The organism is Paenibacillus sp. SER-28 (genome assembly GCF_052906305.1).
In genome coordinates this window covers 173015-509356 of the sequence record NZ_JBRECM010000003.1, presented here as the reverse complement: position 1 = coordinate 509356, position 336342 = coordinate 173015, and the positions used below count along the sequence as shown (strand labels likewise).

The following is a 336342-nucleotide window of genomic DNA, read 5'->3' as shown; positions in this document are numbered from 1 at the left end:
GCTGGGTAGCTATGTACGGAAGGGATAAGCGCTGAAAGCATCTAAGCGTGAAGCCCCCCTCAAGATGAGATTTCCCAGTATGTAAGACCCCTTGAAGACGACGAGGTAGATAGGTTGGGGGTGGAAGTGCAGTAATGCATGGAGCTGACCAATACTAATCGGTCGAGGGCTTATCCTAAGATAAAACGCAAATGAGTTTCGGATCCAGTTTTCAGGGTGTAACCTTGAATGTAGAATTTACGATGTAAATTCATGTTTGGTGGCGATAGCGGAGGGGTTCCACACGTACCCATCCCGAACACGACCGTTAAGCCCTCCAGCGCCGATGGTACTTGGACCGCAGGGTCCTGGGAGAGTAGGACGTCGCCAAGCAAAATAAAAGAGCACAGCCTTAAAGGCTGTGCTCTTTTTCTTATAACCAATTCATTTATTATTCACATGAAAGGTCTTTCTCATGGATTCGGTCAAAAGTTTTATGATATCCTGGTTGTCCTTTGTATAGTGGTGCTTAGTTAGCATTTTTAACTAAGGACAGTATTAACTGGGGAAGTTAATCTATTTCAACCTGTTCTGTCTGAAGGACACTCAAGGCTTGAAGTTTACGGGTAATTTCTTTTTGCCACTTGGTATCTCCGACTTGTACGGCAAGATTGAGAAGGTCCAAATAATCATCAATATGCAGGGAGGTTTTACTGAAAGTTTCTTTCACTGCGGTCCTGCCTCCTTTAAAGTATATGTGTATTTATCATTTAATAATGATAATCATTATCATAATATGATCTTATTCATATTATGCCTGTGTTCTAGATAAATTGCAAGTTATGATATGAATGAATTTTGAAGCACGCAAATGAGGGCTTGAAAAAACAAACCCTTCTCCTTAAGTTCACGCATTGTTCACGTCTTTTCTATGGAACATAATGAAAAGAACAAGCGGGCATTGAGTGTCCACCAATAAGGAGGGCAAATTGCGCAATGCTTCAACAAGAGGAGGAAAAGGACCATGAGCAGAACAAAAATGAAAGCGTTTGCCATTGTGATGGTGAGCGCCTTGGCATTGACGCTGGCAGCTTGTAATAACGGACAAAGCGCAAGTCCGGGAAATTCAGGAGAACCGAGCAAAGGCACCGAAACGAAAGATGTTACGATTACCTTTCAGAACATTAATCCTGATCCGAGCACCCCTTCGTACAAAATGATTAAGCAAATTGTAGGTCAATACGAGCAGGATCATCCTCATGTCAAAATTGAATTGGATTCGCTAAATACAGATCAACAAAAGCTTAAGCTGAAAACACAGGCAGCGGCGAAAGAAGTACCTGATATCACGATTGTAAACCCGGCTGCACAGATGAAGCCATTCGTAGATGCCGGGCTGCTGGCTCCATTAAACGATGTGGCTGATAAAGAGGGGCTAAAAGATACGTTTCAGAATGGACTTCTTAATTACTATAGTTTCGACGATAAGCTCTACGCTTTTCCGGATGGCAACAATATAGAAGTGGTGTTTTACAATAAGGAACTGTTCAAGCAGGCGGGAATCCAGAAGTTGCCGACCACCTTTGACGAGCTGATTACGACGGTCAAAACGCTGAAGGCGAAGGGAATTACTCCGATTGCCATTGGGGAAAAGGATTCATGGACGGGGTCCCTCCTTTTTATGAACATTTTGTTGCGTACGAATGAAGGACCGAATTTTCTCAATGATGTATTGGACGGCAAAAAGACGTTTAACGACCCGGCTTTTGTGGAAGCGGTGGATGCATTTCAGGAATTGGTGCAGGCAGGAGCTTTCCCGGATGGAGCTACATCTATTGACTACAATGCAGGCGGTAATATTTTTAAAACAGGAAAAGCCGCGATGTATATCATGGGTACATGGGAAACGGGGTCAATTGATGCTTCTTCGGTAGCGGGTAAGGTAGGAGCGTTTCAATTCCCTACGGTGAATGGCAAGGGTGATGTGAATGAGTATGTAATTGCGCCGGGCAGCGCATTTGCGGTATCTGTGAACAGTGAACATTTACAGGAAACGAAGGATTTTCTGCACTATTTTATTAAGGAGATGCCCAAAATTCAGTTTGATCTGAAAAATGCGATTGGCAGCGGTCAGAAAATGAAAGGTGATCTGAAGGAAGCGGGCTACTCCGAGTTAGCGATTAGTCTTAATGAGCTGTTCAAGAATGTAAAAGGGGGCGATCTCGCTTTTGATAATACGATGAATCCGGCTATTGCGCAGGCGCATCTGAGTAGCATTCAAAACCTGTTCGTACAAAAGGAAGACTCTGCACAAGTTGCCAAGGAACATCAGAACATTTTTGAAACGAATAAATAAGTGAGGATTTTGCAAAAATCCAATAAGCGACTCCCAATGAACAATATATAGATCAAATTGGCCTGGTTCGTCTAGATATTACACTTTGGAGCGACTGGAATTGAATTTTGCAAAATCCTGAAGTAGCAGGCACTAGGGAGGGGGCAGAATGCTCCTTCCCTGATTGGAAATCATTTAGGTTGCGCATCCTCAGAAGATGTTCAGAATCAACACAAAGGAGATTAGAGCATGAATGTACTGAAGGTGCCAGCACGTACCATTGCCGTTTTCGTGCTACCCTGCCTGTTGTTGTATACCTGTATGGTATTTGTTCCGATTCTGGTGTCGGTGTATTGTGGATTGCTGGATTGGAACGGTATTGCCGAGGCAAAGTTCGTGAGGCTGGCTAATTTTGAGCGGATTTTTACAGCAGATGCAGTATTCTGGCCATCCGTGAAACGGACTATGATGTTTGCTGTGTTTTCCATGCTGGAGATTCCGTTCTGTCTGCTGCTGGCGATCTTGCTTAATCGTTATGTGCGTAAGGCCAATACGCTGGTTACGATGTATTTTCTGCCGGTTATTCTGTCGGTGGTCATTATCGGGCAGCTGTGGAAGACGATCTATAATCCGGCCTCGATGGGTGGAATGCTGAACGGTATTTTGATGGCGATTGGGCTGGAAAGCTGGACACGCTCATGGCTGACGGAACCGCAGATAGCGATGTACGCCCTCTATTTTGTATCGTTGTGGCAGTATTTTGGCTATCATTTGCTTATCCAGTTTACCGGGGTGCAAAATATACCGAATGAGCTGTACGAAGCAGCCAAAATTGATGGAGCTGAAGGATTCAAAGCAGACCGCTATATTACGCTGCCGCTTATTGTACCTATTTTCAAGATATCAATTGTATTAGCATTTATCGGCTCCCTGCAATCGTTTGATTTGATCTGGGTGATGACGGGTGGAGGACCAGCCCATGCGACGGATACAGTATCCACGTATATGTACAATATGTCCTTTTTATCGATGAAATACGGATATGGCAGCGCATTGGCTTCAATTCTCGTAGTGATTTGCTTGTCATTTACAATTGTGATAAATTTTGTTTTCAAACGAATCGAAAATAAGGTAAGCTAAAGGAGATGGAACTGTTGAATGCCTTGAAAAAAACGGGAGTCTTTTCCTTATTGGCAATCTTAATTGTCACGCAGCTGTATCCACTCTTTTGGCTGCTGACCTATTCGTTGAAGACGAATGAAGAGATATTGAGCTCAAGTTTCTTTACACTTCCTCAAGTGCCCCAGTGGCACAACTATCAGGAAGCCTATGAATCAGGGAGCTACTTGCGTTATTTAGGAAACAGTGTGCTGGTGACCGGGGTTACAATGATTTTCGTCATTTTATTAAGCTCGATGACTGCTTATGCGATTACACGTTTTCGTTGGCGCTTCGGGGCTGTTGTGCTGACTTTGTTTTTGATCGGGATGATGATCCCGATGCAAGCCACACTACTGCCACTGATGGTGATGTTTAAAAACGTCCATATTCTGAATACGTATTTCTCACTGATTTTACCCTACATTGCTTTTCAGACACCGATTGCGGTCTTCATCCTATCCGGCTTTATGCGGTCCATTCCCCACGAAATTGAAGAATCCGCTTACATTGACGGAGCAAGCATTTATCGTATTTTCCGCAGTGTAATCTTACCCATCTCGATTCCGCCTATCATGACGGTATGTATTTTAACTTTCATTAACATCTGGAATGAATACATTATGGCTGCCACCTTTATCTCGTCCGAGAAGCTCAAAACTCTCCCTTTCGGCGTATATACGTTCGTCAGCCAGTATTCTGTGAACTACGGTAATATTGGTGCTTTTCTAGTCATGGGTGCCTTACCGGTCATTATTATTTATTTTGTTCTGTCCGAAAATATCACCAAGGGCATGGTTGCGGGAGCGGTTAAAGGATAGGCGGCCGAAGCGAAAGGAGCGCACGGAGGTATGATGCGCCGTTTTCAATCCATTCAATACCGCTTGTTTGTTCTGTTCCTATTGAGCATGTCCGGCATTGTGCTGGCGGTCAGTCTATTATTTTACAACCGTACTACGGTGCAGTTCCATGATAAGGTCAGCGAGCTGGCTCGTAAAAATGTATCCCAGACGGCAGGCCTGTTCGAATTGCTACTCGGCAGCTATAACAGTCTCTCCAAATCGATCAGCAACAATATGGATTTGGTTCGTCTGTTGACGACGGATAGTAGTGATTTACCTGCTGTCAATTACATCAACGAACGTACGATTACGAATATTCTGGGGGCTATCTATTATTCGCGTGAGGATCTGATTGGCATCCATGTCATCACAGACACAGGCAAGGTATATAACTATGGAAATTATATGAATGTCATTGATACTCATTACGAACATACGGAATGGTATAAGGAAATTCGAAAGTCGGCGGGTAAAATTGCATGGCTGGGCGTGTATCCTCACTCTGTCATTGATCAGGTGGAAACCAGACCCGTGTTTGCGTTTGGACGGCAGCTCTATGATCTGGATGAACACAAGCCGATTGGTATTGTCCTGTTTGAGGCTGAGCCGCGTTCTGTTTTGTCCGCTCTCCACAATTTGCGGTTAGGCACCAATAGTCAGGTATATTTGTTGGGTCATGAAAATCGAATTGTGTCGGCCACTTCCTCTGATCCGCCACCGGATTTGCAAAATTTAGAGCAGCAGGTACCGGAGGAGGATGTTATTGTAAATCGAAGTAATGAAAGAGTTGTAATCGCTTCCAAGTTGCCGTTTGCCGACTGGTCTGTGATTAGTGTGACACCCAGTGAGGATCTGAACGTGGAGCTGGTGCAAAATCAAAGGTACTTATTTATCGTGGCACCTATACTTATTATTGTGTCGGCGTTAATTGCATCCATCGTCTCCAGGAGCATTTCCCTTCCACTCAAGCGAGTCATTCGGGAAATGAAGCGGGTAGAGACAGGGAATTTCCGTCATACGGTAAACACCAAATCCTATGAAGAAATCAATCAACTAGCTACCTCTTTTAACCATATGGTAAGACGGATTGCAGAGCTAATCGAGCTGGTGCGTATATCATCGGTCAGTGAAAAAAACGCGGAGCTGCACGCGCTACAGACGCAGGTCAATCCACATTTTCTGTATAATACGCTGGATATGATCTATTGGATGCTGGATGAAAAGGGACAAGATCAGCTCGGAGAGGTGGTTCTCTCCTTATCCCATATGTTCCGTTACAGCAGCCAATGGGAAGAGGGGACCGATGTTAGCCTTCGTGAAGAAGTGGAGCAGGTTGGCCACTATCTTACCATTATCCAAGCCCGGCTGGAGGGCAGGGTATCCGTAGACATCAATATTGAAGAACGATGGATGGATATCCGCTTGCCGAAAATGACCTTACAGCCATTGATTGAAAATGCGGTGAAGCACGGACTGGAGCCTCTTCATGCGGATACAGGTGGCAAGTTGCTCGTCAGAGTGGAGGAATATGGCGGTGTATTGAGCCTGCACATCATCGACAACGGTGCAGGGATGGAGTACGAACGATGGGAGGTGGTCCAGGTCGCTTTGGCAGAACCCGGCAAACAGGCGGGCAGCGGGCAGGCGGGAGGCATCGGCCTGCAAAACCTAAATTTACGGCTACGGCACATGTTCGGAGAAGGGTACGGCCTACGGATCTCTAGCGTACCTGGGGCCGGAACAACAGTCACTGTAAGTGTGCCTCTGCCACAGAAGGAGGAGAAACATGAATATTCTGATAGCTGACGATGAAAATATGATTCGGCAGGGGATTCGGCGTACCATTGGCCAAGCTCTACCAACCTGCGGCATTCATCTCGCTGCTTCCACCGAGGAGGCAGCAGGCATTCTGGCGGAGCATCCTGTAGATATTGTATTAACTGATATCCTGATGCCCGGTATGGATGGTCTGGAATTCATGCGTATTTCTAAGCGAAAGCATCCTCATCTGCAGTGGGTTGTCATTTCGGCCCATTCCGACTTCCATTATGCACAAAGAGCAGTAAAGCTGGGTGCCAAGGACTACCTGTTAAAGCCGATTGGTAAAAGAAAGCTGCTGGAATGCATTGAAATACTGGCAGCCGAAGCGCTTGTGGCCTCGCAGCAGGCGAACGAGGGTAGGCTTCTCAAATCCAATATGGTTTATTTGCGTGAAGCCGTTTTCCAACGCTATGCCCTTGGACTGGACACGGGCAAGCTGGATATACAGCCTTTTGTCGAAAATTATCCGGAATTCCATCTCTTCATGGTTCGCATGGAACCTGATCACAAGCAGACTCATCTGGAGCATTTTATGATTGAAAATGTACTGTCCGAGCTCATTGAGGCAGGAGGCAGCGGCTTTGTCGTCAGTCTAGACCGCCATAGTCTGCTGGGCATTGCAAGGCTAAGGGATGAGGCAGAGGCCGCACGGCTAGAGACGTTGCTCGAATCCCATCTGAAGCGTTATGTGAAGGTGCCCCTACAAATTACACGTTCGGGTGTTCATCACAATTTTGCCTCCATACCTGAAGAGGTGGCGCGACTAAGACGTACACCAGAGGAGATTGCAGCCGCAGCAGCGGATACAGGAGAATGTCTGCGCAAAGGCATGCATACGGTAGATGTGGCATTGCAATACATTCGAGCTCACTTTACAGAGGAGCTGTCGCTGGAGAAGGTGGCTTCAATCGTATTTTTGAATCCGGTGTATTTCAGCCAGTTATTCAAGCAAAAGACGGGACAAGGCTACAAGGATTATGTCATTTGCCTGCGTATGGAGGAGGCGAAGCGGCTGCTCAGTGATCCTCATCTGCGGCTGGCTGATATTTCGGAGCGGATCGGCTATCAGGATATGCGGCATTTTACACAGGTATTCCGGCGCAAATGTGGAATGACTCCAACCGAGTATCGGCATCAAGGAGTCAAGTAAGGCGGTATCAACGACCGAATGAAGGAAGTTCATCCAGCATCAGACTGTTTCAGGAGTAGAGCGGTAGAGCATCTACTCGGGAACAGTCTTTTTCGTGTCTCCAGCTTGTAGCAGTTCAACAAATTTGCGAGCTGCATTGGATAAATAACGATCCTTGCGCCATACGACGGCAGGCTGTGTGAAGGGGAATGGCTCCTTAATGGAGAGTGTGCGAAATCTGTCCCCGTATTCTTGTCCCAAGCCAGCGTCTGGAATAATAGTAATTCCCATACCTGTGGAAACGAGCGAGAGAATGGTCGATATTTCTGGACAGTCCAGTACGACGCGCGGAATAAGATGGTGTTCCTGAAATTTGCGGATGACGGTTTCGTATAGTCCGTGTCCTTCTGTTCGGCGTCCCAACAAGAGGTCATAGTTGGCAGCTTCCTGTAATGTAATTTCCCCACTGGGATGGCGATCTGCCCATTCACACGGAAGAACCGCAACAAAAGAAACGCCCTCCAGTTCAATCGTATGGTACGATTTGTCATCTACCGGAAGCAGCAGCAGGGCCAGATCAACTTTATTTTGGTGCAGCAGCTCTTCCAGATGATGTGTGTCTCCGTGTCCTATTTTAACGTATACCTCTGGATAGACCTGATGAAAGCGACTGAGTTGTTCAGTAATCAGAGACATACAGGCGGATGACGTGCCTATAGCAAGTGTGCCGGTTACTTTGTTTTCAAACTCCCCAATTTCTCTACAGGTGTCCTCCATTTCAGCCAATAATCGTTTGGCGCGTGTATACAGTGTATACCCGGCCTCGGTAACTTCCCACTTCTTTCCTTCACGGTAAATCAGCTTTACACCAAGCTCGTCCTCCATATTTTTGAGTTGTTGACTCAATGGAGGCTGGGCCATGTTGAGCGTTCTGGCGGCCTTGGTGATTTGGCCTTCCTCCACGATGACGCAAAAGTAATGCAGATGCTTCAAGTCCATTGGGGATTCCTCCTCATTTCTAAACAACGCTTCGATTTGAATACTTTTAAAGTATGCATTACATATATTATATATATTTTTCGTGTGCAGGGAACGGGCGTATAATTTTTGACAGTAATGCATGGGTGAACATAAAACGATGGGATGGAAGGAGGGGACATATGAAGAAAATCATTGTAGGAATATCGGGAGCGACAGGGTCGATTTTTGGTATCCGTATATTACAACAATTACGAGAGGCTGGGGTCCAAAGCCATCTGGTGCTATCCCCGTGGGCTATTGCGAACATCCCCTATGAGACAGGCTACACGGTGAAGGAAGTGGAGGCGATGGCGGATGCGGTCTACTCGTATAAGGATCAGGCTGCGCGTATTTCCAGCGGCTCCTTTCGAGTAGACGGCATGGTCGTCGCTACTTGCAGCATGAAGACCCTTGCCTCCATTCGTATTGGTATGGCGGACAACCTGCTTACCCGATCAGCGGATGTGATACTGAAGGAGCGAAAGAAGCTACTGCTCATGACCAGAGAAACACCATTAAGCAGCATCCATCTGGAAAATATGCTGGAGCTGTCACGTATGGGCGTGATGATCCTGCCGCCGATGCCTGCCTTTTATAATCATCCTGCAAGTATCGAGGAATTGGTGGATCATATTGTTTTTCGTGCATTGGATCAGTTCGGTATTGTCACAACCGCAGCCAAACGCTGGGATGGAATGAAGCAGAATGACTCCAGGCTGCACCAGAATTGAGAAATCGAAAGACGAAGGAGAATGAATAATGGCTTATAAAGACTTTCGCGATTTTCTACACACCTTGGAAAAGGAGGGACAATTACTCACGATCAGCGATGAGGTAAAGCCGGAGCCGGACCTCGCAGCAGCTAACAGAGCATTAAACAATCTTGGAGATAAGACGCCTGCTCTCTTTTTCAACAACATCTATGGATATACGAATGCTCGTATTGCAATGAATGTGATGGGCTCCTGGCCCAATCATGCCCTCATGATGGGAATGCCCAAAAACACGCCGCTCAAGGAGCAGTTTTTTGAATTTGCCAGACGCTATGAACAATTTCCGGTGCCCGTGAAGCGGGAAGAAACCGCACCCTTTCATGAAGTCGAGATTACAGAGGATATTAATTTGTTTGATATTTTGCCGTTGTTTCGTTTGAATCAGGGGGACGGTGGGTTTTATCTGGATAAAGCAATTCTAGTTTCACGCGATCTGGATGACCCGGACACCTACGGTAAGCAAAATGTCGGCTTATACCGGATGCAGGTGAAAGGCAAGAACCGTTTGGGCATCCAGCCTGTACCACAGCATGATATTGCAATCCATATCCGTCAGGCTGAGGAGCGCGGAGAAAATCTGAAGGTGGCTATTGCCCTCGGATGTGAGCCTGTGATTACAACGGCTGCTTCTACGCCGTTGCTGTACGATCAATCCGAATATGAGATGGCGGGCGCCATTCAGGGTGAGCCTTATCGTGTGGTCAAAGCGAAGGATGCAGATCTGGATCTGCCTTGGGGAGCCGAGGTCATTTTGGAAGGCGAAGTGTTAGCAGGTGAACGTGAGTATGAAGGTCCATTCGGTGAATTCACAGGTCACTATTCCGGCGGCCGCGCGATGCCAGTCATTCAGATTAATCGTGTATATCACCGCAAACAGCCTATCTTTGAGCATCTGTACATCGGGATGCCTTGGACGGAAACGGATTATATGATCGGTGTGAATACAAGTGTACCGTTGTTTCAGCAGCTTAAGGATGCTTTTCCTAATGAAATCGTGGCTGTTAATGCCATGTATACGCATGGGCTGGTCGCTATTATTTCCACGAAAACCCGGTATGGCGGCTTTGCAAAGGCTGTGGGAATGCGTGCGTTAACGACTCCGCATGGATTGGGGTATTGCAAGCTCGTGATTGTGGTGGATGAGGAGGTCGATCCGTTCAATCTGCCGCAGGTCATGTGGGCTTTATCCACCAAGCTTCATCCAAAGCATGATGCTGTCATTGTTCCTGGCTTGTCTATTTTACCGCTTGACCCCGGCTCTGATCCGGCAGGTATGACCCACAAAATGATATTGGATGCGACGACACCTGTAGCACCGGATATTAGAGGACATTACTCGCAGTCGCTCGATTCCCCGCTGGGTGTAGCGGAATGGGAGAAAAAGTTGAGCCAAATGCTTCGCTGAATATTTTTGAAAATAAAGAAAGATTAAAGGAGTGCTGACAGATGCATATTTGTCCCCGTTGTGAATCTAATCGTTCAGAAGTTGTTACCCGCTCGCCAGTTAAAGGCGCCTGGGAGGTTTTGTTGTGCCCTGTATGCCTGTTCACATGGCGGACCTCAGAACCCGATAGCATTACTGATCCAGCAAAGTATAGATCGGCGTTCAAGGTAAACCCCCAAGATATTCCGAATGCTGCTCATGTTCCTCCTATTCCAGAGCGGATATAGGGTCGTTCGTAAGTAGCCGTAAATTATGGTACTTTGAAGTTATAGGCCAAAAGTAAAGGGGATTATACTTCATGCAGACACCAAGGATCGGTAAGGAACTGTTTACGCTGTTGGACGGTAAGGAGCTGAAGGACAAGCAGCATGAAGCAATGATGCTGCTGACGGTCACGGAAGATCAGTGGCCGCACATAGCGATGATTAGTGTGGGCGAGGTTGTAGCGCTGGACGAGGGGAATTTGCGTCTGGCACTATGGCCGGGTACGACCACGACGGGCAACATGATCCGTACTGGGAAGGCGACGCTTGCGGTGTTCACCGGGGGGAAGGCGCATTATGTGCGGTTGTCGCTGGAACATCTGCCTGCTTTGCCCGGAGCCAAGCATGTACGTGAGCGATTTGCTGCTCATGTTTTTGCAGCCAGAGAAGATTCGGCCCAATATGCGGATATCTTGACAGGTGTCACGGTCCGTCTCAAGGAACCGGAATCGGTGATCCATCGTTGGAAGGAAACGGTGGCTGAGCTGTTAATGTAAAGCCATCTGATTACTCTGTCGTTTATATGCACCAACTGGCTCCTAATATGGAAGAATACCATCATTTAAGAGTTCGCGCAGCAGCATATAGCTGTTTGTAAATGCGAGATTGTGGATCTGTTGAGAAAACTCTTCACTATGGCTCTGAAGCTACACAAATTGTAATGTCTAATCTTTATCAGAAACGATCTAGTTAATAAGGACCAAATTTCCTTCGAAGCCTAAACTATTCTTTTCCATATGACGACATAAAACGTAGGTGTAAGGATTTTGCGAAATCCTTAATTTAAGTTTTGAAATGGGAGGGAATTAGATTTTGAAGAATAGATGGTCCGGTTTTCTGGCGTTGGTCATCCTGATTTCTAGTTTTACATCATATGCAGGATTTGCATCTGCTGCGGATGCGGTGCTTTCCAAAATTGTCCTTTCCTCTAACGAGGTAACTTTGCAGCAGGGAGATACGGCTGCGTTGACGGCTACTGCTGTTTTTAGCGATGGGACAACCTCGAATGTAACCGTAAGCACGGATTGGAAAAGTGATAATACAGCTATTGCTACTGTGTATAATGGTACAGTTTCGGCCAAGGCTGAAGGGGAAGCCACCGTGGTTGCGACCTATAAAGAGAAGGTGCAATCGGTTCAGGTACATGTAACGAAAAAGGTTAAGGCGCTGACATCCAGTGTACAAAGCCTGAACTTGCGTTCAAGCGGTACAGGACAGGTTGATTTGACAGCGACATACAGTGATAATACAACAGCTCAGGTTTCGGGTGATGCTACTTGGACCTCGGATAATCAAAAGGTAGCCACAGTAGTGAACGGATTGGTTACCGCTCAGGGAGCAGGTGCAGCTAATATTAAGGCCGTATATGGTCAACAGACCGTAACCATTGCTGTGCAGGTGGAGCAGGTTAAACGTCTTGATGTCAGTTCATCAGAGGTTTCTCTTTTGTTGAAGGATACTGAGAAGGTTAAGCTTTCAGCGACGTTCCCGGATGGATCGGTACAGGACGTGACAGAGTCCGCTGAGTGGAGCTCCAGCAATGCAGCTGTGGCGGATGTACTGAAAGGCACCATTACCGGCTATAGCGCGGGAAAGGCGACAATTACAGGTAAGTATGGCACGATGTCCGCTACGATTTCGGTGGATGTCGATCAAACGAATAAGTTGAAATCCAGTGAATCCAATATTTTCCTCAATCTGGATGAATCTAAAAAAGTACAAGTTTCTGCCGTTTATCCGGATGGGACGGTAACGGATATCACAGATAAAGCTACTTGGACATCAAGTGATGAAAAAATTGCGACTGTGAATAAGGGAACGATTATGGCGATTGGAGCGGGTTCGGCTACGGTGACCGCTAAGTATGGAGATAAGACCGTTTCGATCAAGACAGATGTCGAAACCTCCAGATATCTGGATTTGAGTGAGGACAAGCTGAGCCTGAATGCCAAGGAATCCAAAAAGCTCAAGCTGACCGCAACGTATGTAACAGGTACGGAAGAAGATATCACAAGTAAGGCAGAGTGGAAGTCCAGCAATGAAGACATCGCTTTTGTCAGTGCGGGAGAAGTCACGGGTTATAAAACAGGTGAGGCTACGATCACCGCTTCTTATGGTGGCAAAACAGTTACAGCTACGGTATCCGTAAATGTACCCGGTGATCTGTCTTTGTCCTCCAAAACGGCAACGATTGATATTGATGAGGACTATACTGCAACTTTGACGGCTACTTATGCGGATGGACGTAAAGAAGATGTAACACAGGATGCAGAATGGACTTCAAGCGCAGAAGATATTGCCTCTGTGTCCAAAGGAACGATTACGGGTAAATCCGCTGGTAAAGCGGTTATTACAGCGACCTATAATGGCAAAAAACTGACGATTAACGTGCAAGTAGGCCTTGTAGACCGTCTGGAAACAGACTCGCGTGTAATTGCGCTTGGTGCTCAGGAAACGAAGCAACTGAAAGTAACAGGAGTTAAGAGTGGCGGTACAAAAACAGATGTAACTAAGGACGCCACCTGGACAACTAGCAATGTAAAAGTGGTTGAGGTTAGCGAAGGTTTGATCAAAGCGAATGGTAGCGGTAAGGCAACTGTGACTGCTTCATATGGCAAGCAAAACATTACGTTTACGGTAGAAGTGGACGTAGCGCAAAAGATTGAAGCGGATGCAATTGCATTATCGCTCAAATCTGGAGATCAAAAAACCATCGCGATTGTGGTTAAATCGAGTGATGGTAAAGAAAAGGACGTTACGGCCCAAGCTGAATGGAAAACGTCTAATTATAAGGTAGCCACTGTTAAAAAGGGTCAGGTTACTGCGGTTAGCTACGGTAAAGCTAACATTCAGGCGAAGTTTGGCGGGAAGGTAATTAGTGTACCCGTGGATGTTGATACGCTTAAATACCTGCAAACAGACGAAGTTGCTTTGAATTTGAAGGCAGGACAGCTGGCTAAGGTTACGGCTACAGCCACGTATAAGGATGAGTCGGAGAAGGATGTTTCCAAACCGGCTGTCTGGTCCTCGTCCAGAATTATTGTTGCGACCGTCAAAGACGGTAACATTAAGGCACAGGGCAAGGGTAAAGCTGTAATTACTGTGAAATATGCAGGTAAAATGACGAAGGTACAGGTAACCGTTCAGTAAAAAAGAGAGCAAGCATACGTCCAAGGACGATAGGCTTGCTCTTTTATTTTAAGGAGGCTACCGCTTATAATTTATGACTTATCCTTCTTGGTTGGTGTGTTGCGTGTAAGTGATTCGGTCAAACGCTTGCCAGTCGGCGTCTGGGCCAACCCGCCTTTGGCGGTCTCGCGGTGCTTCGACGGCATCGCACTGCCGACTTCAAGCATCACGTCAATGACTTCGTCAGACGGAATAGCGCTGCGCACACCCGCCAAAGCCATATCTGCTGCGGCAAGTGCAGTCACGGCTCCCAGCCCGTTGCGCACGATGCACGGGATCTCCACGAGTCCGGCGACGGGGTCGCAAATCAGGCCGAGCGTGTTCTTAAGGGCGAGACCCACGGCGTGAACAGCCTGTTCAGGCGTACCACCGCGCAGCTCGACCATAGCGCCAGCGGCCATCCCGATAGCTGAGCCAATCTCAGCCTGACAGCCTCCCTCCGCGCCAGAAATGAAGGAGTTGTTGGCGATCACGTAGCCAATGGCTCCAGCGGCGAATAGGCCGTTCACCATATGCTCATCATCCCAGCCGAACCGTTCCTGCGCACTGATGAATACACCAGGGATAACCCCACATGAGCCTGCGGTAGGCGTGGCGACAATGCGACCCATGGATGCATTAACCTCCGACACGGAGAGGGCATAAGCCATGGCGAGCGCGGAGGCATCACCGGAGCAGGTTTCCCCTGCCCGCAGATACTCGGCTAGGCGCTTGCCGTCACCGCCCGTCAATCCACTGCGGGATACGGTGTCTTGTGTCTGACCGCGATGAACGGCTTCCTTCATGACTTCATAATAATCAGACATTTGGCGAAAGATTTCTTCCTCCGTTGTATTCGTTTCTTGTACCTGCTCTTGAATCATCAAGCGGCCAATCGTGGTGGATTCTTCAGCGCATAAAGCGCTGATCTCATGCAGATGGCTAAACCGCATCGGATTCAGCTCCTTTTTTCAAATTAATCATCTTAATTTCATACATATGAGGTAAAGAACGCAGTTCCGCAATTAGTTCAGCTGGAGCAGAACTGTCCGTTTCAATGGCGGTGAGTGCTTCACCATCCCGGCCCTTGCGATCTACGTGCATATAGGCAATGTTAATGTGAGCCTCGCCCAGCGCTGAAGTTATCGCGCCCAATGTACCGGGCTTATCCGAGTGGAGAAGCACCAGCGTAGGCAGCTCCCCGGTCAGATTGACCCGGAATTCATTCAGTTGCTGGACATGGATGCTGCCGCCGCCGATGGAGGAGCCCAACAGTGTGCGCTGATCCTCGCCCTTCCACAGCTCGAAACGGACAGTGTTCGGATGAGGGGCGGGGAGTCCGCTGACGGCGAATTCCACGGCCATCCCGGCTTGTTCGGCCCACTGCTCGGCATCGGGAATCCGGTGATCGTCCGTATCGTAATTAAGCAGTCCTGCGATGAGCGCCAGATCTGTACCGTGTCCTTTATACGTATCGGCAAAGGAGCCGTATAATGTCATGCGGGCACGGTCAGGCTGCGCTCCGAGCCAGTGCCGGGCAACGCGTGCGAGTCGCACCGCGCCTGCGGTGTGTGAACTGGAAGGTCCGGTCATGGCCGGGCCGATAATGGAAAATACATCTTTGAAACGCATGGTGTGGCCCCCTGTATGTTCTAATACCATACTATATGGTATTTCCGCGTCTTTGCGCGTTTATGACGGTTCCTAATGCTGACGCGCAATGTGAGCACAAAAAAGGACAGGATAAGGAAGTTTCCCTTATCTCTGTCCTCGTTACCTGAGAGTTTCGTGCGGTGTTCTTACCGCCTTACCCCTTGGGTGGCTTGCGCTCTCTCCAGAGTTGCGTCAGATGACGATACATGGACCTGAGAGATTATCCGCCAGCCGGGTGCTGGCGTCTTGCTCCTTCGGTGCCGCCAGAGTGTAGGCTCCCTGGACAGACTCTCCCGTCATCTTCATTCGCGTATACCGTTCTACATGTCTTTCTTAGGGTAATGTATGCCGTGCTCGGTGTCAATCACAGGGTTCGATTTTTACATAAACAGGTGTGTTTCCAATAAAAAAGATTAAAATTTACATAATTATGGATGAAATCAGGAAGGAATTAGAAGATTGGCGGCTAATCTGATAAAGGACAAGTACATTTATGGAAAACATAGGAGGGATATTGACGTATGGTAAAAGGCTTGCGGTTCACAGGTTCACGCTTAAAAGGGATGCTGCATCTAGCAGCAATCGTATCACTGCTGATCGGGATCTTCGTACCATTCGGTCAGGTCAAGGCAGAGGGAGCATTGACAGTAGCCGAAGCACTTCAGGGCCAAAGCAGTGGAGGTACGGTGACGGTGGAAGGCTACATCGTCGGACATGCTACCGGATCGAAAACGACTAACTTTTCTTCTCCGTTCGCGAATGATTTTAACGTACTGATTGCCGATCAGGCAAATGAACGTAATACGTCTAATCTATTGGATGTACAGCTGACTTCAGCGTACAGAGGGCAATTTGGGCTGTCAGGCCATCCTGAGCTGATCGGCAGCAAAATTCGTGTGACGGGTACACTCGGCGCCTACAATAATTTTGGTGGAGTGAAAAGCCCAAGCGCTGTTGAACTGGTGAGCGGAAGCGAGCCGGGGGAACCAGGTGAACCTGGCAACCCGGGTCAACCCGGTACTACATTGCCGGATGGAAAAGGCAAAAAGGTGCTGTTCGATAATACGCACGCACAGACCGCTGGCGCAGCAGATTGGGTCATTGAAGGCGCCTTCTCCGACTTTGCCAATGGACTGCGTAATGTAGGCTTTACGGTAGACCAATTGAATCGTCCCATTCCTTTTACTTATGGAGAGCAGGCCATAACATATGACAAGCTGCGCCAATATGATGTGTTCATTATTGGTGAAGCGAATGTTGCCTTTAAGGCATCCGAGCAGGCTGCTCTGCTGCAATACGTGAATAACGGGGGGAGCGTCTTCTTCATCTCCGATCATTATAATGCGGACCGTAACAAAAACCGTTGGGATTCCTCCGAAGTTATGAATGGCTACCGTCGTGGAGCCTATACTAATCCGGCCAAAGGCATGACTGCAGAAGAAGCTGCATCACCTGCGATGCAAGGATTAACAAGCTCCGATTGGCTGGCGACCAACTTTGGTGTTCGTTTCCGTTATAATGCGCTTGGTGACGTGAATGCTACTGACATTGTAGCCGCAGATCAATCTTTCGGTATTACCAAGGGTGTGCGCTCGATTGCAATGCATGCAGGATCTACGCTGGCTATTATTGATCCTACCAAGGCTAAAGGCATTGCTTATATCCCTTCAGGCACGAACAAATGGGGGAATGCTGTAGACCAGGGAGTTTATAACGGCGGGGGCCGTGCAGAAGGGCCTTATGCCGCTATCTCCAAGGTAGGTCAAGGCAAGGCAGCGTTCATCGGTGATTCTTCCCCTGTAGAAGATGCTACACCGAAATATGTGCGTGAGGAAAACGGACAGTCGAAGAAGACATATGATGGTTTCGAGGAAGTGGATGATTCCACCTTCCTGGTGCAAACGGTCCAATGGCTTGCATGGAAGCAGGACTACACGAAATTGTCTGATGTGGCAGGTTTGACTCTGGATCAACCAACGAAGCTTCTGCCATTCGAGGAGCCTGCGGCTTCCACGGAACCGCAGGCTGAGCCTTGGTCTGCTCCGGCAGCAGGCTACAAATGGTATGATCCTAGAACGTTCAAGTCTGGCTCCTATGGAGCAGCTTCATAATTATCGCCAGAAGCTCAATGTGAGCTGGTATTAGTTAGTCGTTTGATCCCTGTAGAGGGATCAGGCGACTTTTTTTGTGATGAAAATTAACCTGTGGTTGGTTATTTCATTACACTTTGTGCCAGAAAGGCCGCGCTACTGCTGGATCATTGATTTTTTAAATGATGTTGATAGCATAATCTTAATTGATATATCCATATACTGGTGATAGGATGTATTCAAATTATTCCGACAAAAACGGTATGTAATGTTCATGAGAGGTTTTAAACATCAAACATGGTGAGAATAAGCGGGACAAGACCATGGAGAATGGAGGAAGCGCGCATTGAATACCGAACCCGTGTTGGAAATTAAAGGATTATCCGTCTCTTTTCGCATCAAGGATCAATATCACCCCGCAGTCGACCATCTGGATCTGACGGTCAACCCCAATGAAGTGCTGGCTGTAGTCGGAGAATCTGGCTGTGGCAAAAGCGCGCTGGCGCTTTCTATCCCGCAACTGCATGACATGGAACGCACACGTGTAGAGGGAGAGGTCCTTTTTAAAGGCACGGACCTGAACCGTCTTTCCTCAGGGCAAATGAATAAAATCCGCGGAGCGGGCATTGGTATGATTTTTCAGGACCCGCTGACAGCACTCAACCCGTTGATGAGCATTGGCAAGCAGATTGAAGAAAATCTTGATTATCATACGTCACTATCTACGAAGCAAAAAAGGGAACGTGTGCTGGAGCTGCTGGAAAGCGTAGATATACCGAATCCTGTGCGTGTGTATGAGCAGTATCCGCATGAACTGTCAGGAGGGATGCGGCAGCGTGTGATGATCGCGATTGCCATAGCTTGCCGACCTTCTCTTATTATTGCAGATGAACCAACTACTGCGCTCGATGTAACGATCCAATCGCAAATTCTCGACTTGCTCAAACAGCTTCAACAGGAGACTGAGAGCGGAATTATCCTGATTACGCACGATCTTGGAGTTGTGGCAGAAGTAGCCGACCGCGTGGTGGTCATGTATGCCGGAGAAATCGTGGAGAGCGCTGATGTTTTTGAATTATTCAGGCATCCACAGCATCCGTATACGCGTTCTTTGCTTGCTTCTATGCCGGGATCGCATACCAAGGGGGAATCACTGCATGTCATCGGCGGCATTGTTCCCTCATTACAAGATATCCCCCGCAATAGCTGCCGCTTTGCTCCGCGTATTCCCTGGATTCAGCAGAGAGTGCATGAAGACCATCCCCAACTAAATGAAATTTCCCCTGGACATTGGGTCCGTTGTACATGTTATCAGCATTTTCATTTTGAAGACGAGGCAAAGGGGGGGGCTGCTCATGGCACTACTAGAGTTAAATGATCTGAGGGTCCACTATCCGGTGCGCGGTGGTTTCTTCCAGCGTGTTATCGATCAGGTGAAAGCAGTGGATGGCGTGTCGATCAGCATTGAGGCAGGCCAGACATACGGGCTGGTGGGAGAATCCGGCTGTGGAAAAACGACGACAGGCAGGACGATCATCGGTCTAAATAAGCTGACGAGCGGACGGCTTCTGTTTAAAGGAAAGGACCTTACAGCTCTGAGCCGTAACAATCGCCATCCACTGCGTAGAGATATTCAGATGATTTTTCAGGACCCATACTCTTCACTCAACCCGCGTAAGCGCGTATTGGATGTCATTGCTGAACCGCTGCGAAATTTTGAAAGGCTGAGCAGTGAGGAAGAACGAAGGAAAGTACAGACGTTGCTGGAAAAGGTCGGCCTGAATGCCGATGCAGCCTACAAATATCCGCATGAATTTTCCGGGGGGCAGCGGCAGCGGATCGGGATCGCGCGTGCGCTTACATTAAACCCCAAGCTGATCATTGCAGATGAGCCGGTGTCGGCGCTGGACGTTTCCGTGCAGGCACAGGTGCTTAATTTTATGAAGGATGTGCAACGGGAGTTTAATTTAACGTATCTTTTCATCAGTCATGACTTGGGTATTATCCGCCATATGTGCGACCAAATCGGTATTATGTACCGAGGACGTCTAGTGGAACAGGGGAGCGAGCAAGACATTTATGAGCGTCCACAGCATCTGTATACCCAGCGCCTCATTGCAACCATTCCCAATATTGATCCTACAAAACGACTGGAAAATGCCCAAAAAAGGCGAATGCTTTTATCCTCCTACAAAACAGAGCTACCCAAACATCTAGACGCGAGTGGAAAGCCGTTTGCACTAAAATCAGTAAGTCCATCCCATCAAGTCGCGCTACCATAAGGGGGGTACAGAATATGTGGAAATTTACACTGCGTCGGCTGCTGGTTATGATCCCTCAACTTTTTGCACTGAGTGTGCTTATATTTTTCCTAGCTAAGGCTATGCCGGGGGATGCCCTGACAGGACTTATTACTTCGACACCCAATCTGAATCCGGCCGCACTGGAAGAACAGCGACAAAAACTGGGACTGAATGATCCGGTGTGGGTGCAGTATGGGAACTGGCTCGTCCAGCTGGCTCACGGGGATCTGGGCAAATCTTATGTACATAAAATTAGCGTTACCGATCTGATTGGCAGCCGTCTGGGGAACACGTTCTTTCTGGGCGTAGTAATTCTGGTTCTGACGTATCTGATCGCCATTCCGCTCGGCGTACTCAGCGGTCGTTATCAGCCTAGTCTGCTGGACAAAACCGTAGTGGGCTATACCTATCTCAGCTTTGCGACACCTCTATTTATACTCGCGTTGTTGCTGCTGTACGTATTCGGATTCAGGCTCGGCTGGTTTCCAACCAGTGGCAGTGTGGATGTAGGCGTGGAGCCGGGGACATGGTCATATTACGTGAACAAGTCGTATCATCTCATTTTACCTGCGGTTACAGGCGCATTGCTCAGTACAACGGCTACGATTCAGTATTTGCGCAATGAGGTCATTGACACAAGACTGAAGGATTTTGTGAAAACAGCGCGTTCCAAAGGGGTGCCCGAAGGTAAAATTTATTCCCGACATATTTTCAAAAACTCTCTATTGCCGATTGCTGCCTTTTTGGGTTATGACCTGACGGGAGTAATTGCAGGCAATATTTTTCTTGAATCTATTTTCGGTTATCCGGGGTTGGGCCAATTATTTCTCCAGTCCATCACTCAACGGGATTTTTCAGTCGTGAACGCGCTGGTCATGATCTCTGGCTTCTTGGCGCTATTAGGAACTCTTTTATCTGATGTCATCCTAAGCAAAGTCGATCCCCGCATTCGAATTGAATAGCGAACAAGTCTAGAGAAAGGGAGGGATTATGGTGTCTATACAGGTGGAGGAGGTCTTCACGCCGGAAATCATTCGTAGATCACCATCCAGTTGGTCTGTACTACGTCGTGAGCTGGTGCGTGACAAAATGTCCTTGGTTTCCATTGGCTTTGTAATTCTGTTCTTGATCTTTATATATGCCTCTGTCCTGTTTGTAAATCAGGATGTAGTCACGACGGTCGATTTGGGTGCGATCCGTGAAGCTCCGGGCTCAGTGCATTGGCTGGGGACAGATCGAGCGGGCAGGGATATTTTCGGTCAGCTGGTCATTGGAGCCCGCAATTCGTTCACCATCGGCTTTACGATTACATTGTTATCCGCCGCTATTGGCTTAACGTTAGGTTTGCTGGCTGGTTTTTATGGGGGACTGGTCGATAACATCATCATGCGAATCATTGATTTTATTCTGGTGCTTCCGTTTTTGATGCTGGTTATCGTATTTGTCAGCATTGTACCCAAAAGCGGCATAGGGTCCTTTATTTTCATTATGACTGCCTTTTTATGGATTGGGAAAGCACGTCTGATCCGAGCCAAGGTGTTGTCGGAGCGCGAACTGGATTATGTGCAGGCTTCCAAAACCCTTGGTACACCTAATTGGAAAATCATCTGGTTTGGCGTGCTGCCCAATCTTAGCTCGGTCGTGATCGTCAATCTGACCCTCAGCCTCGCGGGGAATATCGGGATTGAGACCGGGCTTTCTTATCTCGGCTTTGGCTTACCGGAATCTACTCCAAGCTTGGGTACACTGGTGAGTTATGCGAATGACCCGGATGTTTTGCAGAATAGCTGGTGGATGTGGTTGCCTGCATCACTGCTTATTTTGGTGCTAATGCTGGCGATTAACTTTATTGGCCAGGCGCTCAAACGCGCCACGGATGCCAGACAACGATTGGGTTAACTGAAGTTCAAGGATAAGGACAATGACAAGGAGGGATTTACAATGGTTAAACACTGGAAAAAAGGAATTCTGCCTGTTCTATCTGCAATTTTGGTATTTTCACTGGCCGCATGCAGCGGTTCGCCTTCCGCTTCAAATGGAGGGAAATCGTCTGACGGTACAGGCGGCTCAGGGTCCGACAGCAAGCAGGTGAATGCGACAGCGCTGGCGAAGGCGGTCAAGAACGATAAGGCGCCGATTAAGGGTGGCATCATCAATTATGCACTCGTGTCTGATACCCCTTTTGAAGGTATTCTGAATCCTGTATTTTATGAAGGCAATCCTGATTTTGAAGTCTTCCAGTTTTTCTACCCTTCTATGTTTTCGATTGACTCCAATCTAAATATTGACGATAAAGGAGCGGCGACAATTTCCTTTTCCCCAGACAATAAGGCTGTGACTGTCAAAATTGATCCCAAGCTGAACTGGACGGATGGTAATCCCGTAACGGCAGAGGACTATGCTTTTTCCTATGAAGTGATTGGTCATAAAGACTATGAAGGTCCGCGTTATGATAGCTTTATGACCAACATTGTGGGCATGGAGGATTATCACGCGGGTAAGGCCAAAACCATTTCTGGCATCAAGGTGCTGAATGAGAAAGAGGTTACCATTCACTTCAAGGAACCTAATCCTTCGGTGAAATCGGGGCTTTGGTCTACACCACTGGAGAAAAAGGTATTTCAGAATATTCCCGTGAAAGATATGGCCGGATCTGATCCTGTCCGTAAAAACCCGATTGGCTATGGGCCGTTCAAAATTAAATCTATGGTCACAGGTGAATCTGTGGAATTCGTCAAAAATGAAGATTATTTCCACGGTGAGCCCAAGTTAGATGGCCTTCATCTGAAGGTGGTGAACCCGAATGTCATTACCGAGGCGCTGAAAAGTGGAGAAGTCGATTGGGCCAGCTATCCAACCACCCGTTACAATGAGGCCAGCAATCCGAAAAATGTACAGTTTCTCGGTCAGGAGGAATTATCTTATAGCTATGTAGGCTTTAAGATGGGCAAATTCGATCAGGCCAAGAATCTAAATATCATGGACCCGAACGCCAAGCTGGCGAACAAGTCATTGCGTCAGGCCCTCGGCTATGCGCTGAATAATGAGCAGGTCGGCAAGCAGCTCTATCATGGACTTCGGATTCCAGCAACATCCCTGATTCCGCCTGCCTTTAAGGGATATCATGATATGAATGCAAAGGGCATCACGTATGACCCGGACAAGGCGAAAAAGCTGCTGGACGAGGCAGGCTATGTGGATACCAATGGAGATGGATACCGTGAGGACCCTAAGGGCAAGGAACTGGTACTCCATTATGCAGCAATGAGCGGGGATGCGACAGCCGAATCGCTGGCGAAGTTTTATTTGCAAAATTGGAAGGATGTCGGGCTTCATGTCGAACTGGTGGACGGTCGTCTGCTTGAGTTCAATTCTTTCTATGACCGTGTGCAAAAGGATGACCCCGGCATTGATATTTTTGGCGGCGCATGGAGTACAGGTACAGATGTAAACCCTAGTGGGCTGTATGGACGCGGAGCCAGCTTTAACTACTCGCGCTTTACCAGTGAAGAGAATGATAAGCTGTTGCAGGAAGGGGTGTCTGTGAAAGCCTTTGACGACAATTATCGTAAAGATATATACAATCAGTGGCAGGCGTATATGAGCGAGGAGGCACCCATCGTACCGACGTTATTCCGTTACTCGTTAGAGGCAGTGAATAATCGGGTAGCCAATTACGATATTACTCGTGGCAAGGAGTATGATGCAGACACGTTTGCGAATATTACGTTGACTGCGGAAAAAGCCGAAGTAGCCCAATAATCTCAAAAAAGCGCAATAACCTGAAGAAGAAGCGCGAACCGGATGGATCCGATTTTGCGCTTCTTTTGACCTTTTCATGCAATCATTCTGGGGATACTCGAAGGGAGAGAAGGAAGACGGAAATACGTCAGCTTCAATACTTCATTGCCGTATGCGAGGAACTACATTTTACGAAAGCTTCGGAAAAGATTGGAATCTCCCAACCCACGCTTAGCTTGCAAATCAAGGCGCTGGAGGAGGAATTGGGCATGACGCTTTTTGACCGTGCAGGTAAGAAAATTAAAATGACAGATGCCGGGAAATTGTTGCTGCAACACAGTGCACATGCGCTCAAGGATTTACAGCAAGCAAAGGCTTCCATTGAGGAGTTGCGCACCGAGCAACGCGGGAGTTTGCGGATTGGTATCGCATTACCGGAGCTGGAGGAGTCATTGCATGAAATGCTTATCCATTTTCATCAGTCATTTCCTAGAGTCAGCCTGCACATCCATCCATCATTTGATGTAACAGAACAGCTGCTGGATAACCGAATGGATGTTGGCATTACGCTGCATTCGGGTACGGATGAAAGGCTTGTCCAGCTTCCTCTTCGTACGGAGAACTACTGTCTTGTTGTTCCGGTAGAGCATGTGTTTTCCAACCGATCTTCCATTACGCTGGACGAATTGAGGCATGTATCCTGGGCGATGCAGCCAGAGTGTCATCTCGGCAGGAAGCTGATTGAGAAGTGCTTCCGGGATCGCGGGTATCCCTTTGCAACCGTCTTGGAGACAAATTCCATACCTTCAATCCTGCGCTGGGTGCAGGAGGGACTTGCCGTAACCCTACAGACGGAGTCCCTTGCGGCAGAATTGGATCGCTCACAATTTTGCACTGTACCTATTTTGTGCGGCGTGCTCCAGGGTCAGCTAGAGTTGATTTATCGGTCTGGCCGTTATCAGGGAGAAGCATTGAAGCGATTAATTGAAAAGATACAAGCTGTACTAACAGTGCGTTCCAACTAGTGGCAACGCTGATAAGTATCACGAGCTTTAATGTGTACGAACTTCCAGCCTGCGTGCAATCAGTGACATACTGTAATTGACAGCAAAGTACAGGAAAGCTGCGAACAGCAGGGCTGGAATGACAAAGGATTGATTTTGCCCACCGACAATCTGAATGTTATGCGTCAGCTCCGGCAAACTGATAATGACAGCCAGTGAGGTATCCTTGAATAGGGAAATGAACTGGCTGACAATCGGGGGCACCATGCGACGAAGCGCTTGGGGCAGAATGATATGCCATAAGGTTTGAGAGTAGCTTAGACCGGAGGAACGTGCGGCTTCCACCTGTCCTTTATGGACCGAATTCAGACCGCTGCGCACAATCTCGGCGATCATGGCTCCCTCGAAGATCGACAGGCCTGTAATGGCTGCCCACTTGAGGGAAATCGACAATCCGATGGATGGTAAAACCATACCGATGAAGAAAATAATGAGCAATAATGGAAGATTGCGAATGAGATCAATGATAAAGGCTGCAACCTGTGAAATGACAGGTAAGCGGGTATAGCGCAGGATGCCGAATAAGATACCGAGAACGAAGCTGAACACGATAGAGTAAATAGCAACCTCCAGCGTGAGCAGGAAGCCCTCCAGTATAAAACGCACATTAGGCCACACAAATAATCCACCGAAATCCATACGGGCTTCCCTCCTTAGGATGTTTTGGACAGACGCCGTTCCATATATAGTACAAGAAAGCTAAGCGGAACCGTCAAGATAAGATACAACAGCGCCGTGATGGCGTAGACTGTGATGGGCAGGAAGGTATCCGAGTTAATGAGGTCCGAGTAATACATTAGGTCCAGTCCGGCCACAATAGCCAGCACGGAAGAGTTTTTGACCAGATTAATGAATTGGTTGCCGATTGCAGGCAGTACAATTTTGATGGCTTGCGGTAAAATAATGCTGATCATCGTCTGGTTGTAACTCAACCCGGAGGACCTTGCCGCTTCAAATTGCCCCTTGGGCACAGATTGAATGCCGGCACGTATGGCTTCAGCAATAAAGGAGGCCGTGTATACGGTCAATCCAAGCGTTCCAGATACGAATCCGTCCAAAGGGATGCCCAAAGTGGGAAGCCCGAGATAAAAAAACAGTACGACGATCAGCAATGGGATATTGCGGATGACCTCTACATAGACGGTACCGATCCAGTTCAGCCATTTAAAAGGCGCAATTCGGAGGATGGCAATAATAGCCCCTAGAATAAAGCTTCCGATCAAGGCAATGACACTAGCTTGAACGGTATGAAGCAAGCCTTCTCTGAAACGGTCGCTATGATCAAAAAGTACGTTGATATCAAAAGTAAGCATCTGCGAATTTACCTCCTTATCCAGACCTAAGAAAGGAAGGAGCTCGCAATCGCGGCTCCTTCACAAGAATACTATTCGGGTTTAACCCCAAGCCATTGCTCGTGGAGCTTATCGTATTCACCGTTGCTTTTCAGTTCCTTGATCGTATCATTAATGGCTTGCAGCAGTTCAGGCTGTCCCTTCTTCACTGCAATGCCGTAAGGTTCCTCTGTGAAGTTCCCGCCTACAAGAATATAATTCGGATCTTGCTGCTGCATGCCGAGCAGAATAGAGTTATCGGTAGTTAACGCTTCTCCTTTACCTGCTTTGAGGGCGTTGAAAGCATCCTGATAGTTTTCGAATTCCAATATCGTTGCTTCAGGAGCTTTTTCACGGATATTTTTGGCGGAGGTAGAGCCTTTCACGGCGAGCACCTTGGTTTTTGGGGTCAGAGATTCCAGCCCGGTGATGGGGCTCCCCTTTTTCACGAGCAGAGATTGCCCGGCGTTAAAATAGACGTCGCTGAAATCAACCTGTTTTTTACGTTCATCCGAAATGGTCATCGTCGCGATAATGGCGTCAATGTCCCCGTTTTGCAATAAGGTGATTCGTGTTTTGGACGTGACCTCTTTTAGTTCAAGTTTGGTTTCATCGCCAAAAATATGTTTGGCTACAGCCTTAGCGATGTCGATATCAAAGCCTTCTACTTTTCCGCTAGCCGGGTCTTTCAGTCCGAACAGCTTGGTATCGTATTTCACACCAACGACCAGTTTGCCACGCTGTTTGATCGCTTCCAGCCCGTTGGCTGCTGCCGGCTCATTCCCCGACGTTGCCGCTCCTTCTTTGCCTCCACAGCCTGCCAAGACGAGCAGACAAGATAAAGCTACCAGCACCAAAGTACTCCATTGAAATCTTTTTCTCATCAGAACATTCCCCTTTCGATTTACGCTACATTGGTAGTCAGTTTAATGATGAATCAGACGGCTCAGGAACAGGCGAGCCCGTTCTTCACCCGGATTCTGGAAAAATTCGGCAGGTTGGCTGTCTTCCAAAATCTGTCCTTTATCCATAAAAATCACGCGGTCCGCCACTTCACGTGCAAAGCCCATTTCATGAGTGACAATGACCATTGTGATGCCCTGATGGGCGAGCGAGCGCATAACATCCAGTACCTCTCCGATCGTTTCGGGATCAAGAGCTGAAGTTGGCTCGTCGAACAACATAATTTTTGGATTCATCGCGAGCCCACGGGCGATCGCGACCCGCTGCTGCTGTCCACCGGACAATTGGGCGGGGTAGCTCTGTGCCTTTTCTTCGATTCCGACGCGCTTTAGATAGGTGATGGCTGTTTGAGTAGCTTCTTCTTTCGAGATGCCCAGTACCTTCATAGGTGCCAGTACAATGTTTTCAATCACCTTTTTGTGTGGATACAGATTGAAATGTTGGAACACCATCCCGATGTTGCGGCGGAAGGCATTAATATCAATCTTTTTGTCATGTACAGGAACCTCGTTAACGATCAGCTCCCCATCCGATATCGTTTCCAGACGATTGATGCAGCGAAGCAGGGTGCTTTTACCCGAGCCGGAGGGACCGATGATTACGACGACCTCGCCCTCCTTAATTTGAAGATTGATGTCTTTGAGTACATGGAAGTGACCGTAATGCTTGTTGACATTGCGAAACTGGATCAGAGAGCTCACCCCTTTTAGGCTTGGATACATAGCTTAGTAGACGGATTGACATGATCAAGCTCTATTAGAATTTCAAAATTTCTCTCATGATACTATAAGCTTACAATAAAAAACAAGATTTTATGTCATAAAACTTTACGTGTATTATATTTTGGTATGTCCTTTTGCTTGTTAACTGCTATTTATATGATAAAATCAAATGAATATTCACAATTTAATGTTATTTAATTTGACGTGGAATAATAGCGTTCGACATGCCAAGGGAGAAACGTGACAAAAGCAACGCTATGTTTTACAGTAGGGAAGAAGGAATTTAGGGTAAAGGAAGGTTAGACAATGACGAAAGCTATTTCACCGCTAGTAACGGCATTGGGCATGGAGCCCCATCCAGAAGGCGGCTGGTACAAAGAGATGTGGAAGGCCCATTTCCAAATTCCGAAGCCTGTACTGCCGGATGTGTATTCCGGTCCGCGCTTTGCAGCTTCGTCTACGTATTTCTTGCTGCATCCGGGCGAGTTCTCCGAGTGGCATGTGGTCCATTCTGATGAGCTGTGGTTATATCATAGCGGAAGCCCTGTAGAGTTGAAATTGGGTGGAAGCGGAGAAGAGCCTGGTGAAGAAACTGTGATTATCGTCGGTGCGGATGTGGAGGCAGGACAGCATCCACAAGCACTCGTCCCAGGAACAGTATGGCAAACGGCACGTCCGCTGGGGGATGAGCCTGTGCTGGTAACCTGTGTGGTTGCACCAGGATTCCACTTTGATGATTTCAAGCTGATTGCCAAGAATCCAACTGAATCATGATGTGAGCATTGGCGGGTGTATTTCTGTAATGAACAGGAATGGCCCGCCTGATTTATTTTTACTCATAGAAATAGGTACTTTAAAATGGCTTTAGGTGCTTAGTTTGGCTTGAACAATAAGACGATGGGTGGGGTTTACGAGAGGGTCACATGTAATCAGCGTGAGCAGCTTTTGTTTTTTGAAGCTTTTCAGAACAGACACGTCCGTAGGATCAACCACCTTCAGGCTATAAACGCTATATACATATTGGTTACCCCGAGTGTTGACAACAATCTTATCCCCAATCTTCAATTCATTTAGACGATTAAATAAACGTCCAGAGGTACGGGCCCGATGAGCAGCAATGGCGGCATTCCCCGCTTGTCCCAGCGTCCCCGTTTCCGGCATATGTACAGCCGCGTGCCTCATATTTATCCTCGTTGCGCCTTCCAACACAGGGAGCTTTAAAGCAATACGACTTATACTAATAGTGGCTATGGGAGTTTGTTCATTAGCGCTTGCCATGGGAGCAGGAGGTGGGGAAGTATTTTGTCGCGCTTCACTAACCGGAACTTCCGTAAGACGAGTAGACAAGCGAGCATAGCTGTCTGTAAGACTGGCGGTTCTAAGCGCATCGCTTTTTCCTGATGGTAGCTCGGCTGCTTTTAATAGCTTGCTTTGTTCCTGATCCTCATTCCATTCCGTCGCTTTAGGAAACAAAATAAAAAGTAAGCCTAACACAATAAATACGTAGGAAAGTTTACGCAGACGCAGCAATCTCGCCTCCCCTAAGCAAAGTACGGATTATACATATTTTTTTGAAAAATGCCCCATTCCCGACTTATTCCAATCGGGAATGGAATGGCCGGGAGATCAGGGCAGGTGATTAATTTTATTTTTTGTTTGTCCGTCTGAATTTCAAAAATACGCCCCATATAACCATCGCTATGCCTGTCAAATAGAACGGAACGGGGCTGCTTTCACCTGTTTGGGGTAATTGATGTACCGCAGGTGTATCCTCCGGCTCTTCAGGTTCTTTCCCCGGAACCTTGAGACGGATCTTAGGTTCGGGATCGTCTTTCGAATCCACCGGAGGAGGAGGATCTTGATGAGGCATGACGGCTGGCATTTCCGGCGGTATAGGCGCAGGTTCCTCCTGTGGAGGGGCTATGTCCTCCGGAGACTTTGGCAATGACGGAGGCACGGTTATAGACGGAGTATCGGGTATTTCCGGATCTTTGTCATGTTTTTTACCTGAGCCTCCGGACGGGGGTGAAGGGTCTGGATGAGTAGGCGTTCCTGGTCCTGAGGGATTCGTGGGGTCTGTTGTAGTTCCCGGGTCTACAGGTGGTTCAGGGTCGTTTTTCTTTTCTTTACGATTGGTGATCACAACCCTCTTTACGCCAGAGCTTTGCCGCAGTGTTGCGTCTATTTTGATCTCGAGCTTGCCCTCGGTGATTTTATAGCCCTCCGGTGCTGCCAATTCTTCCAAGATGTAATCGTCATGAAGCAAGGAGGAAAAGATGATTTTGCCTTCCTGATTGGTGGTCTGAATGAGAGGGGCTCTTTTTTGCCCTTTATCATAGAGCGCAAACTGTGCGCCAGGCAGTACCTTGTCAGGCATATCCTGATCTACCTTGGTCAGCTCAAGACTTTCGGTCACACCCCCGCCAGAACCGGAGCCGGAAGACGTTCGTACGATGATTTCCTGGCTGGTTTCCCGCAGTTCTGTCGTCAAACGATCCCCCTCAAAGGCAACCTTATTACTCACCTTGGCTTTGTCTTCAGCATGAATGAACGATTGGTATTCAAGTATAAAAGCAGTGGAAATATCCTTGGCAAAAGTAACTTCAAACGTTTGCTGGCCTTGAGCGTCTGTCTTGATATACAGCTTGTAATCTTGGTTTCTAATCAACTCGGTGCCCTTGGTGGTATTTCCGTTGGCAGCGATGATTGTAGAGTACAAATGAAAGGAATCCTCAATTAAGATTTGATTGCTGCTAGGCTGGTCTATAATTTTACCGTTGGATACATGGGACTGTCCTTCATTGATGCGGATGCTCCAGTCAATCTTATTTCCATTTTGTGCACCGACTTTAGATACATATTCTCCGCCATGAGGTACCGTGACTTGCGCTGCCCATTCGGAGACAGTTTTTTGTCCATCCAGTAGAAGGGCTTGATTATGGATTTCCTTTTCAATCAGTTCTCCTTCCAATGAAGTTTGAAAGGTAATCCAGTAGGGAGTCTGTATCTTATTTTTGAACTGGATACGCAATTCATTACCATTTTGCTGGGAGGGAGGAATAATGGTGTATTGATCTGCTGGGATTTCAGCCCCTTTTTGTACGCCATCCCACCATCCCAGCAAGGTCATATCGTATACTTTTACGGAGGCGGGCAGTAACTTCTGACCTTGCAACAAGGGATCTCTCACTTCCGCGTGATTCAGGATCTTGCGATTGTAGTTAGCTTTAATATCCCAGGTAATGAGCTTGGAGGTCGCATTATAGCTTCCTTGCTTGGCACCGTTTCGTTGTGTCATAAAGTCCGGCCAGATCGGGCACTCCACTTCTTGCGATGATCTTTCCCCGTCTTCAAACTGGTATTCTATATGGGATTTATTACGAAACTCGGGCTTCGTTGTATCCGTTTTCCAGTCATTATTATAGTTAGTTGAATACTTGATTGTATAAGCCTTCTGAATGGCTTTATGAAAAATGAGCGTAAATCCTTGTTTATAGTCCTGTGATAGCGGAATCAGCTCATAATCCGTGGGTGCACGTAGCTCCGTTGTTCCGTCAACACTTTGAATTTTCAGGGTGTCCGGTAACAAGGCCAAGCCCCCGTTTGGAAACACATCCTGAATGACAATATTTTTCATGATGTACAAGTCTGTATTGATGGTAATCACCCAAGGTATGATTTTGGTGTTGTAATTGGGTGTGTCATACATTTTAGTCATAACTCCGCTTATGATTTCCGTCGATACAATCTTCTGCGTTCCATCCGAGGTTATGATGTTTATAACTTTTCCATTATCATAGACACGGCCTCTGGCTTGAGTCTGGTATCGGATGGTATAGGCTGAATCTACGTCGAAGTTGAATTGAAGTTTGAAGCCGTTGCGGTCCGGATAATCAACTGGGATGACAGTATACGCCCACGATGGGAGCTCCTCCAGTGTGTTTCCCTTAAATACTTTCAAAGAACCGGGCAGCAATTCTTGAGTTTTATTGAAATGATCAATTAAAAGAGCTTTGGCTTCGGGAATTTTTGTCTCGCTGAAGTTATATCTTATGGCCCACGAGAGTGTTTGTGTGGCATGATCATATTTTTCAACCTTTTTGGACAAAAATTCACCACGTTCCACCTGAACCGTAGCGGTAGCAACAACGTTCTCTATCGCATCTCCTGAAAGCGTTGCTGTGTTGGAGAAACGAGTTTCATCGCCAATAATACGCGTGGAATATTGAATCTGATAGGCCGTGTTAATGCTATCGTCTTGAAAACGAATCACAAACCCTGTCCCGGCTTGATCTGCTTCAATGGCATATTCACTTGCATTCACTAGGTCTCGAACAACGGTCGAGCCGTCGATATTGACTTGTAGATGATAGAGCCGGATAGAGTCTCTTCTGAGTTCCAACCCTGAAGGAATTGGATCGGTGATGAGGGCATGCTTTACGGTGTTTAGCTGTTTGTTCACATCAATGGTCCAGTCGATCTGATTGGTGCCAGCTATTTTCCCTTGTTTGCTTAGGGTTGGCCCTGACTGGGGTTTTACATTCACGATGACCGTTTGTACCCCGCCTTTGATCGGAATCACAATGATGATCTCTGTACTGCCTTTCATCATCTCTTTCGTAAACTCGGTTTTGATTTGCAGTTTGCCGCTGACATTGGAATGATTCTCTACATATTGGTTAAAGGTCATGATCACCTTGCCCTGACGATCTACTGTGAAGTATCCCACGGTTCCGTCGGTAGTGACTAGTGGAGATGAGATATCAGTGTAGATGACAAACTGTTCTGGTAAATGAAAGGTGAAGGTGTCCCCTGACTTATAGGTATTGTCAGGAAGCTCCCATTCATAGCCTAGTTGGATGGCTGATCCGATGTCGAATTGGCTGTCTGGACTATATACCGCATCAATGACACGCCCTGCTTCGTCGGTCAGGCTCAACTTCGTTAATATGCTCTGCGGAGCTGCATCATGTTGAGACTTTGAACTGGTTGCTCCTTGAACGAAGGGAACCGTGTTTGAAGGAATCTCCCTAGGAGGTTCAAGGTTTGGGACAACGTATACAGCATCCGTAACGGTATGGTTAGGATCGGATACAGCACTCTGCGGCAGTTCTGGGGCTGGAGCATCAGCGTAAGCCAGCGTTACGCTGAAAAAGCTTTGGACAATGAGCAATAAGGCAATGATCATTACATTTATTTTTGTTCTCATGCTCCAAGTGATTCTCCTATTCATCGTAATATGGCAATGCTTCGGCGGTTATGTTTTTTCCTTCCCTCCTCCTAGTTCGAAATTAGTATATTCAGCATGCTAGGCTGACATGACTATCCCAATAGAAAAAAAGCCCTGATCATAGCGATCAGGGCTTTCTTCGAGAGAGGTAAAGCAATTTGTGATGGATCTATGTAAAAAAGACATAATAAAAAGCTCGTTCATCTGGTAGCTGGCTGCCATCTGGAAAGGAAGGCCCTATAGTTTTGCGTCACTGCCTTTCGACAGTTTTGCCATTAACTTGAATAGCTTGTGCGTCTATCATCTATCAAACTGATTTCATGTAACCTCTCATTTACAACTTTGAACGGTTCCCCCATTTTTTGCGGAAGGAATGAGGTGTTTCTCCTACATGCTCCTTGAATAGGTTAATAAAATGGCTCGTATTGGGAATCCCTACGTACCTTGCGATATCCACAATGGACATGTCACTGGTTTTAAGCCAGCTTTGAGCGGCTGTGATGCGGACATTAATGAGATAATCAATCGGAGAGAAACCGATCTGCTTTTTGAAATTTTTAGCCAGATTAAACTTGTTTAATTCAAACATATCTGCCAGCGAGTCCAGTGTTATTCGCTCACAGTAGGACTGATCCAAATATTGCTGTACCCGACGTACTTCGCTCAGGGTTTCAGCATTCACACACGGATGATCATAGGGATGTTGCAAAATGCACGTTAGTATTTCACCAATGAGCCTGGACGTTAGTAGCTCAGCGGAAAGACTTCTGTCAGACTGCCCACAAATCAGAGCATGGAGCTTATCCAATATAATATGCGGATTATGCATGGAAATGACCGGTTTATTATGCTTGGCAAATTGTTCGTAAAAATTTTCAATCAGATTGCCATACAGGTACAGGCTGATAAACTCCCAGGATTCATGACCGGAGGTGCTGTATTGAACATATTCCTCGCAATTAACAAAGAACAAATCTTGAGGTTTTATGATATATTTCTTGCCCCGGTACAGTAATTCTCCCTTACCAGACAACGTAAAGACAAGCAAAAAAGAGGCAAGTTCTTTCCTTTCCATCATAAAAGCAGAAGTTTTTTGGAAGTAGCCTACTTCCTGGATATACAAAAGGGATTGCTTGGCAAAAGCGGAGGGAGTGCGTACAATAACGACCGGATCGCCATTCCAGAGGCCCACGTTGTTTTTTTGGTCTGTTGTCATATTCAATTCCTTTACAAAAAAGCAATTTTATCTAGCATATCTTGGTTTGAATTACCAATATATAATGACTGATTAAACATGATTCCCTATTTATAAAAGTTTATTTTATCACATCAAATATGTCTATATAGCAAAATATGTGTTTGAATTTTATGGGAGTATCACTTTTTATGGATATATAACCTGGTAATCCATATGAAAAAGTCGAATGCTGTTGAAAGAATCTGGGGTTATCATGGATTCAAATCCTTTCTGAGGTCCAATACCAACATGGTACTGAAAAAAGGTATCTTATGCCCATTCAACTTTCTTGTTCACTTCTCCTTTCGGTTTAAAAAAAATGGGACTTGGTTCTGATAAAATGGTTCGTAAGGCTTATTATTGAAAATAAGAGTTTGGGCCCAGTGCTGTGATTTTGTTCACAAACATGAATGTAAAAAAGAGAGATATATGCATAAAAAATTACGCAAAAAGTGCCCTTGCGCGTTTCATCTCAAGTGCTTTCAACTTTGGAAATGACACGGGCAATGATATGATGGGTAATACAGGTATAGTGCTTTACTTACTCGACAGTCAGTTTGGAGGATTACAGGATGGGAAAACCAAAAAATACGAAAACCGCAGCGGCTTGGTCGCTCGTTATTCTAGGGGCAGGCTTTGCAGCCACATTGCCCTTCCAGCAATATGGCTGGGCTCGTTTGTTAGCCGGAGCTTTTGAGGCAGGACTTGTAGGGGGACTGGCAGACTGGTTCGCTGTCACTGCTTTGTTCCGTCATCCGCTAGGCATTCCGATACCACACACCGCGCTGCTTCCTAAAAATAGGGACAAGCTCACGAATGCATTGGTAAGTACGGTGGAAAATAACCTGCTAAACAAAGATAGCATCGCGTCTAAAATTGCAGATATCCGTTTGGCCGATTTGGTGCTGGGAGGTGTGGAAAAAGGATTGCGCACGCCGGAGGCGGCGGCATCCATAGATGTTCTTGCCAAGCGGCTTGTCCAGTCCCTCCCGCTCGCGGAATTGGCTCCGGTCATCGTGGCAGAGCTGAAGCGGCAGATGACTGATTTTGACGCCGGACCGCTGCTGGAGGCGCTTGCTCGTCAGACCAGCGAGAAGGGCTATGATCGCCGCGCACTGGATTACACGCTGAAGCAAGCCGAGTCCTGGCTTTTGCGACCCGAAACGGGTTATACGCTGGGCACCTTAGGGATGCAGGCTGTCAGTGGTTTGCAGGTGAGCGGGCTGATGCAGTTTGCTTTGAACGCATTCCTCGGCTATCTGAACGAAGAGCGTATGGGTGAAATGATTCGTCATTTCCTGCTGGATCAGGTAGCAGAACTGCAAAGGGAAGAGCACCTGCGCCGTCAGGCTGTGCTGGATGGTCTGAAAACACAGGTGACCCGATTGGCGACGAAAGATACGGTTCAGGAAGGGTTGAACGGCTGGAAGGATAGCCTTGTTGAAGCCTGGGAAGGCGATGCGTCAGTGCTGGGCAAAATGGAAGAGCTGCGTATACGCTTATTGGACTACATGGAAGACGGAAGCTATGTGCAGACCTATATTTTACCGCTATTGGATCGGATGCTGACTGATTTAAGAGGGAATACCGAGCTGCTGGACAAGATCAATGTGCGAATTGTGGAAGGTATTACTGGACTGGTGGAAGCTAACCATAGTCGGATTGGTAACTTGGTGCGCGAAAATGTAGACAAGATGGATAACAAATCCCTGATTGCACTGATGGAGGACAAACTGGGACAGGATTTACAGTGGATACGTATTAATGGCGCAGTTACAGGCTTCCTGATCGGTATTGTGCTGACAGGTATCCGTATGCTAATCCAATAGACCAGAAAAAGCTACAGATAGGGTTGTGGAAGCATGAGGCTTTGGCATGAACATTTAATCGACAAGTTACCCCGTCCGCAACTGCTGGGGCAACATCGTGAGTGCTGTGCCCTGCGTGGGAATGGGTGGGGCAAGCCACACGCCACCGTGAATTATGTGTTCGATTATCACCCCATGCTGCTGGTGCGCTATCATAGGCTCATTATGGACGAAATGAAAAGCAGAGGGTACAATGTTGATCCCCTGTGGGAACAGCCGTTGTATCGCGGTAAGCAGTGTGAGCCTTGGGAGGCGGAGCTGGGTGAGGAACTGGCAGGTGCGGGTGCATATGTGGAGCATGACGATGAGTATATGAAGGAGTGCCTGGACAACCTGGCTTCCAAGGGTATTTTAATAGAGATTGAAGTTACCTAAAAAAGACGGGCTGCGGTAGGTTCATCATTCAGATGAAGTGCCGCAGCCCGCCTTTTTTGATGCTTCAGTGTTCAGTGTTTGGGGGAGAGACTCGGGATATTAGATTACAGGACCCAGCGTGTGACCTTTTCCAGTGGTTGTCTGGATTTTTCCCGCTTGGGTTCATGAGCACGATAACCGAAGGCAGCAATGACTGAAATATCGAACAGCCCGTTCTCCAGCAGTCCTTCTTCCTCCAATATGGCATGCACCTGATCGTAGTTAAAGCCCTCAATTGGACAGGAATCAATACCGATCTGAGCCGCTGCTGTCATCATATTGCCTAAGGCAATGTAGGTTTGCTTGGAAGCCCAGTCAAATAACGTACGTTCGTTTTCCAGTAAGCGTTGATTTTCACCCTGGAAAATCTTATAGCGGCCTGGCAGTGAGGCAAAGTCCTCCTCAGACATACCTTTAACCTCTTTATACATATACTCCACGTAAGGAGAATCATAACGAACATCCTTGCGCGCCAAAATCAGGACGACGTGGCTAGCTGCAGGGATCTGCTTTTGACCGCCGCTGGAAACTGCAGCCAGCTTTTCTCTCAATGCCTGATTTTGCACAACTACAAACTGCCATGGTTCAAAACCGACGGAGCTTGGAGAAAGTCGTCCGGTTTCGAGAATGAACTGAAAATCCTCTTCCGGTATGATGCGATTGGGATCGAATTCTTTCGTGGCGTGCCTGAACAGAAAGGCGTCCAGAATTTCCTGTTTTTTAGCTGATGTATTAGACATAAAATGTACTCCTTTGGGTATGGGTTTAGTTGGTACTCTATGGGTTTTCTGCTACTATAATGAGAGTTGATATCGAATATATAGTTATCATATAGAAAGTTTTTGCAGGGAACAAGTACGCACATATTTGTTCCTTGTCATGCGTCGGGGGCTATTGGTTTACACATTCTACAGAAAGAAGGGGTATACATGGCACAGGAGATGGAACATGCAGTTAGCGTTAATTTTGGATGTCCGGTAGCGAAAACCGTCGGGGTTATAGGCGGCAAATGGAAGGGAGTCATCTTGTATCATTTGACCACAGGACCGCGGCGCTATAACGAAATTCGACGGACATTGCCTAATATTACACAGCGGATGCTAACCTTGCAGTTGCGCGAATTGGAGAGAGATGGCATTGTGCACCGTGAAATTTATAATGAGAATCCACCGCGTGTGGAATACTCGCTTACCCCGTTAGGAGATACGTTAAGGCCGTTGCTGGATTTTATGAGAGACTGGGGGATCTTCTATGGAGAACAGGGTTGCGAGCCTGTGACGACAACTTCCAAATCAGGCAAGCACTTTTGTTAAAGGGGATGAAGAAAGCCCGCCAAATGATTTCATAGAAGACGCATAAGAAATCATTAGCGGGCGGAATAAGGTCAGGGAGATAAAATGTACACTTATTTAAACTCAATGGCTTCGTTCATCTGTGCCCAGGCTGTTTCTCCAATGATGCCCAAGCGCCAGATAGCGATTCCTTTGAGGTCATAACGTTTGGCTAAACCGATCTTGGCGTTAACGGTGCTGTCTTTTTCGCTACCCATCGAAATCCCCAAAATAAGCTTGTCCCGCGAGGTTTCCTTCAAGGCCAGTTGTATGGCTTCATCCACTTTTTCCAAAGGCTCAGGCGTAGCCTTCTGTCCGTAATCATAGGCCATGATGATCAGATCGTCCGCCAGATTGCCCAGCGTTTTGTAGTCATAGCCAGAGTAAGAGCTGTTCAGCGGATGCAGAACGACGGTGAGCTTGAGCCCGGCCTGATGCGCTTTGGCCGATAGCTTTTTAATAAAGGCGTTGTAGTCTGAACGCGCTTTGGCTTTATCGCCGCTCCAGCCCAATCCTTCCAGGTCTAGCGTAACGCCTTTAAATTGTTTGTCGGTGGCGGTGCTGACGATTTGGGAAATGGTCTGTTCTTGAAGCTGCGCATTTTCCAAAACTTTGGTCAGCTCGTGATTGCCATCTCCGGAATAGACCATCAGGTAAGGGGAAGTCCCCTGGCTGTCTGCCTCCTGCACAATGGACTCCGGCGTTACGGTTCCAGCGGCTTGAGGCCATTTGTATTCCTTGCCGTTTGTCGTAAATTGTCCGTTCGTATCAATTCGACTCCAGCCGAAGGCAACTGCGTTAAAATCCGGTATTTTGGATTTTTGGTCAAAGGAAGACAGCGCATAGAAGCCTACTGTATACATAGCTTCACGTGGCGATGTAATGGAGACCGTCCGTGTTCCCTGGTTCCAGTTCACCGTGGCTCCAAACTGCTGCCCGAAAAAGCCCAGCGGAATCATGGTGCTACCGTGCACGGTTTGCGGAGCGGCTGTTAGTTGAACCGATTGTCCGTCCACTGTGGCATTGCGGCTACCCATCTTTAGAACCACCTGCTTGGTAGCAGAGCCTTGCGCTTTGGTAGCAGTGATGCTTTGGCTGGCTTGATCCCATTTCACTGTAATGCCAAGAGCCTCAGAAATAGCGCGAAAGGGAACCATGGTCGTGCCGTTCATCATGGCAGGTTGTACGGGGAACGGTAATGGATATCCGTCCAGCATGATGCTGATCTTACCGGTCTCTGCTTGTGCCAAGGGGCTATAGAAGCCCGCTGCGGTACTCAGAAAAATAGCACTAGATAACAGAGCCTTATTTACGATTTTCATCCTATGATCTCCTATGCTCAATAGATTGCAATGCTATCATGTTAGAATCGTGAGGGTTCTACCTATTTTACCAAAAAAATGATAGAAAGGTGAATGTGAAATAATAGGATGAGATGGATTATTACATATAGAGTAAAAATCCGAAAATAATAATTGGGTTTTTCTGGATTAAGTATACTGTTAAATAACAACCGATTTTATTATTAAATGTATAATAAAACCAAAAAAATGTTATATAGATTCTGTTGAATAGTTAGATAGGGGAAAGCTACACAAGAAAAAACTTAAGGGATTTTTACAAGAATGATATTGAAGAATGTTTGAGAAAAATAGTGACCAATATCACCGGAATCAGGCCATTATTGTGTGGAACTAGATAAGTTATATTGCATTCACAGGTTGTAGAGCTCTTATTGGAGAAGCTTACGTATGTGAAGTTTCGATTACTATAAAGCGCATATAAAAATGTGGCAGAAGCGAGAAAAAAACAGTATTCGAAGAAAAGATAGCGCATATACTGATCAATTTTTTGTTATTGATTGTTTTTTTGATTTTTAGTACTTTTATATTTTTCATATAATAGGATGGTAGATATATCCAGTGGGGGCTTCTTGCTGCTTCAATTGATTTACCTCTGAGGGAATTGTAGAATAAATTGTTTTCTTGTTCGACATTTTTCTACAACATAGACAATGATTTTTTGGTACTCTTTTACTATAAGAAAATGTTAGAAGTGAGTATTTATACCCAACTTTAAAATTAAGTTGTTTTTTTGTTGGAAAAGAGCGGAAGTATTCCTAAATTAATCTTTGAAAATTATCTATTTGTCGATATTCCGATAAGTTACTATAGAAACTGTTTGAAGGGAGTACAAGAATGTACGTATTAAATAGACACTATAAAATAGAAGCTTTAGATGGTGCTTTTTGGAGGGAAATAGGAGTTCGTTATGATGCGATTATGGAATTGGAATCTCTCCTTGTTCATAAGAAGCTGTCAGGAGTATTTGTAGTATTAAGACTTCCAGCTTTAAAAGAATTATGTCAAATGTACGGATTAGATCATAGTGGTAATGAAGAGCAGATTAAAGAAAATCTCTTAAGACTTAGTTTGGAAGAGAGACGATTACTCCTACTATTACATGATTTCTCTAACCGAAAGAAAAAAACAATTGAAAAGTACTATAATGATTTAGCTTTTGAGGAAATACGCTATGAGCGTTCAACATTAGTAAAACTCTTGCACTTATATAGGATGTCGCCGATCTATCTTGTAGAGATATTTACTTGTTTTGTATGGGATAGCAAGTCTTCCGGGAGAACATACATTTTTAGCAAAAATATACCTATTAATGAAGCTAGGAAAATTGCAAATGAAGATTCTTACAATAAAGAACTTAGAGAAACTCTTTTTAAAGGAACAGGCAGTAAAAATCATTATCGTGTTTTTTCTTACTCAATACACTCTAAAAAAATTCTAATATTACTATATAGACAAATTAGTGATGCGCCCAAACCAGACTTTGTATCTGCTCCAAGAAATCGAGAAGTATCACAAGCTCTGTTTTTAATAGATGAAGAAAAGAATACAGTTGAAATTAAATCATTAGTTATGGAAGAGAATGCTATCAGAATATATCTTGATAAAACCTTAGGTGCTTTATCTTTAATTGAGTCGAAAGTATTTGCAGCGTATGAAAAAGAAACCTTTGTAAACAGTATTGTTAATGGTTCCACGATTACAGCTTCAGGTAAACCTGTAACTGATTTTATGATAAACAAGATAAAATTTCGTGGTAGTTCATTAAAAAATTCGCCACAAATTACACTTGAATTAGATTATTTGGATATTTGGCCCTCTGTTGAAGAAGCTTATTCAAATGGAACAATTAATTTGGCGAGTATTAAAGATGTGGAGAGTCTCTACTTTAAATCCAGTTTAGGCAACAGAAGTATTAGGTCTACTATTATGGAAAATGGAAATATAATTTTCACTATGGATGATAGTAATTTAAGTATAGATAACAGGGAAATACTTACTTCAAAGTTCTTCGAAAAATTTGGTGTTCCTCTGTTCACGGAAATTTCAAATGAACAATTCGAAGAGGGGAAAGCAGATAAAATTGATTATTTACTTGGTGTTTCGAAAGTAGAGAACCCTAGTGCATTTGTCAGATCCATGCTTGGAGAACTTCGTAGCTATAACATTATTCAGGATAAGATTACTAAGTTTTATTATTGTGACAATTGTAAAATCGATTATAACTATGAAAAGGATGAGGAAGTCCCGACTTTATGTGTGGATTGTGAAGGGGATAGAATTGGTAAGAGCTCTAATGAGTTAGTAACTGTAAATATTGGAGCTATTTATCAATTTGTAAAAGCTAAGTGCAAAACTGGGAATACCCTATGGAAGATAGTTAGAGAGAATCATATTAAGATCGGCTCGTCTGAATATAAATGTTTACATCTATGGGACGAGACGAATGAAAAAGGGTTACAAGTACTTGTTACTGAAAAAGCATTGCATAAAGCTGCTTTAAAGAATCTTAACAGGCTTTTAAAGCCTACTATGCTAATTCTTGTTGGACAAGCGGAAAAACTAATAGATTATAGTAATTATAGTTGCGTTGAACCTATTAATTTTGGTAGAATATATATTGAAGGGGAACATTCGTTCCCTTTAATGCTTAAAGATATTTCGGAAAAGATATACAGACGTTCCAAAACGTATTTATCAGCAGCTGCAAATGATGCCCACGCAGAACTTACAACTGTTACAATAGAAAAAATTAATAATAAGAAATATAATGATAAACATTTTGAAGACGATGTGTTTGCAATGTTAAAAGATATATTTCCAAATGCTGAAAAGTGGGGGAAAGAGCTCTCAGGTAAACCAGTTCCAGAAGGTATATTTACTCTCTCTTATAAAGAAAGGGGTAATAATAGGCCTAAACAGTATGTATTCTCTTATGATTGTAAGCTGAATACTAACGGTCAAGGTTATAATCTTGACAAAGGGGAGCAACGAAAGGCACTTGAATATGTAAATACTTTAAATGCTAATGAGTATATAAAATATTTTAGTGACAAAGAACAACTGAGAGGACATATTTTTATAAGTAATAAGTTTAAAGAGAGCAATTTTAAAACTATGACTGAGCACTTTTACAAACATTTAGATGATCAATATGATACTAAGGCAATTTTTCTAGATGTTGATGTACTTGTTTACCTGCACAGTATTTATCTTAAACATTATGAGTTATTGAGCAATTCGCGAAGTTTATTTTATAAAGGCATATTTGAATTATTCTCAGATGAGCATATTACCGAGGAATCAGTTGATAACGCTCTTAAAAAGGCACTTGATGAGCAAATTGCAGAATATCAGCGCTTAGAAATGCGTAAGATAACGGAGGAACTAGAGACTATTTAAAAAGGAGGCGGAGTTTATCAAATATAATATTCGTAACTCCGCCTTATTGGCTTATTGCCACTTACATTATGAGGATTTGCAAGAGTCAATTTTACAGTTGTGTGATTCAGAACATATTGTAAACATGGAATGGGGAGTTTCTAGACTCAACTTTTTTGATACGCACATTACAAGTATAATTTTAAATGACATTGAGGTTATTGATATTAAAGAAATTTCATACAACGATTTTATTCCTGATAGCTTTATTTATCAGTTTGAATTGATTAACAACCTACCAGCAAGAATCGAACGTTTTCTTCGATTAGGACCTATACGTTTTCGTGAAGAACTGAAAAATGCCTTACAAGCTAATCGGATAGTTACTACTGAAGAGCAAAATGATTTATTTATTTGGGAAGATTATAATATGACATTCGAATTTAAAGGGAAAAGCTTTGTTAGAGTAATTGTGTAGAGGTAATGAATTAGAAATACTACTGATATACAAAGTTTTTGAGGAAAGCTGGGGCCATGTGTGTAAGGCCCCAGCTTTTTATTTTTATACCGCTCGTATAATTAATACGTTCATATACCTAACTTTTATACGCTCATAACCCATATTACTTGCGGCGCTTGAGTGCAATGCCGACAGCTGCGGCACCAAGAACGACTGCAATGATTGAGAGGACGAGTGCTGTCGTTTGTGCAGCAGAGCTGGCTGGAGCAGAAGCGGCAGGTGTAGCTTCTACAGCATTGTTCGAAGCAGGTGCGGGGCTGCTGCTATCTTTAGCCGCATCTGTGCTCGTATGGCCTGCTGCCGTGCCCGCCGAATCGTGTCCGCTGTCTGCGGCAGGGGCAGGAGTTGCGGACGTGGCATCCGCCGTGATTTCAGTAATGGAATGTGGATTTTTACTTCCTTCGTCACCTGTCCATTCCACGATACTTCCGTCACTGTAATATTGGAAGGCGTCCCAGGGTGCTGCGGTATTTTGGTCTGCATTTTGCGCTACAAAGCTGAAACGCTGATACTGACCCGCTTGAATGCCGTCTTTTTCAGTCGTCCAGGTCACGGTGGTTACTTTGCCGGAGCTGTCTTTTTCGGTGGCTACTTTCCAATCCGGTACAGGCTCGTATTGTTTGAAAACGACCTCTTTCGGAATTTTCAAGGCGACTTTGGTGGTTGGAATGTTTTTTTCCACGGGTACTTTCAATGTGTACGTTTCCCACGCATTAGGTTGTGAAACAGAAGGCTTGACTGTCACATGTGCACTGGCCATACCTGCAAAAAGTAAGACACCCGCTGCAATTAGACTCACAGAGGTCGCAAACCTGGAAAATCTGGATTTTGCTGTTTGAATCGTTGCATTCATATTCAATTCGCTCCTTTTAAGTGAGGATTTCATACAATCCTGAAGTATAAAATAATTATTTTTTACCGCCTACATGCAGGGTGAATTCAGCATCAACCGCATCGAGTGATGCCGTCAGAGCATGTACTTTTACCGCCCATGTTCCTTCGGAGGTCATCAATTCCTGACTGCGGAATGGTTGTTGTTGCTTTACGGGCAGAACAAATTCCTGTTGATCTTGGTCAGGGTCTGCTGGAGTGAGCGTTAATGTGACCTGCTGGATTCCTGAAACGGCAGCACCTTTGCTATCCTGAACGGATACCTTGAATTCATTGCTGCCTACAGCATTGGGGCTGACTGACAGCGTAACGTTGTATCCGCCCGTAGTGCGAGTCTCCTCAAACGGAACAGCAGGTGCCTGGCCGGGTGACAGGTGAGTGAGCACCGCGGTCAACAGCATCACGAGCAGGCCGACGGACACCTCGGCACGCAATCCCCGGGCGGCTTGCTTGCTGGGCGCCGCTTGCCTTGCGCTGCGGAACTGGCTGGCCGCAAAGGCCAGCATGACTAGCAGCAGCGCTGCCTTGCCGAGCAGAACGAGTCCATAGGACGTGTTCAGCAGCATGGAGGGAGCCGGAATGTACAGCACGGCTCCATATATACCGGTGGCAAGTAGCGCTGCCACCATAGCAATGCCCCAGCCAGCAAAGCGGCGCAGGGCGGCTTGCCGCAGAGTTGCCCGCTCGGATACGGGCAACTCCGCTCCGGCAACAGGCAGGCACACGACCATGACGGCAAGTGAGCCGATCCAAAAAGCTGCTGCCGCGAGATGGACAAAGTCCGCCGCAATGGCCGGAGCTGGGTGGGTAGCCGCTGCCGGATGACCGACAAAGGCTTTGGACAGCATGAGGCATAGCGTTAGGAGAGCTGAGCTGTAGCCCCAAAGACGGCGCTGGCGATTCGAAATGCTGTAATCCAGCGCGTAAATCAGCGTTACGCTTAGGAGCAGCACGAGAATCATCTGGATAAACCAAATTTGCCCGGCTCCAGTAAACTGGAGAGCTTCTCCCAGAATAGGGAGTGAGAAGCCCTCCCTGATGGAAACCCCGGCATCCCATGAAGCCTGAAGTGGCAGGCTGATCAGAATGGCCGCAGACGTTATGCCGTAGCCGCTCCATAGCAGCTTAGTCCAGCGGGGCAATGTGTCAAAGGGACGCTGATTTTGCTGATGCTGTTCACTTCGATTCTTGTCTTGGCTTATGCTCGGTAAGATGAACAGCCGGAAACAAATCGCTCCAAAAAGCAGCGATAGTCCTATGTAAAGAAACCAACGGACAGCGATTAAGTCGATTCGTGATGTCCCTGAGCCTTCAGATGCGGCAGCTTGATGGGTAGGCGCATTGGAACCGCTGCCTACTTGAAATGGAATGACTCCATTAACCGGATGTCCGTCTGCGGATAAAGCTCTCCAATTGACGGAGTAAATTCCATTTTTCACCCCTGGAATCAATTGGATTTCCATGGTGGCTTTATGATTCGGGTTGAGTTGTGCTTTTCCTGTGTCGACCCGCTTGCCTGTTTCGTCGGTCACTTTGATCGACATGAAGGCAGATTGCAAATCTTCATTGAAGGTGATGGTCACCTGAGAAGGCGACTTGTCCAAAACCTGATTTTCGGTCGGACTGGATTCAATGACAAATGCATGAGCCCACGAAGAGTGAGGAAACAGGATTAGAAGGGGGAGACACAGCAATAAAAGACAAGCCACACGGGCTGGTCTGGACAGGTACAACATGCCTGTGAAGTCACCTTCTCTCGATTACTTGAAGCGAGGATATCCCCATTTATAACATTTTATACGGACAAACCCATTCCTATCTTAATCATAGTGCATATGGCGTGAATAGATGGAGCGAATTATGACATTTATATGAAATTTGAAATAATAAGCATTATACAAAATGCCAATCATATGAAAACCCCTAGCGTGGTTGAATTCAGGACGATTTCAACCACGTTAGGGGCAAAGAGGAAGAGCCAATGAAGGAATTAGAGCCCTGTTTCCATGAAATCCGTGAAAGCAGGTTGCTTATGTTGAATATAATGGATAAAAGTAGCCGTTAGTTTGGGATCGAATTGGCTACCCGAGCAAGCACGTAGTTCTTCAATGGCCTCCTCGAACGTTTTGGTGGGTTGATAGGGGCGCTCAGTTGTCATCGCATCAAAAGAGTCGATGATCGTCAGCATCCGACATAAACGTGGAATTTGCTCGCCCTTAAAGCCAAACGGATAGCCTCCTCCGTCATAACGTTCATGATGCAGCTCCACAAAAGGAACCAAATCTATGAATCGTTCGTTGGCTTCGACAATTCGTTTGCCCCACATGACATGCGCTTGCACCATCTGCCATTCCTCACCGGACAGCTTCTCTTTTTTATTGAGAATATTCCAGGGAATCTCCAGTTTACCAATGTCATGAATGAGGGCACCTAGTATGAAACGCCGCTTATCCTCCGGTCCAAGCTGAAGCACATCGCTCATGTCTGCTGCATATCTGAATACCCGTTTGGAATGCTTGAAAGTGTTAATATCCTTGTACAAGAACAAATTAAGCTGCTGTTCAAGATCCCGAATATCCTGCCCCAGATCGACCTCGCGCTCCACTTCATTTAAACTTCCGTGCGTATGAACGATGTTTTTTCCCTGTTTCTTGGCGTAGTACAGGGCTTTATCCGCCAGATCGACCAGCTGTGATTTGTCGTAGATGTCAATGCGACTTTGTGCAATGCCTGCGGAGAAGGACAGACAGCCGTGTGGAAAAATTTCAACACCCTCATAACGAGAATCATTTAATCTTTTTCGAATAGCATTAACTATTTCGTATGCTTGTTCAGCGGTATGACCGGGCATCAGCAGAGTGAATTCTTCTCCACCATAGCGGGATACGGTGATGTGGGTGCCGGAGGTCTCCTTTTTAAGAAATTCACCGAGAAATCCCAGTAGCTGATCGCCTTTGAGGTGACCGAAATGATCATTGTATTTTTTAAAATCATCTATATCAATCAGAGCCAGACTGAGAGGAGTATTCTCGGATCTGGATATATTTAATTCAGCTTCAAGTGTATTTTCAAAGTAGCTGTGATTGTATAGCCCTGTTCTGCGATCCATGTTCGCTTTTTCTTCGATTTCCCGATACAGCGTGAACATTTGCTTGAATGCGTGAGACAGGAGCATACTTAGCCCAAGGAACAGCAAAAGTCCTAAAATGCCATTGTCATAAATCAGTGTAGTCAATACCAAAGACAGAATGAGTGTACATAAGTATACGAGCAGAGATTCAGCCAAAAAAGCCTGTTTAAGCTCATTGAAGGACCCTTTGTATGCGATATAAAAGTAGATGCCCAGTGTGATGGTGTTCACCGCAAAGTAGCAAATCAACGCCAGCAGGTAGGAAGCGAAATGATCTTGGTTTAAAGCCCCCTGCGTTCCGCCGCTTAGTTCAAATACGGTTGAAGACAGGGAAATGGAAAGGGCGTAAATGGAAAAATTGACGGTATGTTTCCACCAGGACAACTCTGTGTGCCGGAACATAGCGATGATTACATTTAACAGCAAAATTAGAATAGCAATTTCGGTGCCATGCACAAAAATACAAGCCAGATACACGGAGGAATCCATAGACTGCTTGTTACTGGCGGGGGGGAGCTGGAATGTAAAATGCTCCAGAATCAGAACGGCTCCCAATAGGGAATAGATCGTGACCCACTCTGTTGTCGTATAGTGCAAAAAGGACCATTGGTTCGTATACAAGAGGACGATCATGCCTACCATACATATGCAAAACACGTATATTCCCGTCGCGGTAACCCGTTCTTGCAGCTTTTTTATTATACTCATCATTTCTTCTCCTGCCTTGTCGTATCTTGATGTCAAAGCTACCAGGGGTGAATGGGATAATTTACAATTTTGTAATCGAAAATTTCACATGAAAAAACAGGCCGGAATCCAGCCTGTTTTGTTGAGCCTGTGCTTCCTTTTTTTCTTATCGGTGACTAGCCCCCGATTTTGTAACCAGAAGTCAAAGCAATGATGACAGAAGCCACGATAATAGCATTGATAATCACACGGGAGTATTTCAAGCTTTTCATAGGGTTCCCTCCCTTCCTTGGAATAAGGTGCGCACTAGGCGTGGTGGGGATTGGTTTCTTGCTGCTTATCCTTAGTTCTCTTCACGACCATAATGCTTTGGATAAACAGGAACATCCCGAAGTTCATGACCACATCTCCAATACTAATTACCTGCGTGCGGGGATAGGGCTTGGAGAGAGGAATAATGTCACCAAGCAATGATAGACGCGTGCTCGCATCCATCATGTAATGTTTCGAGATGACACTTCCGGATTTAAGCATATCTGTATAATAGGGACCCAGCACCTCCGAAGCGCTCAACGAGACCGGCATCCTGCCGCCATTCACCGCCATAACGATAAAATTCATCAATACGCCGATTATAATAAGCTTGAATCCCTTATGATGTCTGTTCAACCAGAGAAATATCAATCCAACCACGTAGACTCCCATAAATAGATACCCGTTAATGGCTGCTAACCAAGCCCACTTTTCCTGGGCATAAAAAATAATGAATTGTACCAGCAGCAGCACAGGGAACATCCAGCCGGCTATAAGGCGAATTTGACTGAAACGGATCAGACCTTGCCGCCAGCCTCCTCTGAACAGACCTACAATGAGACCCAGTAGCACTCCATCATAGACCATTATCATTCTCCAGATTCCACAAATTTTTTGTTTTGGTTATCGTATAATTCGACCTGAAATTGGTAAATTCCTGCCTGATATATAGCAGTTTTGAAAAAAAATTGCGGATTAGCGTGTAATTATTCGAAGCCAGACGAAATGAGTGATATCATGATGTATTGAAGTAATTATTTATATTTTTATGAAAAGGATGATTATTATTATGAACCGGTTATCCAATACTGTTATGGTTGCCGCAGATATGACCAAATCGCGAATATTATGGATCGTCTTTGTCCTGGGTGCATTGAGTGCTTTCGGGCCGTTGTCCATAGACATGTATTTGCCGTCGCTGCCTACATTAGCCGACAATTTGCATACGACCACTTCGCTGGCGCAGCTTAGTTTGACCGCCTGTCTGTTGGGCCTGGCCGTTGGCCAGATCGTTGCTGGTCCGCTTAGCGACGTAAGGGGTCGCAGAGGACCGTTGGTGATCTCGCTCATTCTGTACGCTGCTGCTTCGCTGTTATGCGTGTTTGCGCCGAATATCGGTATGCTCATTGCGCTTCGCTTTATTCAAGGGCTTACGGGGTCGGCCGGGATCGTGATTTCCAGAGCTGTAGCCCGTGATCTTTACTCGGGCAAAGAGTTGACACGCTTTTTCTCACTGCTCATGCTGGTGAACGGCGTGGCCCCCATTGCTGCACCAGTACTGGGCGGTGTCATATTGAACTTTGTTTCCTGGCGTGGTGTATTCATGGTGCTTTGTGTAGTCGGCGTGGCTATGCTAATTGCCGTCGTGTTGGGTTTGCCAGAAACGTTGCCAACTAACCGCCGCTCGTCCGGTGGCTTGAAGCAGACGCTGGGAACACTTGGTCATCTGTTTGCCGATCGACGCTTTATGGGTTATGCCCTCTCACAGGCGCTGATTACAGGAGCGATGTTCGCGTATATCGCTGGCTCACCATTCGTGCTTCAGGATATTTTCGGGGTTTCCCCTCAGACGTATAGCATCATTTTTGCAGTGAATGGTTTGGGGATTGTACTGTTTTCGCAGTTGACGGGTAGACTCGTGGGTCGCTTCAGCGAACGACAGTTACTCTTGGCGGGTCTGATCATTGCGGCTGTAGCCGGAATCAGCTTGCTTACTGTAGCCTTTACCGGAGGCCAATTGTTTGCTGTTTTAGTTCCTCTGTTTTTTATCGTTTCCTGCGTAGGGATTGTAAGTACAACGACGACTTCATTGGCAATGCAGAGTCAGCAGCGCTCCGCAGGCAGTGCGTCCGCCATGCTTGGTTTGTTGCCTCTATTGCTGGGTTCCATCGCTTCACCGCTAGTAGGCTTGGGGAGTGGAACAACCCCCGTACCAATGGCGGTCGTTATAGCTATAGCCGAGATTGGCGCGCTATTAAGCTTTGTCGTACTTGCTAAGGAAGTACGCTCAAAAGTATAAAATAGGGCAGAAAAGTGACATTTTTCTGGAATGTTGACATACCCCGTGGGGGTATATTATGATAGGGATATAACAAATGCATAAATGCATATATACACCACACAGGAGGCTGATGTATGGCTGAGGAGCAACCTGTTTCCCACACTGAAGTCCATGAGAATCACTGTGGAACAGACGGGGAAAAGACAGTTAGAAAAAGTCATCATTCGGCAGAGTTCAAGAACAGCCTCGTATCCCGGTTGAACCGTATTGAAGGTCAGGTTCGCGGAATTAAGGGCTTGATTGAGAAGGATACCTACTGTGACGATGTACTGAACCAGATTGCGGCTGTCCAGTCCGCACTGAATGGTGTTGGTAAGCTGCTGCTGGAAGGGCATATGAAAAGCTGTGTCATTGAGCGCATGCAGGCAGGAGAGCAGGAAGTGATTGACGAGCTGCTGGTTACGGTCAAAAAGCTAATCCGTTAAGAGTAGTAATCATACACATTATGGGTACGGAAGTATCCCTGAGGAGGAAAAGAAATGGCACAAGTTACATTGAACGTAGAAGGCATGAGCTGCAATCATTGCGTGAAGGCAGTAGAAGGGGCTTTGGAGAAAGTTGGCGCTATCGGCAAGGTCAGCCTCGAAACGAAACAAGTGAATGTAGAATATGACGAGTCCAAGCTGAACGTTGAAGCTCTGAAAACAGCCATTGAAGACCAAGGCTATGATGTTGTTTAAGCTGAAGATGTTTTATGTGTGAACAGACTTGTTTCGAAGGAGAAGCTTCCATATTAGAAGCTTTTTCTTTTTGGATATGATATACCCCACTGGGGTATAAGAGGAGGGTTACCATGGAAAACCGTGCGACTGACGGTGACAAGCAGACAACGCTTCACATTACGGGGATGTCCTGCGCCGCCTGTGCAAGCCGTATTGAGAAAGGTTTAAATCGAATAGATGGTGTGGCACAGGCTAATGTGAATTTGGCTTTGGAGCAGGCGTCGATATCCTATGATCCCAAGCAGGTGGAGATCCCTGAGTTTCGCGATAAAATTGCTTCTCTTGGGTTTGGAACTGTAAGTGAAGAAGCCAATCTGAATGTGACGGGCATGACTTGTGCGGCCTGTGCAACCCGGATTGAAAAGGGATTGAATCGGATGCCTGGTGTAACAGGTGCCACGGTAAACTTGGCGATGGAAACAGCTCATGTGGAATATGCCGCGGGGAGTATTGCGGTTGGTGATCTGGTGAGCAAGATTGAACAGCTAGGCTACGGAGCGATCCCGCAGAGCGCTGAGGACAATATCGCGGATGTGCGCAGTAAGGATATCCATCGTAAAAAATGGAAGTGGATTGTGTCCGCAGTGCTGTCGTTTCCGTTGTTGTGGGCGATGGTGGCTCATTTTTCCTTTACGTCATGGATTTATGTGCCGGAACTGTTCTTGAATCCATGGTTCCAACTAGTGCTGACAACGCCGATTCAGTTCGTCATTGGTTGGCAGTTTTATGTGGGCGCGTACAAAGCGCTTCGCAACGGGAGTTCGAATATGGATGTGTTAGTTGCACTGGGTACGTCTGCGGCTTATTTTTACAGCTTGTACCTTACGCTGCGTCCGTCTGATGTCATGGAGGGGATGGCGGGAATGCCTGTCATGACCATGCCAGAGCTGTATTACGAGACAAGTGCAGTACTAATTACGCTTATTTTAGTGGGTAAATGGTTCGAAGCGGTAGCCAAAGGGCGTTCGTCCGAGGCGATCAAGAGCCTGATGAGCCTACAGGCGACGACGGCACGTGTAGTACGTGATGGACAAGAGCTTGATATACCGATCGAACAGGTACGTGTGAAGGATATCTTTATTGTACGACCCGGCGAGAAAATTCCTGTCGATGGTGTGGTCGTGGACGGACGTTCCGCAGTGGACGAATCCATGTTAAGTGGTGAGAGTCTTCCGGTTGAAAAAGAAGCAGGTTCCGCAGTTACAGGGGCGACGCTTAATAAAAACGGGGTACTACGTATTCAGGCCGAGCGTGTGGGTGGTGATACGGCGTTGTCCCGTATTATTAAGGTCGTGGAAGATGCACAAAACTCTAAGGCCCCGATTCAGCGGATTGCGGATCAGATTTCCGGTATTTTTGTCCCCATTGTTGTTGCTATTGCTGTGTTAGCCTTTATCGTCTGGTTTTTCCTTGTGACGCCGACTGATTTTGCAGGCTCACTGGAGAAAATGATTGCAGTTCTCGTCATTGCTTGTCCTTGTGCACTCGGCTTGGCTACTCCAACGTCCATTATGGCAGGATCGGGACGTGCCGCTGAATACGGTATTTTGTTCAAGGGCGGCGAGCATTTGGAAATGACCCGTTCAGTCAACGCAGTGGTATTGGATAAGACAGGAACAGTTACGAACGGCAAGCCAGAGCTGACAGATGTTATGGTTGGTGCAAGCGGCTTGGCTGAAAACGATTTGCTGCGGTTGCTCGGTGCAGCAGAAAAAAGCTCGGAGCATCCGCTGGCGGAAGCCATTGTAAAGGGGATTGCAGATCGAGGAATTGAGCTGGTAGGACCGACAGATTTTGAAAATATTCCGGGTTATGGTGTGAAGGCGCATGTGGAAGGTAAGCAGGTATTGGCGGGTACACGCCGATTGATGAGCAGGGAAGGCATCGCAATAGATGACTCAGCCGAGCAGTATATGAATGAGCTGGAAAACGCAGGGAAAACCGCGATGCTGGTCGCTGTGGACGGTTCCTATGCCGGACTGGTGGCTGTAGCGGACACGATTAAAGAAACGTCACGGGAGGCCGTTGCCCGTCTGCGGGCGATGAACATTGAAGTCATCATGATTACGGGTGACAATGAACGGACTGCGCGGGCTGTTGCCGCCGAGGCCGGAATTGAACGAGTCCTGGCGGAGGTGCTACCTGAAGGAAAGGCTGAGGAAGTGAAACGGCTTCAGGAACAAGGCATGATCGTAGCTATGGTTGGGGATGGTATTAACGATGCGCCTGCGCTGGCTACTGCTAATATTGGGATGGCGATGGGCACGGGAACGGATGTGGCCATGGAGGCGGCGGATATTACCCTCATGCGCGGCAACCTGAACAGCATTCCTGACGCGATCGAAATGAGCCGCCGGACGATGACAAACATACGGCAAAATCTGTTTTGGGCGCTCGGTTATAACGTGATCGGTATTCCGATTGCCGCTTTGGGCTTCCTTGCTCCATGGTTGGCGGGAGCAGCCATGGCATTTAGCTCTGTTTCGGTTGTGCTAAATGCACTGCGTCTCCAACGGGTGAAGCTGTAAATGTATGGATGCACCAGCAGGATAGCGTGCTGCCGGACATCTGTAGCGAGATAAAGTTATTATCAGAGTATAGAGCAAGTACGCACAATTGGTTTTCTGCGTGCTTGCTTTTTGTTGCGTTTGTTTTTTTAAACCATACTGTTAACCCTCATCACGTCAGGTTGCTTATCATTCGCGAAAGTTTCATAATATTTGTAGGAGTGCCATGCAAGCATGCAAGAACTTCTTCGTATACTCACAGCTAGAAGTAGATAAAGAGCTTAAATTATGGATTAGGAGTGAAGCAGTCATGAATGATACGATTTCCTTGTTGATGAATCACCGGTCTGTGCGAAAGTTCAAGTCAGACGCCGCTGTTACCGACGAGCAGCTCGCAGCTATTGTGGCAGCTGGCCAAATGGCATCCTCGTCCAGTAATGTGCAGGCATATACCGTTATTGCCGTTACCGATCCTTCTTTAAAAACAAAACTGGCCGAGTTGGCAGGAGGGCAGGCTTACGTTGAGCAATGCCCCGCGTTTCTGGTATGGTGCGCAGATTTGTACCGTTTGAAGCAGGTGACGATTCACCACCAGCCAGGCCAGCCTTCCTACGAAGGGTCCGTCGAAAACTATACGGTTGCGACCATTGATGCCGCGTTAGCTGCACAAAATGCAGCGGTAGCCGCTGAATCACTGGGCCTGGGCATCGTCTACATCGGCGGTATTCGTACTAAAATAGCAGAGGTATCTGAGTTGTTAGGGTTGCCAGAGCTGGTGTATCCAGTATTCGGTATGTGTATTGGTGTACCAGATCAGGAAACGGGCTTGCGCCCACGTCTTCCGCTGTCCGGTGTTTTGCATATGAACGGCTACGACAAAAATCAGACGATGAAAGCTGTAGAGGTATACGACCACACATCAGCCGAATATTTGAAGGAGCGTACGGGCGGTCAACGCTCTACGCCATGGTCTGAGCAAATGGCCGCGAGACTGACCGAGCCAGCACGTTTGCAGATGAAGCCATTTTTGGAACAGAAGGGTTTCTTGAAGCAATAAAAGCTGAGTAGCGACAAAAAACTCTGCAAAATACAAGAACCTCCTTATTTACGCATGATGAAGTCCCGCGTAAATAAGGAGGTTCTTTGCTTTGGTTGCATGTTGTGGTTGTAAACCTTCCAGTGAGTAAATAGCTGGTATCCTTTATCAATCAGATAGTGAGTAAAGGCGTCTCGTATTTTCATAAAATAATTGACGGACGGCAGATTCATCTTGATGGGTCAGCTTACTATACGCGCGAATGACGTCGGCAGTCATCCGTGGATGTGTCTGTTGTCCGGTAAAAGGCCCCTCGAACCGCCAGGGACCGTCTGTCTCTGCCATGATCTGATCAGACGGATACTGTCTTGCCAAACTGCGGATCTCTTCTTCGTACAGGAGATCCGGTGTGAAGGAGACATAATAGCCGTTCCGCGCCATACGTTCGGTTGTGGCGGCAGAGCCTTTAAACCAGTGAAAATGCGCCTGCGTGACGCTGTGACGTTCCAGAAGGTCACAGGCGATATCTGCGTCCTCATAAACGGCGTGCAGGACAATGGGCTTGTTATGCTTGCTTGCAAACTGGATAAAACGCTCCAGCAGCGCTATGTAGGGAGCGAGGTCAAAAGGTGAACCGTTCTGTGAGGCTTCCAGCCGATTGTAATAGGGCAAGCCGACTTCACCCACGGCGACCATCTGCTGTATATGTTCGTCCATCCAGTCGAATAAGAGGTCAAGCTCAGCTTGCGGTGGAAGAGCCTGTTCGGGATGAAAGCCAAAGGCTGGTCGTACCAGCTCGGGGTAACGCTTGGCTAACTGTAGATTGGCTCGGCTGGAGCCCAGATGCATCGACACGGCTATCACGGCTTGGACGCTGCTATCGGCAAGTGAAGCGAGCAATAACTCCTGTTGTTCAGGCGGGTAGCTGTCTACATGAATATGCGCGTCGATCAATGGAGCGGGCTCAATTGCGTTCAAATCCAAGCCTGGCTTTGTTTGGCTGTTCCATTTCAATGCACATCGAACTTTTACGTCACTCATGTCGATTCAATCCATCTTCCGGGATATTCTTGTGGACGCTCTGAGCATTGTCCATGTTGGCGTCCAGTTTGTACTTTTCCTCGCGCATCCAGCTGGTCATGGTCCGCTTCCATTCAATAAAGAGCGGATCGAGGGTGATTTCTTCCCTACGCGGGCGGGGAAAAGGGACATCTACGACATGCACCACCGAAGCAGGTCGCGCCGACAGCACATAGATGCGGTCGGAGAGCAGCAGCGCTTCTTCAATGCTGTGGGTAATAAATAGCACAGAACGGCGGTTTTTCTCCCACATGCGTAATAACCATTGCTGCATGTCTGCACGTGTCAGCGCATCGAGTGCGCTGAACGGCTCATCCAGCAGCATTAATTCCTGCGGGCTGAGTAGTGCTCGTAGAAAGGCGGCGCGCTGTTGCATTCCACCAGACAGCGTATGTGGATACGCCTTGGCGAATTTACCAAGTCCAACCTGTTCGAGCCATTGCAAGGCTTCTTTGCGACGCTCGCGTTCACTTGCGTACTGAGGGGGGACTGCTGTAGTCTTACGTGGAGCATTTTCCTGCCCAAGCAGTACGTTGTCCAGCGTGGTACGCCACGGAAAAAGGGCGGGCTGCTGCGGCATATAGCTGATATGCCCACGTTCACCAGTCATGTCCCGTCCGTGCATACGGATACGTCCCTGCTGGGGTTTGAGTAGCCCGCCGATGATGTGAAACAGCGTGCTTTTGCCGCTGCCTGACGGACCGATGAGGGAAACGAATTCTCCCGGCTTGACTGTGAGGGATACATCCTGCAGTACGGGCAGTAAGCTTCGCTTTTCGCGGAAGGCAAGGCTGATCCCGTCCAATTCCAAAGCAGGAGGAGCAGTTGAAGGACTCTGTTGTTCCCCGGCTCGTTGTTCATTAGCCACGTTGTGTGATGATAAGTCAATCGGATGCAGACTCATACGCGCCACGTCCTTTCTTTGCTGTATTTAATTCAAGGAGGAAGCTACTCTCGATCGGGTTTCCAGCGAACCAACCATTTCTCCAGTAGTAAAATAACCACAAACATGAATAAGCTGAGTGCGACAATAATGCCGATGGCAGCAAAAATGAGGTCCGTGCGATAGGCCGATTTTTGCAGCAGCATATAATATCCAATTCCTTCACTAGCTCCGATCCATTCGGCAATGATCGCGCCCATCACACTATAGGTAGCAGCAATTTTAACGCCAGAAAAGACTTGCGGCAGGGAATGTGGCAGCTCCAGCTTCATAAAAATAGACATGCGGCTTGCACCCGACATCCGCATATAGTTCATCATCGTACGGTCTGTTCGAGTCAGCCCGTCCATGGCTGCTACAGCGACGGGAAAAAAGCATACTAAGGTAATGACCATGAGCTTGGGCAGCACGCCAAAACCAAACCACACCATGAGCAACGGACCGAGGGCGATGATCGGAATGTTTTGGCTAAGGATCAAGAGCGGGTATAGAGCAGATTTGAGAAAAGGAATCGTATGAAGAACGATGGCGATCAGCAGTCCCGTAGCTGTCCCTATAGCGAATCCCGCAAGTGTCAGACGAATTGTAGCCCATGTATGGGTGCCAAGCAACGCCGATTGCGCCATGCCCTCTTGTACGATTAGGGATGGAGCTGGCAGCAGCCAGGATTCAATATGTAAATAGGAAACCGCCCCCTGCCAGGCCGTTAAAAAGAAGAGGACCGCCACAAGGGGCGGCCATACGCTTTTCCACCAGGATGCGTTCTTGCCTTTCGGATTCATGGGCGATATTTCTCGGTCAGCTTGTTCATGCTGATGCCTTGTGGGTTATGTGCGATTTTGATCTGTGAAATGACGCTGGGACTGCCCGCTTCCGTCAAAGCCTCGTGCATTTCTTTAACCACTTTCAGCAACTCGTCGAGCTCGCCCTCCATGGTCGTATCCAATGGATTCACCTGATATTTGACTCCGGAGCGCTGAATGACCTCAATCGCCTTATCTACATACGGGTAAGAGTCCTTGTTATTAGGAGTTTTAGGGATTACTTGAATACTGAGCAGTGTGTTAGCCATGAAAATTCACCTGTCCTTTATTGTGGAGTTGTTTTGAGAAAATAGGGTGGTTTAAGGCGGGGAGACCGCTTCGCGTTTCATTTGATCTTACGATCGCTGTTGCCGTGGGATTCTTTGAATAAATTTTAAAAGGTAAGAATCCCACGGCAAAGGCGAACGCTGCGCTTCTCCAGATTCAAATGAACCGCTACGCTGCCAACCGCCTTAAAAAGCACCTTAGTTTTTAAGCTAGGTTGTACGGTATTTTGTATTTTTCTCACATAAGCGCACCTGCTTTTGCGCTTAGACACTATGAGACTAAAGAATAAACCAAGTGGAACGAGAACGAAGTGGGCGGAATGGTGCTGTACAAGCGTTAGCGTTCGCCTTTGTACCCAGATTTCAACCTCTGGATATTCATAAAAGAAATCTGGGTACAACAGCGATGGGAAGCACCATCCGACTGCGTAGTGGAACTTCGTTCACTTCTCTAGTTCAGTCTTATTTAGCGTTTTAACAAATGATCAGCGCTTGGGCAAGAAGTCGTTTGTGAAGGCTTTATCCACTTCCAAAGGCTTGCTGAGCAGCTTGCGTTCGTACATCCAGTCCGAATAGTTTTGCCATACCTCCGCTTTTTGCACACCCCATTGCGCGGCATCGTCCTGATAACGCGGGCTCAGCCATTTTTGGCTGGCAAGTACCAGTTTTTTATCCAGCTCCGGTACAGCTTTGCTTAAGATGTCCGCGGCTTCATCTGGATGGGCGATAGTGTATTCATAGCCTTGTGCGGTAGCGTTCATGAACGCTTTTACCAGTTCTGGATCATTTTTTATTGTCTGTTCGTTGCTCACAATTACAGGTGTATAGTAATCGAGGCTTTTGGAATAATCTTTTACATACAGCATATCTAATGACTCACCTCGAAGCTGGGCCTCAATTCCGGTCCATGCGTAGAAAATCCAGGCAAAGTCGATATCCCGCTTCACGGCTGTAAAATAGTCTGCATTGCCCATGTTGACGATCTTCACTTTGCTCACATCGCCTTTGTCTGAATCCATGATGGATTTCATGACCGCTTCTTCTACGGGAGAGCCCCAACCGCCGTATTTTTTACCTTCAAAATCTTTGGGGCTCTTAATTCCGCGATCTACTGGGGCTGCGAAGCCTGAGGTATTATGCTGAATCACCGCAGCGATGGAAACAAGCGGCACGCCTTGCGTACGAGCCTGTGTGACGCCTTCTTGGTAGCTGATACCAAAAGGTGCAGCATTAGAGGCAACCATTTGATCGGCTCCGCCTGAACCAGGTTGAATAATTTGGACATTCAAACCCGCTTTTTCGTAAAATCCTTTGTCCTTGGCAACATAGAGTCCCGTATGATTCGTATTGGGTGTCCAGTCGAGCACGACTTTAACATCTTTGAGCTCCTTTGCCGGAGTAGACGTTTGAGTGTTGGTAGCGGGAGCCGCTTCTTGGGATGTGGAGGGACTTCCACCGCAAGCGGTCAGGGTCAGGGTCAGGGCCATGAGCCACAGACTGATCAGTCCGAGGCTTAACATTTTCATGCGCTTCATCGTTGTGTTCTCTCCTTTAATTACCCGTTATCCGTCCAATCAGACAGCTTATGTTCCCCATTTTCATAAAAATAACATCTGCCGGACGCGATCTTTCCAACAACTTAATCTTCAACAAAAAAAGCGCCCCGAGGTTCCGGGACGCTTGCGCTTGTATATACCAAAGTAAGGGATGGTCCTATGTAAAAAAGGCACATCTTGCTTAAGCATTCCTACGCTGGCATTACCCAGATCAGGTTGTAAGGGTCAGTGTCTTGGGACACACTCTCAGCCGGCCGATTCCAGCACCCCTGGCATTGTATGGTTTAATGGGTTCATTTATTCGGGTTTACTACGACGATTATATGCCTTGAATGCGGGTCTGTCCAGCATGGAGGAAGAGATGACGGTTCATTTGCCGAACGACAGGGTACACTTTTACTGTGAGCTTTGATCTGAAAATGAGCATGCATCAATCCGATCTGATCGGGTCATGTTATTTTCAGAACAGCTGTGCAGGTAGGTTCAGATGGGCTGGTGCCCAATGGCATGGCCGTAGAGAATTCTAATTCGTGAAAAGGAGTTGTTGTACTGTGGGTAAAACGGAAACATTGGATCGTAGCCAACTAGAACAAGCCATTGTGAAGGCTTTGGATAACAACAAATTTTGCTCGTTAGGTACGGTAGAGGGTGGCAAACCGAAAGTACGCTATATGGCCCTTTTTAACGATGGAATGAACATTCATCTGGCGACAGATCGCAAAACGCATAAAGTAGATGAGCTAAAGGATAATCCGAATGCTTATCTGCTGCTGGGTTATGAAGTTGGCGGTACAAAGGAAGTCGTAGAAGTGGAGGCTACTGTCCAGATTACAGCTGATGAGGGGCTACGCAAACAAGTGTGGAACGATTCCTTGAAGGAATGGTTTTCCGGACCGGATGATCCCGATTATGTCATTCTGGACGTGAATCCGACTCGCATTGAGTATGTGGGTCAGCAAACGGAGCGCCAAGTGTGGAATAAATAATGAGAATATAAATGGATAAACCAGTGAATCTCCGAGTTTTTTAGGAGGTATGCTGGTTTTTTGTTTTTGAGAGAATTAATTATTTTTTCATAAATAATTTAAGTGAATGACTACTCTTTTGTCTGGCGTTGGATTAAAATAGAAATGGTGGGTTCAAGGCTTACATATATGTGCAAAAGTATGTATATGAGTCATACACCTTAATGAGGAGGGGTATATTTTGTTATTTCGTAAAAATTGGTTTAAAGGGTTTACAGCAGCCGTTGTAGCTTGTAGCATGCTGGTGTTTTCGGCCGCTCCATCCTGGGCAGCTAGCGATTCTCGCGATAGCGCTACGGTGAATTTGCGGATCATGGAAACAACGGATATTCATGCATCCCTGATGAACTACGATTACTATTCGGACAAAGAAACCAACGAATATGGCCTGATTAGCACAGCCAGTTTGATCCAACAGGCGCGTAGTGAAACAAGAAACAGCATGCTGTTCGATAACGGTGATTTGCTGCAGGGCAATCCATTAGGCGATTATATGGCCAGAAACAAAACCTATGAAAAAGAGGGCGGTATCCATCCGGTCTACAAGATGATGAACTTGATGGGCTATGATGCGGCGACAGTGGGCAACCACGAATTCAACTACGGCCTCGACTTTCTGGAGAAATCGCTCAAGGGAGCCGATTTTCCTTACGTAAATGCGAACGTTTATGTTGATAAGGGGGGGCAAGCTACTAAAAATTATTTTACCCCTTATCGAATTCTTGATAAAACGGTAACGGATGAGAAAGGTGAAGAGCATGCGCTCAGAGTGGGTGTCCTCGGCTTGGTCACACCTCAAATTATGCAGTGGGATGCAGCCAATTTAAAGGATAAGGTCGTTACGAAGGATATTGTGGAAACGGCGAAAAAGTTTATTCCTCAAATGAAAACGGAAGGTGCTGACATTATTGTCGTGCTTGCGCATACAGGTTATGAGGATGTGCCACAAACGCCAATGATGGAGAATGCCGTTAAATATTTGAGCCAGGTGGACGGAATTAACGCGATTCTGTTTGGGCATGCTCATAAATCTTTCCCTGGCCCTGATTTTAAAGAAATGAGCGGCGTAGATCTGGATAAGGGAACCATTAATGGCGTGCCGGCCGTGGAAGCTTCTTCATGGGGCAAGGATCTGGGAATTATTGACCTGAGCCTGGAAAAGAAAAAAGATGAGTGGCACGTAACGAATTCTCAGTCTGAAGTGCGTCCGGTTGTGAGTACCACAAACCAGGCTGTGCAGTTTACTCCTGACTACAAACTGACAGATTCGATCAAGGAAGAGCATAAAGGAACGCTGGATTATATTCGTCAACCTGTCGGAACAACGACTGCGCCAATTACCAGCTATTTTGCATTAGTGCAGGACGACCCTTCCATTCAAATTGTAACAAATGCACAGAAATGGTATGTTCAAAACCATCTTAAAGGAACTGAATACGAAAAACTTCCCGTATTGTCGGCAGGCGCTCCATTCAAGGCCGGCGGTCGAAACGGAGCCGAGTATTACACCAATATTCCTGAAGGTACGGTAGCGATTAAAAACGTATCCGACCTGTATGTGTATCCGAACACGGTTCATGCTGTAGAAGTGACCGGTGCTGAAATTCAGGAATGGCTGGAGTGGTCTGCAGGTCAGTTCAACCGCATTGATCCAAAGCAAACTGAGGAGCAATCGCTGATCAACAAAGATTTCCCAACCTACAATTTTGATGTCATTGACGGTGTGAATTACCAGATTGATGTAACTCAGCCTGCACGATATGATGCCAAGGGAACTATTATTGATTCTTCAGCTCATCGTATCAAGGATCTGCAATACAATGGAAAAGCTATTGATCCTGCGCAGAAATTTATCGTAGCCACCAATAACTATCGTGCTTCCTCATCCAAACTGGCCAACCCAGATGGCAAACGAATTGTGATGGCAGCACCGGATGAAAGTCGCCAGGTCATTGTTGACTATATCCGTACGAACGGAACGATTAATCCATCGGCGGATGGCAACTGGTCTATTGCTCCTTTTGGTCAGGCAAAGGTTACTTTCGAGTCCTCTCCTGATGCCAAAGACGTGCTGGCAGGAAATCAACAAATTTCATACTTGAGCAGCGCGGCAGATGGCTTTGCCAAATACAGCTTAAAAGCTGGCGCTAAGCCTAGTGCAGCAACGACTCCTGTAAAGGAAGCTGTGGCTCCCGCGAAAGCAACAGCAAAGCCAGCTGTTAAAACGACCAAACCCGCGACTGTTAAACCAGCTAAAACAACGAAGCCAAAGGCGTCCAAATAACTTCGAACTTTAGTTTTCAATCAATATCAGAGTGAAGCAGCAAGTCTCTTTAACCAAGAGATTTGCTGTTTTTTTTAATGCCAAAAACAACAGCCCCCGAATTTATCATGAATGCAAAAAGTTTTCTGTTTTTGTCGAATATATACTTAAGTCCTAAGTTGTCGGTAAGAATAAGCTAGTTTTTTGTAAAAACACGTAGTTATATAGTACTTTTGTTCTAGTTATTTGTGATATAATGGTGAAAAAACCGGAAAATTGTTCCGAGGAGGACCATTATGACATGCAGCAATTGCAGCATCATATTACCTATTAAGGATCAAGGATTTCTCAGAATTAGGCATTCCAGGGTGTCGCTTACTCCAGCATTAGATGGTTTGGGTATGCTATCGGAACAAATGAAGCAGGAACATGAGCGTGAGGGTGGCATAGAGTTTCGCTATGACAGCCGTTCAGAGCTGGAACAGCTGGTTAACGGACTGGCTCGTCTGCCGCAGGAATACTTGAACCATATGCAAATTGTGGTGACCGGCTTGCATCATGTCGAAGGATATGAGGACTGGCTTTTATTTAGTCAATTGCAAGCCAGACTGCAACATCCGGATATCGTGAATATCATTAAGGATCAAAGTTTTTCCAGCCATATGCAGCCTATTGTTGACCATAAGTTGGATATTATCGGGTTTGAGTTTTTACTGCGTCCGTCACATGCGGAGAGACCATTTCAGCCGTTACGACTGTTTGAAATCGCCCGTGAAGCTGGTTTGCATGCTCATCTGGATCGCTCGGCTCGTATTTCCGCTATTGAAAAAAGTGCAACATGCCTTCCGGCGGGAATTAAACGTTTTATTAACTTTCTCCCTTCGACCATTTATAATCCGGGTTATTGCTTGAATCACACCTTTGAGACGATTGATCACTTATCCATGAATACGAAGGATTTTGTATTTGAGGTCGTAGAAACGGAAGAAATAGACGACCTTAATTTTTTGCATCATATCTTTGATCAATATCGCAATCGAGGAGTTTCGGTAGCCCTGGACGATGTGGGGGCAGGTTATTCTACGACAGAGCTTATGAATTGCCTTCAGCCGGATTATGTTAAAATTGACCGCAGTATAATTGACGGCTGTCATAGTAACAGTGATCAGAAGCGGCAAATTACAGGGATTGTAGAATCGGCTTTTCGTTTTGGAGGCCAAGTGTTGGCTGAAGGCGTAGAGCAGATGAAGGATTTTGAATTTTGCCGTGAAGCAGGTGTATCACTGGCTCAGGGTTATTTGTTTGGCAAGCCGGAGCCCGGTCCGCCCTCTAATTTTATACTTAGTAGCGTAATATAGTCAGGAACAAATTTAAGTAGACGTAGTTTATAAAAGTTGGAGCTTAAATAAGGCTGTGGCATAAGCAAATTCCAATTCTATTGGTCAGTGCTTATATCACCATTAATGTAAAAAAACGCGAGTTGCAGAGGTTATCTCACCTTTGCAACTCGCTTTTTTTGGTCATGCTTGCCCACCTGAGCAAGTTCTGGACAAGCGAAGCCACCCAGTCTCGAATTTTACTTGGTAAGGAACGTTAAAAGCCTGGAACAGTTTACGACCATTTTTATTTTTAAAGTAAAGATTGACGTTTTGAAGACAATTGGATACAGTGTATTACATAGGAAACAGTGTTTCTTACGTAATACACTGTATCCATACTAGGTAAAAAGTTTAACATTACAGGGAGGACTACCAAAATGAAAGCAGTGCAACTGAAAAATGGTTTTGGCTTTGAAGAGTTAACCTTGACGGAACTTGACATACCGGTGCCAGGACGGCTGGAAGTTCTGATCCGCATAAGGGCAGCGTCTCTGAATTACCGAGATTTGGTAATCATTAACGGAGTAATGCCAATCGGCATTCAATTTCCCTTCATTCCGTTATCTGATGGAGCGGGTGAAATTGTAGCTGTGGGCGAAGGGGTGACAAAATTTCAGATTGGACAAAGGGTAGCGGCAAATTTACAACAGAAATTCATTGGCGGGAGCACGAGAGCGGAGGTCTTAAAGGACAGTCTGGGAGGCCCACTCAGTGGAGTGGCGTCTGAATATATCGTTCTGCATGAAGAAGGGGTCGTCGCCATTCCGGATCACCTTTCTTGGGAGGAGGCTTCCACCTTGCCGATTGCAGCATTAACCGCATGGAGCATGCTGATGGAATCCGGCGGGCTGCGAGCGGGGGATACGGTGCTCTTGCAAGGAACAGGCGGTGTTTCCATCTTTGGGCTTCAATTCTCTCTGATGGCGGGAGCAAGGGTAATTATCACATCGAGCAGCAATGACAAGCTGGAACGGGCAAAGGATCTCGGCGCATGGCAGACAATCAACTATTCGGAAGTTCCCGAGTGGGATAAGGTGGCTCTGGAGCTGACAGACGGCGGAGTCGACCATGTCCTGGATGTAGGGGGAGCGGCAACAATGGCGCAATCCATCAATGCACTTCGTACCGGAGGGACTGTGAACATGGTCGGCTTCTTATCGGGCTTGACTATTCCTGAGTTCGATGTCACCAGCATTTTGCAGAAGGCTGCGACGATTCGCGGCAGCCAAGTCGGTAACCGGGAACATTTCGAAAATATGAATCGTGCCATTTCCCGCCATCGTTTACATCCTGTCATTGACCGGGTATTCCCGCTCAGCCGAATCGGCGAAGCCTTCGCACTTTTGGCTGAAGGAAAACAGTATTTCGGTAAAATCGTCGTTCAAATATAAATATTATTCACATCACATAGGAGGCAATCTAATGCCCAGTAAAGCTGATTTATCTGTCAAAGATTCTCAAGGAAGAAAGAATAAGAAACCGCGTAAATGGGTACGCAGAACCGGAGTATCGCTGCTGGCGGTAGTCCTTCTGGGAGTGGTTGTTTTTATGCTCATCCCTTCCCCTGTCCAGCCTGCAAAATGGTTTGCACCTTCGGCCCCCTCATTTGAACAAGCGGGTCCATGGCAACAAAACAACAAACTCAGCTCCGCAGAGCTTGTTACAGATGCCCCTAAGTTTCCGGAATTTATCACCTTTGACAAGGTAGGAAATTTATATACGGGAGACTCCGACGGGAAAATTTATAAGGTTGCCTTTGATACTAAGGGCAATCCGCAAAAGGCCCAGCTATATGCAGATACCCAAGGAACGCCCAATGGACTTATGTTTGATGCAAGTGGAAATTTGATCGTTACGGATGTTAAGAAGGGGTTGCTGTCGGTAGATCCTTCTGGAAAAGTGACGGTGTTGGCCAATCAAGTCGACGGCACACCGATCTATTTGGCCAACGAGCTGGATATTGCCAAAGATGGTACTATTTATTTTTCTGACACCTCCAATTATGGCAGTGTAGTCTTCAAAGAAATCGCCGAGAACAAGCCACATGGACGTTTGCTGAAATATGATCCGGTGACCAAGCAGACGACAGTTCTGTTGGAAGGCCTTTATTTTGCGAACGGGGTTGCCTTGTCTGCGGACGAAGATTTTGTGCTTGTGGCAGAGTCGTATCACTACCAATTGACCCGATACTGGCTCAAAGGGCCGAAGAAGGGGACTTCGGATATTTTTGTGGATAATCTTGCCGGTTTTCCGGATAACATTACGCGTGATGATCAAGGCCATTTCTGGGTCGGTCTCTTCACAACACGTATTCCCTTTGTAGATCAGATGCATGGAAGCCCGTGGCTGGCTGGAATGATGGCCAAATTGCCTCAATCGCTGCTCAGCGGTGCAAGCGCACCTGTGAAGCATGGGCTTGCTGTGGAGCTTAATCCGCAGGGTAAACTTATCGGAAGCTGGCATGATCCTGAAGGCTCGCTTTATGGGGTAACCACGGCTGTGAACCATGACGGATATTTATATATAGGTACAGCTCCTGGAGGCAGCCAGGGTGTTCATCGCGTGCTTTTAACCAAATAAGCTTGGGGAGGGTATAACATGATATTGGATGAGTTGAGATTATCCTGGAAAGCGAAGGAAAGCCTGGCCGGGAAAGTAGCTTTGGTAACAGGCGCAAGCAGCGGCATTGGGGCATCGATTGCAAAAAAACTGGCAAAGCGAGGCGCGTATGTAGCTGTATTGGCACGCCGTCAGGAACGATTGGATGAATTGGTTCGCGACTTGCACCAAGAGGAATTGTACGAGGTCATGGCAATACCTGCCGATATCCAAAAAGCTGAAGACGTACAGCAGGCGGTCCGCGCCATTCTTGAACGCTGGGGACGGCTTGACATTATCGTTGCCAATGCTGGCTTCGGGTATCGAAGCCCACTGGCAGAAGTGGAACTAGAAAGGTGGGAGGAGCTTTACAAGACGAATGTGCACGGTCTTGTCCTGACACTGAAGTACGGACTTCAGCCAATGAGGGAACAGGCCAAGGGGGATGTTGTCATTGTCTCCTCTATTGCAGCGAAGGAAGTGGTTGCCGGAGGAGGACTGTACAGCGCTACCAAGTACGGCGTTAGCGCCATAGCCTCTGCATTACGTTTGGAGACCAGTACGCAAGGAATTCGTGTAACTGCGATTCACCCCGGGGCGGTGGCGACGGAATTTTCGCAGGTGGCCGGATATCCCGAGCAGGAAATTCGGGCGTTTGCTTCGAGCGTTTTGCCGCTGCATCCCGATGATGTTGCAGAAGCTGCCCTTTATGCACTGGAGCAGCCGGAGCATGTCAATATTCCAGAGTTGACCATTATGCCTTCGAGGCAGGTCCAGCGGTTCAAATAGAGCGATATTTATTCTGACACAAACCGGGTAACCGGGTATGGTCATCGCCATGCCGGGTATGGCGGCGGAGAGGACTACGTGCCTTCGCTTGACCATAACCTGCTCAAATGGGTGAGCATGAGCCAAAAAGCGCGAGCTACAGGGGGGAATAACCCTTGCACTCACGCTTTTTTATACTAATGACGAAGCGTGACTGTCCAATAAAATTTAAAACCAGCTTTGGGACAGCTCCATTTACTATTGAGCAGACCATCCATATCCTGTGAAAATTCTGGCCCCACGTTCGCTCATCCAGTCATCGTGAGCACAGCTATAGTGTAATGACGTACAGACCTAGCGGCGTAGTTGCACTGCCGGCGACCATGAAGCTCAGATCATAGCTGGATCTGCCGGGAGGGACGCTGATATCAGCCAATCGGCATACCTTGGTATTATCTCGTAGCAGAGGAATACCATATACACGATCATCCACACGTACAGATCCGGCGAACGCACCCCCACGTGGATTGGCGTAGATTCGTACGATACGTACCTCGTCACTGTCATTAACGATGGGAATGGTCGCGTTGTATATGGTTCCGAATTGTCCGCGATTATCTAGCGCAGGCCCCAGCTCGCTGCGTGCCCCAATAAACAGCAGATCGGCAGGAGTCTCGCCGTTCAGCTTTTTGGTGGCACACGCCCGATAGTTGGCGCTCTGCCCCACCACGTACTCTGGCATCCGCGCATTCGTTTCGGAAAAGGACCACACCCCTCGTGGATGCGCCTGGGGTGGAGGTACGGGAGGAAGCGCATCCATATGAATCTGGCGCAGATCGGTCTGCGTATCCTTGCTGATCACGGTGCGAATCACATAATCCAGCGTACCGTGACCTTCAGCAAATTCTACTGTGAGGTCATAGATGAATCCGGCCAGCGATCCTTCGGGCAGCTCAAATTCCTCCAGCAGGGCGATGCCTTTGCTGAATTTATGACGGTCTGCTGGCTTCAGACGTTCCATCGTACCCGCCAAACAGCTTTTGGCAATAGACTGCCCGACATCTATAATCCAGTTGCCATCCTCAGGCACAATCTTAAGGGCACGTTCAATATGACGTACTTCTAGTTTAGCAGCGCTTCTGTTCTCTACGGTGATGCCCAGTTTAACAGCGCTGCCGATTTTGTTATAATGCCAGCCGAAAATGCGATGCTTGACCGTTCGGGTTGTCGTGCGTACCACGTCATGCCACAGGGTGGCTTGCTCGGTAGGTACCGTCACATGGGTAAGCGTCTCCGGATTATCGCTAAGCATCAGGCGGCGTGTTCCCCCCTCATTGGCTGACTCCACATCCACATGGATATTGGGCGGGATCACAGCAGTTTCCACAATCAGATCCTTTGGCTCCTTGGGTCGATGGTTCATGTCAATTCCTCCTTTTATTCAAAAATGGCACCGCTTTGGGTACATGTATATGGGCAGTTCATAAATATAGGTAACGCCAGATACACTTTTACAACCTGTTTTGCAAAATATTTTTTTAAAATAAACCTCCGTAGGTTATAGCGGCTCTGCTGATGCATGGAAGCAAGCTTACAAGACTCTAGTTCCCCTTCACTAACGATTCGCAGACAGGTATTGCGTGTATGTTAAGAGCATAAGCTATTGGATGTACAGAGAAGCTACAGGAGGGAAACATGCCTAGAAAAATATGGTGGAAGGAAGCCGTTGTATATCAGATTTACCCGATCAGTTTTCAGGATTCTGACGGAGACGGTAAAGGGGACTTACGAGGTATTTTGTCCAGGCTGGATTATTTGTGTGAGCTGGGTATTGATGTAATCTGGATTTGTCCGGTATATAAATCGCCCAATCACGATAACGGATATGATATTAGTGATTATTATGCCATTATGGATGAGTTTGGAACAATGGAGGATTTTGACGAACTGCTTCACCAGGCGCATGAACGAGGCATCAAAATCATGATGGATTTGGTATTAAACCATACATCGGATGAGCATCCGTGGTTTACGGAGTCACGCTCGTCCAAGGATAATCCGAAGCGGGACTACTACATATGGCGAACAGGCAAAAATGGCGGATATCCGAACAACTGGGAATCGTATTTTTCCGGTTCAGTGTGGAAATATGACAAGCTTACAGACGAATATTACATGCATCTGTATTCCGAGCATCAGCCAGATCTGAACTGGGAAAATGAAGAGATGGTGAGCGAACTCTACCGTATGGTGGAATGGTGGCTGAAAAAGGGAGTCGATGGCTTCCGTTTTGACGCCATTGCCCATATTGTCAAAGCCGAAGGGCTGCCGGATGCCGATAATCCTGACAAACGAACCTTGGTACGTGCCTATCAGCTCTTTTCCAATCTAGAACAGGTACATGTACTTCTACGGATGCTGAATGAAAAATTACTGGAGCGTTATCCCTTAATGACAGTTGGCGAAACGTCTGGTTTAGGACCGGAACAGGCACTTGATTATGTGGGGGACCAGCGGCATGAGCTGAATATGGTTTTCCAGTTTGAACACATGTTTATTGATGCCCAAGGGCTGGGGACGGAAAAATGGAAATCTAAGCCGTGGACACTGGTGGAGCTGAAAAAAATAATGAGCAGCTGGCAGACAGTGCTTCATGAGGAAGGATGGAATGCCAATTATCTGAACAATCATGATCAGCCGCGGGCCCTCTCGCGATTTGCGAATGATGGACAATATCGTGTGGAGTCGGCCAAAATGCTGGCAACCTTCACGCATATGCTAGAGGGTACGCCTTATATTTATCAGGGTGAGGAAATTGGGATGACGAATATTGCATTCCCGTCCATTGATGATTATCGGGATGTGGAAACGTTGAATTATTATGAGCAACAACGGAAGATAGGTGAGTCTGAGGAACAGATTATGGCAGAGATCTGGCGGAAAAGTCGGGATAATGCGCGTACTCCCATGCAATGGAATGCTGGACCTTCAGCCGGATTTACCGATGGGGAGCCGTGGATGAAGATTAATAATAACTACACGCACATTAATGCAGAGGCAGAAAGAAGTAATCCAGACTCGATTTTCCACTATTATCGCAAGTTGATTGCTCTGCGTAAACAACATGAGGTCATAGTCTATGGCGAATACAAGCTGCTGTTGCCGCTGGATACGGAGCTGTATGTATTCACTCGTATGCTGGGAGAAGAGCGTTTGCTCGTCATTTTGAATTTCTTTGACCGTGATCCGGTGTACCACTGGCCCGAGGAGGACTTTCCTGTCGCTAAGGCGGAGCTGCTGCTGTCCAACTACAAGCCGGTTCAAGGGGAACAACTGCATGCCTTGAAGCTGCGCCCTTATGAAGCCAGGGTGTATAAGCTAACCATGCAATAGGCGTTACTATCTTTAGAATGGTAAAAGGAAGGGAAGGTTCATAGAGTGACCTTCCCTTTCTTGGTCGTAAACTAAAAAGCCCGATTCACACTGGCTACCATGGGCAGGTGTGGATCGGGCTGATAACGCATCGACTCATTAAATTCAATTACTATTTAGTGATAATGTTTTACCTTAAGGTCGTCTAGACTTTTAAACTCATACCCTTGCTTGCGAGCCTCGTCGATGATGGAACCAAGCGCCTCGGCATTGTCCTTGGATACGGAGTGGAGCAGAATGACCGCACCAGGGTGGAGCTGACCAATCACTTGACGATAGGCATAGTCCGTTCCTTGATGGATATTTGTGTCCCAGTCCTTGTAAGCCACGGACCAGAATACGCTCGTATATCCGGCTTCTCGACAGGAAGCCAATGCTTTTTCACTAAAAATGCCGCGAGGTGGCCGGACGTATTTCATTTCTTTTTGCCCGGTTAGCTCTGCCGATGCATTTCGTACCCGATCTAGTTCAGACCGGATCTCTGTCGAAGAAATGGTGCTCATATCAGGATGGCTCCATGAATGGTTTCCGATAATATGACCCTCACTGGCCATGCGTCGCATCAAATCAGGCTGGTCTTTTACAAAATGCCCTGTCACAAAAAAGGCGGCTGGAACCTTTTTGGCCTTCAATACATCCAGCACTTTGGGAGTATACCCATTCTCATAGCCGTTGTCGAAAGTGAGAAATAGTTCTTTTTTAGTCGTATCCCCCAGAAAGATGCCACCTTGTCTTTCGATTAGTTGCATAAAGCCTTCTTGTGCGATGGAAGGCAGCTCCCCTCCCTTACTTTTTTTGAACCCAAAATGATAAGGCTGTCCGTCAACAGTCTGAGTAGCCCATGCGGGTTTTGCCGTAACCGTCAACATCCCTATAACTGCAATGCATAGCCACAAGGTAAATATTCGCTTCATCTATCTTCCTCCGCTTCCGTCCCGTTCGGGCAAGGTGTGTATGCTTCGGCATATTTCATACCATTTGCAATATCATGCTGATTTATGCAAGGACGTGAACTAACCAGACTCAAAACACATATTGACATGAATATTAAATCGAAGTAGTATACTTTATAAAACTTACTAGAATACTCGGATTTAATTCGATCGTTCATGCCAAAGAAAAGCAATCAGCTTAGAACATCTTACATACTTGTGAGAACGGAAGGAGTTAGGACTCATGATTGAACTTAGGAATGTATCCAAAACCTATGTGAGAAAAGGTCTAAGTATTGAAGCGTTAAAAAATATAAATATCAAAGTGGATAAAGGAGATATTTTCGGATTTATCGGATTCAGTGGCGCAGGGAAAAGTACGCTGATCCGCTTGGTCAACCGTCTGGAGAAAGTAACTACCGGAGAGGTTCTTGTGGAGGGGGAACAGTTAAATACCTATTCGACCTCTGGGCTGAGAAAGGTAAGGAAGAAGATCGGAATGATCTTTCAGCATTTTAATCTGCTGGAATCGAAAACAGTGTTCGACAACATTGCAATTCCGTTGGTGCTGCTTAAGCGCAACAAACGGGAAATAGAGGGGCGTGTAAAAGAGCTCTTGGCGTTCATAGGATTGTCGGACAAGGCGAATAGCTACCCCAGCGAGCTTTCCGGCGGACAAAAGCAGCGTGTGGGGATTGCACGGGCGCTTGCGAGTAACCCGTCCATTTTGCTCTGTGATGAGGCAACCTCGGCACTTGATCCGCAGACCACACAGTCAATTCTCGACTTGCTTCGTAAAATCAATAAGGAATACAAGATCACCATTTTGATCATCACCCATGAAATGTCGGTGATTCAGCGGATTTGCAACAAGGTAGCCGTAATGGAAAAGGGGGAAATCATCGAGCAGGGCAATGTCCTGGAGGTATTCGGGCAGCCGCAGCACCCGACGACGCAGAGCTTTGTACGCACGGTCATTCACGATACGGTACCCGAGAGTGTGCTGCAAACGTTCGAACAGCAAGAATCACAGCGAATATACAAGCTGGAGTTTATAGGGCAGGTTGCTTCTGATCCGGTGGTTCATGAATTGATTCGGCAGCATGATATCCACGTGAACATTTTGTTTGCCAACATGACGGAGATTCAAGAAACGACAATTGGCTATATGACGATCCAACTGCGCGGTGGACAGCATGCCGTTCAGCAGGCTGTTGACTTTCTCAAGAGCAAAGGAGTCCATATTCAGGAGGTAGAGAGTCTATGATGATTACAGGAACCACGATCACCTGGGATCAACTGTGGGAAGCTTTGTATGAATCCGTGCTTATGGTCAGCATATCATTATTCATTGGCGCCCTGATCGGTATCCCTATCGGTATTTTACTCGTCATCACCCGTCCGGGCGGAATTCTGGAGAACAAATGGCTGCACAATATTTTGAATCCGATCATTAACATTGTTCGTTCCTTACCGTTTATTATCTTGCTGATTGCGATCATTCCGTTAACCCGTCTGATTGTGAATTCATCCATTGGGACCAGCGCAGCAATTGTCCCCTTGATTATATATATTGCGCCATATATCGGAAGGCTGGTCGAAAACTCGCTGTTGGAGGTGAATCCGGGGATATTGGAGGCAGCAGATGCGATGGGGGCGACCCCGTTCCAGGTCATTCGATACTTTTTGCTTCCTGAGGCATTCAGTTCTCTGATTTTGTCGTTAACGACAGCAGCTATTGGTCTGATTGGTGCTACTGCTATGGCTGGTGCGGTCGGCGGAGGAGGAATTGGCGATCTGGCGATCGCATATGGCTATCAACGTTTTGATACGCTGGTTATGCTGATTACCGTCATCATTCTAGTCTTGTTTGTACAAGGTGTTCAGTCCTTGGGGAATCTGCTCTCCCGCAAAGCACGCAGGGGCTAAATTAGATGTTTTTCTTTTTCACCTATTGTCTGTTCATAGCTTGTAATTTTATAATCCATGCGTTCCAACACATTTTCCATATCTTTCATTTTTGCAATGAGCTGCTTGCGCTGCTCTATTAGGAGTTCTTTTCTAGCATTCATCGTTTCATCACCTTGCTGGAATAACCTAACATACTCAATCAAAATTTCAATGGGAAGTCCTACGCCTCGCATACATTTAATATATTCAACCCATCTGCAATCTTCTTCCGTGTAATCCCTGATGCCACTTTTATTACGGTTCACACGCGGAATAAGTCCGATGCGTTCATAATAGCGGAGTGTATCCTGAGATAGTTCAAATTTTTTGCTTACTTCTGCGATCAACATGCAGACTTCACCTCCTGATTTCTGATCAAGAAACGCCCTATGTAAATGGATAGGGCGTTCTTGTCGTTTCTTATTTCGAAACTGTCATTTCATCCATATTTACTGAGCGCCAACAACCGGATGAGGAACATACGGCTCTTCCAGCAATGCAATTTCTTCAGGTGTTAACGTAATCGAAAGAGCAGCTACTGCATCTTCGAGATGAGACGTTTTCGTAGCACCGATAATGGGAGCTGTTACCGGTTCTTTCTGTAGCAACCAGGCAAGTGCGATTTGAACGCGAGGAACTCCACGTTTTTCTGCGATGGCCGCAACCTGCTCCACGATCAATCGATCGGTATCGGCAGTCGCATCGTATTTAGATTTCGCAACCTGATCGGTTTCGGAACGATGTGTTGTTTCCTGCACATCACGCGTCAATCTTCCACCTGCAAGCGGGCTGTATGGAATCACACCGATTTTTTCTTCCTTACAAAGCGGCAGCATCTCTCTCTCCTCTTCACGATATAAGAGATTTAAATGATTCTGCATTGATACAAATCGGGTCCATCCATTCTTTTCAGCGACATGTAACGCCTTTAGAAACTGCCATGCGTACATAGCAGAAGCACCAATATATCTTGCCTTCCCGGCCTTCACAACATCATGTAATGCTTCCATCGTCTCTTCAATAGGGGTATTGTAATCCCAGCGATGGATTTGGTACAGATCCACATAATCTGTCCCCAGTCGCTTAAGGCTCTTATCTATTTCACTCATGATAGCCTTTCGGGAAAGTCCCGCACCATTCGGGCCTTGATGCATACGGAAATGAACCTTTGTCGCGAGGACAATTTCATCTCGATTCGCATAATCCTTTAAAGCCCGTCCAACAATTTCTTCGCTAGTTCCATCTGAATATACATTCGCGGTATCAAAAAAATTAATACCTAGCTCCAGGGCATTTTTTATAATGGGACGACTGCGCTCTTCATCTAGTATCCATGGGTGAATCCACCGTTCTGCAACCCCAAAGCCCATACACCCAAGACAAAGCCGGGATACATCCAAGCCGGTATTTCCAAGTTTCACATAGTCCATTTGATTATACCTCGCTTTCCTAGATATTGTTTTCTTCAAATGTAGTCTACTCCAGCTACTTACACCGGATATTATTACATTTGGAGTTCACTCCAAGTCAAGCAATTTTGCTCCAGAATGATTCGTATAGGTCTAATTGTTCAGAATCGGTTCAGTGGGGTTTCGTATACTTCTCTTAGCATAGTTCCTTGGTTGCATAAATCGTAGAACTAAACATGACTAAAGCCTTTGATATAACAGGATATATGCCAATAAATAGTGTCTAGGAGTGGAAATGTTGAAACTTGTAAATCGGAATAAATGGATTGCATCTGCGATGGTATTGGGTATTGCTTCAGGTTCAATCGTATCTCTGCCTTGGGTAGGCGGCGTCCAGACTGCTTATGCAGCGACAGCAGATACGCAAAGCGAAACTGGATTTGTAGCACAAGCTCGCACCTTGGGTTTGATGACAGGCGGTAATCAGGGCGATTTTATGGCACAAAAAAATTTGACCCGTGCAGAAGCGGCTAAAATTTTGTGCAGTCTGTTCCAGTTGGAAGTTAACAACCAGTCGCAGACCTCTTTTATGGATGTATCGTCCGATGCATGGGGCGCTCCCTATATTGAGGCTGTACGTGCAGCCGGGTATATGACAGGTAACGGGGAACTGTTCCGTCCGGGGGATGCCATTACCAAGGAAGAACTGATCGTATCGCTAGTACGTGCAATGGACTTACAGGATGCCGGCACAGCGAATGCACAGCAAAATGCAGTTCAAGTTGCCCGCTCTTATGGTCTGTTATCAGAGGATGCTTCTACAACGGATTTGAAAAATCCATTGAACCGGGAGAGTGGTGCGGAAGTATTCGTCAGCCTGCTGGATCATCCGGTAGGAGAAGTGAAATCAGAGGGCAATACCGTTCGAATCGGAAATATCCCTTACCAGTTAGAAGGGTCTTTGCAAGGTTTGTTCGGTGAAAATAACAAAGCTGTATTAAAAGGGGCAAAATTCGACCTTAACCGTAATTTGCGTACACTGACAGGTGTGAATAAGCTGGAAATTAACGCAGACGGCGGCGTATTTGACGGTAAGGGTGTGTCTTTTGATGGACGCCTGATCGTCAATGGTTCGGTAACCTTGAAAAACATGTCCTCCACAGGCGTATTAGAAATCAAAGGCTCAGGGACTCAGCCTGTATCGGCCATTTTGGAAAATACGGCATGGTCTGGTGTGGAGCTGGGCTCTAAGGATGCAAAGCTGACAGCAACCGGGACGACGAAGATCGACAACCTGACGCTGAAAAATGATGCATCGATCGTGACCGAGGGAAATGCCGCGATTAGCCGCGTTTCGTTGCAACAGGGACTGGGCAAGCTGTTGGTTAGCGGCAGTATTGGTTTGCTGGATGCATCACAATATGTGGGCGTTCCTTTTATTACGCTGGCTAAGGGAGCTACAATCAACCAGCTTAACCTGCCGGAACAAAAACAGCCGCAGGATGTTATCATTAACTATGATGCGATGAAAGAAGCTGTTAGTCTCGTGAATGGCACGAGGAACTCGTCCTCTACTGGATCAGTTGTCACGGAAACAGAGAGCAAAGATAAGAAAAAACACAACAGTGATATTGTCAACGTAGACCGCAGTCAGCTGGAGGCAGAAGTCCATGCAGCCAAAGATCTGCTGGATCGTACAGGTGAGGGTGGACCGGATCAGGCACTCTACCCGGCTACGGCGAAGGAAAGCCTGTCGGCAGCAATCCATCAGGCTACGCTGGTACTCAACAATACTACAGCTACACAGGCAGAGGTAGATCAAGCGCTCAGCACATTGAAACAGGAAGTTTCTGTGTACACAGATTCAGCCACAGAACCGGTGATTGGAACACAGGAATTAGTTAGACTGATTCAGGTAGCTTCGACTACCCTTGAGCAAAATCGAATGGTTAGCGACGAATTCCCACCTCTTTGGGATGATTCATTAAGTCAAGCAATTCAATTTGGCAATAATGTGTTAGAAGGGAATGCGCCCCAAAATATAGTGGATCGGGAAGTAGTAAGCCTGCGTCGAGTAATTGAAGTCTACAATGCATCAGTAAAACTGAGAGATGCCTATCTGCATTTTCTCGATGTAACGGATCGTGTGGAGAATTTGAACACAGATAAAGCGCGTTATAAGTCCTTAGTGAGGGAAGGATTAAGCGTATATGTGAATCCATTAACTACAACGGAGCAGTTGGACGAATGGACACAAAAAATAGAAGCTACCACAGAATCATTCTTGGTACTGCAAACAGTGGACTTCTCAGTGCTTAAAAATACTTTACAAGAAGCGCAGGTTATCTACGATCAGAGTAGCGCTCAAAATGCCGAACTGGGCAACCTCATTCAGGAATATACAGAGAAGATGCACACCGCTATGACGCAGCTGGATGTATTGAACTTGAACATGGAGCTGAGTCAAAGGCTTGCGGAATTCACTGCACCAGTGCCTGCTACAACTCGGGAAAAACTGCAACAGCTGGTTCATGACGTTCATCTAAAACTGCTGTCTGACCCTATCGCTCGTAATTATTTGAATACGGAAATGCTCCCTTTAGAGCAACTAGCAGAACAAGCCAACTTTGCACTCATGATGCCGTTTACTCCTGAGGAGCAATTGGTGATCTCTTATAATCAATTAAGTCAGGCTAAAGGGAACTATATTGAAAAATATAACGAGAAAAGGCTACAATTGAGACACGAAATCATTGAAATGCAGGCATCGATCAATGGAATTTTGGTGCAAAATTCAGGCTCATTAAGCGCTGAAGCCCAGCAAGCCTTGTCTTCTGCTTCAGAGCATGCCTCCATCTTCTTAGGTTTGCCTAGCTTTGAATTGCAAGACGTGGTTCCTGTATACGAGGAGTTGCAACAGGTACAGAGCCAGTATGCTGCACCAATAGCAGTGGATACCATGTTCTTAAATTTCAACATAAGTATAGCTAATAATGAAGTTCAGACGTTTGGCCGTCATTATACCCAACAAGATAACGAAGAACTTCAAGGGCAAATTAATCAGGCAAGCCTTGTGCTTAATACTCCGGATATTACACAGCTTCAGGTAGACCGGGCTAACACAGATTTGATTACAGCACTTTCGAACTACCAATCCAAATGGATCGTAACTGATCTTGATATCAATGAGCTCAAGAACATTGCGAACAATCTGCTTACAGTAAATGGTACAGATCCTACGACGGTCTACTTTCACAGAGTAGTGGATGCATACAATCGTCTGGACCAGTATTATCCTATGCCGGAAATCAAGAAAAATTATATGAATCTGGAAGATGCGATTCAGGAGTATAAAGATTTTATAGCCAGCCAGCAACAAAGCAGCGGAACAGGAAGCAGTGACAGCAGCGGAGGAGCAACACCACCAAGCGATAGCAGCGGAACAGGAAGCGGCGACAGCAGCGGAGGAGCAACGCCGCCAAGCGATAGCAGCGGAACAGGAAGCGGTGACAGCATTGGAGGAGCAACACCACCGAGCGATAGCAGCGGAACAGGAAGCGGCGACAGCAGCGGTGGAGCAACACCACCAAGCGACAACAGCGGAACAGGAAGCGGCGACAGCAGTGGAGGAGTAATACCACCAAGCGGTGGCAGCGGTGACGATTCAGGCTCGATTCCTGGCGGTGGTAATGATGAAGGCATGATTCCTTAATAAGGGAAATGCAGGAAGTACAAGGGTGTATAAAAGGGGACGATTCCGCACAGATTTTTGTCTGCGGCGGGCGTCCCTTTTTGCATGGGCAGCGCTTCTAATACAGCTGGTTAGAATAACCGATACTAAAAGATAGACGATATTGAAAAGAGCGGGGGATTTATGAAAAAACAGGGGGGTTTATTTTTTATTATACTTCTGCTTGCGGTTGCGTTGCCGGTGTATCCGTTAGTGTCGGGTGTTTTATCCGGAAACAGTCATTGGAAAGCACACAACGGTGTTATTGATTTGCGTAATTGGGACCCTGAAAAGGAAGGCCCTGTACAGCTGGGAGGGGAGTGGGAATTTTACCCCAATCAGCTTGTGCAACCTTCATCCTTTCATGAAATGCAACAAGATAAGGATTGGGAAAATCATCAGAGTTCTTCAGAGTTGAGGCTGGAAACGAGTTCTTCTGCCAAGATTGTGGATGTGCCTGGTAAATGGAATCAGTGGATGCCTAAGGGACAGGCGACCGGATATGGAACCTATCATATCCGTGTGCTGTTGCCTGAAAAAGCGGAAAATCTGTACGGCATCTATATGCAAAACATTCGCAGCGCCAGTCAAGTATGGATTGACGGAGAAAACGTGGGAGCAAGTGGTATTCCCTCTGTTTCTGCCGACAAGGGCAAGCAGGGCAATGTTCCCTATGTTGGATTTGCAGCGATAGATGGACATTCGGCTGATATTACCGTGCATGTGGCTAATTATAGCTACTCCTCCGGTGGAATCATTTATCCACTGTTATTTGGGGATTACGAGAGTATTACGCATAGCCGGGAAGTTGCAATGGCAGAGGACACCATACTGATAGCAGGATTTTTTATTCCTACCGTATTTTTTATCATGCTATACCTTTTACGTAAAAAGGAGAAGGCATTGCTTTACTTAGGATGCTTTTGTATCGCGGCTTTATTTTATATTCTGACACATGGAGAAAAGCTGCTGGCTTGGGGAATACCGGACTTACCTTATGAATGGATACTGAAAATACAGTCGTTCTCGTCAACCCTGTTCTACTATTTTCTGATCCACTATGTTCATCTTTCGACGCAGATTGTTATGAATCGGCTCGTGCTGCGCCTCTATAATATTACAACCGCACTGATGCTGGGTATGGGGCTATTTCTGCCTACATTGGTACTCTCATCCTTTGAAGCATTTATTCTTCTTTTTGGTGTAGTCAGTGTGGGATATGTATTACTGATCTTGATTCGTGGGCTTCTTCAACGGACGGATGACGCTGCACTGCTAGTCATTAGTATTATGAGCATTCTTATGATTGTAGTGACTAATTTTGTGTATATTCTGGGCTGGGGAGATGTGCGTGGGGTGACAGCCTATGAAATGCTCATATTCGTATTGGCTCAAACGCTCCTGCTGGCCAAACGTTTTGTACATTCGTTTATGGAGGTTGAGAACCTGTCACGACGGTTGCTAACACTGGATGGGTTAAAAGATGAATTTCTGGCCAATACGTCACATGAACTGCGCACTCCTCTGCATGGAGTCATTAATATCGCTCAATCCATGCTAGACCGCTACGGGACACAATTCAATGAGCCGCAAAAGCACAACTTGGTCTTGATTGCGAATATAGGACGCAGACTTTCGTATTTAATTAACGATATTCTGGATTTTTCTAATTTGAAAAATGGCAGATTAGCCTTAAATCGTCGGCCTGTCAATGTACAGGCAGCTGTGAAGTCCGTGTTGGAGGTATTGGGTCATACAGTGGGTAAGAAAAAGATTCAATTTGTCAAAGAATTGCCCAATTCGTTGCCCAAGGTGGATGCGGATGAGGATCGGCTGATTCAGATTTTGTACAATTTGTTGGGTAATGCGGTGAAATTTACGGAGGAAGGCGAAATTGTAATCTCTGCCAAAGCGGGGAACCGTGAAATGGAAATCAGTGTGAAGGATACCGGGCCCGGTATTGCCCAGGAGCATCTTTCGCATATATTTGAACCGTTTAACCGAGGGGCGAATGCTGAGGATGAAGGATACAGTGGAACAGGGCTTGGATTAGGCATAGTCCGTCGTCTGGTGGAGCTGCATGGTGGTCATATCCGGGTAGAATCTAGATTGGGCAAGGGTTCGACCTTTTATTTTACACTGCCCTTAGCGCAGACCGGAACGTTGGCACATGAAGCTCAAAAAGATGTTTCGTCTGCGGTTATATTGCAGCCTGGTGTGACGTCGGGTCGGAATGTGATTCCGCATGAAGAGGATGCACTGGGGCAAGTTCAGACTGTTCCTTACAAAGTGCTGGCTGTAGATGATGATGCGGTTAATCTTCGGGTGCTGGAGGAGCTATTGTATACCACAGGTTGTAGCGTGGTGGCGGTGGATCATGCCGAGGAGGCACTTCACATGCTGAATGGCCGTTCCCGATTTGACCTAGTCATTACGGATTGGATGATGCCGGAAATGTCCGGTATTGAGCTGTGCCGACGGATACGGGAACGGTATTCCCTGTCCGAGCTACCGGTGTTGCTGCTGACGGCACGCGACCTGCCCGGGGATATCCGCGCAGGTTTTATGGCGGGAGCTAATGATTTTCTACGTAAGCCTGTTGATGCTGAGGAATTAAAGGCGCGTGTGCGCACGCTGTTGAACATGCGTCATTCGGCGGAGGAAGCGGTGCGTTCGGAAATGGCCTTTTTACAGGCACAAATCAAGCCGCATTTTCTGTACAATGCCTTGAATGTCATTGTTTCGACTGTAGCCGTAGACCCGGACAAAGCAGCGGAGCTACTCATGGAGCTGAGTCAGTATTTGCGGGGCAGTTTTGATTTTCAGAACAGGGAGAATACGGTGCCATTATCCAAGGAGTTGGAATTGGTAGAATCGTATGTGGCACTGGAAAAAGCACGATTTGAAGAACGTTTGCAGGTGACCGTAGAGGTAGGAAGGAACATCCGGTCTCTCATCCCGCCATTAAGCATTCAGCCCATCGTGGAAAATGCGATACGGCATGGTGTGATGCAACGGGCAACAGGTGGAACCGTGCGAGTGGTTGTGCAGGAGGATGGAACCGATTTTGTGGTCAGCGTGACCGATGACGGCGTAGGGATTCCGTCCGATCGACTGGAACAGCTGCTGTCGGAGGATCATGTATCTTCCAGCGTGGGACTGCGTAATATCCATCGCCGTCTTATCCATATGTATGGAGAAGGATTGCGAATTGAAAGTAATCCTATGCAAGGGACGACGGTAAGCTTCCGTGTGCCGGAAACGATCTCGCCCCGGAATACCGATGAATAAAAAAAGTACAGTACATTTGTCGGAAAAGCTAAAGTCACACCCGCAATGATACGATATATAAAATATAAGAAATTAAAAATCGTATGGATAAAGCAGATAGCATGTAAATAGAACATCATGATAAATGGTTGCAGCAGGAAGGGAGTACGGACACAAATGAAGGCGATTTTGATTGATGATGAGAGGTCGGCATTAACCTACTTGGAACGGTTGCTGGAGGCGGACGGACGGTTAACGGTAATGGGCAAATATACGTCTGCACAAGTGGGGCTGGATCATCTGGCGGCAGAACGTGCGGATATTGTTTTTATAGATATCGGAATGCCAGAGATGAATGGTCTGGAGGCCGCCGAGTGGATTCAACAGCTAGATTCTCATATTCATATCGTCTTTGTGACCGCGTACTCGGAATATGCTATTGAAGCGTTCGAGCTGCAAGCACTGGATTACTTGTTAAAGCCCGTTCATGCCCGGCGGCTATCCAAAACGTTAGATCGGATTGCAGCCACGCTGGCTGATCCCCGTTCTTCTAGTTTGGGAGCTTCAGCAGAGCAATCCCCCAAGGTACGTTGTTTTCAAAAACTTGAAATTTTGGAGGATGGACAGGAAGCCGTAGGTGCGAAACCATTCAAATGGCGCACATTAAAGTCACAGGAGCTATTTTCCTTCTTATTACACCATGAAGGGGAATGGGTGAGCAAAGAACAATTGCTGGATGCGCTGTGGCCTGAATATCATTTGGACAAGGCTGTTGTTCACCTGCACACATCCATTTACCAAATCCGCAAGGCGTTGAAAGAACGGATGCAAGATACGAAGCTGGAATATAATCTGGATCGCTACCGCTTGAACCGCAATGGCTGGATTACAGATGTGGAGCTATTCGAGCGGGGAATATCCGAATGGGCTGCATCCGGTAGCGGCGGTAAGCCGCGTATTGAGAGCCTGTTGGCACTATACCGTGGCAACTATCTGGAGGAGCACGATTACCCGTGGGCATATGCAAAAAGGGAGAAGCTGCGCAATATGTATCTGGCATGTTCTTCTGAGCTGGCGAGAGAAGAGCTTCGCTCAGGTCGTACCCGGCAGTCTGTTCAGCGCTTACTCAGCCTACAGCAACGGGAGCCGTACTCAGACGATATCTGCAGTCTGCTGCTGACCGCCTATGCCCAACTGGGCGATTATACTGCTGCCCAAAAGCATTATGAAAGCTTCGTCGGAATACTAGAAGATGAGTTGGGTATTGAGCCGCAGCAGGTGACGCACCAGTTGTACGTGCAATTGAAAACACAGACGCTACCTGCGTAAACTGCTGTACTGGCTCAGGTAGCACCTTCTTCAGCTCAGACAGGACAAGGCGGTAACCCCATTTCGATCAATGCTTCGGATGTTGGGGTAGTAAGAACAGATGTTAAAAACAAATAATCGACTTGGATAGAAGCTCATATTCAACGTAAAAAGACCACCAGGAACAAGTTAACTATCTTGTTCCTGGTGGTCTCGCTTTTTTGCCGTTATTCGGCAGGTACTTTCATCAGCATCCGCCTATGGAGGCTTATGCTTTTCTTCTCGTCTTGACACCACCATCTTAAGCAGGTTTTACTGACTGAGCAGGTGCTGCCTTCAGTACAGCGTATCCGTAGGGTGGAAGCTTGGCAAGCAGCCCCTTCTCTCTAACGGACCACTGGCTTTCGCCAAAGGCTAATTGCCATTCCTGCTCAGGAATGTCCAATTCAAAAACGTGATCCTCATCGGAACGGTTGAGCAGCACGAGCAGCACTTCTTCCTCGCTGCGGCGCTCATAGGCAAGTGAGGTGCCCTCTGGCTGTGCCTCCAAAAAGGTGATGCTTCCCTGATCACGGAGGGCCGGGTGCCCCTTACGAAGCGCGATCAGCTCGTGGTAAAAGTCGAACAGCTCGCGGTCCTGTTTGTCGGTGTCCCACTCCATACATTTGCGGCAGCCTGGATCGGCATCTCCATCCAGGCCGATCTCATCGCCATAATAGATGCAGGGTGCGCCCATGTACGTAAACTGGAACAGGGCGGCCAGTCGCATCAGCCGCTTGTCATCCCCGCACAGTGTCAGCAGGCGCGGTGTGTCGTGGCTATCCAGCAGATTGAAGGCAACCTCGGATGCTTGCTGTGGATAGCGGGCCAGCTGTCTTCCGATGGCGAAGGCAAAGCTTTGAGCATCGGTCACTTTTTTGACGAAAAAATCATTCACCGCGTAGGTGAACGGATAATTCATCGTCGCATCGAACTGATCCCCCTGAAGCCACTCAGATGATTCATTCCACATTTCACCCAAAATGTACGCATCTGGATTGGCCTGCTTGACCGTAGTGCGGAATTCCCGCCAAAAGGCGTGATCCACCTCGTCTGCCACATCCAACCGCCAACCATCGATACCGATTTCTTCGATCCAATGCTTTGCTACATCCAGCAGGTACTTTTTCACCTCAGGATGTTCGGTGTTCAGCTTGGGCATCATCGGTTCCAACCCGAATGTATCATACGTCGGTGTGCCATCCACCACTTCCAGGGGAAAGCTATGTACATGGAACCAGTCCTTGTAAGGCGAGGCTTCGCCTTTTTCTTGCACGTCAACGAACGGTTTAAACGTACGCCCTGAATGGTTGAACACCGCATCAAGCAGCACCCGAATTCCTCGGTCGTTGCAGGCATCGACCAGTTTTTTTAATGTTTTTTTGTCCCCAAAATGGGGGTCCACCTCCATATAATCCTCTGTATCGTATTTATGATTGGTCGTCGCCTTGAACACAGGAGTCATATATATGGCGTTAATCCCTAGCTCGTTCAGGTGATCCAGGTGATCCAGAATCCCCTGAAGATCACCACCGAAAAAATTGTCTCTTTGTGGTGTTCCGCCCCATGTCTCTGCACCTTCTGGGCTGATAGAGGGGTCACCGTTTGCAAAACGTTCCGGGAAAATCTGATAAAATACAGCATCCTTCACCCATGCAGGTGGCTTCAGAATATCAATCGGGTTCAAAAACGGATATTGGAACAGTTTATCTGCATTTTGGGGTTCCTGGGTGGTGAAGTCGTCCTCGTTCATCCAAATACGTTCCTCACCGTCTTCTAGCAAAAATCCATATTTCAGCCGACGGTGAGTAGGTTTTACGCTGCATTCATAGTAATCAAACCTGCTATCGGTAGCGAATTTGGACATCGGGACAAGCTGTCGGGTGCGGTCCCAATCGTATTTATCTCCGGTGAGAGCATGAACGGTATTTAGGTCATTTTTCTTCGCACGTAGCCGTAGAAATATCGTTTCATCATTATAACCAAAAGCCCAATTTCGTTTCGGGTGATGGTATATCGCTTCTAGCAGCATCGGGTAGTCCTCCTTTTTTCACGAGCATTCAAATTTGAAAATGTGAAGCGTATGTCGTATAAGGTAGTTATTAACCTTTTTAAGTGGGTCATGTACCATAAATGCTATAATGCCCATTACATAAAAGAAAAACGATAAGTAGGTGTCTATTATGAAAACAAATGTGCTATACATCGAAGATGACCAGGATATTGGTGCTTGGACGCATCAGTATTTGGAAGAGCGGAATTACGCTGTAACCTGGCTTCGCAGCGGGGATGGGGCTGTGGAAGCAGCCCGTACGTGCCAACTCGTGATTTTGGATGTGATGTTACCCGGTCTGGATGGATTCACCATGGGGAAGCGGCTGAAGAAAGAGTACCCGGAGCTTCCCATTCTCATGTTGTCTGCCCGTACATCCATTGACGATAAGCTGCAAGGACTGGATTTCGCCGACGATTATGTAACCAAGCCCTTTCACCCGGATGAGCTCATAGCACGTATAGAGATTTTGCTGCGCCGCTCGGGAACCGTGCCCGAAGAATCTTTACAACTGGGGCATCTATCTGTGTTCTCTCCTGATAACCGTATTGTGAACCGTGATACAGGGGAGGAAATTACACTGACAGGCAAGCAATATCACATTTTTGCTTATTTGCTGCGGCATTTGGGCCAAATTATGACAAAAGAGCAAATGTATGAAGCGGTGTGGGGAGATCCATATATCGACGGAGACAAAACCTTAATGGTCCACATCCGACACCTTCGCGAAAAGCTGGAGATTGATCCTGCGTCACCTCGCATCATTGAGACGATCCGTGGTGTAGGATATCGGGTGAAAGCATAATGAGCAGGACGCGCAAGAATTGGAGGAGGCTGCACCCCAGCTCTAGGCCGGGTCAGGGAGGTCGGTTTCGCAGTTCACTGTTGTTCCGTTATCTGGTCATTATTGTGTTTGCTATGATGCTGTTGCCCATTGTGTTGCCTGCTACAGCCTTGATATACAGCGTGTTATTGAATTGGGGGTCGGAGCTCAAGCCTGAAAATGATTACTACCCCTCTGCTACCCATACCGAAAATAGCTGGCATCGCGAAGCTGTAGCCTTGAAGGGAGCCACACCAGAGCAAATCTCAGCTCATCTGCGCAAAATACAACAAGATATGTTCCCTAACTCACAAATATTTTGGGTGGATACCGCAGGTAAAACAAGGTTGGAGATACCGACACAACCTAACATGCCAAAACAATGGAACGCTGCACAGGCTATAGCTTTTATGAAACAAGCGAGCTATGAGGGGCCGTTTACGGTAGTAGCCTTTATTGGCGGGGGCAAGAATGATGTGAATCAGGGCTATATGGTGTTAAAAGTGCCTCGTTCGTTCTTTGAACAGCCAACTACAGATAGTAGCATGTTGATGTACTATCTCTTTTTTATCGTATTGATTCTGGGCGCTTTTATATTCGTATCTCTTCTGTTTTTTGGAGGCATTCGGCGTAGATTGTTGCAGCTTCAGGCCGCCATGTCGCAGCGAGGAGAGGATGGCTTGCCTATTCTTGTTGCCACTGGACGCCCGGATGAAATCGGCAAGCTGGAAGAAGCATTTAATCAGATGGTCGAGCAGTTGGCAGAGAGTCGGGGACGTGAGCGTCAGGAGGAAGAGCTACGGAAGAGACTGGTCGCGGATCTGTCACACGATATTCGGACGCCGCTTACGGTCGTGCGCAGCCATCTATATACACTAGATGGTGAAAATCTGAGCAGCAGAGGGAAACAGTCGATTACACTGATGGAAAACAAGCTAAAAGACCTTGGGAGTCTGATCGACAATCTGCTCACCTATAATCTGCTAGCTAGTGGGAAATACACTATGAATAACACACCGCGTGATATCCTGCGGCTAGTGCGGGAGTGTGTAGCCAGCTGGTATCCGGTGTGGGAAAAGGAGGGTTTTGAAGTGGATATCGACCTGCCCGAGCATAGTATGGTGTGGAATGTGGATGAGCAAGGCTTCCGTCGTCTGCTGGACAATCTCTTTCAAAATGTAGTTCGCCATGCTGCCTCAGGCCGATATATCGGTGTTCAAGTACAGAAAGATAATGGGACAGAGGCATTGATTATCACAGATAAAGGGCCCGGTATGGAGCAACAGTCCAGTGAAAAAGGAGCCGGGATTGGTTTGGCGATTACAGAACTGCTGGCTCGCGAAATGAATTTGGAGAGGGAGATTATCAGTTCATCAGCCGGGACCCGAATCCGTTTTTTAAACAAAACTTAAACTCAGAGTTCCCTTGGTTTTAAACTTGGCACGTTACGATAGGTGTCGAGGTGAGGAACTTGAACGAATACATTATTGAAACGAACAGTCTCAGCAAAATATACAAAGGCCGCGCGGCGGTTAATCAGCTGGACCTGAAAATAGCTCGAGGAGATATTTACGGATTTCTGGGTCCGAATGGAGCGGGGAAAACGACAACGATCCGCATGCTGCTTGGACTTATTCGCCCAACTCGAGGAACGATCCGTATATTCGGCAAAGATATTCGCAGACATAAGCTCGATATTTTGCGTAAAGTCGGCTCGTTGGTGGAGTATCCTTCGTATTATGGTCATTTGAACGCAATTGAAAATCTGGAGGCCATTCGCCGTATTTTGAATGTACCCAAGCAAAACATTGCGGAAGTGTTAGAGGTCGTCCGACTGACCAAGCATGCCAAACGTCCAGTCAAAGGCTACTCGCTGGGCATGAAGCAGAGACTGGGTATTGCAGCAGCCCTGCTTGGGAATCCCGAAGTGCTCATTTTGGATGAGCCTACGAATGGTTTGGACCCGGAGGGTATTCAGGAAATGCGCACATTGATTCAGGCGATGCCCGAGCAACGGGGGATCACCGTACTGGTATCCAGCCATCTGTTGAGTGAGGTAGAGCATATGGCGAATACCGTGGGTATTATCCGTGAAGGAGAGTTGGTCTTTCAAAACACGATTCATAATCTCCGTCAGGAATCCGCAGGCGGGATTCGGATCGTAGTGTCGGAACCGGAAGCAGCCCAGTTGATTGCGCGTGAGCAGGGCTACCATTCAGTGAAGGACGGATCGGCGCTGGATTTCGAGAACATGAATGATGCGGCTGTTGCGCTGCTGGTCAGAAGATTGGTCGAAAATACGCATGCCGTATACCGTGTGGAGGAACGCCGCAAATCGCTGGAGGATATGTTCATGCAGGTAGTGGGCAAAGGAGGGGCTTCCTTATGATGCTGCGAGCGCTCACGGCGGATCTGCTCAAAGCACGCAGAAAGGGAATCTGGTTCTTGGTGTTCCTCGGTCCCCTAGGGCTGGTAGCGATGCAGGGACTGAACTTTGGGCTCCGCTATGACTATCTGATTCCGCGATACAAGGGGCGCTTATGGGAAGGCTTGATGGATAACATCGCTATTTTTGTCCCCCTTGCGCTGGTATTAGGAGCCACGATGGTCGCTTCCATGCTGGCGAATGTGGAACATTCGTCTAACTCTTGGAAGCAGCTGCTGGCTTTGCCTATTTCCAAATTTAGTGTTTATATGGCCAAGCTGACGCTAGCGATCGGGATGCTGTGCGTGTCCTGTCTACTCCTGACGGTTGGGACTTGGGTGTTGGGAATGATTCTTGGCTTTGGGGGAGAGCCTGCACCCGTAGGGGAACTGCTACGACTCGGGTTTTGGCCCTTGGGCGGCACGCTGCCTATGCTCGTATTATTGTTGTGGTTAACGGTCACGTTCCATAATCAGGCGCTGCCTGTAACACTGGGCATTACGTTAGGCATCGGCAGCTTGTTTGCTTCACAGCTGTCCGAATGGTTTCCGTTGGCCTGGCCGCAATTCGCATGGGTTGCACCTCAAGCATGGATGTTTGCGTCCGTCGGGTGCGGAACGGGCATACTCCTCAGTCTGCTGACAGCGGCCCATTTTAGCCGAAAGGATGTGGCGTAATGTTCGGAGGATATATACGGCTGCTTTCTGTTGAACGTATGAAAATGGCCAAATCGCCCGTTTGGCTGCTTGCGCTCGTCAGCCCGGCGATTGCCGTCTTGATTGGCTTGCTGGCGAATCCGGGAGGGAACTGGCTGTTGCTGTTGACTGCCATGCTTACATTACATGCCATGCTGTTCATGCCGATGCTGACCGCCGTATTTGGATCTCTAGTCTGCCGATTCGAGCATGGGGGCGGCGGTTGGAAGCAACTCATGTCATTGCCATTGTCCCGCACCAGTCTGTATGCGGCCAAGTTGACCATCATTATGGCCTTGGTCGGATTGACTCAGTTACTGTTCGGAGGAGCGCTGCTGGGTGTTGGAGCTGTGCAGGACATGAACGGACCAATTCCTTGGGCCGTGATCGCTCAAAGTTTGCTCGCAGGCTGGGTAGCCTGCCTGCCGCTGGCTGCGTTGCAGTTGATGGTGTCCTTCTTGTGGTCCAGCTTTGCCGCACCGCTTGCGTTGAATTTCGTCTTCACCGTGCCGAATATTCTGGTCGCCAATTCTCAAACCTACGGTCCGTACTATCCATGGACACAGCCTTTATTGGCGATGATGCCGAGTGGAAGAGACAACTTCGGGGCGTTCATGGTGCCAACTGACACACTGTTGACGGTTATAATAGGTAGCTTTGTCGTATTTACGTTGGCGGGACTGACCGTATTTCGTTATAAAGAGATATAGGGCGAAATACGGGGACTGCAAAAACTCCTTATCCTCAATGAGGGTAAGGAGTTTTTTACTGTGCTATTGGTTTACACTAAGCCTGAAATGGCACGGATATTATTGCTGATAAGGTGGCAAGAGGCGTCGAACTTCGCTTGTTCTTCCGGACTTAGCTCTAGCTCGATGACCTCTTGGATTCCTCTGCTGCCGATAATCGCCGGAACGCCCGTGCAGACATCGGTGTGCCCGTACTCGCCATCCAATACAGCAGAGACCGCTATAATTTTACCATCATCATTTAAAATGGAACGAGTAATGTACGCCAGCGCATTGGCAATACCAAAATAAGTGGCGCCTTTGCGGGTGAAGATCTCCCAGCCTGCATCCCGAGTTTTACGGGCAATGTCGTCCAGATCGACGTGGCTGAATCGTTCCTTATGCTGACGCAAAATGTGCAAGAGCGGCTTGCCGCCAATCGTGACGTGTGACCAGGCAACGAATTGGGATTCACCATGCTCCCCAAGAGCATACCCTTGCACGCTGCGCGGATCTATGGAAAACACTTCGGAAAGCAACGTCTTAAGTCGGGATGAGTCAATGGAGGTGCCCGTGCCGATCACCTTGTTGCGCGGCAGACCGGATATACTTTGTACCATATACGTTACAATGTCGACAGGATTAGCGGCAATGACGAATATACCGTCGAAGCCACCCTCCATAATCGCTGTTACAATCTCTCTGGTAATAAGCACTGCGTTGTCCAGCACAGATAGGCGGTCTTGACCCGGTTTAGGGTTGGCACCAGCCGTTATAATCACAACGTCCATATCCGTGCAGTCTGCATACGTGCCGGCACGCACCTTGGTACGTGTGGACGTAAAATCCATACAATGGGACAGATCCAGTGCATGGGCCAAAGCCCGATCATACGTGCGGTCAATCATCATGATCTCATCACAAATGGACTGATTAACCATTGAGTAGGCACAGCTCGAACCGACCATTCCCGCGCCGACAATAGCTACTTTCCTTGCCTTCCCCTTCATCTATGTTGCCTCCTCGTTCCAGCGAACGTTAATATGCTACAAATTATGCCTGAAATACATTTTACGTTACATAACATAACATATTGCTGATCTTTTGAAAATATCCATTTTTTTGCCTCCATTCCGGGAAATTAAAAATAAACTGTGAATAGAGGTGTTCTTTAGGATTAATTATAGAGTGAACGTGAATTATCAATACTTTTACTGGAAGATAGGAGAGCATGTTTCAATTTATTTTTAAGGTGAATTCTGTGCAAATTATAACCTGAACTATGTTGATGGAAGGAATGGTGCCATGAAAACAATGAAAGTATGACATTTATATGACGTTCTTTAAAGAGTTTCAAGGACATACAGAACGGAAGTATGCTCTGCAATGTCGTTTCTTGTATATCTACAAATATTCCGTTATGACAAAGGTTCTTAGCAGTCTGCAATATTAGAACATTTTTGCCAAAGGGTTTCCAATGGATTTCGCGAATTCTACATATACAAGCTTATTTCTTTCCATACCATCCGGGGAGGTAATGATTAAATGGAAGAAAGCAAATCGACGACGGAAGCAGCAAAACAGTTGGGAATCGGGGCGAGTACCCTTCGTAAATATGCAGCGGCGCTGGAGGAGCAGGGGTATGTGTTTCAGCGTTCCGCGAATCAATCGAGGATGTTCAGTGCTGAGGATGTTGAGTGCTTGAAGGTGATGCGGAGGGCGTTGCGTGAGCAGCATATGACGATGGAGCAGGCGGTTCAGGTGGTTCTTGAGAGAGTGACCGCTCCCTTTCAAATGGAGGATGAAGAGTTCCGCTTGCCACCCATCTCAGATGCTGAGTTACTAACCGCAACCTGGGAAGAAATAATGGCGGCGGCTGAGGTCAGGGATGAGACGTTCATACAGGCGCAAGCAGCTGCTACGGTAGAACTGACAGAGTTACAGGATGAAATGAATGCTCAGGAACTGTCAGAGGAACCCATGCAGCTACAGGCGCAGGAAGAGTTACAGACTTTGGAACCAACCATTGAGTATAGATTGGAGCAAGCACCTGTATCCGTGCAAACAAAGGAGTCTATAGAGCCGCAAGAACTGGCGCAGATGCAGGACATGGTGCAAACTGCATTGTTGGAAATGCGGAGCCGTTTGGAGGAGCTGGAAGCAGAGCACAGCCGTTTGGTGGAAAAGAATATCAGCCTGTCTAACCAACTGGAGGATCAAAAACGCTGGATGAAAGAAAAGGTTGACGAGGAACGAGATCGGCAGCTAATTACTAATTTGCGTACCTACCAGGGCAGGCAACGCAAATCGCGCGGTTCGTTGTTGTCCTGGCTTGGTCTGACACCGCGCAGACGCAGAGAGGCATAACCAGCATCTTTTCTGATAAAGACCATCAGACCTTCCCGGTTCTGATGGTCTTTTATCGTGGATGGTATAATAACGGAATACAAGAATACGAGAACAAGCCGTATAAGAAACGTTGCTGCGGCATGTAGAGGAAAGGATATAAATATGTTTGCTTGGTTGCGAAACGCATATGAATCATGGATGGATTATCCGAAACAGCCTGGCGATTTACTGAGCGGACGTTATGATGTTCGTTCGCTTTTAGGCATGGGGAGCTATGGTCTAACCTACCTCTGTCTGGATCGGCACAGCGGACAAGAGGTGGCAGTGAAAATGCCCAGACCGAGCAAACGGGCGAAGGCAGTTCAGCTATTGCAGCGCGAGGCTCATATTATGCGGCAGATGGAACACCCCTATATTCCGAAGCTGCTCGAAATTGTCGAACATTTGAACGGAATAGTTGTGGTTATGGAATACATCTCCGGCATGACGTTGGAGGAGCTTATATTTGAACAGGAGCGTTCCTTTACGGAACAGGAATGCATTGTCTACATTTTGGAGTTAATGGAGCGAGTTCTGCATGTGCATGAACGGGGCTATATCCATCGGGATATCCGCATTCCCAATGTGATTCACCGTGAGGGAAAGCCTCACCTGATCGACTTTGGTCTTGCTCTGGCCGTAGGAGAGCGACAGGAGGATATATTTACCGAATCCATGCTGGAAAAGCGCGCACCCGAGCGACAAGATGTCGCCGTCTACAGCGATTTGTACGATGTCGGACATTTAATGCTTTTTATGCTGTATAGCAGTTACGAGCCTCAACCGGATCAACCGCCGGCAAGCTGGCAGGAAGAATTGAAGCTGAGTTCACCTGTGCGTCATATGCTGGAGCGTCTTTTTCAGATTCGGCCACGTTATGAGAACAGCCGACAGTTTATGCAAGAGCTGGAGGAAGCATTGTTGCTGCTTGAGGTTAACCCATAACGTCCCTAAAAATAAACAGGCATTCGCCGCAAAAATGGGGGAATGCCCCCCTTACGCATTTGACCATGTCTACATACAATGATCCTGTAAATGAGCGAAGGGAGTGTTGTAAATGAGTCATATGTGTGGAGTAGGCGGCGGTATGGGTTGCGGTGTAGGAGCATGGACCTCTGTAGGAGCGATTCTGGTCCTGTTTATTTTGCTGGTGATCATCTCTAAAACCCTGTTTCTGTAATTTCGGTCTTGGCCGATTTCCTGTAAAATGCACAGATGTTGCCCTGCATAACGAAGGGTGCACAACAATAAAGCGAAGGCCCTTGAGATAAGAAGGGTCTTCGCTTTATAGGGTTTGAAGGAGCCTGTGGCATGCTTCTTGTGTTACGCTCTATTCCGTCGCTACTTCTTGTTGTTTGGCTAAGAACTGGAGTAATGACGGCGTTTATCCTTGTAATAGTGGTGTCCATTGTGACTATTCTTGTAACCGTCTGAAGAAGAATGGCGTTTACGTTCATAATAACGGTCTGAGCTGCTGTATCGCCGCTTATGAGAATGAGAGGTGGAATGTAGCAGGCGGTGCAGTAATTGTTTGAGCATCGTCTAATCCTCCTTCTTACCCTGCCCAACTGACATAGACAGGTTTTTATAAAACGGTAATACGCAGCAGCGTTAGAACAGGTTCCACTAATTTAAAGATTGTAGGGACTTGGCCTGAAATTCCGCAATATCCTTGAACTCTTCTTCGAATTTACGTGAAATGCGGATATAAATCGGTAGTAAATCACGATAAATATCCACGTGTTCTGCTACAGGTTTGTGCTGGTGAGTGGTACCGATCATACCGGACACAGCATCCAGCGAATCAATCCGTCCCAGTGCGTACAAGCCCAGAATAGCTGCGCCCAGACATGAGCTTTCCAGACTTTCGGGGATAATGACTTCCTGATCGAAAATATCCGCCATGAGCTGTCTCCATAGCTCCGAGCGTGCAAATCCACCAGTGGCGTGAATGACTGACGGTCTGTCGATGACTTCTTCCATGGCGAGCATGACGGTATACAAATTGAACAGCACACCCTCCAGAGCGGCGCGAATCATATGCTCTTTTTTGTGACGCAGGGACAGACCGAAGAAGGAGCCGCGAGCATTCGGGTCCCACAGGGGCGCACGTTCACCGGATAAGTACGGAAGAAAGAGCAGACCGTCGGAGCCAGGACGTACCTGTTCCGCAATTTGGGTCAGCACATGATATGGATCAAGTCCCAGTCGCTTGGCCGTTTCCACCTCGGAGGCTGCAAATTCATCCCGGATCCAGCGGAAGACTATACCTCCGTTGTTTACCGGGCCGCCGATGACCCACAGCTTTTCGGTCAAGGCGTAACAGAAAAAGCGCCCTTTGGCATCCGTGAGCGGCTTATCAACTACGGTACGGATGGCTCCGCTCGTGCCGATGGTAACAGCGACAACTCCAGGTTTGATCGCATTCACACCGAGGTTGGACAAGACACCATCGCTGGCCCCGATCACAAAAGGAGTCGTCTTCAGTAGGCCCATGTCATGCGCATAGGTCTCATCCAGCCCTTTGAGCACATGAGTTGTCGGCACCAGCTCGGATAGCTGCTCCTTCGTCACACCTGCAAGGTGCAGCGCTTCCTCGTCCCAGTCTAGCTGCTGCAAATTCATAAGTCCGGTTGCAGAGGCGATCGAGTGATCCACGACATATTGGTGGAATAACCGGGCAAAGATGTACTCCTTAATGGAAATGAATTTATACGTCTGGGTCGCAACATCCGGTAAATCCCGTGTAATCCACATTAGTTTCGTTAGCGGTGACATGGGATGGATGGGCGTTCCGGTGCGTAAATAAATATCGTGTCCGTTGTATTCATGTTTGAGCGCTTCGGCCCATTTGGCGCTACGGTTATCTGCCCAAGTGATGGAGGCGGTCAGCGGCTTGCCGTTCTTATCCACCGCCAGCACACTGTGCATGGCCGAACTGAAGGAGACGAACAGCACATGCTCGGCTGACACTCCGCTTTGTTTCATGACCTCTTGCACCGTCGTCACGACAGCTTTGAAAATATCTTCCGGGTCCTGTTCTGCCGCATCCGGCTCAGGTGTATGGAGCGGATAGCCCACATGGTGCTGGGCGGCAATATTGCCGTTTTCTTCGAAAAGCACCGCTTTGGTACTGGTCGTACCGATATCGACGCCGATCATATATCGGGTGTCTGTCATATTCAATCTCCCCTTCACTTACCGTTATTAGCTCATTATCGTTAAATTAACACACTCAGCAGCATAATCAAACCGAAAGCGACCAGGGAGAGGATGGTTTCCATAACGGTCCATGATTTTAGAGTCTGCGGAACCGTCATATTGAAAAATTCTTTAATCATCCAAAAACCGGCGTCATTCACATGAGACAAGATCAGCGACCCTGCTCCTGTAGCAAGGACGACCAGTTCGACATTCGCGCCGGGTGTAAGTGCCAGTACAGGTGCGACAATACCGGAGCCTGTCGTCATCGCGACTGTCGCTGATCCAGTGGCTACACGAATGAGCGCAGCGACCAGAAAAGCAAATACAATCACATTCATATGGGCTCCTGTAGCGACCGCTGCAATGGCCTGACCTACACCGCTGTCGATCAATACCGTTTTAAATGCACCGCCGCTCCCGATAATTAAGATAATAGAGGCTGTTGGTGCCAGACATTCACTGGTAAAACGGGACAAATCCTCTTTCTTTAGACCACGTGCATAGCCTAGCGAGAAAAAAGAAAACACGGCCGCAATCAGCAATGCCATAACCTCATCACCAATGAATTTGAAAAATACAGTGAGCGGATGTGTATTGGCCGGGTCTACGATTTCAGCGACTGATCCGCTAAGCATTAGAATAACAGGTAATAAAATGGTGAACAGAGTAATCCAAAAAGGAGGCAGCGACCGTCCCGTCGTATTTCTGAACTGCTCGTCCAGCCTCTCGGAAGGTCTGACCATGATTCTTTTGCCAATCCAAGCGCCGAAGACCGGGCCCGCAATAATAGCGGATGGAATGCCCACGATGAGTGCATATCCTATCGTGCGTCCAATATTGGCGTTAAAGGCTTCAATCGCGATCATCGGAGCCGGGTGGGGTGGCAAAAGGCCGTGTACCGTCGATAGTCCTGCCAGCATCGGAATACCGATTTTCAGCAGAGACATATTCATTTTGCGGGCAACCGTGAACAGAATGGGAATTAATAAAATAATACCAACCTCAAAAAATACGGGAATACCCACGATAAAGCCTACAATCATCATCGCCCAATGAACGCGTTTTTCACCAAAACGATCCATCAGTGTGGTCGCGATGCGTTCGGCACCGCCGGATTCTGCCATCATTTTACCGAGCATGGTGCCTAAACCGATCACGATGGCGATGGAGCCGAGCGTACTGCCGAGCCCCTTGGTGATGGAGGCAGTAACTTCATGTCCCGGCATCCCGTTAACCAGTCCGAGAAATACCGACGAAAGCAGCAGTGAAACGAAGGGATTCCATTTGAATTTGGCAATCAGCAAAATCAAAAGAATGACGGTAACTAGCGCCCATATGAGCAGGGACGCGTTATGGCTCAAGCCGAGTAATGTGTTCATGAAGTAATGCCTCCTTATTCATATATGTGTAGCTAAATGTATACTTGTCGACAACTTTAATGTAAAAGAGAACCGCGCCAGCAAAAAACGCATGAAGCGCGGTACATCGGCTCTTTGTCACGCATGTTGCGGCTAGGACGATGTCTTTCTGTAGGGAGACAGAACGCTATCGTTAACCGCGTTGCGGGTATCTCGGTAATGATCCTCAATAAATCCCGATAACTCCTGAGCATTCCCTTGACTTAAAGCGTTTGCAAAGGTTCGATGTTTGTGAATCGTGACTTGTGATTCTTCGATGTTAGACGCAAATCGTTGTTCTGTCGCAGCTAACATGACCGTCAGGATTAGCTGTCTCATACCATTCCAGGTATGAAGAATACGGGTATGGCCTGCTTCCAGAACCAGAGCCTCATGAAAATTAAAATCCTGAAGAGAAAATTCAACGACATCCCTGTACTTGAGAGCGACTTCCATTTTGTCAATCATCTGATTCAAAACAGTCACCAATGTGGCATTATCACTATGTACATACCTTTGTACAACAAAATGCTCAATCAGCATTCGTACATCGAATAGCTCCTCCATATCACTGGGTGTCATGCCAACGACAATCGCACCCATGCGCTCTAAACGGATCAGTCCTTCGCTCGAGAGTGCCTTCAAGGCTTCACGCACCGGAGAACGACTGGTACCAAAATCGGCAGCAATCTGATTCTCAGATAGAACAGTGCCTGGCGTCTGAATACCCCGTATAATCTGAAGCCGAAGTTCACAAGCAATCCTTTCCCCAAGCGATGCGCCCTGTAACCAGGTTGTTGGATATTTCATAGGATACTCCTATCTTGGAAATAATTTTGCATACTGGTATACAAGTTATGGAATATTATATACCCCGTTTAAGATCCTTGTAAACGGTGTCAGTTGACATCGGTTCCATTTCGCTGCTTTTAGCGTTACAATAGAAGCAGAAAAAAGAAGCAGTGAAAAGTGGAACGAACACGGAAAAGAAGGAGACCGTTTAATGATTATCATTAAAACCAAAGAACAAATTGAAAATATGAAAAAAGCTGGAGACATTTTGGCTGCTTGCCACCGGGAAATTGCCAAAATGATCAAGCCAGGCATTACGACACTGGAAATTGACGCCTTTGCAGAATCCTTTATGAAGAAGCATGGCGCCACACCGGAGCAAAAAGGCTATAACGGCTATCAGTTTGCAACTTGTGGCTCACCTAACGATGTGATTTGCCACGGCTTTCCGAATAAGACACCGTTGAAGGACGGGGACATCGTGACGATCGACATGGTTGTGAACCTGAATGGCTGGCTGGCAGATTCCGCTTGGTCGTATGCGGTGGGTAATGTGTCTGAGCAGGCGCAAAAGCTGCTGGATGTTACCAAGGAATCGCTGTATAAAGGGATTGAGCAAGCCGTTATCGGTAACCGGATCGGAGATATTTCCCATGCGATACAAACCTACGCGGAAGCGGAAGGCTTCTCGGTCGTACGCGAATTCATTGGGCATGGCATCGGGGAAGAAATGCATGAGCAACCGCAAGTTCCTCATTATGGACCTCCGCATCGTGGACCACGCTTAAAAGAGGGTATGGTCATTACAATTGAGCCAATGCTCAACACAGGCACATACCGCAGTAAAATTGATGCGGATGGTTGGACCGCACGCACGTTGGACGGCGGCTTGTCTGCTCAATACGAGCACACGCTGGCCATTACAGCAGATGGTCCGATCATTTTGACCCAGCAATAAAAGCAGGCACCCATCGATAGCATACAGACTAACGGGTTGAATGAGCTAGACATGTTACAGGAAAAGGGGCTGTTCAGAGGACAGTCTCTTTTGCTACGTGCATTCTATAAAAGTCTAGTACATGCGTGGAATAATAGATCACCTCTAAAAAACCGAATTTGGCTCAAAGGCCGAATATCGGTTTTTTTCGTTTCATGAGTGCCACGCCGACATTTTTAAAAAAATATACGCCATGCCTTCAGAGTGACCAGCTTAGTTCTGATAGACGCTAGTGATCCGCTTGCTAACGGGATACGTTAAGTGTGTGATTATGAATCTTCTATATAGTACAAAAATAACAATATTTTGAATCCTAATTCATAAGAATGAAATGAAAAATTTTCCTTTATTACACATTTAGCCTCTACCACACCTTGCAGGAATTGTTTGTTTGTTGTTATATGAATAATTTTTTCCTCTAATAGAACTATTTCAGCTTTTTTCCTTGATGTCGATATAATTGAGGGTCGCAAAAGCGTATTCCTTTAGGAAGATGGAGATCAACTCGCTAAAACGAAAAGCATGTAGGTTGCGATTCAAAATTTTCTTAGGGATGATTGTGTCAGAATGTCAAAAGTATTTGGGGAAATAAGGGGGTATAAGTTCCTGATAACTTCTTATTTCCCGCATAACACACCTTAAGTCTTGCGATTACAAGCAGCAAGATATAAACATTAGGAGGATAACCAATATGAATTCATTCAAGAAAACGAAGAGCTTGATCAGCGCCCTCACCGGGGCTGCATTATTATTCTCGCTACCAATGACGGCAGGCGCGGAGAGCAATATCAACTATACTGGCATGTTCCTGGGCTATGACGGAAGTGTAAACACCAGTCCTGTCTGGACCTACAACCCTGACATCGTCTCCTATGATCTGCTGAACTGGAACCAGGGTGGAACCGATGCAGCCTCCATCACCTCCAATAGCGCCTCCGCCATCCAAGCCTTGGGGAAAATCGTCACCGTTTCCACCCACATGCCCAATCCCCAGGGTGGAAATGTAAACGCCCCGATGTCTGATTCCGATTTCGAGATCTTGGCTAATACAGACATTTCATCCATCAATTCGTCCAGCCCCGCATGGCTGCAAAATTATAAGGCCCAGGTTGACAATGTCGTGACTGGCCTGCAAAAGTTTAACTCATCCCCCGTTTACTACAGACCCTTCCATGAGATGAACGGAGGCTGGTTCTGGTGGGGAGATAAAAACACGACGGACTATAAGAACCTGTACATCAATCTGTACCATTACATCGTGACGACCCATGGCATGTCCAACGTCAATTTTGTCTATGCCCCTAATAAAGGAGCCAACGCGGCTGCTTATTACCCCGGCTCCAGCTATGTCACCTGGATTGGCATCGACGCTTACAGCGACGATCCGTCCAATGACAATGAAATTAAGATGGCTTACAATGACATCAAAGGACTTGGCAAAACTTATGGCTTCTGCGAAATTGGACCAGCCGTGGGTGGCGACCATGTGGATCGCAGCAATAATCAGCTCAAGGAATTCGATTATTCGCTTTGGAACAAGGCCCTGAATGAGATCTACACTGGAGCAAGCTTCTTTATCACCTGGGACGGCGCTTATGCTCCGCAGAACAACACAAACGGCAGCGTGCTGTTTACAAAGCAGAGCTCCCAGTAAGTGTCTGGCGTTCGGGCAGCAAGGCATCAACGCGTTAACCCCAAGATGACCGCGGGGTCCTAGGAGAGTAGGACGTTTTCAAGCACGACAACAAAAGCACACCCTTAATGAATTGAGTAATGTAGCTTACGATAGACTAAAAAGACCGAAATGACCAAAAAGACACGGCTCCCTGCTGGGAGAACGTGTCTTTTTGGTCTATACAGCAACATGCGAGCATGCATGTTAAAAACCCGTTTGTCAGATGCGAACTTCCGTCTCGTTCGGAACGAACTGACGATATTGAAAATACATACGAAGCCGCCAGTGTAACAAGGTCCCGAAGGCTAGAATGAAAAATAGCCCTGCTGTCTGCGGAATGGTAATGTAATGCTGAATAAATTCATGCAGCAGCAATCGGACGATCAGCAGGCTGATCAAAATAAAAAAGAAGGTACGTGAGCGTTGGACGAAAACCAGCCCTTCTTGCAATTCAAATTTGGTGCTACGGATCAACGGGTAAGAAAAAATAAACCAGCCGACCAGAAAAGCGCCCAGCCCCCAAAGCCAGGGAACCCGTACTTCTGGCACCACAAACATCATAAAACCGGTGCTCATGCCGAGCGGAGGAATGATGATTTTTTTGGCATTAATCGGGCGATGACCTGTCTTCATACGGATGAAAATAGCCGAAATAGCGATTACGATCATACCGAAGGTTGCGCCATATTGCAGCAATGGGGTGCTAATATGAAACATGGACTGGCCCCCTCTATAAGGAATATAAGCGTTATTGGACAGACTGCAAATCTTTTACATTATACCACATATGCAATGGATATATTTAGTTACAGTCTTTCCTCTGGCAAGCGGATTATACACCTCTTGGTGGTAACGGGTCCTATAATTAGGTCTCTTTCATACTTATGCGAGTTCCTTTGCTTGTACCTCTCCTTGAGCTGATTTTTTCTCCTGACGCATGATATAACCCATGGCTGCAATAATAAGGATAAAGGCAATCAGTGCGAGAAAAGGAATGGTAATAAAATCGAACCAGTTCAGGTAATCCTGTTCACAGGATACTCTGCCGCAGGAAGTTGAAGTTTGCGCAGCTGCTTTGGCGGCTGCATGGATGCGCTGAATGATAAAGTGATAGGCTGAAATCGCGCCTCCAATGATAGCCAACGGCATGACATAACGGCGTATCTCCGAATCTCCTCGAAAATAGGCGATCCCGAGCAGAAGGGTCAGGGGATACATCAGAATGCGCTGAAACCAGCACAGCTTACAAGGCTCAAACCCCAAAATCTCGCTGAGATACAGACTGCCCAAAGTTGCCACACAAGCTACAACCCAGGCGGCAAACAAAGCAATATCCGTTTTTTTAAAAGATCCAATCATAGTAACGCTCCTTTTTTAATTCAAATGAGAACAAAATGAACTCACCCGTGTCTTGTCCCATCGGCAGGCATCTGCCGATATGTATGTCTTAATCCGTATTGTACTGTATTTTGAGTGCAGGGTCATACTTAAACATATTGACATCATTCACTATCATTTTTATAATTGCAGTAGTTTGGGAAGTTAATGAGGATTCAAATTAGATATATATTAAGAAATTAGGAGTGTGCCTAGAATGTCGAGCAGTCCAAAAAATGAAACTCTATCTACTATTAGTGAAAGACACGCGGTAAAGAGCTATGTTAAGGATTTTAAATTGCCAGAGGAAGATCTGGAGGCCATTTTGACTGCGGCGGTAGAAGCTCCTTCCGCTTGGAACCTCCAACATTGGAAATTCCTTGTCATCGGAAGCGAAGCGGACAAACAAAAATTGCTACCTATCGCCTACAATCAGGGTCAAGTAGCGGAAAGTTCCGTTACGATTGCCGTATTGGGTGATTTGGAAGCGAACCGCAACACCGTCATTTATGATCAAGCGGTAGAAGCAGGCGCACTGCCAGCAGAAATCCGTGACGCATTGGTAGGTCAAATCAACGGCGCATACCAAAATCCGCAAGTAGCTCGCGATGCAGCCATCCTGAACTCTGCTCTTGCAGCACAAAATATTATGCTGGCTGCTAAATCTTTGGGCTACGACACTTGCGCAATGGGCGGTTTCATTCCTGCACAATTGATTGAGCAATTCAATATTCCAGCACGTTACCTGCCAACTATGCTTATTAGCGTAGGTAAGGCACAAGTACCAGCGCGTCCATCAGGACGTTTTCCATTGTCTGAAGTTGTTGTAAAAGGCAGCTTCTAAGAAGATCTGTGAATATAAAAGGGTGTTCCTGCAACCGTTCGTGGTTGGGAACACCCTTTTATACGTTGTGTTAGGCTATTAAAGTTCCTGTTGTCAGCCCTTTGTTTAGTCCGATCGTTTGGACACGAGATAAACTAGCTCCAGCGTCAGGATCGGTAGAAAGACAGAAGCCGGATAGGCCAGATAGCGCGGTTCCCATTGGGGCTTGAACTTATCCTTAAAGCGCCGAAGCCCCTGAAAACCGTAAAAATGTCCCCCGTATTGGAAAACAAGTCGAGCCAGCTTTTCCTCGCGTAATGCCTTTTCGCTTTGTCCTACCTGGGACAGCGGTGCCATTCCCAGATTAAATGTCGTATATCCACTCTCCTTGGCCCACTCAATAACCCGTGTGAATAAATAATCCATCGTGCCATTTGGCGTGTCAGGCAAGTGACGCATCAGGTCAATGGAGACCGTCCGTCCATGATCATAGGCAGGGGCCATCGTAGCGAAAGCGATGACCTTCCCTTCAGAGTCCTTTAGCAATGCAATCGGAGCCAACTGAAGATAAGATTCTTTGAACCAGCCGAGTGAATATCCCTTCTCCTTGCGCCCGTCCAGCCAAATATTCGAAACATGCCGCATCTCTTCAATCAGTGACGCCTCGAGAGGCGGTTGGATGATTTCGAACGAGTAGCCCTCGCGGTCAAAGCGGTTTTTGGCGCTGCGTAGCGCCTGATTGCTTTTGCCCGTCAGTGTAAATGATTCCAGCGGCACCAGTGCTTCCTCGCCCAGTTTGAAAAAGCGATAGCCGTTCTCGTGATAGATGGACAAATACTCTGGCGATGCCTGATAAAATACAGCCGTCAACGCATACCGATCTGCGAACCGTTGGAATTCCTGAATGGCTTCACTTACACGTTCTTTTGGACCGAGTGGGTCACCTAATACAATCAGTTTGTCCCGGCTGCGAGCATAGGGAATGACGACCTGTTCATTTTTAGTCCAATACAGATATTTATCGCCCAAAAAAAGCATATGAGATACGAGATTACCACCCTGCCGTTTCAAAAATTCTTTTAGCTTATCCAGCTCTTGCTCGTCGGGTAGATTGGCGATGCTACGCTGAGGTCGAAGAAAGAAATACACCGTTAGGAATACCCATGCCAAAATCAGACTAAACACGGCGGTAACTCCGTAATCGCTGCGGTTCATAAAAAAGTCCAGATGGACCTTGGCATGCAAATGGCGCATAAAAGGAGTGTTGGAGCCTGCCCCAATGATAAAATAAGCCCCGGTTACGAGTAGAGATAATCCACCCCATATTAAAATGTTGTGCCGATTCAGCGGAGCACTGACCCGATAAAACCGCGAACGCGAGATCCATAGCATTAACGCCACAAACAGCAGGAATAAGGCTTCTTCAAAATCTAGCCCTTTAGTGAAGGTGAAAATAGCTCCTGTCAGCAGCAGTATCAATGTCAGCCGCAATGCTCTGCGAATACGCAGAGAGATTCCGTGGGACAGAACGACAAGCATAATCCCGATGATGACCGAGATTTCATGCGACAAGCGCATGACGGGCAGGCTGAGCAAATGCTCAGCAAAACGTAGCCGATATAACAGACCGGGCGTAGCTGCCGACAAAAGAAGCACCACGCCGGAGATGAGTACCAGCTTACCAAGCGCCCATACTCCTAGATCGGCCAAAAACCGGAATTGACCAGGCCAGCCCCATACCTTCTGCCAGGCATTAAGGGAGTAATCCCAACCCGTCTCAGCAAGCTGATTCAGGCGCTCGTTACGCGGAATCATTTCCAGCGCGGCTAATACCAAGCCGATGAGCCACGGGATGATGTAATAAAAGATACGAAAGACCAGCAGCACAGCCAGTGCCCGATCTGAGTTGGCTCCCGCCATTTGCAGCCCGAGCAGGGCGATGATGTCGAATGCCCCGACCCCTCCGGGTGCAAGACTGATCAATCCGGCAATCGCGGCTATCACATAAATGCCGAACACAGCATGGATCGGAAGTTCATGGAGCAAGTGCGAGCCGATCCATGCAAAGGTAAGGCCAGCCAGCAGCCATTCCAGCAGGGAAGCACTAATGGAAGCGGAGATAGTGGACCAGGAAAGCTGTCCTTCTCCCTTGTTGAACCATGTGGAGTACCGTTTGGAGCGCTGCATGATCAGAAATAGCGGCAGGTACAATGCCATTCCCCACAGCGCCCAATGAAGCCAAGGATGAGCATCCAGCACAGGCTGTACCGGATACAAATGGACAATGGCCCCCCAAGCCAGTAAAGATAGTCCGGTAATGACGACCGGCGAAAGAAACACGACGGCAGAGGTGATGACACCTAACGGCACACCGCTTTTTTTATACAGTACGGTGCGAAGTCCCGCTCCTGTAAAGCCTGCAAAACCAAAGACATTATTGAAGGTATTGGAGATCCACGCGTAGCGAAATGTCGTCCCAGGCTTGACCTGAAGCTTGAAATGATGCCTGATTACGTAATCGTACGCGCTCATAGCCGCCACGGCAGCCAGTGAGAACAAGCCAATTTCGATGAGAAACGTGGCATCCATTCGCCGCAGCTCATGAAACATACGCGCCAGATTAAAGTCATTTAGTTCTCGTCCGGCCTCCCATATAATAAAAGCCAGTACAGCCAACGGTAGCAGAATACGTGTCAATCGCTGCCTGTAGATGGTCATCAAGAACTGTACGATTTTAAAGGATTGGGTCGGTTTGTGATTTGACTTCATAGATTCACCTGCTTGAAAAGAATGAGATATACACGAAATAAAGTACTTAGAATTCATGCCCAATGAACATTACTATACATTATACCTACAATAATCGCTTGAATAACAACAGAAGGGTTACGAAATGGGATTTCCAATTGATTGCTGTAAATAATTCCAATATAATGATGGAAAACCTAGTGAATTGCTTGGCAATGGAGCTGAACTGGACATGAGTATATGGGACCGCAATCTTTTCATACGTCGCCTGGAGCTGATTTGGCCTCCAGATGCTGACGAGAGCCAATATCCGTTTAACTTAAAAGCCCTGCACCAGTGGAACGAACTGAAATTCCATCCTTCCGTCACCTATATTATTGGAGAAAATGGCGTAGGTAAATCGACGCTTATGGAGGCAATCGCGGTCGCGTGGGGATTTAATCCAGAGGGCGGTACTAAAAATTTCAATTTTTCTACACAAGCCACGCATTCCTCACTGTATGAGCATATCCGGCTGGTGAGAGGGGTGGAAAAGCCAAGGGATGGCTTCTTTTTCCGGGCGGAGAGCTACTATAATGTGGCGACTCACATCGACGAGCTGGATCGAGAAGGAGGAGGGCGACCGATTCGAGATTCCTATGGGGGTAAATCGCTGCATGAGCAGTCGCATGGCGAGTCTTTTTTTGCTGCCTTTGTGCATCGGTTTAGAGGACAAGGATTATATATTTTGGATGAACCGGAAGCTGCATTATCGCCTTTGCGCCAGATGGCCATGCTTGCACGGATTCACGAGCTGGTGCAGCAAGGCTCACAGTTTATCATTTCTACTCATTCCCCTATTTTGATGGCTTATCCAGATTCCATCTTGTATCATCTGACACATGAAGGGATCGACACCCCGACGCTGGAGGAAACTGATCATTTTATCATCACGAAACAATTTCTGAATAACAAGGAAAAGATGATAAAGGAGCTATTCGAAGATCCACAACAGGGATCGTAGGGACCGCCAGACCGTTCCAGAAATTCACCCTGGTCGTTCGTTGTGAGAGGGACAACATCGTTTATTCAGGTTGTTCCTTTTTGCTGTTTGCCAAAGGAAAGATTCAGGGTTATCGGAAGTATTTTATGATTGTTATTTGTCCCACACTCTATTAATATAATGGAGAGTTTTGCTGGAATGGTTGCAAAATAAGATTTTCGTATACGAAATAAAGAACCTGAGGAGGACAAAACGCTACATGTCAGATTCACAACAGTTGAAAATGGGACCGCTGGTCATTTTGATGATTAATATGTTTATTGCCATGCTGGGAATTGGCCTCATTATTCCGATCCTTCCCAAGTTTATGAGCTCCTTGGGAGGCAGTGGTGAAACGGGTGGTTATTTGGTTGCCGTGTTTGGCTTAACCCAATTCCTGTTTTCGCCGCTAGCGGGAGAATGGTCCGATAAATACGGACGTAAAAAAATGATTATTATCGGTTTGGTAATCATGACGGCGTCTTCTGTATTGTTTGCGATTGGGGAATCGTTAACCATGCTGTATATCTCACGTTTGCTGGGAGGTGCAGGGGCAGCTTTTATGATTCCTCCGATGATGGCCTATATTGCTGACATTACAACGGTCCACAATCGCGGTAGAGGGATGGGGTTGTTGGGTGCCGCCATGTCTCTTGGCTTTGTGATCGGTCCTGGTGTGGGCGGCTTGCTGGCAGATATCTCGATTCGTACGCCCTTATATGTTTCGGCGGCCGTATCGGGCTTAGCTGCACTGATTTCCTTGATTATGCTGCCCGAAACCTTGTCGCTGGAGAAACAGTTGAAGTTTCGGAATGTCAAGGTCAAACGGGACAATGTGATTAAACAGTTTGCCCTTTCTTTCCGCAAGCCTTACTTTATGCTGTTGATTATGATATTCACGCTCACCTTTGGATTGACGCATTTTGAAACGATGTTTCCTTTCTTCGTGACGGGCAAGTTTCATTACAATGAGCGTGATATTGCTATCATTATTACGGTAGGAGCACTGGTCGGAACCGTGATTCAAGCTGTGGTCATTAGTCCGATGTTGAATCGTTTTGGCGAAAAAGGCGTCATTATCGGTTCCTTTCTGTTTTCAGCGATTTCCCTTGTGCTTATGTTGCTCTCCGGCAACTTTTATTATGTACTCGGGGTATCGCTCATCTTCTTTACCGCTACGTCGTTGCTACGGCCAGCCATTAATACTGCTTTATCCAAAATGGCGGGGGATGAGCAGGGAGTTGCAGCCGGCATGAACAATGCTTATATGAGTATTGGTAATATTCTAGGACCTGCGCTTGCGGGTACATTGTTTGAGGTGCATATCAATTTGCCATACATTTTTGGGGCAGTCATTCTCATTCTTAGTTTGGGGCTGGCTGTAAAATGGAATAGCAGAGATACCCAAACCACAGCGGTTTAATATTGTATTTTTCGTAAACTTAGTCTCTTTTGGAGTGAACTGTGACGTTCTTGTGAACCACAGTTGGCGCCGAAGGAGGCTATTTTTTTGCATATATCGCGAAACGTTAATGAAACAACAGAATCTTGGGTAATAATGCATGATGAGTTTACAACAAGACAAATAGTAGAGCTAAAAGCCAGATAATATGTAAAAAAACAGCTAGAAGGAGATGAGAGCCGATGGAAGAGCGAAATGAGCAGTTATTTTATACAGGAACTTATGCGTCTCGTCAGGAAAGAGGAATATATGTATGTACTTTGCATGTGAACAATGGTGATCTGCGCATGGTTGGAGGTGTGGAAGGAATTGAAAGGCCTTCTTTTCTGGCGCTACATCCGGATGGGACGAAGCTGTATGCTGCCAGTGAAACAGAAGAAGGCGAGCTGTATGCATATCAGGTGAATGCCCAGACGGGGGAATTACACCCTTTGGATCGAAAAGGGACGGAGGGAGCGCATACTTGCTATGTTTCCGTAACAACCGATGGACGATATGTGCTGGCTTCCAACTATTCAGGCGGCAATGCCGTTGTGTTCCCTGCGACGGAAGCTGGAGGATTAGGAGACATGTCGGGGCAAGTTCAGCATACTGGCTCAGGTATTCGCCAGGACCGCCAGGATGCGGCACATCCGCATTCGATTATTCCAGATCCTTCAGGACAGTATGCCCTGGTATGTGATCTGGGACTGGATCAGATTGTGGTATACCGTTTGACAGAGGATGGAAAACTGGTGACCCATCGTGAGACAGATTTGCCACCTGGTTCTGGACCGCGTCATCTGGTTTTTCATCCTTCGCGTCCATATGCTTTTGTCGCCAATGAGTTGAACAATACAGTCGCTGTGTTTAGTTATAACGAACGTAATGGTGAGCTTACATTGTTACAAAGCCTGTCCACACTACCAGAAGGCGTTATAAATGTAGAAAATACAGCAGCCGATATTCGGATTACGCCCTGTGGACGCTTTTTGTATGTGTCAAACCGCGGCCATGACAGCATCGTGCTATACCATGTCGATCTGGACAGCGGCAAGCTGAAGACGGTGGAATGGGTGGAAACCTTGGGCAGCACACCGCGTAACTTCAACATCTTGTCCGGTTATTTGGTAGTAGCGAATCAGGATGGAAACAACATCGTATCTTTTGCCATCCATAGTGAGGATGGACGCTTGACCCGAACGGGATATGTGCTGGAGGTTCCTTCACCTGTATGTATTGAACCTATACGCTAATCGCATAGCATGTAGCAAAAGAGTACGATATAAGTAGATGAAAAAATAAAACACGGCGCTTTGTTTCCCATGAAAGGTATGGGCAAAACGCCGTGTTCAGGTCTTGAAGTGGCCTAAAAACTATTTGCTAGTATCGCCAGCTTCTACCGTTACTGTTTTGGTATGATTTTCTGCATGTTTGTAGTACAAACGGAACAGGATGTCCTGATTGTAGTTACCAAATCCGGTACCGAACAGAGTAACCCCTCCAACATGCTGGGCATCATCCAATATGGCAATACGGAATTTCCATTGCTTCTGATCAATCAGCACTTGGCTTAAAGTCACGTCGGATATCTGCTTGCCATCCATAAAGGTACCTTCTGAGGTAACGCGAAGTCTTTTAAGGAGACCATATTGATTGATAAAATCAGGCCACCATGCAGGTGTGTATTTACCCCGGTTATCCCCGAAATCCCCTGGGCTGGTCCATGTACCCAAATTCACATCATTTAGGAAAAAAGTGATATCTGAAGGCCAATTATCATTGGTAAAAGGGGCCTCGGATGATAGTTCCATCGAAATTTCCAGTTCCTCAGCTTTTTGACTGGACAGTAGGAAATTCGGCACCTTATAATCCATATATCCTTGGCTGAACCACAGAATTTTGGAATTGAAGCGCTCAGGGTCCAAGAACGAACGAGGCTCATCGAATTCACCAATGATCTTTTCGACGGTAGCCAGTCCGCAGGTCGCCTGTATTTCAAAATCTGTAAAGTGTCCCACAGAAATCTCCGTCTGATGGAATTGTCGTACATCCTGCTGGTAGCGTGGCATGGCGATTTCAATTTTGTCTGTAGCCAGTGAGCACACTTTCTGTACTCCGCCTCGCCCAGGCAGCATTTTGGTCGAAATAATGGACGCTCTCTCCAGTTTCTTGACATGCATCGTCATAATCGCACTGCTGAGCCCCAACGCTTCCGCCAGCTCACGTATATTCATAGGCTTCTCCGCAAGCAGAACAATCATGTTTAGCCGAACCTCACTGGCCAGCGCTTCATAAACGGGAAGTGATTTTTCAGAAATGTCCAGTTGCATAGTTCCTCCAATTCTAACGCACATCATAAATTGATGGTAGTTTAACATATATGGATTTTTTTCAATATTCATACATAAAAAACGATATGATTTACATTTATATAAACAATATACCCTTTCCTTGATCACTGGCACAAGCCTAACCCCTCAAAAAGCCAAAAATTGTTCAAAAAACAGGACACCCCATAATCTCCTTCTTTGTTGTTGGGATGTCCTGTGATGGTATGTGATTTGCAGGGTGGATACGGGAATAGAATCCTGTGCCATTGGTGTTTAGGACCGAATATGTTCTTCTGCCAAAGAAGAGTCAGCCGTTTTATCTTTATCTGCTGCGTGTAAATCCTGATGTTGAGAAGCATCTGCCTTGATCAAGCCGGGATGACCAACATAAGGACGATCACTGCGCGAGCGGCCTCGGGTAAGTCGGAAGCCAATCAAAAACAGCACAAGCTGAACAGCCAGTATGTAGGGAGATGCTTCCGGTCCGATCCATTGAAACAGAGCGACAGCGGCGATCACTAAGCACAACAGGCTTGTTGGAAAATGGGATGCCGTCACGTCCAGATCATTTTGCCTACGTAGGGTCATCAGCCGGTAAACATACAATAGGGCGATCAAGCCGGAAACGAACCTCATCCATGCACACCCTATGAGCCATGAGGCAGATTGTGCAGTATCGGGCAGACTAACATCGACATGGCTGGAGGCTATCAGTTCCATAACCAGCCTTGTGACCAACCAGACGATTCCTGCCAGCGCCAACGGACCAGCTGCTGGGCGCAATAGCTTCCACAATGCTGTTCCCCAGCCCGGAGCATGAGATTCCAGCAGAACAAGACGCCGTTCCTCGATGAGTTTGTTCATTTCACGCTCCAGTGATTTGAGAAGCAATTCTCTGCGGAATGTGTCACACTCCCGAAGGGATGCTTGAACCTGCTCTTGAAGGTGAGGGGTCAAATAGGGAGCAGCTTTGGCTTCCTGAAGAGCGTGGATGAGTCCGTTCTGGTACTGCTTTTCACTGTTATTGAACCCGTTCTGGGTAGCGGTTTGGAGACAACCAGCTAATCGTCCATAGATACGCAGCGATTCCTGTAATTCTTCCAGCCGCTGCTGACGTGAATTTCGAAGCTGGGCTGCACTGTGAACATACAGCCATACCAGCAAAGACAACGCCAGCAGGAAGGCAATCAGACCGGGTGAGATATATGCGGCTAACGCCGCGAAGTCCGTCGGGGACACCCGCAATCCCTCCTTCCATTGTTCTTTCTACACTATTGCACAGACCATACAGGCATTTCAAGGGCTTGTATCCCTTTGACCAGGATATATGAAGTATTTTTTGGTAAAATAGACAAGATTACAAGCAGGAGGAGATTCGGCATGGATAAAAATGTAGAAATTGCAACAGAACATTATGAGACATCGAATCAACCGTACGGGCAGCTTTGTGACGCTGATCGCGGATAAGCCGGTCGACCGCTTGTATGCGCAATTCGGCGTCTAATGGGTCAGTCCGAGGTCGGAAGGGATGTACTGGCGACAGCCGGGGGGACTGTAAGCTGACATGCTTTACGGGTTTAAGCTGGACATAAAACGGATAAATAACAGTAAGTAAATTATAGACAGGAAGAGGGCACATTTATATGAAAGTTATTATTTTCGGAGCAACAGGAACCATTGGCCAAGCGTTAGTAAAGGAAGCAATCAAGCGTAAGTATGAAGTGACGGCGGCGGTGCGCGACCCGCAACGTGTGACGGAGCAAAGTGAATATTTGACGGTGGTTCAAGCGGATATTCTAAATCCGAATTCCGTTACGGATGTGGCCAAAGGGCACGATGCTATCATTAGCGCATACGGTCCCAAGTTTGGAGAAGAGGAAGAACTGCTCGAAGCGACTCGTTCTTTGCTGGAAGGAACTCGGCGTTCCGGCGCGGAGCGCATACTTGTCGTTGGCGGAGCGGGAAGTCTGAAAACAGAAAACGGTGAACGCCTCATGGATACCGCCGAGTTTCCGGAGGAAGTGAAGCCACTGGCGGCTGCCCATGCAGATGCACTGGAGCTGTACCGCGCTGCGGATGTAGACTGGACCTATTGTAGTCCTGCCGGAATAATTGAATTGGGAAAACGTACAGGACAGTTCCGTATTGGTTTGGATCATTTGGTGGTTGACGAATTAGGCCATAGCCGTATCTCGGTCGAAGATTATGCGGTAGCCCTGATTGATGAGTTAGTAGAAGGGGAGTTTGTCAATTCCCGTTTTACGGTTGGATATTAATAAGCAGGGATAGCTATACGGGAGGCGAAAAGCATGTATATGGTGACCGCCGAAGAAATGCGAGAATTGGATCGCTATACAATTGACAAGCTGGGTATTCCGGCCCTTACCTTGATGGAAAATGCCGGGCGCGCGGTAGCTGACGAGGTGTTGAAGCTATGTGCCGAAAGAAGTGGGAAGAGCAATGGCGGCGGCTACTCAGTAGGCACTGCTGATCTAATACGTGGAAATGATCGTGTTGAAGTGTTGGGGTCGCAGTGGACAGAAGAGGTTACACACACAGGACCAGGGGATATAACGGGACATGACGGTGTTATACGGACAGAGACGTGGAGTCAAGGACGACATGACTTACGGGAACGAGAACACTGGTATATCCTCGTAGGCAAAGGCAACAACGGTGGTGACGGGCTGGTGGCAGCCCGTCATCTGACCGATGCAAGGCTACGCGTCACCGTTGTGTACGTCGAGCCGCCAGACATGCTACGCGGTGAAGCGGCTGCGCAACGCGATATCATCGCGGCTCTGGGTATCCCGGTGATTCTCTATGGCCGGGATACCCTCGACCTGCGCGGCGCCTCCGGCATCGTCGATGCCCTGCTGGGCACGGGCACGCAAGGTCCGCCGCGCGAACCCTACGCCTCGCTGATCCGCGAGGCCAATGCCAGCGGCGCGCCGCTCGTGTCGGTAGACGTGCCTAGCGGCCTCGACGCCGACACGGGTGCGCTGCACGAGCCGTGCATTCGTGCGCGCGTCACCGTATGCCTCGCCTACTTGAAGCGTGGGCTCGTCCAATATCCGGGCGCCGGGACCGCAGGCGATGTGGTGGTGCGCTACATCGGTATTCCACCCGGCCTTGCCCGTGAGTGCGGCGTGCAGCTGCGGCTCTTGACCCGTGACACGCTGCGCGCTGCGCTGGACGTGGATGTAAGCCGCAGCCGCGTGCCGGACGGGCACAAGGGCACCTACGGCCATGTTCTCGTCGCGGCCGGAAGCCTGCGCATGAGCGGCGCGGGCTTGCTGGCCGCACGTGCAGCCCTGCGCATCGGTAGCGGCCTTGTCACGTGGGCGGTGCCCGAGGCGTTGTTGCCGCGCGTCATTGGCGCCGCGCCGGAACTGATGCTCGCTGCCGCCGCAGCAGGCGGAGACGGCGAATGGAATGCCGACTCCGCAGACGAGCTGCTACAGCTCGCGCAGGCACGTGATGTACTGGCTGTCGGCCCCGGCCTCGGCCGCTTTGCAGGGGACACCGGCTGGCTGCGCCGCCTGTGGGAGGAATACGGCGGTCCGCTCGTGCTTGATGCGGATGCCTTGAACATCCTCGCCTCGGCGGGGCCTGAGCTGGAGGCTTGGAAGCCGAGAAGTGCGGCGGTCGTACTAACGCCGCACCCCGGTGAAATGGCTCGTCTGCTGGGCATACCGACAGCAGAGGTGCAGCGTGACCGCATCACCCATGCCCGGGAGTACGCCCGAACACGTGGGGTCACGCTGGTGCTCAAAGGAGCGCGTACCGTCATCGCTTGTCCTGACGGAACGGCCTACGTCAATACTACAGGCCATGCTGGGATGGCGACAGGCGGTGCGGGCGATGTGCTAACAGGCATCATCGCAGGTTTGCTGGCTCAGGGCTTGAATGCTTCGCAGGCAGCAGCTTTTGGCGTGTATCTGCATGGTGCGGCTGGAGAAACAGCCGCACGTCATCGCCAGCATCCTGCCTCTGTGATCGCAGGCGACATTATTGAAGCCCTATAGGCCATAGCAGCAGTGGCAGGAGGAAGGCCAGCATGATCTGTAATCCATATTCACGGTTCAGCCAGTACCTTCCTCCATAATACAGCAGTGTAATCCCTGCACCTGCTATGCCGTTGCTCCATAAAATGCCCGTTCCAGCAGGCGACATCAAAGAACCTAGTAGGAGAAAGACACTGAATCCTGCAGCGAGGTATAGGGTGAGCTGCTCGGGCTTGCGAAGCCAGGGTAAAAGATCGCGTAGCGCATCAGCGGCAAGAGCGGCAGGAAGGGCAAAACCATAGGCCCACAGCTGCGCGGTCAGTTCACCACTATTGCCTGCTATAGTCAGAGGAATCCCTGTTATTTCCTCTGTCAGATAGCAATAGATCCATAAGAGACCAAAAACCAATCCTCCACAGGCCAGTTTATTCAGCGCATAACAACCAAGCTCCATCCGCCAAGGCATTTTGGAATTAAATTCATTCCAAGGCTGTCTCATATTGCGACTCCTCCTCTGATCACACTCGGTATTCACAACCAATCAAGGAATTTATTTTCAATTACAATCCGCTTACCGTTTACGACATTTCAGTTTACGTTAGCTGTGTATCATGTTCCTAAGCAAAATAAAGATTGCGGTAGCCGCGGTACGGAAAGGCGGGGATTGCATGATACAGGCGGTTATTTTTAATCTCGAAAGTACATTGTTAGACCCCGGAGGACGAGGCTTAACCCAGGGAATGCGTGACATTTTCAGATGGAAAGGTATACAGGTAACTGAAGAACAGGTATCTCATGGGCGAGGAATGCCGATCCGGGATCATATTGCGAATGTGCTGGGACTTTCAGAGGTTCGGAAAAAATGGCTGGAGTGCTTTGGTGCGCATCCTGGCAGAATGGATATTGAGCATATTTATCTCGAGCTTGTCCCTGTTCTCCGCTCCTTGATCCAAGGGGCTGAGCCTGCTATCGGTATAGACAGGGCGCTGCAGGAGTTGCAGGATCGTCGCATTCAGTCAGGTGCCACTGCATCCTGTCCGATGGAGATGCTCAGTCACGTATTTACGCCTGCACAGTCACCCTATACGCTGGATTGTATGGTAGCCCCTTGTGAAGTTTCGCAGGGGAGGCCATATCCGTGGATGATCTATGAAATTGCACATCGCTTGCAGGTATTTCCGCTGAGCGATATTGTGAAAGTAGGAGATACAGCAGCGGATATGCAAGAGGGACGGAACGCCGGTGTATGGACGATTGGTGTCTTGAACCATAACGAAAGCGTGACGACCGCAACTCAAACGACCAGCCATGAAGCAGACGACAGAGTGGCTGAGGAACGGGGCAGACAGAGTGTATATGGTTTGAAAAGGGCAGGAGCCCACATCGTGATGAACTCGGTCGCTGACTTGCCGCGTATTTTGCGTGAAATCGAAATGCTCCAGCATACGGGAGGCTATCCTTCTTATACGAAACAGGTGAAAACAGCGGCGCTACCTCCATCATAAGAATGGGTATGATTCTGGGTTGCTTGAATACACACTTCTAGGTTATATGTATGCACCTACTCGGATAAAGGTGAACTCTGCTCGGCTTTCAAAACATAATAATGGAGCATTCGCTACGTTAGCGAATGCTCCATTTTAGTTTACTTCTTTTCATTCAGTTGAATCGAATCCAACATCATATTTACTATTCAGCGTTTTTTACCCGGAACTGGTCGGCATGACGCTGCAGATTGTTTGATAGTGTAGTGAGATTGCGGGCTACTTCGGATAGTTCTTTTACCGCTAGGGCCTGCTTCTGGGCGCTTGCTGATACATCTTCTGTCATTCCGGCAGTCTGCTGTGCCGCGCTGGCTGTGTGATTTAAATGTTGATCTACGCTGTGACGTACCTCTTGCATCTCTGCCGTCAATTGAGCTAGATGTGCGGCTAACTCCTGAACTTCCTGTGAAACCTCGGTGACTTTGTCAACAGACTGTAGACATACCGAAATTTGGGTTTCTTGTTCGTTGACGGTCTTTATGTTTTCATCAAATTGATCACCCATTTGCTCAATTTGCTCAACAAAGCTTCTTAAGATTTCATCGATTTCCCGAATCGATATGGCGGATTGCTGTGCAAGTTGTCCCATTTCATGAGCGACCACAGAAAAACCCTTGCCAGCTTCGCCTGCACGTGAGGCTTCAATAGATGCATTAAAGGACAAAATTTGCGTCTGCTTTACGATGCCCTGTACTTGCTGACCGATGTTAGCCGCCTCGCGCGATTTTTCGGTTAATGCGTGTGACATACGCTGCATCTGCTTGATACGCAGGGCGCTTTCTCGTCCTTTTTCTAATAACAGTTCATGCTCACTGGCTACCTGATTACGAACCTCATTGAGATGATGGGCCGTATCCGTAAATTGTTGCACATGGCTTCCGACTTCATCCAGCGTTTGTCCTAATCGGTCAGATTGTTGAACCGATTCCACTGCTTGATCCGCTTGGTTAATAGAGACATCGGCAATTTGCTGGAGTGTACGGGACAGTTCCTCAGTTTGGTGGAGTGTCCCCTCCGTTGTCACGACGATATTCTCTGATGCATGCTGGAGTGTGCTAGAACTGCTTTGAATATCCACAATCATATTGGACATGGCTTCCACCATTTTGTTTGTCAATTTGCTAATTTCGCCTAACTGATCATATGTTACTTGCGACGATGTAACCGTAAGGTTGCCGTCGGCTACTTGCTCCAGTGTATTTTTAATAAATCTCACCTGACGCAGTATACGCCGGGTTACCAGCATCATAGCCGCAATGGAGATGATCAGAATGATGGAGATAACAGGAATAACTAATCGGTAGGCCTCGGGCAAGGTATGTTCGTATACTTCAGTCACAGAGGACAGGGATCTATCGATTCCCAAATAACCAATGATGGTTCCATCAGTATCCTTAATGGGAGTAAAGGAGGAAAACATCATCCCCCACTCAGGGTCCGTTGTAATATCTGTAGTCACTGTTTCCCCTTGTTTCAATTTCTCTTCCGTTTCTTTAAGGGTAAAACTTACAGGAGTTCCGAATGGACTGTAGTCTTTGTCGTCCCATGCGGCTCCATCCACCGTAATTTTCCACTCATTGCCCACACGGTTGTACATATAGATGTACAGGATTCCAGTTTGCAGCCTGAGCGTATTTAACTCGTTCCGAAGCTGCTTATACTCGCTGCTTTGCTCAGATGAATCCGTATTTAAGCTCTTGACTGCGGATTTGTCCAATAGCTGGGCCGTGTTCTTTGCCAGCGTTTCATTGTTTAGCTGCATGGTTGATAGAGAAGCATTCTGGATGGATTGATTGGTCGTCCACAGAACAATGACGCCAATCACTATTAAAGGAATGAGCAAGATGAAGTAGAGTTTGGATTGTAATCCCATTCTTTTTTTAACGCTGCTTTTCATAATATGCTCCTTACTATGTTTTTTTCACCTTCATATATATCGTGTACAAATAGGAAAATATGAATAGTTATTCAGATGTTTCATGATTTTTTTGCGTATTTGCGTAAATTCTCATGAAAAAAGCCTTAGCCCGGTAAGTACCGAGCTAAGGCTGTATCTTATGACTTACAAATCGTCAAATCCGTTGTCATCTCCGACCTTGCCATAATTGCGTGATTTTGCTTCAAAGAAGTCCGTTTTTGTCGCATTCAGCGCTTCATCTGAGAATGGTTTGATCCAAGGCATACAGTTTACATCTACGCCTTCGTACGCTTTGTCCATACCAAGCAGTCTCAGGCGCATATTTGCCATGTATTTGATGTAATCGCTCAGCTCGTTCAAGTCGATGCCGCGAACCTCTTTGAGCGTATAATGCGCCCAATTCGTTTCGAGCTCCACAGCTCGGTCAATCATACGATAGACATAGTCCGTATTTTCCTTGGTATTCAGCTCAGGGAAATCGGACAATAGCTGCTTGAACACTTCGGCGAAGAAGTAGCAATGCTGATTTTCATCACGCTGAATATACGAGATCATTTGGCTGGTTGCCATCATTTTCTGATCACGGGCCAAATTGTAGAAGAAAGCAAATGTGCTGTAAAAGAAAATGCCTTCCAAAATCAAATCGGCTACCATCGCTTGGAAAAAGGTTTGTGGGTTCTGCTCATCGCGGAACTCCTGATAAATATCCGAGATGAATGTGTTACGCTCCAGCAGGACAGGATCGTTTTTCCAGTATTCAAAAATTTCCTTCTGTTCCTGATCTGACACCAAAGAAGACAGAACGTAGGAGTAGGACTGGTTATGCACCACTTCCTGCTGCCCGATAATTGCTGAAATAGCTTCCAGCGAGGAATCGGTAAAATAGCGTTTTACATCCCCGACAAACATTGTTTGCATCGAATCCAGCACAGCCAGCAGGCCGATGTTAATTTTGAAGGTGCGCTGTTCTTCGGCATCCAGCACAGGGAACTGGGACGCGTCCTTGGACATCGGAATTTCATCTGGAATCCAGTGGTTCAGCAGCAGCACTTTATACAATTTGTACATATGCGGCATCCGAATATCGTTCCAATTCAAAATACCGGAGCTTTCGCCTTCAATAATACGGGTAGAGCGATTGGGCGCTTCCGTGTTAAAAATCTTCTGTAACTGCATGAGAGCTTCTCTCCTTTAGTTTAGGATGCGCAGCTATCACATTCTTCAATCGTCAGTGCGCGGCTACGTACATAATAGGTCGATTTCATACCTGATTTCCAGGCATGGATGTGCAGCTCTAAAAATTCAGTTGCTTTAATATCAGGCCGTACATACAGGTTAAAGCTTTGGCCCTGGTCAATATGACGCTGACGTGCAGAAGCCATGTTGATCGAAGCGTGTTGATCCAGCAAGAAAGCCGTCTTGTAGTACCAGATGGTTTTTTCGTTCAAATCCGGTGCAGGGTTAGCAATCTTGTAAGTTGTTTTCTCTTCATAAGAAAGCAGCTCGTACAATGGATCAATGCTGGCGGTAGAGCCTGCAATAATAGACGTGGACCCGTTAGGCGCGATGGCGAACAGCCATGCGTTGCGGACACCATTTTGTTTGACTTCTTCTGCAAGCTCGCTCCACTCGGACGTAGTGACAAATTTGCCTTCGCGTGTACCATCCGTATAGCCACGGGAAGTGAAATAGTGCCCAGTAGACCAGTCAGAACCCTCGAATTTGGCATAACGGCCTTTTTCTTTCGCTAGCTCCATGCTGGATTTGACTGCCAGGTAGTTAATTTTTTCATACAAATGATCGTTATAGGTTACCGCTTCATCGGATTCCCAACGGATACCTTCCAGTGCGAGTAGATGATGCAGTCCAAATGTACCCAGACCGACAGCGCGATATTGGCTGTTCGTATATTGTGCTTGCAGTACTTCAATGTTGTTGATATCAATAACATTATCCAGCATACGTACCTGAATCGGTACAAGGCGATCCAGCACACCTGCCGGAACCGCACGAGCCAGATGGATGGAATTCAGGTTGCACACCACAAAGTCGCCAGGAATTTTGGAAATAACGATGCGTGTTTGTCCGTCCTTGGTGACCAATTCTTCTTTTTCTACTACAGTTGCAGATTGGTTTTGCATAATTTCCGTACACAAGTTGGAGGAATATACCATACCATGGGCGCGGTTCGGGTTAGCACGGTTTACCGTATCGCGGTAGAACATGTACGGTGTACCTGTTTCCAGTTGTGATTTCATCAGGCGCTTCATGATGTCGATGGCAGGCACTGTAATACGAGAGAGAATGGGATGCTGTGACGCCTCCTCATACTTTTCGCGGAAGGTACCTGAACCGAAGGTTTCATCATAAAAATCTTCCAGGCCCAGTGGACGACCGTTGTCATCTTTCCAGCCCATGACCTTTTTCACTTCATGCGGACAGAACAGATTCCATTCACCCCGTGCTTCGACCCGCTCCATGAACAGATCAGGCAGACATACGCCATGGAACACGTCATGTGCACGCATCCGCTCGTCACCGTTGTTCAGCTTCAGGTCAAGGAACGCGAGGATATCCTTGTGGAATACGTCCAGATATACGGCAATTGCACCTTTGCGAGTACCCAATTGGTCTACGCTAACAGCTGTATTGTTCAACTGGCGAATCCACGGAATGACGCCGGAACTTGTATTTTTATGTCCACGGATATCGGAGCCACGCGCCCGTACTTTACCGAGGTATACGCCGATGCCGCCGCCCATTTTGCTAAGACGGGCTACATCCGTATTGGAGTCGAAAATGCCTTCCAACGAGTCGTCTACGGTGTCGATAAAGCAGCTGGAGAGCTGTCCGGCCACCTTTTTTCCGGCATTGGACATGGTTGGTGTAGCTGCTGTCATGTACATGTTGCTCATCGCCCAGTATGCTTCCTTCACCAGCTCCATCCGCTTGTCGGCAGGCTCTTGGTGCATCAGGTACATCGCGATGATCATGTAGCGTTCCTGCGGCAGTTCCATTACGCGTCCGTCAAAATCATTGGCCAAATAGCGCTCAGACAGCGTTAACAGCCCGATATAATCGAACAACAGATCATTTTTCGGCAATATGGAATCACCCAACTCATCAATCTGCTCCTTGGTATAGTAGTCGAGCAGTTCTTGACGGTAAATTCCTTTTTGGACCAAATCAGTGATCAGTGGATAAAAAGCACCGTAAGGCTCGTCCGCATAGGATTTATAACGGCGGTGAGTGGCCGCTTTTTTATACAAGGAAGTGAGCAAAGCACGCGCAGCGGCAAATTTCCAGTCCGGTTCTTCCTTACTAACCAATTCAAGTGCAGCCATCGCAAACGCGTTGCTAATGTCATCCCCCGTGACTTCGTCGCGGCGCAGTTTACTAGTTACACCACGGATGAGACGATCTTTATCCAGCTTGTCCAGCCCGCTGAGTACACGGTCGGCATATACGGAAATGCGTATTTCATCAAAAGCCAACTGGCGATTGTTTGGTTTGGTTACGAGTTGTGGCATAGGATTAATTCCTCGCTTTCCTGATTTGGAATCATACTTGGGAATAGGTATGAAAATGATCATAATGAGAAGATAATGGCGAAAAAAGCGATGGTCAGACAGCATTTGGGGGCTGTATGTAATCCAATAACATAGAAATAGCGATGCACCTGCCAATGAAGGGGGAAAGATGGTTCCCGTACGATTTATCGGCTACATCACTATATTTAGACGTGTTATGAATATTTAACCCAACATATTGTGTATATAAACTTAAAATTTCAAATAAGTGCAAGGAGTATTATAGCAACATTCGAAGCCATACGTAAAGGAAAAGGAATGGAAAATCAAAATATGCAGAGAAGTCGCGGGCTGTATTTGAATTGAGGCAGTTTGAACGGTACAATGAATGATAAAGATGTTTCCTACAGAAACAAGCAGCATACATATGAACTATTTTTGTGAAATAAGGTTGCTCGCTCTATCGGACTGAGATTTTAGATTTTTAAAGAAGCGACGATTTTAAATTAAAGGAGGAACTTGGCGATGGCTATTGCAGAAGTGACAGTGATCCCGATTGGAACGGGGAGTACAAGCTTGAGCGACTACGTTGCCCAGATGCAAAAAGTGTTGAAGATGCAAAAAGGAATTACCTATGAGCTTACCTCCATGAGTACGATTATTGAAGGTTCGTTGGACGATGTGTTCACCGCCATTGCTGCGCTGCACGAAGCGCCATTCCTGTCTGGAGCCAAGCGTGTTTCCACCTCGGTCAAAATTGATGATCGCCGTGACAAGCCTTCCTCCAGTCACCAAAAGCTCCGTTCCGTCGCAGAGAAACTATCTGGCACCGCGACAGGAAATGTTACCGAATTAAATCCAAATCCTAGCTGAAAAAGTTGATGTAAGTGATTGATTTTTATGTAACTAAGAGTATAATAGTTTTTGTTGTCAGTTACACTGACCTGCTGGTGTAGCTCAGGGGTAGAGCAACGCACTCGTAATGCGTAGGCCGGGGGTTCAATTCCCTTCACCAGCATTCTATAAAACTCAAGCACAGCGCGGCTTCCAAGCTTTTTGGACGTCGCGCTTTTTTTGTTGAATTGAGCATTCTTCTACCATTTTTCTACCCTTTAGTTTAGTAAAGTAGGTTCTATGGTGCTAATGCTCTCTCCTGTGATTGAATCGCCAATGTTTTTTAACACCGCTTCTTGGAGATTCGGAAGAACATGTGAATAGGTATCCAGAGTTACATTGATAGACGAATGTCCAAGTCGCTCTTGAACGATCTTTGGATGGATACCAGCTTTGAGAAGTAGTGTTGCATGAGTGTGTCGCAGATCGTGGAAACGAATCCGAGGAAAGTCGGGATGTTCCTTTACAATTCTGTCCAAAATACGATAGTAATGTCTCATAAGATTGCGGGGGCCGAGAGGCGTTCCCACACTCGTTTGAATTACTAAGCCTGAATCATTGTATAGCTTATTTCTGGCTTGCTCATGTTCTTGCTTTCTAAAGTGATTTTCTAGAAAATTAACGGTATTAGCAAACAGTGCGATGGAGCGAACGCTACTATCATTCTTAGTATCATCAAGATCATGTCCTATTTCAGAAATGGTATAAGCTTGTCGAACCGAAGCCGTTTTCCTCTTTAAATCTACCTCTGATCGGGGTAGCGCAAGTATTTCACTTTGACGCATGCCAGTAGAGGCAGCGAGCTCGAAGGCCATGAAGTATTGATCTTCAGATGCAGCATCTAGGAAGATTTTTAATTGATGTTCATTCCAGACCTCGAATTTTTTCTTTTTTCCTTGGGGTAATTCTACATAAGAGGCAACATTCTGAGTGATAACTCCCCAGGCTACTGCCCGGTTTAAAGCATCTAAAATTAGGACGTGAGCTTTCTTGATAGAGGCTACAGATAACTTGGGTAGGAGTATTTCATGATATAAATTATGGAGGTGCTGTGGTTTTAATTTTGTCATCTGCACTTTCCCCAGATTCGGCACAATGTGTGTGTTTACAAGCCACTCATAAGACTTCCAAGTACCATGTTTAACAGAGGTTTTTTTGTCTTTAAGCCAGGTCTCCATAATTTCACCGAAAGTTTTCTTGGTCGGTTCTACAAAGGTTCCTTTATTAAAAGCACTGAGAATGTCAGGCATCGCACGTTCAGCATCTCTTTTCTTATCGAAGCCTCCATTGGGGCCAGTAAGCCACTTCCTGCGACGCTTTCCTGTTACCTCATCTTTCATATCCACAACGATGTAGTATTTCTTCCCTTTCTGGGCTATATGTCCTCTCATGACGAACCTCCTAAATTGAAATAGGGAATATATGTTCTGTTTTTATTCCGAAAGAAAAGCCCGAAAAGGGCTTTAGGTTATATTGTACCGAAATTTTATGCGTATGGAAATTTTTCCGTACAGCTTCTAATTCAACTTAGGATTGCTTTGTAAGTGAAATACCTGATTCATTTGAGGAAGTAACTTTACGAGCAGGTATGTACTCGCGATTTTCCAACTGAATTTTTCTAAAATAAGGAACCCTTTTCATCAAGGTACTGGAAACCATCGTGACATTTACTTTACTTAGGTCAATGTCTCCATATGGCTTCGCTATCTCAATTAAATTGAAGTCAGATAAAAAAGAAGTCTGAGCTTTTTCACGTGGTTTCACTTCGACACTTTTAACAACATGCCTTGTACCACTTGGTTTTGAGGGAACAGTATCTACAACCTTTGGTGTACGGAATCCCTGTATAAGACCATTGATTATAGGGACAAAAAAAATAAGGGCTAGAATTAAGTCTATAACTTTCCCCCACCAGGCAATTTCCCATAAGAAAATAGTAAATATACCTATGAAAGCAAGTGAGAATAAATTTCTAATTCCCTTCCCAAACAATATGGCTAAAAGAATAACTACGATTATGATAACCACCAAAATCATCCTTATTACTAACCCCATCGGTTGGGGGATTTGCTCATGTTATCTGTAAATATTTGCACGATGACAAAAATTGTCGAATGATTTCCTAAAAATCCTTTTTTTCATGTAAGGGATGGGGATATATAATGTAATTGTCAATAGTGCAAAAAAACGAAGTCTCCTAGATTCTTGAAACAATAGGTTGAGTACTAACGTATACAATTATACTGTGCAAAACATGAAATTAATCCAGATATTGAACGAAAGATTGGAAGTGACCATCATGAGTAGTACAGACAGATCTAAAAATGATGAGAGAGTAGAGCCACAACATATAGAAAGGTTGAAACCGGATTTAATTCTTATTCTTTCCGCGTGCAACCCGAATGATCTCCATACTGTCTTTAATCATTTCAATAAACTCAGGGTCTGAAGGAGATAAGCCCATTTTTTGGGCTTCCTCTTCTAACAAACGAATAGTTTCGTTTGCGTTGTTATAGTTTCTTTTGTCTTGTTGATCTCCATTATCACTTTCTCTGCTATGTTCCTTTCCATCAAGTAAAACAATTTTCAACAACTCCAGTCTTTCCTCCATGTTAATGACAGCGAACAAATCCTTCCACTCGAATGTTTCTGACGGATCATCCCCATTTAATGGCATTTTAACATGCCCCAAAGCAGCATTTAAAAATTGGGTTATATCCTCTCCCACCTGAATCTTTTGTTTTACAAAATCAGGTGCTTTTTCTATATAAGCTGCCATGATTAATTCTTCAGCATCTCCTCCGGTTACTTTAGCAATAGCACGGTTAAGTTCGTCTGAGGTAGGTGGAGTTTTTCCGTTTTGCAAACGACTGAGATGTTCACGACTCATTGATAATCCTTCTTTTTCTAATCGACTGCATATCTCCTCTAATGTAAGCCTGGATTTTTTAATATACTCCTTTAATAAATCAGAGTATTTCATCTATATAACAACTCCTTCGCGATTAGGTTCAATTATCTCATAGTTGACAAAAAAGTATCAACATATACATGTTTGATATTTTTTTATCACTTATTGTTGACAAATAAAATCAATGTGATAATATAAATCACATAAAGTTGATTTAAAAAAATCACATTCTGTTTGGAGGTGATGTGACAATGCAAAAGTATTCTGAGTTGCTGGCTAATGCCATTAAAAAAAACGGTTTAAAGTTAGATAAAATATGCTCTTTAGTTGGCGATATCACCGGAAATGTGCTCACTAAACATTATCTCAGTAAGTTGCAAAACGGAAAAACTTCACCAGCTTCAGATAAGCTCAATGATGCATTGGCTACTGTACTAGGAGTTAATCCAATTGAACTAAAAGCTTCAGCATACTACGAAAAAATACCACATGAAATTTTAGATCATCTAAATAGTATTGCTGCAAAGGAAGTGGGTTAGATGAAACCAGAGAAGATGAGTAATGAAGCTTGGAAAAAAACACACATACGCGTTGCCAGCTTGCGAAAGAAATACATTAAAGAACTCAAAACGCTTTTAAACTCAAGAACTAAAGCGTCGTAGGAGGAACTTAGTTATGCGTTTTTACTGGATTCGTTCTATAGAAGTCTGTTGATACGGAAAGGAGGTGCAGTAATTGAATCGGCATTCTGGCGAGATTATCACGGTTCCTGAAATGGCAAGACGAATGAAAATTCGGAAGCAGGCGGCTTATGACATGGTTGAGGAGCCAGGCTTTCCTATATATAACATTGGTGGTGCTCGCGGCAAACGAGTCCTCTGGCCGGAACCCTTGGAATGGCTAAGAGAGAACAAATCAGGGTCCATATGAATAGGAAGAAACCCGCCGGGCTGTACCGGCTCCAGCGGGTTGAGGAGATACGGGGGGAAGAACTTACAACCTAATACTACATCAGCCCTCTGTCCGTAATAAACGTGTCAATCGGACAAAGGAGAGGAAAAAAACATGTCAATTGGACAGTTTGGTCCCAATCTTCAGGAGGTTTTGAAACGACGGGGGGAAACGCGTAACGCAGCGGGGCGAGCTGCTCACGTGGATGCTTCATTAATTGGAAAGATCATCAAAGGCTCCCGCAAACCATCGAAAGAGCTCATGCAACAAGCGGCGGAGCATTATGATGACGGTCAGCTTTACATTGCAGCAGCCGGGGAAGTTACAGGCGGTGCCTTTGCGCCCTGGCTGGACAATGTAGATCTACATAGGGCAAGTGTACTGTTCAAGACGATTGAAGAAATGAGGGAAGTTCTTGTTCTGTCTGCTGAGGTCCCAATTAGCAAAACTGCTGACCAGCTCACAGAATCCGAACGCCAAAATATGAAGCGTCTGCTAATGGAGACGGTTGAAGCTATTACGGCCCTTACCCACTTTGCGGCGGTGCTATGTAAGGAATACTCCTTTAGTTGGCTTGCGACATGGAAAGAACATCGCGCTGACTTGAAGGCTAAAAAATATATGAAATGAGGGAATGTAAATGGAAATCGAGAGATTAGAGGATGAAGCCAAATTTGTCGCAGCAAACGCAGAGCACAATTTAAACATGATGCTGCAAAATCCGGAAATCGTTTCTGAGAGTCACCGACAAAAAAGTATTGCTCAAGCAGCGTTCATGATGAATCTTCACTTATCTTTTCAAGAACAAAAGAAAAACGCTCGGCTGGCGGGCCGAACGCTTGGTTTGAGAACTCGATTAAAGTCTCTTGTGTTGCTTATTCTATCTCCTTCTGCGAGAGAAAGCAAGGGTGAGGGTGCGTGATGCAGCAGTTAAAGGAACGCCTCATTCAAAACTTTCTTGATAAGAAGGCAGGAACGCAGGCCAACACGGATGCAATAGAAGCTTTTCTACATGCGGGCGGTTCAGCTTTTTCATCTGAATTTCAGGAGCTACTACAGGAGCGGGACGAAGCCTACTTTCAATGGAATAACGCCTTGCTGAGCCTAAATCTTCTGCCAGCAGAAGAACGGTTGGAGTTTTTCGGAAATATGTCGCCAGTGATATAGGACAAGCTGGCAACGGACAGGCCATGTCGGCCTTGTCTTCCGGCGTCGGACGGTAACATAACCTACTCCCGTTCGGCGTCGGAAGATGCGGCTGACGCATCACACAAAGCAGCGACACGATGGTACGTGTACACGCGATGGTGAGAATATCAGGCGGAAAACGACGGAGCGCGCCTGACTGCTGGTTCGAATCCAGTCTGCTTGAAATTACATACGGAAGGAGGAAACTTTGTGCAAGTTATTCAACGTTTGACCGTTGTCTCTAATCCAACAAGGATTTTTGAAATTGGAACGGAGCTAAATGGCAGCGAAGTCATTGAGATTAAGCAAGTCGGTACGGAATATGAAAATAATGTCCATTCTGAATTCCATGTTTTAGATGAAAATGATGAGCTCATTGTCAGCATCGAGAATGCACCAGTGATCGTCGAGTATCAGCAGATTGTAGAACATGATGAAATCATGGAAGGAGAATCGGCATGAACGCAACTCATAAAAAAGTGGTGGAGTTTTTTGCGAAAATTAGCACCGACGAATCTGTGGATGCTACTGAGTTTTTAGAAGCTATCGCGTTAAATGTGGGGCTTTATACTGCGCTGAAAATCAAGACAGTGGGACAACGAGAAGTCACAGAGCAGTTCAAAGGCATCATTGATACTGGCCTCAAGATAGCGAATACCGAAGTTGTACCGAAACGAGTTAGCTTTTTCATTATAAAAAAATAGCCCGCGGCAACGGGCTATCACTGATCTTTTGAAAACTAAATATGTGAATACGGTCATCTTATCATGGGTGGCCGTTCCTAACAAGAGGGAGCGATATGTATATGGCTATGAATGTAGCTGCTAATACAAAAGGCATTGAACGTGACGAATGGTTGAGACTGCGTAAGCGTGGTATCGGTGGTTCGGATGCATCTGCGGTGGCCGGGTTGAATCGGTATAAATCACCCGTTGGTGTATTTCTGGAGAAAACCGATCAGATTGTACCAGACGAACCAGGCGAAGCAGCTTACTGGGGTAACCAATTAGAAGATTTAGTCGCCCGTGAGTTTATGAATCAAACAGGTTTACGTGTGCAACGCAGCAATAAGATGTATCAGCATCCTACACATAAATTTATGTTGGGTAACGTTGACCGCCTGATTTTAGACAAGGGCGGTCGAGGACTTGGCATCCTGGAATGTAAAACGGCCAGCGCCTATAAGCTGAGCGAATGGGCCGACGATCAGGTTCCTGACGAATACGCCATTCAACTCCAACATTACATGGCCGTACTTGGTGTGGATTACGGGTATTTTGCCGTTCTGATCGGCGGTCAAAAATTTCAGTACAAGCTGGTTGAGCGAAACGAAGGTATCATTGAATCCCTTATTCAAATTGAGGACGAGTTTTGGAACAAGCATGTAATTCCACGGGTTCCGCCGATGGTAGACGGTAGCGCTGCTTCAACTGAGCTGCTGAATCGGTTGTATCCTGCTTCTCGGCCAGCGACAGAAATCACGCTGGACAAAGATCAGGCATTGCTGGTGGACAAGCTTATTGCTGCGAAAGAAGATGCGAAAGTGGCTGAAGAACAGGTCAAACGATTTGAAAATGAGCTGAAGGCAGCTATCGGCGAAAATGAGGTTGCTACGTATAACGGAGAACCTTTGGTGACTTGGAAGTCCAGTCAAACAACGCGCCTAGACACTAAACGCTTGAAGCAAGAACAGCCACACATCTTTGGAAAATACGCAAACACTACGTCATCCCGACGGTTCTTGGTGAAGTAAGGAGGCTATTATGGCAGGACAACGCAGTAACGGAGCAACCCTTGAAAAAAAGCTTCAAAATAAGGCGGCTGGGGCAAAAAACGATGCGCCTACACCTTCTCAGACCATTGCCGCTTATATGGACAAAATGAAGTATCAGATTGCGGAGGCTATGCCAAAGCATATGAGCATTGATCGGCTCAGCCGTATTGCCCTGACGACGATCCGCACGAATCCGAAGCTACTGGAATGCTCTATGCCGTCTCTCATGGGGGCGGTCATGCAAGCGGCACAGCTTGGTCTGGAACCAGGCCTGATCGGTCATTGCTACATCATCCCATACGGTACAGAAGCCACATTCATCATCGGCTACAAGGGAATGATTGATCTAGCACGACGGTCTGGAAACATCAAGTCTATTGCCGCCCACGAAGTCTATGAAAATGATTTCATTGAGCTGACCTATGGGCTGGAGGAAAAACTGCAGCACGTTCCTTGGTTTTTGCGCAAAGAAGAACAACCGAAGGAGTCAGGCAAAATCATCGGAGCTTATATGGTTGCCAAGTTTAATGACGGCGGTCATTTTATCCATTACATGCCGATCAGCGAGATTGAGGAGCATAAGAAGCGTTCCAAGGCATCCAGTAAAGGGCCTTGGGTGACTGACTATACCGAAATGTGCAAGAAGACAGTTGTACGTTCCGGGTGGAAGTGGCTTCCTATCAGTGTAGAGATTGCTTCTGCGGTTACTCAGGATGAAACGGTGCGTAAGGATATCACTCCAAACGATGAACCTTTTGTTTTTGATATGCCAACTGAACCTGAAGGCAATGAAACACCTCAGTCAGGTGCTGCGACTCAGCCAAATAACACTGATTCCCAACAGCCTGCTGATGGATCAGGTCAGGACGAAATGGAATTTGAATGAGTTCTATAGATGAGATTACTGGCAAGCCGCTGTTACGCAGCATGATCGGTGAACACATTTGGCGGATTAAAGAGTCCGATCCTGTAGCCTTTAAGCGCGAGGTGCGAGAATACTTTGCGCGGGGGTATCCAGGCTGGACAGTAGTTCGTGCGAAGTATCCCTATATATTTCTCCGGGATGATAGGGAGCAGAACTTCTGAATGATTCTGGGCAGCATGGAGAAGCGAACGTTATTTATATAAATCGCAAGAGATTAGGTGGTGAAGCCGGTGGACTCCAATGTAAATCCTCAGCCTACGGACGCACATATACGCATATCACATGAAATACATCGAGAGCTGATCCGGCGGAAGTTTACTCAGCGGCAGCGGGATATTATTGATTTTGTCCTCACGCTGAGCTGGGGATGCGGGAAGCCATCGGCTAAAATCCCTATGCTTAAACATTTTGAGTTATGTGGTGTTCGTAAGGAACATATCAAAAAGGAACTAAAAAAGCTGGTTGAAAATCATGTGCTGTTTTGGGACGAGCATATGAATGTGTTTCAGATCAACAAACATTATGATATGTGGGCTGTAGATGTGGTGGAGCGATATGACCCCAAAATGATGAACGATTTAATCAAAATTAACATTGAAACCCATACCCCAAATCTCGGCAAACCAGTTACTAAAAAAGTAACTGAGTTACCAAAAAAGCAACCGATTCGAGTTACTAAAAAGGTAACTCAGTTACACAAAAGGCAACTGTTCAGTTACCAAAAAGGTAACTCGCCAGTTACTAAAAAGGTAACTGTGAAGCGTGATTTCTCTTGTCATACCAAGGGATTTCGGCTCTCTAAAACAATCTTTAAAGCAATTATTAAAAAAAACACTACTACATCTTTAGATACTGTACATGAATTAGATTCAGAGAACGGAGGCGGTGGTCGTCTTCCTTCAGACTATTCCTTTGGGTATATCTACCGTGCTTACGAAAACAACTTTACGGATGCAGGGAAGGTTACCCAATTTGAAACCGAGGACCTTGGTGCCTTGTTTGACGATTACGGTGGAGAGTGGCTACTAAAAGCTATGCGCGAAGCAGTCCGGCAGAATAAAAAAAGCTTAGCTTATGTACGGGGTACGCTGGAAGGATACCGTAAACGCGGGGGGCCTGAAGTAGAACGCCGAATGGATCGGGCTTCACCGGCGGAAGCAGAAATTCAAGAAAACGACCCGATTACGATTTTGATGCGAAAGGCAGATGAGCAACGACTTGCTGAATACGGAGTTACTTGAAGCTGAAATATTAGGTTCCTTTTTTCGAGACCCTTCCCTTGTAGACGAAGTCGCCGTAACACTAGAACCAAGCTTATTTACACAACCTTGGCATCGCAATCTGCTGAAAATGATACAAGAACTACACCGGACTGAACAGGAACTATCCATGACTATATTGGTGACGGTGTTTGAAAAGCATCTTGAAAAGGTGGGTGGAGTTTCCTACCTGTCTAAATTAGCCAGCTCAGCCGTCACGGTTTCGATGCTGGAGCAGAATATCAGAAAGCTCATTGAAACCGATGCTCGTCGTAAAGCACTGGATTTGGTTGGTGAATACCGCAATAAATTTTTGGATTTGTCATCAGGAGGGTTTGAAGAATTACTGGATGAATTTGAACAGCGCTCACTGGATATCCGGCCGAAAGCTTTGCGGGAAGATACCACGGTGGACGACATCATCCAGTGGTATGAGGACTTAGTGCTTAAAACACAGGACCCTGCCAGAGCTCTTGGCATTATGACAGGCTGGTCAGCATTGGATAGGCTGACGCTGGGATTTCAACGGACGAACCTAATCGTCATTGGAGCTCGGACCAGTATGGGTAAATCTGCCGTGGCAAATGAAATCAAGATGCGGGCTACCCAGCGGGGACATAAGGTTGCGGACTTTAGCTTAGAAATGTCCAAAGCACAAATCTACAACCGGATGATCGCTAACCTATGCAGCATTCCCTTGCAGGCGATACGTTCAGGCCACCTGAAGCCAGAACAGATTGAGCGTATTTCTACGCAGATGGAATTTTTACGAAAAATTCATATTGACGATAGTCGCGGGGTGACTGCGGAGTACATTTGTTCCGAAATGCGTCGATTGAAGCGGCAAGAAGGACTTGATTTGGTCATCGTAGATTACTTGCAAGAAGTGGTTGAGCCTGCTGAACGCAACGACAACAGCGGTTCTGGATTGCATCGTGTATGCCAGAAGCTTCGGAAAGCTGCAAAGGACTGTGATTGTGCATTGATCGGTTTATCTCAGGTCAAGCAGGATGTGGAGAGCCGACAGAATAAAAGGCCGTTCGTTTCGGACTTGTCAGGTAGCGCGGCAATCAGCGCAGTTGCTGATGATATCCTTCTGCTATACAGGGACGAATACTACAACCCTGACACACCGGACCCAGGTATTTTGGAAATCAACCTCGCAAAACAACGCAATGGTCCTACTGGAGTAGTGAAACTCAAATTTGAGAAAGAGACACAACAAATCGCGTAGGGGAGGAACGGACATGGGGAAACAGACACGGCCATCGCGGCCGACACGCCGACAGAAAGAGGAAATGAAGGCATGGAAACTCAAGCCTAGCACATGGTTGGTGGTACTAGATACGGACTTGGAGATGGTTCTTATCAGCAAGTCCGGGATAAAAAAACGTACTATCCGGCGAGGTGCGTAATGCAGCCGTCATGTTGGACGCGGTGGAGCGTCTACGAGTACATGAAACATCGTTTTGTCTGCACTGGACAAGTTCCTGACGAGAGGGAATTACTCGAGGAGCTGCGGGACATTGAGCAGAGCGAGTTGACCGAGGGGCTGGCTGAGTTTCGTCTGATACTTGGTAACTGGCCCATCGCAGGAAGTGACAAGTCATGCGACGTCAGATAAAAGACCCGCTGTATCAAAATCAATTAAAGCAAACTGTACGTGACCGAGGCGGCAGAGTGATAGGCGAGGTATTTGTCCTTGAACACAGTATGTTGCTGGTCAAGCAGTCACGTAGGCGTAAAAAGAGGGGGAAGCAGCTTTGAAGATTATGGGGATTGACCACGGCACGAATTTTGCTGGTTGGGCCACAATGCGAAATGGTAAGCCGATAGACTTTGGATTAAGGGACTATTCGTCAATTACAATGCCTAGTGTTTTGGACGCCATCTATCAGGACGCATTCCGACTGATTGAGCAGGAAGAACCGGAATTGATTGTACTGGAGCGTCCAGTTCACTTTAAAAATGCCAACAGTGTACTAGCACTTGTCGGGGCGTATACTTCTGTTTCCTTGGCTGCCCTTCATTTGGACAAGCCGATTGTGGGCATCCGTCCTTCGGAGCTCAAAATTCAGACTGGTAAAGGGAATGCGGATAAAGAGACAGTCGCCATGGAAATGCAGATGTTGTTCGACCTCGACTATGACGAGATCGCCATTCCTGTCCTGTACAAGAAAAACGATCCACGGGGCAAGTACAAAATCGGGGACATAAGGGAACGTCTTTTTGATCCTTCAGACGCTATCGCACTTTGCTGGGCCTATCATCAAAATTTCATTAAGGGAGTGGCTTAAAGATGAGCTATATAAATTTCAAAGGTACGGTTAAAAAGATCAATCTCAAGTCATCGGAAGAAACGGAAATTACAATCAGTATCCCAGCTTCTGAACTGGACGGTCAATATAATACGCTTCAAAGCATGTTGGAGCTTAAAGTTATCGGAGGTCTGGATTCACAGATTGTCACGTACAAAGTTTTGAAGAATGCCAGAACGGGCAAGCCAATCACGAAATACACCGTGGATGATGGTGGTGTGGTATCTGTAGCGAAGCCAGAAGGGGAGCAACTTTCTATGGACCTAGGGCTTCCACTTGAGAAAGTGGAGGTTAAAGCTGATCCAGAGCAAATTGACCTTGAAGTTATTCAGGACTTTATACTCAGCGGCCTGGCACCACGATTTGACGATATGCAGTATGACTTTTTGGAAATTACGGAGCGCTTGGCCGACGGAGATACCTATCTAAAGATAGCTGCTGATGTTGGTATGGGTGTGGGCGTGTTTGTGGTTATGGTGGATGAATACCGGAAGCGGGTCGCGCCGATGGCCGCCAAGTGGGATGAATGGCGCAAGGGCGAAGTCAATACAGTACCGCCGAAAGCTGATCAGTTAGTAGAAGGTCAGCCAGATGACCAACAGAAAAACCAAGATGAAGCCACTACAGATTCGTCTGAGCAGTCTGGAGAAAATAAACCTGATGATAGCAACAAGCCAGAGGATGATCAGAATCCTGCTACTGACACAGATCCTGAACCGGTAGTCGATAAGGATGAGCTGGAGGAATACATTTTGAAAGCCCGTCCTACCTTTGAGGATATCCCTGTTGATTTCCCTACATTGCTTCAACAGCGTCGTGAAGAGGGAAAGACATGGATGCAGCTTGCTAAAAGCATCGGCTTGACCAGCGGCCAGATCACTACCAAATGGACGGCTTACAAGAAGATGGTTGCCAAGCAAATGAGAAACGGGGGAGCAGCGTAAGCCGTTCCTTTAATAAAGCAACGTGGCCCCTACCCTCACGGGCTACGGTGGCCACCTGCATTTATAAAATGGAAAGTACGATCTTAATCCTCTTTCATTTTTAGTTCAACTAAATGCCTGCAATGAGGGCATTTAGTAGTCAATGCAAAAGTTTTCTTTTCATTGATAGTAAGCAAAGAAACCAGTTGGATGACTAGACCGGGTAATGATAGTCCCGCGAGAAGAAGAGTTATTCTATTCATAATCACGGTGTTCGTAACCACTTGCTCATCAATAAAAGCAAAGTAGATCATGAGTCCAATAAGTCCAACGATTCCGATAACTAAAAAGATATACAGAATTGAGACTATGATTCTTAATACACGTCCCATTTTTTTGAAATCCATTCTATCACCTCGTTTATTTTAAGGGGAATTAAGTGAATCAACTACATTAATTGTCCCATTCAGACCAGCGCCATTTAAGAGCTTCAACGTGTGGTTGGTTGTCTAGATGGTTCAAATTTAGATGAATCAATCCTAGGGCCATTACTGGATACTTACCACCTGTAATAATTTCGCGTGTGTCCGGATTGATCATAAATAACCCGGAATCAAATGCGAGATGATGATTACCACATAGAACGAGCCCGTTTCTAGGGTCGTCTGAACCATTGTTTTTCTTTGGGATGATATGAGCAGCTTCAAGTAATTCAGGCACTTTTGTATCACAGACTGCGCAGCATGGGCCGTAGCGTTTGAAAACATGAAATTTGAAACTGGGTTGCCCCGGTCTGCTTTTGACAAGGACCGTCTTGGCATCAGTTTTAATATTGATTGCAACAAAAGGTTTATTATCTATATTTCTGTCTATGACAGCTTCAAAAAGGTCTTGAGGATTGAAAAGAACCAGGAAGGTTTTGGTTTGATCATCCCATGAGACAATTTTTCCTAATTGGACTTTTCTCTTTGAACCCATAACGGTAATAACGAAGATTGGTACACCAAGCATTGCAGCATTCTTTGCAGACTGTATTTCATTTTGATCTGTAACGCCTATACGAGAAGTTTCGGGATAGTGGTAAATGATTTCATTTTCTGATAGGTCATCGTCATAATGCCTACCTGTATGTAAAAGGGACACCGCAATGCCCGTTCCGTCATCTGTATATTTCCTGGTTTTGTTTGCATCTCGATAAATACCTGCCTGACCAGAGAAAAAGTTAAATTGACGAAGAACCTGGGGAAGTACATTATCCGGATCTGATACTTCTAGAAGTGCGCTCCACATAGATAAGCGTCTTGATATTTCTAAATTTATTGGTTCAACCATAGGACACTTCACTCACTTTTTTATTTGATCCTTATTATATTGGCTGTCCTAGTATTCGATTCCTTCCGACAAGAAGTGACAAACAAGAAATCTTTGGAATATTGATAGGAGGTAGATTTGTGAAGATTCCAAGAATCTTACATTACCCTGGCAGCAAATGGAGCATGGCTGATTGGATTATCAGTAATATGCCACCGCACACAACGTACCTGGAGCCGTTTTTCGGAAGCGGAGCTGTGCTTTTCAATAAAGGAAGGTCTTCACTTGAAACGGTGAATGACCTGGATGGGGAAGTGTCCAATCTTTTTCAGATTATTCGGGACCAGCCGAAAGAACTGGCCAGACTTATTCATTGGACTCCATACGCTAGAGATGAGTATTACAAAGGTTATGAAAACGAAGGTAGTAACGTTGAACGTGCAAGACGCTTTTTAGTTCGCTGTTGGATGGCACGAGGAGGAAAGACCAGTGACCGGACCGGATGGCGCCACATCATAGATTTGAACGCGCCGCATCCTGCTCGGGATTGGCAACTGTTACCGGACAAGATCATGCAGGTTACTGACAGGCTGAGGAATGTTCAAATCGAGTGTCAGCCTGCCGTTAAGCTGCTGGAGCGTTACAAACGTCCCGAAGTCCTTGTTTATGCTGATCCGCCTTATCTCCTTTCTACTCGTAGCAAGCGAATGTACAAAGTTGAAATGAACGATGAGGATCATATCGTGCTGCTGAACGCATTGATCAAGCATCCCGGGCCTGTTCTATTGAGCGGGTACGAGCATCCCCTATATGAAAAATCATTGGGCGGATGGCGGAAAGAGACAAAGGTAGTCAAGGCAGAAGCCGGACGGATCCGGACTGAAGTCCTTTGGATCAACCCGATTGCAGCGGGATGGGTTGGGCAAATGAGTTTGAATATATAGGGACTTCGGCCCCTTTGGAGGTGTGAACCTTGGCGAACGTTAACGCTGCGGTAGCGCGGCTAATGGATATGCGTGTGGAGCTGGACGAATCCCTTCGGCTGCTTGGATATGACCCGGAAGTTGCGGACCGCCAGCAGGCCGGGATGGCGGAGCGTATGTTCCTTCATTTACAAGACATTCAAGCAGTTCTCTATCAGGAGCCGCCTGATGTGGACTATGCACAGCGGTTAGTTTCGGAGGCTATAAAATTCTGTAAGACAGGCTGATTAAACATTTAAAGGAGCGTGTATTGTTGTGGAAAAAATAATGGAAATAAACGTGTGCTGATGGAAAAAACTCCTCTCCCAACAGGGGTATTGGGAGAGGGGAATGTATTAAGAAGTAAGGGAACTAATAATTACAATTTTCTCTGCATTTACATCTCGTGCTACTTGTATCCTAGGATTACCGCTGTCAAATCCCACATAGGCAAATGTAACATATTCTTCACCGTTCAAAAGAGTAACTGTACTATGAATGAAGATTCTTTCATTCCAAAGCAGACCATCCACATTAGCTGTAACAATTTGGCCAATGTTAGGTAAAAACCTACCGCCAGCTTGACGAAATTCTTTTTTGCTCCAATTTTCTTTTGCCCATTTGGTTAATAGTTGATCTTTGTTCATTTATAGCCCTCCTAATGGATGAGTAAATTCATTAATCAAGTTATTCAATAATTGTTACTTTGCTACTTAATTTAAGATTCAAATTTAATGTTCATGCACTACGAAAGGAACGATAAGAAATGAAGCATATTAAAAATATGAAAGCCATAACCATCATGCAGCCTTGGGCAACGTTGATCGCCTTAGGGGAAAAGAAATTCGAGACACGTGGATGGGCAACCAAATATCGTGGACCACTGGCTATTCATGCCGGGCAGAAGATTGACCGTGAGGCGTGCTTGTCTCGTACCATTAATGATGTGCTGCTCAAACACGGAATTATTTCGCTGACTGACCTGCCTACGGGTGCGATTGTGGCTTCGTCCCATTTGTCTGAGTGCTACAAAGTAGAATATATGCACAACAGCGGTATTATCGGCCTTAAAGCTGAAAATGGGAAATTTAGATTGTGGGCTGGTGCTCGTAAAAATGAGTATTATTTTGGGGATTATAGCGATGGTAGATACGCTTGGGAGTTGGCGAACGTGCAGGCCCTTGCAGAGCCAATCCCAGCAAAAGGGATGCAGCGCCTATGGAATTGGGAGGCAACGGCATGATTAAACATCAATATCGTACCGGAGGTTCTATAAAAGAAGCGAAGCAGCCTAGCTCTAAAAATGAAATAAAGAGAGGGCCTGATACATTAATCGAGGGGTTCTACCAACCGTTGCCGGACGAGGTGCGTCAGACAATCATTGATCTGGACAATCAAGGTGTTTCCCGGTCGCAGATTGCCCGACAGGTAGGCATTCCGAAAACTCGCGTGATTCACGAGCTCATGAAATTGGATATGAAGGACACGATAACAAGCAAGTACGCACCAAAGAGCTACGAAAGGAGCAGCACACTATGAGGAAGGACTATCGTCAATTATTAAAGGATTACGGATACCCTGCCGATCTTGTGGCAGGGTGGAGCATGGAGGATTGTGAAGCAGAATGGCAAGAGTTCTGTTCGGACATCATCCCGGAGTAATACAAACAACCCCCGCATTCCTTGGCCGGGCTCGCGGGGGTCACTAATAGTAAATCATTCCTCTTGACATTATATCATATGACAAAGGGGAATGAGGGGAATGGCAATGGTGTGGGAGCAAGGGGAGCTCTTCGCAAAAGCAACTAAACAGGAGATCCAGCGAACAAAGTTCCTGCTCGAAAAATATACAGATATGGTTGCACTTATGAAAGACTTTGAGCAGTTTGAGCAGGACCTTCAGCAAGTAGGTATTGATGGCGAAGCAGCTCGCCGCATCGATCAGACTGATTTGCATGCAGACAAGACAGTCAACGCCACGATTCTGATCGAAAAGCAGCGTTGGGTCTACAGCAGGTATGATTTTTATACGAGGCAGCTTCGTCGGGCGCACGGTCTTATTAAGGATGATGACGCTCGCAAAGCGATAGAATACCGATATATTCAGGGCTATACCTATAAAGAGACACTGCTTTTCTTCCGTCGCAGTCTCAGTGATAGCACTATCCGACGTAAACTTGGTGAGGGTACTGAGAGTATGGCAAACACCTTAAAACTCATGGGTTATTTTGAACAGGATGATACGGAATTTTGATTAAATAGTAAATTTTCATACAAAAAAAAAAGAAGCAGTAGCTGTTCAATCCGCTGCTTCTTTTTTTCTTATACCAGAATAATTAATCTTTATAATCAGATGAACTATCAGCATGATTTCTCTTTTGAAAAATTAACTTTTTAAAATCAGTTACATTTCCAACCGTGTTGTCTTGTTTATACCAAAGAAAATCATTCTGTTTAGAAAAAACAAATCGGTCAGAGTGCAAACCAGTGTAACTATTTAAAATAGCTAAATTTTCTTTCGATGAGACGTTGTAAAAAGGCGGCATTTCTTCAAAGCGACCTAATAGGGTAATCCGACTACTTAAAGGAACGCTAACTTCTGTGTTTAAAAGGCCGTGACCGGGTGAAGACCAGATTCCTCGATCTTTTTGTATAGTCCAATGGAGGCTAACTGGATTATCTGAACAGATGAAATCACCGACCTCTGGCGAGGAATAGGCTACAGTCCAATTTCTTGCACCAAGAGGATGAAGGATAGCATCTACTGCATTAAGTAAAAGTTTGACACGTGTATTGTTGTCAAAAGAAATATTATATTTATTTCCGGAAACAAATTCTTTTAGTTCTTCATACGATACGTTTTCATTGACTTCTTCCCCCGCATTTTTCATGCTTTGTTTGATGCTCTCATAATGCTCGGGTGATGCGACAATCATTTGTGCATAAAGATGAGATATCTCTTCTAGCGGCATGATGGAGTGATTCATCCTCGCTGGCGTTCTTTGGGATAACAATGCTATGTAATTGATTAACCAGTTATAATCCTCATCGTTTTCAGGAATTCTGTGGTTCTTACAGATTTTTTTAATGATAGGTGCGGCAGCATCCTCGATTACCTTAAATATGTCTTCCATTACGTCGGGCTGTGTATTAGGTAAATTCACGTTGTAAAGTTTTTTTTCATATCCAACACTTTCTGGGACAGCCTCACGCTGTTTTCCCGTGGTCTGGTCAAAGACCCATAATGGACTTTCCCTGGTTCCATCCTGGGTGAATAAAGAAAGATGAAATACTGGAACGAAGTGGTGCCTTACCTTTGTCATAAGAAGCGTCCTTCCGTGGATGAATTAAGTTAAAGTAAATTATTGAATCACTTCTATTCTCACATTGTTTTATCCTGCTAGATATATTGAATAAAAAGTAACTGTAAGTTGCCTGTAATATGAGCGCCACATGAAGGTTTTCTCATGATATATTGATAGCGTGGAAATGAAGGGAACAGACGATGGGCTGGCGAATGTTCCGGTCCTTTTTTGTTGCTCTCTTCCTAATCACATGGCACGCGCAGGCGGCAAGGCACCAGTTAACCAGCGGAAACATGAACAGTCTGGTCAGAACCCTTGCGCGGTTCAATTCCGCAGCGTGTCTATTAAAGTAGCTAATCAACTTCCCTTTTCTGTCGATATAAACAGAAAAGGGAGGGATTAGCAAATGAATAACAGAAAACCGATGTTATTTATTAAATTTGGGCAGAAAGAGCACTTGGAATCGTTGCAAAAAGGAAACTTATATTTAAATAATTTAGACTACTTTATACAAATGGAAAAAAAGAATAACAAAAAGGGAATGGGTGATAAGTCAGAAGCATCTTTGATGTTGACAAATGTATCACTTAAATTTTTTCACCATGATACACATGAGCTTGCTTTTACATTTGATTCTGCCAAAACAAGTTTACGGATGGATGAGGTTCTTACAAAACCCGTTTTCTGTATTATGTGGGTCGCTGCTGAGGATTTCGAAGTAATTAAGGAAGATGAGAATGAAGTAGAAGCTGTGTTATCCTTTGATGCTGAGCAACAGAAGGAAATGCTTTCTGAGTTTGGAGATCATGCTCTAGTAATAGAAGCTGCTAGATTTATAGAGGCTTTGGAAAGAACTTTGGATCAAATGGAGTTATGTTGTGCAACAGGCAAAATTGATTATATAAATTATTCAACTAACAAGAATGCACATCTACCGGAATTAATGAATAATGATCTGTCTGTTTATTTTAAGAAAGATCATTCACTTTCTTATCAAAAAGAGTTTCGTGCTGTTATTCTAAATAAAGATATTGAGGAACCCATAACAATTAATATTGGGGATATGACTTCCTTTTCAGGAATTCTTCCTTCTCCTCATCTACTAAGTGGAGGATTCGGCGTTAAAATTAACCTGAAGCATGAAAGTTCATAAACTGTGAAAAAAGTAGAGTTTCGTAGATAATCAGTTAGTTGATAACTGTAACGAGTGAGTTTATTGATTGACCATTTTCTGAGCGATCAGTAAAATGGTCTTGTTCTTCCTCTCTAGTTACTAAGTACAGATGCTTTTATGCAACAGCGTAGCGTTTTGCATCCCGCTTGCGGGAATAGGCTCTAGCGCTGTTTATTTTTTCGGGTTTTAAATAAGCGCCTCAGTTCATTTGGTGCTGTAAATACATAGGCAGATACAAGTCACTCATTTGGGTGGCTTTTTTTTATTGCCTTGAAAGGATTTTTGGTTTGAAGAAGAAGCTGAAGAAAGGAATTTTGCTATGCATGAAAGGCCCACCAAAACAGCCGAAGAAATGCAAAGGTTGTGTATGGGGAAATTGGACCGGTACAAAGCAGTTTTGCAGCAGGCCGGTATGCCAGAAGGAAAAACCTTCCTAATCGTCGAAATATGATGTCGAAGGGAGTTGAGATCGTTTGTCAAAAAAAGCAACGGATATAATTTTTACTATTCTCAATCGACTTGAAGAAGCGATGGATGAAGGGAGCTTTGATCTGCGGGAGTTATCTAGCGATGTATTGGGTATCAGCGAAGCAAAGAGAATTGCAATTCTAGAAATTATGCTCGACGAGGACCTTATGACAGGAATTTCGATAAAAAGAGGCCCGCAAGGAGACATAATCATCAATGGAAATTCTCCACGCATAACTATGGCGGGTCTTAAATATCTTTCTGATAATTCAGCCACTTCTAAAGTGATTAATGCAGCGAAATTTTTAAAAGATGTGATACCGGGGTTGTAGTATGGACAAACAATTTACCTTTCACCACAACAATTCCGCCACGCTGTTGAGACTCCGCCAAATATCAAAGGATACGTTCGCATGCCATAAGTGTGGTTCTGAGGTTATTCAGAACATTCCGAACCCAGATGGCTGGAGTTGTACATCATCATGTACAACAGGTTATTATTTAGGACCGCTGTTTGAAAAGTAGGCACCTTCGGGTGCTTTTTTCATGCCAAAAACGGCCTTCTGTGAGGCTATTTAAGAGGTTGAGATTCAGAGTGTCCGTTTACAGGCAGGAGTGTCCAGAAAGGCAGAGCGGGCCGATTCCGTTGGCCTGAGACGGTATTTGCAAGACACCAAAAGTTAGAAACCAACTCAACTCAAATAGATGGCAACATATAAAAAAAATAAAACCCGGGGACTAGGCATGTCTCCCGGGTTTTATCTCACACTTATTTACCGAAGCAGTCTTGCAGCTTTGGGCTTGGATCTATGGCGCATTGGTGTTAACGTGACGGCTACATCGTTTCACGCAAGTTACTTGCTACCAAGTGCAAGTTGTCCAAAGCATTAGTGCCTTTCTAATTTCTTATGACTGGTCATGACTTAAGCAGATGTGATCCTGCTGGAAGCTTTACCCCCTTATAGCTCATGACAACTAGAGATTACTCTAGACTCCGGAACAAGGGGAGCTCAAAAATGTGGACATGAAGACCACACTCCTTTCCCCCCTCTTTCGAGGTTATATGTATTTACGACATTGATAGTCAAAAGTTTCTGAGGCAGGAAAAAATAGGGGGTATGAATCGTGGAAATCAGAGTCCTACCAATCGAGCAAATTAACGCAGCAACATATAACCCACGGGCTGACCTTCAGCCTGGTGATCCAGAGTATGAAAAGCTGAAAGCCAGCATTGAATCCTTTGGTTATGTGGAGCCCATTGTCTGGAACGAACGCACCGGGAACATGGTTGGAGGCCATCAACGCCATAAGATCATGGTTAATGAGCTGGGTCATACGGAGCTGACTGTAAGTGTTGTCGACCTGGACGACCAGCAGGAAAAGCTTCTCAACCTAGCGCTTAATAAGGTCGGCGGGAGTTGGGATGATGAAGCCCTTTATCGATTGCTTGATGATCTGCAGGTGAGTGGGGCTAATCTGGCCCTGTCCGGCTTCGATTTGGAAGAGTTCGAGGATCTGGCCGCAGAGTTTGCTGTGCCACATGATGAAGATTTGGACCTTCCGGTTACCGATGATGACTTTGACGTCCAGCGTGCTCTAGATGAAATCAAGGAGCCGGAGACCAGGCGCGGGGATGTGTGGCAACTAGGCCGGCACCGCTTGGTGTGTGGAGATGCGACCAAGCCTGATGATGTTGCACTTTTAATGGATGGAGCCAAAGCAGCGCTGGTCGTTACTGATCCACCTTATAATGTGGCCGTTGAGAGTGTCTCAGAGCGTCTGGCCGCTGATGGCCGTAGCAGCATAATGAACGACAACATGCCCGCTGAGGACTTCGCGGGCTTTTTGTTTGCCGTTTTTTCCAACTATGCAGTGGTAATGCAGCCGACTGCAGCTATATATGTATTCCATCCTTCGTCCTATCAGCGGGAGTTCGAGGATGCGATGAACGCAGCCGGCATCGTCGTCCGGACACAATGCATCTGGGTGAAGAATGCTGCCACCTTCGGCTGGGCACAGTACCGTTTCAAACATGAGCCTGTCTTTTATGCTCATATGAAGGGCAAATCTCCTGCTTGGTACGGTGATCGGACACAGACAACAGTATGGAAGGCTGGCCTGCCTGTTGAGGACCCGCTCCCCGAGACAGTATGGGAGGTTTCGAGGGGCGATGTGAACAAGTACGTTCATCCCACTCAGAAGCCTCTTGACTTGTTAGCCATCCCAATCAAAAATAGCAGCCAGCGCGGTGACGAGATCGTTGATTTCTTCGGCGGCAGTGGCTCCACGCTTATGACCTGTGAGCAGATGGACCGGACATGCCGAACATTGGAACTAGATCCGATCTTCTGCGATGTGATCAAAAAACGGTTCATGGAGAGCGCTGGTATTGAGCCAGTCCTGTTGCATGCTGAACCCGAAGCATAGGAAAAAGGAGGACGCGCTAACGTCCCCCCATTCACCCAGGGTATCCCCCGGCTGAGACAGCGGCCCGCCACGCGTGGCATTTTGCGAACATCCGCTGTCTCGCATTCCAGTATATAGGAAAGCCGAGGGATACGACAATGGGAACAGCAGACGAACAATACAACACAGCATTACAACGCGAGATTGAAATCATAGAAGGTATCCTTGAAAGCAAGGCGAAATACCGGAAGATTGTCAAAGCAGGAATCGCCCAGTGGGTCAAAGACCTGCAGGCTGGAAATATAAAAATGCAGACGGTGCAGGATCTGGACCGGTTAATTGAATTGGATATTAAGCTTCAAAAGGAGGAGTAGTTATTTTACATGCATCATTTTTTATGGATGGACAATAATAACTTCGCCGTCAAGTAAACTCAGAATTTAAACGAAAAGGAGAAATTTCAATGTCTAGTTTAACTGAAGAATTAAGAAGATCGGATGACTATCCGAATACGATTGAAGAAACCCTTTATAAACCATTACCGGATAATGTTAACGTAGAAGCTGACCGTTCAACAACAAGTCATCCACCTGGGTTAGCAACAGACAAACTTATTGAAACATACTGGTATAGTGGAGCTGTTACTGGTAATTTTAAGATTATATTTTCCCCTGGTGAGTGGGTATCTTTATTAAGGTTACGAACAGGCTTTGGTATAGTACCAACTGTAGCTACCTTTGAAGTATTTGCAAAAGAAAGGTTAAGTGATGGTCAGTTAATTTCAGTCGGGAAAGTTGTAACCCAAATCACTTCAAACGATCCTTTCCATCCTCAACCTGTTGATATAGATATTGTATGGGGGCAATATGAAATGCTCCTAATTAAATGTAATGGTGTTCCAGTCATAAATGATATTGAGATATTTGGTGGCTAAGATAAGTGTTTAGATTAGGACGAGCTATAAAGGCTCGTCTTTTTTCTTGGGGGTGGTGATTGTGTAGCATGGCAAGAGAACGGAGTCCTGAACGGAACAAGGCAAAACAGATGTGGCTGGAGAGCGATGGAGCGATGAAGCTAAAAGACATCGCCGCCGCTCTTTCTGTTGGAGAGACTCAGGTCCGGAAATGGAAGTCACAGGACAAATGGGTAGACGATCTGAATAGTAACGTTACCAATGAATCCAAAAGTAACGTTACCAAACGAGGAGCGCCCAAAGGGAACAAAAACGCTGTCGGTAATCGTGGCGGTGCTCCCCCAGGTAACCAAAACGCCAAAGGGAATAGCGGTGGGCCGGGTGGACCGTTTCGTAACAAGAAGGCATTAAAACATGGGCTGTACGAAACCATCTTTCTGGACACGCTAGATGAGCAAGAGCAGGCGCTTTTTGATTCTATTGAGGTTAAGCCCCTTGATCAGTTGGAAACTACTTTGAAGACACTGATTCTCCAAGAACGGAAAATTATGCATCGCATCAAGCAACTTGAGTCTGGCCTGACCGATGAAGAAAAGAAGATCAAAGAGGAATTGTACCAACGCAAGGATAAAGTTCCTTACACCAGCCAGAAAACAGGCAAGCAGATTAATTTGTCTGTTCAAACCGAGGGCATGAAGGTCACGGAGATTACCACCGTTGTTGCTTCCAAACTGGACAAGATTCTCAAGCAGGAAGATCATCTCAACAAGGTGCGTGACAAAAAAATTCGTGTTCTCGCTCAAATTGCAGCAATTGAGCATGAACGAGCAAGGCTGAAACTCGCCAGTGATCGTTTGGAACTAGATAGATTCAAGGCGCAGGGATACGGTGGCACGGAAGGGGATGAAGGCGATGACGACGATGAGGAAGATGACGACGAATGGTAATTACTCTTGCTAAGGAGCATCGAAAACGAGCCAAACGGCGACTAAGAGATAGGCCTGAAAAGTTAGACGAGTTAAAGAGGATTCTAGCCGATTTCGAACAGTTCTGCTGGCGTATGCTCAAGATCAAGACGAAGGTCGGCCGTATTATGCCGCTGACGCTCAATGATGCCCAACGGAAATTCGTCCGTGTGGTATTTAGTCAGATCGAAGCCGGAAAGCCTGTTCGGATTATCATTCTTAAAGCGCGGCAGATGGGTTTTTCCACCGTCACGGAAGCGCTGATCTATTATTTCACGTCGTTGCAAGAGGCCAAGAACGCCTTTATTGTTGCTCAGTCTTCTGATGCCTCCAGTAATCTTTATGATATGTTTCAGTTTTATTATGAGAAAGTACCGGCAATCATCAAGCCAATGAGCCGGAAGAACAATGCCAAGAAACTCACCTTCGAGAATCCAACAATTCGGACGGTGGACCACCGTAAGAATCCGGGGTTGAAGTCGAAGATCACCGTGCAGACGGCAGAAAGTCGGGTGCTTGCCCGTTCGGACACCATCCACTACCTGCATGCTTCAGAAGTGGCGTTCTGGCCAGCCAAGAAGAAAAAGAAGCATCTACTGTCCCTGCTGGCAGCTCTGTCCAAGGAACCCGGTAGTTTGGGCGTGATCGAATCTACCGCCAACGGCATGGAAGAGTTCAAAAAAATGTGGGATGCAGCCGTTAAGGGCGAGAGTGATTTTACTCCGCTCTTTTTTGCGTGGTTTGAAATGCCTGATTATCGAAAGCCGGTGCCTCCAGGTTTTGAACTGACGGAAGAGGAACGAGAGCTGAAATCAAAATATGGTCTGGACGACGAACAATTGCAGTGGCGGCGGTATACCATTCGGAACGATTGCGGTGGCGATCCGCGGCAGTTTGACCAGGAGTATCCTTCTGAGCCAGACGATGCTTTCTTACTGTCCGGTGAGGGTATCTTTGACAACAAATTTATCAAGCAATTACGGGATGGAATCAGTATCATCGGCAATCACTACGAGATTGATTTTGTTAAAAACAGGATTATCACGACGCATGCTGGCGAGCTGGTTATGTATCGACAGCCAGAACAAGGTAAACGGTACATTCTAGCGGCTGATACTGCTAAGGGTAAGGAAGATGGCGACTATGATGCTGCTTACGTAATTGAGGAGCGCACAGGGGAAATGTGCGCAGCTCTGCATGGCAAATGGGACACCGACTTGTATGGTAAAAAGCTGAACACGCTTGGTTTGTATTACAATACGGCACTATTGGCCGTGGAGAACAACAACACTGGGGAATCCGTCCTGAATACGTTATTCAATACTTGCCACTATCCGTTGTTGTTCATGCACAAGAAGAGTTTAGGCTGGAATACCAACCAGGCGACCCGACCAGTCATGATAAGTGACTTCAAGGAAGCGATTCGGGACCAGCTCTATGATATCTACTGCCCCGAACTGTACAGCGAGTGCATGACGTTAATAGACAAGAACGGCAGAGCTGAGGCAGACAGCGGGTGCCATGATGACAGAATCCTGGCGTATTCCATTGCGCTGCAGGTGCGACAAGTGGCTGGTAGATGGTTCGAATGGTACGCGAAGAAAAAACAAAAACGGGCTGAATCCCGTGATGATTACAACGAGGGAGTGGGGTGGATATAGATGAGTGAAGGAAATGCACAATGGTTTCAGATCAGCAAAGCAGATGACCGTCATATTCCATCCAGCGCTCAATTGCCGGATTTATTTGACGATCTATACGATGCTCACGGTCTGTTACCCTTCGCACTCGGGAATGATCCTGCTTCCTGCAAGTTGCTAGTGAAGAACAGCAATATCATTCCACAGTGCATTGAGGCGTATAAGCGCAACATTGCGGGTTATGGTATCGCCTTGGAGTATTTGCCGGGCGAGAGCGATGAAACTGCACTGGACGAATGGAACAAGGCTGAGAAGTTCCTTGAAACCTGCAATCTAGAGAATACGCCGGACGAAATCATCAGCCAGTTGATTGAGGATTTGGAAAGTACGGGGATGGCTCATGTGGAGGTAGCTTGGCCTGTGGGTTCGGAGTTCCCGACCATTTTCCGAATGAACCCGAAATATGTCCGCTGTACGAAGGAAAGTACCAAGGCGACTATCAAGCGCAAACGGCGGATCAGCTCTACAAAACAAGTAGAAGAATTTTCGCAGGAGATTTACGCCCGACGCTATGCTATGAAGCGCAATACTTCTGTCGTATGGTTTCGCTTATTTGGTACGGAGGCAGTGGAAGGTAAGGAGGAAAATCAGATCATCCCGCTTCGTATCGGTCATGACGGCCCTTATGGGGAGCCGCGCTGGTTTGGTAATGCGCCTGGCGTGGTCGGCAGCCGTGAAGCCGAGGAACTGAACGTTTCCTACTTCTCCAATGGTCGTATGCTCTCTATGTTGCTGACCGTTACGAATGGCCGCCTGACAAAACAATCTATGGAGCTGCTTAAAAAGGTGAAGGGTTCCGATTCTCAAGGCGGGATTTTGTATCTCGAAGCCATAGGGGAAGAAACGGGCGGTCCCAATGATGAAAAGATTGAAAAAACAGCGATTAAACTTGAGAAGCTTAATGACTTGCTTCAACAGGATGCACTTTTTTTGGAGTATGGTAAAGAAAAGAAAGCCGATATCCTGTCTGCTTTCCGTCTGCCGCCGATCCTAGTCGGCCAAAGCTCAGATTACAACCGGGCGACCGCCGATGCAGCTCTACGCTTTGCAGAAGAACAAGTTTTTGAGCCTTACCGCAAGTGGATCATGGCAGAGATATTCAATAAACGCCTGTTCCCGGCTATGGACATTTTCCGGGTACGTGCTGTTTTACGCGGGCCGAAGATCATTGACCCTGCGGATCGTAAGGCTATGCTGGACTTTATCGCAGACCGGGGCATTATGCTGGTGCGGGATCTGATTCCGATTGCCGAGGACGTGCTGGGAACTACCATCGACGAAACCAAGTTCACCGAGGAATATCTGGACACACCGATTGCACAACTCGCGGCCAGTCAACCGGCGCTACTGAAACCGGAGCCTGACACCGATGCAGACGATTTGCAAGAGCGTGTTGCTACAATTGCCAAACGCTTGTTAAAACAGGCTGACAAGGAGGCAGGCGTTCATGTGTGAGTCCTGTTGGGCACTTATTGCCAAGGCAGACGACGATGAATTTTTAGACAGCTTGGAACTGTCGTATGTTGAACGTAAGGTACTTGAGGAATTGTACAAGCAGGGCGAGGACAAGATCGTTGAGATTTTGGAGCTACAGGGGCAAGCCCTTCATGATGCCATTTCAGAACTAAGCGAGGATGCCCTGGGCGATATCGGGGAGCTGGGTAAGGTACTTATTGCCTTGCATACCACGGATGTATTCGCGGAGCTGTTCGAGCAAGCTGTTCAGGATGCATTTGAACCGCTGTTTCATTTGGCCGGAGAAACAGAGCTGTCCGCGTTGGACAAGGAAAAGGTCTGGAGCACCAGTAACAAGGCTGCTGGCCGTTTCACGAAGAAGCTCAAGAAGCTGGTTCCCGACATGAACAAAGCTTCTACGGATGTGTTGCTGCGCAGCTTCGGCAAAGCCATTGAGGAAGGAGCTATACCTTCAGAGCGGGCTTTGCTTGTACAGGAAGTCAGCGCGCAGGCTGCCAGCGGGGAAGATGGCCCATTTAGTATGCAACGTGCGCAGCGGGTATCACGTACCATGAGCACCGCAGCCGCCAACGGTGGCAAGCTGGAAGGCTGGAAGCAGTCAGAGATCGCTAAGGGCAAGAAATGGCGTTCTGCTGCTAGCACACGTACTCGAAAGAGCCATCGTAAAGCCAATGGTCAGGTGGTCCCGCTAGATGAACCGTTTAAAGTTGGTGACAGCAAACTGATGTATCCCGGTGATCCGTCCGGGGAGGCAAAGGAAATAGTGAACTGCCGTTGTACTATGCAATTGATACTAAATTAAGTTGTCAAATAAAAAACCAAGCCGTTTTGGCTTGGTTCATAAATACGTATTCAGGCCAGCATGAGGCTAGCTCCCAAGCTTGTAGCCCATCCTGAACCGACCTCAAGGGTTGAAACGCATACTTCCTTCATAACATCTTTTGCAGTTAGTTTCATAGACACCATCCCCTTTTCAACTATGTTGATTTTACGCATTTTTCTGTTTGCAACAAAATGCGCAAAGACTGAGAAGGCGAATAAACCTACTACAACTGGAAGAGCAACCCCGCTGAACCCCAGCGCTGCTGGCCTCAATACGTATTTAATTTATTATACTACATTATCCAGTTTGGGAAAGGAGGTGAATTGAAAAATGGGATTCAAGCTGTCGAATGCAAAAATTACGCATATTTCGTTGGTGGATAAGGGCGCAAACGGTATACCGTTTGCAATTATTAAATCTGCCGGGAAAAATGCCATCCAGAAGCAAGTACAGATTGCGAAAGTTGACGATGCCAAAAGGGTTGTAATCGGCGTGGTATACCAGCCGGACGTGGCTGACGCTCATGGGGATCAGATGGATGCGGAGGAAATTGAGAAAGCTGCACATCTCTTCATGGAGAAACAGCATACTTACAACATCGACAAGCAACATGATTTAGACACGGACAAAGGCTATGTAGTCGAATCCTATATTGCTCCTTGTGACATGGAGATCGGTGAACAAACTATTATTAAAGGCTCCTGGGTGGCCGGGGTAAAGGTAACGGATGACGACACTTGGGATGATATTCAGAAAGGCGAGATTACCGGCTTCTCGATGTGGGGTGTCGGTAAGCGGGAAGAGATCGAGGAAGACGGGGAGGTATCTAAAGGACTCTTGAGTAAAATCGTTAAAGCGCTCGGTGCAATGGGATTGATTGAGAAAGGCGCAGTCGCTGACAAATACAATAAGAACCGTAAGAACCGCGAATTTTGGGCTGCTCAGGATGCCTTGAACGCGGTTCTTTTTCGTTGGGATAGTTGGGAGAGCGGCATGGAGAGCGACCCTGAATTAATCCGTGAAGCCCTTCAGGACTTTGTGGACATCGCTCAGGAGGTGCTCGTTCAGGAGGATATTGTAAAGGCAATCGGAAGCCCACCTGAACAGATTGCTAAAGCAGGGAAAAAGATTTCGGACGGCAACATGAAACACATTGACGATGCCATTGCTGCATTGACCGAATTAAAAACAAAAACCGCCCCTGAAGAAGATGAGGGGAACGAGGAGGAAGAAGATTTGAACGCTGAAGATATTGCAAAGGCTGTACAGGCTGCCGTGGCTCCAATCGCCAAGCAGGTAGAAACCCTGTCGACGCAAGTTACTGAATTGAAGAAACAAGAAGGGGCAGAGCCTGAACAGCCAGCGGGAACACAACCACCTGCTGAACCTCAAGCAAACGCGCTGACTGATGCGATTACTAAGGCACTGGCGCCGTTGACCGAGCAAGTTCAAGCGTTGGCTACTGATGTACAAGTTGTAAAGAACAGCCGTGGTGGTTCCGCTCAAGGTGGCTCTGGAGAAGACGAAATTCAAAAATCTGGCGGCGTAAGCTTCGGCGGCCTTCTGTAATCGAAAGGGGAGATAAACATGAGAACAAACGGACAAATTATTAAGTCTACCATCACGACTACGTCGGACCAAACAGCCCTGAACTATGAGCAGGTGGACAAGTTTACCGAAATGGCTTATGAATCTACGGAGTTTCTAAAGGGGATTCGAACGGTTAACAAGATCAGTTCTAAAGGTACACTTGACAAAATCGGTGTGACTGGCCGTAACCTGCGCAGTAAAGTGGAAAATAAGGAGGCTACCAATACGGCTGCACCTACTTTTCCTCAAGTGCCATACGCTGTAGCTCCTGTGGTCTTGCCGTTTGAAATCACGGAGGAATTTATCCGTCAGACTGAACGTGTACGTGGTCAGAATGCCGAGGAAATCATCATGGCTGCCATGACCAAAAATTACGGTGAAAACATGCAAGATATTGGCTTTAATGGCGATATTGCGACACCAAGCACCGACCCGGATTATGCCTTTTTGAGTATTAATGACGGATGGCTCAAGCTGGCGAAGACCAAGGGCAACTTCATTGACTGGACCACGCTTCCTGATGTGAAGAAAAAAGGCGTCTTCTTCGAGATCGAGCGTGCAATCCCTACTCGCTTGCGTACAGGTGGCACGTTCAAATATTTCATGCACCCAAACACATTTAGTGAGCGTATTCAGGCATTGGCTGAGAAAGACACCAGCGCATCTATTCAGTTGCAAATTACTGGCGGTGTGAAGAAGATTAATGCTTACGATGTGGTCGAAGTCGCACATATGCCAGAGGGTGCCGTGTTGTTCACTTATCACGATAACTTTGCGTTGGTTAACACCTATGACATGCAGATTCGTAAAACTACCGAGGGCAGAGAGGCCATCTATGCAGACAAGCGTTTCTACGCTATCCATTCGGATTATGACTCTATCTTTGAGGAACCGGGGGCAGTTGCATACGTCGAAGGGGTGGAATTTTAATGGCCTATATCACATATCGAGGAGAAAACACTTCTTTGATGCTTTATGGTATCCGCTTTGTACCAAAGGTGCCGGTACTGGTTGATAATGAAACTGTCATTAAAAATTTTCGTGAACGCTCGGATTTTGATATCAAGGAAGAAAAGGTTATTCCGCTGGAAGACCTTACGTTGATCCAGCTTAAAGATAAGGCTAAGGCTGCCGGGATTAAGGGATTTAGCAACATGAATACACAGGATCTGATCACTGCGCTACGCGGTGGAGGTAAACCTACCGACAATACGCCACCTGCAGGTGATCCGGCGAAACCTGAAGGGGCTGACGGTAAAAATGCTGACGCCAACAATACTCCAACAGCGTAGCCGCGTAACCCCGATCCAAGAGGCATCGGCAGAGCTGCTACAGCAATACATTGACGACGCACAAGTGCGCATTGAGCTGTACTTGCCCGTTCCCTTCCCTGATCCAGTAGACAAGCAGATTATGCTTGCCTGGGTCAAGTTGGCTGAGGGACTAGCCCTACAAGACAGTGAGGAATATCTTGCATCTGTGGCGCGTAATTACGCGTCCGAGAGTGATGGAGCTTGGACGTACACCCGGCAGGCTGTAGAAGGCAAGACAACGGGTAATCCCGATGTGGACGCTATCTTGTTTTTGTGGGTCAAGAAGCAGCAGACTGGACCGGATGATGGTAACATCACCGCATACGTGCTATGAACCATCGTTTTCACACGCCACTGTCTGTGTATCGGACAGAGAGCAAAAGGGATGATGACGACCTGTTCGATGATCGGAAATCGGGTAAGGTAGCTGACTTGAAATGCTTTGTGGTGAAGACGCAGACGGAAGCTAAGGCAGACGCTAAACCGGTTATGTACATCGTCAAGAAGACTATAGGAGTGCCGAAGAAAGCCGACATCCGGTTAAGCGACGAAGTGGTGCTGTTGGGCCGCCGATACCTGGTCATTGACTCCATTCCGCGCCGTTATTGGCGCGAACTGCTTGTAACATGTGAGGTGAAGGGAAATGACCGTGCATGATTTTGATGGACTGGCCCGACGTTTTAGGCGCATTGCAGATGAGGGGATGGAACGCATTTTACGTAACATCGCAGAGGCAGCCGGGGAAACGCTGCTCAATCTGATTATTGATGAAATCGACCGACAGGATCTGATCGACACCGGGGCCATGTGGCAGTCCTTTTCCCGTGGCGACGATAACAACGTATGGGAATGGGATGTAGACCGCAACGCGATCACGTTGGAGCTTGGCTCCAATCTTCCCTATGCCCAACTTGTGAATGATGGTTACACGATTGAAAAGACTCACTTTGTTCCAGGCTATTGGAACGGCGGAGGCTCATTCGTGTATGATCCGTCTGCCAAAACTGGGTTCATGGCAAAGCCGCGCAGCTTCATAGGTCGCCACTACTTTGATATTGCCGTGGAGCACCTTGAGGGCGGAATGAACCAACTCATTATGCGCCGCCTGGAAGTCGAACTCGAAAGGATGTTGCGCTGATGATAGATGTGGGAGTAAAAGCCTGGGCTGAGATCGTACGGCGGGTGTATCCTGATCTGTCTATCCTGCGAGATCGGTCTAAATGGCTGGCTGGTGACTTTAAATTGCCAGCCGTGTTCATCGAGACGGACATTGTTTCGGACAAGGTTCACACGCCGGGGGCTGACAGGATAATTGAGGATGTGGGGCTGGTATTCCACTATGACAAGGAACGAGTTACTGAAGAGGACGAGGGGGAGCCTATACCGCTTGATCTTGACCCGTTGTTCCTCTACTTGCGGCAGCAACGGTTTAACGTAGCATCCAAGCGTTTTGGGGTTGTGCTGGTCATCGAACCGCCACGAACTAGGAAAAAGGCCGATCAAGTAGAGGTTACCTTTAGGTACTCGTATTTGCTCAGTGTACCGAAGTCACTGGTCAATGACGATGGCAGCCCAATTCAGAAGATTAACAATTTTTATATCAGTCACAACGGGGAGGAATTTGACGCATGACTGAGGATTTAAACAAACGGAATAAGCAGGAATGGATTGAGAGCGCAGCGGTCTTGAAGGCAGAGCCTTACGAGATTGCGGGCGCTCTTTTTGATTGCGCTACTGACGCCTTGCTTTCGCGGGCGGAAGTGGAGCAAAGACTGGATGCGTATTTGCATCCGGTCAAGGAAGATCCTGCTGCTGTGCCTGTTAAACCACAAGTGAAAAAAACAAAGGAGGAAACGCCAAATGACAATTCAGCGGGTTAGACCCAGCGCTTATATTGCGCTGTTGGTAAAGGCGCGGTCTCGTGTTGTTCCCACAACTGGTCGTGTACTAATACCGTATCAGGCCGAATGGGGCGCACCGAATCAAGCTGTTGATATGGCTGATGATTCAGAGCGTCTGAAGGAGTCCGGCAAGCTTGTTGATGTACTGGAGCTTGCTGCCGAAAGCGGGGCGACTGTTATCGGCTACCGGGTTACAAATGGGGAAGAAAAGGCTGCATCTGTCGCTGTTGCTGACAGCTACACTGTTGAAGCACGATATCCAGGGACACGAGGTAATGATTTCGAATACATGGTGCGTCCGGCTCTCATCGATGACACCAAGAAGGAGATCGTAGTACGCGACACCAAGGGCGTATATGATACCGAAACGTATCTTGTAGCTGACAAAGCCGCTGCTGTGGAAGCTCTTAAAAAGTCCGCTATGGTTCGGTTTAAAGATACCGGCGCGACTGCTCTTACAGATACGGCTTACACCAAGCTGGATGGCGGTACAACTGGCACGGCCACATTGGCAGCCACCGACTGGAATCGTGTCTTTAATCGGGTTTATGGTCTGACGTTTGATACTATTTACCTCTCCGCTGTTGATCCGGCTGTACAAGCTGCCGCCAAACAATGGCTGCTAGATCGTCGCGATAAGGGTCATAAGCTGGCGACGTTGGTCGTCGCTGGCCCGGCAGCTACGGACGGCGACATTGAGGCGCACAACGCACGTTCACGGGCCATGAATGCCCGTTATGTAATTAACTGCTCGTTGGCTGGTGAACACACCAACGGCAAGACCTACACATCCGTCGAATGGGCTGCATGGGTGGCTGGGCTGGTAGCTGGTACGCCTGCCAATAAGTCATTTACGGGTGTTGAAGTGCCTATGACATTGGCAAAAGTGGACTGGAGCCATACTGAGGCACTAAAAGGACTGGCAGAGGGAACGCTGATGGCTACACGAGATGGTTACAAATACATTATCGAATCTGCTATTAACACTCTGACCACGATCGGACCAAATGAGCGTGAGGACTTTGGAAAGATTCGCGTATCCGCTACGATTGACCAAGTAATGAACGATATCTACGAAGCGGGTAAGAAGTGGAAGGCCAAGCTGGATAATGACAAAGAAGGACGTGGCATGTTTATTGCTGCTGTGTTGGAATATCTCAAAATTCGTGCTCAGCAGAAGGCCATTGCAGACAAATTTAGTTTCTCGGAAAATCCAGATAAGACAAGCGAAAACGATTATGCCTATTTCAAGCTCGGCGCCAAACCGCTTGATGCTATCGAAATTTTCTATACTGACTGGGAGGTGGAATAATAGATGGAACGCGAACTTATTGGTCGAAATCTCTCGCTTCAAGACGACAACGGCGAGGACATTCATACTGTCAAAGAGGTTGAAGTCAAGCTCACCACAGAAACGCTGGATATCGTCAGAGCACGCCGTATGACGAAAACAAAGCAACTGACGGGTTATGAAATCCCGGTCAAAATCGTCATGTCAAAATTAGAATCACGGCTGCGTTACCGACTGCTGGAGGATTTTAAAGCGGGTAGGACCATGTTTTTGGCACGCATTACAGGCGGTCTTGAAGACCGGATCACTGGCAACACGGAGAAAGTGTTGATTACTGGTGTCCACATCCACGGAGAAATGGACATCCTGATTGCTAAAATTGATGATAACAACGGCATCGATATTACTTTAGAGGGTACAGCGACGGACTTCGATTTTGTCGAAAAGTTCCCGGATTATATGTGGGAGTGAGAGGGCGATTTATTCGCTCTCTTTTTTGTTTTTTTTAAATACAACCAATATGGAGGAAATAACAATGAGCAACCAACAAAACTACAAAAACGATAGATTGCAGAAGTACCTTTCCAAAGCGAAAGAAGACCGTAAAGACGACTTTATCTCAGTACCGGCTGATGGTGAGGATTGGTCTATAAAACGTTTGACTACATTGGAAACTCGTCGGGTTTATGAACTTGCTTACGACGAAGACGGAAAACCAACATCTCCCTTTTACACGGAAGTTGACGTGATGATCGTCAAAGCTACTGAACACGAATTTGATTGGAATAACAAAGACCTGTTAAAAGCATACGGTGCAACGAGTAAATTTGAACTGCCACCGCGCATTTTAGATGATGCGGATGATTATGCTGCACTCAGCAAGGCTGTTCGAAGTTTCAAAGAGACTCAGGATTCTCTTCTCAATGATGCAAAAAACTCATCCGGCGAGACGGAGAAGCAAGCTGGATAGCTCACTTTTGGGTGAACCAGAAAAAGCTGCCTTCTGAGGTCTTGCCGTATGAAGTAGACGAACAGCGCCAGTATTATTTTTGCCTGGCTGCGTCGATGATCGCTGAGGAAGAAATGGCACGTCTAAATAGAAAATAACCATGTCGAAACAGGAAGGGGGTGGGAACAATAGCAACTACGTCAGTTACGGTGCCATTTGAGGCACGGGATATGATAACCGGCGCTGTCCGAAATATGCGGCGTATGCTTCAGGGCGCTCACGATGATCTGATGAATTTTCGCCGGGCATCGGGCAGCATGTTTGATGATTTTGTATCTGGTAGCCGCCGGGCGAGGGAGTCTGCGGACGATCTAGGCAGACGGATTAATGGTGCGTCCGACGAAGTGCGGCGTATGAATCAGATTCAGCTCGATGATATTTTTCGTCGTGCGCGTGCTGGAGCCGATGATCTTCGGCGTTCCGCTGATCGTGCGGATGCAGATATCCGCAGCATTCGTGATGCTAATGTGAAATTACGCGCTGAGGATTCCATAAGTCCAGTCGTTGACCAAGTATCCGACAAGATTTCAGCTTTGGCAGCGTTGGCGGGAGGCATTGTGCTTGGTAGCGGCGTGGGTGACTCTATGTTTGGGGGCGTGTCCGATTACAGCCGTGAGGCGGCGCGAAGTGCGGCTTACATGCCGGAAAACATTCGTCAGCAGAGCCTTAGCACGGTAGATGACTTAGTTAAAAAGGCCATTATTCCAGATCGTATAGAAGGAACCCGACAACTTGCTGATGCAGCTCCTTTAGTTCAAGACAAATCCAAGATGAACGATTTCGTAAGTGCATCTGCTAAAATCCAGTACATTCGCCCGGATGCGGGTCCAGAGGAAGTTCAACGAGCGTTATCTCAAGCGTCGAATAGCTTTAAAGAATCATACAGTCAAGTGGCCGATAGTATGATGTATGCCTATAAGGAGGTAGGCGACAAACAACAGGATTTATTTGATACGTTTTGGGAATACAGTCCGTATTTTGCGAGTTCCGGAACCGACTCAGCGCAGATGTCAAACTACTTTACTAAGACGGTTAAAGAAGGCGCATTTAACTTTGATAAGCCTGCGGACTTTTTCAAAGAGACGTTTGGGGTAAAGGCGTTGAATACCGGTGACATGGCGAATTACTTTATCAGTCGCGGAGCAGGCAAGGATGAGGCACAACGCCAAGCCCAATCATTTACTACTGATATTAATTCAGGGAACAAGCAGCAAGCACAGGGAGCCATTATGGCTCTGGTAGCAGATTTAAGAAGCCAAACACGTGACCAGTTAAAGCAGTCGCTTGTTACTTTGGGCTCTGGCGCAGCAGAAGATAATGCTGATTCTATCTTAAAAACGTTCGGTGTGCCGTATGAAAAAGCACCAAACATGAAGGGCACCACTGATAATTTGCTTCGTAAGCAACAGGCAGCGGACCCAATGACTGAGTTAAACCAAACTCGTGCTGAAATTAGTCTGGAGATGCAAAATGTTGGCATGAACATCACAACCGCTGCGCTCCCAGCATTGAAGGAATTTAATGCTTTGCTGATTGAAAATAAGGATAATATTCAAACTCTCGGTACTGGTATAACAAGTGCAATTACGGGAGCTATCGGTGTCTACAAAGAACATTTCAGGGCTATAAATACCGCTCTGATCGGGCTGGCAGCCGTGCTAGTTTTAAAAGGTGTTGCGTCCTTCGCCAAGGGAGTTAAGCAACTTAATGATGACTTATCAACCGCTGCTAAATGGGTAGGAGAGAAGGGAAAGGCAGGGGCAAATGCGACAGGCAGGGGAGTCAAAGCCGGTTGGAATTGGATTCGACGGAAACCTCCTGAACCTCCAACTCCACCGCCTGAAGAAACTCCAGCCCAACGTGCTGCCCGAATACGGGAGCGAATGGGTGGACGTGGCGTTAGAAGACAATTGGCTGGGAACCGTAACCCTGCCGATGACCGTCTTGGCGGTTTGCGCTCTATTGCTTCGATGACCGTTAACGCGACCAAAGTTTATATCAATGGCTCTGTATCCGGTGGTGGAGACGGTGGAGCTGGCGACGGCGGCGGTGATGGTGGCGACCGCGACAGAGATCGCAGCCGTAGACGAAACCGTCGTGGAGGGCGTAGGGGGGCAGGAGGCGGAAGACGCCGTATACGCATTAATGGCCCTCGTCCTACTCCACCAACACCTAACCCGAACCCAAGCCCAAGGGGATCGCGTGACAATCCTTATCGTATTCGTCGTCCAGCTCCACCAAATCCACCGCCACCACCGAGTCCGCCATCTGGCGGTGGCCGCTTAAGAGGCTTCCTGAAAGGGGCAGGTAAAGCGGCTAAAGTTGGTGGCATTGTTGGTACGGTTGCAAGCGTAGCAGCCGGCGCATATGACCTCTACCAAGCATCCAAGGATAAGGGCTTGCGTGAGGCTGTATCTACTCAGGGCGGTGCTATGGTTGGCGGTGTAGCTGGCGGTGCTATTGGCGGTGCTTTTGGGTCTGTTCTTGGTCCGCTTGGCACAATGGCCGGTGCATACATCGGAAACGTCGTCGGTGAAAAGATTGGGAAATTTGCGGATGAGAGTGGCGCTACTCGTTGGGTAGTAGATAAGGCAGTCGGAGTCTTTGATTCAGTAAAAGACACTTGGGGTGGTGTTAAAGACTGGTTCACAGGCAAGAAGGAAGAGAAGCCTGGCCCCCCTCCTGAAGCCAAAATTACGATCAACAATCTGACTGAGCAGAAGCAGAAGCGTCTTCAACAGATTGGCGACGATGTGCGCAAAAGCATAATCGATAAAGGTCTTAAAGAGGGACTGAAAACCGTTGCCGAGCAACCAGAAGTTAAGCAACGCCTTAATGCGCTTAAAAATGCGTGGGGCGTTGTCTGGAAGATGGGAGACAGTAGCAAGGCCCAGAAGAGCATTAAAGATGTGGGAACGGCTACAAAGAGCAGTTCGGATGAAGTAGCCAAGGGTGCAGCCAAGAGCAAACAAGCTTATCAAGAGGTCGGCAATGCAGCCAAGGCGGCTGCTGAAAAAGCAAAGCAATATCTGCTCTCTCTAAAAAGCGTGTCGGGTCAAGGTAATAGCTGGGGTAGCGATCTTATTTCCCGTTTCGTTGCCGGGATGCGTAGCCAGTTCCCGACACTTTCCTCTGTAGTCAGTAGCGTTGCCGTAGTCTTACAGAAAATGAAGGATGCGAAAGACGGTAATTCTGGCGGAGGCGGTGCTACACCGAAACCCAAGCCACGTCCGTATGCTCAAGGTGGCTTTGTTAATCGTCCGCACGTTGGCCTGGTTGGGGAAGCTGGCCCTGAAATGATAATTCCATTGTCGGCCAACCGTCGCAGTCGTGGCCGGGAGCTATGGGATCGGGCTGGAATTATTATGGGTGTACGTCCATATGCAAACGGCGGTCAAGTCGGACGGCCAAGCCTGATCGGTGCATCCAGTATGATGCCGATGGCACAGATGCTTAATCCATCCGTTTCGGCTGCCCCGAAGTCAATAAGCATTGAGAATATCAATATTGATTTCGGAGAAATGGCAAAGGGCATTAGTAATTTTGCCGAGTTCGCACAGATGCTCACCAGTCCTCAAGGTCGTGCGTTGATCCGTAAAGTGTTTGGTGAAGAAATGATGAAAGTATTGGAGAGTGGAGGGTAAGCCATGTTGGCACTATCGCAAGGCAAGATCCGTTTTACCTTTCCGATCACCCCGGCAGAGATTCAAATAACCGGAGGCAATGAAGTTGAAGCCTTCACTGTCATAACTGGTCAGGAACGCACAGGGAAACCCGTCTCGAAGGTGAAACGGGTTTCTTTTTCTGCTATCCTTCCACGCTATTGGGAAGAAATTTGGGAGACGGATAGCAAACAGACGGTCACGTATAAAACACCGGAAGTAACGTGGAAGCTGCTGGAGCAATGGAAAGGTAAACCGGTTGTACTTAACTTTGAGAATCTGTTTAGCCAAACGATGCTCCTAGAGGGGATGGATCAGACGTACAAGGACGGACAGGGGAATCTTCACGGTAACTATTCATTTGTGGAGTACAAGCCTGTTAAAATCGTCTCTTACTCGAACTCTAAACAGGTTCTCAAGCCAGGTACGGTTATTACCAAATCGTCCAAAAGCCGCCCCAATACTACGGGCAAAAAGGACAAGAAAAATGATAAGAAAAAAGATGATAAAAAAAAGAAGGCAAAGGATAAAAGCAAAAAGGCCAAGGAGGACCCGAACGCCAGAGGAGCTTTTGACTATACAGGTTCCAAAAAGCGAATATCGGACAAGGTTTCCAAGGCGAAAGGGAAGTGATGCATTATGGACGGCTTTGCGGTTGTATATGGGAAGGAAAACGCCCGGCAGATGCTAACGGATGGCATCGAGGAAGTGTCCTGGTCTTCCGGGCGGGATGAGATTGCCCGCAGTGCTACGGTGCGACTTCGTAACGCGACCAACATCAAGGTAGCCGGTATGCTGATGTGCTTTTCGCAAAAGGTCGGTGGTGCTTTATATCATCACAAGAACCAATTTTTTCACGGGCCGATAATCAAATATGAACAAGACGAATTCACAAACGCCTGGGAAATTGAAGCGCGGGAGATCGGCTGGTACTTGTCCAAAAACAAGGGGACCCGACCATACTTAAAGGGTGAAGCTGGAGCGGAGCTGCAAAGATACATCAAGAGTACAGGCATTGATTTCCGTTGTCCTACTCTCGGCTTTAATTTGGACGAGCGTTATGGAACGATGGCTCATTCGGAAATTATCCTCGACGTATTGCAAAAGGCATATGAGCGTAGCGGCTACCGTTATTATGTAGACCTTGTAAGGACGGAAAAGAGCTTTTATCTGCAGGTGATGCGCGAAGGGACCAATACCAAGGTCCCTATTTTTGTTCCCGAGCAGATGACTTCCAGCACAGCAGGATACAGCATCGAGGAAACCTATACAGTCGTCACCGCCCAAAAGTGGAAGGATGACAAGATTGCTTCGGCCGTTACTAAAACAGCGGCGGGTGCAGTTAAGTCTATGGGGCGAATGGAAGAGATCATCGAGGTTGGTGAGGATGAAAAGCCGGAGACCATCGCCGCGCAGCGGCTGAAAGTTCTGTCTACCGCCAAGCAGATCAAGAAGATAACCGTCCGACATGAAGACCATACTCTGTCTGGTTTGCGTTCTGGCTGGTTGGTGCTCACTAAAACGGATCATACCTCAAAGTGGATTGTCGTCACTGCGGACAGCAGCTACAAAAACGGTACATACACCGTAAGTTTGGAACTGGAAAGGAGGGAATAGCCCTTGTTGAATGATGCACTCAGGAAGCTGCGAGAAAAGACCAAAGACCACATCGATGCGCGAGACACTGAGAGGGCGACACTGCTGAGTTGGCCCGGTAGCCCGTCAATAGAGGTTGACGGTGACCCTGAACCGTATTCAGCGACCACGCTGGTGTTTGCTGAGTATTTGTTGAATCGGGAAGTTAAAGCCGATTTCATAGCTGTTGAGTATCTGGAGGGCAATGAACCCAAAGGCAGTGTCACAGGCGTATTGGCTAACGGGGTGGTATACGAGACAGGGGAGCCTTACAAGCAGGCCCCACGCAGCTCGTTACGTGGCAAGCTGGTTATTCCTAGCCCTTTGCAGGTCGGAGATCGGCTGATTGTCTCCAGGCTGAGCGGACAGCGGTACTACGTCCACGGGAAGGATGTGGGCGGCAATGGCTGACGAGGAAAGCCTATTTCCTGATTTGGACCTTTCCGAGCTGGATGAAGTAGAGCTGACCGAGACCGTAGCATCTGAAACCAAGTGGACCTATGTGATCGACTATCGCACACGGCAGATGGCAATTAACGATGATGGCCGTCCAAAAAAGACAGCCACGTATGCCGAATACTTGGTGCAGACTGCGCTCAAAATCCTGAATACAGAACGTTTTCAGTATGTTGTATACGATGAGGAAATAGGTGTGGAGCGCTCGGAATGGGCCAACTGGGAGGATGTCGAGATCAAACGGGATATTGAGGAAGCACTGACTTCACATGCTGAAATTTCTCAATCCGAGGTGCAGTCTATGGAGCGAGACGGCCAGAACATGTATTTGCGAATTAAATTAACAGGCTTGGCCGGAGAAACGGAGCTGGAGGAGGCGATTGAACTGTGAATGTTAAATTAACGGATTTGCCGGCACTGCCACCGATGGCGATTCTAGAAGAGGCGCCAGAGGATATTTACCGTCGCTGGGTTAATCGGGCAATTACACTGGCACAGGAACGCGGTCTACCTCCACCCCCGACGGATCCGGGAGAATATTTCTATGATCTGTGGTACCCGATAGCTATGGAATATTCCGAGCAGCAGGAACTATTAACGTACGCATTTCTTCAGGCATTTCCGGTCTGGGCGGATAGTGAGTTTCTGGACGGTCACGGATGGTCTGACGGAATGCCCCGAAAAGCGGGGGAGGACGACGACACATACCGATTGAGAATACTTGATCGTGTGTTTACTGAGGAAGGCAGCGGACGTCGTAAGGACTATGAGACATGGGCGAAGGAACTGGAGGGTGTCGGTGGTGCTGTGGCTGTTGAGAAGGCTCGTAGTGATGTATCCATAGACTTGTATCTGACTGATCTACAGGGTAAACCAGTCACAGAAGAGTTTGTCGCTAAGGTTAAGGCGGATATGTGGGAAACCAAGCGGATTGGTGGCCACGATCTTGAAGTGCATCCTGCTCCGGTGTTCACTTTGAAAGTAGAAGCAAAGCTAAATACTATTCTCCCGCTTTCTGAGCTGGTCGAACCAATCAGACAACGTATAGCTGATTATGCTCTTGGTCGTACAAAGCTTGTCTTTAATTACGTTGGTGCAGCTTTGTTGGTCAAAGGCGTGGGAGATTATGGAAATCTTACGCTTAATGGGACGACTCAAGATGTTGAGGTTCCAGTAACGTCCGTATTGCAAATTGAGGTGAACCTGACATGATACCTCTGCGATACCGGGAAATGCTGCCGCCACACATGTATGAGATCGACATGGCCGAGCGGCATTTTGACGTTATGGAGTTGGAAGTAAACGATCGGGAAAAGTCGATTGACGATCTGGGAAATCAGTTCGTTTTGAAAACTGCTACTTGGGCATTGCCCATTTGGGAGTGGATATATTTCCGACAGGAGCAGATTGGGACACTGGAGCAGCGCCGTGATGCGATACGTCGTAAGCGCTGGGCCAAGCGGCCATTTACGCTGCCCACACTGCGGCTAATGGGTAATAAATACGGCAAACTGTTGGATATACAAGAGGATTTTCTCGCCAAGCAAATTCGTTTTGTTTACTCAGTCGAATCGGATGTGGATATTAAAAGCCTGATGGAAGACTTCGAATACATCCGGCCTGTCCACATAAACAAAGCTCTGCCCTCGATTCATATTGACTTTCATCATGCGTTCCAGATCCATTCACGTATTCATTTTCGCTCCCGCGTTCGCTTCTTTGGTGGTCGTCCTTGGTATCTGGATGGTGTTGAGTTACTGAACGGTGCTGCATCCTTGTCTGGATGGACCGAAGAGCGCCAGCGATATCGGAACCAGTTGGAGCTGAAGGTGAGCCATCCGATCCAGAACCGACAGGAAGGCATTGTAAGGGTCCGGCAGAATTATTGGCTGCTGAATGGTAGTGTTGCGCTCGATGGTAGCCGATTACTCAGTTCCACTGAAAAAATAGAAACTGTATAGGAGGTAATTATGGCTGAACAAGTATTAACGGTAACAACTGCCTACGCCAGAGAGCAGATGGCCCGCGCTCGTGCCGAAGGTGGCATGCTAACGAAGGTGGTCAAAATGGCATTCGGTAGCGGTGGAGTGGACACAGAAGGCAAGCCGCTGCCGTTGGATGGTACTGAGCAGGCTTTAAAAGCGGAGCTGCTGCAAAAGGATATTACCAGTTATGAATTTATTGCCCCTGCAACGATCCGTTATATTTGTTCGCTTGCTGAAACCGAACTGGCCGGGAAAACGATCAATGAGCTTGCTTTGGTGGATTCTGCGGGCAAGCTAACTGCTGTTCGTACCATGACTAATAAAATCAAGGATGCGGATATGGAGTTTATTTTTGAGATCGACGACATCTACTGATAAGGAGGAAATGGACAATGGCAATTAAAGAGCCTAGAAAGTTTGTCACTACGGATCAGGGTCATGCAGATGTACTCAACATCCCGATAACTACGCTTTATGAAAATGACCAGGCCTTGGCTGCGCAGTTGGAGAGCATCAAAACCGATCCAGCCGGGAACGACATTGCATCCAAGGCAGCACTGGACAAACATGCTGCCGATACCAACTTGCACGTTACAGCCGCCAAGCAAGCGACATGGAATGCAGCAGAGGGCAATGCCAAGAAGTATACAGAACAGTACGCGGCTCCCAAGGCACATACACACCTTGCATCGGATCTGCCTTCCGCATCAACACAGGCGCGCGGAATTGTGCAGATTAATACATCGGTAAGCAGCACAGCTACAGATCAGGCAGCCGCGCCGATTGCGGTAAAGACGGCTAATGACCGAGCCAATGAAGCATACAACCGGGCTGACCAGGCTTTTACGCAAGCCGTTGATCTTAAAAATAAAATCGTAGGCGCGATCAACGGCAAATTTGGAGGCGCCAGTTCTGATATGAGTAGCGATCAGATAGCAGCAGTAATCACAAATGCACCTATAAAACGCTTTGCGTCTGGTACGTTCAACGGTCAAAGTGCTCAGGCTAGTAGTTGGGGACAATCCATATCAATGGTGGTTTCTGTTGGAGGTCTTTCTTTCACGCCTTCTATGGTTTTTATAAGAGTTAGGTTAACTGAATCGGACGGCTTCCGGCACATAGATTCTTTCGCCCATCTCAGCACCGCGACCGGAGACACCATTTACGGCTGGAGAGGCAACAGTGTATGGGTTCCTCCTTTGCGTCAACAAGCCGGAGGATTTAACGCGACCGTCGAGGGTAGCAAAATAGACGCTTACGCTGGTGGCTCTCCGACATCTAAGATTTGGGCTTATGAGTGGTATGCATTTGAATAAAGGGAGGATGGTTTGTATGAAAATTGGGCCAAAGGTTTACTGGAGAAAAACAAGCGGCGAAGTTATCTTTATGACCTCACAGATAGAATCAGAATCAGCACGCGAAACGACCAAAGAAGATGATATGGGGTTTTATCCGCAATTGAAAGGTTACGACCCTGGACAAGTGGATGTGCTCAAGCTAGATTTTGATAAGTACACAGAGGATTTTCAAAAGGCGACCAGCTATAGAGTCAATCCTGATACTAAGACAATGGAGTTTACCTATCCATCGAATAGCGGATCAAAACATGAAAAGCCTCTTACGAATCAGGTAGCAGAGCTTAAACTGGCTGATTTGGACAACAAAGAAGCCATAGCTGGCCTTATCCAGATCGTCATGTCACAAGGCGATGTTAAGTAGAATCCGTGAATGGATTCTTTTTTTTGTATTATGGGAGCTCATGAGGGGAGGTGATAGCATGAATGAACAGATTAAAAAAGCTTTTGCAACTACACTTGTACATCTTATCCTTGCTGGCCGTCGTACAATTGAAGACGTACCAGTAGCATTGCGAGACTTGGTTAAAGCTGACTTAGGCGTTAATGAGTCTACGCAAGTGGCTCCAGCAGTTGAACAAACAACAGAACAAGAAGCGTAAGGGCGTATCCAATCGGATGCGCTATTTCTTTGCCCCCGGTGAGTGGTCGGGGGCTTTACTTTTACAGGTTAGGCAGGGAGCCCTGACCACGGAGACGGGGGAAGCAAGTGGACAAGTGGGAGGTTTTTAAGTTTAGCACTGCTTTAGGAAGTAGTGCGGTGACGTATCTTTATGGTGGGTGGTCGGGAGTATTGGGGGTGTTACTTGCACTGGTCATTATTGATTATGTGACCGGATTATTTGCGGCTGGCGCAGAAGGCAAGAAGGGTACCGGACCTGGTTTAAAAAGTAAGATTGGTCTTATTGGTATCGCACGAAAAGTGTTTATCTTTGCAATGGTTGCTGTATCCCATCTCATTGATGGTGTCTTAGGCGATTCGCACCTATTCCGGGATGCAGTCGCCTATTTTTATATGGCTAATGAACTGCTGTCGATAGTTGAGAATGGTGGCAGGCTTGGCGCGCCGGTCCCGTCGATCATTCGGCAGGCTGTTGAGGTGCTAAAGAGCAAAGGCGGTAACCAGGGAGGAGATAGTAAGAATGATGACACTGGAGCAGATAAAGAAAAAATCTGATAAGCGCTTGAGCGGGCTTCATCCGGTTTTTAAGATGACTCTTGAAAAACTGATAGACCGCTGTTACGCCCGTGGAGTCTGGGTGTTAATTACGCAAGGATTACGAACGTATGCGGAGCAGGATGCTTTATATGCTCAAGGGCGTACGAAGCCAGGGCAGGTGGTCACCAAAGCAAGGGGCGGATATAGCAATCATAATTTTGGTTTTGCGGCTGATTTCGCGCTGCTGTTGCGTGACGGTCGTACGGTGTCCTGGGACACCTTAAAGGACGATGATAAGGATTCGCTTCCTGACTGGAGCGAAGTCGTTGAAGAAGCTAAAAAGCTTGGCCTTGAATGGGGCGGCGATTGGCGCAGCTTTAAAGATATGCCTCACCTGCAGATGGTCTTTGGAATTACGACTGCTCAATTCCGGGCAGGCAGACGACCAAGTCAGGCGCAACTTAATGCAGCTATAGCAAAAATTAATAAAGCGGAGGATGATGAACCGATGACAGCAGAAGAAAAGACAGCGTTTAAGGCGCTACAGAAACGTGTGATCACGCTGGAAGCTGCAAATAAACTTACAAAGGTTCCAGCGTGGGCCGAACAAGCCTGTATTAATGCTAAGGCTGCAGGAGTGCTGGACACAGCGAATGATGGCAGCTATGATTTTTACCGCATGGTCACAATGCTCGACCGAGCTGGAGTATTTAAAAGGGGAGGTGTCGCATAATGACAGATTGGAAACGTAAATTGTCCAGCCGTAAGTTCTGGGCGTTACTGGCCGCACTGATCACAAGCTTGCTTACTGCTTTTGGTGCGAACAATGACACAGTTATTCAAGTGACTGGCGTTATCGGTGCATTCGGTGCAGTGATTGCTTACATTCTAGCCGAGGCTTATGTAGATGGTAAGTCGGCTGAAACATCTACTACTGACGATTTGTAAATTTACAAACGTCTGGAAATACGAAGCACCCTGCTGGCTTAATGCCGGTGGGGTGTTTTTTTGTTTACCTATAAATCCTTCCCCTAAACAATTCCTCGCATAATCTATGAGTAAACAAGGGGAGGCGCTACGTGTGAGGGAAATTGATAGAGGTTGCAGAAATGCTGTCAGGAAAGTTTGGGCGTCGATAACTGCTATCTTGGCATTGTTTATTTTGTTGATAATCATCTTGAAATTATTTCTTTTATAAAGATTTTTTAGGCTCTACCATTTTATCTGGTATGAGCTTTTGTTTTGCTTACCCGGATGCCCTGTCACAGAACGTTTTTATACATATATTGAGGTGTATAACAAGTAAAGGAGGTTAACGGCATGGGTGCATACGAAGGTGGAGGTACAGGTTCATATGGCGGTGGTGTATGGACATCTACTGCAGCAATCTTGGTGCTCTTTATCTTGTTGGTTATCATTACTAAATCACTGTGGGTTTAATTTTGTAAAAAAGAATTGTATATAATACCCACCAATCAAGTTCAATGACTCTATTTTTCTCGTAGTCTGGCCGAAATTAGTTTGAATAAAAAGCTCTCCTGACCTTATGAGATCCCCCTTCCCTTATGTGGTCAGCAGGGCTCTTTTTAATGTTCTCACACCGGAATTATTCAAGCCATGCACTGCCAGTACTGCTTAGCTCATTCAAAATTTCCTGAATTGGGCATGTTCCCCATATCGATTATCCCCCAGGCAGGTGTCCAATCTTCCGCGAATGCCAAACATACAATGTGGTATCTTTTGTGGAGGTGAAAGTTGTGAAATGTGAACCGTATCATTTGAGAAAGCAAAGGTTCAAACATGACAAGAAAGTCAGACGCTACCTTGCCAAGAAAGTCAGACGCTACGTTGCCAAAAAAGTTAGACGCCACCTTGTTAAGAAAGTTAAAGTCATTAAGGTTAAGCCAGAAGTTATGGTTAATGCTCCGCAAGGTCTTCAAGGAATACAGGGTCCTCCAGGACCAGCGGGACCTGCCGGGCCGAAAGGCCTTCAAGGATTACAGGGAGTTCCAGGCCCTCCAGGACCAAAAGGATTACAAGGGATACAGGGACCTGCCGGACCATTGGGAGCTCAGGGACCGCAAGGGATACCAGGAACACCAGGCTCAGCCGGCGCAACAGGGCCTGCTGGAGCTACTGGTACGATAGGCGCAACAGGGCCTGCTGGAGCTACTGGTACGATAGGCGCAACAGGGCCTGCTGGAACTACTGGCGCGATAGGTGCAACAGGGCCTGCTGGAGCTACTGGCGCGATAGGTGCAACAGGGCCTGCCGGAGCTACTGGCGCAACAGGTGCTCCTGGTATTTTTACCGCGTTTGACTGTACTACATTTTCAGGTCCAACTTTAACTGCAGAAGTCCCGACAGCGAATCTTGCATCTGTAACTGTAACTGTACCATCTATTACGAGTACTGTTTGGCTTACCGCTTACTCGACATGGACTCCTAGTTCTGCAAATCCGACGATCACATTTAGTATCATCCGTGATGACGCTACCGTAATCGCAACTGCAAGCGATACTCCTGTTTCAGCAAACAGTCCTATTACGACTGCCTTGACTACCTGCGACGAAGCCCCGCTCACTGGAGCACACACTTATACATTACAGGCTACTGGAAACGCCCTTTCTGGCGGACAGACAATCACTATTAATACGGGAGCTCTTACGGCAGCAGTCGCTAATACTTAATAACCAGACAGGCAGACGCACACAGAGCATAAAGACGGCGCTGCTGGTTCTTGAGAAAGATAATTATTTCTCGTGGGGTATAAGACCAACCTGCGGGATATCGTCATTCAAGAGGGGAACGCATTAAGGATCTATCTCGTACTTGTTGCCTCAATTATTTTCACCTTTAGTCTACTCTGCTGGCTTAATGCCAGTAGGGTGTTTTTTGTTTACACAGGTGCCCTTATGACAAACGTAGCTTTTCCACATGATTCGCAAAAAGATATTGACAACTGTTAATTACTGGACAAAAATAGTAAATGATTATAAAATACTGGAATTTCTATGCGAAGGGTGGCTATGACATGAAGCATACACCTACGATTCGAGCAGAATTAGACAGATACCTACAACAAGAAGGATTGAGTTTAACACAATTTGGTCATATTGCGGATATGAATAGGGGAGCAGTAAGTGCTATCGTGACAGGAAACAAGCCTTTGTCTGTTAACCAACTGGATCGAATTACTGAGGCTATGGGTTTACCGGAAGGTCACTTTTATGACTTGTTCATAGAAAACTACATCATCGACCATCCTCCGAATATGAGGCGAATCGAGCCATTTTTGTTTCGCTGTGCGGAGTTGGACAAGTTGGATGCGATCCGTCGAGTGGTGGGAGCCATCATGGACAATCTACTGTATTCGCCCAAACTATTTGACATTGCAGAAGAATTGTTGGCGCAGGGAAGACATGCGGCTGCATTGCTGCTCTATGAGGGGGTAGCTGAAGCGGAGAAATATCAACATTCTGAGCGCTTGGCAGTCTGTCAATATCGTATATTTACGATTCAGATTGGAGACGACCAAACCCAAAATCTCCACGCTGCTGCGATACTTGAAGCTTTTGTTGAGCGATTGAATGAAATAGACCAACTTGACGCATTGAAGGACTTAGCGAATTTGTATCGTTCATTGTGTAAGTGGGACAAGGTCGATGAAATGGCAAGAAAAATGAGAGAAAAAGCGGAAATCCAATATACAATTAAACATCAACAGAAGAAACGAGAGTGTGACGAACCTGCTAAGAAGTTAAGTCGTCCCATGTTTGTGTACATCACATATGCCGATTTACTATGTGCAAGTGTCTGCGAAGCCCAAGGCGATTATCAACAAGCTCTAGAATATACATATGCCTACACTGATTTAGATTGGGTATTGGAGACAGACGAAGATACTTTATATTGGCTAAATCTTTATAAGGATTGGGCGAAATGTAATAGTTACATTTATAAACTTTTGTCCGGTGATACAAGTGTGCTTCCAGATTATGTTGAATACATTGCCAAATCAAAAGTAGATAAAGAAATGGTAACTAAGATATTGAACGTACTGCTTGCAGCTAACCAGTATCAACTAGATATAGACGATATACTTAGACGTTTTGAAACTATAATTAATTCGTTTACTCAACAGGTGCAGCCATCAATGGATATGTATACTAGGCAAGTTATACCAGAACAATGTGCACGATTTGGATACGAGTTAGCTTATTATTATTTATATAGAGGATCATACGGTGATGGCTTTAAACATTTGATGTATGCAACGGTACAGTCACATATAATAAATAACGAAACTTATTTTATAAACTGCATGGGGCTATTCGTGAAGTTTAGAACACATGCAGTTCCTGAGTTCAAAGAAGAGTTTTTAAATCTTATTGAAAAGGTGTGGTTAAACAATGTTGAGAAAAATGGTTCTTCTGATCGTCGCAGCTAGTTTTTTATTTATTGTGAGTGGGCCTAATCATGCTTATAACCAGCACCCTATTCAGCTTAATGCTACCGTTGGAGGTTCCTAAGCTTAGATAAACAAAACAATCCCCGCTAACCTTAATTGGTCGGCGGGGATTTTTGTTGAACGATCTGAGGAAACAGTGTGTTTAACGAATCTAAGGACAGTGTATTGAACAGTACCCCTTTCAAAACCTCTCCTTGTTTATTTATGATTCCCAAAACTGAAGAATTAATGTGTAATTAAAAGCAATGCTGCATAATATTTTGCTAACTCAAAAAAATAGGATAGGACGGAAAATAAAGCTTAAACTATCGATGTTTCATTGAACCCGGCTCCCGTTAGTTTAAATGATTTTTTTCGTGGTTTATTATGGTTGAATCACAACGCCCATAAAGGTGATTGCTCCAACAGCATTTGCTGTTCCTGCTGTGGTCAGAGCGACTAAGGAATACGTAATATTTCCAGTACCAGGAGTTAAATCGACGTGATCTACACCTGTGGCTACAAATTGGTTGTTGTCACCTGTCTGATTAATGCTAAAAATTATAGTTGCTCCACGAAGGATTTGAAATTGTAAAACCGTGTTATTTGCAGTAGTTTCACTACCTACGACTCCGGTCAACCAGACTCTACTTGCTAATGGAACTGATGTTACAGTAATTGTCTTTAAAGTGGTGGCCACAGCTCCAATTGGGATTGTTGAACTACCAGTAGTATTTGGTGTGTTTTCGGACACTTGCAACTGTTGAACAGATCCTGTGGCTCCGGTGGTCCCAGTTTCTCCAGTCACTCCAGTCACTCCGGTCACTCCAGTGGCACCGGTAGCCCCAGTCACTCCGGTGGCTCCAGTGGCACCGGTAGCCCCAGTCACTCCGGTGGCACCAGTCACTCCAGTGGCTCCGGTTTCTCCGGTCACTCCAGTGGCTCCGGTTTCTCCGGTCACTCCAGTGGCACCATTAGCTCCGGTCACTCCAGTGGCACCATTAGCTCCGGTCACTCCAGTGGCACCATTAGCTCCGGTCACTCCAGTAGCTCCGGTGGCTCCGGTCACTCCAGTGGCACCGGTAGCCCCAGTCACTCCGGTGGCTCCAGTAACTCCAGTGGCTCCGGTAGCACCAGTTTCTCCAGTGGCACCGGTGGCCCCACAGATATCGCTTGAATTTGTAAGTAATTCTGACGATACGAGCCGATGGGCAGCAGAAATTTGACCGAATGAATTTTTTTCCCAAACAGATACTTGTACCAAGCCTTCTTCTACGCCATTAACTAGACATATAAATTCGAAACCATCAAGATTTGCAAAATAATCTTTAGTTACCACTTGGTTCGGCTGAATATTAAATAACTCTTGAACATATAAAGTCCGTGTATCATTTAAGTAGTATCCTTGGATTTCAATAGTAGGGCTACTCATGCTGCTTTGATTGTCTATTTTGACAGTGATCCGTTGTGTATCTCTTTCGTTTGTAACTAGGGATATCCTATTTTCGATTGGCCCCGTTGCCCAGTAAATCATAATTGGTTCACACCTTTTATATTGTTTCTTTAATATATACGTCTGCCAAATGTTTTGTGAAAAATTTAGATTATTACAATCCCTAAACAGGGTACTTCGACAATAGCGTCCAGCGCTATCCTTAATTAAATATCTCCTGCTTTAGTAACTTGACGATCATCAAATACGTTAGAAAATCAACACGGAAGGTAAACTACCACGAGAAGAGGTCTAATCTATTTAGGAAGGTGAAAGAGATTACAGATAAAATGGACAATAATGAAGGATGAAAAGCATCGAGGAAAGAGGGCGATGTCTCTTCGAAGCTTTACTAGCCTGCCCGTTAGCTTAACGTCGCCGTTTAGTCTACAAGCATTCAGCAGACCGTCAGGGAGCTGGCATATTACACGCGGAAGCGCACGGAGAACATAAAAGTTAGGGTACTTGCTTTAAAACAAGATACCTAACTTTATGGGGGGGGCGGATAATTCTATGCTACGGGATATCGTCAACTGGAGGGCAGGGATCGCAATCAAAAGATCATCCTGCTTGCAGGAGACGGAGGGACTTGAGACCATTAAGGCATCTGCCTTGTACTTGTTGCCTCAATTATTTTCTTCTACCAAATCTTCTACCGAAATACGGATATCTGTAATACCTGATGGAACCCTATTTATTGTTGGACAGGCTATAGGAGCTTTGTAAAACCCATTAAAACTCTATTTCAACGCACTCGTAATGCGTAGGCCGGGGGTTCAATTCCCTTCACCAGCATAGCTATCATCTCAAGCACAGCGCGGCTTCCAAGTTTTTGGAGGGCGCGCTTTTTTGTGATTCTGGACAATCTTCTTTGTTTTTAGAAAATATGGAATTTCTATGCGAAGGGTGGCTATGGCATGAAGCATACACCTACGATACGAGCAGAATTGGACAGATACTTAAAACAAGAGGGCATGAGTCTAACGCAATTCGGGCATATAGCAGGCATGAATAGGGGAATAGTAAGTGCTATTGTGACAGGGAATAAGTCTATGTCTGTTAACCAGATAGATCGCATTACTGAGGCTATGGGTTTACCAGAAGGCTATTTTTATGATCTATTTATAGAAAACTACATCATCGACACCGCACCGAATATGAGACGAATCGAGCCATTTTTGTTTCGCTGTGCGGAGTTGGACAAGTTGGATGCGATCCGTCGAGTGGTGGGAGCTATCATGGACAATCTACTCTATTCGCCCAAACTATTTGACATTGCAGAGGAATTATTCGCACAGGCACGAAATGCGGCTAATGGTAAAAGCGCATATACTAAATAATGAGACATATTTTATAAATTGTATGGGGTTGTTTGTGCGTTTCAAAGCCATGCGGTTCCTGAAACCAAAACATAGTTTTACAATCTCATTGAAAAGGTGTGGTTAAATAATGTTGGAAAAAGTGGTAATGTTGATCGTTGCGAGTAGTTTTTTGTTTACCTTAACTGTACTTATTTTTCTGGACAGCCATAATGAGGGATTTCAAATCTTTGCAACACATGGAGGAGCTTAAAGGTAAGCAAAGCCAATCCCCGCTAACCTTGACTGGTCGGCGAGTGAAGAATTAATGTGTAATTAAAAGCAATGCTGCATTACAAATAATGTATACAAAATAAGCTCTCTGTTATGATTAATTGAATTGGCAGGTTAAGACAAAGTGACCATAAAGATCAGATAAATAGTTGTAAAATGACAAGACATGCTGATTTGTGTGCCAACCTTTGGCAGCATGTCGTGGTAAGTGTGAGACGTGTACTGGAAGCCCTAGTCGCTGTGAACGACCAGTCCGGTCACGTCTTTTTGCTTGGCAAAGGCTTTGGCGAATGTCTATACAATCAATTCGTTGTCGTTATGTTCGCTGAGTTGGTGGGCTACAATTTCATTGTTGAATTATCTTTAATCGCAGATAGATATACCCAGCAACTCCCTACACGATATTGCGTGATATCTGTGGCCCATTTTTGATTAGGTTTGTGCGCCTTGAAATCCTGTTTTAGCAGGTTTTTCGCCACACGACCTTCCGTAGAAGAAGTTTCAACCGGTGCGTAAAATCAACATGCTCATGACTACAGTAGCTGCTAACTATAAGCCCTTCTCTTCTTCTTCCGAATTAGCATGGTCAGGAAAAGGAGGACAGGCAGAGCAATTTGAAAGATAGGCCAGACTTGAACCAAGGCTACATGAAGACCGAACCACAAAAATTCGGTTAACCTGGGGGAGAGAAACGTAAGAGCGCCTATGATGATGCTTAGCAATAGTAAAGCAGGCTTATATCTAAAGGGGGTTATCGTTTGAAGCCCTATGACGGCACCAAACATAAAACCAGCCGTTTTGACTCCGATTCCAATAAATAGAATCATCGAAAACAGGACATCAGCTCTCTCAACGATCTTCGGTAAATGAATTAGTTGAGTAACCTCAAATAAGGGATAGGTGGTTGATGCTGCCCATTCCGGACCTAGAACCAGGATTGTTAGTTCATTCATTATAATAAGGAACACAGCAGTGATCCAGTAAACAATGATGATCGACCGCTGTAATTTGCGTTTATCCAAGACGATCTTGAATAGCACGAGAAAAAGAATCGTCTGACCGAAGGGAAAAGATATGATCTCGGGAATGGCAGCCTTCACTACGGGAGTTAAACCGCTCTCCAATACAGGAAACAAAAATTCAAAGTGAATGAGTCCTGTAAAAGGAGTAAGTACTAGTAGAATGCCGTAACCAAACGCCAATAGAAGCAGAAATATATGACATAGAAGGAACCAGACTCTCGGTCCAAACCACACCACATCGGCACAGACAATTAACGCTATAAACGTAATAACTTCGGTAGGGGTTCTGTTCAGCAATGTCAATGCGCCGAGTTCACCAATGTCCCTGACACTCCTGGAAGCTTCATAAGCAAAGTAACCGATGAACAGAAGTCCCCCCAGACTACCTATCCATTTTCCCCAATAATGGCACAGGAGCTCGTACAAATCTCGATGTGGATCAAGTTTATGCATGTATAAATACATGATTAGAAGGACGAAGCCCGCAAGTGCACCGATCAGCATGGCTAGCCATGCATCCTGCTTGGCTTTAGCTCCCAATAGGAATAATGTTGTACTGCCAACCTGAAACAAGGAAAAAGCAATAGCTAACCCGGATACCCTGGTGACGGTTTTATTCATACTGTTTAGGCCCCTTTTTACAAATGGGTTAGGTTTGACTTCCGATATGCTTCTGCAGGAGTCCAGGACGCTGAATTCGTGCATCTACTCGAATATCCAGTTCTATCTTTTTGAACTCCTGCCCCCAGTCTTTTTTCACAGTCTCCCACTCCCTTGGGAACCTTCGGTGAATCCGGTCAGCAAAACCAGTTGCGTCCACACCTAGTTCCTGGAGTTTATCCCAGCCCTTATTTATCGTTCTGGTCACTTCTTTTCCAATCTCTTTTTCCATATCATGTATGGTTTTCGTCTTGGAAATATCCTTAGTGCATGTGCTTTCATTTAAAGTTCCGTTAATTTTAACTCTAACCTGCATGGTGTAATGAGAACTCGCTTTTCTGGGTATAAGTTTTACATCTGCAGAATTTACTGTTAGAGAAGAGTACATTTCCCTACCGAGTTGTTCGCTGCATGGGAACGAAATTTCGGAGTTGTTAACCTTTTGGGACAGATAAGATACTCCCAGACTCTCTTCCTTGTCGAGAAATCCTTTAAGCTTTCCGTTTTGAAACACCCCTAATTTAGTCAATGCCAGCTTGAGCGGGGTCGAGGTTTTTTTAAAAACATCCAGACTCTCTGCTTCCTTCTCGTTCTCATGGTCTCTCTCTCCGATTAATTCGGCGACTGGTACCCCAATGGATTTGGAATCCGAGTTCATGCTCAATACGAAATCATAAACCCTAACTTTCGGAAACAACGATAAACTATCGCTCTCTTTGTCAACCAATTCAGCCATGGCGGCGCCTTGAAGTTTTTCAGGAGGCAACAATTTCTTTATTAGATCGGATGCTAGTCCATCCGTTATAATTATAGATACCATTTCTCTCGCTTCCGTATTACGAAGATAAAAATCGATTAAACGATCCATTCCCTTCTCAGCCGCTCTCTTACCGATATATATAACACGATTATGTGCTATGTAGATTCGTCTTGAAGTTTCCAAATTGCTGTACGATAATGCCTGGTTATAGGTTTTGGACTTTATAGAGAATACATGGGATGCGGGTTGGGAAGAGCTTCCCGATCCTCCTCCGGTTCCACTTGCAATGGCGGAGGGAACAATAATCTGATAGGACATCATCCACTGTCCGTCGTCCATCATATCTACTCCTGAAGCCGCAGTTACCCACAGCTCATTCAGTTCGACTCGATTCCAGCAACCCGTCAAACTGAATAACACGACCAAGACCATAAAAAACCTTCCTAATAGGGACATACCGGTTCCTCCTTACGCCATGGGATCTCGGCCATGTTCCCCTGCCTGTTCTGCAAATGATTCCTGTTCCGTTGCCTGCCTTACTGGATTGGAATCCCCAATCATTACCGGCCGTTTCTTCATCATCCACCAAGGTGCACGCACAAACAGGTCTTTCATATTGCTCTTATAGAAAGGTGCGATCGGTATCATATAAGGAACACCGAACGAATTCATAGATACTAATCGAACGAGGATGGGAACCAAGGCCGACAAAACGCCGTACAACCCAAATAAACCCGCCACCAGCATGAGTACAAACCTGAGCAAACGAACAGCCCCCGCCATATTGATCGAAGGTAACACAAAGTTGCATATAGCCGTGAATGATACCACAATCACCATAGCTGCGGAAACCAACCCCGCCTGAACGGCAGCTTGTCCAAGAACCAAAGCCCCAACGATAGAGATTGCAGGCCCTACAGCGCGCGGCATTCGTACTCCTGCTTCGCGGATAACCTCGAAGGTCAGCTCCATTAGCATTGCTTCAAGCAGGGCGGGCAATGGTGTATTCTCTCTCTGTGCAGCCAGAGTGATAAGCAGTGTTGTAGGCAGCATTTCCTGGTGAAACGTAGTTGTTGCAATAAAGAATGAGGGTAATAGCAATGCCAAGAAAAAGGATGCCATCCGAACGATCCGAAGAAAAGATGCCAAATCATATCGCTGGTAGTAATCCTCACTGGATGCGATAAACCGAAAAAGGGTTACGGGAGCAATCAGCGCAAATGGGGTCCCATCAACCAATATCGCTACCAGCCCTTCAAGCAAGCTACCTGCTACAGAATCCGGGCGCTCGGTGTTATGAATGGTTGGAAATGGTGTCCATACCCCATCTTGAATAAATTCCTCGATATATCCACTTTCGAGAATACTGTCAGTGTTGATGGAGTCTAACCGTCTGGAGATTTCCTTAACCACCTCCGGATCTGCAATGCCTCGAATATATGCCACCGATACCTTTGTCTGCGTGTATGATCCGATAATTCGAGAATCAAAGTGGAGTTCAGTTGATTTGATCCTTCTCCGAAGGAGTGCGATATTGGTGGATATGTCCTCCGTAAACCCCTCTTTAGGGCCGCGAATTACTGTCTGCGATGTTGGCTCCTCAACCGCTCTTTTAGCCCCGCCGCTGATAGAAGCAGCAAAGGCCTTGGTGCTGCCTTCGACAAGGAGAGCAACCTGTCCATAAAGAACGGCATGGATAAGTGCTTGCTCATTTTCAAGGCAAGTGATGCCCCCAATAGGAATACGATCCATCAACCAACTTTCAACATTACGATCAGAGAGATCCCCATTTCGAATACCTGCAGTGAGCTCCTCCAGCAGTGTCGTTAAAATTTGCTGATCAATCAGGCCCTGAAGAAAAGCTACAGCGAGAACCGGATTACCCTGTTTATCGTTCAAGCAACGAAGAATGAAATCCGTGCTATGTCCTATTTCGTGCTTCAGCATGGTCACGTTGTCCTTAAGCGTACCACTCAGCTCTTTGGATAACTCAGTCGATTTTTCGTCATTAACTGGTTTAGGACTCCTGCCATTTTTGGATCGTGAAGGCTGTTTAAACAGCCATTTTTTTAACTTATCAACCACAGCAATACAGTTCCCTTCTAGTTAGCGGTCAATTGTAATATGCTGCTATTCCACGATTTATATGTACGGAACTTGTCAAAAGATGCTTGCATATCAATTCATTGCAACTATGATTACAATTGTGGAGACCCCTATTGCCTAACGACGTATTGTAGTCTACAGGCTTATTCATACTGAAATATATTTTAAAATCCGCAGTATTAGAGCAACAGAAGTAATTTAAGATATAAGTTTAGAAAAAAGCAACACATTGCTTTTTCGAACTGTCATACCGTCCAAGTTCCATAAAATAAGTTTTAGACTGACTCTAGAAATTGAAACAGCGACAGCAAAGGACGGAGAAAATAAAGTCCTAGACTGTCGCTGTTTTCATTGAACTAACGCCTCTGTGTTAGTTCAATCTAGACTGATGTAAATCTTGTTCATCCTAAGCCAACCAGGAGTTTAAAAAAGAGTATTTTCTTCGAGCAGTTGTGTTTCACGTAGATCTCTAGCCTTCCGAACAGAGGGCGAGTAAAAAACGTCACTATGCATATGCTGAATTTTATCCCAGTTGCCAGGATTGGTCGTGTCTGGAGAACGGTGCTCCAGAATGGCCTGATATAGGGCCGTTTTTTGTTCCAAATGGGCAACGTGCTGTTTGGCTTCTTCGAGCTTAACGAGCGCCGCTTTCTTATGCTCCATCATGAGTGTGTAGCGTTGCGGAATGGTCGAATCCCCTTCGAGACAGAAATCGACGTACATTTTAATGACTCCAATCGGCATCCCGGATTGCTTGAGACATTTGACGCCATGTAACCAGTTGATCGATTCTTCGTCGAACATTCGAATGTTGTTTTGATTGCGCTGTACGCTTGGTACTAGGCCTTTATCCGTGTAAAAGCGTACAGCGTGCTCGGTGAGTCCCGTTATCTGGGCGGCTTCTTTGACTGTATACATGTGGAATCCTCCTTGGAAAAGTAAATTTTTTTGAAGACGGCTTGACTTCGTGTAACACGAAGGCGATAGGTTTATTGTAATGCAAGTCGACCGTAAGCGGAATCCCACTGAGGTGCCCGATTTCCCAGTTCCACGGCCGTTTGCTTTACATTTGAACAATGGGAGGAATTACAATGCAAACCGTGACATTAAACAATGGTGTGAAAATGCCGATTATCGGCTTTGGTGTCTACCAAGTTCCAGATGTTGAAGAATGCGAGAACGCCGTATATGAAGCGTTGATGGCTGGTTACCGCCTGATCGACACCGCCGCCGGTTATCTGAATGAGGAAGCGGTCGGTCGTGCGATCAAGCGCAGCGGCGTACCGCGTGAGCAGCTGTTCATCACGACCAAGCTATGGGTTCAGGATGCCGGCTACGAGAGAGCCAAGCTCGCGTTTGCCAAATCCTTGAAGAAGCTGCAACTCGACTATCTCGATCTGTACCTTATTCACCAGCCGTTCGGCGATTACTACGGTGCTTGGCGTGCGATGGAAGACCTGTACCGCGAAGGCAAGATTAAGGCGATCGGTGTCAGCAACTTCCTACCCGACCGCCTTATGGACCTCATCGTTCATAACGAAATCGTGCCCGCCGTCAACCAGATCGAAACGCACCCGTTCTACCAGCAGACAGAGAGCGCAGCTTTTATGAAAGAGCAGAGAGTTCAACATCAGTCGTGGGCCCCGTTCGCTGAGGGACTTAACAACATGTTCAGAAACGAAGTGCTGGTCTCGATCGCAGAAAAACACAAAAAATCCGTCGCTCAGGTCGTATTGCGCTGGCTTGTTCAGCGTGAAATCGTTGTAATCCCAAAATCGGTGAGAAAAGAGCGGATCGTCGAAAACTTTGACATTTTTGATTTTGAGTTGAGCGCGGACGATATCGAACAAATTTCGACCCTCGATACGCGGAAAAGTCTTTTCTTATCGTACCGCGACCCGGAAGTCGCCAAGATGATGGGCAACTGGAGATTCGATCTGTAAACCTTGAATCGAACCGTAAACTGATCACGCGTTTATCCTCATCTATAAAGAAAGGACAGGGCGGTCACCTCTGTCCTTTCTTTACTTGAATAGACCCTTGGATTCGGCTTTTCTGCTTTATAATGATGCCATCTTTCGCTTAATCATAATAAAACCTCCTATTAGAGCAATTATTTAGTGTTCTCTCCTGTAATTGAATCGCCAATGTTTTTTAACACTTTTAAATCTTATTGAAAAGGTGTGGATAAAAATGTTGGAAAAATCGGTACTGCTGCTTATAGTGGCTAGCTTTTTGTTTATGGTTAATGTGCCGGATCAAGCTTTTAACCACCATCATAGCATTCACCCTCAAGTTACCATTGGAGGATTTTAAAGCAAAAGCTCTGCTAACCTTATGGTTGGCAGAGCTTGTTCGTTACCGGAACTCCGTATTTGTTTTCGTAGCCCCTATCGTTAGATACGCTTAATTTATTTCATTATATCGTTCGACTGCCTTGCTTAGCTTATAATTGAAATTCTCAGGTGTGCCATCCGTAGTGTTCACGAACTGGCCGTTGAGGTCAGAATCAGATACAGGTTCCTTCTTATTGATACGTTCAATGACTTTCGAAGCAGCCGCTTTTGCCTCAGTGGCTGAATCAACATAGTTCCTGATACTGAAGCTGTTAATCCCTTCTTTTTGAACTCGATTCTTGTCTTTTGAGATTGTCATGAGCGCACTCAGATCTGCGGTCATAATGTCGTATTTGGCTTTAAACTTCGTCATATCAAGCTGCAGCACATTGCCGGCGGTGATACCCTGCTCATCCATTTCAATGGCCGTAGCCTCGGCATCTATCATGAACTTCAAGGCATTATACCTGATCTGCTGGTCTGAATCCTTGAGTTTTTTCAGTTCAGCCAGACGTTGCTCGTTACCCAACTTTTGCATAGCCGTGGAGTATTGTTTGGAGACAGTCTCGTAAGCGAGATTGGCACTTACCAGCTTGCTATGCAGCTGTTTTCCTTTTGCGAAATCATCATCCACGTAGCCTTTTGTATCATAGTAGGTTTTCATCTCGTCCAGGACGGACAACAGATCATTGATGACCGGTGTCAGTTTGATCACTACGGGGTCTGCGTTCGCAAAAGCAGGTTGGCTTGCGGTATAGCCGTTCGCTTTATCAATAACTTCCCGCTCAGTTTCAGCAACGCCGAGCATGATGAAGCTGAAGTTCTTCTCGATTACAGGCTGTGAATCAACTCCGAACTTCTCAAAATAATGAACCAGAACCTCATTGATTCTGCCTGTCATCAAGTTATTCAGCCTCACATACGCATTGTATTTTTCGATTTCTTTGCTCTCGCCGGACGTTACACCTGCAGACGCTTGATCCACGGTGGATGTAATGGCAGAACAAGCGGACAACATTGCACCTAACATGATAATGGCAATAAAGAATGATAGCTTTCTCAAAATAGTGATTCCTCCGACTGAGTAATTTAACGTGCTTTTCTTTTGTAAGATATTAGGGAGAGAACAACTGACATCTTCTGGTCGATTAAATTCCCTCTTCGCCGCATATCAATGTTGATTGTGAAACAATCTATTCAATTTTAAATTTATTTGGTGAATAGGTCTTGAGACTTGAGTAGCATAATTTTATAAATTTCTTTGTTGTTGACGATTGTTCTGCCAACTTCCTAAATGCTTGTATTCCTCTGGTCTCAGTGGTGATTTCCCCATTGGAAATATTCCTGAATATGATGTCCCTTATTTCTTTACTAACCATAATCGTACTCCTCTCCTTCACATAAAAGATGATACCTTTGTTTACCTAGACGAACTCATTCTCAGTACAGTTTTACTATATATTGGAATTATCCTGCCCGTTAGCTTAACGGCGCCGTTCAGACTAGTCTGCAACTTTTCAGCAGGCTGCTGTAATATGCCAGTATGAAGGATCTGGAGATAAAGACAGGGAGGCGCACAGAGGACATAAAGATCAGGCTGCTTGCTTTAGAGCAAGATAACTATATTTATGGGGGCGGGTAATCCTACACTACGGGACTAGGTTATCATACACTAAATAATGAGACTTATTTTATAAACTGCTTGGGTTTGTTTTTACATTTTCGGGATTATGCGGTTCCTGAAACCAAAGCAGCGTTTTTAAATTTTATCGAAAAGGTGTGGATGACCAATGTTGAAAAAAATGGTACTGCTGATCATCGCGGATAGCTTTTTGTTTATTGTTACTGTGCCGGATCAAGCCCTTAACCACCACAATAGTATTCAGCCTTACGTTACCATCGGAGGTGCTTAAACGTAAGCAAAGCAAATCCCCGCAAACCTTAACTGGTCGGCGGGGATTTTTGTTGAACGATCTAAGGAACAGTGTGTTGAAGAATTATGCTGGAATTTTAGGCTTTAACTGGTTCAGGTCTTTTTAATTGAAGAGGGGGAGGTATTAGCCAACCCTTTTCTTTGTTCATTTTTAGAATACGGACTCCCAAAGCAGTCTTAGTTAGATGATATTTCGCAAATAAAGCCCCGATGTCTTCTCTAATGGATTGACCCATAGCTTGGCTGCAAGATGTCAATCCTACAGAGGTATCTAATGCGATTTTAGCTGCGATTTCGGGATCAGTAAACCTTGCACCAACCGGGATATCCTCAAGTTTTACAGGGGGTCTTTCAGGCAAAATAGGAGCTGGGGCAATCCCATTATCAGTAAGCATTGCGTCGCATTCTTGGATTTCCAGTTTAGCTTGATCAATAAGATCATCCAGTACTTTTTTGAGCTCTTTGTCTCCTGCGTGGTTTAAACATGCTTGGTAAAATGAAACGCTGCCTTTCGCTAACGCTGAAAACTGCCACACACTATAAACTTCTCCGTAATGCATGGGCTCGTCTTTTGGATTCCCGCTTAGGATACCCATTATAAAAACCACTCCTTTTTTAATTTTAATGATGTACAAATTTATGATTCCCAGTAGTGAAGATTTAATGTGTGTATAAGAAATAAGTTCTACTGGGCATCCTAAATACATTAAAAAATTGATTGCAAACACAAATTTAAAGGAGTGGTTTAGGTATGTTGAAAAAAATGAAGATAATGGTTGTTGTTGCATTAATGATTTCAAGCTTTGGAGCGGCAGTAGCATTTGCTGAAAACAGTCAAAACAATATGGGCACAAACGACAATGGTAGAACACAAATGCTGACTACTAATAATAATGATGACGATAATGATAATGATAATTGGGGATGGCTTGGTTTGTTGGGGTTAGTTGGATTGGCAGGTTTAAAACGTCGCGAGCCTGAAAACCACAATAAAAGATAATCGTAAATACAACTCAAAAACAACTTAACAATCCCCGCTAACCATACTTGGCCGGAGGGGATTGTTTTTATTCGAACTATGTCTTTAGACGGAAAATAAAGATTAAGACACCACTTTTGATCTCTGCGATGATGGCAAGTTTCTCTTTCGCGTTCAAAATATCGGCAACCTTTTGGTTTGACACTAACTGTATAAAACCGGATATTTCACCTATAATAAGACAGCCTGTTTTATTCCAAAAGTATGATCAAGCCTTATTATGGAGAAACCGCCAGTAATAAGCTGGCGGATCTTCTGAGGGAGCATATTCTAATCGCAGGGAAAATTGTAGCGGCTGTCAAAGCGGGTAATCAAGCGGATGTGAAAAAGCTAGAGGCGGATTGGCATAAGAACGCCGATGATATCGCCAAATTTTTAAGTGCAGCGAATCCGAACTAGCAGTTTAAAACGCTACGAGATATGCTGTATACGCACCTTCAGTTGATTACGGAATTAGTTCTTGATTATATCAAAGGAGATTGGAAAGCGGGTATTGCATCAACCGACAAAAACGAGATCCATATGATTCATTTAGCGGACATCCTGACAGAAGGCATTGTCAAACAGTTCCCTGGAAAATTTTAAGTGAGCGTTATAGGCGCTGCAAAGCAGATTAGCTTTCTATAATCACCCCAAAGGGTGGTATAGAAAGCTTTTTTATCGGTTTAATGAATCGTTAATACAACTATGAATGCAGTCGGCATGTCGAACCGATATACGTTCTCCCGCAAGCTCAATTTTATTGACTCTATTTCAACGTACTCGTAATGCGTAGGCCGAGGGTCCAATTCCCTTCACCAGCATTCTATGAAACTCAAGCACAGCACGGCTACCAAGCTTTTGGAGACTTTGTTGGAGTGGGTATTATTAAACGATTAATCGAATTAGAGTAAGAGTTTGAAGATTTCACTTTAAGTAAACTTAAAAACCAGGGTAGTTCATGAACAAGAAAATTTATAATAATCCTATTTTATTTCAATAATTTTAAAAAAAGAGGAAATTATATTATCGGTTCAACAAGTTCTTTTTAGTAGAACCTTTTTTACCAAGAAGCCGCCTCGAAATGTATTTCCAATACATATACTTAGAACATGATTATATGAAGAACTAGTTTTCGAGAAAAATAGGGAAGTTCGCTTTTATGTAAAATAATATTTTCTTAATTTAAATCGTAGAATGGAGGGAACTTCTTGTGCCACGAGCTTCAGTTATACTGCCAGTTTATAATACTGTGGCTTTTGTTTGGGAAGCAATCCACAGTATTTTAGTTCAAACCTACTCCGATTTTGAATTAATTATTATTGATGATGGCTCAACAGATGGATCTGCTTTTCTTATTTCACAGATAACAGATCCTAGAGTGGTTAAAATCTTTCATAGTACCAATCAAGGTTTGGTCGCTACTTTAAACGAGGGATTCAATAGGGCAACTGGTGAATATATCGTTCGTATGGATAGCGATGATATTTCTACGCCAGATCGACTGGATGTGCAAATATCATTTATGGATCAAAATCCCTTAATTGATGTATGCGGTGCTGCTTTTACTACATTTAATGGAGGGGCACTTAAGGTGAATCCGGCTAGTCATGAAGAAATTAAAACATGGTTGTTATTTCATTGCTGTATCTGCCATCCTGCTACAATAATACGCAATAGCATGATACATCGGCTAAACATTCAATATGATAGTAGTTATCCTCATGCCGAAGACTACGAACTGTGGAACCGATTAGCCTCTCAGGTACAAATAGCGAACCTCCCCATAAACTTATTGTTTTATCGTCAACATAAAGGACAAGTGTCCATTCAGCACAGAGCAATACAAGACGACACCGCTCGGAGAATTCGGCAAAGACAGTTTAGCCAGTTGGGCTTGGAATTATCAGATGAAGAGAATCAGATTATGCTGGATATTCTTGAGTTTAAAATTAATCCCTATGATTATAATTGCTACATTAAAGCAGTAGGATTTGCGAATTGGGTGTTGGATCAAAACTGTAAGTATCAGATTTACAATCAGGAGCTATTAAGCATGGCTTTTTCACGGTGTATATCCCATCTTCCATATTAACAAAAATATCAGCAAGCGATCGGAAAGTATCCTAATATCCCGCTGGCATAAGTAATGGGGTGTTTTTATGTTTACCTGAATGCCCGGTCATAGAACGTATTTACACATATATTAAGATGACGACAAATAAAGGAGGGCTAAAGCTATGAGCGGATGTGCAGGTGCAGCTGTTTGCGGTGTGTGGACTTCTACAGCGGCCATTTTGGTGCTCTATATTCTCTTGGTTATCATCCTTAAATCATGTTGGGTTTAATTTTGTGAAAAGAATTGTATGATAATGTCCCATCAATCAAGTTCAACGACTTTCTTTCATAATCTGCCCGAATTTAGATTAGATTAGATAAAAAGCTCTGCTAACCTTAGGGCTACCCGTTTATTTAAGCTGAGTTTACGGGCCGCATTTCATGTTCTATCCCCCTGCTATAGAGGGCTGATCCTATTCCAGAACACTCGTAATGCGTAGGCTGGGGAGGGAAATGCAAACAGTTTGCCCTTTAGTAAATCTAAAAAAGGACTCTATGGGCATTTAACCAGATAGAGTCCTTCTTGTTGTTTATTTCGTTGAATACTCGTTAAAGATAAGGGCTTACTTGATTAAAATTTATTGATTTTCCTTCGTGAGAAAAGAAGCTGCTAACAATGTAGTATTCGTATAGCCACCTGAAACATTTTCATATGAAAAATTAGCGATAGGAACTCCAATAACTGAAGCAACGTCTCCTTCAAAAATCTCTCCACTTGCACCCGGATAAACTGCCATTACTGTATTATCATTTTCATCACTAATGTAAACGATCGCCGTTGTCCCTATAGGAATGTTATCTTCTTCTATGTCTATTACATCGCCGGTTATTTTTACAAATTTGTTTAAGTATAAATTCAGATTTTTATTTAAGTGTTTTGTTGTTACAGATTTGTCTACTAGATTAATGACTTTGCTTTTATCTGTGGAAGGAAATAAGTCACTATTTTTAACAATGAAGTCATAAGAGGTTTGTTCCATAGAAGCTTGATCTTCTGTTAACACGGGTGTTCCATCTTTCAAGAATTCAGCAAATAAATATTCTTTATCTGTGACCTCATTTGTAGAAGCTTGCTGAGCAGTATTTTCATTGCTTACTGTTTGTTCAGCAGCAAAGGATGTACTTGAAGACCCAGACCTTGTCGTTGTTTCTTTAAAATTGCTTCCACAAGCTGTTAAAGCTACAGAAAGTAGAGCAATAGATAGAACTTTTTTTAACATGACGAATTCTCCTGTGTATCCTCATCGGTTGAGGTAGTTGCTCATTTTATCTTGTTACCTTTATTATCGAATATCGGTGTTGAATATATAATACTTTTAAGTTTTAACAACAAGGATATACTTTATTGATAAAAATTGTATAAATGGCTCATTCTATCAAATTAGGCAATGTTGCATACCCGGGGGTTATCCCCTTCACCAATAACTTACAAACTCATGCACAGCGTGGTCTATAGGTTTTTGGAGCCGCATTTTTTTGTATAAAAATGGAGGGTGTAATGGTATTTAAAAAAATAAATATTTTATATTTTTGGTTTGTGCTAATATATCTCTATTCAATTACAACTAGAAAAGAGGATATTGTGTGCACCATGACAAGGAATTAAAGCTTGCAGAAACAAATATTGCAAAAGGTATTGCTGTAATACTACTTTTGATCCATCACCTCTTCGCTTTTCCTGATAGATTAAAGTATGAATATGTTTCATTATTTAGTTTATTTCATGAAAGAGGGGAATTTTATTTAGGACATTTTGGTCAAATAGCAATATCTATTTTTTTGTTTCTAAGTGGTTATGGATTATATAAGAGCAATGTTCAAAATCCACATCATTTAATTCAGAAAAGCTTTACAAGATTAAGCAAAATAATGATAAATTACTGGGTTGTTTTTTTGCTTTTTATCCCAGCGGGTCTATACTTCTTTGGAAATTCTGATAGATTTCAACATAATTCAATAATGGATTTTTTGCGGAATTTTATAGCGCTCTCAAGTTCATATAATGGTGAGTGGTGGTTTTTATATGATTATATTCTGCTGCTATTAATTTTTCCGGTCAGCTTTCAAGCCATTCAACGTAACGCATGGGTAACTCTACTCATTTCCGGTCTTGTTTTTTATAATTCATATTCACAAGGCAATTATTACAGTATTATGTATTGGCAGTTGCCGTTTATGATAGGGTTGTTCTTTGCTAAATATAAATTGTATTCATGGATGAGTAAAATTTATAATTCCATCATATTTAATAACATACTGTTTGATATTATAATAATTGTAGTATTATTTCGCTTTCGTACCACGAGTCAACTATTTGAGAAGACAACGATTGATATGATAATTGCCCCTTTATTTATCCTCGTTAGTATTCATTTAATGAATAAATTAAAACTAACCAGACCTTTTGCTTACTTAGGTAAAAATTCAATGAATATTTGGTTAACCCACACCTTTTTTTGTTATTACTATTTTCAGAGTATTGTTTTCTTCCCCAAGGTATCTATCTTGATCTTGTTGTGGCTAACGTTGTTAACGGTACTTACTTCAATTGTAGTTAACAGCATCATTAGTCTCATTAATACCAAAGTGTATACAAAGAATATTGATCTCAATCCAAACAAAGTTGGGGGCCAAGTGTAAAGTCTTACTATCTGTTTGGAAAAGACTACTGAATTGTACTTCACGGACACTCATTCGAGAGTATTTTATTAAACTTAAGCACAGCTTCCAGGCTTTTTGGAAGCCGTGCTTTTTTTATTGAAACAAACGATTTGCAAACCTTTAGTCTAGAAAAAATGTATCGTCCAGTATAGCAGTTTGGGCGTGATCTCGAGATTACAGTAAATGTAAAGAAGGACTTCATCGGCATGTTAGCCGACATGAAGCCCAGGCTTTGTAGATGGATCTGGTGTTGTAGATGTACCCGAATCTTGATAAGGTAAAAATCCTTCAGGAATAGGATATTTAAAATCACTTGCTCCAAAATTAGCAGTATATACAACAGAACCATTTAATTGATCGTTTCTTATGTAGGGATATACAGTATCGCCTAATAAAGAAGGAGTGTACTTAGAAACACCTTGTGAAACTCCATTTTTGTAAAAAATAATTGTATTATTACTTAGATCTAAAGCGACCGAAATGACATCATTTACTGTATAAACGGCCCCGTAATCATAATTTCCTGTACCAAAAGATTGGCTGGTAGGACCATGACCACCTCCATGATAACCAGTGTACCTGATTTGTTTTTTCTTGTCTGAATTTGCGACTCCAATATCGCCGCTTCCTTTATTAAGGGTTACTTCCCAATACCATTTCCCCGAGCTTTTACCTACATTAGCAATATCGGTTTGATTCCATTCAGGAATTGTTTTTGTTAAAGATCCATCTGACCAAGTTACATTTGTAGTCTCTGCTTTTGTAACAGTAGGGAACAATGAGAACACCGAAGCTCCAATGAGAAGGGCTAGCACTATTGTTCCTAGTTTTTTGAATATAATATTGTTCATGACTTCCCCTAAATATATGTAATAACAAGTGAATTATAGAATTAGATTGGGAGAATTGTCCAAACATTAAATGATATATATTCAAATATGAGTATTATTATGGAATTTAATTTTTCATCCGGTTAGGCTTCGTAAGAAACAATGGATGCATGCCAGAAATGTTTAAAGCAGAAGGAATGTACATGTGGTTCACCGAATGGAATATTTGAGGTGATCGTCGTGAAACGCACATATAAAGTAATGAGGACAGACATGGAGTTGTTTGGAGCTGCTTTGGTCCAGGCACATGTATACGTTGTATCCGTTGATGAGGAATTGCGTGTGACATTTGAGGATTATGGGGGAGTAGTAGAGGAGGTTAAGCCAGAATCAGTTAAGATAGCGGGTAAAATTTTTATGCGAGACCAGCTTGAATTTCGAATAGACCTAGTATCAGGAGAGGACCCAGAATGACTAATAACTCCGACGGTCAATAGCCAGTATAGAGAAATATTTCACGTACATAAATAAGGCAACAGAGTTACGAGTCACAATAGCTCAACTTCGGAATTAGATTGTATGAGGCGTAGGATTCGATATTCATAATGACAAGGCATATCCCATATGACTAAGTAAGTGCTTTTTTGCTCACATAGAGGAGGGATATGATTGGATGCATTCGTTTCACGCTCATTAGATGAAATACGATTTTGGTCCAGGATTATGAAGGAGCATTCATTTTTTCTGGGGTTAGGTTTTCGAGCGGAAGATACTCAACTTAAAACAGAAGCCAATCGGTTCTACGCCATTTTTGAGGATATTGAGAAAAGGTCGAATGAATTTAATACCGAGACAGACCCTTATACAATCAAAGAGTTTAATACGGAAGTTCAGAATGCAGCGACAAATATTTGGGCATTTAAGAGAATGGTATTGGGCCTTATATTACAATGCAAACTTCCTGGGCAAACCAATTTCCCCTTACTGGTAGATCACGTAAGCCGGGAAGCCAATTATTTCAGAAATCGTTTAGGAGAACTCAATTCAGGAAAGCTTGAACCATTACCCGATGCAATTATTGATGAAAATGTATTTTTCTTAAAAATCATGGCTGATCACGCAAAATTTATAGGACATTTGCTTGATCCATCCGAGCGTAAACTGGTTGAACAAGCTAGGGAGTTTAGTAATGATTTTGATATGCTGATGTTTCAAGCGATTGATTTAAGTCATATGCGGCCACAGTCACAAACCGTTCCACTCCTGAGTCAATTTGTTGATGAAAACCGTGTCTCTGTGAAGTCCTTGCGAGATTTTAAGAAAACAGCGCGTGATTTAATCGACGAGTGCCGAATAAAAAGCATTATCCATCCTTTATTGGCCGATCATGTATTTCGTGAAGCGGAGAGGTTCCTTTTTATTCTCGATATGTTTGATCAATCCTTATCAGGTGTTAAGGTGAACAAGAGAGAAATCATGCACTGAGAGAGCCCAGTAAAAAGAGTACAGTTTCTGTAAAATATCCAGTGAAAATAAAAGCTTTAGACTGAACAAAAATCAAACAGCGGCAGACTAAGACTTGAAAAATAAAGTCTTAGTCTGCCGCTATTGTCATCCAACTAACGTGTATAAGTACATAGAAAATCCAATATGTCGCATTAAGCATCCTATGGAAATGTTCGCGATCAAAGCCGGGAGGGTCTTGCGATGGGAGAAAGGCCGGAGTCCTCATCGATTCCGGGAAAGGACTCAGAAAGGAGAAATGTCCGGCGTTTTTGCGGTATATATTTAAATCCAAATATCATTGACTGCCGTTAATTCTGACTCCACTCCTCCAGTATTTACCACACCTTTCGGCTCTACTAGCATGATATGGCACTCTTCATGTGCGAATGGCTTGTGTTCGACCCCCTTAGGTACAATAAACATTTCTCCCTGAGAAACCTGTACCCGTCCATCTCTAAAATCAATGAACATCTCGCCTTCAAGTACAATAAAGACCTCGTCGGTATCTTGATGATCGTGCCATACAAAATCCCCAACTATTTTCACCAATTTAAATTGATAGTCATTCATTTCACCAATAACTTTCGGAGACCAATGATCACTAAACTTAGATAACTTTTCATGCAGTTTGATTGATTGATACTTCATAATACCCTCCTTTTAAACTAGATATCCTCTGATGGATTGATAATCGCCAGTACCTGGTGATCCTCCCACTTTCCGTTGATCTTTACGTTGCTTCGAGAGATGCCTTCTTTGTGAAAGCCAGCCTTCTCAAGCACACGGATGGATCCTGGATTCCGAGGAGAGGCTTCCCCGAAGATCCGGTGAAACTTTAGCTCATCGAAGGCATAGCGAACCACCTGCTTCACCGCCTCCGTCGTATAACCCTTGCCGTTATATGCTTGGTCTAGGCTGTATCCGATCATACAGCTCTGAAGCGGTCCTCTCACCACAAAAGATAGACCTATGCTGCCTATAATCCGGTCGTCCTCCTTGTGGCATACCACAAAGGAATATTTCCGGTCCTCCATCATGTCGGCCTTGCTCTTAATAATCGTCTGGAGCTGGTACTCCTCCGTATAGTACTTCTCTTGGTTGTTTGGCGAAAACTTATCAAAGAACTCTTGATTGCGCTTGTACATTGCTGCCAACTCTGCGGCGTCCGTCTCCTCAGAGAACCGGATGTATACCCGCTGATCCGACATCTCCACCATCCTTCCAAACTGTAATATTAAAAATAATTATATCACAGGCTGAAGATTGGGAAATTGATTTGATGATTGGTGTATATCAGGCAGCATTCCTTTGAATGTTAACTAAAAATATATACCGTAATTATTGGATTGGATATAATGTTTTCTAAAAAAGGAGGATATATTGTAATGAATAATGCTTACGAAGTGCTTGAAGAGCGTATATCCGAATGGGGACTCTCTAATGAGGAAATTATTGCGGTTTATATCGTTGGGTCCCGGGCAAGAGAGGACAAACCTTTTGATGAGTTTTCTGACTTGGATGTAGTCGTCTTTTCAACGAATCCAGATTACTATCTTCAAAATGATCAATGGTTACGAAGCATCGGCAAGGTTTGGACCAGCTTTATGTTTCGAACGGCAAAAGGAGATCCGGAAAAACTAGTTCTCTTTGACCAAGGGGCTGAGGTTGATTTTCTATTCCGTCATACTTCTGACCTTGATCATATAATCAAAAATGGACGTATTCCTGAAGGATTTCAGCGGGGGGTCAGGATGCTGCTCGATAAGACGGGAAATGGAAACCACATCATCCCTCAATCCACAACGATCCCGGATACTCCTCCGATATCTGAAGGTGCTTATCTACAGGTTGTTAACATGTATTGCTTCGCCTCTCTCTATGTGGCTAAACAAATTTTGCGCAATGATCTGTGGGTAGCTAAGCAAAGAGATATGGACTGTAAACAATTATTGCTGCAAATGATAGAGTGGCATGCAAAAGCTGTACATGGATCGGAATATGATACTTGGCATGCAGGGAAATTCATAAATGAATGGGCTGACCAAGATGTCGTTGCTGATTTGAAAAAATCTTTTGGGGAATATGATCCCAATCATAGTTGGGAAGCACTGGTCGTATCCTTTGAGTTGTTCGAACGGTTATCCTCGGAAGTGGCAGCTAAGTATAAATACGCGTATCCGGATGAATTATTTTCCCATATTCAAAACTGGTTAGGGGGACAACATGATAAGCATAGATAAAAAGTCGGACACCCTAATTGTTGTGCTGCATGAGATTTATGGAATTAACCAGCATATACAAAATTTTTGTAGCCTATTATCGGATCAGGGTTATGACGTCATTTGTCCAAATTTACTAGGCAAAGAAACGCCTTATGACTATTCGCAAGAGGAAACTGCCTACACCAATTTTATGGATAATATAGGATTTGACCGCGCTTTCTATCATATCGAAAGTTTATTATTAAGTAATCGAGCTCGTTATAAAAAGGTATTTATCGTCGGATTTAGCATAGGGGCAACGATTGCCTGGCTGTGTAGTAAAGAAAAGTATGTTGATGGAATCGTAGGATACTATGGCTCTCGTATTAGAAATTATTTAGAAATAACTCCACATGGTCCAATACTGCTTTTTTTCCCACAGGAAGAACCATCATTTAATGTGGATGAGCTCATTTCAACTTTAGACAACCGTAATATCCGGGTACATAAATTCAGTGGACAGCACGGATTCAGTGACCCGTACTCTCCCCGATATAACGTACACTCAGCTCAGCAATCATTTAAAGAAATGGTAGAGTTTTTCAAGGAAGGTTGATCAATGAACAGCTTCACTTGGTTAGATGATAGTAATGATCGGTTGAACAACTATGCCTATAACCGTCCAATGACGAGAAAACAACTGGCCTTGTCTCCAGTCATAAAATCCAATGCGGAATAAGAGAAGGACTAGAACTATGATGATCTAGTCGATTTCTATCGAAAATATCTCTTTAAAACCTCTTTTACCATCGGCTGTAATACGTATCGCTCGGGTTGTGGGCAGACGCTCGATCCAATTTAATTCGAATAATCTGTCTAGAACAGCACTTCCTAAAGCACCTGCAAGGTGATGGCGTCGTTCACTCCAATCCAGGCATTTATGTGAGAAGGAGCGGCGCTTTTGTCTTGTTTTTTTTAGATCAATCTTAAAGTCAGTGAAGAAAGCCTCTCCTGGTTCCGTGATATGAAGCCCGTCCTGATCTTCGAAAAGAATCCCCTTTTGAATGAAAAAATTCATGAGCTGTACGCCTAATTGACCCGCAACATGATCGTAGCAAGTTCTTGCCAACCGTAGGGCCTCGTTTTCAGAGGCATGTTTGAATGAATGGATAGGGACAGGCGGAGCTATAGATAAAAATGACTCCATCACCCGGGCAACTTCGGGGTCTTGAATGCCATAGTAACGGTGCCGCCCCTGTTTTTCCACAGTAACGACTTGTGCCTCGGTCATTTTTGCCAGATGGAAGCTGGCTGTTTGCGGTTTGATGCCTGCCATATGGGCCAATTCACTTGCCGTGTGGAACCTGCCGTCTAATAAAGCGGTGAGTATAGCTGCACGGGAAGGCTCACTAACAAGAGAAGCAATCATGGCTACATTTGACTTGGTACTCATGGCACGGTTATCCCCCTTTGTAATCCATACTTCGATGAAGGTTGAAATATTTATATTTTACAATAGGGAGGTAGATCTGAATAGAAGGAGAAGAGATGATGAACCCAATACATCAGATGAATGAGATGAATCATAGCCCAGACGTTATAACGATTAACCCTAGCATTTTATATTACGGAACCCCTGTAATTTTACTCAACACGCTGAATGAGGATGGAACGACCAATATTAGCCCCATTTCCTCCTCGTGGGCATTAGGAGATTGTGTGGTACTAGGTATTGGAATTGGTGGGAAAGCATTTGAAAATATGAAGCGGCATCCTGAATGTGTAATCAACGTCCCGGGGCCTTCGATGTGGGAAAATGTAGAACGTTTGGCTCCTTATACAGGCAAGAATCCTGTTCCAGCGGAAAAGAAGGAACATGGATTTATGCACCATAAAGATAAGTATGAGATCAGCGGACTAACTTCGATGGAGTCGGATAGGGTCAAGCCCGCCCGAATTAGGGAGTGTCCTATTCAAATTGAAGCCAAGGTGAAGGATGTAAGAATTCCTGACCATTCTCCTTATTTTGCGATCGTCGAAACTCAAGCCATCCAGGTGCATGTTCATCAGGATATCATCCTTGGTGAGAACCATATTGATCCGACAAAGTGGAGCCCACTCATCTATAATTTCCGTCATTACTTTGGTCTGGGTGAGCATTTGGGCAAAACATTCCGATCTGAAATCTGATATTTCAATAAAATTATAATATCCTACCTGAATAATGAGAATTATCTTCCCAAATCGTTCTTTTTGTGCGAGAATGATTGAAAAATCATCCATGAGTACGCATACAAGAAGAGACGATTCATACAGCACGTATAACAAGGGAGGAAATAATCATGTCAGAAGAACGCAAGCTGTCATTCGAAACTCTCGCTGTCCATGCCGGACAACAAATTGATCCTACTACCTTTGCCCGCGCCGTTCCGTTGTATCAAACCACTTCATATGGATTTCGGGATGCGGAGCATGCGGCTGATTTGTTCTCGCTGAAAGAATTCGGCAACATTTATACGCGTCTGATGAATCCGACCACGGATGTATTCGAGCAACGGATTGCCGCGTTGGAAGGCGGGGCTGGTGCGTTGGCAACGGCTTCGGGAGCAGCGGCAATTTCCTTCTCCATCCTGAATATTGCGGGAGCTGGGGATGAAATTGTGTCGGCCTCCAGTCTGTATGGCGGTACATATAATCTATTTTCTACAACACTGCCGAAATTGGGCATTAAAGTGCATTTTGTCGATTCGGATGACCCAGAGAACTTCCGCAAAGCCATTACAGATAAGACGAAGGCATTATTTGCCGAAACGATTGGCAACCCACAGGGAAATGTGCTGGATGTGGAAGCTGTAGCGGCGATTGCGCACGAATATGGTATTCCGCTGATTGTGGATAATACGTTCCCAAGTCCTTACTTGTTGCGTCCTATCGAATACGGAGCGGACATTGTTGTGCATTCTGCAACGAAGTTTATTGGCGGGCACGGCACGTCTATTGGTGGGGTGATCGTGGACAGCGGCAAGTTTGACTGGAAAGCGAGTGGTCGTTTCCCAGGACTGACTGAGCCGGACCCGAGCTACCACGGAGTTGTTTACACCGAGGCGGTGGGGCCTATCGCATATATTATCAAGGCACGGGTCCAATTGCTGCGGGACTTGGGAGCTGCGATTTCTCCGTTTAATTCATGGCTGCTGCTTCAGGGCTTGGAGACACTTCATCTGCGGCTGGAGAGACATAGTCAAAATGCCTTGAAGGTAGCGCAATATCTCGAAGGCCACAAGGATGTGGAGTGGGTCAGCTACACCGGGCTGCCAAGCCACCCGTCCTACGAATTAGCTCAGAAATACTTGCCAAAGGGACAGGGAGCGATTCTGACCTTCGGTATTAAAGGTGGAAGCCAAGCGGGAAGCAAGCTAATTGCGAATGTAAAGCTATTTTCTCATTTGGCGAATGTGGGTGATTCCAAGTCTTTAATTATTCACCCGGCAAGCACAACGCACCAGCAGTTGAATGTGGAAGAACAGGTCGCTGCCGGAGTCAAACCAGAGCTGTTACGCCTATCTGTCGGGACAGAAGCGATAGACGATATTTTGTACGATCTGGAACAGGCGATCGCGGCCAGCCAGCAGTAGTAGCAGTAGACCCTTCTTAGACTAAGTGTGACAGAGCAATCGTGTAGCATCGCAAGTGATTTTCCGACCCAGATCAGTATTCGTCCAGAGTTTGATCAGGCGGGGGGCAACCTCCGTCTTTTTTTGCGTGTTGACATCATACCCCCATAGGTATATATTATACCCCGTAGGGTATATGAGGAGGGGAAGAAATGGGTAGGAAAATAGTTATTATTGGCGGGGTAGCAGGTGGAGCTTCTGCTGCTGCGAGATTGCGTAGATGGAATGAGGAAGACGAGATTATTCTGTTTGAACGCGGAGAGCATGTTTCTTTTGCGAACTGTGGCCTTCCCTACTATATTGGTGGGACAATCCATGCGCGGGAGAAGCTGTTTCTCCAGACGCCTCAAGGGATAAGAGACCGTTTTAATATAGATGTGAGGGTACTGAAAGAAGTGATACAAATAGACCGCGAGCAGAAGCTCGTCCGCTTCCGCGATATGATTACAGGGGAAACAGATGAGCAGCCGTACGATATTGTGGTATTGTCGCCGGGAGCCAAACCGATGATACCGGACATTCCCGGATTACATGAAGCTGTGAATGTATTTACATTAAGAAACATTCATGACACGGACGTTATTAAGGCATATGTAGATGAAAGGTATCCCCAGCATGTCACGGTGATCGGGGCCGGATTTATTGGGCTGGAGATGGCGGAGAATTTGCGGGAGCGTGGACTTGCAGTAACTATTATTGATATGGGTCAACAATTATTGAATCCGCTGGACCCTGAAATGGCCAAATGGGTAGAACAGCATGTGAGGCTGAACGGGGTGGAGGTGCGTTTAGAGGAAGGAGTCACGGCTTTTGAAGAGCAGGGTACACAACTTCGATTGACCTCCGGGGGTGTGCTTCAGACGGACATGGTTATTCTGGCGATCGGTGTTGTTCCTGAAAATGAGTTGGCCAAGCAAAGCGGATTGGAACTTGGTTTTCGCGGCGCCATTCAGGTCAACGCCCAACTGCAAACCAGCGATCCGGCCATTTATGCGGTGGGGGATGCCATCCAGGTCAAAGACCGCAATCATGGGTTTGCAACGATGGTATCACTAGCTTGGGGAGCCAATCGTCAGGGGCGTTTGGTAGCGGATCATATTAACGGTCAAGCCATTTCTTATGATGGGGCGCTTGGAACATCCGTAATTAAGACCTTTGCATTGACTTCAGCCTCTACAGGTAATAATGAAAAAACACTACAGCGGCTGGGCGTTCCTTATCAGGCTGTTCATATTCATCCCGGTTCACATGCCGGCTATTACCCTGGCGCATCACCCATTGCTATGAAGCTGCTCTTTAATCCTGAGAACGGGATGATCTATGGGGCGCAGGCTGTTGGAGCTGATGGAGCAGACAAAAGGATTGATGTGATTGCGACGGCTATTCGTGGTCATTTGAACGTCCGTGAGCTGGCTGATATTGAACTTGCTTACGCACCTCCCTATTCTTCAGCAAAAGACCCTGTGAATATGGCGGGTTACGTGGCTTCGAATATCATGGATGGGCTGGTCCAAACGATACAGTGGCATGAAGTTGATGATTTTCACCGCAATGGTGGTCTTATAATTGATGTAAGGGATGCGGTGGAGCTACAGGCAGGAGCCATCCCTGGTTCAATTCATATTCCTCTGGCCGAGATTAGAGAGCGGATGGCAGAAATCCCTAGTAATCTGGAGATCGCGGTATCCTGCCAAGTCGGTCTGCGAGGCTATATTGCGGCCAGAATTTTGACTCAAAACGGTTATCGGGTGAGGAACGTTGATGGTGGCTATAAGACGTATTCGGTTATGGCTGAACGTAATCATCTCTTAAAATAGTTCATCACCCATCCAATCTGGTTGAGGTGATCCGTTACTTCGCCGTGCAGCGCACCAAAGAAAGTATCTTGTAGCTCCACGGTAACGGTACCTTTTTCTGCTAGTGCGCGGTAAGCTTGCTTAAGCTCGTCCTCACTTTCACAGTCGAGAATGATTTGGACATGCTGCGCTTTGAGCGGTTTACCGTAGGAATCTGAAAAATGGATATGACTGCTACCCAGGTGAAGTTCAGCGTGCAAGAGTCTGCCTTCCTGCTTGTTTAGCACTTTGATTTTCCCGCCTAACACCGATTGGTAATAATCAATGGACTGTTGCACATCGTTTACAATGACAAAAGGACTTGCACTTCTCATGGGATCATTTCCTTTCATGTCTTTGGTGTAGGATCGCTACTGTACATTATTTACATTATCCGCAGGGTTTACCCCTTTTCTGATCAAATTATGGCTTGGTTCACTGTGTGACGTCTGTTACAATAGAAGAGGCATATACGAATGGATAGAAAAGAGGTTGAACAGGTGGGCACTTCAGTGATTTGGGAAGCAGTTATATATTGGGTGATCTTGGTGATTTCCGCTCTGTGCGTGATCGCAGTATCTGGTACTCGGAAGACAGCAAGCACGATTATTTTAGCGCCCGTTGTTTTGTTCTGTACCATATTTATGATGCAGGGATCAGTGTTTACTGCCATGAATCACCCGACGATGGGGTCTAATGTCGGTTTGGGTATGGCATTTCTGACAACATGGGTGGTCAGCGGAATATTGTTTGCTGTAGCGCTTGTAATTGCTTTTATTAAATATAACAAGAAGAACAAGGCGTAATTTACACCTTAACCTTAGATGGATAAAGGCTTTCGGTGATGTGCCGAAAGCCTTTTTTGTATAACGATGGAGGATGTCTCTGCTTATCTGCGTCTTCTCATAAGCAATACAACGATCAGCACGACGATGATCACGATCAATAGGAATTTCATATTCAATAACCTCCTTGGTCTGTCTCATATTTGGTATTAACCACTTTGAGTTAGTATGTACCGATGGATCTCAAGCAAGTATCTATTGTCGAGTGCTTGGGGAAAATTAGAATGTGGGACTAAAAAGAGGTTTACAGGCTTAGCTGGAAAGTGTATACATAAAGTAAGGAGGCGATTGCCATGAGTGATCGTGCATTTCATTTGTTCTATATTATTTTCTTAACGGTTCTGGCACTTGGAAGTGTGGGTGGAATCGCCTGGTGGTTGCGCTCTATTGGTCGTCAGGAGAAGGAAAAAAACTAAATTCAACATGGGCATACAAGTCCGAATGCATCTTCCAGTAGGAGGGTGCATTTTTATATGTTATAATGGGAACGTACGTTCTTTGTAGGAGGGAAGCCGATGTTGCCAGATTTGGAACGAAAGCTGCTACGTATTTTGTATAATTATTTCGCCCAGCATCGCCACATGCCCACAATGGCGGAATTGACCGTAAAAACAGGCAAGCGAGACGCTGAAATTACAGTCGCCTTGCGACATATGGAACAGGAGCGTTACATCACTTGGGAAAACAATTCGGGTACCCAGCATGTTGTTTTACTGGAAGGGTGGGAACGTCCCTCGACCCAAAGGCGCACCCAAGCGGAAACAAGACGTTCCACTACGCAAACGATGCCGCCCGATGGTACAGAATATTGGACGAATTATTAGAAGGTATATAAAACTGGAAAATTAATGAGTTTTTAAGGTGCATATCATTTAGTTTTAAGAAAGCGAGACTATAATGACCTTATTAACCCCTTTTTGATCAAGCTATAGGCCCTGCCGATGTATCGGCAGGGCCACTTTTTTGTTCATAGATATGCTTTCCGTATATGAAAAATCCCCCGGGGATCATCCGGAGGATGGTGCAGTTTGCATATACTGCACGGCCTGCTCAAACTTCATCGTTTGATGGCATAATATATATTCAACCCCTGCTACCTTGCATTATATGGTCAGCATGTTCATAAGGGGCAGTGTGATTCCACTGTTCATTTTCCAAACGACAAAAGCCCTACCTCTCTTTCGTCCTTGCGGCTCCGATGACCGCGCCAGTGTGAATGTGAAAATCTTCGGCAAAAGCTCAAAATTCTACATTAGGGTTATACATAAAATTTGGAGAAGCTCCATACGGTGATTAGGAGTAATAGCTTGTTGCGTGGAATCTTATGGGGTTAATACATATTCTAATAGTATAGCAAGAATGATTATAAAACACAAGTCATTTTTGGATTTTTGATGATAGATTGGAAAAAATGTTGGCTAAAATGTCCATCCCTCGCGAGTTTCTTAATTAAGAATAAGATGATTTTCCATCTATAAATTGCAGATTAAAAGCCGTCCTCGTATTTATGTAAAATGCTCGAGCAAGAAGGTAAACTTTTGATGGTTGGACTCCGATATTGAATACACAAGATATTTTAGAGTGTACGGATGAAAAGAGGGGTAGCAATTTGCCGACCTATAAGCGTTTTATTCAGCATGTTATCCTGAACTATATTATAGGTTCGTTTATCGCTGTATTGTTGGTAGGTATGATTTTTGTATTTTCCACGTTAAATGTAGCCCACTATGAAATTCTGGGTCTTGTTAAAATTATTGCATTTTCCAGCGTTATTATGATTGCTTGTGAAACCATAGTGTTTCGAATGCATTTGAGACCCGTTCATCGTTTTTTTCTAGGTAACCAGGAAACGCTCAAGGATGTAGAAGCGGTGTATATCCGGGTTCATCATCTGCCTAATTTGTCCGTTTTACGTATTGTTGGACCGCATTTGTTAGGCTTCTCTATCCCGGCTACCGTTATTTCGTTATGGATGATACATACTGGACAACTTACTTTTCCCTTTTATTATGTAGGAATCGCCTGTATAGGAGCTTGTTTGGTCGCTTCCATGCACGCACTGGTTGAATTTTTCCTGACCATGAGAGCAATCAAACCGCTTCTGGAGGAAATTCGTGATCGAACCTACCAGCAATATGGATTAAACCTGTCCCTGCGAGGACGAGTCCTGCTATCGCTTCGGCATAAATTTCAGTTAAGCGCGACGCTCATTGGTGCTTTTCCTTTATTTTTATTTTGTTTAGCTACACAGATTCGCCTGGAACGTTTGGAGGCGACGGATTCTACCTCCTATTGGGCTTGGGCGGGTACGATTTTAATTTTTGGTGTAGCCTTTGCTTATCTGGGAGGCAGGTTGCTGACCCGTGAGATCGAACAGCCGATCCACCATCTGCTAGAAAAAATGAATGAAGTGAAGGAAGGCCGCCTGAACAGTAATGCCAGCGATTTGTATTCAGATGAATTTGCGGAGCTGGTCGAAGGATTTAACATGATGATCGAGGGCTTGAAGGAACGGGAAGAAAAGAACGGTCAGCTATTGGACAGTTACTTCGCCACCTTGGCGGCAGCACTGGATGCGCGAGATGCTTATACCGCAGGACATTCTTTGCGTGTAGCTGAATATTCCGTACTCATTGGACGCAAGGGAGGTTTGAATGAGACGGACCTCGACTTGCTACGCAAAACAGCCTTGCTGCATGATATCGGTAAAATCGGCGTGGCTGACGCTGTGCTGCTCAAGGACGGCAAGCTGACGGACGAGGAGTTTGATCAGATTAAAATGCACCCGGTTATGGGAGAAAGCATTCTCCGGCAAGTTGAGCCGGCTTATGCTATGGCCCCTTATTTGCCGGGCGTGCGCTCGCACCATGAGCGTTATGATGGCAAGGGATACCCTGACCAGCTCGCTGGGGAAGATATCCCCTTATTTGGGCGAATCATTGCTGTAGCGGATGCTTATGATGCGATGACGTCTGATCGTCCCTATCGGCAAGGTATGAAGGAAGAGAAGGCGGTTATGATATTGGAAGAGGGAAAGGGAACCCAATGGGACCCTTATTTTGCCGAATTATTTGTCAAAGAGTGGCGCCGAAACAAAGGCATCACAGCTGACTCTATAGGTATCAGCACTAGGGCGAGCCATTGAGGTTCGCTTTTTTTATATACGGATATAAGATCTTTTGACATGTCGAAAGATGGGGCTTCATGTTATGATGTACAAGAAAGGCAGACGCGGTTAACATAGGCCTGGCATCCAATTTTTTGCGCTATGGGAGTGTGAGTCCATGCAATTTTCAATGATGTTTTTAATGAATTTAGGGATGCTGATTGCCGTTGCCTATGTGGCGAACGTGATTTATAAATATGGTTTGAGTCGTACCTCTTCGCGGTTCAAATATGTCAGCTCGGTGCTGCTAGTGATATTTGGCGGATGGGTCAGCTCTTGCTTTGGTTTTAACTTTAGTGAAACAGTTATTTTTGATCTGCGTTTCGTACCGCTGATTATCGCGGCGTTGGTGTATCCCCGCTCTTATACGCTTATTATTATTGGGGTCGCAATCGGACTTACGAGATTTACCTTCGGCCTGCATATGGCGGCGTGGGTCGGCTTTTTGAATATGAGCATTCTGGGCGTCCTGTGCGCTGGATTGAATTACTGGATGCGCCGTTCCACCTGGCGTTTGATTATTAAGGCATCGGTAACCATTTTAGCGGTTAATATCGTAAATACGTTAAATATTGCCTGTCTAGGCGTCATTCCCTGGCGCTATTATGTAGCGGAGGTTGTTCCTCTTACACTGCCTATCGGCATCGTTCTAAGTTTTTTATTTGCTCTGATTTTACGTGACTTTCAGATGGAGCAGCAGCGGAATCATCAGATTAAGCAGGCGAATGAGTTGTTATCAGAGCAGCGAGATGAGTTGCAGAAGGCAAAGGTCATTCTAGAGGAACGTGCCAAGCAACTGATGATGGCTTCCCAATATAAATCGGATTTTATGGCAACGATGTCGCATGAGTTACGTACACCTCTTAACAGCATCATTAATCTGGCGCAAATTATCAACGAGCAGGGAAAAGAGCTGGATGAGGACGAGCTAGACCAGTACAGTGATCTAATTTATGCCTCCGGGCATGATTTGCTCCAATTGATCAACGACATTCTGGACCTATCCAAGGTCGAGGCTGGGCACATGGAAATCGTAAGTGAGCCAGTCAGTGTACGTGAGATTGCGCAGGTGATGATGATGCATTTTGAAGTCACAGCGAAGGATAAAAATCTGGAATTCAGCTTGAAGGAGCATGAGCCTATACCGAATGAAATTCGATCTGATTCCAAACGCGTACAGCAAATTTTGCGTAATCTATTGTCCAATGCCTTTAAGTTCACTCATGAAGGACGTGTATTGCTGGAAATAAGCACACAACATCTAGATCGAAAGGGACAAGAGGGAGATTGGGTTGTATTTGCTGTAAAAGATACGGGCATCGGCATTTCCAAGCTTCAGCAGCATGTTATTTTTGAGGCATTCCAGCAGGCGAACGGTTCCATTAATCGTAAATATGGAGGAACTGGGTTGGGATTGTCCATCAGCCGTGATTTTTCCCGTTTGTTGGGTGGGTTTATCCGTCTGAAGAGTGAGGAGGGCAAGGGAAGTACATTTTCCCTGTACCTACCGATGTGTCCGTCCGAAAACAAGGAGGCGGACGAACAACCCTTTAAATTAACCTAATCGCAATTGTAGGAGCAGGAGCGCTATGGCACAAAGGAGGTCTATCATGGAACGCAAAGCGGTCGTTGTGGGTGCAACAGGGCTTGTCGGGGGTTATGTTGTACGAGAGCTGCTGGTGCAAAAGGAATACAACCGCGTCATGGTTATGGGCAGACGTCCATTGGACATCAAGCATCCCAAGCTGGAGCAGGCGCTCATCGATTGGGAACAGCCACAGAAAGCGGCGTTCGCCTTCGAAGGGGTGGATGATGTTTTTTGCTGCCTTGGGACAACGATGAAAAAGGCGGGCTCCAAGGAGCAGTTCCGTCAGGTGGATCTAGACTACCCGGTGCTGACAGCCCAGTTGGGCAAAGAAGCTGGAGCGGTACAGATGCTTGCGGTCTCTGCGATGGGCGCCGATCCAGACTCACGCGTGTTTTATAATCGCACCAAAGGTGAGGCTGAAGAGGCGCTTGCTGCTGTCGCATTGCCTGCGCTGCATTTGTTCCGTCCGTCGCTGATTTTGGGCGCGAGACCTGAACGACGTTTGGGTGAAGCCGCTGCTGCTGTTGTCATGAAGGCACTGGACGGCCTGATGACGGGCAAGCTCGCTTCCTACCGCGCTATCCCGGCCTCGGTCATCGCACGAGCCATGGTACGAATTGCTCTCGCACAGGCGAGCGGCGTACATATTTATCCGAACGACATCATTCGAGTCATTGGTGCAGAACTAACATCCGATGATGAGGAACCCGGTACAGGAACGGCTCCTGATGAGAACGTGTAAAACCACGGCTAGGGTTAAAAATGAAAATAACGCCGCTGCTGCCCGATGATTCGGACAACAGCGGCGTTATTTGTGTTTTATTGGCGGTTTGTATGTTGCGGCACATCCACCGTAATCTCTAATTCATCAATATAATGACGTGTCCAGTTGCCATTAGCATCGAGTAGGGCACTGCCTCCTGGTTGTGTTGGCAAGATATAAGGCTTGAAGATGATCTTCTGGGGAGTGTCCACAAAAGGAGTAAACAGGGTGATCATTTTGCTGTTACGTTCTTTGGTAAGAGGAACTCCAGAGCCGCTTAGGAGTTGGAGTTCTCTTCCCTGCTCGTCGAATACAGCATAATCAAGCATATCCAATTCCTTTTTGGTGTACTGGATCGTTTGTCCGTTTTTGATGTCATTGTACTCTCGCTCCACGGTGTACTCATCCGGCATATGTGCAATATCGGTCAGCATTTTGAACGACGTTGTGATCTTGGTCGTGATGGGTGTGATTTCTACCTTTTCTGTCATAAATGCAAGATACGGATTAGACTTACTCATTTGCAGCTGAAGTATCTTGTTATTTATTTTAGTTTTGTGAACCGTGGTTTGTATGCGAAACGGCTCGGCTACACCTTTTAACTTTGCATATACCTCTAGCTCAAACTGATCTGGTAAGGCGGGTTTACCACTGGCAGGGTCACGCATATACGCAATCAGCATAGAATTACTATCTTTGCCTGGGCGGCCATACATGAAATTAAAGGCGCCGTTATTGCTATTGACAGATGTCCCATTGATGAACAGGTCCACTTTCTCCAGAATGTCCTCTTCGGGCTGTCCTTGCGTTTGGATCGCCGGATATAGGGTTTGATGTTGTGAATCTCCACCGCTCTTTTCCAACGCCACGACCAAGCGTGTCCCGTCAAATATGATTTGTGGTACCTTTAATGTAATACCGCTATGAGTAACACTGAGATTCGAGGAAGTTGCCAATCCTTCCTGATCAGCGGTTTGCAGCCCGATATCCCCAGCAAGCTTGAACATGCTATCTACAAGGGGGACCTGCTTTAATGATTCTGCCATTGTAGGTGAAACAAAGGCGCTACCGATGATCATAACGCTAATGACAGCCGCAGAAGCAGCGGCAATTGCAGTTCCCCGGAGAAATTTTTTGCCCGGTCGATGTAAGGAAGGAGACTTGGATAACGGATCCACATCCGATTCCATTTGTGTGTAAAATGCATCTAAGCGTTCTCTTACCAAATCGGGAATCATTACCGTGTCTGCGTCCAAGTTTACCTTTTCTGATTGTAATTTCCGATCCAGCTCTTGATTCTGTTTCTCAATCTCTGAAGGGCTCATTGAAAGGTCACCTTCCTTTCTCCACGATTTTGTAGCAGGTCCATTAATGTTCTGCGAGCACGGTGTAATCGTGTTTTGACGGCCCCCTCTGATACATCCAGTACCTCCGATATTTCTCTGATCGGCATATCGCGCAAATAGTGCAGGGAAATTACGGTTCGCATGGATTCCTCCAAGTGGTCGATGGCCTCGCGCAGCTCGATTTTTTCATATCCACCTGAGGTGGAGGGTTCCTGCACAAATTCCGCCACGGGGACGATCCGTTTTTGCTTGCGGATAATGAGATGGCACTCATTAATGAGGATGCGAAGCAGCCATGTTTTAAAATAGCGAGGTTCACGCAGTTCACCCAGAGACTGGTATGCCTTGAGCATCGCCTCTTGCATCGCGTCCGCACAATCTTCATTGCTGCGAAGAATGGAACGCGCCATGCCATACATATCGGATTCCATATGTTTCATCAAGGCGACGAATGCCTTGCGGTCTCCCTGACTTGCTTGGTGTAAGTTTGTTTCGAGATTCAAAGGATGGTGCCCCTTTCCCGTCTATACTAGCTATGTTCATTGTACCTGTATCTGGATTTATAAAATTTATTTTGTAGCTGGTTATAGGAGTTAGATGATACATAGGTGCTAAAGGTTACAGCGGAAATAAAAAAATATAGCACCTTCCCAATGAGGTGTCTTAAAAGAAACCCTGTGCGTTAACCCGTCGCACGGAATAGTGGCTTTGGACTGCACATGCTATAATACGGTGAACCAGTATCAGGAAGGAGAATCCATCCCATATGAAAAAAACAATTGCTACTGAAAAAGCACCCGGTGCTATCGGCCCTTATAGCCAAGCGGTAGAGGCAGGCGGGTTTATTTACACTTCGGGACAGCTTGGACTGAATCCGACAACAGGTGAGTTTGGTAAGGATGTACAGGAGCAGGCACGCCTGTCCTTGAGCAATGTACAAGCCATTCTGGAAGAGGCAGGCAGCAACATGAACCAGGTTGTGAAAGCGACTGTATTCCTGAAGGACATGAACGATTTTGTCAGCGTCAATGAGGTGTACAGTTCTTTCTTTGAACAACCCTACCCAGCACGCAGTGCGGTGGAGGTAGCTCGTCTGCCTAAGGATGCACTGGTAGAGATTGAAGTCATTGCATTGAAGGGCGAATAATCTGAAAGATCCGTTCATAAAATAAAAAGTTTGCATGGCAAACGGGTGTCCCTATTAAATAGAGACACCCGTTTGCTCAAATTTAATGTGTTTTGTTTGGAATCTGAACGATTTGTCGACATAATACTTCGTTTGTATGAAAAAAGGTCGGATTATATTATCAATATGAAGAAAATCAATGCAGATCACTCGACAAGCAAGCTTATAGATTTGCTTAAAGTCCATACCTAATCACATGGTTAAAATGAATAAACGAAGCAAGCGAGCTTGGGCTAAATAATTCAGACCCAAACTCGCTTGTTCTTGCTAGAGATCATATTCGTTTTCTTTAATCCCGGTCTCGATTACGGGCAAAGAATAGCCATAGCGCGTACACCAGAATGATTGCCGCCAAGATCAATGCGGCTAGCCGTACATTTTCATTGTTCGGATGCTCGACGGCGATGGCGACATAGGCCCATACAAATACGAGAGGATAAATGCTGTCGCGATAAGGGAAGCTGACCATGATCGCCATTGCGGTGCCGATGAGCAGGATAATGATCGCCCATGTCGTATCGCTGAGTCCCCAGCCACTCCATTCATTCTTTTCCAGTGCCACTGCAATGTTGATAATAGTAGCAACGGATACCCAACCGAGGTTGAGGCTGAACGGTAGTTTGACGAACCACATTTCTCCAAGGGTTGGCTGCGGCGTGCGGGTACGTACATACACGACGCTCAGGGAAAGCAAGTATAGAATAATGACGATGACACACAGCTCTACGTATACATACTGCCAGAGGAAAATCCAGATGATATTGAAGAGACAGCTTAGAATAAAAAAGATACCGATGGACTGAACGCTTGTCTTGGTTCGCCCTGTAGGTGTAGCTTGGTACACGACAAAGCAGGCGAGCAGTACGTAGATGACCGACCAGATTGAAAAAGCGTAACCCGCTGGTGTGATCAAGGTAGGGTACATGTTGGATACAGCAGCAGTGCTTCTGCCGCCGATAGGAAGTGTAGAAGCCAGAATGTTAACGAGAACGACAGCGATAAATGCAATAATATTCCACCATTTATACGGATGGCTTCGTGACATAGGGATATCTCCTCCTCAACGAATGATGATCCAAAATGACCGACTGGTCACAACTTCTATTATGAATATACCCACTTTGCTTTCGAATATGTCCTAACGGGAAAAAGTTTCTTGATCCCGGTATAATCATAAAAAGTAGTATGTATATGCAGTCATATGTAGTACAATGGTGAAAATTTTAAGCACTATATAAGCTGAAATTCCTCAGAATCAACTTATATAGAAGTAAGGAGATAAGTAGAATGAATGGCTTGGAGAAAGTAGGGAAATTTGTAGGAGGAACCTTTTCCATCTGGGTACTTTTATTTGCATGCTTGGGATTTTTCTTTCCTGCGGCGTTTACAGGGTTGAAAGGATACATACAGTTATTTCTGGGCATTGTCATGTTTGGGATGGGGTTAACTTTATCTGCGGCTGACTTTCGTGAAGTATTCCGGCGCCCAGTGGATGTGGCTATTGGTGTGGTCGGGCATTATCTGATTATGCCGTTTCTGGCCTTTGGATTGGCATTAGTATTGCAGCTGCCACCGGATATTGCGGTAGGTGTCATTTTGGTAGGCTGTTGTCCGAGTGGAACTGCCTCTAACGTAATGACGCTCTTATCCAAAGGCGACGTGGCATTGGGCGTGTCGATTGCTTCGGTGTCGACGCTGATTGCTCCACTGGCTACTCCGGCCATGATTAACCTGCTTGCTGGACGTTGGATGAATATTGATGCGAAGTCGCTGATCATGGATATTCTCATCGTAGTTATTGTCCCCATAGTGCTGGGTGTTATCGTTAAGTCGCTATTTCGCAAACAGGCAGAAGCCAGTGTTCAGGCGCTGCCGCTCATATCAACACTGGCGATTGTACTCATCGTGGCTATTGTGGTTGCAGGCAGCAAAGGCAAGATTTTGGAGACAGGTCCGATTATTTTTGGTGTGGTTATTTTGCATAATGGTATCGGGTTCCTGCTTGGATATTGGTTTGCCAAGCTATTCGGTATGAATCTTTCCAAGCGTAAAGCTGTTACGCTGGAAACAGGAATGCAGAATTCCGGACTGGGCGCTGCGCTTGCAGCAGCTCACTTTAACCCGATTGCTGCTGTACCGAGTGCGATTTTTAGCGTGTGGCATAATATTTCCGGCTCGTTGCTCGCGACCTGGTTTTCCCGCCGGGAGGAGAAGAACAGCACGGCCGGGAACCATTAAGCTTTGTCAGTGGCTTGTGATAAGTAGCTGCGGTTCAGCTTTTTCGAACAGTTTAGAGAAGGTCAGAAAGGATAGATTTGACTTTATAGTTGCGGATCTTTATACTGTGGTTATTACAACCACTGTATTTAAGTAAGCAACAGTAGTTTAAGTTCGTTATGGAAGGAAAACTGCATCGAATTCGTATTCGGCTTTATGCTCAACAGCCTTATATTATCTGATCTGATTTAAACTGAAGGAGAGAGAACGAATGAACCCAAAATATAAGTCTCTATTTGAAACTTTTACCCTGCCATCCGGTGTTACGTTGAAGAACCGTATTACCATGGCACCTATGACTAACTTTGCTTCCCACGAAAATGGTGAGGTCAGTGATGAGGAGCTGGCATACTACCGTGAACGTTCCGGTGGTGTAGGCGCGGTTATTACCGCTTGTGTGTATGTAACTCCAGATGGCAAAGGCTTTGTCAATGAGTTCGGTGCGGACAAGGATGAAATGATTCCGAGCCTGCGTCGTCTGGCGGATACGGTTCATCAGGAGGGCGCAAAAGCAATCCTGCAAATTTATCATGGTGGCCGCCTGTGTCCACCAGATCAAATTCCAGATGGACAGCCGATCAGTGCAAGCGCAGTAGCCGAGGAAAAAGAAGGTGCGCCTGTGCCGCGTGAAATGACCTCTGATGATATCCACCGCGTCATCCGTGCCTATGGCGAAGCAACTCGCCGCGCGATTGAAGCAGGCTATGATGGTGTGGAGCTTCACGGAGCGAACGGTTACCTGGTCCAGCAGTTCTTCTCCCCGCACTCCAATCTTCGTACCGATGAATGGGGTGGAAGTCTTGAAAAACGATTGACCTTTCCGCTGGCGGTTGTTCACGAAGTGAAGAAAGTGATTGCAGAACATGCAAAGCGGCCTTTCATCTTTGGATACCGCTTGTCTCCTGAGGAAGGACACACACCAGGCATTACGCTGGAGGATACGATGGTGCTTGTAGACCGTCTGGCGGATCAAGGGCTGGATTACCTGCACATTTCCGTAAATCATTTCTTCGGTGGTTCGTTCCGCGACCGTAGTGACGAACGGTCACGTACCGTTCTCATCCATGAGAAGGTAGGTAACCGTGTGCCGATTATGGGAGTTGGATCGCTGAATACACCGGACGAGGCGCTTGCAGCACTGGAGACAGGTGTACCGCTTGTATCGCTGGGACGTCCGCTTTTGATGGAGCCGAAATGGGTTCAGAAGGTGCAAAACGGCACAGAAGATACCATTCGCACGACATTATCCAAGCAAGCCCAGCAGGAGCTAGTCATTCCTGACTACTTGTGGGGTGCGTTGACGACCCTTCCAGGCTGGATGCCTGTTACGGACTAAATTTTGAACGATGGAGATACCCTAGGCTGCTCTCATGCACCTGGGGTATTTTCCTGTCTCGTGACCGTGAACAATAATAACCGTGAACAATAATATAGGAATAACTGAGAAAGAAGGAAAATGACAATGTTACATAAAGCTAATGGCGCCATTTTGATAAAGTCCACCCATCCGGGGCTACAGATTCGATTGTTACAAGTAAGTGATGCAGAACGTTTATTAGAGATCAGACGTGAAAATTTTGATTTTTTCAAACCGTTCGAGCCAGAACGACCTGAAATTTACTTTACGCTGGAAGAACAGGCGCGTCTGATTTCTAACGGTTTGGAAGCGGCACAAGCCGGACAGGGATATACGTTTGGACTTTTTTTGCCGGAAAATGGTAAGTTGATCGGCAGAATGGAGCTGTCGGGTATCGCTAGAGGCCCCTTTCAAAACGCCAATCTGGGCTACTTTGTAGATCCTGCATACCACGGACAAGGCTATGCCACTTCCGCAGTGAAGGATATTGTACGCTACGCCTTAAATGAGTTGGAATTACACCGTATTCAAGCTGGAGTGATGCCAAGAAATACGCCTTCCAATCGAGTGATGGAAAAGGCAGGATTTCGCCGCGAAGGGCTGGCTCTCAACTATTTGAAGATTAATGGTGTGTGGGAAGATCACGTGTTGTATGCGGTCACGGCTGAGGATTTGCAGAATGGCGTTTTCTGAATTCGCCGGGCGTGACCCCCTCCAGTTTTTTGAACACCTTGCCAAAATATTTTTCATCCTGATACCCGACCATACCGGCAATATGATGAAGGCGCAGCTTGTCATTCAGCAGCAATAGCTTTGCCTTGCTCATCCTGATCTGACACAAATAGTCTGACAGATTAACCCCGTACTCCTGCTTGAATTTACGAGAAATATATTCGCGACTGAGATAAAAGCGACTCGCCATATCCTGTAGAGAAATGTCCTCGTCATAGTGTGCATCCAGATAGCGGGCAATATCACGGATGGTCGGGTTGTTTGGGCTATGGCTTGGTGTAAGTGCCTGACCGGCTGCCAGCAGTCGGTTTTCAACCTGTCTTTGCCATAAGGGCAGGGAAAGCATACCACGGTTGTCGACCGGCAGTGCATGAATGGAGCCGGACTCATCTGCCAGTTCCTCGCCATCGGTATCTCCGGGTCTGTCATTCAGCCAGCGGGCCAGCATCCAGTCCAACTCCTGATTCCAACTGGCTAGCTGCTCTGCTGTCACCGAAGGCAGCTCGGCTACGGCTGCTATCCAGTGGCCTACCGCTATCGACACACGATTGGCATTACAGCTGAGTGCACTAAGCCGCAGTTCCTCTTCCATCTCAGGCAACTGGGGAAGACGAATGCTTTGCCGTGTCTGGGAACTCTGGTGCATCCAGTCAACGGTTTGCAACACATCCCGTTTCCACAACGCTTGCCGTGCCTCTTGGTAGGCAGTGGCTGCCGCTATGGGAAAAGCGCCAAAAGAGCCAAAAGAGCCAACCCCGATGTGCATGTAACACCGTAAAGCCGTTTTGATCCCTGTGTGAATATCCTGCAAGAGCAGCGGCCAACGAGATGGCTCGCCCCAAAATAGCAGAATAATTTCGTCCATACGCTCCAGATGACGGAATGCAATTCCGGTTTGAGAAGTTCCAAGAAATTCGTTGCAGATGTTAATCAGGGAAAAGCTCAAAAGCGCACGACGCGTTTTATATTTGTCCAGTATATCGGCATCCAGCTGCGTGGTACTCATCACAGCTGCATTACATATCTGAATAGCTGCAGGAAGACGTAACTCCTCACGTAAGGGCGTAATGGAAAGAGGGGTACTCGCTATACCGGAAACGATCTCAGTCAGGAGCTTATCGGCATAGTGCGGCCTCATCCGGTTGACCTCCATGGCCTGCATCGTCTGCCTGTTCCGGTCTTGCTCCGCTGTCCGCCAGGCTTGAGTGGCTTTATTTAGAGCCTCGTTAATCTCCACTGGATCTACGGGCTTAAGAATATAGTCCATGCCTCCCCGGCGGATGACCTGTCGAACCAAATCAAAATCATCATAACCACTGACCACCACGACTCGGGTTGCTGGGGAATTCACTTGAATCCACTCCATCAGTGCTACTCCATCCTTGCCGGGCATCCGCATATCCGTAAGTACAACGGGTGGGGAAAGGGCGGTAATGACCTCAATCGCCTGATCGCCCGACTCAGCTTCAAGTACCTCGCTCACACCGCACGCTTCCCAATGTACGAGCATCCGAATGGCATGGCGTACATGCTTCTCATCATCCACAATCAGGACTTTCATTGATAGATCACTCTCCCTTAATATGAATTTCTGCAGGGGCTTCAGTGCGAATTTCGAGTGTATAACGGACACCATGAGGCAGGATGTTGTCTACGCACAGGGTGTTGGAACCATCCTCCGAGTGAAGCTGAATACGCAATAGAACATTACGAAGGCCAATGGAATCCTGCTCGCTAGTGTCCGGCTCTTCGTAGGCTTTCAGCGGACGTTTTAACATATGCTGGAGCTGCTCCAATTCGGCCTGTGGAATGGAAGTTCCGTTGTTTTCCACGGTTATTTTCACAATGCCTTCCCGGATTCGGCTGCCTGTAATGCGAACTTCACCGGGCCCCAGCCGGGGATCGGCTCCGTGTTTAAAGTAGTTTTCCACCAACGGTTGGAGAATCATTTTAGGCACCCGATCATTCAGGACCTCATCTTCCCACTGGTAAGTGACCTCTAATTGCTCACCGAAGCGTTCCTTTTGTAAATCAAGATATTGTTTTACATGTTCGGCTTCTTCCTTGAGTGTAACGACCGTATGGTCCCGCATGTTATAGCGCAGCATTTTGGCAAGGGAAGAGAGCAGAGAATAAATCCTCGGCACTTCATGCTGTAGAGCCAGGGTTCCAATCGATTGTAGCGTATTATATAAAAAATGAGGATTAATCTGTGCTTGAAGCGCTTTCAACTGATGTGTCTTATTAGCCAGCTCCAGCTTGTATTCCCGCAAAATGAGGTTATTGATGGTATCCATCATCTGTCTGAAACGGCGCGACAGTACTCCGATCTCATCGTTACTCATAGCCCGAATGTCTACATCCAGTTGACCGGACTGAATCTGGTTTATGTAGCGAGTCAGTCGCTTAATAGGTTCCGTGATTTTTATCGAAATCCATAACGTGGCCACAATGACAAGTAGCAACGCTGCGCCTGTAATGACCGCATTAATCTGAGTCAGGCGGGTAGCCCGTAAATACAGCGTACGATGTGGAATTTTCTTGACGAGCGTCCAGCCTGACAGGTTGGCATCCAGCTTGCCGTACACGTGCAGTGCCGTATCATCCTCAATCACTCCGTGCTCGCCTTCTTTAGAAATTCGATTGAGCAGGTCAGATTCCTTCCAGTGTGTTCCAATCGCTGCTTCTTTTCCGCTATATATGATTGTTCCGTTCCGATCGATCAAAAACAGCTCCTCTGTATCCGCATCATACAATTGACGGCAAATACTGCGCAGCGGCTCCAGATCAACATCTATAGCCAGTACCCCAAGCGTCTCTGAGGCAGGAATGTTCCGAATCGCCCGATGAAGTGTAAATACCTGCCGCTTTGTGCTGTGCTCCGCATAGGAAACCGCCGAAAAGCCGTACAAATGCTTCATGTGCGAAGGCTGTATGAATAGTCCGGAAGGGCCGTAATGAATAGAACCAGTAAAGGGCTCCAGCCGGAATTCCCGTAGCGGGACTGTACTGGTAATCAACGTGGATTGCCCAGCCTCAAAAGAATGCAAATACACTTGGTCAATGCCTGACGAAGCATTCATCATCGTTTGCAGTGTGGTGTAAATTTCAGCGACGGCCCGGTAATCATCCGGAATTTTGGCCAGATTACGCAGAAAATGGGGGTCATTATAGACTCCGATGGACGCCCGATTCAGTCCCTGTAAATAGTTATCCAGATTCGTAATTCCCTGAAAAATAAGCCGTTCATTTTCTTGTGTGGCCTGCTCCCGCAAGGATTGCTTGGTGAGAACGAAGGTCATAGTCATCGACAGCAGCAGCGGCAGAGTGACCGCAATGAGCAAAAACCAGATCAGGCGGGAACGAATACTGTGAAATTTCATGCAGTGAGCTCCTTTCACAATTCAAGGCGAGCCAGAGGTCAATATTTTCCCCCCTAATGGTTCACGATCCTACGTGTTCTCCAGAGCGCTTATTCGACATAATGAACATGTGAATCGCATATCCGTACGGCCCAAGCATCATGCTGCTGAAAGAAAGCCGTAAGGGAGCGTTCCAGACACCAACAGACAACAAAAAGGGGGGATCGGATTGAATCGCGCCAAGTCGTCGCAATGGCTCCAGCAATGCATTTTTGTAGGGCCGTCGACGTTATTTTTCGTTATCATTATTGTAATCCCTTTTATGCTCGGAATGTACTATTCTTTTACAGAGTGGAATGGGGTAGCCAATGAGGCAAAGTGGGTCGGGCTGGATAATTTCAGTCACATTTTATGGAATGATGACAAATTTGGGACAGCGTTCTGGTTTACGGTCCGTTTTACGGTGGTAGGAGTGGTGGCTGCGAATATTTTTGGCTTTCTGCTGGCGTATTTTCTAACCAAACCGCTGAAAACAAAAAATGTACTCAGGACCATCTTTTTTATGCCTAATGTGATTGGAGGTCTGTTGCTGGGCTTTATCTGGCAGTTTATTTTCGTCAAGGGATTTGCAGCAATCGGAGAGAGCACGAACTTGTCCTTCTTCAATCTGTCCTGGTTGGGAGATGAGATCACGGCCTTCTGGGGTATTGTAATCGTGTTTATCTGGCAAACTGCCGGGTATTTGATGGTTATTTACATCTCTTCCCTAACCAATGTGCCCCGCGATATGCTGGAAGCAGCCGAAATTGACGGAGCAAGCCGGATGCAAATTTTGCGGTCGATTATACTTCCTTTGATCATGCCTGCCGTTACGGTATGTCTTTTCCTGGCGATATCATGGTCATTCAAAATGTTCGATCTCAATTTGTCACTGACCAAAGGCGGTCCCTTCGGGTCCACAGAGTCGGTTGCACTTAATATTTACAATGAAGCGTTTGTGAATAATCGTTATGGGCTGGGAACAGCTAAAGCGCTCATTTTCTTTATCATTGTTGCTCTGGTTACGAGCCTTCAGGTACGACTGACGAAAAGTCGGGAGGTAGAAGCGTAAATGGAAACAAGCAAGCGCTACCGCTTTGGAACATGGGCGACCGAGATGGTGATGATCCTCGTCGCATTGTTATTCCTCGTCCCGTTTTACTTTTTATTCGTGAATTCGGTCAAAAGCTTTGGTGACCTGCTCACCGATTCTGCGGCCTGGCCACAAACCTTTGTATGGAGCAACTATGCTAGAGCGTGGAGCATCACGCGTTTTCCCGAAGCTTTATGGAATTCACTTATAGTTACGGTAGTTAGTAATCTACTGCTCGTACTGATCAGCTCAATGGCTGCTTACCGAATGGTCCGGCGTCCGACGCGTTATAATCGAGTGTTGTTCAGCCTGTTCGTAGCTGCCATGGTCATTCCTTTTCAATCGGTGATGATTCCTTTGGTCAAGGTTGTAAGTACACTGGATTTAATGAACAGTATAAGTGGTCTGGTAATCTGTTATCTGGGATTCGGAGCCCCTATGTCGATCTTTCTCTTTCATGGATTTGTCAAAGGTGTGCCAGTCGAGGTGGAAGAGGCAGCTACGGTGGACGGCTGTACGCCTTACGGAGTGTTTTTCCGAATTGTGTATCCGTTGATGCTACCGATGATGGTAACTGTTATTATTTTAAATACGCTCTGGATTTGGAATGATTATCTCCTGCCTTCTCTGGTACTGCAAAAGGCTGAACTGCGCACGATTCCGATTGCGACCTATGCCTTTTTTGGACAATACACGAAGCAGTGGGATTTGGCTTTGCCTGCTCTGGTGCTGGGCATCCTGCCAGTCATTGTATTCTTTCTGGCCATGCAAAAATATATTATACAAGGTATTATGGCTGGTTCGGTCAAAGGTTGAGTGTGGCGATGAGCTGAAAATGTACACGGTGTGCCACTCCGCAAACGGAGGACACTTTGAAATTTAGAATAGAAAGGAACATAAAAATGAAAACGCATACTTTTAAAAAGAAAGCTCAAGCACTAATCTTGCTTCTCGCGGCCTTTGCCCTGGTTTTGGCAGGTTGTAACAGCAGTGGCGGACAAAACGCAGGTAAAGAGGAAGTGAAGGAAAAAACAATTCACATTTTTCAGTTTAAGGTAGAGATTGCAGAAGCGCTGAATCGCATGAAAGCGGAATACGAAGCTTCTCATCCAGGGATCAAGCTCGATATTCAGACCGTGGGCGGGGGCAGTGACTATGGAGCGGCGTTAAAGGCGAAGTTCGCCTCCGGGGAGCAGCCGGATATTTTTAACGTAGGAGGTTACCGCGAGCTGGATACGTGGATGGAATATTTGGAGGATCTGTCTGACCAGCCTTGGGTTGGCGATGTGGTCGAAGTCGCCAAAGAACCGATGACCAAAGACGGCAAACTGTATGGCCAGCCGATGAATCTGGAGGGGTACGGCTTTATTTATAACAAGGATTTGTTCAAGAAGGCGGGGATTACGGAGACCCCTAAAACATTGTCCGAACTGGAGGGAGCTGCGCAAAAGCTCCAAGCCGCTGGGATTACTCCATTTTCTAATGGATATCAGGAGTTTTGGGTGCTGGGCAATCATTTGCTGAACGTGGCATTTGCCAATCAGCCGGACCCTTCGGCCTTCGTCAAAGGACTAAATGATGGAACAGCAAAGATTCCGGGTAACGCTGTATTCGCCGAGTGGATTAAGCTGTTCGATCTGACAATGAAGTATGGCAATTCGAAGCCGCTCACGACCGATTACAACACGCAGGTAACGAACTTCGCCACTGGAAAGGCTGCCATGATGCAGCAAGGGAACTGGACTCAGGTCCAAATTGACGGTATTAATCCGAAGCTGAATTTGGGTATTTTGCCTATGCCGATTGGTGAAGATGCAACAGCCGGAGATAAGCTGTTTGTAGGTGTCGCTAACAACTGGGTGGTTAATAAAAATTCGACTGTCAAACCCGAGGCGAAGGAGTTCTTAAACTGGATGGTGACATCCGAGCAGGGTAAAAAGTATATCACCAAGGAATTCAAGTTTATTCCAGCATTTAAGAGCATCGAAGGGGCAGAGGCTGATATGGGCCAACTGGGTGCGGAAGTGGTGAAATACAGTAAGGAAAACAAACTGTTGGGCTGGTTCTTTAGCCGCTATCCTGAAGGAGCACAGCAAGAATTCGGAAGTCAGATGCAAGCTTATGTGGCAGGTAAATCGGATGCCGGGAAGCTATTCGAGGATTTCCAGAGAACATGGGATAATTTGAAGACCAAATAATGAACAAAAGCACGCGATAAAGCCTTCATATTTCAGGGAGATTGCATGATCCTGAAATATGAAGGCTTTTCTGTAAATAAAATTATAAATGGTAATGGAGCAGAGCGATATCCCCACGGCGTTCTATTTCTTTGAGCTTAAATGTACTTGGTAGCGTTCCTTCTGGAAATAACGGTATTCCTTGTCCAAGCACCTTGGGAATGATCGCAATGATAGCCTTCTCCAGCAGTCCAGCTTGTAAGAAGGCCTGAACTAACTGGCCTCCACCGACTAGCCATACCGCACCTTTCGATTGTTCTTGTAGACGTGGAACCAGTTCAGTCAGAGCTTCGTCCGTAAATGTAACATGTGGCGCTTGCTGTTGTTCCGTTAATGCTCGTGTGAGCACATAGCATGGCTTGCCAGCATAAGGGAAATCATCTGAGAGCTTCAACACTTCCTCATACGTCAGCCTGCCCATCAGCACTGTACCTACGGTGTCGTAAAAGTCGGCATATCCATTGTCCCCGCCATCCCCTTTAACATCATACAGCCAGTCCACCGAACCGTCCGGCAAAGCTATATACCCGTCGAGACTCATGGCAATATACAGCACAACTGCGTTTGATTTCAAATCTTCCATAGTTCATTCACTCCTTTCTATTTCCTAATGTTACAATGTATTTATGACATAGTATGTCGTAGTTAAAACGGTCATTTTAAATTAATTTTGGATTCGAGGGGTACCTTATGAACGAACGCAGAATTGCTCTTATGAGGATACTGGATTCCCGAAAAAAATATACGGCGCGTGAGCTGGCTGAACGTTTTGGTGTCTCCGTCAGGACGATACAAAGAGATCTCGACTATTTGCAGCAGACCGGGTTACCCCTTTATACCGAAATGGGTCCTCATGGCGGGTATCGGGCACTCCCCAATCGGCTTCTTCCTCCCTTTCATCTTGCTCGCGACGAGGCTCTGGGTCTTTTCCTCATGCTGCAACTGTTGGAGAACATTCCAGATATCCCTTTTGGCTCGGTTCGTGGACATTTATCCGAGCACTATTATGCCGAGCTTCCACAGGATGTGCAGGACAGTATTGATCAATTAAAGGAGTACATTTCTTTTCGTATGCTACCCACTCACGCAGAGTCACCCTACACCTCAATCATTTTGGAGGCTGCGTTGAATAAGCGCCGGGTGAACATGTTTTACCGCTCCGCTTCCGGTGAAAAGTGGACTGAAGTATATCCGATTGGACTGTATTTTGATCACGGATATTGGTACATGCCAGCGCATAGCAGAGACCGCATCATTCTGTACCGTTCAGATCGGGTGATTACAATAACGATGCTGGACGAAACCTCAGACAGCCTTCCCACACTTCAGGAATGGTTGGCTTCGGAGGATTCCCGTATAGGAATTCCGTCCAAAATAAAATTTACCGCATTGGGTGCCAGGCTGGCTGGATCAGATGCCCTCTTCCAAAATGTTTCCCATCAAGAAGGGCAGGATCAGGAATGGCAGGGATATATTCCGGTCGAAGAGTTTAGATATGTGTCCCGACTTTTGCTAAAATACGGGCCAGAGGCCGAGGTCATATATCCGAAAGAGCTGCGGATGAGGGTCAAGGAATTGCTGCAAGACAGCCTGCATCCTTATCTGAAGGAGGATGACGAATAGGAGAGAGTATCCATAGCCATTTCCATGGCTTTTCGGACTCCCCTTTTTTATAGTTAATCACATGAATATTTAAGGTTATTAACTTATGACTTTCCATTTATTTTTGTGATAAAGTTTTGAAAAGAGCCCGTTTTCGTATATGATGAAGAGTAATAATTCAAAAGGCTGGACGGGAGACAGATATGAATCAACCGCTTTATGGAATATGGCTCGGAGATGTGTTTTTTTGCTTTTCTGGTGAGACGTCGGAACCACGTATCGATGCGTGGAGCAGTGTAATCCGCAGGCTGACGCTAAAGGGAGACCTTCGGCCGTTTCGGCAGGCTGCGTTGCGTCTTGCTGAGGTACGGATACCGAACACTGCTCGTGTGGAAACCGCGGGCAGAGGTGGCAAAAGACGTTCCATGTTGGGGCGTACATTGGAGGGTTTGGCGCTGGAACCGCGCGAGACGATGGCACTGCTGACTCGCATGGACGAGAAGGGCTGTGCGGCATCGGGCATTACGCTGGGCGAGGAAATGCAATATTGGCAAAAAGCCGCTTATTTTGCGCTAGAGCTGATGCAACGGGGCGAAATTGCGCCATCGCTTACAGAGGCGCGTCCATCGGGACCGCGTCGTCGTGGTCCGGAAGCGGCTGTCGGGGTGTGGATTCCTCGACTGTGTCAAGAGGAGGACATACGCCGCTTTCATGAGCTGGCTGCTGCGATGCCAGCTGTTTGTATGGCAGCTCCGGCCGTTTTTGCGGGTAAGGAGCCTGAAACACGCGAGGATGCAGCCGGAATCGTGCTGTACTCCTTCTTGTGTGCGGTCATCCATGCGGAAACGACCGCGGTGCTGGCAGCATCAGACCGTGAGCTGGGTCGATATCGCGCAGAGTATCGGCGCGGAGGATCACCGCTGGCGGAGCTGTGGTGGAACAGTCTGCTGACAGGTTCCCGCCCGGTGGCGATTCAGGGAACGCCCGCGGAGATGGAGGAGCTGGTGCTTCAAGCGTCCTCTGTTGAGGGAAGCGCAATGCCTGTCACGGAACGGGAAGACAAGGAGCCGATAGAAGGGCAACTGCGGTTGTGCCTTCGTTTGGAGCCTTCCCTGGAAGAGAGTGTCAAGGATTGGCGCATTACCTTTTGGGCAGAAAGCGATGCTGAGCCGGGGTTGCGACTGCCTGTTCTGGCACTGTGGGCGCATCCTGAGCGTGATCTGGTTCGAGGCGGAATTGTATATCGTCAAGTGCAGGTGCAACTGCTAATGAGGCTCGGACAGGCGGCTGAAGCAGCACCTATATTGCAAGAAGCGTTGAATCGTCCTTATCCCGAGGGGCTGACACTGGAGCCAGAGTTGTTCTTCCGCTTCCTGACGGAAGCCGTTCCTGCATTACAAAAGAACGGTATCACCGTGCAAATGCCTTCACGCTGGAGCCGGGAGGGCCGAAGACGTGCAGGCTTGCGGCTCAAAATGCGTTCGACAGAGCAGGGTGCCAAGCCAGATGGTGTGATTGCCGATACATCGTCTGTCGGCATTAACCGCATGATCTCGTTTGATGCCGAGGCTGTGCTGGGTGATACGACTTTGACGATGGAGGAACTGGAAAGCATCGTCGCGGCCAATTTGCCGTATGTACGTCTCGGAGGGGAATGGATCGAGGTCGATCCCAAGGAAATCCGTCAGGTGCTGCGCTTTATCAAGCGCGGGGAAAACGGTGAGATGAGCTTGTCCGAATGGATGCATCTGGCTGCAGAAAATGAAAGTGCAGGCGAGGCCTCATGGAAAGGCTTGTCCATCTTTGGCGCGGAATCCGCCGGATTGCTTGCGTCTTTGGCTGAGGGCGGCGTACTCCGTTCGGTAGAGCCGCGGCCTGTGCCGGAGACACTGCACGGCGCATTACGGCCCTATCAAGAGCGCGGCTTTCAATGGCTGGCTGCGATGCGTGGATTGGGCTTTGGCGTCTGCCTTGCGGACGACATGGGGCTTGGTAAAACGATTCAGGTCATCACCTGCCTGCTCGACGGTGGCATCGGTGCAGATGATCAACGTCCGGCGTTGATCATCTGTCCGACGTCCTTGCTCGGCAACTGGCAGCGCGAGCTGAAGCGCTTTTCACCGGATTTGTCGCTGTATATTCACCATGGCAACCAGCGACTCCACGGTGAGCTGTTTCAGGAAAGTGTACGTGAGTATGATATCGTCCTCACTACCTATCATTTGGCGGGCCGGGACGGCAGCGATTTATCTGCGGTATACTGGTCCTCTATCGTGTTGGATGAGGCGCAATATATAAAAAATGCACGAACAAAGCAAGCACAAAGCGTCATGAAGCTGTCTGCTCCACACCGGATTGCCATGACAGGTACTCCGGTAGAAAATCGTCTGAGCGAGCTGTGGTCTATTTTTCAATTCCTGAATCCAGGTTACCTCGGTACGGCGTCTTCGTTCCGCCAGCGTTACAGTTTGGCGGGAGAAGAGCGGGGGTCCGCGTTGCGCGAGCTTCATCGGCTCGTCTCCCCGTTCATGCTGCGTCGACTCAAAAGCGACCCAGATATACGCAAGGATTTGCCAGAGAAGCTGGAGTTGAAATCCTACTGTGTACTGACACCAGAGCAGGCCGGATTGTATCGGGGCGTGGTGGATCAATTATTGGGAACACTGGATGGGCAGATCGGTATGGCTCGCAAAGGACTTGTTCTGTCTTCACTGACCAAGTTGAAGCAGATTTGTGACCATCCGGGTCTGATCATTCCGGGTCGGGCTGATAGTGGTAAAACGGAAAACTCGGGCAAAATGGAGCGACTGCTGGAATTGGTAGAGACGATTCGCGAGAACGGCGAATCGGCGCTGATATTCACCCAATATGTGTCGATGGGAGAATTGCTGGTCTCTCGTTTGGCCAAAATCTTCGGGGAAGAGCCGTATTTTCTGCATGGAGGACTAGCGAAAACCAGACGAGATGAAATTGTTCACAACTTCCAGCAGGGAGAAGGCCCGAATATATTCGTACTTTCCCTGCGTGCAGGTGGTGTGGGTCTGAACCTGACACGTGCCAGCCATGTCATTCACTATGACCGCTGGTGGAATCCAGCAGTGGAAAATCAGGCGACGGACCGTGTATTCCGTATTGGTCAAAGCCGCAATGTACAAGTGCACAAGCTGATTTGCCAAGGTACACTGGAGGAGCGGATTGACGAGCTGATCGAGAGCAAAAAGGCACTTTCCGAGCAGGTTGTCGGCTCTGGTGAACATTGGCTCACCGAAATGTCTGATGATGAATTGCGTGGTCTGATTGCGTTGCAAAATGATGTATGGATTGAGTGAGCAGAGAAAGGATGAAGGCGATGACGAGGCCGCGAGTGAAGCTAAAAGTAACTGACGGTCAATGGATAGCGGAATTAGACAGAAATGGGTTGGAAGGCGAATCAACGGGGGTACCTTCCACACATGCTGTCCAATGGACTGGCCCCGCGCCTGTACTGAACCCCGAACAGCGAAAAGCATGGCTGGAGCAGCTAAAAGCAGATCCTTTGGACATCTACCGTTTTTTGCAAGGGGAAACCTGTCTATCGCTGGATGAAATCGTTCAGCTAGCAGCTGAGACAGCCACTTCTAGCACGGAGGATGGCGTGGGTGTAGTCGACGAGGTGAAGAAAGCTCTTCAAACCGGTCTGGAAAGCGAGCCGCAGACCTGTCTAGAACTGATCGGAATGACACGGGAAGAGCTGCTGGAGTACGTATTCAGTGCTTGGGCCGGGGAGTTATCCCATGTGCAGGGGACATCCCCTGCGCTTGAGTCTACCTCGCGGCCAGAGGGCGGACGCAGCGGATCGGCAGCGATTAGCGAATGGATTGCGGAGTCTGCCGCAGAAGGAGCATTGCATCGTCCCGGTGCGGGCTTTCATGCAATTGAGATTCGTCTGCCGCAGAAGCTTGCTCCTAAGAAGGAAGCGGATATTACAGCTTTGCTGCCGGGTTTACCCCGTGCGGAAGAGGCATTGAAACTCATACGTGAACGGGTAGCTGAGCGGGCCCGAGCTGCAATCCCGCAAAAACGTCATACTCCGTAACAATTCGGGTATATACTTCCTTTTTCGAGTTTATTCGCCTTCATCGAACGGGATAATGGCTTCGAAGAGTGCCAAAAGTTCAGTTACAATGGGGAAACGGAAAAGTCACAGCAAGTCATGCATCAAATGCAATATTGGAGGAGATACCAGCATGAAACGACATATACAACAGACGCGAGCATCTAAGCGCTGGACCAAAGCGCTCATTCCGGGTCTGATCCTGCCAGGGCTATTACTGGCAGCCTGCCAGCAGGGGGGATCAGGTGGACAGGAAAGCGAGCCGTTGAAGTCATCTACAGCGGTACAGGAGAATGTACAGCCTTCCGCCCAGCCGGATGCGGGCAATGGCAGCACTAGCGCTGGACAAGCCTCTGCGGGTACAGGAAGTGGACAGGCCGAGCCTGTGATGGCGTTGCGAAGCCAGAGTGCGCTGCAAGCCACGGTTAAGGAAGAGGATGGAACTGCGATTGTCACCAATGCGACTTCTGATACAGTCGTTGTGAACAAAAAGCGTAGCTTGCCTGTAGGCTATGTCCCCGATGACCTGGTGGAGCCGCAGGTGCCTTTTTCCTTCGAGGGACCGCATGAAAAGCGGCATTTGCGTAAGGAAGCGGCAGAGGCACTGGAGAAGCTGTTCGACGGTGCGGAAAAAGACGGTATTGAGCTGCGTGCGGTATCGGGATACCGTTCCTATAAGCGTCAGGTATCTATTTTCAACAACAATGTAAAGACAAAGGGACAGGAATATGCCTCTAAAGTTAGCGCTGTACCGGGTACGAGTGAGCATCAGACTGGTTTGTCCATTGATGTATCCAGTCCAAGCGTGGGTAATGTGCTGGAGCAGTCCTTCGGAGCTTCCAAGGAAGGCGAATGGCTGGAAAAACATGCACCGGAATACGGATTTATTATTCGTTATATGAAGGGTAAGGAAGATGTAACCGGCTATGTGTACGAGCCTTGGCATATCCGTTATGTGGGAATAGACATTGCGGAGGATGTAGCCAAGCAGGGAATGACGCTGGAGGAATATTTCGACGAGAACAATATCAAGCTGTAGCAGTGAAATCCAAGCCGTAATCCTAGGGATTGCGGCTTTTTGTCGTATTTTTCTTCCAAATTGAACCTTTTCAAGGTAGAATCTCGTATAGTGAACGACGACATAAGCGCTTTGATTTGTTGCAAACCTCATGACAGAAGCGTACAGGAAGGGAAGGGAATCATCATTTATTATTCATTAACGTATCGCGAATGGTCGGAAGACACTCAAAAGGAACTGCGCAGCCTGACACGGGAATCCGTATCGGGAGATGAGCTGTTTCTACGCAAGCTTGTAGACGCTACGCGTCTCCATGACAAACTATGGTCGCATATATCGAATGAAAGTGAGGAACATACGGATCATTCCGTCTATGTGACTGAATTTACAGGGGAACGTGCAAAGCCTTACGGTGCGTCCATCACAGACCTCGTGCTTGCCAGTGAGGGAGGTTACACTTCCACATACAGTGCAATGTACTGGATATGGCATGAACCTGCATTCCGTAGTATGGATCAGCGGGAAGGTTCGGTATTTACTTTGGAGTTGGCCCAACGGCTATTAGATCACTATACAGTACAGGGTGGCAAAACATATGAATTTATATATTCGGTACTGGACCCTCAGCTGAAAAAGGTACATCTGTTTGTGAAGGAGGTCGATCTGTGATGGAGCATTCTTGGGAAAAGATGAAATCTAAGCCCGGCTCTCGTACACGGATGGCGGCTTTTGCCCTGATGTTGGCTGTCCCAGCTGCTCTGACGGGGTGCGGTGACGACGAGTATTATGACTGCGATGAGCTTCCTGTATCGGAACAAACGGCGTGTCGGGATTCAGGCAGCAGCGGGTATTACTATGGCGGATCGACTTATTATAGTGGAGGCTCCTCATACCATAGCAGTCGTTCATCTTCCAGCTCATACCGCAAAAGCTCATCCTCATCTTCCAGCTCACACAGCGGTTTTGGCAGCAGCGGCTCACGCAGCGGCTTTTTCTCTGGGGGTTAAGATGAGCATGCGTACGATTCGGCAATTGCCTTATGAACATGATGAGCTTTTTAAGGGTGAAATCAGCCGTATCATCCCGTATCACCGCATGTATGGCAAATCCTATTGCGTGCCGGCCTTAACGGTATATCGGGAAAGCGAGCTGGCAGAGCTTCAGGTTGCTTCTGAGGCGGTACATCGTATTTATCGCAAGGTTCAGCAATTCGTTCAGCGCTATATGCCGGATGAATACCTGGTGGAACGGTTGGGGATTCATCCGGGCTTGCTACGTGCTGCACGTATGGAGGCCGAGCCGGATGGGATAACCCGCCAGGACTGGATTGTGGGGGAAGCGGGTATCAAGTGCATTGAGAATAACACCGATACCCCAACCGGGATTCCCGAGGTGGCTTATCTCGAAGGAAAGCTGCTGGAGGTGCTGAGTAGGGATGGAATGTCGGAGGATGACAATGCACTACATGGACCCTCATCTGGAATGGACGAGGCGATTCAGTCTGCCTTGACGGAACTCATTCATTTTTATAGCCGCAAGGGATTAGGGATAAAGGTGTATTTTGCTTGCTATGACTGGCACATCGAGGATCAGACGAACACCAAATATATTATGCATTTATGTGAACAAGCCGGATTCGAAGTCGTTTATGCTCCTTTGGAAGAACTGGAGATTATCCCGAATGAAGGATTGTATCACCGGGGAGAGCAGATCCACATTCTCTATCGCCTGTATCCGCTGGAGTATCTAATTGATGACCGGGAGGAGAATACGGGGCTTGAGGTGGGGCAGGCGCTAATGGATATGGTGGCAGACGGGAAAATAGGATTAATCAACCCGCCGCAGCATATCATTACCCAGAGCAAAGGGTTCACCGCAACCGTGTGGTCACTGTATGAGCGCAATGAGCAAACACCAGAGTTCTGTGGCTTTCGTTTGTTTGACGATCGCGAGCTGGAGGTGATACGAACCTACCTGCTGCCTACGTATTTTGAGCCCTCGGTGTTTATGCAAAATAATGAGCCTTATGTGGCCAAAGGTATATGGGGACGGGAGGGTAAGGGGACGCACTTGATTGAACATCCTCAATCCGAGGAGATGCTGAAAGGCGCCTTGGGAGAGGTTGAACCTGCGGAGATTGACAACCCTGATCTGCTTCACCAAGCTGACGCTCCACGAACGCCTGAGCAGGAGGAAGCCGCACATATTGCCGCTTATTACGAGGGACAGCCTAAGATTTATCAGCGGCTGTGGCCGATGCAGAGTGCAGAGGTACAGACCGACGAAGGATTATTTCATGGCTATGTGTTAACAGGTATATTCGTGATCGGGGGGCGTTTTGCGGGTGTCCTGCCGCGAATCGGTGAAAAGGTAACAGGTGATATGGCCTACTATTGCGCCGCCGCCGTTGCTACCGCACCTCCTAATCCGCACGTTATATAAGCTGAATTAAAAAATGTACAATATTCGAACATATCTGTTCATTTTCACAAGTGAGGATTTGGCAAAATCCTGAAGTATCATAAGGAGGAAGAAAATTGGACTCTTATATCAGTTTGGGGAACGCATTGGGCAATGTAGGTGTCGGCCTGCTTATCCTATTTGCTATCTTAATCGTAGGTTATTTTGTGTTCAGTTTGCTGACACGTTATAACGATAATCAAGAAATCGCACGCGGCAATGAGGCGGCAGGCATCTATATGGGTGCAAAGCTGCTAGGTCTGTGTATCATCGTGGGGATGGTGTCGTACAGCAGTCATTCATGGCTAGATATGCTGACCTGGTCGGCTGTGGGTATTGTAGTGCTGTGTCTGGTCTATGTGATTTTTGATCTGGTGACGCCGCGTACCAAGGTGTGCGAGGAAATTGCCAAAGGCAATGTGGCTCTGGCACAGCTGCTGCGCTCGATCATCGTCGGGGTGTCTTTTGTGGTAGGTACATTTTTGATGTAGTCGATATAGAGAAGGAATATCAAGGATCTGCAATACCGGATAACGGAGCTGCAGATCCTTTTTTTATGGAACATTGCATTCACTGCCCGGCATCAGACTGTTGAATTGAAGGTTGCAACGATCACTTCCTGTGGGACTATTCTATAAAGCAACGGGTGATACTGCATAGCAAAAGGAATTTGCTACAGAGTTCAAACCAAATAGAAGAGAAGGGAATTCTGAACATATGAGTACCTCCACCTCCCCAACCAAACAAATTCGGATGGGTATCATTGGCCTGGGTCTTATCGCTGAATATCACATAAGATCACTGCACAGCATCTCGGGGGTATCTATTGTGGCCGTTAGTGATGTGAATCCCAATCGCCTTCAAGCCATCGGAGAACAATTGCAACTGCCTGCTTCCAAGCGGTACTCCCATTATGAAGCATTAATCCGTGACCCAGAGGTAGATGCGATTCTGTCGCTGACACCCAATGATGTGCATTTTGACATTATTCGTATTGCGCTGGAAGAACACAAAGCTGTACTGGCAGAAAAACCATTGACTCTCACATGGGAAGAAGCGGATCAGTTGAAAAAGCTATATACAGCGAATCCTGTGCCTTTGCTGGTTCACTATAAGCATCGCTACGGCGCAGCCTTCCAATATACCAAGCAACTGCTGGATGAGCAAAAGCTGGGCAAAATCTATAACATTCAATTTCGTTATCTAATGGATGCATTTGCGCCGTATCGTCAGCATCCGTATACATGGCGTCACAATTTAGCCAAGGCTGGTTCCGGAGTAGTGGGGGATACAGCCTCACATATCATTGATCTGGCCCGTTTTCTGGTGGGTGAATTTAAAAGTGTCGCAGCGCTGCTACATACCATTACACCCGAGCGGTTCGATCCGATCACGGGTCTGCCTGTAAAAGTGGATGTGGAAGATCTCGCTGCCTTTCATGGCATCGTAGGCGACAATACCGTGGGAACCTTTATCACTCATAAAAATGCCATCGGCATACGGCACGATATCGAAGTCGATATCTATGGAGAACTTGGTACGCTGCACGCCAGCCTCAATAACCCGGAAAGTATCCGCATTGTGCTGCGTGACCTGGAACACCCAGGTGCCGAATACGAGAGTTGGGCTGTCCCTGCAATCTATAATCATACGGCCTATGAAGATTTTGTTGAGCTGGCAAGGGGGAAGTCTGTCGATCGTGCTCCCTTATTCGAGGACGGCTACAAAAACCAGTGGGTACTTGAGAAAATACTGCAATCCTGGAAAGAGAATGGACGTTTAGTAGAAATGTAGGGATGTGAGGGGAGTCGCTGAAATTCCAGCACTGACAAAGAGTATAAACATGCTGTGACCCGCAAGAGGGTTCCTTGGAAAGAGCAGCCATCTTGCGGTTTAGCAATTCAATATCTGTAAAGACATCTTTTTCATCATTTTCGCATCGCCACGCTTATATCACTTCAAATCAATCCTGCCTCAATCTTTTCAATAATGGTCAGCAAGAAGGATTCAGCTAAGCTGTTTTTCAAAATAGCTTGCTTGGCTTCCTCCAGTGTAAACCAAAGTGCTTGATCTACCTCCGTACTAAGAACATCCAACTGATCGTCATTCACAATGGACACAAAATTCAGCATCAGTGTATTGCTTCGTTCAAAATACTCGCTGCGCATATATTGATACTCATCGACTTGTAATCCTACTTCTTCCTTAACTTCACGCACCAATGTCTGCTCGGCGGATTCACCCTTGTTCACATAACCTGCCAATAAAATGAAACCCTGAATATTGTACTGCTGTATGAGCAGCACCTTATCTCTCTGACTATTCAATACAGCGGTACTGATCGCAGTGCTGAATATCGGGAAACGAAAGACCTGGCATGTATGACAAAAGGGGATAGGGCCTTCGCCTTCACACTCCTTCACCATCAATTTTGTTCCGCATTCATAGCAATATTTCATGTAAGCTCCACCCTTGTATCCCATTTTTAAAATTGTAAATGTTGCTTTTAATGCCGTGTTTGTACTGCAATACTCATCATCTTAATTCTACGATCATTGTTCTGTCTACGGACGCTTTATTTCTTCGCTTGGTCTTTATCCCTTTTCTTGCTGCGTTCTTGCCCGTCTAGCCCCGATCAGCCGCCAGCCTGTTAACAATGCCGCCACAAGACAGATGGACGCGGACGTCATAAAGACTACATGCATGCCTGCCAGAAAAATTTCTGGATGACCCGGGACCAAGCCGGTGACCCGATAACCAGCCTCTTTACTCATAATATAAAAGAGGATCGATGTGGCCAAAGTGATCCCCACAACCATACCGACGTTGCGAACCAGCGAATTAACACTCCCGGCTGAGCCGAGCTGTGTGCGGGGTACTGTAGACATAATCAGCGAGTTGTTCGGCGATTGGAATAAACCACTGCCAATGCCCAGCATGGCAATCCACAGACCCACGAGCGGGATGGAGCTGCCTGCATGCAGTTGGGCCAATCCAATCTGGGCAATGACCATAACGACCAGCCCGGCGAATGTGAGCAGTTCAGATCCGATTTTATCGGAAAGCGCACCGCTGAGAGGGGCCACAATAACCATCGAGATGGGGAGCAGCATCAGCAGGAACCCGGCATGAAAAGGCGACAAGTTCAGCATATTCTGCGCATAAAAGGGCGAAATGATGTTAAAGCAAAAATTAGCGACGAACACCAGAAAAGCACACAAAATACTGAGCGAAAATAACGGATTTTTGAATAGCGCGAGCTGTAAGAGCGGCCCAGGACGACGAAGTTCCAACCTAATGAACATGGCAAAAGCAACTATAGCCACCACCAGCGAAGCAACGATACGTTTGTCGCCATACCCGACCTGCTGTCCCAGCAACAATCCGACGAACAAAGTGAGAATAAAAATAGCAAATACCAAGCTACCGGGAACGTCAATTTTATCTTTCACCTTGATCAAATCCTTCGGCAGAAGCTTCCAGCCAAGAAAGACAGCGACCAGCCCTACCGGTACATTGACCCAGAAAATGTACTGCCAGCCCAGCGACGAGACAATAATACCGCCCAAGCTTGGCCCGGCGATACTGCCCAGAGAAACGAAGGTTCCAATGAGGCCAAGTGCTTTGCCCCGTTCATTGGACGGGAAGATATCTGTCACGATCCCCTGGCTGTTCGCCATGGTCATGGACGCTCCAAATGCTTGAATAATACGGGAAATCAGCAGCATAGAAAGCGAAGAGCTAAGACCGCACATTAGGGAGCCAAGAATGAATACGATTGTGCCGATTTTGAATATTTTGATTTTACCGACGATATCTCCAAGCTTGCCAAAAAATAAGATAGCGGTACATATCGCCATTAAATAGGCGGTTGTCACCCATTCAATCTGTGCCACGGGTAAATGTAACGTGCGAGACAACACAGGAAGAGCGATATTGACGATGCTTCCATCCAATGTGGACATAAATGTAAACAGATTCAAAACAATTAAAATCAGCCAACGTTTCTTCTGGACTTCGATATTCTCTTGATAGGTTGTAGCCGTTGTAGCTGTTGTAGCAGTTGAACTCATCATTACACCTCGTTATCGTTAACAATTTCTATTTAGTTGCACGCGCAACTAAATGAACGGTTCTAGTGTACAGCAAATTAGTTGCGTGCGCAACAATATTGTTGTAAACTTTGCTTTGGTCCCAACTGGGGATTTGTCATTTTCAAGCCAATGAGGTGTATTTGATGAGAAAAAAACCGATTGGAAAGCTAATTTCCCACTTGTACCGTCGAAATCAAAAAATACTGTCCAAAAAACTGGGCCCTTACGGAATCGGCAGTGGAGGACAACACAGCTTTTTAAAGCTCATTTTGCAGCGACCGGGCATTACACAAGAGCAGTTGACGAATGAACTTAAATTTGACAAGGCAACCACGGCACGCTCTGTGAAACAATTGGAGGAATCAGGCTATATTGAACGAAAAACGGACCCAAATGACCGCCGTTCCTATCTTGTATCTCCCACGGCCAAGGCGTTAGAGTTTGCCCCTGTCTTACAAGGAATATTGGACGAGCTCAATGTCAGCCTTGTCCATAAACTATCCGAAGAGGAAGAGGATCTTCTTATCGACTTACTGCAAAAGATTAGTATAGACCCTGACGAATAAACAAATAAAGAGTTAGCCAGAGGATCGTGGCAGGTAAAAGAAAAAGCAGCCCTCACAGAGGATACTCTGTGAGGGCTGCTTGATACCACTCATTCAGTCCATGCCAATTCCTTTGAACGCATTCATGACTAATTGTCGCACATAGGAATCGTCTAATGGATAACCAGTTACCAGCAATCGATAAAAAACGGGCCCATAAATGAGATCGATACATAATTCAATATCGAGATTATCCTTCAATTCTCCGCGCTCTATTCCGCGCTCAATAAGAAGCCTGGCCTCAAGTCGCCGAGGGTGGAAATATCGGGTCCGGTATGCCTCTGACAATCCTGAATCAAGTTGCCCTTCGCCTATTAACTCCGTAATGATTTTACCCTCTCGGCTTATTAAGAACCGCACTAAATTTGTGGCATGAATGAGAATGTCATCTAATACACAACCCGTGTCGGGCACGGGCAATCTTGCTATGGTGGCTGACAGGAAACCATCCATTACTACTGCAGCTTTGTTAGGCCACCATTTATAAATGGTGGCTTTGCTCACTTTTGCTCGCTCAGCAATTTTTTCTACCGTAACCGCCCCAAAGCCTTGCTCCAACAGTAGATCATAGGAAGCGTTAAGGATAGATTTTTGCGTTTCCATATTACGTGGACGTCCTCTTTTACTCTGCATTGGAATGCTCACCTTCTTAACAGATATAAGTAAACGCGAAAAATAAACTATACGTTCAGTATATCAAATATTATGTGAAATAAAAAAGTTGATTTTGCCTATTTACAAAACGAAACGTTCAGTATATTATTTGATTATCGAATTAGTGAACTATACGTTTAGTATTTAAATTAATGAGGAGGATTATTATGCAAAGAGAACAACAAGTCTTAAAAAGTAACCGTATCTCAAATTGGATGATGTTTTTGTTGGCAGCCGCATGCGGCCTTATTGTTGCCAACCTGTACTATGCTCAAACCCTTGTAGGACCTATTCACGTTGCTATGGGTCTTTCCTCTACAGCAGCGGGCTTCATTGTCACCTTAACTCAAATCGGTTATGTGGTGGGATTGTTATTTATCGTACCGCTCAGCGACATTATTGAAAATCGACGGCTCATGGTCATATCGCTAATTATCACAGTCTGTGCATTGGTTGTTGCCGCTTTTGCCACCAATGCCCCGTTGTTCCTGACCGCATCCTTATTCATTGGAATTGGATCTGTGGTAGCCCAGATACTGGTGCCGTACGCTACCTATTTAGCATCCGAAGAGCAGCGCGGCCGCGTTGTTGGGAATGTCATGAGCGGACTCTTGCTAGGCATTATGTTCGCACGGCCAGTAGCAAGCTTTATCACCAGCATCTGGGGATGGCAAGCCGTATTTATTTTGTCAGCCATTGTCTTGACGCTGTTGACGATTCTGCTCTCGCGAGCTCTTCCAGAGCGCAAGCCTGTGCCTACGGTATCTTACAGTAAATTAATTTTCTCGCTAGGCACTCTTTTAAAACAAACGCCTGCACTGCGCCGCCGTGCCCTGTATCAAGCCTGCCTATTTGGTGCCTTCAGCCTATTTTGGACTGTTGTTCCTCTACGTTTGGCGGATGATTTCGGAATGTCTCAACAAGGGATTGCATTGTTTGCTTTAGTAGGCGTAGGCGGTGCAGTAGCTGCCCCGATTGCCGGGAGATTGGCTGATAAAGGCTGGAGCAAAGGTTTAACCGGGTTAGCTATGATCATTGCAGCCTTGTCTTTTTTGCTCATCTATCTTTTTCAAAGTCATTCGACGGTTGCGCTCGTACTTCTCTTTATTTCAGCGATTACACTGGATATGGCTGTATCGGGAAATCTTGTACTTGGACAGCGTGTGATTTACTCCTTGGGAAGTGAGGCGAGGGGGCGTCTGAACGGATTATTCATGTCTATTTTTTTCATAGGCGGAGCGATTGGATCATCATTAGGCGGTTGGTCGTATGCGTTAGGAGGTTGGAATTTTAGTTCTCTGATTGGAGTCGTCCTGCCTGTGCTGGCTTTGCTGTACTTTTTCACTGAGAAAGAAACGAGTGGAGACGTGCGAAAGAAACAAACCACCTGATAGAGGTCGGCTTTAAGCTATGCCGTACGCAAAAACATAATAATTAAAATGGCTGTTCCCAAGAGAAAACAAAGGGGCGAGTAGAGCACAGTGTCCCACTTTGCAAAAACAGTTCCTTTTTTTCTCTTGAAGAACCCTACCCATTTGAAATCTCCTATAGAACGTAAAATAAATACGCACGACAACAAGCCTACACCGTAGGAATGAAAGGTACTGAAAAACGGCTCAAAGAGCAAAGCCGTTCCGCTGCCTTTGCACCTTTTTGTCCGCCGAATACCCAATAGGAGGCATGAAATTACATAAACGCCCACTTGAAATACCTGCGAATTTGATCTATAATGCTGTAGCATATAGTGATATTCAAGGCATTGACCAAAGACATGATTTCCTTGAAGGGCCGTTCAGAGAGAAAAGACGAGGCTGAGAGCTTTTCCGGCAACCGCATGTGAAGTTACCCCTTTGTAGCCGTGACGTTGAACATGTAGCTGTGCAATCTGGCAGTAACATCAGTAAGCGCCTACCGCTTTATCCCCGTTAACGGATACCAATGGAGGGTCACGCATGTCGTGCATGAGCATGTTCCGATGAACATAAATGTACGCACAGGAGCGGGCCGAACTAGGGTGGAACCACGAGCTGAACGCACTCGTCCCTTGAGGGAGAGAGGCGTTTTTTTTGCGTTCAATTTTGATATAGAACACAATTTGAAATGGAGGCTTTAATCGTGAGTATTCAAGTGAAATTGCCAGATGGAGCCGTACGCGAGTACGAGCAGGGCGTAACAATTGCCGACGTGGCGGGTTCGATCAGCTCCGGGCTGAAAAAGAACGCCGTAGCAGGTAAAGTGAACGGGAAGGCTGTAGATCTGAACACCGTTTTGGATCAGAACGTTGACCTTGAAATCATTACGCTGGACGGTGCAGACGGTCTGGAAATTTATCGTCATAGTACAGCGCATTTGCTCGCTCAGGCGCTCAAACGCATTTACGGTGAGAAAAACGTGAAACTGGGTATCGGTCCGGTCATCGACAGCGGCTTCTACTATGACATTGATATCGAAAACCCATTGTCTGTTGACGACTTGGCCAAAATCGAGAAGGAAATGACGAAGATCGCACAGGAAAATCTGCCGATTACACGTCGTGTGGTCAGCCGTGAGGAAGCCACTCGTATTTTTGGAGAGTTGGAAGATCCACTGAAGCTGGAACTGATTCGTGATTTGCCGGAAGAAGCGGAAATTACAATCTATGATCAAGGCGAATTTTTTGACCTGTGTCGTGGCCCGCATTTGCCATCAACTGGCCGCATCAAAGCTTTTAAACTGTTGAGTGTAGCGGGCGCATACTGGAGAGGCGATTCCAACAATAAGATGCTGCAACGTATCTACGGAACAGCATTCCCGAAAAAAGCACAACTAGATGAGCACCTGCATTTGCTGGAGGAAGCGAAAAAACGCGACCATCGCAAGCTGGGTAAAGAGCTGGAACTGTTCATGTTCTCCGAAGAAGCACCGGGCATGCCGTTCTACCTGCCTAAAGGTATGGTTGTCCGCACTGCATTGGAAGATTACTCCCGTGACATTCAACGTCTGCATGGCTATGAGGAAGTACGTACACCGCTGATGATGAACAACCGTCTGTGGGAACAATCGGGACACTATGAGCATTACAAGGAAAACATGTACTTCTCCGAAGTGGATGAAACTACATTTGCTCTGAAACCGATGAACTGCCCAGGGCATATGCTTGTGTTTAAAAATGAGCTTCACTCTTACCGCGATCTGCCAATTCGTATAGCCGAATTTGGACAAGTGCATCGCCATGAGCTGTCCGGCGCGTTGAACGGTATGATGCGTGTTCGTACATTCTGTCAGGATGATGCGCATATTTTCGTCACACCAGGTCAGATTGAACAAGAAATTACAGACGTAATTAAGCTGATTAACGAAATGTATAGTGTGTTTGGCTTTGACTTCACAGTGGAATTGTCCACACGTCCAGATGACTTTATGGGCGAGCCAGCACTGTGGGATCAAGCGGAACAAGCTCTGCAAAACGTGCTGGATCACCTGGGCATCAACTACCGTATTAATGCGGGAGATGGAGCATTTTACGGTCCGAAAATTGACTTCCACATTCTCGATGCGCTCAAACGCAGCTGGCAGTGCGGAACGATCCAATTGGACTTCCAAATGCCTGAAAAATTCGACCTCACTTATGTGGGCGAGGACAACCAGAAGCACCGTCCAGTCGTTATTCACCGTGCCATCTATGGTTCGATTGACCGCTTCATGGGCATCCTGACTGAGCATTTTACAGGTGCATTCCCATTGTGGTTGGCTCCTGTTCATGCGAAGCTGTTGCCAGTATCCGAGAATTATATCGAGACTGCCAATGAGATACAGGATACGTTGCTGAAAGCAGGTCTGCGCGTCGAAGTGGATACTCGCAATGAGAAGCTTGGTTATAAAATCCGCGAGGCGCAATTGGAGAAGGTTCCATATATGTTCGTTATCGGGGAAAATGAAAAAACAACCGGTACTGTAGCGGTTCGTAAACGCGGCGAAGGCGATCTGGGATCACTCAGCATTGCGGATATCGTTGAGAAAATCAGCACAGAAATTCGCGAGAAGCAGTAATATTTGAATCGAAAAAATGTGTAAAAGAGCCATCAAAACCATGATGAACGTGGTTTTGATGGCTCTTTTTTGTACCCAATACATAAGAATCCAGCGTAAGACTGAACCATAGTTTTTGCAGCCTCAACTGAATTCTCAAATTATCTTGTACACAAATACTTAGCAGGTTTGTGGCCGTGAAGTGGCGTGATCTGCAGGGAGGGAGAGTGTCTTCAAGGACGTCTCTTCGGATTGTTTGGCCGGGGATTCTTCCGCATCCTGTTCCTCGCTAAGCGATAAAATTTCGCCGCGCAACTTCAGCATTTTCTGATCCAGTTCGTAGGTTGCACGTGCAGCTTCGGTCAATCCATTAACGACATGTTCAGGTACTTTCTTATCGAACTTATAGTACAAAATATGCTCCATACTGGCCCAGAAATCCATAGCCAATGTGCGCAATTGAATTTCAACCTTGATCCAGCGTGTGCCTTCAAACAGGATCAGCGGAATTTCCACAATGACATGCAGGCTCTGGTAGCCGTTGGGCTTAGGATGGGCTATATAGTCCTTGACCTCCAGAATACGAATGTCTTCCCGTGTGTGAAGATGATCCATCAGACGATAAATATCTTTCACAAAAGCGCATACCACGCGCATTCCAGCGATATCATGAATTTCACGCAATATATTGTCCAAGGTGACTTCATGCCCTTTGCGCCGAACCTTTTCCACGATGCTGTGGGGCTCTTTGATCCGGGTTTTAATATGCTCAATCGGGCTAAAACCGTCTAACAGCTTCCATTCCGTCTGAATCAGCTTAATTTTATTCTTTAATTCCTCCAGAGCCAGCTGATAAAGGACGGGAATCTTTCTCCACTCCTCTAGTTGCTTGGCGTCGACACTGTTTTGATCCAGCTGTAGCTGAAATTCCTGCAAGGGTAATGGGACAGCATTCAGGTGCTTCCAATCCGGTTCATTCACAGAGCATTCTCCTAAATGAGGCTTATGATGTCCTCGATCTTTTTCGTAAAAATGCATTATCGTATACATTGTACACTATGTCAAAACCTACAGGCAAAGGAGAGACGATCAAAGAAAAAAGAAATACGACAAGAATTATAGTGGTAAAACCGAGTAATCCGATGTATAATTACAAAAATGCTGATTTGGAGCATTTAATTCTTTGAAAAAATCACAAATGTAGAGTATCCATCATTAGATTAAAAATATAAATTACAGAAAAGAGGAAAAGAAAAATGGCAAAAGTAGAAAGTTTTCAATTAGATCACACGATTGTAAAGGCTCCTTATGTAAGAGCGGCGGGAGTAGAGCATGACGAAAAAGGAAGCACAGTACAAAAGTATGATTTGAGATTTTTGCAACCCAATGAAGATGCACTTCCTACAGCTGCTGTACATACGCTGGAGCACTTATTAGCAACGTATCTGAGAGATGAAATCAAAGGAATTATTGATATCTCTCCTATGGGATGCAGAACGGGGTTCTACTTGATTTTGTGGAATGAACACGAGCCAGAGGAAATTGCACTCGCTTTGGAAAAAACTTTGAAAAGAATTCTGGAAACGACAGAGGTTCCGGCTGTTACTGCTTTGGAATGCGGGAACTACAAGGACCACTCTCTTTTTTCCGCGCAGGAATATGTGAAGATTGTATTGGAAGCTGGTATTAGCCGCGATCCTTTCGAAAGAGTACTTTAAAATCTATGATTTCGATTGACCTATCTCATCAGACAGCGGTAGTGACAGGCGGCAAGTCAGGCATAGGCAGGGGAATTGTAGAGCTTTTCATTCAAAGCGGAGCTAAAGTGATTTCTGCTGATATTTCTTATGAAGAGCCGTATAGAGTGGTCAATCCACAGTTGGTTGAAACGCAATTGGACATATCGAAACCGGATGATATCGAAAGATGGTGCGATCTACTAATCAGCGAAACGGGAGTTCCTGACATATTGGTGAACTGCGCAGGTACTTCTACGATGGATTATGTCATTGATAGTGAGTTAGCTGATTGGGAGAAAGTATTTTCGATCAATTCAACTGGGCTGTATGTAGCGTCCAAACGGTTTGCCAAGGAAATGGTGGATGCGCGCAAACCAGGACGAATTATCCAAATTGCTTCGCAGGCTGGAAAAAATGGATATCGGGCCATGGGCGGATATTGTGCATCCAAACATGCGGTTCTCGGCTTGACCAAGGTGATGGCCATTGAGCTTGCCCGGCAAAATATTTTGGTAAATGCGGTCTGCCCCGGCATTGTAGAAACGCCGATGAAACATCGTGAACGGATTGAAGGGGGCGTCATTCGCGGAATGACCGCTCAAGAAATATACGAAGAAGATTGTTCACAGGTACCTTTGGGGAGAACGGCTGAGGTGGAGGATGTCGCCAATGTGGTGCTGTTTCTGGCCAGTCCGCTCTCTGCATATATGACAGGACAAGCGATTAATGTTACAGGTGGAATGACGATGCACTAGCATACATGATCTGGGGGAAAACAACATGAAGAAATCGTTCGTTTTACTATTAGGGATTAGTTTATTATTGGTTGCCGCAGGATGCGGTAATAAAAGTTCAGACAGCAATGGCTCCAGCGCCGCTTCCGGTTCGGAAACGCAAAAAGTAGTCATCGGCTCCATGGGCTCTGACGCCCAGATCTGGAAGCATATTGCCCAGTCCCAGGCCGCCAAGGATGCCAAGCTGGACATTGAAGTGAAAGAAATTAACGGCGGAATCGAAACGAACAATGCGACCAAAGAAGGCGAAGTAGATGTGAATGCATTCCAATCGTGGGCGTACCTGGTTAGCTATAACAAAGAGAGCAAAGCTGATTTGAAGGCTATAGCCACAACCTACCTGGAGCCTATGGGGATTTATTCGCAAAAATTCAAAAGCATCGATGAAGTGACCGACGGGGCCCTGGTAGCTTTGGCAGATAACCCAGCCAATACGGCAAGAGGTTTAAAGTTATTGGAAGCATCCGGTTTGATTAAGCTTAAGGCTGACTTTAATGATGCCTTGGGTACAGTCAATGATATTACTAGCAATCCTAAAAACCTGAAATTTGAACTAATTGATGACAAAACAGGACCACGTGTGATTCAAGATGTAGGCTTGGTGCTGATTGGGAATACGATTGCTTTAGAAGGGGGTCTGAATGTACTGAAAGATTCCTTGTTCTATGAGGAGATCAGTCAGGCAACCAAAAATAATATTAACGTCCTGGTTACTTCATCTGATAAGGCGAATGACAAAGGGCTGCAAAAGTTAGCGGATCTCTATCATAACGAGGATACTCAAAAATACATTAAAGATGAATTTGGCGGCACCAAAGTAGAGGTTAAAGAGCCGGTTTCTTATTTGGAAGGACAAACTACAAAATAAACTTATGAGGTCAGCCAGTTTTTTGGGTTGACCTCTTTTGTTCGTTAGTAGTCGACTTGAGTTTGAGTATGGGTTTCGGTTCGATAATGTTTGGGGGAGAGTCCCTTTACCTTTTTAAAAATTTTCGAGAAGAGTAAAGGGTCGTTATAGCCGACTGAACGGGAAATATCACCGATCGAAAGTTCAGCGTTTCCCATCATTTCACATGCTCTGTTGATCCTATAGCGAACCAAATAATCCTGAATACTTGTGTTCACTTGTTGTTTGAATAACGAACATAAATAGCTTCGATTGAGTCCGATAAAATTTGCAATGTGCTCAATGGTAATTTTCTGAGCATAATTCATTTCGATAAAATCCTTCACTTTTTCCACGTAAATTTCCGACCGGCTTTCCTTTTGTTCGGGAGGTGTTACCGGACCGAATTCTATAAGCTCCGATAACATTAAGCAAAGCAGACCGGTCAGTCTGGTTTCCCGAGCTTTATGGCATTCACTTGATTCGTTCATTCGCTGCAAATACTGATGAATCAAATGGTCTCCTTCAAAGTTGAGGATTGGACGCGTCATCGTTAGGCCTGCTTGCTTGAGGAGTGTTTCTGCCAGTGCCCCGTCAAATCCAAACCAGCAATAAGACCAAGGATTCACTACATCGGCTTGATAATAAGTAATGACCTGGGGGCAGATTAGAAACCACTGTCCTTTTCGCAAGCGATAACTGAACCCACCGACCTCGAAGGTACCTTCTCCGTCCAAAATATAATGAAGCAGATAGTGATCTCTTATCGCAGGTCCAAAAAAGTGACTCGGTATGCATTCCTCTATGCCAAACTGAGTTAGATACAATTCAGAATGCTGTTTACTACGCGGCAAATATTCTATCACGCTAAATCTCCTTATGTAAATTATCAAGCATTATAACATAAATATTGAGCACCATGCCATGTACTTCATAGCTAAAATTAATATATGATTTCTGTAGAACCTACTGCTATATTGTTGAATCTTATCAAGCTTTACACCATATGAACATAGTTGATGGCTGTTACAAAATGCTTCTTCTGAGTGTCTTTTTGGTGTGGAACTCCGATGATTATTATCTAAGAGAGGGGTTATTTTCCCAATGGGTATCATTGTTCAAGAGCAAACAGGGCTGTTTCATTTGCAGTCGTCGGGCATGAGTTATATTATTCAGATTGTGGATGGATTTCCTGTCCATGTATACTGGGGAGACAGGTTGAAGCACCGCGAACCCATGGCTGACCTATTGCTTCACACTCCCGCGAAGGCTGGATTGGATCGGTTGCCGCAAGAATATCCGCAGTATGGGAGCGGGGACTTCCGTAACCCGGCGTATCAAGTAGAGCTTGAGGATGGAACTCGTATCACGGAGTTAAAGTATATTGGCTACCGGATCACTAAGGGAAAGCCATCATTAACCGGGCTTCCGGCCGTATATACCGAAAATGAAGACGAAGCGGATACGCTGGAACTGGAGTTACAAGATGACTTTTCAGGCCTTAAAGTTGTTCTTCTTTATACCGTCTTCGCAGATCGAAACGTAATCGCTCGTTCGGCTCGTTTGAGTAATGCGGGAGCCAAGAATCTTCGGCTTCTCCGTGCTCTAAGTGCCAGTGTCGATTTTTCAGGTAAAAGCGATGTAGAGTTCATGTATCTTTCGGGAGCATGGGCTCGGGAGGGGAATATTACCCGCAAACCGATTCTTCAAGGTGAAACCCGAATTGATAGTAAAAGGGGCATGAGCAGCCATCAACTCAACCCTTTTGCTGCATTGGTCACTCGGGGAACAACGGAAAGCTATGGTGAGGTATTCGGCTTTAGCCTCGTGTACAGCGGGGGCTTTGAGGCGGGAGCAGAAATAGATTCATTCGGCTCTACACGGTTTAGCATCGGCGTGAACTCCTTTGATTTTTCGTGGTTACTGAGCCCAGGTGAGAGCTTCCAAACGCCAGAAGCCGTTATGGTTTACTCTGGTCAAGGGCTGGGAGAAATGTCGCGTACATATCATCGCTTGTATCGGACTCGTCTTTGCCGAGGGAAATATCGGGATGAAGAACGCCCTATTCTGGTCAATAACTGGGAAGCTACCTATTTTGACTTCAATGCAGATAAGCTGGTATCGATAGCGAAGGAGGGGGCAGAGCTAGGCATCGAACTTTTTGTCTTAGATGACGGTTGGTTCGGAAAACGGGATTCTGACAATTCGTCTCTTGGTGATTGGTACGAGGATCGTCGGAAGCTGCCAGACGGACTTGCCGATGTTGCGAAACGCATCAATCAATTGGGGCTTAAATTCGGACTCTGGTTTGAGCCGGAGATGATCTCTCCAGACAGCGAGTTGTACCGGGAGCATCCAGATTGGTGCCTTCACGTTCCAGGACGGCGACGCAGTGAAGCCAGATGGCAGTTGGTGCTGGACTATACTCGCAAGGAAGTACGCGATTACATCTACGATTCGCTGGCTGCCATTTTCTCCAGCGCCCCAGTTTCTTACGTGAAATGGGATATGAATCGCTGCCTGACGGAAATCGGTTCCGCAGCTCTGCCGCCGGAGCGCCAATCTGAGACTGCCCATCGCTATGTTCTTGGATTGTATGAGCTGCTGGAGCGCGTCACCACCGAATTTCCGCATATTCTTTTCGAGAGCTGTTCAAGTGGCGGAGGACGTTTTGATCCAGGCATGCTTTACTACATGCCTCAAGTCTGGACTAGTGATAATACCGATGCGGTGGAACGTCTGAAGATTCAATATGGAACTAGCCTTGTCTATCCTGTAAGCGCAACCGGAGCACATGTGTCGGCAGTTCCGAACCATCAAGTTGGACGCATAACACCCCTTGATTTTCGAGGTGATGTGGCCATGTCAGGAAATTTTGGATATGAGCTTGATCTCACGAAATTTACCGATGAGGAAAAAGAGACGGTCAAACGCCAAATCGCAGTATACAAGCAGATACGTGGCTTAGTACAAAAAGGTGACTTGTATCGCTTAAACAACCCGTTTGAAGATAACGAATCGGCTTGGATGTTTGTTTCTGAAGACCAAGAGGATGCCATCGTCTACTATTTCCAAGTGATGGCTGTCCCGAACGCGCCTTGGCGAGCCCTGCGCCTTGACGGACTAAATCCAGAGCTCGAATATGAAGTTAAGTCAGGAAATAGCGGGCAAAAGTCTATCCATGGGGGGGATCGGCTTATGAAGTTGGGCCTCCCTCTTCTCTACAGACAGAAAGACTATGAAAGTGGATGGTTCAGGCTTCGGGCAATAAAGCCTGGTAAGGCTTAAGGATCAGTACAACAGTATAATTGCCGAAAGAGAGAAAACAATCGATGGAGTTATGCCCCTTTTTATATGAAAAGGGGCATTTTGCGCGCATCAGCGTACTGATTGGGGAGGGGCAAACCATGTTTTTTATACGAATGATGAATGACATGAAACTGAGAAAGAAGATGACGCTTACATTCATTTCGGTAGCTGTTCTTCCCTTGCTGTTGTGTGGCCTGTTTCTGACGGGGAAGCTTCGAGAGGCCGTTATTAAAGACGCCTTTATGCAAGTGTCCAACAATGTCGAGCGGGTCCGAAATCGTACAGAAGAATTGATCAAAGTGCCGCTGGACATCTCGTACCGGCTGACCAATGACAATCGGATGAAAATGGTAGCCAGCCAGAAGTATGACAGCTATATCGAAGTCATTCAGGCATACCGGGAGTATACAGGTATTCGTGACTACCTCCAGTTGTACAAAGAGATATCCGGCATCCGTGTCTATGTCTCTAATCCTGGAGCACTTAATAATTGGGAATTTATCCAACCGGATGATAGGATCACAACCGCAGATTGGTACAAGGAGGCCATCGCGCAGAAAGGATTGGCCGGCTGGAATTTAATTAAGGATGAGAGGGACGATGCCGATTATCTCAGCCTGATTCGATCATTTTCAGTGGATTCACCAGGACGAAAAGGGGTTCTGGTCATAAATGTTAACCAGCGCCAATTAAATTCAATCCTGAATCAGGAATCGTTCCCTACCTTGATCGTGGATAACCGGAATCAGATTGTCGCGTCCAATGAAGCAGAGTTGTTCGGGAAGAATCTTTCTGAAATTCATGCCGACGAAAATATACTTTTCCATCAGGGAGGAAGTTACAACATGCTCATCGATGGAAAAGCGTCGAAGGTGGTTATCGCTAATCTAGCTCCACAGAATAGCTGGAATGGACTTCGCATTATTTCCATTTTTTCCGTTTCTGAGATTACCCGAGATGCTAATCAAGTGATATGGCTCGGCGGAATCGCGATCACAGCCAGCCTGATATTTGCAGCCTTGCTTATCTATGCTTCTGCTTCGCTATTATCCAGAAGGCTTCTTCGCTTGAGCAAGCATATGACCCAAGTAGGGGCTGGCTCATGGGAAACCTATCTCCATATCGATGGGAAAGATGAAGTGGGTCTATTATCGAGGGAATTTAACGCGCTCGTCAGCAGCGTAAACCATTTGGTCCAGGAGGTCCAAGAGACGAATCGCCAGAAAAGACTCGTGGAGCAAAGACAAAACGAGATCAAGTTCAAAATGCTGGCAAGCCAGATCAATCCGCATTTTCTCTTCAATTCTTTGGAGTCTATCAGAATGGAGGCCCACATTCGCCAACAGGACGATATCGCTAAAGCAGTCTGGCAGTTGAGCGCGTTGTTGCGCAGCAGTCTGGAGGCTGGTAACGACAAGATTCCACTGCGTAAAGAGCTTGAACAAGTGTGCTGTTATCTCGATCTTCAAAAGTTTCGGTATGAAGACCGTTTGGAGTATCGCTTAACCGTTGATCCAAATTTGGAGGAAATGTTGGTTCCACCTCTGATTATCCAACCATTGGTGGAAAATTCTATTGTACACGGTCTGGATAATCAAGCAGAAGGAGCTGTCATTGAAGTGAAAGTTAAGGAAATCCCGGAGGGGGTTCGAGTTATGGTATGTGACAACGGCGCTGGTTTCACGGCCGATCGTCTCGCCCTAGTACAAGCAGAGCTTGCTGCATCCGTACATGAACAGGAGGTCCAGCGAATTGGACTACGAAACGTAAATGATCGTCTCGTCTTACTGTATGGGACCTCTAGTGCTTTACATATTGAGAGCGAGCCTGGGAAAGGCACTTGTATTCAGTTTTTTATACCTGGGGGTGAATCCAAATGATTAAGGTAGTCATCGTTGACGATGAGCCGAAGCTTCGTCAAGGGCTTCAAACGCTGATCCCATGGGAAAGCCTCGGATTTATCGTTACAGCTACGGCAGCCAATGGAAAGGAAGCACTGGGAGTCATCGAGGAAAAAGCTCCTGATGTTGTAATCGTCGATATCCGCATGCCGGTTATGGATGGTTTACAGTTGATTGAGCGCTTGACAACCGACGGTCATCATTTGCACTTTATGATCCTCAGTGGATATGCCGACTTTGAGTATGCCAAACAAGCGATCAAATACGGGGTGTTCGGCTATCTCGTTAAACCGGTCGACATTGATGAAATGTCGTCCAGTTTAAAACGGATACGCGAGCGGATCGAAGAGGAGCGTCTTCAAGGGGAGTGGCGTAAGAGAGAGGTTATAAATCGAGATTTATACCTGCATAGCTTGCTTGTCTCTCAAGAGAGAACTGAAGATCCGGCCAAGTTGAGAAGTAAGGCAAAAGAAGCAGATTTGTTGTGGAGCAACTACGAAGTCGTGGTCGTCTACCCGCGTGTTTCTGAAGTGGACCGTTCTGATGTCGCATACCAGCTTTCGAATGGATTGAAGGCAAAGATAGAGGGGCAGATGATGGGACTTGTCACAGTAATCCCCCCGTATACAGTCCTGTTGCTCAACGCGCCGCTGCGCGGAAGAGAACGGCGTGAAATTCTGCACAATGAGATTCGTAATGTTGCGGATAATGTCCGGTTCGCCGCTGCAACCGGAGGGGTAGTATCTGCTCCTGAAGATATTTGTAAATCTTTTTTAAAGGCCCAGGAAGCGGTAAAACAATCCTTTTTCAGCGAGAAGAACCGACTGCTAGGTCCGTATCCTTTCTTTTCTTCTTCGCTGGATTCTCCCCGATTGTCTGCTGATAAAGCTGAGGAAACGATGGAGGAATTCATCTTCCGCCTGTATTACAGTCTGGAGGTAGGAAACCAAACCGCAATACTGCCATTATTGAACGAGGCGGCTGCATTTTTACTCAAACAGGGGCAAGATGAGAAGTCGATCAAAGAGTCCTTCTTTTTTCTGTCCAATGCAATCATTCATAAGCTGACCGCGGGTTTCTGTATCGAGTTGAAAGAGACGGAGGAAGTTTCCCGTTTTTTAAATGGGATATACCAGCATGATCATCTATATGATCTTTTGGAAGAGACCCACCGTTTCCTGCTAACATTGGCGCAAGACTCTGAACACCGTGGAAAGGAGCTGGAATTCAAAAAAATGATCGACTTCATTCACAAGCATTATGCAGACAACCTGAGGCTGGAAGCGTTAGCCGGACTACTAAACTATAGTACCGCCTATTTGGGTCAGCTTTTCAAGAACAAGACGGGGGAGTACTTTAATACCTATCTGGACCGAGTCCGTATTCAAAAGGCCAAGGAGCTGCTGGGTCAGGGAATGAAAGTATACGAAGTCGCCGAAAGCGTCGGCTATACAAGCGTCAACTACTTTTACAGCAAATTCAAAAGATACGAAGGCCGTTCACCGTCGGAATATAGAAATCCATAATTTGTGGATGATTTTTTCCGAAATCCGTTGTATGGGTTCTGACTCTCCTCTGTTTTATGATTGGTTTTAAGAGAGGGGATGAAAAAAATGAAAGCGGTAACAGCAAATTCGGAAAACGTATACAAAAAAACGAAGCGGAATGCTTGGAAGGTATTTAAAAGCCAGAGGTATCTTTACTATATGTCCATTCCGTTTGTTATCTGGGTCTTTATCTTTCAGTATTTGCCGCTATGGGGCTGGACAATGGCATTTCAGAAATACAGACCTGGTTTGAGTTTTTTTGAACAGAAGTGGGTGGGCTTGGAGCATTTTCGTACATTGTTCCAAGATGATCATTTCTACCAAGTATTGCGGAACACGCTGGCTATGAGCCTTATGGGACTGGTCGCTGGCTTTATTGTACCCGTTGTCTTTGCTCTATTGCTCAACGAGGTCCGCATACAAGTGGTAAAACGATTTGTTCAGACCGTATCTTATCTGCCGCACTTTGTTTCATGGGTGGTTGCTGCAGGCATTGTCACCAAAATGCTTTCAGCGGATGGCGGTGTCGTAAACGATATGCTCATGGGTCTAGGCATCATCGATCAGCCAGTCCAGTTTATGGCCCAAGGTAAATTATTTTGGTGGGTTGTAACTTTCGGAGACATCTGGAAGGAAACGGGGTGGAACGCCATTATTTATCTGGCTGCCATCGCCGGGATTGGTCCTGAATTATACGAGGCTGCGCGGGTGGACGGCGCTAGCCGATTACAGCAAATGTGGCATATCACGCTGCCGGGGATCCGGCCGACTATTATCATTCTCCTGATTATGTCTATTGGTCATCTGCTCGGTACAGGATTCGAGAAACAATTTCTGCTGGGCAATCACCTGGTCATTGATTACTCTGAAGTACTTGATTTGTATGCGCTTAATTATGGTCTGGCGATGGGACGTTACTCTTTCGGAACGGCCATTAATATTTTTAATTCGGTGATAAGCCTGATCCTATTGTTTGCGGCTAATGGAATCTTTAAGCGCTATACCAACGAGAGCATTATGTAAGGAGGAGAATGGACATGGAGGCTGTCAAAAGCACTACGCCGGTCGGCGGATTAAACAACAAGCTTCAGGCGAAATCACCACAAGACCGAATCCTGGGGATAGTTGTTTATGTTTTCATGATTGTGGTCACCGTTCTGACGATCTACCCGTTCTTAAATGTGCTAGCTATCTCTTTTAACGATTCGGTAGACACCATTAGAGGTGGGATCACCATCTGGCCAAGGCAATTTACTTTGAAGAATTACGACTTGATTTTCACCTATGAGGGGTTAATCACTGGATTCAAGATCTCCTTTCTGCGAACCGTCATTGGCACCGTAGCGGGCTTGGTCAGCGGCTCGATGCTTGCCTATACGCTTGCACGAAGTGATTTTCAAGCTAGAAGGTTCATCTCAATCTTTCTGGCCGTCACCATGTATGTTTCTGGAGGGTTGATTCCAGGTTTTATCCTGATGAAGGAATTGCATTTAATTGATACATTTGCCGTCTATATTTTACCAGGTCTTGTAAGTGCGTTTAATGTCTTCATTATTCGTTCCTTCATTGATGGTCTGCCTTATGCGTTACAGGAATCAGCCAAGCTGGATGGTGCCAACGATTTCACGATCTACTGGCGCGTTATTCTTCCTCTTTGCAAACCGGCATTAGCGACCGTAGCGCTTTTCTTGGCGGTAGGGCAATGGAACTCTTGGTTCGATACTTATCTGTTTAATGGGTCTAACGAATCGTTGACGACTCTGCAATATGAATTGATGAAAATTTTGCAAAGTACGACAACAAGCGCAACCAATTCCCAGGACGCTGCTAATATGGCCGAGCGTATGGCACAGGTTTCCCCGGAATCGGTCAAAATGGCAATCACCATCATTGTTACAGTGCCGATTCTTATCGTCTATCCTTTTTTACAAAAATATTTTGTTAAGGGTATGACGCTCGGAGCGGTAAAGAGCTAAACGAAGCAAACATTCATTATAATGGGAGGTTTCGCTCCATGAAGCCAAGAAAAAATAGAATGGTCGTATCTTTCGTAATGTCACTGACTTTAGTCGCGACCCTTGCAGGGTGCAGCGGTAATAATCCGTCTGAGGCTACCAAGGCCGTAACAACAGGAGACATCACACTTACTTATTTTTCGGAAGACTCCAGCACAAATTGGAATAGCATGAAGGATCAAGTCGGTAAGGTCATCGCTGAAAAAACCGGAGTAACTCTAGATGCTGAATTCGCTGTCGGAGACCCGGTCCAAAAGATTTCGTTGATTGCAGCCACAGGAAACTATCCTGATTTAATCGCTGCTAAGGCGGATGTCGGCAAACTTGTCGATGCTGGCGCAATCATTGATTTGACAGATTTGATCGACAAGCACGCACCGAACATCAAAAAAATGCTGGGTGACAAGCTTGTTCGGACAAAGTACAGTTTGGACGACCCATCCATCTATGTGATTCCGACTTGGTCCGCTGTCGAAGAGAAAAAAATCAAACCCGACGTAGGATTTAAACTTCAACACCGTGTCGTCAAGGAAGCGGGATACCCCGACATTCGTACGGTACAGGATTTCGAAAAAGTCATTAAGGACTATATAACCAAGCATCCGACGGACGAAAATGGCAATAAAAATATCGGATTGTCCCTTAATGCCGACGATTGGCATATGTACCAGGTAACAAACTCAGGATTCCAAACGACCGGGGGACCAGACGACGGCGAATACTACATTGATCAAAAAACACACCAAGCGACTTATCATTTCCGCCGACCGGAAGAAAAGGAATATTTCCGCTGGTTGAATCACATGAACTCCATTGGATTGCTTGATCCGGAAAGCTTCGTGCAGAAGACCGATCAGTTTAAGGCGAAGGTGGCTTCAGGCCGCGTACTTGGCCTTGCCGATCCAGAATGGGACTATGGCGACGGGCAAAATGCGCTAAAAGCGGAGGGTAAATTCGACCAAACGTACGGTCATTATCCAGTCACCATGAGCAAGGAATATAAGGACACCAACTTTTGGCTTCCTGGCTTTGATGGGGGATATGGAATCTCGATCTCTAGCAAGTGCAAGGACCCGGTACGCGCTATCCAGTTCCTCGACTTTCTGGCATCGGAAGAGGGGCAAATCCTGAATAATTGGGGGATTGAAGGAAAGCATTACACGGTTAAAGACGGCAAACGGACGATTATTCCGGCTGTGCTGGAACGGATGAACAATGACAATGCAGCTTTCCAAAAAGAGTCTGGTATCGGTCTATATTGGAACTTGTCGGTCCATTATGGTGATGGCATCAAGGATTCAACAGGCAACTATTTTACTCGTAGTTATCCAGAACTGCTGACAGCGACTTACAACAAGTCGGAGAGGGAAGTCCTGAAGGCCTATAAGATCGAGCACTGGAAAGATCTATTCCCGAAGGAAGAAGAATTCCAGCCGAGAGCATACGGAGCAGCCTACACGATGTCTCTTCCCAATGACGATCCAGCTGTTATTCTGGGAGCCAAGATGAAGGATATTACATGGAAACGAATTCCGGAAGCTGTCATGACCAAGCCGGAAAACTTCGATAAGGTTTGGGATGCCTATATGGCAGAGCTGGAGAAAGCCGGAGTACAAGAAATGGAACAATCCTTTACCAAACATATTCAAAACCGGATTAAGCTATGGTCTACTAACTAATTCGTTTTGCAAAAAGAACGGGGCCGTTTCGACTTTCCTGCCGGAGAGAAGACGGCCCTTTTTTATAATGGTTTATCATAGACTATATTGTTCAAGTTACAAACCAACAGCGGCCGCCTCGGTTATTTTCTGAGGTGGCCGCTGTTGGTTAGGGGCAGGCTTATGCGTTACTTCATGGTGCTGGGTGGGACGGTAAAATTACAGGCACGTTCAAAGTAATTACCAATTTGTCGACGTTGTTATCAGAATCCAGCCACATACCCATCGTCCGAAGTATCTGCTACCTTCCGTGGTACGGTGAGCCCCGTAAGAGCGCCTTACTCCGCTTCATTCTTGGAGGAAGTAAATAGGTCTTGAGGAAGCTCATCCCTCGTGATCACGTAATCGCTGTTGAACACTTTTATGAGATGATCCAGGGAGTTATATTGTCCGTTGCGGACGAAATCGCCCGTCCATGTGGTGAAAAAGAGCCAATGCGCTGAATATGCTTGAAGCAATTCGGGATCGCCAATCGGGCCGTTTTCGGACAGACCAACCAGCTTCTTGCCTTGCACGAGATTTACCAAGCTGTCGTACTTGCCGATACTTGGGTGATAATTAGCCGCCGGGTTGTAGATATCCACACTTACAATATCGACGACATCGTCCCCCGGATACCATTCGGGGCTCTCGGAGTTCCATACCCAGATCAGATTGTTCAGGTGATGGTAGTGTGTTAGACGGTCGTACATGATACGGTACAGCTGCTTGGCGGAGTCTGGCCCTTGGGCGCCCCACCAAAACCATTTGCCTTCCGCCTCGTGCAGTGGTCTCCACAGCACCGGAACGTGAGCGTCTTGGAAGCGTTTCAACTGAGCGGCAATGGCATCAATGTCCCGCAGGATTAGCTGATATTCTTCCGACTTGGGATGATTAAGCGCATATTGAACGTCGAATGTAGTCGCCTCGGTGTAAAATCCGCGATACCATTCTTTGCCTGGAATGTCATGCAGTCCCTTAGGGGCATTCCAGTGCCATACAAACGTGACAATTCCACCTTCTTTGGCCCATTGGATCGCCTTGTCCACCTCAGTTGAGGTGGCACCATGCTCGACGCGAGAGGGGGAGTAATCCATCATGTCCGTTGACAACATCGCAGGATACTTTCCAGTCTGGTCTTTAATCCACTGGGCATCCTCAAGAGTGTGCTGACCGGAAAGAATTTTGTCTCCGTAAACATCCACGAGATAACCCATGAGTGCCTTGGTTTCCGCAGTCGCATTCGGGTTTACCGGCTTTTTCTCAATCTGATGCAGTTTCGGGGGGAGCACTGCTGCCAGCTTGATGTAGTCGATATGATACTGGCCCAAGTCGACATTGAACTGTATTGTGTTGTTTCCCGAATTCAGCATGATTTTACCGCCGGATACCTCGGAATAGCTTGCTGTTGTCGGAAGGGATATTTCGCTTGTCTGACCGTTGACCACCATATGGGTCTTTTTGTCACTATTTGGATTACTGTAACCGATTGCAATATTGTAAAAGCCACTTGAAGCTGCGTTATAGGCAAGGGTTAACGACCCTGTGCCTTTAAAGGCTGCGTAACCGGTACCAGAATAGCCCGTGCTGGCGGTTTCGGTGCTGACCTCACCAGTAATGACTCCGTCTTCGGCTTCAATTTTGCTGTTTGTAGCAGGCAAACTGGCGAATTCAACCTTCACGTATTCGATCCCGTAATATCCCCAGCCTCTTGAAAAAGTAACCTCGTTTGTACCGGCATTCAACATGATCTTGCTTACCAACTTCTCGTTTACAACCGCACCTCCCGGAGGGGGAACCAGCGTTATGCTTTCAGCCATTGTACCATTGACCTCGAAGCTGGTATCCTTGGAGCCGGTGTCCGCCGGAATATAGTAACCGAGGCTCAGCTTATATAGACCTGCTGTCGGCACATTCACTTTAAACGTAGCCGTCCCGTCAGACTTGCCCGAATTTGGGTCATAATCATAAAAGAAGGATACATAGCCGTCGCCTTTATAAAGTGTATCGCCGGTATAGGGAGTATCCCGTTTTTCTACGCCGTAACCTTGAATAATTGCATCTTTGGAGCTGACAACTGTAGAAGGAGATTTGCCATTAGTGGATAAATCTTGACTTGCACCCATCGTCGTTTTGTCTTCAACATGGGTGACCAAGTTAGTTGATTCTGCTTTTGCTAAGCTTGGAATTAAATCGAGAGATACCAACAAAAAAGATAAGAGAACAAAACTAAGAATGCCGAAAAACCTTCTTTTCCATGGATCTGGCATATGACTCACTCCTTGAATTAGATGTTACCACCCTAATTGTCCTGCGGCGCAGATTTAAGAAACCGTTTTCAAAAATAAAAAAATTAAATAATAAACAACTGCTTCCATAATCGCATCTTTATTTGTATGCGTTTTCAATATTTCCTTTTAAATTTTTTAGTTCATCACCTCGCTTTAATTTCATCATAAATTAGAGGCGAGGCAGGAACCATACTATGAATTTCGGAAGAAATCATCCTTAAATTATGGATTTTTAACTCCGATGGTAAACAAACTTCATATCTTCTGAATTTGTCTGGGCGAAATTTGCTGAACGAATTCTTCCTTAATTGATGAATTCATTTCTAAATTTCCGGAATTCTTTAGGTGTTTTTTTATGATGTTTCTTAAAAGACTGAATGAAGTGATTTACATGATTGAACCCCACTCTGTGGGCTATTTCAGTTATTGTAGAATCTGTTGAAATTAATAACTCGCTGCTTTTCTTGATACGGTACTTAATTAAGTAGTCGTAAGGTGTCATATGAATAGTTCTCTTAAAACTACGAGTGCATTCCGAAATACTTAAATGTGCTATAGCAGCAATTTCTTGCAGTGTTATATTGTCTGAGTAGTTTTGATGGATAAAGCTGAGCATCAATTGAAGTCGCTCCTGTTGCAATTTCATGTATTTAGGTGCTTCCTCAGAAGACAGCGAAATATTAGATATTAAGACTAACCATAATTGTGCCGTTTTGATGGAAACCTCGTATTCCCAGCCCCACTTTTTTTTTATATCAAATTTCTGTTTCATATCCCAAAGCATTTGCAGTATTTGAATTTGCCATTCAACATCTCCTTTGATTACGAATGACAATAAGAGAGAGTTTGTATAAGGAAGTACATAGTTTTTTTCCATCGCACTATCTGCATAAAAGGCCAACAGCTTCTCAGGGAAATTAAAACTGACATATTGACCGTTATGTGTAAGGTGTGTAGTAACGTGAAGAACACCTTTATTAATTAAAATGGCCTGACCTGTTTGTAATTCATGATCAATCCCGTTAACTTGTATCACTAGCTTTCCTTTGGTAACCAAAGTGATTTGTAGTTCCTCATGCCAATGTAAATCGTTGAATCCTCTACCTTCAGGATTACTTGCATGAATAGTATGGGTGTACATGATGTATGGAAATGAAACATCGGGATATAGAATGGTCTCATGCAATTGTTTTTCCATTTTAGCGAGGTCCTTTCTGATGACGATATTTCTATATAAATTAAAGATATAGTTACACAAATAAAATAAAAGTGGTGATATTATTATACCAGATCTTCGGCTTATCATTAAAATCCTGTGCACAGGCGATTGGATAAGACATCTTGGAGGCGTACATGTGAAAATAAATCAATCGTCGTTACCGTTTCATCCGTATATCTTGCTTTTAATCAGCATACTGTCTGTTTCTATCTCATCCATCATGATAAAATCCTCCGATACTCCAACCTCTGTGGCTGGGATGTACAGATTGTATATGTCAGTACTCATAATGCTTCCTTTTGTCCCTTGGAAAATGTTCCGTTCCTTAGAAATGAACAAAAAAGATTGGAGTACTGTTTTCATAGCTGGTCTTTTTCTCGGGTTGCATTTCTTATTCTGGATGGAATCTTTAGTATATACCTCAGTTGCGAGCTCCATGGTCATCTTATCCTTGCAGCCTTTATTTGTAATGATGGGTTCATACATTATATTCAGAGAACGAGCAAATATATTAACCATTCTTTGTTTGATCGCCGCTCTTGTCGGTTCAATCATTATAGCTTGGGGAGACATTGGGATTTCGAGAGAGGCATTAATCGGAGATGGATTATCTTTAGTAGGAACAATTTTGGTTTCAGCATATATGTTGGCAGGACAGAAAGTAAGTCACAAAATAAATGCAAATGTATATAGTGTTATTGTTTTTTTTATTGGTGGCAGTGTCATGCTGGTCTACAATTTGTTGAATCATTATGCCTTGATCGAATATGGCTCGTCGGATTGGATGTATTTCTTGTTACTTGCAGTAATCCCAACTATTTTTGGACAATATATTTTTAATCTGTTGTTGAAATCAATGGGTGCAACTACGGTCTCAGTTGGTATTATTGGAGAGCCTGTTCTTGCCATAATTCTCGCTTACTTATTCTTGGGAGAAATAATCTCTGCATTTCAATTCATAGGTGGAATCATGACTTTATTCGGTATGGGGATGTATTTTTGGGCAAAATCTTTAAAGTATACTACGGTTGCAAAATATTAAATTTGAAATTCATTATCGCGAAATTGAAGAAAACAATCGATGAGGAGAATGTTTAGATGGCAACGATTGATGATTTTTTGAAACTAGATATTCGAGTTGGAACCATAATTAAAGCTGAGTTTTTTGCAGAAGCAAAAGTACCTGCTATTAAACTTGAAATTGATTTTGGACAAGATATCGGAATAAAAGCTTCGAGTGCACAAATTACAAAAAGATATGTGGCTGAAGATATTATAGGGGAACAAATCATAGGTGTAGTAAACTTTCCACCTCGACGGATAGCAGGCTTTAAGTCAGAGGTATTGGTCCTTGGAGGAATTCCCGAAAAGGGGGATGTGGTGCTATTGAAACCAGATATCAAATTACCTGACGGAACACCTATTGGGTGATAGAGCGCTTGTTTAATGATTAAAATATATAACTTCACAACAGGCAAGGCATTGAACTAACGGGATACGATCGTTCGATAGCAAGTGAAAACAGATAGCGGCAGACGAGGATTTTATTTTCATATCCTAGTCTGCCGCCTTTTCTTTTATTGGTCTGTCTACAACTTAACTTTTTTGATTCATTAATAATCTGCAACAGGTAGGCTGGAAATCACGAGTGTCACCAGTCCAGCAAAAGAACAATTCTCCATACCAGCTATGCGCCTTATGCCTATCTGGCTGGGATGCTGCGTGTCCCCTCTGTCATCGGGGAGGCGCAGAGCGGGCACACCGGCGGCGTGCCTGTGCTAGCCGCGCTTGTACGGCGTCCGCTTGTTGTGTCGCGACGCATCCACGCTTTGCAGGCACCGTCGGTGCATTTCCACACAGGCACGTTGATGCGTGGCTCCGCCGGAGGCCCTGTCACCGACGAGGTCGTCCGTACCGTAGCGCTGCCTGGTCCCGGCCTGCTGCTCACGCGGGTCGCTGTGCCAGGCGCTGGCGATCCAGCGCCAGCACGGTTGCTATACCCGGAAGCACCCTTCGGTTGGCCGAAGCTGCTGCGGCGTGTTTCCGGTTTGGAAGCCTCAGGGGTGACCCCATAGGCTTCCAGCAGGAAGCGTGACACGGCGGCAGGCTTGCCATGATTAGAGGCGGGAGAGGTGATGTACAACAACTCCTTCGCCCGGGTGACGGCCACGTAAGCGAGGCGGCGCTCTTCTTCAAGCGCTGCATCGTTATCCACAGCCGTAGTCGGGGCGGCGCCTGCCCGCCGATCCTCTGGAAGCTCGCTGTGCAGGGCCGAACTGTGGGGCAGGATGCCTTCGCTGGCCCCGATCCAATAGACACAAGGGAATTCCAGCCCCTTGGCGCGGTGAATCGTCATGAGCCGAACAGCATCGCTGTCTTCTTCTCTGCGCAGCGATTCCATTTGGCGGTGACGCTCGGAAAGCTCGTCCGCAAAGCTGACGAACGCCTCCACGGTGTCAAACCGCTTGGCTGCCGTTTCGAGCTCCTCCAGACTTTCTTGCATCGTTTCCTTATAATGAGTCCACGCGCCCGTATCTCCACTTTCCAAATATTTGTCATAAAAGACGCGCCGCATTTCTTGAATGGCATAGGCAGGTTTCATTGTAGTGAGACTGCGAATCAGACGAATACGCTCTTTCACCTGCTCACGCTGAAAATCACGTAGTCGATCCCAGCGGCTGAGATGAATCAGCGGGTATTTTTTAGCCTGCTGTTTCTCCTCGCGCATAATCCATTCCATCCCCGCCTCACGGGATACGTACAGCGGCCCGAGGGTGCTCGGAATGGATTCCATACGCCGGGGATTTAGCGACAAGCGCAGGTGATCCATTAAGGGACGAATCAGGGACTGATCATAAAATACAGCCCCTGCTCCGTACTGAATAAATGGGACATCCCGCATAATTAATTGCTCAAAAATAGAGCGGCTTCCGCTGGCTGTCCGGTGCAAAATAGCGATATCCCGGTAGCGCAGCCGACCTTCCTCTACCTGTCCGAGTAGATGGGTAACAATATGCCCCGCCTCTTCCTCGGGTCCGGATGGGGTGGCAAACTGCGGCGGCAAGCCTTCACGCCCGGCAGCCGAAAGACGTTTGGAGCGTCGATGGACATTTTTGGCGACAATGTTAGAGCCCAGCCCCAAAATCCGCGCATCGCTGCGATAATTAATATCCAGGGTAATGACCTTTGCATCCTTATAAACCTTGTCAAACTCCAGAATGGATTCCTGGCGTGCCCCATTAAAGGTATAGATCGTCTGATCATCATCTCCGACGACCATCAGATTGCGATGTCGGGCAGCCAATCGCTGCACCATCTCATATTGCAGGGCATTCGTATCCTGAAATTCATCGACCATGATATGTGAAAAACGTCGCTGAAGCGGCTGAAGCACATCCGGGTCACGCAGCAGTGCGGAGGCACGCAGCAGAATATCGTCAAAATCCATTTTATTGCGTTCCTGTTTCCACGCTTCATAGGCGAGCATGGCACGCTTGGCATCTGATTCCTCACGCACGCTTTCCGGCAGTTCGTCCGCGCTGCGGCCTTCCGCTTTCCAGGCGGAGAGGGCAGACAGCAGGCTTTCTGGCTGGAAAGCCTCGCTGAGCCCAAGCTGCCGCAGCATCATTTTCATGACGGTATGCTGGGCCTGCGTTTCACCGAACACTTCATCTTGCACGCCGCGATGACGCAGCATCGCCAAAGCGAATGAGTGAAACGTGCGAGCCTGAACTGCACGTGCAGCGGCAGGGCGCACACCGGGTAATCCCGCGATGCGCAGCTTCATTTCGGCAGCTGCCTTGCTGGTGAAGGTCACCAGCAGAATGGACGATGCAGGGACATCCCGCATCGCCATGAGGTAGCCTGCACGGGCAGCCAGCACTGTGGTTTTGCCGCAGCCCGCCCCTGCAAGGGTCAGAAGGGGGCCTTTGCCGTGTCGGACGGCCTGGATCTGCGGGCGGTTCAGGTGAATGCCGGCGTTCTCTAAAGCACGAAAATAGGCCGAGTCTTGGTCGGTGTCAGGCACCAGCGTCATACTGGTATCCATGGAAGCACGACGTGCCTGAGGGCTCGACGTTGAGTAAGGAACCCCGATGGGTCGGGGGTAAAAAGAAGGATTTGGGTCCATAATCCTGAAACCCCTTTCGTTCTTAAAATCTTCCATTTTCACAAATGGGGGTAGTTTTTGGTATGATAGAGTTCTAGTCAGCTTTAGCTGACGAAAAGAACAAGGCGATGGACTAAAATAATGCTGAAATTCATGCGGATCATGCCGGAGTGACAGAACGTCAATACGTTGAAGCTAATGCCTATAGCCTTCAAACAGGCGATATGACCGCATTCCATTATACAGGAGTTCGACGTTTGCCAACAGAAAAAAACTTTGGGATATACGGACGGTACAGTGAAATCCGGCTGGATATGGGGAGGAAATAACGATGAAGCTGATTCAACGTATAAAGGAAGGCGCTAATCGCGCAACAGAAAAGGCGCAGCATGCTGTCGAGATTAGTAAGATCAATTCACAAATTACAACGATTCAGCAGGAAATGGATGTTCATTTCTTGCGAATGGGTCAGATCTTTTACGAAGGTTACCGCGCATCCGACATGTCGGTGGCAGAAACCGAGATGACACAGCTATCCACCGCATGTGATGAGCTTCAGGATGAAATTGACGAGCTGCGCAGTAGAATTGCAGAATTAAAAAACGCTCATTTATGCACCTGTGGAGCAGTTGTGCCACTGGATGCCAACTTTTGCCCCAAATGCGGACGCAAGCTGAATGAAGGGCAGGCTGCCTCCAAGCAGGTGGCTGCTGTGCGTGAAGAGGTGCCAACGGACGTCTATTCTTTTGATCTGCGCAAGCCAGAGGTAGTGAAGGATGCTACGCCTGCTTACACGGAGTATGCAGAACATGAAGTAGTCGATCGGCATGAACAGGAACAGGATGAGCGGTACGAAACACACGAACCAGCGGGACTAGACCGCGATTACACAGTATCTGATTTTACACCGGAAGAAAAAGCGGCATTCGACGCTGAGTGGGAGCGCCGTCGTCAGGAAGAGCTGGAAAAAGAACACCGTCGTCTTGAAGAACTGGCACGTGAGCGTGAGCGTCAGGAAGAGCTGGACGAGCGGATTCGATATTGGAAGGCCAACAACTCCGGGGCTGATAAGCCGGCAACGCCGTCTGCACAAGTACGTGAAAATGTAAAATGCCAAATCTGTACTGCAGAACTACCCAAAGGGTCCAAGTGGTGCCCGCGTTGCGGAGCTGAACAGATTTGACGCAGCCGAACAGGCTGCTGCAGGACACAGACATAACGCCGGGCAGCATAGGGGGAACAGAATATATGGAGCGTTTGCTGCATCATCTGCGGAATCTGGGTTTTACGGAAATGGAAGCCAAGGTTATGGTCGAGCTTTCGAGGCAAAATGCGGCTTCCGGCTATGAAGTGGCTAAGCGTCTGGGTGCATCACGCTCCAACGTGTACGCGGCTTTACAGCGTTTGGCCGGGCAGGGATACCTCAGAACCAGTGCTGGAGAGCCTGTTCGTTACAGCATGCTGCCACCGGGTGAATTGACCCGGATGATCGAAGGACAAATGCAGGAGTCCCTGCGTGCGGTGGAGAAGGAAATGCCACGAACAGAACCAACCAAGCCGACCTTTTATAATGCGGAAGGCGATCGGAAGGTGCTGGAAAGTCTGACACGTGAATTGGAACGGGCAGAGCATGAGATTGTGTTGGATTTGTGGCGCGAGGAAGCCGAACTGCTGCGGACAGAGTTGGAGAAAGCCGAGAGTCGAGGTGTGCGTCTGCTCTGGTCCTGCGATAACGGAGAAAGCATGATGGGACCGTGGTTACCGTTTAGGTCTGGTACAGACGGACAGGAACCAGCAGGGCGCAAGTTTTCTTTTGTTATTGATCGGCGTTGGTGCATGCTGGGTATGCGGGGAGAGAATTGCCCGACACAGGCGCTTATTACCGAGCATCCGGTAATGACAGGCCTGCTGCTTAATCATTTTGCTCAGGATCTTATTCTGTATGAGCTGGAGCATGATATGGGCAGAGAGCTGTCGACCCGGTATGGCTGGCGGTATGAAGGCATTATCGGCAAATATATGTCAGCTGGAGAATAGCTAAAGATTACTGGCTAGGAAGTTCCATCAGTGCCCGGCATATAGATGTAATATAGCCCGCCTTATGAGGCACGAATTGATCCGATGTAATCAGGCGGCGGGTTTTTTCTGGGTTCGGCCCTGACGTAATGCCTTGGGCTTCGATAAAGGGAATATGGCCTTCAAAAAGGGCCAGTGCTTGGTTAAGATCTGCTTCGTACAGTCCGGCTACTTCTTCTTGCTGGAGGTGATAAGCTTCCAATGGCTGGTTCGATAGCAGTCCAAACACCGAGCTAACCTCCCGGTCCCAAAAAGAGGTACCCTGTGCGGTACCTTTGCTTTCATACCGAACGGTCATCAGCGGTGTTAATGAGGCAAAGGGCACATGAATACCCAGTTCTTCCTCCAGCTCACGAGCCGCCTGAGACATATCTTCGCCTGCCGTCAAGTGACCGGCTGCTGTAATATCGTAGCATCCAGGGAAGGTGTCCTTCGTATCCTGACGCTGTTGGAATAGTAAGCGACGGCCTATCGAAGTGTCTCGTGCTAGCCAGCAGTGAAAGGTATGGTGCCAGTATCCCTTGGCATGTGCGTCTTGTCGGGAAGCTGTGCCAAGGGGGTTGTCTTCATCATCGTAGATATCCAGAAGCTCGCTAGTCATCGTGGTTCCTCCTATAGTAAGCAGAAATCAAAGGTCTACTTTACAGTATAACGTGTTTTCCTTCCTGACGATATGAAGGCGGGTGTGGAATGTGGAGTGGCATTTGGGGTATGCTGGGAACATGAGGATTTGTAACATCACACAGGTTTATGATTGAAAGGAGCGATTTTACATGGAATGTATAGTACATTTTCGAGTCATGCATCCGGAGGAACCCAAGGAACTTCGTGGGTTAATTATGCTGGAAAGTGGGGGCAAGCCGGGGATTGATCAAATCACGGATATGTTCAAAAATATGGGCTATGATGTCCGTCCAGACAATCCGGAGGAATTGATTTTTAAACCAGTCGATGTCAGAGCCAATTATACATATATCCGGGTTATTGAGCTGGATACGGGTGAGGAAGTCTACCAGGAAGACAGGGATTTGCGCGCGATTTTGGAAAATTTGCTGAATAAACATTAAACGTTAAAGATCAGGAGAACTAATCGATGGAATGAGATAAAGCGATCCTGTCGCCATTCATAGGAACGGAGAACCAATGATGAGATTGTATATTATCCGACACGCAGACCCCGATTACCCCAACAACACCATCACGCCGGAGGGGCATTTGGAAGCCCAGGCACTGGCCAAACGGCTTTCCAGTCACGGGCTGGATCGAATTTATGCCTCTCCTTTGGGGCGGGCTTTGGATACGATGCGCTACACTGCCGAGTCTTTGGGTATGACTCATGAAGTGGAACACTGGACGCAGGAGCTGGCCCTAAAGCTGGAGGAAACCCCATACGGCCGTCTTTCCCATTGGGATTTGCCTGGTGAAGTGATCCGTTCCGAGTTGCCCCTGCCGACTCATGACTCTTGGCAGGAGATTTCCTATTATCAGGGAACGCAGAGTCCCGAAATCTTCGAACAGCTGAAGCTTCATTCTGATGAATTCCTGAAACGGCAAGGCTTTGAGCGGGTGGAGGGCAGGTACCGGATTCTGAAGCATACCGAAGATCAGGTGGCCGTATTTTGTCATGGCGGCTTCGGGCTGACCTGGCTTGCTCATCTGTTGGAGCTGCCATTGGCTTTGGTCTGGTCCGGTTTTTGGATGCCGCCTAGCTCCGTAACCACGATCTTGTTTGATGAGCGCTCCCAGGAATGGGCAGTTCCCCGTTGCATCGGCTTCGGTGATGTTTCCCATCTGTACGCTGAGGGCTTGCCCGTCAGACCCCGTGGCATTATCACCAATTTCAACTAATCAGATCTCCTACACCATACCAAAACGGCTTAAGACGGTATACCGTCTTAAGCCGTTTGTTGTAGTCATATAGGTGTGGGTTGAGTCAGCGTGCTTCGACGTACCCTTCCAGCTTGGAAGTGCAATGTGCGCAACGGGTTGCGGCTACAGGAATTTCGGACAGGCAATGTGGACATTCCTTAATCGTTTTTTCCTGAGGAGGTTTTTCTTCCTCTTTGCGTTTCAGCATGTTAATTCCCTTGACCAGCATGAACACACAGAAGGCCACGATCAGGAAGTCCAGCAGGACGTTAATGAACTGCCCATAGGCGAGGACCGCAATCCCTGTTTCTTTGGCCTGTGCCAAAGTCATGCGTGTACCGTCAGCATTTACAGGATCGGCATTTTGTAAAGCTACATACAAGTCTGGAAAATTCATGCCGCCCAGAAGTTTACCAATCGGAGGCATGATAATATCGTTTACCACAGAAGTGACAATCTTGCCAAACGCTCCACCGATGATAACACCGACCGCGAGGTCAATCACGTTACCCCGTACAGCGAATTCTTTAAATTCTTTTATAATACCTTTTCCGCTCATGTGAGTGCTCACCTTCTTTGCATAAAATCATTTATCTATAATACATGCTATGCCAATTGAGGGCAATTCCAAATTGATGTATTACACTTTGTCACAAAGTCACATGTTCATTTGTCTTCTATATGTAAACCAATAATGGAGGCGATGTATCGTGAGTTTAAGATTTAATTACAGTGCAGTGAGTCCTAGTACGTTCAAGGCAATGATGGAGATGGAAAAATATATTTCCGGTCGTTTTACAGACAAAGTATTGTATGAACTACTGAAAATTAGAGTATCCCAAATCAATGGATGTTCCTATTGTCTGGATATGCATGCGAAGGATTTGCTCAAGCTGGGGGATTATGCTGACCACATTTTGCAGCTAGCCTTATGGCGGGAGGTTCCTTTGTTCACGGAAAAAGAACGTGTTATGCTTGAATTAGCTGAAGCGGTCACCCGTATTTCTGAACAAGGGGTACCTACGGATTTGTACAATCGAGTCAGAGAACATTTTACAGAGGAAGAATACGTAGATTTGATAACCGCGGTTAACGTGATTAACAGTTGGAACCGGATTGCAATTGCAACGGGGATGTATCCGGGCATTCTTTAATGAACAGGGGGCTATGCTTTGTCTGGCAAAGAACATAGAATTGAACAACAATCGGTGGATGTAAATCTGGAGGAGCTGTATCAGAAATATCGCAAATATTCTTTTGCCATTGCATATCGCATGCTTGGAACGGTTACAGATGCCGAGGATGTAGTTCAAGACTGCTTTGTCGAGCTGAAGAATAAGCCCCTGGATGATTTACACAATCCCAAAGCCTATGTAGCCAAAATGACGATGAATCGGTGTCTAAATCTGTTGAACTCTGCACGCAAGCAAAGAGAGACATATGTAGGACAGTGGCTGCCGGAGCCGTTGGGTGAAAGTGCAGATCTTCCTGCGGATTGGTTAGAGCGTAAAGACATGATATCTTACGCTTTTCTGGTTTTGCTGGAGCAGCTAAAGCCGATAGAGCGGGCTGTTTTTGTGCTGAGGGAAGCTTTTCAATATGATTACAAAGATATTGCAGAATTGCTAGGGAAGACTGAGAGCAACTGTCGTCAGTTGTTCAGTCGCTCCCGTCGTATTCTATCTTCGGGAGAATCTGCTCTTGAGGCTCAGTCCAGTCGCAATGTGAACAACTCTTCCCGAATAAAACTACTAGAACGTTTTACAACCGCCTTTCTTGCCTACGATGTGACTGCTATGCTGGAACTACTGGCTGAACAACCTGTATTCGTGTCAGATGGCGGAGGTAATGTGCATACGGTGATGAGACCGATGGTTGTACGCAAAGGTGTTCTTGCCCTGTTGACTTCTCGTCGGGTATTAACCGTTTTACGAGAAAGAGATGTGTTCCACACCGTCATCAATGGCGAGGTTCAGCTGGCATTTCTGGAAGACGGAAAAGTGAGAGAAACCTTATGTCTCAGACTGACACCGGACGGGGAGCATATTCAGAGTTTTTATTTAATGGTCAACCCAGATAAGCTGGGATACATTCATATAGGACAGAAGAAGCGAACATGCGATAAAAAGTAATCATCGAAACAGCAAAAACCTTGAATCCTGCTAAGGATCAAGGTTTTTTGTTGTTTTCACAACTGCCGGGCTTGATGAAGAGCCAGATCGCCTACCCAGGGAAGCTTGAGCCACTTGCCTTGTCCCGCGCGAATTAACAGGATGACCCACAAGGCAAGGCTTGCCAGCGTTAGCAGGGAAGCGAGGAAAGGACCGAGCAGCGGAATGAATCCAACAAGCACATGCCCGATCATGAGGGTGACAAACAAAAATATGGATTGCAGCGCGTGAAATAATACGAATCGACTTTTCTTTTCCAGCATGACAAAGGCCAGCGCGCCAATAAAGGCGAACAAATAGCACAGGACAGCTGCTATATTTTCATCCAATCCTGTGGAAGACTTATAGACTGACATGTCAGGCATATCCTCCTTTATAAAAGATTCAAGCTAAGTCTCCGTACTATACAAACTATGAGGACAGGATTGAAGGATATGCCCGATCTCGGTAAAAAAGTTGACTCTACACAAAGGATAAGCGGTCAGCGAATGGATATACTCGAATTTGCGATAACCTTTTTTACTTTATTGGTTTGCAAATGACCGATAAAGTGCCACGTTCTGTGGTTGAAGGGCCTCCCATTTGGACTGCGCTTCTGTCGCATCGCCCACAAGCTTCGCAGATTCGATGTTCGACTGCAGCCAGACGAGCTTGCAGACTCATTGAACCACTTCCACCTTACGAATTGCCTGATAGTCTTTCCCGAGAATCCGTTTCGGTTCCCGCCAAACGTTTTAGAAACGTATTTCTCCAGTTTAAGGACAATTCTTCCACTTCGAGAATTTGTTTAATACCCTCGATATGAGCCTTCTCTTGATGCATAATTCGATTGGCAAATGAAACCGTAATTGCTTTCGGATGGCGATGAAGGAGGGATAGTCCGTCGGCTTTAGAGGCAACTCCCTCTTCCAGAACGCGGAAGTAGAATCCCGTGTAGCCTGTTTGCTGTACCTTCAAGGGCATGTCCGGTACGCCGTACTTGATGGACAACTTGTAGCAAGGCTGTCTCGGCTGGCTAACTTGAACGATAGCTTTGCCAAGCTTAAAGACGTCTCCAATGCAAACGTCGGATTCTAGCAAACCCTTTATCGTTAAATTTTCCCCGAACGCGCCGTAATCGAGCGGTCTCCGCAATTCATTTTCCCAGAACGGATAGTGCTCGTACGGATAGACGCATACAGCTTTCTCTTTACCCCCGTGATGAACTAGATCGCCCTGCCCATCCCCTTCGAAGTTTAGATAAGATAAATACAAATATTCATCTGTGGCCGACTTGAATATCCCCGTAGAAACGTCCTTCTGATTAAACTGGATCTGTTTGGGCATGCCGACATTAAGTGAAAGGATTTTAATAGATGCCATTCGGATCACCCCTACTCCAAATTTTGGTCAACGAGTTTTGCTAGATGCTTCTATATACCGCGTTCCTGCATATGTTCGCCCGCCTGAAGCGAGAATTTCTATGATGACTACGCCTTTTTACATTTCGGTAATTCCTCTTTTGACTCTGTTCGTCCCCGTTTCCATTTTACACTCCTCTATGCGCTATTTGCGAATTTTCGATTAGTCTTCGTTAATGGGATAGAGTCCTTTTTGGGCAACTCATCGTTCTGGGAGCGATGTTCTCGTTCGAACATACCCGATCTCGGTAAAAAAAGAATTAGAGAATGTGTATAAAAATACGAAAAAGGCTGAACGAAAAGGATTCGCTCAGCCATTCACACGGTTATGCACAGGTTTTGCACATCTTGTACGCACTTTATCCACCGCACATTACTATTTATCCACAAAAACAGCATGCTTTATGCACAATTTGTGCACAAACTGTAGACAATATAACGATATCTCACACTTTGCACACAGATTGTCCACAAACTATCAACATATTGGGAGTAACTGTGGATATACTTCCGTAATTATCGGTCGCCAGTTTTTAAATGGCGGCGCGGATGTGTGATTTTCCCCATTTTATTCTTGTCATCCTTTTTGGGGATAAGTCGTTCATCAGTACGTCCTTCATGATGATTATCAAAGGCGTATTCGGTCATTTTCCACTCGGAAGTACCCAAAACAACATCAGAGGGAAAATGCTGACCTCTGTGCAAATGCTGTTCATGTCCATCCTCATCAATATAAACACCATCCACTTCTACCTTTTCACCCGAAAGCGGGAGCAAATCCTTTCCTTCGCGTTCCATTGGTATCCCCTCCGTCTGGCTTATTCTTCGTTAATTTGTCCGTACGGAAGGTCTTTTATCCACAAGCTGATGCAAAATATCCTCGGCAATCTGGTCTGCGGGATGAGGCTTGCGAAGCAACTCAATCGCCTGCGTCATCTCTTCGGCAAGAGAGGGGATGGAAATCAGGTCGAGACAATGCTGAATCAGCTCCTCCGTAGTGCGCGCAATACGGGCAGCTCCTTTTTGCTGCAAATACAGAGCATTATTTAGCTCCTGACCGGGCACGGGCTTGAACACAAGAATAGGCAAACCGGATGCAATGCTTTCCGAGAGTGTAATGCCGCCGGGCTTTGTAATCACCAGATTGCTCGCACGCATAAGTGCTGGAACAAAGTCCACGAATCCATAGGTGTAAATGTCCGGGTCGTCTGCATACAGCGCATCCAATTCTGCTTTCAGTTGCTGGTTACGTCCGCAGACGATGAGTAGCCGCAACTGAGGAAGCTGGCTTAATTGCCGACAGATATCCAGTATGCCGGATAGCACGCCATAGGCGCCAGCCATTATGAGTAGTGTAGTAGTCTCAGCCTGTTGCGATGGAATTACCTGTTCCTGAACAGGAATTTCGTTAGCAAACATGTTATAAAAAGAAGCGTGAATCGGAATCCCCGTAGCGATAATGCGATCGATGGGTATTCCCCGCTGGGCGGCTTCCTGCTGGATATCCTCAGTGGCTACATAGTAGCGGTCAATATCAGGATGTAGCCAGCGCCCATGCAGATCGAAATCTGTAACCACGTTGACAATAGGCAAATTCATTCCCATTTTGCGGCGTAACGCCGGGAGCGCGAGCTGCGGGAACGTATGTATCACGAGATCCGGCAACTCCTTTTTCAGTGTGAGCGTAAGTTGACGCATTCCGAATGAATGCAATACATGGCCGAAGGCGGATTTTGCCTGCATACCGCGCGTAATATTATAGACCCAGCCGTAAAGCTGAGGAATGGTTTTGAAGCTTTGCATATATACAAATTTGGTCAGACCGTTCAACCAGGGATGAGATTCAGCCATCAGATCGAGAAGTTGTACCTCGCAGCGTCCAAGTCTTCGCAAACTGTCCATAATCGCCCGAGCGGCCTGCACATGGCCTTCCCCGTAACTGGCGTATAATATTAGAATTTTTGGTGCTGAGACTTCCATGTTGTTTAGCCTCCTATATTCAATAAGCACATTAAAGCTCATTTCAGGAACGTTCCAAGTTGAGGGAGGATACGGCTGGCAAAACGTAGCGCTCCAGCAGTGTTCGCGGATTTTTCCAACGGCTCACCTTGCTATCTGCTGTAAATACTGCGACTGCGTTCGCTTCTGGCACAAGATAAATTTGCTGTCCTCCATGTCCGTGCGCACACGCATAGTTGATGCCGTGGAGCCGTCCTGTCCACCATTGGAATCCGTAATCTCCGAATTCTGGATACCCTTCAACCTGTCGCTGTGTCGCCTGATGCAGCCAATCGGCCGGAATCAATTCTTTTCCGTTCCAGCTGCCTTGATGAAGGCAGCAATCGCCGAATTTAGCCATGTCACGCGATGTCAGATATAGCCCGATGTGTCCCATGGTGTAGCCCTCTGGATCTTGTGCCCAACCACTTCTCCCGAAACCTAAGGGTTCGAACAGGTGCTGGAGAGCGTACGCATAGGCGTCAATCCCACAACAATGGGTCAGCAGCACGGACAACAGGTGCGAATCAACACTACGATATTGGAATACACCGAGTTGATCCTCCTGTACAGGTAAGCGTAGGGCAAAGGACGGCCAGCTTTTGCTGCGATGAAAACGGTGGATAAAGGCTTCTCCGAGCTTTTTACCCGTCTGCCAATACAAGCCGGATGTCATGGTCAACAGATGGCGAATCGTAATCTGCTCTAGCAGTGTTTCCTTCCGCCTAGGTAAATACTCAGGCAACAGCTTATGCACAGCCGTCTCTGGCCCGGGCATATCACCACGAGCCATAGCTATGCCGATGAGCGTGGAAGTGAAGCTTTTGGTCGCGGATCGCAAATCGTTCAGAGAGCTTACTTCATGCCCGTTATAATAGCGTTCCCAGATCAGTTTGCCGTGGCGTAGTAGCAGGAAGCTGTGCATTTTAGGAAACTTGGCTTGGATTTCACGGTCTGCCTGATCAAGTAGGGAGACATTGACGCCCTCCTCTTCACAAGTTCCTATGTTCAGGGCAGACATACGGGCAACAGGTGCAGTGAACAGCGGAGCAAAGCGGCTCATCCTTTTCCCTCCTTGTTATGTTTATTTATTTTACCCCAAACACATACACTCCAAAAACCGATAAATAAGGTATACCCCCTGTGCAACAGCTGATTGAGTACCCAAAATGACATGATGCGTAAAAGATAGGTAAAATCAATGTAAATTTACTGGAAAGCTGAAAGCTGTATCTGAATATGTTATAATGGGGTAGTGATTCAGCCAAAAGAAATTCGGTTAATAATAGTGTCAGGTACATGCCTTGTATAAGGTGTTCCCGACCTAAGCTGCAATTAGACATACTACTTCACTGCATAAGGACATCAATACTTTTCGGCATTCTCTTCAACGGAGCACTTATTTTCAACGTTTTGGGAGGGAGTTACATGGCAACGAAAGGTCACAATGAAGTTAAGGAAAGTCTGCGGGAAATGACTCGAATTTTCCGGCCTAAGGATCCCAAAAAATTTGTAAAGGAATATGTGCGAAAATACCGGATTACAGGAGGGTATGAGGAAGAGTTGACCATGGTGGTGGAAAACGAACTCGGTCGCATAAATTCTTCAGTATCTTAAAGGGTTCGATTACCCGAAAAACTAGAAATACGACTTTTATAAACCGTCTATCCACAGAGGAGACGGTTTTTTTGTGTCCGCCTTGCATACAATGGGATAGGTTTAGTGAATTTGTATGCTCAAAGGAGGCGGATTCCAATAGAGATAGCAATACGAACACCGGAGGAAATCGGCTACATGAGGGAGGCCGGACGTATTTTGGCAGATTGCCATCGTACGCTGGAAAGTCGTATTCTTCCGGGAATCACAACGCTTGAAATCGATGCTTGGGTGGAGCAGTTTTTAAGCAAGCGCGGAGCTACGCCTGAACAAAAGGGCTATAAAGGTTTCCCTTATGCCACCTGCGCTTCGGTCAACGAGGTGGTATGTCACGGTTTTCCCTCGGAGCGGGTGCTTCATGATGGGGATATTGTGACCATCGACATTGTGGTTAACAAGGACGGTTGGCTGGCTGACCGAGGATGGACCTATGCGGTAGGTAACATTAGCCGCCCGGTAGCACGACTGTTGCGGCAGACCCATAAGGCACTGATGCGCGGGATCGAGGTTGCCCGCCCGGGGAGGACGTTGGGGGATATCGGGCATGCTGTGGAAAAAGCAGCAGGCTGGCGGCGGTTCGGCAACGTCAAGCCTCTGATCGGGCATGGCATTGGCCGCCAAATGCATGAGCCGCCAGAGGTTCTGCACTATGGTCGTCCCAAAACGGGATTACCGCTGCGCGAAGGGATGGTGATAACCATTGAGCCGGTATTTACCCTAGGAACCGAGGGCGCGGTGCTCTGGGGGGACGATGGCTGGACCATCAGCACAGCAGACGGCAGTTGGGGAGCTCAATACGAGCACACGATTGCGATTACAAAGAACGGTCCTTATATTTTGACCTCGTAAAAGAGAGATGTGCCATAGGGAGTCAATGTGCGGGGCGTTAGCATAAGGCTCTCTAGGTAAGTTTTTTCAGGATGACACATTCATTGTGGTTGTAGAGATTTTACGATAAAGCAACAGATAAATTCCCAGCTCGACAGGCGAGGAAACAGCCATCACAATTCCCGCTACTTTGCCGTCCAGTCCTGGAAAAAAGCAGATACACAGAATAAGCGCGAGAATCGCAAAGCTCACAGAAAACAGCCTACCGATAAAGATAGGTTTAGTATTACCGATTAATATCGACCGTCCTATAAAATATTCCACCCAAGGATAAAATGCAACATAGACAGCCAGTATGCGAAGCAGTCCTCTGGTTTCTAGCAACAGTTCTCCTTCCAATCCCAATACATTCCGTAACACAGGATCGCCAGCAAATCCGAAGGAGAGTAACAGGAGTAGCATTGGCGACAGGATAGACAAAAAGCTTAAAAATATCAGCACTTCCCTGCGCTTGGTCGTATAAAATTGAATCACAATTTGATGCAAAGAGCTGCAAAACCAGACAAATAGATTCAGGATTTGCAGTGCTACAGAAAAGGATGCCACGGCCAACAGTGGATCAGTTGTATTGTTCAGCGCAGCTTGGATGGAAGGATTCAGGATAACCAGCACCAGCGCCGAATATAGCAAAGGAAGGTAAAAAGGTAGGAGATGCTTCGCGTGATGGATGGTTTGCTCCCCATTGTCAGGAGGCAGCTTTCTTTTGAGAACCCGGCCTTCTAAAAAAGTAACGACCAGCTCTATGAGAATACCTGCAATAAAAATGGCGGCACCGACTCGTCCGTCATTCGTCCAGCCAGCACGGATCAAAAACCAGGAAGCAATTAGCATGACGATAATACGTATGGACGAGCTGAATGTCATCCATGCCGTTCGGTGCTTGTTAATAATAAGTCCCTGATATATGTTACGGACAGCTACTAATATGTATAGTAAAGTAAGAACCTGAAATACGTTCTTGGTGGGTTCGATCAATACTGGGGACACGCCAAATACATATTGAAAGACCAGATTGCCTACAGGCGTCAACCCGATGCTCCAGCCGATGATCAATACAGCCGCAGCCACGAACGTACATAAAATACCGATAGAATGAACGGACTTGCGATCATAACCAAATTTCGTGGTCATTTGCCGTACAGCGGTTAACGGAGTTTCCAACAGCAGGCACAGGCTGACGGCGACCGCATAGCTGCTTAATGTAAACGAAGGATGCTCCGAACGAGCAAGCACAGCATTGACGATGACATGCGTTAGTGCAGCAATTAATGACGAAATGCCAAGCGGCACATAAAATGAAACAATTTTATTCAAGTCGACTCCCCCAGTAATGAACGAGTAGTGTAGTGAACGGGCTATCCTATCCAACTTCACTAAACAATGAATATCCTTATTATAGATCAAGATTTGGATCGTCGATATAATAGAGTGCATAATATTGGAAACTAGGAGTGGAACTTACATGAACATCAGGGAAGCAACGATATCAGATGCCGAGGGCATCGCCAAGGTGCACGTAGATTGCTGGAAGACGACGTACAAAGATATAATGCCTGCCCAGGTTCTGAAACAGATTTCCTATGAGCAAAGAACAGAACTGTGGAATGCGAATCTATCCAGTGAAGACGGTCATCGGGTATATGTTGCTGAAAATGAGAAGGGGGAAATCATCGGATTTGTGAGTGGGGGGCCGGAAAAATCAGGTGAATATCCCCCGTATGGGGGAGAAATAACGGCTATTTACGTTTTGAGTGAATACCATAGTTTAGGCTTGGGGAAGAGACTATTTTTACGTCTGCTTCAACATTTTAATAGTATGGATATTCACTCTGTAATCGTATGGGTGCTAGCAGATAATCCAGCATGTACTTTTTATGAAAGGCTGGGGGCCAAACTTATAGTAGAACAACATATTATAAATATGGGTGGCAAAAATCTGAACATGGTGGCTTACGGTTGGATACTATTCGGATAGAATACGCTTTTGTCCTTCCAAGGCACGAATTGGTGCGATATTTTGCGTAAATTCCAACGTTCCCAGATAGCGGCCCTCTGCATCACGGATGGCAAAATAACGGATGTAGACAAATTTGTCCTTGATTGGAATCCAAAAATCTTCAACATCCTTGCGACCTGCCTTAAAATCTTCCAGCAGCTTCTCAACGACATGCACGCTTTGGGGTGGGTGGCAATTCTGTACGGTACGACCAATGACGGCTTTCGTGCGCGCGAAGATTCGTTCCTTACCATGGGAAAAATAGCGAACAACATCATTTTCATCAATAAAAGTCAGGTCAACGGGTAGATGATTCAACAGTAGTTCCAATTGTTGTACAGATATAATCCCCGTCTCGAATCGCACGAAGCCCTGCGGTGTTCCAGATGTGCCTTCCGTTTGCTCAAGGGCTTCTGCTGGTTCCTCTGCCCGTTCAGGTATCCATTCACGTTCGGGAGCGGTCAGGCAGAACCCGATTTCTTCGCTTTCCCGGGCTATTTTCAGCCACTCATCCTCTGTCAGCTTACTGAGTGCCATCGGTAGCAAAATATTTTCTTCCTTGAATATCATTTCATTCACTTCGCTCATGATATGGGCAAGTGCCTTCCCAATCTGTTCACGATCTCCGTTATATTCGGTGAGCAGATTCTTTGCCTCCTTAATCGCGGCACGAATGCTGTCGTCCACACCCCACATAACTTTGGTTGGGCCAAAAATTCCATAGCGTTCTAGATAAGGAAAGACCAGATTTTCTTTGCGGCTATAGTGCTTGTCGAGATCGAGCAGCAGACTTAAATCTTCCAGTAACTTGTAGATAATTTTGGGGCTGTCATCTTTTTGAAATTGGTCCGCGTGCAATGACAACTTGAAGTTGACCAATCGTTCGATCTCCCGATTTTCCAGCTTGAAGGTATGAACGGGATGTCCCGGTTGTTCCTCTGGTCCTGAAGGACGGTGAATATCCTCAATGGAACCCTTGAATATCGATGTATGCACGGAACAAAGACGCTGCACTTCCGATACGGGGATTCCCTCCTCGGTCATCAATGCATGCTCCATAGCTGAAATTTCCGCTACGCTTACTCCGCCAACAGCCTCTGCGAAACGCGCTTTGACTTCCTCCACGCTTTTCCCGGCATGTAATTCTTTTATAATTTCCTTTAGCGTTTGTTGGCGTTCCGTTAATTCCTGTGCTGTATGTTCACGGTTGTTAATTAGCTCGCTCATGATTGTTAGCTCCTTTATTTTTGAATGGTAAAACCATGTTGCAAAAACGTGCTTTCCACGGTTTCCATAGCTACTTTTTTCATTGCAATACCTTTGGACAGTGTCATAAAACGACCTGCGGTTTGTAACATGCCAGGCTTGGCGATATCGTGAAAACCCAGCTCTACCATAATGTCCTTCACTTCGGGGTAACGGTTAACAAGGTTAAATATCGGCTCATCCCAGTGCAGTATCTTATCCATTTATTCATCCCTTTGATTGAGAACGTTTATCATTTACAGAGTAGCATAGGTTCTGACGAGCTTTTGTGATTGTACGCACAATTTACATTCAGGTGTTGACAGTTGTAATTCATGGTTTATATACTGTGTATAAAGATATATACAGTAATAACACTGATTACTGTAATAATAACTTCGTATGAAGAGAGAACGAGGTCGTCATTACAGGCAGTGCAGAAGGGATCAGGATAAGAAAATGACAATCATCAAGCAGGCATGGAAGATTAACCGGCACGATTTTCGCAACAATCCATATGTCATGCTGTGGACATTGCTGTTTATTGCGTATTTGGGATTTACCATGAGTTTTGCAGTAAGTGTGCAATGGGGTGAACCTGGAAACTTGAGTCCAGTAGCCGATTTTATCATGCTCGTGTTGATTCCGTTTCTCGGATTCATTTATAACCGCCGTGCATTTAAATATCTTCAGGAAGATTCCTATACGCATATGCTAGCCTTTTTCCGCACCTTGCCTATACCGATGAATGCGGTGATTATGAGTCGAATTCAACAGGCGCTTTTGGCGTTTGTTGTGAACAGTGTAATATTTTTCACTCTATTGTTTACGTTGTCAGCTACGTTTCGGGTATATGCCAGTACAGGTTTCTTTGTATCGTTTGCACTTACCTGGATAGGCTACGGCATGCTGATTCAAGCCATATATATTCATTTGGAATTTCTTAAAAGAGGAAAATCCTACTTTTGGCTATCCATTGTCATCATGCTCATTTGTGGGATAGTTACGATTATAGTTCGAGTATGTGGAGCCAATCTGGTATCGTTAACGGCATTTTATAGCAAGGAATGGCAGCTGTTGTCTCCGGTGATGTGGGGAGCGTTGCTGGCAGGAGTTCTGGGTATGTGGGTGTCCTATAAGGTGACACAGCGTAGGCTTATGAAACGGGACTTAACTTAGCGGTATGTGTACAAAGATAGATAAAAAGGGGGGGAGAAGCAGGTGAATATACCAGTGCAAATTGATGAGAATAGCGCGGAACCGCTGTATGCACAAATTGAAAAGCAACTTCGTTCACTCATCGTAACCGGACAGATTGCAGCGGGAACGCTGCTTCCCTCCATTCGGGAGTTTGCAGGGACGCTCCGCTGCAGCGTCATCACCGTCCGGCGGGTCTATCAGGATTTGGAGAACGAGGGCTTGCTTCGTACCCGGCAGGGGACGGGCACCTTCGTAGCTCTGGTTGAGGATGATAAGCGCTCAGGTTACCGCCTTAAAGCAGTGACCGAGGCGTTGGAAACCGCGATTGACACAGGCATTGCTGTGCAGATGACAGAACAGGAATTGTTAGTGCTTTTCGCAGAAATGGTGAAGAGAAGGTATGAAGTCCAAGTGAAGGAGTGACGCCCGTGAAGAACGAAGTAAATCATCATGTGGAAGTTCCTATGGGGATACAGATAAAAACACCCATTATTGAGATGAGCCAAGTCTATAAAACCCGAGGTAACCGGGAAATTGGACCGATTAATCTAACCATTGAACCGGGATATGTAGTCGCTTTGGCTGGACATAACGGATCGGGCAAAAGTACATTGATTCATCTGCTGACTCAGCTTATCCACCCGGATTCCGGTGAAATCCGTTGGTTCGGTCAAGCGTATCCAGACGGCATGCCGGCAGATACACGACAATGGGTTGGGTATATGTCAGAGCAGCCAAGCCGTGAGGAAGATCAACTCACGGCAGAAGCAGCAGCGGCTTTTCGAGCCTTGTGGTATCCCGGCTGGGATGAAACACGTTTTCAGCGTCTGATGGAACGATTTCAGGTTCCTCAGCATACGAAATTATCGCGCATGTCTAAGGGAGAGCGCCGCAAGTTTGAACTGGCTGCAGCCTTGGCGCCTCATCCCCGTTTGTTGCTGCTGGATGAGCCTTCGTCAGGTTTAGACCCTTTTGCCTGGAAAATCATGCTGGAGGAACTGCGGGATTGTATGGAGAACGGCAAAACAACGGTTATTATTGCTACTCATATTATAGACGAGATCAAGCGTTTGGCGGATTATATTGTCCTGATGCATGATGGCAAGCTGCTCGGCAAGCTGGAAAAAGACCATTTGCTCGAAAATAGCAAAGAAATGTGGTTTGAAGGCACGCCAGAGGAGGCATCGGAGCTTCCGGGAGTGGTAGAGACGGAGAGCGAAGGCGGATTGCAGCGAATTGTAACGTTGGCAGCCGGAGAGACCAGCGCCATATTGGAACAAGCGGGCATTCTCCCTATCCGTGTGCGGCGTTTGGAGCTGGATGATATTTTAATACATTGGTCTGCTGGACAATTATCAGAAGATGCGGAGATATACACGCAGAAAAAAGGAGCGGAGTAATCATGAGCATGCTGCAATTGAAAGAGGTCGTGAAGCAATATGGGAACCACACGGCGGTGAACGGAATTTCGCTGAATGTGAACGGCGGGGAGATTTACGGATTACTGGGAGGCAATGGAGCAGGCAAAACCACAACGATGCGCATGGTGCTCGGCCTGATTTACCCTGATGGAGGAAGCATTCAATATGAGGGCAAGCCCTACAGCAAGGAGCTTCAGCGGACGATGGGCTATTTGCCTGAGGAGCGTGGACTATACCCCAAGGTGAAGGTGAGCGAGCAAATTAACTATTTGGGCAGGCTGCGCGGCATGTCGGCCAAGGAGGCGGACAAAAGCCTACGCTACTGGCTGGAACGCTTTGGAGTGCCGGAATACTACGACAAGCGGATTGAGGAGCTATCCAAGGGGAATCAGCAGAAAATGGGCTTTATTGCCGCTGTTGTGCATCGCCCAACGCTGCTTATTTTGGATGAGGCCTTCAGTGGGCTTGATCCAGTGAACGTTGAATTGCTTAAGGATACGGTGAAAGAGCTGCGGGACGATGGGGCTGCGATTTTATTCTCGACCCACCGCATGGAGCATGTGGAGGAACTGTGCCGCCATATTACGATCTTGCATCGCTCAAATACAGTTGTGCAGGGAAGTGTGCAGGAGATTAAGGGCCGTTACCCACGTGAAAAAGTTCGTCTCATTACTACAGGTGAAGTGAATGGACTGGAGCAGCTGCCCGGCGTGCGCCGTGCAGAGCCTATGGATCGCGGCTGGATGCTGCATATTGAGCAGCCGGATGCGGCGAAGCTGATTTTACAAACGGCGTTGGAGCAAACGGATGTAGAGCATTTTGAGATCAAGGAACCTACGCTGAACGAGATTTTCATAAGAGAGGTGGGGGATTCCCATGAATAGACTGGGTACGGTGATCGGTTTTACGTTTCGTCAGAAGGCGAGAACCAAATCTTTTATCATTACAACGCTGGTACTGGCCTTGCTCATTACGATTGGTATGAATCTGCCGTATTTGATTTCTTTGTTTAAAGGAGATGGGGCAGGAGGTTCGGGCACAACGGCAGCCGAGCATCATCGCTTGGGACTGATTGCCGGGAGCCAGATAGAAGTGGCGAATCAGCTGGAGCAATTCACCAAGGAGCAATCCAGCCCCGCAGCCATCTGGGTGCGTTATGACAGCGTACAAACGCCGGCAATGCAGCAAGCCTTGAAAAACGGGGAGCTGCAAGGTTACGTGCAGTTCACGGAGCCTGCCGCCAAGGGAGACGCGTTTCCTAAAGTGGAGTACGTCTCTGTAGAAAAAGAGCCATCTCCTGCTGTAATTACATTGTTGCAGACGGGACTTCAGGAAGCTAAGGTCAAAGCCATTATGGGCGGCAATGCATTGACCAGCGATCAAATTCGTGAAATTAGCACACCTGTATTGGTGGATAGCAGGGAAGTAGACGGTCCGTCTGAGGCAGGGGGAGCCGTGGGGACAGAGAAAAAAGAGACCTCTATGATTAACTATGGTTTGGTCTATGTACTGATGATTTTATTCTTCACCTCCTCCATGATGACGGGGAATATGATTGCTGCAGAGGTGACATCGGAAAAAAGCTCACGTATCATGGAGATTCTCATCACAAGCGTCTCACCGTTGACCCAGATGTTCGGAAAAATTATCGGCATTTTCCTGGTCGGCCTGCTGCAAATTGCTGTCTTTGCAGCCGTTGTGTGCGCTAACCTTATGCTGCCGCATAATAATGTCATCCTTAGCTCAGCCGGGCTGGATCTGTCGCAACTGAATATCGCGGTATTGGGCTATGGTCTGGTATTCTACATCCTCGGCTACTTTCTGTACGCAGTATTGTTTGCTGCGGTGGGCTCTATCGTTAGCCGTACCGAGGAGTTGGGACAGGCGATCATGCCGATTACCGTGCTGTCACTGGCGGCCTTTTATATCGGTATCTTCAATATCGCCGCACCTGATACGATTTTCGTAAAGGTGGCCGGGTATATCCCATTTTTCTCGCCGACTGTCATGCTGTTGCGGATTGGTCTGGAGCGGGCGAGCCTGCTGGAAATTTGGCTGTCACTTGGTATACTGGTCGCCTCCATTTTGTTGTTCGGTTGGCTGGCCGCCAAGATCTACCGTACGGGCGTCTTAATGTATGGCAAACGTCCTTCATTCAAAGAGTTAAGAAAAGCTATGAAGGCTTACAAGATTTAAATTTTTTAATTGCGGTGTGAGTAACCATTATAGTTGAGACAAATGTAATTAATAAATGGGTTTTTTTTCAATACATGTTTGAGACAGAGTGAGGACCTTGAGATTTATTTTGAATATTTAAACGTTTCGCAACTTCACGTATACTCATATATTCTTCATTGACCAACCGAGCGGCCTCCAATTTTAATTCCAAGGAGTACGCCCGAAGGTTTGTCTTTTTTTAGCCATGAAAAAATCCCCTTTGTTAGGCAAGATTAAGTCCATCTTAACAGATGTCTTTTTTCTCTTGTCTACTAAAAGGGGATAATTTGTTTTAGTTCTGTAAGGAAAATTGATGTTACTTGCCAGTCTTCAGCCGTATATGAAGGCTTATAGGAAACCCTCTAAGTTGGATGAAATTTTATGAGATACCGAGATTAAAAGCTCACGTTCTTGTTCCGAGAGATCTTGTGAAGCAACTTCCTCCATTTTTGTCCAAACGGTAACAGCTTCATCCACGAGTTTTCGGCCAGTTTCAGTCAATGTAACTAGGGTGACGCGTCCGTCCTTGGGCGATCTGGAGCGAGTGACCAGCCCTGATTCTTCTAACCGCCGAACTGATTTGGCAATCGTTGAATGATCTAGTCGCATAGTCCGCCCGAGACTCTGCTGCGATTGTCCGTCTTGCTCTCCTAACTGCATCAACATAATTTCTTGACCTGTAAATAGACCAACTTCACGCAACAAGTGTGCGGCTAAACTACGATGTGATCTCGCCATGGAAAACACTGCAAAGTTAATGGGGAATTGCTGGATGACTTGCATTTCTTTCTCAAAATTAGACGTATTAGATATAGACTGGTTCTCTTCTTCAAAGTTATTCATTACTTTTCACCTTTCCGCTTTTACTTTTTATTAAGCGTAGAGAATAATTCAATACTTGTAAAGTAGCGGAGGTGTGAATGAAAAAATACCCTACTATAGCTTTTATTTCGCTGTAGTAGGGTGCCGAACAAAAAGGTTAGAAGTAACTTTTACTTCATCGTTGGATAATCGGTATAGCCGTGGCTGTCGCCGCCATAAAAAGTTTTAGGGTCGGCTTCATTCAAAGATGCCCCTGATTTCAAACGTTCCACTAAATCAGGATTGGCCAGTGCCAAGGTTCCTACCGACACCATATCCGCCAAGTTATCTTTCAAGTCTCTATCCAGTTCTTCTAAAGGACGTCCTGGTCGATTAACAATAAGTACATGGGGCCAAGCCAAACGTATATTTTTAAGAATCACTTCATCGCCACCATGCAGAATATGAAGATAGGCTAGGTTAAGTTTAGCAAGTTCAGAAATCAAGTATTCATATACTTTAGGACCGTCTGTACCTTCACTAAGATCACCTAAAGGAACCCCAGGAGAGAGTCGGATTGCAGTACGACTTGCTCCAATTTCCTCAGCTACAGCTTTCGCTACCTCGATGGCAAATCTAGCGCGATTTTCAATCGAACCTCCATAAGAGTCGGTGCGTACATTCGCATTTTCAGAAATAAATTGATGTACAAGATAACCGTTTGCTCCATGAATCTCTACACCATCAGCGCCAGCCTCTATCGCCGCTGCTGCAGCTTTGCGGAAGTCCTGAATCGTTTCCTGAATTTCTTCCAGACTTAATTCACGTGGGACAGGAACATCTTGCATTCCTTTTGCAGTATACATTTGTGCCTTTGGAGCTACAACTGAAGGTGCAACGGGTTGACGGTGATGAGGTGTATTCTCTGGATGTGACATCCGACCTGCATGCATTAGCTGAATGAACAAATATCCTCCTGCATTATGAACACGATCTGTAATCTGTTTCCAACCTTTAATGTGCTCATCAGTATAAATACCAGGTGAAGATAAATAACCTTGTCCATCTTCGGATGGCTGGGTTCCTTCACTGATTAGTAGACCCATTGAAGCACGTTGTTCGTAATACTCCGCACTAAGTGTTCCGGGAGTACCATCATAAAGGGCGCGTGATCTAGTCATTGGGGCAAGAGCCAAGCGATGTGACAAGTTCAAATTTCCTACTGTTAATGGTGTCCAAATTGTATTCATATGAAAACCCCTCTCGTTTTTTCGAAAAATATGTTTCCGGCAACGTAAATTTAGCAAATAAATATTTGATTGTCAACACATTTATATTTTTGAACAATCTCTGCCTATACCAACAAGAACTAACTAGCAAAGTAGCAGAGTATTTCAAAGTATAAGGCTCTTCTATTTAAAATGCGTATCATTCATATCTTATATAAGACCTACATTTTTTCATCATTCATACTTGATATATATTACTGCGAATATAAATAGTATTAGACGTAATCGCTTACATTTCGTACAGTGTAAAAGAAGATTCCACCTATAAAAAACGCTTGGTTGCAACAATGTACTTGTTTTATCAAAGTAAGATACATCCAGAGTATCTCTGAAGGGGAGTTTTTAATGAAAAAAAATTACGATGAATTGGCGCTTAATATTGTGGAACATGTTGGCGGCGATGAGAACATTGAAAGCCTATACAATTGCGCCACCAGATTGCGCTTTCAGCTAAAAGATAATAACAAAGCAAAGACAGAAATCCTTGAAAACCTTGATGGTGTGTTAAAAGTGGTACAAAGCGCAGGTCAATATCAAGTAGTTATTGGTAGTGATGTAGCTGAAGTATACAAAGCGATAGTTAACAAGAACGGCCTAGAGACTAATGAGGAAGATAAACAGGAGTCTAAAGGGAAGTTAAGTAATCGTATTTTCGGTATTATTTCTGGAATATTTGCTCCGTACCTCCCTGCCATTGCGGCGTCGGGTATTCTTAAAGGCTTGCTAGCACTTTTTACTTCGGTGGGTTGGTTAACTCCTGAAAGTGGAACATATGCCGTTTTGGCAGCGATCAGTAATGCGCTCTTTTACTTTTTCCCTATTTTTCTTGCCTTTACTGCAGCAAAACAATTTGGAGCCAATCCTTATGTAGCAGCAGTAATCGGTGGTGCGCTACTAGAGCCTAATTTTACTGCTCTCATGTCCAACGATGCGACAGAAACAAGTTTTATAGGAATACCTACGGTTCTTATGAATTATGCTTCTTCGGTTATTCCAGTTATTTTAGCAGTGTGGCTATATTCTTATCTTGAAGGATTCTTGAATCGTATTCTTCATAAAGATATTCGAATGATTTTGACACCGCTTGTAGCCTTGGTTATTACAGTTCCGCTCACCATTATGATATTTGGTCCAATAAGCGGATATCTTACAGATGCATTAGGTGCAGCAATGACGTTTCTCGGGGAGAAGAATGGTATTATTACCGGAATTATTGCCGGGGGACTCCTCAGCTTTCTGCCTCTGTTTGGATTACAATGGGGGATTATTCCTATTCTACTTCTTAATCACTCGACATATGGGTTTGATACGTTCAACCCAATGTGGGTAATGGGGACTTATGCACAAATGGGAGTGGCTCTAGGCATATTTATTAAGGCAAAAGAAAGAACTCAAAAAAGTTTTGCCTTGTCAACGTTTTTCACTGGAATCGTTGCAGGTGTTACAGAACCCATTTTATACGGGATTGTTACGAAGTATAAAAGAACCTTTCTTCCAATCATTATTGGCGGAGCCATCAGTGGAGGATTGATTGGGGCGCTTCAAGTCAAACAATATGCATTTGCGTTCGCAGGAGTCCTTGCATTCCCGACATTTTTTGGAACAACCTTTTGGTGGTATGTATTGGGGGTCCTAGTATCTATCATGATTTCTGCATTAATTGTCATTTTCTTTGGCTTTGAAGACAAAGAAAAAACAAAAAAGACTCCAAATGAACCATCTAATGAAGGCGTGAAAATAAAGGAATATAAAGAAAAAAAAGATACTTCGGAAGATGTATACAGTCCACTTAGTGGTGAGGTCGTAAAGTTGGAAGACATGAATGATGGTGTTTTTTCAAGTAAAGATATGGGAGATGGTATTGCCATTATTCCTTCAGAATACAAAGTATATGCACCTATTCAAGGGCGCATTACTAATTTTCTTTCGTCAAAGCACGCTATAGGGATTACTTCGGACAACGGAGCTGAACTTTTGATTCATGTTGGGATTGACACAGTGAAACTAAAAGGAAAGTATTTCACTGCAAAAGCAAAAGAAGGAGATTATGTCGAGGTAGGGGATCTCTTACTTGAATTTGATGGCGTTAAGATAAAGGAAGAAGGTTTTGAACTATTTACTCCACTTATTGTAACGAACACTTCAAATTATTCAGCTATTCAAATCAGCGTCGATAAAAAGACAATTACCAACGGAGAAAGGCTTCTGACTTTATTGCCTTGATTCAGCATTTCGAATGCAATCGGACTGTTTGAGATTGAGCTAACCACCTGTAGAGGAGGCATTGAAATGGTAATGGATGAATACGAAGTAAAACAAAGATATGAAAATGTATACAGTATAAGTGATTGTCCGGCAATCTACAGTTACTTGGTGGTCGGATCTGAGGCTGCCATGTTGATCGATACCGGATGTGGCGTTGGGAGCATTCGTAAAGTAGTAGAGGGTATTACGGACAAACCTTACATTGTTGTGAATACACATGGTCATAACGATCATGTTGGTGGAGACTATCAATTTGGAGAAGTGTTTATTCATCCTGCAGATTTGCAATTAATGTTGGAGTTATACACGGATTCTTCTTATCAACAAGAATTTTTCAATCTTTTCGGTGATTACGGAATTCAATATTTTGATCCAAAATATAAGGATGATTTTTTGAAAGCCGGGCCTCCTGAAAAGATAAATGAGCTATACGATGGACAAATATTTAATTTAGGGGATATTGAAATTGAGGTCATTCATGTTCCGGGACATACTCCAGGTTCTGTCGCTCTCCTCGATAGGACGAACAGATTGCTCTTCAATGGTGATGTTGTGATGCGAAACTCGTCTTTAATTCATCGAAACGGTATGAATGTGCAGACTTACATCGAAAGCCTTAATAAACTATGGAATCGCAGGGACGAATTTGATTGGACGATTGCCTCACATGGTCATCGGGACCCCAAATTAGGGTTTAGGCCACTGGAGACTTTCTACATCAAAAAATTGCTTGACTGTGCTTCCGCTATTGATATCAATCAGAGTGTTGAAAAAATTGAGGTGGATGGAAAAGGGCTTTTATTTGTAGAACCGGGAAAAGTTCTTGGGGAAATAGATACGGTAGCTATTGGTTACAAACCTGAACAATTATAATTTCTAAAATAGGAGAATTCATATGAACATTCAATCGTTTCCAAAAGATTTTTTATGGGGAGGTGCAATCTCTGCTAATCAAGCAGAAGGGGCTTATCTAGAAGATGGTAAAGGCGTGTCAGTCAGTGATGTTCTAACAGGTGGACTATAAAACGTTAATCGTCAGCGCAGAAGCCAACAATACAATGGCGTTCAGATATTGGTGAGTGGTCACCTTCTGAATGCCCCAGATGTGCAAGGAGTCTGCGGACAAATAGGTTTTCATCCGAGAGTTGCACCGTTCTACGCTCGTTCCTTCGTTGTAAAGTTCCTTCCAGCGCTTCGTGTCTCGATGTTGACTGGAATAGCGGAGAAAGCCGCTTTTCGTATCGAATTTGACGACCATTCCATAGTTGGAGGATGAACAAGCAGCCATACCGAGCGTGCACAAGCATAAAGAACTTCACTTTTGTATCCACAGCCACCCGTTCCATAAGAGTAGGAGCCATATCGCCGTCATTGACATGAGCCGGTGTAACCGAGAGCGCCATGGGTAGCTCGCTTGCGGTATCGACGGCAAGATGAAGCTTGTAACCAAACCACTTGACTTTGTTGCCAAAAGAGTCAAACTTCGCACCCCAGTTGGCATTTCCGGTCAACTCGCTTTTCCGTTTCGGCTGCTTCTTCTCATAGGCATGAATCGCTGCACTGTCGACCGCCACATGACTTCCGTCGATGATTCCTTCCTTCTTGCATTGTGCGACAAGATCCTCAAACAGGCGCTCTGCCAGTCCTTCTTCATACGGAATTTATCAGGTTTTTATTTTTAATATAAGAAAAGGAGCGCAAGAAATGAATACAACAGAATTAGCAGCATTTATCATTGAAAGTGTTGGTCAAGAAGAAAATGTAAATGAAGTTACTCATTGTGCTACCCGCTTAAGATTTATTTTAAAAGACCGATCCAAAGCAAATAAAGAAGCACTGAAAAACAGCGATGATGTGTTAGCCGTTGTAGAAAGCGGAGGACAGTTTCAGGTGGTTATTGGCGGGCGAGTGGCTGAAGTATACCTTGAAATCGTGAAACAGACGAACTTATCACAAGCGGCAGCTACATCAGCGGATAAAAGCCAAGAAAAGGTTGGGATAATACCCAAAGTCTTTGATGTTATCTCCGGAACATTCTCCCCGCTGATTCCATTATTAGCGGGTGGCGGGTTACTTAAAGCTTTATTAACATTATGTGTTACATTTGGCTGGATGGTCAAGGAAAGTGGTATTTATATCTCACTTTCCGCAGCTGGTAATGCTATATTCTATTTCTTGCCGGTTTTTGCAGGATTCACGCTTGCTAATAAATTAAATGCAAATGGATATATTGGTGCTGTAATTGGCGCTGCCCTTCTTGAGCCGAACTATACAAACCTTTTAGTCAAAGGAGCTGCAGCAGTTGATATTTTTGGCATTCCAATTATTCCTGTCAGCTATGCAAATTCTATATTCCCTATTTTTATTGCAGTCATTGCTTTCTCATTTTTAGAAAAGTTATTAAAGAAAATTATACTGAAAGATTTGCAATTTTTTTTAGTTCCATTAGTTTCATTAGCAGTTATGGTACCTTTAAGCTTTCTAGCATTTGGTCCATTTGGAACTTATGTGGGTGCAGGTATTGCCAATGGAATACAAGTTTTATTAAGTTTCAGTCCCCTATTAACAGGTGCTGTTCTTGGTAGTGGGTATATGTTCTTGGTAATATTTGGACTCCACTGGGGGATTGTACCGATTACATTGCAAAATTTACAAAATGGAGGCGATCCGCTCGGACCAATGAAAGCAGGATCTACATTTGCTCAAATGGGTGTTGCAGCAGGGGTCTTTCTAAAAACAAAAGACAAAAAATTGAAGGCAATTGCCGGTCCTGCAGCAATCACAGGTATGATGGCTGGTGTTACCGAACCAATTCTATATGGTGTCGTTTTGAAATATAGAAGAACAATTCCTTATGTTGTAATTGCGGGTGCCGTTGGCGGTGCTTTAGGTGCATCTTTAGGTGTTGAATTGAAATCGTATTCATTCTATAGCGTGTTAAGTATACCGGCATTTGCACCCATTGGCTTGCATGTACTGAGCGTTTCAATCAGTTTCTTTATTGCACTTGCCCTTACTTATTTCTTTGGGTATGAAAGTAAAGGTGCTGTAAATAAAAATCAAAAAACAGGAAATGCTGCTGATCTGAAAAATGCGAACAACGATGATTCGGAAGAAATAATTTACTCGCCTGTTCAAGGTAAAAGACTTTCTTTAACGAATGTCAATGATGAAGTTTTTTCTTCTGGTGCCATGGGAAAAGGGGTTGCCATTGAACCGGTAGAAGGGGTGATCACTTCTCCAGTGAATGGTGTTGTTACAACAGTTTTTCGGACAGGACATGCTATTAGCGTTACATCTGCGAGTGGTGCTGAAATATTAATTCATATAGGTTTAAACACAGTGAAACTTAAAGGGAAATACTTCAATACGATTGTAAAAGTAGGTGATTCTGTCCAAATCGGGGATAAATTAGTTGAATTTAACATCGAGAAAATTAGAGAAGCAGGTTTTGAATTAACAACACCGATTATTATTACCAATACAGATCGGTATCTCGATGTTATTCCGCATACTCTCGATAATACTCAAGAAGTATTAACGTTAATTAAAGCTAAATTTGTTAGTTGAGTTTATAAAATATCATGAATTGAGAGGAGAATACACATGAAGAATCTAACATTTCCAGATAATTTTTTATGGGGAGGAGCTATTTCTGCCAACCAAGCGGAAGGGGCTTATTTAGAAGATGGGAAAGGCGTCGCTGTCAGTGATGTACTGACAGGCGGATTGTACGGTTCAAAATTATCGGAACCTGTTGGTAAATTGCCTTCTCACGAAGCGATTGATTTTTATCATCGCTATAAGGAGGATATCGCGCTTTTTGCAGAAATGGGTTTTAAATGTTTCCGTACCTCCATTGCTTGGTCACGTATTTTCCCGAATGGGGATGAAGAAACCCCAAATGAAAAAGGATTGCAGTTTTATGATCAATTATTTGACGAGTTAATAAAGAACGGAATTGAACCCGTTGTAACTATTTCACACTATGAGTTACCACTGGGTCTTGCGGATAAATATAATGGGTGGGCAAACAGAAGGTTGATTTCACTTTTTGAAAAGTATTCTAAAGTATTATTTGAACGCTACAAAGGCAAAGTGAAATATTGGATGACATTTAACGAAATTAATAGCATATTGGTTCATTCTTTTACTAGCGGAGGAATTAGAGATAAAGAAGATACCAATGCGATCTATCAAGCAGCTCATAATCAATTTGTAGCCAGTGCATTAGCAGTAAAAGCCTGTCATGAAATCATTCCAGACGGCAAAATCGGCTGTATGATTTTCTACAGCCCAACATACCCATTTACTTGTGCGCCAGATGATGTAATGACATCCGTGACAAAGGAAAGGGAGTACTATTTGTTCTCCGATGTCCAGGTTCGCGGTGAATATCCTGCATTTACTAAGCGCTTATTTAAAGAAAAAAATATTCATATCGAAGTAACCAAAGATGATCTAGATATTTTAAAGAATTATGTTGTAGATTACGTTGGATTCAGTTATTACATGAGTCGTACGGTTTCGGCACAACCGGAAGGGAAAAAGGAAGTCGGCGGAAACATGGCCAAAGGCATTAAAAATGAGTTTCTAGAGATTTCTGACTGGGGTTGGGAAATCGATCCTGTAGGTTTGAGAATTGCAGTTAACCGTTTGTATGACAGGTATCAACTTCCACTGTTTGTTGTTGAAAATGGACTGGGAGCTGTAGATATCTTGGAAAACGATACGGTTGAAGATGATTATAGAATCAATTATTTGAAACAGCATCTCATACAATTAGCCGAAGCGATTAAAGATGGCGCTGAAGTCATTGGATATACCAGCTGGGGGCCAATTGATATCATTAGTGCCAGTACCGGTGAAATGAAAAAGCGATATGGCTACATTTACGTGGACAAGGATAATGAAGGGAATGGTAGCCTGAAACGTTATAAAAAGAAAAGTTTTTATTGGTACAAGGAAGTGATCCGTAGCAACGGACTTAGTCTCTTCGAATAATCGCAGAAACCCGTGGAAGCACGATATTTCTTGTGCCTTCCACGGGTTTCTGCTTTTAGAACATTCTATTAATCTTATGGATTGAACAAAGGAACGATGGATTCATTTACGAGTTCAATGAATGTTTGTATGACAGGGGATTGATTTTTACTATCCCAGACCAGAGCTGTAACAGTATGAAACTCATTGTCTTTGATTTCTCGATAGATCACTTCATTTTGCAATAATAGGTGCATGGATGCTGGTACTAAGGCTACACCGATCCCCGTAGAAACCAACGAAATGACCGTGGACATTTCTTCAGTTTCTTGTACAATCCTTGGACTAAATCCTGCTTGGTAGCAAGAATTAATTACTCCGTCGTAGTGGCCTTGGTTAGCCCGTCTTCCTGTAACAATAAATTCTTCATTTTCTAAATCAATGAGTTGAATTGGAGATGCAGTTTTTGAATTTACAACTAATGGATGTTCTCTCGGTAAGGCGATTATCAAAGGCTCTTGTCTTATGATTTGAAGATTTATTTCTTCGCTTTCAATAGGTTCACTAATGATCCCTACGTGAATGGTTCCATCTTTTAATGCATTAATTTGTTCGGACGATGTCAATTGTTTCAAAACCACATGAATAGCGGGGTATTGAGCTCTATAATGCTTAATGATTGCTGGAAGAATATCATAGGCTGTAGAAGCGATAAAACCAATTACGATTTCACCAATCTCCCCACTTTTCATTAATCTAACAGTATGGATTGCTTCTTCTAAATGATCAAAAAGGTGATAAACCTTTTCTAAAAAAACTTTGCCTTCTTCAGTTAAATCAACATTTCTTTTTGTACGATGAAAAAGTTGTACTCCGATTTCCTCTTCCAATTGGCGAATCTGTAGACTTAAAGGTGGTTGTGCCATATTCAAACGGTTAGCAGCTTTACCAAAATGTAATTCTTCAGCAACTGTTTTGAAATATTTTAAATGTCGTAATTCCATCTGTTTTCTCCTTTTAGTAATACTTATTATGTATTATTGCCACGTTATATATATATTAGACGTTTTATTTTTGGTTTTGTAAAGTTAAATGTGAGAAGGGTGTAAAATTAATATCCAAATTTTAAAGGAGACGAGTACCTTGAAAAAGCTAACTAAAAATCAAACAATAATTTATCTTATTGTTCTGGTTATTATGTGGGGAGCCAATTGGCCATTAACTAAATTAGCACTAGCATACGCGCCACCAATCTTGTTTGCAGGGATGAGAACACTGATAGGTGGGGCCATTTTAGTTATTTTTGCTCTACCTAAATACAAGTCATTGCGATTCAAAGAAAACTGGTATATTTATGTAATTTCATCTTTGTTTAATATTATTTTATATTATGGTCTTCAGACGGTTGGTTTAAATTATATGCCTGCTGGATTATTTTCAGCTATTGTATTTCTTCAACCTGTCCTTTTAGGATTATTTTCATGGATTTGGTTGGGTGAGGCGATGTATGGCCTAAAGATTATAGGTTTAATCTTAGGTTCTATTGGTGTGTTTACATTGAGTGCAACTGGTTTTAACGGCAACGAATCATCAGTCGCAGGTGTAATTTTAGCGCTAGGGACCGCTCTTTTCTGGAGTTTTGGGGTTGTGTATATGAAAAAAACAAATGAAAGAGTAGATGCAACTTGGGCAATAGCACTCCAACTACTCATTGGTGGGGTGATTTTAACGGGGACAGGATCAGTATCTGAGAATTGGACGGATGTTGTATGGAATGCACCTTTCATTTCCTATTTACTTATTATAGCGATATTTGTGATTGCAATTGGTTGGTTAATTTATTTCACACTTGTTGGTTCTGGAGAAGTAAGTAAGGTAGGTTCTTATACATTCTTAATACCAGTTGTCTCTATAGTGACAAGTACGCTATTTTTACATGAAAATATAACTATAAATATATTAGTGGGACTACTGTTAATTGTAATAAGTATATTGTTAGTTAATTATAAACCAAAAATCAACTCAGAAAAGTCGAACGTAAGACGAGCATCATAATAGTAAATTTAGATGTTTCCATTAAACCTGTACCCTTTCGGAATGTTGACCCACCTAATGAGTTTGGTGTCTATCAAGCCAGTGTTGAAATTCAACAAATATATAGGGAAAACAAGCACGGGAATGGAAATAGAGTTTATTTTAAGAAATGATAAGATAATCTCAGCATACCCAATATACCCAATATACTGAATTGGAAGGTACTTCAATGATGATAAAATATAAATATAAATTGAAAAGTATGGATGAATTTAATGTGGTTGTATTGGATTTTGACGAGGAAAAATCACTAGAGTTCGCCAGTATGATAAGTGATCCCTTAGGATCTGATATACCTTGGAGATTTAAAGATTTGAAAAAGGATATTGAGAATTATGTTGATTTATTAAGGGGAAATATACCCGAATATAGACATGGAGGAAATGCATCCAGCGTTATATCTTATAATGACTATACAATAATTGAAGATCCATTTTATGATGAGGAAGAAGATGAAATTGAACCGATCTGTAAATTAGAGACAGTTGAATTTGTGAAAATTATATTACTATGGGCTTACAAAACTTATAAATATAAAAGCGAGAGGGGAGTAATTGCTCTAGAGGAGGCAGAAATGGTTATGAATTGGATTGAACAAAAAATGTTAGAAGTTAAGAGTATAGAAAATGAATCTATAAAATAGCTTGTGTAAAGCCATTTACAACCTCAATAATAAGATCGTACAATACAACCAACAGCCACAATGCGAGTTAGCCGCCCGTGTTGTGGTCTTTTATATCCTCTATATGTATGGCGGGTACATGAAATAGATCACCCCCCCAGTGCCGAATGAATCCATCATTCATCCAATAACACATATAACCCATGTAATACCCGTATAGAGATTTCTCCAGTTCGGTTGTACGCACATCAAATGCTTTAATTTTATAACCTAAATATTACTGTTCCGTTACGTTGAATAGGCCGATTATGATGCTGCTGAAGGATAAAGGCTACGATGTCGTGCGTAAATAGCAGTTACTTAAAAAGATGAGTCGATTGGCTCGTCTTTTTTGTTATGAGTGATTCAAGTTCTCATCTCAGGCGCTGATCAGAACTTGAATCGATGACTAAATGCAGATTAAGTAATGTAACACTTATGTTTTTTTCTTCTTTAAACAGGTACCTCTTCAGTGAAATAATCCAACACCATACAACCAGCTCCTTGAGCCACAATATTGTAAGCTTCAGTGGACTTAATGATTTGAACATGACTATCGGGATAAAATTTTAATCGATCCTGTGCTGTTTTAGCTGCTACTTCAAAAAAAAGCGGTTTGGGTACTAGAGTTCCTCCGAAAATCACGATCTCAGGACGTAACAGAAAAATCAGATTACTGAGACCGATACCAAAATAATAAGCCGCATCCTCAACGACTTCTAAACAGAGCGCATCGTTTTGCTCTAAAGCATATAAAATATGGTGTAAATTGATCTCTTCGAAATCGTTAACTTCAGTCGTAAGAATTGAAGGCTTACCACGTTTCATGAGCCGAATTATTTCGTCACGAATAGCGGGCAAACTACTGTATGCTTGAAGACACCCATATGAGCCACATGAACAACGTCGACCATGGATATCAATGATGATGTGCCCAAAGGTATCATCCATATCTCTTCTTCTGCTAACCAATCTGCCTTGAGAAATAGTACCGCATCTAATTCCAATATCACTGGATACAAAGACTAAATTATCGGTTTCTTTCCAAAAGTTAAGGCGATATTCAGCTAACGCAGCCAAGTTGGTCCCATTCTCCAGAAATACAGGAGTGTTGGTTTTATGTTTTAAATAATCAATAATATTGATGTCCCAACCCCCTGCAGGAAAAAGTTGGGGGTGTGAAATGACTCCCATTGCTGGATCAAACGAATCGAGAACCCCAATTCCGATGCCCAACAATTTCCCCCTAGGAACGTTATTTTCAGCCAGTAAATCCTCAACGCACTTTGCTACATAATTTAATGTGTACACTCCAGTACATTCAGTGGTCATCTTTAATTTTTTGACGCCTATGATACTTAGCTTCAAATCAAGCAGCAAGACAGTTGTGTATAAACTTGTAATCTCAACCCCAATCAAGTTGTAAGCATCCGGTTTGATGACATACGCTAAAGGTTTACGTCCACCACTTGATTTTCCAATACCACTATCATAGATAAGATCTTCTTCAACAAGTTCGTCAAGTAAACGTCCACATGTTACATGTTTAAAACCAGTATGTTCAGCTAACGTGTTAATGGTTACAGGACCTAATTTTCGAACTAAGCTATATAACAGTTTTAAGTTTTTTGCTTTGGGTGATGATAACTCTTCAAATTTATTTAACATATAACTTCCCCTTGATCTTTAATACAAGATGTTATTTTCAAACATAAATAAGTGATTACGATTATTATCGGGCTTTTTTAATGATATATCTACTCTGTTTAATTAAACTTGTACAATTTTGGATGTTTTAGATAAAAAGCTTTGAGCTAATGAAGAAAGCATGGATTAACTTTTTGTAATTCGCATAAAAAGAACGGAGTATAATGGCGAATAATTTAACCTTTGATCAATCTTTTTTTATAAATGATAAAAAGTTATTTACAAAAGGTGGCTAAGCTATTAAACTGATCAATGAAAGCTGTTGGAGCAGCAATTTGAAGTGATTTGTCACACATAGCTTACAGCAAATTATTTTAGGAGGAGTTAAATATGCATAAAATGCAAGATATTTTGGAAACCAGAGACTTTATCATGAGCAAAACTTCGTATCGTCCAACGATTGGAATGATTTTGGGGTCTGGATTGGGAACACTGGCTGATGAAATTGAAAACCCTTTCACAATGCCTTATAGCGAAATTCCTCACTTTGCAAAATCTGAAGCGGTGGGTCATGCCAACGAATTGGTCATTGGCGAATTAAAGGGGAAAACTGTAGTCGCTATGAAAGGACGTTTTCATTACTATGAAGGATTTTCTTTGGATGAAGTGACTTTTCCGGTGCGTTTGATGAAGGCCCTGGGTGTAGAAAACCTGCTTATCACCAATGCTTGTGGCGCCGTTAATGAGGACTTTAAACCGGGTGAATTAATGTTGATTACGGATCACCTCAATTTAGTAGGCACAAACCCATTGATTGGGCCTAATAATAATGAACTGGGTACTCGTTTTCCTGATCTTTCCCAAGTGTACAATGCTGAATTGCGACAAATTGCTACGGAAGTTGCAAAAGTGCAAAATACAACTTTACGCGAAGGCGTATACTCCTGGTGGAGTGGTCCGGCTTATGAAACACCGGCTGAAATTCGCATGATTCGTACATTAGGCGCAGATGCCGTTGGTATGTCAACCGTACCGGAAGCGATTGTGGCTGTCCACGCTAATATGAAGGTTCTTGGAATCTCCTGTTTAACCAACATGGCTTGTGGAATTCTAGATCAACCTCTAAGCCACGATGAGGTGATTGAGGTAGCTGCTTTGGTAAGAGAGAAATTTATTTCATTAGTTAAAGGAATCATAGAGAAAGTGCAATAATTTTTTATAACTATAGGTTTAGAAAAAGGTGGGGTTATGAAAGGATACATTTATGTCTTGTTAGGGGCCGTTAGTTATGGCGTGCTATCCACGTTTGTGAAGTTGGCCTATAAAGACGGGTTTATCGTTAATGATGTTGTTGGAATACAACTCTTCATAGGGGCGCTGCTGTTATGGGGGGGAGTACTTCTTAACAAAAGTATGAAAAGTAAGACACAAAAAAAGTCTGTGAAGCCAAATAAAAAAGAAATTCTATTGTTAACGGTTGTTGGATCTACAACAGGACTTACAGGAATGTTTTACTATCTCTCACTTCAATACATTTCGGCTTCATTAGCCATTGTACTCATGTTTCAATTTACATGGATCGGCGTGTTGCTTGAGGCAGTCATTAATCGAAAAATTCCGGAAAAAGGGAAGTTGCTCTCTATAATTCCTTTACTTGTTGGGACCATTAGCGCAACCAATATTTATTCGACAGGTCTATCTGCCGTTCATTGGCTTGGGTTTCTATTTGGACTTTTGGCAGCATTATCATATTCGATTTTTATTCTCCTCAGTGGAAAGGTCGCGGTTCAAACCAATCCGATACTAAAGACAGCATTTATGATAACCGGAGGTTTCATCGTTTGTTCGCTCATTTTGCCACCTACGTTTTTTACCAACGGCAAGCTGCTGATAGAATTGGCTCTGAAATTTGGCTTTGCCTTAGCTTTCTTCGGCCCGTTTCTTTCAACACTGCTGTTCTCTAAAGGTGTTCCATTAGTGGGATCTGGGGCAGCGTCGATATTGGGCGCCATGGAACTTCCTACAGCCGTGTTAATGTCAGTCATCTTCTTGAAAGAGCATATTGGCGTTTCACATTATGTAGGGATAATTCTAATATTAATAGGAATATCATTGCCTGGATTGCTAAGAAAAAAGGAAATTCAAACCATTTAAAATGTATTATGCAGGCACTATTTCGGGCAACTTCACTTGATAGTGAAGCTGTCCTCTTTTATGTGTGTTGTTTTCTCAGATTTCTAAGAACTTTGGATAAAAATGTACGTTTAAAAGGAGACGCTGGTTCATGAAAAATTTATTTAAACGAATTCATTTAATTGTTCTTGACTCCGTCGGTATTGGAGAAGCACCGGATGCTGCAGCTTTTGGAGACGAAGGCGCTGATACGTTGGGGCATATCGCAGAAAAAATGAATGGACTGTATATGCCTAACATGGCTGCACTTGGATTGTCCAACATTAAAGAAATTCAAGGAATACCGAAAGCTAATCGCCCAGCGGCTTTTTGGACCAAAATGCAGGAAGCCTCTAACGGGAAGGATACAATGACAGGGCATTGGGAGATCATGGGGTTACGTATAGACGTCCCCTTTCAAGTGTTCCCGAATGGTTTCCCTGCCGCTTTAGTTGAAGAACTTGAAATAAAATCAGGGAGAAAAATCATCGGAAATAAACCTGCCAGCGGCACTGAAATATTAGATGAGCTTGGGGAGGAGCATATGAAAACGGGGGCTTTGATCGTTTACACATCAGCAGACTCCGTTCTGCAAATTGCTGCTCACGAAGGGATTGTACCGCTGGATGAGTTATACCGTGTCTGTGAAATGGCACGCGAAATGACCAAAAACAGTGATTATATGGTTGGCCGAGTCATAGCGAGGCCGTTTGTAGGGGAGCCGGGACAGTTTAAACGAACGGCTAACCGGCATGACTATGCACTGAAACCTTGTTCCCGGACGGTCATGAATGAATTAAAGGATTCAGATCTGGATGTGATCGCTGTGGGGAAAATTTCAGATATTTATGATGGGGAAGGCGTTACAGAAGCGATTCGAACGGTATCCAACATGGATGGAATGGACAAGTTTATTCAAGTTGCACAGAAGGATTTTGCGGGCTTGTCCTTTTTAAACCTAGTTGACTTCGATGCCCTTTTCGGTCACCGCCGAGATCCGCAAGGGTATGGCAATGCACTAGAGGAATTTGATGCTCGGTTGCCAGAACTACTAGAAAAGCTTACTGAGAAGGATTTGCTTATATTGACTGCGGACCACGGAAATGACCCGGTTCATCACGGAACCGATCATACACGTGAATATGTGCCGCTACTCATCTACTCCAAAGCGTTTCTGGAAGGTCGAGAGCTGCCTCTTCGCAAAACGTTTGCAGACATTGGAGCATCCGTTGCTGACAACTTTGGGGTCAAATTTCCAGACCATGGTACCAGTTTTATGCATGAGTTAATGATAAAAAGATAAACGCTAATCCAGCAGCACTTGGATTAAACAAAATAAATCAAATAACTTCCGCCCCTAGGAAGGCCATTTAGTTTGGAAAAAAACAAACTTTTATTATTTTATGGAAAAAGTATAAACAAAATATGTCTAAAATTGCTGTTTGAATATAAATATTATATTTCTTTTTATAAAATATATATTTAGTCCTTTACTTTAATTACTTTGCCTATTAAACTATGAATAACAAAATGTAAGCATTTCCAAATGTGTCCGATAGAAGAATTGACGGAAGAGTAGTAACTAACACAACAACTTGAATATTCAAGCTCAAAAGGGGACATGAAAAATGGCAATGAAAACACGGCTTAGAATAATGAACTTCTTTCAGTTTTTCATTTGGGGATCATGGCTTGTTACGCTAGGCTCGTATATGATCAATACATTGCATTTTACGGGCGCACAAGTTGGAATTGTTTATAGCTCAAAAGGATTAGCCGCGATTATCATGCCTAGTCTTGCAGGCATTATTGCGGATCGATGGATTAAAGCCAATAGATTATATGGAATATTCCATACTCTTGGCGCGATTTGTTTATTTATTGCTGCACAAGTTTCAGATCCGACGATCATGTTCTGGGTGATATTTTTTAACGCATTGGTGTATATGCCTACCACAGCTTTGACGAATGTTATTTCTTACGTTGCTCTGGAGAAAGCAGGACTCGATACAGTCAAGGATTTCCCACCGGTTCGCGTGTTTGGAACCATCGGGTTCATTGTTGCCATGTGGGTGGTTAGTCTCAGCGGATTTGAGTTAAGTAACATTCAATTGTATATTGCTGCAAGCGCTTCAATACTGCTGGCCCTTTATTCACTCACCCTTCCAGATTGTCCAACATCCAATGAAAAAAAGGAAAAATCGTGGATCAGTCTTTTGGGATTAGATGCCTTTGTGCTGTTTAAACAAAAGAGAATGTTCATCTTTTTTCTGTTCTCTACGCTACTGGGTGTTGCGTTGCAATTAACGAATACGTTCGGAAATCCATTTCTGCATGACTTTGCACTGAACCCTGAATTCAAAGATAGTCTTGTCGTGAAATATCCATCCATTCTGCTATCCGTGTCTCAGATGTCTGAAGTATTTTTTATCCTTGCCATTCCGTTTTTCCTGCGTAACTTTGGAATCAAGAAAGTCATGCTCATTAGTATGGCTGCATGGACATTGCGTTTTGCTTTCTTCGCTTATGGTAACCCATCTGGTATAGGATTTACTTTACTGCTGTTATCCATGATTGTGTATGGCTGCGCATTTGATTTCTTTAATATTTCTGGGGCCATTTTTGTAGAAAAAGAAGTAGATCCCCGCATTCGTGCGAGTGCACAAGGCCTATTTTTTACAATGGTTAATGGAATAGGTGCGTATGTAGGTGCTATCACAAGTGGAAGAGTCGTGGATTATTTCACTGTAGATGGTGTGAAGGATTGGCAAAGTATCTGGTTAATTTTTGGAGCATACACACTCGTACTTGCAATTGTTTTTGCCGTAGGCTTCAAATATAAACATGATCGAAATGCTATGAAAGATATATCTACAGGCCATTGAAATCAATAACATAAAAAGGTCACTAAATATGGAATTACCTCTGGCAAGTTAACAGCCTTAAAAAGGAAGACCTAAGCAACCTTAGTTCGGTTACCCGACTAAGATTGCTTAGGTTTTTTCTCAAAAAACGCTCATGGTACGGCTTCTTATAACAGAAAAGGTGGGGCTATACGCTGATAGCGGGTATGAGGATTTGCAATATACATTTGATTGTTTTTCCCTGATTGATTAATATAATGGGCGATGTACTAAACCTGTCGTGTTAAAAATAGAGATGAGGATTACGATGAATAAAGCAAAGATTCTTATTATTGAAGATGATGCTCCGATTGCCGATTTGCTATCGTACGGGCTTTCTATGGAAGGGTTCCAGACACGCACAGCGTCTAGCGGAGCAGTGGGAATACATGAGCTACAGTCGTTTCAACCCGATTTGCTGCTGCTGGATTGGATGCTGCCTGATCAGAGCGGTCTGGACATTTGCAAAAAGGTGACTACGGACTATAACATACCGATCTGCATGATTACGGCCAAATCGGATATTACCGATAAAATTCTCGGTTTGGAATTCGGTGCCGATGATTATATTACCAAACCCTTTGATCTGCGCGAGGTTGTTGCACGCATTCGAACCATTTTGCGCAGAGTGGAGCAGGCAAGCAACCCCGACAGGGAGGAAACAACGAGAGCCGTCATTCGGTTTAAAAACATTGAGGTGATCGAAGAAGAACGGCTTGTCCAAAAAGAAGGCAGTCCCGTTGAGCTGACCCCCAAGGAATTTGACCTGCTTATGATGCTGGTTAAACATCCGGGCAAAACTTTTTCACGTTCCGAACTGCTTGATCTGGTATGGGGTTATCATTTTGCTGGAGATACACGTACAGTTGATACGCATATCCAGAGACTCCGCAAAAAGCTGGATGACACCAAGTGTATTACTACCGTCTTCGGAATTGGATACAAATTCAAAAAAATGGGTGAATAAGCATGATACGCAAAATCAGCATCAAATTTCTGATCGGTTTTTTTCTGATTTTTTCGCTTTCTTTTGTCGTGCTTAATCAGACCGTCAAGGAATTTATCCGGACAAGCAATCAGAACCTGGTTACCTCCGAACTGATCGGACTGAAAAATAACAGCAATGTGTATGTGCGCCAGGCTTTTCTGATTAACCATTTCAGCAGCAATGAGCTGTATTTTGGAGAAATTGCCAAGGAGATAGCAACTGATCTAAACCATACCACGAACAGCAGTATTGGTGTGTATACGGTGGAAGGCAAATTGCTGTATGCCCAGGACAACTCCCTATTTCAGCAGCAAATGCAAAGTGATCTGCAGCAGGCGATTGGTGGCAATACAGCGTACAGCATTACTTATGATCGTAATAAGACGACAGTCCTCTTCTCCTACCCGGTTGTTATAGACGGTTCAAAGATAGGCATACTGCGTTTTTACAAAGATTTCAGCTCACTCTACAAACAAACCGGACAGATTCGGGAGATTATTCTCTATATTGCCCTAGCGATTTTTGCAGCAGCCTTTCTGTTTTCCTATATTCTTTCCAGGCATATTACCATCCCACTGACCAGATTGACGCAAGCATCCACCGAGGTGAAAAATGGAAATCTGGATATCCGTCTTCATATTAAACGCAAGGATGAAATTGGCCGATTGGCTGAGAATTTTAACGATATGATTGATCAAATCAGTAGACAGATCCATATTATTGAGAAGGACCGGGACCACTTGAAGCAGCTTCACCAGCAGGAAAAGCGCTTTTTTGACAATATTACTCACGAACTGAAAACGCCATTAACCTCCATTCTGGGATATGCGGAGTTGATCAGGCTGAACGGTGAGAAAGACCGTGTTTTTTTTGACAAAGGAATGAGTCATATTATCGAGGAGAGCAGGCGCCTGCATGCGATGGTGTTAAAACTACTGGAAGTTTCACGCAATAATATTATGCTCAAGGAGCTTGATCGGGTGGATATTGGGCTGATCCTGCAGGATGTGTGTGAATCGATGATGATCCGAGCGCAGCGTTATAAAAAGACCATTGAATATGAGATCAATGAGGAATTGTTCATGTTGGCTGATGGGGACAGGATTAGACAGATGTTTATCAATTTGATAGATAATGCGATTAAATATAGTTTGCCGTCTTCGGTAGTATCGGTAAAAGCAGTACAGGCAGAAGAAAAGATCCGCCTGATCTTCAGCAATCCAAGCGATCCGATTGAGGCAGAACATCTGTCACACTTGTTACAGCCATTTTATCTGGCTCATTCCGACAGCGCAGAAGAAGGCAGTATAGGATTGGGGCTCAGCATTGTGAAATCCATCGTTGAAGAATTTGCGGGTTCCATCATGATTACCAACGAGCATAATGAAACCATCGTTACGTTGGAACTTAAAGCTCTGGAAACCGCGGGGAACGGAGAATAAATAATGGGTAATAAATATAAATATGTTGTAATGCTGCTGGTCGTATCTCTCGTGGTATCACTGCTGTCAGCATGCGGTTCAGAACCAAAAACAGAGACCGTCGTCATCGCTGACAGTAATGAAGTTTCCAGTGCCGATCAAAACTCTCGTCCGTTTCAGGTTCAAAAAATATATCGCCTTCCGGATCGTTTTGCGAATACGGGACAGCTGCTGGGCTGGACGTCTGGAAATGCCGTCATCGCATCGTTCGGGGCCATGACCATACTGAAGCGAGGTACGTTGGAACGTTTAACTTATCCGTATGAGCAGAGCAAGCCCATACCCGGAATCGGCAATGTAACTTCCAATACGATACTTTCTCCCGATGGGAAATATATTTGCGAAGTTTCCCCTTCTTCCTCGGAGACAACCTTAGAGCTTATTTCCTTGCAGGATGGCAAGGAAAAGAAAATAGACAGGATCAACACTAGGAACCAGTCTTATGTACAATATGTTTCCTGGTCGGCCAACAGTTCGTATATCAGCTACCTGGTAGAAAACCCGCTTGATAATGGAGCTGATAGCCTGTATATCTACGATATGGGGTCTCAAACTTCCGACAAATATCAGTTGAAGGGTATCATAAAGGAAGACACGCTTTTGAGTGTTAACATTTCAAATGATGGCCGCAGCGTACTGCTGCAGTTATTTCGTGTAAAACAAGGTCAGAAAAAGGTGCTTACCGTGGGGAAGGTTTCCGGGAAGAATATTGAATTTCAATACGAGCGTCAAATTGGCGGAGATTCAGTAGCCTGGATGAATAACGACCAGTTTGTGTTTCTCGGAACGGATAGTTCATTGTACGAATATGATCAGCGAAACGGCGAGCTCTCCGTCATTCTGGAAAAAGTGTTTGATTTTGAATTCTCGCCTGACAGGAAAAATATCGCATACACTGTGTATGATCAAAATGTTACTTACGTAGGCAAGGTGCAGGGAAGAAATATACTGTATAAGGAACCGGTGTATCGCGGAATTGTGCCGACGCATATATACTGGCATCCGAACAATAAAAGTGTACTGCTTCAAGGACAAAAACAATTGGATTCCTCGCAGACTGCGTCAACGGATTCTCCTAGCAAGGAGTCATTGATCATTGAATTAAAATAGCGATGATGATCGCCATATTTGTATATCTCAAAAACCTTATTTCGGTTGTTCAGCCGGAATAAGGTTTTTCTTTTTGCAACCGTTGTGACAATTTGTTTACATGTTGATCAAACTTTCGCGACATCTTTTTTCTATAGTAAATGAAGCAAGATCATTAGCCTACAAGGACAAGGAATGGACCATAGTGAATGGAAACCGGAATCTGAACCTGAATCAACCAATAAAACGTTATATGACTGGTCTGGATGGGCTAAGGGCCATCTCCGTGCTTGCTGTTATTGCTTATCATCTTCATTTCAGATGGGCAGAGGGTGGGCTGCTGGGGGTAGAGATTTTCTTCGTTCTGTCAGGATATCTGATTACGGATCAGATCCTTTTCGAATGGAGGGTGCGCAGCGGTTTTTCCATTGTGCATTTTTGGATAAGACGAATACGCAGGCTACTGCCGGCAATGATCTTTATGCTGACTGCAGTGGCATTGTGGCTTTTAATTACCGATTTCTCCAGATTACAGGCATTAGGAGGCCATTTTGTATCCTCGTTTTTTTACGTAAACAACTGGTATCTCATTTTTCATCATGTTTCATATTTTGAGAGCTTTGGCCCACCTTCTCCAATCGGGCACCTCTGGTCGCTTTCCATTGAGGAACAGTTTTATGTAATCTGGCCGCTTGTTCTGCTGATTGGTCTGTGCTTTGCACCGCGACGAGGCAGACTGATGTTATACATTCTGGTTTGCGCCATCGTATCCGCCGTAGCAATGGCCATTATATACGAACCCGGAACCGATCCGAGCAGGGTTTATTACGGAACGGACACGCGGGCGTCTGCCATTTTGATCGGAGCGGCTCTGGCGGTAATCTGGCCTAGCTGGAGACTGAGCGATAATGTATCTTCTTCGGCCCGGACCATGCTGGATATGACTGGCGTGCTGGGCATTGTAATGCTGTTTATCCTGATCGGTCAGACCAATGAGTATGATGATTCGCTGTATCGGGGCGGTTTTCTTTATTTATCACTAATTACGGCGATTGTCATTGCTGTACTAGTTCATCCGGCCAACCGACTGGAGCGATTGCTTGGTTGCCGGTCTCTAAGCTGGATCGGTAAGCGATCTTACAGTCTGTATATATGGCATTATCCGATCATTATTTTATCAAGCCCGCTGGTAAATACCGAAGATGTCAACTATATGCGTATTGCTCTGCAAGTAACGGCCAGTTTCATAATGTCGGGTCTTTCCTACAGATATATCGAAGAGCCTATCCGCCGCGGGACCTTTTGGGCCGGTTTAAAAACACTCCGCAGGTCAGGCGCTGGCAGCCAACTAAGCCTTGTCGTCATTGTAATCGCCATTATTCTGGTCCTGACTTCATGGAAGACGGATTCATCAGATCCTGTACCTGATGTGCCAGCAGCTGTAGGCCGGGAACCCGTCCAGACGGAAAAGCAACAATTCGACCGTTCCAATGAAAATCATGAAAATACAGGCCATTCCGTAGAAGGAGAGGGGGTCACGGCGATTGGAGATTCTGTCATTCTGGATGCCGCCCCGTTTCTCGAAAAACAGCTTCCCGGTATGATCATTGATGGAAAGGTGGGACGGCAAATGTCACAGGCTGGTGATGTACTTGATAACTTGCGAACACAGGGCAAGCTTGGCCATAAAATTATTATTGAACTCGGCACCAACGGCGTTTTTAACCGGAGTCAACTGAAGTCGTTGTTGGCTTCACTGCCGGGCTCCCAGCAAATTTATCTGATAACGACCAGAGTACCGAGAGGATGGCAGAATACCGTAAATGACAGTCTGCGAGAAATAGCTGATGAATTTCAAAATGTCCGGCTTATCGACTGGTATTCAGCTAGCGAAAATCGCAACGATCTATTTTATGAAGATGGTGTTCATCTGAAACCAGCAGGCGCTCAGTATTATGCCTCGTTTGTGATTGATGCTATCAAACAAGATAAAACCTACTAGCATGTTAAAGGAAAGGATGAACTAGATATGAACAAAAAAAATGGATGGATGGTAAGCACATTAGGGGGATTTGCAATTCTCCTTATCGCTTTAGGAGCTATAGGCCTCCATATGCACGCAAAGCAAAATTCGGTTGATAACGAATCTCGCAGTAAGGAGTCTTCTTTATACAATCTTGATAAGATGCAGGCTGCTGCCCAAAAGCATGGGGCTTCCGACACCAACGGAAAAAAAGCTCAATCATCCGTTTCTTTCACCGGTGAGGGCGTCACAATGATTGGAGATTCGGTTACGGTCGGAATTGAGTCTTATTTAAAAGAGCAGCTTCCGAATATGATGGTGGACGGCAAGGTTGGCCGTCAGATGTCTCAAGCTGTAAAAGTCATTAATGAATTAGCCGCTCAAGGCAAACTGGGAGAACAGGTTATTATCGAACTCGGCACCAACGGTCCATTTAGCAAAGACCAATTGCGGGACGTACTGCAATCCCTTTCTGAAGCCAGACAGGTACTCTTGGTCACCACCCGGGTGCCGAAGGGCTGGCAGGATGCGGTGAATGACACGATTGCACAGGTCGCTGGTGAATACAGTAACGTCAGCGTGGTGGACTGGTATTCGGCCAGTGTAGGTAAAGATGAATACTTTTATAGAGATGGCGTCCATTTAAAACCAGATGGTAGCCGATATTACACTTCACTCCTCGTAGCAGCCTTGCAAAAATCTTAAATACGGAAAGAGGCAGGCGCATTCATCATTTGGAAAGGAATAATGACATGACACAGAGGAAAAAGAGGATATTGATTATAACGTTATTACTTGTGGTCGCTGCTGTAAGCTTTATCTTTTATTATTTCTTTTCCATTTACAAGGGATTAGCAGGACTTAGCAAAACTCCGGACAACTCCCCATTTGTTAAAGTAAGCACTGATAAAGTCGAAGCACTGGAAGTTCCGGAGTGGAAGGGAACCGAACCTGTAAATATTTTGCTGATGGGCGTGGATAGCCGCGAGAACAACAAGGGGAGTGTACCCAGGTCCGATAGCATGATGGTCGTTTCGTTGAATCCTATTGATAAGCGTATCCATGTGTTTTCGATTCTTCGAGACACCTATACGGATATTCCCGGGTACGGCAAAAATCGAATTAATACCGCTGTTACGCATGGACCCGATACGGCGATGAAAGCTGTCAGCGAATTGCTGGGGGTGCCAGTTCAATTTTATGTATATACAGACTTCCAAGGGTTTATTAAACTCGTCGATGCGGTAGGCGGGCTCGATTTTTATGTCGAAAAGGGTATGCACTATGAGAGTAAAGCCGATCAGCATGAGTATGATATTGATTTGAAGCAGGGACAGCAGCACTTCGATGGCAAAACGGCGCTTCAATATGTCCGTTTTCGTCATGATGCCATGTCCGATTATTCCAGAACAGAAAGACAGCGCCAATTTATAACGGCATTAGCCGAGAAGGTCAAAACAACGACTTCCATTATGAAGCTTCCTTCCATTCTAGAGGAAATCAGTCCGTATATCGATACCAATTTGTCAGTCTCCGATATGTGGAATTTGGCTTCGGTAGGGTATCAAAGTACGTTAAAGGGAAATGAACAAATACCGCCAATGAAGCTATTAAAAGAAACTTATGTGGGCAAAGCGGCTGTTCTGGATGTAAAAAGTCGAACTGATTTGAAGCAATTTGTGCAAAGTACCATAAACTCCGACGCTTCTCATTCGATGACAGACAATCCTTCCGGAAAAAAGCAACAAACAGATTTTGAATAGGACTACCATATATAAAATCGTATTTGCCGCACAATAGTCTGTAAATGCTCTTGGTGAATAAAGAAGAGCATAACATGGTCTTCCGGTTATAAATAGGGGGAAAAAGAATGGGTATAAAACCGATAGTAAAGTTCTGCTTGGCGTTAACCATATCCACCGCCATGCTTCTGGAAATCACTGCTCCGCACATGGTTATGGCTGATGCTGCGCAACGCGCAAAAGCACGTTGTTGAACGATAAACAGAGTCAACCAACAAAAGCAATTTCAACGCAGGTTAAAAATACCCCGACACTGAAATTGGATAGCAATGTGGCATCAATGACGAAGAAAAGAACAATTAAAGCTAGGTTTAAACTTCCGAAGGGCTCAGATATAAAGAAAATAAGCATGGAATGAATGCCAAAAATCAAGTCATTGGCCGCCCGCGTCACGGTAATAAGAATTTTTTCCCTGAGTATTACGTTTTGCCGACCGATAAAAGTCTTCAAAAAAATCCGCTGGAAGCCTACCGGATGATTGAATATTTTATCCGCAATGGAGTAAAGGTTGAACGCTCGACAAAAACTGTAAGTGCTGCTGGCAAGACCTACCCTGCAGGTTCATTTATCATAAATATGCACCAGGCAAAACACGGCATTGCAAACATGGTTTTATATGATGGTATTAACGTCTCAGATTATGCTTCCGTAGCTGGCGAGATTGTGCAGGACTTTCCAGTCCTACGAGGATTTGAATGTGATGTGATTAGAGAAGCTGGAGTGTTTGAGGGCAAAACCTCTCCGGTGACTTCCGTATCGATTCCGGCAACACAAATGCCGAATCATTCTGCCTATGTTTTAATTCGAAACACCAATAACGATGCCATCTAAACCGTTAATGAATTGCTTAAATCCGGCAAAGTGGTCACGATGCTATCTAAAAGCGGAACAGGATATGAAGCGGGTGACTTTGCAGTCGCCTATGATGATCTGTACCCGCTGGCCTCAAAATACGATCTTGATATAATGGCATGCGGCAATAACAAACCCGTTGGCAAAGTTCTTAAACCTTCTACGGCAGCTGCTCTCGGCGAACCGGATTATGTGCTCAAAAATCTCGGTTTTAAAGTGACCGATGATCAGCAGCATGCCGATGTGCTTGTGAATACATTCGATTCCGATAAACTTGTCGAGAAAGGGAAGCCTTCATTGCTTATGGAAATATGGGGATGGTTAATGTGAAAAACTGGAGTCCTCAATTTTCGTTTGCTGGACCAACATGGGAAAGATACGAAGGGGTCTTCCTGGCGAATGTCAAACAGGATAATGCGATTACAGCCCCTTACGATAACGAAGAGTACTTCTACACCGTTACAGGTTCTTACATTACGAAACTACCTAAAGCCGCAAAAGTTCTTGCAACCATTAGTAATAAAGAAAACTTCTTCAAAGCGGGCTGGTGGCCAGGTCACGATGCTGCAAAAGGAAAGATCATGGCCTTCACTTATAAGGAAAACAAAAAGAATCTTACTGTTTTTTCTAATGATCTAACCAATGGCGCTCATTCGCAGCAGCAATTCCGTTTGCTGGCCAATTCAATTTTTAATGCCGTCCCTGGCAAATCGTGAGTGAATTTTAATGATATTGAAAACAACCTTATTCCAGTGATCAACTGCAAATAAGGTTGTTTTTTTGTGATAAACCAGTTTCGTCCGTTGTGACATTTTGTTTGCAACTTGATCAAACTTTAGCGACATCTGTAGGCTATATTGGACTACAGCGTAACATCAATCCTGAACATGCGGGTTGATGAAAAATGCGAGTTCAGGATTTTCAGGGAGGAATGCAAGTTGCTAAGCAGTATTAAACTGATGAGGAGATCCGTCAGAGAGTATGAGGAAGAGACAAAGATTAAAAAACGAGCTTTTTCCGTAAACAGCCAGTTGAATGAAAATCAAGTAAATGAAAAGACGGTTGCTAATAAATTGGATGAAAAAGCAGTAGATACAGCAGGTATATCCAATTCAACCTACGACGATACACACACCGATATTCCTTCTCGAAGCTCTGTAGAAGAGTCGAAGAGAAGGCGGGGCACCGGGCGTCTTGTTGCACTTGACGCAGTACGAGGATTGGCGGTGCTGGGAATGTACTTGCAGCACTTCGGATCGAACCCAAACGTTTCTGCGCTCGTTTCCGGAACGACCACCCTCTTATTTGTGTTGTGCGGCGGGATTTCTTATTCGATCATGGGACAGCGTATGATGGATCGGGGAGCAGAGGTGACCGCTTTTCGTGCACGCATGCTGGCCCGTGCAGTATTTGTTGATATTATTGGTTATTTGCTAATTATGTTGAACACTTCATATGGCATCATTTTGCCTGCCTATGCAGCTATGTTTGTGTTGGCCCTCATGTTATTTCGCCGTTCGCCCCGCACAATTGTTACAACAGCAGCAGTGTTGCTCGTCACAACCCCGCCGCTAATGATTCTTGGATTAAGCATTTTCTCGAAAGCTTATCTTCTTAATGATATCGCGGGAGGTCCGATGTCTGCTCTCGCCTTGATGCCTGCATTTGTTGCCGGCATGGCGATTGGCCGCTTTGACCTCACCAAATTACGCACAGCCCTCTCACTCGCAGGCAGCGGTATCGTGATGCTTGTTATTGGCAAGGCACTGGCCGCTTTTGTACTTCCGAATTGGAGAGTTCACTTTGAACAATGGCTGATAAGTGTGCAAGGGGTTGCTCCTATGCAGCCACCAGATGAATACGCCATTTGGCCGCTTAATACGGAATTACCGATGTGGCATATGCTTTTGCAGTCGGCTCCGCACACCGCTTCGACATTCCAGACGATGATAGGATTAGGCATTTCATTCCTGGTATTGGGCGTTGCGTGCCTCGTAACGAAAAAGGCTCCCACTGTATTAATGCCTTTCGCAGGAGTCGGCCGTGTGTCTCTGACCATGTATGCCATTCAATTTGTAGTGGTATGGGTTCTCGATCTAACAAAGATTGGGCACAGTCTGGACGAAGTCCCGTATGGCGACGTAATGATCGCGGTTGCAACACTGTTGCTGGGATTGTTGTTTGCTCAGCGTCCTGTTGGTCCGCTTGAAGGATTGATGCGCCGCTTTGACCGATTGTTCAGCCCTCCCCAACCAGGCTCACAAAAGTAAAGTAGATAGCCTTCTTGATACTCTCTATTTATTGTCATAGAAAACGCCGGATTATAATTAAAACGGCCTGATCAAAAAAGATAAGAGCTATAAGATGATCATTGAACAGAATTGAAAAAGAGAAACTAATAATGAAAATAATAAAAAATATTAATACTTAATTTCTCCGAATGGGTGGGTTCGATTGTGAACCTACCCATTTTCCATTGAACACAGTTATGGTTCTTTCTGTAAACAAAATCACTAATTTGTCCGATACATACATAAGGATGATTTACTGTTAAATATACCCTTGAAAATTATGATTTCACATATCAACTACTTGAGACGTGCAGCCTATGTAATGTGACGACTAGAAAGGAGATAGAGCGTGAATCGTGAAGAAGTTTTTCGACATTTTAAAAATGAGATCTATGAACCCCTAAAACATCGAATGTTATTCGCATTGGAAGTCTATTTCCAAAATTATAAGCATGCCTTGGCTAAGGCATTTTGCAATTCACTGGAGCAGATATTTGAGAAAGTCAAGTTGATGCAGCAAGAAGGTAATAAACACGCCTTGGGATATATATCTTATTCCATGCTTCGTACCGAATTAGCAAACGGAAGGGCGACCTATTTAGTGGAGGCGATGGATAAAAGATGGTTTATGGATCTCCATACTTGTCGAGATACCTATGATGCAGATTGGGCATTTCACTATTTGGACGAGTGGGAGATGGAATTAAGTAAGCAGGCCAAAAAATACGGCGGAAGAATCGGATTAGATGATATTCAGAGGATGAAATTGCATGCGGCAGTATATGTTCATCAATATATCATTGCCTTGGCGCGTTTTAGTATCACAGAAGAATGGTTCGATGATATTCAGTTTGCTCATGAAATACAGTTGGAAGATGTATTCGAACTGAGAGTCGGAGAATATTTAGATCGAAGTGAAGTCATTTATAAACGAGATGTGCGTGTCAAAGATTCCATTGTGATTAAAGACTGGCTAGAGGAAAAAAAGCCCTACGACTACATACATGAAGTTTTCCGCAAGATCGACGGGTCTCAAGGAAATTATGAGGGAATACGTCTACAATATGCTGATTTGAGTGAAAGTTCCTTTATAAATAGTGATTTTACGGGGGGCAATTTGATTGGTTCCTGTTGGTATAAAGCATATTTACAAGAGGCTGATTTTAGCGATTGTTTGATTCAAGAAGCTCGTTTTGAAAAAGCCAACTTAAGAGAAGCTTCTTTTCGAGATGCAGTAGCTGTACCTGGAATATACCAATCTGAACGATGGGAGAGACCTGGTTTTCAACCCGTAAGTTTTGCAGGAGCAGATCTTACAGGAGCCACATTTCAGGGCGCTTACTTACAGGATGCAGATTTCACCGGGGCTATATTGCAGGGGGCCGACTTCATTGGTGCAGCTATAGAGGGTGCCTGTTTCGAAGGGGCGGTGCTGGATGGAACCCGATTTAGTTTAGGCGTGCATCCAATTGCCCGGGATCTAACTTCATTTGGATGAAACCATGTGGGACAGACGCAATGGAAGGGACGTGGCATAGTGGAGTATTTTCTTTGTCAACACGATGATCGGATGTTGTATGCTGCTGTTCCCATATGGGACGAAGAGGCCAATGCAGAGATGGTAAATATTAATAATTGGACGGAATGGCCCTCTTCTTATGCTGCACAGTTTAAGGTCAAGGGTCACGATTACACGGTTTACCCTGATATTCTGATGGGTTCGAGGATGATGGTATCTGATTCTGTACATGAGTTGTTACAGGTCTATACGCCGAGCCTCTTCAGTCGTATGGCTTTGTTTCGGGATATGGAACGTTCTCAGCAAAAGTTGTACTGGATGATTCAGCCCCCTTTAGTGAACTGTGTAGGTGAGCTAAGTACATTTCATCCCGGAGGAACATTGATGAAGTTGGTAGTAGATCGAGAGCGCACCGAGGGAAGGCCCTTATTGCAAGTTCAAGGTTTGCGTGAAACCTGTACATTAGTAAATTTGGCATTAGCAGAAAGTCTGTTGCGGAGGGGAACGAGTGGTATCTCCTTTCAGGAAGTCGATATGCAGTAACGAAATGGGAGGAGATATTTGTGGAACATTTGGATAAGAAAATTGTTTCTTTGCTACATACGGTAAGATCAGAAAATGCCGAAAATAATCCATCCTTAACTGAGGATGAAGCTTTAAGTCACGCACACGAGAAGGAGCCGTTTGGGCAAACATTACAAACATTCATGCAGCTTGCAGGGGAAAGTTTGGTTTTTGCTCAGCGGTATTTAGTGGATGAACGTATCAGTATAACAATGCCAAAGAGCTTTCGGGATATGCCAATTGATGAGCAACTATTAAAATATCCTTCTCATCATCGCCCAGATTTTATTTTCACTAATGAGGCAGGCACGATTAACTTAACCTTCAAGCATACCGAAAGCCCGTTGCAAACAGAAGAGTTGGAGGACTTTACGGATGAGATGGCTCTGGTGGTAAAACAAACCCAGAAGTTGACCGAATGGTTTGGCCATGAAGTGTTGGAGGTAGGAGAGAAGCGAATAGGATACTGCGAATTCATGACGCCTGTATGGAATGCACGTATGTATAATTTATCTTTTTTTACAGTATTGGAAGGACGGGTGCTAATGTGCGCGTTTAACTGTACGGAAGAAGAAATGGTGACTTGGAAGCCCGTTGCCCGTAGTATGCTGCTAACGTTGAAAATCGAGTCTGATCGAAAGGAAAATAAACCCTTATGACATTAACTAACATTACATATGATCGGCTGCAAATTTCGCCATTTGAATTGGTGAGTATTCAGGAATTGCGTATGACCAAGCGGTTGAATGAGCACACCCGGCTCTCTTTTACAGCTATTTTACCTGAAGAATTACAGGACAGTTATGTTCAATTGATCGAAGCCGATTCCCCGGTTTGTGTATCACAATTGGATGAGGCAGGAACACCAACACCGCTATTTAACGGAACGATACTTCATATGGAAGTCAAAGCTGTCCGAGATGTGTATTACCTGGAGGTCGAGGCTATATCACACACGTATAAACTGGATATTCGCAAAAAAGACAGGTCCTTTCAGGATAAAAATATGAAGGTAGGGGAATTGCTGCGGGCTGTAGGTGGGGATTATCCCGGTTTTGACATTATTGATTCGGCTACAGGGGGAGCAGCTTTAGGTCGCATAGCGGTCCAATATCGTGAAACAGATTGGGAGTTCCTCAAGCGAATCGCTTCGCGTTATCATACTTCACTCACGCCTGCTTCAGTGTTTGATGTGCCGAAGTGTTATTTTGGTGTTGCGGAGACCCAGTCAGGACTTGATTTAACGAATTATCATTACACCGTCAGTAAACGAGTCGCGGATTATCGTTATTTTAACGGCAATGATACAGCACATGTAAACGAGCATGATTTTATTGATTATCTGGTTGAGGCGGAGCAAGTTTTGGAGTTAGGCAGCACCGTTACTTTTAAAGGTAAAAACTTGTACGTGTACAAGGTAGATACTCACATGCAAAAGGGTGTGCTACAGCACGTGTATACCTTAACTTCTCACAAGGGGTTGAGGCACAAGGAAGTTTTTAACGAACAGCTTATTGGTCTGTCTTTACCAGGTAAAGTCATTCAGGTAGAGCGAGATCGTATCAAATTACATTTGAATATAGATGCCGTTCAAGACCCTACGAAAGCCCACTGGTTCACGTATGTTTCTCCTTATACTGCGGAAGGACATAGCGGATGGTACGTGATGCCTGAGTTGGGAGATACCGTGCTACTCTATTTCCCTGCCCATCGGGAAGAAGAAGGCATGGCAAGTACATCTTTGCGCCAAAAGAATCAGAGTGTAGAGCAGCATGCACTTGCTAATCCCGACATCAAATTATTTCGTACGGCCCACGGTAAGGAAATCAAATTAACTCCCGATGAAATTGTAATCACAAGTAAGGAGGGAACTGTGTATATACAGTTAAATGAGAAAGATGGTATTCATATTGTAAGCGACAAACAGATTCATTTCTCAGCAGGAGGAAATATCTCCATTCATTCCGGCAGTAAAGTGAAAATCACAGCAGGGGATGAAATTCAAATGACGAGCAAAGGCAGCACCGTATCGCTGGGCGGAATGACAAATGTTCTGGGCAGTGAAGTGAAGACGAACTAAGAAAGGAATGAAAGGGGGGATAGAAGAATGGCAAATAAGTCTCATTCCGATAAGGAACCTATTCAAGCTGGACGGGGAAGTAAACAAGGATATGTTGTTGCTGGGGCGATCTTAAGCTGTAGCTTTGGTACGCAACCGACACGTCTCAAACGTCCGTTCAGTCACGGAGTATATGTAAAAGAGAAAGCGCAAATGAACGTTGGAGATTACTTGCCAGGAACCCATATCAGCAATTTCGGTCGTTGCTCCTGTCCAGCTAATCCAGCGGTCAAAAGCAGTGACATGGTGGATATCTACGGGGTGAAAAAAGCGAACTGTGTTCCGGTCATCACCGGACCCTGGATCGGCGGCAAAAGTGATGTGCTTGTGGAGGGAGAACCAGCCTTGCTGGATCAATGCTCGAATGCGTGCCTATACGGGGGAATGATTCGGATTACAGACGATGGCCAGACGCTGGAGTAAGGAGGTACAAGTTGAATCACACACAAAAGTTGTTAACGTATACGGAGTTGGAATGTACAGGTCCATATCCTCTTCAAACGATAAGCGAACTGCGTATTGAACGAAAATTAAATGACCATGCCCGGTTAAAGATCAGTGGATGGTTAGATGAAGAGCAGAGAGATCATTACATAGAACAGGATCAGGATAACGAACCGGTCATTATCCGTACCAAAACAGAGAATGGTCAGCCTGAACGCATTTTGTTCCATGGTTTACTGGTCCATGCAGAAACACGGATGGTGCGTGGCATCTATTATGTGGAGCTTGAAGCCGTTTCTCATACGATTCAGTTGGATATCACACCTGCAACCCGGTCTTATCAGGATACCTTAATGCCCTACGGAAATTTGATCAAGCAAATCATTCAGAAGTACAATCAGGCCGATGTTATTGATAACATAACAGATAGTACTATCTTGCATGAATTTACTTTACAATATCGAGAGACGGATTGGGCCTTTCTCAAACGGATGGCTTCCCGGTTTGGTACGGTGTTGATCCCAGAGATCTCATTGAATGGACCTAAATTCTGGTTTGGTATGCCTGAGGGACAGTACGTTGAGATGAAGCATCCGGTTTACCGTACTCGACGTAGTTTTGATCCGAAAAGGATAGCGGAATTCAGCTACATGATGGAGAGTGAAACGCTTGCCAGGCCCGGAGACCTCACGAATTGGAATGGTGAGCAATGGATGGTGGCAGAAGTCACTTCTGAATTGCGGAAAGGGTTGCTATTACACGAATACGAACTGGTTCACGAACAGGGAATTCAGCAAACAGAAATTTTGTGCCCCCACCTCACAGGAGCTTCACTCGAAGGACGTGTAATTGAAGCTGAATCAGGCCGAATCCGTGTTCATCTTACAGTGGATGAAAAACAAGATCGGGATAAGGCGTGGTGGTTTCCATATGCCAGCAGTTATACCGCCGAAGGACATAGCGGTTGGTACGTCATGCCGGAACGAGGAGATACAGTATCTGTCCGCTTCCCTACAGAGCAGGAGGCGGATGGATATGCGGCAAGTTCCATACGACAAGGGCGAAGCTCGTCCCCCAAGCTCACTGATCCAGCCACCAAGTATTGGGGGACTCCTCATGGCAAGGACATCAAACTGAGTGCCAGTGAATTGAAGGTGACGGCTAAATCGGAACAGGTTCACATTTCAATGAATGGTTCGGGTATTCAGGTCGTTAGTGAACATGAATTGTCATTGTCGGCAGGTAAGACGCTCTCCTTGCATGCAGACGGGGAGCTGAATATTAAAGCTGCCGAGGCTATTTATTTCAAAGCGGGCAGCAGCAGCTTGGTGTTGGATGGAGAAACGGATATACGGTCCGCTAAAGTACAGTTGGAAGGCACGGTTAAAAGGCCGGTTTTTGTAGCAGATTTAGCACCGATTTGGGAACCACCACTAATGTCTATGAAAGCTTATGCGGAGGCGCAGGCGGCGAAAAGTGCAGCAAACAGCAGTACAGGAGGAAACTCCAATTCGAGTGTTACAAGTAAAGACGAGGGAGCTGTTAAGACAACCCCAAGCACTCCCAATTCACCGAAGGCTAGTCTACTCGATGGTGTATTGGGATTAGCTCAGAAAGTATGTGATGTGGCTGCGTCTATTCCTGTATTGGGTGCCATACCGAAAGCAGCAAGTCAAAAAATAGCTTCGATTCGTTCCGAAGTGGCTTCCTCTGGACCGTCATCCATAGTTAAATATGCGGCAGCAGGATTGTCCATGATTGCCAGCGTCCCTTCCCATGGTTGGGGAGTGGTGTTGGGGAAGACGGCCAAGGTTGCTGCTCAAACCTTACATGCGCACGCGGAGGAACAGAGGGCTCGTGAACGGCATGCGACGATGGGATTTATTGGTAAGGTATGGACGAGTGCCAGAGGGTATGGAGAAATCCAATCCATACATGACTTCATCAACTATGTAAAGGGAGTCAATCAGGCTTCCGTCCAAGCCTATAGCGAAGTTCCTTCTGATATACGGGAACGATGGTATCAAAGAAATGTGGATCAACAGTTTGAAAAGGCGCTGGATGCTTATTATAATAATCAGGATCTCTCCACAGATATAGTGGCATTGATGGAACATCAACGGCAGACAGAGAATCATTTTCGATATAGTGACAGAGCTTTGATGAGTTCCAAGTATCGGGATGATATGAAAGGATACACGACGGAACAAAAGAAATATCTAATTGATTTTCTGAATTCAATTGACGATTATAGAAAAGAGTATGGGCCGTATAGGGAAAGTCCTTTTATGAAAGACCTGGATAAGACCGAGCGGATTGTGCTCAATGAAATCAAAAAATCTGCTCATGAAAATGTAGAGGCGACATGGGAGCGAATACGTAACTTTCCTAATCTAGATATTCTTCAAATGGTGGCCGATAACTTCCAAGGAAAACAAGACGTAGCAGATAAAATAGTTAAAGTCATAACGGATCCAGATGCTGCTTATGAAAAAGTAAAAAACAGCTCCAAACAAGAAAATGCCCATTTGTTAGTAGATGCAGCATTAACGTTTATTGTTGGAATGAAAGGAAAGAAGCATTCTAAAGATGACGGTGCTTCACCAGGAGGATCACCGCATAAACAGGAGGGCCATTCTTCTAAGGGGACGGGTAATGTTCCTGAGGGTTATTATCAAGATACAAGCGGAAGATGGCACCGCCCTGACGGGGGGTATGCAAGTAACAAAGAAGTAGGTTTACCTGAACCAAGTGGCCTCACAAAACGTTTAGAGTATATGGGGGATACACCTGGAAAAAATTCTAGAACAGGTAAAGAAGTAATAGATCGAATGAAGAAAGAAGTTCCACCAAAAATTCGAACAACACGTGATGGAGATATGGAATTTATGGCAAGTGACGGAAAATGGTATCCTCTAGATCAAGCAGATATGGCTCATCTAACTGACGCTGTCTCATGGTGGAACAGTAAGGGGAGATATTATGGTGCAAAGTCCCCAGAAGTTAGGGAATGGATGCTTGACTCCGATAATTATGTGTTAGATCATTATAGTTTGAACCGATCCGCAGGTGCGAAGTTAAATGAAACCTATTTGCCACCAGATAAATAATCATTTGGAGGAACTGATATTGGAACTAGATGATCAAGTATATGAGCAAATTTTACAACTGTGTAAAGAGGGAAATGCTTTAACTGAAAAAGGACAAATTATTAAGGCTATTGAGAGCTATACAGCCGCTCTGGAATTGGTTCCGTTACCGAAGAACAACTGGGAAACAAGTACATGGATTTATACAGCGTTAGGCGACACTTATTTTCATAACAATAGTTATGAAATGGCAAGAAATAATTTTTATAATGCTTTAAACTGTCCAGATGGGATTTCAAATCCATTTATTTTACTGAGACTTGGAGAGAGTTTGTTCGAGTGTGGGGAGCTTGATAAAGCTAAGGACTACCTATTAAGAACTTACATGTTAGAAGGATATAAAATTTTTTTTAGTGAAGATGATAAGTATTTTGAATTGATTAAAGATATGATTTGAGGAGGATAAATATGGCTACTTTGCAATCACCTATCAAAGAAAAGTTTGAAAGTCTTGTGAATAAAAGTGATGAACAATTTAATAATGGTAATCATGAAGATTCTATTTTGTTGTTAGAAGAGGCTTGGAATTTAATACCCGACCCAAAGGGTATATATTGTGAAGAAAGCTATCATCTGGTAAAGGATGTCGTTGCTACTTGTTTAATTATAAATGATCTTAAGAAAGCAAAGGTGTGGGCAGATAAAATATTTTTAACTGGATTTGATCGCATAGATTCGGGTGATAAGGAATTTATTTCTGGAAAAGTTGCTTTCGAACTAGGTGATTTAGAAACAGCGAAAGAATTTTTCATCATCGCCAATAGGAAATCAGAAGGTAGATGTTTTGGAAGTCCAAAGAATACTAAATATCTCAAATTTTTTAAAAGTTAAAGATTTAATTGCTTTGTGTAAATTCATGAAAAACACTATTAACAACTCCACAACACGGGCTATTCGCCCGTGTTGTGGTTTCTTTATATCCGCCGCTATATGCTGAACAATACAAACATACAGGCGGCGGCTTCTCAAAAAGACCCCACCCACTGCCAAGTAAGTCATCTATTCATTCAAGAACACATAAAACATATAACCAATGTAATACTTGTATAAAGATTTCTCCATTATGTTTGTACGCACATCAAAATGCTTTAATTTTATAACCTAAATAACGCTATTCCGTTTACATTGAACAAGTTGATTATGGTCAGATAATACCATAATTCACCTGTCTTTTTGTTACCTTCGTTTTCTCGCGGTTTTACCAAAATTCATCGCAACCGTACAATACGCCGCCCCGATATGGAAGATGAGAAGGTAACAACGCGCATCATTTAGGATAAATCGTGCGACAATGAAAGTAGAGGCGGCTAAAACGAATACATTTTTGATTTTGTCAGCAACAGAACGGTACAATTATCGCAATTGTTACTCCGAAGAAGGAAATCTGGTGACGACCAGTTTACATAAAGAGTAGGTCATGTGGTAAGGCTAGCCGCTAACTCCCACCTTTCTATAAACGAGCGGAAAATCCATCAAAAGTTTTGCCTGTGGGGGAACGCATGAATGACGTACAAATTTCAATAGACAAATTTGCTATTGAATATCGTGGAGTGGCAGTGAACTTCTACAATCAACTAGCCCTGTCCTTTCGGGATTGGTTTGATATTAAGCTCGTTATTCGCCATTAAGAGTATGTTTACCACTGGAATTAGGTATGGACGAGGCTCACCTGTACTTGTGTTATCGACCGTGGTGGCAAAAGAAATGAAGAAGGTACACACTTCAAATCGAAAACAATCCTGATTGTTTGGTGAAGTTATGCACTTTGCTTGATGTACTATACGGGCATTCTTAAGAGGTTTATTTCAATCGATAACAGTTGGCATATGATTTTCCGCAAGCTCGGGGTGACGAAAGTGCTAGAGCGCGTTTAGAGGCATTAAACGATCATGTTCTTGATAATAGGCGCAATGGGCAGAATTACAAAGGGTGGAATTATGTATATATACAAGATGAATATGGAAACAAAGGTGTAATGCGAATTATTTATAGGCAAACTCCCAAAGGAATTGAGTGGCATGTAGTACAATGGCGCAGGGTTTTATATGGTTAAATTTTTTTTATTTCCATTAACTTGATATAAAGTCGTGTAAAAAGTTAAATTAAGTAACACTAACAATAGAAGGGGAGAAAGTCTGGTGGACGAGAAAGTTAAATATATTAATGAGCTGTTCAAATATCTAACACAAAATAATGATACAAAAGAATATCAAACGTTTTTTGCTCTATTAGAAAATATAAAATATAATCCTAGCTTGCTAGAGTATTATGGAAAAGAATTTGTTGAACATATGATAGGCCTTCTCCCACATATAGAAGATAAGTATGATCAAGCTTTACTAATAGAAACGATCATTGAATGTTTAGACATTTACACATTTAGTGAAAACTACCTCAATGAAATTTTTGGTAAATATATATTATGTATAGCTGAACAAGCTGTTAATGTGAAAGGGATGTCAGCTTGTTTAATAGGATTTATTCAAGCGGGGATTAGTGAAAAAGAAATAATTAAGAAGTTGGAGGAGAATTTAGAGAAAGAACACTTAATAAATGTTCTCTCAAGAATGTACATCAATTATCTTGCTAATTCTGTAGAAGCCAAATCTTACTTAATGAAGGAAGTACAAGAGGCCTACTATATAAGCCAGCGTTCTGAAATCATCGCTCAATTTTTATTATTAGTGCATCCACACGTTCGGAAATATGCGGGAATAAGTCAGATCACTTTCCTATATGATTCATACAGAGGTGTGTATGAGGATTGCTGGCCAAGAGGGTTACTTCCTAATATGAAAGACACGCTTATTAAGTCAAAGGTGTTGTCATCAAAGGAAGTAAGTATTTTAGAAGAGTTGGATAGGTTAATCAACATGCAAGGAGAAGAATTAGATTCGATGGAAGTCAGAAAATTGTATGAAGATTTTTTCGAAGGTAAAGATCCACTTGAAGTAATCTTTACTTTGCCAATGCGGAAAATTATGTAAAATAATTTTTACCTAACCACTTGAATAATATGTTCCTAGGGTTAAGCGGATTTAGCCTACCTTATTTAGAAGATGCTGGTTTTGTGGTAAATACCAATTTCGAATGAACCTGTCATTCAACCAACAACAGATATAACCATGTAATATCCGTGGACGATAGTTAAGGTGAACTACTGTCAATAAAGTAGACGCTCTGAAACGAGAATCATTATGCTACATTTGCATACTAGTTCGGTGGTGACGGATTGTAATATTTAAAATATTGTAGGGGTTTTGACCATTCCATTTAAGCTTGATACAATAGGTTAAACTAAGTGGAGATACTTCAATATAGAATGGTGTGGTCTAAACTTGCAACATGAAAACGAACTTTTGGATGTATGGTTGTCTTTGTCTCACATCCATTCCACTTTAAATGATAAGTTAGAACAAGCTCTACTACAAAATTATGATTTATCCTTGAAGGAGTTTTATGTTTTGAGTTTTATATCCCATTCCGAGGAAAAAAAATTGCGACTGCAGCAGCTTCAAGAATTGGTGGGATTAAGTCAAAGTGCGACATCGAGACTCGTAGTGAGAATGGAAGCCAAAAACTGCGGGGCTTTACAAAGACATACATGCGAGGATGATCGACGAGGTGTGTATACTCGGATTACGGAATTAGGTGAAAATAAATTCCAGCGTGCACTTCAAACCTTTAATCAGGTGTTACAATCAGAACTTCAGAAAGATGGAGTGAAGTCACAATTTCAAAATCTTACGCAAAAGCTGTTTTAGACTTTGATAGAGATGTTATGATTGGAAAGTGAACATTTACATGATTGCGCATGCATATTTAAGTTAGGCTTCCAACCATGTACGTATAGAAACGCCCTTCCAAAACTCCTCCTCATAGGAGGAGTTTTATCATCTGGAACCGTCGCTACTCCTTTGCTTAAGAAACAGAGGCCGTATTGCGCCTTTCCTTGGCATTGCCGCGGTCGCGACGACTCAGCAGAAATCCGACCAGAGATGCCGTGGATTGCTGGAAAATCATCCCGAGTACAACAGGCAGTGCTACCGGGGCCGGGAAATAGGTGATGGCAAGCACGGCTCCTGCGCTAATATTGCGCATGCCGCCGTTAAAGACAAGCGCCGTACGGTCTGCATTATTCCACCGCATCAGTCCTGATATCAGATAGCCGATTGCATATCCAGTGGAAGCAAGGACGACTATGGATAGGCATACTCCGACAAGCTTGAGATTAAAATCGACCAGATAAGGCGCGATGACAGATCCGTTAATCATTACGACAAGAGCCATAGCCAGCTTGGAGAACGGGCCCAGTCGAGGTCCCCATACCTGCTTGATCTTCCCTTTAGTCCATTCGTTCAACACCATGCCGATTAGCGAAGGAACGACAATCATCCAGAATAGGCTCTGCATCATCGCCCAGGTATCGAGCTGCACATCCGCTCCGATCAGCAGGGACATGATGCCCGGAACGGCAAATGGGGCCAAAATCGTATCAATTAAAATGATCGCCAATGTCAGCGCCGTGTTGCCTTTATAGATGTTGACCCACACGAAGCTGGAAATGCCCGTAGGGATAGCCGCACCAAGAATAAGTCCAGTGATCGTATAAGGATCATCATTGAAGGCCAGATGCCCCAGCATCATGGCAAGAAGCGGCATGGCCAGGTGAAGAATAAACAGACAGGCGATCAGCGGACCAGGATGCTTTATCACATGGACAAAATCCTTAAACCCCATACTGATGCTGCCCGCGAAGGTCATGAATGCAAACAGCCAGGGAGAGAGTTCGGTATATTCTGACAACGGCGTACCGATTAGGACGCCAATTAGAATGCTGATTGGTGTAATTAGCGGCATAGCTGCATTTAGTCTACGATTCAACGTGAGGAGCATACAAAACTTCCTTTTTTAACCTTAAGTATAGACCTTGCACCCCCGATTCGTAAATGATCTGTGACCTTGCGGCAGCCCGATAGAGGCAAATTTGAACGCTCCTGATGAACATAGATCAACCCTTCAAATTATTTCGGTATTCCAAAGGAGAGCAGCCCATTATTTTTTTGAATAGTCTGGAGAAGTAGTAAGGGTCCCTAAAACCGAGTTGTATGCTAATTTCTTTAATAGAAGCATTCGTCAAATCTAAAAGCTGACTGGCCCTCTGTATCTTCATTCTTAAATAGTAATCGACAGGAGAGTAGCCGGTGGATTGCTTGAATATCAAGTTCAGATGCTGCTTGGATACCTGAACATGCCGACTAAGCTCCTCAAGCGAAACGGTGGATTCCAATTGTTCACTCATATAGCGTGTTGCTTTATCCACATGACTCTGGTACGTACTGTCTTCCTTGCGAAATGCAACGGATACAACAAAACTCAGCAGATAACGGACAGTTTGCGATACTTGAACTAAATGTATGATGGAGTATGATTTATTCAGTAAAAGGTCGTAACACTGATGAAATAGCTCCAGTAGTTTGACTTCATCACTGGCGGCCATCGAAATATACGTTTTAAAAGGTTCAAATAATGCCATAAAGTCATCAACTTGGTCCCCTTTAAGATGAAACCAGTAAATCGTCCAAGGATCTCCATCGTCAGCCCCATAAGCATGCTGCATGTCCCTGGGAATGTACGCAAAGCTCCGCTCCGTCATGTCAATCGTTAGGCCATCCTTTGTTCGTATCCAACCTTTTCCACTGGCACAGTAGATGAATATATGAGAGTCACATCCGTGCATTCTTTCACGAAAATGATGGCGGGCATGGCTGAAGCAGCCTATATCCGTAATATATAGATTTTTTGTAAGCGGATTCAAATTTAATTTATCCAGCATATAGGGTGGAAGGACATATAACTTTTCACCCTCAAATCCATCAGCTTTCTTATTCATAATCTATCCATCTCCTAGCCTTAGGCGGCTCTAATGATGAAATACGTATATAATCCATCATAAACAGTGGATTGTCAATTGTCTGTAATGTCGCTTACTTGTAAGCTCTGAATATAAGGGCGACTATGAGGGAGTGATGGAATTGAGCATTTTCGACGCTAGGACACGCGTGTGGGAGGAAACTGTGCAGATCCCCACGTATGGAATTGGCAAACCCGACAAAAATCCAATGTTTCTGGAGAAACGTGTCTACCAGGGAAGCTCCGGTCGAGTGTACCCGCATCCGGTAATTGATAAAATTGAGGATGAGAAGAAACTTGAAAATTACCAAATGGTTTTTCTGGAAAATAAATATTTGCGCATTGAGATCATGCCAGAGCTGGGAGGCCGCATTTATCGTGCGGTCGACAAGACCAACGGTTACGATTTTGTATATTATAACAGGGTCATCAAACCAGCACTTGTGGGCTTATTGGGGCCGTGGATATCTGGAGGGATTGAGTTCAACTGGCCGCAGCATCACCGTCCCAACACTTATGGACCCGTTGAATACAAGTTGGAAGAACATGACGACGGAAGCGCAACGGTATGGGTGAGCGAAATTGATCGTATGTTCGGCACGAAAGTAACAGCTGGTTTTACACTACAACCGGATAAAGCATACCTTAAAGTTGAGGCCCAGCTATACAACCGGACTGCCGAGCCTCAAACGTTTCTATGGTGGGCCAATCCAGCCGTAGCGGTACATGAGCACACACAATCTGTTTTTCCTCCAGACGTATCAGCTGTGTTCGATCACGGAAAGCGTGATGTATCCCGTTTCCCGGTCGCTACAGGCACCTATTATAAAATGGATTATTCTGAAGGTGTAGATATCTCCCGATACAAAAATATTCCTGTCCCCACTTCATATATGACCTATAAATCGGATTACAATTTCATAGGTGGTTACGATCATATGAAACAAGCCGGGCTTTTGCATGTGGCCAACCATCACATCTCTCCTGGAAAAAAGCAATGGACATGGGGAAAGGGCGAATTCGGCCAAGCATGGGACCGGAATCTAACAGACGAAGATGGTCCCTACATCGAGTTGATGACAGGGGTATATACCGATAACCAACCAGATTTCACTTGGCTTCAGCCGTATGAAGAAAAATCGTTCTCGCAGTATTTTATGCCTTACAAACATATTGGTATGGTCAAAAACGCTTCAATTGACGCAGCCGTTAATCTGGAATTAAATCGCAGCGAAGGGACAGCACAGATTGGAGTCTATGTAACTTCGTCATATCGTGAGGCTGTTGTGGAATTACGCAGTCAGCGGAAAGTTTATATTAAAGAAACCTTAGATCTGACACCTAATAAGGCCTTTATACAGAAGACAGTTATTTTGGCTGAGGATGAGGATTATGAACTATGCTTAACCGTCAAAGACGCGACCGGAAGGGAGCTGATTAGCTACCAGCCGAAGAAAAAGGACGTTGAACAGATGCCGGCCGCCGCCGCCGCCCTGCCAGAACCGGAGGAATTAAGAACGAACGAAGAATTGTATTTAGCAGGACAACATTTGGAGCAATACCGTCATGCTACCTTTGAACCCGAGGCGTACTATCTTGAGGGCTTGAAAAGAGATAAAAATGACAGCCGCATAAATGTGGCATATGGTACGTTGCTTCTTCGTAGAGGGTTGTATTCAGAAAGTGAAGAGTGCTTTCGTAAAGCCATCTCGCGGGTAACCTGGCGTAACTCTAATCCCTATGACGGTGAGGCCTACTACCAGCTTGGTTTGTCGCTAAAACACCAAGAGCGGTTGGATGAGGCGTTCGCTGCATTTTATAAATCAGTATGGAGTGCAGCATGGCAAGACAGCGGATATTTCTCACTGGCACAGATTGCGACAGAACAAGGGAACTATGAAGAAGCATTGGAGCTCGTGGAGCGTTCAATCATCCGCAATGCTCACAATTACAAAGCACGCAACCTGAAGTCGGCTATTCTTCGTAAGCTCGGCAGCTACGAAGCGGCAATAGCCTTCTCCAAGGAAACGATGAAGCTCGATATCGCCGATTTTGGAGCTTACCGTGAGCAAGCATTATCATTAGAGGCTCTCGGATTACGAGATGATGCTAAAACGGTCCTCGAAGAGCTGGGAAAATGGATGCGTGGAGATGTGCATAATTATATAGCGGTAGCATCGGACTATGCGGCGGCGGGACTCTATGAGGATGCAGCATGTGTGCTGGAAGAAGCTCCAGAGCAGGCGAAAACATACCCTATGCTGTATTACGTTCAGGCCTTCTGCTATGCTAAAATCGGCAAGCATGAGCAGGTGAACAATGCTCTCGCTCAGGCCGCAGATGCAGTACCCGACTACTGCTTTCCTAACAGTCTGTTTGAGTTGGATGTGTTACAATTTGCAATTCGAACGAGACCGGGGGACGGAAAGGCGCATTATTACTTAGGTAATTTACTCTATGATAAGAAACGGCATCTGGATGCCATTTCCAGCTGGGAAACGTCTCGTTCTATTGACGATACTTACCCCGTTGTTCACCGTAATCTTGCTCTTGGATATTTTAACAAACAGGGCCAAGTAGAGAAGGCACGCCATTCGTTAGAGCAGGCCTTTGCGTGCAATACTTCAGACGCGCGTGTTCTTTATGAGCTTGACCAGCTGTATAAGAAGCTGAACATCAGGCCCAACGACAGATTGAACCTAATGGAGAGTTATCCGGGAATCATAAAGCTTCGCGATGATCTGTTTTTGGAATATGTAACCGTTCACAATACGATGAAGCAGCATAAGGTAGCTTTGTCCTTGCTGACAGGGAGAATATTTCATCCATGGGAAGGCGGAGAGGGGAAGGTAACTGGACAGTATAGGCTTGCCAAGGTAGAGCTTGCCAAGTCCGACCTGAGGTCTGGACGGATTGAACAGGCTGTAAAAGGGCTGCGGGAGGCTTTAGTGTATCCAGAGAATCTTGGCGAAGGTAAGCTAGAGGGTTCCCAAGATAACGATATTTACTATTATTTGGGCTGTGCGTATGAGCTATTGAAATTAACAGATGAGGCAAGGCAGGCCTTTTCCACGGCCTCTCAAGGACTGGGGGAACCCATTAACGCCATGTATTATAACGATCAGCAGCCGGATATGATATTTTACCAAGGATTGGCCTGGCAGAAACTTGGCTATGCGAAGGAAGGCATGCGTCGATTCAACAAGCTCATTGATTACGCCGAAAGACACTTATTTGAACCCGTGAAAATGGATTATTTCGCGGTCTCGTTACCCGACTTTCTCATCTTTGAAGATGACCTGAATATTCGTAATCAGGTTCATTGTACTTATATGAAGGCACTTGGTTTGCTTGGATTAGGGCGACAGGACGAAGCTATCTTGCATTTTGAATCGGTGCTTAAGCTAGAAGCTAACCATCAAGGAGCATTGAACCATATGGACTGGGACTGGGAGGGGAAATCAAATGAATAATCGCATGAGAAAGTTACCGCGCAAATTGACGATCACCATGTGGGACTTCTCCTGGTATACAATGACACAGGAAGGTGAGCCCTACAGCGATCTTGAAGCCCGTTTTAAAGAAGCGGTCGAAAGAGGCTACAATACGATCCGAATATGTGCTATGCCATACATGTTGTTTACTGCGGATGGCAAACGTCCCGGTCCCTTGGAGTTTGCTAACCTTGGGGAAGTAGGCCAGCGTACGCGTTGGTATAACTGTCGTGGCGGCGCAGTGCTGGACGGGCATGCTCATTTACTTGAACTGTTTAAACAAGCTAAGGCTCATAACTGTTACATTATGTTATCCTCTTGGGAATATCAGCAGAGTCCCAGCTTTCTGGCTCATGCTGGGCTTAGAGATGAATTAGCTGCAATTCCCCCTAAGGAGAGATTCATGGCCATTGCAAAATCAATGGATCAGTTGATCCGTTTCGTCACAGCAGAAGGCTATAGGAACCAGATTATCTATACAGAGCTGCATAACGAAGTGGAATTTGGGCAGTTAAACGCCGTCGGAACGTCTGAAGGCATAGCCGAAACGAATGTACCAGCGCTTATTGAAGCCATGCAGCCCTACGTAGAAGAAGCAGTTGGATATCTCCGCCAATGTCATCCCGATATCATGATGACCGCCAGTTATACGTTAAATGAAGCCTACCCTAAAGCTTACGTCGCGCGCAATATGCAGGTTGCCCATTTTCATCTTTATATTAAAGGAGTGCTCAATGAGCTTATGGAAGCCGCAGGGCTTTATGATGAGTTGGCGCCGTTCCCCAATCCATTCGTACAATCCCTATTAAGAGAAGACGCTCCTCCATTTGCAGAGTGGAGCCTGCCTCTGGAGGAGAATTGGCGGATGGAAGGCAATCCAGTCGGCATGAGGCTTATTTATTTGCACGACTGGGTAGATCCCGATCAATGGGATTTATTTTTGTACGATCGGTATGGAGACCATAAAATTGCCATGTTGCAGAAGGCCGATTCCCGATTGGAAGAGATTCATGAATGGACACGTCATTCCGGCATTCCGATTGTCATAGGAGAAGGTTATGTAGGCTACACGCCGCTGTATGCCCAATTTGAAGAAGGCCCAATCGGTAAATTTATCGCTGAATATGTGTTGCGAAAAGGAATGGCACTTGGGTTCTGGGGAATGACCCTCTGCTCTAACTGTGCTCCCCATCATCCATTCTGGAATGATATCGCTTGGCAGCGCAAGTGGAATCAATTTATCCTGAATTCAGATTAACGAGTGAGGGGAGTGAACTCCATGAGAAACTATCGGGTTACAGTCAAAGACGATCAAAAACGAATTGTTAAAGGACATATCAAACTTGGCGGCACCAATCCAAAAGGAGAGGAAATCGGATTCACCAACTATTTTATGGAGAAGGACGGAGAGCCCTTTTTCGGTATTTGTGGTGAATTCCATTATGCCCGTTATGATGAACGCTATTGGGAAGACGAAATTATTAAAATAAAAATGGGCGGCGTAAACATCATTGCCACTTATATTTTTTGGAACCTACATGAAGAAGTTGAAGGTATTTTTAATTGGAGTGGGAACAAGGATCTTCGTCGTTTCATCGAGTTGTGCGGCAAACATCAGGTATACTCCATTATTCGGATCGGACCCTTCAATCATGGGGAAATTCGAAACGGTGGTATGCCGGATTGGTTATTTGGTCGACCATTTGAGGTTCGTTCTAATGATGAGGGGTATCTGTTCTATACGAGAAGATTGTATAACGAAATCGGTGCCCAGGTTAAAGGGCTGCTATATAAGGAAGGGGGGCCGATTATCGGCACCCAAATCGAAAACGAACATCATCATTCATCTGCCCAGTGGGCGTTGACTGTAGGAATTAATGATATGTGGTTAAACAGCGGAAGTGACGGTAACTCGCATATGTTAAAACTTAAAGAAATAGCTCTGGAAGCGGGGATTGATACTCCGATCTATACGTGCACAGGATGGGGAGGAGCAACAACTCCTGTCCCTGATATGCTGCCATTATGGGGCGGGTATGCCTATTGGCCATGGATCTACTACGAAGAGGGACGATTGGAAGGGATGGAAGAGCATCCTGCGACACCGGAATACATTTTCCGAGACAAGCATAATAACAAGATTCCAAAGAGCTACAATTTTGAGCCTCAATATGCCCCTGAAGACTATCCGTACGCTTGCTGTGAAATGGGTGGCGGCATGGTTCAGTTTTATAAATATCGGTTCGCCTTTCCCTACCGTAGTGTTCCAGCGATGACTGTCATGAAGGTTGCAGAAGGCTGTAACCTGATCGGATACTACATGTATCATGGGGGTTCCAATCCTCGAGGTCAGGTTAACCCATATACAAATGATCTAGCTACACCCAAAATATCCTATGATTTCAACGCCATGATCGGCGAATTCGGTCAAGTAAGGGAGTCATACCAAAGAACAAAGCTGCAGCATTACTTTTTTTCAACGTTCCAAAAGCAATTCTCACTAACAAAGACAATTCTGCCAGGGGATACGTCCCAGATGGACCCTTATGATGTGGAAACGTTACGATATGCAGTGCGCTCTAGTAATGGATCGGGGTACCTATTTCTAAATAATTTCCAAGACCATGTCGAAAATGACGACCTGTGCGATTTTAATGTGAGCATTGAGCTGCCCGAGGAAACGATTGTAATTCCTAGTCAAGGTGAACTGACGTTAGGACGTGATAGCTTCGCCATATTGCCATTTAACTTTAATTTAGATGGAATAATGCTTAAATATGCTACGGCACAGCTGATAACAAGGATAGAAGAAGATGGAGAAGTATATTATTTTTTCTTTGTACCAGAGGGCATGAAAGGAACGTATGCAATGGAGTCACAAGATATCATCAGTGCCACAATCGACAAAGGTTCGATAGAGCAATTCGATGGGAACACGATCATTAAGGTTGCTGAAGAGGAGGATAGTCTCATCCATTTGGTATCTGAAAGTGGCCAAAAAGTTGCCATCTACACGATGACTGATGAGCAAAGTCTTACATTTTGGAAGGTGAACATGCAAGGCCGCGACAGAGTGATGCTGACAAATGCCAATGTACTTGTATCTGAGGGCGATCTAAGGCTGGAATCAACGGACCAAGAAGTGGTAACCCTGAGTGTATTCCCGGATTTTGACGCCTCATTCACATCTATTTCCGGTGGAGAACTGCTTGAAATAACAGAAAGTGAATTATTCAAAACGCATCGTTTAAAGGCTCCTAAGAAAGAAATCCATTTCAATTTGAAAAGGGTAAATAAAGATAAATTTACTATTGATTTCGAAACAGATGCGTTTCATGGAATCAAGGAGGCTCTGCTGCGTATCGATTATACTGGAGATATCGGTTATGCTTTTATGGATGGTGAACTGATCAATGATAATTTCTGCAACCATACGACCTGGGAAATAGGTTTGAAAGCATTTGAACATCGGCTCATCGAGCAAGGGTTGTACGTATATATTTCCCCCATTCGAAAGGGTAAGGTTCTCAACAGCAATACGACTATGGCGGGCTGGAACGAGGCGACAAAGGAACGTATCGTAGATATCGGTTCGGTTAACCTTGTGCCTGTATATGAAATCAAAATCACCATATAACCCAGAAGGTTATATGGTGATTCTTTTCCAGAATAATCTACATAAAGTAATCAGCCAGTGAATACATGAGTCTTTTTTATTTTCTTAATGTGTTTTTAGTAGATACCGGCTTTTTTCGATGTTTGTTTGATCCCGTTGCTTCCGTTAACTACAGTTTTTCCCCAATCCGTCAGATTGCCATTAGGTCCTGTTACAAGATCAAGGTAGGAAAGGTTGGAACTATTACCATACCAGGACCAGGCTAACCAGCCTATCCCTTTGGATTGTCCGTATCTCATGATTTCTGTCTCGTCGACATCTGCTCCTTGATGGTAACCGCCAAATTCACCAATAATCAGCGGAAGTCCTTGATTCAGAACGTTATCAATATTGGTTCGAACAGTTTGAGCATCTTTACCCGCGAACTCATACATATGGATGGAGAATACCGTATTTTTCAAAGAATCAGCTGCAAATACAGATTTACCAAAGTCATTGATAGACTGAGGATATTGTCCCCATCCGGCACAATCGACGATGAGCGTATTTTTGATACCTGCGTTTCTCAACTTGGGAATCGCTTGCTTGTATCCATCAGCCCAACCACTTCCATTCCAAGAACCATACCATTCGTTCGCAATGTTTACGATAACCCGATCTTCCTTGCCGATCAGAGCATCTTTTATGCTAATCCAGTAGTTCACAGCTGCATCCAAAGACGCGTAGTCGTCTTTGCCCGTAGCGTCATGAACTTCAAGCACAGCAATCATTTTGTAACTCGTGACGAGAGAGATCATATTTTTCACGGAATTAATGTCATCCTTGGTGTACTGGTTTCCGTTAGAAAGGACAATTCGGACGGTATTAGCACCTGTCTGGGCAATTGCTGGGATAGCTGTATAAAGATCGTTTTTGTACCAACTGTGAGCATGATTGACGCCTCTCATAACAAACGGCTTGCCTGTAGAATCATACAATTTGGTACCGCTTACATAAAATCCTGAAGCAGCTTGTGCCTTGGAGAAGAATCCCCCCAAACCAATCATGATAAGCACACCGACGAGTCCAGACAATAATGCTTTTCTTAACAATACCTTCATTTTTTTACCTCCCTAAATATATTATTCAACTTTCTGCTATATAGAGAAGAAGTAGGTATGTAAGTATGTACACAGCAGTAAGCTAAACACAATATAAAACGCTTTCATTTTTGGCGATAGTTATTTTTTTGTTATTCTATCATTTGTGTTTTTGTTATGCAATTGATTTTTTTAGCTATTTTTTTGCTTTTGAAATGCAGACACATAGATTACTTATTTATGTGTGATTTTTCTATGATTTTATTGTGCTCGTTGCTTCTATTAAGGTGTATTCCTTCGATATTTATTTGTAATTTAGTTTTTTTAAGATAAAAATAACCTAACTAGTTTTGCTTTAGTATGCCTGTCTTATGTAGATAAACCTAACGTTCTACTTAGCTGATTATCTTGAACAAAGGTGAGATCTATCGGAAGCAATACCCAAGCTTCACCACGATATTAAATTATAGTATGATATTCTTATGAAAAATTTTACCAGAGTGAATAGGGGCAAGCTGATGAGAAAACCAATCATTGCAGTCGATATGGACGATACCATCTGTCATCTCGTCAAACGAGCCATATACCATAACAATAGTGAATTTCCCACTCATCCGCTTCGGTATGAAGAGATGTTAGATTGGAACACCGATCATCTACGTCATCCAAAGAGCACGCTTGATGTATTTTATGGACGACCGGGTTTGTTTGAGGAACTTGAACTATTTGACGAGTATGTTGTAGAAGAAATGGAAAAGCTTTGCAATGCTTTTGATGTCATTATTGTGACAGCGGCAGAACCCAAGACCGTCGTAGAGAAATGGAACTGGCTTCAAAGACATATGCCATTCATTCCGATTGAGAACTTTTTCCCATGTAAACGAAAAAACCTGATTAACTATGATCTCCTGATTGATGATGGTCCTCATAATTTAGTGCCTGCGCTAGAGGCGGGGAAAAAGGTGCTTTGCATTCCTCATCCATGGAATCTGAGAGCAAGAGAGCAATATGAGTTCCCCGTCATGACATCCTGGCAAGGGGCAAAAGAACGAATCGACTCCATTTTAGGGGTTCTGTATAAATAATAGAACCATTCGTAAAACAGCTGGCTCCTTTGGAACTGGCTGTTTTGCTAGAAAGAATAGCACTTATGATTGAAATAAAATGGTACAATTGATATACCTTATCCATGAGGAGGGAACGTGTATGACCATGACTATGGGGCAGGTTGTGAATCATCTGACCAAGGGAATAAGCATACCCAACACCACCGTAGATCTGCTGGAACCAGGATTTATAGATATTGAGGTACACGGAATTGTAACCGCTTTCTCCGCTTCGCAGTATGTGATAGAACAAGCTATTTCTCTAGGTGCAAATTTTATCATTACGCATGAAGGCATCTTTTATAGTCATCAGAGGATGCATGAATGTTTACTACATGATCCTGTTTTTTTGCAAAAATCTCGCCTCATTGCCGATGCAGGTATAGGCATTTATCGGTTTCATGACGCCATACATCGTTATCAACCGGATGGAGTGATGGTTGGGCTACTTCAGGCGCTTGACTGGCACAACTACATTGTGAAGCAGCAGCCGACGGCCGCCATTTTGACTATTCCGGTTATGGAAGTTCAGGAGATCGCTGAATATATTAAAGCTAAACTACATATTCGTTATGTACGGGTGGCTGGTGAGGTTTCCATGCCATGTGAACGAGTGGGAATCTCAGTAGGATACAGGGGAGATGGTGATCTAGCCATTCCATTATTTCTAAATGAAAATGTAGATTTAGTCATTGCCGGTGAAGGCCCAGAATGGGAAACACCAGAATATGTTAAAGATGCCGTCTATCAAGGTCAAAGTAAAGCACTTATCATGCTGGGACATGCTGAAAGTGAAGCACCTGGGATGAAGTATCTCGCAGATGTACTTTCCGCTCAATTTCCAATGCTCCCGGTACACTTTATTGAAGATCGCCCGGTGTTTCAAATATTGTAATGAGAACACGTCTTTTGTGATGGTCATCCAGCACTGCTGTTATATCCGTTCATCCACTTTATGAAATGGAGGCAAGATGATGGGAAGCAGAGTGATTATGCCGTTCAAAACGGACTGGAAGTTTATAGAGGGTAATTACGCAGGTGCTGAGAAAATGGACTACAACGATGAGCATTGGCGACTCCTTCAGGTCCCTCATGATTGGAGCATTGAGAAGTCCTTTGATCCACATATGCTGTATGGTGGCAATCAAGCTTATTTGCCGAGATGGTCTGTCGGATGGTACAGAAAGCACTTTAATGTGAAGCCCTCCTCTCCAAAACAGCGCGTATACATACAATTTGATGGCATTCACAGTAACAGTGAGGTTTGGATCAATGGACATTTTGTGGGCAAGCGGCCCTATGGATATGTTAGCTTTCAATATGATTTGACTCCATATATTCGGTGGGATGAGGAGAATGTGATTGCCGTCAAAGTGGACAATACGATTCTTTCACCTGACAGATGGTATTCGGGGGCCGGTATTTATCGTAATGTCTGGCTGATTTGTACGGATTATATTCATATAACCGAATGGGGGACTTACATTACCACACCTGAAATTTCGCCAGATGAAGCCAAGGTGACTGCCAGAATCCAGGTCACTAATCATCACGCGCATGCCGTAGAGTGTACGATTATGACTGAAATGCTGGACCCACAGGGACAGATCAAAGGAAAAGTTGAAAACCGAGTCACTCTTTCGAGTTGTGAAACGGGGGAAATAGAGCAAAAAACGCGAGTTTTAGAACCAGAACTATGGTCACCGGACAACCCAGTGCTCTACGAAGCCCAAACGACAATTTATTGTGACAATACAGAGGTGGATCGTTATTGTACCCCTTTTGGCATAAGAGAAGTGAAGCTGGACACTCAAAAAGGTTTGTTTCTGAATGGGGACAGCTTAAAGCTAAAGGGAGTGTGCATTCACCATGATTTAGGCTGTCTGGGGGCTGCTTACCATGATACAGCCATGAAAAGAAGGCTTCAAAAGCTGAAGGAAATGGGCTGCTTACCATGATACAGCCATGAAAAGAAGGCTTCAAAAGCTGAAGGAAATGGGCTGTAACTCGATCCGTTTTGCTCATAACCCGATGGCGCCCGAATTATTAGATTTATGTGATCAGATGGGGTTCTTGGTGGTTGATGAGGCTTTTGACAAATGGAAATCTCTTTTCTATGAGCATTTATATGATGAGTGGTGGGAAAAAGATCTGGAAGCAATGTTGCTCAGGGACAGGAACCATCCCAGTGTTTTCATGTGGAGCGTTGGGAATGAAGTGGAGAATCAAGGTCAGCCATCCATGCTCAAAATGTTGGAGCAGCTCGTAGGTTTCTGCCATGAAAAAGACCCAACTCGACCAGTTACATGTGCGCTTGAGCCGCATAATACACCGATCAGCTTGCGTGAGGGTTCAATTGAGGCCAAAGTGGAGCATACCAAACAGCTGGCACAACGAGTGGATGTTCTAGGGTTAAACTATCAGGAGCAGTGGTATGAGCACTATAGGGCGGCCATGCCGGATACGCTAATCCTGGGAACAGAAACATTCCCATACTATCGGGGTAAGGATAACCGGGTTAAAGGTTATTTGCCTATGAATCCCTGGTTTGATGTCGCTAATCATGATTATGTGATCGGTCAATTTGTTTGGAGTGGAATTGACTATTTGGGAGAAACGAGCTATCCCTCCAAAGGGTGGTCTTCGGGCCTGATTGATACTTGCGGATTCCGCAAACCAGTATCTTATCTCCAACAAAGTTTATGGTCTAATCAGCCTGTTGTGCACATAGCCGTATTTAACGAACATATGAAATCGGAATTTAATCCGACATGGACGATGCACTGGAGATCTCCGGCCATGGAAGATCACTGGACATTTCCTGAATACGCTGGAAAATTAATACGGTTGGTTACCTTCACCAATTGTGAGAGCGTGGAATTGATCGTGAATGATGAATCATACGGTGAGAGGAAGTTAGTGGATTATTCTAATTATTTGATCGTATGGGAGCTTCCCTATACACCGGGCGAAATCCGGGCTGTGGGTCGTAATGGAAACAATAAGGTTTGTGAGCATGAATTAACCACTGCCGGACTTCCTTATGCTCTAAAGTTGGAGGCTGATCGGGTAATCCTACCTGCTGATGGGCATGAGATATCTCATGTAGAAGTAACCGTCATAGACCAAAACGGGATCATTGTACCTAACCAGAATTTTGATGTAACCTTTAAACTACAGGGTGATGGTCGTATCCTTGGAATAGACAATGGTGATCTCACCAGCGATGAATCCTTCAAGGGGAATGAGAGACGAACACACAGAGGAAGGTGTTTCGTTGTTGTACAGTCCGGTTATGTGGCTGGTGAGTTGTTGCTTCAAGCGTCAGCAGATGGAGGGTTGCTGGGAGAAACCAGACTGAAAATAGAACAAGAACGCAAATGATAATTCAAGGTTGATTCAGTATAAAGCTCGTATAGTTTAATTAAAAGGTCTGAATAGGTGATGAGTGCTCATGCTTTACCTGCTCAGGCCTTTTTATATGTTTACAACTGACGGTCAATAACGATCTATGACTATAATTCTCTTTTGACAAATAGTTTGGATACGAATAAAATGACTAATTATAATATAACTTATTAAAAGATTAATAAAAAGTGGTGATAAGGAGATAAGTAAATGCCAGTAGAACCATCCATGAATCCTCGGGTAATTCGTAATATTTTGTTCTTATTATTCGCTTTACCAGGTGTAGCTTTTGCTTCCTGGGTGTCTCGAACGCCTATTATACGGGATATTTTACATGTCTCGACTGCCGAAATGGGAATTATTATTTTTGGATTAGCTGCAGGTTCTTTAGTGGGACTACTCAGTGCAGGCAACATTATTTCTCGTATAGGTGGACGGGCGGTCATTCTGGGAAGTGCGATTTTGATTGTAAGCGGTTTTGTCATTGTAGGGTTGGGAACTGAATTTTCGCTCACGAGCATCGTGTTTGCTGGTTTAGTCATCTTTGGAGGTGGTTATGGGACAGCAGAAGTAGCTCTGAATGTCGAAGGTTCCGCGGTAGAAAATCAATTGCAAAAAACGCTTTTGCCGGCTTTTCACGGTTCATTTAGTATGGGGACACTTGTAGGTGCAGTCATCGGTTCTGGAGCAGCGGCACTACACATACCTGTTGTGGTCCATTTTGGAGCTATGGCTGCCATGATTGCAGTGGTAACTTTCTATTTTTATCGTTTTCTGCCTCACGATACAGGTATAGAGAAAGAAGTTCCTACTCAAAAGGTTGGATCTAATCTCAAGGCGCAGCTTGCTGTATGGAAAGAAAGACGAATTTTATTGATCGGTATCATCGTGTTAGGTATGGCGTTTGCAGAAGGGTCTGCGAATGACTGGCTACCGCTAACGATGGTGGATGGCTATGGCGTGGATTCTTTAACAGGTTCCTATATGTATGGACTATTTGTGGCAGCGATGACCATTGGACGTTTTATCGGAGGATTCATACTGGATA

At 45.6% G+C, this 336342-nt stretch carries 317 protein-coding genes, 2 tRNA genes, 2 rRNA genes, 8 pseudogenes and 3 riboswitches (1 of these 332 running past the window's edge); of the genes and pseudogenes, 233 read left to right on the top strand and 96 right to left on the bottom strand.

Annotated features, from left to right (window positions below; genetic code table 11):
• Together ACUYLD_RS12520 and rrf are read left to right on the top strand one after the other, a co-directional pair.
• A 23S ribosomal RNA gene (locus tag ACUYLD_RS12520) occupies nt 1-178 on the top strand; the annotation flags it as partial.
• A gap of 77 nt (nt 179-255) precedes the next feature.
• Nucleotides 256-372: ribosomal RNA gene (gene rrf / locus ACUYLD_RS12515) — 5S ribosomal RNA — on the top strand.
• A gap of 178 nt (nt 373-550) precedes the next feature.
• Here rrf and ACUYLD_RS12510 read toward each other — a convergent pair.
• Nucleotides 551-709 (bottom strand): hypothetical protein, encoded by a 159-nt coding sequence (locus tag ACUYLD_RS12510; protein WP_165147892.1) that lies wholly within the window; start codon nt 707-709, stop codon nt 551-553.
• Nucleotides 710-1003: 294 nt separating this feature from the next.
• On the opposite strand from ACUYLD_RS12510, the gene ACUYLD_RS12505 reads away from it, so the two are divergent.
• The 5 genes from ACUYLD_RS12505 (at nt 1004) to ACUYLD_RS12485 (ending at nt 7285) form a co-directional block, all read left to right on the top strand.
• Nucleotides 1004-2335, top strand: a complete 1332-nt coding sequence (locus ACUYLD_RS12505; protein ID WP_446675178.1) for an extracellular solute-binding protein — start codon at nt 1004-1006, stop codon at nt 2333-2335.
• A gap of 228 nt (nt 2336-2563) precedes the next feature.
• On the top strand, nt 2564-3454 hold the full coding sequence (locus tag ACUYLD_RS12500; protein ID WP_446675177.1) for a carbohydrate ABC transporter permease: 891 nt from the start codon (nt 2564-2566) through the stop codon (nt 3452-3454).
• Nucleotides 3455-3459: 5 nt separating this feature from the next.
• A complete protein-coding gene (locus ACUYLD_RS12495; RefSeq protein ID WP_446675176.1) occupies nt 3460-4293 on the top strand; it encodes a carbohydrate ABC transporter permease in 834 nt (277 codons plus the stop codon).
• Between the two features lie 30 nt (nt 4294-4323).
• Nucleotides 4324-6120, top strand: a complete 1797-nt coding sequence (locus tag ACUYLD_RS12490) for a sensor histidine kinase (protein ID WP_446675175.1) — start codon at nt 4324-4326, stop codon at nt 6118-6120.
• Nucleotides 6101-7285: a response regulator gene (locus ACUYLD_RS12485; RefSeq protein WP_025723834.1), complete on the top strand. Its 1185-nt coding sequence runs from the start codon at nt 6101-6103 to the stop codon at nt 7283-7285. Before ACUYLD_RS12490 ends, ACUYLD_RS12485 begins: the two co-directional genes overlap by 20 nt.
• Before the next feature lie 72 nt (nt 7286-7357).
• Here the strand turns inward: ACUYLD_RS12485 and ACUYLD_RS12480 are convergent, their stop codons facing one another.
• Nucleotides 7358-8263 carry a LysR family transcriptional regulator gene (locus tag ACUYLD_RS12480; RefSeq protein ID WP_446675174.1) on the bottom strand — a complete coding sequence of 302 codons (906 nt, stop codon included), beginning with the start codon at nt 8261-8263 and terminating at the stop codon, nt 7358-7360.
• 161 nt (nt 8264-8424) lie between these two features.
• On the opposite strand from ACUYLD_RS12480, the gene ACUYLD_RS12475 reads away from it, so the two are divergent.
• The 5 genes from ACUYLD_RS12475 to ACUYLD_RS12455 all read left to right on the top strand — a co-directional run bounded on the left by ACUYLD_RS12475 (nt 8425) and on the right by ACUYLD_RS12455 (nt 13914).
• The gene (locus ACUYLD_RS12475) at nt 8425-9015 is read left to right on the top strand and encodes a UbiX family flavin prenyltransferase (RefSeq protein ID WP_446675173.1); all 591 of its coding nucleotides are present in this window, start codon (nt 8425-8427) and stop codon (nt 9013-9015) included.
• A gap of 28 nt (nt 9016-9043) precedes the next feature.
• Nucleotides 9044-10462: a non-oxidative hydroxyarylic acid decarboxylases subunit C gene (locus ACUYLD_RS12470; RefSeq protein WP_250262138.1), complete on the top strand. Its 1419-nt coding sequence runs from the start codon at nt 9044-9046 to the stop codon at nt 10460-10462.
• A 41-nt stretch (nt 10463-10503) separates the two neighbouring features.
• Nucleotides 10504-10728 carry a non-oxidative hydroxyarylic acid decarboxylases subunit D gene (locus tag ACUYLD_RS12465; RefSeq protein WP_446675172.1) on the top strand — a complete coding sequence of 75 codons (225 nt, stop codon included), beginning with the start codon at nt 10504-10506 and terminating at the stop codon, nt 10726-10728.
• Between the two features lie 71 nt (nt 10729-10799).
• Complete coding sequence (locus ACUYLD_RS12460) at nt 10800-11261, top strand: hypothetical protein (RefSeq protein WP_061832095.1); 462 nt, start codon at nt 10800-10802, stop codon at nt 11259-11261.
• A 316-nt stretch (nt 11262-11577) separates the two neighbouring features.
• Nucleotides 11578-13914 carry an Ig-like domain-containing protein gene (locus ACUYLD_RS12455; protein ID WP_446675171.1) on the top strand — a complete coding sequence of 779 codons (2337 nt, stop codon included), beginning with the start codon at nt 11578-11580 and terminating at the stop codon, nt 13912-13914.
• Between the two features lie 71 nt (nt 13915-13985).
• Here the strand turns inward: ACUYLD_RS12455 and sdaAA are convergent, their stop codons facing one another.
• Entirely contained in the window at nt 13986-14885 is a 900-nt protein-coding gene (gene sdaAA, locus ACUYLD_RS12450) for an L-serine ammonia-lyase, iron-sulfur-dependent, subunit alpha (RefSeq protein WP_071639258.1), read from the bottom strand.
• Complete coding sequence (sdaAB, locus tag ACUYLD_RS12445) at nt 14875-15564, bottom strand: L-serine ammonia-lyase, iron-sulfur-dependent subunit beta (protein WP_254350720.1); 690 nt, start codon at nt 15562-15564, stop codon at nt 14875-14877. The genes sdaAA and sdaAB overlap by 11 nt, the downstream gene beginning before the upstream one ends.
• A gap of 211 nt (nt 15565-15775) precedes the next feature.
• Nucleotides 15776-15891: riboswitch (glycine riboswitch) on the bottom strand.
• A 215-nt stretch (nt 15892-16106) separates the two neighbouring features.
• Here sdaAB and ACUYLD_RS12440 point away from each other — a divergent pair.
• The 8 genes and pseudogenes from ACUYLD_RS12440 (at nt 16107) to ACUYLD_RS12405 (ending at nt 24744) form a co-directional block, all read left to right on the top strand.
• Nucleotides 16107-17696, top strand: coding sequence for a DUF6359 domain-containing protein (locus tag ACUYLD_RS12440; protein WP_446675170.1), 1590 nt, complete (start codon nt 16107-16109; stop codon nt 17694-17696).
• Nucleotides 17697-18021: 325 nt separating this feature from the next.
• On the top strand, nt 18022-19053 hold the full coding sequence (locus tag ACUYLD_RS12435) for an ABC transporter ATP-binding protein (RefSeq protein ID WP_446675169.1): 1032 nt from the start codon (nt 18022-18024) through the stop codon (nt 19051-19053).
• The gene (locus ACUYLD_RS12430; RefSeq protein ID WP_250259726.1) at nt 19031-19957 is read left to right on the top strand and encodes an ABC transporter ATP-binding protein; all 927 of its coding nucleotides are present in this window, start codon (nt 19031-19033) and stop codon (nt 19955-19957) included. The genes ACUYLD_RS12435 and ACUYLD_RS12430 overlap by 23 nt, the downstream gene beginning before the upstream one ends.
• A gap of 14 nt (nt 19958-19971) precedes the next feature.
• On the top strand, nt 19972-20940 hold the full coding sequence (opp4B, locus tag ACUYLD_RS12425; protein ID WP_446675168.1) for an oligopeptide ABC transporter permease: 969 nt from the start codon (nt 19972-19974) through the stop codon (nt 20938-20940).
• A 28-nt stretch (nt 20941-20968) separates the two neighbouring features.
• Complete coding sequence (locus ACUYLD_RS12420; protein ID WP_446675167.1) at nt 20969-21877, top strand: ABC transporter permease; 909 nt, start codon at nt 20969-20971, stop codon at nt 21875-21877.
• Between the two features lie 42 nt (nt 21878-21919).
• Nucleotides 21920-23740: an oligopeptide ABC transporter substrate-binding protein gene (gene opp4A / locus ACUYLD_RS12415; RefSeq protein ID WP_061831944.1), complete on the top strand. Its 1821-nt coding sequence runs from the start codon at nt 21920-21922 to the stop codon at nt 23738-23740.
• 65 nt (nt 23741-23805) lie between these two features.
• A pseudogene (locus tag ACUYLD_RS12410) lies at nt 23806-23982 on the top strand (LysR family transcriptional regulator); the annotation flags it as partial.
• Between the two features lie 6 nt (nt 23983-23988).
• The gene (locus ACUYLD_RS12405; RefSeq protein ID WP_446675192.1) at nt 23989-24744 is read left to right on the top strand and encodes a LysR substrate-binding domain-containing protein; all 756 of its coding nucleotides are present in this window, start codon (nt 23989-23991) and stop codon (nt 24742-24744) included.
• Nucleotides 24745-24771: 27 nt separating this feature from the next.
• On the opposite strand, the gene ACUYLD_RS12400 is transcribed toward ACUYLD_RS12405, so the two are convergent.
• The 4 genes from ACUYLD_RS12400 to ACUYLD_RS12385 form a co-directional block, all read right to left on the bottom strand.
• Nucleotides 24772-25422, bottom strand: a complete 651-nt coding sequence (locus ACUYLD_RS12400; protein WP_039270255.1) for an amino acid ABC transporter permease — start codon at nt 25420-25422, stop codon at nt 24772-24774.
• Between the two features lie 14 nt (nt 25423-25436).
• The gene (locus ACUYLD_RS12395; protein WP_023986681.1) at nt 25437-26096 is read right to left on the bottom strand and encodes an amino acid ABC transporter permease; all 660 of its coding nucleotides are present in this window, start codon (nt 26094-26096) and stop codon (nt 25437-25439) included.
• Nucleotides 26097-26167: 71 nt separating this feature from the next.
• Nucleotides 26168-26998 carry a transporter substrate-binding domain-containing protein gene (locus ACUYLD_RS12390; protein WP_446675166.1) on the bottom strand — a complete coding sequence of 277 codons (831 nt, stop codon included), beginning with the start codon at nt 26996-26998 and terminating at the stop codon, nt 26168-26170.
• A 42-nt stretch (nt 26999-27040) separates the two neighbouring features.
• On the bottom strand, nt 27041-27778 hold the full coding sequence (locus ACUYLD_RS12385; RefSeq protein WP_061831951.1) for an amino acid ABC transporter ATP-binding protein: 738 nt from the start codon (nt 27776-27778) through the stop codon (nt 27041-27043).
• Between the two features lie 327 nt (nt 27779-28105).
• Between ACUYLD_RS12385 and ACUYLD_RS12380 the strand changes: the two genes are divergently transcribed.
• The gene (locus ACUYLD_RS12380; RefSeq protein ID WP_254350725.1) at nt 28106-28573 is read left to right on the top strand and encodes a cupin domain-containing protein; all 468 of its coding nucleotides are present in this window, start codon (nt 28106-28108) and stop codon (nt 28571-28573) included.
• Between the two features lie 90 nt (nt 28574-28663).
• On the opposite strand, the gene ACUYLD_RS12375 is transcribed toward ACUYLD_RS12380, so the two are convergent.
• The 3 genes from ACUYLD_RS12375 to ACUYLD_RS12365 all read right to left on the bottom strand — a co-directional run bounded on the left by ACUYLD_RS12375 (nt 28664) and on the right by ACUYLD_RS12365 (nt 34245).
• A complete protein-coding gene (locus tag ACUYLD_RS12375) occupies nt 28664-29329 on the bottom strand; it encodes a class D sortase (protein WP_446675165.1) in 666 nt (221 codons plus the stop codon).
• A gap of 115 nt (nt 29330-29444) precedes the next feature.
• On the bottom strand, nt 29445-33008 hold the full coding sequence (locus ACUYLD_RS12370; protein ID WP_446675164.1) for a collagen binding domain-containing protein: 3564 nt from the start codon (nt 33006-33008) through the stop codon (nt 29445-29447).
• A 224-nt stretch (nt 33009-33232) separates the two neighbouring features.
• A riboswitch (cyclic di-GMP riboswitch) is annotated at nt 33233-33313 on the bottom strand.
• Nucleotides 33314-33363: 50 nt separating this feature from the next.
• On the bottom strand, nt 33364-34245 hold the full coding sequence (locus ACUYLD_RS12365) for an AraC family transcriptional regulator (RefSeq protein ID WP_446675163.1): 882 nt from the start codon (nt 34243-34245) through the stop codon (nt 33364-33366).
• Nucleotides 34246-34838: 593 nt separating this feature from the next.
• Here ACUYLD_RS12365 and ACUYLD_RS12360 point away from each other — a divergent pair.
• Together ACUYLD_RS12360 and ACUYLD_RS12355 are read left to right on the top strand one after the other, a co-directional pair.
• Complete coding sequence (locus ACUYLD_RS12360) at nt 34839-36095, top strand: DUF445 domain-containing protein (RefSeq protein WP_446675162.1); 1257 nt, start codon at nt 34839-34841, stop codon at nt 36093-36095.
• A 33-nt stretch (nt 36096-36128) separates the two neighbouring features.
• Complete coding sequence (locus ACUYLD_RS12355) at nt 36129-36509, top strand: TIGR02328 family protein (protein WP_029514679.1); 381 nt, start codon at nt 36129-36131, stop codon at nt 36507-36509.
• A 104-nt stretch (nt 36510-36613) separates the two neighbouring features.
• Here ACUYLD_RS12355 and ACUYLD_RS12350 read toward each other — a convergent pair whose 3' ends face one another.
• Entirely contained in the window at nt 36614-37288 is a 675-nt protein-coding gene (locus ACUYLD_RS12350; protein ID WP_446675161.1) for an NAD(P)H-dependent oxidoreductase, read from the bottom strand.
• A gap of 189 nt (nt 37289-37477) precedes the next feature.
• Here ACUYLD_RS12350 and ACUYLD_RS12345 point away from each other — a divergent pair, with 189 nt between their 5' ends.
• The gene (locus ACUYLD_RS12345; protein ID WP_023986690.1) at nt 37478-37861 is read left to right on the top strand and encodes a winged helix-turn-helix transcriptional regulator; all 384 of its coding nucleotides are present in this window, start codon (nt 37478-37480) and stop codon (nt 37859-37861) included.
• Between the two features lie 92 nt (nt 37862-37953).
• Here the strand turns inward: ACUYLD_RS12345 and ACUYLD_RS12340 are convergent, their stop codons facing one another.
• A complete protein-coding gene (locus ACUYLD_RS12340) occupies nt 37954-39201 on the bottom strand; it encodes a stalk domain-containing protein (protein ID WP_446675160.1) in 1248 nt (415 codons plus the stop codon).
• An 876-nt stretch (nt 39202-40077) separates the two neighbouring features.
• Between ACUYLD_RS12340 and ACUYLD_RS12335 the strand changes: the two genes are divergently transcribed.
• A complete protein-coding gene (locus tag ACUYLD_RS12335; RefSeq protein ID WP_446675159.1) occupies nt 40078-42642 on the top strand; it encodes a hypothetical protein in 2565 nt (854 codons plus the stop codon).
• A 76-nt stretch (nt 42643-42718) separates the two neighbouring features.
• Nucleotides 42719-43099 (top strand): hypothetical protein, encoded by a 381-nt coding sequence (locus tag ACUYLD_RS12330; RefSeq protein ID WP_446675158.1) that lies wholly within the window; start codon nt 42719-42721, stop codon nt 43097-43099.
• Nucleotides 43100-43244: 145 nt separating this feature from the next.
• On the opposite strand, the gene ACUYLD_RS12325 is transcribed toward ACUYLD_RS12330, so the two are convergent.
• The 4 genes from ACUYLD_RS12325 to ACUYLD_RS12310 all read right to left on the bottom strand — a co-directional run bounded on the left by ACUYLD_RS12325 (nt 43245) and on the right by ACUYLD_RS12310 (nt 48749).
• Nucleotides 43245-43994: a YcnI family copper-binding membrane protein gene (locus ACUYLD_RS12325; protein ID WP_446675157.1), complete on the bottom strand. Its 750-nt coding sequence runs from the start codon at nt 43992-43994 to the stop codon at nt 43245-43247.
• Between the two features lie 55 nt (nt 43995-44049).
• A complete protein-coding gene (locus tag ACUYLD_RS12320; protein WP_446675156.1) occupies nt 44050-45768 on the bottom strand; it encodes a copper resistance CopC/CopD family protein in 1719 nt (572 codons plus the stop codon).
• A 254-nt stretch (nt 45769-46022) separates the two neighbouring features.
• Entirely contained in the window at nt 46023-47873 is a 1851-nt protein-coding gene (locus tag ACUYLD_RS12315) for a bifunctional diguanylate cyclase/phosphohydrolase (RefSeq protein WP_446675155.1), read from the bottom strand.
• A 282-nt stretch (nt 47874-48155) separates the two neighbouring features.
• The gene (locus ACUYLD_RS12310) at nt 48156-48749 is read right to left on the bottom strand and encodes a DUF5317 domain-containing protein (RefSeq protein ID WP_039270279.1); all 594 of its coding nucleotides are present in this window, start codon (nt 48747-48749) and stop codon (nt 48156-48158) included.
• Nucleotides 48750-48951: 202 nt separating this feature from the next.
• On the opposite strand from ACUYLD_RS12310, the gene ACUYLD_RS12305 reads away from it, so the two are divergent.
• The 5 genes from ACUYLD_RS12305 to nfsA all read left to right on the top strand — a co-directional run bounded on the left by ACUYLD_RS12305 (nt 48952) and on the right by nfsA (nt 54509).
• Complete coding sequence (locus ACUYLD_RS12305) at nt 48952-50181, top strand: multidrug effflux MFS transporter (protein WP_446675154.1); 1230 nt, start codon at nt 48952-48954, stop codon at nt 50179-50181.
• A gap of 116 nt (nt 50182-50297) precedes the next feature.
• Entirely contained in the window at nt 50298-50648 is a 351-nt protein-coding gene (locus ACUYLD_RS12300) for a metal-sensitive transcriptional regulator (RefSeq protein WP_013308456.1), read from the top strand.
• A 54-nt stretch (nt 50649-50702) separates the two neighbouring features.
• The gene (locus tag ACUYLD_RS12295) at nt 50703-50903 is read left to right on the top strand and encodes a copper ion binding protein (RefSeq protein WP_254326865.1); all 201 of its coding nucleotides are present in this window, start codon (nt 50703-50705) and stop codon (nt 50901-50903) included.
• 113 nt (nt 50904-51016) lie between these two features.
• Nucleotides 51017-53473 carry a heavy metal translocating P-type ATPase gene (locus ACUYLD_RS12290; protein ID WP_254326866.1) on the top strand — a complete coding sequence of 819 codons (2457 nt, stop codon included), beginning with the start codon at nt 51017-51019 and terminating at the stop codon, nt 53471-53473.
• Nucleotides 53474-53762: 289 nt separating this feature from the next.
• Nucleotides 53763-54509: an oxygen-insensitive NADPH nitroreductase gene (gene nfsA / locus ACUYLD_RS12285; protein WP_061831129.1), complete on the top strand. Its 747-nt coding sequence runs from the start codon at nt 53763-53765 to the stop codon at nt 54507-54509.
• A gap of 147 nt (nt 54510-54656) precedes the next feature.
• On the opposite strand, the gene ACUYLD_RS12280 is transcribed toward nfsA, so the two are convergent.
• The 4 genes from ACUYLD_RS12280 to ACUYLD_RS12265 are packed head-to-tail and all read right to left on the bottom strand — an operon-like array spanning nt 54657 to nt 57583.
• Nucleotides 54657-55529, bottom strand: a complete 873-nt coding sequence (locus ACUYLD_RS12280) for a TatD family hydrolase (protein WP_446675153.1) — start codon at nt 55527-55529, stop codon at nt 54657-54659.
• Nucleotides 55522-56472 carry an ABC transporter ATP-binding protein gene (locus ACUYLD_RS12275; protein WP_446675191.1) on the bottom strand — a complete coding sequence of 317 codons (951 nt, stop codon included), beginning with the start codon at nt 56470-56472 and terminating at the stop codon, nt 55522-55524. Before ACUYLD_RS12275 ends, ACUYLD_RS12280 begins: the two co-directional genes overlap by 8 nt.
• A gap of 44 nt (nt 56473-56516) precedes the next feature.
• Complete coding sequence (locus ACUYLD_RS12270; protein WP_446675152.1) at nt 56517-57293, bottom strand: ABC transporter permease; 777 nt, start codon at nt 57291-57293, stop codon at nt 56517-56519.
• Nucleotides 57290-57583 carry an MTH1187 family thiamine-binding protein gene (locus ACUYLD_RS12265; RefSeq protein ID WP_446675151.1) on the bottom strand — a complete coding sequence of 98 codons (294 nt, stop codon included), beginning with the start codon at nt 57581-57583 and terminating at the stop codon, nt 57290-57292. The genes ACUYLD_RS12270 and ACUYLD_RS12265 overlap by 4 nt, the downstream gene beginning before the upstream one ends.
• Nucleotides 57584-57896: 313 nt before the next feature.
• Between ACUYLD_RS12265 and ACUYLD_RS12260 the strand changes: the two genes are divergently transcribed.
• Entirely contained in the window at nt 57897-58079 is a 183-nt protein-coding gene (locus tag ACUYLD_RS12260) for a hypothetical protein (protein ID WP_254350736.1), read from the top strand.
• 7 nt (nt 58080-58086) lie between these two features.
• On the opposite strand, the gene ACUYLD_RS12255 is transcribed toward ACUYLD_RS12260, so the two are convergent.
• Nucleotides 58087-59136 (bottom strand): ABC transporter substrate-binding protein, encoded by a 1050-nt coding sequence (locus ACUYLD_RS12255; RefSeq protein WP_446675150.1) that lies wholly within the window; start codon nt 59134-59136, stop codon nt 58087-58089.
• Nucleotides 59137-59328: 192 nt separating this feature from the next.
• Nucleotides 59329-59438: riboswitch (TPP riboswitch) on the bottom strand.
• Between the two features lie 270 nt (nt 59439-59708).
• Between ACUYLD_RS12255 and ACUYLD_RS12250 the strand changes: the two genes are divergently transcribed.
• The 6 genes from ACUYLD_RS12250 (at nt 59709) to ACUYLD_RS12225 (ending at nt 67211) form a co-directional block, all read left to right on the top strand.
• Nucleotides 59709-60143, top strand: a complete 435-nt coding sequence (locus ACUYLD_RS12250) for a pyridoxamine 5'-phosphate oxidase family protein (protein WP_061831133.1) — start codon at nt 59709-59711, stop codon at nt 60141-60143.
• 220 nt (nt 60144-60363) lie between these two features.
• Nucleotides 60364-62466 carry a bifunctional 2',3'-cyclic-nucleotide 2'-phosphodiesterase/3'-nucleotidase gene (locus tag ACUYLD_RS12245; protein ID WP_446675149.1) on the top strand — a complete coding sequence of 701 codons (2103 nt, stop codon included), beginning with the start codon at nt 60364-60366 and terminating at the stop codon, nt 62464-62466.
• A 275-nt stretch (nt 62467-62741) separates the two neighbouring features.
• The gene (locus ACUYLD_RS12240; RefSeq protein WP_446675148.1) at nt 62742-63803 is read left to right on the top strand and encodes an EAL domain-containing protein; all 1062 of its coding nucleotides are present in this window, start codon (nt 62742-62744) and stop codon (nt 63801-63803) included.
• 398 nt (nt 63804-64201) lie between these two features.
• A complete protein-coding gene (locus ACUYLD_RS12235; RefSeq protein ID WP_061831136.1) occupies nt 64202-65215 on the top strand; it encodes a zinc-dependent alcohol dehydrogenase family protein in 1014 nt (337 codons plus the stop codon).
• Between the two features lie 31 nt (nt 65216-65246).
• Nucleotides 65247-66404 (top strand): SMP-30/gluconolactonase/LRE family protein, encoded by a 1158-nt coding sequence (locus ACUYLD_RS12230; RefSeq protein ID WP_446675147.1) that lies wholly within the window; start codon nt 65247-65249, stop codon nt 66402-66404.
• Between the two features lie 18 nt (nt 66405-66422).
• Entirely contained in the window at nt 66423-67211 is a 789-nt protein-coding gene (locus tag ACUYLD_RS12225) for an SDR family oxidoreductase (protein WP_250259675.1), read from the top strand.
• A 310-nt stretch (nt 67212-67521) separates the two neighbouring features.
• On the opposite strand, the gene ACUYLD_RS12220 is transcribed toward ACUYLD_RS12225, so the two are convergent.
• Complete coding sequence (locus ACUYLD_RS12220) at nt 67522-68613, bottom strand: hypothetical protein (RefSeq protein WP_446675146.1); 1092 nt, start codon at nt 68611-68613, stop codon at nt 67522-67524.
• 272 nt (nt 68614-68885) lie between these two features.
• Here ACUYLD_RS12220 and ACUYLD_RS12215 point away from each other — a divergent pair, with 272 nt between their 5' ends.
• Complete coding sequence (locus ACUYLD_RS12215; RefSeq protein ID WP_446675145.1) at nt 68886-70583, top strand: glycoside hydrolase family 13 protein; 1698 nt, start codon at nt 68886-68888, stop codon at nt 70581-70583.
• A gap of 155 nt (nt 70584-70738) precedes the next feature.
• Here the strand turns inward: ACUYLD_RS12215 and pdaA are convergent, their stop codons facing one another.
• Nucleotides 70739-71536 (bottom strand): delta-lactam-biosynthetic de-N-acetylase, encoded by a 798-nt coding sequence (pdaA, locus tag ACUYLD_RS12210; RefSeq protein WP_446675144.1) that lies wholly within the window; start codon nt 71534-71536, stop codon nt 70739-70741.
• Between the two features lie 262 nt (nt 71537-71798).
• On the opposite strand from pdaA, the gene ACUYLD_RS12205 reads away from it, so the two are divergent.
• Both ACUYLD_RS12205 and ACUYLD_RS12200 read left to right on the top strand, forming a co-directional pair.
• Nucleotides 71799-72821 (top strand): methionine ABC transporter ATP-binding protein, encoded by a 1023-nt coding sequence (locus ACUYLD_RS12205; RefSeq protein ID WP_446675143.1) that lies wholly within the window; start codon nt 71799-71801, stop codon nt 72819-72821.
• Complete coding sequence (locus ACUYLD_RS12200) at nt 72818-73483, top strand: methionine ABC transporter permease (RefSeq protein WP_446675142.1); 666 nt, start codon at nt 72818-72820, stop codon at nt 73481-73483. The genes ACUYLD_RS12205 and ACUYLD_RS12200 overlap by 4 nt, the downstream gene beginning before the upstream one ends.
• Here the strand turns inward: ACUYLD_RS12200 and ACUYLD_RS12195 are convergent.
• Together ACUYLD_RS12195 and ACUYLD_RS12190 are read right to left on the bottom strand one after the other, a co-directional pair.
• The gene (locus ACUYLD_RS12195) at nt 73480-73854 is read right to left on the bottom strand and encodes a MerR family transcriptional regulator (RefSeq protein WP_025722906.1); all 375 of its coding nucleotides are present in this window, start codon (nt 73852-73854) and stop codon (nt 73480-73482) included. The two genes, ACUYLD_RS12200 and ACUYLD_RS12195, sit on opposite strands and share 4 nt — an antisense overlap.
• 99 nt (nt 73855-73953) lie before the next feature.
• Nucleotides 73954-74934, bottom strand: coding sequence for an aldo/keto reductase (locus tag ACUYLD_RS12190; RefSeq protein ID WP_028541203.1), 981 nt, complete (start codon nt 74932-74934; stop codon nt 73954-73956).
• A gap of 274 nt (nt 74935-75208) precedes the next feature.
• Between ACUYLD_RS12190 and ACUYLD_RS12185 the strand changes: the two genes are divergently transcribed.
• The 3 genes from ACUYLD_RS12185 to ACUYLD_RS12175 all read left to right on the top strand — a co-directional run bounded on the left by ACUYLD_RS12185 (nt 75209) and on the right by ACUYLD_RS12175 (nt 83242).
• The gene (locus tag ACUYLD_RS12185) at nt 75209-78625 is read left to right on the top strand and encodes an S-layer homology domain-containing protein (RefSeq protein ID WP_446675141.1); all 3417 of its coding nucleotides are present in this window, start codon (nt 75209-75211) and stop codon (nt 78623-78625) included.
• 162 nt (nt 78626-78787) lie between these two features.
• Nucleotides 78788-81934: an ATP-binding protein gene (locus ACUYLD_RS12180; protein WP_446675140.1), complete on the top strand. Its 3147-nt coding sequence runs from the start codon at nt 78788-78790 to the stop codon at nt 81932-81934.
• 156 nt (nt 81935-82090) lie between these two features.
• Nucleotides 82091-83242 carry a response regulator gene (locus tag ACUYLD_RS12175; RefSeq protein ID WP_446675139.1) on the top strand — a complete coding sequence of 384 codons (1152 nt, stop codon included), beginning with the start codon at nt 82091-82093 and terminating at the stop codon, nt 83240-83242.
• A 280-nt stretch (nt 83243-83522) separates the two neighbouring features.
• On the opposite strand, the gene ACUYLD_RS12170 is transcribed toward ACUYLD_RS12175, so the two are convergent.
• The gene (locus ACUYLD_RS12170; protein ID WP_446675138.1) at nt 83523-85292 is read right to left on the bottom strand and encodes an alpha-glycosidase; all 1770 of its coding nucleotides are present in this window, start codon (nt 85290-85292) and stop codon (nt 83523-83525) included.
• Between the two features lie 151 nt (nt 85293-85443).
• On the opposite strand from ACUYLD_RS12170, the gene ACUYLD_RS12165 reads away from it, so the two are divergent.
• The 5 genes from ACUYLD_RS12165 to ACUYLD_RS12145 are packed head-to-tail and all read left to right on the top strand — an operon-like array spanning nt 85444 to nt 89966.
• Nucleotides 85444-86118 carry a response regulator transcription factor gene (locus ACUYLD_RS12165; RefSeq protein ID WP_446675137.1) on the top strand — a complete coding sequence of 225 codons (675 nt, stop codon included), beginning with the start codon at nt 85444-85446 and terminating at the stop codon, nt 86116-86118.
• Complete coding sequence (locus ACUYLD_RS12160; protein WP_446675136.1) at nt 86118-87548, top strand: sensor histidine kinase; 1431 nt, start codon at nt 86118-86120, stop codon at nt 87546-87548. The genes ACUYLD_RS12165 and ACUYLD_RS12160 overlap by 1 nt, the downstream gene beginning before the upstream one ends.
• A 59-nt stretch (nt 87549-87607) precedes the next feature.
• The gene (locus ACUYLD_RS12155; protein ID WP_250267284.1) at nt 87608-88525 is read left to right on the top strand and encodes an ABC transporter ATP-binding protein; all 918 of its coding nucleotides are present in this window, start codon (nt 87608-87610) and stop codon (nt 88523-88525) included.
• Nucleotides 88522-89238: an ABC transporter permease gene (locus ACUYLD_RS12150; protein WP_336077873.1), complete on the top strand. Its 717-nt coding sequence runs from the start codon at nt 88522-88524 to the stop codon at nt 89236-89238. Before ACUYLD_RS12155 ends, ACUYLD_RS12150 begins: the two co-directional genes overlap by 4 nt.
• The gene (locus ACUYLD_RS12145) at nt 89238-89966 is read left to right on the top strand and encodes an ABC transporter permease (protein ID WP_061831153.1); all 729 of its coding nucleotides are present in this window, start codon (nt 89238-89240) and stop codon (nt 89964-89966) included. The genes ACUYLD_RS12150 and ACUYLD_RS12145 overlap by 1 nt, the downstream gene beginning before the upstream one ends.
• A 71-nt stretch (nt 89967-90037) precedes the next feature.
• Here ACUYLD_RS12145 and ACUYLD_RS12140 read toward each other — a convergent pair whose 3' ends face one another.
• Nucleotides 90038-90994: an L-lactate dehydrogenase gene (locus tag ACUYLD_RS12140; protein ID WP_061831154.1), complete on the bottom strand. Its 957-nt coding sequence runs from the start codon at nt 90992-90994 to the stop codon at nt 90038-90040.
• Between the two features lie 535 nt (nt 90995-91529).
• On the opposite strand from ACUYLD_RS12140, the gene ACUYLD_RS12135 reads away from it, so the two are divergent.
• The 3 genes from ACUYLD_RS12135 to ACUYLD_RS12125 all read left to right on the top strand — a co-directional run bounded on the left by ACUYLD_RS12135 (nt 91530) and on the right by ACUYLD_RS12125 (nt 93552).
• Nucleotides 91530-92351: a MerR family transcriptional regulator gene (locus ACUYLD_RS12135; RefSeq protein ID WP_446675135.1), complete on the top strand. Its 822-nt coding sequence runs from the start codon at nt 91530-91532 to the stop codon at nt 92349-92351.
• Nucleotides 92352-92495: 144 nt separating this feature from the next.
• Nucleotides 92496-93317: a serine/threonine protein kinase gene (locus ACUYLD_RS12130; protein WP_446675134.1), complete on the top strand. Its 822-nt coding sequence runs from the start codon at nt 92496-92498 to the stop codon at nt 93315-93317.
• A gap of 112 nt (nt 93318-93429) precedes the next feature.
• The gene (locus ACUYLD_RS12125) at nt 93430-93552 is read left to right on the top strand and encodes a YjcZ family sporulation protein (RefSeq protein ID WP_231109480.1); all 123 of its coding nucleotides are present in this window, start codon (nt 93430-93432) and stop codon (nt 93550-93552) included.
• 179 nt (nt 93553-93731) lie between these two features.
• On the opposite strand, the gene ACUYLD_RS12120 is transcribed toward ACUYLD_RS12125, so the two are convergent.
• From ACUYLD_RS12120 to ACUYLD_RS12105, 4 genes are all read right to left on the bottom strand, one after another.
• Nucleotides 93732-93911 carry a hypothetical protein gene (locus ACUYLD_RS12120; RefSeq protein ID WP_442436708.1) on the bottom strand — a complete coding sequence of 60 codons (180 nt, stop codon included), beginning with the start codon at nt 93909-93911 and terminating at the stop codon, nt 93732-93734.
• A gap of 87 nt (nt 93912-93998) precedes the next feature.
• Nucleotides 93999-95552 carry a gluconokinase gene (gene gntK, locus ACUYLD_RS12115; protein ID WP_069290933.1) on the bottom strand — a complete coding sequence of 518 codons (1554 nt, stop codon included), beginning with the start codon at nt 95550-95552 and terminating at the stop codon, nt 93999-94001.
• Between the two features lie 41 nt (nt 95553-95593).
• Nucleotides 95594-96955 carry a GntP family permease gene (locus ACUYLD_RS12110; protein WP_025722432.1) on the bottom strand — a complete coding sequence of 454 codons (1362 nt, stop codon included), beginning with the start codon at nt 96953-96955 and terminating at the stop codon, nt 95594-95596.
• A gap of 132 nt (nt 96956-97087) precedes the next feature.
• A complete protein-coding gene (locus ACUYLD_RS12105; protein ID WP_165178820.1) occupies nt 97088-97783 on the bottom strand; it encodes a GntR family transcriptional regulator in 696 nt (231 codons plus the stop codon).
• 193 nt (nt 97784-97976) lie between these two features.
• On the opposite strand from ACUYLD_RS12105, the gene map (ACUYLD_RS12100) reads away from it, so the two are divergent.
• Together map (ACUYLD_RS12100) and ACUYLD_RS12095 are read left to right on the top strand one after the other, a co-directional pair.
• Complete coding sequence (map, locus tag ACUYLD_RS12100) at nt 97977-98723, top strand: type I methionyl aminopeptidase (RefSeq protein WP_023986734.1); 747 nt, start codon at nt 97977-97979, stop codon at nt 98721-98723.
• 730 nt (nt 98724-99453) lie between these two features.
• Nucleotides 99454-100416 carry a glycoside hydrolase family 26 protein gene (locus ACUYLD_RS12095; RefSeq protein WP_446675133.1) on the top strand — a complete coding sequence of 321 codons (963 nt, stop codon included), beginning with the start codon at nt 99454-99456 and terminating at the stop codon, nt 100414-100416.
• Between the two features lie 240 nt (nt 100417-100656).
• Here ACUYLD_RS12095 and ACUYLD_RS12090 read toward each other — a convergent pair whose 3' ends face one another.
• Nucleotides 100657-101154, bottom strand: coding sequence for a CcdC family protein (locus ACUYLD_RS12090; protein ID WP_446675132.1), 498 nt, complete (start codon nt 101152-101154; stop codon nt 100657-100659).
• A gap of 165 nt (nt 101155-101319) precedes the next feature.
• Nucleotides 101320-101796: a disulfide oxidoreductase gene (locus tag ACUYLD_RS12085; RefSeq protein WP_254328931.1), complete on the bottom strand. Its 477-nt coding sequence runs from the start codon at nt 101794-101796 to the stop codon at nt 101320-101322.
• A gap of 235 nt (nt 101797-102031) precedes the next feature.
• Between ACUYLD_RS12085 and ACUYLD_RS12080 the strand changes: the two genes are divergently transcribed.
• A complete protein-coding gene (locus ACUYLD_RS12080) occupies nt 102032-102658 on the top strand; it encodes a nitroreductase family protein (RefSeq protein WP_446675131.1) in 627 nt (208 codons plus the stop codon).
• Between the two features lie 105 nt (nt 102659-102763).
• Here the strand turns inward: ACUYLD_RS12080 and mprF are convergent, their stop codons facing one another.
• Complete coding sequence (gene mprF / locus ACUYLD_RS12075) at nt 102764-105406, bottom strand: bifunctional lysylphosphatidylglycerol flippase/synthetase MprF (RefSeq protein WP_446675130.1); 2643 nt, start codon at nt 105404-105406, stop codon at nt 102764-102766.
• A gap of 211 nt (nt 105407-105617) precedes the next feature.
• Between mprF and ACUYLD_RS12070 the strand changes: the two genes are divergently transcribed.
• The 3 genes from ACUYLD_RS12070 to ACUYLD_RS12060 all read left to right on the top strand — a co-directional run bounded on the left by ACUYLD_RS12070 (nt 105618) and on the right by ACUYLD_RS12060 (nt 109103).
• Nucleotides 105618-106388 (top strand): AAA family ATPase, encoded by a 771-nt coding sequence (locus ACUYLD_RS12070; protein ID WP_235307066.1) that lies wholly within the window; start codon nt 105618-105620, stop codon nt 106386-106388.
• A 238-nt stretch (nt 106389-106626) separates the two neighbouring features.
• Nucleotides 106627-107829, top strand: a complete 1203-nt coding sequence (locus tag ACUYLD_RS12065) for an MFS transporter (RefSeq protein WP_061831165.1) — start codon at nt 106627-106629, stop codon at nt 107827-107829.
• Nucleotides 107830-108050: 221 nt separating this feature from the next.
• Nucleotides 108051-109103, top strand: a complete 1053-nt coding sequence (locus ACUYLD_RS12060) for a lactonase family protein (RefSeq protein ID WP_061831166.1) — start codon at nt 108051-108053, stop codon at nt 109101-109103.
• A 120-nt stretch (nt 109104-109223) separates the two neighbouring features.
• Here the strand turns inward: ACUYLD_RS12060 and ACUYLD_RS12055 are convergent, their stop codons facing one another.
• Together ACUYLD_RS12055 and ACUYLD_RS12050 are read right to left on the bottom strand one after the other, a co-directional pair.
• On the bottom strand, nt 109224-110180 hold the full coding sequence (locus ACUYLD_RS12055) for an ArsR/SmtB family transcription factor (protein WP_061831167.1): 957 nt from the start codon (nt 110178-110180) through the stop codon (nt 109224-109226).
• A 273-nt stretch (nt 110181-110453) separates the two neighbouring features.
• Nucleotides 110454-111419: a hypothetical protein gene (locus ACUYLD_RS12050; RefSeq protein WP_250267296.1), complete on the bottom strand. Its 966-nt coding sequence runs from the start codon at nt 111417-111419 to the stop codon at nt 110454-110456.
• Nucleotides 111420-111823: 404 nt separating this feature from the next.
• Between ACUYLD_RS12050 and ACUYLD_RS12045 the strand changes: the two genes are divergently transcribed.
• Both ACUYLD_RS12045 and ACUYLD_RS12040 read left to right on the top strand, forming a co-directional pair.
• Complete coding sequence (locus tag ACUYLD_RS12045) at nt 111824-112456, top strand: NAD(P)-dependent oxidoreductase (protein WP_061831169.1); 633 nt, start codon at nt 111824-111826, stop codon at nt 112454-112456.
• 33 nt (nt 112457-112489) lie between these two features.
• Nucleotides 112490-114208 carry an NAD(P)H-hydrate dehydratase gene (locus ACUYLD_RS12040; protein WP_446675129.1) on the top strand — a complete coding sequence of 573 codons (1719 nt, stop codon included), beginning with the start codon at nt 112490-112492 and terminating at the stop codon, nt 114206-114208.
• Here ACUYLD_RS12040 and ACUYLD_RS12035 read toward each other — a convergent pair.
• Nucleotides 114192-114686: a hypothetical protein gene (locus ACUYLD_RS12035; RefSeq protein WP_446675128.1), complete on the bottom strand. Its 495-nt coding sequence runs from the start codon at nt 114684-114686 to the stop codon at nt 114192-114194. The genes ACUYLD_RS12040 and ACUYLD_RS12035 overlap by 17 nt on opposite strands.
• A gap of 169 nt (nt 114687-114855) precedes the next feature.
• Here ACUYLD_RS12035 and ACUYLD_RS12030 point away from each other — a divergent pair, with 169 nt between their 5' ends.
• The gene (locus ACUYLD_RS12030) at nt 114856-115692 is read left to right on the top strand and encodes an HAD hydrolase-like protein (protein ID WP_446675127.1); all 837 of its coding nucleotides are present in this window, start codon (nt 114856-114858) and stop codon (nt 115690-115692) included.
• A 184-nt stretch (nt 115693-115876) separates the two neighbouring features.
• Here the strand turns inward: ACUYLD_RS12030 and ACUYLD_RS12025 are convergent, their stop codons facing one another.
• The 3 genes from ACUYLD_RS12025 to ACUYLD_RS12015 form a co-directional block, all read right to left on the bottom strand.
• Nucleotides 115877-117628 carry a methyl-accepting chemotaxis protein gene (locus ACUYLD_RS12025; protein WP_446675126.1) on the bottom strand — a complete coding sequence of 584 codons (1752 nt, stop codon included), beginning with the start codon at nt 117626-117628 and terminating at the stop codon, nt 115877-115879.
• Nucleotides 117629-117793: 165 nt separating this feature from the next.
• Nucleotides 117794-118825, bottom strand: coding sequence for a ribonucleotide-diphosphate reductase subunit beta (locus ACUYLD_RS12020; RefSeq protein WP_029517885.1), 1032 nt, complete (start codon nt 118823-118825; stop codon nt 117794-117796).
• 20 nt (nt 118826-118845) lie between these two features.
• Complete coding sequence (locus ACUYLD_RS12015) at nt 118846-121179, bottom strand: ribonucleoside-diphosphate reductase subunit alpha (RefSeq protein ID WP_025723696.1); 2334 nt, start codon at nt 121177-121179, stop codon at nt 118846-118848.
• A 525-nt stretch (nt 121180-121704) separates the two neighbouring features.
• On the opposite strand from ACUYLD_RS12015, the gene ACUYLD_RS12010 reads away from it, so the two are divergent.
• Together ACUYLD_RS12010 and ACUYLD_RS12005 are read left to right on the top strand one after the other, a co-directional pair.
• The gene (locus ACUYLD_RS12010) at nt 121705-122052 is read left to right on the top strand and encodes an MTH1187 family thiamine-binding protein (protein ID WP_061830040.1); all 348 of its coding nucleotides are present in this window, start codon (nt 121705-121707) and stop codon (nt 122050-122052) included.
• Nucleotides 122053-122125: 73 nt separating this feature from the next.
• Nucleotides 122126-122197, top strand: a tRNA-Thr gene (locus ACUYLD_RS12005).
• Nucleotides 122198-122291: 94 nt separating this feature from the next.
• Here the strand turns inward: ACUYLD_RS12005 and ACUYLD_RS12000 are convergent.
• The 3 genes from ACUYLD_RS12000 to ACUYLD_RS11990 all read right to left on the bottom strand — a co-directional run bounded on the left by ACUYLD_RS12000 (nt 122292) and on the right by ACUYLD_RS11990 (nt 125056).
• Nucleotides 122292-123464, bottom strand: a complete 1173-nt coding sequence (locus ACUYLD_RS12000; protein WP_446675125.1) for a site-specific integrase — start codon at nt 123462-123464, stop codon at nt 122292-122294.
• A gap of 136 nt (nt 123465-123600) precedes the next feature.
• Nucleotides 123601-124110, bottom strand: a complete 510-nt coding sequence (locus tag ACUYLD_RS11995) for a hypothetical protein (RefSeq protein ID WP_254350764.1) — start codon at nt 124108-124110, stop codon at nt 123601-123603.
• A 334-nt stretch (nt 124111-124444) separates the two neighbouring features.
• Nucleotides 124445-125056, bottom strand: a complete 612-nt coding sequence (locus ACUYLD_RS11990; protein WP_193217079.1) for a helix-turn-helix domain-containing protein — start codon at nt 125054-125056, stop codon at nt 124445-124447.
• A gap of 179 nt (nt 125057-125235) precedes the next feature.
• Here ACUYLD_RS11990 and ACUYLD_RS11985 point away from each other — a divergent pair, with 179 nt between their 5' ends.
• The 16 genes from ACUYLD_RS11985 (at nt 125236) to ACUYLD_RS11910 (ending at nt 134343) form a co-directional block, all read left to right on the top strand.
• Nucleotides 125236-125523, top strand: coding sequence for a helix-turn-helix domain-containing protein (locus ACUYLD_RS11985; RefSeq protein ID WP_446675124.1), 288 nt, complete (start codon nt 125236-125238; stop codon nt 125521-125523).
• A gap of 196 nt (nt 125524-125719) precedes the next feature.
• Nucleotides 125720-125914 (top strand): hypothetical protein, encoded by a 195-nt coding sequence (locus ACUYLD_RS11980; protein ID WP_064796763.1) that lies wholly within the window; start codon nt 125720-125722, stop codon nt 125912-125914.
• A gap of 135 nt (nt 125915-126049) precedes the next feature.
• A complete protein-coding gene (locus ACUYLD_RS11975; protein ID WP_254350766.1) occupies nt 126050-126565 on the top strand; it encodes a helix-turn-helix domain-containing protein in 516 nt (171 codons plus the stop codon).
• A gap of 10 nt (nt 126566-126575) precedes the next feature.
• Nucleotides 126576-126857, top strand: coding sequence for a hypothetical protein (locus ACUYLD_RS11970; RefSeq protein ID WP_446675123.1), 282 nt, complete (start codon nt 126576-126578; stop codon nt 126855-126857).
• Nucleotides 126854-127102 (top strand): hypothetical protein, encoded by a 249-nt coding sequence (locus ACUYLD_RS11965; protein ID WP_446675122.1) that lies wholly within the window; start codon nt 126854-126856, stop codon nt 127100-127102. Before ACUYLD_RS11970 ends, ACUYLD_RS11965 begins: the two co-directional genes overlap by 4 nt.
• 231 nt (nt 127103-127333) lie before the next feature.
• Nucleotides 127334-127585 (top strand): hypothetical protein, encoded by a 252-nt coding sequence (locus ACUYLD_RS11960; RefSeq protein ID WP_014599866.1) that lies wholly within the window; start codon nt 127334-127336, stop codon nt 127583-127585.
• The gene (locus ACUYLD_RS11955) at nt 127582-127827 is read left to right on the top strand and encodes a hypothetical protein (RefSeq protein WP_446675121.1); all 246 of its coding nucleotides are present in this window, start codon (nt 127582-127584) and stop codon (nt 127825-127827) included. Before ACUYLD_RS11960 ends, ACUYLD_RS11955 begins: the two co-directional genes overlap by 4 nt.
• A gap of 101 nt (nt 127828-127928) precedes the next feature.
• The gene (locus tag ACUYLD_RS11950) at nt 127929-128876 is read left to right on the top strand and encodes a YqaJ viral recombinase family nuclease (protein ID WP_446675120.1); all 948 of its coding nucleotides are present in this window, start codon (nt 127929-127931) and stop codon (nt 128874-128876) included.
• A gap of 10 nt (nt 128877-128886) precedes the next feature.
• Nucleotides 128887-129783, top strand: a complete 897-nt coding sequence (recT, locus tag ACUYLD_RS11945) for a recombination protein RecT (protein ID WP_446675119.1) — start codon at nt 128887-128889, stop codon at nt 129781-129783.
• Nucleotides 129780-129983 (top strand): hypothetical protein, encoded by a 204-nt coding sequence (locus ACUYLD_RS11940; protein ID WP_081396600.1) that lies wholly within the window; start codon nt 129780-129782, stop codon nt 129981-129983. Before recT ends, ACUYLD_RS11940 begins: the two co-directional genes overlap by 4 nt.
• A gap of 69 nt (nt 129984-130052) precedes the next feature.
• Complete coding sequence (locus ACUYLD_RS11935) at nt 130053-131063, top strand: replication protein (RefSeq protein WP_446675118.1); 1011 nt, start codon at nt 130053-130055, stop codon at nt 131061-131063.
• On the top strand, nt 131029-132315 hold the full coding sequence (locus tag ACUYLD_RS11930) for a replicative DNA helicase (protein WP_446675117.1): 1287 nt from the start codon (nt 131029-131031) through the stop codon (nt 132313-132315). The genes ACUYLD_RS11935 and ACUYLD_RS11930 overlap by 35 nt, the downstream gene beginning before the upstream one ends.
• Nucleotides 132316-132328: 13 nt before the next feature.
• The gene (locus ACUYLD_RS11925; protein WP_254350772.1) at nt 132329-132496 is read left to right on the top strand and encodes a DUF6906 family protein; all 168 of its coding nucleotides are present in this window, start codon (nt 132329-132331) and stop codon (nt 132494-132496) included.
• A 41-nt stretch (nt 132497-132537) separates the two neighbouring features.
• A complete protein-coding gene (locus ACUYLD_RS11920) occupies nt 132538-132705 on the top strand; it encodes a hypothetical protein (protein ID WP_446675116.1) in 168 nt (55 codons plus the stop codon).
• A 148-nt stretch (nt 132706-132853) separates the two neighbouring features.
• On the top strand, nt 132854-133378 hold the full coding sequence (locus tag ACUYLD_RS11915; RefSeq protein WP_446675190.1) for a crossover junction endodeoxyribonuclease RuvC: 525 nt from the start codon (nt 132854-132856) through the stop codon (nt 133376-133378).
• 2 nt (nt 133379-133380) lie between these two features.
• Nucleotides 133381-134343 (top strand): hypothetical protein, encoded by a 963-nt coding sequence (locus ACUYLD_RS11910; RefSeq protein ID WP_446675115.1) that lies wholly within the window; start codon nt 133381-133383, stop codon nt 134341-134343.
• 83 nt (nt 134344-134426) lie between these two features.
• Here ACUYLD_RS11910 and ACUYLD_RS11905 read toward each other — a convergent pair whose 3' ends face one another.
• Nucleotides 134427-134729 (bottom strand): hypothetical protein, encoded by a 303-nt coding sequence (locus tag ACUYLD_RS11905; protein WP_446675114.1) that lies wholly within the window; start codon nt 134727-134729, stop codon nt 134427-134429.
• Between the two features lie 46 nt (nt 134730-134775).
• On the bottom strand, nt 134776-135654 hold the full coding sequence (locus ACUYLD_RS11900; protein WP_446675113.1) for an HNH endonuclease: 879 nt from the start codon (nt 135652-135654) through the stop codon (nt 134776-134778).
• Between the two features lie 119 nt (nt 135655-135773).
• Between ACUYLD_RS11900 and ACUYLD_RS11895 the strand changes: the two genes are divergently transcribed.
• Nucleotides 135774-136577 carry a DNA adenine methylase gene (locus tag ACUYLD_RS11895; RefSeq protein WP_446675112.1) on the top strand — a complete coding sequence of 268 codons (804 nt, stop codon included), beginning with the start codon at nt 135774-135776 and terminating at the stop codon, nt 136575-136577.
• A 29-nt stretch (nt 136578-136606) separates the two neighbouring features.
• A complete protein-coding gene (locus ACUYLD_RS11890) occupies nt 136607-136843 on the top strand; it encodes a hypothetical protein (protein ID WP_446675111.1) in 237 nt (78 codons plus the stop codon).
• Between the two features lie 108 nt (nt 136844-136951).
• Here the strand turns inward: ACUYLD_RS11890 and ACUYLD_RS11885 are convergent, their stop codons facing one another.
• A complete protein-coding gene (locus tag ACUYLD_RS11885; protein ID WP_446675110.1) occupies nt 136952-137242 on the bottom strand; it encodes a hypothetical protein in 291 nt (96 codons plus the stop codon).
• A 119-nt stretch (nt 137243-137361) separates the two neighbouring features.
• On the opposite strand from ACUYLD_RS11885, the gene ACUYLD_RS11880 reads away from it, so the two are divergent.
• From ACUYLD_RS11880 to ACUYLD_RS11865, 4 genes are all read left to right on the top strand, one after another.
• The gene (locus tag ACUYLD_RS11880) at nt 137362-137838 is read left to right on the top strand and encodes an ASCH domain-containing protein (RefSeq protein ID WP_446675109.1); all 477 of its coding nucleotides are present in this window, start codon (nt 137362-137364) and stop codon (nt 137836-137838) included.
• Nucleotides 137835-138134 carry a hypothetical protein gene (locus tag ACUYLD_RS11875; protein ID WP_446675108.1) on the top strand — a complete coding sequence of 100 codons (300 nt, stop codon included), beginning with the start codon at nt 137835-137837 and terminating at the stop codon, nt 138132-138134. Before ACUYLD_RS11880 ends, ACUYLD_RS11875 begins: the two co-directional genes overlap by 4 nt.
• Nucleotides 138131-138256 carry a hypothetical protein gene (locus ACUYLD_RS11870; protein WP_446675107.1) on the top strand — a complete coding sequence of 42 codons (126 nt, stop codon included), beginning with the start codon at nt 138131-138133 and terminating at the stop codon, nt 138254-138256. Before ACUYLD_RS11875 ends, ACUYLD_RS11870 begins: the two co-directional genes overlap by 4 nt.
• A 100-nt stretch (nt 138257-138356) precedes the next feature.
• Entirely contained in the window at nt 138357-138848 is a 492-nt protein-coding gene (locus ACUYLD_RS11865; RefSeq protein WP_446675106.1) for a hypothetical protein, read from the top strand.
• A gap of 82 nt (nt 138849-138930) precedes the next feature.
• On the opposite strand, the gene ACUYLD_RS11860 is transcribed toward ACUYLD_RS11865, so the two are convergent.
• Nucleotides 138931-139917, bottom strand: a complete 987-nt coding sequence (locus ACUYLD_RS11860; RefSeq protein WP_446675105.1) for a DUF4238 domain-containing protein — start codon at nt 139915-139917, stop codon at nt 138931-138933.
• Nucleotides 139918-140305: 388 nt separating this feature from the next.
• Here ACUYLD_RS11860 and ACUYLD_RS11855 point away from each other — a divergent pair, with 388 nt between their 5' ends.
• The 38 genes from ACUYLD_RS11855 to ACUYLD_RS11670 all read left to right on the top strand — a co-directional run bounded on the left by ACUYLD_RS11855 (nt 140306) and on the right by ACUYLD_RS11670 (nt 171630).
• Entirely contained in the window at nt 140306-141052 is a 747-nt protein-coding gene (locus tag ACUYLD_RS11855) for a hypothetical protein (RefSeq protein WP_068941120.1), read from the top strand.
• A gap of 494 nt (nt 141053-141546) precedes the next feature.
• Nucleotides 141547-141873: a YjcQ family protein gene (locus tag ACUYLD_RS11850; protein ID WP_441227699.1), complete on the top strand. Its 327-nt coding sequence runs from the start codon at nt 141547-141549 to the stop codon at nt 141871-141873.
• A 793-nt stretch (nt 141874-142666) separates the two neighbouring features.
• Nucleotides 142667-143968 carry a site-specific DNA-methyltransferase gene (locus ACUYLD_RS11845; RefSeq protein ID WP_446675104.1) on the top strand — a complete coding sequence of 434 codons (1302 nt, stop codon included), beginning with the start codon at nt 142667-142669 and terminating at the stop codon, nt 143966-143968.
• A 137-nt stretch (nt 143969-144105) separates the two neighbouring features.
• Complete coding sequence (locus ACUYLD_RS11840) at nt 144106-144321, top strand: hypothetical protein (RefSeq protein WP_446675103.1); 216 nt, start codon at nt 144106-144108, stop codon at nt 144319-144321.
• 89 nt (nt 144322-144410) lie between these two features.
• Nucleotides 144411-144881 (top strand): hypothetical protein, encoded by a 471-nt coding sequence (locus ACUYLD_RS11835; RefSeq protein ID WP_446675102.1) that lies wholly within the window; start codon nt 144411-144413, stop codon nt 144879-144881.
• A gap of 68 nt (nt 144882-144949) precedes the next feature.
• Nucleotides 144950-145807, top strand: coding sequence for a phage terminase small subunit-related protein (locus ACUYLD_RS11830; protein WP_446675101.1), 858 nt, complete (start codon nt 144950-144952; stop codon nt 145805-145807).
• A 188-nt stretch (nt 145808-145995) separates the two neighbouring features.
• Nucleotides 145996-147486: a DNA packaging protein gene (locus ACUYLD_RS11825; protein ID WP_446675100.1), complete on the top strand. Its 1491-nt coding sequence runs from the start codon at nt 145996-145998 to the stop codon at nt 147484-147486.
• On the top strand, nt 147487-148980 hold the full coding sequence (locus ACUYLD_RS11820) for a phage portal protein (RefSeq protein WP_446675099.1): 1494 nt from the start codon (nt 147487-147489) through the stop codon (nt 148978-148980).
• A complete protein-coding gene (locus ACUYLD_RS11815) occupies nt 148973-149803 on the top strand; it encodes a phage minor head protein (RefSeq protein ID WP_446675098.1) in 831 nt (276 codons plus the stop codon). The genes ACUYLD_RS11820 and ACUYLD_RS11815 overlap by 8 nt, the downstream gene beginning before the upstream one ends.
• A 351-nt stretch (nt 149804-150154) precedes the next feature.
• Entirely contained in the window at nt 150155-151393 is a 1239-nt protein-coding gene (locus ACUYLD_RS11810) for an XkdF-like putative serine protease domain-containing protein (RefSeq protein WP_446675097.1), read from the top strand.
• Nucleotides 151394-151411: 18 nt separating this feature from the next.
• On the top strand, nt 151412-152344 hold the full coding sequence (locus ACUYLD_RS11805; protein ID WP_446675096.1) for a major capsid protein: 933 nt from the start codon (nt 151412-151414) through the stop codon (nt 152342-152344).
• A 38-nt stretch (nt 152345-152382) separates the two neighbouring features.
• On the top strand, nt 152383-152706 hold the full coding sequence (locus ACUYLD_RS11800; RefSeq protein ID WP_446675189.1) for a Rho termination factor N-terminal domain-containing protein: 324 nt from the start codon (nt 152383-152385) through the stop codon (nt 152704-152706).
• The gene (locus ACUYLD_RS11795) at nt 152675-153061 is read left to right on the top strand and encodes a DUF3199 family protein (protein ID WP_446675095.1); all 387 of its coding nucleotides are present in this window, start codon (nt 152675-152677) and stop codon (nt 153059-153061) included. The genes ACUYLD_RS11800 and ACUYLD_RS11795 overlap by 32 nt, the downstream gene beginning before the upstream one ends.
• On the top strand, nt 153058-153384 hold the full coding sequence (locus tag ACUYLD_RS11790) for a hypothetical protein (protein WP_446675094.1): 327 nt from the start codon (nt 153058-153060) through the stop codon (nt 153382-153384). The genes ACUYLD_RS11795 and ACUYLD_RS11790 overlap by 4 nt, the downstream gene beginning before the upstream one ends.
• Nucleotides 153371-153865 carry an HK97 gp10 family phage protein gene (locus ACUYLD_RS11785; RefSeq protein WP_446675093.1) on the top strand — a complete coding sequence of 165 codons (495 nt, stop codon included), beginning with the start codon at nt 153371-153373 and terminating at the stop codon, nt 153863-153865. The genes ACUYLD_RS11790 and ACUYLD_RS11785 overlap by 14 nt, the downstream gene beginning before the upstream one ends.
• Nucleotides 153865-154359: a hypothetical protein gene (locus tag ACUYLD_RS11780; RefSeq protein ID WP_418027022.1), complete on the top strand. Its 495-nt coding sequence runs from the start codon at nt 153865-153867 to the stop codon at nt 154357-154359. Before ACUYLD_RS11785 ends, ACUYLD_RS11780 begins: the two co-directional genes overlap by 1 nt.
• Nucleotides 154356-154607 (top strand): hypothetical protein, encoded by a 252-nt coding sequence (locus ACUYLD_RS11775; RefSeq protein WP_446675092.1) that lies wholly within the window; start codon nt 154356-154358, stop codon nt 154605-154607. Before ACUYLD_RS11780 ends, ACUYLD_RS11775 begins: the two co-directional genes overlap by 4 nt.
• Entirely contained in the window at nt 154588-155940 is a 1353-nt protein-coding gene (locus tag ACUYLD_RS11770) for a phage tail sheath subtilisin-like domain-containing protein (protein ID WP_446675091.1), read from the top strand. Before ACUYLD_RS11775 ends, ACUYLD_RS11770 begins: the two co-directional genes overlap by 20 nt.
• 3 nt (nt 155941-155943) lie before the next feature.
• Nucleotides 155944-156390, top strand: coding sequence for a phage tail tube protein (locus tag ACUYLD_RS11765; RefSeq protein ID WP_064796729.1), 447 nt, complete (start codon nt 155944-155946; stop codon nt 156388-156390).
• Nucleotides 156391-156454: 64 nt separating this feature from the next.
• The gene (locus ACUYLD_RS11760; RefSeq protein ID WP_446675090.1) at nt 156455-156889 is read left to right on the top strand and encodes a hypothetical protein; all 435 of its coding nucleotides are present in this window, start codon (nt 156455-156457) and stop codon (nt 156887-156889) included.
• Nucleotides 156890-157047: 158 nt separating this feature from the next.
• Nucleotides 157048-160572 (top strand): tail tape measure protein, encoded by a 3525-nt coding sequence (locus ACUYLD_RS11755; RefSeq protein ID WP_446675089.1) that lies wholly within the window; start codon nt 157048-157050, stop codon nt 160570-160572.
• A gap of 3 nt (nt 160573-160575) precedes the next feature.
• Nucleotides 160576-161223, top strand: a complete 648-nt coding sequence (locus tag ACUYLD_RS11750) for a hypothetical protein (protein WP_446675088.1) — start codon at nt 160576-160578, stop codon at nt 161221-161223.
• A 6-nt stretch (nt 161224-161229) separates the two neighbouring features.
• Nucleotides 161230-162207, top strand: a complete 978-nt coding sequence (locus tag ACUYLD_RS11745; protein WP_446675087.1) for an XkdQ/YqbQ family protein — start codon at nt 161230-161232, stop codon at nt 162205-162207.
• A gap of 3 nt (nt 162208-162210) precedes the next feature.
• The gene (locus tag ACUYLD_RS11740) at nt 162211-162636 is read left to right on the top strand and encodes a hypothetical protein (RefSeq protein ID WP_446675086.1); all 426 of its coding nucleotides are present in this window, start codon (nt 162211-162213) and stop codon (nt 162634-162636) included.
• Nucleotides 162629-163072, top strand: a complete 444-nt coding sequence (locus ACUYLD_RS11735) for a DUF2634 domain-containing protein (protein ID WP_446675085.1) — start codon at nt 162629-162631, stop codon at nt 163070-163072. The genes ACUYLD_RS11740 and ACUYLD_RS11735 overlap by 8 nt, the downstream gene beginning before the upstream one ends.
• Nucleotides 163069-163893, top strand: coding sequence for a baseplate J/gp47 family protein (locus ACUYLD_RS11730; RefSeq protein WP_446675084.1), 825 nt, complete (start codon nt 163069-163071; stop codon nt 163891-163893). The genes ACUYLD_RS11735 and ACUYLD_RS11730 overlap by 4 nt, the downstream gene beginning before the upstream one ends.
• The gene (locus ACUYLD_RS11725; RefSeq protein ID WP_446675083.1) at nt 163890-164642 is read left to right on the top strand and encodes a putative phage tail protein; all 753 of its coding nucleotides are present in this window, start codon (nt 163890-163892) and stop codon (nt 164640-164642) included. The genes ACUYLD_RS11730 and ACUYLD_RS11725 overlap by 4 nt, the downstream gene beginning before the upstream one ends.
• 9 nt (nt 164643-164651) lie before the next feature.
• Nucleotides 164652-165041, top strand: a complete 390-nt coding sequence (locus ACUYLD_RS11720; protein WP_446675082.1) for a phage tail-collar fiber domain-containing protein — start codon at nt 164652-164654, stop codon at nt 165039-165041.
• 17 nt (nt 165042-165058) lie between these two features.
• The gene (locus ACUYLD_RS11715; protein ID WP_446675081.1) at nt 165059-165982 is read left to right on the top strand and encodes a phage tail protein; all 924 of its coding nucleotides are present in this window, start codon (nt 165059-165061) and stop codon (nt 165980-165982) included.
• Nucleotides 165983-165998: 16 nt separating this feature from the next.
• Complete coding sequence (locus ACUYLD_RS11710; protein WP_446675080.1) at nt 165999-166385, top strand: hypothetical protein; 387 nt, start codon at nt 165999-166001, stop codon at nt 166383-166385.
• Between the two features lie 58 nt (nt 166386-166443).
• Complete coding sequence (locus tag ACUYLD_RS11705; RefSeq protein WP_418027037.1) at nt 166444-166623, top strand: CD1375 family protein; 180 nt, start codon at nt 166444-166446, stop codon at nt 166621-166623.
• Nucleotides 166595-166753, top strand: coding sequence for a hypothetical protein (locus ACUYLD_RS11700; RefSeq protein WP_446675193.1), 159 nt, complete (start codon nt 166595-166597; stop codon nt 166751-166753). The genes ACUYLD_RS11705 and ACUYLD_RS11700 overlap by 29 nt, the downstream gene beginning before the upstream one ends.
• Nucleotides 166731-167198, top strand: a complete 468-nt coding sequence (locus ACUYLD_RS11695) for a phage holin family protein (RefSeq protein ID WP_418027038.1) — start codon at nt 166731-166733, stop codon at nt 167196-167198. The genes ACUYLD_RS11700 and ACUYLD_RS11695 overlap by 23 nt, the downstream gene beginning before the upstream one ends.
• Entirely contained in the window at nt 167164-167913 is a 750-nt protein-coding gene (locus tag ACUYLD_RS11690; protein ID WP_446675079.1) for a M15 family metallopeptidase, read from the top strand. Before ACUYLD_RS11695 ends, ACUYLD_RS11690 begins: the two co-directional genes overlap by 35 nt.
• Nucleotides 167913-168128, top strand: a complete 216-nt coding sequence (locus ACUYLD_RS11685) for a hypothetical protein (protein ID WP_341038580.1) — start codon at nt 167913-167915, stop codon at nt 168126-168128. The genes ACUYLD_RS11690 and ACUYLD_RS11685 overlap by 1 nt, the downstream gene beginning before the upstream one ends.
• A 372-nt stretch (nt 168129-168500) precedes the next feature.
• Nucleotides 168501-168620, top strand: a complete 120-nt coding sequence (locus tag ACUYLD_RS11680) for a sporulation protein YjcZ (protein WP_149035749.1) — start codon at nt 168501-168503, stop codon at nt 168618-168620.
• A gap of 317 nt (nt 168621-168937) precedes the next feature.
• Nucleotides 168938-169870: a hypothetical protein gene (locus ACUYLD_RS11675; RefSeq protein WP_446675078.1), complete on the top strand. Its 933-nt coding sequence runs from the start codon at nt 168938-168940 to the stop codon at nt 169868-169870.
• Between the two features lie 344 nt (nt 169871-170214).
• Nucleotides 170215-171630: a transcriptional regulator gene (locus tag ACUYLD_RS11670; RefSeq protein WP_446675077.1), complete on the top strand. Its 1416-nt coding sequence runs from the start codon at nt 170215-170217 to the stop codon at nt 171628-171630.
• Nucleotides 171631-172015: 385 nt separating this feature from the next.
• On the opposite strand, the gene ACUYLD_RS11665 is transcribed toward ACUYLD_RS11670, so the two are convergent.
• Entirely contained in the window at nt 172016-173164 is a 1149-nt protein-coding gene (locus ACUYLD_RS11665; RefSeq protein ID WP_446675076.1) for a hypothetical protein, read from the bottom strand.
• Between the two features lie 471 nt (nt 173165-173635).
• On the opposite strand from ACUYLD_RS11665, the gene ACUYLD_RS11660 reads away from it, so the two are divergent.
• The 4 genes and pseudogenes from ACUYLD_RS11660 to ACUYLD_RS11645 all read left to right on the top strand — a co-directional run bounded on the left by ACUYLD_RS11660 (nt 173636) and on the right by ACUYLD_RS11645 (nt 175146).
• Nucleotides 173636-173848 (top strand): hypothetical protein, encoded by a 213-nt coding sequence (locus tag ACUYLD_RS11660; RefSeq protein WP_446675075.1) that lies wholly within the window; start codon nt 173636-173638, stop codon nt 173846-173848.
• A tRNA-Thr gene (locus ACUYLD_RS11655) sits at nt 173831-173917 on the top strand. The genes ACUYLD_RS11660 and ACUYLD_RS11655 overlap by 18 nt, the downstream gene beginning before the upstream one ends.
• 122 nt (nt 173918-174039) lie before the next feature.
• Nucleotides 174040-174435 (top strand): annotated as a pseudogene (locus tag ACUYLD_RS11650) (transcriptional regulator); the annotation flags it as partial.
• Between the two features lie 435 nt (nt 174436-174870).
• On the top strand, nt 174871-175146 hold the full coding sequence (locus tag ACUYLD_RS11645; RefSeq protein WP_446675074.1) for a hypothetical protein: 276 nt from the start codon (nt 174871-174873) through the stop codon (nt 175144-175146).
• A 113-nt stretch (nt 175147-175259) separates the two neighbouring features.
• Here the strand turns inward: ACUYLD_RS11645 and ACUYLD_RS11640 are convergent, their stop codons facing one another.
• From ACUYLD_RS11640 to ACUYLD_RS11625, 4 genes are all read right to left on the bottom strand, one after another.
• On the bottom strand, nt 175260-176357 hold the full coding sequence (locus tag ACUYLD_RS11640; RefSeq protein ID WP_250267309.1) for a GerAB/ArcD/ProY family transporter: 1098 nt from the start codon (nt 176355-176357) through the stop codon (nt 175260-175262).
• 28 nt (nt 176358-176385) lie between these two features.
• Nucleotides 176386-177588: a Ger(x)C family spore germination protein gene (locus ACUYLD_RS11635; protein ID WP_446675188.1), complete on the bottom strand. Its 1203-nt coding sequence runs from the start codon at nt 177586-177588 to the stop codon at nt 176386-176388.
• 36 nt (nt 177589-177624) lie between these two features.
• Nucleotides 177625-179241, bottom strand: coding sequence for a spore germination protein (locus tag ACUYLD_RS11630; RefSeq protein WP_250267311.1), 1617 nt, complete (start codon nt 179239-179241; stop codon nt 177625-177627).
• Nucleotides 179242-179685: 444 nt separating this feature from the next.
• Complete coding sequence (locus ACUYLD_RS11625) at nt 179686-180180, bottom strand: MerR family transcriptional regulator (protein ID WP_061830029.1); 495 nt, start codon at nt 180178-180180, stop codon at nt 179686-179688.
• Nucleotides 180181-180353: 173 nt separating this feature from the next.
• On the opposite strand from ACUYLD_RS11625, the gene ACUYLD_RS11620 reads away from it, so the two are divergent.
• Together ACUYLD_RS11620 and ACUYLD_RS11615 are read left to right on the top strand one after the other, a co-directional pair.
• Complete coding sequence (locus tag ACUYLD_RS11620) at nt 180354-181205, top strand: aldo/keto reductase (protein ID WP_446675073.1); 852 nt, start codon at nt 180354-180356, stop codon at nt 181203-181205.
• A 250-nt stretch (nt 181206-181455) separates the two neighbouring features.
• Nucleotides 181456-181578: a hypothetical protein gene (locus ACUYLD_RS11615; protein WP_302055478.1), complete on the top strand. Its 123-nt coding sequence runs from the start codon at nt 181456-181458 to the stop codon at nt 181576-181578.
• 90 nt (nt 181579-181668) lie between these two features.
• On the opposite strand, the gene ACUYLD_RS11610 is transcribed toward ACUYLD_RS11615, so the two are convergent.
• Nucleotides 181669-182661, bottom strand: coding sequence for a YiiG family protein (locus ACUYLD_RS11610; protein ID WP_446675072.1), 993 nt, complete (start codon nt 182659-182661; stop codon nt 181669-181671).
• Between the two features lie 594 nt (nt 182662-183255).
• Here ACUYLD_RS11610 and ACUYLD_RS11605 point away from each other — a divergent pair.
• Nucleotides 183256-183426: pseudogene (locus ACUYLD_RS11605) on the top strand (transcriptional regulator); the annotation flags it as partial.
• The gene (locus ACUYLD_RS11600; RefSeq protein ID WP_446675071.1) at nt 183389-183511 is read left to right on the top strand and encodes a hypothetical protein; all 123 of its coding nucleotides are present in this window, start codon (nt 183389-183391) and stop codon (nt 183509-183511) included. The pseudogene ACUYLD_RS11605 and the gene ACUYLD_RS11600, both read left to right, overlap by 38 nt.
• A gap of 97 nt (nt 183512-183608) precedes the next feature.
• Here ACUYLD_RS11600 and ACUYLD_RS11595 read toward each other — a convergent pair whose 3' ends face one another.
• Nucleotides 183609-184127, bottom strand: a complete 519-nt coding sequence (locus ACUYLD_RS11595; protein WP_069290956.1) for a DUF3231 family protein — start codon at nt 184125-184127, stop codon at nt 183609-183611.
• A 155-nt stretch (nt 184128-184282) separates the two neighbouring features.
• On the opposite strand from ACUYLD_RS11595, the gene ACUYLD_RS11590 reads away from it, so the two are divergent.
• The 4 genes and pseudogenes from ACUYLD_RS11590 to ACUYLD_RS11575 all read left to right on the top strand — a co-directional run bounded on the left by ACUYLD_RS11590 (nt 184283) and on the right by ACUYLD_RS11575 (nt 186897).
• Nucleotides 184283-184531 carry a WGxxGxxG family protein gene (locus tag ACUYLD_RS11590; RefSeq protein ID WP_322172646.1) on the top strand — a complete coding sequence of 83 codons (249 nt, stop codon included), beginning with the start codon at nt 184283-184285 and terminating at the stop codon, nt 184529-184531.
• A 240-nt stretch (nt 184532-184771) separates the two neighbouring features.
• Nucleotides 184772-185155: pseudogene (locus ACUYLD_RS11585) on the top strand (glycosyltransferase); the annotation flags it as partial.
• Nucleotides 185156-185762: 607 nt separating this feature from the next.
• Nucleotides 185763-186644, top strand: coding sequence for a glycosyltransferase family 2 protein (locus ACUYLD_RS11580; protein ID WP_446675070.1), 882 nt, complete (start codon nt 185763-185765; stop codon nt 186642-186644).
• A 145-nt stretch (nt 186645-186789) separates the two neighbouring features.
• Nucleotides 186790-186897, top strand: a complete 108-nt coding sequence (locus ACUYLD_RS11575; RefSeq protein ID WP_023986758.1) for a hypothetical protein — start codon at nt 186790-186792, stop codon at nt 186895-186897.
• 348 nt (nt 186898-187245) lie between these two features.
• Here the strand turns inward: ACUYLD_RS11575 and ACUYLD_RS11570 are convergent, their stop codons facing one another.
• Nucleotides 187246-187887, bottom strand: coding sequence for a hypothetical protein (locus ACUYLD_RS11570; protein ID WP_446675069.1), 642 nt, complete (start codon nt 187885-187887; stop codon nt 187246-187248).
• 364 nt (nt 187888-188251) lie between these two features.
• Between ACUYLD_RS11570 and ACUYLD_RS11565 the strand changes: the two genes are divergently transcribed.
• The gene (locus ACUYLD_RS11565; protein ID WP_446675068.1) at nt 188252-189307 is read left to right on the top strand and encodes an acyltransferase family protein; all 1056 of its coding nucleotides are present in this window, start codon (nt 188252-188254) and stop codon (nt 189305-189307) included.
• 230 nt (nt 189308-189537) lie between these two features.
• Here the strand turns inward: ACUYLD_RS11565 and ACUYLD_RS11560 are convergent, their stop codons facing one another.
• On the bottom strand, nt 189538-190179 hold the full coding sequence (locus ACUYLD_RS11560; protein WP_446675067.1) for an SPRY domain-containing protein: 642 nt from the start codon (nt 190177-190179) through the stop codon (nt 189538-189540).
• A gap of 252 nt (nt 190180-190431) precedes the next feature.
• Here ACUYLD_RS11560 and ACUYLD_RS11555 point away from each other — a divergent pair, with 252 nt between their 5' ends.
• Together ACUYLD_RS11555 and ACUYLD_RS11550 are read left to right on the top strand one after the other, a co-directional pair.
• A complete protein-coding gene (locus tag ACUYLD_RS11555) occupies nt 190432-190632 on the top strand; it encodes a hypothetical protein (RefSeq protein WP_268819913.1) in 201 nt (66 codons plus the stop codon).
• Between the two features lie 195 nt (nt 190633-190827).
• Complete coding sequence (locus ACUYLD_RS11550; protein WP_061830019.1) at nt 190828-191643, top strand: DUF2935 domain-containing protein; 816 nt, start codon at nt 190828-190830, stop codon at nt 191641-191643.
• Between the two features lie 134 nt (nt 191644-191777).
• Here ACUYLD_RS11550 and ACUYLD_RS11545 read toward each other — a convergent pair.
• The 3 genes and pseudogenes from ACUYLD_RS11545 to ACUYLD_RS11535 form a co-directional block, all read right to left on the bottom strand.
• Nucleotides 191778-191935 (bottom strand): annotated as a pseudogene (locus ACUYLD_RS11545) (alpha/beta hydrolase family protein); the annotation flags it as partial.
• A gap of 11 nt (nt 191936-191946) precedes the next feature.
• A complete protein-coding gene (locus ACUYLD_RS11540) occupies nt 191947-192312 on the bottom strand; it encodes a cupin domain-containing protein (protein WP_446675066.1) in 366 nt (121 codons plus the stop codon).
• Nucleotides 192313-192329: 17 nt separating this feature from the next.
• Nucleotides 192330-192872, bottom strand: a complete 543-nt coding sequence (locus ACUYLD_RS11535) for a GNAT family N-acetyltransferase (RefSeq protein ID WP_446675065.1) — start codon at nt 192870-192872, stop codon at nt 192330-192332.
• 147 nt (nt 192873-193019) lie between these two features.
• Between ACUYLD_RS11535 and ACUYLD_RS11530 the strand changes: the two genes are divergently transcribed.
• Nucleotides 193020-193904, top strand: coding sequence for an aminoglycoside 6-adenylyltransferase (locus ACUYLD_RS11530; RefSeq protein ID WP_446675064.1), 885 nt, complete (start codon nt 193020-193022; stop codon nt 193902-193904).
• Nucleotides 193888-194481 carry a dienelactone hydrolase family protein gene (locus ACUYLD_RS11525; protein ID WP_322172631.1) on the top strand — a complete coding sequence of 198 codons (594 nt, stop codon included), beginning with the start codon at nt 193888-193890 and terminating at the stop codon, nt 194479-194481. The genes ACUYLD_RS11530 and ACUYLD_RS11525 overlap by 17 nt, the downstream gene beginning before the upstream one ends.
• Nucleotides 194482-194628: 147 nt before the next feature.
• Here ACUYLD_RS11525 and ACUYLD_RS11520 read toward each other — a convergent pair whose 3' ends face one another.
• A complete protein-coding gene (locus ACUYLD_RS11520; protein ID WP_446675063.1) occupies nt 194629-195318 on the bottom strand; it encodes an ArsR/SmtB family transcription factor in 690 nt (229 codons plus the stop codon).
• 116 nt (nt 195319-195434) lie between these two features.
• Here ACUYLD_RS11520 and ACUYLD_RS11515 point away from each other — a divergent pair, with 116 nt between their 5' ends.
• From ACUYLD_RS11515 to ACUYLD_RS11505, 3 genes are all read left to right on the top strand, one after another.
• Nucleotides 195435-196055, top strand: a complete 621-nt coding sequence (locus ACUYLD_RS11515; RefSeq protein WP_446675187.1) for a flavin reductase family protein — start codon at nt 195435-195437, stop codon at nt 196053-196055.
• 152 nt (nt 196056-196207) lie between these two features.
• The gene (locus ACUYLD_RS11510) at nt 196208-197500 is read left to right on the top strand and encodes a homocysteine synthase (RefSeq protein ID WP_023986774.1); all 1293 of its coding nucleotides are present in this window, start codon (nt 196208-196210) and stop codon (nt 197498-197500) included.
• A gap of 191 nt (nt 197501-197691) precedes the next feature.
• On the top strand, nt 197692-199356 hold the full coding sequence (locus ACUYLD_RS11505) for a CoA-disulfide reductase (protein ID WP_446675062.1): 1665 nt from the start codon (nt 197692-197694) through the stop codon (nt 199354-199356).
• On the opposite strand, the gene ACUYLD_RS11500 is transcribed toward ACUYLD_RS11505, so the two are convergent.
• Entirely contained in the window at nt 199341-199709 is a 369-nt protein-coding gene (locus ACUYLD_RS11500; RefSeq protein ID WP_103046838.1) for a VOC family protein, read from the bottom strand. The two genes, ACUYLD_RS11505 and ACUYLD_RS11500, sit on opposite strands and share 16 nt — an antisense overlap.
• Before the next feature lie 141 nt (nt 199710-199850).
• Between ACUYLD_RS11500 and ACUYLD_RS11495 the strand changes: the two genes are divergently transcribed.
• The 6 genes from ACUYLD_RS11495 (at nt 199851) to ACUYLD_RS11470 (ending at nt 205715) form a co-directional block, all read left to right on the top strand.
• Nucleotides 199851-200180 (top strand): hypothetical protein, encoded by a 330-nt coding sequence (locus tag ACUYLD_RS11495; protein ID WP_023986776.1) that lies wholly within the window; start codon nt 199851-199853, stop codon nt 200178-200180.
• A 332-nt stretch (nt 200181-200512) separates the two neighbouring features.
• Entirely contained in the window at nt 200513-200635 is a 123-nt protein-coding gene (locus ACUYLD_RS11490; protein ID WP_257785344.1) for a hypothetical protein, read from the top strand.
• A 99-nt stretch (nt 200636-200734) separates the two neighbouring features.
• Nucleotides 200735-201043: a hypothetical protein gene (locus ACUYLD_RS11485; protein WP_023986779.1), complete on the top strand. Its 309-nt coding sequence runs from the start codon at nt 200735-200737 to the stop codon at nt 201041-201043.
• Nucleotides 201044-201828: 785 nt separating this feature from the next.
• Nucleotides 201829-203364 (top strand): HD-GYP domain-containing protein, encoded by a 1536-nt coding sequence (locus tag ACUYLD_RS11480; RefSeq protein ID WP_446675061.1) that lies wholly within the window; start codon nt 201829-201831, stop codon nt 203362-203364.
• A gap of 139 nt (nt 203365-203503) precedes the next feature.
• Nucleotides 203504-204949 (top strand): ATP-binding protein, encoded by a 1446-nt coding sequence (locus ACUYLD_RS11475; protein WP_446675060.1) that lies wholly within the window; start codon nt 203504-203506, stop codon nt 204947-204949.
• Nucleotides 204950-204995: 46 nt separating this feature from the next.
• Nucleotides 204996-205715 (top strand): NAD(P)H-binding protein, encoded by a 720-nt coding sequence (locus tag ACUYLD_RS11470; RefSeq protein WP_250259554.1) that lies wholly within the window; start codon nt 204996-204998, stop codon nt 205713-205715.
• A 77-nt stretch (nt 205716-205792) separates the two neighbouring features.
• Here ACUYLD_RS11470 and ACUYLD_RS11465 read toward each other — a convergent pair whose 3' ends face one another.
• Together ACUYLD_RS11465 and ACUYLD_RS11460 are read right to left on the bottom strand one after the other, a co-directional pair.
• Entirely contained in the window at nt 205793-207061 is a 1269-nt protein-coding gene (locus tag ACUYLD_RS11465; RefSeq protein WP_446675059.1) for a DUF4179 domain-containing protein, read from the bottom strand.
• Nucleotides 207058-207585: an RNA polymerase sigma factor gene (locus ACUYLD_RS11460; protein WP_250259550.1), complete on the bottom strand. Its 528-nt coding sequence runs from the start codon at nt 207583-207585 to the stop codon at nt 207058-207060. The genes ACUYLD_RS11465 and ACUYLD_RS11460 overlap by 4 nt, the downstream gene beginning before the upstream one ends.
• Nucleotides 207586-207848: 263 nt before the next feature.
• Here ACUYLD_RS11460 and ACUYLD_RS11455 point away from each other — a divergent pair, with 263 nt between their 5' ends.
• Nucleotides 207849-208229 carry a RidA family protein gene (locus tag ACUYLD_RS11455; RefSeq protein WP_069290971.1) on the top strand — a complete coding sequence of 127 codons (381 nt, stop codon included), beginning with the start codon at nt 207849-207851 and terminating at the stop codon, nt 208227-208229.
• A 328-nt stretch (nt 208230-208557) separates the two neighbouring features.
• On the opposite strand, the gene ACUYLD_RS11450 is transcribed toward ACUYLD_RS11455, so the two are convergent.
• A complete protein-coding gene (locus tag ACUYLD_RS11450; RefSeq protein WP_446675058.1) occupies nt 208558-209313 on the bottom strand; it encodes a tryptophan-rich sensory protein in 756 nt (251 codons plus the stop codon).
• Between the two features lie 242 nt (nt 209314-209555).
• Here ACUYLD_RS11450 and ACUYLD_RS11445 point away from each other — a divergent pair, with 242 nt between their 5' ends.
• The 3 genes from ACUYLD_RS11445 (at nt 209556) to ACUYLD_RS11435 (ending at nt 212595) form a co-directional block, all read left to right on the top strand.
• A complete protein-coding gene (locus tag ACUYLD_RS11445) occupies nt 209556-210506 on the top strand; it encodes a bile acid:sodium symporter family protein (protein ID WP_061830004.1) in 951 nt (316 codons plus the stop codon).
• A gap of 250 nt (nt 210507-210756) precedes the next feature.
• Nucleotides 210757-211881, top strand: coding sequence for an NADH-dependent flavin oxidoreductase (locus ACUYLD_RS11440; protein WP_446675057.1), 1125 nt, complete (start codon nt 210757-210759; stop codon nt 211879-211881).
• A 126-nt stretch (nt 211882-212007) separates the two neighbouring features.
• Complete coding sequence (locus tag ACUYLD_RS11435) at nt 212008-212595, top strand: GNAT family N-acetyltransferase (protein WP_446675056.1); 588 nt, start codon at nt 212008-212010, stop codon at nt 212593-212595.
• On the opposite strand, the gene ACUYLD_RS11430 is transcribed toward ACUYLD_RS11435, so the two are convergent.
• Both ACUYLD_RS11430 and ACUYLD_RS11425 read right to left on the bottom strand, forming a co-directional pair.
• Nucleotides 212561-214195, bottom strand: coding sequence for a response regulator transcription factor (locus ACUYLD_RS11430; RefSeq protein WP_446675055.1), 1635 nt, complete (start codon nt 214193-214195; stop codon nt 212561-212563). The two genes, ACUYLD_RS11435 and ACUYLD_RS11430, sit on opposite strands and share 35 nt — an antisense overlap.
• 7 nt (nt 214196-214202) lie before the next feature.
• On the bottom strand, nt 214203-216017 hold the full coding sequence (locus ACUYLD_RS11425; protein ID WP_446675054.1) for a sensor histidine kinase: 1815 nt from the start codon (nt 216015-216017) through the stop codon (nt 214203-214205).
• A 208-nt stretch (nt 216018-216225) separates the two neighbouring features.
• Here ACUYLD_RS11425 and ACUYLD_RS11420 point away from each other — a divergent pair, with 208 nt between their 5' ends.
• The 3 genes from ACUYLD_RS11420 (at nt 216226) to ACUYLD_RS11410 (ending at nt 219326) form a co-directional block, all read left to right on the top strand.
• A complete protein-coding gene (locus ACUYLD_RS11420; protein WP_025721893.1) occupies nt 216226-217107 on the top strand; it encodes a carbohydrate ABC transporter permease in 882 nt (293 codons plus the stop codon).
• Complete coding sequence (locus ACUYLD_RS11415; protein WP_061829999.1) at nt 217108-217944, top strand: carbohydrate ABC transporter permease; 837 nt, start codon at nt 217108-217110, stop codon at nt 217942-217944.
• An 86-nt stretch (nt 217945-218030) separates the two neighbouring features.
• Entirely contained in the window at nt 218031-219326 is a 1296-nt protein-coding gene (locus tag ACUYLD_RS11410; protein WP_446675053.1) for an ABC transporter substrate-binding protein, read from the top strand.
• A gap of 82 nt (nt 219327-219408) precedes the next feature.
• On the opposite strand, the gene ACUYLD_RS11405 is transcribed toward ACUYLD_RS11410, so the two are convergent.
• The gene (locus tag ACUYLD_RS11405; RefSeq protein WP_446675052.1) at nt 219409-219948 is read right to left on the bottom strand and encodes a dihydrofolate reductase family protein; all 540 of its coding nucleotides are present in this window, start codon (nt 219946-219948) and stop codon (nt 219409-219411) included.
• 107 nt (nt 219949-220055) lie between these two features.
• On the opposite strand from ACUYLD_RS11405, the gene ACUYLD_RS11400 reads away from it, so the two are divergent.
• The 9 genes from ACUYLD_RS11400 to ACUYLD_RS11360 all read left to right on the top strand — a co-directional run bounded on the left by ACUYLD_RS11400 (nt 220056) and on the right by ACUYLD_RS11360 (nt 230332).
• Complete coding sequence (locus tag ACUYLD_RS11400) at nt 220056-220988, top strand: helix-turn-helix transcriptional regulator (RefSeq protein WP_446675051.1); 933 nt, start codon at nt 220056-220058, stop codon at nt 220986-220988.
• 182 nt (nt 220989-221170) lie between these two features.
• Nucleotides 221171-224296, top strand: coding sequence for a DEAD/DEAH box helicase (locus tag ACUYLD_RS11395; protein ID WP_061829996.1), 3126 nt, complete (start codon nt 221171-221173; stop codon nt 224294-224296).
• A gap of 20 nt (nt 224297-224316) precedes the next feature.
• Nucleotides 224317-225042 carry a phosphoribosylglycinamide synthetase gene (locus ACUYLD_RS11390; protein WP_446675050.1) on the top strand — a complete coding sequence of 242 codons (726 nt, stop codon included), beginning with the start codon at nt 224317-224319 and terminating at the stop codon, nt 225040-225042.
• 151 nt (nt 225043-225193) lie between these two features.
• Entirely contained in the window at nt 225194-226099 is a 906-nt protein-coding gene (locus ACUYLD_RS11385) for a M15 family metallopeptidase (protein ID WP_061829994.1), read from the top strand.
• Nucleotides 226100-226189: 90 nt separating this feature from the next.
• A complete protein-coding gene (locus tag ACUYLD_RS11380; protein ID WP_446675049.1) occupies nt 226190-226747 on the top strand; it encodes a hypothetical protein in 558 nt (185 codons plus the stop codon).
• Nucleotides 226747-227085, top strand: coding sequence for a hypothetical protein (locus ACUYLD_RS11375; protein ID WP_023986799.1), 339 nt, complete (start codon nt 226747-226749; stop codon nt 227083-227085). The genes ACUYLD_RS11380 and ACUYLD_RS11375 overlap by 1 nt, the downstream gene beginning before the upstream one ends.
• Nucleotide 227086: 1 nt before the next feature.
• A complete protein-coding gene (locus ACUYLD_RS11370) occupies nt 227087-228520 on the top strand; it encodes a glutathionylspermidine synthase family protein (protein ID WP_446675048.1) in 1434 nt (477 codons plus the stop codon).
• A 95-nt stretch (nt 228521-228615) separates the two neighbouring features.
• Nucleotides 228616-229029 (top strand): DUF350 domain-containing protein, encoded by a 414-nt coding sequence (locus ACUYLD_RS11365; protein ID WP_061829992.1) that lies wholly within the window; start codon nt 228616-228618, stop codon nt 229027-229029.
• A gap of 226 nt (nt 229030-229255) precedes the next feature.
• The gene (locus ACUYLD_RS11360) at nt 229256-230332 is read left to right on the top strand and encodes a Gfo/Idh/MocA family protein (RefSeq protein WP_254328979.1); all 1077 of its coding nucleotides are present in this window, start codon (nt 229256-229258) and stop codon (nt 230330-230332) included.
• A gap of 164 nt (nt 230333-230496) precedes the next feature.
• Here ACUYLD_RS11360 and ACUYLD_RS11355 read toward each other — a convergent pair whose 3' ends face one another.
• Entirely contained in the window at nt 230497-230997 is a 501-nt protein-coding gene (locus ACUYLD_RS11355) for an NAD(+) diphosphatase (RefSeq protein ID WP_446675047.1), read from the bottom strand.
• 135 nt (nt 230998-231132) lie between these two features.
• A complete protein-coding gene (locus ACUYLD_RS11350) occupies nt 231133-232611 on the bottom strand; it encodes an MFS transporter (protein WP_446675186.1) in 1479 nt (492 codons plus the stop codon).
• 164 nt (nt 232612-232775) lie between these two features.
• On the opposite strand from ACUYLD_RS11350, the gene ACUYLD_RS11345 reads away from it, so the two are divergent.
• Nucleotides 232776-233198, top strand: a complete 423-nt coding sequence (locus ACUYLD_RS11345; RefSeq protein ID WP_061829988.1) for a MarR family winged helix-turn-helix transcriptional regulator — start codon at nt 232776-232778, stop codon at nt 233196-233198.
• Between the two features lie 93 nt (nt 233199-233291).
• On the opposite strand, the gene ACUYLD_RS11340 is transcribed toward ACUYLD_RS11345, so the two are convergent.
• Nucleotides 233292-233870, bottom strand: coding sequence for a TetR/AcrR family transcriptional regulator (locus ACUYLD_RS11340; RefSeq protein WP_322172587.1), 579 nt, complete (start codon nt 233868-233870; stop codon nt 233292-233294).
• A gap of 188 nt (nt 233871-234058) precedes the next feature.
• Here ACUYLD_RS11340 and ACUYLD_RS11335 point away from each other — a divergent pair, with 188 nt between their 5' ends.
• Complete coding sequence (locus ACUYLD_RS11335; protein ID WP_254328983.1) at nt 234059-235282, top strand: MFS transporter; 1224 nt, start codon at nt 234059-234061, stop codon at nt 235280-235282.
• Between the two features lie 17 nt (nt 235283-235299).
• Here the strand turns inward: ACUYLD_RS11335 and ACUYLD_RS11330 are convergent, their stop codons facing one another.
• Nucleotides 235300-235632, bottom strand: a complete 333-nt coding sequence (locus ACUYLD_RS11330; RefSeq protein WP_446675046.1) for a DUF3995 domain-containing protein — start codon at nt 235630-235632, stop codon at nt 235300-235302.
• 374 nt (nt 235633-236006) lie between these two features.
• Here ACUYLD_RS11330 and thrS point away from each other — a divergent pair, with 374 nt between their 5' ends.
• Complete coding sequence (gene thrS / locus ACUYLD_RS11325) at nt 236007-237920, top strand: threonine--tRNA ligase (RefSeq protein WP_336077920.1); 1914 nt, start codon at nt 236007-236009, stop codon at nt 237918-237920.
• A 159-nt stretch (nt 237921-238079) separates the two neighbouring features.
• Here thrS and ACUYLD_RS11320 read toward each other — a convergent pair whose 3' ends face one another.
• On the bottom strand, nt 238080-238880 hold the full coding sequence (locus tag ACUYLD_RS11320) for a GTP pyrophosphokinase (protein WP_061829985.1): 801 nt from the start codon (nt 238878-238880) through the stop codon (nt 238080-238082).
• Between the two features lie 275 nt (nt 238881-239155).
• Here ACUYLD_RS11320 and ACUYLD_RS11315 point away from each other — a divergent pair, with 275 nt between their 5' ends.
• The 3 genes from ACUYLD_RS11315 to ACUYLD_RS11305 are packed head-to-tail and all read left to right on the top strand — an operon-like array spanning nt 239156 to nt 241300.
• Nucleotides 239156-239617, top strand: a complete 462-nt coding sequence (locus ACUYLD_RS11315) for an S-ribosylhomocysteine lyase (protein ID WP_029515967.1) — start codon at nt 239156-239158, stop codon at nt 239615-239617.
• A gap of 5 nt (nt 239618-239622) precedes the next feature.
• The gene (locus ACUYLD_RS11310; protein ID WP_446675045.1) at nt 239623-240393 is read left to right on the top strand and encodes an SDR family NAD(P)-dependent oxidoreductase; all 771 of its coding nucleotides are present in this window, start codon (nt 239623-239625) and stop codon (nt 240391-240393) included.
• Between the two features lie 25 nt (nt 240394-240418).
• Nucleotides 240419-241300 (top strand): MetQ/NlpA family ABC transporter substrate-binding protein, encoded by an 882-nt coding sequence (locus ACUYLD_RS11305; RefSeq protein ID WP_322161652.1) that lies wholly within the window; start codon nt 240419-240421, stop codon nt 241298-241300.
• Between the two features lie 44 nt (nt 241301-241344).
• Here the strand turns inward: ACUYLD_RS11305 and ACUYLD_RS11300 are convergent, their stop codons facing one another.
• Nucleotides 241345-242184, bottom strand: coding sequence for an AraC family transcriptional regulator (locus ACUYLD_RS11300; protein ID WP_165178875.1), 840 nt, complete (start codon nt 242182-242184; stop codon nt 241345-241347).
• 238 nt (nt 242185-242422) lie between these two features.
• On the opposite strand from ACUYLD_RS11300, the gene ACUYLD_RS11295 reads away from it, so the two are divergent.
• The 6 genes from ACUYLD_RS11295 (at nt 242423) to ACUYLD_RS11270 (ending at nt 251769) form a co-directional block, all read left to right on the top strand.
• On the top strand, nt 242423-244606 hold the full coding sequence (locus tag ACUYLD_RS11295; protein WP_446675044.1) for an alpha-galactosidase: 2184 nt from the start codon (nt 242423-242425) through the stop codon (nt 244604-244606).
• 119 nt (nt 244607-244725) lie between these two features.
• Nucleotides 244726-246507 (top strand): sensor histidine kinase, encoded by a 1782-nt coding sequence (locus ACUYLD_RS11290; protein ID WP_250259531.1) that lies wholly within the window; start codon nt 244726-244728, stop codon nt 246505-246507.
• On the top strand, nt 246504-248054 hold the full coding sequence (locus tag ACUYLD_RS11285; RefSeq protein WP_061829980.1) for a response regulator transcription factor: 1551 nt from the start codon (nt 246504-246506) through the stop codon (nt 248052-248054). Before ACUYLD_RS11290 ends, ACUYLD_RS11285 begins: the two co-directional genes overlap by 4 nt.
• A gap of 87 nt (nt 248055-248141) precedes the next feature.
• On the top strand, nt 248142-249098 hold the full coding sequence (locus ACUYLD_RS11280) for an ABC transporter permease (protein ID WP_061829979.1): 957 nt from the start codon (nt 248142-248144) through the stop codon (nt 249096-249098).
• Between the two features lie 14 nt (nt 249099-249112).
• Entirely contained in the window at nt 249113-250051 is a 939-nt protein-coding gene (locus tag ACUYLD_RS11275) for a carbohydrate ABC transporter permease (protein ID WP_165178879.1), read from the top strand.
• Between the two features lie 38 nt (nt 250052-250089).
• Nucleotides 250090-251769: an ABC transporter substrate-binding protein gene (locus tag ACUYLD_RS11270; RefSeq protein WP_446675043.1), complete on the top strand. Its 1680-nt coding sequence runs from the start codon at nt 250090-250092 to the stop codon at nt 251767-251769.
• Between the two features lie 317 nt (nt 251770-252086).
• Here ACUYLD_RS11270 and ACUYLD_RS11265 read toward each other — a convergent pair whose 3' ends face one another.
• Entirely contained in the window at nt 252087-254057 is a 1971-nt protein-coding gene (locus ACUYLD_RS11265; protein WP_446675042.1) for a glycosyl hydrolase, read from the bottom strand.
• Nucleotides 254058-254382: 325 nt separating this feature from the next.
• Complete coding sequence (locus tag ACUYLD_RS11260; protein ID WP_061829975.1) at nt 254383-255276, bottom strand: AraC family transcriptional regulator; 894 nt, start codon at nt 255274-255276, stop codon at nt 254383-254385.
• 157 nt (nt 255277-255433) lie between these two features.
• Here ACUYLD_RS11260 and ACUYLD_RS11255 point away from each other — a divergent pair, with 157 nt between their 5' ends.
• Both ACUYLD_RS11255 and csaA read left to right on the top strand, forming a co-directional pair.
• On the top strand, nt 255434-256339 hold the full coding sequence (locus tag ACUYLD_RS11255) for a DMT family transporter (protein WP_440722996.1): 906 nt from the start codon (nt 255434-255436) through the stop codon (nt 256337-256339).
• 56 nt (nt 256340-256395) lie between these two features.
• Entirely contained in the window at nt 256396-256728 is a 333-nt protein-coding gene (gene csaA, locus ACUYLD_RS11250) for a chaperone CsaA (RefSeq protein WP_025719785.1), read from the top strand.
• Between the two features lie 271 nt (nt 256729-256999).
• Here csaA and ACUYLD_RS11245 read toward each other — a convergent pair whose 3' ends face one another.
• Nucleotides 257000-259426, bottom strand: coding sequence for a UvrD-helicase domain-containing protein (locus ACUYLD_RS11245; protein WP_446675041.1), 2427 nt, complete (start codon nt 259424-259426; stop codon nt 257000-257002).
• Between the two features lie 310 nt (nt 259427-259736).
• Between ACUYLD_RS11245 and ACUYLD_RS11240 the strand changes: the two genes are divergently transcribed.
• The gene (locus ACUYLD_RS11240) at nt 259737-260588 is read left to right on the top strand and encodes a zinc ribbon domain-containing protein (RefSeq protein WP_250267354.1); all 852 of its coding nucleotides are present in this window, start codon (nt 259737-259739) and stop codon (nt 260586-260588) included.
• Nucleotides 260589-260653: 65 nt separating this feature from the next.
• Nucleotides 260654-261442, top strand: coding sequence for a TrmB family transcriptional regulator (locus tag ACUYLD_RS11235; protein ID WP_322172675.1), 789 nt, complete (start codon nt 260654-260656; stop codon nt 261440-261442).
• A gap of 7 nt (nt 261443-261449) precedes the next feature.
• Here ACUYLD_RS11235 and ACUYLD_RS11230 read toward each other — a convergent pair whose 3' ends face one another.
• On the bottom strand, nt 261450-262082 hold the full coding sequence (locus ACUYLD_RS11230) for an NUDIX hydrolase (RefSeq protein WP_069291004.1): 633 nt from the start codon (nt 262080-262082) through the stop codon (nt 261450-261452).
• 172 nt (nt 262083-262254) lie between these two features.
• On the opposite strand from ACUYLD_RS11230, the gene ACUYLD_RS11225 reads away from it, so the two are divergent.
• Entirely contained in the window at nt 262255-262548 is a 294-nt protein-coding gene (locus ACUYLD_RS11225) for a hypothetical protein (RefSeq protein WP_069291005.1), read from the top strand.
• Nucleotides 262549-262627: 79 nt separating this feature from the next.
• Entirely contained in the window at nt 262628-263329 is a 702-nt protein-coding gene (locus ACUYLD_RS11220) for a histidine phosphatase family protein (protein WP_069291006.1), read from the top strand.
• Nucleotides 263330-263414: 85 nt separating this feature from the next.
• Here the strand turns inward: ACUYLD_RS11220 and mscL are convergent, their stop codons facing one another.
• Nucleotides 263415-263909 carry a large conductance mechanosensitive channel protein MscL gene (mscL, locus tag ACUYLD_RS11215; RefSeq protein WP_061831079.1) on the bottom strand — a complete coding sequence of 165 codons (495 nt, stop codon included), beginning with the start codon at nt 263907-263909 and terminating at the stop codon, nt 263415-263417.
• 151 nt (nt 263910-264060) lie between these two features.
• Between mscL and ACUYLD_RS11210 the strand changes: the two genes are divergently transcribed.
• On the top strand, nt 264061-264504 hold the full coding sequence (locus ACUYLD_RS11210) for a carboxymuconolactone decarboxylase family protein (RefSeq protein WP_061831080.1): 444 nt from the start codon (nt 264061-264063) through the stop codon (nt 264502-264504).
• A gap of 18 nt (nt 264505-264522) precedes the next feature.
• Complete coding sequence (locus ACUYLD_RS11205; protein WP_446675040.1) at nt 264523-265482, top strand: sigma-70 family RNA polymerase sigma factor; 960 nt, start codon at nt 264523-264525, stop codon at nt 265480-265482.
• A 56-nt stretch (nt 265483-265538) separates the two neighbouring features.
• Here the strand turns inward: ACUYLD_RS11205 and ACUYLD_RS11200 are convergent, their stop codons facing one another.
• The 6 genes and pseudogenes from ACUYLD_RS11200 to ACUYLD_RS11175 form a co-directional block, all read right to left on the bottom strand.
• Nucleotides 265539-265877: a DUF4870 domain-containing protein gene (locus ACUYLD_RS11200; RefSeq protein WP_446675039.1), complete on the bottom strand. Its 339-nt coding sequence runs from the start codon at nt 265875-265877 to the stop codon at nt 265539-265541.
• A gap of 105 nt (nt 265878-265982) precedes the next feature.
• Nucleotides 265983-266080: pseudogene (locus tag ACUYLD_RS11195) on the bottom strand (YggS family pyridoxal phosphate-dependent enzyme); the annotation flags it as partial.
• Between the two features lie 119 nt (nt 266081-266199).
• Nucleotides 266200-266883 (bottom strand): MOSC domain-containing protein, encoded by a 684-nt coding sequence (locus ACUYLD_RS11190; protein WP_336077933.1) that lies wholly within the window; start codon nt 266881-266883, stop codon nt 266200-266202.
• A 554-nt stretch (nt 266884-267437) separates the two neighbouring features.
• Nucleotides 267438-267719, bottom strand: a complete 282-nt coding sequence (locus tag ACUYLD_RS11185; protein ID WP_061831084.1) for a hypothetical protein — start codon at nt 267717-267719, stop codon at nt 267438-267440.
• Between the two features lie 30 nt (nt 267720-267749).
• On the bottom strand, nt 267750-268901 hold the full coding sequence (locus tag ACUYLD_RS11180; RefSeq protein WP_446675038.1) for an MGDG synthase family glycosyltransferase: 1152 nt from the start codon (nt 268899-268901) through the stop codon (nt 267750-267752).
• 43 nt (nt 268902-268944) lie between these two features.
• Complete coding sequence (locus tag ACUYLD_RS11175; protein WP_446675037.1) at nt 268945-269982, bottom strand: serine hydrolase domain-containing protein; 1038 nt, start codon at nt 269980-269982, stop codon at nt 268945-268947.
• 365 nt (nt 269983-270347) lie between these two features.
• On the opposite strand from ACUYLD_RS11175, the gene ACUYLD_RS11170 reads away from it, so the two are divergent.
• Both ACUYLD_RS11170 and map (ACUYLD_RS11165) read left to right on the top strand, forming a co-directional pair.
• Nucleotides 270348-270536, top strand: coding sequence for a hypothetical protein (locus ACUYLD_RS11170; protein WP_007428354.1), 189 nt, complete (start codon nt 270348-270350; stop codon nt 270534-270536).
• Between the two features lie 105 nt (nt 270537-270641).
• Nucleotides 270642-271424: a type I methionyl aminopeptidase gene (gene map / locus ACUYLD_RS11165; RefSeq protein ID WP_446675036.1), complete on the top strand. Its 783-nt coding sequence runs from the start codon at nt 270642-270644 to the stop codon at nt 271422-271424.
• Nucleotides 271425-271490: 66 nt separating this feature from the next.
• Here the strand turns inward: map (ACUYLD_RS11165) and ACUYLD_RS11160 are convergent, their stop codons facing one another.
• On the bottom strand, nt 271491-272777 hold the full coding sequence (locus tag ACUYLD_RS11160; protein ID WP_446675035.1) for a hypothetical protein: 1287 nt from the start codon (nt 272775-272777) through the stop codon (nt 271491-271493).
• A gap of 148 nt (nt 272778-272925) precedes the next feature.
• On the opposite strand from ACUYLD_RS11160, the gene ACUYLD_RS11155 reads away from it, so the two are divergent.
• Nucleotides 272926-273438, top strand: a complete 513-nt coding sequence (locus tag ACUYLD_RS11155; protein ID WP_446675034.1) for an N-acetyltransferase family protein — start codon at nt 272926-272928, stop codon at nt 273436-273438.
• Here the strand turns inward: ACUYLD_RS11155 and ACUYLD_RS11150 are convergent.
• Both ACUYLD_RS11150 and ACUYLD_RS11145 read right to left on the bottom strand, forming a co-directional pair.
• A complete protein-coding gene (locus tag ACUYLD_RS11150) occupies nt 273427-274686 on the bottom strand; it encodes a DUF438 domain-containing protein (RefSeq protein ID WP_250267366.1) in 1260 nt (419 codons plus the stop codon). The genes ACUYLD_RS11155 and ACUYLD_RS11150 overlap by 12 nt on opposite strands.
• 14 nt (nt 274687-274700) lie before the next feature.
• On the bottom strand, nt 274701-274928 hold the full coding sequence (locus ACUYLD_RS11145; RefSeq protein ID WP_069291011.1) for a DUF1858 domain-containing protein: 228 nt from the start codon (nt 274926-274928) through the stop codon (nt 274701-274703).
• A 235-nt stretch (nt 274929-275163) separates the two neighbouring features.
• On the opposite strand from ACUYLD_RS11145, the gene ACUYLD_RS11140 reads away from it, so the two are divergent.
• Genes ACUYLD_RS11140 through ACUYLD_RS11120 form a run of 5 tightly spaced genes read left to right on the top strand, consistent with a single transcriptional unit; the run spans nt 275164 to nt 279521 of the window.
• A complete protein-coding gene (locus tag ACUYLD_RS11140; RefSeq protein WP_442435321.1) occupies nt 275164-275883 on the top strand; it encodes a hypothetical protein in 720 nt (239 codons plus the stop codon).
• Between the two features lie 42 nt (nt 275884-275925).
• Nucleotides 275926-276327 (top strand): GntR family transcriptional regulator, encoded by a 402-nt coding sequence (locus ACUYLD_RS11135; protein ID WP_013308618.1) that lies wholly within the window; start codon nt 275926-275928, stop codon nt 276325-276327.
• 41 nt (nt 276328-276368) lie between these two features.
• Nucleotides 276369-277304 (top strand): ATP-binding cassette domain-containing protein, encoded by a 936-nt coding sequence (locus ACUYLD_RS11130; RefSeq protein WP_446675185.1) that lies wholly within the window; start codon nt 276369-276371, stop codon nt 277302-277304.
• A 2-nt stretch (nt 277305-277306) separates the two neighbouring features.
• Nucleotides 277307-278209, top strand: coding sequence for an ABC transporter ATP-binding protein (locus ACUYLD_RS11125; RefSeq protein WP_069291013.1), 903 nt, complete (start codon nt 277307-277309; stop codon nt 278207-278209).
• Nucleotides 278202-279521 carry an ABC transporter permease gene (locus ACUYLD_RS11120; RefSeq protein WP_322172541.1) on the top strand — a complete coding sequence of 440 codons (1320 nt, stop codon included), beginning with the start codon at nt 278202-278204 and terminating at the stop codon, nt 279519-279521. The genes ACUYLD_RS11125 and ACUYLD_RS11120 overlap by 8 nt, the downstream gene beginning before the upstream one ends.
• A gap of 369 nt (nt 279522-279890) precedes the next feature.
• Here the strand turns inward: ACUYLD_RS11120 and ACUYLD_RS11115 are convergent, their stop codons facing one another.
• Nucleotides 279891-280385, bottom strand: coding sequence for a MarR family winged helix-turn-helix transcriptional regulator (locus tag ACUYLD_RS11115; protein ID WP_250259512.1), 495 nt, complete (start codon nt 280383-280385; stop codon nt 279891-279893).
• A 149-nt stretch (nt 280386-280534) separates the two neighbouring features.
• On the bottom strand, nt 280535-281593 hold the full coding sequence (locus ACUYLD_RS11110) for an alkene reductase (RefSeq protein ID WP_446675033.1): 1059 nt from the start codon (nt 281591-281593) through the stop codon (nt 280535-280537).
• A 384-nt stretch (nt 281594-281977) separates the two neighbouring features.
• Between ACUYLD_RS11110 and ACUYLD_RS11105 the strand changes: the two genes are divergently transcribed.
• The 3 genes and pseudogenes from ACUYLD_RS11105 to ACUYLD_RS11095 form a co-directional block, all read left to right on the top strand.
• Complete coding sequence (locus ACUYLD_RS11105; RefSeq protein ID WP_446675032.1) at nt 281978-283855, top strand: beta-glucoside-specific PTS transporter subunit IIABC; 1878 nt, start codon at nt 281978-281980, stop codon at nt 283853-283855.
• Between the two features lie 66 nt (nt 283856-283921).
• Nucleotides 283922-284770, top strand: coding sequence for an MBL fold metallo-hydrolase (locus tag ACUYLD_RS11100; protein WP_250267372.1), 849 nt, complete (start codon nt 283922-283924; stop codon nt 284768-284770).
• Nucleotides 284771-284792: 22 nt separating this feature from the next.
• Nucleotides 284793-284915: pseudogene (locus ACUYLD_RS11095) on the top strand (family 1 glycosylhydrolase); the annotation flags it as partial.
• On the opposite strand, the pseudogene ACUYLD_RS11090 reads toward ACUYLD_RS11095, so the two are convergent.
• Nucleotides 284916-285540, bottom strand: a pseudogene (locus ACUYLD_RS11090) (transposase); the annotation flags it as partial.
• Between the two features lie 61 nt (nt 285541-285601).
• Here ACUYLD_RS11090 and ACUYLD_RS11085 point away from each other — a divergent pair.
• Together ACUYLD_RS11085 and ACUYLD_RS11080 are read left to right on the top strand one after the other, a co-directional pair.
• Nucleotides 285602-287467, top strand: coding sequence for a beta-glucoside-specific PTS transporter subunit IIABC (locus ACUYLD_RS11085; RefSeq protein WP_254351276.1), 1866 nt, complete (start codon nt 285602-285604; stop codon nt 287465-287467).
• A 36-nt stretch (nt 287468-287503) separates the two neighbouring features.
• Entirely contained in the window at nt 287504-288901 is a 1398-nt protein-coding gene (locus ACUYLD_RS11080) for a glycoside hydrolase family 1 protein (protein ID WP_250259507.1), read from the top strand.
• 74 nt (nt 288902-288975) lie between these two features.
• Here ACUYLD_RS11080 and ACUYLD_RS11075 read toward each other — a convergent pair whose 3' ends face one another.
• Nucleotides 288976-289884 carry a LysR substrate-binding domain-containing protein gene (locus ACUYLD_RS11075; protein ID WP_446675031.1) on the bottom strand — a complete coding sequence of 303 codons (909 nt, stop codon included), beginning with the start codon at nt 289882-289884 and terminating at the stop codon, nt 288976-288978.
• Nucleotides 289885-290023: 139 nt separating this feature from the next.
• Here ACUYLD_RS11075 and ACUYLD_RS11070 point away from each other — a divergent pair, with 139 nt between their 5' ends.
• Both ACUYLD_RS11070 and ACUYLD_RS11065 read left to right on the top strand, forming a co-directional pair.
• A complete protein-coding gene (locus ACUYLD_RS11070) occupies nt 290024-290935 on the top strand; it encodes a DMT family transporter (RefSeq protein ID WP_254351274.1) in 912 nt (303 codons plus the stop codon).
• A gap of 211 nt (nt 290936-291146) precedes the next feature.
• The gene (locus ACUYLD_RS11065) at nt 291147-291617 is read left to right on the top strand and encodes a hypothetical protein (protein ID WP_446675184.1); all 471 of its coding nucleotides are present in this window, start codon (nt 291147-291149) and stop codon (nt 291615-291617) included.
• A 471-nt stretch (nt 291618-292088) separates the two neighbouring features.
• On the opposite strand, the gene ACUYLD_RS11060 is transcribed toward ACUYLD_RS11065, so the two are convergent.
• The gene (locus tag ACUYLD_RS11060; protein ID WP_446675030.1) at nt 292089-293303 is read right to left on the bottom strand and encodes an ROK family protein; all 1215 of its coding nucleotides are present in this window, start codon (nt 293301-293303) and stop codon (nt 292089-292091) included.
• Nucleotides 293304-293672: 369 nt separating this feature from the next.
• Here ACUYLD_RS11060 and ACUYLD_RS11055 point away from each other — a divergent pair, with 369 nt between their 5' ends.
• From ACUYLD_RS11055 to ACUYLD_RS10935, 25 genes are all read left to right on the top strand, one after another.
• A complete protein-coding gene (locus ACUYLD_RS11055) occupies nt 293673-294494 on the top strand; it encodes a purine-nucleoside phosphorylase (RefSeq protein WP_446675029.1) in 822 nt (273 codons plus the stop codon).
• A 36-nt stretch (nt 294495-294530) separates the two neighbouring features.
• Entirely contained in the window at nt 294531-295436 is a 906-nt protein-coding gene (locus ACUYLD_RS11050; protein WP_446675028.1) for an EamA family transporter, read from the top strand.
• A 130-nt stretch (nt 295437-295566) separates the two neighbouring features.
• Nucleotides 295567-296757, top strand: coding sequence for a phosphopentomutase (gene deoB, locus ACUYLD_RS11045; RefSeq protein ID WP_446675027.1), 1191 nt, complete (start codon nt 295567-295569; stop codon nt 296755-296757).
• 325 nt (nt 296758-297082) lie between these two features.
• Nucleotides 297083-298339, top strand: coding sequence for a nucleoside permease (locus tag ACUYLD_RS11040; protein WP_446675026.1), 1257 nt, complete (start codon nt 297083-297085; stop codon nt 298337-298339).
• Between the two features lie 286 nt (nt 298340-298625).
• Nucleotides 298626-299324, top strand: coding sequence for a response regulator transcription factor (locus tag ACUYLD_RS11035; RefSeq protein WP_446675025.1), 699 nt, complete (start codon nt 298626-298628; stop codon nt 299322-299324).
• A gap of 2 nt (nt 299325-299326) precedes the next feature.
• Nucleotides 299327-300787 carry an ATP-binding protein gene (locus tag ACUYLD_RS11030; RefSeq protein ID WP_446675024.1) on the top strand — a complete coding sequence of 487 codons (1461 nt, stop codon included), beginning with the start codon at nt 299327-299329 and terminating at the stop codon, nt 300785-300787.
• 3 nt (nt 300788-300790) lie between these two features.
• Nucleotides 300791-301936 (top strand): hypothetical protein, encoded by a 1146-nt coding sequence (locus ACUYLD_RS11025; RefSeq protein WP_446675023.1) that lies wholly within the window; start codon nt 300791-300793, stop codon nt 301934-301936.
• Between the two features lie 184 nt (nt 301937-302120).
• Nucleotides 302121-303917: an acyltransferase family protein gene (locus ACUYLD_RS11020; protein WP_446675022.1), complete on the top strand. Its 1797-nt coding sequence runs from the start codon at nt 302121-302123 to the stop codon at nt 303915-303917.
• A gap of 27 nt (nt 303918-303944) precedes the next feature.
• Nucleotides 303945-304643 carry an SGNH/GDSL hydrolase family protein gene (locus ACUYLD_RS11015; RefSeq protein ID WP_446675021.1) on the top strand — a complete coding sequence of 233 codons (699 nt, stop codon included), beginning with the start codon at nt 303945-303947 and terminating at the stop codon, nt 304641-304643.
• Nucleotides 304644-304690: 47 nt separating this feature from the next.
• Entirely contained in the window at nt 304691-305701 is a 1011-nt protein-coding gene (locus ACUYLD_RS11010; RefSeq protein WP_446675020.1) for an LCP family protein, read from the top strand.
• A 393-nt stretch (nt 305702-306094) separates the two neighbouring features.
• A complete protein-coding gene (locus ACUYLD_RS11005; RefSeq protein ID WP_446675019.1) occupies nt 306095-306571 on the top strand; it encodes a hypothetical protein in 477 nt (158 codons plus the stop codon).
• 39 nt (nt 306572-306610) lie between these two features.
• Entirely contained in the window at nt 306611-306922 is a 312-nt protein-coding gene (locus tag ACUYLD_RS11000) for a hypothetical protein (protein ID WP_446675018.1), read from the top strand.
• Entirely contained in the window at nt 306919-307308 is a 390-nt protein-coding gene (locus ACUYLD_RS10995; RefSeq protein ID WP_446675017.1) for a hypothetical protein, read from the top strand. Before ACUYLD_RS11000 ends, ACUYLD_RS10995 begins: the two co-directional genes overlap by 4 nt.
• Before the next feature lie 222 nt (nt 307309-307530).
• Nucleotides 307531-308862 (top strand): DUF418 domain-containing protein, encoded by a 1332-nt coding sequence (locus ACUYLD_RS10990; RefSeq protein ID WP_446675016.1) that lies wholly within the window; start codon nt 307531-307533, stop codon nt 308860-308862.
• A gap of 370 nt (nt 308863-309232) precedes the next feature.
• A complete protein-coding gene (locus tag ACUYLD_RS10985; RefSeq protein ID WP_446675015.1) occupies nt 309233-310381 on the top strand; it encodes a pentapeptide repeat-containing protein in 1149 nt (382 codons plus the stop codon).
• Nucleotides 310382-310387: 6 nt separating this feature from the next.
• Nucleotides 310388-310945, top strand: coding sequence for a hypothetical protein (locus ACUYLD_RS10980; RefSeq protein WP_446675014.1), 558 nt, complete (start codon nt 310388-310390; stop codon nt 310943-310945).
• A 20-nt stretch (nt 310946-310965) separates the two neighbouring features.
• Nucleotides 310966-311625: a hypothetical protein gene (locus tag ACUYLD_RS10975; RefSeq protein ID WP_446675013.1), complete on the top strand. Its 660-nt coding sequence runs from the start codon at nt 310966-310968 to the stop codon at nt 311623-311625.
• Nucleotides 311622-313046, top strand: coding sequence for a phage baseplate assembly protein V (locus ACUYLD_RS10970; protein WP_446675012.1), 1425 nt, complete (start codon nt 311622-311624; stop codon nt 313044-313046). The genes ACUYLD_RS10975 and ACUYLD_RS10970 overlap by 4 nt, the downstream gene beginning before the upstream one ends.
• Nucleotides 313047-313073: 27 nt before the next feature.
• Complete coding sequence (locus ACUYLD_RS10965) at nt 313074-313508, top strand: DUF4280 domain-containing protein (protein WP_016818723.1); 435 nt, start codon at nt 313074-313076, stop codon at nt 313506-313508.
• 11 nt (nt 313509-313519) lie between these two features.
• Nucleotides 313520-316639 (top strand): phage baseplate assembly protein V, encoded by a 3120-nt coding sequence (locus ACUYLD_RS10960; protein WP_446675011.1) that lies wholly within the window; start codon nt 313520-313522, stop codon nt 316637-316639.
• A gap of 19 nt (nt 316640-316658) precedes the next feature.
• Entirely contained in the window at nt 316659-317075 is a 417-nt protein-coding gene (locus ACUYLD_RS10955; protein WP_322161578.1) for a hypothetical protein, read from the top strand.
• 11 nt (nt 317076-317086) lie between these two features.
• Nucleotides 317087-317509, top strand: coding sequence for a hypothetical protein (locus tag ACUYLD_RS10950; RefSeq protein WP_322161576.1), 423 nt, complete (start codon nt 317087-317089; stop codon nt 317507-317509).
• Between the two features lie 668 nt (nt 317510-318177).
• Entirely contained in the window at nt 318178-318306 is a 129-nt protein-coding gene (locus tag ACUYLD_RS10945) for a hypothetical protein (RefSeq protein ID WP_322161575.1), read from the top strand.
• Between the two features lie 510 nt (nt 318307-318816).
• Nucleotides 318817-319665, top strand: a complete 849-nt coding sequence (locus ACUYLD_RS10940; protein WP_446675010.1) for a hypothetical protein — start codon at nt 318817-318819, stop codon at nt 319663-319665.
• Nucleotides 319666-320016: 351 nt separating this feature from the next.
• The gene (locus ACUYLD_RS10935) at nt 320017-320442 is read left to right on the top strand and encodes a MarR family winged helix-turn-helix transcriptional regulator (RefSeq protein ID WP_446675009.1); all 426 of its coding nucleotides are present in this window, start codon (nt 320017-320019) and stop codon (nt 320440-320442) included.
• Nucleotides 320443-320599: 157 nt separating this feature from the next.
• On the opposite strand, the gene ACUYLD_RS10930 is transcribed toward ACUYLD_RS10935, so the two are convergent.
• Nucleotides 320600-321574: a bile acid:sodium symporter family protein gene (locus tag ACUYLD_RS10930; RefSeq protein WP_061831106.1), complete on the bottom strand. Its 975-nt coding sequence runs from the start codon at nt 321572-321574 to the stop codon at nt 320600-320602.
• A 115-nt stretch (nt 321575-321689) separates the two neighbouring features.
• Entirely contained in the window at nt 321690-322571 is an 882-nt protein-coding gene (locus tag ACUYLD_RS10925) for a helix-turn-helix domain-containing protein (RefSeq protein WP_446675008.1), read from the bottom strand.
• A gap of 136 nt (nt 322572-322707) precedes the next feature.
• On the opposite strand from ACUYLD_RS10925, the gene ACUYLD_RS10920 reads away from it, so the two are divergent.
• The 3 genes from ACUYLD_RS10920 to ACUYLD_RS10910 are packed head-to-tail and all read left to right on the top strand — an operon-like array spanning nt 322708 to nt 329722.
• Nucleotides 322708-326064 (top strand): DUF5107 domain-containing protein, encoded by a 3357-nt coding sequence (locus tag ACUYLD_RS10920; protein ID WP_446675007.1) that lies wholly within the window; start codon nt 322708-322710, stop codon nt 326062-326064.
• Nucleotides 326057-327343, top strand: coding sequence for a cellulase-like family protein (locus tag ACUYLD_RS10915; protein ID WP_446675006.1), 1287 nt, complete (start codon nt 326057-326059; stop codon nt 327341-327343). Before ACUYLD_RS10920 ends, ACUYLD_RS10915 begins: the two co-directional genes overlap by 8 nt.
• A gap of 21 nt (nt 327344-327364) precedes the next feature.
• Nucleotides 327365-329722, top strand: coding sequence for a beta-galactosidase (locus tag ACUYLD_RS10910; RefSeq protein ID WP_446675005.1), 2358 nt, complete (start codon nt 327365-327367; stop codon nt 329720-329722).
• Between the two features lie 95 nt (nt 329723-329817).
• On the opposite strand, the gene ACUYLD_RS10905 is transcribed toward ACUYLD_RS10910, so the two are convergent.
• Nucleotides 329818-330801: a glycoside hydrolase family 5 protein gene (locus ACUYLD_RS10905; protein ID WP_250259500.1), complete on the bottom strand. Its 984-nt coding sequence runs from the start codon at nt 330799-330801 to the stop codon at nt 329818-329820.
• Between the two features lie 497 nt (nt 330802-331298).
• Between ACUYLD_RS10905 and ACUYLD_RS10900 the strand changes: the two genes are divergently transcribed.
• From ACUYLD_RS10900 to ACUYLD_RS10880, 5 genes are all read left to right on the top strand, one after another.
• Nucleotides 331299-331865, top strand: a complete 567-nt coding sequence (locus ACUYLD_RS10900; protein WP_069291023.1) for a 5' nucleotidase, NT5C type — start codon at nt 331299-331301, stop codon at nt 331863-331865.
• Nucleotides 331866-331986: 121 nt separating this feature from the next.
• Nucleotides 331987-332781, top strand: coding sequence for a Nif3-like dinuclear metal center hexameric protein (locus tag ACUYLD_RS10895; RefSeq protein WP_446675004.1), 795 nt, complete (start codon nt 331987-331989; stop codon nt 332779-332781).
• A 76-nt stretch (nt 332782-332857) separates the two neighbouring features.
• Nucleotides 332858-333844 (top strand): sugar-binding domain-containing protein, encoded by a 987-nt coding sequence (locus ACUYLD_RS10890; protein WP_446675003.1) that lies wholly within the window; start codon nt 332858-332860, stop codon nt 333842-333844.
• Nucleotides 333845-333851: 7 nt separating this feature from the next.
• Nucleotides 333852-335270 (top strand): glycoside hydrolase family 2 TIM barrel-domain containing protein, encoded by a 1419-nt coding sequence (locus ACUYLD_RS10885; protein ID WP_446675002.1) that lies wholly within the window; start codon nt 333852-333854, stop codon nt 335268-335270.
• Nucleotides 335271-335504: 234 nt separating this feature from the next.
• On the top strand, nt 335505-336342 hold the 5' portion of the coding sequence (locus tag ACUYLD_RS10880; RefSeq protein ID WP_446675001.1) for an MFS transporter. Its footprint extends 371 nt past the window's final position; only the first 838 of its 1209 coding nucleotides appear in the window; the start codon lies at nt 335505-335507; the stop codon falls past the right edge of the window.

What these genes read in the sequence shown, in the direction of transcription:
- ACUYLD_RS10910 (WP_446675005.1), top strand. Translation starts at nt 327,365, where the DNA reads ATGAGAAACTATCGGGTTACAGTCAAAGACGATCAAAAACGAATTGTT.
- ACUYLD_RS12405 (WP_446675192.1), top strand. Translation starts at nt 23,989, where the DNA reads ATGACGCTTTTTGACCGTGCAGGTAAGAAAATTAAAATGACAGATGCC.
- ACUYLD_RS11360 (WP_254328979.1), top strand. Translation starts at nt 229,256, where the DNA reads ATGAGTACCTCCACCTCCCCAACCAAACAAATTCGGATGGGTATCATT.
- ACUYLD_RS12465 (WP_446675172.1), top strand. Translation starts at nt 10,504, where the DNA reads ATGCATATTTGTCCCCGTTGTGAATCTAATCGTTCAGAAGTTGTTACC.
- ACUYLD_RS11030 (WP_446675024.1), top strand. Translation starts at nt 299,327, where the DNA reads ATGATACGCAAAATCAGCATCAAATTTCTGATCGGTTTTTTTCTGATT.
- ACUYLD_RS11885 (WP_446675110.1), bottom strand. Translation starts at nt 137,242, where the DNA reads ATGAACAAAGATCAACTATTAACCAAATGGGCAAAAGAAAATTGGAGC.
- ACUYLD_RS11800 (WP_446675189.1), top strand. Translation starts at nt 152,383, where the DNA reads ATGCTTTATGGTATCCGCTTTGTACCAAAGGTGCCGGTACTGGTTGAT.
- ACUYLD_RS12070 (WP_235307066.1), top strand. Translation starts at nt 105,618, where the DNA reads ATGAGTATATGGGACCGCAATCTTTTCATACGTCGCCTGGAGCTGATT.
- ACUYLD_RS11075 (WP_446675031.1), bottom strand. Translation starts at nt 289,884, where the DNA reads ATGGAATTACGACATTTAAAATATTTCAAAACAGTTGCTGAAGAATTA.
- ACUYLD_RS12320 (WP_446675156.1), bottom strand. Translation starts at nt 45,768, where the DNA reads ATGTTGTACCTGTCCAGACCAGCCCGTGTGGCTTGTCTTTTATTGCTG.
- ACUYLD_RS12295 (WP_254326865.1), top strand. Translation starts at nt 50,703, where the DNA reads ATGGCACAAGTTACATTGAACGTAGAAGGCATGAGCTGCAATCATTGC.
- ACUYLD_RS11015 (WP_446675021.1), top strand. Translation starts at nt 303,945, where the DNA reads ATGAACAAAAAAAATGGATGGATGGTAAGCACATTAGGGGGATTTGCA.
- ACUYLD_RS11280 (WP_061829979.1), top strand. Translation starts at nt 248,142, where the DNA reads ATGAAAGCGGTAACAGCAAATTCGGAAAACGTATACAAAAAAACGAAG.
- ACUYLD_RS11905 (WP_446675114.1), bottom strand. Translation starts at nt 134,729, where the DNA reads ATGGATTTCAAAAAAATGGGACGTGTATTAAGAATCATAGTCTCAATT.
- ACUYLD_RS12315 (WP_446675155.1), bottom strand. Translation starts at nt 47,873, where the DNA reads ATGATGAGTATAATAAAAAAGCTGCAAGAACGGGTTACCGCGACGGGA.
- ACUYLD_RS12030 (WP_446675127.1), top strand. Translation starts at nt 114,856, where the DNA reads ATGATACAGGCGGTTATTTTTAATCTCGAAAGTACATTGTTAGACCCC.
- opp4B (WP_446675168.1), top strand. Translation starts at nt 19,972, where the DNA reads ATGTGGAAATTTACACTGCGTCGGCTGCTGGTTATGATCCCTCAACTT.
- ACUYLD_RS11440 (WP_446675057.1), top strand. Translation starts at nt 210,757, where the DNA reads ATGAACCCAAAATATAAGTCTCTATTTGAAACTTTTACCCTGCCATCC.
- ACUYLD_RS10915 (WP_446675006.1), top strand. Translation starts at nt 326,057, where the DNA reads ATGAATAATCGCATGAGAAAGTTACCGCGCAAATTGACGATCACCATG.
- ACUYLD_RS11105 (WP_446675032.1), top strand. Translation starts at nt 281,978, where the DNA reads ATGAAAAAAAATTACGATGAATTGGCGCTTAATATTGTGGAACATGTT.
- ACUYLD_RS11175 (WP_446675037.1), bottom strand. Translation starts at nt 269,982, where the DNA reads ATGAGCCGCTTTGCTCCGCTGTTCACTGCACCTGTTGCCCGTATGTCT.
- ACUYLD_RS11985 (WP_446675124.1), top strand. Translation starts at nt 125,236, where the DNA reads ATGCAAAAGTATTCTGAGTTGCTGGCTAATGCCATTAAAAAAAACGGT.
- ACUYLD_RS11220 (WP_069291006.1), top strand. Translation starts at nt 262,628, where the DNA reads ATGAGATTGTATATTATCCGACACGCAGACCCCGATTACCCCAACAAC.
- ACUYLD_RS12380 (WP_254350725.1), top strand. Translation starts at nt 28,106, where the DNA reads ATGACGAAAGCTATTTCACCGCTAGTAACGGCATTGGGCATGGAGCCC.
- ACUYLD_RS11005 (WP_446675019.1), top strand. Translation starts at nt 306,095, where the DNA reads ATGAATGCCAAAAATCAAGTCATTGGCCGCCCGCGTCACGGTAATAAG.
- ACUYLD_RS11310 (WP_446675045.1), top strand. Translation starts at nt 239,623, where the DNA reads ATGATTTCGATTGACCTATCTCATCAGACAGCGGTAGTGACAGGCGGC.
- ACUYLD_RS12420 (WP_446675167.1), top strand. Translation starts at nt 20,969, where the DNA reads ATGGTGTCTATACAGGTGGAGGAGGTCTTCACGCCGGAAATCATTCGT.
- gntK (WP_069290933.1), bottom strand. Translation starts at nt 95,552, where the DNA reads ATGACAGACACCCGATATATGATCGGCGTCGATATCGGTACGACCAGT.
- ACUYLD_RS11535 (WP_446675065.1), bottom strand. Translation starts at nt 192,872, where the DNA reads ATGTCGGATCAGCGGGTATACATCCGGTTCTCTGAGGAGACGGACGCC.
- ACUYLD_RS11080 (WP_250259507.1), top strand. Translation starts at nt 287,504, where the DNA reads ATGAAGAATCTAACATTTCCAGATAATTTTTTATGGGGAGGAGCTATT.
- ACUYLD_RS12490 (WP_446675175.1), top strand. Translation starts at nt 4,324, where the DNA reads ATGATGCGCCGTTTTCAATCCATTCAATACCGCTTGTTTGTTCTGTTC.
- ACUYLD_RS12160 (WP_446675136.1), top strand. Translation starts at nt 86,118, where the DNA reads ATGAGCAGGACGCGCAAGAATTGGAGGAGGCTGCACCCCAGCTCTAGG.
- ACUYLD_RS11725 (WP_446675083.1), top strand. Translation starts at nt 163,890, where the DNA reads ATGATACCTCTGCGATACCGGGAAATGCTGCCGCCACACATGTATGAG.
- ACUYLD_RS11595 (WP_069290956.1), bottom strand. Translation starts at nt 184,127, where the DNA reads ATGGGTATCCTAAGCGGGAATCCAAAAGACGAGCCCATGCATTACGGA.
- ACUYLD_RS12265 (WP_446675151.1), bottom strand. Translation starts at nt 57,583, where the DNA reads ATGGCTAACACACTGCTCAGTATTCAAGTAATCCCTAAAACTCCTAAT.
- ACUYLD_RS12140 (WP_061831154.1), bottom strand. Translation starts at nt 90,994, where the DNA reads ATGAAGGGGAAGGCAAGGAAAGTAGCTATTGTCGGCGCGGGAATGGTC.
- opp4A (WP_061831944.1), top strand. Translation starts at nt 21,920, where the DNA reads ATGGTTAAACACTGGAAAAAAGGAATTCTGCCTGTTCTATCTGCAATT.
- ACUYLD_RS11710 (WP_446675080.1), top strand. Translation starts at nt 165,999, where the DNA reads ATGAAAATTGGGCCAAAGGTTTACTGGAGAAAAACAAGCGGCGAAGTT.
- ACUYLD_RS11830 (WP_446675101.1), top strand. Translation starts at nt 144,950, where the DNA reads ATGGCAAGAGAACGGAGTCCTGAACGGAACAAGGCAAAACAGATGTGG.
- ACUYLD_RS11615 (WP_302055478.1), top strand. Translation starts at nt 181,456, where the DNA reads ATGTTGGAAAAATCGGTACTGCTGCTTATAGTGGCTAGCTTTTTGTTT.
- ACUYLD_RS11685 (WP_341038580.1), top strand. Translation starts at nt 167,913, where the DNA reads ATGACAGATTGGAAACGTAAATTGTCCAGCCGTAAGTTCTGGGCGTTA.
- ACUYLD_RS11490 (WP_257785344.1), top strand. Translation starts at nt 200,513, where the DNA reads ATGAGTGATCGTGCATTTCATTTGTTCTATATTATTTTCTTAACGGTT.
- ACUYLD_RS11590 (WP_322172646.1), top strand. Translation starts at nt 184,283, where the DNA reads ATGTTGAAAAAAATGAAGATAATGGTTGTTGTTGCATTAATGATTTCA.
- ACUYLD_RS11835 (WP_446675102.1), top strand. Translation starts at nt 144,411, where the DNA reads ATGTCTAGTTTAACTGAAGAATTAAGAAGATCGGATGACTATCCGAAT.
- ACUYLD_RS11770 (WP_446675091.1), top strand. Translation starts at nt 154,588, where the DNA reads ATGACAATTCAGCGGGTTAGACCCAGCGCTTATATTGCGCTGTTGGTA.
- ACUYLD_RS11690 (WP_446675079.1), top strand. Translation starts at nt 167,164, where the DNA reads ATGATGACACTGGAGCAGATAAAGAAAAAATCTGATAAGCGCTTGAGC.
- ACUYLD_RS11475 (WP_446675060.1), top strand. Translation starts at nt 203,504, where the DNA reads ATGCAATTTTCAATGATGTTTTTAATGAATTTAGGGATGCTGATTGCC.
- ACUYLD_RS12130 (WP_446675134.1), top strand. Translation starts at nt 92,496, where the DNA reads ATGTTTGCTTGGTTGCGAAACGCATATGAATCATGGATGGATTATCCG.
- ACUYLD_RS11910 (WP_446675115.1), top strand. Translation starts at nt 133,381, where the DNA reads ATGAGCTATATAAATTTCAAAGGTACGGTTAAAAAGATCAATCTCAAG.
- ACUYLD_RS12085 (WP_254328931.1), bottom strand. Translation starts at nt 101,796, where the DNA reads ATGATTGGATCTTTTAAAAAAACGGATATTGCTTTGTTTGCCGCCTGG.
- ACUYLD_RS11940 (WP_081396600.1), top strand. Translation starts at nt 129,780, where the DNA reads ATGAGTTCTATAGATGAGATTACTGGCAAGCCGCTGTTACGCAGCATG.
- ACUYLD_RS11025 (WP_446675023.1), top strand. Translation starts at nt 300,791, where the DNA reads ATGGGTAATAAATATAAATATGTTGTAATGCTGCTGGTCGTATCTCTC.
- ACUYLD_RS11055 (WP_446675029.1), top strand. Translation starts at nt 293,673, where the DNA reads ATGCATAAAATGCAAGATATTTTGGAAACCAGAGACTTTATCATGAGC.
- ACUYLD_RS11000 (WP_446675018.1), top strand. Translation starts at nt 306,611, where the DNA reads ATGCTATCTAAAAGCGGAACAGGATATGAAGCGGGTGACTTTGCAGTC.
- ACUYLD_RS12205 (WP_446675143.1), top strand. Translation starts at nt 71,799, where the DNA reads ATGATTGAACTTAGGAATGTATCCAAAACCTATGTGAGAAAAGGTCTA.
- ACUYLD_RS12495 (WP_446675176.1), top strand. Translation starts at nt 3,460, where the DNA reads ATGGAACTGTTGAATGCCTTGAAAAAAACGGGAGTCTTTTCCTTATTG.
- ACUYLD_RS12365 (WP_446675163.1), bottom strand. Translation starts at nt 34,245, where the DNA reads ATGACAACAGACCAAAAAAACAACGTGGGCCTCTGGAATGGCGATCCG.
- ACUYLD_RS12120 (WP_442436708.1), bottom strand. Translation starts at nt 93,911, where the DNA reads ATGCTCAAACAATTACTGCACCGCCTGCTACATTCCACCTCTCATTCT.
- ACUYLD_RS11950 (WP_446675120.1), top strand. Translation starts at nt 127,929, where the DNA reads ATGGCTATGAATGTAGCTGCTAATACAAAAGGCATTGAACGTGACGAA.
- sdaAA (WP_071639258.1), bottom strand. Translation starts at nt 14,885, where the DNA reads ATGCGGTTTAGCCATCTGCATGAGATCAGCGCTTTATGCGCTGAAGAA.
- ACUYLD_RS12040 (WP_446675129.1), top strand. Translation starts at nt 112,490, where the DNA reads ATGTATATGGTGACCGCCGAAGAAATGCGAGAATTGGATCGCTATACA.
- ACUYLD_RS11570 (WP_446675069.1), bottom strand. Translation starts at nt 187,887, where the DNA reads ATGTTAAAAAAAGTTCTATCTATTGCTCTACTTTCTGTAGCTTTAACA.
- ACUYLD_RS10925 (WP_446675008.1), bottom strand. Translation starts at nt 322,571, where the DNA reads ATGAATAAGAAAGCTGATGGATTTGAGGGTGAAAAGTTATATGTCCTT.
- ACUYLD_RS12240 (WP_446675148.1), top strand. Translation starts at nt 62,742, where the DNA reads ATGACATGCAGCAATTGCAGCATCATATTACCTATTAAGGATCAAGGA.
- ACUYLD_RS12280 (WP_446675153.1), bottom strand. Translation starts at nt 55,529, where the DNA reads ATGAGTGACGTAAAAGTTCGATGTGCATTGAAATGGAACAGCCAAACA.
- ACUYLD_RS11855 (WP_068941120.1), top strand. Translation starts at nt 140,306, where the DNA reads ATGAATAACAGAAAACCGATGTTATTTATTAAATTTGGGCAGAAAGAG.
- ACUYLD_RS12025 (WP_446675126.1), bottom strand. Translation starts at nt 117,628, where the DNA reads ATGAAAAGCAGCGTTAAAAAAAGAATGGGATTACAATCCAAACTCTAC.
- ACUYLD_RS11525 (WP_322172631.1), top strand. Translation starts at nt 193,888, where the DNA reads ATGATAAGCATAGATAAAAAGTCGGACACCCTAATTGTTGTGCTGCAT.
- ACUYLD_RS11870 (WP_446675107.1), top strand. Translation starts at nt 138,131, where the DNA reads ATGAGGAAGGACTATCGTCAATTATTAAAGGATTACGGATACCCTGCC.
- ACUYLD_RS12255 (WP_446675150.1), bottom strand. Translation starts at nt 59,136, where the DNA reads ATGAAGCGCATGAAAATGTTAAGCCTCGGACTGATCAGTCTGTGGCTC.
- ACUYLD_RS11390 (WP_446675050.1), top strand. Translation starts at nt 224,317, where the DNA reads ATGACGAGGCCGCGAGTGAAGCTAAAAGTAACTGACGGTCAATGGATA.
- ACUYLD_RS12020 (WP_029517885.1), bottom strand. Translation starts at nt 118,825, where the DNA reads ATGCAGTTACAGAAGATTTTTAACACGGAAGCGCCCAATCGCTCTACC.
- ACUYLD_RS11445 (WP_061830004.1), top strand. Translation starts at nt 209,556, where the DNA reads ATGAATGGCTTGGAGAAAGTAGGGAAATTTGTAGGAGGAACCTTTTCC.
- ACUYLD_RS12345 (WP_023986690.1), top strand. Translation starts at nt 37,478, where the DNA reads ATGGCACAGGAGATGGAACATGCAGTTAGCGTTAATTTTGGATGTCCG.
- ACUYLD_RS12045 (WP_061831169.1), top strand. Translation starts at nt 111,824, where the DNA reads ATGAAAGTTATTATTTTCGGAGCAACAGGAACCATTGGCCAAGCGTTA.
- ACUYLD_RS12125 (WP_231109480.1), top strand. Translation starts at nt 93,430, where the DNA reads ATGAGTCATATGTGTGGAGTAGGCGGCGGTATGGGTTGCGGTGTAGGA.
- ACUYLD_RS12370 (WP_446675164.1), bottom strand. Translation starts at nt 33,008, where the DNA reads ATGAGAACAAAAATAAATGTAATGATCATTGCCTTATTGCTCATTGTC.
- ACUYLD_RS11705 (WP_418027037.1), top strand. Translation starts at nt 166,444, where the DNA reads ATGAATGAACAGATTAAAAAAGCTTTTGCAACTACACTTGTACATCTT.
- ACUYLD_RS11385 (WP_061829994.1), top strand. Translation starts at nt 225,194, where the DNA reads ATGAAACGACATATACAACAGACGCGAGCATCTAAGCGCTGGACCAAA.
- ACUYLD_RS11575 (WP_023986758.1), top strand. Translation starts at nt 186,790, where the DNA reads ATGAGCGGATGTGCAGGTGCAGCTGTTTGCGGTGTGTGGACTTCTACA.
- ACUYLD_RS12110 (WP_025722432.1), bottom strand. Translation starts at nt 96,955, where the DNA reads ATGAACACATTACTCGGCTTGAGCCATAACGCGTCCCTGCTCATATGG.
- ACUYLD_RS11795 (WP_446675095.1), top strand. Translation starts at nt 152,675, where the DNA reads ATGCTGACGCCAACAATACTCCAACAGCGTAGCCGCGTAACCCCGATC.
- ACUYLD_RS11240 (WP_250267354.1), top strand. Translation starts at nt 259,737, where the DNA reads ATGAAGCTGATTCAACGTATAAAGGAAGGCGCTAATCGCGCAACAGAA.
- ACUYLD_RS11150 (WP_250267366.1), bottom strand. Translation starts at nt 274,686, where the DNA reads ATGAGCGAGCTAATTAACAACCGTGAACATACAGCACAGGAATTAACG.
- ACUYLD_RS11155 (WP_446675034.1), top strand. Translation starts at nt 272,926, where the DNA reads ATGAACATCAGGGAAGCAACGATATCAGATGCCGAGGGCATCGCCAAG.
- ACUYLD_RS11245 (WP_446675041.1), bottom strand. Translation starts at nt 259,426, where the DNA reads ATGGACCCAAATCCTTCTTTTTACCCCCGACCCATCGGGGTTCCTTAC.
- ACUYLD_RS11060 (WP_446675030.1), bottom strand. Translation starts at nt 293,303, where the DNA reads ATGTTAAATAAATTTGAAGAGTTATCATCACCCAAAGCAAAAAACTTA.
- ACUYLD_RS11955 (WP_446675121.1), top strand. Translation starts at nt 127,582, where the DNA reads ATGAACGCAACTCATAAAAAAGTGGTGGAGTTTTTTGCGAAAATTAGC.
- ACUYLD_RS11775 (WP_446675092.1), top strand. Translation starts at nt 154,356, where the DNA reads ATGACTGAGGATTTAAACAAACGGAATAAGCAGGAATGGATTGAGAGC.
- ACUYLD_RS11145 (WP_069291011.1), bottom strand. Translation starts at nt 274,928, where the DNA reads ATGGATAAGATACTGCACTGGGATGAGCCGATATTTAACCTTGTTAAC.
- ACUYLD_RS11620 (WP_446675073.1), top strand. Translation starts at nt 180,354, where the DNA reads ATGCAAACCGTGACATTAAACAATGGTGTGAAAATGCCGATTATCGGC.
- ACUYLD_RS11170 (WP_007428354.1), top strand. Translation starts at nt 270,348, where the DNA reads ATGGCAACGAAAGGTCACAATGAAGTTAAGGAAAGTCTGCGGGAAATG.
- ACUYLD_RS11515 (WP_446675187.1), top strand. Translation starts at nt 195,435, where the DNA reads ATGAATGAGATGAATCATAGCCCAGACGTTATAACGATTAACCCTAGC.
- ACUYLD_RS11925 (WP_254350772.1), top strand. Translation starts at nt 132,329, where the DNA reads ATGGGGAAACAGACACGGCCATCGCGGCCGACACGCCGACAGAAAGAG.
- ACUYLD_RS12305 (WP_446675154.1), top strand. Translation starts at nt 48,952, where the DNA reads ATGAACCGGTTATCCAATACTGTTATGGTTGCCGCAGATATGACCAAA.
- ACUYLD_RS10900 (WP_069291023.1), top strand. Translation starts at nt 331,299, where the DNA reads ATGAGAAAACCAATCATTGCAGTCGATATGGACGATACCATCTGTCAT.
- ACUYLD_RS12485 (WP_025723834.1), top strand. Translation starts at nt 6,101, where the DNA reads ATGAATATTCTGATAGCTGACGATGAAAATATGATTCGGCAGGGGATT.
- ACUYLD_RS11765 (WP_064796729.1), top strand. Translation starts at nt 155,944, where the DNA reads ATGGAACGCGAACTTATTGGTCGAAATCTCTCGCTTCAAGACGACAAC.
- ACUYLD_RS11625 (WP_061830029.1), bottom strand. Translation starts at nt 180,180, where the DNA reads ATGTATACAGTCAAAGAAGCCGCCCAGATAACGGGACTCACCGAGCAC.
- ACUYLD_RS11285 (WP_061829980.1), top strand. Translation starts at nt 246,504, where the DNA reads ATGATTAAGGTAGTCATCGTTGACGATGAGCCGAAGCTTCGTCAAGGG.
- ACUYLD_RS12185 (WP_446675141.1), top strand. Translation starts at nt 75,209, where the DNA reads ATGTTGAAACTTGTAAATCGGAATAAATGGATTGCATCTGCGATGGTA.
- ACUYLD_RS12335 (WP_446675159.1), top strand. Translation starts at nt 40,078, where the DNA reads ATGTACGTATTAAATAGACACTATAAAATAGAAGCTTTAGATGGTGCT.
- ACUYLD_RS11760 (WP_446675090.1), top strand. Translation starts at nt 156,455, where the DNA reads ATGAGCAACCAACAAAACTACAAAAACGATAGATTGCAGAAGTACCTT.
- ACUYLD_RS11645 (WP_446675074.1), top strand. Translation starts at nt 174,871, where the DNA reads ATGACAAGACATGCTGATTTGTGTGCCAACCTTTGGCAGCATGTCGTG.
- ACUYLD_RS12325 (WP_446675157.1), bottom strand. Translation starts at nt 43,994, where the DNA reads ATGAATGCAACGATTCAAACAGCAAAATCCAGATTTTCCAGGTTTGCG.
- ACUYLD_RS11500 (WP_103046838.1), bottom strand. Translation starts at nt 199,709, where the DNA reads ATGAGAAGTGCAAGTCCTTTTGTCATTGTAAACGATGTGCAACAGTCC.
- ACUYLD_RS12400 (WP_039270255.1), bottom strand. Translation starts at nt 25,422, where the DNA reads ATGGATTTCGGTGGATTATTTGTGTGGCCTAATGTGCGTTTTATACTG.
- ACUYLD_RS11640 (WP_250267309.1), bottom strand. Translation starts at nt 176,357, where the DNA reads ATGAATAAAACCGTCACCAGGGTATCCGGGTTAGCTATTGCTTTTTCC.
- ACUYLD_RS12275 (WP_446675191.1), bottom strand. Translation starts at nt 56,472, where the DNA reads ATGAGTCTGCATCCGATTGACTTATCATCACACAACGTGGCTAATGAA.
- mscL (WP_061831079.1), bottom strand. Translation starts at nt 263,909, where the DNA reads ATGAGCGGAAAAGGTATTATAAAAGAATTTAAAGAATTCGCTGTACGG.
- ACUYLD_RS11110 (WP_446675033.1), bottom strand. Translation starts at nt 281,593, where the DNA reads ATGAATACAATTTGGACACCATTAACAGTAGGAAATTTGAACTTGTCA.
- ACUYLD_RS12505 (WP_446675178.1), top strand. Translation starts at nt 1,004, where the DNA reads ATGAGCAGAACAAAAATGAAAGCGTTTGCCATTGTGATGGTGAGCGCC.
- ACUYLD_RS11780 (WP_418027022.1), top strand. Translation starts at nt 153,865, where the DNA reads ATGATAGATGTGGGAGTAAAAGCCTGGGCTGAGATCGTACGGCGGGTG.
- csaA (WP_025719785.1), top strand. Translation starts at nt 256,396, where the DNA reads ATGGCAACGATTGATGATTTTTTGAAACTAGATATTCGAGTTGGAACC.
- ACUYLD_RS12220 (WP_446675146.1), bottom strand. Translation starts at nt 68,613, where the DNA reads ATGAACCATCGACCCAAGGAGCCAAAGGATCTGATTGTGGAAACTGCT.
- ACUYLD_RS12340 (WP_446675160.1), bottom strand. Translation starts at nt 39,201, where the DNA reads ATGAAAATCGTAAATAAGGCTCTGTTATCTAGTGCTATTTTTCTGAGT.
- ACUYLD_RS10890 (WP_446675003.1), top strand. Translation starts at nt 332,858, where the DNA reads ATGATGGGAAGCAGAGTGATTATGCCGTTCAAAACGGACTGGAAGTTT.
- ACUYLD_RS12135 (WP_446675135.1), top strand. Translation starts at nt 91,530, where the DNA reads ATGGAAGAAAGCAAATCGACGACGGAAGCAGCAAAACAGTTGGGAATC.
- ACUYLD_RS11860 (WP_446675105.1), bottom strand. Translation starts at nt 139,917, where the DNA reads ATGACAAAGGTAAGGCACCACTTCGTTCCAGTATTTCATCTTTCTTTA.
- ACUYLD_RS12055 (WP_061831167.1), bottom strand. Translation starts at nt 110,180, where the DNA reads ATGCAACTGGACATTTCTGAAAAATCACTTCCCGTTTATGAAGCGCTG.
- ACUYLD_RS11315 (WP_029515967.1), top strand. Translation starts at nt 239,156, where the DNA reads ATGGCAAAAGTAGAAAGTTTTCAATTAGATCACACGATTGTAAAGGCT.
- ACUYLD_RS11530 (WP_446675064.1), top strand. Translation starts at nt 193,020, where the DNA reads ATGTTTTCTAAAAAAGGAGGATATATTGTAATGAATAATGCTTACGAA.
- ACUYLD_RS12105 (WP_165178820.1), bottom strand. Translation starts at nt 97,783, where the DNA reads ATGAAATATCCAACAACCTGGTTACAGGGCGCATCGCTTGGGGAAAGG.
- ACUYLD_RS12095 (WP_446675133.1), top strand. Translation starts at nt 99,454, where the DNA reads ATGAATTCATTCAAGAAAACGAAGAGCTTGATCAGCGCCCTCACCGGG.
- ACUYLD_RS11405 (WP_446675052.1), bottom strand. Translation starts at nt 219,948, where the DNA reads ATGGAAGATTTGAAATCAAACGCAGTTGTGCTGTATATTGCCATGAGT.
- ACUYLD_RS12290 (WP_254326866.1), top strand. Translation starts at nt 51,017, where the DNA reads ATGGAAAACCGTGCGACTGACGGTGACAAGCAGACAACGCTTCACATT.
- ACUYLD_RS11200 (WP_446675039.1), bottom strand. Translation starts at nt 265,877, where the DNA reads ATGTCAGTCTATAAGTCTTCCACAGGATTGGATGAAAATATAGCAGCT.
- ACUYLD_RS11180 (WP_446675038.1), bottom strand. Translation starts at nt 268,901, where the DNA reads ATGGAAGTCTCAGCACCAAAAATTCTAATATTATACGCCAGTTACGGG.
- ACUYLD_RS11540 (WP_446675066.1), bottom strand. Translation starts at nt 192,312, where the DNA reads ATGAAGTATCAATCAATCAAACTGCATGAAAAGTTATCTAAGTTTAGT.
- ACUYLD_RS11125 (WP_069291013.1), top strand. Translation starts at nt 277,307, where the DNA reads ATGAGCATGCTGCAATTGAAAGAGGTCGTGAAGCAATATGGGAACCAC.
- ACUYLD_RS11920 (WP_446675116.1), top strand. Translation starts at nt 132,538, where the DNA reads ATGAAACATCGTTTTGTCTGCACTGGACAAGTTCCTGACGAGAGGGAA.
- ACUYLD_RS11120 (WP_322172541.1), top strand. Translation starts at nt 278,202, where the DNA reads ATGAATAGACTGGGTACGGTGATCGGTTTTACGTTTCGTCAGAAGGCG.
- ACUYLD_RS11395 (WP_061829996.1), top strand. Translation starts at nt 221,171, where the DNA reads ATGAATCAACCGCTTTATGGAATATGGCTCGGAGATGTGTTTTTTTGC.
- ACUYLD_RS11400 (WP_446675051.1), top strand. Translation starts at nt 220,056, where the DNA reads ATGAACGAACGCAGAATTGCTCTTATGAGGATACTGGATTCCCGAAAA.
- ACUYLD_RS11560 (WP_446675067.1), bottom strand. Translation starts at nt 190,179, where the DNA reads ATGAACAATATTATATTCAAAAAACTAGGAACAATAGTGCTAGCCCTT.
- ACUYLD_RS10920 (WP_446675007.1), top strand. Translation starts at nt 322,708, where the DNA reads ATGGAATTGAGCATTTTCGACGCTAGGACACGCGTGTGGGAGGAAACT.
- ACUYLD_RS11355 (WP_446675047.1), bottom strand. Translation starts at nt 230,997, where the DNA reads ATGAAATATTGCTATGAATGCGGAACAAAATTGATGGTGAAGGAGTGT.
- ACUYLD_RS12145 (WP_061831153.1), top strand. Translation starts at nt 89,238, where the DNA reads ATGTTCGGAGGATATATACGGCTGCTTTCTGTTGAACGTATGAAAATG.
- ACUYLD_RS12190 (WP_028541203.1), bottom strand. Translation starts at nt 74,934, where the DNA reads ATGGACTATGTGAAACTTGGAAATACCGGCTTGGATGTATCCCGGCTT.
- ACUYLD_RS11335 (WP_254328983.1), top strand. Translation starts at nt 234,059, where the DNA reads ATGCAAAGAGAACAACAAGTCTTAAAAAGTAACCGTATCTCAAATTGG.
- ACUYLD_RS11875 (WP_446675108.1), top strand. Translation starts at nt 137,835, where the DNA reads ATGATTAAACATCAATATCGTACCGGAGGTTCTATAAAAGAAGCGAAG.
- ACUYLD_RS11680 (WP_149035749.1), top strand. Translation starts at nt 168,501, where the DNA reads ATGGGTGCATACGAAGGTGGAGGTACAGGTTCATATGGCGGTGGTGTA.
- ACUYLD_RS11750 (WP_446675088.1), top strand. Translation starts at nt 160,576, where the DNA reads ATGTTGGCACTATCGCAAGGCAAGATCCGTTTTACCTTTCCGATCACC.
- ACUYLD_RS11600 (WP_446675071.1), top strand. Translation starts at nt 183,389, where the DNA reads ATGTTGAAAAAAATGGTACTGCTGATCATCGCGGATAGCTTTTTGTTT.
- ACUYLD_RS11295 (WP_446675044.1), top strand. Translation starts at nt 242,423, where the DNA reads ATGGGTATCATTGTTCAAGAGCAAACAGGGCTGTTTCATTTGCAGTCG.
- ACUYLD_RS11810 (WP_446675097.1), top strand. Translation starts at nt 150,155, where the DNA reads ATGGGATTCAAGCTGTCGAATGCAAAAATTACGCATATTTCGTTGGTG.
- ACUYLD_RS12180 (WP_446675140.1), top strand. Translation starts at nt 78,788, where the DNA reads ATGAAAAAACAGGGGGGTTTATTTTTTATTATACTTCTGCTTGCGGTT.
- ACUYLD_RS12355 (WP_029514679.1), top strand. Translation starts at nt 36,129, where the DNA reads ATGAGGCTTTGGCATGAACATTTAATCGACAAGTTACCCCGTCCGCAA.
- ACUYLD_RS12010 (WP_061830040.1), top strand. Translation starts at nt 121,705, where the DNA reads ATGGCTATTGCAGAAGTGACAGTGATCCCGATTGGAACGGGGAGTACA.
- ACUYLD_RS12350 (WP_446675161.1), bottom strand. Translation starts at nt 37,288, where the DNA reads ATGTCTAATACATCAGCTAAAAAACAGGAAATTCTGGACGCCTTTCTG.
- ACUYLD_RS12150 (WP_336077873.1), top strand. Translation starts at nt 88,522, where the DNA reads ATGATGCTGCGAGCGCTCACGGCGGATCTGCTCAAAGCACGCAGAAAG.
- ACUYLD_RS11260 (WP_061829975.1), bottom strand. Translation starts at nt 255,276, where the DNA reads ATGGAAAAACAATTGCATGAGACCATTCTATATCCCGATGTTTCATTT.
- ACUYLD_RS12440 (WP_446675170.1), top strand. Translation starts at nt 16,107, where the DNA reads ATGGTAAAAGGCTTGCGGTTCACAGGTTCACGCTTAAAAGGGATGCTG.
- ACUYLD_RS12460 (WP_061832095.1), top strand. Translation starts at nt 10,800, where the DNA reads ATGCAGACACCAAGGATCGGTAAGGAACTGTTTACGCTGTTGGACGGT.
- ACUYLD_RS12470 (WP_250262138.1), top strand. Translation starts at nt 9,044, where the DNA reads ATGGCTTATAAAGACTTTCGCGATTTTCTACACACCTTGGAAAAGGAG.
- ACUYLD_RS11035 (WP_446675025.1), top strand. Translation starts at nt 298,626, where the DNA reads ATGAATAAAGCAAAGATTCTTATTATTGAAGATGATGCTCCGATTGCC.
- ACUYLD_RS12270 (WP_446675152.1), bottom strand. Translation starts at nt 57,293, where the DNA reads ATGAATCCGAAAGGCAAGAACGCATCCTGGTGGAAAAGCGTATGGCCG.
- ACUYLD_RS11305 (WP_322161652.1), top strand. Translation starts at nt 240,419, where the DNA reads ATGAAGAAATCGTTCGTTTTACTATTAGGGATTAGTTTATTATTGGTT.
- ACUYLD_RS11995 (WP_254350764.1), bottom strand. Translation starts at nt 124,110, where the DNA reads ATGATTTTGGTGGTTATCATAATCGTAGTTATTCTTTTAGCCATATTG.
- ACUYLD_RS12230 (WP_446675147.1), top strand. Translation starts at nt 65,247, where the DNA reads ATGCCCAGTAAAGCTGATTTATCTGTCAAAGATTCTCAAGGAAGAAAG.
- ACUYLD_RS11140 (WP_442435321.1), top strand. Translation starts at nt 275,164, where the DNA reads ATGACAATCATCAAGCAGGCATGGAAGATTAACCGGCACGATTTTCGC.
- ACUYLD_RS11715 (WP_446675081.1), top strand. Translation starts at nt 165,059, where the DNA reads ATGGCAATTAAAGAGCCTAGAAAGTTTGTCACTACGGATCAGGGTCAT.
- ACUYLD_RS11865 (WP_446675106.1), top strand. Translation starts at nt 138,357, where the DNA reads ATGGCAATGGTGTGGGAGCAAGGGGAGCTCTTCGCAAAAGCAACTAAA.
- ACUYLD_RS11375 (WP_023986799.1), top strand. Translation starts at nt 226,747, where the DNA reads ATGGAGCATTCTTGGGAAAAGATGAAATCTAAGCCCGGCTCTCGTACA.
- ACUYLD_RS10970 (WP_446675012.1), top strand. Translation starts at nt 311,622, where the DNA reads ATGACATTAACTAACATTACATATGATCGGCTGCAAATTTCGCCATTT.
- ACUYLD_RS11555 (WP_268819913.1), top strand. Translation starts at nt 190,432, where the DNA reads ATGGAGTTGTTTGGAGCTGCTTTGGTCCAGGCACATGTATACGTTGTA.
- ACUYLD_RS11930 (WP_446675117.1), top strand. Translation starts at nt 131,029, where the DNA reads ATGAGCAACGACTTGCTGAATACGGAGTTACTTGAAGCTGAAATATTA.
- ACUYLD_RS12000 (WP_446675125.1), bottom strand. Translation starts at nt 123,464, where the DNA reads ATGAGAGGACATATAGCCCAGAAAGGGAAGAAATACTACATCGTTGTG.
- ACUYLD_RS12170 (WP_446675138.1), bottom strand. Translation starts at nt 85,292, where the DNA reads ATGCTGCTAGAAGCGATATACCATCACCCGAAACGAAATTGGGCTTTT.
- ACUYLD_RS11425 (WP_446675054.1), bottom strand. Translation starts at nt 216,017, where the DNA reads ATGAAATTTCACAGTATTCGTTCCCGCCTGATCTGGTTTTTGCTCATT.
- ACUYLD_RS11970 (WP_446675123.1), top strand. Translation starts at nt 126,576, where the DNA reads ATGGAAATCGAGAGATTAGAGGATGAAGCCAAATTTGTCGCAGCAAAC.
- ACUYLD_RS10905 (WP_250259500.1), bottom strand. Translation starts at nt 330,801, where the DNA reads ATGAAGGTATTGTTAAGAAAAGCATTATTGTCTGGACTCGTCGGTGTG.
- ACUYLD_RS12090 (WP_446675132.1), bottom strand. Translation starts at nt 101,154, where the DNA reads ATGTTTCATATTAGCACCCCATTGCTGCAATATGGCGCAACCTTCGGT.
- ACUYLD_RS11350 (WP_446675186.1), bottom strand. Translation starts at nt 232,611, where the DNA reads ATGAGTTCAACTGCTACAACAGCTACAACGGCTACAACCTATCAAGAG.
- ACUYLD_RS11290 (WP_250259531.1), top strand. Translation starts at nt 244,726, where the DNA reads ATGTTTTTTATACGAATGATGAATGACATGAAACTGAGAAAGAAGATG.
- ACUYLD_RS12065 (WP_061831165.1), top strand. Translation starts at nt 106,627, where the DNA reads ATGTCAGATTCACAACAGTTGAAAATGGGACCGCTGGTCATTTTGATG.
- ACUYLD_RS11915 (WP_446675190.1), top strand. Translation starts at nt 132,854, where the DNA reads ATGGGGATTGACCACGGCACGAATTTTGCTGGTTGGGCCACAATGCGA.
- sdaAB (WP_254350720.1), bottom strand. Translation starts at nt 15,564, where the DNA reads ATGCGTTTCAAAGATGTATTTTCCATTATCGGCCCGGCCATGACCGGA.
- ACUYLD_RS12475 (WP_446675173.1), top strand. Translation starts at nt 8,425, where the DNA reads ATGAAGAAAATCATTGTAGGAATATCGGGAGCGACAGGGTCGATTTTT.
- ACUYLD_RS12175 (WP_446675139.1), top strand. Translation starts at nt 82,091, where the DNA reads ATGAAGGCGATTTTGATTGATGATGAGAGGTCGGCATTAACCTACTTG.
- ACUYLD_RS11465 (WP_446675059.1), bottom strand. Translation starts at nt 207,061, where the DNA reads ATGAGCCCTTCAGAGATTGAGAAACAGAATCAAGAGCTGGATCGGAAA.
- ACUYLD_RS11040 (WP_446675026.1), top strand. Translation starts at nt 297,083, where the DNA reads ATGGCAATGAAAACACGGCTTAGAATAATGAACTTCTTTCAGTTTTTC.
- ACUYLD_RS11345 (WP_061829988.1), top strand. Translation starts at nt 232,776, where the DNA reads ATGAGAAAAAAACCGATTGGAAAGCTAATTTCCCACTTGTACCGTCGA.
- deoB (WP_446675027.1), top strand. Translation starts at nt 295,567, where the DNA reads ATGAAAAATTTATTTAAACGAATTCATTTAATTGTTCTTGACTCCGTC.
- pdaA (WP_446675144.1), bottom strand. Translation starts at nt 71,536, where the DNA reads ATGAAGCGAATATTTACCTTGTGGCTATGCATTGCAGTTATAGGGATG.
- ACUYLD_RS11900 (WP_446675113.1), bottom strand. Translation starts at nt 135,654, where the DNA reads ATGGTTGAACCAATAAATTTAGAAATATCAAGACGCTTATCTATGTGG.
- ACUYLD_RS11495 (WP_023986776.1), top strand. Translation starts at nt 199,851, where the DNA reads ATGGATAGAAAAGAGGTTGAACAGGTGGGCACTTCAGTGATTTGGGAA.
- ACUYLD_RS12225 (WP_250259675.1), top strand. Translation starts at nt 66,423, where the DNA reads ATGATATTGGATGAGTTGAGATTATCCTGGAAAGCGAAGGAAAGCCTG.
- ACUYLD_RS11085 (WP_254351276.1), top strand. Translation starts at nt 285,602, where the DNA reads ATGAATACAACAGAATTAGCAGCATTTATCATTGAAAGTGTTGGTCAA.
- ACUYLD_RS11450 (WP_446675058.1), bottom strand. Translation starts at nt 209,313, where the DNA reads ATGTCACGAAGCCATCCGTATAAATGGTGGAATATTATTGCATTTATC.
- ACUYLD_RS12480 (WP_446675174.1), bottom strand. Translation starts at nt 8,263, where the DNA reads ATGGACTTGAAGCATCTGCATTACTTTTGCGTCATCGTGGAGGAAGGC.
- ACUYLD_RS12035 (WP_446675128.1), bottom strand. Translation starts at nt 114,686, where the DNA reads ATGAGACAGCCTTGGAATGAATTTAATTCCAAAATGCCTTGGCGGATG.
- ACUYLD_RS11235 (WP_322172675.1), top strand. Translation starts at nt 260,654, where the DNA reads ATGGAGCGTTTGCTGCATCATCTGCGGAATCTGGGTTTTACGGAAATG.
- ACUYLD_RS11100 (WP_250267372.1), top strand. Translation starts at nt 283,922, where the DNA reads ATGGTAATGGATGAATACGAAGTAAAACAAAGATATGAAAATGTATAC.
- ACUYLD_RS11130 (WP_446675185.1), top strand. Translation starts at nt 276,369, where the DNA reads ATGGGGATACAGATAAAAACACCCATTATTGAGATGAGCCAAGTCTAT.
- ACUYLD_RS12395 (WP_023986681.1), bottom strand. Translation starts at nt 26,096, where the DNA reads ATGCTTACTTTTGATATCAACGTACTTTTTGATCATAGCGACCGTTTC.
- ACUYLD_RS11840 (WP_446675103.1), top strand. Translation starts at nt 144,106, where the DNA reads ATGGGAACAGCAGACGAACAATACAACACAGCATTACAACGCGAGATT.
- ACUYLD_RS11410 (WP_446675053.1), top strand. Translation starts at nt 218,031, where the DNA reads ATGAAAACGCATACTTTTAAAAAGAAAGCTCAAGCACTAATCTTGCTT.
- recT (WP_446675119.1), top strand. Translation starts at nt 128,887, where the DNA reads ATGGCAGGACAACGCAGTAACGGAGCAACCCTTGAAAAAAAGCTTCAA.
- ACUYLD_RS11225 (WP_069291005.1), top strand. Translation starts at nt 262,255, where the DNA reads ATGGAATGTATAGTACATTTTCGAGTCATGCATCCGGAGGAACCCAAG.
- ACUYLD_RS11190 (WP_336077933.1), bottom strand. Translation starts at nt 266,883, where the DNA reads ATGGCATCTATTAAAATCCTTTCACTTAATGTCGGCATGCCCAAACAG.
- ACUYLD_RS12360 (WP_446675162.1), top strand. Translation starts at nt 34,839, where the DNA reads ATGGGAAAACCAAAAAATACGAAAACCGCAGCGGCTTGGTCGCTCGTT.
- ACUYLD_RS11975 (WP_254350766.1), top strand. Translation starts at nt 126,050, where the DNA reads ATGTCAATTGGACAGTTTGGTCCCAATCTTCAGGAGGTTTTGAAACGA.
- ACUYLD_RS12015 (WP_025723696.1), bottom strand. Translation starts at nt 121,179, where the DNA reads ATGCCACAACTCGTAACCAAACCAAACAATCGCCAGTTGGCTTTTGAT.
- ACUYLD_RS11635 (WP_446675188.1), bottom strand. Translation starts at nt 177,588, where the DNA reads ATGGTCTTGGTCGTGTTATTCAGTTTGACGGGTTGCTGGAATCGAGTC.
- ACUYLD_RS11510 (WP_023986774.1), top strand. Translation starts at nt 196,208, where the DNA reads ATGTCAGAAGAACGCAAGCTGTCATTCGAAACTCTCGCTGTCCATGCC.
- ACUYLD_RS12080 (WP_446675131.1), top strand. Translation starts at nt 102,032, where the DNA reads ATGTCGAGCAGTCCAAAAAATGAAACTCTATCTACTATTAGTGAAAGA.
- ACUYLD_RS11370 (WP_446675048.1), top strand. Translation starts at nt 227,087, where the DNA reads ATGAGCATGCGTACGATTCGGCAATTGCCTTATGAACATGATGAGCTT.
- ACUYLD_RS11010 (WP_446675020.1), top strand. Translation starts at nt 304,691, where the DNA reads ATGACACAGAGGAAAAAGAGGATATTGATTATAACGTTATTACTTGTG.
- ACUYLD_RS11050 (WP_446675028.1), top strand. Translation starts at nt 294,531, where the DNA reads ATGAAAGGATACATTTATGTCTTGTTAGGGGCCGTTAGTTATGGCGTG.
- ACUYLD_RS11805 (WP_446675096.1), top strand. Translation starts at nt 151,412, where the DNA reads ATGAGAACAAACGGACAAATTATTAAGTCTACCATCACGACTACGTCG.
- ACUYLD_RS12300 (WP_013308456.1), top strand. Translation starts at nt 50,298, where the DNA reads ATGGCTGAGGAGCAACCTGTTTCCCACACTGAAGTCCATGAGAATCAC.
- ACUYLD_RS11185 (WP_061831084.1), bottom strand. Translation starts at nt 267,719, where the DNA reads ATGGAACGCGAAGGAAAGGATTTGCTCCCGCTTTCGGGTGAAAAGGTA.
- ACUYLD_RS10950 (WP_322161576.1), top strand. Translation starts at nt 317,087, where the DNA reads ATGGCTACTTTGCAATCACCTATCAAAGAAAAGTTTGAAAGTCTTGTG.
- ACUYLD_RS12215 (WP_446675145.1), top strand. Translation starts at nt 68,886, where the DNA reads ATGCCTAGAAAAATATGGTGGAAGGAAGCCGTTGTATATCAGATTTAC.
- ACUYLD_RS12430 (WP_250259726.1), top strand. Translation starts at nt 19,031, where the DNA reads ATGGCACTACTAGAGTTAAATGATCTGAGGGTCCACTATCCGGTGCGC.
- ACUYLD_RS11330 (WP_446675046.1), bottom strand. Translation starts at nt 235,632, where the DNA reads ATGCTACAGCATTATAGATCAAATTCGCAGGTATTTCAAGTGGGCGTT.
- ACUYLD_RS11785 (WP_446675093.1), top strand. Translation starts at nt 153,371, where the DNA reads ATGACCGTGCATGATTTTGATGGACTGGCCCGACGTTTTAGGCGCATT.
- ACUYLD_RS12310 (WP_039270279.1), bottom strand. Translation starts at nt 48,749, where the DNA reads ATGGTCTATGATGGAGTGCTACTGGGTCTCATTGTAGGTCTGTTCAGA.
- ACUYLD_RS12165 (WP_446675137.1), top strand. Translation starts at nt 85,444, where the DNA reads ATGAAAACAAATGTGCTATACATCGAAGATGACCAGGATATTGGTGCT.
- ACUYLD_RS11720 (WP_446675082.1), top strand. Translation starts at nt 164,652, where the DNA reads ATGGCTGAACAAGTATTAACGGTAACAACTGCCTACGCCAGAGAGCAG.
- ACUYLD_RS11230 (WP_069291004.1), bottom strand. Translation starts at nt 262,082, where the DNA reads ATGACTAGCGAGCTTCTGGATATCTACGATGATGAAGACAACCCCCTT.
- ACUYLD_RS10895 (WP_446675004.1), top strand. Translation starts at nt 331,987, where the DNA reads ATGACCATGACTATGGGGCAGGTTGTGAATCATCTGACCAAGGGAATA.
- ACUYLD_RS11430 (WP_446675055.1), bottom strand. Translation starts at nt 214,195, where the DNA reads ATGAAAGTCCTGATTGTGGATGATGAGAAGCATGTACGCCATGCCATT.
- ACUYLD_RS12390 (WP_446675166.1), bottom strand. Translation starts at nt 26,998, where the DNA reads ATGAGAAAAAGATTTCAATGGAGTACTTTGGTGCTGGTAGCTTTATCT.
- ACUYLD_RS11745 (WP_446675087.1), top strand. Translation starts at nt 161,230, where the DNA reads ATGGACGGCTTTGCGGTTGTATATGGGAAGGAAAACGCCCGGCAGATG.
- ACUYLD_RS10885 (WP_446675002.1), top strand. Translation starts at nt 333,852, where the DNA reads ATGAAAAGAAGGCTTCAAAAGCTGAAGGAAATGGGCTGTAACTCGATC.
- ACUYLD_RS11520 (WP_446675063.1), bottom strand. Translation starts at nt 195,318, where the DNA reads ATGAGTACCAAGTCAAATGTAGCCATGATTGCTTCTCTTGTTAGTGAG.
- ACUYLD_RS11435 (WP_446675056.1), top strand. Translation starts at nt 212,008, where the DNA reads ATGTTACATAAAGCTAATGGCGCCATTTTGATAAAGTCCACCCATCCG.
- ACUYLD_RS12195 (WP_025722906.1), bottom strand. Translation starts at nt 73,854, where the DNA reads ATGTTGATCGCAGAAGTAAGCAAAAAATTTGAACTATCTCAGGATACA.
- map (WP_023986734.1), top strand. Translation starts at nt 97,977, where the DNA reads ATGATTATCATTAAAACCAAAGAACAAATTGAAAATATGAAAAAAGCT.
- ACUYLD_RS11815 (WP_446675098.1), top strand. Translation starts at nt 148,973, where the DNA reads ATGTGTGAGTCCTGTTGGGCACTTATTGCCAAGGCAGACGACGATGAA.
- ACUYLD_RS12235 (WP_061831136.1), top strand. Translation starts at nt 64,202, where the DNA reads ATGAAAGCAGTGCAACTGAAAAATGGTTTTGGCTTTGAAGAGTTAACC.
- ACUYLD_RS12500 (WP_446675177.1), top strand. Translation starts at nt 2,564, where the DNA reads ATGAATGTACTGAAGGTGCCAGCACGTACCATTGCCGTTTTCGTGCTA.
- mprF (WP_446675130.1), bottom strand. Translation starts at nt 105,406, where the DNA reads ATGAAGTCAAATCACAAACCGACCCAATCCTTTAAAATCGTACAGTTC.
- ACUYLD_RS11660 (WP_446675075.1), top strand. Translation starts at nt 173,636, where the DNA reads ATGCTACGGGATATCGTCAACTGGAGGGCAGGGATCGCAATCAAAAGA.
- ACUYLD_RS11455 (WP_069290971.1), top strand. Translation starts at nt 207,849, where the DNA reads ATGAAAAAAACAATTGCTACTGAAAAAGCACCCGGTGCTATCGGCCCT.
- ACUYLD_RS11485 (WP_023986779.1), top strand. Translation starts at nt 200,735, where the DNA reads ATGTTGCCAGATTTGGAACGAAAGCTGCTACGTATTTTGTATAATTAT.
- ACUYLD_RS10945 (WP_322161575.1), top strand. Translation starts at nt 318,178, where the DNA reads ATGAATGACGTACAAATTTCAATAGACAAATTTGCTATTGAATATCGT.
- ACUYLD_RS10965 (WP_016818723.1), top strand. Translation starts at nt 313,074, where the DNA reads ATGGCAAATAAGTCTCATTCCGATAAGGAACCTATTCAAGCTGGACGG.
- ACUYLD_RS12060 (WP_061831166.1), top strand. Translation starts at nt 108,051, where the DNA reads ATGGAAGAGCGAAATGAGCAGTTATTTTATACAGGAACTTATGCGTCT.
- ACUYLD_RS11065 (WP_446675184.1), top strand. Translation starts at nt 291,147, where the DNA reads ATGATAAAATATAAATATAAATTGAAAAGTATGGATGAATTTAATGTG.
- ACUYLD_RS11270 (WP_446675043.1), top strand. Translation starts at nt 250,090, where the DNA reads ATGAAGCCAAGAAAAAATAGAATGGTCGTATCTTTCGTAATGTCACTG.
- ACUYLD_RS11820 (WP_446675099.1), top strand. Translation starts at nt 147,487, where the DNA reads ATGAGTGAAGGAAATGCACAATGGTTTCAGATCAGCAAAGCAGATGAC.
- ACUYLD_RS12200 (WP_446675142.1), top strand. Translation starts at nt 72,818, where the DNA reads ATGATGATTACAGGAACCACGATCACCTGGGATCAACTGTGGGAAGCT.
- ACUYLD_RS11265 (WP_446675042.1), bottom strand. Translation starts at nt 254,057, where the DNA reads ATGCCAGATCCATGGAAAAGAAGGTTTTTCGGCATTCTTAGTTTTGTT.
- nfsA (WP_061831129.1), top strand. Translation starts at nt 53,763, where the DNA reads ATGAATGATACGATTTCCTTGTTGATGAATCACCGGTCTGTGCGAAAG.
- ACUYLD_RS11790 (WP_446675094.1), top strand. Translation starts at nt 153,058, where the DNA reads ATGAACCATCGTTTTCACACGCCACTGTCTGTGTATCGGACAGAGAGC.
- ACUYLD_RS11990 (WP_193217079.1), bottom strand. Translation starts at nt 125,056, where the DNA reads ATGAAATACTCTGATTTATTAAAGGAGTATATTAAAAAATCCAGGCTT.
- ACUYLD_RS10930 (WP_061831106.1), bottom strand. Translation starts at nt 321,574, where the DNA reads ATGCTCCTCACGTTGAATCGTAGACTAAATGCAGCTATGCCGCTAATT.
- ACUYLD_RS11115 (WP_250259512.1), bottom strand. Translation starts at nt 280,385, where the DNA reads ATGAATAACTTTGAAGAAGAGAACCAGTCTATATCTAATACGTCTAAT.
- ACUYLD_RS11735 (WP_446675085.1), top strand. Translation starts at nt 162,629, where the DNA reads ATGGCTGACGAGGAAAGCCTATTTCCTGATTTGGACCTTTCCGAGCTG.
- ACUYLD_RS11880 (WP_446675109.1), top strand. Translation starts at nt 137,362, where the DNA reads ATGAAGCATATTAAAAATATGAAAGCCATAACCATCATGCAGCCTTGG.
- ACUYLD_RS11275 (WP_165178879.1), top strand. Translation starts at nt 249,113, where the DNA reads ATGGAGGCTGTCAAAAGCACTACGCCGGTCGGCGGATTAAACAACAAG.
- ACUYLD_RS11415 (WP_061829999.1), top strand. Translation starts at nt 217,108, where the DNA reads ATGGAAACAAGCAAGCGCTACCGCTTTGGAACATGGGCGACCGAGATG.
- ACUYLD_RS11470 (WP_250259554.1), top strand. Translation starts at nt 204,996, where the DNA reads ATGGAACGCAAAGCGGTCGTTGTGGGTGCAACAGGGCTTGTCGGGGGT.
- ACUYLD_RS11670 (WP_446675077.1), top strand. Translation starts at nt 170,215, where the DNA reads ATGAAGCATACACCTACGATTCGAGCAGAATTAGACAGATACCTACAA.
- ACUYLD_RS11665 (WP_446675076.1), bottom strand. Translation starts at nt 173,164, where the DNA reads ATGATTTACTGGGCAACGGGGCCAATCGAAAATAGGATATCCCTAGTT.
- ACUYLD_RS11505 (WP_446675062.1), top strand. Translation starts at nt 197,692, where the DNA reads ATGGGTAGGAAAATAGTTATTATTGGCGGGGTAGCAGGTGGAGCTTCT.
- ACUYLD_RS11340 (WP_322172587.1), bottom strand. Translation starts at nt 233,870, where the DNA reads ATGCAGAGTAAAAGAGGACGTCCACGTAATATGGAAACGCAAAAATCT.